Genomic DNA, 461,373 nt, shown 5'->3' on the forward strand with positions numbered 1-461,373 from the left:
CGCCCTTTACAGGGCGGCTTTTTATGTTGAACATGGATTTCATTCCTTTATTGTTTTCACCCCGCTGTAGGCCACTGCATACGATAAGGCATACATGTGGTGAAAGGAGTGACGTCCCGATGCTGACCGGAGTCCGGATAGTCGTTCTTGGCGGAGATGCAAGGCAGCTTGAAGTCATTCAAAAATGCGCCGAGCTTGATGCAACGGTAAGTGTAGTAGGCTTCGATCAACTGGAGCAAGTGATTCCGGGCATTGAGCACCGCGAACTTAAGGATGAAGTGTTTGCTTCTGCAGATGTATTGGTCCTGCCTGTTGTGAGCTGTGATGATCAAGGAAAAGTGAGCTCTTCGTTTAGTGTTGAACCGATTGTTCTGAAAAAGGAACATATGGCCGCCCTGCCGGAGCACTGCACCGTGTTTACTGGCATGGCAAAGCCGTTTTTGCGTGAACTTTGTGAGGAGAATGGCCTTCGGCTTGTGGAAGTGCTTGATCGTGATGACATCGCACTATACAACTCTATTCCGACAGCGGAGGGAGCCATCGCCATTGCAATTAAAGAAACGGATTTTACGATTCACGGGTCTGAATGCATCGTGCTTGGCATCGGTCGAACAGGGTTTACGCTAGCCAAAACATTGCAAGGACTTGGAGCTAATGTACGAGTGGGGATTCGGCGGAATGAGGATGTTGCCAGGGCAACGATCATGGGCTGGAAGCCTTTCATGACAACGGATTTGGCCGCTCAAACCGGGGAAGTTGACTTGCTTTTTAATACGATACCGACTATGATAATCACAGCACAAATCCTGTCCAGGATGCCTCAAAAAGCCGTCATTATCGACCTTGCATCCGCCCCAGGCGGCTGCGATTTCAGATATGCAGACAAACGTGGCATTAAGGCACTGCTCGCACCAGGCCTCCCCGGCATTGTTGCTCCCAGAACGGCTGGCGGCATTATTGCCGACGCGTTAATCCGTTTGCTTTTGGAAGAACAGAACGCACGGGAGGTTAAATCATGAACTGGCAGGGTAAAACGGTAGGTTACGCAATTACGGGGTCTCATTGTACGTTTGAAGAGGTTATGCCAGTCATTAGCCGCTTTGTATCCGAAGGCGCGAATGTCGTTCCGATTATTTCGAACTCGGTACTGACGACGGATACGCGATTCGGAACAGCGCAGAATTGGCAAAAACAATTGAAAGATATAACGGGTAATGAGATCATCTCTACAATTGTTGAGGCGGAGCCCTTAGGGCCCTCCAAGCTGCTTGATGTGCTGGTCATTGCTCCGTGCACGGGGAATACCACAAGCAAGCTGGCGAACGCGATGACGGATAGTCCGGTGCTTATGGCTGCAAAAGCGCAGATGCGTAATCAGCGTCCGCTTGTGCTGGCGATATCAACGAATGATGGACTTGGTTTGAATGCAGCAAATATAGCTAAATTATTAGTGGCCAAATATGTATATTTTGTACCGTTTGGTCAAGATGATCCAACGAAAAAACCAAACTCGTTAGTTGCCAAAATGGAACTTATCCCGGAGGCTTGCTGGAGTGCACTGGAAGGAAAGCAACTGCAACCGATGATTGTGGAGCGTGCTCCACAGGCTTAAGGATGGTATTCAGGGCAATAACGGCTATGCGCTTGGAGAAATGAAGAAGGGTACGAGAGACAAAGAAAATCATGGGGGACGATAGCTGGATTATACAGCTACCTCTAAACACGTTCCTGTTCATAAGGGCATTCCTGCTTGCATATGATCTTCATGCAGCAAGCAGGAGAGATGTATTTGATATACATGTCATACATGCCGTATACATTGCTGAGATTATCGCATCGGAACGCTCCCAAGGGTTATGCATTTGTTGATTTGACCCGTGTCCAGTCTTCTTGCGTACACAAATGGAGGAATAAAGATGCGTATTATGGTACAAAAATTCGGAGGTACATCGCTCTCTACTGTGCAAGCAAGAGAGCATGTGCTCCGGCATGTTAAACGTGAGCTCGAAGCGGGTTTTAACCTCGTTATTGTGGTGTCAGCCATGGGTCGCCGCGGTGAGCCTTATGCTACGGATACACTTTTGGACTGGGCTGCACAGAACGGGAATGCTTTATCTGCTCGCGAAAAAGATTTACTGCTGTGCTGTGGTGAAATTATTTCTGCAACAACACTCAGCAGTTTGCTTGAACATGAAGGCATTCCAACTTCAGTGCTGACCGGCGCACAAGCAGGTTTTGTGACGGACGACAATTTCGGGAATGCCCGGATATTGGATGTCCGTCCTGTTCGTGTGCTGGAACAGCTTCAACTCGGTCGCGTTGTCATTGTAACTGGATTCCAGGGACAAACGGAAAAAGGCGATTTTACCACACTCGGACGCGGAGGTAGTGATACATCCGCTACAGCTCTGGGTGCAGCACTACGAGCTGAGATGGTGGACATATACACGGACGTTAACGGGATATTAACGGCTGACCCTCGGATAGTTGAAGATGCTCGTCCGTTGACCGTAGTAAGCTATGCGGAAATCTGTAACATGGCTCATCATGGGGCGAAAGTTATTCATCCGCGTGCCGTCGAGATTGCGATGCAATCGCAAATTCCCGTGCGGGTAAGATCTACTTTTGCCGATACAGAAGGTACGCTTGTTACCCATCCGGAAGGGTTTCAGGATGTACAGACAGGCATTATTGACCGCTATGTAACCGGTATTGCTTATGTGAGCAATGTTACGCAGATTACGGTGGATGTTCCTGGTGGGACGGATCGCCTCCAATTAAAAGTTTTCAAAACGATGGCGGAAAATTCAATTAGCGTTGATTTTATTAATGTAACCCCCTCGGGAGTCGTCTATACCGTGTTTGATAGTGATTCCGAGAAGGCTATACGCGTATTGCAGGAGATCGGACTAAAGCCTCAAAGTCTGTCCGGCTGTGCCAAAGTATCTGTTATTGGCGGAGGAATTAACGGTGTGCCTGGAATTATGGCCCGCATTGTGGAGTCACTTACACTCGCAGATATTCAGATTTTGCAATCGGCGGATTCCAATACAACGATCTGGGTGCTTGTTAAAAAAGAAGATATGGTTCAGGCTTTGAGAGCACTTCATGCCTCATTCGAACTTCACTTGTAACTCACCCATGTTAGCGGAGCCAGACTTGTTTTGAGGGAGGAATCGAATTGGACTTTGGAAGATTGATTACAGCAATGGTCACTCCGTTCAATGCACAAGGAGAGATTCATTGGGAGGAAACGGCACGTCTCATCGATTATCTGATCGTTGATCAAAAGTCGGAGACTCTCGTGATTTCTGGAACAACAGGGGAGTCGCCAACACTTAGTGATACAGAGAAAGTTCAATTATTCGAATTTGCAGTGAAACATGCGGCTGGAAGGTGCAAGATTATTGCCGGAACGGGCAGCAACAACACAGCCCATTCTATCCATCTGACAAAAGAAGCTGAACGTGTTGGGGTAGACGGGGTATTATTAGTTGTTCCGTATTACAACAAGCCGAGCCAAGAAGGTATGTTTAGACATTTTGAAGCGATTGCTGCAGCAACTACGCTGCCAGTGATGCTATACAATGTGCCTGGACGTACTGTCGCAAACCTGTCTGCTGCAACCACGTTGCGACTGGCACAAATCCCGAATATTGTGGCGACGAAGGAATGTGCCTCCATGGAGCAGGTAACTTTAATTGCAGCCGATGCACCAGATCATTTCAGAGTCTATTCAGGGGATGATGCGGCAGGTTTGCCTGCTATTGCAGTTGGTGCTCACGGTATTGTTAGCGTGGCGAGTCACGTCGTGGGAGCAGAGATGAAAAAGATGATCGATGCCTTTTATGACGGCGACCCTCTACAAGCGAGACGCATTCATCAGAAGCTCTTCCCGCTATTTAAAGGGTTGTTTGAGTGCCCACAGCCTTTGCCTAATCCGGTAGCGGTAAAATATGCATTAACTTTACGTGGACTGGACGTAGGCTCAGTGCGTCTGCCTTTGATTCCGCCTACCGTAGAGGAGCAGGATTACATTAAAAATCTGCTTCAATTGTAAATAAAAGTCGGATTCATTAGACGTTTATTAATGATAAGCACGAACGCTATGTTTAACGAAAGAACCGCACCTCTCAGGTAGAGGCAGCGGTTCTTTTTTTGACGAGCGATGTAAGGTTTCTTTTTTTGCAGGAAGGGAAACCTACAGGTTAACGAGAGAGTGACTTGTTTTTTCTGTTTTTAATCATGTATAATGATGTCAAGTGACTGGGTGCGGTATTTTTTTGAAATTGAAAGCGACATCGTTTCGTTGGTGTGGCTTTGCGGTGAAAAAGGAAGGAACGGCTAAGAGGGGAAATTCGGATCCAACCTGTTGGTGATGGGGTATAACTTCGAAGAACTTCTTCCAAATATCGTGAATAAAGGTGTTCTTTTGCATTCATCCCTAATTCATAGGGGTGTGATGTTTGAACTACTTTTCTTAACTTACAATAAATAATAAGGTACGACGTCCAACTACCATAGGAGGTTCAGATTCATTTGTCTAAGAAAAATAATAATAACGAGAAGCTGATGATTTTTGCATTGGGCGGCGTAGGCGAGATTGGTAAAAATATGTATGTTATCCAATACGCGAACGACATTGTAGTCGTAGACGCTGGTCTTAAATTCCCTGAAGAAGATATGCTTGGTATTGATATTGTCATCCCTGACATTTCGTACTTGACCGAGAACCGTGATAAAGTACGCGGCATTATTTTAACTCACGGTCACGAGGATCACATCGGCGGTTTGCCATATGTCCTCAAACACTTGAATGTTCCTGTTTACGGAACCAGACTTACACTTGGTCTTGTTGAGAACAAACTGAAAGAAGCTAATTTGCTGGGTGAGACGAAACGTATCCTCATCAACGCAGATTCAGAGATCGAACTGGGAACAACGCTGAAAGCATCATTCTTTGCTACTAATCATAGTATTCCCGATTCCGTCGGGGTATGTGTAGAAACGCCGGAAGGCGCAGTTGTTCACACAGGTGACTTTAAATTTGATCATACGCCAGTGAATGGTCAGTATGCAGATCTCCAACGTATGGCACAGATCGGAACCAACGGCGTACTTGCGTTGCTCTCTGACAGTACCAATGCGGAGAAACCTGGATTCACTCCATCTGAGAAAAACGTAGGCATTGTGCTGGAAGATATTTTCCGCAAAGCTAACCAACGTGTCGTTGTCGCAACGTTTGCTTCCAACGTACACCGTATTCAACAGGTTATCAATGCAGCAGAGGTTACTGGACGTAAAGTTGCAGTGATCGGACGCAGCATGGTAAATGTGGTGGGTATCGCTTCGGATTTAGGTTATCTGGAAATTCCAGATGGAATGATCATTGAGCCGGAAGAAGTTGGGAAAATGGCTGCAGATCGTGTAGTTATTCTCTGCACAGGTAGCCAAGGTGAGCCAATGTCCGCATTGACGCGTATGGCGCGTTCTACGCATCGCAAAGTGGACATCCTTCCCGGAGATACCGTTATCATTGCAGCAACACCTGTACCAGGAAACGAAAAGTATGTAGGTCGTACAATTGACGAACTGTTCCGTCTGGGAGCTAACGTACATTACAGCGGTGCTAACAGCGGCGTTCACGTATCTGGTCACGGTAGCCAGGAAGAATTGAAACTTATGCTCAACTTGATGAAACCGAAATACTTCCTGCCAATTCACGGTGAATTCCGGATGCAACGTCGTCACGCGGTGCTCGCTGAATCCGTAGGCATCGACCCGGACAATATTTTCATTACGGATATCGGTGAAGTTGTCGAGATTCAAGGTGGAGCTGCACGTAAAGCAGGTAAAGTAACTGCAGGTAACGTGTTGATCGATGGTCTGGGTGTAGGTGATGTTGGTAACATCGTATTGCGTGATCGTAAATTGCTGTCTCAGGATGGTATTCTGGTTGTCGTGGTAACACTCAGCAAGCAGGATGGTAAAATCGTCTCTGGTCCGGATATTATCTCCCGCGGATTCGTGTATGTACGTGAGTCAGAAGGACTGCTGGATGAGGCTAATCGCATTGTAAGCAGTACTTTGCAGAAGCTGATGAGTGAAAATGTAAACGAGTGGGCTTCACTTAAAACAAACGTTAAAGATGCTTTGGGACGTTTCCTGTATGAGCAAACGCGTCGTAGACCGATGATTTTGCCAATCATTATGGAAGTTTAAAATAAGTTTAATAAAAAACATATAATCAGGCACACAGTCGCCCCTTCTCTACGAGTAATATTGGACGGTTCCTCGTAGAGAAGGGGCTTTTTTGTGTTTTTAAAAGGAGGTATGAGAGGGGAGTAAAGTTTCAAAGGCTGATTGATGGAAATGTTTGTTCAGGGAAAGTATAAGGTCGTTGACAGATTCCCCATACTAAGGAAAAGACAACAATTATATTTTTCAGGAGAAGGAGACAGCATTTTATGAATGAGCAGATGAATGACAACAAACGAATGCCAAAATCCAATCAGTCGGAGGCCGAAGCTCCAGATATTCCGGTGCAGGAGGAGAAGCAACTTTCTCCAGTCACAGAATCCATTCAGCAGTTCGGGCAAACACAGTCACCAGCCAGTGAATCTAATATTTTCTGCATGACCATTATCGGTCAGGTAGAGGGACATTTAATTTTACCTCCACAGAACAAAACAACCAAGTATGAGCATATTATTCCGCAGCTGGTAGCGGCAGAACAGAATCAGAAGATTGAAGGCATTTTGATCATTCTCAATACCGTAGGTGGAGATGTGGAAGCTGGCCTTGCTATTGCTGAGATGATTGCCTCTTTGAGCAAACCAACGGTGACCGTTGTCATTGGAGGAGGGCATAGTATTGGTGTACCGATTGCAGTTGCTTCGACGTACTCGCTTATTGCGGGAAGTTCCACAATGACGATCCACCCCATACGTATGAATGGACTTGTCATAGGTGTACCCCAGACGTTTGAATACATGGAGAAGATGCAGGAGCGCGTTGTACGGTTTGTAACTTCACACTCTAACATTTCCGAAGACATGTTCAAAGAATTGATGTTCAAGACAGGAGAGTTGAATCGGGATATTGGAACAGCAGTAGGAAGTGCAGACGCGGTGAAGTACGGTCTCATGGATGCTGTTGGTGGTATTGGTCAAGCCATTGCACAATTAAACAAGCTTATGGGAGATAGAAGACAGGCGATGCAAGCAGGAGGATACACGCAATGACAACCATGTATACTGTGATGCCTCCAGAGCAACTATGGTCAGGCATGTGGACAGAGGCGGGAGATACGAAAGAGATCCGAATGAATGGTTTGTTGATGCAGGTCAGACCGGTAAACGACACCGAGGCTGTTATTGTGCGTTTACTTGACTGCCCACTAGAAGCATATCTGGATCCGTCCAATCTGCCGGGTTCAACCGTTCCGCTTTCGGGTAACACAAGTCCAACATAACGCGACGAATTCAGACAAATGGTGCAGAAAAAGAACATATGTACGGAATATATTTGTATGGTATAATATTCTTCTGGGGGTGACCTGATTTTGGCCAGAAGAAAAAAGAGGAAAAAAAAGGGTGCCGGGTTTAGTGGTGTCTTAAAATATGAAATTTATGGAATTGTGCTAATCACGCTGGCAGTTATAGCACTATCGGGTGAAGCCACAGTGGGACGTTCGCTTTCCAAGATGTTTGGACTGATGCTTGGCAAGTTTTATTTTGCGATTCCGCTTGTGGGCATATATTACGGTTTGATGGTGATGATTCATCGGAAGTGGCCTAGTGGCTGGACTACACGCAAGACGGGTTTGGTACTGCTTGTCTTTGCGTTAACCTTGATGAGCACCATATCGGCTATGCATCAGAAGTTGCTTCCGGTTGACGCGCTTGAACCAGGTGCGGTGCTGACCCAGGTACATAATGATATGCAAACTGAATTATTGACACCAGCTGCCCCTGGAGAACGGGATTCCATGCTTGGTAAGGATATTAGCGGCGGGTATCTTGGTGCAGGACAGTTTGCTTTATTTTTGTGGTTATTTGGCAGTCTTGGCGCAAGATTGATCATGATCGTCATGTTTGTGATTAGCTTTATGCTTGTTACGGGGCTTTCCTATGTTGATTTGATACGCATATTCCGAACTAAGATTTGGGATGCTGGCAGCTCCATGTACAAAAAACTGGAATCCAGACCAGCAAAACGTTCCGCTTCCAGTGTGACGGGAGTTAAGAAAAACAACGCACGTAAACTCGCACCTGTACCCGTTGATGATGAGGAAGAGGATGACGATTATGATTCTCCCGATTCCCAAGAAGGACAGCTGCCCAAACGTAAGGCTCCGATATTCTTCCAGTTGTTCGGAAAATGGGGGGCGGATCGGCAGCCCGCGAAACAAGCTGAGGAATCATCTTCGGAAACAGATGTGCTCGAATCGGAACAGGTCGTTTATCGTGCTGGGCAGGATTTGCCAACCGAGGCATGGTCTGGAGAGCTTGAGTCATCTGTGATCAAAGGTTCTGGTGCAGCAGCAGTTGGTGCAACAGCATCAGTAACGCAGGCAAAGGTTGATTCGGCACCGATTATTCGTGACTTCTTTGAACATGTCAGATCAGAGGGCTCTGACAAGGATGATGATCTGGATGATGCCTATCCTTTCCCGGATGATCTGAATCATAATAACAGCACTCTAGATCAGGTAGACAAAACGGATATTAAATTTACAGATGAACTGGTAGAAGCAGAGTGGACTGAAGCCCATGGCGCAACAGATATGCTTCAAGCGGATCTTGAGCAAGAGATAACGGATGGAGAAGACGCTCCGAGTGAAACGTTGAACTCTGGCATGGAGCAGGATGGTGTGGCAGGAGAGACTGTACAACCTGTCATACCGCCACCTCCTCCGCCGAAGCCATACAAGCTTCCTTCATTCCGGCTTTTGTCCAAGCCTCATAATAGTGGAAAAGGTAGCGATCAGAAGGATTACATGCAGACTGCACGCAAGCTGGAAGCAACGTTAGAAAGTTTCGGTGTACGTGCCAAAGTTCTGGAGGTTGTCCGAGGTCCAGCGGTTACAAGGTATGAAATTCAACCAGATATCGGGGTCAAGGTTAGCCGGATCGTCAGTCTTACCGATGATATCGCTTTAGCTCTGGCTGCGAAAGATATTCGGATGGAAGCACCCATTCCAGGAAAATCGGCAATTGGTATTGAAGTCCCGAATGGCGAAGTATCCGTTGTGACCATGCGTGAAGTGATGGAGACAGCCACGTTCCAGGATGCTGAATCCAAAGTAACAATTGCGTTTGGACGTGATATATCAGGTCAGACGATCATTGGCAACTTGGCCCGTATGCCCCACTTGTTAGTGGCTGGAGCTACCGGATCAGGAAAGTCGGTATGTATCAACGGCATTATCACCAGCATTTTGTATAAAGCTAAGCCAGATGAGGTCAAGTTTCTAATGGTTGACCCCAAAATGGTTGAGTTGAATGTGTATAACGGAATTCCGCATCTGATGGCACCGGTAGTGACCGATCCGAAAAGAGCGTCGCTTGCGCTCAAAAAGATCGTAGTCGAGATGGAGAAAAGGTATGAGTTGTTCTCCAAATCAGGTACACGTAACGTTGAGGGATATAACAATCTGATGAAAGATAATCCGGCGGCGGTACTGCCATACATTGTGGTTATTGTGGACGAGCTTGCTGATTTGATGATGGTAGCTGCTGGAGATGTAGAGGATGCGATTGCGCGCCTTGCGCAGATGGCCCGTGCAGCCGGAATTCACCTGATCATTGCGACGCAACGTCCTTCCGTTGATGTTATTACAGGGGTAATCAAAGCGAATATTCCTTCACGGATTGCATTCGGCGTATCCTCACAAGTCGATTCACGTACGATTCTGGATATGGGTGGAGCGGAGAAGTTGTTAGGCCGTGGAGACATGCTGTTCATGCCAATGGGTGCTTCCAAGCCAATTCGTGTTCAGGGTGCGTTTATGAGTGATGAAGAGGTTGAAAATATCGTGAATTACGTTCGGGGTCAAGGCGTAGCGCAGTATGATGAATCCCTTGTGCCAGAGGTAGATGACTCCAATCAAGCAACAGAAGAAGTACAGGATGAGTTATACGAGCAGGCTGTACAGATCATTCTGGAAGCAAAGCAGGCTTCGGTGTCACTCTTACAACGTCGAATGCGGGTAGGTTATACTCGTGCAGCGCGTTTGATTGACTCGATGGAAGCCAGAGGTGTGATTGGGCCATATGAAGGCAGCAAACCGCGCGAAGTCCTTGTTTCGCTGGAACAGTATCAACAGAACAAAATAAGCTCATAGAGAAGCGTTAGAAAACCTTCAACCTTTATGGTTGGAGGTTTTTTGTTGTTCCGCAACTTTGAGGTTTTGCCATTTGCTCCAGAGATCGGGTCGTTTGGTGCATAGGAAACATGACTGCTTGTCATAATAACGGTAGCGATTCTGTTAAATTCCACAAGAGAAAGGTAGAGCATAGTCGATGCGAAAAATGAACCTATGGCTTTTCACTGCTATTTTGCTGATAACCGCGCTTGGAATTCGTTATTTGCTTCCTGAGCATACAGCGCCTCAAAGTGCTGCTCAGAACAACCTGCCAGCAGAGGAAAAAGCAATGCCGACCTTCAGTAACAATACCGTGAAATATGGCAGTTACGGTCAGGATGTCTACGAGCTTCAGGGACGATTAAAGTATCTCGGTTTCTACAATGGCAAAATCGATAGTAATTTCGGCAGTAGCACGCTGAAATCAGTGAAATGGTTTCAATCTGAATTTGGCATGAAGGCAGATGGTGTGGTAGGCGCCAAAACCAAGTTAAAGCTATATAACGCCAGCACCAAATGGTCACCTACCGAGCCACCTTTGCATAAAGGAGGGGCTACTGGTGGAGATACAGGCGGAGGTGGAGATACCTCAAGTAATGAGAAGGACAATATGGGTTCTGCCAATGCGCTCGGACTCTCCGAGAACGAGCTTAAAATTATGGCGAATGCCGTATATGGCGAAGCGCGAGGCGAACCGTTTGAAGGTCAGGTAGCCGTAGCCGCTGTTATTCTGAATCGCGTAAACTCAGCAAGTTTTCCATCTACGCCTTCCGGGGTCATCTTTCAACCGGGAGCCTTTACAGCCGTAGCGGATGGACAGATTTATCTGGAGCCCAATGCTCAGGCGAAAAAAGCTGTAGAACAGGCATTGAACGGGTGGGACCCTTCCGGTGGATGTTTGTATTATTTTAACCCGAAGACAGCCACATCCAAATGGATATGGACTCGTCCGCAGGTGAAAACGATCGGGCAGCATATATTCTGCATGTAATCGGGCAATCCGGCGGGAAGCAACCAGAAGGCATGACTTCGGTTGCTTCTTGGCTTTTGGATGGTTTAAAATGGAGGTTACGTTTAAGCTTGAGACAGGTTATCTAAATGACGCCGTAAAGGGGTTTTGACATTTGAATACCGCAGCATTTGAACGGGGGAGCCGTAAACAGCTACGTATCCATGTGCTTCCAACCAAACGTTTCAAAACGTTCGCTATCTCACTGTATGCCGGAGTTCCGCTACGCGAGGACACCGTTACTCCTGTGGCATTGACACCGTTTGTTTTAAGAAGAGGGACAGAGTCCTATCCGGAAACAACGCAATTTCGAGAGCAATTGGAGCATTTGTACGGAGCAGGATTTGGTTTTGACGTCTATAAACGCGGTGATTATCAGATTGTGCAGTTTCGTATGGACACCATTAATGATTCGTTTGTCGGAGGTGGGGAGCAGCAACTTCTGGATCGTTCGTTTGCGTTTCTTGGAGAAGTGCTGACCAAGCCCGCGAGGGAAAATGGACACTTCAAAACATCGTATGTACAGGCAGAACGCGAGACGGTTCGTAAAAAGCTGGAGTCCATTGTGAACGATAAAATGCGTTATGCTGCTGAACGGTGTATCGAAGAAATGTGCAAACATGAGCCTTACCGGCTTCATCCCTTGGGTGAACGAAAAGCACTGCCAGCCATGGAACCTTCTGAATTAACGGTTGCTTATGAAAACTGGCTAAGGGAAGCCAGCATGGACTTGTATGTGGTCGGGGATACAACACTTGAAGAAGTAGAGGAACTGGTGCAGCGTCATTTTAACCTTGAACGCAAGACTTCCTCTGACTATCAGGCTCAGAAGGCGGTGCGTGGGGATGAGGAGCCACATACGGTCATTGAACGGCTGAACATTGGGCAGGGCAAGCTGAACCTGGGGCTTCGCACTTCCATTACCTATGCAGATGATAAATACGCTTCAGCGCTAATGTATAACGGTATTTTGGGTGGATACCCGCATTCGAAGTTGTTTGTCAATGTTCGTGAAAAAGAAAGCCTCGCCTATTATGCTTCTTCCAGATACGATGGGCACAAAGGCATTGCCACCATTCAATCCGGAATTGAAATTCCCAATTATGAAAAAGCAGTGACCATCATCAAGCAACAGCTTGAGGAAATGAAACTTGGTCATATCACCGATCTGGAGATGTCCCAGACAAAAGCGATGATCCGTAATCTGTTAAAAGAAATGCAGGATGCTGCTTTTGAGATGATTGCTTATGATTTTAACCGTCAGTTGTCCGGTAAGGAGAGAACATCTGAAGAGCTGCTTGCTCAAATCGAGCAGACGACCAAGCAGGATGTTCGTGAGGCCGCAGAGCAGTTCCGACTGGATACGATTTATTTCTTGCGGGACGAGAAGGAGGAATAGTCGTGGAGAGCATTCGGTACGAACATTTGCAGGAGACATTATATTACGAAGTAATGGAGAATGGACTGCATGTCTATGTTTTGCCTAAACCGGGTTTTCAGAAAACTTATGCCACCTTTGCGACCAAATACGGGTCAGTGGACAATCACTTTCAAGTGGAAGGACAACCTGAGGTAAAGGTGCCTGACGGTATTGCTCATTTTCTGGAACACAAAATGTTTGAGGAGCCAACGGGGGATATTTTTGCAACGTTTGCTTCCCATGGTGCTTCTGCGAACGCATTCACAAGTTTCGATCAGACCGTTTATTTGTTTTCGGCAACCGAAAATATAAACGAAAATATACAAACATTAGTTGATTTTGTGCAAAATCCGTACTTTACAGATCAAAACGTCAACAAGGAAAAAGGCATCATTGAACAAGAAATTAATATGTATGCCGATAATCCGGATTGGCGGGTTTATTTCGGATTAATTGAAGCAATGTATCAAAAACATCCGGTGCATATTGACATTGCGGGCACGGTCCAATCCATTCAGACGATCACCAAAGAAACGTTGTATACGTGTTATAACACATTTTATCATCCAAGTAACATGCTCTTGTTTGTTGTCGGCGGTGTTGATCCCGAGCAGGTTATCAGCATGGTTCGTTCCAATCAGGAGCAGAAAAATTTCGAGCCGCAGGGCCCGATTCAACGCTTCTTTGAACCAGAGCCAGAGCAGGTGGGAGAGGCCAGAAGAGAGGTCAGATTATCCGTTTCCCTGCCGAAATGTTTGTTTGGATTCAAAGAAACGGATGTCGGACTTACAGGAGAGGAACTTTTGCGCCGGGACACAACCACGCAGCTGATGATGGATCTGTTGTTTGGCTCCAGCACACGTCTGTTTCAGAAGCTTTATGATGAAGATCTGATCTCGGACAGTTTTGGACATGACTATATCAGCTCGCCACAATATGCCTTTTCTGCGGTCGGTGGGGATACGAGAGACCCGGATCAATTGTTGAAACGGATACGCGAGGAAGTCGAAGCGATTATGCAAAAAGGATTCGATGCTTCCGATTTTGAACGTGCGCGCAAAAAGAAAATTGGCGGTTATTTGCGCATGCTCAATTCACCGGAAAACATTGCGAATGAATTCACACGTCAGCAATTCCGTGGCGGTGACTTTTTCAATATGATTTCATTGTATGAAGCGATTACACTTCAAGATGTGAATCAAAGACTGAAAGAGCATATTCGTTGGGATCAGCTGGCTGTATCACTCGTTGTTAGTCCTTAACGATGGAGAGGAAATAGGACGAAGTTTGAAGGGTTCACTAGACTGGGAGTGAAGTTATGGGGGGACACATTGTGAAAGCTATAGGGGAAATGACCGTTCTGGTTACCGGGGCAAGCGGAGGCATAGGAGCTGCAATTGCAGAGCGGTTTGCCAGTGTAGGTATGAACGTGGTGTTGCACTACATGAAGTCGCATGAAGCGGCCAATGAGGCGGCGAGACGTTGTATGGAGCAGGGAAGTGGACGCATTATGACGGTGTCAGCCGATCTTCGCAGCAGGGAACAGATTCAGCGGATGAGGGAAAAATTGGCTTCTCACGAGTTGTTGCCGGATATTCTTGTGAACAACGCAGGTATATCTCACTATGGTTTACTTGCGGATGTGACTGAGGAAATCTGGGATGAAGTGATGGCGATTAATCTAAAAGGTACTTTTCTATGCACACAAGAGATGATGCCACATATGATCTCCCAACGATACGGTCGAATTATTAATGTGTCGTCCATCTGGGGGTTGTCTGGTGCATCCTGTGAGGTGTTGTATTCCACAACCAAAGGCGGGGTAAATGCCTTCACGAAGGCGCTTGCTAAAGAGCTTGCTCCGTCCGGCGTTACGGTGAATGCTGTTGCTCCAGGGGCTGTTCAGACGACGATGTTAGACCACCTGGATCAGAGCGAGTTGAAAATGTTGGAAGATGAAATTCCTGCTGGGCGACTGGCGCAGCCGGACGAGATTTCGTCACTGGTTTATTTTCTTGCCTTGCCTGAGTCGGGATATATCAATGGACAGATTATCAGTCCCAATGGAGGCTGGCTGACTTAATATCGGTGTTCAAGTTATAAGACCAGGATATGCTTAGTGAATGTGAGATATAGGTGTTTGAGTTCTGACATACAGCTTGATTTAATTTTAAAAGCTCGTATATAAAATGTCCGGGAAGCACATATTACAACTGTTGATTTTAAATCTCATGCGTCAGCTAAGGAGGATTTATCATGTCAACAGAAAACACAGTAGTTTCTAACTTTGACACTTGGAAGAAGTTCCTGGGTGATCGCGTACTGCAAGCTGAGAAGATGGGAATGAGTGAAGAAACCATCAACAAACTGGCGTACGAGATCGGTGACTTTCTGGATGAGAAAGTTGATCCGGCGAACCATTCCAACCGAGCATTGAAGGAACTATGGGATGTCGGCGATGCGGATGAGCGTCGTACGATCGCGTGCCTGATGGTCAAATTGGCCAAACAAAACGCATAAGGCAAGAGATGGAGAGCTCCCGCAAGGGGGCTTTTCTCTAATGATTACAAACGGATTACAGAGCTGTTCTTGTAATTCATTTTCATTTTATATATCATTAACGTGACCCATTTTTAGAAGATGACCCGAAAAAGCGTCCAATGGACACGTTCGGATGTTGTCGAATAATGTGGAATAATGCATTACGGGGTGTATACATGGAAACTAAACAATGGTATATGGAATATAAAATACATAAGAACAGACCTGGTCTTTTGGGGGATATTGCCTCTATGCTAGGGATGCTTGAAGTCAATATATTGACCATCAACGGAGTAGAAGGCAAAACACGGGGCATGTTGCTCGAGTCAGATGATGATGAAAAGATCCGTCTGCTCGGAGAGATGCTTGGTAAAGTCAACAGCATTACGGTTTCGGCATTGCGTCAACCCAAATTGGTGGATATTCTGGCTGTACGTCACGGTAGGTATATTGACCGGGATTCGGATGATCGCAAAACATTTCGTTTTACTCGGGACGAACTTGGGTTATTAGTTGATTTTTTGGGTGAAGTATTTAAAAGAGAGGGAAATCAGGTAATCGGCTTGCGGGGGATGCCGCGAGTTGGTAAAACAGAGTCAATCATCGCGGGCAGCGTATGTGCCATGAAGCGTTGGACTTTTGTATCTTCTACTCTTCTTCGCCAAACGATTCGGAGCCAGATGTCTGAAGATGAGTTGAACCCGAATAATGTATTTATTATCGATGGGATTGTCAGCACGATTCGCTCCAGTGAGCGGCACTATAATCTTTTGCAGGATATCATGTCGATGCCTAGTACGAAAGTGATTGAGCATCCGGATATTTTTGTGCAGGAATCCGAATATGATTATAATGATTTTGATATTATTATTGAATTGCGTAACAATCCTAACGAAGAAATTATTTATGATACGTTTACGGCAAGCTATACCGACGAACTGTAAAGCTCCGTACGGAATCATGGAATAGATCTGCAACAACCGAAGAGATAAACATAAGGAGGAGATGGCATGTCTGAACTGGGTCAGCAGTTAAGAGAGGCCCGGCTGCAAAAAGGGATGAGTCTCGACGATGTACAGGAAATGACGAAAATTCGCAAGAGGTATTTGGAGGCTATAGAAGCAGGGGATTATAAAGTGTTACCCGGCAGCTTCTATGTGCGTGCATTTATAAAAACCTATGCGGAAACGGTGGGACTGAATGCCGATGAGCTGCTGGAAGGACACAAAAAGGACGTACCTGCGGAAACCGCGGAAGCAACGATGGAACCGGTAATCCAGAAGCGCTCCAGCCGGCCGGCGGAGCGGAGCAACCGCTGGATGTCTGTTGCTTTAATGTGGACTTTCCCTATTCTGATTATCGTGCTCTTGTATCTGTATATGGCAAACAACAAGGGTGATGACACCAATCCACAAGGGCTGGATGATACAAAGATTACGGACAGTCAAAAGCCTGCTAATGACAAACCTGATCAACCATCCGATAACGGGCAAACTGCAACTCCGCCTGCAACCGATTCGGGAACGGATGATTCCGGGAAAGGTGATGCTGGCGGAAACGGCGGCGGTAATGAAACGAATGGGCAGACCAATGGAGAAAATAACGGTCAAACCGATGGACAGACTGATGGACAAACAGACGGACAACCAGGTGAGAACCCAGAGGGAACACCGCCAACCACGCCTGGTTCTGTTACTGTTTCTGAAGATGGGAAATCAGGAAATATTACAAACTTCAAAGTTAGCGGAAGCACGGGTCAGCCTGTAACCGTAACGATCAAGGCGACAGGTCATAGTTGGCTTGAAGTGTATAAAGGTGAGAATTCAAGCGGAGAGAAACTCCAGTATGGCAATACAGCCGACGGTGACACGTTCACATTTACATTGGACAGCTCTGGCATGTACATTAAATCCGGTTACGCGGCGGCAACAACCATTGATGTTGGCGGTCAAGTCGTAACGGACGGCAAAGCAACCAACCGCATTCGTCTTAAACTGGATACAGATAGCACGGCTTCTTCCTCGGGAACTGAAGGCATGACAGGGACAACGACCAGTGGTTCCACGGAAGGCGGAAACTCCAGCAACGAATAACCTGGCTAAATGCAGGGGACAATAATCTTGTCTTCAATTGCAGTTAACTTATGGTGAAGTGAGGTGGAAGGCCGTGACAGTCAGCTGGATCGTAACCGGTTTAGGGATCATTGTCAGCCTCCTGGGTTATTACCTGACTCCAAATGCCTGGGGTTACGGAATATTGGGCTTTGGACTTGCACATATCGTTCTTGGTGTGCTTGATATGTTCAGACAGCCTAACCGTAGCCGGTATTAAAGAAGCTCAACCAGCAAGCATTTTTGGTGACCGAACGGTACTCCAAAAATGCTTTTTTCTATGAGTAAACATGACTAAGATTAGACTTTTGCTTGAAGTTTACTCTATAATGTTACAGAACATATGATTAACTTGAAAGGGTGACTCGGTTTGAGTTCAGAAAATTCATTTGATATTGTGTCCAAAATGGACTTACAGGAATTGACCAATGCGGTTACACAAACGGAAAAGGAAATTAGTACTCGTTATGATTTCAAAGGCAGTAAGAGTAGTTTAAAACTGGATAAGGATTCTCTTACAATTGTGTCAGATGATGAGACCAAGTTAAAAGCGGTTATTGAAGTATTACAGTCCAAAATGGCAAAGCGTGGTCTGCCGCTGAAAAATATGGATTACGGGAAAGTAGAGCCGGCTTCCTCCGGTACAGTTCGCCAGCGTTTGAATTTCAAGCAGGGCATTGATCAAGATGTGGCTAAAAAAATCAATATCCTCATCCGTGATTCCAAACTGAAGGTGAAGAGTCAGATTCAGGGAGACCAGCTTCGGGTGACAGGTAAGAGCAAAAATGATCTGCAAGCCGTTATGCAACTTCTTAATGGAGCTAACTTGCCACTGGATCTGCAATATACCAATTTTAAATAAAAAGTTCTTGTACAGAAATGTCTTTTTGACACTGTATTGGTACGTATATTATACTGAATGTGCATTGCTGGCAGTCATGCATCAAGTCCAGTCTTCATCGTTAGCTGACTTTGTGAAAAGCAGTACACTTCTGGAAGTCACCGGAGCGTTTAAAAGCAGTTTTGCGTTTGAGCGGTAGACTTTATTTTTGCGTTTCTACATAGGCTTTTATGTAAATATAAGTCGACGTTTCAATCGTTTATTTCTTGCTTCAGATGATGATACGGAATTAAGATGATTGTTTGAAGTAATGGAGGATACAAAGGGAGGGCGTCTTGTGAATTTACCCAACCGGATTACGCTTGCACGAATTTGCTTAATCCCTTTTTTGATGGTGTTTCTGCTTGTGGATTTTCCGTTTTATCCCGAGCCGTTACATCTTGGGAGCTTTACGCTTCCGTATAATCAGTTAATTGCTGCTTTTATTTTTATCGTTGCTGCAAGCACGGATGGAATAGACGGCTATCTTGCAAGGAAAAACAATATGGTCACCAATCTAGGCAAACTGCTTGATCCTCTGGCAGACAAGCTTCTGGTTACCGCTGTTTTGATTTCATTGGTTCAAATGGGCAAGCTGGATTCATGGATTGCAGTCGTTATTATCAGCCGTGAATTTGCCGTGACCGGTCTACGTCAGATTGCTTTGTTGGACGGTTCGGTTGTAGCTGCGAGTGCATGGGGCAAACTGAAAACAGTAGTTCAGATTGTAGCCATTGTTTTGCTGTTGCTGAATAATTTCCCCTTCTCATACACAGGTATTCATGTCGATGAAATTGCGGTATGGGTAGCGGCTCTGATCACCATCTGGTCTGGAATTGACTACTTTATCAAAAACAAAAACCTGCTTCATTTATCAAAAGCGTAATGATTTAAGCTGAAACGGGTAATGATGAAAGACTCATTGGGTCAAGGGCAATAGGAACTCATCCTATTGCCCTTTGATTACTCCACATGTGTACAGGAGGAAGCGAAAATGAAGGCAGAGATTATTGCAGTTGGGACAGAGTTACTGCTGGGACAGATCGTAAATACCAATGCCAGATACCTTTCCCGGGAGCTTGCTGCAATGGGGATTGACGTATATTTTCAAACGGTAGTTGGAGATAATCAGAATCGGCTATGTGAAGCGATACGCATCGCGCAGGGCCGTGCAGACATTATTTTATTTTCCGGGGGCATCGGGCCAACGCAGGATGATTTGACTAAAGACGCGCTGGCCGCAGTGTTGAATCGGAAGTTGCACATCGACCGTATGGCTATGGATAAAATTGAAGGGTTCTTCCGCGATCGGAATGTGGAAATGACGGAAAATAACCGGCGCCAAGCCATTGTTCTCGAGGGTGGAACCCCTCTGGCGAATGAAACCGGACTTGCTGCAGGAAACGCGATTGCGGATAACGATAAATATTATGTTGTTATGCCTGGGCCACCTAAAGAATTGATTCCAATGTTCGAGCAGGAAGTCAAGCCTTGGTTGCTCCAGCACGCCCTTACAGAAGAAATGCCGATCTATTCAAGAATGTTGAAATTCGCAGGCATTGGAGAATCTGCTCTGGAGGATCGGTTGTTAGATTTGATCGACGGGCAGACAGACCCGACTATTGCTCCCTACGCGAGCGAGGGAGAAGTAACCGTACGTGTGTCTACCAAGGCTGCGAGCGAAGGAGAAGCCAAGCTGAAGCTGGATGCGATGGAAGTGCAGATCCGTGAGCGTTTATCTGAACATCTCTACGCTAACGAGGATGTGCCTATAGAGTATACGATTGTTACAATGATGTCTGATATGGGGCTGACTCTGAGCGCGGCCGAAAGCTGCACAGGAGGGCTTGTGATGCAGAGCTTAACTTCGGTGCCTGGAAGTGCCTCCATGTTAAAAGGAGGCATTGTATGTTACTCTAATGAGATCAAAGAAAAGCTGTTAAATGTACCTCACAGTTACCTTGAGGGTGAAGATGCACCAGGTGCCGTTAGCCCAGAGGTGGCAAAAGTGCTCGCAGAGCAGATCCGTATGATCGGGGATGCTGATTTTGGATTGGCGATTACTGGAGTAGCCGGCCCGGGATATTCGGAACGCAAACCGCCAGGCCTCGTGTTTATCGCTTTGGCTGAGCGTGGGAAGGATACAGAGATTCATGAACTCCGGATTAACGGTAACCGGGAAACGGTTCGCATTCGCTCGGCAAAAGCGATTCTGTATCGCTTATGGCAAAAGTTAGTCGCTATTGATTGATGATTACGCAGGCAGATTGCATTTGCATAATTGAGGAAGTATAATGATCGTAGACGGAAGAACCGTAAAATGTGGCTTTACAGCCTTGTTTACGGTTCTTTTTCTGTTTTTTCATCGATTTCCATGAGGAAGAGGCGCCTCGGCCTGAACAAAAAAAACGAATGTATGTTCGAAAAAAAGCTTGGCAAACGAGTTAAAACAAGGTATCATTATATTATAAACAGTAAAGGGTGTGAGTTTATTGTCAGACCGTCGTGCCGCGCTTGATATGGCGCTCCGTCAAATAGAGAAGCAATTTGGTAAAGGTTCCATCATGAAATTGGGTGAGTCAACTCACATGAATGTGGAAATCATTCCCAGCGGATCTTTGGCTTTGGATATTGCATTAGGAACAGGCGGCTTGCCTAAAGGCCGTATTGTTGAAATATATGGACCTGAATCTTCAGGTAAAACAACTGTGGCATTGCATGCCATTGCTGAAGTTCAACGTGTAGGTGGACAAGCTGCGTTTATCGATGCTGAGCATGCGCTTGATCCGAATTATGCAAGCAAACTGGGCGTTAACATTGATGAATTGCTCTTATCACAACCGGATACAGGTGAGCAGGGATTGGAGATCGCCGAGGCTCTTGTACGCAGTGGTGCAGTAGACATCATTGTTATTGACTCGGTAGCAGCGCTTGTACCAAAAGCGGAGATTGAAGGAGAGATGGGAGATTCCCACGTTGGTCTGCAGGCTCGTTTGATGTCTCAGGCACTCCGTAAATTGTCCGGTGCAATCAGTAAATCCAAAACGATTGCCATCTTCATCAACCAGCTTCGTGAGAAAGTTGGTGTTATGTTTGGTAACCCCGAAACGACACCAGGTGGCCGCGCATTGAAGTTCTATTCCACGATTCGTTTGGATGTACGCCGTATTGAGAGTATCAAATCGGGCAATGACATCACAGGTAACCGTACCCGTATTAAAGTTGTTAAAAACAAAGTAGCACCTCCGTTCAAGCAAGCAGAAGTTGATATTATGTATGGTGAAGGTATTTCCAAAGAGGGAAGTATCATCGATATCGGTACAGAGCTGGATATCGTAAACAAAAGTGGTGCTTGGTATTCGTATGAAGGTGAACGTTTAGGCCAAGGCCGTGAGAACGCAAAGCAGTTTATGAAAGAACATAAAGAAATTGCTGATGTGATTGAGCAGAAAATTCGTGAAGCCAGCAACTTGACAACGGCTGTTCCTGCTCCAACGAGTGAGGAGCAAGAAAAAGAGGCGGCTGAAGAACAGGAATTGTTCGAAATTAATGAATAATTTCTTCTGTGAGGGAAGGCTTTTCTCTTCTGTCACAGTATGAACGTGTAATGAGCGACTGCTAATGCTTAGCTAGCTAAATAGGATTGGTTTTTCGCGATGCTAACAGCCTCTGTCCATTCCGGACAGAGGCTGTTAGCATCTATGCCATCTGTAACCTAAACAAAGGGGAGCGTGAAGACCGTAGTGAAATATCGCCAAAATGAGCAAAAACTTGATGCACATGATGATGACGAAGAATTACAGGAATCAGCAGAATTACATGGTATCTCCCAATTTCCAGATGATGAAGAGCTAGTCATTACTCGGGTGGAACGAACGAAGAGTCGTGAAGCACGCTACCGAATTTCATTCGGTCACTATTCACTTACGGTTCTGGAAGATGTGATGATTAAGTACAGGATGACACGTGGCAACACTTTTATGAAGAAAGATCTGGAGGAAATTATCGTTGCGGATGAACGCCAGCGAACGTATGTGCAATCGTTACGTTTTTTGGAGTTTAAGCAGCGGACACGTCATGAATTAAAGGAGAAGCTCAAGCAAAAAGAGTTCGCTGTGCCAATCATTGATGAGGTTATGGAACGGCTTGTACAAGAAAAACTCGTTGATGATGATCTGTTTGCTAAGGAATGGACAAGACAGCGTATGGAGGGGCAACGGAAGGGAAAACTGTGGATAAGGCAAGAATTGCGTCAAAAAGGCATTGCAAATGAACTCATTGCTGAGGTACTAGATGATGTGAGTGAGGATGCAGAATACGACACTGCATTAATTGCTGGTCGCAAGAAGTGGAAACAGGTTCGTGGAGATGTGCAGGAGAAGAAACGTAAAACGTTCCCGTACTTGATGCGACGCGGTTTTAGCATGGATCTGGTGCGCCGGGTCATGAACCGTTTAATGGAAGAGGATGGGACAGAAGATGCCGAAGAGGATGAAGCATTGTTATGGGACTAGACGAGAAGACTAACAATACTGCATTCTCTTGACAATTTCTTTCGTCAAATACTAAAATGGACATGAGTCTGTAAGAAATGGACAACCCTTTTTCCTTCCAAAAAAGCGGTTTCGGTTTCTTCAGATTTAGTCCATTCCTGATTATGGGTTCACTGGAAACAGTGGATAGTACATGTAGTCATGTACTTGTGAAATGAAAATCGGCGGGGGATCGCCGTGAGTATTCGTTATTCCCAAACATATGTAAGGCATGAAAACAGAAAAGTTGACCCAAGGAGTGCCTTGGAGGAACCAACGAGGAGGTGAACAGTATGAACATTGCTATCACGATCATTCTCGTTGTGGCCGCGCTCGTTATTGGGTTCGGAGTCGGATATTTTATTCGCAAATCTCTTGCAGAGGCTAAAATCTCTAGTGCGGAACAAGCTGCCGTACAAATCGTGGAGAACGCGAAAAAAGAGGCAGAGGCACTGAAGAAAGAAACGGTGCTGGAAGCGAAGGATGAGATCCATCGCATTCGCGCCGAGGCTGAAAAGGACACTCGTGAACGTCGGAACGAAATTCAACGACAAGAGAGACGATTGTTGCAAAAAGAAGAGTCGCTGGATAAAAAATTGGAATCACTCGAACGTAAAGAAGAGCAAGTGGCTAACAAAGAGAAACGTATCGATGAAACACAACAGCAAATCGAAATGATCTACAAAAACCAGGTGACGGAGCTTGAACGAATCTCCAATCTCACAATGGAAGACGCACGCAGTATCATACTGTCCAACGTAGAACAGGAAGTTCGTCATGAGACGGCTCAAATGATCAAGGACATCGAACAGCAAGCGAAGGAAGAAGCGGACAAAAAGTCCCGCGAGATCATTACACTCGCTATCCAACGCTGTGCGGCTGACCATGTAGCGGAGACAACGGTATCCGTTGTAACGCTTCCTAATGAAGAAATGAAAGGCCGGATTATCGGTCGTGAAGGACGTAACATCCGTGCGCTTGAAACCCTTACCGGGATTGACCTCATTATCGATGATACGCCAGAAGCTGTTATTCTGTCGGGCTTTGACCCGATTCGCCGTGAGATTGCCCGGACGGCACTGGAGAAACTGGTGGCGGATGGACGGATTCACCCGGCGCGTATTGAAGAGATGGTGGAGAAATCACGTAAAGAAGTGGATGAGCGCATCCGTGAATACGGTGAACAAGCTACCTTTGAAGTGGGCGTGCATGGTCTGCACCCAGATCTCATCAAAATTCTGGGCCGCCTGAAGTTCCGCACAAGCTACGGTCAGAACGTCTTGAAACATTCGATGGAAGTTGCTTATTTGGCAGGACTAATGGCTGGAGAACTTGGAGAAGACGTAACTTTGGCAAGACGTGCAGGTTTGTTGCATGACATCGGTAAAGCGCTGGATCACGAAGTGGAAGGTTCACACGTTGAAATTGGCGTGGAGCTGGCGAAGAAATACAAGGAACACCCAGTGGTTATTAACAGTATCGCTTCCCATCACGGGGACTGCGAAGCAACTTCGGTTATTGCGATGCTGGTGGGTGCAGCTGATGCGCTGTCCGCGGCTCGTCCAGGTGCACGCCGCGAAACATTGGAGACATACATCAAACGACTGGAGAAGCTGGAAGAAATTTCGGAATCTTTCGAAGGTGTCGAGAAATCGTACGCCATTCAGGCTGGACGCGAAGTTCGCGTCATGGTGCAGCCTGAGAAGATTGATGATGCTGAAGCTTTCCGCCTCGCTCGTGACATCACGAAGATGATCGAGAATGAACTTGATTATCCAGGTCATATCAAAGTCACCGTGATCCGGGAAACCCGGGCGGTTGAATACGCAAAATAGAGCATTTTGGAAAAGTGGCCGCTTCAGTGGGCCACTTTTCCTGTTGATAAGCCATGCAGGAACTGAGGAGGCAACAAATCATGAAAGTTTTGTTTATTGGGGACATCGTAGGAAACGTAGGGCGTAAAGCGCTAAAAGAGAATTTACCATACCTGAAATCGAAATATAAACCCCATGTGATCATTGTGAATGGTGAGAATGCTGCAGCAGGACGCGGAATTACAGGTGCAATTGCAAATGAATTTTTTAACTGGGGTGTGCATGGAATTACGCTAGGTAACCATACTTGGGACAATAAGGATATTTTTGATTTTATAGATGACGAACCACGCATGATCAGACCAGCCAACTTTCCACCAGGTACACCTGGACGTGGGTATACCGTAGTTAAGGGAGAAGGGAAAGAACTTGCGATCGTGAATCTGCAAGGCAGAACCTTCTTGCCTGCTATTGATTGTCCTTTCCGCGCAGCGGATGAGATTGTGGACGAGCTACGGAGAGACTACACATGTATTCTTGTGGATATGCACGCGGAAGCAACGTCTGAGAAGATCGCGATGGGCTGGCATCTCGATGGGCGTGCATCCTTCGTTGTAGGTACGCATACCCATGTGCAAAGCAACGACGAACGTATTTTGCCTGGAGGTACGGCATATTTGACCGATGCGGGGATGGTAGGACCGCGTGACGGCATTCTGGGCATGGAGCGTGATGCGGTGCTACGTAAATTTTACACCCAGCTTCCAGTGAGATTTGTCGTAGACGACGGCAAATGGCATTTTCATGGCGTGATCGTGGATATTGACGAAGAAACCGGTGCGGCTACGCGTATTGAGAAAATTCGATTAATGGAAGATGAGTGGCGTATGGAATAGGGGTATTGTCCCATTTTGCCGGGAAACCCTGCTAAAAAGAAGGAATTTTTTTTCCTCCCGCGAATAACATCTAGTAAGTGGAAACAAACTTTCAACATTCCCAGGGAGGTACTTACCATGGATGTATTAAAAGTTTCAGCAAAGTCCAATCCTAACTCTGTAGCCGGCGCTCTTGCAGGAGTTCTTCGTGAACGTGGAAATGCTGAACTGCAGGCAATTGGAGCAGGAGCACTGAACCAAGCCATTAAAGCGGTAGCGATTGCCCGGGGATTTGTAGCACCAAGCGGAGTTGACCTGATTTGTATTCCAGCTTTTACAGACATTGTGATTGACGGTGAGGACCGAACGGCCATTAAGCTGATTGTGGAGCCCAGATAATACATGAGTTGAACGTACGCATGAGCCTGTTTACGAATAAAGTAGACAGGTTTTTTTGCGTTATTTTCCAAAAGAATTGGAATGTAAATGGGTAATTATATTTTATTAGGAGGGTGGGCTATGGCGAGAATTGGCCAGCGTATCGCTGATTTTCATTGTGATGCACTAAGCAAGTTGCTGATGAAACCTGAACTTTCTTTTGAGAAGACTTTCGAACTGGATGTCAATCTGGAACGCATGCAAGAAGGTGGTGTTCATCTGCAGGCGTTTGCGATTTATTTGCCAGAAGTGCTGGGCCGAGGCAAGTTTGAACATGTGATGGGACAACTGGAGTTGTACCGTAAAAAGGTAGAGCATAGCGTACAGCGCTCTGGAGGGGTCAAGACACTGCTTTGGCGAGAACAGGTAGCAAACTTGCAAACGGAAGTGGAAACCGCTCCATGGGGCCTAATTACATTAGAGGGTGTCGATGGGCTGGAAGGAAACTTGTTTTATCTGGAATTGTGTTTTCAGATGGGGGTACGCGTCGTTGGTCTTACATGGAATCATGCGAACTGGGCTGCGGACGGTATTGTGGAAAAGCGGGGGGCGGGTCTGACCGATAAAGGCAAGGAACTTGTGCGTCTCTGCAATCAAATGGGGATGCTCCTGGATGTGTCTCATTTATCGGAAAAAGGATTTTGGGAACTGGCCGATCTGAGCGAACGTCCTTTCATAGCCTCGCATTCAAACAGTTATAACGCATGTCCGCATGTACGCAACTTGAAGGATGACCAGATTCAGGCCATAGTTGCGAGAGATGGACGTATTGGCCTGACGTTTGTACCCTGGTTTGTCAAAGAAACAGATGAAGTGCGAATAGAGGATTTGTTACCACACATCGAACAGATCTGTTCGCTTGGCGGGGCTCATCATCTGATGATGGGATCAGATTTTGACGGGATATCAACCAAAATTCAGGGGTTGGAACATGCGGGATGTTATCCCAAGCTGACAGAAATATTGCTGAAGCATTATGACGAAGCACTGGTGCATGGTTGGTTATGGGGGAATGCAATGCGTTATCTCGGGGAACACTTGCCTGAGGGCAAAATGGTGAATGCAAGTCACTTTAATTCTTAAAGGAAGAGGAGCAAAGGAATTAAGGCAGGAAAAAAGATGTAATACATCTCACTTTTTTCAAGATAAGTGCTTGGAAATGGAAATGAATTCGCGAAAATAAGTGTATTTCATGAATTTTCATCAGTTTGTTTTCATTTCACAGTAAAAAGGAGTATAATACCACTTGGATTGTTAAGAGCCTGTCTACAGGCCATAGATAAACAAGGAGTGAATTTACGATGAGTAAAACAGTACCTGTGGGCGTATCCGCCCGTCACATTCATGTATCCCAAGAGCACGTTGACATTTTGTTCGGCAAAGGTTATGAACTGACTGAATTTAAACCTCTGTCCCAACCCGGACAATATGCTGCAAATGAAACGGTAGCGGTGATTGGTTCCAAAGGACAGTTTGATAAAGTACGTATCCTCGGACCTGTTCGTCCGGAAACACAATTGGAAATCTCCATGACAGATTCTTTTGCGATCGGTGTAAAAGCACCTGTGCGTGAATCTGGTAGCATCGAAGGTACACCGGGAATCACAATCAAAGGCCCAGCTGGCGAAGTAACGATTGATAAAGGTGTTATCGTTGCGGCTCGTCATATCCACTTCCATACGTCCGATGCAACAAAATGGGGTATTGAAGACAAACAAATGTTGAAAGTTCGCTTGGGTGGGGACCGTGGCCTGGTACTGGAAAATGTACTGGCTCGTGTATCCGATTCCTTTGCACTGGATATGCACATCGATACAGATGAAGCAAATGCAGCGGGCGCTCGCAATGGCGACACTGCTGAAATTATTGATTAATGATTTTACACGGCCTATAGCGTTGCAGTGCAACATAGAGGTTGGATATAAGTAAAAAAAGACCTGAGTACACTGGCCGAGGCAGTTCTTCTTGAACTGTGCGTCAATGTGCTCAGGTTTTTTTGTGCAAGGCAGATTAGGGCGGTAGAATGGAGCCAGCAGGACCGTGTTTGCTTGTGGAACTACAGCCCATTTCATGTTATAATTTGCTGTAATGCTCTTTTGAAGCATGAGGAACCAAGTGGTTGGATTTTGTGATGAAAAGAACGCTTTTTATGAATAGAGGCTGTAAGGAGTGACCGAAGGAAATGGCTAAAGACTCAAAAAAGGATTACTCCCAATATTTTGATTTCTCCGATGCCAAAGTAATTTCGCAAGATGAATTCAGCAAAAAGATTAGAATTCGCGGACGCGAGATTAATATCAAAGCGGAACCGAACCATCGTCAGGAGAAACAAAGGGGCAAGGAAGACATTCAGGTTCTGTATGAAACTGCTGTTCCCGATGAACTGAAAACGATCGGAAAAGGCAAGCATTATATCGTATATACCTACGGATGTCAGATGAATGAACACGACTCCGAGACGATCAAAGGTCTGCTGGAGACGATGGGATATCAAGCTACGGAAGATCGCAAAGCGGCAGATATCATTTTGCTTAACACTTGTGCGATTCGTGAAAATGCGGAAGACAAAGTGTTTGGCGAGCTGGGCCATCTGAAGACACTCAAGCTGGAGAACCCGGGTTTATTGCTTGGCGTATGCGGATGCATGTCTCAAGAAGAAGGTGTCGTTAACCGGATCATGCAGAAGCACGGTTTTGTTGACATGATCTTTGGTACCCACAATGTTCACCGTCTGCCGCACCTGATTCAGGAAGCGCTCTTCAGTAAAGAGATGGTAGTTGAGGTATGGTCTAAAGAAGGCGACATCATTGAGAACCTGCCGAAGAAGCGGGAAGGCATGCGCGGCTGGGTAAACATTATGTACGGTTGCGACAAGTTCTGTACATATTGCATCGTGCCGTTTACCCGGGGGAAAGAACGCAGCCGTCGTCCAGAGGACGTCATTGCAGAAGTAAGAGAACTAGCTAGACAGGGATTCAAGGAAATTACACTGTTAGGTCAGAACGTGAATGCGTATGGTAAAGATTTTACGGATCTGAAATACACCTTTGGTGACTTGATGGACGATATTCGTAAAATAGATATTCCACGTGTGCGTTTTACAACGAGCCATCCGCGTGACTTCGATGATCATTTGATCGAGGTGCTTGCCAAAGGTGGCAATCTGGTGGAGCACATCCATCTGCCAGTGCAATCAGGCAGCACGGAAGTGCTCAAACGTATGAGTCGTAAATATACGCGGGAACACTACTTGAATCTGGCGGCGAAGATTAAAGCGGCCATTCCGGACGTCGTTCTGACAACGGATTTCATTGTGGGATTCCCTGGTGAAACGGACGAGCAGTTTGAGGATACGCTCTCGCTGGTTCGTGAAGTTGGTTATGATTTTGCCTATACGTACATCTACTCTCCGCGTGAAGGTACACCTGCGGCGGTGATGGAAGATAATGTGCCAATGGAAGTGAAAAAAGAACGTCTGAAACGCCTGAACGAAACGGTGAACGAGTACAGCCAGCGCAGCAACGAGCAACAACGTGGCAAGATCGTTGAGGTGCTTGTTGAAGGCGAGAGCAAACGTAATTCAACAGTTCTCGCTGGACGTACACGCAGTAACAAGCTGGTGCATTTTGAAGGCTCTAAGGAACTGATTGGTACCTTTGTACAAGTTGAAATTACCGATCCGATGACGTTTTATATTCGCGGCAACTTGCTTACGGAGCCGGTAGCTGCGAATCAGTAGCAGAGGGAACGGAATCGGCTCTGTAGAAGCGAAGCGTTCGCCTTTATCTCCGGATGTTCCCCTCTGAGAAGGAAAAGTAAAAAAAATCCGGAGATAACAGCGATTGAAAGAACGATCCGAACCCGGAGCGGCCACCCAAGCCTTACTATTACAAAAACTCACCTAACAAGATGAGATTTTCAGGTTCAATATAAGATTTGGACATTGGCTTGAGGTAGCGGAGGGGTAGGAATCGATTCTGAAGAAGCAAAGCGTTCGCCTTTATCTCCGGATTTTCCCCTTTGAGAAGGGGATCGAAAAAAATCCGGAGATAACAGCGATCGAAAGAACGATCCGAACCCGGAGCGGCCACTCAAGCCTCACTATTACAAAAACTCACCTAACAAGATGAGATTTTCAGGTTCAATATAAGATTTGGACATTGGCTTGAGGTAGCGGAGGGGTAGGAATCGATTCTGAAGAAGCGAAGCGTTCGCCTTTATCACCGGATTTTTCCCTTTGAGAAGGGGATCGAAAAAAATCCGGAGATAACAGCGATCGAAAGAACGATCCGTACCCGTAGCGGCCACCGAAGCCGATGTCCAAACAGTGTTTAACCGCAGTCTCATCTTATATCATCTCATACGAATGGAGCGATTACAGTGGCGCAGGAAGAAGTGCAGTACAACCATTATGGAATGCCAACCTACGATACGCGCAATCTGATCATACGCGACGACATTATGGGAAAGGCCAAAGAACTGGCAGATATGCTCGGAACGAGCGAAGAAGTAAGACAGTTTCAACAGGCAGAAGCCAAAATCCGAGATCATGAGCGCATTCAGCAATTGATCGCAACGATTAAGAAAAAACAAAAAGAAATCGTTGCTTTTGAAAGCTTCAACAACAGTGCGATGGTTAGCAAAATTGAACAGGAAATTGATGACTTGCAAAACGAACTGGACAGCATTCCGCTAGTAACCGAATTCCAGCAGAGTCAAAGTGACATCAATTATCTGCTTCAATTGGTCATCTCGGTGATTCGGGATACAGTATCCGAGAAAGTCAATGTCGAAGCTGGAACGGATTCACCTCCAACCAGCTGCGGTTAAATGAACGGAAGGGTGCGGACGCAGTCCGCGCCTTTTTTGACATCATGGAGATCAATGAACTCCGAATGAAGCAACGAAAAAGACATCTAGAGTGAGTTAAACAACGTGTGGAATAGAAGGAGAAATGAAACATGAGTATTTTGGACAAAATGGTGGAAGACGGCGATGGCCGATTCTGGGGATTTCTCGGTTGCCGGTACATCAAGGGCAACAAACAAGAAGTCCAAATTGCGCTGACAGCAGGAGAGAATCATACCAACTCCATGGGCATTATTCATGGTGGTGTGTTGACCTCATTGATGGATCAGGCGATGGGCATGGTCGCAACAGCAGCCATGGAGGTGGATCGTTGTGTCACGACTAACCTCAATGTACATTTTCTGGCGCCGATGAGTCAGGGCGAATTAATCGTAACGTCAACCGTGTTGCACCAAGCTGGGCGTAGCATCACGACCCAATCAGAGGTTCGCGATGCCTCAGGAACACTGGGATGTATGTCTACAGCAACGTTCCGGGTGGCAAAATCGAGAGTCTGAATAGGAAAAGCGGTATCCACGGTTGACAAAAGTTATTATTATGTCATAATGAGATTATCAAAATGAATATAGTCGGTGGTGCCCATGAGCGAAAACAACAAACACGTTAACACTGAATCAGCAAACGATGAACTGGAAGCACGTAATTATAGTTCCAAAAAATATCGTACCCCCGACGGGGTTCCTGCAGATATCGTCATGTTCACCTTGACGAAGCGGGAGCGCAAAACGGTAACGAAAACCCTCCCGATTCGGGAGTTAAAGGTTATGTTAATTAAACGCAAGGGCTGGCCGTTTGCCGGAAGGTGGGCATTGCCAGGTGGCTTTTGCCAAGAGAATGAGTCCATTTACGGTGCCGCGAAGCGCGAATTGATGGAGGAGACCGGTGTAGACGGCGGACATCTCGAATATCTGAACGTTTACAGTCAGCCCGGACGTGACCCCAGAGGTTGGATTATCTCTCATGCCTTCTTTGCACTTGTAGAGGAATGGATGCTGGAACACAGGCAGGCAGCAGATGATGCGGAAGATGTTGGGTTGTTTACGATCCAGGAGGCACTGGAAGAACTGGAACTCGCTTTTGATCACAGAACGATCATCGAGGATGCTTACAGACGAATCCAGCAGCAGATGCTGGAGACAACGATTGCAAGACAGTTTCTGCCGCGTGATTTCACGTTAAGTGAATTATATCAGGTCATCCAGAGTGTTGTGCCCGATTTCGAAGAGCCTAACTTTATTCGTAAAATAACATCAACACGCAGCCGTAAAGGGATTGTCGAGGAAGTGCGTGACGATGAGGGCAATCTGGTCAGCTCCAATCAGTACTCCCAACGTCCGGCACAGCTGTATCGATTCACCGAACTAGTACCTCGTTTATCGATCTATACGTAAAAGCGTATGATGCATTCAACCATATTCAAACCAAGGGAGTGTGGACGATGAAAGCATTGATTGTTATTGATTTTACAAAAGATTTTGTCACGGGAGCATTGCCTGTGGGTCAGCCGGCCGTTGAAATTCAGGAAACGGTAGCGGCGATTACCGAGGCGTATCTCCATAATAAAGATGAAGTGATCATGGCGGTAGATTTGCATGAAAAAAATGATCCTTATCATCCGGAAACGGTACTTTTCCCGCCTCATAACATTCGTGACACAGAGGGAAGACAGTTATACGGTCGTCTTGCCGAGGTAATGGAGAAGCACGCGAGTGAAATCCGCTGGATGGATAAAACGAGATATAGCGCGTTCTGCGGAACGGATCTGGAACTGAAGCTGCGTGAACGAGGCATAACAGATATTGCGCTAATCGGGGTATGTACAGATATATGTGTATTACATACTGCTGTGGATGCTTATAACAAAGGATTCCATATTACGATCTATGAGGATGCTGTAGCCAGTTTTAACCCTGCTGGGCATGAATGGGCGCTTGGGCACTTTCGTTCCAGTATGGGGGCACAGGTGGTTAAGGCAAGTGAAACGATTTTGGCCTGATTCGCCACCGAACATTGCGGTGTAATCAGCTTTAAGCCCGTATTTTCAGAAATGGATCTGAGAAACGAGCGGAAGTCAGAGAGGATGAGACAAATGCAGACAACAAGCCTGGCTTTACATACGGATAAATATCAGATCAACATGATGTATGCGCACTGGGTGAATGGTACACACAAACGGAAGGCGGTATTTGAAGCCTACTTCCGTAAGCTTCCTTTTGGTAACGGTTATGCCGTATTTGCCGGACTGGAACGTATTGTGAATTATATTAGCCAGCTTCGCTTCACGATGGAGGACATCAAGTTTTTATCCAAACAACCAGAGAACTATGATCCGGTCTTTCTGGAGGAATTGCTTCAGTTCTCTTTCCAGGGAACGATTCATTCCATGAAGGAAGGTGCAATTGTTTTTCCTGACGAACCGCTCATTCGGGTTGAAGGCTCTATTATGGAGACACAGCTGGTGGAAACGGCAATCCTTAACTTCATGAATTATCAGACACTGATTGCAACGAAAGCATCTCGTATTAAACAGGTGGCGCAGCAAGATACATTGCTTGAATTCGGAACACGCCGTGCACAAGAAGCGGATGCTGCGATTTGGGGTGCGCGTGCTTCATATGTTGCCGGTTTTCATGCGACGTCCAATATGCTGGCTGGTGAACAGTTTGGCATTCCGACAGCAGGTACACACGCACATTCATGGGTGCAAAGCTTTATGACGGAGCAGGAGGCGTTTGATGCGTATGCAAGAGTGCTACCGGATCAGGTGACGCTACTCGTGGATACGTTTGATACGCTGAATAGCGGCGTACCTCATGCAATCAAAACAGCCAAATGGCTGGAGAGTCAAGGCAAAAAGATGAATGCCATTCGTCTGGATAGCGGCGACCTTGCCTATCTTTCGATTCAGGCCCGTCAGATGTTGGATGAAGCCGGACTGGACTATGTGAAAATCGTAGCTTCGAATGATCTCGATGAGAATACGATCTTTAACTTGAAAGCTCAAGGTGCACGGATCGACACATGGGGTGTCGGCACACAGTTGATTACCGCATCGGATCAGCCTTCTTTGGGAGGTGTCTACAAGCTGGTAGAGCGTGAAGTGAACGGAGAAATGTTGCCAACGCTTAAAATATCGGCCAATCCCGAGAAGGTGTCGACACCGGGTAAAAAAGAAGTCTTCCGCATCATTGATCCGAAGCATGGCAAAGCTATTGCGGATTATATCTGCTATCCGGATGAGGAGCAACCGCTGCAGGGAGGACCGCTCAAGCTGTTCAACCCGCTACATCCTTATCTGAAAAAAACGGTAACCCGTTATGAAGCGGTTAACATGCTGGAGCCGATATTTGTGAATGGACGTAAAGTGTACGAGTTGCCTACGCTCGATGAAATACGCGCGTACCATAAGGAGCAGTTGAACCTTTTCTGGCCGGAGTACCAACGGAAGCTGAACCCGGAAATTTACCGCGTAAACATCAGCCCGGCCGCATGGAATATGAAGCAAAAGTTGATTGCTGAGCATGTGAAATCAACGGAAGAGTAATATCGTAGCTGTGTGTGAGAGTCAGGAAGGCATAACCGGTAGGGATTACCGGCTTATGCCTTTTTGATGTGATGATATGATGATTCTCAATTAACATGTGTGCAGTTTCATAGAAGTATGCTGGAGGAAGATGTACACTGTCTGAATAAGCAATAATTGTGAAGCGACTTTTGCACAGCATCCCATCCCACCCCATCCATTGCATCACCTTTCCCAGGCATTGTCCCAAGTAAAATCGAATCATTATTTCTCGGGAAAGCGCAGGAAACGCCAAATGCCGCCACATTCCGAAAGTGACTTCGACAGGAAGGGGCACCTTAGAAAAACTGGTGATCTGGAATGAAAATCAGCTCTGTTTCAAATTGATGTCAGCAGGGGATGAAAGGTAGAGGAGGGGTGGCTAATGAGATACATGCTTGGACTACTATGGGTTGCATTTATAGCTTATGCGCTCTTTATGGCGCCGGGGAACTCCCCCGCGAATGATCCGATATTCAAAGAATTACTTACATTGCAGAGCAAGGAGCCATGGCTATTGACGGTGTTCTCATGGCTAGGCATTTTCCCGGCTGTGTATGCATGTATTTTACTTCGAAAATCAGTCACAGCTTCGAAGGGACAACGGATACCAGCATGGCCGTTTGTCTTGTTTTCTTTTGGGCTTGGAGCATTTGCATTATTGCCCTATTTCGCGTTGATTGCACCATCCCGAACAGGCATACATGATCCAGTACCATTTGTTAAACAGTCGAAGCGAGGTGTTTCGCGACTGGTTTCGCATAAGCTGACACATCTGATCCTGTTATTACTAACACTAGGAACAGCACTTTATGCGTTGATCGAGGGCAATCCCGATCGCTTCGTGAATGCTTTTTATCAATCCTCGTTTGTACATATCATGACGATTGATTTCGTAGTACTGACGTTGCTGTCCACGTATGCTATCTATCACGATGCCAGAGTGAACGGACGAACAACAAACTGGGCGTGGGCAGGATTACTGCCGCTTGCAGGGCCATTATTATATTTGCTTACGGAACGAAAATAAGGAGATGAGACTAATGAAAGAACAATTTCAGGCTTATGTAATACGCAAAGATGATCAAAAGGGGGTTACAGCCAATCTTGAGCAGTTGAAAAAAGAAGACCTTCCTAACGGGGATGTGACCGTACAGGTACACTATTCCAGTGTGAATTATAAGGACGGATTAGCGTCTCTTGAAAAAGGGGGTGTCATACGGAATTATCCAATGGTGCCTGGAATCGATATGGCCGGGACGGTAGATGAATCCGTGAGTGGTCGTTTTGCACCTGGGGATCGGGTCATTAGTACGGGATTTGAACCCGGGGTCTCCCATTACGGGGGATATAGTGAATATGCTCGTCTTCGTAGTGAGTGGTTAGTGCCTCTCCCGCAAGGGCTGAGTGAAAAAGAAGCGATGGCTATTGGAACGGCAGGGTTCACCGCCGGACTCTCGGTAGACGCCTTGTTACAAGCGGGAGTAGCGCCAGAAATGGGCAAAGTTCTCGTTACTGGCGCCACGGGAGGCGTTGGTAGTATGGCAATAGCTATCCTTGTGAAGCTTGGTTTTGAAGTGACGGCAAGCACGGGTAAGAAGCAACAAGAAGAGGAACTGCTTCGCAGCTTGGGAGCCTCCGAAGTCATTTCACGCGAGGAGGCTGATGCTCCAGTCGGGGGAGCAATGGGCAAACAAAAGTGGGCAGGTGTAGTTGATCCTACAGCGGGGCCGGCACTGGCGGAGCGGTTGAAACAGGTACAGTATGGTGGAGCAGTTGCTGTATCCGGGTTAACTGGGGGCAACGGATTTGAATCAACGGTCTTTCCATTCATTTTGCGTGGCATCCAGTTGATCGGCATTGATTCGGTGTATTGTCCTATGGAACGTAGAGAACGGATCTGGAACAAGCTGGGCGGTGAATGGAAGCCAGACCGTGCTCTTTCGCTGGGAGTTCGGGAAATTACACTTGATCAATTGCCGCATACATTAGAGAACATACTACAGGGTGGTGCAGTTGGGCGTACCGTTGTACGTGTCTCCTCTGAATAATGCTTACTTGGAATAAAATGTGTATCTCCTAGCCATGCTAATTCTACCTGAAAGAGTCACAAATACTGTGACTCATGGAAAGGAAGGATAGACATGCTGTTAAAGGAGAAAAATCCGAACCTGATGGGGCGGAATGTAAAACGATTTTTGATGTTAAGTGGCTTGGTAATCCTGAGCGTAGTATCTCTAACGGCTTGCACATCCTCATCTATTGAGCAGGAACGTAAGCTCTATACAGGGGAAGCAACAACAGAAGGGAATTTCAGAGCCAAGCAACAAGGTCATGGCTTAAACGGTACGTTAGCGAGAGAAATGACAAGCGGTTTTGCTGCCAAACGTATTAAGCTGATGAACAATATGTTCGAGGATGATGCTAATGGCGGCATGTCATATATGTATTTATTGAATGGTAGTGCAAGACATATCGTGAAAGTACACATTTATCGTGACGCGAAAATCCGTGCAGCACGAATGGAAGAAATGTATGGGGAACCTAAAGGAAATGCCGTTCTGGAGAATGTAATGGGCAGAACGACGATTCGTAGCAAAGGGCATGTATCATTGGTTTATACGGCTTCCGGTGGAGAGAAAGATGTGTATGCTCAGGACGTCCTGCAAGTATTTGAAGATGTATTGCAACAAATAAAAGAGCAGTGACATACAAGCTGTCCAAGTGAGATAACAAACCCGTCTGAATGATTCAGACGGGTTTATATATTTCGCGCATGACATGGCGCAGTTCAGGCAAAATAATGCGTTCCATGGCAAGTTTAACGGCTCCGCGAGAGCCTGGCATTGAAAATACAGCTGTACGCCCGATAGTTCCGGCAACTGCCCGGCTGAGAATAGCTGCTGAACCAATATCTTCGGAATAACTTAAGTAACGGAATATTTCACCAAAGCCCGGCAGTTCTTTGTCCAGAAGGGAAGATACTGCCTCATATGTAGTATCCCTTGGAGCAATACCGGTACCCCCGCTTAACAGTACAGCCTCGATATCATCCCGCACAACAGCATCTTGCAGAATCGTCTGAATCCGTTCTGTCTCGTCAGGTGTAATGATATACTCCACAACCTGATATCCAGCTTGGTGTAATAACTCATGCATGAGTTGACCGCTCATGTCCGTTTCTTTGGTACGTGTGTCCGAAACGGTAACAACCATGCAGGCGACCGTTTGCGGAGCTTCCTGACGGTGCTGTTCAACTGAATTGGTCATTGAAATCCTCCTCAAATAAACATGTCCTCATAGCATAGACTATTCATGTTAATCAGGCAATGAAGTTTTCGTCAACAGAACAGGCATATTGCACAACAATTGAAGGATAGTGTACACTCGCTTAATAGAGTCAGACTAAGGATAGAGATGGGCAGAGAGGTGTGTAAATGATGAGTATCTTCAATGAACAAAAACCAAGTATTCCTGTATATATTTTGTCCGGTTTTTTAGGTAGCGGTAAAACGACATTGCTTGTTAAGCTCATAGAATACTGGAAACAGAAGGGTCTGCGGCCGGCTGTGGTGATGAATGAACTCGGTGAAGTGAATCTGGATGGTCAGATCGTAGATGAGGAAGTGCCCATGACAGAAATGTTGGGCGGATGCATTTGCTGTACTGTACGAGGAGATCTTGGACTGCAGCTGGCAGACCTCGTTCAAGAAGAGTCACCCGATGTTATCGTAATCGAGGCAACGGGTGCAGCGAATCCGATGGAAATTTTGGATGCGGTGACGGAAACATCTCTATATATGCGTTTGGAGTTGAAAAGTTTGATCACCGTAGTGGATGCGGCACATCTGTCAGGTCTGTATCAGGAGCAAAAGGGAAAAACCTTCAAATTGATGCAAGAACAGATTCGTTGCGCTTCGGTGTTGCTTTTGAATAAAACCGACCGGGTTCAAGAGCAGCAACTGCAGGATTTGGAAGAGCTTCTGAATAAATGGAATGGCTTTGCTCCCGTGATCCCAACGGTCAAATGTGAAGTGTCTATCGAACAATTGCTTCATAGTGGTGCCGACGTCCACATTCACCAATCCAATATAGCAGGCGATGCATCGGAAAATGCAGGCGAGACTCATGTGCATACAGATGCTTGCCGTACTCACGGTTGCAATCATGGACATGAGCACACGGATCAACGTGGTAGCAATCATTCAAGCGACCAACACGAGCATTCTGTCAAGCCACATACATCACATGAACATGTCATGGTATACACACATTATTTCAGGCAACCTGTGAACAGCGAAGCATTCGAACAGTTTGTGGCTAGCTTGCCGCGTGACGTATATCGGGCCAAGGGAATCCTTTCGTTTAGCGATACCGCAAGCCGGTTCTGGTTCCAGTATGCCTATCGTGAATCAGATTACATGAAAATTACACCTCAAGGTGATGTGCCGAATGTAGCTGTGTTTATCGGTGAGCATTTTGATCAAACTGCCATCCGCGAACAATTGCTGGAATTGGAAGCGGTAAAACAAGACTAGGATAATGGTTCAAAGTTCCTCCCTGGTGGGTATTAAGAAGCATAGCAAACTTTGCCTGGGAGGTAACTTTAAATGACACAACAACAATACCAACAATGTATCGATGCTTGCCTGGAGTGCATGAATGCTTGCAATGTATGTTACATATCAAGTTTGAAAGAATATGATTTGGCGATGCTCCGTGACTGTATTCGTTTGAACCGGGAATGTGCTGATATTTGTGCATTTGCAGCGCAAGCGATGACACGTGGAAGTGATTTCATCGGTGAAATCTGTGAACTGTGTGTCAAAGCATGCGAAGCCTGCGCAGCAGAATGTGGGAAACATGATCATGATCATTGTCAGGCTTGCGCTGAAGCTTGCCGTAGATGTGCTGAGGCTTGCCGTTTAATGGCTGCGGTTGCCTGAACGGTCTTCGGTTATCAATATTAAATAACGGGGTTGCTAATCTATACCATAATATGTATAATGATTTGAAATGATCGAAACAGCAATATCCGTGATCGGGAGAGTAGCCCAGATTCAGGCCATGGCAGCGAGCCGGGACAGGTGTAAGCCGGTATGTGATGAACTGTGTGAAGCGCACCCGTGAGATGGTTATCCGAAGTCATGTATAAGCGCCATTTGGCGTTCGTTATATATGGATTTGAGGGCAATCCGGCATGCAACCGTTATTTGCACCGAGCGGATCGGTTTAACCTGACTTGCAGTTTGCTGTAATGAAGGTGACTGTTCACTTAGAGTGGTACCGCGGGAACTGTAAACACAGCTCTCGTCTCTTTTTAAAGAGACGAGAGTTTTTTTGCGTTTATTTTAGGCATAGTTTATGCAGAGAAGGAGTGCTCGATGTGTTAATGAATCAGGCTGCAACTCAGATTGCCCCGTTAACGGGGCTCACGCCAGAAGAAGTATTGGGATTATTGGAAGTCCCACCGCAGGAGGAGATGGGAGATGTTGCATTCCCCTGTTTTACGTTAGCGAAGTCGCTAAGAAAGGCACCTGTCGTTATTGCTGGAGAAATTGCCGTTGCATTGCAGACCGATGGTATGGATGCTGCAGCTGCGGGTCCTTATGTGAATATTCGTTTTGACCGAAATGTCTTGGCACCCCGATTGCTCGAAGAAGTGGGTAACGAGACTTTTGGTAAACTGCAGCTTGGGCAAGGAGCGCGTGTTGTCATTGATATGTCCTCACCTAACATCGCGAAACCTTTTGGTATTGGGCATTTGCGTTCCACTGTTATTGGTGCAGCGTTGTATCGTTTATATAACGAAGCGGGTTATACCTCGATAAGTGTGAATCACCTAGGAGATTGGGGGACCCAGTTTGGCAAGCAAATCACGGCATATAAGCGGTGGGGAAATGAAGAGATGCTACAAGCAGACCCGATTCGTAATTCTCTCGAACTATATGTTCGTTTTCATGATGAAGCAGAGAAAGATCCTTCTCTGGAGACCGAAGCACGGGAATGGTTCCGTAAGCTGGAGCAGGGGGATGAAGAAGCGAAGCGTCTATGGACTTTCTTCGTAAACGTGAGTATGCAGGAGTTTAACCGGATGTATGAACGCTTGAATGTGGATTTTGACCATACGCTCGGTGAGAGCTTTTATAATGACAAGATGGGTGCGGTTGTGGAGGAACTTCAAGCCAAAGGACTACTGGAGGAAAGTGACGGTGCTCTCGTTGTACGGCTGGATGAAGAGAACATGCCACCATGTCTGATCATTAAAAAAGATGGAACCACAATCTACCCAACCCGGGATTTGGCAACAGCGATCTATCGTCATGGTGTGATGCAGGCCGATCGGTTGTTGTACGTTGTTGGCGGGGAGCAGAGGCTTCACTTCCGTCAAGTATTTACGGTATTGTCCAAGATGGGTTATGACTGGGCAGACCATTGTGAGCACATTCCGTTTGGCCTGATGCGTTTCGAGGGGCGGAAGATGTCCACACGCCGGGGGAAGGTTGTCTTCTTACAGGAAGTGCTGGATGAAGCTGTCGCTCGTGCCTTGCAAATTATTCAGGAAAAAAATCCGAATCTGGAGCAGGCTGAGCAGGTAGCCGAAGCCGTTGGTGTAGGGGCGATTATTTTTGGTGATCTGCGCAACAATCGCATGAATGACATTGATTTTTCGCTGGAGGACGCGGTAAGTTTTGAAGGGGAGACCGGCCCTTATGTGCAATATACTCATGCCCGGATTCAAAGTGTGCTTGCCAAAGCTGCTACTGTGTCAAGTGAAGAACAAAAAACGGACTTGGACACGGACCGGACGAACAACCCTCCTGTTGCAATTGTCGGCGATACCTCTTGGGCGTTGCTGAAATTGCTTAATGAGTATTCATCTTATCTTGAAAAAGCAGTGCTTCGCAACGAACCATCGGTGATTGCTAAATACACGATTGACGTTGCCCAAGCCTTTAACCGGTTTTATCATGCTGAACGGATTGCCGATGCACCGTCAGATGTCAAAGCTTTTCGGGTGAAACTGGCCGAGCACACCGCCAAACGTCTGGCGTACAACTTGTCTTTATTGGGCGTACGCGCTCCCGAGCAGATGTGATCTAGGTTCAGATTACGAAAACAGGAGGGAATCCGAAGTTAGGCGCTGGCTTTTCCGGCAACTTGAATGTTGTTTGCAGTTTGGTTACGATATAGACATAATAAACAGCCAAGGTGCACGGATTGAAAGGAGCGCTCGCATATGCATAACACGGATTTCCAGAATGATTTCATGCTGGACAGCGAACACTCCAAGGAATTGTTTGCCTATTACGGCTTGGCCGTATATTATGGACAGGCGCTTGAACAGCAACTGGTTAATCTTATTTTGTTAACTAAAATGTCACAAGGCAAGGTAGTAACTGAGGAGGAACTGGAGGAGCTGTACGAGCGGAAAATGAGTAGTTCACTGGGACAACTTATTCATGAAGCACGGCATCATTTTACGTTTTCCGAAGAAGAAATAAGCAGTCTGAATGAATTATGGCAGCAACGAAATCGGATCGTGCATCATTATTTCAAAGAGCGCATTCATGAAACCTTCAGTCCGGAAGGTCGCACACGTATGATTAAGGAATTCCAAGATTTTAAAGAACGTGCACAGGAACTGGAGCTCGTACTCCAGCAATATATAGGTACCTGGATGGCAGCATTGGGATTAAAGGATGAGTCTGCGGCAGCATGGGCTGCTTTGGAACGAATGCATGCGGCGAGATTTCAGGAACGCAGGCCAGATGAGGAATCTTGAGTGACAAACATTCAATTAAAACGTAGTTGTAAAGGTATCACAAAACGCAGTGTAGTTATGGGGTTGGCATCGTTGCTCTTATGTATTCTCATCTGGGCAGGGATCACAGCTGCAAGCATCCTCTCGTACATGCATGCAAGTTCACCAAGAACATCTGATGCAGCGATTGTGTTGGGTGCAGCGGTGCAAGGGGATATTCCCTCGCCGGTATTCCGTGAACGAATTGAACAAGCTATAAGGTTATATAGAGCAGGCACAGTTCGTAACCTCATTTTAACAGGGGGCTCCAGTCAAGAAGGTATTCCTGCTGAAGCTTTGGTCGGACGCCAATATGCTCTTACGCAAGGCGTGAAACCGGAGCACATTCAGGTGGAGGAAAAGTCGGTAATCACCCAAGAGAATCTGGTATATGCGCTGAAAATAGGCGAGAGGGAAGGTTACCGTACCTACACTATTGTCAGCGACCCCCTGCATATGAAACGTTCCATGAAAATGGCAGCTGAACTTGGCATGGACGCCGTACCATCTCCTACACAAACGACCGCGTATCAGAGCTGGAGTACCCAAATCCCGTTCCTTGTCCGAGAGATAATTATTTATATGGGATATACAGTTAGAGGCTGGACTTAGAGGGCGAACTTAAATTGAAGATACAGTCCATAGAACAATAATAAAACCCGTTCTGTCAGTAACCAAGAGCCTACTGTACAGAACGGGTTTTATGTGTTGGTTTAATGTTTGACGGATGTCCTTGTTCACGAAATATGTTTTGCTAAATGATAGTGGAAGAAAAGAAGGTTACACATTTCCTCCGGCGAGTGATGCCGCAGCTGTGCTGAAGGTATCTGCTGAACGAGCCGAGCCGTCGGCGATGGCTTCGCCTTGAGCCCCTTGCTGCAATTGATACATCTGATAGTATCGGCCTTTCAGCTCCATCAACTCATCATGAGGCCCTTGCTCTACAATTTTTCCGCGATGCAACACGAGAATCTGATCTGCGGAGCGAATGGTTGACAGACGGTGAGCAATGATGAAAGTAGTACGTCCTTTTTTGAGGACTTCCAGCGCGTTCTGGATCAAAGCTTCCGTTTCCGTATCAATGTTGGCGGTGGCTTCGTCCAGAATCAGGATTGCCGGATCGAAGGCGAGTGCTCGTGCAAAAGAAATCAACTGCCGCTGTCCGGCAGACAGTGTACTGCCTTTCTCAACTACGGGCTCGTCAAAGCCTTGCGGCAGATGCGCCAAAATACGTTCCGCACCTACATCGCGCAATGCCTGCTCAATGCGTGCCCGGGATATTTTTTCATCACCCAGACTGACATTGGAAGCAATCGTGCCTGTGAAGAGATAGGGGTCTTGCAGTACGATCCCCATATGCTCACGAATCCACTGCTTTGGCAATTCCTTAACGTTCTGTCCGTCAATCGTGATTTTGCCTTTTTGCGGATCATAGAACCGGAACAGTAGATTGATGATCGAGCTTTTACCGGAACCGGTGTGACCCACGAGTGCTACGGTCTGACCTTGCGAAGCTTTGAACGAAATGTTATTCAGCACGTAATCCTTTTTATAAGCGAACGACACATCGTCGAAGACAACATTACCTTTGTATCTCGGCATCGACCCGTCTGTAACCGGTTCTCCTTTTTCATCCATCAGCTCAAATACACGGCCGGCGGAGACAAGGGAGGAGTCCAGGTTCGCAAGCTGGTTAACCATACCGATAATCGGCTGGAACAGCCGACCGAGAACATCAACAAAGGCATACAGTACACCAAGTGAAATAATACTTGTGCCTGTGATTGCACCTGCTCCGAAGTACCACAGTACAACCGCAAAGGCGATGTTCCGCAACACATTCACCAGGTTATGAGAGGTAAAGGCATTGAGATTGAGCATTTTGTTTTGATGTTTCATATAATCTTCATTCAGTTCTTCGAATTCCTGCCGGGTTTGCTTCTGGCGACGGAACACACGAATGATGGACATGCCCTGAATGGATTCGTTAATGATCGCATTAATCTCACTTAGTCGCGAGCGAATGATCGTATTATAACGGGTGGCGAATTTGCGATAGAGCACAATCCACGCAATGAGCATCGGTACAACGAATAATGAAATCAGACCCAGACGTACATCAAGCAAGAAGAGGGCGATATAAACCCCAGTGATCGTAATGATACCTGAGAAAAAGTTGGAAAGAACCGCCACAAACAGATCCTTAACGGCCTCGGTGTCGTTGGTGACCCTGGAAACGACCTTACCTGCGGGCAGGTTATCAAAAAAGTTCACGGGCAACCGCTGAATGTGCGCATACACATCGTTACGAAGGCGCTGAATGACCTTGTTGGCAGAGGATTGTAGCCAGAAGGTTTTACCAAACTCCATGATAACTGAAATCACAAGAAAGATCAGATAATACACAATTAATTGATAGATGCTTGGCATCTCGGGTTTGTAAAAGGCAAACAGTTCACCAGCAGACAGCGGCACAGCCGCGTATTGCCCGGTAACTTCACCTGCGCGAGTTACGGTTAAGGTTCCGTTCGCATAGGAACGATCGCCGTCAGGAGCACTAACCGGCTCGCTCACGAAATAAAAGCTTTTGCCGGCTTGCAGTACGCGTACCTCGGCTCCTTTGGTTTCGTCTGGTGAAAACAAACCTTCACGTTTATAGTTTTTTCCTTGATAAACTGCGGCTTCCTGCGAAGTAGCAGTTTCATAAAATGGTTGCTCGATGGCGAGCAAGTGATTATCAATCATGGATTTGGCGATAAAGGGTCCGGCGAGTTCAGCCGCAACACCAATCGTCAGCATGATCAAGGCAGCGATGAATGTACCTTTGGCTTTCAAGGCGTAATCCAGCAACCTTTTACCTGTATTGGACTTCAAATGAGTTACCTCCTACGTGGACAGATTGGACTCGACCTGTTGCCGTTCATATTGTTCACGGTACCAGCCATTTTTGGCGAGTAATTCCTGATGAGTGCCTTCTTCCGTAATTTTACCGTGCTCCAGCACGATGATCCGATCCGCATGTTCGATAGCGGACAGGCGATGTGTCGAGATCAGTGTTGTTTTGCCAGCACGTTTGTTGCGAATATTTTCAATGATTTTAGCTTCTGTGCGAGCGTCAACTGCAGACAGGGCATCGTCAAGAATAAGGATATCCGGATCAGCGATAAAAGCCCGAGCCAGAGATACCCGCTGTTTCTGTCCACCAGACAAAGCGATTCCTTTTTCACCTACGAGTGTATCGAGACCGTCAGATAACGTTCCGAGATCGCCGTCGAAGGCAGCAGTGCGAATCGCTTCCATAATGACGTCATCCGAGGCGTTCGGCTTACCGAATTGAATGTTCTGACGAACCGATTTGGAGAACAATACTTGTTCCTGAGGAACGTATCCGATCCAGCTGTGCAGATCATCCTTCGCAATATCCTCGATGGAATGTCCTGAAATGCTGAGCGTACCTGATCCAGCAGGGTATTCGTGCAGCAATTGTTTGAGCAGGGTGGATTTACCACTTCCCGTGCGTCCTACCACGCCAAGTGTCTGTCCGCGTTGAATGGTAACATTGATATGATTCAGGTTATCCACGGTAGAGGTTGGATAGCGGAATGTCACATCGTTCATGACGATTTCATCCGGCCGCGTAATATGAACAGGATGTTCTTTGTCCTGAACAGCAGGCTCTACGGATAACGTTTCATTCACCCGATCCAGAGAAGCACTCCCCCGCTGCATGAGGTTAATTAATTCACCGATGGCAAACATCGGCCAGATCATCATCCCCAGGTACATGTTGAACGATACGAGGTCTCCCAGGGTGATTTCATTGTGGAATACAAGATAAATACCGTAGGCTAGTGCAATGACATAACTCAGACCTACGAATAGTCGAATAGTTGGTTCAAATAAAGCATCCATCCGCGCAACCGCTAAGTTTTTGCGATATACATCTTCCGTGACATCAGCAAATCGTTTCTCGTCCAGACGTTCCTGAACGTACGCGCGTACAACACGGATGCCTGCAATGGACTCTAACACCTGATCGTTCATATCACCAAAAGCATCCTGTGCCAACGTATAACGTTGATGCACCGCTTTACCATAGATCATCATAGCGATGGCGATAAAAGGCAGGGGCAGAATTGCAGCCAAAGTCAGCTTCCAGCTGACGAGGAAACCCATGGCGAACAGTACAGTTAAGAGAAAAGCTGTGGAGTCTGTTAACGTGAGCATACCGAAACCAGCGGTTGTGGCAATAGAACGAAGGTCATTGGTGGCGCGAGCCATGAGATCTCCGGTTCTGTTCTTTTCGAAAAAGGGTGGTGTCATTCGCAACAAGTGATCCATGAAGCGGGAGCGTAGCAACCGTTCAACGAGATTGGCTCCCCCGAATAATTTGTGCATCCATATGTACGTAATCAGATAGATAATAATGACCGTCCCAAGAATAAGCGCAATGTAAAACGTTAATGAGGCGCTTGTAATGGAGCCGCGTACGATCTCGTCGATGGCGTTCCCCAAAAGGCGCGGGGGCAGCAGTTCAGCAATGCCCACAAGGATGAGCAAAATGACACCAACCAGGTATCTTTTGCGCTCCAGCCTGAAGAACCAGGCCAGGTTTTTAAGTACAGAGAACAAGTGTTATCCCTTCCTTTCGATGTCCAAGAAGTGCGAAGTTTCGTTCAAAATGACAGTTAACGCTCTTAAGGCCCATTCAAGCGTATTCAATCCAATAAAAAACCCACAAAAAAAGACACACCGCACGCAGGCGGTATGTCTTATATCTTCATACGGCAGCATGACTCCGAGAGCAGAGCCGCCGCCGTACATAAGGTATTGTGAGCGAGCTTGACAGGGGTCTTATAAAAAGAGACACCTGAAGCGCTGTCTTATGAACGGAAAAGTAATTTCGGGGATACTCCGGTATTTAATTGTGTGTGAATGTGAACCAACTTATGTGTGTTAAACACCGTAATCACCCTTTCTTGTTAATGGAAATAAATGCAATGTAGACCTCGTATGTTTGCATCTTACCACCCGTTTTTACAATCTGTCAAACATTTTTCACAAGATCGTATGCCTGCGTATGTTTTCCAGGGTTTGTGTTCAAGGCGCTCTAGCGATATGATGTAACATATATATACAAAAGGAGCTGACATCATATGAGTACCATACATGTATCCGACCAAGCTGCTCGCTGGTACAAAGAAGAATTGAATTTGAATGAAGGAGACAGCATCCGCTTTTTTGCCCGTTACAGCTCTGGCGGTGGTCTTCATCCGGGATTTTCTTTAGGAATTGCCGTTGAAAAACCGAGACATCCTGCGGATCAAACGGAAGTTTCCGGCATTCAGTTTTTTATGGAAGATCACGATTACTGGTATCTGAAAGGGCATCAGTTACATGTAGATGTTGTAGAGGATGGCCAGGATATTGAATATCGTTATACCGAAGTGCAGTAAAACATCAGTCCATAAACGAAAGGTGAGCACCGTCTTTTTTTAAAAAGGAGGGATGAGGAGTGGATCTGCCGACACGGGATATTGGGCAATATATTGCGAAACGTGCAAATATTGTAGTCAAAGCGGCCATTATGGCTGCGAATGATCAAGGTGAGCTACTGCTCATCCAGCATGCGGAACAGGGGCATTGGCGAATTCCTGTTGGAGAGATGCGCCCCGGGGAAACGATTGAAGGGGCAGCTCATCGTGAACTTTGGGAAGAAACCGGTTGGACAACGGAGTCGATGAGCTTTGAATCGTTATACTCTGGGCCGGAGTTGCGCCAAGTGCACGCAAACGGAGATGAGGAGTATTATGTTATCGCCTTGTTTAAGGCTCGAATTATTCTTGATCATCTTGTGGAAGCGCGGGTAAACAGCGATGCGGGATTAAAGTTTTTTGATCCGAATGCACTGCCTCCGATGAACAGCATCAGCCAAACGCTACTTGAACAGTCTGGCATTAAGTAATATGTGAAACTGAAGTGCATAAACTCCAAAAAGACCTCGACTGCCACTATAAAGTGAAAGTTGAGGTCTTTTGCATTTGTTCGTACATATGTTCTTGGGGTTATACCTGATCCAGCGGTTCATCATCCATTGCAAAATCGAAATCATCGATATCAAACACCTGAACAGGTGATTCGGACTCAATGATCCGGGCGATTAACTCCACTTGATCGGTCAAAATCGGAATGCCAAGACGTTGGGATGTGAGAATAAGCTCTGTCTCTATCGGATCAAAATATTCTCCATATTGAGCGGTATCCATGGCGTTAATAATCGTAATGGAGGCCTGATCACCAAATAGAATGGCCGGGCTTTTTGCCCATGGTACCGCCAGGGCGCGCTCAATCTTTTTCTTATTTAAGGGCTCCTCAAAGTAGGAGATTAATTCATTGATCTTGGCTTTAACATGCTGATCATCTGTGGGATTATCCATCATGGGGTCAGCACTGCTCTGAAATTCATATAGTTCAAGGATGGTGGTGTAAGGAACGATATATTCCACAGGCGCCGGAGGCGCAAGCAATTGACCGTAAATAGCCACCATCACGGCTTCGGTAACAAAGGGACGTGACATGGTTCCTGAATCCTCCTGAGGACGATAAACGTCGTGAAGTGCTGAATGAGTTCATCTGACAAGGTGAGAAAGATGCCCATTCCCTGTTGCAAAATTCATGTATCGGTTTGCATGAATAGAAGTATAGCACAGAGCGGTGGGAAATACAGCCAGTTTGCAAAAGCATACACGATTACCGTACCGAACGGTTCAGGATTTACCTAAAAGCAGGGACAGGATGCCCGCTGCGATCAAAGGCCCGACAGGTACACCTTTGAACAAGGCAACGCCAAGAACTGTACCGATCAAAAGGCCTGCCACAACTGTTGGCTGTGTGCTCATCAGCGATGCGCCGCGACCGCCCAGATAAGCTACAAGCAAACCAACACCAATGGCGAGTAGTGACTTCCAGTGCAGAAACGATTCACCAATGGTCTGCAAGCTCATTTTACCGCTGGCGAGAGGAGCCATTACACCAATTGTCAGAATGATAATACCCAGTGTGAGCCCGTATTTTTCAAGCCAGGGAAAGGCTTGGTTGACATTAAGTACACGAAGCAGTAACAGGAATACCATCGCTACAGTTACAGGTGTGTTACTGCTAATGATGCCAAGCGTTGCGAACACAAGCAACAGGAGGGAGGTCATATCCATGGATTTCATTGCTCCTCAGACTGAGCATGATGTTTGCCGCCACGATGTCCTGTTTGGCTAATGATATGTTCAGCAATGTACCGTCCATGCCAGCGGCCTGACTCAATGAATACTTCATTGGCATTGCGCCCAGAAGCGATAACTCCGCCCACATAAACGCCTGGCACACTGCTTTCCATCGTTTGTGGATCGTATAATGGCTTATCCATATCCTCAGACATCTCTGCTCCAATGGAAGCAAGCAAATGGCGGTCAGGTCTGAAGCCGGTCATGGCGAGCACGAAGTCATTCTCAAGCTCGCTTTCCGAACCGTCTGTATGCACAATTCGAATGGAATCATCCAGGATTTCATTGACACGTGAACCAAGATGAAGCGTAATGCGGTTTTTCTGCACCATACTTTCGAATAACGGGCGAACCCAAGGCTTAATATGCTCGGACAGACCTGTACCGCGGTATACCATATCAATATGAGCGCCAACCCGGACAAGCTCCATGGCGGCGTCAACTGCTGAGTTACTTCCACCAATGATAGCCACGCGTGTATTGGTATACGGGTGTGCCTCGCGGAAGTAATGCGTGACTTTATCCTTGTCTTCACCTGATATGCCGAGGTAATTCGGGTGATCGAAATAGCCGGTAGCCACAACGACATGTCGTCCCTGATGTACGATGGCTTCTCCACGCCGATTAACCGTATGTACCTCGAAGGTGCCGTCTTCCTTACGCTGGATCTCACGGGCTTCCTCATAATTATGAATACGCAGGCCGAAATGTTCGGCTACTTTGCGATAATAGGCAAGTGCTTCATAACGAAACGGCTTGTCATTGGCCGAACTGAACGGCACGTTCCCGATCTCCAGCAACTCCGCTGTACTGAAAAATTGCATATGAGTCGGATAGAGATAGATGGATTGTACGATATTGTGTTTCTCAATAATGACAGCGGACAATCCTACCCGCTCACATTCAATGGCAGCGGACAGACCGCATGGGCCTCCGCCAATAATAATGACATCTTCCATGTTCTTAATCCTCCTTCATTACAAGCAATATAATCCTACCGTAAATAACACTTCAATGCCAGTTCTGCCTGGCAACACAATGTGATGAAAAATCAAAAAATAAATTGAATTGACTTCCAGAATGATAAAGATTATTATCTAATTAGATGATTATCTAATTTAATGTGAGGTGTACATTGATGCAGCTTGAGAAAATTGTGGCCTATCACAAAGCCTTGGCTGATCCTACACGGCTACGGATGCTCCTGCTTCTTTCTGAAGGAGAACTGCATGGACAAGCGCTCGCGGAGCGCCTTAACTTGTCTCAGCCGACGGTGACTCATCATGCTGCCAAGCTGAGAGAAGCTGCGCTGATTCAAGAGCGGCGGGAGAAAAATACGGTTTATTTTACCCTGAACCCTTCGTTCATTCGCGAACATGCTCAGGCTTCAGTTGATTTTATTTTCAAAAGAAAGGAGCAGTCTGATATGACAGATGTGAACGAAACATTGAAAGCGTCCATCATGAGAAACTTTTTTTCCAAGGATGGCCGGCTTCGTCAAATTCCTGCACAGTACAAGAAAAAGCTGGTTGTGCTTGAATATCTGGTGGAGCAATTGGAGTTCGGACGCAAGTACAGCGAGAAAGAAATCAATACGTTTATTCAGGAATACCATGAGGATTTTGCTACCCTTCGCCGGGAGTTTATCATGCATCAGTTCATGTACCGCGAAGACGGAGTGTATGAATTAAATCCGCGGGAAATGTGGACGAGATGGGATCAGGTGAAGTAGAGAGAGAATAGCAATAAAAAATAATGGGCTTGACAAAAGCACGACAGACTGTGTAACATGATGGCATATTCTACAAGGGAGGCGATGTTCATGACAAATCTAACGGCAGTATACGTGGAGTTGAATAGGAACAGCGTCTCCGGAACGGATCAAGGTACATCGATTTTGCAATAGCTGGATAGAAAAATCCAACTTTGGCGAGCGATGATAAGACCTTCAGACAAAGTCACGGGTGACGTACCCGTGGCTTTTTTTGTGCTGATAAGGGGAGTTCCAGGGCTGGGATAACGGATTGGGCATAGGATGACCGTTATTCAACATGCTGTGGAGGCTGCTTTATATTCGGATAACTATGGATTGCCGCGGGTCTGAACAACCTCGTGGTTTTTTTGTTTGGATCTGTATTCGGAGATGAAGAAACATAAACAATCTGGGAGGAATTTTTATTTTAAATCAACGTATGGAAAATAAGGGAATTGAAAATTATGGCTGGTCTGCTACATGGGAGAAACGATGGTCTGAGGAACAGTTGAGCTGGGAATCCAGACGGCCTGCCCGAATTGTCGCGGATCATGGACATATGCAGCGTCTGATCACAGTTGACGGAGAATGTTGGGGCAAAGTGTCAGGAAAACTTCGTCATGATAGCTTGGAGACAGGACTTGCACCTGCTGTTGGCGATTGGGTTGCTGTGGCAGGAGAACAGGGTGAGGAAGTGATTATTCATCATGTATTGCCACGTCAGAGTCGTGTATCCAGGCAAGCCGCTGGCCCGGTAACGAAAGAGCAACTGATTGCAGCAAACGTAGATACTCTTCTGATCGTTGCGGCGCTTAATCATGATTTTAACCTTAGAAGACTTGAAAGATATGTGTTAATGGCTTGGAACGGGGGAGTAAGACCGGTTATCGTCCTGAGTAAAAGTGATCTGTGCGATGATGTGCAGGGACGAATCCGTGAAGTGGAGGGGATTGCACCGGGCGTGGAGGTACTGGCGATCTCGGCAATCGAAGGACAAGGGAAGGAAATGCTGGAAACCTATCTGAAACCAGGGGCAACCGTAGCGCTCACAGGCTCCTCCGGAAGTGGCAAGTCCACACTCGTTAACTGGATGATGGGCAAGGAGGTTCAGATTACGCAATCCGTCCGCGAAGGGGACAGCCGTGGCAGACATACAACGACGCACCGGGAGATGTTTGTATTACCACAGGGAGCCGTCTTGATCGATACGCCGGGCATGCGTGAACTTCATCTCTGGGACGAAGGAGAAGAAGGTCTTTCTCAGGCTTTTGGAGAGATTGAGGAGCTGTCTGGCACGTGCAGATTTATGGATTGCAGTCATACGAAGGAAGAGGGCTGTGCAGTTAAAAAAGCCATTGAAAACGGTGAGCTGGATGAGAAGAGGCTGAATAACTTCCTCAAAATGCAGAAAGAAATGCAGTATCAGCGGCGCAAGGAAGAGGTGGCTTCGCGTAAACGGACTGCTTCCAGCAAACCGGTAAAAACACGCAAGGCCAAGCATGTCCAGCGGGCCAAAGATTGGGAACAGGACTGATATGAGGCGGGGCATTCCTATCTGTCTTGCATAGAATAAGGCAGGAGGGATATGGTGATGCCGAATTACAGAATCATCGTGGACTTGTCTGACCATATGTTGTATCTGCTGGATGGAGATCAAGTTGTGAAAGGTTATCCGGTAGCGACAGGTAAAATGCTTACCAGTACTCCAAATGGAGAGTTCACCATTATCAACAAACAAGAGAATCCTGGAGGGCCTTTTGGTGTGCTCTGGATGGGTCTGTCCAAACCCCATTACGGCATTCATGGAACGAATGAACCTTCGTCGATTGGCAAGTCCGTATCACATGGCTGCATTCGCATGTATAATTCAGACGTGCTGGATTTGTCCTCGAAGGTATCCGTCGGAACCCGAGTTACGATCCGGCCATAGGCCGGATTCTTCTTCTATTTTAGGAAACGTGATGGGCATGATAAACGTGATAGATATAGCAAACGTGGTGAATGGTAATCGGGCCATTGAGTGTGGAGAAATTCATTTTAAGAGAGGAAGAGGGAGATTCTATGCGAATTAGACGAGCATGTGAGGGGGATGCGCGGGGGATCGCATACGTACATACAGAGAGCTGGAAAACGACATACCGCGGAATTGTGCCAGATCATGTTTTGGATTTTTTGACTACAGAATCCCGGCTAGCTCAGTGGGAACAGCAGTTACGCTCTGGCGAAAATGACCAGATTTTGATCGTTGCCGAGGATGAAGAGGGGAAAATTGTCGGTTTTGCCTGTGGAGGTAAGGAACGCGAGGGTCAATTACCCTATGATGGCGAACTGTATGCCATTTATCTGCTGAAGTCTCATCAGCAATCTGGAATAGGCAGACAACTTGTGAAGAGGGTGGTTCAGCATCTTCAGACATGCCAGATTGGTAGTATGATTATTTGGGCTTTGGAAAGGAACCCGGCATGTCGCTTTTACGAAAAAATGGGCGGTATACCTGTTCATACACAGTCGATTCGTATCGGGGATGAAGATCTGGCGGAAATCGCGTATGGCTGGTCTGATCTAACTTCTTTTGAGACTTAGCGCACACGTTGCTTTACTCATGTTGTTACAAAGCCAGCTCACTTTTAAGGTTGCATTATCGGTTTGCCTAACTTCGAACCAGGTTAATGAATGAGACATCGTTTTTTTTGTACATTCTAATCTGAAGATCGGAGGCGCATGTCATGACTTTAGTAGATAACCAACATAAAACGGCAACGTGGACTAAACAGTTCATTTCAGGTAAATGGGTGGAAGGCGCAGGCGAGAGAACGATAGAGAACATTAATCCTTATACGGGTGAAGTGATCGCAACCTGGCGTTCTTCCAGTCCAGAGGATATAGATCAGGCTTATCAGTCTGCGCAAAAGAGTTCGGTGGAATGGAGAGCAGCGTTACCTTCCATTAAGGAAGGGGTGCTCCGGAAAGTCTCGTCTTTAATGGAAGAACGAAAAGATGAGATTATACAGCTGCTCATTATGGAATCCGGTAGCACACGCATCAAAGCTGAAGCGGAATTTGCCGCAGCGAGACGTATTGTGGATGAATCGGCTTCATTTCCTTTTCGAATGAAAGGCGAATTGCTTCCATCCAATACGCCGGGTAAAGAAAATCGGGTAGTCCGTGAGCCCAAAGGCGTTATCGGCGTTATTGGACCATGGAATTTCCCGCTACATCTATGTTTGCGTTCCGTTGCACCCGCGATCGCACTCGGCAACGGTGTGGTGATTAAACCCGCTTCGGATACCCCGACTACAGCAGGCTGGCTGATTGCGGATCTGTTTGAACAAGCGGGTCTGCCAGAGGGGGTATTAAATGTAGTCGCCGGAAGTGGCAGCGAGATTGGGGATTATTTTGTCACACATCCAATTCCCAAGGTAATCTCATTTACGGGTTCTACAGAAGTGGGTAAGGGCATTGGTAAACTCGCCGGTGAACATCTCAAAGAAACCGCACTGGAACTCGGTGGCAACAATGCGATGATCGTTCTGGATGATGCGGATGTTGAGCATGCGGCACAAGCTGCTGTGTTCGGTAAGTTCCTGCATCAGGGTCAGATTTGCATGGCGCTAAACCGTATTATCGTACACGAAGATATTTACGATCGGTTTGTTCAATCCTTTGTTAACAAAACGAAACGTATACATGCCGGTGATCCGACTGACGAGAAAACATTAGTAGGGCCCCTAATCCGAAAGAAAGAAGTGGAACGGCTTCTCGAGCTAGTAAAGCAGGCTGAAGAGGAAGGGGCACAATTAGTGCTTGGCGGAACACATCAGGAGAATGTACTTATGCCAACCGTGCTTGCAGATGTCAAACGCGAACAGGAGATTGTACAGCAGGAACTATTCGGACCAGTAGCTATCATTATGAAAGCTAAAGATGAGCAGGATGCTATTGAGCTGGCGAATGATACTCCTTATGGTCTGAGTGGCTCTGTCTTTACGGCAAATTTGGAGCGTGGGTACAAGGTGGCAGGGCAGATTGAAGCGGGTATGGTACATGTCAACGATCAATCAGTGAATGATGAAGCCCATGTCATGTTTGGCGGAGAGAAATCGTCCGGCATAGGTCGTTTTGGCGGAGACTGGGCGATTGATAAATTCACACGTACACGCTGGATCAGTCTGCAGCATCAATTCCGGGAGTATCCGGGCGTGAACTAAGTCGAATATGCATGAATAGAGAGAGGCGGTCAGGGATTTATCCGAGTCATTTCGCGATGAAGCGACAGGAGGTGCATGAAGCCCGTCTGAGCGGTATTTGGACGGGCTTTTGCATCATTTTACAACGGATAAAAATAACAATCTCGATCGAATGAAAAAGCTGTTTGGGCAACTTCTGATCTGGTTATTTATGGATACACGGGACGAAGTACTCCGTAAAAATCATGGCAAAGGGGCTTGGAACTTATGTCCATTGACCGCTTTATTTTAAGGAAAATAAATACCTGTCAGGAAGAACATACACGAGAAAATTTAGTTAGACTGTTTGTCATTCGGATACGAAAAGCTGAGTTTGCAGAAGAACATGATGCGGCTTACGTGTTGGAAAAGCTGAAATAAAAGGGTGCGGATATGCCCAAACCACGTCAAAAAGGAAGCTTGTCCTGTATAGGGAAGCTTCCTTTTTCATGGTAACACATAAACGAAGGTTGCTGGACTCTTCTTCAATATAACGATAGAGCAAGAGAGTCATTTTCACTGCGGCTATGAAGAATAGCTTCGCCGCCAACAATTTCAATACTAATCAAAGAGTGCAGACATTTTTGCAAAGCGCGTTTACCGTTACTGATCTTATGCTCAAGAGCACTGCTAAGCAATCTTAATGTTTTTTGCACAGGTTGTTTGTTTTCTTGATTAAAATATACAGGGATTGATTTGTCTTGAAAAGTTATTAGAGTTCTCACTTGAAATCACCTCACGAGAGTTATTTCATACAGGTAATATTAAATACCAATGCTTAAAATTACCTTAAAATCAGCTTATGAAAACATAAAGGTGGATAAAGTTTGAAAAGTGTTCACAATTCAATTGTGGACGAAGGAATAAAAGTCCCGAATTCATTCATTCTTATTTCCATTAAATGGTATTCCGAGTGTTGTTTTCGCATCCTTGCAATTTTTCCACCGAACAATGACACGAAAGTTCTGAGTCAAATGGACGATATTTTAATATAAACGTGGGTCATATGTAACAAAATTACAGTGGATACGTTGCAAACAAGGGTTTTATATAAGAAAATAGGATGGAATACCGTTTCACTCGCATTTTTTTGATTTAATCTGACATTAGGACAATTTACATATGAGACCTTGGGAGGGATTCACATGATTCTAACCGTGTATTCCGGCCGGGAGGAAGGCGAATGGTTCGACATTGAGGTTCCGGATGAATGCACCATTGAACACCTGAAGACGTTGCTCGGTGTACGAATATTCGGACAGGCTCCGGGGGATGGCATTCAGTATATTTTGGAAGCTAGATTTCCTGAAGGACTATGGTTTACCCCCCAGAACGCCCAGCAACTAATGGAGACGGGGCTACGTCAGGGAAGCTGTGTGCGTGTGCAACGTGCTTTTTCAACGACTACTGAAGAGGCCCCCATCTACGGGAGACGTTCCTTATTTCAGCAGGAGAGCAACGAATAACGCTTTGCGGCGTATCATTCATTAACTGAACGACTAAAAGGAGGTCTTTTCTTCGTGAATGTGTTATATCAGCGTTCTCCAAGAATGACACCGGTTTTGAAGGAAGAAAGCCTCGAAATTCTCAGGCCGCCTGCAGAGCCGAACAAACCTACATTTTCCATGATTTCAATCGTGGTTCCCGTGATGATGACGATGGTCAGCATCGGTTTCTATGTGTACATTAATATGACTGGCAAAATGAATAACAGCAATTATATGATGTTCCAGATGATGACGGTTATGATGATGCTTACATCTTATACCATCCCGTTCTTTGTATATCTCAGTAATAAAAAATCATATCGCAAAAAGATCGAGGAACGTAAAGCGATGTATCTTGCACAGCTGGATAAACATCGTGAAGAATTGAAGGAAGCACAGGTGGAGCAAGTGAAGAGCCTGCATGAAATCCATGGTGATCCATCCGTCTGCCTGCAAATTGTCAAAAACCGAAACAGCTCGCTTTGGGAACGTTCCCCGGAAGATGACGATTTTTTACAGGTACGTATCGGTACAGGGGAGATTCCGTTTCGGATCAAACTTCAGGTACCGCGTATCGATGGATATGAAAAGGATGAGTTGATTGAGGCCGCTCATGGACTCGCTGCGGAATTCCAGACCGTGCCTGATGCCACGATAACCCTGCCTCTATTCGAATCCAAGGTGATGGGGCTAGTGGGTGAACGGGAAGAAGTGATGGCTTCGTTACGTGTTATCGTCTCACAACTTACGGTAAGGCACTCACCGGATGAACTGAAACTTGCCGCATTTTATGAAGAAAAGGATACCAAGGAGTGGGAATGGCTCCGCTGGTTGCCTCATATTTGGGATGAGGATCAGGGACAGCGATATATGGCCGACAGGCACAGCAGTGCGCATCAATTGGCGGACAGCTTGTTTTCCGTGTTGAACCGCCGCCGTAATAACAAGGAAGATCGCTACAAAAAAGCGGTGCAAACTCCTTGTTACGTTATTATTTTGTCGGATACGCAACTGATCGAAGAAGAACCTTTACTTCCATTACTGCTGGAGGCTGCGCAAGAGATTGATGTATGCACGATTGTGCTGGCGAACCGCAAACAATCCCTGCCTATGCACTGTCAGTTAATTATGGAAGCTTCCAAAGGCAAAGGAGTGTACATCAAAAAGACGGAAGATGCCGATGTCATCTCGCAGACATATAAACCGGATGTGATCTCCAAGGAGACGGCAGAGGCGTTATCCCGTTACATGTCACCGATTCGCCTGAAGCGTTCCTCCGCTTCGGAGATCCCGCAAGTGTTGCCACTATTCGATATGCTCAGCACTTCACGTGTGGAGGATCTGGATGTTGTCTCCCGCTGGGGGCAAACCAGATATCCTGACACACTGCCTGTACCTATGGGGGTAAGAGCTGGTGGTAAAAAAATAGCTATTAATCTGCACGATAAAATCGAGCGGCAAGGGCATGGTCCCCATGGTTTGATTGCGGGTACAACCGGCTCAGGTAAGAGTGAGGTTATTCAGTCTATTGTTGCTTCACTGGCAGCCGAGTTCCATCCACATGATCTGGCGTTCATGCTGATCGACTATAAGGGCGGAGGCATGTCTAATACCTTTGTCGATCTCCCGCATGTTGTAGGTACCATTACGAATCTGGATGGCAATCTCATTGAACGTGCCAATGTTTCTCTTCGGGCTGAACTGGTGAGAAGACAGAAGATTTTAAATGATGCGGGGAACCTGCAACATATTGATGAGTACTATAAGATTTTGCGTTCAAGACATGAACAACCATTGCCGCATCTTGTGATTATCATAGATGAGTTTGCTCAACTGAAACGTGACCAGCCGGAATTTATGGATGAGTTGATCAGTATTGCCGCGATCGGCCGGACGCTGGGGGTTCACTTAATTCTCGCAACCCAAAAACCCGCGGGAGTCGTGGATGATAAAATTTGGAGTAACTCGCGTTTCCGTATCTGTCTTCGTGTTCAGAGCGAGGGAGACAGCAGAGATATGATAAAAATTCCGAATGCTGCCTGGATTACGAAGCCTGGCCGAGGTTATTTTCAGGTCGGCAGTGACGAAGTCTTTGAAGAAATGCAGTTTGCCTGGAGCGGCGCACCTTATAATCAGCAGGAGGATTCAACGACGGTACTGCCTGTAATGGAAGTACGCCTGAATGGCAAACGTGAACCACTGCTGACGGGAGAGCGAAGAGCTGTTCTCAAGGGAGAGGATGTGCCGAAACAGCTACAAGTGTTTATTGATTATGTGGCAAAGGCTGCTACAGAAGCCGGCATAGAGCGTTTGCCTGGACCTTGGTTGCCTCCGCTTCCAGAAATATTGGAACTGGACGGCCTGTACGACTGGAAGCAGAAGGAGAAAAGAGAATCTCTGCTTGATGACGGGGCTAACGGTCTCAAACCTTTGGTTGGTATGCTGGATGATCTTCCGAATCAGCGTCAGTTGCCACTTGCATTGCCTATGGATCAGGGGCATCTTGTCGTATATGGCATGCCTGGACTTGGTAAAACGACTTTTGTTCAAACGTTATTAATGTCTCTTGCCCGTACGGAGCGCACAGAGCCGTGGAACGGATACATTATTGATATGGGACGTATGATGAAAGACTTTGCTAAGCTTCCTCAGATCGGTGGCGTGATGATGGCCGAAGAGGAAGACCGGATCAAGCGCTTGTTCCGTTATATTCTGAAAATCTCGGCGCAGCGCAAAGATATGATCTCGGAGGCCGGGGTTAAAACGATTTCGGCTTATCGTCGTACGGCTCATGCTACAGTTCCACAGATTGTTGTGGTTATTGACGGATATATGTCTTTCCGTAATGCTTACCCCGATGAGAATGAATCGCTCGAGACCATTTTGCGTGAAGGCGGAAGTTTAGGTATTACCTTTGTGCTGACCGCCAATCGGGTAACCGATATTTTCGAAAAATTCAGAAGTAATATTCAAAATGCTGTTTCATTTGAGCTCTCTGATCCAAGTGATTACTATTATGCTGTGGGGCGGCCTTCCAAGGCGCCAAGCCAGCTACCTCCTGGCCGAGGTCTCGTGAAGGGACAAGTCCCTCCGCTAATGTTCCAGGCTGCTCTGCCATCTTCAGGAGCGGACGAGGGTGAACGATCGGCCGCTTTACGGAGGGCAATTACAGAGATTCGTCAAGGTTGGACGGGTGAGGAAACGCCACAAATTGCGCCACTACCGGAAGAGATCAAGCTTAAAGATTTGCTTGTTCGTACAGGCTCCTTCGGCAAAGTAGGGGGAACTTCAACGGTAAATGTACCTGTGGGTCTGCTCACGGATGATTTGGAGCCGTTTGAACTTAACCTGCGTGAAGGGCCGCACTTTATGGTGACCAGTCCAATGGAAGGTGGTAAAACGACTTTCTTGCAAACCTGGATGTTGTCACTGGCCTACCATGCTTCACCTGAGGATGTGCAAATATACACGGTAGATATGAGGTATGGGTCAGGTGGATTAGGTGAAATCAGCAGTTTGCCCCATGTCCGTGGACACGTATCGAGGGAAGAATTGCTTGCGCCTGTCATTCAGGAGTTGTACGATGAAGTTCTAAAACGTGGTGAAATTACCGGAGGACCCGATATCGTACTTGTCGTGGATGATGCGGACACCTTGTCCAAACAGCTCACCGATTTTAATATCAAAGATCAGCTCGGTGTGATTGTTCGTCAGGGCAGAGACAGAGGCATTCATGTGATTCTCTCAGGCGTTCCGGCGGATTTTCCAACGTTCGGTTCGGATTGGGTAAGTGATGTAAAAGCATCCCAAAGCGGATTGCTGTTCGGGACTTTGGACCCTAATGATCTCTCGTTCTTCCGTATACCTTATTCGGAATCCGGGGGTACCGCAGGTGGGCTGAAGGTACTGCCACCAGGTCAAGGTTATTATATAAAACGCAAATATTCCAGGGTTAAAGGTGCAATTCCATGCGATAACAGCTGGAAAATGAATAATTGGATTTCAGAAATTCGTGACCGATGGCATGTTGTAGTTTGAGGGGAGGTGGCTCATAATGTTGACGGTTCATGATTCTAAGCAAAAGGTAGTCACGCTGCAGATTAAGGAACTATTTTTCCTAGCTGGTATTCTCGGTTCAGATCGATTGCTCGGCGTGGAAGACCCTTTCCGAGGTTATATGGCAGAAGATATTGCCATGGAATGGGAGCGTGTCAAAACCTCTTTGCTAGACAAAGGCTACTTGATTCAGGATCAAGATACCAATGAGCTGATCATGACACCAACCGTTTTTTCAAGAGTAGCCATAGCCGGATTATCCGACAGAGCATGCTGGCTTCGCTATACGATTGACGGGAAATCGCAGGAGAGTTATATACACTGCACGGATGAACGGGTCGTTGAAGTAGCCCGCGCTACGGATGTCCCCGATTCGTTCCGTCTAAGTGACTTGGGAAATGTTCGTGAAGCCATTGATGTTCTGATTGAACGGATGAAGTGGAGCGGCCATTCTCCAGTGGATAAACCGGCACTGATGTGTTCCAAGAAAAAGTTTTATGATGTCATGAACGGCTTGAAGGGGTATGAAGTACAAACCGTTGCTGATGAGCTCTCGCAGGAAACGAATGATCCTGAAGGTTCACTGGCATTAGCACGGTGTCTGGTAGGCAAGCAATCTGATGGAGAGCTCAGATTGCTTGTATGGGGACAGGAGGGCTGGCAGTCACAATCGGCGGCATTTACCGCGAGTGCAGCCTCCAACTGGTTATTCCGTATGAGCACGGCGGCTTCGGATGACTGGCTCGTTGCAGCGCTCACAACAAAAGAACAGTTTCACGAAATGCTGCTGGACTGGCTTAAACAGCCTGCAGGGGAAGAGGAAAGGTGATGGTAAATGCGCATTCGTGTGGAACCGGATGTGCTTCGGGCACTGAGCAGGCAGATTCAGTATGCAGCGGAGCAAATACAGCAAAAAATGACAGTGTTGGATCAGGCGATACATTCCCTGGATTGGGATATCGAGTCCCGTGCAGCGGTGATGAGCGAATGGAATCGTAGTAAACGGCTGGGAGAGGAAGCCCTTCGTCGTTTGATGGACTTAAGTGTACAGCTTGGGCGCAAGGCATTGTTATTTCAACAAGCAGACATGGAATATCGTTCCGTGCTGAGTCATGTCAATGTGGCCTATGGCAATGCGGTCAATATGCTGAATGTTCTTCAGAGTAGCCGCAGTGGCGATATCCTGCCTGCACATGCTGCTGATGTAGCTGTTGTATCCGACCCGCTTTCCGCTATGGCGGCTGTGTACCGGATACAGGATAGTGCTCCACCTGATGGTTCTCCGGCGACCCTTGTTCAGGCTACACAGCCTGAGCCTGTTGCATGGAGATTCAGAGACCCCTCTTTTCGAGAAAGAAGAGGAACTGAACCTGTAGTTTCATAGCGGCCTAATTAATATAGTACAACTGCACGTTAAATAAATTGTAAATAGTCTGTTAGTTGAAGTTTCATATGCTAAAAATGGGGTAAATAGGATTAGGTCCTTCGGCTTTTGTCCGAATGATCCTTGTATAGTACAATTTGAACAAACAAATTTAATTGCACACATCAAGGAGGAATTTAACAATGGCAGGACGTATTTTAGTTACCCCAGAACAACTGGATCAGGTTTCGAACCAATTCAAACAAAGTGGAGAACAAAGTCAACAAATCGTATCTTCATTGACTCAATCCATCACAAGCATGGAAGGACAATGGGAAGGTATGACGAAGCAACGTTTCTTCCAAGAGTTCCAGGAAGCTAGCAAACAAATGCAATCCTTCGTTCAAACGTTGAATAGCATTAGTGTAGAACTTTCAGCAATCGCGACTAAATTCCGCACAGCAGACCAATCTCGTTAATCTGCTCCTACATAGGTCCAGACGATTTGATAATTTGCATCGTCCTGGCCATATGCGGGCATCGAGTTAAAGATTGCAAGATTACGGCAAAAACCGGGTGGATTACACCCGGTTTTTGCCGCAACTATGACACAAAAAACAGAGAGAGGGATGAGCATGTCTTTTCAACCGAATCCCGGCGATGAAGTGGTGATTAATGATATCGCCTATACGATTGGTCAGCATCCGGCTGCGCCGGGGCTTGCTTATGCCCAAGCGGGAAGGCAAGGAATAGTGTATCAATTGATTCCCCGCACGGGTACCATTCATGGGGCGAAAGCACTAAAAGTATTTTTTCCAAAATTCCGTATCCCGGCTATGGTCTATCAGTCCGAGCATATGGAGCCATATAGTGAACTGCCAGGCTTGCGGGTATGCAAGCGTGAAGTGCTCACTCCGGAAAGAAACGGAGCGCTTATTGGAGAACATCCCGATCTGTTATATGCAGTACTGATGCCATGGGTACAGGGTCTGACCTGGTTCGATGTGATCAGTGATCAAAAGCAGCTGACAGCGGAGGAAAGTCTGCAGCTGGCTAGAGCACTTGCAGGTACAGGTTCTGCAATGGAGCAACGTGGACTCGCACATTGTGATATGTCTGCTCCTAATGTAATGATTCCGTTTTTTTCCGAAGTGCAGAACTCGGCCATGACTTCTGCAGTTGAACTGGTTGATGTGGAGCAGATGTACGGCTCTAAGATGGATCGACCAGATGCGTTGCTTGCTGGTTCACCTGGTTACGCAGCCCATCGAACGGTGCACAGCGGCTTGTGGAGTTCTTATGCTGATCGATTTGCCGGAGCTGTTATTATCGCCGAGATGTTATGCTGGTCTGACCCTGCCATCGTAGAGAAAGCTTGGGGAGAGAGTTATTTCGACCAACACGAGATGCAGACTTCGAGTGAGCGTTATTTTGCGATGCGCGGTTCCCTTGAGAATCGCTGGGGCTCCAAATTATCAGATCTGTTTATCCGGGCATGGGAAAGTCATGATCTGAGCAGTTGTCCAACGTTTGGGGAATGGTACATTGCCCTTGCGTCTGTAGACACCCGGCAGGCTGAGGCCTTTCTGGCTGCTCTGGAAGCGCCGCAAGAGGATGTAACAGGATCTTCAGAAACTGATGTGGTTGCGAGGCCAAAAGACTATGAAACATCAACGAGTGTGAAACAAGATGCGGAAGCTGGCAATACATCGAATTCAAAACAATCTCCGGACCAGGAGGCCGTTGTGAACCGGCTGTTTTTACAAGCGAGAGCGCTGGAGGATGAAGACAAACCAGCGGCGGCACTTGAGGTTTATCGTTCACTGTATCACTTCATTCCGGATAACAGTGCAATGCAGCTGGAAGTAGAGGCTGCGATCAAGGAACTGGATGCCAAAATCAACTCAAACACGGAGAACGCTGAGCCGGTAGTGATTCCATTCTACCGTTCCAGAAAATTCATGATCTCCTCGGCAGTGCTCATTGTACTGCTTGCCGGGGGTGTACCCACAGTTAAAATCCTTGCCGATCAGGCTGAGGTTAAACAGCAGGAGGCTGCTCGTATAGCCGCGGCAAAAGCAGCAGAAGATGCGGAAGCCGATAGGCTCAAACAGGCAGAAGCCGAAAAGCAAAAAGCTGCAGAAGCGGCAAAGCAGGAAGCTGCTGCAAAGAAAAAGCTTGCTGAGGCTAAACAAAAGGAAGCGGAAACGAAGAAACAAGAGGAAGAACGAAAAGCCTTGCAGGCTAAATACGACAAGCAGGCTAAATATGAAGCTTATCTGGCGAAGCAGGAGCAACAGAAAAAAGAAGCAGCACGTAAAGCACTGCAAGCAAAATATGACCAGCAAGCGAAATATGAAGCTTATATAGCGTGGAAAAAAGAAAATGACGCCAGAATTGCAAAAGAGAAGGCTGCTGCCGAAGCCAAACGCAAGCAAGAGTTGGCGCAGAAAGAAGCTCTTAAGAAAGAACGTGCTCAAAACGTCGTTACTCTGATTGCAAGCTATAACAAGGCATACAATGCGCAAAAAGGCAGAAAAACAGATAATGCACTTGCCTATGCGCGTGATTTCAAAAACCTATATAATACGGATGCTTCGTATTTTAAAGGGGTAGGGAAAGTGGCGGCACGGATGAGTGCGATCAACAAATTTTTGAGTAATTCCAAGTACTCACTACCGGACTTATAAATTTATATTGAATAATAGAGGTGACACACTCTAGATGAACTACACAATTCAAGCGTCACAACGTACGCCAGCACTTATTATTTATTTAATTGATATTAGCGCCTCCATGAATATGGTTCTGGATAATCGTCGCCGGATTGACATCGTTTATGATGCTTTATCTTTGGCGATCCGGCAAATGGTATTTCGTTCAACCAAAGGAAATCGGTTGACGCCGCGTTACCGAATCGCTATTTTGGCCTACAGTGATGATGTATATGATGTATTAAACGGGATTAAAGGAATCGATGAGGTTGCGGCTGTAGGTTCGTTGCCTGATTTGACACCTAAACGTTTCTCGGACTCCGCAAAAGCATTTTTGCAGGCAGAGAAAATTTTGCAAGCCGAATTACCTAATATGCAGGACTGCCCGGCTCCGCTCGTATGTCATATGACTGATGGAGTTGCTACCGGTGAAGACCCGGAGCCGATTGCCAAGCGTATTATGGGCATGAGTGTGCCGGATGGCAATGTTTTGGTTGAAAATATATTTATAAGTGATCATCTGCTGGAAGCTCCGATTGCAGAGCCTAGACGATGGAAAGGGATCTCTCCAGAGACGAACCTGCAAGACGAGCATGGAGAGAAGTTGCGTAATATGTCATCCGTGCTGCCTGAAAGCTATCGCGAAATGTTGGTGGAGGCAGATTATTTGCTGGCACCAGGCGCACTCATGATGTTGCCTGGCACTTGTGCAGAACTGGTATCCATTGGATTCCAGATGTCTGCTGCAACACCTGTAAGATAGGAGGGGAATCATGCGAGCAGTGCGTATGGCAACATTGTCTGCCAGTGATCGAGGAGGACATGCGAAGCAGCAACAGGACAATTTTCGCTATGTAAGCATTCAGACTGGGGAACAGCCGTTAACTCGCTATCAGGGAAAGCTGAAATGCAGATACGGATATGGACGTGCAGCAGAAACCGTGAACCAGGGTGACGCAGGGCAAGATTTTGTTGCGATTCGCATGCAAGGTAATGTCTGTCATTTTGTATTGTGTGATGGAGTTGGCATGAGTTATCTGGGTGATTTTGCTGCGCGTTTTCTCGGTAGTGCGCTACTGGAATGGCTTGAAACGACGTCATCATTAACCGCTGAAGGGGTCGAACAGTTTCTGCAAGGTCTAACGGGTTCTGCATCTGAACAGTTAGAACAATTACAGCCTTTGGATACCTCGCCTCTTCTGCTACGGGAGGTGTTGATGGAAAAGCGAAGCCAAGGTAGTCAGGCCATGTATGTATGCGGACGCATTGAACTCACATCTGGAAGACGGAAGAGCCGAGTCTGGCTGGCATGGCAAGGAGATTCCAGAATCCGGCTCTGGCGTAATGGACAGGAGCAGTCGGAACAATTCCAAACACATTGCAAGACCAATGAGCGTTGGTCTACACGAGAAGGCTCCATAGGGGGGAGACCCCATGTTTTCGAAATGAAAGGTTCAGGGAGTGAATCATTTCGCCTTCAACTGTATACAGACGGACTGAATGATCTCGATGCCATTGGTACATACATCCCGGATGAGCATATTCAAGTGTTGCTGGATGCCGCCCATACCGGCGGACTTGAGGATGATGCCGCTTTCATCGAACTGGAGTGGTGAACGCGCCCTGTAACGAGGATCGTTTTTTGAAATAGATCGGCGTGTGGCTGGTGCAGATCGTCAGTGTATGTAATTGCCTGGAAAATGAAAAAAGTTACGAGTGTTGATTTAAAAGCTGCTGGTTTTGGGTAATCTTGTGAAGAATTGATTGAAATAAAATCAGATTAAATCTTTACATAATTTCCAAGACGAAGGAGTGACTCGGCTATGACACAACACAGCAGCAGATCACCATTTCAAGGTAAGGTGGCTATCATTACAGGAGCTGGCTCGGGAATCGGCAAGGCTACGGCACTCAAGCTGGCGAATGAAGGGGCGCATGTGGCGTTGTTCGATCTGGTGAATGATCGGATATCAAAGACAGAAGCGGAGATTAATGCGAGCCATGAAGGGGCGGCACGGGCGTTCGATGTGGATATTTCCGATCCGGCGCGGGTTGAAAAGGCTGTACTGGAAACGGTCGAATTGTTTGGGGGACTGGATATCGTTTTTGCCAATGCGGGCATAAACGGGGTATCTGCTCCAATCGAGGAAATTCAGGTGCAGGACTGGCAGCAGATTATTACGACAAACCTGGACGGCACATTTTTCACCGTAAAATATGCTCTCCCACATCTGAAAAAACGCGGCGGCGGCAGCATTATTATTACAAGCTCGATCAATGGGAACCAGCGTTTCTCCAGCTTCGGTATGTCGGCGTATAGTACGTCAAAGGCAGGACAGGTTGCTTTTGCCAAGATGGCGGCTTTGGAGCTGGCGAAATTCAAGATCAGAGTCAACGTGATCTGTCCAGGAGCGATTGCTACCAATATTGATCAAAGTACGATCAAGACAGATGACCTGCAGGACATTATCATCCCGATGGAGTTCCCGGAAGGACAGCAGCCGCTTGCGGATGGACCAGGACAGCCCGAGCACGTTGCGGATCTGGTTAGCTTCCTCGCTTCCGGCGCATCCAAACATATTACTGGGGCAGAGATCGTGATCGATGGTGCGGAGTCGCTGTTGAGTTGATCGGGTAAACGATGGGGAAGTAACTGGATAAGACAATTCGTAGATGATTAGCCCACAAGCTGAAAGTTAGATAATTGAATGAGTTTGGGTAACATCTATAAGATATGGATGTCATATAGTCGTTCCTTCGGGACGGCTTTTTTTGTTATAATGCTAACATTCGAATGCTGAGCTTATAGAATGATATCGAAACGGCAAGATATGCATTAGGAGCGATGATATGTACACTGATTTACCAATACAAGCGATTATTCCGGAGGTACAGCAGCTGTTCCGTGACCAGGACACAGGTGTTTTGATTGCTGAACCGGGCGCCGGAAAAACAACGGTTGTGCCGCTGGCGATGCTTGAGCAGCCTTGGCTGGATGGCAAAAAAATCATTATGCTGGAGCCGCGGAGACTCGCTGCTCGTTCAGCCGCGTCGAGAATGGCAGCAACGCTGGGTGAAAAAGCAGGACAAACGGTCGGATACCGCGTACGAATGGATACCCGGGTAAGCCCGGCTACGCGAATCGAAGTGGTCACTGAGGGCGTATTAACGCGTATGCTACAGCAGGATCAGGGACTTGAAGATACGGCGATGATCATTTTTGACGAGTTCCATGAACGGCACCTGCACGGTGATCTGGGACTGGCTTTGGCGCTGGAATCGCGGGCCATGTTGCGGCCGGATCTGAAGCTGCTGGTCATGTCGGCAACGCTTGACCCGGAGCCGGTCTGTCGTTTGCTGGGCGAAGATACACAAGTTGTGCATTGTAAAGGCCGTACGTTTCCGGTGGAAACGAAATATGTCGCGAAACCTGCCGCAGTTGAAATCGAGAGCTGGACGGCTCGTACCGTTATCCGGGCATTGAGTGAAGAACAGGGGGACGTTTTGGTTTTTCTTCCCGGGGCGAGAGAGATTCATCGTACGGAAAGGGAACTGTTGCAAGCAACTCTCCCTCCGCAGGTTCTTGTACATACGCTATATGGCAGTATGTCTGCCGAGAAGCAGGATGAAGCCATCCGGCCTGCGGCGGGTGGCTGGCGCAAGGTTGTGCTGTCCACTTCCATTGCAGAGTCGAGTCTGACTCTTCCGGGTGTGAAAGTGGTCGTGGATACCGGACTAAGCCGGGCGTCGGCTTTCTCGCCAAGGACGGGGATGAGCCGGCTTGTCACACAGCCGGTCTCCAAGGCGTCCGCTGATCAGCGGCGCGGACGTGCGGGGCGTATTGCCCCTGGGGTGTGTTACCGGCTATGGAGCGAGGAGGCTCATGGCGCGTTGCCTGAAGCAACGCGCCCGGAGATCACCTCCGCGGATCTTGCGCCGCTGGCGCTGGAGCTTGCCGCGTGGGGTGTCCAGTCCCCGGCTGAGCTTAGCTGGCTGGACACCCCGTCTGATGCGGCTTACGCTCAGGCACAGGCGCTGCTGCGCCAGCTGGGCGGCCTGGACGAAGCAGGCCGCCTCACGCCCTTGGGGCGGCGGATGAACACGCTTGGCGTTCATCCGCGGCTGGCCAGCATGTTGCTCCGCGCGGCTGAGCTTGGGCTGGCCAGCTACGCCAGCACGCTGGCGGCGCTGCTGCAGGAGCCGGCAGGCCTCCGCAGCAGCAACGCAAGTGCTGGCGGCGCGGGCACGGACTTGCGCCCGCGCGTAGAAGCGCTGCTGGCCGCGGGCAGCAGCGGGGGGCCGCCAGCGGCAGCGGCTGGCGCAGACGGCGCCGCCGTGCGGCGCATGTTGCAGGAGAGCCGCCAGCTATGCTCGGCGCTCGGAAGCGCGGCGGCCGATCCGGTGCGGCCGGATGAGGACAGCTGCGGGTTGCTGCTGTCCTTTGCGTATCCGGACCGGATCGGGCAGCGCCGCGAGGATGGCCGCTATCTGCTGAGCAGCGGCCGCGGGGTACGGCTCGCGGGGGCAGAGTCGCTGAGCCGTTCCGCCTACCTGGTCGCAGCCGAGGCCGACGACCAGGGCGCAGATGCACGTATCCTGCTGGCTGCGCCGGTGCAGGAGCAGGTGATGCTGCGTGCCGCGAGGCATCTGTTGCACGAGGAGGTGCTGGTGGCTTGGGATCGCACGACCAGAAGTGTGCGGGCACATAAGCGGCAGCGCATCGGAGCAATAATGATCAAGGAAAGCACGATTGCACAGCCACCGGAAGATCAGGTGCTGGAAGCACTGTTGTCGGGAATACGACTGGAAGGATTGGACATCCTGCCGTGGAGCAAAACATCGCGCCAACTTGCGGAGCGCATGCGTTTTCTGCATCTGCACATGCCAGACTGGCCTGATCTGATTGAAGATCGTCTAACGGATGAGCTGGAGGAACAGCTTGCACCGTATCTGGCAGGAATGCGCTCGGCGGCTGATCTGAAGAAACTGTCCATGCATGATATACTTTTGGGTGGACTTAGCTGGACGCAACGGCAACAGCTGGATGAAGAGGCGCCTACCCACATTCAGGTTCCAAGTGGTTCACGTATTCCCGTGGATTACAGCAATCCGGAAGATCCGATCCTGGCTGTTCGATTACAAGAGATGTTTGGACAGCAAGAGACCCCTCACATCGGAGGCGGTCGCGTTCCGATCACGCTACATCTATTATCTCCGGCGCAACGTCCTGTGCAGGTTACAAGAGATTTGGCTAATTTCTGGCGTGAGACCTACTTTGAAGTGAAAAAAGACTTAAAAGGGCGTTATCCGAAACATTACTGGCCGGATAATCCGCTTGAAGCCGTCGCAACGAATCGAGCGAAACCGCGAACAACCTGATAAGCAGGTGGTTGATAATTGATTTTTTCTCGGAACGATCTCGTCATTTTCTGGGCTCTGCGGGTATTCGGTCTTTTGGCTCAAATTAGTATTCATCCATATGATCAATGGCCTAAAAACGTTTGAAAGAAGGAATGACGGGTAATAACATAGCGAACCACTCAAACCCATGAGGAGGTATTCACTATGAAGAAGAAAATCGTAGGTGTGTTTAATACAGAGCGTGAGGCATCTGATGCTATTGAAAGTTTGAAAGCCGAAGGATTTACATCGGATGAGATCTCTGTCGTGACGCAGGACAGAGATGAGCTGAAGGCTATCCGGGAAGAGACAGGTACAAAAGCGCCAGAGGGTGTAGCAGCTGGCGCAGCCACAGGTGGTGTGCTTGGAGGCGTAGCAGGTTTGCTTGCTGGCATAGGTGCACTGGCTATTCCGGGGATCGGCCCGATTCTGGCTGCAGGACCTATTGCCGCAGCATTTACAGGTGCAGCTGTAGGTGCAGGAGCCGGCGGATTGGTTGGTGGACTTGTAGGACTGGGCATTCCAGAAGAGGATGCGAGACAATACGAGGAGTATGTGCAGCATGGTAAAATTCTGTTGCTCGTTGACTCATCGGATCGGGATAACGCGGTATACGATGTGTTTAACCTTAACCGTCAGACTCATTCCAACATCGATCCTGTGCATGGTGAAGATGTGAATACTGTTGATTCACGTCCAGATCTCGATATGGAAGAACGCCGAATGGAAGCACAGACCAAAGCCGCTCGTTTCGGCAACAACACCTTTTTGTAAAGACTGAACACGACAGAACACATGCGGGCTCAAATGAATAAGAGTCTTTGGAATACGAATGAGGCATGTGAACGATAACTTGGACTTTAGCCGGTCTCCGCTGAGGAGATCGGTTTTTGTCCTCATACGGGATTCGGCTGTCTCAGGTTTGCAATGGGTTTGTAATGATAAGATCCGAATATTGTTTTTCACATGGTCAGACAGGGAATAACAATACATACAGCAGCACAGCTAGCGCGAGGCCAATCACAAGCAACAGGAGACTGAGAAACGTGATAAGTCCGGTAGTGGCTTGGAAGGTCTGCTCATTAATCTGTGTGCGTTTACGGTGGTAAGCAATGGCTGAACAACCAATGATGGCAATGCCGCCAAACAGAGAAGTGATTCCCGTGATGATGGCAGCAAGATGGGCAATGCGGTCATAGGCGGTGGAATGAAAACCGAAACCAGCGGCAAGGAAACCGATCCCTGCCATGGCAATGCCTGTGCGTACCCAAGCGAGAAATGTACGCTCGTTAGCTAGATGTTGTTGAACCGTTTTGGATTCATGTGAACCGGATGGTTTGTCTGACATTACTTTTACATACCTCCAATGGATGGTTAAAGGTTTTTTAATTTGATTTCGTATTTGATATTTCAAAAATAAACAAGAAAGGCAGGTTGAGTGATTTGCCTCGCAAAGAACGAATTACTGAAATCGAAACACTACGAGGCTTGGCCTTTGCAGCGGTTGTACTGCAACATTCTATTGCTCATTATTCGCTGGTTCCGCAGGCTGGACTTCAGGATGGCGTCGTGCTGGCCTTGCTACTGATGTTAGCGAAGTTCGCTGTGCCACTTTTTATATTTATAACCGGGATGGTGCTGTTCTACAACACCGGTGATAAGCTCCATTACGGCCAGTTTATGCGGAAAAGAGTCATGGATGTCATCTTGCCCTATGTAGTCTGGTCTCTCATTTATTTTATACTTGCCCCGCGTAACTGGGCAGCATTCGGCTGGCAGGACATTCCTGACCTCGCTCTGAAGCTGGTGACAGGTAAGACGGCTTCACATTTCTGGTACATCATTATGCTCATTCAGTTCTACGTGTTTTTTCCGTTATTCTTGCTTGGTATCCGGTATGTAGTCCATCGTTACCAAGCCAAGGGACGAATGCTCGCACTGCTGGGTTCAGGTGTCTTATTTCTGGTTCTATCCGATCAATTAAGGAACATTGCCGGCTGGATGGAGCGGATGCAAATCCCGGTACTGACAGATGCTTTTACAACCTACGCAGACCGTAATTTCATCTATTTCTTTTTTTATTTTGTACTGGGCGCTGCGGCGGGAATTTCGGTACAGCGCTGGAAAGAATGGATTGAGCGTTTGCGCTGGGTCTACTGGCTGGTGTTTATGATCTTGGGTCTGCGGTTTATGTATCTATTAATGCTGGAGTTTCAGAAACCCGAAGGAATTCAAATCCGTTTTTATACCGTCAGCCTGATCAGGCCGGATATGGTTCTGTTCCTGATTGCTTCCATTATGGTGATGTACCAATTAGCCAGTAAGCTTCATCACCATCGCGTTCTTTACTGGCTGGGATGGATTGGCGGCATGTCGTACGGGGGATATCTGATGCACATGCTGGTGCTGCGTTACAGTTACATTCCAGACGAATGGTTTTACGTGGCGTGGGGCTGGAATCCTGCGATACGCACGATTGTCACTTGGATTGTAGCACTGAGCGTATCTTGTGTGCTGACTTGGTTCATCTCGCGTTTTAAATGGGGAAAATGGATCGTAGGCGTTGTACCGAAACACACCCAAGCCAATAACCCGACTGCTTCGACCCAAAGGTGAGTATTTCAATAAATATGAGTATTCCATTATATGAAAAATTCACAATAAGTAAGGTCGTTCTTTCTTACTCCAGCCTGTCTATACTCAATCTTCAGCCCGCTTACTCACCGTGACCACACGTTACAAGAGTGAAATCAGGATCAAGATGGCAGGATCAGAACATATGTTTTATAATGAGAGATAGACAGGTTCTGACAGGAGGGAAAGCTCATGGCTTTTATGATTGCGCAACGGGCATTTATCAAAGTATATCTTATCACGATGGTGGAGCAGCATAGAGGTTATGGTTACGAGATGTTGGAAGCGATGAAGCAGGAATTCAAAGATTACGGATATGTACCACCACAAAGTGAGGTATATCGGGCATTACATGAGCTGGTGCAACAGGGTATCTTTTATCGAACCAAAAAATTAAAGGGAAACGATCCCAAAGTTGATTTCCAGGAAATTGTTCTCTATCACTTCACAGATGATGGTGCGGCCAAAGCAGAGTTATACAAGAAACAGGTGAAAGCCGATCTGGATCGTTGTCTTGGCATTTTGCACAAGGCAGAAGCGGATAATTACGGTACGAAAGGAAGATGAGCATGAACAGACCTCTGCAGTGGGGTGTACTGGGTACTTCAACGATTGCCAAAAATGCTATTATTCCAGCAATTCAGCAGTCTGAACGTGGTGAAGTACTGGCAATTGCCAGCCGCTCCAAGGAAAAGGCTGAAGCTCTGGCTGAAGAGATGGACATTGTCAGATCCTATGGCAGTTATGAGGAACTTATTGCTGATCCGGATATCCAGGCCGTTTATATCCCGTTGCCAAACCATCTGCATCGAGAGTGGACGATTAAAGCTGCCGAGGCGGGAAAACATGTGCTTTGTGAAAAACCTGCCGCGCTGAATGCCAAAGAATCCATAGAGATGATTAAGGCATGTGAACGCCATGGGGTGTTGTTCTCGGAAGCTATCATGTATCGGTATCATCCGAAACACAGACGGGTGCAGGAGATTATCGAGAGTGGCGAGATTGGAACGGTCAGAGCGATTCATGGTAATTTTACATGTAATACCGCAGATGACAAAGATAATGTGAGATTCAAGAAACACATGGGTGGCGGTTCTATTTTTGACCTCGGTGTATATCCGATTTCTGCTGCCCGCATGTATCTGGGACAAGAGCCGGAAGCCGTTACGGTCCATGCTTTATTCTCGGAGGAACATGATGGTGTAGATATGATGGCTTCAGGGCTGATTGAGTTTCCGGATTCAGTGGCTCTGACCTTTGATTGCGGCATGTGGGCGTCAGGACGGGCCGAGATGGAGATTCTCGGAACGGAAGGACGTATTGAGCTGCCTAAAGTGTTCGGCTGGGAGAATAGCGATATCCCGCCTCAGATCATCATTCATACGGATTCGGTCAGTCGGGAGGAACGAGTTTCGGTATCCAACTCCTATGTGCTTCAGGTCGAAACATTTGCAACGGCAGCTCTTGAGGGAGAGGCGTTGCCGTTCGGTCCGGACAATACCATCTTGAACATGCGTGTGATTGATGCCTGTCTGGAATCTGCGCGCAAGCGTCAGCGGGTGCTGGTGGATCGTAGTCCGATTTAAACAACTGTTATAGCTGTAGTGCAAAGACCTCCAGACCTTAACCTTTAGGCTGTAAATTTTAAAATCAGGGATGATACAGGACTCCATCGATGACGATGAGAGTCTTTTTTGTATGGTTATGCAAGACCAATCAGGATGGAGACTGGGCGCATTGATTTTATAGATATGCAACGTTAACAACATCCTTAAGAAACAACGTTAAAAATATTTTCACGTTTGTATTGATTTTTGCATAAACTTCGTTAAAATAATATTAACATGAAAAATATTTTAACGTTGAGGAGTGGAACAATGATGAACGAGGGTGCTGTCGCGGGGAAACAAGGTTTGGGAGAATTAATTCGAATCAGGCCATATATGCAATTTATGTTGAGTAAGATGGTGTCCCGCTTTGGGGATTCCATCGATTCGATTGCGTATAGCTGGATGGTGTACATTTTAACCGGATCGAAGGTACTGATGGGCACACTTCTTGCCGTTAACTTTTTACCGAATATTGTGTTTGGGCTGTTCGCCGGGGCATTGGTGGATCGATTATCTCCGAAAAAAGTCATCGTCATGACGAATACCGGACGCGGAGTGATGGTTGGACTCACAGCACTTTTATTCGCCCTGGGGCAACTTGAAGTGTGGCACTTATTTGTATTTACGGTTCTGAACTCCTTGCTGGAATGTTTCACGTCACCTGCCGAGGTGTCCAGTGTTCCCAGGTTATTGCCTCATTCCATGTTGCTTTCAGGTAACGCGATGACCTCTTCAGCCACTCGATTGGCTGAACTGGCGGGGCTAGCCGCGGCAGGCGCTTTAATTGCAACCGTGGGTATCGCGTGGACTATCTGGATTGACGCCGCGTTGTTTGCACTAAGCGCAATCTTGATGAGCCGGGTGGACTATCCGGAATGGATGTCGCCGCGAGCCGTGTCATCTGGCGCCAGGAGTCTGATCTCCGAGATGGCGGAAGCTTTTCATTTTCTACGTAAACATGCCTTGTTATTCGTCTCTTCCGTGTTATTCGCTTGGGTTAACTTCTGCCTGATGCCCTTTAATGTGCTACGTACACCTTACGTGATGGAAACACTGCAAGCAGGTGCTTGGGGATTAAGTCTGCTTAGCGGGCTTTTAGTTGGAGGGATCGTGCTTGGTGGTCTGTGGATGTCACAACAAGGGACGCGTTACCGTAAAAGCGTGCTGGTCATCACCGGCATTGTTATGCTTGGTTGCGGATATGCGATGACTGCACTTCCGGCTTATATGACGTCATTCCAGCTTCCGACTGCAGGTGTGTTCTGTTTGCTTATGGGTTTGGGCATACCGCTTGCGACAACGCCGCTCGTTTCATATCTGATGGAAGTAACCCCAGGTCATATGCTCGGAAGAGTGTCTGCGCTGCAAAGTATGCTGGTCCTAAGTGTTTCACCACTCGGTAGTCTTCTGTCCGGTGTTCTGGCCGACTGGTTTTCAATGCCGATCCTGTTCATTGTATTTGGCGTGTTGCTGGGACTGTCTGCGATATTACTGCTTACGAGCAAAAGTTTTCGGCGGGAGATGTAAGTGTACGTCCTTTTGACCGAAGTCCTGTCTGAACGGTATAATATAGGGAACGAAGGGCAGGCAGGTACCCCGGAAATGAGGATTCGGATATGCAGCAACATAAAGTGCTCTCAACAATTGAAGAGATCAAAATCTACTCTGATCCGTACCGGATACAGATTATGAATATGTTTAACCGCCAGGGCAGACCTTCCACCGTGAAGGAAATTGCAGATCTGATGGGAGAAGTGCCTGCGAAGGTGCATTATCATGTGAAAAAACTGGAGAAAATCGGTCTTCTAACCATGGTATCCACTCGGGAAATCAACGGCATTATCGCAAAATATTACGAACCCTTCTCGGGTGAAATCCACCTTCGTCACAAGGATGAAGAGGATGAAAATTCACCGCTGAAGCAGGTTTTTCGCTCCGAAACGCTAAAGTTGCTGAACGAAATGTTCGAACAGAGCCGCCAGCGCTTTATGAATCATGCAGAGCATGATCGTCAGGAGAAACGTTTTATCTCGGATATGACGCTCTACGCTACGGCGGATGAAGTAGAGGAGCTATATCAGAAGATTGTGGAGCTGTGCAAACCGTATTTAACCAAGAATGAACAGAAATCAGACCATCAGGTTTTTCAGCTGTTCACGGCGTTGTCCAAAGAGGCACAGGTTGCGTCGCAAGCTGATACTCCCAAGGCGTCGAAAACATCCGAAACATCAAGTACGGCGAAAAAATCGAAACCTGCTACCAAACGGAAAGCCTCAGAACCTAAGGCAATTGATTCTACAGATGAATAGCTGATCAGGATCGAAATGAAACAGGATAGTTCTTTCTAGTGTAAGGCGCAGGACGGACCAAATGTAGACGTATGATAGTCGATTCATTCATTTTAGGAAGAGAAAACAATCGGGTAGCATGGAGTTACAGCAAAAAAAGCCGCCAATGGCGGCTTTTTATTATCATAATGGATAGGGCTGATTCCATCTGGATCGATGTCCAGACTATTGGATCATTAGATGTCCATATGCCTTGGTTAATCTGGACTTGAGGTATATTTCTTTTACTTTACATGTTCTCGTCGTAATCCTTCACATCTCGTTTGGCGGCCATCGCGGGGGAATTGGATGTACCGTAGTCCTCAACAGCTTCCCATGCTTCTGCATGGTCAAACTTGCCCGCGTTACGCTGTCTCACTTCCCCGGCACCACTCGGTGGCATCGTCATGACCTCTTCCTCAACAGGACGATCATTACTTACGTCCCGGTTTGGAGTATCATCGATGCAATAGGCGGTATAAGGTATAGCTTGCAAACGTTCAAAAGGGATCTCTTTGCCACATGTAACACAGGTTCCATATGTACCCTCATCCATACGTTCGAGGGCTTCATTGACCTGATTAAACTCTTCGGTTAGTGTATCGTCGATTGCGAGGTCACGGCTACGTTCAAACGTTTCTGTTCCCGCATCTGCCGGGTGATTATCGTAAGAGGAGAGTTCGCCTGTAGAATCTTTTAACGACTCTGCTGGTGCGCCATCCTCCATGCTGGATTCAAAATGACGTTGCAGATCCTCACGCTGCTCCAGCAGGGCTTGCTGCAATTCTTTACGTTGTTCTTGGGTTAATGTACTCATAAGGACATGCTCCTTTCCCGCTTAGGGGTTGTAACGACTTCTTACCCGAAAAGCAAGAGAAACAATCATTTTGCACGGGAGAGGGCGGTTTCGTTTTATATCTGATGCATTATGTGTTATAAAAAATAGAGAGAGAAATTGCCGTGTGTTCTTTTCGGATGAATGGAACCGCTGCTCGGCAATAATGGAGGGTTGTCAAGATGGATGAACATATGAAACGAAGATTGGACAAACAGAGACAATTGTTCAAACAACTGGGTGTGCAGCTGGATGCTTTATCAATTCATGAGAAACAGTTCAATTATAAACTTCGTGGCTATGACCCGGACGAGGTAGATGCTTACCTGGATCTGGTGATTAAGGATTACGAGCGCTTTTATGCGAATATTGCGGATTTAATGGATAAATGGCAGGAGCAGCAGCTGACCATTCGTGACCTCAAGAATTCGGTCAAACCTGTCGATGACCCGAACAAGATTGATCGCAAACAACTGGATGACATCGTGAAGCAACTGGAGTATACTGTGCGACAACTCAAAGTCAGAGCACGTCCTGAAAAGGATCTGTTTACGGAATAAGGCTGGAACATCCGGGATTATATTTAAAAAAGGTGGTTAATCATGAGTACTCATTTTTCGGTCAGTGTGCATTGTTTGTTGCTACTGTCTCTCAGCGCGCCTGAACGAATCACGTCTGCTGAAATTGCGGGTAGCGTTAATACCAATCCTGTCGTTGTCAGACGTATACTGGGAGGGCTGAAAAAGGCAGGATTAGTCAATTCTTCACCAGGCACTAGAGGGTTTTATCTGGCAAAGCCAGCGAGTGAGATTACACTTGCCATGGTTTATGAGGCAGCCAAGGATGAAGGGCCATTGTTCCCGATCCATGGAAGTTGCAATCCCAATTGCGAGGTGGGCATGCAGATGGATGGACTGCTGACCAACCTGTATCAGATTGCTGAATCTAAAGTGGAGCAGTTTTTTGCAACGATCACGCTTGAAGATATGGAGCGTACCAGTACCGAGCGGATCCAGGCTTCACAATTAGAGGCGAATCAGAAGTCGAACTAAGGGAAGGCGGTAATCACATGAAAATCATTGTTATCTCCGACACGCATCTACCGAAAAAAGCAAAAACGTTACCCGCGCCATTGGTTGACGCATTGACTAGCGCAGATCTCATTCTCCATGCAGGGGACTGGTCAGACTGGAGTGTGTATGAATTGCTAAGCCATTACGCTCCGGTCGAAGGCGTCGCTGGTAACACGGACCCATCCGAGATCGGGGAGAAGCTGGGTTTCTCCCGCATTGTTGAGGCGGAAGGGCTTCGCTTGGGGCTTGTACATGGTCATCGTGGATCAAACGGCACAGAGCAGAACGCCATTCAGACCTTTGCTGGAGAGCAGCTGGATGCGGTAGTCTACGGGCATTCACATATTCCGGTGATGCACACCGTAGATGGCCTGCTTGTATTTAATCCGGGTTCACCTACGGACCGCCGATTTCAGAAGCGATTTTCGTTCGGAATCATGACGGTAGAAGATGGGAAATTGCAGGCCGAGCATGTTTTTTTTGATCGTGATTAGATCGTGTTTGTATGGACAAGTTTACTTGGACAACAATAGAACAGCATTCCATATAAAAGGTGTCTCTGAACAGAAGTTATTTCTGTTTTAGAGACGCTTTTTTGTTTTTGGAGGATGATGTGACTCGAAACGTTATCTCTGAATGGGGAATATGTGCGGTTTGTTATCTGTCATTCATCTGTTTGCGTTAGGCTCTATGGCAGTGATCAAGAGAGTGATACAATGCGTTTACGACATAAAATGAATGCGTTTACATAAAGGGGAGGTTCAAAAACATGAAACTGTCCATATTCACCGTTGCTGTCCCAGACCTGGATGCTAACGAGCTGGCTTCCGCAGCGGCGTCAGCGGGTATCGCTGGAATCGAGTGGAGATATCGCGGCATACCGGAGGATGCGTTGTCTGAACAACCTTCGTACTGGCGAAATAATCGTTGCTCCATCGATCCGGACAGGTGGCAGGCAGAGGTCCCTGTTTTTCGGGAAGCGGCTGAGGTTCATGATAGAAAATCCATTGCACTTGTGCCGTATCTCAATTGTGGAGACATGGTTGCAACCGAGCAAGCATTCCAGGCCGCTTCTGCACTTGGCGCTTCTATGATGCGTGTGGGCGTTCCGGGTTATGACCGGAGTACAGCTTATCCCGAGTTATACGGGAAGGCCGTTCGTTATCTAAACGAAGTTCAGGATATAGCGAAACAGTATAACATTAAAGCTATCGTTGAAACGCATCATCAAACGATCGCGCCCACGGCTTCTCTAGCCTATCGCCTTGTACAATCTCTTGATCCCAAGCATGTCGGGGTACTCTATGATCCGGGTAATATGGTGCACGAAGGGTATGAAAACCACCGCATGGGACTTGAACTGCTTGGTCCTTATCTCGCCCATGTGCATGTGAAAAATGCAGGGTGGTACAAGAAGAATTCGGGGGACACATCAGATGCGAGATCGTTGGTTGGAAGCGGCGGCTCTAAACAATTACTAAGCACGTCATGGGAATGTCACTGGGCTCCGCTGACGGAAGGTATGGTGGACTGGGTGCAGATGGTACGTGATCTGAGAGCGGTTGGCTATGACGGTTATTATGGCATCGAAGATTTTAGCGGAACTTTGGATTCCAGAGCGATGTTGCAGCATTTTGCAGACGTTTTTGCTGCAATTGAGCGTCGCGTAAACGAGGAGGAGCAAGCATGAGTATCGTTCGAGTAGCGGTCATTGGAATTGGAAACATGGGTGCGTCACATGCCAGAACATTGGTGGCTGGAGAAGTACCGGGTGCAGAATTAGTAGCTGTATGTGATGTGAGAAAAGAGATGGAGAGCTGGGTAACAAGTAACCTTCCGTCTACCGTAACGTATTGGCAGGATGCGGAGCAGATGATGTCCTCGGGAACGATCGATGCCGTCATTGTTGCCACGCCACACTACGACCATCCCGAACAAGCGATCCAGGCATTCCGTCATGGCCTGCATGTCATGATCGAAAAACCGGCAGGTGTGTATACAAAACAGGTTCGGGAGATGAACGAGGCTGCTGCGGCAAGCGGTAAAGTGTTCTCCATCATGTACAATCAACGGACCAATCCGCTGTACATTAAGCTACGTGACCTGATTGCTTCAGGTGAGCTTGGTGAGGTACGACGTACCAACTGGATTATTACGAACTGGTATCGCTCCCAGAGTTACTATGATTCAGGCGGCTGGCGTGCAACATGGGCAGGGGAAGGAGGGGGTGTGTTGATTAACCAAGACCCGCATCAGTTAGACTTGTGGCAGTGGACAATAGGTATGATGCCTGTGCGTATGCGTGCCTTCTGCGCCTTCGGCAAATACCGGAACATAGAAGTGGAAGATGACGTGACTGCCTATGTGGAATATGAAAATGGAGCGACCGGTGTTTTTGTAACCACCACGGGTGAAGCACCAGGAACGAACCGTTTTGAGGTTAGCGGCGACCGCGGTAAGATCGTCATCGAAGACGGACAACTCACCTTCTGGCGCTTACGCGAATCGGAACCAGAGTTCAATCAACGTTTTACCGGCGGATTCGGACAGCCGGAATGCTGGAAATGCGATGTGCCGATTACAGGCATTGAGACAGGTCATCCGGGGTTAATCCGCAACTGGGTTGATGCGATTCGCACAGGGGTTCCATTGATTGCTCCCGGTCAGGATGGCATTCACGGCTTAACGTTATCCAACGCGATGTTGCTCTCCACTTGGACGGATAACTGGGTCGATCTGCCGATCAATGAAGACTTGTTCTACGAGCACTTGCAGGAGCGGATTGCCAATTCAACTACGAAGAAAGACAAAGCATATGCGGGCGGTCAGCCTGCCGATCTGAGTCAGACATTTAAATGATGACGTAATAAGTGAAACTGGAGATTTACACGGAACACTTCGATGACAGAATAATCTTTCAATCGCTGTTATCTCCTGATTTTTTGATTACCAATATCAAGAGGGAAATCCGGTTGTAAATGAAAAGTCAAACGTATTGATGGAGTCTGGGATATCAAAAGGCTTGATCAATATACATTAAATGCAATAAAGAAAAGGATGGGATAACATGGCGAAAGACGGAATGTTTTATGCACCTAAAAGTGCTACAAAAGAGGTTGTGTGCGAACCGGGAGAGTTCACTATCGCAGCAGTGGCTTTGGATCACGGACATATCTATGGCATGGTCGGCGCATTGCTGGAGGCTGGAGCTACGCTCAAGTGGGTGTACGACCCGGACCAGGCTAAAGTGGATGCATTCCGCAAACAGTTCCCTCAGGCACAGGTCGCCGCATCCGAAGCGGAAGTACTCGCGGATGAAGAGGTGTTGCTGGTAGCAAGCGCCGCTATTACGTCAGACCGTGCACCACTTGGGATGAGGGTCATGGCAGCAGGGAAGGATTATTTTACAGACAAAGCCCCGTTCACCACGATGGAGCAATTAGACTTGGCACGTGAAGAAGTAAAGCGTACGGGCAAAAAATACATGGTGTATTACAGTGAACGCTTGCATGTGGAAAGTGCCATCTATGCTGGACAGCTCATTGAGCAAGGAGCCATCGGCAAAGTAGTTCAAGTCATGGGCACAGGGCCACACCGTTTGAACGCGGGCGGACGACCAGATTGGTTCTTCAACCATCAGCAATACGGCGGCATTCTCTGTGACATTGGTAGTCACCAGATTGAACAGTTCTTGACCTTTGCGTCATGTAGTGATGCACAGGTAGCATTCAGCCGGGTCAACAACTTTAATCATCCACAGTTCCCGGAACTGGAGGATTTCGGTGAAGCTTCCCTGATCGGTGATAACGGAGCATCCGGCTACTTCCGCGTAGACTGGTTCACACCGGACGGCCTCGGTACTTGGGGCGATGGACGTACCGTTATTCTCGGCACAGACGGTTACATCGAGCTGCGCAAGTACATCGATATTGCACGCGAGCCGGAAGGGGATCAGGTATACCTGGTTAACCATGAGGGTGAGTTCAGATACAACGTCAAAGGCAAAGTTGGTTATCCGTTCTTCGGTCAGCTCATCCGCGACTGTCTGGATCGTACCGAGACTGCAATGACACAGGAGCACGCATTTAAGGCAGCAGAGCTCTGCCTGATCGCCCAGCATAAAGCCATGAGCGAGCGTGTGGTATGGAGTGTCGGTGGGAAATGAGGTTTAGGAGTAGGGAGTACGATTTTAGGTATGAGGCAGTAAGGCTTTAAAATAAGTCAGAGCAGTCCCGTTGTAACTGTAGGTATGCTTGTTAGCAAGTAATAACAAGCGAAGCAGTTGTGGGACTGCTTTTCTCTATTTGATGACTTCGCAGATGGAACAAATTGGGTTATATTAGATGTAGTTCGGATATGAGTTTGAAATGAGCGGTATATACGAAGTTCGTAGAAATTATGTTATACGACAGAGTCTAAAACTATCAATAACAAAAACTCTATAAACAAATTGAATCAGGGGGGCTATTTTAATGATCAAGAAGATTAGAACTATAAGAAATCTTGCAGTATTCCAAAATTTCGAATGGGATAATTCAGTAATAAATAATAATGGTCAAATAATGCGATTTGATAGAATGAATATTCTTTACGGAAGAAATTATGCTGGAAAAACAACACTTTCTCGCATTGTAAGGGCAATGGAAATCGGTGAAATTTCAGAAAAATACGATAGTCCGTCTTTCTCTGTAATATTTGATGATGATACTACTATAAATCAAGATCAAATAGCTAATGTTCAAAAGAATATCAGAGTTTTTAATGAAGATTTTGTTCGAGAAAATTTGAGGTTTATAATTGATCCAGAAGATAATGTAAAACCATTTGCTGTCCTTGGTGATGATAATAATACCCTAGAAGAAGAAATTGCTGTTTTGAGAAATGAGATTGGTTCCAATGAGGAAAACAAAGAAACTGGATTATACGAACAGTTGAAGAATTACAAAACAATTTATATTGAAGTAAAATCAGCTAACGATCAGCTTGCTAGTAGTTTAGACAGACAACTTTCAGAAAAGGCAACAGGACGCAACACAGGGATAAAGTATAGATCCAATAAGTTTGGAGACCAGAATTACAATATATCCAAGTTGAAGACAGATATCGAAAAGGTTTTGTCAGAATCGTACAATTCGTTAGTTGATCATCAAAAAGCTGAACATGAACTGATGCTAAAAGAGCAAGTTAAGTCCATTGTTCCAGCTCTCCCAACTTTATCCCTTCAATGGGAAAAGTTCTGCATTGAGGCAGAAGAATTATTATCACAAGAAATTGGTTCTTCTGATAAAATTAGTGAATTGCTTCGTGAGGTTAGCTTGAATGAGTGGGTGAAAAAAGGCTATGACTTACATAAAGATAAAAGAGAAATGTGTGCGTTTTGTGGAGAAAAAGTTTCAGATGAACGTTGGAGCGTTTTACATAAGCATTTTGATGATGAATCGAGGGCTTTAGAACAAAGAATTGGGAAATTGATCGAAAAAATTGAAATGGAAATGCAAGCAGTTGAAAATGGTTTTGTAACTGATAAAGGCTTGTTTTATTCCAATTTTCATAAAGAGATCGAAAAATTGTCTGAGTCATATTCGGAATTTTCGTCTAGGTATAATGGACAACTGAAATTATTAAAAGAGCAATTATCTAAGAGAAAAGAAGCTATAACGGTATCTATACCTTTTGTACGTCCTTTCGATTGCTCTCAAGAACAACGAATGATTTTGGAGAGCTATGAGGAATGGCGTATTCAATCTAATGATTTTACTGGGAATTTAGCATCGGAGCAGACTAATGCTAGAGAAGCTTTACGCTTACAAGAGGTCTATGATTTTTGTCAAATGACAAATTACAGTGAATATATGGGCTTCATAAGCGAAAACAAAAAGAAAGTAGAAGATGCTAAGCAAGCACTTGATCTAACTCAAACAGAGATAGAAAGACTAGAAGAATTAATAACAAATAAAAAGCGTCAGCTAAACGATGAGGAGAAAGGTGCACTCTTAGTTAATAAATACCTTACTGATTTTTTTGGTCACGAGTTTCTTTCTTTAAAAGCTATTGAAGATATTAATGATGGCGAAAAGAAGGTTCGCTTTGAAATTGTTCGAAATGGAAGACGTGCTTATCATTTAAGTGAAGGGGAGTGTAGTTTGATTTCTTTTTGCTATTTTGTTGCAAAATTAAATGATATTGATACTAGTGGGCTTAAACCTATAATTTGGATTGATGATCCTATTTCTAGTTTGGATGGGAATCATATTTTTTTCGTTTACAGCTTGATTGCTGCTGAAATAGCGGGAAAAGGGGCATTTGAGCAGCTTTTTGTGTCAACTCATAACCTTGATTTTCTGAAGTATTTAAGAAGATTGAATAGTTTGGAACAACAACCAAATGGAAAAAGTAAAAGTTGTAGCAAGCAGTACTTTATAATCAACAGGCAAGGTCATTATTCAACATTATTACTTATGCCGAAATACTTAAAAGAATTTGGCACTGAGTTTAACTATTTATTCTCTTGCATACACCAGTGCTCTTGTATAGACACCGTAGATGATTCGAATTTCCATTTGTTTTATAATTTTGGTAACAACGCAAGAAAGTTTTTAGAGATATATCTTTATTTTAAATATCCTGATTTCTCTGAGGACAAACTGGAACGTTTCTTTGGGGAAGATAAAATTCCTTCAATTTTAATAGATAGAATTAATAACGAGTATTCTCATTTACAAGGCTCTATTGAAAGAGCGGCTATGCCAGTTGAAGTGCCTGAAATGGTATCAACTGCTAGGTTAATTATTGACAAGGTTAAAGAAGATGCTGAACAATATACTGCTCTTATGAAGAGCATAGGAATTGATTCATAATTCTAATTAAAACACACTAAGCAAAAGAAAAGAGGATCATATGATCCTCTAAATGCTAGAGTTTTGTAATTCACTAAAGAGTTGTAGAGCGTCTTTAAAACCTTGTATGTATATACTTCTTTCTAAGATGGATTGAAGAGAAATTTGAGCGTCTTCGTAAAGAAAGACCGTATGTTGAAGTTGATCGGGCAAAGCATCACGGAGTGTTTTAAAGTATTGTTCTGACTCAGAAGAAAGCTGAGTGTATTCCGCATGATACTCCAAAAGCTTAGTATAGAGTAATTCTAAACGTATTCTTATAAGTGGTTCTGTTAGCGTTTCTAATGTATTGACCATATTTTAATCCTCCTTGTAATTAACTCTATAGAGTTATTATATAACTTCATAAAGTTAATTACAAGGTGAATATTTGACTTTGTAGAGTTAAATATTCGCTTTTCATTGATGATTACTAATATGGAAGATAAGATAGAACTATGGAGGGGAAAAGATGAACGTAATCAAGTGCAATATACGAGAACTCATGGCAGAACATCGGATAGATGATATAACAGAATTGATGGTGAGATCAGGCTTAAGTCGTAACTCAATCAACAAGTTATATAGGGAGACGAATATAGAAACAACAAAACTAGAAACTTTATTTAAACTATGCGATACATTTAACTGCAAATTATCGGATTTAATTGAATATGTACCAGAAGAAGAAAAATAGTGAAGGTATATTCTAGAAGTGATTCCATCTTATAACATAATATTCATGCTGCGGCTCCTTTGGAGCCTTGGTCTGCGAGAAGGATTTCAGGGAGGCATATCAGCAGACAACCCCTTTGGGGTTCATGAATACAGAAACGTTATCTGAAAGTCGGGCAAAAGGAAATAAGGAGAATCTAAACAAATGACAATTATTAGTATCGAGGGAGCAAGTGCTACGGGGAAAACTACAACATCTGCGACGCTTGCAAATCAAAATGGATCATTTCATATTCCTGAGGTCGCAGCATGGTGGGAAAAGCCAGAATTAGTTTATCCAGAATGGTTTTTTGAGAGGCAGGTAGATCGATGGAAGATTGCGACCGAGAAAGAAAAAGATGGTTTAGTGATTATTGATATCGATTTATATCAGCCGTTTTGGTACAATTGGGCTTTTGATTTTACGTTATTTGATGGGCAGTCATTAGAATTTGTTGAAAATTTTTATAGACCACTATTGAATCAAAGGAAGCTGGGGTTTCCTGACAAATATTTTATTCTACACACACAGGAAACTAATCTGAGACAAAGGAAAGCAAGTGATGAGACTAGATTGAGAAGAGGATTTGAACAGAATTTAAGATTTATTGAGCCCCAAAAGAGATATTTTCAAGCACTAGATAATTTTTGTCCAGGATTAGTTTGTTTTATTGAGTCAGATGAAATTGAGACCAACGTAAGAAAGATAAAAAGTGAATTACCAAATTGTAAGAGTACTCATAGACATTCGATAGAGTTGTTTGATTTTATGGTTTATTGGTTGAGGGAGAATAAAGCATCTTGTGCGAGTAAACTCAAAGAAGGCCCGACCATCTTATAACATAATATTCACGCTGCGGCTCCTTTGGAGCCTTGGTCTGCTGGATGAATTTTGTGGAAGCGTTTCAGCAGACACATCCGACTTCGCCGGACGTCTTGAATACAGGAACGTTAGGTGAAAGATACTATATATAAAGGAGATATAACAGATGTGGATTGTTAATGAAGATTTTCTACAAGATAAAACTTGGAATGAGCTTTTTAATTTAATTGAATCAACCGAAGGGAAAGTTATTGGTGATTTAAAATTATTTGATCTAGTATATTTTACTGATCTAGATAATGGCTTTGTTGGGAATGGAATTTATATAGTAAAAGATGAAAAAAGTATTAGGTACATAGGAAAAGCATCATCAAGGCCATTTATTGAACGACTTGGAGGACATTTGGATTTAAGGAAAATAGGCGGTTTTAATAACTTATTGAAGAATATAGTAAAAAAAGATTTTAAAAGAGAAGAGAGTGATCAAAGCATTGCTGAAGCTGGTAGAGTTCTGATGAATTACAAACTGATTCTAATATGTATGGAAGGGAAGAAGAATAATTCTTATCAATTTGAAACACTTGAGAATATATTGATTGATAAATACAGACATGAAAATCTATTAAATAGAAAGTGTAGGTTGAAAAAAACTTATAATAAAAACGGGAAAATCGCAGATACAATATACAGGAGAATCGAAGAAGTAGCATCCATCACCTAACATAATATTCATGCTACGGCTCCTTTGGAGCCTTGGTCTGCGGATGTATTTCGATGAGGCATTTCAGCAGACAACCCCGTTGGGGTTCATGAATACAGGAACGTTAGGCGAAATTATAGAGAGAAGGTAAAAGCTATGGAAAGAAGAGGAATAAGTGATTTGACCGCGGCTGAGCTATTAGGATATGAGCGTTTATATAAAGATGAATCTATAAATTACTATAAGCTAAAGAGTGATGAGGTAGTAACGATGAAGTTTTCTCATCTTTATCCAGATGGTGTTGGTTACTGGTATGGGGTGACACCTAGTGCACTTCAAAAATATCAATCTCAAAATATATCAGCACTGTGTTTGATATTAGGTTATGAAGGTGTTTTGAAAATACCTTTTAAATTTATTCTTGATTATATGAAGAATGCTGACAAATCGAAAAACGAAAATGGTGGAATTAAACATTACCATTTAAGAATCAAATATGACGACAGTATCAAAATGTATAACAAGTTTGTAGAGTTTGAAGTTAGCGAATATTTGATTTTTGATGAAGAAATAATTATGGATGACTTGAATAAGAAATCTATGGATCAAATTGAAATAGAGGCAAGAAAATTTAGTGATTATGCAAATCAGTATACTGAAAGCGAGAAGAGAAGCAAAATAAGAAAAGAGAGCAAAGCACAAAAACAAAGAATTGCCAAGCTAGAGAAACATACATGTCAAGTATGCGGTTTCTACCAAGAGTACGTCAGAAATAAGAAATTGGCTTGGATAATTCAAGTCGATCATATTATTGATAAATCTAAAGGAGGTGGCGAGACAATAGATAATTTATGGGTGTTATGCCCAAATTGTCATTCGAAAAAAACCTATGGTATCATTGAAATTAATAAAGAGGAAAAAACTGTTAAGGAAAATGGGAGGTTCATTGATATAAGGGATAATCATTTAAGATGGAATAAGGGATAGTAAAATCCATAAATTCGCCTAACATAATATTCACGCTACGGACATTAGTCCTTGGTCCGGCATTCGCCGGACACCCGACATGAGTCGGGTCGTGAATACAGGAACGTTATCTGAAATCAGTCAAGTGCGTAAATCTAAACCTAAACCAGAAGGAGTGATCACTTGATTATTATGATTAATGGGTCATTTGGATCCGGCAAGACCTCGACTTCTCAAAAGTTACAGCCTCTAATCCCTAATAGTATGATTTATGATCCTGAAGAAATTGGATATATGTTGAGAAAAATCATAACAGAGGACATCTACTTTGAAGAAGAACGAACTGATGATTTTCAGGATATAGAACTATGGAGAATACTTGTAGTACAGACAGCTCAAGAATTAATGAATAGGTATAAGAAACATCTTATTGTTCCAATGACAATTTATAAGTCTGAAAATTTCAATTACATATTAAATGGATTTAGAAGTATTGATCGAGATACTTTTCATTTTTGCCTCTTAGCATCTGAAGAGACGATCAAAAAACGAATTGAAAAACGTGGAGACAAATTTGATGTTTGGTATCAGAAGCAAACAAACGCGGGTGCAATTGCATTTAAAGATATTAAATTTCAAGAACATATTGACACAGATAATAAAGAAACAGAAGAAGTTATAAGAATAATTTCAAGAAAGATTTCAAAAATCAATGTGTAAGTAATTCAATGAAGTGACTGACTCCACATAACATAATATTCAAGCTGCGCCTCCTCTGGAGCCTTGGTCTGTTAGATGGATTTCGAAGAAGCATTTCAGCAGACAACCCCTTACGGGGTTCATGAATACGGAAACGTTATGTGAAATCCAACAATACCTTTTTGAATTATCATGTAAATTAATTTTTACAATTCTTTAAGCGTACTTTAGCCAATAAGTTGAATGCTTAATTTTGTAGAAACTAAAAAACTCTAAAATATTATAAAATGATTGAGCAGTAGAATTTTATGAAGGAGGATTTTTATGAAACAAATTAACAACATTCTAAGATTAAGTTACTCTCCGATGACCATTTTTGAATTTGAGAAGTTTAGAGATGATATAGACATAGGCAACTATCTCGAAAATTGTACTATATATATAATTGCTAAAAGAAAATTGCCGATCATGCAATTAATTGAAGGTGATTCTAGTAAAGTTCATTTGAAAATAAGCATGCAAGGAATATCTAATGAATTAGAAATAATAATATCTCAAACGTATAATGAGAAACTTTTTAAAGGTGGATTAACTTATATGAGAACTGGAAATAACACTAAGGATGAAGCAAGTTTTCATTCAATCACACTTTATAGAGGTGATAAAGAATTCATTCTCGCGGCAAATATTGATAGGCTACTACATTTGCATAGTCAAGGTTTAATAACTCTTCTTACAAAAGGCGATCCTGAACCTATCTTAACATACGATGTACTCTATGTTGGACAATGTACAGAACAGCACATTTTCAAAAGATTTAAAAGCCATCATGCATTACAAGAAATACTAATAAATGAAAATATTATTCCTGAGAACTATCAGATGGTTAACGACCTTGTCTTACTACCTTTCAATATTTCCAGTGATTTAGTCTCTCGAATTGATTCCGATATGAGTTTTGAGGATGTTAATGACTTATTAGTAGGTAATCATGGAATCAATGAAAATGCTATATCTTTGGATTGTGAGAAATCATTAATAAAGGCGATTAATCCTAAATATAATAAAACAAAATTTTTAAATTATCCAAAATCAAAAGATGGATTGTATAAATATAATTTAAATGCGGTAGTTTACCAAATACAAGAAGATATAGTTCTACGCTATGGAGAAAAATGTATATATGGAGATCGGTCTCTTAAGGATGCCTCGAAGATAGCGGTATTTGAGAACGAAGAATTTTTAATTTATTAAGTCGTATTTTTAATATTAAGCACAATTAAAAATATTTAAGCTCTTCACCATAAAGTGTCCTTGACTCGATTTAATAAAGAAGCATAAGGCTAAATGTCTGAATTATAAGGGTTAATTCCTCTACTTCCATGTGTTTTAAATCCTCTCTGATTCATTATCTTTTATGTAAAATGACCTGAGATATTAAGAAAGATAATTTATGAAAAAAAGAAAATGGAATCACATAACATAATATTCACGCTGCGGGCATACGCCCTGGGTCCGGCAGTCGCCGGACACCCAGCATACGCTGGGTCGTGAATACAGGAACGTTAGGCGAAATCATTGTAAAGAAGGAGTATTTAATGGATGAATATCAGAGGAGTAATTCTTGAAGGGTATTCCAATGCTGGAAAAACATCAGTATTAAGAGCAATAAAACAGCATCAATCTCAAGATGAATCCGCTGAACGGAGTGTAGTTGTTCTTGGAGAACATTATTCACAAATACTAAATAACAATCATGGGGAGTATGTGAGTTTATCTCGAAATGAACATTTGAATTTACTTAAGGAAAGAGTAGAAATGCTAAAGAAACTTAATGATTGGGCAATACATTTAGGACCAGCATCCAGAAGATCTCGGGGGCTTTTCTTCGTCCTAAAAAGATTTCATCTAAACCATCGTGTCGCTTTCCCAGAACACGATGATACTGAAATTATCGATATTGAAAAGCAGTTAATTGAACTAGGGGCTAAATGTATTCTGCTTACAATATCGGATGAAGTTGTAGAAGAGAGAATAAAGAGTAGAGATCCAGATGAATGGCTCAATAAGTCGAAGTCGGATATTGGACGAGCATGTAACGAGCTTATCGGTACTCAAAACAATCTAAGATATAATGTAACAAGATCAATAGTGCCTACCTTAGAAATCAACACTGATAATAAAGAATGGAATGAATATGCAAGATTAATCATGGAAAACAATGACTCCGCCTAACATCGTTTTCACGCTACGTCGCTTGTCGGCTCCTTGGTCTGCTTGAGGCATTTCGGGGAAGTGTGGTCAGGAAGACAACTTCTGCGAGGCTAAGTCTTCGACCCGGCGCGTTGCGCCTTAAGCCTCTCGGGTTCGTGAATACAGGAACGTTAAGCGCAACTTCTGGAAGAGCGCATTTAAGAACGATTTAAAGGCGAGGAATTACCAAGATCGACGAGGAGGATTCGAACAATAAGCGTAATCTACAAAGCAAACAACACTTTACAGGATTTCAGCCTGTTAAATCTTAAAGTGGACTCAATGATTTATCTCGGAGGGATTATGTGAAATTCGGAAACGGTGCTAAAGAAAATCGTGAAATAAAGATTTTAAAAGATTCAAAGACATTTTTAGAACTAAGAGACATTGTTAACAGATTTGATCCTGTAAATCTAGTTGAAGGCGGTGCTCCTGATGACGAACACGATCGTTTAACTACGGAAATATTAATGTTGCTTTTTCAAGATTCGATGGATGAGATTCGGGATCTTTTGATCAATTGTCAGGTATGGTATGGATATGATCCAAACGATATTAAAGAAGAGTACAGAGAACGATTTAACAGCAAGATTAATAGAACACAAAAAGAGATTTTAAATTGGCATACAAAGAATAAGAACCAAGAAAATTAGATTTATGTAAATAAAGGATCAATGAAGTCAACTCAGGAAGACAGAAGCAACGCTTAACATAATATTCAAGCAGAGGCTCCTTGTGGAGCCTTGGTCTGGGGGAAGGATTTTGAGGAGGCATTTCAGCAGACAACCCCTTTGGGGTTCATGAATACAGGAACGTTAGGTGAAATCAATGAGAAATTTAGTAAGAGGATGAGGAGATTGAATTTAATACAACTTAAGGTTCCAGCAGGCTATGCAGTAGTCTATAACAAGTTTTATGATGTAGAACCTATTCTCAGCGAAGACAGTGGTGATTTCATTGAGAATTGGGGTTTCTTCACAGAAGATTTACTACAAATAATTAAATTGAAAATAAAAAAAGGGGAATGGTATGTGCCTGAAAGAGAAGATACGATCCTTTTCGACATAGGATGGTATCCTGATTCAAATATTAACGGAGAGTATAGTTTACAACTTGTAGATGGGGACTGGAATGAAATCAAAAGCATTTCTTCTAAAGATCGTTTTGTAATAAAAGAGGCACTTGAAGAGTGGATGGAAGAACAACAAAGAATATAATTAGAAATTTGTTATGTAACTCAAAGAGGAGATTGGCTTCACCTAACATAAAATTCACGCTGCGGACATTCGTCTGACAACCGGCATACGCCGGGTCGTGAATACAGGAACGTTATGTGCAACTGCTGAAATATAAGAATGAACATATAAACAAAGGATGAAACTGATGGACAGTTTAATTGAATTTATATTGGAGCCTTTATTTAACCGATTTGTCTTGCGAATCAAACAATTGAAAGCACGAGTAATAATTAAAACATATTCGAAGAAGAACAAATGGATAAATGGGAAATTAAATGATAGAACATATAAGGAAATAATATTGAGTACCGAAAGTCTCTTGAACTTATTTTTGAACAAAGAATACAGAAATAACAATTTAATGGATGAAGAAACACGAACGACCTATATTGAAAACATTAAAAAAGCGATATAGAAACAATAATTATATGATCGTAACTCGAGAAGCATCAACAGCACATAACATAATATTCACGCTGCGGCTCCTTCAGAGCCTTGGTCTGTCAGATGGATTTCGAGGAAGCCTTTCAGCAGACAATCCCGTTGGGGTTCGTGAATACGTGAACGTTAGCCGAAATTGCTAGGTTACAAAGAGAGGTGAAAACATTGTGAAAGAACTGAATTTAAGACCAAGGCTATTAAGATGGCATTTCGATGATGAGGTTGAAACTGATAATCCAGAAGAATGGAATTGGATAGAAATCACGATGCATTTTACGGATGGTTCCAAAAGATGGAGCATTTTATATACACCAGAACGATTGCTAAATAACTTGTCTAGACCAAACATAGATCCACCAGGTCTTCATATGCAACAGCTTATTGTAGTTAGAAGCTACGAAGTTAGTGACATTGACAGAGTATTAAGAGTTTTCGATGAGGAAGATGAATTGATAGAAGCCTCAATGAAATATCCAGAGTGATTCGAATAAGTCAGCAACATCATCTAACATTATATCCACGCATCGGGCATACGCCCTCGGTCCGGCAGAAGGATTTCGGGGAGGAAGGAGTAGTCGGACACACCCAGCATTCGCTGGGCGTCGTGAATACGTGAACGTTATATGATAGAAATGATGGACTGAAAATAGAATATAGGAATAATACAAAAAAGTAGATAAGAACACTTGTACGGAGATGTAAACACAGGTAAAATATAGATACAATTGAATCTTGGGTGGGCATGGTTTCCCTTCGAAAGGAGGTGAGACCATGGAAGTGAAAGATGCGATGACTCTGATGTTATTATTTGGAACATTCATTCTTGCACTTTTAACTTACATCAATAACAACAAGAGAAAGTAAAAACCCACCCAAAGGTTGACCGCCGAAGGTGGGTTTTTATTTACCTGAGACTTAGAAGGGAATAGACCATCCAAGCCAATTGTACTGACCAAGTGTTCGCTGCACTTGGTCTTTATTTAAGAATATGATAACACATCGAAAAAGATGAATCAAAATAAAAAGCTATAAAATGTAAAGGTTAGTAAGCAATCTCGAAGAAGTATTTCCATCATATAACATAATATTCAAGCATCGGCTCCATTGGAGCCTCGGTCTTCGACCCGGCGCATTGCGCCTTAAGCCTCTCAGGTTCGTGAATAAAGGAACGTCATCCGAAATTCATGCATTGATTTTAAATACTAATAGAAAGGTGTAGCTATGACTAGATTTACTTTAAATGCTGCAATGGAGTATGCTGCGAATGATGATATTGAAGCATGGATTCATCTTTTTTTGAATGGGGAAGGGGACAATGTTGGATTATCAGAAGGACTAAAAATGAAAAGACGCTATTGGTTAGGGCCAATTGAAATCAATATCAGTTATCTAGAAAGAGTTGTTGGTCCTGAATCAAATATGGAATATGTAGAAGATGAAAATTTATGGAATCATAACATTAATCAAATCTCTGATCGTATAGAAAGCGGATGGGATGTACCCCCATTAATTGCTGAAAACAGAGAAGGCTTTTTAAGTGTAAGGGATGGTAATCATCGACTTGGCGCTCTTCAAAAGCTAAATAAAGAAAAGTGTTATGTAGTTATTTGGGATGATAGTAGTGTGGAGAATATATTAAAAGCTGTACAAAAGAAAAATAAAATGTAGTATTAGGAAGCTATTCATGAAGGAATGAACATAGGATAACAACATATTCTCGCTTTGGGGCATTCGCTCCTCGGCCCGGCAGAGGTTTTTCGAGGAAGCGAAACTGCTGACGCTCTCTTAAGCCTCTCGGGTTCGTAGATACAAGAACGTTATAAGAAATCAGTGAAAAATATACAAGTCAAAACAAAAAGTGATTTAAGTTCTACAAGGTATTACATTCTAACGCAATGCAACCGCTCTCGTTGGTCACTTAGAAAGGAGTTATGCAATGAAAATTATAAGTTCAATAATTATATGTGTTACTTTACTTTTCATTGTTTGTTGTTCTGACTTCAAAGAAGAACATTCCTCAATTAGTGCTACAGATCCTTCGATAGAACCCCCAACGACAAATGCAAATTCAGAATCAGATTCTACAGAAGAGACGGTATTCATGGATCCGCCAGTTTCAACTCCTGAATTAGGAAATATTAAAGAAGATAAATATTATTCAATAAAATATAAACAATCCTTTGTTCAGCTGAGAGACAAAGAAAAGACTGTAGTGCATATATTAGGGGAGCCTGAAGAAGCTTCTCAAGTTAAGCAACTCGGTGATGGAGCAGATACCTTTAGTGGTATGTATTCTAAGAATCTCTATTATAGTGGATTAATATTAAAATTTCTGGGGGTGGAAAAAAACAGTCTATGGCTTTCAGAAATTATATTAGATGAGAATGAATATGAAACATCTGAAGGGATAAAAGTTGGGGATCATTTAGAAAAATTGAAGAATGCATATTCAAATATTAAATACGCAAACCTGAAGAGGATTGACAACAAACCAAATTTAAAGATATATGAATACTTTCAAGGTGATCTTGGATTCTTTGCAGAATTTATTGTTAATGAGAGTGATGTCATAAAAGAGATTCATATGTACTTTCTTTTTGATTAATCGGTCCGGCAGAAGTTGAAGTCGATTCGGGGGAGGCAAATGTAGTTGCAGGCAAGCGGATTCAGCCGGATACATCCAACTCTCTAACCGCATCAGGGCTGGCCTTCGGGCTAAAGGGAGTTGGACGTCGTGAATACAAGAACGTTAGGTGAAATGAGCTGTGGGGGAACAATTTAAACATAGAAGTGAGGAATACATATGAAGTCAAGATTGATACTGATAGATGGAATGCCGGGTTCCGGTAAGTCAACGATTGGAAAAATAATAGGTGCAAAGTTGAATAAGATGAATATTCAAAATAGGTTTTATCACGAATTAGAAGAGAACCATCCATTGCGAATATACGATAAGACGTTTACTTCCTTTACTAATCAAGATGAAGCGGAGTGGTTTACTACAAAAGTTGAACAGCTATTCACTGATTTTGTCAATGAAAGAGTAGGGCGAGACGAAGTTACAATTATGGAAAGTTACGTTTTTCAGAATACGCTTGGCTTTGCCTTTAATATGCAAATGGACAAACAAAGAATATTAGATCTGACCAAGAAAGTACAACTTATTTTAAGTCGTCTCGATCCGATCCTCATTTATTTTTATCAAACTCATGTAGAGCAACATTGGAAATGGATATGTAATGTTCGAGGACCTGAGTTCACACAGGATCGTTGTGGACTTTACACGGATAATGATTTTATTGAAGCGGGACATTTTTGGACGAAAAACCAAGATTTCATTTTCAATATCGTTCAGGAATGGGAGATACCAAAATTGATCATAAAAAACGAAAAGTACAATTGGGAAGACTATGAAAATAAAGTGAATCATTTTTTGGAGGAATTTGAAGAAGACACTGACATCCGATAAATTAAACAGATAACCCCGGGGTTCGTGAATACAGGAACGTTAACTAAAATTGATAGAAAGAGGAATGAAAATGGAAAACCAAATAAGAATAAGACACCTTTCAAATCATGAAGAAGTATCTTTATTAAATTTTGAATTTTCAAAACGATATCCATGGTACACCTCGAATGACTATTTTGATAAGTGCTTGGAAGAAAATATAGAAGGCAAGAGAGTGACTTTAATGGCCTACTATGGAGATACATTGGCTGGGTGTTGCCACTTAATATTTACTTCGGATTATCCGTATTTTAAAACAGGCAATATCCCGGAAATAAATGACTTGAATGTTTTTCCAGAGTTCAGGAGGAAGGGGATTGCCAGTACAATGTTCGATGAACTTGAAAGAATAGCATCCAAGAGATCCAGATTCATTGGCTTAGGAGTAGGGCTCTATAAAGATTACGGTAATGCTCAGATGATGTACAACAAACGCGGGTATTACATGGATGGTCGAGGAATTACCTATAAGAATATTGAAGTAAAACCCGGAGAGCAAGTGATGGTAGACGATGATCTGCTGATGTATCTAATTAAACCATTGGATAATGAGCTGTGAATGTAAATTAACGATGTGGCGAGATGAGTTAACTTTATATTCAATCTTTTTGCATACGCTGAGGCCGTGAGTACAGGAACGTTAAGTAAAATTACCAAAGAGGAGTGAGCTTTTGATCCTGGATTACTTAAAGAAGTATGCTCAAAAAGCATATGGAGAAGTTCATTCGATAACGACTTCCCCCGTTTTTTTATTTGCTAATGATCCCAAGTTGAGAGAGAAGGAACTTTATCATAAATACTTCTACATCCATGGATTCAACCGATTGATTAAGCATAATCGAATATCATCAGAGAAATTAATCGAAGTCTTTTCTTATTTAGAGGAAGAGATTGAGCAGTATCTTAAAACGTATTATAAGAGTAAAAACTTTATTTTATATTTGAAAGCGGATTCCGTAGTACCTGCATTTACAGTGACATTGCTTTCTTATTATGAAGGAGAGGGTTTGAAGGAAAGTTGCTCCTTGCCCGAACTAATGGATTGGTATAAAGAAAATGCTTGTTTTGATGGATTGAAAATCATAGAGAATGAAACAAGCGAAGACCATGTAGAAGAACAGTCTGAAGATGTTTTTCCTAATGTTGAAAAGACATATATAAAGATCATAAGGACCTAGTCGGGTCGCGAATACGGGAAAGTTATCAGAAATAGACTCAGAATTCATATGATATGGAGGGATTGTAATGAAAATTGTTTTTAGAAATTTCGATGATTCATGTTATGAACAAATTTGTGACTTTTTAATTGAATTATCAAAAGACGACCGTAAACATATTAATTGGAACTGGGCAAGGTGGGAATGGATGTTTTTTCATCCTGAATTTAATCGTGACTTAAAACATAAAATTGGATTATGGTATCTTGCTGATGAGTTAGTAGCTATAGCAACGTATGACCATTATTTCGGTGAAGCTTTTTTTGCTACTAAACAGGGATTTGAAGAGTTAGAAAAAGATATATTAGAATATGCTATTGCTACTTTCAGTAATGAAAATGGCCTTGGGATTGCGGTGAATGATAAAGATACTCACATTTTAGATTTATTACGTAGTCATCATTTTGTGAAGCAGGATCAGACGGAAAACATACTTGAGCTTGCACTAGAGTATGTTAGCCTTGACGGTACAATTTCTGAAGGCATAACCATAAAAAATATCGATATAAAGAATGACTTATATAAACTTCATTATATGTTATGGCAAGCATTTGATAACGAAGGGCCTGTACCCGTTGATGAAATTACGATGAGTAAGCAAAAAGAAATGTTATCCGCAACCCATTTGAACCCGTTTATACATGTTGTGGCTGAAAATGAACATGGAGAATATGTTGCATACTGTGGATTATGGTATAGCCCGAAAACGGATTATGTTTATGTTGAACCTGTATGTACAGTTCCGGAGTATCGTCATAAGAGGCTAGGCCAAGCGGTGGTTCTGGAAGCTTTAAAAAGAGGCCGTTCTTTAGGTGCTAAAAAAGCATATGTTATTTCTGATAGCCATTTTTATAAGTCATTAGGATTTCAGCAACATTCACATTATACGTTTTATTGGCATAATAGCTGATATTCGATTCGTTGATAGTTGTACATCCTAACCGTAAATTAAAACATGAATTGGGGGGACTCATGGAGTATCAAATCATTGACTTGAGAGAACATTCAAATCTTTTAAAAGAAGCTATCGAGTATGTTGTGGAAAGATGGGGATTACATAGAAGAATATTCGAGGAATGTATCACTTCCAGTATGACAACAACAAGTCCATTACCTCGATGGTATTTTATGATAAATGGAGATGAAATCGTTGGTAGTTACTCGTTAATGAATAATGATTTTGTGAGTCGACAAGATTTATGGCCGTACTTATCAAATCTATATATCGAGGAAAAGGAACGAGGAAAAAATCTTGGGTCAGACATGATGGCACATGCAAGACAAGAAGCTTATAAACTAGGATTCAGTAAATTGTATTTATGTACAGATCATATCGATTATTATGAGAAGTATGGCTGGCTTCATTTATGTAACGGGTATCACCCTTGGAACAGGGAGTCAAAAATTTATGTGATTGATACAGATCAGAAATCCCAATGAAGGGTGGACCAAAATGCATATTGAATTTGATGAATTTCTTATTTCCGATGATAAATCTTTATTAGATTATGAAACCATATGTGGCTTCTTATCAAGAAGTTACTGGGCTAATAAGAGACCTAAAGAAAAGATTATAAGATCATTCCAATCATCAGAATGTGTTGGTGTGTATCATGAAAATAGACAAGTCGGCGTCGCAAGGTTAGTTACGGACTATGAGACGGTCTATTATTTATGTGATGTATATGTAGATGAAGATTATCGCAGTAGAGGTATAGGAAAAAAATTAATTGAAAGTATTACGACCTCTGACAAGTATAAGAATTTATTAGGTATTCTCGGAACGAAGGATGCTCATGGATTATATGAGGAATATCACTTTGTAAAAGACAATGATAGATTTATGCGGCGAATGCCTGATTCATAAAGGAGGATCAATGAATACAGAACTTAGAAACACAATGCAGAATACAATTGATCACTTCGTATCGCCTAATGCAGAAATATTGAGTATTAAAGATCAGGATCTTGCTTACGGCACCTCAGCAGTAGAACTTAAAAGACATGAAATATTACTTAGAAATGATCCTCATGATTGGAGTATTAATCTTATTTCAAAGAGAGCGTCACTCGTTGAAAGGCGTACATTAAATTATCTAAATGATCAATCAGCAAATGTTCCATTTAGTTTTACATTAAATATGATAAGTAACAGCCGAGAATATCTTTGCATGCAGGATGTCGATTATGAAACGGATTATAATAATTTAGACATCGAACTGCTTCAAAAAAATGAACAAGCTGCTCTGGCAGATATACATGCGTTCAACTTTGAAAAATATTATAAATTGCAATGGCTTCCATTGCTTGATTCAAAATATATTCAATCCGTACTTAACGAGAAATGGGGACCGACTTGGAATAATGCGAAATCAGATCCGGATTTTATAAGTCATTTTGGTGATCTTATTCCAGAGATTGATATGGTTGCAGAGCATATAGTTAAGGACATGGATAAAGTTCTCAGGGATGAAAGTTCACATACCCTTATACATAATGATCTACATCCGGGTAATACATTGGTTTACAAAAATAGAAAGGTGTATTTCATTGATTGGGAAGAAGCACATTATGGTTCCTTATACATTGATGTAGCGCTTAGGTATAGAGAGTTTTCCCAAGCCGAGAACTATAGAATGTTGATGAATTCGAGAGGATTAAATCTATCCGAGGATAAATTCAAACTGAATTATACAATTACGTCCAGATACTTGGGATTACGATATATGTCATGGTTTTTATCCAAGTGGAAAGACGATAAGAGATGCCTGGACGAATTAAACAAGTATATAAATATGACTGTATCTTAGATAAGATATGAAATTACTTTAGTGATGGGATATAACGTAATATTTATGTTACGCACATTCGCCCTCGGCCCGGCATTCGCCTTAAAATCAGTATTCTTGAGCCGTGAATATCGTAAATCTTTGGAAATATTTTTAAACTCAAGGAGGATGGCGTTGGAGAATCAAAAAACAGTAGTCATAGAAGAATACAATCAAGAATGGCCTAAAGCATTTGATATAATAAAATCAATTTTGTCAGATAAACTTAGTAGTCTAACATTACGAATCGAGCACGTTGGAAGCACGTCGGTACCGGATCTTGCAGCCAAGCCAATCATTGATATTGATGTAGTCATTGAATCTATGGAGTACCTGCCAGGGGTAATCAAGAAGCTAGACGAACTGGGATATGTACACGAAGGTGATTTAGGAATAATGAATAGAGAGGCATTTGCGAGGAAGGATGTTTATGTACCTTACAGCAGTGAAGGCGATGTGAAGCACGAACATCATCTATATGTCTGCAATAGAGAAAGTGAGGAACTACAAAGACATATCATGTTTCGAGACATATTAAGGAAACACCCCTTACTGGTATCTGAGTACACAAATTTGAAGAACCAGCTGTCAGATGAATTCAGAAACAATCGTAAAGCTTATACTGAAGGAAAGACAGAATTTATTACGAAGATATTGAATGAGTACAAGGATGTTTTGTAGAGTATTTCAGGTTATCAAGATCATACAAATCCTTATTAAGGACGGTGGTTTCAATGAGTAGCCTGTTACTAACCTCAAGTGGTTTTTATACTCAGGATATTAAAAATCAATTCCTGAATTTCATTGATAGAGATATCTCTCAGTTAAAGGTCGCTATTATTACAACGGCATCTCCGATGAGAGGAAATAATAGATATGCTCAAAAGGCAATGCAAGATTTCAAGGAAATGGGGTTTCAGCATATTAAGTTTGTAGATATCGAATTTGATGACCCACAAATTCTCTTACATACTGATGTTATATATATTAATGGTGGAAATCCATTTACTTTATTGTATTACGCTAAGAAAAGTGGTGCTGATGAAATTATTAAAACACTGGCTGCACAGAATGTAATTATAGTTGGAGTAAGTGCTGGAACGTTATTACTGGGGCCGAATATAAACATTGTCAATTACTTTACTCCAGAGATGAATACTATGGATATAACAGATTTTAGCGCATTAGGTGTAACCGACAAGCTTATCTTTCCTCACTATGACCGAGAGGATATATTTAAAGATAGTATGAATAGAACAATTGAAGAAAGAATTGCAGCGTTTGAAACTAATGAGAACTGTAGAGTGACAAGGCTTAGAGATGATGAATATATCTCGATTTTAAAGAATCAAACACAGTAGAAGTCGTAAATGCTGAAGTCCTTAAGCCATAGAAGGCTAAGTAAATACGTAAATGTTAGGCGGGATCGTGAATAGAAAGGAAGAGATTTGATGGAAAAGCATGTTAAAGAACTTTTTACTAAAGAAGTACTTCATGAAGCAGCTCAAAAGTTTAATATTATTCGATCCAGTCTTAAAGACTTGGAAGGTTTTCAGAACTTTGTATATTTTGGAAAGTCTAACGGTACAAATGTTGTAATCCGGATCACACACAAATCCCATCGAACCGAAAAAGAGATTTTATCTGAAATTGATTTTATAGATTACTTGTTTACTCATCATGTATCCGTTTCCAAAGCGATAACATCTATTCATGGGAAATTTGTAGAGGAAATCAGTGATGGGGAATTTTATGCAACATCGTTTGAGTTTTCTAGTGGAAGAAAGGCTAAAATCGCTGAAGAAAGCGATCTGTTCTATCAAAGAATCGGTGGTTATGCAGGAAGAGTACATAGTCTTTCAAAGACGTCAAATCTGATACATCATTTAAACAGGAGACAATGGCATGAAAAAGAGTTTTTGATCCATATGAGTGATTATTTACCTGCGGAACTTTCTTATGTCATGGATCAATACGAAATTCTGAAGAGAAAGCTTAGTCAGCTTCCAAAGAATACGGATTCGTATGGAATGATTCATGGAGATTTAAATCATGGGAATTACTTAAATGTAGACGACGATGTTGTATTTATTGATTTTGATGAAGCCGAATACTGTTGGTTTGTGAGTGATATTGCTATCCCGTTATTCTATGAAATTCCAATCCCTTGGGTAGTCGATGGAAAGCAAAGGTTAGAGATAACCAAGAGGTATTATTATAATTTCATGGATGGTTATGTTAAAGAAAATACAATAGATCATACATGGTTAAAATTAATCCCTGATTTTATTAATCTTAGACAGTTTGGTGTAGTTTCCGCGATTTATAGAAGTTATAATTTTGATAATTATAACAACTGGAGTGATTGGGACAAGGAAGCGTTGAAATTCTATCTAAATAATATCGAGCAAGATATTCCGTATATTGATATGGATTTTAGTAGGTAGTTTAATGTGGCGTAGACTAAGCTTGTATTATAAATGCAGGACGTTTACTGAAGAACTTAACACCTAAAAATCAAGAGAAGAGGAGCAACTGATGACCTATAAATCCATTTTAACAGATCAAATATCTGCATGTTATAACGATAAAAGCTGGTTTATTCCGCTGGAGGACATATTGGAAGATATAACAACGGAAGAAGCATTGACTGAGGATGATAATAAACAAACCATTTGGTCCATCGTGAATCACCTTATTTATTGGAATGAGAAATGGCTTGAGCGTTATAAGGCTGGAGAATTTGTATTAAATCACGGGATCAACAATGATGAAACTTTTGCTTTGAATGAAGATCAATTGAATGATGCTGGCTGGAAGGAAACATTAAATAGACTTGAGCATGTTTTTATGAGCTGGAGAGTTGTTTTAGAAGAAACAGATGAATCTAAACTTGCAAAGCAGCTTCCAGAATATTTTAATGCCCCTTGGTGGGGAGTTGTTTCTAATCTAAGTATTCATAGTGCATATCATATTGGACAAATTATGTTATTAAAGAAACAAATTCGAGGTAGATAATAGTTTAGTCAGTTCGGAGGGTATAGAGAACAATTTCAAATAAGGAGTTGATTATTTTGGACATCGAATTGGCTATATCTGTCGCGTTACAAGCTCATAAAGGGCAACTTGATAAAGGTGGGCACCCGTATATTTTACATCCGCTAGCTGTTATGAACAGAGTGGAAAGCATGGAAGAGAAGATTGTGGCTGTTCTCCATGATGTCATTGAAGATTCGGAAGTCACAATTGAAGAGTTAAGAGGTTTGGGATTTTCGGAAGAAATTTTAACAGCCATTCAGTTGTTGACGAGATCGACAGAGGATAGTTACGAAGAATTTATTGAGAAGACAACAACGAATCGAACTGCAAGAAAAGTGAAAATCGCTGATATTCAAGAGAATATGAACATATCAAGAATTAAGAATCCGACGCAGGAAGATGTTCATAGACTTGAGAAATATAGAAAGGCGTTAGAAAGATTAGAGCGTGAATAACATGTGAAAGAAACTAAAAAGAGGTACGTTATGTCCCAGACGATGACAATTCCTAGAATACAGATAAAATTCCAAAGTGCTGTATGGACAGCAGTAGTCTTAAGACAGAAGGCTATAAATATCAAAGTAAGAGAAGAGCTGGGTCATCTACTGTTAGTAGATGCTAAGGACTGTCCTGAGATGTTTTTATTAGCCAGTTTATTTCAGCACGCCATGTATACTCACGACATTATCTATTTTGCGAGAGAAGATGATTCAAGTTGCGATCTCTTGGTGTTTAACGGTGCAATAACTCCAATACATCAAAAAGATTTAAAAAATCTTAAAACAGCGAGAAAGCATACACAGCCAGAAACTTATACAATTCCGTTGCTAGAATCTCACGATGAATCAATATGGAAGACGTGGCAACCTTGGAAATACGATGAACAATTGAGAGTCATGGCGAACAAAGATTTAGCCATCATTAATGCATCTCAGCTGGGATACGAACTATTAATTCATCAATGTGCTTACTTAGCAAGCTCGTATTCAGGGCATTCACATTTTGATCATTATTCAACCAAGAAATCCATTGAACTGATTATACGTAATATGAAGCGAAATTATTAAATGAGGTATGTTATATGAGTGAGCCAGTGCAGTTTTTTGTTAATGATGATCTTATAGGAGTGTGGTCTTCGGAAGCCTTTTTTTATGATGCATTTGAAGATACACAGTTAGAATTTCATGCGGATGGCACGGGATGTCATGCCTATTTAAGACCTGATGGTCAAGAGATTACCTTATTCAGATGGACGTTAATTAAGGATCGAATTGAATTTGAGGAATATTTCAGGGTATCTATTGAAGTGAGCGAGGTTAAGGAAGAAGAAATTTGCTCCACAGATCGATTTGAAAATAAATATTCAGCAAGGTTTTTCAAAGCGAAGGGATTAGATGTGGCTAATGAAGAGATCAATGTGATCGTATTCTATTCCCCTTTGATTGAAGGGATCAATTCACAATCATTTGGAAGGATATCAAAAACATTGGATAGATCACTGATTGATGTAGCAATGAGATATGAGCAGGACATCTAATAGATCATAGAAGCTGGGCTGCTCAGAGTGATCTGTACGAATACTCAATGATTGGAGTCCAGGATGAGTAAATTAATTGCTATATTGATAGGTGTCCTTCTACTTATAACAGGTTGCAGTACTACACATAAGATCCATACCGATTCAACCAAAGCATTAACAAAAGAGCTGAAGGAACTTTTTCCGTCGATTGAAAAAGTTCATTTTACGTTTACCCGTCCAAATCTCTCTTGCAGAATAGACATGAGCAAAGAACCGAGTAAAGAAGAACTGGAAGCAATCCTTACAGTAATCAAGAGATTTACAACAGTGGATAACATGAATGAGATTGCCCGTAGCGTTAAATGGGGACTGGAAATATCCAAAATTTATCTTGATATGAATACGGATGAGGATACGAAAACCATTGAACACTCTTATTATGCGAGATATTTCAAAACATCCAACGCTAGCGACTATTCCGAAACAAACATTGAGGGTTATGAAATTTGGTATGAAATAAAATGAGAAATAATAGAAATTGTGCTTATTAAATTTCATTTTGGAGGGCAATCATGGAACTCATGTTTAATGACTCGACAATTCAACTGGTTTGAGAAGATATAACTAAACTGGAAGTGGATGCTATAGTCGATGCGGCGAATACAAGTTTAATGGGAAGCGAATGAAATTAAAGGGATTGGGATAATGAAAATGAAGCATCATTTGTAAACTGAGGGGGCATATGCATGGCATTCTGTATCGATTTTAAATTGATTGGTGTTGACGACGGTAAGGCAACGTACGCTTACGGAGACTGCTCTGAGAATTTAGAAGGGCGTTTTGAATTGAATTTAGGACGCCTACTCTCAGGTGAAATGAGCATGGATACAGATATGAGAGAGGTTGTTAAGGTAACCAAGCCGTGTTTAAGTGATGGAGAACATCAACATAAAGCAAACCGGGCATTCAGTAAGATTTATAAACATTATAAAATAACGGCTTCGTATCTAAAAGAAGGAGGGTACTATGCCTGATTTACTATATAAAAAGAAGTTATCGAAGCTAGCCGTTAGGAACAAGGCTGCTTCTTTTTTTATTTTTTCACTTCGCAAATGGAACATTGTGGGTTATATTGGATATGATTTGATTCTGTAGTAGATGAATGGAGCGGTGTTTAAAATGGCTTTAGATGAAAAGATACGTTTTCCAATCGGACACTTTGAGCCCCGCCTGGACTTCACCAATGAGAATCGAAAACACTTATTAGATCAAATTCCAAAGATTGCGAAGACCTTAAGAGAGATTACACAAGATCTTAATGATGAGCAACTTCGTACGCCTTATCGTACAGGCGGCTGGACGGTTATCCAGATTGTGCACCACCTTGCAGACAACGATATGAACGCGTACATAAGATTCAAAAGAGCATTAACGGAGGACCAACCACTCGCAAGCTCGTATCGGGAAGATTTATGGGCATCGCTACAAGAGTATCAAGATTTGGCAATGGAAGACTCAATCATGCTGCTGGAAGTACTCCACAAACGGTTTCTCACGCTGCTACGTGGCTTACAACCTGAGCAATTCAATCGGAAGCTTCGAACAGAGTTATTAGGTACCATTTCGCTGGATATCGCTATTCAACGATTCGTCTGGCATGGACAGCATCATATTGCCCAGATTAAATCTTTAAAAAGTGTCACAGAAATAGGAGTGCTTGACCAAAACGAAATTTATCCTCATTGTCCCATGGAAATAAGAGTCGTTGAAGTTGGGGGAGTAAGCAAACCGCGGCTTAAACATAAATTAAAGCAGTGTTCAATTCGAATGAACGAATACGGAAATAAACTGTTTGATGATGAGAAATTTATCGTTTCTCCTACAAAGATGAGATTAGAGACGGTCGAGTTAGCTGTTAGAAATCTAGGGTTTTTGGATGGAGCTACGACCTTACAACTCTTTCAAATGGCAGATAATCTTGGTTTGCAGTTATGTCCAATGGATTTGGGTGCCTTTCTTCGAATTCAGTATTTGGATCAACCTGAGATATGTACATCAAGCACTGAAAAAGGAAACCAAGCACCATCAGGTTCGATTACAATAGCTTCTAAACCTCTTACTGAGGATGATTATTTTCCAAAAGGTTTTTATCTCAGACGTATAGAAGACGAGTTGTGGTTACGAGGGTACATTGCGGATGATCTACATGTGTGGAACCCTAATGACCGTTTTATCTTTTGCAGAACTTGACTGTGTTCGATAGGAGACTTGCATATGTACTACTACCGAATGGGGCAAAAGGAAGATCTTACACACATTATTGCTCTCTCTAATCTGTGGCAAAAAGAAGACATTACAGTAGGTTAGGAGAATGTGGCCTGGACTCCAGAAAAATTAGAAAAAAAGCTGAACGAATACTTTTATGTTGTGGGGTTACATGGTGTGGTTATTGGTTTTGCCTTCGGAGAGATTAGGTGTGGAAACGCAGAGCCGGTCATTCCTCAAGCTGATGGTTATTTGGAAATTCATGAGGTCTACATCCATCCTGAACATCGGAGTAAAGGGATCGGCAAAGAACTCATTAATTGTTTAATCGATAAAGCAAGTGAGCATCAGATTGTGAGGGCTTTGGTTGGATCATCCAATCGGAGATGGAAAGATACGGCATCATTTTACGAAAAATTAGGATTCGATATGTGGTATATCCAGATGTATAAATAGAAGGTGAGAACAACATGAGTCAAACCATATACGTGATCTCGGGGCCTGCTGGGGTAGGGAAATCGACAACGTCGCAACAGCTTGTTCAGGCCTTAAGCAAAAGTGCGTATATTTCTGGAGACGCAATCAGTCATATTCCAGTGAATGGACGAGGTAAACCATGGTTATGTAAAGAGACGTATGATCTGACATGGAAAAATATACTGAGCTTAACCCGGAATCTGTTAGAACAGGATTATGACGTTGTCATTGACTACGTTACTTTCCCTTCAGAAATAGAATGGCTTGTGCAGCAGTTAACGGATTTTGAATTCAGGGTCGTCTATGTTGTCTTGTTGGTAGATCGAAGTACCCTGATTGCCAGGGACCAATCGAGATCAGCAGACGTACAGATGGGTGAGCGCAGTTTGGTTTTACTAGGCTCAGAATTAAAAGAACAAAATAAACTCTATACGCAGCAGTACAGGCGAGAACAAGTATCTGAAATTATTGAAGAAATTCAAAACAACTTTAGGTTTATATTGAAGGGAGGTCACCCGAGTTGAAGGCACTACCCAATATTTTTTCGTTCATTCTCATTATTGTAGGAATCAGTATAGTGACACTTACCAAAACGATTGAAGAGGTAATCCCCAAACTGGGATATGCCGCATTTCAGTCCGCAGCAGCAGGAAGTTACAGCCCGATTAACTATGAGATGGATTTGAGGCTGAATTACTGGGTTGGAGGAATCTGTATCCTGGTGGGAGCAGTTTACTTCATTCGTCACATCGCTTTCTTTCAACATTCGCTTACCGAAATGAAAAAGAGAGACAAAGAGTTTAAGGAGCGATATAAATAACATCAGGTAATCGTACGCTGAAGTAACTGATTGTAAATTCTGAGGTGGTGACCCGGATGGATGATCAAAATCTCTTGAATTTTTATTTACATATGAGGGAGAAGGAAGCCTATCAATGGAATTTATCACCTGCAAGTCTGTATTTGGAGCTGGAGACAAGAGATTTTTTAACCAAATACTTTAATGTGTTCAGCGGAATGAAGGCGCTTAATATTGGAATTGGAGTAGGGGAATAGGACGATTATATCGGTTACTTATTGAATGGGGCAGGTAGTTTAACAAGTATTGATATTGATTCTGATATATGTGACATATTCAAATACCGACAAAAAAAGGAGGGCCATCCCAATGCCTCTACTGTTATATGTGAGGACTTTTTAGCATGTGAATTGCCTCAAACTTATGATCTGGTCACCATGATTGGCTCTGCTCTGCAAGAGACAGGCGCATACCGGAAAGGTTTGCAGAAAATATCAGAGGTGTTAAAACCGAACGCTCAATTTATGTATATGGATTTTGATAGATACCACAAAAAAGAAGATCTATTCGAACTGTTGACTGAATTGAAATTTGAGCTAAAGCACATCGAAGAATATAACCGATTTTCAAATGTCAGTTTTTACTGCATGAAGATCCAAAAGGAAGGGTTTCTATGAATCGAACTCTCATGATTAGTGATATTCATGGTTGCATTGATGCATTAAATCTATTGTTAATTAACGTAGACTACAATTCAAAATATGATCAGTTGATCCTCTTGGGAGATTACGTAGATCGAGGTGCAAATAGTAGAGAAGTCGTCGCTAAGGTCATGGAATTAGTACAAGAACATCGCGCTATCGCATTAAAAGGAAATCATGACCAAAGATTCGTGGATCTCATATATGACGGAACTTCATCCATTCAATCCAAGTTTATGGAACATGGAGGACTTCAAACCCTTGAAAGTTACTGTCAACTGAACGATCAAGTTTCGAATGAAGTGTTAGAAACGGCAAGGAAGATCATACAGGCGGATTATAGTCATCATATTAATTTTTTGAGCAACTTACCTTTATTCCACGAGGATGAAAATCATATTTATGTTCATGCTGGATTGAATCCGGATTACAGTGAATGGAGGCAACAACCCGAGCATGATTTTATGTATATTAAAGATAAATTTATCCAGCATGCATTCGGAGACCTTCACAAAAAAGTTGTCTTTGGACATACCAAAACGAAAGACATACATGGATCAGCGGACGTTTGGTTTGCTGAAGATAAGATTGGCATTGACGGTGGATGTACCTTTGGAATGCAGCTTAATTGTTTAATTTATCAGAATGGTACTTACTCGGTAGAACACTTCTAAAATATTGTAAACGATCTCACTCGAATTAATGAGCTTTGGAATGCGTATTAGTACACGTTGTAAAATATTTATAGATTCTTATTTTAGCAAAGGGAGATAACATAATGGATAAAGGTAAAATTATATTTTTGAATGGTGTAACGAGTTCGGGCAAAACGTCTATAGTCGAGGCGATGCAGTCATACGACGATCCGTTCTTTTATGTTGTGGCGAATGATTTATTTGAGAATACAATCGGCGATAAACATCTGCAGACTGATTATTGGAAGTACCTGAGCGAAGCCATCCTCATGATGTATCACACAGCGAAGGTATTCTCAGACCATGGCAAGCATGTGCTGATCGATGGGATATTGGTGGAGAGACCTGAGCTCGCACCGCATTATGAACAAGTGAAAACAATTTTCGAAGGATATCCTCTCGATATTGTGGAACTATACTGCCCTCTCGATATCTGTCGTCAGCGTAACATTGAACGGGGAGACCGCAGAGAAGACCAGTCTGAAGAGCAACATCGTATTATGGCGTCCGACATTCAGTACACATACTCGGTAGATACGAGTCAGCATACACCTGAAGAATGCGCCGAGATGATTATAAACAAGTTATTCAAAAGTGAATAAGGTTTCTTCTGTGGCATGAAACGAGGAGAATAAAAATGAAGCTGGGACGTCTAAAGCAAGATGGACCAGCTTCTTGACTATTTCAGCACAATAGCAGGAAGAAGGAGCAAACAGATATGCAGTTTGGGAAACATAAAGAGCGCTCGAATCGAGAAAGAATACTTCTTCAGTTCATAACCTTGCGCTGGGAGAAGGAAGTGAGAGGGGCCCCTTTTTCCACTGCCAGAAATGATATGGAGAAAGCCTTCCGTTTACCGGATACGCTGTTCAGTTACGACATGTCCTATGGTCTGCCTTACCACAGGCTGGTCATTTTGCAGAACAAGAACGGTTTTGAGACGATTCAAGATAAAAGTGTCATTCTGAAACCTGCTGCAAAGAATATCAAATTGGGTTGTGTTTTGATTGATAATAAGGAGCCTGAATCCGAAAATTCCGAATATGATGTAACCTTCACCTACTCCCCGGAATGTGGGAAACCTGTCCGATATGACAAGCGATATCAGCCTTTGACAGAGCGGGCATTTGGATTGACTTCAAACGAATATGGAAAAGTGGTGTACAACGGACGGCATATCTATCAGGATACCGGAGAATGGTACTACGAGTTAAATATATTGAATATGTTACTTACCGAGCAGAAAGACCCAAATGTGTTGATTGATCAGAAGCCGCTGAACGTATACAACCAGATTGAGATTTTATATTAATGTAATTTAGATACGAATGATTGATATAAAATGAGCGTTAGGAGTGGGACACATAATGATGAATCCTCAAGAGATTTTACCATTAGTCAAACGTTTAGAAACGAATCATATTGCATATTCACTGGGTGGAAGTGCGATGTTGTGTTTTCTTGGCTTGGTTGATTCCGTGAACGATTGGGATCTGATGGTCGATTGCCCAAAATCCAAATTCATAGAAGCGATTGCTGGATATGAGTGGAACGAGAAGGAAAGCGGCGACAAACCTTTTGCAAGTGAATACAGGATTGAGATTGAGTCGTTAAACGTGGATGTCATCGGCGGATTCGCATTTGATGTAGATGGAAGTCGGCTGGAGTTACCTATATCGCCTATTCCAAATGTAAAATGGCACGGAATGCACGTTTCAAGTCCCGAAGTGTGGTACGTTGCTTATCACATGATGGGCAGACACGAGAAAGCGGATTTGATTTTAGAGTATTTGCAAACAAGTAATGAGTATGTGAATCAGGACCTGATCAAGGGTTTGTTAGCGAATAATCATTTAACATATGAGATTAGAAAAGGGTTGAACATACTGCTTGAAGCTTAACTTCATCGATCAGAGGTGTATCGAATGTTATATCATTTCAGTGAAGAATCTGATATTCATATCTTTAAACCAAGAATGAAACAAAATCGGCCTGATTTTCCGGCGGTTGTCTGGGCAATTGATGAGCAGCATGAATTCAGTTATTACTTTCCGAGAGATTGTCCTCGTATTGTTATTCGAAGAACGAAAGACATGAAGGATGAACATCATGAGTTGTTTTTTAAACACACCAATGCAGACCTCATTGTAACCGTTGAGAGCGATTGGTACCCAAGGATCATACAGCAAACGTTATATCGCTACCATATGGATGAAGCGTCGTTTAAACTTTTTGATGAAACCGCAGGGTACTATATTTCTGATCAGGTGATTATACCAAGTTACATAGAAAAAATAGATCATCTGGTAGAGAGGCTTTTGGCCAGAGGAATTGAGTTGCGATTCACGGCAAATCTATATCCTTTGAGAGATGCTGTGTTACAGTCAGACTTCCAACAATTCGGAATACATCGTTTCAATCATGCAAGAAAATCGTGACCAAAGAAATCACAGATATAGAAAGTGAGAGAGTGAACCATCGTTTACGAAGAGAAGGGGGACATAGATGATGAACAAAGAAATGGGACAGCTGCTTCAAACTTTTGAAGAATGGACGTTGTTTGTCAAAACGTTGAGTCGTCTCGAAGAAAAGGTCTGGAATTCCAGTCTAGAAAAAGGAAAATGGACGATTAAGTCGATCGTAAGCCATATGATGTTATGGGATCGATATTTTTACAAGGAAGCGATTGAGAAAATTGCTCTGAATCAGCCAATCACATTGAAACATGTCGATTTCGATGAATTTAATCGCAAAGCTGTGGAGTACGGAAACCGCACCGAAGTGTCAGAGATCGTCGATAAGGCGATTACGTACCGCCACAAAATCATGAATGATATTCGAGGGTTATCGGAGGAACAGATCCAGCTAAAGTATAAGGGTTTGGACGGTAACCTGTTTTATATTCCCGAATACCTTGAAGAATTTATATGGCATGACCAGCATCATATGAAGCCGTTGAAAACGTATCTCGTTGCGGAGGGATGGTTATGAGCATTCATACCGTTACATTAGCTCAGGAAAGTCTAATCGGTTCATTTACTAATGAGGCAACACCCATATTGAAAATAAAATCAAGGGACTCCATCCGTTTTCAGACGTTAGACGCAGGTTGGGGGACAGGCAAAAGTTATGCGGAACGGAAGAAACCTTTTCCACGACAAGGTGAAAAAGATGGAGGTCACGCCTTGATCGGTCCAATTTATGTTGAAGAGGCGAAGCAAGGAAAGACTCTTGAGATCATTTTCAATGAGATTATTCCAGGCAGTTACGGGTTTACTTCCGCAGGAGGATATCCCAACTGGCAGAATCAGAAATTGCATCTAACAGAGGTCGAAGAACTATCCCTGAATTGGACACTTGATCGACAAGCGATGAGCGGGTCTTGTAAAGTGCGGGGCAAGTCATACAGCGTATCCTTAAATCCATTCATGGGTGTCGTGGGCATGCCGCCAGAATCAGGTGGAATCCATACGACATGGCCGCCGCGATATTGTGGAGGGAACATCGACTGCAAGGAACTAGTACGGGGAAGTAAGTTATATTTGCCTTTTCCTGTAGATGGGGGTTATCTGGCGATTGGTGATGGTCATGCACGGCAAGGCGATGGGGAAGTCAGCTGCCAGGCGATTGAATGTGCCATGGAGCTTGTAGATATCACAGTGAATGTCATAGATGATATAAAGCTGACCAATCCACGTGCGCATACGCCTTCTGGATGGATTACCTTTGGTTTTGATGAGGATTTGAATGAAGCAACGGTTCAAGCATTGGATGGCATGTTGGGCCTGATGGGCGAGTTATATGGCCTGGAGCGGGTAGAAGCGATTGCGCTGGGAAGCGCGGTGGTTGATCTGCGTATCACGCAAATTGTGAATGGTGTGAAAGGGGTACATGCTTTTCTGCCTCATGATGCTTTTAAGTGATTTGAATGTTCAGCAAGTCTCCGGACAGATTGTTCTGCTATCAAAATATGCATATAAGTTTCTGGTTTGATTATGATTCCGAAAGTTAAGGAGAGGATTGATACCATGCAGACAAGACCACAGCTCGTTTTGGATATCGCAGGGGTGTTGTTGAGTAATATGTCCTTAAGGTGCTGGAAAGAGATGATTCAAGAAACAAACCTGTCAGCAGAACAATTAAAAAAGCACTTTGGCGGCATCAAAAGAGATCTTTGGACTGGAAAGATGAGCGAACAAGAGTTTTGGGTATCCTTAGGGAAAGCTTATCCTGAATTATCAATTAGCCGAGCAAGGGACATTTTATTCGATTCAATCGTTCCGTTATCTGCGGCTCAATTCCTAGAGCGCTGGAGTAAGTACGCCGATATTCATCTGCTGAGCAATCATTGCAAGGAATGGATAGAGCCGAATCTGGGTAGCTTGAGCACATATGCGCAAAGTGTAACCATCTCGAATCAGGTAGGTCTATGCAAACCGGAGATTGAGATATATCAACTTGTTGAAACTCACTTTGTATATGGAGCAGAGGTCTTATTTATAGATGATCAAGAGAAAAATTTGCATTCGGCTAATCAACTCGGCTGGAAAACGTTACTGGCGGATGAAGAGGGGAAATGGACCCGGGAAGTAGAATCTTTTGTTGTGCCTCAAACTTAAAACCCCAAACCAAACCAAACTAAATCATATATGAAGCCCTCTACGATATCATTTAGTATAGTGTAAGAGGGTTTTGATGATTTATCCCCTTTAAGTGTTATGTTTTCCTGAAATTGTGCGGAATGAAATAGAGGGGATCAAAATATTCTAAATAATAACAGAATATGTATTGACCCAAGGCTTTTTATGATACTATAATGAAATGGGTTTCATGAAATCCGTTTCATTAAATCCCGACAACTTCGTAAGCGCTTTCTGTTGAAGGGAGAAGGCAGGTTTTCAAGTTCCCATCCGTGACAGCCTTGTGATGAGTTAAGTCATTCCAGGAAGTCATCCAAGCATGCTGCAAGCTTGATTCATCTTTATCTAACTTTGAGGGGGAGCGTGTGAAAGATGAAGTTTGTGAGAAAGAAAAGGTTCAGCCTGTTGGTGATATTCACATTACTCGTAACCATTATTGCTGGTTGCAGTGGTGGAGGTACACCACCTGACACGGCGACTCAGCCACCAGCGGATAAAAACAAAGAAGCGGCAGTCGAACCTGTAGAGGAAAAACAGGAGCCTAAGGTGGACTTGAAGGGCAGAGCAGTCCGTATATCGAACTGGTGGGATGCATCTCCCAAGGGAGATTCGGAGGCGGATGAGCGCGCACGTGAACGAATCAAAAATGTAGAAGAGAAATACAACGTTAAAATTTCCTATCTGAATACAGATTATGGAGCAACATCCGAGAAAATTTCTTCATCTGTAATGGCGAATGAACCTTTTGCAGAGATTGTACGTGTGCCTGACGGTAATATTTGGGGTCTTATGCAGGGCGGATTCCTTACACCACTGGATGATTATCTGAAGGATACGCAGATTAAGCCGGATGTCATCGATTCGATGCGATTCGGCAGTGATAAGGTATATGGTCTGACGGGATGGTATACCCCGAATGACAGCGGAATGTTTTACAATAAACGAATCTTTAAGGAAGCTGGTTTGAAAGATCCGCAACAATTGCTGGAAGAGGATAACTGGAACTGGGATACGATGCTGGATGCTGCCAAGAAGCTAACTGTAGATAAAAATGGGGACGGCAAGATGGATCAGTATGGTCTGTCGGGTGCGTACTATGTATTTCATGAAATGCTGATTGGAAGTAACGGCGGCAAGATGTATGACGAGGCAACGCAGAAGGCAGCGTTTGATTCACCTGAATCCTTGGAAGCGCTTAACTTCTTATATAGTCTGTACAATGACCACAAAGTAGTGAAGGCTAACGCCGGTAATGATTGGGAAGATCCATCTAAATTCTTCTCAGAAGGCAACATAGCGATGTACCCTGGCGGATTATGGGAAGTCGAAGGTCGTATTCTTGATAAGTTAAAGGACGACTGGGGTTATGTTTACATGCCTAAAGGTCCAAAAGCAAAAACGTATCTGGATACAGTCAACAGTACAGAAAGTTTCGTTATCCCCAAAGGCGTAAAGGATGCCGATATCATCGTGAAAATTTGGGAAGAGCTCCAGGACTTTGACAACTGGCAGGATAATCACCGTTTGTGGTTAGAAAACATTTTGCCTGACGAAGCTTCTATCGCTAACGCCATGAATGACAACGGACAGGTTGAACGAGTATACGGTGCTCGTGCTGGAGGATTAGGTGTTAAGGAAGCTCTGGGCAGTGTAACCGAAAAGTTTGTGAAAGGTGAAGTGACCCCATCTACAGGTGTTGCTCAGGTCATTGGACCTGCACAGGCAGGGATTCAGAAAGTATTGAAGGGCGAAAAAAGCAAGTAAAGTAAAATCATTTACTTAAGGGAGGCAACCCGTGTTGAAAAAATTGATTTCTAACCAAATCATGTTCATCGTTTTGTTTGCCGCTTTGATCACGCTTTTGTCTGCATGTAGTGGTTCTAACGATAAACCAGCCGAGCCTGTGGCGACTAAACCAGCCGAGACGGAGACAAACACCACACCTGCCAAGGAAGAAGAGAAGGAGGAGGCGGCGCCAGCTCCTGATTTGAACGGACGGGTCATTCGCATATCTCACTGGTGGGATGCCACTCCCAAAGGAGATTCAGAGTCAGATGAATTGGCGCGTGAGCGGATCAAAATGGTGGAAGAAAAATATAACGTGAAAATCAAGTATTTAAATACAGAATACTGGTCTACATCTGAAAAACTGTCTTCCTCCGTGCTTGCCAACGAGCCTTTTGCGGAAATTGTCCGCATTCCTGACGGCTTCATCTGGGGACTTATGCATGGTGGATTCTTGACACCGCTGGATGATTATCTCAAAGACACTCGGGTCGAGAAGGATGTTGTGGATTCCATGCGTTTTGGTGGAGACAAGGTGTATGGCCTCGAAAGCTGGTATACACCGAATGAAAGCGGCTTGTTCTATAACAAGCGGATTTTCAAGGAAGCGGGTTTGAAAGACCCACAGCAGTTAATGGATGAGGGTAACTGGAACTGGAATACGATGCTGGATGCGGCCAAAAAGTTAACCGTTGACCGCAATGGTGACGGTAAGATGGATCAATACGGTCTGGCTGGAGCACATTACGTGCTTTCGGAGATGCTGATCGCGAGCAACGGCGGTAAATTATACGATGAGCAGACTAACAAAGTGACGTTTAATTCTCCCGAAGCCATGGAAGCGCTTAACTTTCTGCATAGCCTGTACACCGAGCATAAAGTGATCAAAGCCAACGGGGGCAACGACTGGGAAGATCCGGCCAAATATTTCGGAGAAGGTACGATTGCGATGTATCCGGGCGGACTCTGGGAGGTTGAAGGCCGTATCGTAGATAAGCTGAAGGATGAGTGGGGATATGTTTATATGCCGAAGGGCCCTAAAGCGCAGTCTTATTATGAACCATTCGGTCAGACAGCAGCTTATGTTATTCCGAAAGGCGTTAAGGATGCAGATGTGATCGTGAAAATTTGGGAAGATCTGCAAGACTTTGATAACTGGCAGGATAACCGCAGACTGTCTCTTGAAAATATTTTACCGGATGAAACTTCAATCGCGAATGCGATGAATGATAACGGCGAGGTACAACGTTTGTTTGGCGGACGCTTCGGCGGTTTGGGCATCAAAGAACAATTGGACAGCGTAACAGAAAAATTTGTTAAAGGCGAGATTACACCTTCCACAGGTGTTGCACAAGTTATCGCACCTGCGCAGGCTGCTGTGAAAAAAGTGTTGAGTGGAGAGCAAGACAAGAAAAAATAATGTATATAAGTTGACGGCCTCATATCTGTTCTCGGTTAGCCGGGAAACAAATTTGCGGGCCGTCCATGTGATTACTTTTAAGAGAGTCAGTTAAAGGAGGGGCATTGGGTGAAATTCACATTATCCCGAGTGACGATTGTCGTCGTCATGGTAATGCTCGTCGTGGTGTATGCGATATTCAGTTCCGGTGCGAGCGGTAATTCGAAAACCGGAAATCGAACATCAGATCCGAGCCGTGTGATGCCGATATCGGAGTCTGCTGCGGAGGGTAGCTACGATTATTATCTGCAGCAACACCAGAACGAGAAGCGGCCTTCCAGGGAAATTGTCATTCAGGGAGCAGATTACACAGCTTCTGAAGGCATGAAGCCCGAGATGATCACAGAGCTTGGCGGCGAAACAGGTAAGTTCATACGAACAGAGGAAAGTGGTTCCGTGCAATGGGACGTGGATGTTCCGGAATCCGGGATGTATCAGATGACCTTGCGCTATTACCCGATTCAAGGGAAAAGCTCTGCCATCGAACGTGAGTTATGGATTGATGGAAAGATCCCGTTCAACAGTGCACGCAACATGAGCTTTCATCGGATTTGGGTTAATGAGAAGTCTGAGATCGAGAAGGACAATCGAGGCAATGACCTTCGCCCCCGTCAGATCGAAGCACCAATGTGGCAGGAGTCCATCCTGAGAGATAAAGAAGGCTATTATGAAGAGCCGTACCAGTTTTATTTTTCAGCAGGGAAACACTCCATAAAGCTTGTGTCGACGCGGGAACCGATGGTCATTGATACCATCAAACTGCATCATTACGAAGAACCGCCTTCCTATGCGGAACTCAAGCAGGACTATGAAACGAAGGGATACGCAAAAACAAGCGGACACTTGATCAAAGTTCAAGGGGAGCAGGCCGCATTCAAGTCATCACCGACATTGTATCCGATTACGGATCGATCCAGCACATCGACAGAGCCATATGATGTTTCCAAAATTAGAATGAATACCATAGGTGGGAACAACTGGCGCGTGCCGGGGCAATGGATTGCATGGGAAATGGATGTACCCGAAGATGGCCTATATAAAATTGCGATCAAAGGCAGACAGGAATTGCTGCGAGGCATTTACTCCACACGCTCGTTGCAGATTGATAACAAAACGCCATTCAAAGAGATGATGCAGATTCCATTCTTCTATGATTCGGATTGGCAGATGCATGTGCTTGGCAGCGAAGAAGAGCCGTATTTATTTTATTTAACCAAAGGAAAACATGATCTACGGCTTGAGGTCAGTCTCGGAGCCATTGCGCCTTTGATCCGTCAGGTTGAAGCCAGCGTGCTTGAGATCAATGCGATGTATCGAAAAATTCTGATGATCACGGGCAATGTGCCTGACCCGTATCGCGATTATCAATTAGAGAAACAGATTCCAGATATGGTGGAAGTATTTCATAAGCAAAGCGATATCTTGAATGCGGTTTCTGAAGAATTGATTCGTCTAACAGGAGAAAAGAGTGATAAGACTGCAATTTTGAATAAAACCGCTTATCAGTTAGCCGATCTGGCCGACAAACCGGAAACGGTTCAGAAACGGTTGTCTCAATTCAAAATTAACGTCGGAAGCGTCGGTTCCTGGCTTCTTGAAGTTCGGGAGCAACCGCTTGAAATTGATTACCTGCTCTTAGCCTCACCTGATGAGAAGCTGCCAAAAGCAAATGATTCGGCATTCCGTAAAGCTGGACATGAAGTGTCGTCTTTCTTCCATTCCTTTTTCGAGGATTACGACACGATCGGCAGCACGGCGGATGAAGATAAATCCGTTACCGTCTGGATTGGTACAGGCCGCGACCAGGCACAGGTATTAAAAGCGATGATTGATGACACGTTTACGCCGCTGACAGGCATTAGTGTCAATCTCAAGCTGGTCAATGCCGATGTATTGCTACGCGCCTCACTTGCAGGAGAAGGCCCGGATGTAGCGATGCAAGTAGGCAATGATGTGCCGGTTAATTTCGGGATGCGTCACGCGGCAGAGGATCTGTCGACGTATCCGGGATATCACGAGTTGATTAAACAGTTCAGGGACAGTGCTATGGTTCCTTATCAATTTGAGGATCAAGTATTTGCACTGCCGGAACAGCAAATTTTCAACATGTTATTTTACCGAAAAGATATTCTGGAACAGCTTGACCTTGAGCCACCGCAGACGTGGGAAGACGTATATGCCATGATTCCTGTGCTCCAAAAGCACAACATGGAAATGGCATTGCCGCTTGCTCAAACCACTGGCGTACCGGTACTCGAAGTGAACCGGGCGTATGCAATGCTGCTCTACCAAATGGGTGGTTCATTCTATTTAGATCAAGGTGCCAGAAGTGGTATGGATACGGAAACGGGACTGGAAGCGTTCAAAGAATGGACGAATTTTTATACCAGTTATAAACTTCCGCTCACCTTCGATTTCCCAATGCGTTTTAGAACAGGTGAAATGCCAGTTGGTATTATGGACTACACCTTCTACAACTATTTGTCCGTATCTGCGCCAGAGATCAAGGGACTATGGGAGTTCATCCCGGTACCAGGAATCAAGCAGAAGGACGGAAGCATCAAACGGGATGTGGCCAGTGGTGGCACGGCGACGGTGATGCTCAAGCAATCCAAACATAAGGATGCCGCCTGGGAATTCATGAAATGGTGGGTCAGCAAGGACGCGCAGGTTCGATTCGGACGGGAAATGGAAGGTCTGATGGGAGCTGCAGCGCGATATCCGACAGCTAACATTGAAGCATTACAGGAATTGCCTTGGCCAATCCGCGATTACCGCAGTTTGGAAGAACAATGGGAGTGGGTGCAGGGCGTGCCTGAAGTGCCTGGAGGTTACTTTACAGGTCGCCATCTGGACAATGCCTTGCGTGAGGTTGTGAATAACGGTACCAATTCCACGGATGCCATCTACGATTATGTGCAGGAAATTAACTACGAAATTCAGCAGAAACGAAAAGAGTTTAAATTGGACGGAATGCGCTAGGGAGGGACTCTTTTGCAAAAGACAGACATTGTGAACAAAACCGGTTCTCGGCCCAAGCGCATGCCTGCCGGCATGCCGGGGAAATGGGAACTCTTTGTCAGAGATATGAAGCGGGATAAACATCTGTATGTTCTACTATCTCCGTATATGTTGTTGTTTTTATTATTTACTGTGTTTCCCGTCATCATCTCCATTTTCTTCAGCTTTACTAACTTCAATATGCTGGAGTTTCCGCAATGGGTCGGCTGGGAGAATTACTCCAAGTTGCTCTGGAATGATGATGTGTTCTTGATTGGTCTCAAAAATACGATTATTTTCTCGGTAGTCACCGGCCCGATCAGTTACATCGCCTGTTTTGTATTTGCATGGCTGATCAATGAGCTGAATCCCAAGGTGAGAGCCTTTATGACCCTGATCTTTTTTGCGCCTTCCATTTCGGGCAATGTGTTTTTTATTTGGCAAATTATTTTCTCCGGGGATTCGTACGGCATTATGAACGGTTTCTTGATGAAAACAGGTATTCTTTACGAGCCGATTCTGTGGCTTCAAGATCCGAAATATATGCTGGCGATCATCATGCTTGTGCAGCTATGGCTCAGCTTGGGAACCAGTTTCCTGGCGTTCATCGCCGGTTTGCAGACCGTGGATCGTACGCTATATGAAGCGGGTGCAATCGATGGAGTTCAGAATCGCTGGCAGGAGCTATGGTACATTACGCTGCCCTCGATGCGCCCTCAGCTGATGTTTGGTGCGGTCATTCAGATTACGGCGTCATTGGCGGTTGCCGAAGTCGCTACGGCGCTGGCCGGTTTCCCAAGTGTGCAGTATGGTGCGCATACGATCGTCACTCACTTGATGGATTATGGAACGATTCGCTTCGAAATGGGTTATGCGTCTGCCATTGCAACGGTGTTGTTCGGTCTGATGCTGGGTTCCAACCTGCTTGTACAAAAGCTTCTGAAGAGAGTGGGGGAATAGCAGATGAAAATAGCCCTGCGTATGAAACGAAAAATCAACCGATCCTGGCAGGTCGATATCCTGCTGTTCCTGTTGCTTGGCGGATTTGGCGCGTTTATGGCGGTTCCGCTCATCTATGTCATCAATAATGCGTTTAAGCCGCTGGATGAGCTGTTTATTTTCCCGCCAACCCTGTTTGTTCGCAATCCGACGTTCGAGAATTTTTCGGATTTGTTTCAGGTGATGAAAAATTCATGGGTTCCCTTTTCCAGATATATTTTTAATACCGTGTTTATTACTGCGGCGGGTACGTTCGGTCATATCATTCTGGCCTCGGCGGCGGCATATCCACTGGCGAAACACAAGTTTCGCGGACACAAGGTGCTGTTTACCGTCATCGTATTGTCGCTGATGTTCTCGCCGCATGTCACGGCGATTCCGAACTACATGATCATGTCGACACTGGGCTGGCTTGACTCGTATCAAGCGATTATTATCCCGGCCTTTGCTTATCCGCTTGGTTTGTATCTGATGAAACAGTTTATGGAACAGATCCCGGATGCACTGCTGGAGGCGGCGAAAATGGACGGTGCGAGCGAGTACCGGATTTTCTTTCAGGTCGTTATGCCGCTCGTTAAACCGGCTTGGTTAACGCTGCTAATCCTGATGATGCAGATGCTGTGGGGAACGGATGGCGGCAGTTTTATCTACAGTGAGCAGCTCAAAACGATGCACTATGCCATGGGACAGATTGTGCAAGGAGGGATTGCTCGTGCAGGGGTAGGCGCGGCTGTTGCTGTCATCATGATGACGGTCCCAATCGTGACGTTTGTGTTGTCGCAGAGCAATGTCATTCAAACGATGGCTTCATCCGGCATGAAGGATTAAGGGAGAGGGTGTTACAGATGAGAGTGAAATCATGGCTAATCGTTCTGGCAGCTTCCCTGCTGATTGCCGGACTAGGACATAACCAGGCTCATGCGGCACCGTATGAGGGATATACCTACAACTATTGGGGAGATGCGGTGAAGTCACCGATTGCGTTTCTTCCCTCCAGAGTAATTACAGGGGATGAGGCCGGAACAGGAGCATGGCAGTCTCCGCTGGATTTATATGCTGCGAAAGATGGCTTGCTCTATATTCTGGATTCAGGCAATGGACGGATCGTTGTCTTGAACGAGAAATGGGAAACGGTTCGGGTCATTCAAGAGTTTAACCATGACGGTAAAAAGGACAGCTTTAAAAATCCCGAGGGACTTTTTGTGACGGAAGCAGGTCAAATCTACGTTGCGGATACCGAAAACAGACGGATCGTAGAGTTGAATCAAGATGGTACTTTTGTGCGTGCCATCGGTGCACCAGAGTCGGATGTGCTTAGTGATAACTTTGAATACTTTCCTCGCAAGGTGATCGTGGACAAAGCTGGACGAATTTATGTGGTCGGCCGCGGGGTCTTCGAAGGACTGATCGAGTTCGACAGTGACGGACGTTTCACCGGATTTATGGGTACCAACCGTGTGCAGTTTGATCCGATCGACCTGTTCTGGAAAACCGTATCTACCAAGGAACAGCGTGAGAAAATGGTTCGGTTTATCCCGCTGGAGTTCAACAACGCGGACATCGATGATGGCGGTTTTATCTACACCACAACAGCGGACAAAAACTCGCTTTCTGCGGTCAAAAGATTGAATCCGTCCGGTATCGACGTACTTCGGGTCAACGGTGAATTCGCACCGGTCGGAGACTTGACCTTCAATCGCTCTTCCTTCGTCGATATCAAGGTATCCAGTAACGGTGTCTATCGTGCGCTGGATTCAACAAGAGGCCGGGTGTTCACGTATAACGAGGACGGTAATCTGCTCTATGTCATAGGGCAGCTTGGCAATCAGATCGGTACATTCAAAAATCCGGTCGCCATCGAAAGCTATGGGGACGCGATCTATGTACTGGATCGCGATCTTGGACGAATTACGGAGTTCAAGGCAACAACGTTTGGAAGCCTGGTTAACGAAGCCAACCGCCTGTACAGTTCCGGTAAACATACGGAAGCCGCAAAGTTATGGCAAGAGGTACTACGCCTTGACGCGAACTATGAGATGGCTTACATCGGGATCGGTAAATCCATGCTGCGAGAAGGAAAATACAAAGATGCCATGACCTACCTGAAGCTGGGAAACGACCGCGAATACTATTCCAAAGCCTTAGCGAAGTATCGGAGAGAATACATGCGTGAATATTTCGGAATGTACATGACTGTAGCAATTGCATTGCTAATCAGCGTCATCGTCTGGCGCCGGATTGCCAGAACAAGGAATGAGAGGGGGGTCAGAGATGTCGCTAATTAAGGAACTCAAATACTCTCTGCATGTGGCGGTACGACCTTTTGACGGATACTGGGATTTGAAATATGAAAATAAAGGCAGATTGCGCGTTGCATTGCTAGTGCTTCTGGCTGTCACGATAACGATGATCTTGAAGCGACAGTTTGCCGGATATGTTGTCAATGATAACTATCCGCTCTCGCTTAATAGTATTAACGAATTCAAATATATCGTACTCCCTTTTCTGCTCTGGTGTATTTCCAACTGGTCGCTGACTACACTGATGGACGGGGAAGGCAAGTTCAAAGACATCTTGATTGCAACAGGGTACGCGATGCTTCCGCTTATTCTGGTCAACATTCCTAATATTTTACTGAGTAATGTGATCACGCTGCGTGAATCTTCTTTTTATTACCTGCTTGACTCGTTTGGTGTGATCTGGTTTGTGTGGTTGCTGTTTATCGGAACCAAGACAGTACATCAATACTCGGTCATGAAAACGATCACCACCATGTTTCTTACGCTGGTTGTCATGGGAGTTGTGATCTTCCTGGGCTTGCTTTTCTTTAGCCTGATTCAGCAAATCATCAGTTTCGGTTATACCCTCTTTCAAGAGATTACACTGCGCGAATAGGAGAAGAAAGGAGGTGCGTGATATGAGAAAAAAGCGTACTGCGTTTGCAGCGGTCATCCTCATTGCAAGCTTGATCTTGGCTCAAAATATCAACTATGCGGAGTCGGTAACGGAACGAGTAGCGACTACATCAGGTGATTCACAAGAGGTGGATCAGAGTACGGCTTCTGAGTCTTCTAAAACACAACAAACTTCAACAGAACAAAAGTCTGAGGCGGCGGATTCTGAACGTGTGGGAAAAGAGCAATCCACTACTACCAGCTCTGAACTGAAAACAGCATCTGCAGAACAACAGAATAATGAAGCAGTGGCTGTTCCTGAGGGAATGGAAGCTGTTGCAGAAAAGGATGGCTTGATCCTGTATCTAAAGCCGGAAACGACAGAGATTGCGGTCAAGGATCTGAAGAATGGTGCGATGTGGTTTTCTAATCCGCAGGATCGGGAAGCGGACACCATAGCGACCGGTTATAACAAATCCCAGCTGAATGTGCAATTTGAATTGACGTATTACGACAATACGGGCAATGCGCTCAAATACGATAATTTTACGCACAGTGTAGAGAATGGTCAGTTTGAAGTTGAAAAAGTAGAGGACGGTTTCAACGTTGTATACACGCTGGGTGAAGTCAAAAGTGATATTGAAGCCATCCCTAAATATATTAGCGAGGAACGCTTTAACACGTTGATTCTCGGGAAACTGGAAGAAAAAGACCAGAAAGAAATTGAGAAGCGCTTTAAGTATGATGAGCAGAACAAACGTTACGAAAGACGGGATTCATCTCTTAAAGGCGTAGGTTTGTCCAAAGTAACCCGAATTTTCGAGTCTGTCGGCTATGATGAGGCACAGATTGCCATAGACAAAGCGGCCTATGGTGAAGAGGAAAGCGGGAGCGCAAGTGTCATTGTGCCTGTCCACTATCGACTGGAGCAAGGACATCTGCGTGTATCCATTCCGGAAAATGGAATCCAGTATCCGGATACGATGAAAATTCAATCCTTGTCCCTGCTGCCGTTTTTTGGAGCGAGCGGTCCAAAAGATAAAGGATACAGTCTGGTGCCAGACGGATCGGGTTCCCTGATTTATTTTAATAATAAAAAAACGACGGTATCCCCATATAGTACGGCTCTGTATGGAAGTGATCATGCTGTAAATCAGCTCTCCCAGATCCAGAAGGAACAGAAGGCCAGGATGCCGGTGTTTGGCATGAGTTACGGAGACAAAGGCTACCTTGCAATCATTGATAAAGGTGATGCGGTTGCGTCTGTTGAAGCGGATGTCAGCGGCAGATTGAACCAGTACAATACGGTGCATTCCAGTTTTTCGCTTAGCAGTATGGAAGAGGTTACCCTGACGAACGGCTGGCGTTCCAGCACAGTCAAACGGTTTCAGGCACAGCCTTTTCATAATGAAATGTCCGTTATCTATGAATTTTTGAGCGCAGATGATGCGAGCTATTCCGGTATGGCCTCGACTTATCGGGATTATTTGACGGAGCAAAAGAAACTCACCCGTTTAGGTGATGATACGGAACTCCCTTTTTACGTGGAATTAATCGGCGGTATCCCGAAGAAAAAGTTTTTCCTCGGCATCCCGTATAATGCTTACGAGTCGCTTACCACGTTCGAAGAGGCACAGGATATTTTAAAAGAAATGCAAAGCCTTGGTGTGGAGGATATCCAGCTTCGGTACTCGGGGTGGTTTAACGGCGGTCTGCATCATGATATGCCGAAGTCCATCGATGTGGATAAAAAGCTTGGTGGCGCTAAAGGTTTGCAAAGCCTACAGGCCTATACACAAGAGAATGGTTTTGGATTATACCCGGACGTATCCTTCCTAGAGGCGTTCCCGGAAGCAAAGGGATTCAAAAAATCGTATGCTTCTCGCCAAATTACAGGTAAACTTGCGCAGTTATTCCCGTACTATATCTCCTCCTTTACACGGGATGATGAAGCCTCTCCGGGCTATGTCCTGAGTCCGGAAGCGGTGCCGGGCATTGTGAGCGGATTTATGCAAGATTATAAGGAAACAGGACTTACAGGTCTGTCGCTTCGAGATTTAGGCGACCAGCTGAATTCCGATTTTAACCGCGCTAATGTGATCAATCGCGAGCAGGCCAAAGAGGTTGTGATAAAGCAGCTTGAGCAGGTGCGCAGCTCGGATGCATCGCTTCTTGTAGAAGGCGGCAATAGTTACGCAAGCCCCTATGCCAGACATATCGTGGATGCACCTGTTAGCAACAGCGGGTTTAACATTACCGATGAAGCGGTTCCCTTTTTCCAACTGGTCTATCACGGCTATGTACAGTACACAGGCCAGGCATGGAATATGGCGGATGATCAGGATTCCCATGTACAGATGCTGCGGGCGATTGAAACCGGATCGGCACCGTATTACACGTGGTTCTACGCAGATCCATCTGCGATCAAACTGACGAGCTTTGACGCGTTATATTCGGCCGATTATCGACGCTGGATCGAGGAATCAGCAGAGCGATACAAGGAACTTAGGAATGTGTTGCAAGATGTACAGAATCAAACGATTGTTAGACATGAGAAGCTGAGTAAGGGTGTTTATCAAACGACTTACGAAAAAGGTAAAACGGTCATTGTGAATTACAACGATGCTGCTGTGGAGTGGAATGGCACACGTGTGGCAGCGAAGAGCTACTGGGTAGGAGGTGACATGCCGGAATGAAACTTAAGAAATTATCCCTGGAGCAAAAAAACAGATATTACGGTTTGTATTTCATCCTGCCTTGGTTCATCGGTTTCCTGTTACTTTTCATGGTGCCGCTGATCTCTTCGTTCCGATACAGTCTGAGCAATCTGCAGGTATCTAATGAAGGGTTTACGCTGGAGTTTATCGGTTTGGCGAATTTCCGTGAAGCGTTATTCTCTCATGAATCCTATGTGAGGATGCTGACGGAATCTGTAACCAATATTGTCGTGAATACACCTTTAATTATTATTTTCAGCCTGTTTTTTGCGGTGATTTTGAATCAGAAGTTTCATGGAAGAGTGCTGGCGAGAGCGATTTTTTTCCTTCCGGTTATTCTGGCTTCGGGTATTATTGCAAGTATCGAAAACGGGGATTTGATGCAATCCGTTGTACGTAGTGCCAACGACATGACGGGCGGCGGGCTATCTGTAATGAAAAATCTGGATCTGACGATCATGCTCCTTGAATCAGGCATGAGTCCGATTCTGGTTGAATATTTGACAGGTGCGGTTAGCCGGATTTACGAGATTGTCAGTCAATCAGGCGTTCAGATTTTGATTTTCCTTGCGGGATTGCAGTCGATTTCTCCATCGCTGTATGAAGCAGCCAAAATCGAAGGATCTACGGGCTATGAAGCCTTTTGGAAAATTACGTTCCCGATGCTGAGCCCGCTGATTCTGACGAATCTGGTGTATACCATCGTGGATAGCTTCATTAGTGATCAGACGAGCCGGCTTGTGGTGGATACGGCCTTCAAAAGCTTTAACTTCGGGCTCAGTGCGGCAATGTCCTGGATGTATTTTGCCGTGATTGCACTGATCCTGTGGGTAACGACCGCCCTGGTATCCCGCAAGGTCTTTTATCAAAACTAGTATTCTGAAGGAGGCCTGACATGAAGACAGAAACCGCAGCAGGGCAACCGCCAGCGAAAAAGGAATGGCTGCATCGCCTGGGTTCCACGGCCTACTGGTTTGAAGCGATCAAGAAGTGGGCGTGGATTCTGGTTCGGTTTGTCTTGATCTTTGGCATTTCATTTGTCATTCTATATCCGATTTTATTGAAAATATCGATATCCTTTAAAAGCATGTCCGATCTGTATGACCCAACGGTGATCTGGATTCCGCGTACGTTTACGCTCGAAAACTTTAAACTGGTCTTTACGGCAATGAACTATCCCGGCGTGTTGATGAACACCTTATGGTTATCCTCTGCGGTGATGCTTCTGCAGACGATAACCTGTGTGCTAGCCGGTTATGGGTTTGCAAGAATCAAGTTCAAAGGCAGTGGTTTGTTGTTTGCTGCCGTAATTTTTACCATCCTGGTACCTACACAGACGATCATGATTCCGCTCTATCTGAATTTCAAGAACTTTGATGTGATGGGTTTAATCGAGCTATTTCGTGGCAGTCCTGCTAATCTGATCAACACATACTGGCCGTTTCTGATCTCGGCAGCACTCGGTATGGGTGTGAAAACAGGTCTGTACGTCTATATTTTCCGCCAGTTCTTCAGAGGCATTCCGCGTGAGATCGAAGAGGCTGCCTACGTGGATGGTGCAGGATATTTCAAAACGTTTTGGCGTATTATTTTGCCTAATGCGATACCTTCGATGGTTACGGTCATGTTGTTCTCGTTTGTATGGCAATGGAATGACTCTTTCTTTACCAATATGTATCTGAATGAACCTAAAGTCATGTCATCGATGATGTCGTCCTCTGGTTTTACGATTGCAACGTATCTAACAGGCGGAGGTCAGGCCGCGGCATCCTATACCCAAGATCCGTTTTTCATGTCCATGATGATGAATACCAGTGTACTGATGGCCATTTTGCCGCTGATTATCATCTATCTGTTCGTTCAGCGTCATTTCGTGGAGAGTGTGGAACGTTCCGGTCTTGTAGGATAAAAGGAACCAGAGTGGTGAACAGAAGGGGAATAAGTCCTTCATGACCGGAGAAGGATGCTGCATTTGTAAAACGTTAAGAGGCTGCCTACATCGAAGGCAGTCTCTAACCCATAGCCATTTAACAGTGTATGGTGCAAAGACCTGCAAAGATAGATCAGGAAGAGGAGGATGAGAGATGCAACGAGATAACCCGAGAACAAAAGACATGCTGGATGCAGAAGTCATAATTAATGGGGAAAAATCTTATCAAAGCATTGACAATTTTGGCGCGTCGGATGCGTGGTCGATGGAACCGCTAGGGAAGCATTGGAGCGAGGAAAACAAGGAACAAATCGCCGATCTGTTATTTTCCAGGGAGCGTGGCATCGGGTTGTCCGCATGGCGTTTTAATATAGGCGCAGGTTCAACAGAAACCGATCAGGATCGAATTCCGGACCCCTGGAGAAGAGCCGAAGCTTTCAAAATATCAGAGGAGCATGAGTACGATTGGAGCAAACAATCCGGTCAACAGTGGTTTCTTCAAGCCGCACGTGACCGGGGCGTGGGGACACTTATCGCTTTTGTAAATAGCCCGCCGGTATGGATGACCAAAAATGGGCATGCCCAGCCTGATCTTGAAGTAGGTTCGACGAATCTGAAACCAGATTGTAATGGAAAGTTTGCGTCTTATCTGATTGATATTTTATCGTATTTCAAGGGAAAAGGACTTGCTTTTGACTATATCAGCCCGATCAACGAGCCCACTTGGGACTGGAATCAGTCTTGGCAGGAGGGGAATCGTTATAATAACGATGATCTGAAACAAGTGATTCTGGAGTTGTACCGCCAGTTACAGCAGACCGATCTACAGACACGGATCAGTGCACCGGACGGTGTGGAAATTACGTCGCTCTTGGACGATGAATACTATTGTCAGTTTGCGGGAAGTGGAACGTATTCCAGCGGTGCTAATAAGCTGGGCACAGGGAAGTATCGGGAATACATAAAGGATTTGATTGGTGATCCTGAGGTGAAAGAAGCGATAGGTAATAAAATGGCTTCCCATTCATACTGGTCTGACTACAGTAATCCTGGAGACGATCGGTTGGTCCGATTGAGGCAGTTACTGCACGCTAATATGAAGCATTACGATGAAGAGAGCAAGTACTGGGTGACGGAATATTGTATTCTGGGGGATTATGGTCCTGGACGTGATTTGGGCATCGAACCTGCGCTTCATGTGGCAAGAACGATTCATTTTGACCTGGTAGAAGCGAATGCGGCAGCTTGGCAATGGTGGACAGCGGTTTCCAAAGTAGACTACAAAGATGGATTAATTTATACAGATTTTAATGAAACTGGCGATGAACAAAATATTCTGACTTCCAAAATGCTGTGGGTGCTCGGTAACTATAGCCGATTTATTCGGCCTGGTGCGAAGCGAATCGACTTGACCGGGCTTGGTGAGGAAGCCGACAGCGGTTTGTTAGGTTCTGCTTATGTCCATGAAGGAGAGCAGACCGTGACTGCCGTTTTTGTGAATCATGGTAAACAGGACAAATGCATTCAACTACACCTCCATGAGCTGGGGTTAAATGAACGAATTACGACAATGGATTCTTACGTAACCAATGCGGAACTGGATCTGGTTTGCCAGGAGAGAGTTAACGCAGCGGAGGATGAGCAATCTTTTATCGTAAACGTTCCGGGGAAATCGGTTGTGACCCTCACTGGCGGTGCGCAGAAAGCGGAAAGTGAGAAGTAAGAGTTTAATCTTGATATTGCCCATGACATCATGAAGCTTGAACCATGCAGAGATGTGTGATTAAGCTGAAATTTTGTCATGGGCTTTTAATTCATAATTAAAGTTCTTTAGGCTCCATCAGCATGATATGGCATTCACTCTCGGCAGAGGGCTTGATTTCGAGTCCTTTAGGAACAATAAACATTTCGCCTTTAGCAATTCTCACTTGACGATCACGCAGATCAATGATCATTACGCCTTTGAGCACAAAAAATACTTTATCTGTTTCTTCATGAGCGTGCCATTCGTATTCACCAATCATTTTAACAAGTTTGAATTGATATTCATTCATCTCACCAATGTATTTCGGAGACCAATACTCCGTAAATGTAGTAAGCTCCTCCATTGGTTTTATAATTTGATATTGGTTCATAATTCCTCCTTTTATTAGCTAGGGGTTTGTTGCCTGATTAAAGATGTTTTTTAATCTTGTCTATAAGTATATAAATTTCATTAGACATCTAAAATAGATACCTGTTGAAATCAGAATGGATTATTGATGAATTGATGACGATATGCAACAGGAGAGCAACCAACCTGTTTTTTAAATACTCTGCTAAAATAATAGGCATCCTGGATACCTACAGCTTGGGCAATATGTTGTATCGTGGCTTGGCTTTTAAGCAGTAACGTTTTGGCTTTTTCAATACGGTATTTGGATAAATATTCACCTGGCCCCATATCCGAATGTCTTCTAAAGACGTAAGAGATCCGATTACGATTAACACCAAATTGTTCTGCAAGTGATGCTACGTTATGATCTAAGTGATAGTTTTGATGAATATAGTGGGAAATCTGCTCAAACAAGTCAGAAGAGTCATGCTGATTTTGTCGCTGTGCAACAGACAGGAGGGTTTCGTTAAGTATATCGCGAAATAACATTTCAGTTTGAAACCTCGAAAGACCTCCGCACTGGTTATATACTTGCCAGAGTTGCAGAATGAGTTCTTTAAGGCGGGGAGATTGTCCCGTTGGTAATTCAAAATGCTGATTGGAAAAGCTTGATTTTTCAAGTTGCGAACCAAATGTCTCGTATAAAACAAGAATGTATTCCCAATTGGAGTTGTGGAATGTTTTCTTGGCCAGTTTCATTTTGGCACCACCGTGTACTACCTTTCCTGGCGAAAGAATATAAGGCATTTCATTGAATTGAAATTGTATCTTTCCTGTGAGAGGAAACACAAATCCTGGATAAGAATCGGTGTAGTCAGCGTGTGGCACCCCGCGAAATTGTGTATATCGATAGATTCCTTTAACTTGAAAAGGAGTATAAGCAAAATGCTCTGCTAACTGATTAACGTCTATGTTCACAAGACCTGCCCCGTTTCAAATGTGTTTAACATGCTTGGAGAGCAATGATGATTACTTTCACATTATTGATAACCGTTATCAATGTCAAGCAGGCTTCTGAAGGAGGAGATCGAAGAACGCAAACAGCTAAACGCCAAATTGTTTGAGATGATGGTCCAGATGTTTATAGATTCCTTTTCCCCATTGCTCAGCAGTCAGTTTTCCGAAAAAAGGATGAGCATAACGGGAGCATTGATCAGAGCCGTTTACTTGAAAATTAGCAATCTGCTGTTGCAGCTTTTCTTTCTCCGTCTCAAACACTCGATCATTATCAATAAGGATGTCTGGTATGGTCGACATATTTTGTGGTAAAGGTTTTTCATTGTAAAACATCGGTTTGGCAAACCGTCCAATTAGTCTTCCGAGCAACCCTCTTGGCGGCAAAATATTACCCAAAGAAATATCGTGAAAAGCTACACAGTGAGCTAACATTTGAGAAACCTGCATCGTTCCCCACTGAGGTGTGGACTCTTCACGGAGTCGATTAATACGCTCTGTTATTTCAATCGCATGCTTTGTTTCAAAGATACTTTTCATCGAATCACCCCGATCCATTATATTAACTGATGAACTAGAAACAGTAACATTCCATTATTGAAAGGTTTATTTGGATATATTCAAGAATAATAAGATATGGTAAGTTTAGCCAATGAAAATGGTAAATAAAGTTAGAAAAATGGGAGGCTGAATTAATGGAAAACAAGGAAACGTTTAATCTCGTAGCGAGTGAGTATGATCGGTACAGACCTGTTTATCCGAGTGACATGTTTGATGATATTTTTACATACGCGAAGCTTCATAAGCAAGATTCTATTTTAGAAATTGGTTGCGGAACAGGGCAGGCTACTGGAGGTTTAGTAAGTAAGGGCTACACAAACATTACGTGTATTGAACTGGGAAGTAACTTGGCACAGTTTACCGCAGATAAATTCAAATCATATCCATCGATTCAAGTCATCAACACTTCGTTTGAGGATTGGAATGCTGAAGGAAAACTTTTCAAGTTGCTAGTTTCAGGAACTGCATTTCACTTCATTGCTCCGGAAATTGGTTACCGCAGGGCCTCAGAATCGCTTGAGGATGAGGGATGCATTGGACTTTTTTGGACGATTCATGTTCCGGGAGACGATCAGCTGCATCAAGAAATTCGTTCCCATTACATTTCGTTAGCCTCTCATTTGGATGATTCTCAGTATCCTTCGCCCGATGAAGTGATTCAGGAGCGTAAAGAAATAACGGAGCGTTCCGGCTTGTTCACAGATATTAAGGTGAAGGAATACAACTGGATACAGTCCTGTTCGAGCGATGAATATGTCGCACTTTTAAATACAAATTCCAAGCATCAGCAGCTTTCTGAAGATGTTCGGAGTGAGCTTTTGGAGAGAATCAAATGTTCAATAGATGATGCAGGTGGAACAATAGACAAACATCATAAGGTTGCTCTTTTTTTAGGAAGAAAAAAAGGGTAAAAATGCAGGTTTATCATTTCAATCAAGAGCAGGAGGAGAAATATGACTGATCCGCGATCAACTTACAATATCCAAACCGCAGTATTAAGTTTCGAAGAAGAATTAGAGAGGTTAAAGATACAAGCCGGCATGGGTTGGTTCAAGGAATTTCGTAATCTGTCGTGGTATGGGCTCAAAAATGGAATGCGTGTATTAGAGGTCGGAAGCGGACCAGGCTACATCACAGAACAATTACTGAACAGTCTACCCGGCAGCGAGATTACCTCGCTTGAGATCGATTGTACGTTACAAGCGCAAGCCAAAGAACGGCTGAAGGACGTTTCTTCCGAGCGGCTGCAATTTGTGGAATCTTCCATTTATCAGATGGATCTGCCGGATAACTCATTCGATTTTGTGGTGGCTAGGCTGATTTTTCTTCACCTGAACAATCCGATCGAAGCTGCGCAAGAAATTTATCGTGTGCTCAAGCCTGGTGGCCGGCTGGCCATTATTGATGTTGATGATGGTGTTTTTGGGGCAGTGAATCCGGATATACCGGCGTTGCATACCGTATTAATGAAAATCGCGGGCTATGTGGCCCAACATGGGGGTAATCGGTTAATTGGCAGAAGTTTGCCGCGGCTCCTCTCAGAGAGTGGATACATTGATGTTGATATTGATGCGGTTGTTCAACACAGTGACATCATCGGGATCGAGGGTTTCAAGCAACAATTCAATCTCCAGCGTTTTGTACATTTTGTTGAGAAGGGTATCATTAGCCCGGAGGAGTTTGCCCAGTTACAGCGAGCTTTCGAAGCTATAAATCATTCGCCAGAGGCCTATGCCATGATGAACTTTATTACCGCTTGCGGCACGAAGCCATTGTAAGGGCTATGAGGGACGGAGGAGGACGAGGATGAGGGAAAATATCGTTCAAGCTTTTCAGGAGACAGTGGCTCAACGTGATCATCAGGGTATGATTAACTTAATGAAAAAATACGAGCAATCCGGCGAACTAGCTGTGAATGAACGAGGCTGGGTATACTGGAATATTTCAGATGGTTATGCTCTATTAAGAGAGCCAGAGCCACTTTATGCCAATCATTTGGCATTTTTCGAATGGGGGAAGCAGATTCTTCCCCCTGAACAGTACCATTGGTTCGTCTCTGATTCCACACAGGCTTTGTCGTTGTCTCTGGGGAATTACTTCAACCATTGGATTGACTGGTATCGATATGCTTGTGATCATGCGCCAAGATTGGATTGTAATCGCGCCGTTCGTTTTGAGAGCCACCGGGCCTTAAGCAGTACGTTCTGGGCATTAGAGAAACACAACGAGATGCCATATGTTCTAGAACATATGAAACAGCTTATAGATGAAGATAAGCAGTGGGACAATCTTCTTTTTGCTAGAATTACATATAATAAACAACGTCTAGCTTATCTGTATCACACCAGAAACGAAAGGGAAGTAGATGTACTTTTGCATGAAACGATGCATTTAATCGATAACATGGATTGGACTTCCTTAGAGCTAGTAAAAAAAGAAGAAGTTGTCGGAAGTTGGAAAGATGTGAACTCATGCCGAAACTCACAGAGAGATATTCATATTGCGCTAAACAATCTGGCTTGTATTCTAGCGGATATTGAACAGTCAGAAGAAAGTGTGAAATTGTTCAGACAGCTAAAAGATAGCGGGTACGTCTTGAATGGCTATGCTTTTTCCAAATATATTTATTCGGTCTGGAAGTCGGAAGATATAGGAGCTGTTCGGGAAGCAATGGCGGCTAACCAATCTCTTGAGTTTTCCGAACTGACTAAACATACTCCTACTCTTGTGAAGATCAGGGATCAGATTTGAGTACGCATTAGCGAATAGTACCTGATAGAAATAAGAAAGAAGGAATGCATGAAGTGATACATGACATCTTGTTAAAGCGATTACCGAATGTAAAAATCGTCGAATTAACTGGCGGTTATACGAATATGACCCTATTAATTGAGGGAATTGATATGAAGAGAATTGCTAAAATTTATCATGTGAAAAACACAGATGCAAAGACAGAAATAAGTGCACTGGCGCTGTTAAGTCATTCTGGGGTGACTCCGCGAGTGTATGATTTTTTTGAGCAGGATGAATGGCTATTTGTAATGTTGGACTATGTTCCGGGCGTAAATGCACAGATGATTTTGGATCAAGATGGACTTGACCAAGGCAGGAGAATATATGGGCAACTGGGTAAATACCTTGCCAGAGAGGTGCACTGCATCAAACGAGACAATAAAGACACAGAGTTGCCTGTTATCATGAAATCCGCTGTTGCTGAAGATGGACTTGAGTTCATCCCCAACGGAATCAAGAGCATGGCAAATGAAATATTAAGCACTCCTGATCATGGGGAACAAACTCTGATTCACGGGGATTATGGACCTCATAATGTAATGTTAGGTAACGATACTTTGTTCATTTTGGATTGGGAGTGGGCAGGCTGGGGGAATCCGTTATTTGATGTGTCATGGGTTGTCTGGTTTGTGCATTTACATTATCCTGATATGGCGAAGGAACTGTCAGGAGCCTTCTTAAGTACATATACAGAACATACAAATATCCAAATAACACATGATTTAATCCGAACTTACGCCACATCCAAAGTACTACAGATTATGAACCGCATCAAGAATGCCCACCCGGATGTACAGAAGGAATGGTTGCGAAGATTAGAATGGACGCTGCACACAAACTTTATTGTAAATGAATAGCGAGATGAATAGTACTGAAGTACATAAACCTACGTGAAAGGAGTGATGCGGTATGAGAAACCAGTTGAATACGTGCATTAAAAAACAAAGAAAACCATCAGGAGGAATTTTAAATGACTATTCAGGTGAGAGCGGTTTCGATGGATGATTGGTTTGCTTGTACTCAATTGCAGGTAAGTGAAGAACAGAAATCAACGTTCCCTGCGCCAGTTGTATACTGGTTGGCTGAGTCCAGGTTTGTCACAGATTTTCAACCTATGGCAATTTACAACGATTCAGATTTGGTCGGTTTTGCGGTGTATTCTGATCAAGAGCATGACGAGGGTGATTATTGGTTGCCCGCTTTGATGATTGATAACAAATATCAAGGCAGAGGATACGGAAAAGAAGCACTTCAGGCTTTGATTTATAGGATGCAAAAGACACTAAACTGCAAACGGATTCTGATTGGACATAGACCTGATAATCACGTTGCAGGTGCCTTATACGAATCTCTCGGTTTCCAGCAGATCAGTGAGGAACTTATTGACGGTGAGGTTGTTCGAGCTTTGACATTCGGCACAAAGAGCGATTAATAACTATTCTCTGCGTAATGATGGATTGAGTCCGCTGCGCATAACTTGTTAAGAGAGGAGGTATAGACGAAGATGAGCATATTCAAACGGCTTACCTTTTGGTTAGTCCTTTTCTCATTGCTGGTCTGTTTCAACAACCTGTTCGGTAATGATGATAAAAATATTTTAATTTATTTGACGAATCCATTCAATCCACTATTAAACCGCTGGCTAACAGACATCAATATGAATCCGGAGACAACGTACTTGTTTAAGCCTCTCATTTGTGGACTACATCTGCTTTTTTGGACAGGGTTGGGTCTGATTATTGATAAATTAATAAAGAAGGATAAGATCAGGAAACAAACCGGGAGGTAACGAAAATGGCTCGAATATATGGAGAACGAATCGTACTCAGAGAGTATCAGGATACTGATCTGGAGTATATGAAAAATTGGGTCAATGATCCGGATATAACCGCAAATTTATCAGATCATTTCCTATATCCTCATTCGAGTTATTAGACAGAATCCTTTTTCAAAACGATGGTTGAGGGAACGTCTGCAAACAAAGGTTTTGTTATCGGGGATGCAGCATCGCTGGAGTATATAGGTCAGATTGACTTGTATAAAATAGATTGGAAAAACCGATTTGCTTCATTAGCGATTGTAATTGGAAGAAAAGAATGCTTAGGCAAAGGTTATGGCAGCGAAGCCATTCGCCTTCTTCAGAGGTTCGCTTTTGAAGAACTCAATTTTAATCGCTTGGAACTTGAGGTATATGAGTATAATCTGGCGGCTCATAAGTGTTATCTCAAGTGTGGATTTCAAGAAGAAGGGCGATATCGAAAGAAAATATATAAGAACGGCACTTATTGGGACAGTCTAGTGATGAGTATTCTGAAAAATGAGTATAAAAAATGAGCAAACGTATTAGCAGTTTCGTGTATTTACCGCGTTATAGCCCAAGGGCTGGACAGCGGTTTTTTTTATTTCCAGCATAAAGTTGCGTGAAATTTTTTAAAACATTTGCAACAATTGTGATCAACAATACAGCAATATTGTTTAGATTATATCGAAAAAACTGTGATACAATTCATTGTAAAGCGCTATCATTTTAAATTATTGAACAATATTGCTATTGATATTCTGGGAAGGGAGAGCCTCATTGATGTTAACCATACACACCCCGACGAATATGGCATTGCAGGAGAACGAAGTTTATGTGCGGTCAGTAGCTGATAATTTTCAGGATGAATGGCCTGTGCATACGCATAACGGTTATGAGATTCATTATTTTATTCAGGGGGATGCAACCTTCTTGATCGGTGACCGAATATACAAGCCGCAGCCTGGCGATATGTTTATTTTCAGAGGCGGAGTTCCCCATCGGATTAATCCTTCAAGGGAGATTGTATACAAGCGGAGTTTTGTTAATTTTACGGAACTTCTGCTATTGGACATGCTCGAACTTAGTCAATTGGATAATCTCATGTCCATATTTCGTCATCCGAATGGGCTATTGGTACACTGGTCTCCCGAGGAGCGTGAATACATTACAGCCACATTTAAGGAGATCAAAGAGGAGATGGATACCCGAAGTACGGGATGTAAAACGATGGTCAAACTAATTCTTACGCAATTGCTGCTGCGAATTTATCGGAAAATGACCAGTGAACAGTCGGTCGATCCGATTCTGATTTCTTCCCAGAAGCAGTCCAGTGTGAGCCGGGTTTTACATTATTTAAACCAGAATTATGCGGAGAATATTTCGCTGGACGAACTCTCCCAAACGTTACATCTGAATAAATATTATATCTGTCACTCCTTCAAGGAGACTACGGGATATACCATTAGTAATTATGTTATTCGCAAAAGGGTAGCCGAGGCCAAAAAGCTGCTGCTCTCCACCGATGCACCGATTTTGTCCATATCGGAGACACTTGGCTTTAATACACCTGTGTATTTCAGCAGGGCGTTTAAACAATATGTAGGTGTATCACCGCAGCTGTTCCGTAAAAACGAATTGCTTAACGCAGTAAAACACCATTAATTCTTCTTGAGGAGATGTTGAGATGACAAACAAAACATGGTTTAAAATGAGCATCAGTGTTCTGATGATCGCGGTGCTCATCATGCTGACTGCCTGTGGTGATACGGGTAACAACGCTAGTGGGAAACAGAAGTCTCTGGATTTCTTATGGTTCTCTGACGGGAAAGAAGGAGAAGTCATCAAAGAAATCATTAAAGAATACGAGCAAAGCAATACCAACGTTAAAATCAATCTGATTGAAGTTGGCTTCAAGGATATCCAAACGAAGTTGAAAACGATGTTATCTGGAGGAAAACCGCCAGCATTGAGCCGGGTTACGGATACGGGGTCTTTTGCGAACCAAGCTGTTGATCTTACTCCTTATGTAGGAAATGCGGAACAATTCGAGGATCAATTTATCGATTCCCTTAAACCTTATTATGTTATGGACAACAAACTGGTAGCCGCGCCGATGGATGTCACTGCGAATGGATTGATTTATAACAAAACCTTGTTTGATAAAGCCGGTGTCAAGGTGCCAACTTCTCCAGATGACGTATGGACCTGGGATGAATATATTGCTGCATTAAAGCAGGTAATGGACAAAGGCGGAGCACGATACGGCATGGTTTGGGATGTTACGCCGCATCGGTGGTCAACATTGTTGTACCAGAATGGCGGAAGTATCTTGACCGAGGATGGCAGTGCGGCAGCCATTAACAGTGAAGCTGGAATCCGTTCTATGGAGATGTTCAAACAGCTTCATCAAGAGGGAATCATGCCTGAATCGGTATGGCTCGGTGGAGAGAATCCGAACAACTTGTTCCGTTCCGGTACGGTAGCGGCTCACTGGGCTGGCAACTGGATGATTAGCAATTATAAGGATATTACCGACTTCGAATGGGGTGTCACCTACATGCCAAAAGGTACGCAGCGTTCTTCCGTACCCGGAGGGAAGTTCCTTATGGCCTTTAAGGGAAGCGGGCAGGAAGAGGAAGCTGCCAAGTTTATTGAATATTTAACGTCGAAAGAAGTGAATTCCAAATATAATCAGGAGTCCTTGTTCATGAGTCCGAGGAAGGACAGTTCCACACTGAATTATGAATTTGGCAAGGAGATGTTTGAAATATTCTCCGATGAACTGAAAAACAGTTCGCCTCTTGCAGCGAATGACTGGTCCAGACAAACGCTGATCTCCAAAATTTCAACGGACTTGAAAAATAATATTATGGACGTATTATCCGACAAAGCAACCCCGCAACAGGCCTTGGACATTATGGCCAAGAAGATTAATGAAGCGATTGCCAGTCAATAACACCAAAGCGTGACCTAAAGTTACGTGGTCATCACAACGGGGGCTTAGCGATTCCTGTCAGGCCCCCTTTCCATGTATTTATAGGAAGGAAGGAGCACACAGATGAGCGAAACACAACGATCCAATCCGAAAACCTTGGCAAAACAGAACAGGAAGCTTCTCATCGCTCCGTATCTGTTCATACTCCCCAACCTCCTGATCTTTGGTATTTTCATCGTTTTTCCCTCTTTGTTGGGATTGTATTATTCTTTCCATGTTTACGATGGACTGAATCCGATGAAGTTCAACGGTCTGGACAATTATATCAAGATCATGACAGATGGGGAATTCTGGTCAACCATCGGCCGAACAGGCGTCTACGCCGTCATTGTTGTACCGCTAATATATGCGGCAGCATTAGGTATTGCTTTGTTACTTGCTCGCGAGATTCGAATGCGCGGCTTATTCAGAGCCATATTTTACTGGCCAACCATGATCTCTTTTATCATCGTAGGTTTGACCTGGAAATGGATTTTCGGAGATTCGTTTGGCATTCTGAATCATTTGCTTACGATGGCAGGTGCCGAACCGATTGGCTTTCTGACCTCATCTTTCTGGGCCAACACGGCTGTAATTATAGCAACAGTATGGTCACGGGCGGGCTTTTTCATGGTCATTTTTATCGCGGGCTTGCAGGCCATACCTACAGATTATTATGAGGCTGCACGCTTGGATGGAGCAACGGGCACCAAAGTGTTTCGTTATATTACCCTGCCGCTATTGAAGCCAACAAGTCTACTAGTGGTCATGCTTTGTCTCATTGATGCGTTTAAAGCTTTTCCACTTATGTTTGCGCTTACAGGCGGTGGCCCGGGGAAAGAAACGACGTATGTTGTTCAATACATTTACGAAATTGGCTTTAACAGGCAGGAATTAGGTCTTGCCAGTGCCATGTCCGTTATTTTGTTTATACTTATTGGCGGTTTCTCGGCACTTCAATTCCGCTTATCGAAAGGAGGAGCTGTCTGATGGTGACGAAACCTATGGCCAAAATTGCAATCTACAGTATATTGAGTGTGGCCGCAGTGTTATGGCTCCTGCCTGTACTATGGGTTGTGATCTCTGCGCTGAAAACCAATAGCGATCTATACAGCTTTCCTCCCAAATTGTGGCCAGATCCAGTGACCTTTGAACATTTCACGGCGGCATTCAAAAAAGGCGATTTTGGCTTGTATTTTATGAATAGCACGATCGTCACGATATCTTCGACGCTGCTGTTGTTACTGATCAATTCCATGGCAGGTTTTGCACTCGCAAAGTATCGCTTCCGCGGAAGCTCCATTATACTCATTGCTTTTATCTCAACACTTATGATCCCGATTGAGGTCATTATGATCCCGATCTTCAAAGTGCTGAGTGCACTTGGTTTATATAACACCCTGCTTGCGATCATCATTCCGCCTGCAGCAACGCCGACAGGGGTGTTCCTTATGCGGCAATATTTGCTGACCGTGCCGGACGAGCTGCTTGAAGCGGCTCGTATGGATGGAGCAGGGGAATGGAAAATTTACTGGAGCATTATTCTTCCCATAGCCAAGCCGATCCTCGCTGTGCTTGCAATTTTTTCCTTCATGTGGAGATGGGATGATTTTGTATGGCCGTTAATCGCAATTAGTGATCCATCCAAATATACGATCCAGCTGGCGCTCTCTAATTTTATTGGGGAATACAACGTCGATTGGGGAAGCCTGCTTGCGATGTCTGTCATCACGATGCTTCCGGTACTGATTGTTTTTATGGTTTTCCAGCGTTATTTTGTCAGCGGTATGATTACTTCAGGCATGAAAGGATGAGTTAAATGGTAGAATCCACCCAGGGCGGGACGGATACGTTGAATTACAAGCCGATGAAATTAGGCGAAAATCAAGTGATCAATCATTGGTTGATCAGTGGTATATATACGAAGCCTGTTACCTTTGTTCCAACAACGATGGAGGGAGATATTAATGATTGGCTAATCGATGGATTTGCCATTCACGAAAACCCGTGCAGGCAGGAATTTGTTGAAAATAGAAGATCACAGCCCTTATCCCGGTTTTTCGATCAATGGAGTGAGTTTCCGGGTCCCGGAGATCCATTTCGCGGAGAGCAGGATGGGATGCCATGGGAGATCTATTCTCCCTGGGGTAATCCACGAGTAGAGAAATCAGGTTTCTGGTTTGTGCCTACCCATCTTCGCAGTTATGCGGCGACACGCCTCGTATCTCCAATCGCTCATACGGCCTCATTCCGGATTAAAACATACGGAAGCTTGACCCTGTGGATTAACGGAGAACAGGTAACGGACTTTGCACCGCTTATTCGTAACAAGGAGCAGGAGGTCATTATTCAAGCCGAACTACTCGCCGGAATGAATGAGATTTATGCCTGCTGGGAGGATTTGGCTGAACGGGATACGATGTATGCATTCGCAGTAGAATATCTTGGAAAAGAGGAATTGCATATTTCGCTGCCTATAGCATCTCATTTGGTAGAGCCTGTGCAAGCTGCAGAACGTGCCTTGGAACAAGCCTATTTTCCTTCTGATATTTTCAGAGGCGAACAGATTAGACTTAAGCTTCCGCTTCCCTTGCCAGATATCGTCAGAGAAATGCATATCCAGTATGGCAATTTCTTCGATGGCACCGAAAATAAGACGGTACAGATCGCCGAGAAGTCAACCGATCTGATTCTAGGGCATACCAATGAAATTGGACATCATTACGTATATTTCACGCTGACGATCTCCGTTTCGAACGTAGTTCTGACGAAGAAGTTTGGCTGCCAATCCTACGATACCCGTTATGATGAGGCTGCTCAGCAAGCGAAGGATATGGAGGCACGGAAATCTTTGGCTTTGCAATGTATCGCAGGGAAGGGAAGCTCTAACATTCACACAGCGATCGCCATGCTCAAAACCAATGGTAATGTGCAAGAGGCGGAGAACATGCTGCTGGAAGGCATAGAAGGCATCGAGCAACGGAAGGATTGCAGTGATTTTTATCTAGTTGGACTTTTCCGGCTGTGGAGAGATGAACGAAATAGCGGTTTGTTCAATGAAGCGTTCTGGGATCGGGTCAAAGCAAGTATTCTGAACTATCGTTACTGGATTGATGAACCAGGCGATGATGTGATGTGGTTTTTCAGTGAGAATCATGCCTTGTTGTTCCATACAAACGAGCTGTTAGCCGGACAACTGTTCGGGGACGAAATGTTCAGCAACAGTGGGGAAAACGGCGAAGTTCATCGTCAGAAGGCAGAGAAGAGACTTGCTTTATGGTTTGAACGCTTTATGGAAGAAGGATTGGCTGAATGGAATTCCAGTGCGTACATTCCCATTGATGCCGTTGGACTCTTGCATATTTACGAGTTTGCTCAGAATGAACAACTTAGAGAGCAAGCGAAAAAAGCAATGGATTTGTTATTTTATTATATTACGATTCAGATGCATCAAGGGGTGATGTCAACCACGTTTGGCCGTAGCTACGAGAAAGAATTGCTGGGGAGTTATGCCGCGGGAACAACGTCTATGTGCTGGATCGGTTATGGTGTCGGTCATGTGAACAATTATTCAATCAGCAATGTGGCCTTGAGTTTATCCGATTACATGCCTCCTGCGGAGTATCAGAAACATCTCTTGCTTGAGGAAAATCAGCAACTAACGTTTACCAATCAGCAGGGCAAGGGAGGATATGCCAAACTCTATCATTATCGAACAGCAGCATACGCCCTGTCCTCCATTATAAACTTTAGACCAGGCAAGCCAGGTTATCAGGAGCATGTCAACCATCTGTCCCTGTCGCCAGAGGCGCAGGTATGGGTGAATCATCCCGCAGAGATATACAAGCATGGAGACGGTCGACCTTGTTTTTGGGCCGGAAACGGCATTTTGCCTGACGTTGTTCAGCATGAAGCAATCGCTTTGATGATGTTTGACATTCCGGCAACGCATACTTCGGATTGGACACATGCTTATTTTCCTACGTCATTTTTCACAACATGGGAGAAACATGAGAATTGGTATTTTGGCTGTCTGAATAAAGGGTATGTGGCTCTATACGCAGCGAATGGGACGAGCATGGAGAAGAACGGAGTGACAAGAGAGCGTGAGCTTGTTTCTCCTGGATTACGTAACGCATGGATTATCAGAGCAGGAAATGAATCGCAATTCGGATCATTCAGCCAATTTATAGATCAAATTCGTTCCTCCAGCCCGCAATTTGATCGTAATTCTCTGACGCTCAGCCTGACCGATCCGATATACGGTTCCGTTCAGTGGGGAATGAACAAACCTTTGCTTGTTCGAGGAGAGGAATTTGTACATGAAGGTTACGGCGTAAGAGGAAAGTTGCAATTACAGGACATTAAACGTTGAATCGTATGCAATAAATCTAGGGAGTGACAGCCAAAATGCCGAATCAAGAGGTACTTCTGGAGAACATAAACAAGGTATCCGATGCGATGAAATCGATGAAAAATACAAGCATCAACGAGCAGTTTCCGATTGGGCTGATCGACATTCATCTATGGGAATGGCCGCAAGGGGTCGGACTTTACGGTCTCCTTCAGCTCTATGAAGCAACAAAGGACGCAGAGGTGCTTCGTTTTCTTGAATCATGGTACGATGCTAGGCTCAACGAAGGACTACCAGAGAAAAATGTGAATACCTGTGCACCGTTGCTTACGTTGATTTCAATATGTGAATTGACCGGGAACGAGAAGTATGAACGTGTCTGTGAAGAATGGAGCAACTGGATTATGGAGGAACTGCTGCGAACCGGAGATGGCGCGTTCCAGCATATGATCACGGGAGATGCGAATGACGGACAAATTCTGATTGATACACTGTTTATGACGGTGTTGTTTTTGGCCAAAGCAGGAGTACACTTTGAGAAACCAGCCTATGTGGAAGAAGCCAAGCGACAGTTCCTTGTGCATATTAAATATCTGTACAATAAACAAACCGGATTGTTCTATCACGGCTGGGATTTCAATGAAAACCATAACTATGGTGCTGTTCATTGGGGGAGAGGCAATGCGTGGTATACGGCCGGAGTGATGGATTTTCTAAATATCATCCCCATTGAAGATGGGCTGAAGGCTTATCTACTGGATACAGCGACTGCGCAAGTCAGAGCACTTAGCAAGCTGCAGCATGAGGATGGCATGTGGCACACGGTACTGGATGATCCAGACTCCTACAAAGAAACGTCTGCAACGGCAGCGTTTGGATACGGAATTCTCAAGGGAATCCGGTACGGCTACCTGGACGAGTCCTATCGGGGTATCGGCATGAAGGCGCTTGAAGCCGTGCTCCGACATATTAATGAAGACGGAGTTGTGCAGCAGGTATCTTATGGAACGCCTGTGGGGAATGATGCACAGTTTTATAAAGATATACCGATCAGTCCGATGGGGTATGGACAAGCCTTGACGTTATTTATCCTCATTGAGGGCTTGCGGTCTTCAGTCGTAGCAGAAGTGTCTTAAAAAAGATAATACTCTTTACATGATCCGATTAAATATACCCTATAGCTAAGCCCTCTGAAAGGGTATTGCTATAGGGTGATTTTGATTCGTTACTATTCAGATGTAACCTCAGTTTGGTTGATTTCCTTTATCCCCGTGTTAATAAAATTCTCAACAGGAAGTCCTTCACTTGCACGCAGCAACGTCTCAATCATTTTTGTTCCCCATACCTGTTCGTTTTGCGAAATCACGGCTGATATCTGCCCATTTAACAGTCCTTCCTCACTAATTGAATTGCCACCAAAAGCAATAAGATGCCGGTTCAAGCCCTTGGCTTTCCAAACGAGTGCAGAGGCTGAAACGGATACAAAATCCAGCCCCACAACGGCATTAAAATGGGGGTGTGCATCAATCATCGATTCAATATCGTTGACGGCTCGATCTTCATTGCCTTGATTGTATCTGACTTCCAAAATTTCGATGTCGGTGTCATTACGAATATAATCTATGAAACCGTCCAGACGCTGTTGCAGACCAACCATCTCTTCCATACCACTTTCGACCAGAATCATGCCTTCATTATTCAGTAGCCTGGCTGTGGTCTGAGCAAACTGTCGCCCGGTTTGATAATTGTCTGCTCCGACATACGCCACCCGTTCGCTGGAAGGGGCATCGGATTCAAATGTAATCACCGGAATACCTGCTGCCGTAGCTTTATGAATGACCGGTGTAAGCGCGGCAATATCAATAGGAGCGATGGCGATCCCGTCAACATGTTGTTTGATCATGTTTTCCAGAATGCGAATTTGCTGTTCGGTACTTGCTTCGTCTGGCGCGTTGACGGTAAGCGTCACATGATGTTTTTCAGCAGATTGCGCAGCATCCATCGTAATCATCTCATATGTCGGATAGGTCATCGGATAGATGATTCCGAAGGTTTTGTTTTTGGACGCGGATGGTTCCACAGCTGTAGCAACATACTGGCTTATTTCCTGACTTTTGGGATGTAAAGCGCCTGATTCCGAATGTATCGTTGGACTCGAAGGGACTCTTGTGCAAGAGGTTACCAGTGATGCAAACAAGATCAACAACAAGAGCCAGCGAGCCCTTTGGAGCTTACTCATACATGGGCTCTTTTCTCATGTCCACAGATGATTCATCGGGTACCACGGCCCCCCGTGTGCGATATTCCTTGGGTGTACATCCGGTGGTCTTTTTGAATATATTTGAAAAATAGTGTGGATCGTTATATCCAACCTTGAATGCAATCTCAAATGTCTTGTTGCTCGTTGTTTTCAGCAGTTCTTTGGCTTTGCCGATTCTCACTTGGGTTAAGTATTCCGTTATGGTCTGACCGGTTTCCTGGCTGAAAATTTTACTGAGATGACTTGGGCTAATACGTACATGTGCTGAGATACTCTTCAAGGAAACCTGCTCGTTATTGTATTGCCCAGACACATACGCTTTGACCTGATCAATGACATCACTGTATTTGCCCGAAGAGGCTGCTCTTCGCTGCCATAATTGATCGAGCAGATCACACAAGTATTGGGTACAGGCTTCCCAGCTTGTAATTCCCCGGATCATCTGCTGCAAACTCCGAATGTTCTCGTCCGGGTCGGCGCTCATACGAAAGATTTGATTCGCGATACGGAAGGATTCTAGAGTAAGATCGTTTAACAAATAAACGCCATACGATGAAGAATTCCAGTCCATCGACTGTAATGGAGCTGCGAATTCCTTCACAAAGCTGTCACGCAGATGGGGGTCACCAATCTTGAGAAATTCAAGAAACCGGCTGCGATCTAACAAAATATTCATTTTCTCATCCAGGTGAATCTCCCGTAACGAGGCTTTGTTTTGCTGGGTCAAACGCGTGATATATTTGTCTTCATCTGCTTCCAGATAGGAAACATGAATGCCTTGCAGGCGTTCCTGATGACTTCCAATGCCAATAACGACACTGCAGTTGAGCTGTTGCTCCAGATCCAGACGGATCTGTCCTCGAAGCTGTTCCAGATAAGCCATAATACGGTTTTCGGAGCTGGATTTGAGCAACAGCACCCGTTCCGTTCGACTACGAATGTAAGAGAGGAGCTCTACATCAACGCTACAGCATTCCTCCAGAATCCGAAGTGTTTTATTTAATAATAACTCCGAATTTTGAGAATCATCATGGGGTCTGATATCCATAATGACGATGGTGTAGAATTTGGCTGAAAGAGACAGTGAGAGCTTTTTGGCAGAATCGATGGCATCCGAAGTGCCGATGAGCCCCCCGCACAGATCGGCGAGCAATTTTTCTTTGGTCATTGTAAGGCTAGTCAGTCGTTGTTCTTCATCATCCATCTTCTGGCTGACTTCATGCAATATCTGAAGAAGTTCTGTTGCGCTAACGGGTTTAAGACAATATTCGGTAACGCCAAGCCGGATCGCCTCCTGGGCATAACTGAACTCATCATGTCCGCTCATAATAATGATCTTGATCTGGGGTTTTTGTGCACGGATGATAGAGGCCAGCTCTAAACCGTTCATAAACGGCATTTTAATGTCGGTAATGAGAATATCAGGTGCCCATTCTTCGATTAAGGGTAAAGCTAGCTCCCCGTCCGGTGCATCTCCACAGTAGTGAAAACCTTCCTTTTCCCATTGTACGCTGTTACGTATGTTCTCCCGAATCCCGATCTCATCATCGACAATCATTACCTTTTTCAATGCTGAACCTCCTTGCTTTTGGGGATGCGAATCTGAAACGTACTTCCTTCCATATACGTGCTTTCCATCTCAACGCCATAGGACGGGCCGAAATAGAGACGAATACGGTCATGCACATTCAGCAGACCAAACCCGCCGTCTTGCTCATTTTCTTGAGGGGAACGGGAGCCTGCCGGTTGATCTAGTTTTTCTCTCAACTGGTTTAGTTGTTCAGTGGTCATACCAATGCCGTTGTCCTGCACGGTGAGCACAATACTTGTATCGTCCGAGCAACCCTGAATCGAGATGAGCCCTTGACCACGTTTGTTTTTAATGCCATGATAGATGGCGTTTTCAATCAAAGGCTGTAGAGTCATTTTCAGAATGGGATACTCCTGAAGCTCCTGCTCAACCTTGATTTCGTATGTCAAAATATCGTGATACCTCATCTGCTGAATTACCAGATAATTGCGTGCATGTTCAAGCTCCGTTTGGATCGATACCCAATCAAAGCCTTTGTTCAGACCCAACCGAAAGAACTTGGAGAGCGCCTGAACCAGCTTGATCACACTTTCCTTTTTTTCGGCTTCGGCCATCCAGATGATAGACTCCAGCGTGTTGTATAGAAAATGAGGGTTAATCTGCGCTTGCAACGTTCGCAATTCGGCTATTTTGACTTGTTCATTTTCTTTGATGCTTTGGTCAATAAGTGTTTTAATTTGCTCCAGCATAATGTTGAAACTTTGCCCTAAATCCGCGATTTCGTCCGAACCGGTAGGGGTGACTTTGACCTCCAGATATCCGCTGGCCGCTTTGCGCATCTTGTTCATGAGAATCTGTATGGGATGAATGAGTCTGTTATTCAGGAAAAAATATAAAGAAATCGCAAAGAATGCGCTTAATAAAACACTGATGATAATTAACTGGCGAATACCATTGGCCTCCGTAATAATTTCTTGAAAAGGCGCAGCACCGATGATTTTCCATCCCGTCTGTCTGGATGTACTATATACAACAAACTGCGGTTTCGAGCCTGCGGACAAGTTAAAGCTGTCTTGCTCTGCGTGCAGAGGCACGGAGTTGATCTGGTTGATGATGGCGAGGGATGCCTCGCTTGCGGGCGGTGTGAAAAGTGTTTTCCCGTATTGATCGTTAATATAAAAGAAGCCGGAATCCTTAATTTTCGTCGTAGTCAAAAAATCATCAATGAATGAATCATTCATATCAATCACAATAAAGCCGATCACTTCGTGTGTAATGCGTTCTTTGACGGTCGTCATAATTGAAAGCGCATTCTGTTTTGGGTATACGAATCCATCCAAACGGTTATATTCCGCATAAGGTGCAGCATGAGGAATTCGCAATATAGCGTTTGGGTACTGTACCAGATACTGAAAATAGGGATTGCGAAGCGGGTTACGATCCAGCTTGAACACTCCTTTTCGTTCACTGATGCCTTTGCCATAGAAGTTAACAAATGAGATGTTGAGTACCTTATCGTATTTGTAGGTTTCGCGGTAGAGATTGTAGGTCTGTAAAATAGCCTTGGCTTCGTCATACGACTCGGATTGCGCGTACAAATACTGTAGAACTTGTGGATTCTTGCCCAGTTCTAGCAGCCGTTCCGTATCTTCAAACATGATGTCAATGTTTCTGGCAAGCTGGTCGGCAGCCAGTTGGGTGGAGGCTTTGTTGTGATTCGATACAACGGTATATGACTTGTGGTACGAAATTAATCCAACGATAATCAGCGGTACAGAACTGAGGATGATGAACATGCTGAGTAATTTAAGTCTGAGACTCGAAGCTATCCAACTAACAAGTTTCAACGTATTCCACTCCATCTGAAGGGATCATGATCCAAACGTAGCATTATTATAACATGAATTTAGCCAATGAAAGCGTATCGCAAAATAGTACACCATTCACTAAAAAAATTACACGTTTCTATAACATCTCCTCCACAATTACTAAATTATTACATAAAATTCGCATCACATTCCATGTAAGTGCATGTTGTAAGCGTTTTATAATGTGATCACACCACACAAGGTGAACTGAAAAAGGGAGGATCACATGATGCGAAGCAAAAAAAAGTGGGGACTCGCCATCACACTGGCAATGGTTATGCTTGTTAGTACGGCGTGTAACAGCAGTAATGGGACATCCGGTACAAATCAAGCGAGTTCTGGAGGAGATAGCGGAAGTACATCTGCGACTTCCAAGACGATTACACTTGGTTTTTCTCAAGTGGGTGCGGAGAGCGGCTGGCGTTCAGCCAACACCAAATCCATTCAGGACTCTGCCAAGGAAGCCGGGTATGATCTGAAATTCTCGGACGCGCAGCAGAAACAGGAAAATCAGATCAAAGCCTTGCGGTCTTTTATTCAGCAGAAGGTGACTGTGATTGCCTTTTCCCCGGTGGTGGAGTCAGGTTGGGATACGGTCTTAAAAGAAGCGAAGGATGCAGGCATTCCGGTCATTCTGACGGACCGTGCCGTAGATTCACCGGATAAATCCTTGTACAAGACATTTATCGGTTCCGACTTTGTAGAAGAAGGACGTAAAGCGGGCCAGTGGCTGAGCGATAAGTATAAAGATGCACAAGAGGAGATCAATATTGTTGAACTGCAAGGTACAACAGGTTCTGCTCCAGCGAATGATCGCCAGGAAGGTTTTATGGAGATCATTGGTTCCAATGCCAAACTGAAAGTGATCGCGTCCCAATCCGGTGACTTTACTCGTGCCAAAGGGAAAGAGGTTATGCAGGCATTCCTCAAGGCCCATAAAAAAATCGATGTTCTCTATGCACACAATGACGACATGGCACTTGGCGCCATTCAGGCGATTGAAGCTGCCGGTTTAAAACCAGGTGTAGATATCACCATTATCTCCGTTGATGCGGTGAAAGATGGGATGCAGGCCGCCGCCGATGGCAAGATCAATTTTATCGTGGAATGTAACCCGCTGCTCGGACCTCAGTTGATGGAGGCGGTTCAGGCTGTGGTGGACGGCAAAGAGATTGAGCCTCGCATCGTCACGGAAGAAACGACCTTTACATCGGAGCAAGCCAAAGAGGCACTGCCATCACGGCAATATTAAAAGCAGCTGCGGTTAACACCGAAAAGTCATTTTTCGACCTCACTGTCGCTAAATGACTTTTTTCTATCCAATCGGAGGGGGCCGATCGAATGCGAACGGCTTCTACAATAAAGGAGCGATGGATATGGAGGATCATCACACCCCCATCCTGCAAATGACAGGCATTACCAAACGTTTTCCAGGCGTTAAAGCACTCTCTAACGTCAGCTTTCGCCTGTTTCCCGGTGAAATTCATGCACTAATGGGTGAGAATGGCGCGGGAAAATCAACATTGATCAAAGTACTGACAGGGGTTTACTCGATCGACGAAGGTACGGTAACGATGGACAATCGAACACTTGCCATATCAGGGCCGCTGGAGGCTCAAAAAGCGGGGATCAGCACGGTATATCAGGAAGTGAATCTTTGTCCGAATCTGACGGTAGCAGAGAACATTTATATCGGGCGGGAGCCGATAAAGTTTGGCCGAATTAACTGGAAACAGATGAACCAGGATGCGGAGAAGCTGTTACGTGAACGATTAAATCTGGTCATCGACGTAAAAGCGCCCCTGCAGACCTATTCGGTAGCGGTACAGCAACTCATCGCCATTGCTAGAGCACTTAGCATCTCGGCCAAAGTCCTTATTTTAGATGAACCGACTTCCAGTCTGGATAAAAATGAGGTGCAGCAGCTCTTCCAGATTATGCGCAAGCTGAAGAGTGAAGGACTGGCGATTCTGTTCGTCACTCATTTTCTCGACCAAGTGTACGAAATGTCAGATCGCCTGACCGTGCTACGCAATGGTGAACTCGAAGGGGAGTATATTGCCGCCACGCTTCCTCGTATGGAACTCGTGCTCAAGATGATTGGCAAAGAGCTCGAAATACTGGAGGAACTTCCAAAGCAAACGGGCGAAAGGAAGTCAGAGACAGAAGTGGAGGCAGATGCAAGGGAGGTCATGATTACCGCAACGGGATTGGGACGAAAAGGGGCCATTGACCCATTTGACTTAACGATTCGCAAGGGAGAAGTTGTGGGTTTGGCCGGATTGCTTGGATCGGGGCGTACAGAGATTGCTCGTCTGATCTTTGGCGCAGATCGTGCGGACGAAGGCAAGTTGACGGTTGCAGATACAGGTAACTCGGTAAAGTCACCGCGGCATGCGATTGACCAACATATTGCCTTTTGCTCGGAGAATCGCAAAACCGAAGGGATCATCGACGATCTGACGATCAGGGAGAACATTGTTCTTGCCTATCAGGCGACACGGGGCTGGTCAAAGCCTATCTCTCGAAAAAAACAGGATGAGCTTGCGGAGAGATATATCAATCTGTTACAGATTCATCCTAAAAATCCGGAGCAGCTGATCAAAAACCTGAGTGGTGGCAATCAGCAGAAAGTTTTGCTTGCGCGCTGGTTATTGATGAATCCCGATCTGCTGATCCTCGATGAGCCTACACGCGGCATTGATATTGGGGCGAAGGCAGAGATTCAGAAGCTGGTGCTGTCGTTGTCGAAGCAAGGCATGGGGGTTCTGTTTATTTCCTCGGAGCTGGAAGAAGTGATTCGGGTTAGCGACCGGGTAGCCGTGCTGCGAGACCGAAAAAAAGTAAAAGAGCTCAGTGGTGAAGAGATCAATCAGCAGCAAATTATGAAAGCGATGGCAGGAGGTTGACGTCATGATGAGCAGGATGCGAAAACATCATTTGTTTTGGCCGTTATGTATGCTGGGTGTACTTTTATTATTTAACTTGCTTTATTCGCCCGATTTTTTCTCGCTTGTGATACGTGAAGGCAATCTATATGGCAGTCTGATCGATATTCTCAATTTCGGCGCACCGCTAATTCTGGTATCCATTGGTATGACCCTAGTCATTGCAACCGGCGGTATTGATCTGTCCGTAGGTTCGATCGTAGCGATCTCGGGGGCGATGGCTTGTATGACGATCAGTAAAGGAACGGATCAAAGCTCCCTCTGGCTTGTTTTGAGTGCACTTGCGTTATCCATCGGTCTTTCTCTGGTCCTTGGCGTGTGGAACGGAGCACTGGTATCCGTAGCTCAAATCCAACCGATTATCGCAACGCTCATTCTTATGGTGGCTGGCCGAGGTGTTGCCCAATTAATCACTGACGGACAGATTATAACGGTCTCCAATGCACAATATCAGTACATTGGCGCGGGTTCACTCGCAGCGTTGCCTTTTTCGATTTTCATCGTATTGACGGTACTTCTCGTTGCCGTTCTTCTCACCAGAAAAACAGCACTCGGGTTGTTTATTGAGTCCGTTGGCAATAACGCGCGGGCCAGCCAACTTGCTGGCATTCGTTCCAAAACCGTCATCCTTGCCGTTTATGTGTTCTGTGGTCTCTGCGCGGGGATTGCAGGATTGATTCTTAGCTCCAATGTATCCAGTGCGGACGGTAATAACGCCGGACTTTGGTATGAGCTGGACGCCATTCTGGCCGTCGTGATCGGTGGAACTTCGCTGAATGGTGGACGTTTCTATCTGATGGGTACGGTGGTCGGTGCGCTGATTATCCAGACCTTAACGACAACCATCTACATGATTGGTGTTCCGCCAGAGGTTACACTCGTTGTCAAAGCCTTCGTTGTGCTCGTCGTATGTCTAATCCAATCCGATGCTTTCCGCAAGACTATGGCAGAGCGCCTGAAAAAGCGGAAGTTTCCGGCTGAACAAGGGGTGAATCGCCATGTATCTTAATCGAAAATTGCTCCCGGTTCTGGTTACCTTTGGCTTGCTGGCTGTCATGATTGCTATTGGCTCGTTCCGTTACACGGGTTTCTTTTCCACACAAGTTCTGTTTAATCTGCTGATTGATAATGCTTTTCTCATTGTGACGGCGATTGGCATGACCTTTGTAATCGTATCCGGGGGCATTGATCTGTCCGTTGGTTCGGTCATTGCGCTGACAACCATTATTAGTGCGAGTTTGGTTGAAAAACAAGGCTGGTCGCCCACGGTTGTCATTCCCTTGGTGCTTATTATGGGCGCGGTGTTTGGCACATTGATGGGAGCCATCATTCATTATTTTAAAATTCAGCCCTTCATTGTGACACTCGCTGGGATGTTTCTTGCAAGGGGACTCTGTTATGTCATCAGTACCGACACCATTACGATTACCAACTCGTTCTATACGGACGTTGCTCAAGCCAAGATTCCGCTACCTGGAGGCAGCTTCGTTTCCATTAATGTAATCATAGCTCTGATCATCTTATTGCTTGCCATCTTCCTTGCCCACTACACCCGTTTTGGACGTAATGTTTACGCCATTGGCGGAAGTGAGCAATCGGCCATGCTGATGGGTCTTCCTGTAGCCCGCACCAAAATTTTGGTGTATACCTTCAGCGGTTTTTGCTCTGCGCTGGCAGGCGTTGTATTTACATTCTATATGTTATCCGGTTATGGTTTACACGCGATGGGTATGGAACTGGATACGATTGCAGCGGTTGTTATCGGGGGAACATTGTTGACGGGTGGCGTTGGTTACGTAGCCGGCACGTTCCTTGGTGTATTGATCCAGGGGGTTATCCAAACTATAATTAGTTTCGAAGGCACGCTCAGTTCCTGGTGGACGAAGATTGTGATCGGTCTGATGCTGTTTGTCTTTATTTTATTCCAACGACTTCTCAGTGAACGGCGAGTATCCGCCAAATCATTGCATTAACCTGTTTTAACATAAGGCAACTTAACTACACAGTACACATTGACGATAAACCCGTAAAATCAGATTGCTGTGAGGGAATTGGCGGTTATAAATGATGTTTGAGGGGGAAGGATCTGGTGAGAAAAGTTGTGAGCTGGTTGAGTCTGCTACTTCTGTTGTGTCTCTCTGGATGCACCATGGCTGAATCCGAGTCCAAGCCCTCTCCTGTCCCGTCAAACGTTGAATCCCTGCCCTCGTTAGAGGAATGGATGCAATCAGCGGAATATAACTTGCCTTCCAAAGAACCGATTATATTGGGCTTTTCGCAACTGGGTACGGAGAGTGCCTGGCGTATCGCCAATTCCACCTCCATTCAGGATGCCGCCAAGGAATCCGGGATTACCCTTATTATAAAAAATGCAGAGCAGTCTCAGACGAAACAATTTGAGGCTGTTCGTTCGTTTATCAAGCAAAAAGTAGATGTGATCGCGATTGCACCGGTGGTGGAATCGGGCTGGGATGATATTCTGCAGGAAGCGAAGCAAGCCGGAATTCCTGTCATTATCGTAGATCGATCCGTTGACGCGAAGGATACTTCTCTGTTTGTAACGACAATAGGTTCAGATTTCTATGAAGAAGGTGTGAAAGCCGGAAAGTATATTCAGGACCGGCTGAGAAATATACCAGGAACGATTCGAATTGCTGAATTGCAGGGTACAAGCGGATCAACGCCGTCTATTCAGCGGGGTGAGGGCTTCCGAAGTGTTTTAGGGGATAAGGAGAATATTGTGTTCTCGCAAAGTGCCCCTGCTGATTTTACAGAAGACAAAGGCAGGCAAGTGATGGAAGAGTTTCTTCAAGTTCGGGAAGAGGAACGACCACAAGTCCTTTTTGCACATAATGACGAGATGGCTTTTGGCGCTATTCAGGCGATTCAGGATGCTGGCTTGAAACCTGGAGAGGACATCATCATTGTGTCGGTAGACGGCTCACGGAAAGCGCTGCAGATTTTGGCGGACGGACAGATTAACGCCGTGGTGGAATGTAACCCGTTACTTGGCCCTCAGCTCATGCAGGCTGCCAAAGAAATTATGGCAGGGCGCACACTTCCGAAACGTATGGTACCCCGAGAGGATATTTTCACACAAGAAAGTGCGAAGCGTGAGATGCTTAATCGAAAATTTTGAGCGGCCAGAGTTTATAAGAAATCCTGTTGGACATCCCGACGGGATTTTGCATTTTTGCATTTTAATTAAAGATGACTTATAGTATTTAGCCGGTATGATTTCATGTGAAGGAGTGGGTGTATGATCATCATGATTAATGGCGCATTTGGTTCCGGTAAGACTTCAGCAGCAAAGGCACTACAGCCAAGAATTGAAAATAGCATGATCTATGATCCAGAAGAGATTGGTTATATGGTCCGAAAGCTTCTGCCTGAGGAACATCGGGAAGAACAGGAGCGCACGGATGATTTTCAGGATATTGAACTCTGGAAAGTGTTGACGGTGAACGCTGCGAGAGAGGTGAAGCAAAAATACAATAAACATTTGATTGTTCCCATGACGCTCTATAAAAAAGTTAACTTTGATTACATCTATAATGGGTTAAAGGAGATTGACCCGGACCTGCATCATTTTTGTTTGACGGCTGAGCTAGAGACGATATATCAGCGACTTGCCAAGCGTGGAGATGAATTCGGCGGCTGGCAATATCAACAAGCACCGAAGTGTGTTGATGCGTTCAAGGAAGTTGCATTCGAAACCCGAATTGCGACAGATCATCTGGCGACGGATGAAGTGATCGATATCATTTTGCGGAAAGTGAAAGGGTAAAACGACGAGGAGACAATATGAAAAGAGGCATACAATTTCAAATTCCAAATGAATATGGGAGCTTTTTGGGAGAAATCCTGAAACCGATCAAAATCGCGGATTATGACTGGTTTGTTGGCGGGGAAGAGTCCTATCTAGTGGTTGAGAATAGCTTGGGAGACAGTCTTTTTCCAGACCGGGTTATGGGCATGGCAGGCGAAGAGTTGCAGCAAATGATTGATGATAACAACTATTATTTGATCTTTGCCAATCTGAAGGCCTATCCGAAAGGTACAGCAATTATAGATATAGAGACATATGAAGACTATGCAGAGAGTGAATGTCAGCTCGCATTGCTTGTCATAGATAGCAGTTACGTTGCGGTATACATTAAAGATGCGGAAATACGGGAAGAAATGCTTGAGCATATCAAGAGACTGAGATACGAAGCACTGCATTATATTACGGATGATAATGACGTATGAACAAAACTGTCCGTCTGGTGATAATTGCTGGAAGTTCGGGAACAGATCATCCTGAAGTTGGATAGACTATGACATATTTTAGGAGTAGAATGGGATGTGCTGAATTGTAAATGAAGTTAGATGAAGTTCTTTGGAGATATGAATACGTTTACAAGTGAGGGGTGTAACTATTGTCGGATTATTATTGGGATAACCAAATAGAGTATCTGAGAAATACACGCTGGCTTTATTATAACGATGATTATCTCGAATTTCTGGTTGAACGCGTTTGGAAGATTAAACAAGCCGTACATATGATTGATTATGGATGTGGTTTTGGTTACATGGGACTGAAGCTACTCCCGCTCCTGCCTGTTGGTTCACGATACACGGGTATAGATCAAGGATCAGAACTGATTAAACATGCGAAAGAGCTCTTTGCACAAACGTCTTATCAAGCTGAATTAATAGAAGGTGACATTGAAACGGTGCAGGTCGAACGAACCCATGACATCGCGATATGTCATGCTTTTTTGTTACATATGTCAGAACCACGTGTGGTATTGGAAAAGATGATTGGCAGTGTGGTGGATGGAGGCCGAGTGATTTGTTTCGAGCCACACTGGATTGCCAACATGGCGAGTTATGCAATAGATGGCATGGAGCAGTCCAGTATTATGCACCTGGGGGTACTTCAGAAGTTGTATGAGTATGGTGCCAGAAAGAGTGGCAAAGACGGAAATATAGGCATGAAGATTCCGACAATGCTCAGTAAGCTTGGTGTTAAAGGCGTGGAATGCAGAGTAAGCGATCGGGTTAACTTTCTAGATCAACAGATGGATGAATCGGATAAACATACGTTGTATAACGCGTTAAAAGAAGAAGGGTTAGGAGCCGTCCCGGGTAACCGGGATGAAGTCATTGCCCACCTCATTGGACGAGGATTAACTTCCGAGGAAGCCATCCATCAGTATGAGGCAGAGGAGCGTTTTGCTAGAAAGCTCAATGAAAACTCGTATATGACTTATGCTCCGAACATGAAAATTACTAGCGGAATTGTAGTACGATGAATTCTAATTTACTTATAGCTAGGAAAGGAAGCTGAGATAAGATGGTGTCTAAAGCAATACTTTCACAAGCTTCTCGATCCTTTGGCTTCGCTCCGGAGTCTCTGGTTTTAGTAAGTCAATCCACGAATGTGGTTTACAAATACCATCAGCAAAATAAAACATATTTTCTTCGGTTATCGGAGAAACCGGAAGCATATGAAACATCTATTCGGGCAGAAGTTCACTGGGTTCGCTATCTGGTATCCAAGGGAGTTCGTGCCTCATTACCCATTCTTACGGTAGAAGGCAATTTGACTGCTGTATGCCGTGATCAGGATAAATGTTATGTTGCCGCGGTATTTGAAGGAGCGACCGGATATTTTTTTGATTATGACTGGAGTGTATGGGATACGGATTTATTTACTCGATGGGGAAGCGTCATGGGCAGTTTACACCATCTAACACAGAGCTATCAACCAGAAGATCCGAAGTTCATTAGAGCCGACTGGACTCCCCTGGAACTGGAGAATCCACATCTGCATACAGGTGACTATGCCTTGGTCCTAGGGAAGCTTCGAGCATTGGAGCAACAACTGATGGATTTGCCCAGAGAGGCCGAGGGTTATGGCCTAATTCATTATGATTTTCATCCTTATAATTTTTTGATTGATCATGGTGAGCTTAATGTCTTTGACTTTGATGATGCGATACGCGGTTGGTATGCTCTGGATATTGGGATCGCGGCTACACATGCGGTGTGGTGGGGATCACATGATCCGAAGTGGGGAACGAAGGATGAGTTCGCGAAGACGTTTCTGACCGCCTTTCTGGAAGGGTATGTGCAACAACACCCAATAAGTCAGGAATGGATCACTCGGATTTCTTTGTTCATGGAGTACCGAAATATAAGTTCATTCTTCTGGTGGTTAAAGGATTGGAATGGGGATGAAGGTAGCTTGTCTGATCATCAAAAAGGGGCTATCGCATCAGCAGTTAAACTGATCCAAAATGATCTAACGTTTGAAGGTTGCCGTTTTAAACTATAAGAAGACCAAATTAAGATCTTAAAGCGAGGAGTGGTGTGCATTATGGAAACAGAGCGGCTTATATTTCGTGAATACACTAAGAATGATTTTGAACATTTATATACCATGACAAGTGAACCAAACGTGATGAAATATATTCGCCACGGAAATCCATGGACAAAAGAAGAAACGATGCAGACACTAGAGAAGTTTATTCAATGGAACAAGGCAGGTAAAGGACTTTTACTTGCCTTTAATAAAAAAGATCAACAGCTTGTTGGAACGTCTGGATTGATCCCGCAATTCATTGATGGCAAAGATGAGCTTGAAGTCGGTTATTGGGTGCGAGAGCCCTATTGGAGACAAGGCTACGGGTATGAGCAAGCCAAAGCCTGGAAGGAGTACGGCTTGCAACAAGGAGAGAAGCGTTTGATTTCATTGATCCAACACGGAAATGCAGGCTCCATGCGAGTTGCGGAAAAGAATGGCATGACCCATGAGAAGGATGTGGACATTATAGGGAAACAAGTTGCGGTATTTTCAATCGAGGTGTAGTGTAATTTGAAAATTCGCATTATTGGCGCTTGCGGAAGCGGAAAATCGACTTTAGCTAGAGAACTGTCTCGAAAATATAACATTGCCTTCTATGAAATGGATAATCTGATTTGGGATCGAAGCGCAGAAAATAGGAGATATCCTGATGAGGTTAGGGACAGTTCTCTGCAAGCTATTGTTGGCTCAGATGCCTGGATCATTGAAGGAGCACAGCTGAAACCATGGACTTCATCATCTATTCTTGAAGCAGATTTGATTTTTGTGTTGCACCCCCATGTATTGGTTCGAGATTATCGGATTATTAAAAGGTTTCTGCTGTCTCGAACAGGGTTGCAGACGTGGAATTACAGACAATCCTTTAGCAATTTGTGCAAGATGATTGTGGAATGGAATCATCAATATGACGTTCAGGATGTCATAGAGATGACGAGTAAACATGGCAAGGATGTAGTTGTCATTACGAATGAGAAGCAGGCTGTAGAAAAGATAAATACTACTATAAACCTGCAACAACAATGTTTTAAAGATTGAATAAGGAGATAACATGATAACACACATCATCCAGATTCATCCCGTTACGCGAGATAATTGGGTACAGGCACTACAAATTTCTCTACATGAAAACCAGAAACTTCTGGTTCCAAGTATTACGGAGGGACTTGCTTATGCCTATATTAAACCATGGGATGAAGCATTTGATCCTTACGTTTTGCAAATCGAAGGCAAAATCATGGGATTCTTTTATATAAGTTATACGCCTGAAAGTACAGATAATTACTGGATTGGCGGCTTTCAGATTGACAAGACGTTTCAAGGGCAAGGTATGGGAAAACGAGCATTAAGAGCCATCATCGATTTTATCAATTATAAACATCCGTTATGTCAGATCATCTCTCTGACCGTTGAACGAGATAATCATATTGCCCAGCACTTATATACAAGCATGTCATTTATAAGCGAGAATCTGACCAATTCGGATGATGAGGTTATTTACAGATTGAAAATAAGATGAATCACCAAGTCAAGATATGCTTTTTAAAGGGAGGTAGTACTATGAGAACAATCGATTATAACCAGTATTACTGGCAAGATGACAAGGTGAGGCTGAGAGCCTTTGAAGAAGAGGACTGGGAGAGCTGTTATACTGAGGGCTTTGACTCTCCTGCTCGCATTTTGCTTGAATGTGCTGTTGAGCTTCCGCCAACGATCGCTGGAGCTAAACGATTTATAGAACAGAACATAGCATTCTCATCAACTAACGGTCGTATCATGTTTACCATCGAAAATCTTGACGGGGATACCATTGGTGGAATTAATCTGAACAGCATTGATGAGCGGAACGGAACGTTCAGTATCGGCATTGTCATCAATCAACCTTATCGTGGTCAGGGATATGGCACAAGCGCGATGAATATTTTGCTTGGTTATGCTTTCTTGGAGCGCAGACTTCACAAGTTCAACGATTATGTGCTGGAAGGTAACGAAGGCTCTGCTAGAATGATGCGGAAACTAGGGTGTGTGCAAGAAGGGATTCGTCGTCAAGTTGTTTATATTCATGGGAAACATATGGATTTTATTATGTTCGGATTAACAAAAGACGAGTACCTCGCTAATCTAGATGCAGAGTAGGTAGTTTAATAGGGGTTAGAAAGGAGAACAGTATGATTACATACCAAATCTTGAACCAGGATCATGCAAAACAGTTACAGGAAATTGATCGTTCCGAGTATATCGACCTCATTTATGAGGTTAGTGAACAGAGCTTAGTTGAGCACAAACAAGATCATGAATGCGCGAATTGGAGTCAGGATCAACTGGAAGAGATGCAGGATCGTTACGTTTATGAATTGCAGCATGGGGGAATGGCTTATGGGGCTTTTGATGGTACGAGATTAGTAGGCTTTGGTGTGCTTGCCCATCAATTTAGGGGGAAAGAGCAGAATCAGTTGCAACTCGATCTCATGTATGTATCCAGAGCGTACAGACGACAGGGAATAGGGACACGAATTCTTGCTTTTTTAAGTGAAGAGGCAAGAATGCGTGGAGCCCAATCCTTGTACATCTCGTCAACCGAAACGAGATCAGCGGTTTCTTTTTACCAAAGCCAGGGCAGTGAAATGACGGGAGAGGTGGACGAAGAATTGTACACCAAAGAGCCCAAAGATATTCATATGATAAAGGAGCTTAACGGATGACAACGGTTGGTTTGTTAGGAACCATTCATAATGCAGCACTTAGAGAGCATTACAATTGTTCACTGACTTTATATAAGCGAATCATTGACGAATTCAAACCTGACGTGATTTGTGGTGAGGTGCACCCACAGAGCTGGCAGAAGTATATAAATGATCCACAAGACAAGGGATACTGGGGAGAACCAGCCAGTGAATATTGGGAATTGATTTTTCCATTGTGTGAAGAACATCGCATTATTTTTGTTCCTATTGATTGGTTTGAACTCGATGTATGGAATGATTTTGATCCATTTAAAGGTTATGGTACCGAGGAACGTAAAGAACTAGAGAAACAGGATGACGCCTGGTTTATAAAGCAAATGGAAACTAGCTCGTATGGGAACATTCCGTTTAATTCGATTGAATTCGATCAAGTTACTAGAATGAAATACGAATGGTTATATAAGATGAACCCCAAGTCGCAAAATATGCGCTGGCAGGTTCGTAACCAAATTATGATCCAGCGAGTGAAGAATACGATAAAGAATCACGCAGGTAAGCGAATTCTCTGCATTGTCGGTGCGGATCACAATTACATATTTCATGATGAGCTACAGAAAGAGGATGTTCATTGGATTTATCCTTTGAAGTAAAAGGGGAATGAGAAATTCATGGCTTGGCTGATCGAACATTTCAAATAGGATTGAAAAGTGTAAAAACCTGTCAAAAAGGACAAGGAAATGAACTTTATTTACCATAATTGTGTTATTATGTTGGTGCGAACCGTTTTTTCGCTCACCACTCTATTCATAGAGAAGGGAGGAATATATTTTCGTATTTCTTCAATCAATCAATCAATCAATCAATCAATTTTTTAACCATCCAGATGAATCACTAGAATAACTGCACTGCTTGTTCCAAAATAAAATAAGCGGAGGTACCGTTATGACGAAAACGTTTAAAAAAATTAGCATAGCCAGTTTGGCACTGCTTTTTATGGCCACAGCGGCGTTTGCGGGATGGGGCTCCAAAGCATCGGCTGCCGACATGAGATCATTAACCGCTGCGCAGATTACTGCGGAGATGGGGGCAGGCTGGAATCTGGGTAATCAGCTGGAAGCTACCGTGAACGGGACACCGAATGAAACGTCATGGGGCAATCCAACGATCACACCTGAGCTGATCAAAAAGGTAAAAGCGGCAGGTTTTAAAACGATTCGTATACCGGTTTCTTATCTGAACTATATTGGAAGCGCCCCCAATTATACAGTGAACGCATCTTGGCTTAATCGTATACAGCAAGTGGTGGACTATGCGTATAACGAAGGTTTATATGTAGTCATCAATATGCATGGAGACGGGTTCCACTCGATTCCGGGCTCGTGGTTACATGTGAACAGTGGCAATCAGAACGTTATTCGGGAGAAGTATCAAAAGGTGTGGCAACAAGTGGCCACCAAGTTCAGCAATTATAACGAACGTCTTATTTTTGAATCGATGAATGAGGTGTTTGACGGAAATTACAACAATCCGAATACGTCTTATTATGGCAACTTGAACGCGTACAATCAGATCTTTGTGGATACCGTTCGCAAAACAGGCGGCAATAATAATGCAAGATGGTTGCTTGTTCCAGGCTGGAATACAAACATTGACTACACTGTGGGCAATTACGGTTTTGTCGTTCCAAATGATAATTTCAGATCTTCCGCCATTCCAAGCTCTCAGAAGCGAATTATGATCTCGGCACACTATTACTCGCCATGGGATTTTGCTGGTGAAGAAAATGGAAACATTACGCAATGGGGAGCTACCGCGACGAGTCCTTCCAAAAGATCGACATGGGGGCAAGAGGATTACTTGGAATCTCAGTTCAAGTCCATGTACGATAAATTTGTAACTCAAGGTTATCCAGTCGTTATGGGTGAGTTCGGTTCCATTGACAAATCTTCTTATGATTCCAGCAACAGTACCTATCGTGCTGTTTATGCCAAAGCGGTGACCGCCAAGGCGAAAAAATACAAAATGGTTCCGGTTTATTGGGATAACGGGTTCAACGGCCAACATGGATTCGCGCTCTTCAACCGATTTAACAATACGGTAACACAGCAAAATATCATTAATGCCATTATGCAGGGCATGCAGTAATTGATATTGTCAGAAGCAAGAATCGAGCGGCATGTTTCTTATAACCAGGGACATGTCGCTTTAGCGTGTTTTCTCAAAAAAGCGTGGTGCGAGTTTACTCGTAATTTCCCATGAATTTTACACAAGCCGCAAGCAGAATTCATTAAATGCCACACAATCATGGTTATACTTAATTTTGCTTTGATCTAGCGAACTTGAAGGATTGGGTGGTAGACAGAATGTTGAAGAAGCGTGAGCTGCATGAATGTCAATCTCTGCACAGCTTGATGATGGATCCCGCAGTTTCCCCTTATGTTCGTTATGCATGTCAGTCGCAAGAGGAATTTATGTTTTTAACAAGGCAGTTGATCGCAGAAGAAGAACAGGGAAGCGTTATAACGCGTACGATTTTGAATGAGGTTGGAACCGCAATCGGTACCATTGATCTGTATCACATGGTCAACCAGACTGGATTTCTGGCAACTTGGATTGGTGCTCCTTATTTCGGACAAGGATACAGCCAGCGAGCGAAGTCCGCGTTTTTGACAGAACTGTTTCTTGAACATGATATACAGACGGTTTTTATGAAAATACGCAAGCAAAATGTTCGTTCCCGCAAAGCGGTAGAAAAACTACCTTACGCTAAATTTTCCAACGATCTCTACCCAGAGGTCATGCAAGCCATTAATGTGAAGCAGTCCATATATGATTTGTACCATGTCGAACGTGCTACTTTTCTCGAAAGTCATATGGAGTTACATCATATTTTAGCTACGTGAGATAACTCGGGAATAGTAAAAGAGTATACCAGGCGCCGTCAGAGATGACGGTGCTATTTGATATGTAGGGAAACACGCCCCCTTGAAACTAGCTGTAGTTTCATTCGTAGAAGCATAGGTGAAAACTCCGGGATAAAAGCTGCTGCATACCTCGTTTAAAGGGTTATAAAAATTCCTTAATGGAAGAAAAATGGATTATAATTGAGATGAATTGTATTGAAGGAGGTTGTTGTTTTGACAACAGAGGTATGGATTCAAGTGGAAGAGATTCAGGATCAGGAGCCGATCTGGGCAGGTACCAAAATTCGAATATATCAAGAACAAGAAAATCCAATGGAATACTTGCTCTCATACATACATGGAAATTCGAATGAGCTTCAACTAACCTGCCTAACCCAAGGCGAGGCAGGTAATATTGGGGGTGTCATTGCTAAAGACCTGCCCAACCACTATGCACTGGCTCAAACGCTAAAGACCTTTTTGACTGGACTGTATAGTGAGATTCATTTTGAATGAAAAACAAAAATAAACGTCAGCAGGAGCGCCCAGAGAATTACAAATAGAGGAGGATGCAAGTTGTCTGAACTACCGGAGGAGAAGTTAACAGGCGGTAACGTGAATGAAGTTGTGCGCGTTGGAGATACGGTTCGCCGGAGTGCCCATCCGAATCGTTATGTACGTGAACTGCTGTTGCATCTGGAAAAAGAAGGCTTCCATCAGGCGCCGAGGTACCTCGGCATGGATGAGAAGGGTAGAGAAATGCTCTCTTACCTTGACGGAGACGTCCCGGGTAATGATTATCCAGAGATCGAAAGTTATATGTGGTCAGACGAATCACTAATTGCCGTTGCCCGTTTATTAAGAGACTATCACAATGCAACCGTAAATTTCACCACGGTGGGACAGCCTGATAACTTTTATCCAGGTATAGGTAGAGATGAACGCTTACATGAATCAGTAGATACAAATTCAGAGCATTCCGAAGTCGTGTGCCATAACGATTTTGCTTTATACAACATCGTGTTCAGACATAGTTTGCCGCAGGGTATTATTGATTTTGATCTGGCTTGCCCAGGCCCCAGGCTGTGGGATATCGCCTACACTTTATATACTTGCGTACCCCTAGCCAATTTTTCGCCCAAGCTTGAAGGTCAAGGGAAATCAGTTGATTCATATGATAGAGAAAAGAACGCTAATGTTCGAAAGAAACGCATTGAAATGTTTATGAAAGCTTACGGGTTAGATGTTCCACCTGATCTGAAACATTGGGTCGTGTCCCGTATTCGCTTTATGTGCAAAACATTAGAGGATCGAGCAGCAGCAGGAGAAGCTGCCTTTGTGAAGATGGTTGAAGAAGGTCATCTTGCTCACTATGAGAGAGAAGTGAGTTTTCTGGAGCAACATTGGCAAGAGTGGACATAGTTTTGTCGTATCTTTTCGGGCAAATGCAACGTTAAAACGGTTTGTATTCTATTGGTTCATTGGGGGAGAAGAAGATGGAAACAAAGATCGTTACATTGGATGCATTTTACGTTGCAGGTTATCGCATTGAAGCTACGGTGGAAGAGTTTGAAGCAGGATTAAGACAGAGCCATTATGATAAGTTAATAGAGAAGAGAGACGGGATTAAGCATCGGAAAAATGATCGGGTTCTCTTGATGCAACTTTACCCGTCCCATGAGGACTTTAATGCCAAAGTGCATCCATTCACACATGTATTGTGCTATGAAGTAAACGAGCCGGAGGGTGCGCCGCCTGGAATGATTATTCATCATGTGCCAGCTCGTTCATACGTTACATGTACGCACAGAGGACTAGAATCTGACATAGGTGATACTTATGACTACATCTATGGACAGTGGTTAGAATATGCTGGACACATACCTGAGTGTTATGATTTCGAAATCTGGGACGAACGTTACCAGCCGGAAAGTGCCGATAACGAGATCGATATTTATGTGGCTTTGCAATCTTAACCCCGTTCAAAGTATGTGATTAGCATAAAAATTTTGGAGTAAATGGATGACTCTCTACCTTTCTCAATACAACCTGGGTGACTTCGTATATAATGAGAGATGACTCTACAAAACAAGTAACTACATACTATTGCGAGGTGCACTTCGACTTATGCCAACGATCTATGATTTCACTGTGACGAGAACGAGTGGAGAGCGTTTCCCGCTCTTTCAATACGAAGGAAAGCCTGTACTGATTGTGAACACGGCAAGCAAATGTAAATATACGCATCAATTTGACGACATTCAGAAATTATATGATGAGTACAAGGATCAGGGTTTGCAGGTCATCGGATTCCCATGCAATCAGTTTGCGGAGCAGGAACCGGGTAGCAGTGCGGAAGCCGAGTCTTTCTGTCAGATCAACTACGGGGTGAAGTTCCCGATGTTTGCGAAACTGGATGTGAATGGAGAGCAAGCGCATCCGCTGTATGACTTTTTGAAAAAGTCAGGTCCGTTTGCCGGCTTTGACGAGAGCGACATTCAGGCCAAACTGCTCAAGCTGATGGTGTCAGACAAAGCACCAGAGTGGCTGCACGGCGATGCAATCAAATGGAATTTCACGAAATTCCTGATTAATGCAGAAGGTCAAGTTGTTCGGCGCTTCGAACCGGTGGATTCCATGGACGAGATCAAAGCAAGTATCCGAGAATTGTTATAAATTCAAGTGAACATTAGCGGGGCAACCAGGCATGAAGTGGTATCCCGCTTTCTTTTTGCACAGGAGGTGATGATGTGCCAAGCATGATGCAATTTAATGCTCCACTGGCGTATACCTATAGAGCCACGAGTCAGTTCGATCCGGGTAATTCGGACGGCTTCCATTCGCATCCACACTATGAGATTTATTATTTTCATGAAGGGGAATGCACTTATATTATTGGAGATCGGGTATATGCTCTGGAGCCGGGGGATCTGGTGTTAATGCATGGACTGACCTTGCATCGGCCGCATCCCAAAGTCGGTAAACCCTATGTTCGGACTACGCTTCATTTCGACCCTTCTGCCATTCGTAAAAGTCTGCACCCCGAACGCATCCATGACGTACTGAAGCCGTTCGATGAGCTGGGCAATTGCCGGGTGAACCTTACCGGTGAGATCCGCACCGAGTTTGAAGCACTGCTGCTAAATCTGCACCAGTTATCTTCTCACTCGTCCAGATTCAGGCAGGAGCGTATGCATATCCGGGTCTGTGATCTGTTATATTGTGTGGCAGAGATCTGTCAGGGACATGTGCAAGAACAGCGTTCTTCGTCGGAAAAAGAAAGACATGTCCAGCATATCATCCGATATGTGGATACAAATTATATGCATGACATCGGTCTGGATGATCTGGCTCAGGAACTACATCTGTCCAAGCCGTATTTGGCAGGTATGTTCAAAGAGATGACGGGACTGACCATATTTAAGTACTTATATGATCGGCGTATTAATCAGGCGAAGCTGTTGTTTCAGTTTCAGCCGGAGATGAGTGTGACGGAGGCCAGTCGATTGTCTGGTTTTAAAAGGCTGTCTCATTTCAGCCGGATTTTTAAACAAAGCGTGGGCTGCTCACCCGATCTGTATCGAAGTCAGTTGCATCGGCAGTTGTAGGGACGATAGGGACTTTAAAACGAAGTTTAGCGCTGTTAGCGTAAAAGAAGAATAATAGTATGTCATGTATATAAGTTGAACTATTCTTTTACACGTTAACGAAGAGGACAGAAAAAACCTGGAAAAGCGAAGCGTTCGCCTTTATCACCGGATTTTCCCCTTTGGAGAAGGAAATCCAAAAAATCTGGGGATAACAGCGATTGGAAGGTTATTCTGTCATCGGAGTGGACTGTGTAATATCTTTAGTTCAACTTATGTAGAAGCCGACCCGCGGAAATTAGGTCGGCTTCTTTAGCTTTATTTTCATAACCATGAGCAAATCGCGATCAAGGGTCTGCACCCTTCACGTAACGCAGATGTTTAGAATGCCAAATGAACAGGTAAAGAAAGGTAACGAGAAAAAGACGATTACAGGAGGCGAAAAGCGAATGGAGAAGCAAACACCGGCGCGACAACGGGAAAATGGCAAACGGGTTAATATGCCAGACCACCCGGAGCAACATAAGACGGAACACGAAAGCATGCTGGATCGATACGAGCAAGAACAAACCGTAGACCCGATTCCGATGCAAGATCTGAATATGAAAGCACAGGAAGAAAAAAATAAGGATCAAACGAAAAGTAATTCGTCTACAGAAGAGAAGTATCGGGCAGACTATCGCAGGAGAGATTAAATTTCCATGAAAATAAAATAGTTTATTGACTAATGTATGTTACTATAATATAGTTACCTTATTGGCAATGAACTACAAATGACTTAGGAGGCGTATATGCATGTCTACTTTTTTTGATGCGTTGAAGAACAGAAGATCTTATTATGGAATCAGTAAGGAATCCACAATCTCGGATGCTAAAATTCAGGAAATCGTCGAAGAAGCGGTAAAGTATACACCAACTGCATTTAACTCACAGACTTCCCGGGCAGTCGTATTGCTTGGTGAACAGCATGATAAACTATGGAATCACACGGAAGAAATTTTGCGTGAAGTTGTGGGCAATGAAGAGGCATTCCAATCCACAGCTGAGAAAATGGCAGGTTTCCGTAGTGGCTACGGTACGGTTCTGTTTTTCGAAGATAACAATGTGGTAGCGCAGCTTCAACAGAACTTTGCTGCGTACGCAGACAACTTCCCGATCTGGTCTAACCAATCGAACGGTATGTTGCAACTGGTCATCTGGACTGCACTGGAGCAAGAAGGACTGGGAGCATCCCTGCAACACTACAATCCGTTGATTGATGAGAAAGTGAAGCAAGAATGGAATATTCCGGAGCACTGGAGACTGATCGCTCAGATGCCGTTTGGTAAACCAACCGCAACACCAGGCGAGAAAGAGTTCCAACCGATCGAAGAGCGCGTTAAAGTACACAAATAAGGAAGAGCTCGTCAAAGTACACAAGTAATACTCCAACATTACCAATATTTAACCACATACGGCCTCGCTTCAATTTGATACGATAATGAAGATCGTAATCTATTGAAGTGAGGCTTTTTGATGTGAAAATAGTAAATGATAATAGAGTAGCCTTTCAAACCTTTCATCCCGTATGGAAGATCGTGTTAAGCGGCGTCATTTTATTCGGTTCAGTGGTTGGTAACGGAAGTATCGTTAACGGGGCGGTGAGCGAGCAGTTTACCTTTCAGGATACAAGCAAAAGCTTCGCAAAAGAAGCCATTGCGCGACTGGTGCAAAAAGGGATTGTAGCAGGAACAACGGAGCACACGTTTGAACCGAAAAAAGCGGTTACACGTGCTGAATTTGCATCATTTGCGGTTCGCTTGCTCGGACTAGAGCCAGTTTCAAACAATATTAAACCTTTTGCAGATATTTCTGCGAACGCCTGGTATTACGGTAACGTAGCTGCGATGACCAATCTATCGATTCTTGAGGGTAAAGGGCAGAACCAGTTTCAGCCGAACGCTTCCATTACACGTGAAGAGGCAGCTGCTTTGCTTGTTCGTATGCTGAAACAGCGCCCCGTGGCAAGCGATAGTATATACAATACATATGCAGACGCAGCGGACATCTCAAGCTGGGCTCTTCCATATGTACAGAAGGTGCATCAACTTGGATTAATGCGCGGAAGTAGCGGCATGTTCCGGCCTGCTGACCAAGTCACACGTGAAGAGGCAGCAGTGATGCTGGATGCTATCTTGCAAAATAACACATGGGCTACACAAATTCAGCGGAAGCAGGATCATGGGATTCAACTGGGATGGCAGTACAATTCATCGACAGCAGCATTTATAAAACAAGTGGAGCGGTCGCCTGTCAACACGGTGGTTCCACGCTGGTTTTTCCTGAATCAAGATATGGACGTTTCGGATCACGCCAATGCAACATTGATCTCTTGGGCATCTGCTACGGGAAGAGCACTATGGCCCATGCTGGGTAACCGTTCCAATAAAGAGATGACACATCAGATGTTGTCCAGTTCGGTCAACCGGGAAGCGGTTGTCAATCAAGTGAGTGCTTATGTGAAAAAATATAAACTCGGCGGTATTAATGTGGATTTTGAAAATGTAGATCCTGTCGATCGCGAAGGTTTTACCGCGTTTGTGACTTCGTTAACGAAATCCTTGCACGCTCTTGGCGCTGTGGTATCGGTTGATGTATCTCCCAATCTCGGTTCAGATTGGACGGCAGCCTTTGACTACGTCAAGCTGGGGGCGATCTCGGATTATATGGTACTTATGAGTTATGAAGAGCATTGGAACGGTGACCCCAAGCCCGGTTCCGTCGCTTCGCTTCCCTGGGTAGATCGAGCATTGACAAAGATGCTCTCGGAGGTGGAGCGTACCAAGACTATTTTGGCGCTTCCACTATATACGAGGGATTGGTCCACCGTGAATCCTGCAACAGCTTCCTGGGACATTACACTGGGAGAGCAAGGAATTCGTGCATCGGTATCAGGTTCGCTAAGGAACTGGGATACGCAACTGAAACAGTATATGATTAACTACACGTCTAACTCGGTAACACGAGCGATCTGGGCGGAAGACAGCCGCTCCTTGTCTGCCAAAGTGCTGATGAGTGGTGAGCGAAACATTGCGGGACTGGCTTACTGGTATATGGGCGGCGAAACTGCGGATGTGTGGAATGCCATTACCAATGCTATGCGATTCGAATCGTATCAGTTCTAATACTTGAAGACCTAAACCTTTCGTTTGAAACCGGAGGTTTGGGTCTTTTATTTTTGGTTTAAGCTATGGAATAAGTCGGGCCGTTTAAGCCTGTTTGTACGGTTTAATGTATAGAAGGACAAGAATCACCATGTGAAAATATATTTTTAAAAAGAGAGAGTACTGGATATTCAGGAGGGAATAACATGCGAGAGATGGATTGTATTATTGTGGGCGGAGGGATTGCAGGGCTTCAGGCAGCCATTCAGCTGGGACGTTATTCAGCGCATCAAGTACTGGTAGTCGATGCTGGGGAGGGCAGATCAACGTTATGCCGAACCTATCATAACATTCTCGGCTATCCGGATGGGGTGTCGGGCAAGGAATTACGGGCCCTTGGCAGAATGCAAGCTGAGCAGACAGGCGTTTTGTTTGAAAAGGATCGAATTGTAGAAGCCATGCGTGTGCCTGAGGACAAGATCAGGCTTAAAGGGGCTTCTGGAACTCTGTATCAGGCCAAAACAGTGCTGCTGGCAACCGGGCTATCGGATCGAATACCTGATATTCCGGGACTGAAGTCTACACTCGGCAGAACCGTGTATATATGTCCTGACTGTGATGGTTATGAGATTCAAGGGAAACGAACGATCCTGCTGGGGGCTGGCGAAGCTGGAGCGAATATGGCCATGACATTGATTGAACGTACGGATGATCTTTTATATATTAACCACGAACAGACCGAAATCTCTGCTGACCTTCATCGTCAAATGAAACAAGCAGGAGTCCGTTATCTCGAAGCGGCGGTACAGGAAGTACAGCAGATGGAGGACGGTCACATTACAGGTGTTTTAACCGAAGATGGTCAGATTTTCGAATCAGAACGTGGATTTATCGCGTTTGGCGGGAACCGGGTACACTATGAGCTCGCTGAGCAGCTTGGAGCCGTCATTGCGAACAATAAACATGTAGAGGCGAATCCGCGCAGTATGCAGGCAGCCCCTCACGTCTGGATTGCTGGAGATCTTGGTATACATGCCGAACAAGCGACTGTGGCTATGGGCGAAGGCGCGATCGCGGCCATATGGATTCACAAAGCGTTACAGAAGATGGCTAAGGGATAATGAGCATTTTATAAAAAAATCATAAAAAAACAAGTCCTCTCTTTTCCTGTTGGCTTAGGAGGACTTGTTTTCGTGCGTTTCTTTTGAGGAAAGTGACAAGCACAAGCATGATCTACTCTCAAGAATATCGGAGTACTAATGCTTATTTACCCGGTTCATCGGTTGCATTTTTATTGGAAGAATGATCATGTCCTTTATGGGAAAAGTCTTTGCGAATGTTGTCTACAATGTCTCCGACGACGCCTTCAATCATGTCCGTAGGTCCCGGATTTCTCTTGTCTGGTTCAATAACGGTATTTACGCCTGGCTTGAGTTCATCGTTTGTTTTGTCATGTTTAGACTTGTCATTCATGAGATTGCCTCCTTAAACTCGGTAGTTATCAATGTTTACTAACATAACCAAACATCTACATGTATATGTAAAACGTTTAACCCAACTACGATTTTTGAAACGGCTGATTAAACTTCAGCGAGACGTTTATATTATAAAAGACCCAAGGTTGTGAAGCTTATTGCAAGCTGAACACAAGTTACAAAATGAATGATGCAATTAAACTGAAGGAGGTAATAAGCATGAATGAACAAAATCATGTGATCCACAAAGACGGACAGGTTTCGACAGATCAGGTAGACAACGCAATTGAAAAGATTGCACCGGAGGAAAGAGATCAGATTTTACAAAATTTTGATGCATTCAAGGAATACCTCGGTAAACGGATTGCCATGGGCGAATCCATCGGTTTAAGTGAAGAACAAATGGCTAAAATTGCACAAAAGGTAGCAGATCATCTGGCGGCTAACGAAGAACCTCGCAACCGGGAAGAGAAGCTATTACAGGAACTCTGGAATGTTGGTAAAGAAGAGGAACGCCATATGCTGGCTCATATGCTGGTTCGTTTGGCGCAAGACACCAGAACAAGTCATTAAAAGAAGTTCAGGCATAAATGGACCGTACAAGCATAGATTAATATAGATGCAGCAGAAACCCCAAATGTAGCTGATTTGGGGTTTCTCCATCTAAAGCGGTGGACGAGCTCAGTAGTGATGACGTGAATTGTAACTATTTTTAATCTGGCTGATACTTTTCAGAAAGTGCTATGACGTATGATGAGTACAACATAAACGAATCGTTAATGTTTGGCGTGTCCGTTTGAGAAGAAGAGCTTTCGTTTAATGATTAAAGAGACTTATGAAATAAGGAGAGATGCTGGCATGAAGAACGCGGCGAAACAATGGAGATATCGGATGATCGGTGCAGCAGTGGCTTTACTTGGCATCATCGTGCTGACTACATATTTGCTTACCCCTGCAAATGCAGAGGAGCGTACTGATGTTCAGTCACCTTCTGCTAATAAGGCCCAATTGACCAATTCTGAAGTATATACAGCTTATATTGACGGAATGCGTGTGGAAGACGGTAAATTAATGCTGACTGTAGATAAAATAGGCTGGTACCAGGGTGAGGAAGCAAACACCATTTTCAAACAACGAAATCCGGATGCAGGCATGGACGAAGCACCTGACGGTTACTATATTGTTAATGATAATAAAGAGCAGGAACAAGTTGAGGTCAAAGCTGACGCCAACGTGCTCATGCAACTCTATGACCGTGATGGAACGGTTCAAGGAGCAGAAATTCAGTGGAATGAGCCAGTGAGCTTGTCCAAGTTTGAATCGCTGTATGGGGATAAACGGATTATGGATCTGTCCGTGTTTCCATATCATCTGACGATTCAAGATGGAAAGGTCATTAAAATTGTACAACAGTATATCCCTTGATAGTTAATAGGGATAAACCATAATTAGAGCATGATCAGGGAAATAAAAAAAGAAAAAGATTTGAACATAAGGCATTCTTTCCGCTCCATTCGGCGGTGAAGAATGCTTTTTGGTATGACAAATGCTTGAAAGCGATTGTAATTCATTGGTGGTACATGTATCATTATAGGAATGGCGTTTTTACATCATTCAGGAGGCTTCTGATGCTTAAAGACATGATTGCATTAACCAAGCCCGGACTGTTAAGGCTGAATGTATTTGCGGTTGCCGTCGGTTTCTGGGTCGCTTCACAATGGGATATCGCATGGATATCTCTGCTTATGGTCGTGATTGGTTCAACGCTTGTCATTGCTTCGGCTTGTGTCATCAACAACTATTGGGACCGTGAGCTGGATCAAAAGATGGAACGAACGAAAAAAAGAATGGATTACATTAATCATCTGAAACCAGGATTTGTTCTTGGTTACGGCTTGGTGCTCGGAGTCGCTGGTTTAGCGATATTGTTTCTACTGGTGAATCCGTTATCCGGCTGGATGGCTTTACTCGGTTGGTTTGCATATATTGTGATCTATACGATGTGGCTAAAACGAACATCGACATGGAGCACATCGCTGGGCGGAATTGCAGGGGCAATGCCACCTGTCATTGGGTATACCGCCGTAACGAATGAAATCGATGCAGGAGCCTGGCTGTTGTTTGCACTGTTATTTTTGTGGCAGCCTCCACATTTCTGGTCGCTGGGTATTCGCCGTGTGGAAGAGTATCGTGCTGCGGGATTCCCGCTCTTACCGGTGGTCAAAGGCGTTAAACGCACCAAGCTGCAGATGATTCCTTATGTCTTCCTGCTGATTCCTGCTGTGTTTTTGCTGTATTATTTTGATTACGTTGGGTTGGTATTTCTGATTGTATCTCTGATTAGCAGCATCATCTGGTTTGTACATACACTTGGCGGATTGAAAACACAGGATGATGAGAAGTGGGCGAAGGTTAACTTTTTGATCTCGGTCAATTATCTCATGCTCATATTTATTGTAATGGTTGCGAACACCACGTGGTCTTGAACAGAATCATAGGAGGGCACTCATGCTCTTCTGAACGCACCTTTTGAATGAAAGAGGGACAACCCTGGTTGTCCCGTTTTTCGAAAGTGTGCTTTTTGTTATGCGTTAAGTTATGGTTAGTAAATGTAAGTAATAAAAAGAGTTATGCTCAGGAACTATATTATTTGTTATTGGATGTGACAACAACATGAATGATTTGCAACAAGCGATCTGCCTGCGACAGGAAGGCAAAGTGCGGGAGGCCATAGAGCTTCTGCACCGAATTACGGAGCTGGAGCCGCAGCTCGGGGAAGGCTGGTATCAACTCGCCTGGGCACATGATTCACTTGGCCTGGAACGTGAGGCTGTGCCTTATTATGAAAAAGCATTGCAACTGGAACTATCAGCAGAAGACCGGGCTGGTGCTATTCTCGGACTCGGGAGTACTTATCGTACGCTCGGACAATACGAGCAGGCCCAAACATGGCTACTGGCAGGGATATCGGAATTTCCGGAGCACCGGGAATTCGAAGTGTTCTATGCGATGGTACTCTATAATTTAGGTGAACACGCAGAAGCGATGCAGCGGCTGCTCATTCAGCTCGCGGATACATCTGGAGATCAGCGAATAAAGGACTACAGCCGGGCGATAGGCTATTATGCAGATCAGTTAGATCGGGTCTGGGAGTAAGGTATAATCGTCGTTAAGCCATCAATTGGGTTGCATCATGCTAACCTAAACTTCTCGATCTGAAATGAGCCATTGCTGGACATGTTCGATAAAACGGCGTGCAGCTGGCGACAGATTGCGAAGAGAAGCACAAGCCAAACCTATCATTCGGTAAGGATCACCCTCAAGTGGCACAAGCGCGAGTGATTCCGTATGATTTTGCAGCACCATCTCGGGAAGCAGACTGATGCCGAGTCCGTTACGTACCATGGCCATTATAGCCTGATCCTCGGCAACCTCGTACACAACATTTAACTTGGCAGCATGCTGACGAATCAAACGTTCAATTTCGTTGTCGCCGCCCCATTTGGGAAGAATGAAAGGTTGCTCTAGCAAAACTTCAAAAGATATCGACTTCTCTGAAGCCAGAGCATGATCCAGAGGCAGGATGCACATGATCCTGTCTTTTTGCAATGTGATCGTTTCAAATGGCGACGAGTCGCCGAGAGACAAGAAACCAAGGTCTATGGCACCGCTGGTAAGCCAATTTTCAATCTCGGCATAGTCACCCTCCCACAGCTTAATCTCTATTCCGGGGTGGCGAAGCCTGAACTGCTTGAGAATACCCGGAAGCCATTGTGTGGATACACTGGCAAATGTCCCGATTCGTACGGTGCCAATCTCGGCACCGCGAATCAGGGAGATTTCCTGGTTCATCAGTTCGGCCCAGCGGATGATTTCACGAGTATAACCGAGAATACGCTCGCCTTCCGCGGTGACCCGGACACCCGAGCGACTGCGATGCAGCAAGGAGAAACCATATTCGCTTTCCAGGCTGGCAATGGCGTGGCTGACGGCGGATTGTGTAATATTCAGGGCCTCGGATGCTTTGGTCAGACTGCCATATTCAACTACCGTGTTTAGAATTTCGTATTTAATCAGTGACATATATATTAACTCCCTTTCAGGTTTAACCACAATTATATACATGAGTTTATTTCATAATAACTATTATAAATATTCATTTTCATAATGCAAAGAGATCGTTTATACTTGCCAAGGCGAGTTAGTTTAGTACATATAACCAACGTAGCTCAGACTATTATAGAAGAATGAAGGTAGAAGTTAGATGAATGGGGTACAAGGAAAGCAGATTCAAGCATCACGAAGAGCAGACGTGCAGATGCTGCTTGCAACCGTTATATGGGGTTCTTCTTATCTGTTTATGAAATCGGGACTAGCATCCATGCAGGAACTGAATTTGATTGCTTTGCGATTTGGAATCGCCTTTGTAGCGGCAGGGCTACTCTTTCACCGCCGTTTGAGAAGTGTAGATCGTGGTACGTTGCTTGCTGGAGGCGTGCTGGGTACAGCGTTATTTGCTGCGTTTGTATTCATTACCTATGGGGTACAGCGAACGACAGCTTCTCAGGCGGGGTTTTTGATCAGTTTGGCCGTCATTTTTGTGCCAATATTAACGACAGTCTTACGCCGGCGATTGCCGGACAAACGTCTAGGTGTCAGTATTGTGGTCGCAGTAGCAGGGCTTGGACTATTAACGCTTCAACATGAAATGAGCCTGCATCTCGGGGATTTGTTATGTATTCTGGCGGCATTGCTTTATGCCGTTTATATTATGATTGCAGGTAAATATACACCGAATCATGATCCGCTTACACTCGGAATCGTTCAACTTGGTGTAGCGGCTTTGTTGGGAACTGTAGCGACATTTTTGTTCGAAACACCGCAGTTACCAGATACACCGGAATCATGGGCATCGATCCTTGGACTTGGAGTATTATGCAGTGGGCTTGGTTATATTTTGCAAACTTTTGCCCAACGCCATGCTTCACCTACGAGAACGAGCCTGATCTTTTCGCTGGAGCCACTGTTTGCCGCAGCGTTTGCTTTTATTTTTCAGGGAGAATCTCTTACATTGCAAGGATACTGCGGAGCGGCGTTGATGCTGGCTGGCGTATTAATTACGGAGATCAAACTGCAACAACCTGTGTTCAGACGCAGAAAGCGCCCGGCATTATAATGTGAAGTGAATCTGTTTGTCCATCTAGATATATTTAGTTGAAGACAATTACCTATATATAAACGTAGATATACGAAAGATAAACGAAGTTACAGGTTAATCTGTTCCAGTTATTCCGTCTTGCTCCGATCTAACCTAACAAACCCCGAATGAACAAAACATGTTTTGTTCATTCGGGGTTTTGTGCTACACTGGATGAAAAATCAGGAAAATCGGGTGAGCAAGATGGGCAAAAGAGTGACCATGCAACAGATCGCAGATGCTGCAGGAGTATCCAAGTTCGCAGTTTCCCGTGCACTGACGGGGAAGCCGGGGGTTAGCGAGCACACACGCGAGATGATTGTCAGAACCGCGGGGCAACTGGGTTATTTTAAAATAGAGCCAAAATATAATGCAGTCGATTCTCATACAGTATCCGGCAGCAAAGCGGGGAAGAAAAACAAAGGTACGATATTGATTTTGTTTCCGAATATACGCTCTCAAAATCGTTCTTCTTTGTATTGGGGGCCTGTATTCGACGGGATTTCGGCGCGTTTGAATGAGCAGGGTATGGATATTTTGACACTGACGGAACCATCTTCCGACCATATGTTTTCGGTTCTTAATCCTGACGCCATTCGGGGTGTCATTACGGTAGGTACGATCTCAACGCCGGTGCTGCTCGAAATATATCGCTTGCGCATTCCGCTCGTTATGGTGGATCACGAGGATTCGGCAATACATACCGATACTGTATTTACTGACAATGTGAAAGGCATGAAAGAGTTAGTTCTTATGCTCGCGGCGAAGGGATATAAGCGGTTCCAGTTTGCTGGACAGCTACCTGATGCGGTTAGTTTCAGGGAAAGGTGGCTCGGGTACCGGATGGGACTTGAAGAAATGCAACTGCAGGCAGAACAACATGCGGGGCTGCTCGTGCAGGAGTATGCGGAGATGCAACAGACGATTAGAGAGCTCAAGCTTCAAGAGATTCCAGAGGTGATCGTCTGCGCGAATGACCACACGGCATTTATTATCATTGAGGCTTTGCGAAGTCGTGACGTTCAAGTACCTGAACAGTGCGCGGTAACAGGATTCGATAATACAAGGGCAGATGATCCTATTATGGCTACGGCACATATTCATAAGGAACATCTCGGAGCCCGTGCTGTAGATCAGCTACTATGGCGTATCAGTAATCCCGAGGTTCCATATGAGCGTAAGCTTATTCATGCGGACATCATTATGCGGGAAGAGTACCATTCGTTACGAGCCTAGCGCGGTACAGTTTGGAGTTTGCCGGCCTTCTTAGGAGGATGGAAACAAAAGGGAAGGAAGAGACATGAAAAGATATGAAAAGACATGGAGAAGTATATCTCTATGTCTTTTTTGTGGATGGAATGATAATTGAAAAAATGTAATTGGCCAAATGCATTGACTATTATACGACTAACATGTTAATTTTGTTTTGTGAATTGTTTGTTAATATAATAACAAAACCTAACAAAATACGTTGGATACTCTAACGACATGGGAGGCTGTCATGAGCACAAACCTATCGCAACGATTTGAAAACTGGACGTTCAAGGCTAGTGAAGATCAGGAATGGATGCCGGCTCAGGTGCCTGGATGCGTACATACCGATTTGCTGAGACTAGGTAAGATTCCTGACCCATTTTACGGGACAAATGAAAAGGAAGTGCAGTGGATCGACAAGAAGGACTGGGAGTACCGTGCAACGTTCGATATTGAACCTTCCTTATTCACGCAGGAACATCTGGAACTTGTTTTTGACGGACTGGATACGTATGCGGATGTATATGTGAATGACACACATGTGTTGTCCGCGGATAACATGTTTCGAGTATGGAAGGCAGATGTAAAAGCATTCGTGAAGGAACAGGGAAACATGCTTCGCATTCATTTCCGTTCTCCCATTCAGGAGGATTTACCGAAGCTGGAGAAGCTGGGATATGCCTTGCCTGCATCCAATGACCAATCTGACGTGGGCGGTCTCGGGGATAAACGAGTCAGTATCTTTGCGCGCAAAGCGCCATATCACTACGGCTGGGATTGGGGTCCGCGTTTTGTCACCAGTGGCATCTGGCGTGAAGTTAGGCTTGAGGGATGGACAGATGTGAAAATCAATGATCTATTTCTCCGTCAGAATGAAGTAAATGCCACATCGGCACAAGTCACCGCCGTGGTAGAGGTGCAAACTTCGCAGCCTATAGATACCGTTATTCGCATAGGTGCAGATGGTCAGCGCTGGGAGAAGGCCGTATCTTTGCAAGCAGGTTCCCATACGGTAGAGGTCCCGATCTCGATTCAGAATCCAAAGCTTTGGTGGAGCCGCGGATTGGGTGAAGCGTATCGATATACGTTTGCTGCCGAATTACTTCAAGGTGAGCGTGCTGTCGCAACGTACGAGGTCAAAACAGGACTTCGTTCCATCCGTCTTGTGCGTGATCCGGACGAAGCCGGGGCTTCCTTTTATTTTGAACTGAACGGAGTTGCGGTGTTCGCTAAAGGAGCCAACCACATTCCTAATGATAGCTTTATCACCGAAGTGACACGCGAACGGTACATGCATGAGATCATATCGGCAGCGGAGTCCAACATGAATATGCTACGTGTATGGGGCGGTGGTTTTTACGAAGAGAATATATTCTACGACTTGTGTGATGAATACGGTATCATGGTATGGCAGGATTTTATGTTTGCATGCAGCATGTATCCGGGTGACGAAGCGTTCCTGAACAGTGTCCGTCATGAAGCGATTGACAATGTGAAACGTCTGCGCAACCATCCGAGTATTGTCCTGTGGTGTGGCAACAACGAGATTGATTCGGCTTGGGCGCACTATATTGAAAATGGTGGCTGGGGCTGGAAAAAGGATTACAACGCCGAACAGCGCGAACGCATCTGGGCGGATTATGAAGCCATTTTCCATGACCTACTGCCAGAAGTGGTCGAAGCGTATGCACCTGGTATCGACTACTGGCCTTCTTCCCCTATGGTGTCGCTGACAGGAGATGAAAAACAGCACGCCCATCCGTCTACATCGGAAGGAGACATCCATTATTGGGGCGTGTGGCACAATGTCGAGCCTTTTGAAAATTACAATACTTATGTAGGCCGTTTTATGAGTGAGTATGGGTTCCAGTCGTTCCCTGAATACAAGTCGGTACGCACATATGCCGAGGAAGAGGACTTGGCGCTGGAGTCAGGGGTCATGCTTGCACATCAGAAGAACGGTGCGGGTAATCGGCTGATCAAACAGTATATGGATATGTATTTGCATGAACCGAAGGATTTCCCATCCTTCCTGTATATGAGTCAGGTCCTTCAAGCAGAAGCGATGAAAACGGCAATTGAAGCCCACCGCCGCCGTAAACCGTACTGTATGGGCACGCTCTACTGGCAGATGAATGACTGCTGGCCTGTCGCTTCGTGGGCGGGGATGGATTATCTTGGTCGCTGGAAGGCATTGCAATATTATGCGAAACGTAGTTTCAATGACGTATTGGTCTCTGTGGACGGTACCAAAGAAGATGTTACCGATATCTATGTGATTTCGGATCAATTGAAAAAGGTGGAAGGGCAACTCCAAATTCAATTGATTGGGTTCGATGGCATGGTGCACCGGGAAGAGACTTTTGCAGTAAACGTAGCATCCAATTCAGGCGAGAAGTTGTTGTCCTTACATAATGCAGACTGGCTCGAAGGGCATGATGCTGCGACGACGCTACTGCGACTCGCTCTCCGTCAAGAGGGATTAACAGACATTGTGCAGGAGCATTACTTCGTGCCTTCGAAAGACCTTGTGCTTCAGCCTGCGAGCATCAGAGTTAGCGGAGGAGCCGATGAGGATGGTGTACATCTAGTGCTGGAAAGTGACGTTCTTGCCAAGCAGGTGTGGATGTCTTCGGAAGTTGAAGGGGTCTTCTCGGATAACTTCTTTGATCTGATTCCCGGGTTTCCGGTAAAGGTGAAGTTCACCTCCAGAGAAGGGTTACAGCAAGCAGATGTCATTTCGAATCCAGGAGCGGTCGAGGTTCGATCCATGGCTGATTTTATTCGAGTGAAGTAAATGTGAGGCAAGGAGAAATTAAGACTTAGCAACGAATGATACGGTTGAAGTCTCTCGTGAAGAGTGATTTCAACCGTTTTTTATAAGAGGATAGATACAAAAATGTACATCGTAATGGTTTCGTAATATTTTGATTAGAGAATCGTAAGTTGTTTTCCTTATTGTAGTCCATGCAAGTAACTAAACCATGGAGAGTGATAACAATGATGAAAACAAGCAAAAGCAAAAAAATGATCGCAGCAGCGGTGTTGATGATGTCTATGACTTTTTCAGGATTAGCAAGCGCAAGTCCAGCAGAGATGAAAATGATTAAAAAGGATGGAATGGAACTTGTTCAATTGAGACAGGCGGCAAAAATGTATGGTTACAGCATTATGTGGGACAGCAAAGACCGTTCGGTCACGTTAATGTACATGGACAATATGCACGACACGATGATGAAAGACAATATGACTATGAAAGACGATATGAAAATGAAAAATGACATGATGATGGACGATGATATGATGAAGCAAGATGACACGAAGATGGCTGATAACATGATGATGGAAGACAACCAAATGAATAAAGAAGACATGATGAAGGACGACATGATGATGGAAGGTGCTATGATGCCTGCGGCTAAAACGATTAAATTGTGGGTTGGTTCTACCAAAATGATGGTAGATGGCATGCAGGTTAGTTTGAAGTCGATGCCCATGATTCATGAGGGCAACACATATGTAACGGATATAGTCATTTCCAAATACATGATGCCGATGAAGGCTATGAAGTAAAGGTAACGAAGTAAACGTAAAAATTGAAAGTAAGGCAGATCAATAACACTGAAACATGATCCTTGCCCTGTGATATGATGATGCCAGATGTTTGTTATGAATATGGGGTGAGTTCATTGAATGAGCGTATCATGGTTGCCGATGATGACAGTAATATTACAGACGTTTGTCGCAGGTACCTCGAAAGGGAAGGTTATTCCGTGGTGACAGCTAAGGATGGTATGGAGGCGATTGAGTTGTGGCGCAGTCACACGCCTGATTTGATTGTGCTCGACCTGATGATGCCACATAAAAATGGATGGGAAATCTGTAACGAGATTCGGCAAAGCGAGGATGTACCCATTGTTATGCTGACTGCTCGCGGAGAAGAGCAGGATCGACTGATGGGTCTGACGATGGGAGCAGATGATTATCTGACCAAGCCGTTTAGTCCGAGAGAACTTGTTCTGCGTGTCAAAGCGATATTGCGCAGAGTGCGAACGGCACAGGTGTCGCTTGCCACTCATTCATCACATACGATTCGTTATGAAGGGCTGACCATTGATTTTGTGAAACGCGAGGTAGAGATTGACGGACGGCTGATGGACTTGACGGTTACTGAGTTTGAAATGTTGTATCTGTTAGCCAGCCACCCGGGACAGGTATTTTCGCGTAGTCAGATGTTAAGCAAAATCTGGGATTTTAGCTACGAAGGAGATACGACGACCGTAACCGTGCATATTCGAAGATTACGAGAGAAGATCGAGCAAAATGCTTCAGACCCGAAATATATTAAAACGGTTTGGGGTATAGGTTATAAGTTTGCAGGTGGGACATCGTGAAGCTACGCACGTATCTGGTATCGTCCAGTCTTCTGGGCATTGGTGTACTGCTGATTTGTTTGTTCGTCAGTTATTCCAAAATGCTTCTCACCATCGATCAATTGTATTGGCTGTCAGGGATAACGGCCGGAGTAGGTTTGCTTTCGTTTGTTCTCCAGTATGTATTAACGAAGCCATTGGAAAAATCAATAGCTCGTATTGCCGAGCGTACGGTGAAGGTAGCCGAAGGGGATTTCCATACGGAAGTCCCTCTCATCGGACCACAGGAATTCAAACTGCTGGCACAGCAATTTAATGAAATGAGTTCCAGACTGAAGGATAGTTTTGACGATCTTCATCAATCCGAATCGGCCAGGCGTGAGCTGATAGCGAATGTGTCTCATGACTTACGTACACCACTGGCCTCGATTCAGGCCTTTGTCGAAGCGCTGGAGGACGATGTCATTAAGGATGAAGCCACCTTTCAGCGTTATCTGAATACGATTCGCCTTGAAACGAAGAGGCTGGGAGGGCTGATCCAGGACTTGTTTGATCTATCAAGTCTGGAAGCCCAAGGGGAGCCATTTGATCCAGAGCCCAGTCATGTTGATGAGTTGTTGCTTAGCACACTCGAGAGCTTTTCGTTCCATCTTGCCGAGAAACAGCTGAATGTGGAGATTGAGTTGCCTGATCAATTGCCAGCTGCCATGATGGTGCCTGCACAGATGAAACGGGTGGTTTCCAATTTATTGCAAAATGCCATCCAATACTCTTCTACTGGAGGCACAATCACGCTTACTGCAACAGAGCAGGGATCATTTTTGCAAATTACGGTGATGGATCAAGGTGAGGGGATAGAAGCGGAAGAAAAGACACGTATTTTTGAACGGTTTTACCGGATTGATAAATCCCGTAGTAAAAGTAGTGGTGGTGCGGGACTTGGACTCGCGATCGCTCAATCCATCGTGGAAAGGCACGGAGGAGAAATTGGGGTTCAGAGTAAGAAGGGAGAAGGCAGCTGTTTCTGGTTTACTCTTCCGGTGTGTGTCAATCGCTAGCATCTGCATTGAGAGATTTGATCATAGCAATAACGTAAAAACGTGCCACCCTGTATTCAGGGCAACACGTTTTTTTATTTTATGTAGAGCGGCATGTTGAGGTGGGCATCAAGCAAGCAAGTAAGCAAGCAAGTAAGCAAGCAAGTAAGTAAGTAAGAAAGTAAGTAAGTAAGTAAGTAAGTAAGTAAGTTGATAAAAAGAAGAAATATACGTTATGGATTGGACTGTTCGTTTTTGATTTGTTGCAATTCGCTCAGGCTGAGTGTCAGATCATTCTCCGGATTTGCGCTGATAATCACCTCAGACTGGGATTGCTCGCTGGCTTGGTTTGATTTCGAAGCGGGTTTGACCACATAGAGACTTTGAACACTGTTCAGAAGGCTTGCAGGGGTGTCCTCATACGTTTCGAGAAAAAGTACATAATCCTTGGCTTGCATAAGCTTAAGACTGTCATCGTTGACGATTTCGGTGTTGCCCAGTTGTCCGCCAAGCTGTTTGACTTCAAGCCGATCCCCGGCTGTGTAACCGCCTTTGTAGGATTCAGTCACCTGAACCGTATAGATCGTATAGATTTTGTCAAAAGAAACCTGTGCATCTGCCGCGCTTCCCGTTACGTCCATATTATGTTGATCTTGGAACTCGGGCGACACCCTGTCATCTAAAGCTTCAACCCGGGTTTGGATGACATTGCCCTTCACAATGGTATCGGCCCGTTGGGACAAGGCATCTACACTGCCATAAGTGGGATAATCTTCGGAGGCGATGATTGTGACAGGAGTACCCGGGGGAGATGCGGCCGGAGTTACTGGAGAGCAACCGACGACAGACAAGATAAAGATGGACGAGACGAGCAAGGTAAGTACTCGATTCTTTTTCATGGATTGGAATCCTCCTTGGGAATAAAATGTAAATTGGTGGAATGATGACGCACGAAAGATTAGTATCTGGATCTGACATTGTTGATATCGAAGGCTTGCGGTTTGGTCATGGAATTCCGGTTACGTGTGTAAGACATAATGGAAGGACTGTTCGTTGTAGGGTTGTCCCCAAGCCAGACGGAGTGGCCCAGTTCATGGACGAACACGCTTTGTATAAAATTGGATAGGTTGGATGCATCAGCAGTAATCGTGGAGGCGTTGAGTTCGATGCGGAAGTTGACAACCTGATTGCCGGAGACGGAAGCGTAGTTGACACCATAAGCGGTATTATTGAAGTTACCAGCGGTGATCGTGTTCGGAGAATTATTCGTTTTAACGAATTGCACTTTGGCTCCCGCATTGTTCCAGTTGGCAAGAGAGGCATCCATTGGACCCTGCCATGCAGAAGCGTAGTTGTAGGTCCGGATTGGAATGGTGGAACTTGGATAGCCGTAATTCAAAAAGGTTGCTGCATAGATCGTGCTGCCAAACATCGCAAGCGCAGAGAACAACATCAGACTCATTAAAAACTTCCTTTTCATACTTAAAACCTCCAATAAATGTATATTTTCTCTATTATAGTAACAAGGAAATGTGTACCTGAAATGAGTCTCAAGTCGTTGTTTTTGCCGTGGAAAAGAGGAAAAAAGCTGTGCCGCAAAGGAATGTTGTCACAACAAGTCGCTTTCTGTCCGGGAAACGTATGCATAAATTCCCTTAACTCACAAATAATACATTCAACCTGACTAGGAAAAAGGAGTGTATAGGGATGTGCGAACGTTTTTCACTTGCGGCTGATCTGGATGAAGTTCGGGATCATTTCAAGGTACAACGGGTCATGTATTATTATAAAAATCGCTATAATATCAGTCCAACGCAACATACACCGATCATTTTGCATCAGGATGGAGAGCGTGTGCTGGATGAGTTCCGTTGGGGATTCATTCCGTTCTGGGGGAGGGATGCGGTGAATGCCAACTTAATGACTGTGCATGAAAACCCCGCGTATTATAAGTTGGTAGAGACCAAACGCTGTGTTATTCCTTGCAATGGGTTGTATTATTGGCGGCAGGAAGGCAAAAAGCGTTATGCCGTGCGTGTTGTCATGCCGGATCGCGGACTTTTTGGCATTGCGGGATTGTATGAGATCTGGAAAGATACCCGCAAGCAACCGCTCCGTACCTGTACGATGCTCATGGCTGGCGCGAATCTGGCGACTCGTGAGTTTGGCAACAAGATGCCGGCTATTCTCATGGATGATGAGATCAACACCTGGCTTGATCCGGCCAATACCAGAGTTACACAGTTGTTGCCGCTGCTTAAAACATACAATCGCACAGAGATGAATCTATACCCGGTCACGCCGATGGTGGCGAACGACGAACATGATTGTTATGAATGTGTGGAAGAGATGGAGCAGAAGCTGGCTTACGTGCGGAGTTACTGAGGAATGACTTGAATAATGAATGCCTAAGGTAGTACTGAGGTTTTCTGAAGATGTAGCTAAGTTGTGTTTTAGTTTCTGAGTTTCTGAACTCTGGAAATGGTTAAAAAACGGGATGGGGTGTCCGAGGACACGCTATCCTTTTTACATTCGTCATCGTTTCCGTTACAGGCTGACAAGGAATGGAAAAAGGAACAGTTGCAATTGAGTCGAAACGTAACTATAATAATTACAGTAGTTGAATGTATATATCCATATATCTATTTAAAGAGATATAATATCAGGAGGGAACCACGAATGAATCCAAAGTATTCGAAAATGTTTGAACAAGTTTCACTGCCAAGCAGCGGCATTACACTGAAAAACCGGATCGTGCTTGCTCCTATGACTCATATGTCTTCTAATTCGGATGGCACGGTATCCGATGCTGAGCTTGCATATTATGCACGTCGCACAGGTGGGGCTGGCATGTCGGTTACAGCGGTAACCCATGTTACGCCTAACGGTATCGGCTTCCCTGCACAATTTGGCTCTTATGACGACGGCTTTGTGCCTGGACTGAAACGTCTGGCTGAAACGATTAAACAGCAAGGTTCTGTTGCCGTACTGCAAATGTTCCATGCAGGCCGTCTGACTCCGGAACAAGCCGTTCCTGCGGGCCAAGTGGTTGCACCTAGTGCAGTCGCAAGTGAACGTCCAGGTTCACCGGAACCAAGAGAAATGACGGATGAAGAGATTACTTCCGTCATTCGTGATTTCGGTGAAGCGACTCGCCGTGCCATTGAAGCTGGCTTTGATGGTGTAGAGATTCATGGTGCAAACGGTTATCTGATTCAGCAGTTTTTCTCTCCACATTCCAACCGGCGCGAAGATCGCTGGGGCGGTAGCGTAGAGAAACGTTTGGCGTTCCCATTAGCCGTTGTAGATGAGGTACAGCGTGTGGTTGCCGAGCATACTAAACTTCCATTCATTGTGGGTTACCGTTTCTCGCCGGAAGAGCCAGAAACGCCAGGACTAACCATGGAGGATACGTATGCACTGGTTGATGCTTTGAAAGATAAAAATCTCGACTATTTGCACGTTTCCTTGAATGAGTTCTGGTCGAAGCCAAGACGTGGTGAAGAGGATACACGAGCCAGAATTGAATTTATCCTGGATCGTGTTGGGGGTAAAGTACCTGTAATTGGTGTTGGATCGATTCATACCGCCGATGAAGCAGCAGAAGCGCTGGAAACGGGCGTACCGCTGCTTGCGATTGGACGTGAGCTGATCATCGAGCCAGACTGGGTCGAGAAGATTGAAAGCGGACGTGAAGAGGATATTGAGACCATTCTGACGAAATCCGATCAAGAGCGTTTGGTGATTCCTGATGGATTGTGGAATGCGATTATCCACACACCGGGTTGGTTCCCTATGGCAGAGGATAAATAATTCATCGGAATGACTGGATGGAGGGGGCGCAAGCCTCCTCTTTTTGCATATATGTATGAATGTTTAGGAATGTCATTTCTTGTAGATGTGTTAAATTCTCCTTCCAACCGCTCTATGGTATGATGGGATAACAGGATTAACTGGTATATTAACGGTTTGGAGTGAAGGAATATGCTCGTTGCGGAACGATATGAAAAAATTGTGGAATGGGTGGATGCGCATGGAAGCATGCGTGTCACCGAACTCAGTGAGCGCTGCGGAGTGACCGAAGAAACGATTCGTCGTGACTTGGACAAGCTGGAGCAGGCGGGCAGGCTTAGACGCTCGCATGGTGGAGCGGTAAGTGTGAAATACAAGGATGAGTCGCAAACCGAGATTCCCTATCCCGAGCGTGCTGTTGCTTATGCCGATGAGAAGCGTCGCATTGCAAGCGAAGCAGTAAAACTGGTGGAGCCCGGTGACCGGATTGCATTGGATGCAAGCACTACCGCGTGGTATATGGCAACTGGACTGCCCAATATTCCGCTGACGGTGTTAACCAATTCGATTAAAGTTGCCGCGGAGCTAAGTACGAAAGAACAGATTCGTGTCATTGCTACAGGCGGACAGCTTGCCTCAACATCCTTGTCCTTTGTCGGGCCGCTCGCAGAGCGCTCGCTGGATGCGTATCATGTGGATAAAGTGTTTTTGTCTTGCAAAGGTGTACATCTGACCAAGGGCATCAGCGAGTCGAATGAATTACAGGCTTTGGTGAAGCAGAAAATGATCCATATTGCGGACGAGGTCATTTTGCTAGCCGATTCGAGCAAATTTAACCTTCAAGCTTTTACAAGGGTAGCTGGCATGGAGAGTGTTGGGAAGGTCATCACCGATCAGGCTTTGCAGGATGGACATGTTGACGCTCTAAATGAGCTTCAAATTACGTGTATACGTGTATAAGCGTAACGGACGTAACAATATTAGAATGAATATTTATAAGTCGAACTCTTTATTTACACGTTAACGGAGAGGACAGAAAAAAACTGAAAAAGCGGAGCTAGAAGCTTTCTGAAAAGAAAGCTAACATCGGAAGCATACGCTTCGCCTTTATCACCGGATTTTTCCCTTTGGAAAAGGGAATCCAAAAAAATCTGGGGATAACAGCGATTGGAAGGTTATTCTGTCATCGGAGTGTCTGTGTAAATGTATTTATTTCGACTTATCATAGAAGGGATCGATAGCAATGAAACATCCGTTTCACTTAAAGGCGGTATGGAATGGCGGACGTAACAGCGAGGGCACGATTGATGCGGGAGGTTTGAAAACTGTCATTTCGATCCCGCAGGAGATGGGCGGCCCTGGTACAGGAACGAATCCGGACGAGATGCTGCTGGGGGCAGCGGCAACCTGCTACCTGATTACCCTTGCGGCCATGTTGGAGCGTTCAGATATTACACCTGACGAGCTGACGCTGGAATCGGAGGCAACGGTAGATGTGACCAATAATGTTTTTACGTATGAACGCATTGTGCATCGACCGCGAATCGTGCTTCCACAAGATGCACCCGAATCCGATCTGAGCAAGGCCGAAAAGCTGGCGCATAAGGCGGAAGCATCCTGCATGATCTCTCGCGCAGTAGCTGGCAATGTGACGATGGAAACCTGTCCGGTGATTGTAACCACTGGAGCGGACGCAGTGTGATATAATTGGTGGGTAGACGACATGATTCGTCATTTGTGCAAATAAGGAGAAATTCAGGATGAAAAACCGGAAGCGCAAACCCAATCGAATGGCACGTTTGACTCGTGCAATGAAACTGAATTTTCTCAAACTTTTACGTGCTCCCGGTGGTGCTCATAAGGTATCTACCGGATTTGCTATAGGGTTCGGTCTTGAACTGATCGTGATCTCGACTGCATCCCTGATTTATCTTGTGTTCTATCCGATTGTTCGTTTATCCGGTGGTTCCATGCCAGCGGCCATTGTAGGCAACGTTGTGGGCAAGCTTACATTTCTGCCGATTATTCTTATGCCACTTGCGAAACAGATAGGTTCATGGATTTTGCCAGCGCACAGTATGGGACAGGGGCCTATGCATGAGAGCGCATGGAGGGAACTGTTTCATGGAAACTGGTCGGCGGTAAGCGAACTTTTGCTCGGCGGACTTGATATTCTGGCAGGTATGAGTGTGCTTGGGCTAATTTTGGGATTCATTTCGTACTTTGTCGTCAAATACTTCTATGTCAGAGCTCTCCATCGGCGGCATGAACGCCGGCTGGAGAAGCGCCGCCAAGCGGCAAACGCTTCAGGCCTTAGTTCAGCACCTGTGCTGATCAGGAAGACATCACAATCATAATTGGCAGAAAGACCATGGAAACAGCGGTGGTCCACAGAATGCAGCGGGATACAAATTGCGGAGATGCACCGAACTGTTCAGCCAAAATAACAGCGTTCACTGCGGTTGGCATTGAGGCGAGGATAAGCAACACAGGGAATAATGTTCCTTCGACTTGCAATGCTTTCAGTATAAGCCAGGCTAAAATCGGTGCTGCAACCAGCCTGACAACAAGTCCGGCCCAAAAAGCCTTGCGAACATTAGGTTGCCAAGGTGCTGTAACTCCTTTGGGTCGTAACATCTGTGCGCCCAGGATCGCCAAGACAATGGGAGAATAACCGGCAGCCATCATCGAAATGCCCCCATCCAGAGCATCAGGAAGGGAAATGGCCGAGCTCCGCATGATGACTGCGATCACAGCTGCGTAGATGGTAGGCATGCGGAATACGGACAGCATCGCGTTTTTTACCGTGAATTCGGATCTTGCGGCAAAGAAAATACCTACCGTGTTGACGATGATCATCTGTCCAATGACATATACCGAAGCCTTGTCCAGTCCAAGCTGACCAAAGGCAAGCAACACAAGCGGGAGCCCGTAGTTCACACAGTTGGTGAATGTGGAGACGAGGGTCAGTCCTGCTTTTTCAGGTGCACCTAGACCAAAGATTCTGCTTATGATCTCAGCCAGAGCCCAGAGGGCGATCAGGTTGAGGATAGAAAACCAGAAAGTGCTTGTAACATCCGTCCAGGTAATCTCTGCGTGAAGCAGGGTATGGAAGATAAGCGCAGGACTTAAAATATAAAGTGAAAATGCCGAAAGCGGCCGTGTATCCCAGTCCTTGAAATGTTTTAACAATATTCCGCCAATGACGGGCAAGGATATGGGCAGAAACACATGGTAGAGCGTAATGAAAAACGAGGTAAACAATCTGTTCAGTCCTTTCTGGATGAAAAACCTATCTTATCATAGCAGGAAATGCTCGACAGTTGAATGTATAAGGACACAATCCTTCTACAGATACGCATTTCATTGCGTTAAACATGGCAGGCTCCGGTGGAGTGAGCAGGGGTCCGATTGCTATTTTGATATGGCAGATTTATTATAGAAGAGGTGCAACAAGATTACATACACATAGAGGAGGAAACTGTAATGAGTGAATCAAAACGCTTGCTCGTACTAGTCGGCTCTTATGCCGAAGCGGAAAATGAGGGCATTTACGCATATGAATTAAATGAGGATACAGGCAGTCTGGCGAAGCTGGACGGCATTGCGGGCGTGAAAAACCCGACGTTTGTTAACGTGGATGCGCAAGCAAACAAGCTATATGCGATTGGCGAAACGGCTTCTGCCGAGGGCAATAAAATGTCTGAAGCGGTAGCACTGAGCGTAGATCCTGCGACGGGTAAATTGGCTTTGCTCAATCGCAAAGACTCCATCTCTGCTCCGCCATGCCACATTCAGCGTGATCCTTCGGGTAAATATTTGATCCTGTCCAGCTATCACGGTGGATTGGTGGGACTTCAAGCCCTCACAGACAACGGAGAAGTTGGAGTGCTTTTGGACGAGAAGAAACATGAAGGCCACGGGGCACATCCTGAGCGTCAAGACAAGCCGCATGTACACTCCGCTTTCTTCAGCCCGGATGGTAAATATATGATGGTACAGGATTTGGGCGCAGATAAAATTGCGATCTATTCCATTAACGCAGACAGTAATGAACTGGTGCTTCACAGTGAAACGAAAACTCATCCGGGTGCTGGACCACGCCACTTGGCGTTCCATCCGAATGGTCAATTTGCCTATGTGATCAACGAAGTGGATTCGTCTGTCACATCTTACAAGTATGATGCAGCTGCGGGTACGCTGACTGAAATCTCCAATATTTCAACGCTTCCAGACGGCTATGACGGTGCGGAGAATACTACTGCTGAGATCACGGTTTCGAACGATGGCCGTTTTGTGTATGGTTCCAACCGTGGACATGACAGTATCGTCGTATTTGCAGTAGATGCAGACAAAGGTCATCTGACCCTGGTAGAGCATGTCTCCGCAGAAGGACAGCACCCGCGTCATTTCGCATTGACACCGAATGGCAAACTGTTGATTGCGGCTAACCGTGATACAAACAACATGGTTACCTTTACGGTGGATCAGGAGAGCGGCCGCCTCAAATACACAGGTCACAGCACAGGCGTATCCAAGCCGGTATGTGTGAAACCTGTATATCTGTAATAGGTCGATGTATAAATAGAAATGGACATACAGCACTTATGTTGCTGTGAAAAATCAAGAAGAATCCTGCCTGAGAAGACAGGGTTCTTCTTTTTCTTTTTTTATGAAATGTCTTTAAAAAGTGAATAACATCCATTGTAAGAAATCTACATCATTGATGTTGTACAAACAAAACGCTGTTGGTAAACAGCACTGAGAAATATATTCGTATAACAACGACTAATATCCATTAGTTTCTCCCAAGTAACTACCTCACTTGAAAGTGCGTACTTCCTGAATGGATAGTCAGGCTCTACAATGAACTAGCAACCACCATTACAAGATGCTGGCCTCAGCAACGGATCATTGGCGGTAAGGATAAACATTTGGACTTGTATAAGTTGAACTATTTTTACACGTCATCGGAGTGGATAGTGTAAAGTCTTTATTCCAACTTATACAGCATCATTAATCAACCTCAAATACAAAGGAGACATAAAACATGAAATTACAACTCGCACTTGATTTGGTTAACATCCCTGAAGGTATCGCACTGGTTAAAGAGGTAGAGCAATATATTGATATCGTTGAGATTGGCACACCGATTATTATTAATGAAGGATTGCATGCTGTAAAAGCAATGAAGGAAGCTTATCCTAACCTGCAAGTCCTTGCGGACCTGAAAATTATGGACGCTGGCGGATATGAAATTATGAAAGCAGCTGAAGCGGGTGCAGACTTGATCACCGTTCTGGGTGCAAGTAACGATATGACGATCAAAGGTGCTGTAGAAGAAGCGAAAAAGCAAAACAAAGAAGTTCTCGTGGATATGATCAACGTGCCTAACCTGGAACAACGCGCACGTGAAGTTGACGCTCTGGGCGTAGACTATATCTGCGTTCACACCGGTTATGACCTGCAAGCGGTTGGACAGAGCCCATTCGAAGATCTGCAAACGATCAAAGCTGCAGTCAAAAATGCAAAAACTGCGGTTGCTGGCGGTATCAAATTAGACACTTTGCCAGAAGTTGTGAAAGCACAGCCTGACTTGGTCATCGTTGGTGGCGGTATTACAGGGCAAGCTGATAAAGCAGCTGTAGCATCCGAAATGCAGCGCCTTGTTCAGCAAGGGTAAGCTGATGAGTAGCAAACAATACGCCGCAGATATCCTGAAGGAACTGGAACGCACGTTAAGCCAGCTTGACGATGCCGAGATGCAGGCGATGGCAAAACAGTTGTTAGCTGCGGAACGCATTTTTGTAGCCGGGGCGGGTCGTTCAGGCCTCATGGGAAAAGCATTTGCGATGCGATTGATGCAGATGGGACTGACCGTTTACGTCGTAGGCGAGACCGTGACACCGGGGATCAGCTCCGCAGATTTCCTGCTGTTATGTTCTGGTTCTGGAGAGACAGGCGGTCTGGCGGCCATGGCACGAAAAGCGAATCAAGCGGGTGCACCTGTAGGATTGATCACAATTAAGCCGGAGTCTACAATTGCACAGCTGGCACAAGCGGTCGTTCGTTTGCCTGCCTCTGCCAAGGAGGATACGGCGGGAGCCGGAGCGGATGTAACCATTCAGCCCATGGGTTCCTTGTTTGAACAGAGCCTGTTGTTAAGCATGGATGCGCTGATCCTCACCATGATGGAGTTGAAGGGCATGACAGGTGCAGATATGTTCAGCCGGCACGCAAATCTGGAGTAGTCCCATTGAAGTGCTCGCGCGTTTAATATAGCTAATAAAGAAATAGACCGGAGTCCTGTGCAAATGCAAGGATTGCGGTCTTTTCTGTGAAAAAGAAGAGCAAACTTTGCATTCCGTCCGTGCTGTAGTAAAATGAAGTATTAGAGTTTGATATCGTACGAGATAAAGGGGGCTTGGAGCCATGGCGTCCGAAGTCAAAGAACGCATTAATTTAAAGGAAATCAACTGTGAAAAGGAATTAACGCTGGCGGTGATTGGTGGCAAGTGGAAACTGATTATATTGTGGCATCTGGGTCTGGAGGGCACCAAACGTTTCAGTGAGTTGAAACGCCTGATCCCCCATATCACGCAAAAGATGCTGACAAACCAGCTGCGGGAGCTGGAAGAGGACAAACTGGTGGAGCGCAAAGTGTACGCCGAAGTTCCGCCCCGAGTCGAATATTCACTGACGGATCATGGGCAGAGTCTGATGCCGGTGTTGCATGCGATGTATAACTGGGGCAAAAACTACGGTGAGAATGTCATCTGGAAAGCGGATGAAATGAATATCTTATAGTACAACAATGAATATCTATAAGAATCAGAAATAAATGATCGATTAATAAACGTTAAGTAAACTGGACACTTCCGGTGCTTGACGTTTTTTTACTTTTCCAGCCGGATTGATTTCTGCAGATTTAAACCAAAAGTCTCATAATCAGGAGATGTCATGTATCTATTAGTATAGTATGGTACGATGAGAGATATTGGAAATGCGAGGAGGATGACAAACAAGATGACAATCAAAATGGATAAGATACATACACGTTCCGAAGTTATGGAAGAAACAACCTGGGATTTGCGTGATTTATTTGCAACCGATGCGCAGTGGGAACAGGAACTTCTATCGCTACCGGATGCTGCTTCTGATATTGAAACATTCAAAGGTACACTGGGTCAAAGTGCGGGGCAATTGCTCGCTTGCCTTGATGCTCGTGAAGCTTTGCAGGAACGAATCGGTAAAACGGCAGCGTATGCGCGCTTAAAACAATCCGAGGACAGCACGAACCCGGTGAATATCGAGAATGCGGCTAAAGCTGGTGATATTCTGTCTAACTTGTCGTCCAGCCTGTCATTTGTCAACTCGGAGATTGTTTCGCTACCAGAAGGCACGATTGAGAAGTATTTGAGTGAACTTCCGGGTCTGGAACCGTATAAACGCAGCCTCGAGAGACTTATTGAAGAAAAAGCACACCGACTCTCGCCTGAAACAGAAAAAGTGCTTGCTTCACTTGGTGAAGTGCTGGATTCCCCCTATCGAATCTATCAACGCGGCAAGCTGGCAGATATGACTTTTGGTGAAGTGTTGGATGGTGAGGAGCAATTACGTCCATTATCGTGGTCTTTTTACGAAAATAATTACGAGATGTCACCCGATACCAAACTGCGTCGTTCCGCTTATGCCTCCTTTACTGAAACGTTGAATCAATACAAAAATACGTTTGCTGAAGGATATGCGACTGAGGTCAAAAAACAAGTGGTGTTATCCCGTTTACGTGGATATGAAGATGTGACGGACATGTTATTAGCTCCGCAACAAGTAAACAAGGAAATGTACAATAATGTCCTCGATATTATTCAAAAAGAGCTAGCTCCGCATATGCGCAGATTGGCTGCGCTAAAAAAACGCGAGCTCGGACTCGACAAGCTGATGTTCTGTGATCTCAAGGCTCCGCTGGATGCCGAATTCAGTCCAGCGATTACCTATGATGAAGCTTGCACGTTGATCCGTGAGGCGCTGGATGTACTAGGTCCGGAGTATGGGGAGATTGTTAAACGAGCCTTTAATGACCGCTGGGTAGATTACGCGGACAATGCAGGTAAATCCACAGGAGCGTTCTGTTCCTCCATCTACGGGTCGCACTCCTACATCTTAATCTCTTGGGCGAATAACATGCGCGGAGCGTTTACCCTGGCGCATGAAGTGGGCCATGCGGGCCATTTTATGCTAGCTGGCAAATATCAGCGGCTTACGAATACGCGGCCGTCACTTTATTTTATAGAAGCACCTTCGACAATGAACGAAATGCTTCTGGCAGATCATCTGTTGAATCGTTCTGAAAATCCGAGAATGCGGCGTTGGGTAATTTTGCAATTGCTGAATACGTACTATCATAACTTTGTTACTCATCTGCTGGAAGGCGAGCTACAGCGTAGGGTGTATGCACTCGCGTCGAATGATAAGCCAATTACTGCTAAGACGTTAAGCGAACTGAAAGGTGCAATCCTCTCGGAATTCTGGGGACCAGAGCTGGTAGTGGACGAAGGTGCCAAGCTGACGTGGATGAGACAGCCGCATTATTATATGGGCCTGTATCCGTACACGTATGCAGCAGGTTTAACAGCGTCAACCGCAGCTGCACAGAAGATTAGAGAAGAAGGGCAACCCGCAGTGGATCGCTGGCTTGAAGCGCTAAAATCCGGGGGCAGTCTCGCACCGCAGGAATTGATGAAGCTTGCAGGTGTAGATATGTCCGGTCCTGAACCAATCCGCACAGCAGTTTCTTATGTCGGCAGCCTTGTGGACGAACTTGAACGTCTGTATTCCTGATTCGGCTCATATAGTATAGGGACAAGGCAGAGAGGGTGGTCTGCCAATGCACCATTACCTGCACGGGAAGTGGTGAACTGTTATTTTGCGTGGGGAAAGGAACGATGTGTTATGGCAGTTACGGGCATATTCTCGTCAGTAGGCCAGTTGAGTGTAGATGGCTTCGGGGGATTAGATGATATGAGCGGCGTGCCAGGATTCGAAGGCAATCAGAGTGGTTTTTTTTCCGGGTTCAGCGAGCTTGGGGCAATGGGCACGATCGTCCCTATTTTGATCGGTATCGTGTTTCTGGTTGTGGCAGGCGCTATCGTATATGCCATCTTCTCAGGTGTACGAACCTGGTCCTCCAACAATGCTGCAGCTGTACTTACCTTACATTCCAGAGTCGTTGCAAAACGAACGGAGGTTAGTGGTGGAAGTGGGGATAGTAGTGCAACTACGAGTTATTACACAACCTTTGAGTTCGACAATGGGGAGCGTCTGGAATTCAATGTGGGTGGTCAAATGTACGGCATGCTGGTGGAGCAGGATCGGGGCATGTTAACCTATCAGGGGACACGCTTTAAACATTTTGAACGAGATATCCAGCCTCAATTCGGGTAATCCGTATCCGGGGCGGAGAGTGGATAGTTTTATATGTAAAAGGAAAGCAACGACTCCTCCCGCAAGGGAATGAGTCGTTTTTTGTGTTGTAATGAGGAAAGCGAATTCATGGGTATTCAAACGTTTACAATGATGGTATACTCGTAAAATAAAACTAAACAGTATTAAACAAAGAAAAACAAACAGTTATTTGGTTGTTAAATAAAGATACGAGCGAAGATGAAGACATTAATAACTGAAAGGTGGGAGAGCAGTGAGTGTGCTGGCTTATGATTTGGGTGCAGGAAGCGGCAGAGCGATACTCGGTCATCTGAATGATCGAGGGATCGAAACCCGTGAAATTCACCGGTTCAAAAACGAACCCGTTAAGATTGGTGATCGGATGCACTGGGATATTTTGCGGCTACATCATGAAGTACTGCAAGGCTTGACGTTTATCAAACAACAAGGTGAAGTGCCGGAGAGTCTGGGCATTGATTCTTGGGGCGTAGATTTTGGTTTGCTGGGTAGTAACGGCGAACTGCTGGGTAATCCCTATCATTATCGTGACACACAGTTCAACGGTATGATGGATACGGTTTGTCAGGAGTTTACGGCTAAACGGGTTTTCGAGCGTACAGGAATACAATTTCTTCCATTTAATACACTATACCAACTCGCAACACTTCAGCGGAGTGCTTCTCCATTGCTACGGGAAGCGGAACGTTTTCTAATGATCCCTGATTTACTAAGGTACTTTCTTACTGGAGAAGCGGTAAATGAGTTCACCAATGCTACAACAACACAGTTATACAATCCTGTACGTGCACAATGGGATGGTGAACTACTCGCTCATATTGGTGTTTCTGACCAATGGTTCGGGGATGTGGTCTTACCGGGGAGTACTGTTGGAAAATTACGCAGCAGTATATGTAATGATATCGGTCTTGCGCCCATTCCCGTTCTGACCGTAGCAGAGCATGATACCGGTTCGGCGGTGGTAGCGGTTCCAGCTACGGAACGAAGCTTTGCTTATCTAAGCTGCGGAACGTGGTCACTGATGGGTACCGAGCTGGATCAGCCTGTCATCAGTGCGGAGAGCATGGAAATGAACTTTACGAATGAAGGCGGGGCAGGGGGCACATATCGTCTGCTCAAAAACATTATGGGGCTCTGGATCTTGCAGGAATGTATGCGGCAATGGGAAAGTGAAGGACAAGGGGTTAGCTATGCCTCATTGCTTGCGAAGGCTGAGATAGCTCCCGCGTTTGCAAGTCTCTTCGATCCGGATGATGCGTTGTTTCTGCCTGCAGGCAATATGACGGAACGCATTCGTCGATATTGCCAGAAGACAGGGCAGCGTGTGCCAGAGGATCAGGGCAGTATAGCCAGGGCCATTTTAGAGAGTCTTGCTTTGAAGTATAGGAGGGTTCTGGAATGGACAGAGCAACTGTCAGAGAAAACATTCGGCGGCCTGCATATGGTAGGCGGCGGCATTCAGAACGAGTTATTATGCCAGTGGACAGCGAACTCCATCGGCAAGCCTGTATGGGCAGGGCCAGCGGAGGGAAGTGCAATCGGCAATATGGCTGTGCAATGGATCGCGAGCGGAACGTTTAAGAATATTTGGGAAGCGCGCCGTGCTATTCGTGATTCATTCCCGGTAAGGGAATATGAACCGCAAGACAGGGCGGCATGGGCAGAAGCGTATGAACGATTTTTGCGGATAACGGCCATATCGCCGGGTACAGAAACCGGGAGTGAGGTGTAGACATGCTCGCGGCAGAACGATATGACCGGATTGTAGAGCTGATCAATATCAAGGGCAGCATGCGTGTATCCGAGCTAAGTGAACGTTGCCGAGTAACCGAAGAGACGATCCGCCGTGATCTGGATCGGTTAGAACAGGCTGGGCGGCTACGCCGATCACACGGTGGAGCGGTCAGTGTCAAGGAGGATCAGCCGGAAATCCCTTACCGGATACGGGAAACGACCCATGCAATGGAGAAGAAACGAATTGCTGACGCGGCATTGACGCTAATCGTAGCCGGAGATCGCATTTTGCTGGATGCCAGTACAACAGCAGGTTATATGGCGGCGAACATGCCGGATATGCCATTAACGGTGCTGACCAACTCGATTCAAATCGCCACCGAACTCAGCAGTCGGGACAACATCGAGGTGATTTCTACTGGAGGGCAGCTGGCTGCCCGCTCCTTATCCTTTGTTGGACCACTCGCGGAGCGTTCTCTCGAAACGTATCATGTGGACAAACTTTTTTTATCCTGCAAGGGCGTGCATCTTGAAAGCGGCAGTATCAGTGAATCCAATGAGCTTCAAGCCAGATTAAAACAGAAGATGGTAGGCATTGCGGATCAGGTGATCCTGCTGGCTGATGCGAGCAAGTTTGGCCTGAGGGCTTTCGCTCGTGTGACCGGACTGAATGCGGTGCACACGGTTATTACGGATCAATCTTTGACCGAAGGACAGATTTCCTTGTGCAGTAACTACCAATTGCTGATTCGCACGGTATAACGATAACCAGGCGTTTGACATGAAATAATTTGTTTATTGGAGTGTGTAATGATGAAAGTCTCCTTGTTTATAACCTGTCTCAGCGATGCCATATACCCCCGAGTGGGAGAGGCGATGGTTCGATTGCTGGCGGCTCATGGCATTCGGCTGGAATTTCCGCAGGTGCAGACCTGTTGTGGTCAGCCCTCGTATAACAGTGGATATTGGGATGAGACCCGGGTAGCTGCCAAGACGATATTAGAAGCGTTTGATGACAGTGATTTTGTTGTCTGTCCGTCAGGTTCATGCACATATATGATTCATCATTATCCGGAGTTGTTTGCAGATGAGCCGGAATGGCTGGATAAAGCGAAGCGCCTTGAGGCCAAGGCTTACGAGTTTACACAATTTCTTGTTCAGGTGTTAGGTGTAACCGATCTCGGTGCACATTTTCCGCATAAAGTAACCTACCACCCGTCCTGCCATGGCAGTCGTCTGCTTGGGGTGAAGGACGAACCGCTGGCCTTGCTGTCCAACGTGAAAGGGCTTGAACTGGTTCCATTACCTCATGCAGAGGATTGTTGCGGATTCGGAGGTACGTTTGCGATTAAAATGTCGGATATTTCCGGGGCGATGGTGACCGAGAAGGTGGATCATGTGAAAGAAACACAAGCCGAAGTTCTCGTTGGGCTAGACATAGCTTGTCTGATGAATATTGCGGGCAATCTGCGGCACCGAAATGAACCTGTGCGAGTGATGCATCTGGCTGAACTTTTATATGAGGGGGTGCAGACACGATGAGCCAACCTGGTGTTATGGATGAAACGGTCAAATCCCGTGCGGGTCTGGCACTGAATGATGATTTTCTCCGTAAAGCGGTCAAGTTCACAACCGAACGTTTGCGCAATGGCAAGAAAGCTGCGTCGGAAGAGCATGGCAACTGGGAAGAATGGCGGGAGCGTGGACGCCAGATTCGGTTGCATACAATCGCACATCTCGATTATTACTTGAATGAGTTTGTGAACAACGCTCGTGCGAACGGAGTGCATATTCATTTTGCAGATACTTCAGCAGAAGCGGCTTCCATTGCCCTTGATATTGCCATGCACAAGCAAGCTTCAAGTGTGGTGAAATCCAAATCCATGGTGTCCGAGGAAGTGCATCTGAACCATGTGCTGGAGAAGGCAGGCATAGAAGCGATTGAAACTGATCTTGGCGAATACATTATACAGCTTGCGGGTGAAGCGCCGTCCCACATCGTTATACCTGCCATACACAAAAACAGATATCAGATTGCCGAGTTATTATCCAAGGAAGCTGGAGAGATACTGGAGCCCGATACGACGGTACTTGCCGGATTCGTCCGCAAAAAGCTGCGCGAGAAATTTTTGGAGGCCGATATCGGGTTGACTGGTTGCAATTTTGCGATTGCGGAGACGGGTTCGATGGTTTTATTTGAAAATGAAGGCAACGCCCGTATGGTATCTACCGTGCCAAAAACACAGATTACCCTGATGGGCATGGAGCGCATCATTCCGTCGTGGGCAGACCTTGAAGTCATGGCAACCTTGCTGCCGCGCTCTGCCACCGGACAAAAGCTCACAATGTACATGTCCGGGATTACAGGTCCTCGTCGCTCGGCGGATGCTGATGGACCGGATGAGATGCATATCATTATCGTAGATAATGGACGATCTTTACAACTCGGAGATCCCGAGTTTCAGGAACTGCTTAACTGTATTCGTTGCGGAGCATGCCTTAACGCTTGTCCGGTATATCGGCACATTGGCGGTCATGCTTACGGTGGAACCTACAGTGGTCCGATTGGGGCTGTACTGACTCCTGCATTAAACGGTAACATTGAGGAGTGGAACGATATTGCGAGCGCATCGAGTCTGTGCGGTGCTTGTTATGAAGCTTGTCCCGTCAAGATTCCACTGCATGACATGCTTGTATATTTACGCAGACGCAAGGTGGAGGAAGGACATGGAAACAAGCTGGAAACGATGGGCATGAAGGGCTTTGCGGCGGTTGCGGCAAACTCCAAACGCTTTGCTCTTGCTATTCGGCTTGGACAGATCGGACAAAAGACGGTTGTGCGGAATGAAGGTATTTCACTGAAGCTTGGCCCGCTTAAAGGCTGGAATACGTATAGAATAGCCCCCAGTCTAGCGAAAAAATCCTTCCGGCAACAGTGGGACATTCTGGATCGAGAGTTGGATCAGCAGCAATATGCCGCCATGGATACATCTGTACGAGAGCGTATGCAACAGATTGTTCGTGATCGCGGGCAGGGGGGTTCGAAGCATGGAAAGTGAACATCAGCAATGGCTTGCATCCATGGAGGAAAAGTCAAGACGTAGACAGGAGAAGTTCATGGACGATATCGCAGCCAAGTTGAAAAGACCTAGACAGCGCCATGCACCGATCCATGCTTTTCGAGGTTCCCCGGACTTCTGGAATGAATTGGAATGGGACGAGGAACAGCGAATACAGGCGTTTACAGATAACTTTGTCAGCGTGGGTGCTCATATTGCCCGATTGTCAAATATGGAAGAAGCAGCAGAGTTTATAGGCAATAAAGCTCATGAATTAAGCGCTAAATATCTAATTCGCCAGAATGAACAAGATCTTACGGATCTAGGGCTGGAAGAACGTCTTGAGGATGTACAAGTTTCGGTGTGGAACAGTGCTCCGGATGTAGACTGGAAAGCCCGGGCTGCCGAAGCGGATATCGGTGTAGTCATGGCGGATTATGCCACAGCATACACAGGCTCAGTCACTGTGCTTTCTTCTCCGGAAAAGGGGCGATCGGTCAGCCTCCTTCCAACCGTGCTGATTCTGATTATTCCGATTGAACGGCTGCATACAAGGCTTGGAGAGACATTGAATCGTTTTGACGAAGCAGGACGAGCGCAGTTGCCGGCAGGCATTCATTTTATTTCAGGTCCCAGCCGATCGTCCGATATCGAAAATGATTTAACCATCGGAGTTCATGGCCCAGGAATTGTATATGGTTTAATTGTAGGTTAGCTTGCTGGTTGCTTGCGTGTTTTAAATGCGGGAGCAACGGTCCACATGGAACTGTCCTGAAGGCAGAATTTCTGCTGAGGGCAGTTTTTTTTCTGATCAGCAACAATGCCGGGGAGAGAAACTGAGACTTTAGGGCAGTTGAAGATTGGAACTGGAAATGATATGGTAAAGATAGACATAGAGTATTGCCCATTTTTTTTATTTAAAATTGACCAGATTACGATTGTGGTCAGTTGGTTTTGGGTATGACATATTGCACACATTACACACGTGATTAAAAGGTGGATTCAACGGAAATCCGATTCAACACGCTATGTTACATTACTCATCATTTACATTTGGAAAAAAAGAAGGAGTGAGAGCTATGTCATCCATTTCAGTACCTCAGCCCAAAACGTACGGCCCGCTAGGCAATCTGCCACAATTGAATTTTGATGAGCCGACTCAGTCTTTGGTTAAGCTGGCAGGCGAGTACGGACCTATTTTTCGCATGGATTACCCTGGAAGAAGTGAGCTTTATATTTCAAGCGAGAAGTACGTAGCCGAAGTGACGGATGAGTCCAAATTCGATAAAAGAGTATGGGCCCCGCTTGCGAAGGTACGTGCTTTTGCCGGGGATGGCCTCTTTACCAGCTGGACGGACGAGCCTAACTGGAAAAAGGCACATAATGTGTTGCTTCCAAGTTTTAGTCAGCGTGCGATGCAAGGATATCATAACAAAATGGTGGATCTTGCAGTGCAGCTTGTGCAGAAGTGGTCAAGACTGAATCCCGATGAAACGGTGAATGTACCGGATGATATGACTCGTTTGACGTTAGACACCATTGGTTTATGCGGGTTCAACTATCGTTTCAACAGCTTCTACCGCGAAGAGCCACATCCATTCATTACAAGCATGGTACGTGCATTGGATGAATCCATGAGTTCGTTGCAACGTCTGCGTTTGCAGGATAAATTGATGATCAGCAAAAAGAAACAATTCGAACAGGATATCCGTTCCATGTTCTCGCTGGTGGACCACATCATTGCAGAGCGCAAGGCGCAGCCTCAGGAAGGTGCAGATGATCTGCTCTCTCACATGCTGAGCGGCAAGGACCCGGAGACAGGCGAAACGCTGGATGATGAAAATATCCGGTATCAGATTATTACATTTCTGATTGCAGGGCATGAAACGACAAGTGGTTTGTTATCGTTTGCCGTGTACTACCTGATGAAAAACCCGGATAAGCTCGCGAAAGCCCAGGCGGAAGCCGATGAAATTCTGAAAGATGCGGTGCCAACGTACAATCAGGTTCGTCAATTGAAATATATACGTATGGTGCTGAATGAAGCACTACGCTTGTGGCCAACCGCGCCAGCCTTCTCCTTGTATGCAAAAGAAGATACAATGCTCGGCGGACAATACCCGCTTCAAAAAGGGGACAGTGTCAGCGTGCTCATTCCCAAGTTGCATCGTGACCGTGAGGCATGGGGAGAAGATGTAGAGCAATTTCGCCCTGAACGTTTCGAAGACCCAAGCAAAGTGCCACATAACGCGTATAAACCGTTTGGTAACGGTCAGCGCGCATGTATTGGTCAGCAGTTTGCGCTTCAGGAAGCGACGCTTGTGCTGGGTATGGTCCTGAAACATTTTGACTTCATCGATCATATGGATTATCAGTTAAAAGTCAAAGAGACATTGACTCTTAAACCCGATCAATTCATCATCCGTGTACGGCCGCGCGGAGGTCAACCCGTAATGGCTGTACCGGGTGTTGCTATGCAAGAGCCTGCTAACATTGTACAAAAGCATGAACAAGATGTTGTAGAAGCGCACGATACTCCATTGCTTGTACTCTACGGCTCGAATCTGGGGACGGCAGAAGGGATCGCTCGGGAAATTGCGGATACCGCTAGATACCAAGGCTTCCGTAGTGAAGTCGCTGCACTGGATGATCGCGTCGGCAGGCTCCCAAAAGAAGGAGGCGTCATCATTGTCAGCGCATCGTATAATGGCCAGCCGCCAAGCAACGCCAGAACGTTCGTAGAGTGGATTCAGCATGCCGATCAGAGGGAATTCGAGGGTGTGAAATATACCGTTCTTGGATGTGGAGACCACAACTGGGCCAGCACGTATCAGCGAATTCCCCGTTTGATTGATGAACAGCTGTCCTCACGGGGAGCCAAGCGTTTATCATCTCTGGGAGAGTCAGATGCCAGCGGGGATTTTGAGAAGCAGGTGGAGGATTGGACGGAACAGTTATGGCCTGACCTGGCACGGACGCTGGAACTGAATCTGAATACGGGATCGAAAAGTGAACACAGCTCCCTGTCGGTACAATTTGTTAGTGGCAGGGCGGTTACTCCGCTGGTTGAAACGTATGACGCTCATGTTGCGACCGTGCTGGAGAATCGGGAGCTTCATGATGAAGGGAGCGAGCGAAGCACAAGACATCTGGAGATTAAGCTGCCGGAGGGCATCACATATAAAGAGGGGGATCATCTTGGCGTTTTGCCGCAAAACCCACCAGAGCTAGTGGGGCGTGTGCTCCGCCGTTACGGATTCACCGGAACAGAGCATCTGTTACTCGATGCATCGGGTAGAAGCGCGGCGCATCTGCCACTGCAACGGCCGGTGAACTTGTACGATCTGCTCAGCCACAGTGTGGAATTGCAAGAGGCCGCAACACGTGCGCAATTAAGGGAGCTTGCTGTATATACGGTCTGCCCTCCACACAAGAAGGAACTTGAAGCGCTCTTGGATGAGACGTTATATATGAAGGAAGTTCGTGGCAAAAGGATATCGATGCTGGACTATCTGGAGAAATATGAAGCATGTGAATTGCCATTTGAACGTTTTCTTGCATTATTGCCTTCGTTGAAGGCTAGATACTATTCCATATCCAGCTCACAACGGGTACAAGCAACGCGAGCGAGCATTACGGTAAGTGTGGTGAAGGCATCTGCGTGGAGTGGAAAAGGGATATATAAAGGTATTGCTTCCAATTATCTGGCAGATCTGAAGCCTGGCGATGAGCTTGTCATGTTTGTACGTACACCGGAATCCGGCTTCCAGTTGCCTGAAAGTCCAGAGGTGCCGATCATTATGGTTGGACCGGGAACAGGGGTAGCCCCATTCCGTGGTTTCTTGCAGGCGAGACATGTGATGAAGGAGCAAGGCGCGCAAGTTGGTGAAGCGCATCTGTACTTTGGTTGCCGCAATCCGGAGCATGATTATTTGTACAAAAACGAGCTGGAAATGGCAGAGCAGGAGGGGCTTGTACAACTTCATACAGCATTCTCCCGTCTCCAAGGGAAGGAGAAGTGTTACGTTCAACATCGGATGAAGGAGGATGCACATCTGTTGATTCCTTTGCTGGAAAACGGGGCTCATCTATACATCTGCGGAGATGGCAGTAAGATGGCTCCAGATGTGGAAACAACGCTAAAACAAGCTTATGCGGATACTCAAGGCAAGACGGTAGAAGAGGCAGAAGCCTGGCTTGAACAGCTTCAGGAGCAAGGACGTTATGCCAAAGATGTCTGGACAGGCATTTGATTGGATGGAGCGAACGTGTTTTACGATTTGAATAGGAGCACGGGCCATTTGTAGCAAGGCAGGCACTTAACCTCGCGGTGAGAAGCGGAGACAACCGATTCTCACCGTTTTTTCTCATGCGCTTGTTGATTAGTTGTCTAACCTTATCTAACTTGGGTAGCTCTTTCATCGTTCTGATCTATTTACGACGGATACAACCACGTTTCCGCTTCAAGGTTCGCTTGCGGGGGCGATAGATGGACTCCACGCTGGAAAGCGGAAACAGAATACGTGAAGGAACTCTGCCTTTGCCTTGTAACTCAACGTAATTGAGTCCAATGCCCACCAGTCTAATATTTCGGAATGCATTGCGGGAAGGGAATGTTGTACGAATGCCAACCCGAATCCCGCGCTGTGTGCGTGGAACATTGAAGACACGAATAGAATTCAGGCTAAGCGGAATAAATAATTGATGATTGATTTTGACAAAATTACGAGGGAATACCCGACGGATGCGTCCAGGCTCCAGACCGGAACGCGGGGCGTTAAGCTCAGCAAGATGTCCCTGGAATTGGGCCAACCGTTGCTGAAGTGTTTTGCCTGTGCGAAGATGCTGCCAGCTCATAATTCTTCCTCCGTTCGTCATTTATAGCTAGTATATGAACGAAGCAAGGAGGAAGGTGAATACTTGACAGCCCATGTTATGCCGAGGTGAAAGGTACATGAGACATACTATGGGATGTGAAATAGAATGTGCAATGAAATGAAAATCAGAAAAGGCATCAGATTAGAGGTACAAGGTCTCTATCTGATGCCTATTTACGTGCACTTTATTAGAATTGCACCAGAGTATCCACTTTAACTGGAAGGCCTGTTGCAATCGCACGATTGGCTGCAATGCCTGTCAAAATCGAGCGAGCGCCATCCACATGATTGGCTGCACGATGGAACGGATCTTCTGACGGTGCGCCGAACAGATCGTTGAGCAGTACAGGGTCGCCTCCACCATGGCCGCCTTCCTTTTCCTCGACTTCAACGTCATAAGGTGAGCCGAACATCGGAAGTACACGTAGCGTTTTGCCAATCAAAGCGCCTTCTTTGCTTTTGTCACCCAGGGAATTGACGTAGGATTGTTCGATAATGCTCATTTCGATACGGCCTTTGGTGCCGTTGATCGCAATGCGGTAACCTTCCCACGGTTGATAAGCAACAAGGGAATACGTCAAGATTGCCTTGTTCTGATATTGGACAAGAACCCCCATCGTATCTTCAATGTTGATTCCTTCACCAAATACGCTTTGATCGCGCTGGTATCCGTCTTCAGTCTCGGCATCCAGATACATTGATTTCAGATGGTCATCAGAATCCAGATGCAGTGCAAATGGATCATCCTGTGCGAGCGGATTACCTGTAGCGCGGTTATAGAATTGGGTAACCCCGCGATCCTCGGCATTTTCTCTGCCATAGAACATCAAATCTCCAAACGCAAACACAGTATCTGGCTGTGAGCCGATCCAGAAGTTTACGAGATCGAAGTGATGCGTCGATTTGTGAACCAGCAGACCGCCACTATTGCGCTTGTCCCGGTGCCAGCGACGGAAATAGTCCGCACCGTGACGGGTATTCAGTAGCCATTCGAAATGCACAGAAGTCACTTTGCCGATGGTATCGTTCAGAATAAGCTCCCGTATTTTCGTGTGATGCGGTGCATAACGATAGTTGAACGTCACGCGTACATTCTGTCCGGTACGTTTCACAGCATCCAGAATGTCCTGACATTTCTCTTCATTTATCGTCATCGGTTTCTCCGTAACCACGTCACAGCCGAGTTCCATTGCTCGAATGATGTATTTATGGTGAGTCCGATCCACGCTGGTCACGATAACGTAGTCGGGCTTCTCGTTCTCAATCATCTGGTCAAACTGATCTGCCAGGTATGTAGGCACCTCAGCATAGTTATATTTTTCTCGCAGCAGCTTATTCGCATAGTTCATACGTACTTGATTGATATCACAAAAGCCGACAAGTTCGGAAGTTGCGCTAAAATCCCGGGTCAAAGCACCATAGAAAAATTCAGCACGACCACCGGTTCCGACTAATACATAACGTTTTTTGTTCCCCACGTATATCGCCTCCTTGAATGTAGGTTTAGACTATAACAAAGGAGCACTTCTTTCACCGCATTTTATGCGTAACCGCTTTCAAATGCCGCATATTTTGCTATAATTGTGAAAAAGGAGAGAGTGATATGACCGAAGCCATTCGTGCAGATTATCATGATGCAACGGATTTATTACATATGCAATACGATCGCCGGATCGGATACTACTCTATGCCCAATGATCATTTTCATGACCATTATGAGTTGTATTATTTGCTTTCTGGCGAGCGCATTTATTTTATCAAAGATCGTTCGTATCTGGTCAAAGCAGGGGACTTGGTATTTGTAGACCGCAGTACGGTGCACAAAACACTGGAAAGTGGAATGCCGGACCACGAACGAATTGTGCTGTATCTGCAACCGGAACTGTTTGCCGCCATGGCGGTCACGAGTGAACTCACAGAAGGGTTAACGGGGCCCTTTCGCTGGGACATACCGATTGTGAGATTCCCCGCTCAGGTCGCCAAGGTGACGGAGGAGATCGTGGCAGAAATGGTCCGAGAAATGCGTAATCCCGACGAGGGAAGCGGAATGTTGCTGCGTCACCGTACGCTGGAGCTGTTGCTACACACGTACCGTCACCGTCATCTAACACGTATACAGCCGGATGATCAGGACCCTGTCCTTCACCCCAAGATTCAGGTCGTTGTCCGTTATTTAAATGAGAATTACCAGAATCCGGTTACGCTGCCGGAGGTCGCAGACAAGTTTAGGATTAGTCCGCATTATCTAAGCCGGCTGTTCAAACAAACGACGGGTTTTACGTTTAGCGATTATCTGAATTTACTGCGGCTGAAAGAGGCTCAGCGCCTATTACGTGAGAGTGAAGAGTCGGTTACCGATATTGCCCTGCTGGCGGGATTCGGGAATTTTTCGCACTTTGGGAAGATGTTCAAGCGCGCGGTTCAGATGTCGCCAAGAACATACAGGCAGGAGTACAATGGACGGGATGGAATTAAAAAGACACAATCAACAATTAACTAGGATTTAGTTATTTTGAGGTACGAAAGAATTCAGCGAATGCATGACTAATAATTGAGAAGGAGCCTGACGATGAACGTAATCGAAGCCAGACTACAGGAATTAGGAATCACGCTCCCGCAATCCAGTTCTCCTGCGGGGAAATATGCGAATGCTGTAATTGTAAATGGGATGATGTATGTATCAGGAAAAGGCCCGGCTACAGATGAGCGCGGCAAGCTTGGCGTGGAATTTACGACACAACAGGGATATGACTTCGCCCGGAATGCAGGACTGGAGGTACTTGCGGTTGTTCGGGAGGTGCTAGGCTCGCTTGATCGGGTTAAAAGGGTAGTTAAAGTGCAAGGATTCATCAACGCTTCTGCTTCCTATCAGGAACATCATAAGGTGCTGAACGGGTTCTCGGATCTGATGATCGACGTTTTCGGAGAAAAACAGGGAATGCACGCCCGGTCCGTCCTCGGAGCTATTTCTGTCAGAGATCAGCTACCGCTGATTATTGATTCGATCTTTCAGGTGGAGGAATAGATTTTATGACAAATTATGGTTCGATTGATCCCATGATGCTTGACTTTCCGGAGAGCTTTGATACGGAACGTCTTACGATCCGCTCACCGCAGTGGGGGGATGGCGCAGATGTTAATGAAGCGATTCGGGAAAGTGTGGAGGAGCTAAGGCCGTGGTTACCTTTTGCGGAGAACATTCCCTCATTAGGGGAGTCAGAAGTAACAGTCCGAAAAGCCAGACTACGATTTTTGGAACGCAGCGACCTGATGTTACATTTACGCGATAAAGCTACGGATGAGTTTGTGGGCAGCAGCGGTCTGCACCGGATGGACTGGAATGCTCGCTCTTTCGAGATTGGTTACTGGGTGCGGACCTCCCGGTCGGGCGAAGGTTTGGTTACAGAGGCTGTGCGGGGGATCGAAAAGTTTGCCATAGTACATCTGCAGGCCAATCGGCTTGAGATTCGTTGTGATGCCCGAAATGTACGCAGTGCAAGTGTAGCTAAACGGCTCGGTTACACACAGGAAGGAATACTGCGCAGGATAAAACAAGATCGCACAGGTGCATGGGTAGATACGATCATTTTTTCCAAAGTAAGAGGGATCGAGTTCGATTAAAAAAGAATCTCACATACTCAGGGGGATAAGCAGATGAAGCTGATTGGGCAAGGAAGAACGGCGGAAATCTACCATTATGCAGATGATCTTATTTTGAAATTATACCGGACAGGATTCTCAGGAGAAGCGGTACAGAATGAATATCGCATCAGTCAGCGGGTGTATGAAAAGGGACTGCCCGTTCCTCGTGCTGTAAAACAAATACATTATGCTACACGTACGGGTATTGTATTTGAGCGGTTTGAGGGAGCAACGTTGTTATCGCTGATGATGCAGCAACCGGAATTGCTGGAACATCTATCCTATATCATGGCAACAACTCATTATAAACTGCACACGGTACAGGATGAGGGCAACATATTACCTTCTCAGAAAAAGATTCTGGAGCACGCCATGCTACGCGTATCGGGCTTCTCTGATCTTGAGCGCGCACGGCTGATTCACTACTTGTCCGCATTGCCAGAGCAACGGGTGATTTGCCATGGTGACTATCATCCTGATAATGTAATGCTGGGTAAGGAGGGAGAACAACATTGTGTCATCGATTGGATGACGGGCATGGCGGGTGATCCTGCGGGTGATGTGGCCAGGACGTGGGTAATATTAAAGAGCGGCAAGCTGCCAGACGATGCGGAACCTGCGATTCGGGAAGGATTCGAGCGGGCTCGAAGTTTGATATTAGAGCAGTACATCACGCATTACGTTGCTCTTTCCGGGATCACTCTTGAGCAGATTGATGCCTGGATGTTACCTGTCGCTGCGGCACGTTTGGACGAAAGCCTGCCTTGCTCGGAAGAGGAGTATCTCCTTCAGTTTGTGCGGAACAGACTGCGCTTGCTGGATGAAACGGTTCATACAACATCATGAAAATAAAGAGGGTGGAGAATCCATGCTGCACGCGCTGGAAGTGATTCAACGTTATAAATCAGGAAAGACCCAACAACAACATTTGCAACAAGAGCAACAAGAGCCGCAATGGCTGCAATGGTTAGTCGCGGCGGAGAAGCCGCGAATTAATCTGGAGCGGATTCACTCCATTGCCGAACTTCAGCAGACGAATGCGGTATTGGATTACACCGAGCGCACACTTCGCATGCTGGATGAAATGCAGCTTTCGTTCTGGATTCGGGAGTTGCTCGAAGAGGTGCTGGCCTGGTCAGAAACGGCAAAAGGGGGTTCACTGGAACAGCGCAGAACGTGGCAACAGCAGGGGATTAACCTGTTCGTACATAATATTGGCTCTGCTCAGCTGTACCATCTTTATACTAGTGATCAAGAAAATGGACTGGAATCGGCAGCCTCGCCGAGACAGGAGATCATTCGTATTTTAATATCAACGCATGGACTGATTGGGCAATACATACGGGGGGAAATCCCGTACGCCGAGAATATACCGTTGCGTGCTTTGATTACCGAAGGCTGGGTTACCAGCGGTGAACTTCGTATCATGTTAATGGCTCTGAATCAATGTATTATTGGAGCGGTTGATTCGGGTCTTTGGGAGCAGGTTCAGGATGAAGTAGCGCAGATTGTGGACTGGATCGTGTCACGAACGGAGCATACAGACTGGAGCGTGAAGGAGCGTTTATCTCGCCTGAGAAGTCATTCCATCCGGCAAGGTGAGGCGATGGATGAAACGTATGCGAAGCTGAAACAACAGTTTCCTGTGGAGCAACAACTGTCTGCTCTTGCATCGCGTACATTGTGGTATGTGGAGTCGGCCATGCGGGATTTTTCGCTGGAAGAGATGGTCAAGGTGTTTTTACTTGCACTTCATAGCGAAGAGCGGGAGAAGGAAATAGAGGGGCATTCAAAGGACTCTTCATTGACCTCTATACGTCACATCAGCTTCGAACCGTTAATGAACACGATGTATTACGACTATAAGGGTGTCAAAAAGCTGAATATTTACAAGAAACGTATGATTGAAAAATATCTGGAACAGTATTCATGGGAACAGATGACCGCTGGCGAGCAGTTGCCTTATCCGCATCTGGGGCATCGGATTGAACGTTATCCCGATCTGCCCGATACGTTATTTGTAACCTTTGAATTCTCGCCTGCGGCCGAAAAATTGATTGCTTTTTGCATTGAAGCAGAGAAATCTCCGTTGTACGAACAGGCTGTACTGCTTTTATTTGATCTGTTTGGCCTGCGACGGGATGCGTATGATCGGTTCCACAACGAGGAGACGTACCTTTCGGATATGAATAGCTCGGGAGACTACAAAAAAGTGCTCCTTGACTATATGGTGGGCAAACGTGTACTTGATATCGGCCCGGGTGGCGGTGTGTTGCTGGATTTGATTGAGCAGGAGAAACCCGAGGTTGAAGCGATTGGCATCGATATTTCGGCCAACGTGATCGAAGCGCTGGAGCGCAAGAAGCAACGGGAGTCTCATCGCTGGCATGTGATGAAAGGCGATGCTCTGCAACTGGATCAGTATGTGGCGCCGGGAACAGTGGATACGGTTATCTTTTCCTCTATCCTGCATGAGTTGTATTCCTATATTGAGCGTGATGGACGCAGATTTAATACGGATACGGTGGCGGCTGCGTTGCAAAGTGCTTTTCAGGTGCTCTCGCCGGGCGGAAGAATCCTTATTCGGGATGGTATTATGAGTGAGCCGGAGTCACAGAAACGACGAATTCGATTCATGGAGCCGGATGGGTTAGGCTGGCTGGAACGTTATGCAGCTGACTTTAAAGGGCGCGGGATCAGTTACGAGCGTTTATCCGATGATGAGGTGATTATGCCGATTAATGATGCCATGGAGTTTCTGTACACGTATACCTGGGGGGAGGAAGCCTATGTGCATGAAGTTCAGGAGCAGTTCGGCGTATTTACACCGCAAGCCTATGAGATATGCATACGGGACACGTTAGGGGAGCAAGCGGATATCATCCTGCTACGTCATTTCCTGCAAGAAGGGTATACCGAAGCCTTGGCAGATCGGATTATTTTTATGGATGAGAAGGGTAAACCTGTATCCTTGCCTGACAGCACCTGTCTGATTGTGATTGAGAAGAAGGGCATGGTAGGTGAATGAGCGCAGAAGCTTATACAAGCTTGTATTTTGTACGACATGCAGAATCCAGGTTCATCGAAGGTCAGGAGCGCGAGCGTGGACTGACGGAACAGGGGAATTTGGATGCGAAAAAGGTCGCTCAGCTTCTGCATAAAGAGGACGTGGAGGTATTTTACTCCAGTCCTTTTCTCAGGGCTGTACATACCATTCAGCGTCTGGCGGATTTGTGCGGGAAGTCTGTATTCATTGAGGAAGATTTACGTGAGCGTACGCTGTCGGGCACCCACGTAAAACATGATGATTTTTATGAAGCCAAGCGGCAGTTATATGATGATATTGCGTTTGCTTTTCCAGGTGGAGAGTCTGGCATTCAGGCCCAGAAGAGAGCCGTTAACACGATTGAACAAATGTTAGGAGAACATAGGGGGAAAAAGGTCGTAATCGGTACGCATGGTGATATCATGACCCTTATTTTTCAGCATTATAATCCGAGTTATGGTTTCGAGTTCTGGAAGAGCACAACGATGCCGGATATTTACAGGATGGATTTGGATCAAGCTGACAAGATGCTTCAGATTACACGAATGTGGGAGTGAAGGATGTGAAAATTACGTTTTTGCCGGGTACATATACGGTGGACAAATTAGATGTGACACCGTTACAGGATAGAACATACTGCATATTTGATCTGGAAGGAACAGGAATTGATACCACTGTGGAGAGTGTCACTCAGTTTGGTGCAGTACGCTACAAAAGGAGCGAGGGAGCTAGTGAATCCAGTTTCTCTTCTCTGGTTCGGGCATCCAAACCGATTCCGGAAGCGGTGGAAAAACTCACGGGTATTACGAATCAAGCGATATCACAGGCTCCGCTTTTTAATGAGGTTTATGGACGATTCTGCAGCTTTATCGGAGATCAGGTCCTCGTGACTCATGCGGGATATGAATATGATCTGCCTATGCTGGAGCGTCATTGTGAAGAATTAGGGCTAAAGATGTTTACCAACAAGGTGCTGGATACCAAGGCGATGTTTACGTATATTCATCCCGAGGTAACGGACGTAGTTTCAACCGATTTTCTTATCGCATATTACAAGCTGGATACAGAAGGCATTCACAGACATGATGCGCTGGCGGATTGTGGCATTATTGCCCGTATCTTCGAATGTGTACTCGAAGAATATGAGGAACGGGGATTAGATCATTTTATAGCCGATTCCAGTAAACAAATGAAACGTTTTGTTATACCTGAGATGTATTTGAAGAAGGAGAATGGAGTGACGGAATGAGCAGAAGCGATGTGAACACATTGTTGCAAGATTTGAAGGAAGGACGCTTGCTGGACGAACGGAATTTCGAAGGACTGGATGTAGAAGCCTATCTGGATGAGCGTGACGAAGCCCCATTTGCAGATGCGTGGATGCAGGCTTATGAACGCTATGCCGGTGACTCGGTCGTAGCCGAAGATGAAGTGTTGCGGCAGATCAGGGAGACGGCATTTAAACGAACACTATCTTTAACAGGTGAACCGGAGTTAGCGGGTTATGTCAGCGATGATTTTGGATTGATCGGTTGTTACTTGCTGCAAGGTAGTGGACAGGATGCATTTGTGGAACGGTTGTATGAGGGATACGTTAAAGCGTAGGGAGATAAAGTACTTTTTTAGAGCGGCTATAATCGTATTATCCCCTTTTTGTAGACAAGAGAAAAAAGACATCTGTTAAGATGGACTTAATCTTGCCAAACAAAGGGGATTTTTTCATGGCTAAAAAAGGACAAATTAGACTTGGAACTGGAGGTAGCTTGGCTGGTTGTCAACGAGGAACACATGAGTATACGTGAACAGGAAAAGAGTTTTAACATTCTGGGTTGCCAAAATTGTGACAAGGTTCAGAACAGGAACATTGGTATTCTGGAGGAAAATGACGAGTTGACAACCTATTTTATCTAAGATAATGTGGGAGGTGTTAAATTTATCCTGTTGGAAAGGAAGATGGTAATATAAGAAATTTAGAGGATTTCATTGCTTGGAAGAAACATACATACTAGGAGGAACTTAATTGCAATACCTTAGGAAGGGTTTACTCAAAAGAACTTTTATTATTTTTAACGTGTTTATTCTAATGTTTGTTGTAGCGGTAGAAGTAAAAGTAGAGGCTGCAAGTACAGATTTTGCTGTCGGTGAACTGGAAGCGGGTGTTATCATGCAATGGGGTGGAACAGCACTCCTTGCAGCATCGGGAAATGCAACTAGTATTGACCCGGTTATTATGGAGCAATTTCATCATTTTGGACGACAGGCCTGGCAAGATGCGGATGCACAAACAAGATCCGCTATTACGTCTTCAATCAAGGGTTTGGATGATCTTTGGGGGACAAACAGAAAGTACAGTCTTCAATGGTCTTCTGATGCGCAAATCTATCTCGTGAAAAAATTTAATGAATATTTTGGCGCGGGAGTTTTGATCAATGCTTCGACCAATAAAGTAGAAAAAGTCGCTACGATTAATTCGGTTATTACGAATTCATATGTTGACGCATCTAAACAAACGGTAGGATTCGGTGAACTGGGATTTATGAAGACCTCGTACGGTAAAGATATTTATCTTATGGAGGTAAGGATAGATGGGGTTGGAGCTATAACTGGTGTACGTTTCAATGAAGATTACTTTTTACCTAAGGATAGCCCTTTAAAAAATGAAAAGTACCCTAATGCATTGGCTGCATATCGTGCAGTAGTCAAGGAGTTAGGGATAAAACCAACTTTAAGAAGTATTGAGCCAACGTTTCTAGTGCAATACCCTAGTGCTCGTTTTAATCCCTTGTCGTTCCCTGAAACTTTTCCAACACGGTTAACGATCCCTGCGTTAAAGGGGATTGTAAATAGCCGCGGAGAAATAACTACTCTTGAGAAACCGAACATCGGTCGGGTTGGAAACAGCCTTACCGGAGAAATTGCGATCAGTTATCCTACCTTTATTGGAGATACGGGTACGTTTACTTCATCAGACGCTGTCACAGTTGCGCCTCCCGAAGAACCGGGCGGTGGAGGAAATGGTAACGGAGATGGGGGGACAACGGATTCCCCAACATACTCACCTTTAGATCTAATTGTTTACAAAGCAATGTTGCAATTTATACAGAACTATCGAGTTAACCATTCAAACAACCTGGACCAATTACTTGAATACATGAAATTAAATGACTATGGAAAGCCGTCAAATAAAGATGCTTGGAACACCTGGTTGGAGAGTTTTTAAAATTGAGCCTATGCCTTGCTAGTCTGTCTGACTAGTGAGGCTTTTTCTTGCTACTGATTCCAAATAAACTAGTAACCTATTTTTTACTGTAAGAGGTGCACTAACATGATCCAACCCTTACTCGAAGATATTGTCATTACAGGAAACCCAGTATCCATGGCAAATTACAGTTCACAGGAACAGAAGATATTGGAAATGATTTTTATCTGTCAGGTACCGCTTGCATCGGAACTGATGATGGTGATGGAGCGGATTGTTTTGGCTTTGAAATGATCACCAGAAAGTTTCGTAGATTCCTAGCAGGGATTATTTTTTATCAAGAATGCTTCGTTTGTATAAAAAAGAGGTCTCAAATGTGTATTGTGAGTTTGGGTCAACATCATGTACAATTCACCTACAGAGTTATGTGAGAATGATTATCATTATAGATTAAAGTACTCTGTTCTCATGATGACATCTACAGATTTAGAAATAGGGGGAAATGCATGATGGCAAGACGGAGCAAAGGAATTCAAGGGTGGTTGATGTTGTTATTGCTCACTGCAATGGTGATATCGGGTTGTAGCGCAAATAAGGAAACATCAGCGCAACAGGGAGATGCCAAGAAGAGCAACAGTGTGGAAACGGAAGCTTCGAACGCCGCGACACGTGTCGTAAAGGATGAATTTGGAGAAGTAACGATCCCGGTTCATCCACAGCGTATTGCAGGTATCTATGTCGAGGACTATCTCAAGGCGCTGGATATTACACCTGTTGTGCAATGGTATCATCCCACTTGGGGAGTACAGGATTATTTGAAGTTGGATGCGCCAAAGTTTGATACGACAGGCAGCATCGAGGCACTTTTGCAATATAACCCGGATCTGATTATTGTGGACGGTGGGGTAGATGCAACACAATACGAACAATATAGCAAGGTAGCCCCAACCTACCGTCTGCCGGAGAGTGTTCTTCAGGACTCCAATCAGGTCTTGACGACAATTGCCGATATTGTAGGGCAGCCGGAAAAAGGGGTAGCATTTGAAGAACAATTCAAACAAAAAATTGCAGATGCGAAAGCAAAATTACAACAAACCATCGGAAATGAGACGGTTGCGGTTGTGAGGTTAAACGTAGCAGACAAAGGATTGGCGTTATTCGGGGTCAAAAATCGGTATACCGGATTTGTTTACTCTGATCTTGGACTTACTCCACATCCACTTGCCCGAGATATGAAAGAGTATCAAGAAATTCTGTCCGAAGAAGCGATTCCGAGTCTGGATGCCGATCACATTATCGTATTTCCTTCGAACGGAACCTGGGATTCCCCAGAAAATCAGGAGGCTATCCGTATGTTGGACGGAAAACTGTGGCAGTCGCTTCCTGCAGTTAAAAATAAACATGTCTACTTGATGGAAAGGTCTCACTGGCAGTCGGGAGCAGTCATTGCAAATTCCATGAAGATTGATGATTTGTTGGAAAAGATGACGCCATAACTTGTGAGTTGAATAGAGAAAGTTCTTCAGCGTGGGTTGAAGAGCTTTCTTTTTTCGTTTACACTGACTCTAATTGATAACAATTCTCATATAAGGAAGATGGATCACAATGTACGCTTCAATACAGCACATCATTACCAAGCCATGGCTCTGCTCTTTACAACGCATACAATACATAGATTATACATTGGAAACAAGCTCAACATATTCAGTTAAGCAAGCGGAAGCTCATTCTTTCATTGTTGTGGTGCAAGGAAGGGGCATCTTAACGTGTTCTGAGGTTCAAACGAAGCTGGAACCGGGTTCCATATGTTTGGTGCGTGAAGATGTTTCCTTCTCTGTAACAGCTGATGTTGGAGAAGGAGAGGCGTTGACATTTTATACATTGGATATGAATCCGATGTTTGAAGACAGCTGTTCGGGCAAGATAATGCCGATCCAAAACAATCTGGAGAAGCAGGCTATTAACCGTGAAATAAGTTTGGCTACTGACAACATAATATCCGTCATTAATTTTACATATACCCCTTGGAGTGCCTGTGTGGAGTGTATAGAACAGTTATATCGCCAGCATCATGCTACGGTTGTGCATGACATGTGGGATGTGCAAATCCAGTTCCAACAGTGGTTCCGAGATGTCGTTCGTCAAAATGATCCAGAGCTTCAGCTGAATCATGATCGGACCCCACTCCAGCAATCCGTTCAATACATTGAATCACATTATAATCAGAAACTCACCGTGGACGAGCTAGCTTCCCGAGCCGGTCTATCCAGAACAAGTTATACGCGGTATTTCAAGAGATTGACAGGCCAGCTTCCTCTTGATTATGTGAACCGTGTTCGACTGGAGCGATCCAAAAAGCTGTTACAGATAACGGATGATCGTTTGCATGATATTGCGAGTCATGTGGGATTTAACAATGAGTACTATTTTAGTCGCCGCTTCAAGCAATACGCGGGAGTCGCACCAGGAGTGTACCGTCGTCATCACCGCCAGGAGGTTCGTGTGTTTGCTCCTTATTTGGAGGATTTCCTGCTGGCGCTCGGAGTAAAGCCGATATTGCAAGGTTCGCACAGGTCTTGGGGCAAACAACGTTATTTACAGCTGGATGATGTGCCCGAATTTGACGTCAGTCAGCGGGATGCCGAATTTCAGGCGGAGCATGTACCGGAGTTTATTATGCTGGACATGGGATACAAAACATGGAACCTGGATCGATTTGAACAGGTGGCACCCGTTTATTATGTTCATCAAGAGGGTGAAGATTGGCGTGCCATTTTGAAATCGGCGGCAGACGTGCTTGGTAGAAACAATAGAGTCCAGGACGTTATTGAGTCGTATGAAGATAAAGCCATGGAGGCCAAAAGACATCTGCAAGGACGTATGCGCAAAGAATCGGTTGCTTTTCTCCGTATTTCGGCTTCTGGAATTACACTTTACGGTGATCAATGTGGTTATGTAGGCCCAGTCATCTATCGGGATCTCGGTCTCAACCCTCATGAATATGTGACACAGTGGACACGACATGAGCGTAGAGTCGACATTGGATTAGAACAATTAAGTCAGCTTGGTGCCGATCATCTACTGATTACCTTTGATACTCGTGATTCTTTAAGTTTCGGAGAGGAACGGCAACTGCTGGATAGAACGGAATGGACGCAACTTCCAGCCGTAAAGAGTGGTCATGTTTATGAGGTAGACTTTTTGACGTGGATGAACTACGGTGTAATCTCTCATGGGAAGAAAATCGACGATATCTTGCGGTTTATAGGGTAGTATTGGTTAGGCAAAAAAACAAACAAAGGCTCCTTCAGCTTATGCTGAGGGAGTTTTTGCTTGGTACGGAATCAAATTTAACAAAACAACAGAATAACGTTCACAAAATGCTGAACCTGTAGTCTTTGAAGACGCTACTGCAACATAACATTAGAGTGAAGGCAGCACAGTTCAAGATTTAAGACCGCTGCTATTTTAATCACAGCCATGGACGGCAGATGGGAGAGTTGCAATGACTAAACGGGTAATTTCTTTGGAAGAAAGTGGGGTAGAGTTGAAAGGGCTACCATACAGTATGGGAGCTGCTCTCGCAGAACGGATGCAAGAAGGTTGGTCTGTCCCAGCGGGAATGGTCGTTACGACGGATGGCTGCCGCTCATATTGTACCCGTCTTGGTCAACTTTCGGATGAAATCATGGAAGAGCTGGTTAGTGCCATCCGACAGCTGGAGCAGCAAACAGGTACATCTTTTGGTGGTCCGAATCATCCTCTCCTGTTTGATGTGCGATCCGATGAGACTGTTTCTTTTTCGGCATTAGAAAAATACGCTATATCATACGTGGGTCTGAATGATGAAACCGTTGAAGGTCTCGCTCACCAGACAGGCAATCGTTTTTATGCGCTTCAATGTTATCTGGCCGTACTTCAGCAATACGGGCACTTAGTTCATGGTATTCCCTATAAGATGACTTTTGCGAAGCCTGCAGCTTCAGAGCCTTATTTTTCAGGAGAGACGGAGCTTGAATCATGGATTGAAGAATGGAAGGACTTGATTCAGGCGGTCAGCGGAAGTCCTTTTCCACAGGATGTATTTACTCAACTTCAAACAGCTGTTCGAGCGGTGTTCTGTTCTGCTGACAAGATGAATCATGGAGCTGATCCCCTTGAGGATCAAACAAAGGAAGAAGCAACAAAAGGAGCAGCAAAAGGAACAACAAACGGGTCCGCTGTACTTATACAGGCCATGGTACAAGGTAATGATGTCGATTATAAAGGCTCAGGGAAAGTCTGCACCCGTAATCCGGCAACGGGGGAACAAGGCATGATAGGAGATTATCTTCCGTCAAGAAGCAAGTCTGGAATGGTGCATGCGCTCTCTTACTTAAAAAGAAATAATTCAAAGCGCTATACAGAGCTTGAGATGATCTGTACGGAGCTAGAGAGACGCACGGGAACAGTGCTGGAACTCACCTACGTGGTGAAGACGGACTCGGTATGCATACAGCATGTGCAACCTGCGAGATTAAGTTCATTGGCTACGATCAGAAACGCAGTCCATTTCGTACATGAGGGGCTGGTTTCAAAAGAGGAAGCACTCCTCCGAATGAGATCAGAGGATATAGCAGCAGGTATGCAACAGGAGCTGCCCGAACTGAAAATTTTGCTGGAATGGGCTGATGACATAAAAGAGTTATCCATTCTCTCCAAGGTGGAACATATATCAGAGGTTTGGCATGCGCGAGCATGGGATGCTGAGGGGATCGGGTTATGTACAACCGAGACCATGCTGTTGTCTCCGTCCAGAAAGCCTTATATGCAGAAGATGCTGTTGGCCGAAACAGAAGCAGATCGCAGGCGTGGGTTGGAACGATTGCTGCCGATGCAGCAGTCTGATATGGAATGTCTTTTTGAAGCGATGGACGGACGACCGGTGAACATTCAATTATTTGATTTTCCGCTACAAGAGTTGTTTCAGGATGAAAAGGTGCTGGAGTCACAAAGTAATGATTCGGCACTGGTTTTATCCCAGATTCATGAAATGCAACTGGAGGCTATTTTCCGGGCAGCGGTCAAGAGTATTCGTAAAGGGCTATGGGTTCGTCCCGAAATCATGATTCCGCATGTGGAGCATGTACAGGAAATTCAAAAAATGAGAGCATTGGTGGATCATGTAGCGGATCAGGTGCTTGGTGAAGAGCGACGCCATTGTGTATATAAGGTAGGGGCTGCAGTTACCTCAGCAAAAGTTGCATGGACAGCAGCACATATCGCACGTTATGCGGACTTTATCTCGTTTGATGCCGATACTCTGACACAATCTATATATGGCAACACTCGTGAGAAAACAGCGGGGCGAGAACTGGTTGAGGGAGAGACTTCCCAGATAGAATGTAACTCTTCTCATACCTTTAGTATAGAAGGGGTAGGCCGTTTAGTAGAAATGGCAGCTGCACAAGGGCGAATTCGCAAACCACATCTGAAAACATCCATAACCGGTGAACATATACTGGATACGGCGTGCATTTCGTTTATTCATGACATCAAGTTAGTGGCTGTATGTTGCAAACCGGAGCAGATTCCATGGGCTCGAATTGCAGCAGCGCAGGCAGTCATACGAGCATCACATAACAATCAAAGCATGAAGAACGAGGATATATCAACGATCGCCTGAATCAATCCTTGTCCTTCATTAAAACACATCTGAGCCAGTGTGGACGTCTTTATAAGTAGAACGATTCATTTACACAAGAACGGAGAAGACAGAAAAAACCTGTAAAAGCGAAGCTAAAAGCTTTCTGAAAGAAAGCTACGTCGGAAGCATAGGCTTCGCATTTATCACAAGATTTTCCCCTTGAAAAGAGGGATCAGAAAAATCTGGGGATAACAGCGATTGAAAGGTTATTCTGTCTTCGGAGTGCCTGTGGAAATCATTTTAGTTCTACTTATATAGCATAACCTCAATGGAACAGACACACGAAAACTGTTATACTGAAATATGCGTTTTGTAAAATGAACGTAAAATTTCAGATAAGGGTTGAAAATGACCATGTTTACATCCACAAATAAAAGCAGGCAGTCAACATCGCGGGCCTTATTTGCCCTTTTGTTTATTTTAATGCTGCTGAAGTTATCGCTTCTGCGTTATTTCTTTTTCAATGGCTTGTCTGGCGTGGGGCTGTTCACGGATGCTCTCGCTGCGCTTACCATTGTATGTGTACTGGATCTGATTGTGCCGCTGAGCTGGAAGCGAACGGTATACGGGGCGTTTAACGTTTTGTTCTCCTTGATTTTGTTCGCAGCCACGCTATATAATGCACATTTCAGTTCAGTTCCTACGTACACCGCGCTAAGTGAGCTGGGGCAGGTTGCGCAGGTTAGAGGAAGTATCGGGCCGCTGGTCCGGCCGCAACACTTTATGTTTTTTGCCGATATTATTCTGGCTATACCGGTCTGGTTGATTAAACGCAGACGTAGCAAAGGAGCGTATCGTAGCAGTTACCAGGAGAGCACCCTCACATTTGGCAGAAGTCGCAGACGCTACTGGGGCAAACTGGGCGTCGCACTTACAGCGGCGTTCTGCATTATTTTGTCTGGCAGCTTTATCGTCAAGGGGGAAACGATTGATAACGAGCTGGTACGAGCTGAAAATCTCGGTTTTCTGAACTATCAGGTGTCCTCGGCAATTCTGACGAGCAAGGAAAATGAAGCCATTGCGAGTGGCAATATTAACGAAACGATTGCCAAGATTAATGCATTGGTGAGCCAATATCCCTACCAGAACAAAACGGATAACGGTGCAGCGGTGAAGGCCAAATATTTTGGTCAAGCAAAAGGCAGTAACTTGATTGTGCTTCAATTGGAATCCTTTCAAAATTTTCCGATTAACGCTTCGTTAAATGGTCAAGAATTAACGCCAGTCTTAAATAATCTTGCGAAAGAAAGCTATTATTTCTCTCATTTCTTCCAACAGATCGGCCAAGGAAATACGTCGGATGCGGAGTTTATGTCGAATACGTCCATTTATCCTACAGGAGTCGTACCGATGTCAGCCGGGTATAGTGACCGAGACCTTCCAAGCCTGCCCAAACTGCTGGCGAAAGAAGGATATGAGTCCGAGACATACCACGTTAATGACGTAACCTTTTGGAACCGCAACAAGATGTACCCTGCTCTGGGTTTCACAAGATACTTCGATAAACCGAGCTTCACGAATGATAAATTTAACGATTTTGGGCCATCGGACGAAGAATTGTATCGGGTCGGTGTGGAAAAAATGACTGCGCATCAGGCTGCGAAACAGCCGTTCTATGCTCAGTTTATCACGGCGTCAAGCCATTCGCCGTTTACTGTGCCAGCCGATCGCGCACGAATTGAAATTCCGGCGACGATTACAAACAAGCTGCTGCATGATTACCTGCAAGCGATCAATTATACAGACTACGCGGTAGGTCAACTGATTGACGAATTGAAAGCCAACGGTTTATGGGATAATACAACGCTTGTGCTCTATGGAGATCACTTCGGACTACCGGAGGAACCAGAGATTACACAGCAGATTCAGGAAAACTTGAATATCCCATACGATGGAAAAGTAAGCCGATTCAATATTCCGCTGATGATTCATACGCCGAAACAAACGAAAGGGCAAGTGATTGAGCAGCCGGGTGGTCAACTGGATATTCTGCCTACCGTCATGAATCTGATGGGCGTATCGCTTGCGCAGGAGAAGTTCACAGCTTTTGGGCATGACTTGCTCAATATGGATCACAATGCATTCGGTATTCGTTATTACTTGCCAACAGGTTCATTTGTGAATAATGACATCATGTTCATTCCTGGTGCGGGCTTTGACGATGGAACGGCATATTCGCTCAAAACCTACGAACCCGTGACAAATCTGGAACCGTACCGTTCCGATTACGAGCATGTGCTCAGCCTGATGAAGCTGTCTGATGAATACGTGAAGCTGTTGCCTAAACGAGCACCTTAATTCAAATGAGTTGAGTAATGGAGTGGCATACAAGCAGGATAAATAAGTAAACTAGACAATTAAGGTAGATTAAGTAAAGTAGATTAAAAAGGGTAGGTCGAGATAATGCTCCTGTAACGCAGCCAGCTAAAAACTGGTTGCGTTTTTTATTTTCTTTTCGAAACGTAAGGGGGAAGAATGAAGAGTAAAGTAATGTAAAGTTTGAAACTGTAATTTTTAATGTTACAATGGACAAGTAAGCAAAAAGGGAAAAGCACCTTTATTCCATCACTTCACAGACGAGAGGAATGAATATATATGAAATTGAGTGTATTGGAGCATGGACACATTAGCGAGGGTCGCCATGTACATGATGCTTTGCAGGAGGCTGTAACGTTAGCGCAGCATGCCGAACAACTGGGTTATTCCCGATTTTGGATGTCTGAGCATCACGGAGGCGGTGCGCTGTCCTTTTCAAGTCCGGAAATCATGATTGGCCATGTGGCTGCCCATACGGAGCGGATTCGAGTAGGATCAGGAGGCGTTATGCTGCCGCATTACAGCGCGTATAAAGTGGCGGAAAACTTCCGTTTGCTTGAAGCATTGCACCCTGGACGTATTGACCTCGGCATTGGGCGTGCGCCAGGAGGTATGCCTATTGCCAGCAGGGCATTGAACGAGGGCAAATCATCCAATGTACAGTTTTTCCCGCAGCAAATTGCGGATCTTGGTGGGTACTTCTACGAGCAGTTGCCTGAAGATCATCGTTTTGCTTCACTCGTAGCGGGGCCTTCCGTTCCAACGGTACCCGAAGTATGGCTCTTGGGGTCCAGCTCGGAAGGAGCAAGGATCGCCGCGGCCCAAGGGACTGCTTATGCATTTGCCCAGTTCTTTGGAACACCAGGTGGTGAGGAAGCGATGAAACACTATCGTCGCCACTTCAAACCGTCCATTCTAGGCGACAAACCCCACTCCATGATTGCGGTCTCCGCTTTCTGTGCAGATACAGAAGAAGAAGCCGCTGAACTGGCTCGCAGCAATGAGTTATTTTTCCTGCGACTTGGACGCGGATTGGAACAGAAGTCCTTTCCTTCTCTTGAAACAGTGAGTAACTACCCATATACAGCGATGGAATTGGAACAGATTCGTCAGCGCCGCTCATTCTCCATCATTGGCACGCCGGATCAGGTGAAGGACAAAATTATTGCAATGGCTGAACGTCACGAAGCCGATGAAGTAATTATCGCCTCTGCCATCCATTCGTTCGAAGCACGTCTGCGTTCTTTCCGTCTGATTGCAGAAGCTTTCGATCTGAATCAGAATTAAAGCAGGATTATAGCCATAGGATCGGGAATATAAGTCTGGATAGGATTGGAACCTTGTTTGACTTGGCTGTAGTTGTGTTGCAGCTGGCAGACAGGGTTCCGGTTTGCATTTTGGGCTCAACCGGAAAGAGAGGAGATTCACTTGCGCAGATGTGTCATCAGTGACATTCACGGTTGTTATGATGAATTCAATGCACTGCTGGAGCAGGTTCATTACGACCCGTCGCAGGATGAGTTGATTTTGCTGGGGGATTATGTAGATCGAGGCCCTAAAAGCAAACAGGTCATTGAGCAGATCATGAAGCTAAGACAAGAGAACCAGATCGTTATTCTCAAAGGGAATCATGATGCCATGATGGTGAAGGCTCTGACCCATGATATAGAGGAGTACGATTTACACTGGATCCGCAATGGCGGATTACAGACGCTGGCGAGTTATCTACCCGTTCCGTATGATAGTGATCAGATGGACTGGCAGGCGTATGCTCAGGACAAACAATGGATGCGCTCTCATTATGGGCATCATCTGCATTTTCTGGACGAACTTCCGTTGTCGTATGAAATTCCGGGATATATTTTCGTACACGCGGGGATTAACCCGGATGTACCCGACTGGAGAAACCAGTCCGAACGGGATTTTATCTGGATTCGCGAACCTTTTTATAGCAAACCTACAGCACTTCAGGACATTGTTGTGTTTGGACATACGCCTGTGCAATATTTGCAGGATGAGCCTGGAATCTGGATGGACCCGCGCGGAGACAAGATCGGTATAGACGGTGGATGTGCTTATGGCGCACAATTGAATTTGCTGGAGATTAACGAGGCAGGTCGTTTGCAGACGTTCTATGTGAAAAAAGGATTGAAGACGTTCGATCCTGAGCTGTAGTTTATCATTATCGTTGCACAAACCTGGATAGATGTGCTAATTTATAGAGTTGTAATGTTATACTATGCAATCATAAGAAGATACATATCCTATTGATGTGAGAGGAATGAAGCGAGTTTGGCTATCTATAATCTGGATCAACTGCAACACCATATTTTATTCTGTAACGGCGGAACATGTATGCGTAATGAGGGGGAAGAAGTCACTCAGGCGGTGCGGGACGAAATTGCGAAACAGCAGGCCGGAGGATTCATTCATACAACACGTACCAAATGTAATGGCCGCTGCGATGATGGATGTGTAACGATTGTGTATCCGCAAGGGGACTGGTACGGTAAAATGACCCCGGAATCAGGCCGGGAGCTCGTACAAGCGCTGTGTAAAGGTGACAAGCTGGACGGACATCTGATTACAAATGTAGCGAATGCACCTGCAAATTAGAACAGACGTGGATACCTGTTGATAATAATAAGCTAATAGCGTCCTCTTGGTTCCCGGTGTTTGCCACTACCGAAGCTGGTTTTTGCATGAGCTGCAATTAATTCGCTGTAAAGGGATTGGAATTAAGACGTATAAGCGCTATAATCAGTAAGGTATGATTCAAAACAAGGATAAGTTTAACTTAAACTCGAATTGACGGAGGGCTATGATATGGAAAAAGTACTAATTTTCGGCCACAAAAACCCGGATACAGACACGATCTGCTCAGCAATCGCGTATGCAGACCTGAAAAGCAAATTGGGACAGGAAGTTGAAGCGGTGCGCCTGGGCGAAGTGAACGGCGAAACGCAGTATGCTCTGGATCAATTCAAGGTTGCTGCACCACGTTTGATCAAAACGGCAGCGAACGAAGTTAACAAAGTTATTCTGGTGGATCACAACGAACGTCAGCAAAGCGTAAGCGATATCGAAGACGTAACCGTTGTAGAAGTGATCGACCACCACCGTATTGCCAATTTTGAGACAAGCCAGCCATTGTATTTCCGTGCTGAGCCTGTAGGCTGTACCGCAACGATTTTGAACAAAATGTACAAAGAGAACGGCGTTGAAATCAGCGCGCCGATTGCGGGTCTGATGCTGTCCGCCATTATCTCGGATTCCTTGTTGTTCAAATCTCCAACATGCACCGAGCAAGATGTTGCAGCAGCACGTGAGCTGGCTGCCATTGCCGGTGTGGATGCAGATAGCTACGGTCTGGACATGCTGAAAGCTGGAGCGGACTTGAGTCAGAAAACAATCGCTGAGCTAATCTCTCTGGATGCGAAAGAATTCGCTATGGGTACAGCGAAAGTGGAAATCGCACAAGTGAATGCGGTGGACGTTAATGATGTGCTTGTAAAACAGCCTGAGCTTGAGGCAGCGATTGAAGCGATCATCTCCAGCAAAGGACTTGACCTGTTCTTGTTTGTCGTGACGGATATCTTGAACAATGACTCCGTTGGACTGGCTTATGGTGCATCCACTCAAGCGGTTGAAAAAGCATACAACGTAACGCTGACAGACCACAAAGCATTGCTCAAAGGTGTTGTATCTCGCAAATCGCAGATCGTACCTGTGCTGACTGAAGCATTTAACTCGTTGTAATTCGGGGACTCGACAAGATAATGCGAGAAGTCAACGTAAATGACTAGTCGTTAATCTTAACGTAACTGGGTAACGCAGGAAACGGTTATAATTTATAAAGTCTTACAACATGCAATCTATTATTAAGCCTGCTCTGATCTTCAGTGATCAGGACAGGCTTTTCATGTCAAGGAGGAAGATGCATGGCTCAGATCATTAAAAATGAAAAGATCAAAGCGAACGAAGTGCAACTTACCGGTCTGAATGGAGAAGACCTGGGCGTCATGTCAACACGGGAAGCACTGGCACTGGCCAAACAACATAAGGTAGATTTGGTGTGCTTGTCCCTGATGACCAGCCCACCTCCGTGTAAACTGATTGGTGCGGGCGCTGCCCGTGAAGAAGCACAGCAGGCGAAGAAAAAGGCAGGCAAATCTCCGGATAAACGCAAAGTAAAGGAGATTCGGTTGCATCTGCAGATGGAGGACCATGACCGGGATGTGAAGCAGTCCCAAGCAGAGCGTATTTTAAAAAAAGGTGACTCCGTGAAATTGGTCATCCAAGTGCATGGAGCCAAAGAGGGAGAGTCGGGCAAAGCCTGGGCAGAAGAACTGTGCAAAGCGTTGAAGGAACACGGCACTAAAACGACGGGAGTTCAGGTTAGCGGCAAGCAAGTCGTTGTTCAGCTTGATCCAACGAACTGATAACGTATTGCAAGGAGCCCAATATCAAGTCAGCGTCATTGCTGCTTGTGATTGGGCTTTTTGCAATACATAGGTTATCCTATTAATGAACGGCAGCTGATCGTCTGATCAAAACATTCAAGCACGCAAATAGCGGCTGCTACCCACTCGAACATACATTTGTCCAGGTAATACGGGTGTGGTTACGTCCGGGTTGCTGCCGGTAGCATTTTTGGCATAGCGGGATAAATAAAGAAAGTCTGGATATATGACCATATCCATTAAATAGGCCGAGGTCATGCTGCCGGGAAAACGAAAATGATTTAAGGTCCGGATAATTTCCTGACCGCTAGCAATGCCAATACCGTGTCCGTAGTACCAGTTTTCCCGCAACATAATGGTGTTTTCACCTTGCCATTCAGGAGTTTTGGGTGACACATCCGGATTTTTGAAATAAAGCACATCTCCAGGTAGAGCGAGTTCCTTGCCATTCTTTTCTGTCAAACGCAGATCACTGTCGTAATGCCAGTCAAACAGCAACAGATTACGGAATAATGAATTAAATGCATCCTCACGGATGCTTCCAAGTACGCCTCCATAGAGTACAATAACGGTAGCGGTTGCACACTCGAACGCATACAAGCGTCCGTTTCTCCATATATCTCGGATGCCCTCTGCAGGTGTTACATCTGGCCTTAGCTCGAATCCACCCTGTGCATTTCGATTCCAAAAGGCAGGGTTACACCTGGAGTCTTCGAATGAGGCAAAGCTGACACCGCTTCGGTTCAACCCTTCGGCTGCGTCAACAAGGGATTCTCTTAAGTGCCATTCAAAATGGAGATGATCCATGGACTGGTACACATACCTTATAGGGCGGTTTTGCAGCTGCTGTAACCAATACCATTCAAATGCAGACCATTCGGATGGAGACAGTTGAATCGGTTGATTCGCAACAATAATCATGGGGCAGTAACCTCCGTTCTTTCATGACATGGGCTGTGCTGAAAAGCTGAAGATCTTAACGTGTCGATTGTTGTCATATTTTTTTGCTTTTGTTTCGTTTAACTATCGTGGCATTTGGGGTACTACTCTATAAGATATAGTTATGTTCAGGTCGATCTGTTCATACGAATAACATTCACATTCTTAGTAAGGGAGGATATGTAGTGTCGAACTCCATCACACAGAGCCGGTCACTGTTCGAACAATTATACACACACGCGCCAATCGGCATTGCTGTCGCTTCTCATGTTAATGGACTGTGGGTGCAGTTAAATCCAGCTTTTTGCGAGATGCTTGGATCAACGGAGGAAGAACTGTTGCATACTTCCGTTGTACATATGATTTATGAAGAGGACCTCAGGTACGAAGAGTTTCGCCGTAATTTCTGGGAGATGACTAACGGTGAACAGCCCATGTACGAAACAGAGGTGCGCCTGAAACGAAAAAACGGTACGTTGCTGTGGGCAACAATCAGAGCTTGCATAGTCCGGGACGAGGTAAGCGGAGAGCCTTTATATTTACTAGTACAAGCTGCAGACATTACGAAGCAAAAAGAGGCAGAAGAAACACTCCTTGAACAGCGTAAGCAACTGGAAGAAAGCAGTCGTATTTCTCGTATTCTAGCTGAATCGTCCATGGATTTGATTGCCATTCACGAAGCGGATGCCGAGCGCACGTTTAAATATGTATCGGATGCCAGCAGAAGAATGCTGGGTTACGCGCCGGAAGAAATGTGCGGACGCTCTGGAATGTTCTGTATTCATCCGGAAGATATCCCGATGGTGAAGGCATATATCCGCGGTCAGACGGAGGGACTTACCCCTGAGAGAATCAGTTATCGACTGTTGCATAAGGACGGGTCCGTAGTGTGGGGAGATACATTGACCCATTATGTTTGTGACGAGTCGGGTAATCTGCAAGAGATGGTTGCGGTCACACGTGACATTACAGAAAGCAAACAGCAGCAATTGAGTTTGCAGGAGTACAAGTCATTGTTTGATTGTAATCCGCTTGGTGTGGCATCGCTGGATCTGGATGGGAACTTGCTGAAAGCGAACGCAGGGCAGGAGCAATTAACAGGGCATAGCAAAGAAGAACTGTTAAGCCGACCTTTTGATCATTTGATTGATCCGGTCGACTTGGAGAAGACGCGTTATCATTTTGAAGAATCGGTCAAGGGTGTAGCGCAGCGTTATGAGATTGGTCTGATTCATAAGGATGGACAACGAATCGAGACAAGTGTGATCAACGTTCCAATCTTATTAGAGGATAAAGTGGTTGGTGTCTACGGCATTACGAGTGATGTTACAGCAGCCAAACGGTACGTCGAAGAGATTGAAAATCTAAGTTATGAAAGAGCACTGATCTTGAATGGAATGTCCGAAGGTGTGATTGGGCTGGATCTGGATGGAAACGTGAATTTCGCCAATCCTGCAGCGGCGGAGATGATGAATATCTGTCCGAGTGAGATGAACGGTAAACCTTTGGAAAAAATGATGATACAGATGCAGAGCGAAGGCATTCCATATCCGACGAATGGCACACCTATTTTGCAGGCTGTGCGTGAAGGGAGGGCCTTGCCTCGTACCGAATCCGTATTTTGGCGTCAGGACGGTTCCAGTTTTCTCGCAGAGTTCCAACTGAAGCCGATTATGGATCAAGGGAAAACACGCGGTGCTGTGCTGGTCTTCCGCGATATGACTTCGGTAAAAGAAATCATTCGTGCCAAGGAAGCAGCAGAGCATGCCGACCGTGCGAAATCCGAGTTTCTTGCTATTATGAGCCACGAGCTTCGTACACCGCTTAACGGGATTATGGGAATGGCACATCTCTTGATGGAAACAGAGCTGAACGAGGAGCAACAGGGATTTACCGAGATCATGATTGATAGCGGGGAGTCGCTACTCTATATTTTGAATGAAATATTGGATTTCAGTAAAATCGAAGCAGGCAAAATGGATCTGGAACAGGGGCCAGTAGATATTCGGGACATGTTAGGCAATGTAATGGAGCTGTTCTCCATTAAAGCCTCTGAGAAGAATATTGAGCTGTACAGTGAAATATCGGATCACATTCCGGAACGTGTACGTGGAGATGAGACAAGAATCCGTCAAATTCTAATTAATTTAGTAGGTAATGCTGTTAAATTTACCGAAAAAGGAAGCGTCACGATCGTCGCGGAGATGGATTCTTCGCAAGAATACGGTCCAGATCAGTTGATGCTTTCGTTTAAAGTTAAAGATACAGGCATTGGCATTGCATTTGATAAACAGCATCAATTATTTCAATCCTTCTCCCAGTTGGACCCAGCGATTAATCGGAAATTTGGAGGAACGGGGCTGGGACTTGCCATTAGCAAGAAATTAGTTGAGCTGATGGGCGGAGCCATCGGGGTTCAAAGTGAGATCGGGCAGGGGGCGGAATTCCAGTTTACAATTGTGCTGGACAGGTGGAAAGAGGAAATGGTGTCCGAAGAAGGTGATTTTTCTGTCACGGTAGGACTGCCCGAACGTAACCGTCTTGCACAAGGCATTCGGATATTAATCGCTGAGGATCAGGCAGTGAATAGCCATCTTCTGGAGGAGATGCTTCGCAAATTTGGTGGTGTGTGCGATGTCGTCGAAAATGGAGAACAAGCTATACACTTGCTTGCAACTACCCCTTATGATCTGATTTTTATGGATATTCAAATGCCTGTGATGGATGGGATTGAAGCGACCTGTGAGATCAGGAAAATGCATCCTGAAATCCCTGTGATCGCTGCGATAACAGCCTTTGCAGGGGAACGAGACCGGGAAGCGTGCCTGCAATGCGGAATGCAAGACTTCATAAGCAAACCTTTCCACTCGGCAGAAATTATCCGAGTGTTAAACATATGGGTACCTTACATTCATTCTCAGAGGGCGCCCAGAGAATAACAAAGACAAAAACCTGTATCTCCAACGGAGTACAGGTTTTTTGGGTTATAAATTTTTTGTTTTTTTGTGCGTTCAAGTGGTTGAAGTTACTATACGGTTTAGAAACTCCGTAATCAGGACCATCCTCCGATTAATCCTGAGAGCGTTACACATTCATCATCTTCCAATTCTGCGATCAGCGTGAGCTCTTCCTCATCCTTCGGGTCCACCGAAAATAACTCACGGCGTCCGTCTTCGTGCTTGATGATGACTAACTGATTACCACCTTTTGTATGGAACTGGTACTTCACCCCGATACCAGGCAGGGCGCATTCCCGGATATTCATGAAACTTGTTCACCTCTTTAATTTTTGCTTTAATCATCGTTAACCGTTCTCACAGTACGGATGTATTCTACTATCCATAACACCGTTTGGCAAGTCACAAATCTCATTGCACGGCAGGGGTTATGATTTTTTTGGATCTGCAATCGAATTTTGCTGTCGTCTTGCCCGTCTGCGCCGCATGAAGAACCAGATGAGCAGGGCCAGGATCAAGACAAGGCCAGCGATAGCCACCAACAGGATATTCCGAATATTCGGAATCTGTAACGTCAAATCCAGCTTATTTTTTTGCAAAGGAGAAATGTTCCAGATTAGCGTTTTACCGCCATCTTCTACCTGATCGGCATTGGAATCCTGGGCTTTAATCGGCAGAGAAAGTTTGAAATCAAAATTCACATCTTTTAACAAAAGCCGTTTGAGAAAACCCGGAACGCTGTTGATCCTATCTTTAATATCCCCATCCGGCATCGATTCCATAAGGTCGGCTTCGGCAAGGATATGCATCTGGGATGTGAAGAAACCCGGTGTCTTGGATTGTTCGATATGAATTCCTGGCGGTAGCTTCGAGGAATCGAATCCGGTCATGTTGCTTTTTTCGTAATGAGTCGTTGCTTTCAACACGTTCTGGTCCGCCTGTTTGGTCACTTCTGTCTTAAAGTTATTCCGTTCCAATGCTTCAGCCAGCAAGGGCATCAGATTGTCTTGTCCAATTTTGCCAAGAGCCGAGTCCGACACACTTAGATTCAGATCCAGATCGGCCGTTCCATTGGTATTCACGGTTACATGGGCTTCTCCATCTGCACAGGCAGACAACATGACAAGCATGAGGGAAAGCATAATAGAAAGCGATAATTGGCGTATATAAATGCGAGTTGACATGTGGAGCCTGCCTTTCTGCTTAGGTCTAGTGTGATAATGTCCATATCTATCCAATCCAGAAGTATAGTATACAACGGAACGACGGGAGATGCGAACAAGATGTATAAAACGAGGTAAATGGTGAGATTACTATGGCGCCGGATGAAAAAAGTAAAGTGAAAGTGATGTTTATCGTTGATTAAAATTAAAGATTTCGTATTTTTGTCAATGTTCGGTTAATTCAAACGGCCATTCCGCGTGTACACTAAGATAGAGATGAATATACGGGCAAGGGAGGTACATTCATGACTTATATTATTATTCTGGCTGCGATTATGGTTGTGGGTATGATTGGAATGGGCTGGTTCTATAAGATTGTTGACGAAGACAAACATTAATTGTGGAACCATCCATAGGAACAATTGAAAAAGACAAGCCTATAAGCTTGCTTCGCAGATGCGAGGCGGGCTTATTTGATATTTGTGTAAAAGCATTTGACCGATGGACAAATATTTTTCGTAAAGTTGGGATTTTTAGGCTTCACTTTTGTATAATAGGGGATAGCTTCTCGGGTTTTTCCCGAAATTTGCCAAACAGGAAAGGGTGTACATAAATGAAGTTTAGTGAATACACGTATACACGTCCCGATCTGGAACACATCAAGACCTCTTTCGGTGAACTGCTGAAGGGATTCGAAGCGGCGGCTTCAGTGGAAGAGCAAAGTGAATTCATGGACAAGATCAATGCGTTGCGTAGTGATTTTGAAACACAGGCACAGCTGGTCTACATCCGCCATTCCATTGATACGAATGATGAGTTTTATAAGGCAGAGAATGAGTTCCTGGATGATAGTCAGCCTGTTGTTCAGGAATACATTACCGATTTTTACCGTGCGCTGGTGAACTCCAAGTTCCGTGCAGAACTAGAACAGAAGTGGGGAACCCAACTGTTTCAGCTCGCTGAGCAAGCTTTGAAAACATTTAGCCCGGAGATCATTGAAGAGCTCCAGAAGGAAAATAAACTTTCTACCGAATACAATCAGCTGATTGCTTCTGCCAAAATTCCATTCGAAGGCGAAGAGCGCACGTTGCCGCAGCTTCATCCGTTTGAGCTGTCTACGGATCGCTCGATGCGCGAACGTGCTTCAGAAGCCCGTTACACGTTTATGGCGGAGCACGAAGCGGAATTCGACCGCATTTACGATGAACTGGTGAAGGTACGTACACAGATTGCGAAAAAGCTGGGGTATCCAAGCTATGTGGAGCTTGGTTATGACCGTATGAACCGTACAGACTACAATGCGGAGATGGTAGCTAATTTCCGCGCACAAGTCCGCGACTACATCGTGCCTGTTGCGACCAAGCTCAGAGAACGTCAGCGTAGCCGGATCGATGTCGATACGCTTTATTTTTACGATCAGGGTTTTAGTTTCAAGACGGGCAATCCAACACCCAAAGGTGATCCAGACTGGATCGTAGAGAACGGGAAACGGATGTACGCCGAACTTTCACCAGAAACAGATGTGTTTTTCCAGATGATGACTGACAACGAGCTGATGGATCTGGTGAGCAAAAAAGGCAAACAGGGCGGCGGATATTGTACGTTCCTGAACGATTACAAAGTGCCGTTTATTTTCTCCAACTTCAACGGTACCTCGGGTGACATTGATGTATTGACCCATGAAGCAGGGCACGCTTTCCAGGTGTACGAGAGCCGCAATTTTGCAGTGCCGGAATATAACTGGCCGACCTTCGAATCTGCAGAGATCCATTCGATGAGTATGGAGTTTTTCACTTGGCCATGGATGGAGCTGTTCTTCAAAGAAGATACGGACAAGTATAAGTTTGACCATTTGTCCTCTGCGTTGTTGTTCATTCCTTACGGGGTCGCTGTGGATGAATTCCAGCATTTTGTGTATGCGAACCCAGAGGCAACACCGGCTGAGCGCAAACAGGCTTGGCGCAACATTGAGAAAATCTATCTGCCGCATATCAACTACAAGGATAATGCGTATCTGGAGCAAGGTGGATTCTGGCATAAACAAGGTCATATTTTCTCTTCACCATTCTATTACATTGATTATACACTGGCTCAAATCTGTGCGTTCCAGTTCTGGAAACGCAGTAATGAGGATATGAAATCAGCATGGGCTGATTATCTGACGTTGTGCAAAGCTGGCGGTAGCTTGTCCTTCACAGGTCTGGTGGAACTTGCCGGGTTAAAATCGCCTTTTGAAGACGGCTGTGTATCCTCCGTCATTGGCGAGATTGAAGCTTGGCTTGATGGTGTAAACGACAAGGCATTGTAATCAAAAAAGTAATCAAAGATATGGCGGCTTGGACCCTGAGGGTGTCTAAGCCGTCTTTTTATGATCAAAGAAACCATAAAATCCGGTTTGCTGTATGGGACAATGTAACATTTATCAAGTGAATGTGATTTATTTCACTATAGCTGGAAACGGATTCAGTTACAATAAAGGTAGTAAATCAGGGTTACAGGAGGCTGGTTCAGATGGCAACGCATGCATATTATGTCCCACCCGTGAATTTAATGGGTAGAGGGTGTTTGCAGGATGCAGCTCCAATGATTGGACAGATGGGTATACGTAAGGCACTGGTTGTTACGGATCAGGAACTGGTTACGTCAGGTATCGCCGAACGTGTATTGTCTACGCTGCGGAAAGCAGGGTTAGACTATGTCGTATATGATGAGGTACAGCCCAATCCAACATGTCAGCAAGTGCATGAAGGGTTACAAGTGTTCCAGAACCATGGCTGTGACGCCATTGTATCGATAGGCGGAGGTTCACCGCAGGATGCTGCAAAAGCGATCGGGATCGTTGCAGCAAACGGTGGACACATCCGTCAATATGAAGGACTGCACAAATCCCGATCCAAATCGGTCCCGCTGGTAGCTGTCAATACAACGGCTGGTACATCAAGCGAGGTAACGATGAACTATGTGATTACAGATGAGGAGAGAAAAGTGAAAATGGTGATGGTAGACCGAAACTGTCTGGTTGATCTGTCGGTAAATGACCCTGAGCTTATGCTGAGTAAACCTGCGAGTCTGACTGCTGCAACGGGCATGGATGCATTAACCCATGCGGTTGAAGCGATGGTTACACCAGGTGGGTTTACAGTTACAAGTGCAACGGCAGCAGCTGCGGTCAAATTAATCTTTGAATATTTGCCAAGAGCGGTGAAGGATGGAACCGATCTGGAAGCAAGGGAGTATATGACTTACGCATGTTTCCTGGGTGGTATTGCTTTTAATAATGCGGGGCTTGGATATGTTCATGCCATGGCGCATCAATTAGGCGGAGTGTATGATCTGCCGCATGGTGTCTGCAACGCGATGTTGCTTCCTTATGTGGAAGAGATGAATGCCAAACATGTGCCCGACAAATTCCGTCATATCGCCAAGGCAATCGGGATGGATGTGAAGGAACGTACCGACGAGGAATGTGCAGATTACGTAATTACAGCGATCAGAGACCTTGCCAAAGAAGTGGGTATTCCGGAGAAGCTGTCCGAACTTGGGGTACAGAACCCGGATGTGGAGTTGCTTGCAAGCAATGCGATGAAAGATGCTTGTGCACCAGGTAATCCGTATCAACCGTCGAAGGATGAGGTTATGAGCCTGTTCCGAAAGATAATCTAGAACAGATTGCAGAGAAACTTTTATATTTACTGCGGTTTAGACTACAGAGAAGAAATTAATGTTACAATTGAAGTCGCTGAGACCGGCGGCTTTTTTGGCTTGAACAGATATGTATTGTAGGATACGCTTACATCTGTCGTTGAGAAAAGTTAACGATGTTGGCTTTACATATTATGATGGAGACTCCGGTTTATTTAAATCGTTGATGGAGGCCGTGATGAAACAGGATCAATTACATGTAAAAGCACCTGGCAACTGGATGAATGACCCGAACGGGTTTATCTATTACCGGGGAGAGTACCACTTATTCTATCAATACTTCCCGTATGGCCTGCAGTGGGGCACGATGCATTGGGGGCATGCGACCAGTCCGGATTTGGTCACATGGACGCATCATCCTATCGCTCTGTATCCAAGCAAAGGTTATGACCAAAATGGGTGTTTCTCTGGAACGGCACTCGAAGTGCAGGGCCAAATGTTTATTTTTTATACCGCTGTCAAATACGATGTGCTCAATGAGGAGAACGTTCATGTGATTGTGGATGATCAATTCGAGTCCAGTCAGGTTTTGATGATCTCGGAGGATGGTTATACGTTTGACAACCTCGCTTCCAAGCAACAGATCATCCCGCCGATCGTCGATTCTGTTCTGGGGCATCGCACGCATACACGTGATCCTAAAGTGTGGAAGTATCGGGATCGGTATTATATGATTTTGGGCACGAAGACGAGAGATCAGCGGGGCAAGCTTTTGTTTTATTCAAGCGAGGATCTACTCCGGTGGACGTATGTGAACAGCTATACCAAGCCAGGGCTCGGTTATATGTGGGAATGTCCGGATATTTTCAGGTTGTCAGATCGTTCGAGCGGAGCCGAGCAGACTGTACTGCTGATGTCCCCTGAAGGGATTCAAAAGGAACCGTTGTATACAAGTCATGCGATGTGCAGTCTGGTTTCCTTCATAGAAGAAAGCTGTGATATCGTCATTCCGGATCAATTGAATATGGTTGATTATGGCGGGGACTTGTATGCGCCTCAGACGAATCTGGATGCCGCAGGGCGCAGGGTTATGGTAGCCTGGATGCGAATGCCGCTACCTGTGAAGAATCCGGGTGAGAAGCCGTGGATTGGCATGATGGCCCTGCCACGAGTTATCGAGGTCGAGGACGAACAGATCTATTTCCGGGTGCATCCTGAGGTGGAGACTCATTTTAAGACACCTATGCCTGTCGAGCAGATTGATCATGCGAAGCCATTTCAATTGAAAGTTGTGTTGCAGGAACATCAGGTTCTGGATATTGGCGGTTATCGCGTATGGCTGGAAGACGGAAGAGTGCATACCGATCGTACAGAGGTATTTAGAGGATTGGATCAATACGATCTTCAGTTTCAGACTCCGGAGCTTCAGGGAAGCTGTGAACTCAACATCTTTGTAGAGCCTAACTTAATTGAAATTTTTGTGAATCAGGGGCAGTATGTATTAAGCAATGTGGTATATGATCTGAAAGCTTATGTAAGGTATAAAGGTGAATTAGAGTGTAGAATAGGTAATGCGTAGGGCCGCCGGAGAAATCCGGCTTTTTTTGATGTGTGTCAACCATCCTGATCATCAATTGGCATGGTTTTACCATATTATTACCAAGAGGATTTTAATTCGTTTCTATCGAATAGATTTAAATAACAGCGGCAGTTACAGGAGCCCGTAAGGTTCAAACCGGCGATGCCCTGATTTTTTTCAAATTTGCTGTTACCGCAAGATTCCCCGATCGAATTCCTGTTTAATGGGTAATAAGCTCATTTTTCATTACCCATCATTAGCACGGTCTACAATGCAAGCCAAGTCGTTTTCAACACAATCAACATGTTCTGCAAGATCAACACCATCTACATGCTTTAAAACACACCATCAGCTTCGCTCATCTGCATTTGAAAAGAACTTCGACTCAAACAGATCATTGATTTGATCCGCACCAACATTCCTGTGATCATCTAACCAAAGACGTCTGGTTACATATGAATGATGTCTTTATCCGTTTCACATCTGTACAGCATGCTCCTAATCAAGACAGTCGTGTTTTCACAACAAAATATCGATTATGGGCTCTGAAATGAATCAGAATGAATGCACGTGGAGGAGGCTGTAATGATGGCAAAAAAAGAAGTTGTAGCGATGCTGCTCGCCGGAGGGCAGGGTAAACGATTAAAGGGTTTGACGAAATCACTGGCGAAACCCGCTGTTTATTTTGGTGGAACCTACCGTATTATCGATTTTCCGCTGAGCAATTGTTCAAATTCGGGTATTGATACCGTTGGTGTGTTGACCCAATACGAGCCACTTGTTTTGCATTCCTACATCGGTATTGGCAGTGACTGGGATCTGGATCGTAAAAATGGCGGAGTTTATGTGCTTCCTCCCCATGAACGGGAAGACGGAAGTAATTGGTATCGCGGGACCGCTGACGCGATTTACCGTAACCTTAACTTTATTGAACAATTTGATCCCGAACATGTGCTGATTCTGTCGGGTGATCATATCTATAAGATGGACTATGACAAGATGCTCCAGTATCACAAGGAAAAAAATGCCGATTGCACCATTTCCGTGATTGACGTACCGATGGAAGAAGCGAGCCGCTTTGGCATTTTGAATACGAATGATGATTACAGCATCTATGAGTTCGAAGAAAAACCTTCTCAGCCCCGAAGCACGCTTGCTTCCATGGGCATCTATCTCTTCAAATGGGATGTGCTGAAACGCTTCCTGATTCAGGACGAACAGCAGGCATCCACCTCCTACGATTTCGGTAAAGACATCATTCCGTTGTTGCTTGAAAATGACAAATCTTTAGTTGCTTATCCGTTTGAAGGGTATTGGAAAGACGTTGGAACGATTCGCAGCCTTTGGGAATCCAATATGGATCTGCTGGACGAGGAAACGCCGCTGAATCTGAATGATCCGAGCTGGCGTATTTTCACCCGTAACCCGAACCAGCCTGCTCAATATATATCTCCTGCCGCCAAGGTGCGCAACTGTATTATCAGCGAAGGCAGCATCGTGCACGGTGAGGTGAATCATTCCGTCCTGTTCTATGGAACCGAGGTGGGAGAGAACAGTGCAGTGATCGATTCCGTTGTTATGCCTCGGGTCAAAATTGGCCGTAATGTGTCCATTCACAACGCCATTATCGCCGAGGGCTTAGCCATTCCGGATGGAGTCCGGATTGCCCCCGCGCCTGGAGACGAGAGTGATATTTTGCTGGTAGACCAGGAAGAACTGGAACGGCAGTTGCGTCAAGGAATAGCGAATTGATTGACCAAAATGTTGGCAAAGGACGGTGCGCGGCATGAAATCACTAATTGGAGTTATTAACCTTGACCATGAACTGGAAGAATTGAAGGAATTGACGTACTTTCGCTGCGGAGCCGCGGTACCTTATGCCGGGCGTTATCGTCTTATTGATTTTGTCCTGTCTAACATGATGAATGCGGGTATTGAGAGCATAGGCGTATTTGTTCGCCGCAAATACCGTTCGCTGATGGACCATCTGGGCGATGGTAAGCCATGGGATCTGGATCGCAAACATGGGGGCATGTTTATTCTTCCTCCCGATTGGAACGATCCAACGGACACGTCGCAGGGTGATTTGCAACATTTTCACAACAATCTGGATTTCTTCCACAGAGGCGCCGGGCAATACGTTGTGCACGCAGGCAGCCGCCATGTGACCAAGGCCGATCTTCAGGATGTCTATCAGTATCATATCCGTAAGGGAGCGGACGTTACACTGGTTTGCAAAAAAGTAGACCGACTGCTACCTGAGCATGAATCCTGCGTTAAAGTCGATCATGATGAAGATGGCAATGTGGTGGACATTCACCAATGTGCTGACCATACGAATATATATACGGAGATTTTTATCATGGAAAAAGAACTGTTCCTTAAACAGGTGCAGCGCTGCATTGAACATGGTGAGACTCATTTCTTCCGTGACGCCATCCTGAAAAATCCGAGCGGATTGAAGATCGCGGCCTATGCCTACGAAGGATATCATGCCGTAATTAACTCGATTGACAGCTATTACCGCAATAGCATGGATCTGCTGAATACAGGGCAGTATGAACAACTGTTTAAAGAAGATCCCGTGCAAACCAAAATCAAATACGAGGCCCCCGCCAAATATCTGGAATCAGCGGATGTTAAACATTCCTTGCTTGCCAATGGATGCATCGTAGGCGGTGAAGTGCAAGACAGCATCCTGTTCCGGGGTGTGCATGTGGCCAAGGGTGCGAAGATTAAGGGTTCAATCATTATGCAGAAATGTTACATTGGCGAGGGAACTGTGCTGGAGAATGTCATTTTGGATAAAGACGTGAAGCTGACTGGCGGGCAGACGTTAATCGGTGCCCCGTCGAACCCGTATATTTTGGCCAAAAGCACTATTATTTAAATCTGAAATCTGTCCGATATCATCCATAACTATATATAAAAAATAAAATTTTGCGGGTAAGTTTTCAGGTTTGTGTGCACTTAAGTAACTCAGGGTTCGTTTTCTCGCTAACGTGCAGCCGTAGTGCAGGGAACGAAATCAATTCTGTAGAAGCGAAGCGTTCGCCTTTGTCTCTCCATTTCAACCTTGTAAAAGGTGATCAGGAAATGGAAGAGACAACAGCGATCGAGAGAATGATTCGTGACCGAAACGGTCACTTAGCAGAGAAGCCCGGGTACTTAAAATCACGAACCGCCCTCACCTCGCAGGATTTCACCGGGAGGAACCTACTTTTGTTTGACAACAAAGAAACGTTCAAATCAATCTTTCAACGGAATCTCGTCAGCAAACTGGGCAAACCAATTGAAGAAGCTACGAAGGAAGACGTGTACCATGTGCTCGGCAGCATGATCCGTGAATACGTGGGTCAGGACTGGGCGGCTTCGAATCAGGGATTCAAGCAGCGTCAGGATAAACAGGTGTATTACTTCTCGCTGGAGTTTCTGATTGGACGTCTGCTCGGAAACAATCTGTTGAACGTAAATGAGCTGGAACTGGTTCGTGACAGTCTGGAGGAACTTGGATTTTCACTGGAGTGTATTGAGGAACAGGAAGCAGATGCAGGGCTAGGCAATGGAGGACTGGGGAGGCTTGCTGCCTGTTTCCTGGACTCCTTGGCTTCACTTGGCTATGCGGGACATGGATGTGGTATCCGCTACAAATACGGTCTATTCGAGCAAAAAATTATTAATGGCAATCAGGTAGAGTTGCCTGATAACTGGCTGGAAAAGGGCAATGAATGGGAGGTGCGGCGTCCAGATAAAAAGGTAGAGGTTCAGTTCTGGGGCCGGGTAGAAGCCTATGAGCAGGATGGACATTATCATTTCGTGACAAAGGATGCTGAAGCGGTCGTTGCCGTACCGTATGACGTGCCCGTTATCGGTTATGGTCAGTCCCATGTCAACACATTACGGTTATGGAGTGCGGAGCCGAAACGAGAAACGTCATTGGATACCCCTTCGAACTATTACGGATATCTGGATTACAGCCGTTCGGTGGAGTCGATCTCGGAATTCCTGTACCCGGATGATTCCCAATACGAGGGCAAGTTGTTGCGTTTGAAACAGCAGTACTTTATGTGTTCCGCAGGAGTGCAGAGTGCACTACGTACATTTAGCAAGCTGGGACTGTCGTATGACCGCCTGCCGGACAAAGTGGCCTTCCATATCAATGACACCCATCCTACTCTGGTCATTCCCGAACTGATGCGAATTCTAATGGATGATAAGGGCTATGGCTGGGATGAGGCGTGGGATATTACTGCACGCACGGTATCTTATACAAATCACACGACTCTAAGCGAAGCGCTGGAAAAATGGCCTGTACCTATGGTCAGCAAGCTACTGCCACGTATTTATATGATCATTGAAGAGATTAATAAACGTTTCTGCGGGTTGCTGCTGGATCGTTATCCGGGTGATGACGAACGCATTGAGCAGATGGCAATTATTGCGAATGATCAAGTTCGCATGGCACACCTTGCCATCGTAGGCAGTCATAGTGTCAATGGTGTGGCTGCACTGCATACCGAGATTTTGAAAGAGCGGGAGATGGCGCCGTTTTATGCCCTGTACCCTGAACGTTTTAACAACAAAACCAATGGTATTACACACCGGCGCTGGTTAATGCATGCCAACCCGAAGCTGTCGAATCTCATTACAGAAACGATCGGCAATGAATGGATCACGGAACCTGGCAAACTGGAGCAACTGGCTGATTACGCCGATCAATCCGCGTTCAAGGAGCAATTTCGTGCAATTAAACGAGATAACAAAAATCGTCTGGCGTCTTATATCCTGGATCACACGGGAGTAGCCGTTGACCCGGATTCCGTGTTTGACGTGCAGGTGAAAAGGTTGCATGGGTACAAAAGACAGCTTCTGAACATTTTGCATGTCATGCATCTGTATAACAAGCTGAAAAGTGATGCTTCGTTTGATATGGTGCCGCGCACGTTTATTTTTGGAGCAAAGGCAGCGCCGAGTTATTATTTTGCAAAGAAGATCATCAAACTGATCAATACGGTGTCAGATACCGTGAATCGCGATGCAGCAGTAAATGACCGGTTGAAGGTCTTTTTCCTGGAAAACTATTCGGTCTCGCTTGCCGAGAAAATTATCCCTGCGGCAGATGTGAGTGAACAGATCTCGACAGCGGGGAAAGAAGCATCGGGTACAGGTAATATGAAATTTATGATGAATGGCGCACTGACGATTGGTACGATGGACGGTGCAAACGTGGAGATGGCAGAGCAAGTGGGTGAAGAGAATATGTTCATCTATGGCTTGCGTGCCGACGAAGTGCTGGAATATTATCGGAACGGCAACTATCGTCCGAACGAAATCGTGAATCAGGACGAACGTATTCGTGAAGTCGTAGAGCAATTGGTACATCCGGGGGCATTCTGTTATCGGGATGGGGAGTTCTGGGATATTTATGACTCTTTGCTCGCGCATGGGGATGAATATTTTGTATTACGGGATTTTGCAGCGTATGCCGACGCACATGCAGCGATTGATCGAGCGTATCGCGATGTTTCGGACTGGACTCGCAAGGCTGTGCTTAACACAGCACATTCAGGTATTTTCTCCAGTGACCGAACAATAAGTGAGTATGCAACCGATATATGGGGCATTCATCCTGTGTCTGGGCACTGGAATGGTTAGAATTGAGAAGAAGCATGTTTAAAAAATAGAACGGATAAATTAGCATTTAAGTTAGCTTTACAAACGGAAGTCCGCTCTCTCTTGTTTGATGTCTGCGCCTGGCAGTGGGAAGTTCGCTGCAGGGCTGCGGACAGGAACAAGAGATTTTTGTTATGAATATCATAAGTTCGCATTCAGCATCAAAAACTGCCGGGGCATTTCAGTCATACTAAGGGAAGCAACAGACCAGTAAGGAAGACAAAGTAGGGTACATATCACGCGAACGAATAGGAGACGGAACATATGGATCACTATGCGCGTATTCAGCTTGCCATCGAGCATCTGGAAAAGCATCTGCAGGAGCCTTTCAACATAAAGGATGTGTCGGCTGCATCCAGTTTTTCAGTATTTCATTTTCAACGTTTGTTTCAGGCGATTACAGGTTTTACTGTTCTGGAGTACTTGCGCAGACGAAGACTAACGGAGGCAGCTTCGACCTTGCGAAACTCGGCGCAGGGTGTACTGGAAATTGCGCTTAGCTATGGTTATCAATCGCAGGAAGCCTTTACCCGGGCATTTGACGCTCACTTTGGCGTCACACCGGCGCGGTTTCGCAAGCAGCAACAGGAAGCTTTAACAGAGGAGTTCATGCAACAACGTATTGATTTTAATGAATATCGTTCACAGCTTGGCACAGCGTTCCATATGAATCCGCCACGTATGGTGACGCTGGAGCCGATCCGGATCATCGGATATGAATATAAGACCAACCTGAATTCAGAGCAACATTACACAGAGATTCCCGGATTCTATCATGAATTCGGGCGTGAGCAGAAGTTTATGAACATTCCCGAGCGAATTCGCCCCGATATGGCGTATGGTGTTGCGGCTCATTTTCAGGAGGATGGGGCATTTTCATTTATCGTTGGCGAAGAGAGTGCAGGAAGCGGTGATTCCTTAAAACCCGGATATACCTGTCTGGAGATTCCAGACGGGCTATATGCCGAGTTTACAACCGAAGGCTCAGAGCAGGATGTGCGCAAAATGATCTACGGAAGCTGGCTGCCAGCTTCCAAGTATGAACGGCGGGAAGGGCCGGACTTTGAAGTGACCGATGTGTGGAAGTCGACGCCCGAGCGGCTGGATATGAAGATCTACATCCCGTTAAAATAGACCTTACCGCTCATTCGGCGGAAAACGAGGTCAAGTAAGACTCGAAGCTGATCGCCCAGTGCGATTGCGGTTTCGGGTCTTTTGGTCTTTTGGTATAAAACCTAGGTTCAGGTGTTTATAAGGGTTTCTTTTCGGATAAAACATATTAACGGGTGAATTGCTTCACAAGAGAAGAAAGCGAGGTGGGTGTTATCGTTTGGTGGAAGGAAAGTGTGGTATATCAGATTTATCCGAGTAGCTTCAAAGACAGCGACGGAGACGGATATGGCGATTTGCAGGGGATCTATGAGAAGCTTGATTATTTGCAAAAGCTGGGCGTAGACGTCATTTGGCTGTGTCCCATCTATGATTCCCCAGGTCATGATAACGGATATGACATCCGTGATTACTACGCTATTTTACGAAAATATGGCACGATGGAGGACTTTGACCGGCTACTTGCTGAAGCGCATAAGCGTGGACTCAAAGTCATGATGGATCTTGTGCTGAATCATACTTCGGATGAACATGCCTGGTTTGCGGAATCCCGTTCTTCCAAAACCAATGCAAGGCGTGACTATTACATCTGGCGTTCCGGTAAAAACGGACAGGTGCCGAACAACTGGGAGTCTTATTTCGGGGGTTCAGTATGGAAGCATGACCCGGAAACGAACGAATATTACATGCATCTATACTCGGAGCATCAACCCGATCTGAACTGGAATAATCCGAAGATGGCTGAAGAAATGTACGAGATGGTGCATTGGTGGCTGGAAAAAGGGGTAGATGGCTTCCGCTTTGACGCAGTTGCCCATATCGCCAAAGCCGATGGCTTACCCAATGCACATAACCCGAACAACCTGCCTGTCGTACAGGCGTATGAGCTGTTTTCCAATCTGGATCAGGTCCATTCCATCCTCCGCAAGTTAAATCAGATGATACTGAAGCCATACGGCCCGATGACGGTGGGAGAAACCTCGGGGCTAGGGCCAGAACAGGCTTTAGCTTATGTCGGTACGGATCGGGATGAATTAAACATGGTGTTTCAGTTTGAGCATATGTTCATTGATGCCCAGTCCTCGGGCATTGGGAAATGGAACTATAAACCTTGGAAGCTCACGGAGCTAAAAGAAATCATGAGCCGTTGGCAGACGGTGCTGCACGGCCGGGGCTGGAACGCCAACTATATGGGCAATCATGATCAGCCGCGCCCGGTTTCGCGTTTTGGAGATGATGGTAAATACCGCGTGCGTTCTGCACAAATGCTGGCAACATGGATGTTAACGCTGGAAGGCACGCCGTATATCTATCAAGGGGAAGAGATTGGCATGACCAACGTAGCGTTCCCTGACATAGACCAATATCGGGATATCGAAACTAAAAATTATTACAATCACTATATCGGGCAAGGGAAATCCAAGCATGAGGTGATGGAGGCCATCTGGCTGAAGAGCCGGGATAATGCACGAACACCGATGCAATGGGATGAATCGGAGCATGCCGGTTTTACCGCAGGTAATCCTTGGATCGAAGTGAACAGCAATTATAAGGATATCAATGTAGCGGACGCGGAGACGGACCCACATTCCATCCTGCATTATTACCGTAAATTAATAACACTGCGGAAGCAAAACCGGGTGTTGATTTACGGAGCATACCAACTGCTTTTGGCGGATGACCCGGAAATTTATGCATATACACGTACACTGAATGATGAGCAGTGGTTAATCGTGATGAATTTCAGTTCAAACGAGCCAGAGATGATATGGCCAGAAGGCTGGAATGCAGAAGACAGCAAATTCATGATTGGCAACGTGAGCAGACGGTATTCAACCGATGATGGAGCTATTTTGTTGCAACCATATGAAGCAAGGGTGTATTGCAAAAAGCGTAAGAGCGGCGAGTAAGCAATGCGCAAGCGGCGTATGAAAGTGATTATTATGCATAGCTAGCTGACGAACGTAACAAGGATGGCAGTTTTGCGCTCGCGCAGCGTTCTGAATTATAATAATCTAAAAATATAAGTTGAGTTTTTTTGTTCACACAGCAACGGAGAGGACAACTTATATTAAAGTCAGGAGGAATATGAATTGTTGAATATTACGTACCACGGACACTCCAGTGTACAACTGGGCACAGAAAATAAATCACTCATGATTGATCCATTTTTGCGTGGCAATGAGTTGGCGGTAACCAAACCAGAGGATATCAAGACGGATGTAGTCCTGCTGACACATGCGCACATGGATCACATTCTGGATGCTGAACCGATTGCCAAAGCCAACAATGCCAAAGTGGTGGCGATTGTGGAATTGGCTACATATATGTCGTGGAAGGGGCTTGATACCCTCGGCATGAATATGGGCGGTACGGTAGATCTTGAATTCGCCAAAGCGAAAATGATTCAGGCGTTCCATACGTCCGGCATTGTGCTGGAAGAAGAACAGCGGATTATGTATGCAGGTTTGCCTGCCGGATTTATCATTGATATTGGTGGCAAAACGGTTCTACATGCTGGCGACACAAGCCTGTTTGGCGATATGAAGATGATTGGGGATCGGCATCAAATCGATGTTGCCTTCCTGCCGATTGGCGGACATTATACGATGGGGCCTGAAGATGCATTACAGGCAGCGGAATGGTTTAATGCCAAACTGACGATTCCCGTACATTATGACACGTTCCCCGCGATTCGTCAGGATGCAGAGAATTTTGTGCAGCAGCTGGCTTCCAAAGGGTTGGAGGGTCGTGTACTGGCACCTGGTGAGTCCATTTCCCTGTAAAAAGGAAGCTGGTTTGAGGTCAGATCCATATTCATTATAAAAGGCGAATGATGCGTCAAGAAAGATGATGCGTCATTCGCTTTTTTTGTGCTGAGCATTCAATTTAAAGGGCAATTGTTGGTCACTATCACAAAATGAACGAAATGGCATTGTAGCTTGAAAGACAGCAATGTTATAAAAAGTTACACGGAAACCAACCGGATATCCGAAACGATTGCAAACGGGGGAGCGTTCATGACATTTGTAAAATCTTTATTTTTTCAGATCATTGCAGCAGTAATCATCGGTATTGGAGTAGGTATGTTGTGGCCCGATCTGGGGAGTCTATTGCAACCCTTGGGTACAGGTTTTATCAAATTAATCAAAATGCTGATTGCACCGTTAATTTTTATGGTCATCGTTACAGGTATCGCTAAAATGGGTGATCTGAAGTCTGTTGGCCGAATCGGGCTTAAAGCAATTTTGTGGTTCGAGCTTGCCACAACGGTTGCACTTGTGCTTGGTTTATGCACAGCCAATCTGCTTCGTCCAGGGGCGGGAATGAATGTAGATCCCGCCAGCATTGACGCCAGCGGAATCGAGGCAAAAACAAAGGGGTCCGAGCTTCCGCATACGGTTGATTTTATGTTGAACATTATTCCAACAAGTGTCGTGGATGCCTTTGCCCAGAATGCCCTGCTGCAAGTGCTGCTTGTTGCCTGTCTGTTCGGGGTTGCCTTGGCAGCCACGGAGAGCAAGGCTAAGGAAAATGTACTGAACCTGATGGAGCAGCTACTTGGGATTGTGTTCCGAATGATCGGTTACATTATGAAGCTGGCTCCGATAGGCGCTTTTGGTGCAATGGCCTACACTATAGGGGCGTACGGCGCTTCCACCCTTTCCTCCTTTGGATTGTTAATATTGGCTTGTTACGGCGCTGCTCTGTTATTCCTGTTGCTGTTAGCGCTGGCTGCCTGGTGGATTACAGGGCTGAACTTTATACAGTTTGTCCGATACACTCGTTCAGAAGTGATGCTCGCGATTGGAACAGGCTCATCAGAAGTTGTGATGCCGCGTATGATGGACAAGCTGACGAAGGCGGGGTGTGATCGTGCAGTGGTTGGACTGGTGGTGCCTACGGGATACTCATTTAATCTGGACGGGGCTTCCATCTATCTATCGTTAGCGACGGTCTTTGTTGCTCAGGCTGTCGGCATTGACCTGACCTTGGGTCAAGAGATCACCATTCTGCTGGTGCTGATGCTAAGCTCGAAAGGCATGGCGGGTGTTCCCGGTTCGGCGTTTCTTGCTCTGTCAGCTACGGCGGCGGCAGTGAATGCTTTTCCGGTAGCAGCAGTGGCTCTGCTGCTTGGTGCAGACCGCTTTATGGATACGATGCGTGTTTTTACGAACCTGATGGGGAACTGTGTAGCGGCATTTGTCGTTGCGAGATGGGAAGGATTGCTCGATCAGAAACGGATGCGTGCTGTGCTCTCCGGTGAGATTAGCGCCGCTGAATTGGAAGCAGAAGAAAAGGCTGCGCGAGCTACATTGAAGCTGAATCTTCGAGAGAAACAGGGCCAATCCTTAGCAACACCCGAGGTGCTTTAATTGTGAAATAGATTGAAGTTATATCTTTCAACCGTCTGAAAAACCGGGATTAGTCCAGGGGAACAGACGGTTTTTTGGTGATGTAATACACATATCATGGAGTTTGCGAGACGAATTCTTCAAATAAATGTTACAGCTAAAACATTAATGGGGAATGAGTAGAAGAGAAGCAGAATGTACATATTTGCGTTTCAACTTGTATATACATGTTTAGTTATGTAATATAGATGATGAAATATCCGAGGAGTCTGGTTAGAGCAATACAACAATTGGAGGCGTTAACATGAGTTCGAAGAATACAGAGCCATCATCGTGGTGGAAGCGGTCTACGGTGTATCAGGTGTATCCGAAGAGCTTCAATGATACAACAGGATCAGGGACTGGCGACATACGGGGGTTAACGGAGAAGCTGGATTATTTGCAGCATTTGGGGATCGACATTGTTTGGTTGCAGCCCGTATACGTTTCCCCGCAGCGTGATAACGGGTATGACGTAGCAGACTATTACCGCATTAACCCCGACTATGGAACGATGGAAGATTTCGATGAATTGCTTGCCGAGCTGAAAGCGCGTGACATGAAGCTGATGATTGACATCGTGGTGAATCACTCCTCAACCGACCATGAATGGTTCAAGCAGTCTCGTTCATCGAAGGACAATCCTTATCGGGATTATTACATTTGGAGAGACCCCGCGCCGGACGGCGGTGTACCGAACAACTGGCAATCGAAATTTGGTGGGCCAGCTTGGCAGTATGATGAGCAGACCGGACAATATTATTTAACGTTGTTTGATCAAACGCAGGCAGACCTGAACTGGGAGAATGAGGAAGTACGCAAGGCTGTCCGCGACATGATCAAGTTCTGGGCGGAAAAAGGAGTCGACGGTTTCCGGATGGACGTCATTAACCTCATTTCCAAAGATCAGCGTTTCCCGGACGATGATGGCAGCGTGTCACCGGGTGATGGACGCAAGTACTATACGGATGGGCCACGAGTGCACGAATATATTACGGAAATGTACGATGAAGTATTTGGGCCCTATAACATGGTGACGGTAGGGGAGATGTCCTCGACTACGCTTGCGCACTGTATTCGTTATTCCAATCGGGCTTCAAGAGAATTCTCGATGACCTTTAACTTTCATCATTTGAAGGTGGATTACCCAGATGGACAGAAATGGGAACTGATGCCATACGACTTTGAATCCATGAAGCAACTGTTCAGTGAGTGGCAGACCGGAATGCAGGCTGGTGGCGGCTGGAATGCACTGTTCCTGAACAACCATGATCAGCCGCGTGCGTTATCCCGCTTCGCAGATGATGGAGAATACCGTGCGGAGAGTGCCAAAATGCTGGCGACGACTTTACATGGATTACAAGGTACGCCTTATGTCTATCAGGGCGAAGAGATTGGTATGCCTAACCCCGTTTGGAATGACATCAGCGAGTTCCGCGACATTGAGTCCACCAATATGTATCGTTTGTTGCAGGAAGAGCGGGGCAAAACGGCCGAAGAGGCTTTCCAGATTGTGAAGGAGCGTTCCCGGGATAATTCCCGGACACCGATGCAGTGGGACGGTACGGCTAATGCTGGATTTACAACCGGAACACCTTGGCTCAAGGTGGATGAGAGATATCCGTCCATCCATGTGGAGGAGCAGATCGGCAACCCGGATTCCATCTATCATCATTACCGTAAGCTGATCCATTTGCGTAAAGAGGTGAATGTCCTGACTGACGGTTTGTACGAACGTTTGGATGATGCGCACGCTGAAGTGTTTGCATATGCACGCGCCAACGGGAATGAGACATTAATCGTAGTGTCCAACTTCCGTAAACAGGATACAACCTTTCAAGTTCCTGAAGCGGTCTGGAACAATCATATTGCAGGTAAATCACCTGAACTTCTGATCAGCAATACGGATGCAAAACCTGAGCTGAAGCAAGAACTCTCGCTTAGTCCGTATGCTTCTTATATGTGGTTAATCAAGCAGTAACAGAATGAATTCCATTTTATAAATAGGAAGTGACACTATGGCAATCGATAAAAAACAAGTCGAAGAGATCGTCCGGGCCGTCGGCGGCAAAGACAATATTGAAGCGGCGACGCACTGTGTAACGCGATTACGCTTTGCTTTGTATGACGAGGACAAAGTAGACACAGAGCTACTTGATCAAAATGATCTGGTCAAAGGGCAATTCTCTTCCCAAGGCCAATTCCAGGTCGTCATCGGTCCAGGTCTGGTGGATAAAGTCTATGAAGAGATGATTCAGATTACCGGAGGCGAACGGTCTTCCAAAGATGATGTGAAAGCAGCCGCGGGTAAAAAGCAAAATCCGTTGCAGCGTGCCATCAAAACGCTCTCGGACATTTTCATTCCGATCTTGCCAGCAATTATTACAGCGGGTCTACTGCTCGGGATTAACAACATTTTGACAGGTCCTGGTATCTTCTTTGATGGGAAATCATTAGTGGATGTGTATCCGGCATGGAAAGACCTGGCTTCCATCATTAATACCATTGCAAGCACCGCGTTTACATTCCTGCCCGCTTTGATCGGCTGGTCAGCAGTGACCCGATTCGGCGGCAGTCCGCTGCTCGGGATTGTGCTGGGTCTGATTCTGGTACATCCTGATCTGCTGAGTGCATATGGTTACGCTGATGCGGTGAACAAAGGAACGGTTCCGACCTGGAATTTGTTTGGCTGGGAGATTGAGAAGATCGGTTATCAGGGTCAGGTACTGCCCGTATTGGTATCGGCGTATCTGCTTGCCAAGATGGAAGTTTTCCTGAATAAAAGGGTGCATGATTCCATCAAATTGCTGGTCGTAGCTCCTGTGACATTGCTGGTTACCGGATTCCTGGCATTTACGATTATCGGACCGGTTACGTTTGCAATTGCAAACGCCATCACATCCGGTTTGATTTACATCTATGATTCGTACGCTGCGCTGGGTGGTTTGATCTATGGTGGTCTGTACGCGTTGCTCGTTATTACCGGTATGCACCATACGTTCCTTGCCGTAGACGTACAGCTAATTGGTAGCCAAGGCGGCACCTTCTTGTGGCCGATGCTGGCTTTGTCCAATATTGCGCAGGGTTCGGCGGCACTTGCCATGATGCTCGTGTTACGTGAGAAGAAAATGAGAGGGCTTGCGGCGACCTCATCCGTATCTGCTTTCCTCGGAGTGACCGAGCCAGCCATCTTTGGGGTGAATATTCGTTATCGTTATCCTTTTATCTTCGGTATGGTCGGTTCCGCCATTGGTGGTGTACTGCTAACGATGAATAATGTTCAGGCCACGTCCATCGGTGTAGGCGGTGTGCCAGGGTTCCTGTCCATTTTCCCGGATAAATGGGGGGTGTTCTTTATCGGTATGGCTATCGTTCTGGTGGTGCCGTTCCTGTTGACTGTTGTGTTTGGACGGGCGAAGCTGAGAAAAGAAGATCGACTGATGGCGAACGGAGAGTCCGCTTCAGGGATCACATCTGCCGAGACAGCAGCAGGAACAGAGACGGCTGAGCGCAATCGTAGTACAGCGAAGTCTGAAAATGCATCTGCAAAAACACTCGAAGTTATGGCGCCAATGACGGGTAAAGCGGTACCGCTGGAGCAAGTTCCTGACCCGGCGTTTGCCGAAAAACAAATGGGTGAAGGCATCGCAATCGAACCTTCGGGCAATCAGGTGGTTGCCCCATTTGACGCAAAAGTTGCACATGTCATTAAGAGCAAACATGCGGTTATATTGGAACATGCGAGCGGACTTCAAGTGTTGATTCATGTCGGCATTAATACGGTATCCCTAAAAGGGGAAGGTTTCTCTATGTATGTAGACACGGGTGATCGCGTGAGAGCCGGGGAGAAGTTGCTTGAATTTGACCGTAACGTCATCGAAAATGCGGGTTATCCACTCATTACGCCTGTCATTATTCCGGATGGTCAGGATATGGTTGAACGGATTGAAACGGTGACAGGAGATGTGACTTCAAGTCAGAACGGTGTTCTCAGGATTCATCTGAAAGGATAAATTCATATCTGGTAGTAGTCAAAAGGAGCTGTGAAACCTGCAGCTTCTTTTGGCGTTTACAGGTGTGATTTTGCATAGGCATCATGATAAAATAGTTATGTGATCAAGTAATTACAATTTTTGATAATAAGTCGAAGCGCACTCGTTTGGTGCTTCAGTTGAATGTCAGTCATACGGAGAAAAAGCAGTTCATACAGTGGGTGTACAAGGAGTGTTCCTAGTCAAATGATAAGGAGGAAAGCCATGACTCGGGTAGCGGTGATGGTCATTCATGGACTGGGTATGCAAAAAGAAAACTACGCTGACAAGCTGATCGCTTGCTTGAGCAAAGAAATGGAACGTGTTATGGTGCTGCCAGGCGCCGCGAAACAGATGCTTGATATTGAACCCGTCTTCTGGGCCGACGTGTTCGAGGAGCGTGAAGAGGCTTTGTTTCAACAGCTGGTTCGCACACCGGGATTAAACTATCAGGCATTGCGCCGTTTTGTCATTCATTATCTCGCCGATGCGGTGGCTTACCAACCTGTAGAGAACCAAGGACATCATTATGATGCTGTGCACCGAACGCTGAATCAGGCCATGCACGTTCTCGCACAGCGCAATGGGCCGGAAGCTCCGCTTTGTGTCATCGCTCATAGTCTCGGAGCTGTCATTGCAAGCAACTTTTTCTATGATCTGCAGTATCCGTCATCCAACCGAATACCGGAAATTGTGGATGTGAACTCTGCTTTGGAGCGGGGAGATACGCTGACCAATTTTTACTCCTTTGGCACAACACTGCCGCTATGGAGTCTGCGCTACGATAATTTCAGCCGTCCCATTCGGGTGCCTGCGCCGCAGGCCACGCATTACTTTCCACATCTGGAAGGGGAGTGGGTTAATTTTTATGAAAGCAACGATATATTAGGTTATCCATTACGTCCCATTGACCCGGCATATGCGGCCGCTGTGAAGGAGGATATTGAGGTGCGTGTCGGTGGACCAGCTACAAGCTGGAATCCACTGAGCCACGGAGGATATTTTACCAGTGAGCACATGAACCGCAGAATCGCTCAAGGATTAGCACGAACATGGACATGGGTAAATCGCTCAAAGTAACAGAGTGTTATACGAGGCAAATGAAGGAGGAAACATCATGGAATGCAGGACGGGATGTGCCGCATGTTGTATTGCCATATCCATATCATCACCGATTCCCGGCATGCCTGAGGGCAAACCTGCGGGAATGCGATGCATCCAGCTGACGGACGATAATCGTTGCGGTATATTCGGTCAAGCCAGCCGCCCGGCGGTATGTAGTGGATTGCAGGCTGAGGAAGCGATGTGCGGCAGCAACAATCAAGAAGCCTTTCATATTTTGACACAGTTGGAACGACAGACAGCACCGGGCCTAAGATGAAAGACTTGTTTGATTATAGAAGGTTAATTATACTTAATATGGAATAATATTGATTGTGGAAGGGGGATTAATAATGGATTGGATGAAACGTCTGGTGAAAGTGGTTGGCCATATGATGAGCGATCTGTGGATGGGGTCTTATCGTCGCAACTCTGATCATTACGATGAGCAAGCTCCAAGTCCAGAAAATAAACCGAGATATTACACTTTTGTTGTTCTAGCAACGGTGGTCACCCTGGGTATTGTCGTTATTATGTATAATCCAAAATATTGGTAGGTAATCAAGGAGAAATAATCCAAAAAAGAGAGTATCCCGTGAGTGCTAGAGCATGGGGATACTCTTTTTTTAGTTGTTTATGGTTACGATCTGTCTGCAAGAACAGTAACAGAGGGCTTTGGCTCTCTAAACATGAAGAAGTACATCAGGGAAGAGATGACGTAGAGACAGCCTGTAATGCTGAACGTAATCGCGTATCCCCAATAAGTTCCGTAGGTAGTAACCAGATATGACTGCACTGGCCCCATCGTCGCCCAACCAATCATAAACGAAGTTTGCATCATGGAGTTGGCAATCCCGCGGCGTTTATCCGAGATCCGATCCACTAATATGGCGGAATGAATTGGATTAGCAGCATTCATGAGCGCTTGCCTGAACAAAAAGCTGACGGATGCAATGAAAAGCAGGTTCGTAAAACCTGTGAATAACAGGAAGGGCAGCGATAATACTTGGAAAATAACGACAGCTCGTACACTGCCAACTTTGGCAGCTAACGTTGGGCCAATCAGCATGGATACAATGGTCATGATCTGACCGAGTGCAATCAGGATGCTCATGCCGCTTAACGATACGGCGAAGCGATTCGTAAAATACAAATTCAGATAAGGCACAACGAGTCCTGATCCTAATCCGATCAGCAACTGTGTCACAATGAACTGACCAATCAGCCTGGTATCTCTTTTTTTAATACGTGTGTCATCATCAACGGGGAGTGGTGTAATTACAGCACGAGTAAGCTCTGCTTCAGCCCCCTGGACAGAGTGTTGGTGAGGCTGAAGCTGTTTCGGTTTTAGATCTGTCCGAGACTCCTGATTCTCGGTTACAAAAAGCAACGGAATAAATGCGGCTAGTGTCGCAGCTCCGCCCATAAATAACACCGTCTGCAATCCGGTGACTTTGGCCATGCCGGCAGCATGAAGCACGTCTGCAAGCACGCCTCCGCCCAGACTGCCAAGAACCTGAGATGCGAGCACCAAAGAGGAATAATAACTGAACATTTTGAGACGCTGACTTTTTTTGACGTTCTCTGCGAGATAAGGAATAGCGAGCACCTGAAAAACACCGGCAAACAGGCCGGAAAATACAGCAAACCAGATCAACCCGCTCGCGGCATAATCGAAGGAACGTCCGATTAGAAAAGCACCGCTGAATAGCGCCCCGATAATCAACAGTTTTTTGCGGCTGAACTTGTCACCGCTAAATCCAATAGGAATGAACATGATTGCTGTAGCAAGAGATTGGATACTGACAATTTGGCCATTCATGGTGTCATCGTAACCTAAGCCTTGAATGTACAGATTATAAAGAACCGAGAACATGCCGTTTCCGATCTGATACAGCAGACTTGCCAGAAAGAACAGTTGAATATTGCGAGACCACCCGCCAATTTCAACATGGATCTGTCGTAAAGCTCTCAAGTAACTCCCTCCAGTCTGCCTTTGCAGTGATACCAGTGTAACAGGAAAGGCAGATTTTCGGAAGAATTGACCACTGTTTATTTTGTTACAGGGGCATCTGTGACACGAGCAATCACAAATCCATCGTATCCTTTACTGCCCACGGTTTGCAGTGCCGTGGCTTCAAGATGAGGGTGATCTCCGATGCATTCGAGGAAGGTTCGAACCCCTTGAACTCTCGGGTCTTCACTGTCAGAGTGAATGACTTCCCCATCCCTGATAATATTATCTCCGATGATCAAGCTTCCTGGTCGTGTCAGACGCAAAGCCCATCTCAGGTAATCCGGATTGCTCGGTTTATCAGCATCGATGAAAATCAGATCAAAGGGTTCAGGGTACTCTTCCTTAATATCTGGGAGGGAGGTTAGTGCCGGGCCTACTCGAAGGTCTACTTTGTGCATTAGCCCAGCTCGGGTCAGATTGGCTTGAGCAATTTCCGCATGTTTAGGTTCTGACTCCAGCGAAACAATTCGTCCATGATCCGGCAGAGCTCTGGCCATCCAGATGGTGCTGTAAGCACCTAGAGTTCCAATCTCCAGTACGCGCGAAGCCCCCTGTATTTTCAGCAATAGCTGAAGGAACTTTCCCTGATTCGGTGTGACATCATGTGACGGTAGCCCTGCTTCTGCATTGGCTTCAAGTGCAGCTTGCAAGTCTTTGTCGTTTGGAAGAAGAAGGCTGTTTATATAATGATCGACCTCATTCCAACGGGCGGGCTGGTTAACCTGGCTATTATTCAAATCATGCTTACTCATTACACATCTTCCTTTCTGTTTGGCTGCATTTGTATTTCTTATAATTCAACTATAGAGGAGATTGAAATATAAATAAAATATATATTTTGTATGTTAATATATAATTAAGTTATATAATGTGATGATAAAATGTTGGATCAGTACGCCAGTAAGTAAGGAAGGGGGAGAAGTTGTATGAATTTGCATGGATTACGATTGTTTCACGCCATTGTGAGGTACGGCGGAGTTACCCGGGCTGCGGAAGAATTGAATATCAGTCAACCTGCGGTGTCTTCTCAGGTAAAACGATTTGAGCGTGAACTAGGCATAGGGCTGTTTGGTTCCGAAGGACGAAAACTTGTGCTTACCGATGCAGGGAAACATTTAATGGAATATGCCGAGCGTTTGTTTATGCTGGAACAGGAAGTAGAGCAATTTCTAGAGGACATGAGGGAGGGGAGAAAAGGACAGATTCGTCTCACGGCGACTTACTTGCCGGCCAATTTTTTGTTGCCGAGTTGGATTGCGACGTTCAAGCAGACACATGAGGATGTTGAGCTTGTGGTAAGCACAAGCAATACACAGATGGCTTTTGACCAGTTGCTTCGTTATGAAGCCGAGATTGCAATATACGGAGGAAGTGGAGTCAGTCATCCGGGTGTGCATTGGGATAAGTTATTCGAGGATGAAATGTGGTTTGTGGTGCATCCAGATCATCCGTATGCAGGTCAAAACATTACATTGCACGAGATGATGGCTGAGCCATTCATCATGCGTGAGAAAGGCAGTGCAACACGAGATCGACTGGCTGCCTTGTGCACGACCAATAACCTGCCCTCCCCACGAATAACACTCCAGTTCAACGGATTAAACGAAACGATTAGCGCAGTAAAGGCAGGATATGGCGCTAATTTCATCTCATCCCTTGTTGTAAGAGAGGACGTTAATCAAGGTAAACTTGCCCGTGTATATGTACAAAACGTACAGTTACAGAATACGATTGCCATCTGTACACGGGCAGGAGAACAGTTGTCGCCAGCAGCAAAACAATTGGTTCAATGGATCAGGCAAGAAGCGCTTGCCATGCACTCTTAAATAAATTGTTAAGTATTATGAACGTGTTTCAGCAGCGCATCATCGCAAATGTCCTCTCACTCCGGATTACGATGTAGCTCTAATTCTTTGCCCCAAGACGTGAATCTTGCCTGGAGTGTTACGCCGGCAATGACCAGTACAGGAACCCAGACCGCTACTAGTGGCACATGATGGAAAAGCAATGCTGCGATGATGACCCCGCCGAGATAGATCACAACTGCGCCTGCACGCAGGTAGGCGTCTGTAGACAGCGCTTTGACCAAGGAGCGGATATTGGCATGTCTTAACCGATGAAGAATGCTTACAGCATCTTCAATCACCGCCGCCAGATTATTAGTGAGCACCGTTGTCGAGATTCCCGCAACACCAATCCTCCGGGCAGCCGTTGTTTGCATCCCCATGGCCACTGCAAGCAGTACAATTAACAGATAGGATAATTGCTCGGAAAAGGGAGTGAGCATAAGGACTGCAAACAGCAGAAGTAGTATGCTTTCAACGGTAAATACGGCAGTGACCTGCGGGGACCAGCCGTTTTTGATTTTGACTTTTCCAAGCACATGTGCCGCGATTGCATTCCCCGCAATAAAACCGATAAGGGCGAGCAAAGCACGCAGTACAACAAACTCCTGAGCACGGGCAATAGCGATACCCAGCAGCACGATGTTTCCTGTCATATTGGCTGTGAGTACATGCCCAAGCCCTAGATACCCGATGACATCGACCATACCGGCTGACATGCAGAGCAGTAACATGGCGTATTTCTGGAGATGATTTTGATTCATATTTTCCCGTCCTTTCAAGCAAACATAACTTCTCCAGTATACAGCTATTGCACCGCCTTCATCAAAACGAAATCTGAACCAAAGCGGCACATGTACATTTCTAAAATTCGTTTATTCATGTCAGATGTTTTATAATGATATAGAAGACATGTCATAAGACCAGCGTTCATACGAATGTATACAAGTTGGTTATCAAATCATAGAGGTGTCAAAAGAAAGGAAGAAACTGATGATGAATGCTCCGCATCCGATTGACCAGTTCAAGAAATTCAAATACGAAATTACACGATTTATGATGATCTATAAATTTGCGCTGGATCAGATGGAAACCAAAATAGAAGTGCTGAAAGAAGAGTTCCAGTCCCTTCATGATTACAGTCCGATTGAGCATACCAAGTCGAGATTGAAGTCTCCCGAGAGCATTATGAATAAAATGTTCCGTAAAAATCATGAGCTGACGTTTGAAAGCATCAAGCAAAATATTAAGGATATTGCCGGTGTACGCATCACATGTTCGTTCATTTCTGATATTTATCGGATTAAGGATATGCTGTGCAACCAAAGTGACTTGCGTGTGCTCGAAGTGAAAGACTACATCCAAAATCCGAAACCGAACGGATATCAAAGTTTGCATCTGCTTGTGGAAGTGCCGGTATACATGTCCAATGGCGAGGAACGTGCCTGTGTGGAAATTCAGATTCGTACGATCGCAATGGATTTCTGGGCAAGTCTTGAACATAAAATCTTTTATAAATACAACAAAGATGTTCCGGAACATTTAACAAGAGAACTGAAAAGTGCGGCGGATTCTGCCAATGCATTGGATCACCAAATGGAACGTTTGCACCGTGAGATCCAGGAGATCAAGGACGCCGAGAACGAACGGGATGATGAGGAGTTACGCCGGATTATTATCAATAATCAACAGTTCACCCTGCCGAACAACTTGCTCAGATTGCTTGGAGATGGAGAAAACTAAAAATGAACATGGCAACACGATTGGAACGAAAGGGACATCTTTGGGATGAAAAGTAAAGCAGCAGCTTCATTACACACCACGGCTACGCCAAGAGTGAGAATGGCGCTAATTCTTGGGACGCTCTCCGCATTCGGACCGCTGTCTCTGGATATGTATCTGCCAGCCCTGCCAACGCTGGCGGATGAATTTGGCTCGTCCACTTCGTATGCTCAGCTTAGCCTGACAGCATGTATGATCGGGCTTGCGCTGGGTCAGTTGCTCGCGGGGCCATTAAGCGATGTGAGAGGTCGCCGAATGCCTCTGATTGCCGGACTTGTGCTTTATACAATTGCGTCTATATTATGCCTCATCAGCCCATCGATGGGCTCGTTTGTTGTGTTACGTTTTATTCAAGGTTTGGCCGGAGCGGCGGGGATTGTCATCGCGCGTGCAGTGGTCAGGGACGTATATGAGGGTCCAGAACTGACCCGCTTCTTTTCTCTGTTAATGCTTATTAACGGAGTGGCACCTATCGCGGCACCGATTATAGGTGGACAAATCCTGACGTATACTTCATGGCGGGGCGTATTTATTTTGCTAAGTCTTATCGGCGTGCTCGCGCTTCTCGCGGTCATCTTTGGTTTGGGCGAGACACTTCCGGCACAAAAAAGATCGAGCGGGGGGCTTAAGCAGACGTTGTTGACGTTTGGCAGCATAGTGAGGAATCGCCGTTTTATGGGTTATGCTCTAACGCAAGGTTTCGCAGCGGCAGGCATGTTCGCTTACATATCGGGATCACCATTTGTGCTTCAGAAAATATACGGGGTGTCCCCTCAAATGTTCAGTATATGTTTTGCCATCAATGGACTTGGCATTATTCTTGCCAGCCAGATTGCAGGCCGGCTTGCCGGTAAGGTATCGGAGACACGGCTGTTAATCGCCGGATTACTTATAGCGGCAGTCGGGGGAACTTCCTTACTTATCGCGATCCTTGCTGGTGGCGGGCTGATTTCAGTGCTAATACCCTTATTCATGGTTGTATCCAGCGTGGGGTTGATTAATACAGCGTCGTTCGCGCTGGCTATGGCGGATCAGGCGAAATCTGCTGGAAGTGCATCAGCGTTGATTGGTGTTATGACCTTTCTGTTTGGCGGACTCGTTGCTCCACTCGTGGGTCTTGGAGGAGAACATACGGCTGTGCCCATGGGAATTGTGATCGCGTGTGCTGATCTGGGGGCATTGTTCTTGTATGTTGTCATGATCGGCAGAAGCAAACCGAAACAGTCCATTTCTACAACTGCATAGTGCTTTGGTATAACCAGGAACGGCCCGCAGGGAAGCATATTCTTCCAATGCGGGCCGTTTTAGTCTGTCTGCCAATCAACAAAGGGCGAACAAAATTTGGGTGTTGAGCAGAATTCCTGGTGTCTGGTATGGATAGAAATAGCCGACAACAAAGCCAAACAAATTAATGGCAGGCCACATTAAATACACATCATTATACGTAAACACGAGCGACCACCGGTTATAACAGAAGTTAGGGAGTACACGCTGCTCTTGATCACGAGGCGCGGCCGCACCTGTCTGTGCAAATTGAACGGCTTGTGTCAAGCTTTGCGGTTGCTGCTGCAGGAAGAGTGGCAGCAGACCAGGACTGCTTTTGATAAGGTTATACAAAAATAACATCTCGGCAGGCGGCTGACCCACCGGGCGAGGATAGGCACTTAGCAAGGAAGGAAGATTCCCCTGAGCTAGCTGTGCTGGCACACCTGGAGCTGGGCCCGGACCAGGAACAGGACCCGGCATGCCGCCAGGGAAATAGGGGCCAGGAGGGGTTCCTGCACCAGGAATGAAAGGAGGATAGGAACCCGGGCTTCCGGGAATGCCTGGCGGGGTTTGCCCTCCAGGGAGACTGCCTCCACCCGGGAAGAGTGGAGGGAATTGAATGGAACGCTCTTCGCCGTAACTTGTATAACGACCATCATAATAACCTGCATAAGGGTAATAAACATGGTTCATGTTCAAGAACATCCTTCCTGTCATCTTATTCTGAAAACAGTCTATGACGGTATTCGCCTAGTTGTGATTGTTTAACAAGTGTGTATTTCTAAACGTGAGCAATGAAAATGGGACACTCATGATTGCCATTAGGTCTATACAAGTATTTTTTTGTTTTTAGGGACGGTATGCATATATAATAACGAAGAAGAAAGCAGAAGATTACGAAGATGAGGATCAGCCTCATGCATGCGACTAGGAAAGGGGACTTACATATGTATTCACTAAATCCGGAAGAACTCACGGCTAAAGATAATTATAAATTAATGAGCGGTTCAATCGTACCGCGTCCGATTGCCTTTGTAACCACGCTCTCAGATCATGATGGAATCATTAATGCAGCGCCATTTAGCTTTTTTAATGTGGTGAGCTCTGATCCGCCATTGTTATCTATCTCGGTGGGACGTAAAAATGGCGTAATGAAGGATACGGCACGCAATGTCCTCGCCCATAATGAACTGGTTGTGCATATTTGTGACGAAGACATTATTGAAGACGTCAATGAAACGGCGGCTTTACTGGAGCCGCATGAAAGTGAATTGGAAAGAACTCGTCTGACAACTGTTCCCAGTTCCGTGGTCGCTGTACCCGGAATTCAGGAAGCGCTGATCCGGATGGAGTGTAAGCTGTATCAGCATATTCCGATCTCGAATGATGAAGGCGTGCCTGTAAGTGACCTGCTTCTGGTCCGTATCGTGCAGTATCATTTTAGCGAAAAGATCTATCTTGCAGATAAAGGGTATATCTTGATGGATCAGTTAAAACCGGTCAGTCGTCTGGCAGGTAATGATTATGCCAAACTGGGTGATCGATTCACGGTTATTCGGCCCGAATAATTGGATATGAAATGAAACCGCTAGGACGAACAGCCCCATGTAGCATATACATGAGGCTATTTGTCTTTGTTTCATTAGAAACATAATCATGTTTGCTGATGAATAGACTTGTACTATACAAATCATGTCTTATGGTGCTAACCATAATTAGAATCCAATTTATATGCAGAGGAGCTTGGGGATGGGATATCGAAGCTTGGCTGCCCTCATTAGTCGATATCCGTGGTTTATTATCATCTGCTGGGTGTTTATCATCGGGATGTCAGTCGCCTGGGCGTGGAAGTTGCCTGACATGGTTCAGGATCACGGGTTAAAGCTGGCCGGGGGACAAGCCCAAACCGTAGAACAGATATTGGACCAGGAATTTGGCTCCCCGCCTGATCCGGTCGTGTTACTTTTTAATAAACTCCCGAATACTTCTGAGATATCCTTCAAGACGTGGATTCAAGAACAGCTTGACGCAGTCCGCACCTTGCCAGCGATATCCTCAGTGGTTTCCCCTTTTGATGTAAACACACAGGGAAGAATGTTGCGTGATAATCAGGCTTACGCTCTGGTACACATGGACATCGCACCTCACCGGATGAAGCATCCACTTGCTCAATTACGAGAGATTCTTGAAGTGGACAAGCAAGCTGATGTGCCTGGAACCGTGCAACTTACAGGAAAAACCGTGGTACAACAGGATGTAAATCGACTGAGCTTTCAGGATTTAGAACAAGCAGAGATCGTGGGACTACCGATCGCATTCGTCATTCTTTGCGTTGCATTCAGAGGACTGTATGCGGCATGTATTGCTGTCATGATGGGGATCAGTGCAGTGATTACGGCGATGGGCATAACGTCTTTGCTGGGTCATTATCTGGAACTTTCCAACTTTATTATTAACGTGATTCCAATGGTGGGTATGGCGCTCAGTATTGATTTTGCACTTATTATTCTGAGCAGATACAGGGAGGAATTAAAGCAGCGTTACGCAAGTACAGACAAGTTAAATAGTGAGCGCAACAGCATCAACCAACGCGAAATTTTGGAACGGACATTGGGCACAGCTGGTCGAGCGGTTCTGTTCTCAGCGGCATGTGTGTTTCTGGGTTTGCTGGGTCTGCTCTGGATCAGGCTACCTATGTTTCTCAGTGTGTCGCTTGGGGCTACCATTGTTCTTGTGCTGGCCTTGATGTTAAATGTAACCTTGTTACCCGCTATTCTTTGCCTAAGTACAGACCGATTATTTGCTCGCGTAACACGCATATCCAGCGTTACAGGACAACAAACAAAGGATAACACACTTGAACACAGTTTCTGGTACCACTGGTCAGCGATTGTTATGAAACGTCCTGTATGGATGGGGCTCGCAGGCACAACGTTACTATTGTGTTGCGTGTTTCCCGTTACACGGATGGATTTGTCCGTTCCCGATGCTTCTTCCTTACCATCCAGAATGGAGTCCCGTCAAGCATCTGAGCAGATCGAGCAAAATTTCGGTCAGGAACATATTGCTCGGGTCGATATTATCATCGGGAAAAAGGATAAGCCGTTAACAGCTTCTCACTGGGAGATAGCCGAACACAAAGTAACCAAGCTTCAACAGGATGAAAGAGTGGTGAGTATTGACTCCCGAGGGGGCATTTCGGATTCTTTTATTCGCTTAACGGTTGGTGTATATGGGGAAGCGGGTTCAGATGAGATGAAAGAATGGCTGCGGCAGACAAGAGCAGATGATGTAATAGCCCAGACAGAGAGTATTCCAATTCGTTATGGCGGCGAAGCGGTTTATGAGGATGAGATCAAGTATGAAATTGCGCAACAGTTGCCCAAGGTCCTTGTATTTGTCGTGGTAAGCAACTATCTGGTGTTGCTACTCGCGTTCCGTTCTCTACTAATACCACTAAAAGCGATTCTGATGAACTTGCTTAGTCTGGCCGCTTCGTTTGGCATACTTGTATGGGTCTTTAACGAGGGTCATCTGGGAATGGAAGTATCATCCATCGCCATCATGATTCCTGTTTTTATTGCTGGGCTGGTATTCGGCATATCGATGGACTACGGTGTTTTTATGTTGAGCCGGATACAGGAAGTGTACAGACAAACAGGAGACAGTGACACAGCCGTTCAACAAGGCTTGGCTTCAACGGGTCGTTTAATTACGTCTGCAGCAGGTATTTTACTGGCGGTAACGGTTCCCTTTGCCTTTGCCGAGGTGGAAGGGGTAAGACAGCTAGGCATCGGGATCACAGCAGCTGTATTCATCGATGTGACGCTAATCCGTCTTGTGCTTGTTCCATCCTTGATGAAACTGATGGGGAGATGGAACTGGTGGCTGCCTGGCTGATTGTAGATAAATAAAGAAGGGGATTTGTAGCCACGAGAATTCAGTCGTCTCTAGTTATATCAAGGGTATTCTGAAACCTGAATTTAGGTTTGGAATATTCCTTTTTTATTTAACTAATTTAGAAAAAAATAGTGATTTTCATCCTATGAAAATAGATAGCATTACCCTATCATATGCATGTTGGAATACTCAGGAGGGGTAAAATATGAGCTCTCAAGTGGCGGAAATACATGGTTTGAACTTGAGCTTACAGGGTAAGCCTGTACTTCATAATGTAAATATGGTTGTCCGTCCGGCGCAAATCACCGCTTTGATCGGGGAGAATGGTGCGGGCAAAACGTCTATGATTCGTTGTATTACAGGTCTGTATCCTCCAACACAGGGAATATGTGCGGTGTTTGGAGAGCAAGCCTATTACATGAGTCAGGGGAGCAGAAACCGTTTGGGAGTTGTTTTCGATGAGGGCGGATTGTATGGTGAGATGTCAGCCTGGGAGAATGTACTGTTTTTCGCACGACTCCGTGGAATACCCAGAGCGAGAATCGAAGAACCCTACAACAGACTTGTGCAACAGTTTGAATTGAAGACTTCCTTGAAGGTAGGGCATTTTTCCAAAGGAATGAAGCAAAAGCTTAGGATTATACGTGAATTGTTACACAAGCCAGAGTTATTAATTCTGGATGAACCCTTTAACGGGCTGGACCCGGATTCTAAATTTTTTTTGAGAGACCAACTAAGTGCGATCTGTTCGGATCAAGGTACTTCAATTCTCATTAGTTCTCATGATCTATTTGATCTGGAGAAAATCGCTGATCAGGTTGTGATGATTCATCGAGGAAGAATCGTGGCGGATCAGAGCATTCAGACAATAACAGAAGTGACCGAACGTTACATCGTTATTTGCAGTAACCCGCAACACGCGGTAAAGATTCTTCATAATGTAAAGGGTATTTATGTAATGAATCAGGATGAACAGTCTGTATCTTTTATGTCGGGATCAGGCTCTGTCAAGCATCTTCTACAACTCTTATTACAACATGGCATTGAAGTAGAGGAATTTTTCAAGGAAAAAAACTCGCTGGAGGATTTCTACAAAAAAATCAAACAAGCCACTATTCGAGAGTGAGATTAAGTAACAATTTGAGAGAAAGGTGGGCTGTAAATGCTGCCGTTATTACGCAAAGATGTGAAAACGCTTCATTGGAAAAGATCACTGACCATGCAGGTGTTGATGCTGGGAATGTTTTTTATTTTTACAATCAGTCAGTTGGGGGAGCTGGAAGCGAATCTTGGTTTATCTATAGAGGGCATGGTTCCGCTACTTCATAAGTTAAATGAGACACGTGAACATCGATTGATGTTTACGAATAGCTTAATGACTGTTGGTTTCCTGTCGTCTGCACTTGTGTTTGCTTTATACGTAGGCATTCCCCATATTTTACAGTTCTTCACTAAAGAAAAGGCCGAAAAAAACTTGGGTTTTATGCTTGCTGTAGTATCCAGACCAGAGAAAATCATGCTTGCTGTCTGGTTGTTCGCGTTGATTCGTGTTGTTGTTATGTCCATGATTAATGGGATACTAATCTGGTGTATTTTCACTGTACTCGGATTCCGTTCGGTAGGATCCGTCAGTCTGGTTTCTTCTGCGTTAACGATACTGCTCGGCATAGCTGCTTTTTTGTATCTTGCGAACGCTATCGTATGGGCAACACATGGAAGTGAACTGATATTGAAGGTTTATCGCATATTGATTCTGGTTGGCATTGTCGCGGCATTTCCAGCTGTAAACGTCCTTCGGATGGATTTCAGTGGTCTGGACTTTCGTTATGTTGGGTTAAGTTTGGGAATCTTCGTGATGGCTATACTTTTCTCAAAGTTAATAATGGGATATTTTAAAGTTGAAAAAGTGGTCTAATGCCGTAAACTAAAGGTGGCGACGATGTTACTTCTAGTACTATAATAGATAGGGGTTACCAAATTTTACAATTCATCATTAGCATCATTCCAGCACCTATAGGAGGTACACAGAAACATGTCCGAAATCGAAGCTTATCTGCAACAACAAACCACACTTCGAGGTCGTTCTGCGTTTGATGCAGATCAACCCTTGGAGTTATGGCAAAATCAATTGCGTACACGTATCCAAGAAAAGCTGGGCGATTTTCCAATGATGCCCGCTGCATTGAACCCTGTCGTACTGGAACGTGTTCCATGTGATGGCTACATCCGGGAGCGGATTGAGATCACAACCTACTCGGGGTTACGGATGCCTATTTATCTTTTAATCCCTGATAATGTAAGCGCTACCGATGTGAAGAGGCCTGCTATTGTTGCTTGTCATGGACACGGCTATGGGAGCCGGGAGATTTGCGGAATGGAGCCGGATGGTTCGCCACGGGCAGGGGAGCCTGGATTACACAAAGATTTTGCCGTTGCGCTCGTGAAGCGTGGGTACGTTGTGGCCGCCCCAGAACTGCTTGGGTTTGGGGACAGAAGACTGGATGAGGATCGAGAGGCGCCCCCGGGCGTAAGTTCCTGTACGAAGATCGCCGCACATCTGCTTATGGTGGGTAAAACGCTCGCAGGACATCGGGTTTATGAAACCACACGAGTATTTGATTATTTATCCACTCGAGCTGAAGTGGATTCGGAGCGAATCGGAAGCATGGGCATCTCCGGTGGGGGTCTGGTTACAGCCTTCACGGCAGCATTGGACGAACGATGCAAAGTTGTGGTGGTCAGTGGTTACGCAAGTACGTTTCATGGCAGCATTCTGGATCGCAATCATTGCCTCGACAACTACATTCCGGGGATTCTGCAGGAAGCAGAGCTGCCGGATATCATTGGTCTGATTGCTCCGCGTCCTCTATTTCTGGAGATTGGAAGTGAAGATCTTGTATTTCCGCTTCATTCCGCACGGGAGGCTCACGAACGGTTGAAAATGATCTATGAGCATGCTGGTGCAGGACGAGCATTGGATGCCGATTATTTCGACGGTGGACATGAGATTAGTGGTGCAAAAGCTTATGATTGGCTTGAACAGGTATTGTAATCGTAGTAATCGTAATTTTTCATCATGATCTGGAATGTGATGGGTACAAAATCGTATCATTTGAATTCGAGAGGAGCACTGTATGATGAAATGGCCAACTTCTTTACGAATGATGTTATGTACTGTACTTGCTACGAGTATGATCGCGGTTGGATTTGGAAGTGACAGAGTAGACGTAGCCGAGGCGGCATCGGATCATTATAAATTCGATTTTGGTGCAGGAGCAGTGGCGAACGGATATACTGGAGTGTCTGCCACAACGGCCTATACAGCTGCAAGGGGTTATGGTTTCAACACTCCGGCTAATATGAAAAATGTTTCCGCATCAGGTAGTGGTGTTGCAAGTGATGCCGTTCAATTTCTGAAATTTGGTACGAAAAGTGATAACACCTTCAATGTTGACCTGCCGAATGGTCTGTATGAGGTCAAAGTGACTCTGGGTAACACCGCCAGAGCTAGTGTGGCAGCCGAAGGGGTATATCAGATCATGAATATGACGGGCAACGGCGCAACGGATCAATTCCAGATTCCCGTGACAGACGGACAGTTGAATCTGCTGGTAACGGAAGGAAAAGCGGGAACTGCCTTTACGCTAAGTGCCCTTGAAATTCGGAAACTGTCGAACCAGCCTGTCACGAACCGTACGATCTATATTGGTGGAGATTCAACGGTATGCAACTATTATCCTCTTGGTAGCAGCGTACAGGGGGGCTGGGGGCAGTTGCTTCCTTCTTATGTAAACAACACAACTTTCCAGGTTCGTAACATGGCCACAAGCGGACAGATTGCCAGAGGGTTCCGTGATGATGGTCAGATGGAAGCGATTCTGAAGTATATCAAACCGGGTGACTATTTTATTCTGCAGCTCGGAATTAATGATACAAACGCTAAAAACAACACAACTGAGGCTCAGTTCAAAGAAATCATGCGTGATATGGTCCGTCTGGCGAAAAACAAAGGCGCAACCGTTATTCTCTCGACACCTCAAGGGCGGGCAACAGACTTTAATTCGGCCAATGTGCATCAAGCGGAGAACCGATGGTATAACGCGTCTACACGTGCACTGGCACAGGAAGAGGGAGTAACGCTCGTGGATCTGAACAAGCTCAGCTCGGCATACTTCACTTCCATTGGGCCGGCAGCTACGCTTGCTCTGTACATGAATGGCGATAGCTTGCATCCGAACCGGCAAGGGGCTTCACAGCTTGCCCGAATCGTGGCTGCGGACCTGAAACGCCAAGGCTTAAACGGTTTCTAACAAATAACGAGTTAATAGATACGCTCGATCTGTATCGTGGTATAGATAACATATTAGGTTATATCAGAAATCCCCCGGAGGAAAGCCGCTTACGAGCGATATCTCCGGGGGATTTTTTTACTTGTTTTCGCCACTATATAAATTGAATTATTTTTTACACATTAACGGAGAGGACAGAAAAAACCTGAAGAAGCGCAAAGCGTTCGCCTTTATCCCCGGATTTTCCCCTTTGGAAAAGGGAATAAAAAAAATCCGGGGATAACAGCGATCGGAAGGTTATTCTGTCATCGGAGTGTTCCGTGTAAACCATTTCATTCAATTTACATAAGCTACTCCATCATATCCTTTGCTTCGTGATTCATCTTTTTTCCTTTTAACAACGGTTCAAGCTCGTCTTGCACACTTTGCTCCCAGAGAGGCACATCGGTGCGGTAGGCCGCACGGCCGTTCAGATGTCCCGCAACAGGCGCAGTGATGAAAACAAACAAAATACCGAGTAGCAAGCGAGCACTGATATAGTTGTCAAAATACCAAAAGAAGAAAAATGCACCGCTGAGCACACAAAACACGCCGAGTGTCATGCTTTTGGTGGCAGCATGGGCTCTCAAATATACATCAGGCAGACGAAGGAGTCCGAAGGCGCTGAGTGCACTAAGGAGGGCCCCAAGCAACACCAGCAGCCCAATTCCCGTTTCAGCGGTGCCACTAACGATCTCCTTCATTTTTAAACACCGCCCCTCGTTCAATATAACGTGCAAATGCGACTGTGCTTAGAAAAGCCAGAATGCCGATCAGCAAAATGATGTCCAGATAAGCCTGTGTCTTCAGCATCATGGAGAGTACAGCCACGATGGCGATCACATTGATACCGATCGTATCAAGAGCCGTAATCCGGTCAGCCATGGAGGGACCGCGAAGAACACGATATAAACAAGCCAGAATCGCCAAAGATAGAATGAGCAGTGAGATAAACAGTAATGAGAATAACATTAACGTGTCACCTCCATGATTGCTTTTTCGAACGTATTCTGAATATCGTTTCGCAGTTTCTCTTCGTCTTTGATATCCAGTGCGTGAATGAAAAGCTTACGCTGATTCCCCGAGATTTCGAGTGGCAGTGAACCTGGTGTCAATGAGATCAGTAGACATAGCAGCGTCACTTCCCAATCGGAAGATAGCTGTGTGCGATAGGTGAAAATGCCTGGTCGAATGTCAAGCCGTGGTTTGATAATCTCCCGAATGACCTCGATGCTTGCTCGAACGAGTTCTTTGAACAGCAATCCAATCAATTTGAAGATAGCCCAGACTCGGACGATATAGAAGCGTTGCGGGAAGAAACGTCGCATGCCTCCGATCAGGAGCAATCCAAGCATAAATCCAACGAGAAAACCAACACCATTCCAGGCATTATTCAAAAACATCCATACAAAGGCAATGATAAGATTGAGTACAATCTGAAAGGCCATAGACATCTACTCCTTCAATACGGCATCAATATAAATGTTGGGATGTAGCAGAATATCACCTGCGCGAGACGTGAGCTGGAACATACCTTCAGCCCCGAGGCCCATGACGATGATAAAAGTAAACAGAATTCCGGCAGGAATCAGCAGCCCGTTCACCGCATAGGGACGTCTCGCCATGCCTGCTGGAGGCTCACCCCAGAATGCCTGGATGAAAATACGGAGCACGGAATATAGCATGAGCAGGCTAGAGAGTACGGCAATACCCGTTAAACCGTATAGTCCGGCTTCGAAGCCGCCCTCAAACAGCATCAATTTTCCCGGGAATCCACTGAACGGAGGCAGACCCGCAAGCGCAAGCGCACTGATGAAGAACATCCATCCCAGCACGGGATAACGTTGAATTAATCCGCCCATGTTATCGAGCCTGGAAGTTCCAGCAACAGCAATGAGAGCACCGCCGAGCAGGAAAAGCAGTGTTTTGATCAACATGTCATGTAGCATATAGAACAGCAATCCTTCCAGAGCAGTGCGGCTGGCAGCAGCCATACCAAACGCAACGAAACCTACGCCAGCGACGACATTGTAGATCAAAATTTTGTTCACATCACGATACGAGATCGCTCCAATCACACCCAAAATCATCGTGGCTCCCGCCATCCAGCCGATCAGGGCATTAAAGAAGTCTGGATCATGGTAGAAGATCAACGTAAATGTCCGCACAATGGCATACAGGCCAACCTTGGTGAGCAAACCAGCGAATAATGCCGTAACGACGGCGGGCGGAGCCGCATAAGACCCGGATAACCAGAAAAACAGGAACAAGCCCGCCTTGATGCTGAATACGATTAGGAAAAGAACGGCGATCAATGTGACGACTCCGCTCTGTCCCACTTCAGCAATGCGTAACGACAAGTCGGCCATATTCAGCGTACCTGTGATGGAATACAGGAAGCCGATGGAAGCGACAAATAAGGCAGAAGACACGATATTGATCAGTACATATTTAATGGTTTCACGAAGCTGTCTTTCCGTGCCTCCGAGTACAATGAGAGCGTAAGAAGAGATCAGCATCAATTCAAAGCTGACAAACAAATTGAACAGATCCCCGGTTAGAAACGATGCGTTCACGCCCGCAATCAAAAAATGAAAGAACGGATAGAAGTGATGTTGCTCCCGCTCCTTGTTGATGCTTCGAAAAGCATAAAGCAGACAAGCCAGCGCAATGATGGAAGCAGCAACAACCAGCAACGCTGCGACCATATCGGCAACAAGTACGATTCCATAAGGTGCTTTCCAGCCCCCCATATGAAGTGTCAAGACACCGGATTGCGCAACACGTGTGCTGAGTATGGTTGAAACCGTTGCTGTGGCTAACAGACCAATCACGCTAAAGAAACGTTGTATATTGATTTTACGGAAGAACAATAGGGTGATCACACCCGTGATCAGCGGAAGCAGGATAGGAAGAACCACAAGATTATTCATATGGGCGCCCCCTTACTTCTTCCATATCATCCGTTCTCAGCTTCAGATAAGAACGGTAGGAAAGGACAAAAAAGAAGGCTGTCAGACCAAAATTGATGACAATGGACGTCAGAATCAACGCTTGAGGGAGCGGATCAACATATTTCTCTGCCATTTCTCCCAGTAGTGGAGGAGCGCCCGTCTTGAGACGTGACATCGTTATTAATAACAGGTGCACTCCATGTGTGAGAATGGACATGCCTAGTACGATACGGAGCAGGCTCCGTGACAAGATTAAAAAGACGGCAACCGCAAACAAAATGCCTACGGCCACACACATCAAAATTTCCATATCAACGATCCTCCCCGATCTGTAAAATGATAGTCATGGTGACGCCGAGCACAGCGAGGTATACGCCTAGGTCAAACAGCATGGCTGTAGCAAGCTCTGTCTCGCCCAGCAGGGGCAGTTCGAAATATCCGAACGTCTGGCTGAGAAACGGAACACCGAACAGGAACGAACCTGCACCGGTAAGCAAAGCTATGGCTAAACCTATGGCTGTCAAACTTCGAAAATCGATGGGTAGCGCTTTGCGTATCGTATCCGTGCTGAAGGCCAGAGCGATTAGTACGAGGGCTGCAGCTGTGACGAGTCCACCGATGAAACCACCGCCAGGATTATGATGTCCGGCAAAGAACAGATGCATGGAGAAGGTTAAAATGATAAACACAACCACTTTCGTTGTGGTTTGTAACAAAACATCATTACTTTGCAAAGGAACCGTATCCCAGGACAATGTACTACGCTCGCGGTTTCCGTATTTTTTCGTGTTGTCCGCTTCATCGTCAAGTTCGGGTTCTTCGTCCTTTTTCTCCTCATTTTTACGGAATTTCAATCGGGCTCCAAGATCCTTCGCTTCGAGATTCAGGTTGATCATGGAGTAGATCGACAACGAGGCTACGCCAAGAACCATAATCTCAAGCAACGTATCATAACCCCGGAAATCCACCAGCAATACGTTTACGACATTTTTCCCCCCCGCGGAACTGTAAGCTTCCTGAATAAAGAAAGCCGAGATGCTATCCAAGGATAATGTGCCGCTTGCAGCGAGTGCGACGAATGTCATCACAACGCCAACGGAAACAGCTACAATGGCATTCACCGTGAGATACCGGGAGCTGGATTTGCCGCGTTGTAACTCAGGCAGATGGTAGAAGCAGAGCAGGAACAACGCGACGGAGACCGTCTCCACAATCATCTGCGTCAGCGCAAGATCGGGTGCCCGAAACAGAACGAACAGCAGTGTAACCAGGTAGCCGACAGCTCCGGTCATAATGACAGCAGATAATCGGTTTTTGGCAAAAGGAATGGAAATGGCCGCTGCAATCAGCGTGACCAGTAATACGACTTCGTAGAATGAGTATGGAGCATTATCCTGCACATGCCAGGTAATATTTTCGCCAGACCGGAAGAAGGCGTAAACAAGTAGCGCAACGGTGAATGAGAAAATATAAACCAGATAATTGCGGACGGAGCCGTTCATATAAGCTTCTGTCCACTTCCGTGCATAATGCTGTACATTGTCGAGAACGACATGATACATGTTGTTAATCGTTAATCCCTGTGGATAATGCTCATAAATATTCCTCCATCGTGGCAGTAACTTGTATAACATGACCCCGAGCACAACAACACCGATGGTCATGAACAATTCTGGAGTCCAGCCATGCCATAGGGAGAAATGTACATCAAAGCGTTCATTCCCATTCAGCAGGGAAGGGAGAACGGCAGCCATTGCCGGCTCGATCAGTGACCCGGACAGCAGATCCGGAAAGAGTCCAAAACCGATGACGAGCACACCCAGAACAAGTGGTGGAATGAGCAGTCCGACAGGCGCTTCATGTAATTTCTCGGCAGGCACCTCACTTCGGCTACGACCGAGGAATGTTTTGAACACAAAAATCAGGGCATAGATCAGAGTGAAAACGCTGGCAAGCCACGCGATGACAGGTAGGAGAATACTCCAGGAGCCTAAACCAAAGATACGAAGATCCGTAATCTGTACCATCGCTTGAAAGAACAATTCCTTACTGAGGAATCCGTTAAATGGCGGGATACCTGCCATAGCCAGTGAACCGATGAGCGCCAGGCTGAATGTGACAGGCATGAATGCTGCCAGACCGCCAAGTTTCCGAATATCTCGTGTACCTGTCTCATGATCGACAATACCGGCGACCATAAACAAAGCTGCTTTGAAGGTACCGTGGTTGAATAAATGGAGCAGTGCAGCAGTGATCGCTATGGTGTACATGGCAGAGGACTCGCCATATCCGAAATAGAGAGCAGCAGATCCGATCCCGAAGAGGGACATAATCAAGCCGAGTTGTGAGATAGTGGAATACGCAAGAATGGCCTTGAGATCGTTTTTCTTCACTGCTAAAAACGATCCGTAACCCAGTGTGAGCAGTCCGACGCCAGTTACAAGCCAGAACCAGAGTCCTTGTCCGCCGAAGATGGGAGTGAAACGGGCGACTACATACAACCCGGCTTTGACCATGGTGGCGGAGTGCAGATACGCACTGACTGGAGTCGGGGCTTCCATGGCATCAGGCAGCCAGATGTGAAACGGGAATTGTGCCGATTTGGTGAACGCTCCAATCAGAATAAGAACGAGAGCCGGTAAGAACAGCTGGCTGTCCTGAATATGCCCCCATTCGGTAATGGTTGCGCGGATACTGAATGTACCTGTCATCAAGTACATCAACATGAATCCGGCAAGCATGGCGAATCCGCCAAAAACCGTAATCAGGAACGATTTTTGTGCACCCGATGTGGAAGCTTTACGCTTGTAATGAAAGGCAATTAACAGAAATGACGTAATGCTGGTGAGTTCCCAGAATCCATACAGCACGATCATATTATCTGATAATACGACGCCAAGCATAGCGCCCATAAACATTAACAAATAGAGATAGAACCGGTTTAACGCCTCTTTTTTGCTCATATAAAAGATGGAATAAAAGACGACAAGCACGCCTATTCCGCTGATCAGCAACGTTAACAGTAGACTAAGTCCGTCCAAATATAGATTAAATCCGATGTCCAGGGACGGAATCCAGGGAATTTGTCCGGATACCGGGTTACGCCGGGACACGGCAGAAATCTGGCTTGCAAAATAAACAAATAACGATGCCGGTACGACAAGTACCAGCCATCCCAGATGAATTTTACGGATTAGTCTCTGTAGCAAGGCTAGAACGATGCCAGCTGCAAAAGGCAAAATAACAGCAATGTGAAGCAGGCTCAAATAATTACACCCCCAATGTTTTTTTCTCGTCATTCTCTCTGTGACATACAGGCGCAATCCTTTAAGGATATGCTTGCTCTCTCTATTCATAACCCAAGTTTGTATATACAGAATCGTGACTATTCTTTGAATGGAAGAAACTCGGTTGTGATTTTGGGTAAATTTTGTATGGGTACATATATTAAAAATACAAACTAAAATACCGATATAATTCAAAATAAAGTGAGAGCTATTTCTTATCATTTTGCAACGCAGAGCTGTGGATGAATGAGATTGTAAGAGCGGTTCACCGGATGTGCAGGAGGAATTATGTCATTTAAACTTAGAACGGTGCTCACCGTCATTTTCGCTGGGTTATCTCTGTTCGTTATCTTAACCATTGGATATGTTTTCAGCCAAAAATCATTCGAAGCGGTGGAAACCGAAATTGGCCACTCCCTGGAAAGCACGGCTCTACAGACCGTGGACAAGCTGGACCGTTTCATGTACTCTCGTTCTGGTGAAATGAATCTTCTGGGCAACATGGCTTCTATGAATGATGAATTTAACCACAAGGATATTCAACTGCTGTTGGATCAGCTACAGAATAGCTTCCCCTCTTTTTCATGGGTTGGATTCATGGACCCAAAAGGAAAAGTGCTAGCCGCCACAGACGGAATACTTTTAGGGGAAGATTTATCGGAGCGGCCTGTGTACCAGGAAGGAATCAAGGGTAAATTTATTGGAGACGTACATAATGCGGTGCTGCTCGCCAAACTATTGCCTAATCCGTCGGGAGAGCCATTGCAATTTGTAGATATCAGCTTCCCGCTTAAGGATAGTGATGGCCGGATTCGTGGTGTATTAGCAGCACATCTCAGCTGGGCGTGGGCCAAAGAAGTTGAGGCTTCCGTACTCGTTCCCTTGCAACGTGAGGAGAAGGATATTGAATTCTTTATCGTTAGCAAAAAAGAGCACACGGTGCTTCTTGGCCCCAAAGAGTGGGTAGGTAAACCGCTTGCACTAGAAGAGATTGGAGATCATCGGAACAGTACAAGTAGCTGGTCCACTGAAAAGTGGCCGGATGGCAAGGAGTACGTTACCGGTTTAGCGTATAGCCAGGGATATAAGGATTATCCGGGACTGGGTTGGACCATTATCATTCGTCAGGGTAAGTCGGCAGCTTTTTCCTCTGTTGTTGATCTGATGTGGTTTAACATCTTTGCTGGCATCGTTGTCATGCTTTTGTTTGCGCCGATTGGGTGGTTTCTGTCCAGACTGATCTCGGCTCCGCTGGTTCGACTAACCCGTGTTGCAGATCGTCTTGGTGCTGGAGAGAATATTGACATCCCCGAGACCAAAGGGCTGAAGGAAATTGAGGCATTGTCACGGTCACTCCGAAACATGGTATCTTCGATCATGAATAAAGACTCAGAACTGGTTGTGATGCAGAATCTTGCACATTATGATCAGCTGACCGGATTGAAGAATCGCACAGCCCTTGAGACGTATCTTGAGGAATCTCTACAGACAGAGAGCGAGGACCATACGTTGACGTTTCTCTATCTGGATCTGGACGGTTTTAAAAGTGTGAACGATTCGCTTGGACATCAGACGGGCGATGTTTTGTTGCAAAAGGTTGCTCAGCGCCTTACAGCACTAAGTCATGAAGACGGTATAACCGTTCGGCTTGGTGGTGACGAATTCCTGATTGTACTTCGCTCTATCGGAGATGATCCGCGGCAGGAAGCGATCCAGTATGCGCAAGATATTATTCAAAGTTTGAACAAACCATTCATTATTGAGTATGAGCGTGTTCATATTGGTTGCAGTATTGGAGGAGCGGAGTATCCGACGAATAGCAACAATCCGAGTGAGATTATTCGGATGGCGGACGAGGCACTTTACAGGTCCAAACGTGCGGGCAAGAACAGAGTCACATTTTATTCCGAGTCGGATAACGAGGGCTAGGATATAATAACGATATGAAGTTTGACTCATTGATCATTCAGGCAGGTGTGATTGGCTAATAGTAACTTAACTGAGAAGGGAGGTGGGGCGCTTGTCTGGAAAATATGCAAACGTACCCTTTGGCTATGAGCCTGCCCAGCCTAGTCGCAAGGGTTCACTGATCTTCTACGATTCGTTCGAAAACGTAACGGACGAACAGCTTGAGCGTGCAGCGGCAATTATGAATGCAAGAGCTTTCAAGCAGCTAGTGCTCTACCCATTACATGAAAGCACGGTAAAACGAATGAGCCGAGATTCGGTACAATCCTTTTACAAGAGAGAGGATCGTCTTCATGAATGGAGGCGCGATCACCCGTCTGCACCAATCCGGGTAGAGGGATTAGAAGGGAAACGAAAAAAGTATACGCCAATCGACACAGCGCTGCGACATATTCAAGCCGAATACCCGTCACCTCTTTTTCTGTATATGACCTTAGAAATGGCTAATCAATGGGCATCCTTCGACTCCTTTACGGATTGGATCAAGGAACTTCGTCTCATTATTGACGGTCAGCCTGAACAAGTCCACCCAAGGCTGGAGCAATATCGCCATCGCTGGGAATGGGCAGAAGAATAAAGCAAGAAGGCAAGTTCGGAAAACAGGCCGATTCGTATAAAAAGCAAAAAAAAAGTTGTGTGGTGATCCGGTTATCCGGGTGTGTGCCACACAACTTTTTTAATTACTGTTTCCTCTTCATCATGCTGAAACGAGTGATGTTACGGTTTTATTTTTACCTGAGCGTTTGGCAGCATACAGGCAAGCATCTACTTCTTCAAACAACTTGTCTTTACTCAAATCAAGGTTGTATCCTTTGAGGCCGATGCTTACGGTAATGGAAGCGCCCCCAAGTTCCAGATGGCCCATTAATGAAATTTTTTGCCGGATATGTTCAACCAGATCATAAGCTTGTTCAAAGGATTGTTCGAACATTAACAAAGCAAATTCCTCGCCGCCATACCGTGCAGCAATGTCACTGGCTGTGATGCTCTCCTGAATGATCAAGGACACCTTTTCCAAAATGATGTCGCCCACACGGTGACCGTACGTATCATTGATCACTTTAAAATCATCGATATCAATCAGCGCCAAATGCAGACTCATTCCGAGATTGGCGTACTCAAATGCCTTTTCATAATAATCCTTGAACGAGCTCTGATTGTAAAGATTCGTTAACCCGTCTGTCTTTGACTGTTTGGCAATGATGGCATTTCTGACGATAAGGTCTTCTTTGGCGTCCATGCTTGTCTGCAAATCGTCGAGCACCTCGATGCCGGTAGTCACAATGATTTGGGCTACATAGGTGGCGAGAATCAGGAATGCCGGGATGGAAACCATGTCAAAAGAACTCAGATATGCGCGGTACGCCGGATCTATCAGAAGCAAGCCATACCCTGCCAATTGCAATGAAAAAATGAACCAGACGCGCTTGCTGTCAAAAAACAACACAGAGGCAAAAATCGGTAATAGGCATATGGCCGGCATGATCCGAATGTCGTAATTGACATGAATAATGGTCCAGGCGATCACTGTACTGGTTACGGACATCGTATAGAACGAACAGGAAGGAAATTTTCGATCCATATAACTGGTGAGTAAAATACAAAAAATAGCTAGAGTTGTGGGCCAAAATAGGATGTTTACTATGAAATCCTGGAGAGTGCGATCATATTTCAAAAAAAGATAACAACCTATCTGAATGAAGAAATGTACAATAACAACGACCCAATAAGCATGAAGCATTTTACGTAACCATTTGGAATGCTTGATCTCATACTCTTTTGGAATAGGGCTGTTATGTTCTGCTGAACTGTTCATAAATCACCGCTGACTGCATCAAAATGATACGACAGATTGCTCTCGTATAAGTAGATTATAAGATACAATCGGCAAAACGCAAGCGATAAAATTTTAATTATGATAATAAACCTTACATAATAATCCAAAGATTATCCAAACTTTCGGAAGTGGACATACAAATTCCCTGACTTTGCATCATAGACTGATAACAGGCTCTGTTCGAGGAATTTTATTTTTTGCTGAATGGGAGGTGAAATCCATTCCTCTTGTCGTTCGTTCAACCATCAACGCTACAGGGGCAATTACGTTCACGGGCAATACTCTGGGCCTAAGCCGTTCCGAAACGGCAGGAGTACCGGGAACACTAGACAGTATTGGAGGATTTACAACCACCAATACGGCTTTGACTTACGGGACATATCCGGCAGGCACAACCAGTCTGTATCAAAGCAACAGTTCAGCAGCCATTCTGGTTTTGCCGGCAGGGAGTACCGTTCTTTATGCCGAGTTGATCTGGGGCGGAAGTTACATTAACGGAACAGTCAACCTCAGTTCGGCAATCAACAATCCGGTTACGTTTACGACTCCTGCCGGCACATTCAGTGTTACGCCAGACCCGGCCACATATAATCAGTTCGACCTTGGCAACAATGCGGCCGGATATGTCCGATCGGCTAACGTCACCACCCTTGTACAAAATGGAGGAGCAGGTACATATGTCACTGGTGGTGTTGTGGGCACGATTGTAATTACCAATGATTCTACAGCCAATCATGCGGGCTGGACGCTGGGCGTCATCTATCAAAATGGAAATCTGCCTTTTCGGAACATGTCTTTACGTGCGGGAGGGGTATTGGTTCAAGCCTCTTCTGCTCCCGTTGTTACCACGCTGACCGGTTTTGCAACGCCTGTATCCGGAGCTCTGGGAGGCAGGGCACTGTTCAGTGCGCAGGAGGGAGATGCGAACCGGACAGGAGATCAGGCGTTATTCGGGGCGACTTCCGCAACTTCAGTCGCACTCTCTGGGCCAAATAATCTAGCGGCCAATTTTTTTGCGTCTCAAATTAATGGCGATACGGGAGCCCTGAATACGACAGGCACCTTTGGAACTCGCAACCAGATCAATGGAGCACCGGGGACCAATATTGTCGGCGGACGTCAGGGCTGGGATATAACCAATGTAGATGTATCCGCAAGACTGATCAACAATCAGTCCTCGGCAGTGCTGACACTTACTACTTCTGGTGATGCGTACATCGTGAATGGTAACGCCATACAAGTCGATATTAACGCACCACGGATTACTGTCGCGAAATCATTTACAGCAACGGGAGCAGTTGCAGGGGATATCGTCACATATACTGCAACCATCACTAATGGCGGCTCAGCCAGTGCGGCCAGTGTAGTACTGTCGGATACTTTGCCTGCCGGTCTAACGTTTGTGCCTGGAAGCATTACGGTTGGAGGGGTATCGAGACCGACACTGGATGTGACATCAGGTATACCTTTAGGCTCCTTGGCGCTCAATAGCAGTGTTGTCGTCACTTACCGTGCTCAGATTACAAACGATACAAGTGTACTGCAACTCGTCAATTCCGCGAATGCCGCATTTACTTTTCAAAGTGTTGCTGGCGGTCCGGTGATTAGCGGGGTTATTCCTTCCAATAATTCAACGCTTCCTGTATATTCACCGAATCTCTCCATCGTAAAATCAGCGAATACCACGAATGCAACGGTAGGAGATCAGGTGACCTATACGCTTCAGGTAACGAATGGAGGAAATGTAGGAGCAAATGTGACGATTGCTGACAATATTCCATCTGGCAGTTCCTATGTGGCTGGCAGTTTCCGTGTCAATGGAACGGTAATCGCAGGAGCCAATCCTGCGGCAGGTGTAAATTTGGGCACACTTGCTACAGGGAGTGTGACAACCATTACGTTTCAAGTACTGGTGACGAACCTGCCCACACCGCCCACGTTGGTTGATCAGGCAACCGCATCTTATTCGTTTACCTCACCAGACGGAAGAACCATCACGGGGTCGGCGGCATCTAACACACTCACCATTCCGGTAACCTTGCCGAATGTCACCGTTCTCAAAACAGCAACGGTTACGGATGTTGCTGTCGGAGAGACTTTCACGTATTCGGTGGTCACGACCAACGGGGGCATACAGCCGATCACGAATGCAATATTGTCAGATAGTCTTCCAACAGGGCTGAGCTTTGTCCCCGGAAGTGTCACGGTTCGGGGTATAAGTGTGCCGTCAGCTAACCCGGCCAGCGGAATCGCTTTGGGAACATTAAATGCAACGACCTCCGCAACGGTGACTTTTCAAGTAAGTGTGCAGTCCGTACCAACAGGAGGATCACTTCTTAACCGGGCCTCTGTGTCTTACAGTTCAGGAGCTTTTACAGGCATTTCAAATTCCAACTCAATAACCACACCTGTATATCAGCCTGTGATTAACATTGTGAAATCGGCAAGCCAAACCAATGCAACACAGGGAGATCAGCTTGCTTATACGCTCGTTGTCAGCAATACAGGAAATATTGCAGCTCAAGTCAATGTGTCAGATACGATTCCGGCTGGCCTTACATTTGTGCCGGATTCAGTCACGGTTAACGGCACAGCCAGACCAGGCACAAGTCCACTGACGGGGATTGCCCTGGGAAGCATTTTGCCTGGAGGAAGCACCACCGTGGTATTCAGAGCCACATTGACTACTATTCCGTCTCCGCCTTTATTAGAAAATCAAGGGTCTGCTACTTACACATATCAGCTACCGAGTGGCCGAAATTTATCTGGCAGTTCCAGTTCCAATATTGTCCGTATCCCTGCTTCTGCGCCTAATATTACCTTGTCGAAAACAGTAAACACGACAGATGGCACAGTTGGAGATGCTCTCACGTACAGGGTTGTCATCACAAACGCCGGTGGGGGTGCTGTACAAAATCTGGTGCTCTCAGACACGCCTTCATCCGGCTCCGAGTTCATAGCCGGTACGGTTACAGTGAATGGAGTGGTGCAAAGTAGTGCCAGTCCTGTTGCAGGTATCGCCCTGGGGACTTTGAGTAATTCCGCTAGTATCACAGTGACGTATCAGACTAGAATTACTGCTGTTCCCTCATCAGGTGTAGTGAGCAACAGGGCAAGTGCCGCCTTTACTTCAGGTAGCTTCAATGGTGTGTCTTCATCAGTAACGGTGAATACCCCCGTCTATCAACCGGTCATTCAAGTGCTGAAGTCGGCAAGTACGTCAAGTCTGACGGTGGGAGACACATTCAACTACAATGTTCAAATTACCAATACCGGCAATATTCCTGCAGTCGTTACCCTGACTGATCCGGTTCCTGCTGGAGCCATATTTGTGACAAACAGTGTTTTGATTAATGGAAACCCGGCTCCAGGTGTGAGTCCAAATACAGGAATCAGTCTGGGAACACTGGCTGCCGGAGCGTCCGTGACGCTGTCTTTTCTGTCAACCGTCACAAGTCTGCCCGATCCAAGACAGTTAATTAACCAGGCAGTTGCCTCATACAACTATACACTGCCGAGCGGAAGAGCTATTGCGGGCTTTGTTCCATCCAATACGGTTACGATCCCGGTGTCCTTGCCGAACGTCAGCATTGTTAAAACGGATAACGCTGATTATGCGGTGTCTGGAGATGTGATCCGTTATACTTCTGTGATTCGAAATAATGGAACCACCGCTGTGAACAACGTCATTTTTGTCGATCCGCTGCCTACGAACACCCCATTTATACCCGGAAGTGTCCTGGTGAACGGCGTTGCTTCACCGCTCTCCAATCCGACCGCCGGCATTCCAATCGGTACTTTGGCCCCGGGAGCCGAAGTTACCGTAACTTTTGAGGTGAGGATAACTATGCCGATCCCTTCCCAGATTAACAATCAGTCGACGGTCAGCTTTACTTCCGGCTCCTTCTCGGGTTCATCATCGTCCAATACAACACAGACCCCTGTCATACAGCCGCAAATTGCACTTGTCAAAACGGCAAACACCATCAACGCAACCGTGGGAGATACCGTTGTTTATACCATAACGGTGAGCAATACCGGGAATCTGCAAGCCAATGTTACTGTAACGGATACGATCCCGGCAGCGACAAGCATTGTGCCTAACAGTGTAGTTGTCTCGGGTGTACCACAGCCGGGAGTTACGCCAGGCGCTGGCATTCCGGTAGGCATTGTAGCGGCAGGGGCAACAGCCATTGTAACGTTCGCGGTCGTGGTGGATTCTTTGCCATCTCCGCAGCAACTTAGCAATTTTGCTTCATCGACGTTTACATTCACACCGCCTGACGGGCGAACGTTAACGGGAACAGCAACGTCCAACACACTTACCTTCCCGGTTTCATCGCCTAACGTTAGTGTAGTGAAAAGCACAGTATCTACAGCTGCAACCGTGGGTGACACTATTGTTTATTCCGTATTGGTGACCAACAGCGGTATTGCACCTGTAAACAGTGTGCAGTTCTCGGACCCGATTCCGTCCGGGGCTTCATTTGTGCCGGGCACTGTAACGGTAAATGGTGTGGCACAACCCGCAGCCAGTCCTTCAGGAGGAATACCGCTAGGTACCCTTGCACCAGGCGGAACGGCAACCGTTACATTTAGCGTCATCGTTAACGGGATTCCTACAAACAATCAGTTGAGTAATCGGTCGACGGTTACGTTCACTTCCGGAACATTCTCAGGCACAACATTCTCCAATACCGTCTTAACCCCGGTATTTCAACCGGTATTAGTCGCTCAGAAAACAGCCAGTACTCAGAATGCCACCGTAGGCGACACCGTTAGTTATACGATTAGTGTAAATAATCAGGGGAATTTTGGAGCGCAGATTAACCTGACCGATAATTTGCCGGCAGGCACAGTGCTTGTGCCGAACAGTGTTATCGTCAATGGCCAGCCGCTACCAGCAGCCAGTCCGGCAACGGGTATTCCTGCCGGTACGGTGGCAGCCGGAGCGACAACAACCATTACTTTTTCCGTTGTCATAGATACACTGCCAAGCCCGCAACAACTTGTGAACCAGGCCTCCGTTGCGTTATCTTTCACACTGCCGGACGGAAGAAGTATCAGCAGATCCGTACTCACTAATGTACTGACCATCCCGGTGTCTGCACCTGACGTAGATGTTGTTAAATCTACCACATCCACAGCCGCTTCTGTGGGTGATATCGTAACCTACAGCATCGATGTAACCAACAATGGAATTGCCAATGTCAGCAATGTCATATTTACCGATGCTTTGCCGGCAAGCACAGTACTCGCACCAAGCGGGGTCTTTGTGGATGGCGTGCTGCGTCCCAATGCAAATCCTTCAACAGGCATCACCTTGGGTTCCATTGCACCTGGAGTCACCGTAACCGTTGTATTTAGTGTACGAGTGACAAGTCTGCCCGCAACGGCTGTATTGAACAATCAATCAACGGTAAGTTTTACTTCAGGAGCATTCTCGGCGACGACGTTTTCCAACACGGTCTCGACCCCGGTATACCAGCCTATTCTGGCTGCAGTCAAAACGGGGGATCAAGCTATTGCCACGGTTGGAGATACGGTAATTTATAGCATTGCTGTAACGAATACCGGAAACTATGGTGCATCGGTGACACTGACTGATACCATTCCTGCCGGGACGGAGTTTGTGCCAAACAGTGTCGTGATTAATGGGGCATCGGCACCCGGCGTTGACCCCGCTTCGGGAATTTCACTTGGTGTGGTCACCACTACGACCATCGTCACTTTTTCAATCGTCATCACAACGCTCCCAGTAAGCCAGTCCATTACAAATCAGGCGTCAGCAACCTTTACGTACACGCTACCGGATGGAAGAACACTTGGGGGAAGCATTACTTCGAATGCTCTGATTATTCAAGTCTCGGCACCGAATGTCACTGTTGTGAAAACAACAACATCTACAGATGCCGTCGTAGGCGACACCATTGTTTATGAGATGGTTGTGACCAACAGTGGCATAGACCCGGTCAACAACATCGTTCTGACAGACCCGATCGATCCGGCGACCACTTTTGTTACGGGAAGTGTGCTGGTTAACGGCACACCTCGTGCTTCGGCGAACCCGGCACTGGGCATTGCGCTGGGAACACTGGCTCCCGGGGAGTCGATTGCGGTATCCTACGCTGTCCGTGTTAACTCCCTTCCAACACCGCCGCAAGTCAGCAGTCAATCTTCTGTAAGCTTTACATCGGGTGTGTTCTCAGGAGCGGCTTATTCCAATACGATTGTTACTCCAATCTATCAGCCCATTATTGCCGTTTCCAAAACAGCAAGCAGATCAAACGCTACGGTTGGTGACGACATCGTGTATTCATTTACAATTAACAACAGCGGTAACCTTGTTGCGACGCTTACATTAACAGATAACATTCCAACCGGTGCGGTGCTTCTCCCGAACAGTGTTCTGATCGATGGTGTGCCGCAACCAGGTGCCAATCCCGAAACAGGTATCGTCGTAGGTAACATTCCTCCTGGTGGCTCTGTGAATGTAACGGTCACCTTGGGCGTTACGGTCGATTCGCTGCCTCAAAATCAGCAACTGCGCAACCAAGCTGTCGCGAACTATACATTCAGTCCACCAGACGGGCGTGTATTGACGGGAACGGTATCATCCAATGTACTTGTCATTCCTGTATCGGCACCAAACGTAACTGTTGTCAAGAGCACCAGTGCCATTGATGCTGTCGTTGGTGATGTGATCACGTATACGGTAGTGGTAACGAATAACGGCATAGAAACAGTGAATAACGTGGTCATGGTCGATCCGGTTCCCGTTGGAACTGTATTTGTGCCGGGAAGTGTAGTTGTAAACGGTGTGGCGAGACCGACAGGTAATCCGAATACAGGTATCACACTAGGTTCCATTGCTGCCGGTGCTTCTACTACAGTTACATTCAATGTAGAGGTTGTGGTGATATGAGCGAAATTCCAGGTACGTTGTCCCACTGGTTAAAGAATCAGTCCCTGGTTCGATTCAGCTCGGGTACGACTGAACTGGAACAGGTGGCTTATTCCAACACCGTTGTGACACCATGGGTCGGTCCCAGGCTCAAAGTGAGCAAACGATGCAATGTAACAACAGCAGCCTTGGGCCAATCTCTGACTTATCAGATTGAGATTGTAAACACGGGCAACCGCGCGGCAATGATCCGTGTGGTAGATCCGCTCTCTCTCGAAACGGCTCTTCTGCCAAACAGCGTGCTGAGGGATGGCATCCCCTTGCCAGGAGTCTCTCCCACGCAGGGTTTGCCCCCGGCAGAAGTTGCGCCCGGTGCAGTACTGACCTATCATTTTCAAGTCGTTATTGTGCGAGTGCCTGGGAATCTCACGCTATTGAACCAGGCGGAAGTAAAATATGAGTTTGTCACAACAGACAGCAGAACGGTTAACGGGACGGAAAAGTCCAACGTTGTTGAAGTTCGTATCGAAACATCGCGGCTCGAAGTGAGCTTGCAAGTGGACCGGAGCAACACGTTTGCTGGAGATATCTTGATGTACACGGTGCTAGTGAGCAATCCGGGGTTTGCCGCGGCGACAGGTGCTGTATTAACAGTGAGGTTGCCACAAGGTGCCATCTTTATCCCGGCAAGTGTGACGATTAACGATATGTTCGCACCACAAGTCACACCGGATGCTGGAATTGATCTTGGTGATATTGGGCCAGGAAATGTGATTCGGGTGCAGTATCGAGTACAGGTAACCCAGGTGACAGATTCGCAAGCCCCGGATCAATTATCAAGTGAAGCTGTCTTAAAATACATTACTGCAGGGAAACAAGAAGTTGTTTATTCCAATGTGGTCACACTGATTATTGTTGAACCTCAAATTTCCGTTGTCAAAACGGTCTCTCCTGCAATAACGACACCAGGAGATACGGCGCGATATCATATCACGGTGTCTAACAAAAGCAATTATGCAGTGGATGCCAAACTTCAGGATGTTTTGCCTGCAGCGCTAGTCTTTGTTGAAGGTAGTCTCAGCTGGAATGGAGTCAAACGTCCAGGTACGAACCCCAATATAGGGATTAATCTGGGCACACTAACTGCCCGCTCCGAGCTACATATTCAATTTGAGGCTCAGGTGGAAAACGAAGTGGCTGCGGCAGAGATTTCCACGCAACACAGTTATGTGAATCGCGCCGCATTACTATACACATTCCGCTTGCCGGATTCTCGTACAGTTCAACGCAGGCTTATCTCAAATGAAGCTGTTCTGGAGGTCAGATTGCCTGTCATTCAGGTTCATGTGGAGGTATTCCCCTCTATTGTTGAGCAGGGAGGCACGGTCACTTTTAACGTAAGTGTCAGTAACACGGGTTCGTTGCCTGCACGCGTGCAGTTGGGTAATATTCTGCCTCAGGGAGCTAAATGGGTGGGGCAAGAGGGTGGTCAGATGCAGTTAAATATCCCCGAATATTCGACTCCAAGGTATCTTCACATTGGTGAGCTCGGCGCAGGATCGGAAAAAGAATTTGCTTACCTTGTGCAACTTGCTCCTGAACAAACGGGTATTCTGCAAGGGAACTTGACGGCCCTCTACACGTATGAGTGGAATGCACAACGACGCTCAGGAGAGACTAGATCAAACCAATACACCATACTGGTTGAAGCTCAAGATGAGTAAGAGATGGTGTGAAGTCATACAAGTTGAATATATACGAAGGAACTTAACGAAAAAAAGGTGTCATGACATTACACAAACGTAAATGAATGGTATACTAATTGAATATGCACTCGGCAAGCAACCGTGGAATCGGGACGTCGTAGTAGAGGAGGTAGCTGTTTTGGCCAAAGCAAAAGTCGCAAAAAGACCCACACGGGATGAGTTCGAACTGGAGGAATTAGGGAATCAACTTGTGGAGGCTTTTCATGAGCGCTCAGAAGTGTTGTTGACCGTCTGGGGTAAGGAGGAGCAGGTACAGGGCATTATTGTAAAAATGGATTCCCGTACACGCCTTGTACATGTTGAGCATACGGAAGAGGAATTCACGGCGAAGGTGCCTTTTATGGATATCATGCAGGTACAGTCGCCACGATACTGACTTTAAAAATAATCCAACCCAATTTTAACAATAGGGCATTCGCCCTGTCAAAGTTTCGTTCTCTGCATAAGATAACCCATACCTGTTGCAGAGGAGGTACAATCAATGAGCGAAGTTTTAGGTGGAGAAACAAGAGGTTACGGCTATGGTGGTTTCACTTCTGTAGGCGCGATTCTGGTTCTGTTCATCCTGTTGGTAATCATCTCCAAAGCGTTCTTGGTATAATCATTTCATCAAAATGATACAAGAAAGCTCTGCCGTCATGGCAGAGCTTTTTTATTACTATGTGCCGTGAATTCGTCCTTTGACGAATAATGTAGAAAATCGGATGCAAGCTACTTTCGTGTTGTGTTAAAATGAAAACATTCCCACAGAAAGAGGTGTTTTTTCATGAGTCAAGAACTGACTGCGTCTTTAAACGAGCAGATGAACTTCGAGTTTTACTCTGCTCATGTATACATGGCGATGGCTGCGTATTGTTCCAGCAAAAGCCTGGATGGATTTGCTAATTTTTTCCTCGTACAAGCGGAAGAGGAACGTTTCCATGGCATGAAAATTTATAAATTTCTGAATGACCGCGGACATCGTGCTACACTGGCTGCGATGCCTGAACCGAAAAATGAATACGACTCCATGCTGGATGTGTTTGAACACGGTTATGCACATGAACAGCAAAACACGAAGAAATTTTATGCGCTGGCGGATATCGCGCTGAACGAGCGTGAACACGCAACAATGTATTTCTTGAAATGGTTCATCGATGAACAGGTTGAAGAGGAAGCTTTGTTTGATAACATCATTCAGAAGCTGCGCCGTATTGAGAATGACAGTAACGCCTTCTACATGCTGGATGCAGAGTTCAGCAAACGTTCATTTACGGTTCCTGCGGAGTAAGCAGAGCTGAACGTCAAAGCGTATATTCGTAACATTACATACCGTGTATACGGAAGAAAGCTTGCATTCGTGCAAGCTTTTTTGCTGTGTTCAATCCTATTAAATTCATTATACGTCTATCAGAATATAGAAATAGGGTAATAAATAATATGTCAACATTGATCTATGGATACCGATGCTAGGTTGGAGATCAAATCTATCAAAATCGTTTTAATTTTTAAGTTTATCTGACAAAAGTGTAACTCATCCGTAGCCTTTGAAGCGAGAAGAGTGAAAGGTGTCTCTGATACTATTAAAATTAATCGCCAAGGGATACGAGTTAAGAGGACACACACACCCGGGTAAAAACACACACAAGGGAGACTATTATTATGCTACAACTTCGTAAATCATTCGTTGCTACACTCGCTATTGTACTTCTGTTACCGTTTTTATTGTTGCCACAGTCTGCATCAGCCACAGCGTCATCCGCCGATAAATCAAGCCCTAAGGCCAATACAAAAATTTTATATCTGACGTTTGATGATGGCCCTACTGCGCATACCAATCAACTTCTCGATATTTTGGATGAATATAAAGTCAAAGCTACCTTTTTCATGCTTGGGCCTCATATGGAACAATATCAGAAAGCAACGAAACGTATTGTAAAAGAAGGACATGGACTTGGATTGCATGGTGTAACCCATGTGCCAAGCAAATTTTACAAAAATGCTTACAGCGGATTGAAAGAAATGCAACAAGCCAATGAAAGCTTGAATAAGGTTGCTGGTGTTAAAACGAGTCTTGTACGCACACCCTATGGCAGTAAACCTTATTTGAAACCTGCTTATCGCAACGTGCTTCTTGCGCAGGGAGGATTTCATCTGTGGGATTGGAACGTTGACTCACTTGACTGGAAGTACAAGAAAGATCATCAGAAAGTATACAACAACGTCATGCAGCAAGTTCACAACATCCATAAAAATGGAACTACACCTGTAGTACTAATGCATGATCAGGAGGCTACATTGAAAGTATTGCCTCAAGTATTGAAAACATTGAAGGCGGAAGGATATCAATTCGAAATTTTAACCAAGAACGTGCAACCGGTGAATTTCTGGAATGACAAGCGTTGAGAACAGGTCACTAGCAACGAAAAACTAGGAACTGGGCCGGTGCAAACATTAGGAGGTATACATCATGAAAAAACAATCGTTATGGATGACCATTCCGGTGACGACAGCCGTTTTGCTCGCGCTGGCTGGATGCGGAGGACCAGGCTCGAATCAGGCATCGACGGGCGGGCAACCATCCGCAGCATCCGGTAGTGAGCAAACGCAGTCGGGAAGCGGGAGCTCCGCTTCTACCGATACTGAAGAGAACGGCACGAAAACAAACACGGCTACCAATGCTTCTTCTGCTTCAACAGGCAAAGATGGCACTGCCAATTCAAATACCAATGGAAGTACAACCCATTCGGAGTTATCCAATGTTGACGAAGTAGTGAAGGCTGTCCGCAGCGAGTTGAAGAATCAGAGTGTTTCGCTCCCGACCTCTTTCCCATTACCTAAAGGTAAGTATCTGGGGGCAGCGATTACAACAAACACGATCGATGCTTCACATGTAAACTTTTATACAGTAAACAAACCACTGGCGTTAAATGATCCCTCATTAACGAATTCAAACAGCAAAATGCCTTGGTTAGCGAGTTATGAAGTGAAAACCTATGAGAATCCCAATCAAACGGATTTATTCCCTGAAACAGATTTGCAAAATATACCGAAGGATATGAGTGTTGATTTGGGACACGGCATCAAGGGCATGGTGGAAGGCGCGGCCGGTAGTCAGTATCTAACATGGCAGGAAGGTCGATGGACATTACAGATTCGCTCCGTCTCCGAGGACCGGATGAACAACCCGGGGATTGCAAAGAAAATGGTTGAGTACCTGGAGTCACATATGTTACCTGCTCCCAAAGACAAAGGATTTGTGGACGTGCAATATGCTAGTGGCGGAAAAAGCGTGCGTGTCACGATTTCATGGCAAGACGGCAAACAAATTCATCAGTTGAAAACAGGCCAGGTTCCATTGGACGCACTTGGAATGGTTGTATCGGTAAAATAAGCAAAAAGCTCGGCACAGGGAGAAATCCTCTTGAGCCGAGCTTTTTGCTTATTGCGTTTCTTATGCAAGGTAACGGGAAGCGTTTATCGTTTTCGTCCATTACCGGCTCCTTCACTTAAACCACCCTTTTTCTTTGGAGCGGGTAATTGCTTCAATGCGGTTACTTGCATTTAATTTGTTAAGAATAATCGAGATGTAATTCCGAACAGTGCCCGTTGTGATGAACAAGTGTCCGGCAATTTCCTTCGTGTTTTTTCCGTCAGCCATGAGGCCAAGAACGGCGTGTTCACGTTCGGTTAATGGATTTTCCTCAACATAAGCTTCGTCCACCAGATCGGGAGCGAAGATGCGTCTGCCATTCATCACTTGACGAATCGCTTCGGCGAGCTCTTCTATGGGGCTGTCCTTAAGCAAATAACCGCGAACACCGCCTTTAAGCGCACGTTCGAAATATCCGGTTCTGGCAAACGTGGTAAGAATAATGACTTTGCAGTTCATGCCTTTCAGTTCCTCGGCAGCCTCAAGCCCGCTTTTAACAGGCATTTCAATATCCATTAAACAGATATCAGGAGCATGTTGATGTACGAGTGCAAGAGCTTCCTGACCATTGCTAGCTTGTCCAACAACCTCCATATCTTCCTCCAGATTAAGCAGCGAAGATAATGCGCCTAGCATCATACGCTGATCTTCGGCAATGACGATTCTGATCATTCTTCTGCCTCCTTTATCGGTTTGCGTACCAGCTTGGGCACATGGATGATAAGCGATGTACCTTCGATTCCTGTACCTGACCGGATGTCCATGCAGCCGTTCACAAATTCCAGTCGTTCTTTCATACCGAGGATGCCCGTTCCGCGTCGATCTTGCTTGCGGGTGCGCTCCATGCCTATCCCATTATCGTCTACGGTTAAGACATTGTGGGAAGGGGTTTCTTCAATTTCAATAATACACCTCGTAGCCTGACTGTGTTTGACTACATTGGTCACCGCTTCCTTTAAACACATTCCGAGCACATTTTCATTTAATTGTGAGGTGTCCTGTAGCTTGGGGTTGCCATGTAAAATAAACTCAATGGAAGCGGCTTTCAGAATTTGCTCCGCCCGGAACATTTCATCCACAAGTTGCGTTCCACGCATCGTTGTAACCATCTCGCGAACTTCCTTCAACGCTGTGCTTGCTGTCTGTCTAAGTTCATTCAGTTCAGTGATGGCTTGATCCGGATTTTTGCGAAGCAGGCGCTTGGCCAGATCGGTTTTGAGACCGATCAGCGAGAGCTTTTGCCCCAGCGTATCGTGCAAGTCTCGTGCAATCCGTTGACGCTCTTCCATTTTTACCAGATCATCCAGCCGTTTGTTCGCACTTTCCAGCTGGCCCTCTAGCTGCTCACGTTTGTTTTTATTGTACGTGCTAATCGGCAGAAGAATCGAGGCCATCAGACTGATAAAGACAAATGGAAATTGGCTAAGCAACAGCGAGCTTTGGTTGATAAAACCATAATTGACCGTAAGGAAGCTTGCACCGAGATTTACCGAGTAAAGGGTGAAAAATCCGGCTTTATTTTTAATATTGCCAATAAAAAAAGCGAGAAATAATGAGAAATAGGCATAATCATACGCAATCGTCATCGTAATGGAGATGGCAATCAGTAGTCCGATCCACATGTAGACCTGCCAGCCCTTGGTGATGAAGGCCAGTAGATAACACACGAAAAATACAAGAATAATGGTAATGCCGGTCACCAGTGTCCACAATTGCGAATATTGAGAGATGTAGTAGAAGGGCAGAATGAAAAAAACAAGCCATACATATGGATTCAACCCCGTATTTTTATAAAATAGTTGCGACCACTTCTGAATGTCATTCTCCTCCTTGAAAAAGGTGTTACCGGACTTTAGCCTGACTGTAGCATGACTGCCGTCCGAATACAAGAAAACGAATCCGACAGAGCCTAAGGCTTCTCTGTCAGACCCGCTTGATTGGTTACCCGAATAGGATTCGGATTCGGAATATATTTTTTGCGTGATGCTTGTTTCAGCTCTCTGAAACTGATGAATTGTTTGTGTTCTTCGTCCCACAGACGGAAGCGGAGCGCAACCAGACTGGAACGAAGGGTAATCGTTGTGGCTTTCTGCAAAGGCGGTGTTGCATTATGTGCTTCTTCCAGATAGTAGTTCGGTACACGCGGACTCAAGTGGTGCACGTGGTGGAATCCGATATTTCCGCTGATCCATTGCAGCAGCTTAGGCAGTTTGTAATAAGAGCTTCCCTCTACTGCCGCTTTGACATAACTCCATTCATCTTCATGTTCGAAATAGGTCTCTTCAAACTGGTGCTGTACGTAGAACAGCCAGATGCCGAAGAAACCGGAGAAGAAAAATACGGGTGCCTGCACCATGACAAAAGCCTGCCATCCAATCAGCCAGCACATGAAGCTATACAGAGCGATGATTAGAATCGTTGTTAAATGGGTATTAATTCTTTCCTTGCGTCTTGCCGCTTTGCGGTTAAAACGATAGGCAAACAGAAACACATAGATCGGTCCAATGCCAAACATGATCACCGGGTTACGATACACACGATAGAAGAGACGCATCCAAGGTGTTGCAGACTTATATTCATCGACGGTCATAACCCAGATGTCACCTACACCGCGTTTGTCCAGATTGCCGCTTGTTGCATGGTGGATGGAATGCTCTGCTTTCCATTGCTGGTAGGGAGTCAGGGTTAATACGCCCGTGATGGTGCCGAGAATATCGTTAGCCCGTTTGCTTTTGAAGAATGAGCCATGACAGCAGTCATGAAAAATAATAAACGTTCGAAGCACGAATCCCGATGCGACTAGTGCGATAGGGAACGTAAGCCAGTACGAGATCGATAAGCTGTAATATGCAGCTGCCCATAATACAAAGAGCGGGACTAATGTATTGATTAACTGACGAATGCTAAGTTTGAGATCATTTTTTTCAAAAGGTGTAACTTCTTTTTTTAGCGCCATTTCTTTGCTTCTGCTCATGCATGTTCCTCCTTCAATGCGTACAACCATGAACGACTGTACACTGACGATCCTCAGTAATCCTCTTTTGGGAAGCGTTTTTATCATTGTAAAAGAATGCGTGCATGACGGTAAGTCATAAACGTCAGCCTGTTGTAATGACAAATATCAAGTATGGACCATGACATTTGTCATGGTCAGTTTCCGTTTTACATGATACAGAGCGCGAAAAGATGACGTTTTCAAATTTCCTTTGCACAAATGACGCAACAATTTGTATTATGTATACAAATTTTGCGAAGAGCATGGTAGAATCTATCCTGGAGTGTATATGACAGGTTATTAGGTAGAGAGTTATTTTTAGATGCGTTAGTTAGGGTAAGACGAATATTGGAAGGTTTAGATGAAGTGCGATTTGATTTTTTGAGGATTTAGATGAAGTAGATTGATTTTAAAAGGTGTAGATGAGGGACATTAATTTTGAAAGGTTTAGATAAGCTATTATTTTTGGATGGATTGGATGGAGCGCTGAATGAAAAGAAGAATCACGGATATTTTATTTATTATGGCTGGTGCGTTTCTGTTTGCGCTGGCGGTAAACTTGTTTGTCATCCCCAATGATCTGGCAGAGGGGGGCGTAACAGGGATCACGATCATTTTGTATTATCTGTTTCACTGGTCTCCAGGACTGATGAACCTGATCCTCAACGGTATACTGTTAATCGTAGGTTATAAGTTCCTGGATCGAACCACGACAGTATATACGATTATTGCAGTTATCTTTAACTCGCTGTTCCTGCACCTGACAGAAAGCTGGAGCATCGCATCAGATGAGCTGTGGGTTAATACCATTTTTGCAGGTGTATTTGCAGGTCTCGGGATCGGCTTAATTGTCAAAGTAGGAGGAACAACGGCAGGTACTGTCATTCTGGCACGACTTGCGAATAAATATCTGGACTGGAATATCAGCTACGGATTGCTTTTCTTTGATCTGATTGTGGCATTCTCTTCTTACTTTATTATTGGGCCACAGGGCTTGATGTGTACGATCGTGTTACTGTTTGTTGGAACGAAAACGATGGAATTTATTATTGAGGGACTGAATCCGAAAAAGGCAGTTATGATTATCTCATCGAAGCAGGATCAGATCGCGAAGCAGGTCATTGAGAAGATGGATCGTGGGGTTACGGTTCTGTCTGGGCACGGTTATTATACGAAGAATCCGAAAGAGATTTTGTATATTGTGATCAGCAAGCAAGAAGTGCCGATGCTGAAGAAAATTGTACGGGCAGAGGATGAGATTGCATTTATCACCATTCATGACGTACGCGATGTATTCGGAGAAGGGTTTATTGAGCTTTCGAAGTCATAATATATTGTAATGGGTCGATGTAGTAAGGACGAAGTGAGGAACGATTCCCGCTTCGTCCTTTTTACGTTGTGGAATGATATTGCCTTCGATAATATACAGAAGTTTTTTGGCTGTTTTTCCTGATTCAACATGATTGCAGCAGATGTCATTTGCATGAGATGTATTCGCTCAAAATATGCTGTACACACTTCAAAGTGGATGATATATTGAATTTAATTCGTTAAGAAACTTAACTAACTATAGAGCGGAGGTGATAAAATGGCTGGCACACCGCAATATATCCGTAATCTGAATGAAAACCTGATTATGGATGCCCTGATTGCACAAGGCTCCATGTCGAGAGCGGATATCAGCCGTCAAACAGGACTTAGCAAACCGACAGTATCATCAGCGGTAGAGCACCTGATTGAGCGTAATCTGGTGAAGGAAACAGGTCGGGCAGACAATGCCCAAGGACGCAAGGCCATGTTAATTCAATTTAACGAAACAGCTTATTATGTCTGCGGTATTGATATCGGGGCTACACGAATTCGAATTGCCCTGTCTGACCTGAATGGGCAAATCATAGCCTATGCTACTTATCCGCCAATTGATCCAGATCAGTACGTGCAGTCCAACTCAGTAATCGCGCAGTCCTCTGGAGAGGCTGGAGTCGAGGGTGGGCATGAGACATCTGTTCCCTCTGAAGCGCCTGTACTTCGATTGTTACACAGCTATGTGGATCAGCTGCTTCAGAATAATCACCTTCTGTGGAGCGATCTTCGTTGCATCGGGTTTGGGATTCCAGGTGTTGTTTTGCCTGTCTCAGGCAAGATTAGCCGGATTGTAGACCCGCTTGCAGGCATGGAGCAGAACTTCTCCCGTGATGCCTTAGCTCGTGCCTTTCCATGTGATATTATGCTGGACAATGATGTGAATCTGGCTGCACTCGGGGAGTACAGAAAGGGAGCTGCGATGAATTCACCTTTGTTCGTATTTCTCTCCATTGGCGCGGGAACGGGTGCAGGGATCATGGTTCAGGGTCATTTGCTGCATGGCTTGGGGGGACTGACTGGTGAAGTAGCCGAGATGCGGATGCAGGATGGCCGCCGTCTCGAAGATGTGTTGTCGGCTGATGGGCTGATGAGACTAGCGAAGCAACGTTACCTAAACGGCCCTTTAAGTTCAGACATGCAACCTGAGGATATTTTTGCGGCGACTCGGAGCGGAGAGGCATGGGCTATCGAGATTATACAAGAGTACAGTCAGATGATCGCTTGGGCGTTGCGTCAGATTAGTACGCTGCTCGCCCCTGAATTAGTCGTGCTTGGAGGCGGCATTGGTGGAAATGGTGATGTATTGTTGCCTCTGCTAAGGAAAGCTGTTGCCGAGCATTTTCCGGTGCAACCACAGCTGATATGTTCGGATCTTGGAGAACGAGCGGTTGTTACAGGGGCTGTGCAAGTAGCTTTACAACATACATTAATGGAGCTTAAACAAGGGACACCTGAAGAGTAGAAGTCGAAGGAAATAATTTTTACCGTTGTACTACGAATCATAAAGAACAGATCTGCCAAGGAGGAAGTGTAATGACAGAAGCACAGCTTGAAGGGCTCGAAGCGAAAGGCTCATGGGTTGCCGGTGTTGACATTGGAGGAACCAAGATACTGATGTTGTTATCCAATCAGAAAAGCGGTGGAGAAGTTCATGAGCACAGATTGCCAACGCAATTCGCGGAGCAACCGGAATTGTTTTTCCAGTGGTTATTCGCGGAATTAAAAACGTTCTGTGCAGAGATTGGATGTGACTGGGATCGGCTCGCGGGTGTAGGGCTAGGTTTCCCGGGTGTTATTTTGCAAGATGAAGCTGTGCTTCGCAACGCTCCTGCATTCCAGTGGCCCGAAGAAGATATTCGGCCGATAATCGCTAAGTACTACAGTGGAAAGGTCGTTCTGGATAACGATGTGAACATGGCGGCCATGGGAGAAGTGGATGAGGGAGCAGCCAAAGGACACCGTCATAGTGTAATGGTAACCGTAGGTACAGGCATTGGCGCTGCGCTCGTTCTGAATGGAGAATTGCACAGTGGGCAACACGGTGCGGCTGGTGAGATAGGACATTTTATCACAGGTGATGAGGGACTTAGCTCCGAATATGTAGCAGATGGTGATGCCTTCGGCGTGTTTGAACAAGTGACGTCGGGGACCGGCATTACGGAGCGGGCAAGGCATTATTTTAGATCGGGAAAAGGAAATGAACTATCCCTGATCTGGAGTCTGGCCGGAGGCGAAGTGGAACAGATTGAAGCAAGACATGTGTTCAAGGCGGCGGAGTCAGGCGACGTAGCTGCACTTGAAATTCTGGAACTGCCTATGCGCTATATGGCAAGAGGACTCGCGAATATAACGGCGTTGCTCAACCCATCGATTATCGTACTCGGCGGCGGAGTGGCTGCATCCAATCCAACCTATTATCTGAATGAAGTTCAGGCCAGACTCAAACGTTATGTTGTGCTTCCGGTTCAAGTGGTCATTGCCGAGCTTGGCAATAAAGCAGGGGCAATCGGAGCGCTTGCTTCCATTAGACGTCACCTTGAACGTATGTAGCGGCTAGTAATAGGAGTAAACCATACACAGAGACTACAGAAATAAAAGGATGGAGATCCGGATGAGCGATAGACATATGACGGCTACTACAAAAAAAACAAAAGCCGAATTCAATGGAGCGAAAGCTGTATTAATTAAATTGCAGGGTTTATATCTGTTTATGGGACTTGCCGGAGGCATCTTTAACCCTTACATCAATCCGATTTTGGTTGCTCAGGGTTTTTCGAGTAAGGATACCGGATTCATCATGGCATTCGGGACATTAATATCCATCATTCTCCAGCCTGTCTGGGGGATTTTGGTGGATAAATTCAAAAAGACACGTCTTGTATTGGTGGTCAGTCTGCTTGTTCCAGCGGCGTTAGCGTATTTTTATAATATTCAGGTATACATTATATTAATTTTGATTTATACTTTGTGCACTATATTTCAAGTGACACAGATACCTGTAGCTGACTCCTATGCGGTAACGGCAGCAAGAGCGGCGAATACCTCTTACGGTATGATTCGGCTGTTCGGAAGCCTGGGGACAGGGCTTGGTGGATTCGCTGCAGGGATGTATCTTTCCCAGTTTTCCATTCATATGTTATGGTTGCCCTTTCTGTTTTTCAACATCTTAAGCGCAATACTGGCGGGTACGCTCCCCAAGCAGACGAGCATTTCCTCGTCCTCGGTCACTTTCTCCGTAGGTTTGGCAAGATTACTTCGAAATCGCACGTTCCTTCTCTTTCTCACGGGTTGTTTTCTGGTGAATCAGACACTTACTGCATTTAACTCCTTTTTTGTTATTTCATTTCAGATGGCTGGCGGCTCGGTTGCCTTGACGGGTACAGCTCTTTTGATCGCTTCCATCACCAATGTACCCTCTATGCTGGTAGCCGCTTATGTGTTACGCAGGTGGGGGCATGAACGAACCATGTTGCTAGCGGCGGGAGCCTACATGTTGCGCTGGGGGATTCAATGGTTATGGCCCAGCCCGGAAGTGATGATTGGTGTTCAGGTACTGCACGGATTGTCGTTTGGATTTTTCTATATCGCGGCAGTGGAATATGTAGCGTCTGTTACTGGACGTGAAATGCAGGCGACGGGTCAAAGCTTGTTTAACATGGTGTTTGCAGGACTCGGAGGCATTGTGGGGAATATGCTTAACGGCTATTTGTTGGATACTGGCGGCCCGTCAATGATGTATCTGGCTTGTACAATCAGTGCGGCAATGGGGGCAATCATTCTGTATATCGTCAGCAGACAGGCCAAAGAGCAGAGAAGGGCATACCCGTTAGAGTAGAAGTAGAGGTAGGAACTAAAGTAAAAATGGAAGGAACTGAAGCCTATGAAGGTGAATCTGAAGCGGACTTGGCACACCAGGTTGATTTATTCATATTTCCCCCTATTTCTGCTCACGATTTCCATTCTGATCTTTCTCTCCTTCCTGATTGTTAACGAACTGTCACGAAAAGAAACCAGAAAAGCAGATCTGATCTCTTCACATTACATTGTCAGCACATTGGAGCGTTCGTTAGGCGATATTGAGATGAAACTGCTGGATGAAATTGTAACGAACAAAATGTACAGTCGTTTTTTGGAAGCCGAAAAAGGACAATTGTCCAGTCAGTTTATTTATGATGCAGCCAGTGATCTGAACCGTATGGTTGATCAACAGGGTATGGTGCAATCGATTTACCTCTACCGAATGTCGGATTCGAGCATTATTACACCTAGAGGCATGGTAAGTTTTGAGGAATTTGAGGATAAATCGTATATCGAACAGGCATTGAAAAATAAACTGAATCTGGGTTGGAATCAGCCCAGATCCTACAAAGAACGTTCATTTGACGTCCCTTCACAGGTCATCAGCATGAATAAATGGCTGCCACTACCTTGGGGTGGTGAAGGCCTGCTTGTTATTACAATACGGTTGTATGCCTTGGAGAGGCAAATTGACAATATGACGGAGGCGAATCTCTCTTTTCTACAGGTGAAGGATAGCCATGGGGATCTCGTATATTCGGCTCATCAGATTGACTCGGCAGAGGGGAATGTCCTTAACCGGGTCAAGGCTGAGAAGCTGGGGCTTACCTTTGAGAGTGGTATTCAAACGGGTCAGTTATATTCATGGGTATCGCTGGTGTCCTATGTGTGGATTGGGATTGGTATTCTCACCATTGCTGGTGCGGTCGCAGGTTTGATCTATATTACACGTAGAAACGTAAAACCCATGCAGCTGATGATGAATCGCATTCAGGCGCTACAGCCACGTGTGCATGAAGAGAATGCCGCACCTTCTGTCAAAAACGAGCTTGCACTGATCGACCGGGCGCTGGAACATCTCATTGCTCAAACGGTGGATTACGAGAAACAGCATCATGAGAATCTACTGATTCATCGCAGGCAGTTGCTTGTGGATTTGATGGAGGGTGAACGTATAGATTCTTTCCGTCAGCGTCTTCGTCACTTGCAGCCGCTTGAGGAACGTTTTCTTGAGCCGCAGTGTGCCGCTGTATTGGTAGCGGAGATGGATGGGACAGACCTACCCGCTCATTCCAATACGTTGAAAATGGCACTGATGAACGTGTTCAAGGAACTGGTGCAGAAAGAGAGCCAGTTTGGTGCATGGGCAGAATGGTTTGGCAATCGTCGTCTGATCGTTGTAGTTGCCTCCAATGAAAAAGAAGGACTGAGCCGTGAACTGCTGATGGATTTGGCTAAACGGTTGCATATGTGGATTGCTGAGCATTTCCGGATTCGGTTTACGTTCGGAATTGGGCAGACGGTTAATGGCTGGGAAGAAATCACTCGATCCTATAGCAGTGCAGACACAGCTCTGCAGCACCGGCTCACCCTTGGTCAGAATGCGATTGTGCTCAGTGAACAACTGCCAGGCCATATGGAGCTGCATTCGTACAAATATTTGCAAATGCTCGCAGACATCGTTCGGGAGTTCAGGCTTACGGGGGATGGGTGGCGTGCACAGCTTGACCGGATGTTTATTGCGTTCCATGAAGACCAAATGAACGATAAAGATATTCGTATGCTCTTGCAATCGCTGATTCAGATGTTGGCGCGTGAGTTTGGGGAGTTATCCGAACGTTTACAACACCAATTTGATGAGCTGTTTTTGGTGCGGCTCCGCTCGCAAATCCAGGAGGTTGACACACTCGAAGGCATTCGGGGGATTTTGATGGATTGGCTCAAAGAGGTCTATCGCAATTATGTTGCCGTTAACGAAACGAAAAGTCACCGTGCGATGATTAACGAGCTACGCGTATACATTGAGGAGCATTTCGATGACCCGGATCTGTCGCTGAAACATCTAAGCGACCGTTTTCAAATCTCGGGTAAATATGCGAGTTATTTGTTCAAAGAAGAATTCGATATGAAGTTTGTGGATTTTCTTGTGAAACTGAGAGTGGAAAAAGCATGCCGAATGCTGACATCAACGGATATGGCTATTCAGGATATTGCCCAACAAGTGGGTTACGCTAATGCGATCTCGTTTGGCAGAGTGTTCAAACGGGTGATTGGCGTGACTCCGGGGGATTATCGCAAGCAGTATGGCAAGCAAGAAGAACTATAAAACCGAGGCAGGATGTTAGGTTAAGCGGAATAAATCTGTCGATATCGCCGATGTCTTACCTTAATAAAATAAGATATTATTGGATAACTTCTCTAAGAAGCAACGTAGATTTTCTCTGTTGCTTCTTAGAGGAGTTTTTTTGTGAGGCTGCTCGAAAAATAAAGTAAAAACACAGTTAGAAAACAAACAACATGTTCTAAACTATAGATATCAAAAGGGGGGAAACAAAATGCATCAGTATGGGCAACAAGTTTGGGGCTCCTTGGAGCTTGTTAGCAAGGTTAACATTACAACGGATAACAATACCTTCAATTTTAGCGTGGATGGATCACGATATTCTTTGGACATTCCAACGGGAAGCTACATGACTAGTAGGAACAGACATGAGTCAGAGCTCGTTCAGATCATGACTGGGACAGCTGAACAACTGAGCTTACCTGTGCAGTTCAAGCTGGGCGGGATTCATGATGATCAGAAGTTGAATGTATTAATTCTGGAACATCTCGACAAGAGTAAAGAGTATGTGCTGGATGAATTCGGGGGAAGCGCAGTAGATACGCTTTTTGGAGACGTTCGTTTTAATCTTGCTCCAAGAAACTAGCCAACTAGCATCATCATAGTTTGTTTAGAAATGACCGCGGATAAGGCGGTCTTTTTTATTTGCGCGCTGATCAGGAAAATAGATTAGTGAATGTCGTTAATTGTCGAATTGGAGAGGATTACCACCTGAAAAAGAGTGAGAACAACCCAAAAGTGTGTTAGGTTATATAACATAAATGGTTTGAAAATAGTTTATTGTCAGGAATATTGTTTATGAGATAGGTTTTTTAACGTAAAAAATAGAATTTTTCCTGTTTTGAAAATAGTTTATTGTCGATTTTCAGAAAACAATGTAATAATTAATGACATTCACAGGTGCAACAAGTTGGACAGCTATAACGGAGTGGCGATCATGTGAATCATTACAGAATGGGTGCGAAAGGGGAAAGGTCAAATGAAATTATTTCAAAGACGCAAGGCAGGAAAGGCAAGTTCGATTCTCGCAGCGGTAACAGCATTCACTCTATTATTATCCGCGTGTTCGTCAGGTAGTGAATCATCATCTTCATCATCCGGGGAAGCGGGGGCGGGGAACAGAACCACGTTGAAAGTAGAAATTTTTGACCGGGGAAATACACCGGCGGGTTACACCATCTCCGATAGTTATCTGACACGCTTCATTCAAAAGGAATTTGGTGACCCGAACAATATTGATGTTAAATTTGTTCCGGTTCCGCGTTCAGAAGAAGTGCAGAAGCTCAACGTGCTCATGGCAAGCGGTTCTGAAGTGCCTGATGTTGTGTTCACTTATGATTCCGGTACATTTAATCGTTATGCTTCACAAGGCGGTTTGACAGAATTGACCGATCTGCTGAACAAAGAAGGAAGTAATCTGAAAACATTCCTGGGTGATGACACGCTTGCATACGGTCAATATGATGGGCAACAATTCGCAGTCCCGGGTAAACGTCTGGTGTTAGGCAAGTATGCTTCGTATGTCCGGCAGGACTGGCTGGATGCACTCGGATTGCCTTCACCTCAAACGGCTGAAGAATTGCACACCGTCCTGAAAGCATTCAAGGAGAAAGATCCAGGCAAAGTGGGATCAGGACTCATTCCCATGGGGATGTCGATCGCTTCGGCACAATATGAGCCATTGATTTGGTCTTTCATTCAGCCTCTCACGGAAGAACAGAGATATACACTGACTCAACAGCTTGGCTCTAATGATTATCCAACGTTGCTGCCTGGCTTCAAGGATGCGCTGAAATATATGAACACCTTGTATAACGAGGGGTTAATGAGTGCAGACTTCGGGCTGGATAAAGACAAGAAAAAACTGTGGGAAGATGTATCCAACGGAAAAGTAGGTTTCTATAGTGAAGATGCGGGAGAGATTTACATCTCAGGTACGTATAAAAACCTGCAAACGAACAAACCGGATGCGGTGATGACACCGATTGACGCGTTCAAAAACTCGGAAGGCAAATTTGCCAAGCCTGCATATGCACCCAATGCAATGTACGTCATGATTCCAAAAACAAGTCAAAATGCAGAAGCAGCCATGAAATATCTGGACTGGATGGCATCTGGCAACAATCTGTTTGACCTGCAATACGGCGTGAAAGACGAAAACTATGAGCTGGTAGACGGTGTACCACAGATCAAAGAAGATGCTTCACCTGAAATTGCTGGTCGGATTTACAACTCCGGTGACATTGCGATCATTGTAAACGGCAAATATGTCGGAGACGAAAAGAAAAACGAAGAGGCTTATGTCGTTCAGGTGGATTCCAAATATCGGGATGACATGCGCAAATCCGTAACCATCTCCAATACGGATACGATTCAACCCGTACGTTTCTCCAAGCCCATTGAAGCGGAATCTCGTTATGGCAACGGCTTAAAAGACAAATTTTCGGAGTTTATTGTGAAAACAACGATCTCCAAGCCGTCTGATTTTGAAGCGGTGTATAACAGCATGATGAGTGATTATATGGCAAGTGGGGGTCAAGCCATTCTTGATGAGCGTACGGAGGCTTACAAAGCGATGAAGTAATGATCATAAGCGCAGGTTGGACAGGTCTGACCGCAATTGAACAGGACATTTCATGGGGGGGGCGATGTTAGAATCGCCTTCCATGAGATATCCTTCACGACTTGGGGGGAACATTATGAAGACAGGCACGTATTTCCGCAGAAACTGGCAAATGTACGCATTACTTGTGCTGCCAATGTTATACTTCATCATTTTCAAATACGGTCCAATGTATGGGGTACAGATCGCCTTCAAGGATTTTAACTTCTTCCAAGGGATCGGCGGCAGTGAGTGGATTGGATTCGATGCGTTTAAGGAAGTGTTTCAAAATCAGGGATTCTACACCGCCCTGCGTAATACAATCGTTCTGAATCTGCTCGACTTGCTCGTATCCTTTCCGGCACCGCTGATTCTCGCTATCCTGCTCTTTGAATTACGAGTAGCCTGGTTCAAAAAAATGGCACAGACGTTGCTTTACATTCCACACTTTATTTCCTGGGTCATCATAGGTGGTATCGTACTGCAGGTGTTTGGCACACAATCAGGCTTCATTAACAATATGTTAATGAGCGTTGGACTCGATCCGCTTCCGTTTCTATCGGATAAAAACTATTGGATTTTTACGTATCTCGCTGTAGGTGTGTGGCAGAGTGCAGGCTGGGGAACGATTTTGTATCTGGCATCCCTTACAGGCATTAACCGTGAGCTCTATGAAGCAGCCGAGGTAGACGGGGCGAGCCGTTTGCGCAGAATTTGGCATATCTCTCTGCCAGGCATCAAAACGACCATTGTTACCTTGCTGATCATTAACGTCGGAAACATGATTTCCATCAGCTTTGACCGGCCGTTCATCATCGGAAATGTAGCAGTACGCGAATACTCGGATGTACTCAGTACATTTGTATACCGTCTGGGTCTGCAATCCGGTCAGGTGACTCTGGCGACCGCAGTGGGACTGTTCCAAGCTGTCGTTGGACTGATTTTCATCCTGGGCGCGAACTACGCATCTAAAAAATTGACAGATGAGAGCATTATGTAACAAAACGAATGCCTCTGCGGCAACACGGTGTCCATCTATGATCTGTAAGGAGTGAGTGAGATGTCGGAAAACACGGCGAATCGAATATTCAACACAGTAAATGTAACTCTGATTATCATTGCGATGGTATTATGCCTTGCACCATTCATCCATATCATTGCCATCTCGCTTAGCTCGAACCGGGCGATTGGTTCGGGAGAGGTTTCCTTTTTCCCAAAAGAGCTGTCCTGGGAGGCATACGGTAAGGTGTTTGGTGATGGTTCCATGATTCGTTCCCTGATCTATACGATCTGGTTGACGGTTCTGAGCACGGTGCTTAGTATGCTTATGACGATTATGGCAGCATATCCTCTTGCCAAAAGCAGTCTGAGAGGCCGCAAATGGTTCATGCTGGTCATTGTTGTAACGATGTTTTTTAGCGGGGGGATTATCCCGGAGTATATTTTGATCAAAAACTTGCATCTGCTTGACAGCACTTGGGGACTCATTCTTCCTGGACTAATCAGCCCGTTTTATATGATTATTCTGATCACCTTTTTCCGCGGCATTCCGGAGAGTCTGGAGGAGGCGGCAGATATTGATGGCAGTACCCAGATTGGAACGTTAATTCGCATCATTCTACCGCTGTCTCTTCCGGTAATGGCTACACTCAGCTTGTTTTACGCTGTAGGACGCTGGAATGGATTCCAGGATGCATTGATGTATATTACCAAACCGGAGTTGTATCCGTTACAATTGAAGTTATATCAGATGATTCAGCAAAACCAAATTACCGAACTGATGCAAAATGAAGGTATTGGTGCAGTTCATGTATTACCGGAAAGCTTGAAAGCAGCCAGCGTAATATTTTCGACATTGCCAATCCTGCTTGTCTATCCGTGGTTGCAGCGGTTTTTCATCAGCGGTGTAATGGTAGGTGCTGTAAAAGGCTAACGTCTCAGGAGGTCATAGGCATGACACAACCGATGGTTAAGAAGATGTCCAAGGAACAGCAGCATCTGGTTCACCAGTCCATGGTCATGATGGATCGTTTTTATGACGATGAATTTGCATTGCTTCGCAGTTTTGAAGACGATGCATCACAGCACGGTACACGAGGAAGTGCGCATTATGCGCTGGGCTTGCTTATTCGTCAGGAGCCCGGCGATGTGGAGCGGGCTGTTCGTGTACTTCATAAAGTGCTTGATTATCAATATGATGCACCGGAAGAAATTTATCACGGCACCTTCGCGACCCAGACGAATGAAGAGCATCCACCCGCGGGTCATTATGCATGGAAATCATTTGCGCCAGGCACAGCCTATTTCCTGGAACGCACCTTTGAGAAGGTGTCTGCGCAGTTTATTCATAACCTGCAGCAAGAGAATGATTTGGTGAAGAAAGACGCAGACGTCAAACGATTGAGAGAGCTGTTCTATGCGTCCGTGAACGCTGTTTTGCCCCCGGTCTGGATCAGTTATGATCCAAACTGGCGGGAATTTATCGCATGTGTGTGTGCTATAGCGACAACCGAGTTTGCAGAACTTCTGCCGGATAAGCTTATTCAGCGGATGGATGAAGCGATGGAGCGTGCCGTTCTAGGCTCCGTGGACCGCAGACGGTCAGATGTGATTCCGATGAACACGAACATTGAATTGATGCATATTTTTATCACCCATTATTACGGACATCGGTTCCAGCGGGTGGATTGGATTCAGCATGCGGATGAACAAGCCGAAAGTCTGTTACAGGAGTTTGAGCAGTACGGGGGGACGTTTGCCGAGTTCAATACGACGACCTATTACGGGGTGGATCTCGCCGTACTCGGGATGTTCCGAAAGTATGCTGTAACGGAACGCATGACTGAAATTACTCATCGCATTGAGCATGGATTATGGAACAATATTGCGCTGTATTACAATGCAAACCTGGAAAATCTATCGGGGCCATTTGCTCGTGCATATGATATGGAGATGCGGGAGCATAGCTCGATCGGTGTATTTCTCTATCTTTTGCTGGGAGAAGGTTACGAGTATTTGACGGGCATGAACTGTGAATCAGGGCATGATCCGATGATTGCTTTACTGGGGATTGATGTTCCGGAGGAGGCTGTGCCGTATTTCAAAGCCCATCAAGGAGATCGATTTGTGCAAAAACAGTTCATGGAGCTCTGCGAACGCAACGATCCAAAAGCGAATCGGAATTTGTGCACCGCTTCGGCCTGGATTGGTGAGACACGAATGATAGGTGCGATGTCCGGCAGCCGCAATACCAACGGCCAGATGCATCCGGCAACGATTCATTGGCAGAACGAGGCAGGAGAGCGGTATTACCTGCGTCTTGTTCGGCGTGAAACAGGCGGAGACTGGAACAGCCATCTGCGCGGTATCACTTTTGAAGCAGAAGTCACAGCGGAGTCATTGCAAATTGAGGTGCAGCTGGATACGGCGGAGGAGATCGAGGTTTATTTTGAAATTAAAGGACCTCACTTGCATCCACAGCATTTACAACCAACACGTTGGACGCTTCCGGGGCTAACCTGTTCTGTAAAAGCCGAAGCCCCAGCGCCGACAGTGTTAATGTATACCGACTATGCTGAAATAATCTACCGCTATGTTCCGGGCGTGACGGATAACAGGATGAGGTTTGAACTCAGTATCATTGAATAGATCGATGATGCCAGACGGTATCATAGGGTTAGGCAGAAGAATATAAGTGGACGTTTTCAGAAGGCTATTAGAAGGGCTATGGTAGGGTTAAAGTACGTAAGGAGGAGGGCAGAGTAAATGTACACAGACAAAAAAGAGTACTCTTTCTCGACATGCTGGAATATCAAGCGCCATACGACGGGCGAAGGTATGATCGAAGAGATTCTGTCGCTTGGATTCAGGCAGGTGGAGTTGAATTATAATGTGACGGATGAGCTATTAAAGACGATTGAACCGATGATTGAACGTGGGCAAGTGGGTGTATCGAGTGTGCATAACACGTTCCCGCATGTGGCCGATCCGGATTACGGAACGGATTCGGTGTTGCTTGGATTCGACGATGAGCTACGGCGTAAAAGGGCAATTGAATTGTTGCTTCGTTCTGCGGAGTATGCTCATCGCTACGGGGCAAAGGCAGTAGTTGTTCACCCGGGAGAAGTCCCGTTTGAGTATAACATTGACGAAGCTCTGAAAAAGATCTATCACGAGCAAGGCAAGGATTCACCAGCTTATCAAGCTTTGTGGCAGGAGATGCTGGAGAAGAGGCAGGCTGGAAGTGAACACTATTTGAAACGCATACAGGAAAGCCTGGAAGAGGTATGTAATCTTTCGGAGCAACGTGGATACGGTGTGAATTTCGGAATTGAAACCCGTTCACGCTGTTATCAGATGCCTACGCTACAGGAAGCAGGATCGATCATTGGTCAGATGAAGGGGGCACCGCTTGGGTTATGGTATGATATCGGCCACGGCATGATGATGGATCGGATGGGATTGTATGATAACGTGCGTGAAGCCAATGCGCTGATCGATCATGTCGTGGGGGTTCACATCCATGAAACGGTAGGGTTGTCAGATCACTGGTGTCCTTATATTCATAGTCAGGACATGACTTATTTTGATTCATTCCTGGATATCATTGATCGATCCCCAGTGAAAGTGTACGAACTGAAAGCGGCCTGCACGCCCGAGGAGATTGACGAGAGTCATAAACTCATTACGGCTCGTATTGCTGAACGGCGGGAGAAAAAGAAGCAGGCGAGTGAAGTGTGATGCAGTAGTGGAATTGGGGAAATACAAGGTACAACGAGCGTGAGAAAATAGAGAAAACACTAAAAACATTGAAAACACTAAAAACACTGAAAACACGAGGAGAACATAAACTCTCTCGTGTTTTTTGTTTACCGAGTCGAAATGAGTGTGTCAAGCAGGTTATGGGGAAGAGCAGAATGGAGAGAGTGATCAAACGGAGTGGTGATAGGAAAGGTTAACGTATCAGTCAAGAATAGCAAAAATGAGTTCTAATCCTCACCCTTAAAGTTCTAACGATCACTAGGAACCTTATTTCCTCCATCTAGACTGATAGGAAAATCTAACGATCACCAGAGAGCTTATTTCGTTGTTTCGGTGACTTTTTAGCTGTGATCGGGGCGATTTTAGGAAAATAGCGTCACCTGAGATCGTTAGAATTTTAAAACCGCCAAAAAGGTTCAAATAAGCTCTCTCAGGATCGTTAGAGATTGATTGCCTTCATACCTACCTCGCATGCTCAACGCAACTTGCAATCCCATGGTACCCGAACCAGTTCCAGTTCACCCCAATACCTGCGCCCCGAAGAAAGCTTAACCTGTAAAACCGGCATTTCACTACAGTCCAATTACAATTCAGTCAAGCTATCCTCCAATTTCCATTAAACGATGTACAGGAATTTATGGATACACCTTCCTTTTGAAAAAGTCACCCTTTCCTTTCACTCATACATCCGGCGTTCCAATTCAGCAAAGGCAATGTCAGGATCGTCACTGGAGTTGTCGATATACGCAACAGATTCGGCGGGAAGAGGCCAAGCCACTCTTTTTCGGTCAAGAGACGCACGAAATGCATCCCAGTTGGCTAGTTTCCATTCATCTAAAGGAGATTGCCTTGCCGTAATCCTTTGGTAATACAATGCTTCGTTCTGCAAATAAACGTAAGCGACTCGAACATCGGTGTCATGAAGAGACCGTCCGATGCGTGCAAGTTCCTGCTCGATCCAATCCGGTGTCTCGGTCTCTTTGGTAAAAGGACCTACAACAAGGGTATCTACACCAAGCTGCACGTTATCCAGGGCGGCGTCCATCGTGATTCGATAACCCAGATCACGGCACAGTCGTTTGTATTCCGGTGAATCCCGGTCGGATGGATCAAGCCCTTGTAACGTCATAATGGCCTCAGCGGCTGGGCGAAGCAGGATGTCCATGTCCAGAAAGGCGGCTTTGTATTTGCGCGAGAGCGCTTTGGCAAGCGTAGTTTTGCCACTTCCGGCTCCGCCAAGAAAGAAAATAAGTTTACTTTTACTCATGCGAGAAAGTCTCCTTTAATTCGTAATATCGGTCTATCTAAATCTGTAAAGATCAAAAAAATTTCTATACACAATTCAAGGCTGGATAGAGGTAGTTTAACATAAATAGATAAATGGAGTGCTGGACATAGAAGGAATTATAAGGTATCATGACACCTAGATTAACTATGCATAGATTTCCGATGCATTAGACCAGTACTTAGGAGGGAGCGTTTTGTTTGCAGATTAATAAGCAAATGATTAAAGGAAGTACAGAAACATTAATTTTAACTTTACTTCATGCACAACCCATGTATGGCTATGAGCTGATTAAGGAACTGCATCGTCAATCGGAGGGAGTGTTTATTCTCAAAGAAGGAACGTTGTATCCGATCCTACATGCGATGGAAATCGAAGGATGGGTGGAGGCTTATTGGGCAGAAGTGGAGGGCAGAAAACGGAAATATTACTCCATTCGAGAGCAAGGCATACAGGCATTACAACAGAAAAAAGCGGAATGGTCTGTATTTCGTCGTGCTGTAGATCGCGTGATCGGTGAAGGAGGTTTAGCCTGATGAATCAGAAGAAAGTGAAAGAGCAGGGGAAGCAACAAGAAAAAAAGGAACAGATTCAGAATTATCTGGATCAAATCTGTGGTCAGGTCAGGGCGAGGGAAGTACATAACGATCTTCGTGAAGAAATCGGGAATCATCTCGAAGAGATGACCTATGACAAGGAGCAGGAAGGATTTACAACGGAGGAAGCTGCCACATACGCTATTGAACAAATGGGTGATCCGGCTGATCTAGGCAAAAGAATGCACAACATTCATCGTCACCGAATGCACTGGGGATTATTGGCGGGAGTCGTGGGGATGGCTCTAATTGGCATGGTTTTGACCTGGATATATACGAATAGTCTATTAGACTTGGGAAATGAATACTCATCCGTCCATCTACTGTATACAAGTATGGGGATGTTAGCCATGTTGTTCTGCCTCTTTTTCGACTATAGGAAATGGATTAAATCTGCTTGGTGGGTATACATTCTAATGAATGTTCTCTTATGGATTACCCCGGTGATAGCAGACTCGTATGGTAGCTTGAATAGAATGCTTATATTGCCATTTGGCTTCTCAATCGATGTTACCACGTCCGCCCTTTGGATATTGCCACTCGCGATCGGCGGGATTGTCATTTCCCATTTTCGTTCGGGTCTGAACGTACAAATGATCTTTACCTATGTTGGGTTAGTAGCTTTGCCTATGGTACTTATCTATCAAATCTCGGATTGGGTCCGATTGTCGTTATTTGGGTGCATATCTTTACTACTGTTCGGATGGATTACAAGAAAGTGGCTGTATACGCTGATTACTGCGTGTTTTTGCGGAGCGGCTGCAGCCGTTCTATTACTTGTAACCGATCAATATAGTCGATTCGAAAGGTTGTCTGTGGTATTTAATCTGGATCAAGACTCTAAGGGTATGGAATTTATGAATAACGCTATTATTGATATCGTCAAAACAGCGGGATGGTGGGGAAATGGTACGAACATCCCGTTAGGATCGACTTTAAAATATCTTTATCTGAGTTATCCAGGGGTTATGCTTATAGACGTGTTTGGGTGGTCTGCCTGTGCGCTGTTTATTGTTGGCATAGTGTGGTTTGTAAAGACATTATTTAAAATACTGCCGCGTATACAAGAGAAGTTTGGTTCGATGATTGTACTGTCTGTAACGGTTACACTTGCACTTCAACTGAGTTATTCAGTTGCGATCATCACGGGAATGGTCCCAATCATGAGTATTGAATTTCCCCTTATCGGATATGGATCTCATGTGATGCTTGAATACGCCATGATCGGTTTGCTTCTTGGTGTTTATCGTCGAAAGGATACGGTTTCCTTGAGCCGTAACTACACCCGGACCCACACGGGAAAGAGTATGACGTTATCAGAAAGATGATGGACTATACCAAGGTTCACAACTCATCAGAGGGAAACCAGATGTGCCGCAGATTAACCCAGCCCTGACTGTTGAATGACATTCCGCGAACGGAAGGAAGATAAGCGGTCTCTACAGGTTTTTGGGACAAAATGAACATTAGATGTTCACGAATTAGAAATTCTTCGATGTCGAATAGTGCCTGCTTGCGCTCGCTGGTATGTGGAGATGCGGCAATAGATTGTAACCTATGTTGAACTTGCTCCTGAGATGAGGATTCGAGATGCTCAGATATTGTGGAGAACAGATCATATCTGCGTAGCTCCACGTCCCGATCTTGAATCAAGGAGAAGAGAATGAGATCAGATTCAAGCCGCCAATCGCCTTTGAATTGTTCCATGTTTCCTGTGTGTATGGTGCAATGAAAACCGGATTCTTCCAAAATCAGTGCAAGCCGCTCAGCATCGGGCCGATATTGCGGGATGGTAGCGAGGTGCAAGGCGATGGGCTCATCGTAAAAAGGGCTCTCCTGCGAAGTGGGATTATTCTCATGTTTATATTCATGATGTTGAGGCCGATTTGGTGTCCCCTTCTGTTGTGCCAGGTGAATAGAGTGTTGCAAATAGGCTCGTACAGCCGGATCGTTTAACGGTCCGGTTTTTTCTGTGTTACACGTAAGCAACTTGGTCACGGTCACACCTGAACTTGCCTGTGTCCAAGCCGTTCCCGTCGTTTTAGTCGGATTATGCACAAGGTGAAAAAAGGGAGATTCCACATTTTCGATAGATGCAGGCTTCTGATCTGAATCAAGTTCATCGAGTGGAGTCCCCCACGGAATTTGCAGAATATCCACCCGGTCAATAAGGGCTCTGCCTTGAAAATAAGCCGCATAAGCTTCAAGTCTGCACAGGTGCTGATCCCATACAGTCACTTTAAAAGGCCCCGTTCCTACCGGTTTTAGCATGGACTGTGTCGGGGCGATAGGTATGTTTGCCTGATCTTTATCCAGGTTTCGAGCAACAATGACGGCCCGGCTGGTCGTCAGAAAAGATAAAAATAATTCCTGTGGTCGCCTTAAACAGAATCGCACAGTTAATGGGTTTAACGCTTCAACCGAATGAATCTGCTTCATAACCTCACGGTACAATGTACGGCGCTCCGTAGATAACAATCGTTCAAACGAATAAACCACATTTGATGCTGTAAAGGGGCTACCGTTGTGAAAATAAACCCCTTTCCGCAAATGGAAAATCCATGTTTGTCTATCATCGGATACATCCCATGTATGCGCTAGGCAGGGCAAAATGTGTCCTCGCTCGTCTCGCTGCACAAGTCCATCGTATACGTGGCTAGTTACAAAAGACTCGGCAAGCAAATTAATATATAACGGATCGAGCGCATGAAGTTGCTGACGAACAGGCAAACGAAGCGTATCGATTTGTTCATTGTTTGTTCCAGCTTCCGTGTGGTGCCCTGAATAACCGAGCAGCCACTGGTTCAGAACATGTTGCATAGACATTGAATTGGAGAATGCACGAACTTGATCGGCAGCCTCTTGCAACTCCAGGCGATTCATCGCTTTCATCATGTACTCTGTAGCAATTTGGTCTGCTGGAGCTAGTAATGACAGAGTCGAACGCCGTCCCCGTCCCCGCTGGGCATGCCAATGAATCCAGCCCAAAGAAGCCATTTTTTTCACAATCGTTAATGTGTTGCGATGGGTACAGTCAAGGATCACAGCGAGATCTGCTAGCGTTATGGTGTGTTCAAATGCTTCTCCGAGCTGGCTGTGGAGTAGCAAGTATTGCTGATGCAGCTTCAACGGGGTTCCTCCTTAATGACATGATGTATGACGTTCCTTAGCAATCTAAAATAAGAAGTTATATCGGTCAAGATTTTTATTTTTGTTCTTATTTTATCATTTAGAATAAAACGTAGATAGATGAATGGAGCTTTTTCCCGTGATTGATAAAATAATCTCTTCATCCCATCTTTGTGATCTTGTAGCCCGGGTAGAATTGTCCAAATTAAGAACGGAATAGAGCGGAGTTTGGATTTGCCAGCAGTTCATTTATGCAAACGTGATATGTAAGTGCTATAATGTAAAAATAAACGTATGAAGGGGGTGGATCTCTTGTTTGAATTACATGAGCTATTGCCGTATATATTCTCCATTGGTCTGATTTTTACCGTCAGTTACGCCTATATTGCCCATCTTCATTGTGGTATGACGGAGTACTGGATGGAAGGTGGAGCTGGAGACGGAATTGAACCTGTCTTTCCGGCACTTGGCTTGAACTTACAGCGCAGGCCGGAAGACTGGAGCCGCATGGTCAGACGAAAAGAAGCACCGGATGAAGATGAACCAGACTGTATTTCCTTGTTGAGACTGGAATCAACCAATCAACAAGGAGGATATATATGGAACATAATGCAAACAAGAGGTTTACGCTCACATCTGGCAAGGGACGGATCTATGGCCTGATTGCGATTTTATTCGCAGTTATGCTGCTTGCCGGATGCAGTAATAATGTATCAGAGATTAATTCTTCCACGCCAGGGTTCTTTAATCATTACATCGTATTCCCACTGTCGTATCTGATTCAGCATATCGCCAGTATATTTAATGGAAGTTATGGTGTAGCGATTATCGTCATCACACTTGTCATTCGTCTCGCATTATTACCGCTCATGATGCGTCAAGCGAAGTCCCAGCAGGGAACACGGGTGATTATGAATGCGATGAAACCTGAACTGGATGCCATTAAGAAAAAATACGAGGGCAAGAACGATACGGCTAGTCGGCAGAAGTTGTCTGAAGAGACAATGGCGTTGTACAAAAAGCATAAATTCAACCCGCTGAATATTGGCTGTTTGCCATTGTTAATTCAACTCCCGATTTTATCGGGGATATACACAGCAATTCGGCTAACGCCAGAGCTGTCGTCCCATTCGTTTTTATGGTTTAAGCTTGGAGCACCTGACTATGTACTGGCCGTAGTTGTAGCGGTTATTTATCTCATTCAGGCGAAGGTGTCACAGGCAAATATGGCTCCTGAACAGCGCAAACAGTTTGCGATTATGGGCTATATCTCCCCGCTAATGATGGCATTTTTCTCGTTTTCCGCACCAGCAGCTATGCCGCTGTACTGGACGGTCGGGGGCTCGTTTTTAGTACTGCAGACACTGCTGTTCCGCAAATTGTACCCAGTAGAGCATCCTCAGGTAGCCGAAGTGACGCAAGTAAGCTCGCAAAAGCCTGATCACATCAAAGGTGCTAAAAACATGAAGAATACTAAAAATACGAATAATGCAAAAAATACGAATAATGCAAAAAATACAAAAAATGAAAAAAATGCAGGTGCTTCCAAACGTTCTGCTAAACCTGCCAAGTCGTAGTGGAGGTATAAAAATATTTAAATCAAGCAAACAAAAGGAGCGCGTCCATGGGGACACGCTCCTTTTGTTTGCTTAACCTACATTCCAGGTATCTCCGGCTCTCCGGATAACTGAAAACGGGAAACAAAATGCCAGATTAACTCCCGACGGGAGGAAACCTTTGTTTTGGCGAAGATGGACTTCAGATGATCTTGAACGGTGTAGGTTGAAATATGCATAGCCGCTGCAATTTCCTTCGAGGAAAAGCTGCGTAGTACATAGGCGAGCAATTCACGCTCCCGAGCGGATAAGGCATAACTCTCGGACAGCAGGGGGAGTAAGTCTTGAGGCATGGCCTGCTCCAGCCAAACGGCGATCTGATCCCATTTCTCTGAATGTTCTGCCGATTCGAAAGACTGCATCAAACTAGCCTGAAGCATAACATAACGACCGTCCGCCAACTGGACACAGACTTTGGACAGTGAACTGTCCGATGCTGTTGAAGCTGACGAGGCATTCTTTTGAATGGATTTCAGTAGATGAGAACTCACGGCACGGACTGGTCTCGGAAGCACATCGGATTCAACCTGCTCCAATCGGCGTAATTCGGATAACCAGTAATGTGCGGCCGGATTTTGCATTACAGGTTCGAGCGAAGGGCGTAAAATAACAATGCCCGGCTCCCGCGGACTGCCACCTTGAAGCTCTTCCATCAATAATAGATGAGTTGTCCGTAGCATAAATGCAATTGACGATGCCCAGTGTTGCATAAGCTCCCGCTCTTCTTCCGAGAATGTAGGTTTGTTCTGTTTGCGGTACAACGTGAGATAACCCCAGCAGGCGTCGTTATTTACAAACACCGTGCGAAGCTCATCCCCGAATCCGGCAGGCTGCAAAATATTCGTATAACGTGAACTTGCTCCAGGCCTTGATTGAATGGAAGCATGTAAAATGGCTGCATACTTACCGGATTGAATCAAATCGCTATATTTATGGATATCCTCTTCCATGTATTCATTAATAAACAATCGATCATGAATGGCTTCAATGCCGTCTGCCGTCACCGCGCCTGTAGAAAGAAGGGTGGAAGGATCTACGGTGGTGAAGCAATAGGCATCATATGCGATGACCAATTGTATTTGTTTGAGAACAGCTTCCCGATAGGTCCGAGAGGTCCAGTTTCCTTTTTCAAGGGAAGTAATCCGGTGGCTATTCTGTGGAGTGATCAAGCTGGTCAAATGCATAGGCTCCTTCCCGAGTACGTTAATATCCCATACTTATGGGATGGTCGTCTGTATGTATCCTTCTATAATGAAATTAGACGAATACAGAGTCAAGTCTAACTTCAAATTCAGAGGAGTGTAGCTACGATGAAAGATCATATAGATGGTACGTGGGGCGAAAAACGTAATCATGGAACGGAGTGTACACTCTCCGACAATCCTTCAGCGATGAGTTGGGAGAACGCAGACATCTATCGATATGAGCAATCGATAACTCTCAAAATTCCGGGGTATGCCCATATGCATGATCTGATGGATAAACTTCTCACAGCAACAATAGCAGATAACAACACCGATATTAAATTATTAGTTACCGGTGCTGGAGGAGGAAAGGAGATTACTTTGCTGGGTACAAAACATGCTGACTGGTTGTTGACGGGTATGGATACCTCTCAGCGGATGTTGGATTTGGCGAAAAAAAGAGTCCAAGAAGCTGGTATCTCGAATCGGGTCAAGCTTCATTCTGTGACCATTGAACAATTACCTGAGGATGACTTGTACGATGGTGCCACGAGTATGTTGATGTTGCATTTTATTCAGGGATTGGAAGCGAAAAAGTTTTTCCTGATGCATCTCGCCAGTAGGCTCAAACCCGGCGCACCTCTAATTCTTGCGTCTGTTAATGCAGATCTGGATTCTCCCGTTTATCCGGTCATGATGCAAGCTTGGCGAGAACATATGATGCAGGCGGGTGTGCTTGCCGAGGAATGGGAACGGTTTGCCGCATCGCTCGGTCAGACATCCGATCCCGTGTCTGCAGAAATTTTAGTGAAATTGCTCGCGGAATGTGGTTTTTCCCGGATAACCCGTTATTTTGGAGCATTCTGGGTGGAGGGGTACTATGCAATACGAGACTAATATACAACAAGACAACATCATGAAAGATCAGATCTGGGTCGTTGGTGGTTACGGCCAAGTGGGGCAGATGGTCTGCACTCAGCTTGCGCGTGCATTTCCCGGCAATGTGTGGGCAGCAGGTACACGTTTGGAACGTGCGGAACAATTCAGTCGCCAGACGGGTGGCGCAGTTAAGCCAATGCAACTGGATATTATGAAAAAGGTAGACCCTGCCATGTTGCGACACGTTAAACTCGTCATCATGTGTGTAGATCAGAACGATACCCGATTCGTTGAAAGCTGTGCCAAAGCCGGAACGGATTATATCGATATTTCCGCCAAGGTTGGCTTTCTGAAACAAATGGAAGGGTTGCATTCCGTAATGAAGGCCCATGGATCAACCGCAATTCTCAGCGTCGGTTTGTCACCCGGCATAACGAATCTGCTTGTGCGTGAGGCGTCGACGCAGCTGGATCAAGTGCAGGAGGCGGACATCACGGTGATGCTCGGTCTCGGGGAGAAACACGGCAAGGCGGCAATCGAATGGACGGTGGATCAGATGAATGCCAATTATGAAGTCATGCAGCGCGGGCAGCTAGTCAAAGTACAGAGCCTGAGCGGTGGTAAGTCGATTGAGTTTGGAGAGGGACTGGGACGGCATATTGCGTATCGATTCCCTTTTTCAGACCAACAGGCTGTAGCTCGAACACTTCGTATTCCCAATGTGTCAACGCGGCTGTGTCTGGATTCACGCTGGATCACGAGAGCACTTTCGATATCGAGACGAGCAGGACTACTGAAGCTGTTGCGTTTTGCCTGGCTTCGTAATCTGGCAGTTAAAGCATTTGCTTGGATTCCGGGTGGTAAGCCGATGTTTGCTGTGAAGGTAGATGTGGCTGGATGGAAAAATGGAGAGCGGGTGGGAATGGAACAGCTCTTGGTTGGCGAGAAGGAAGCAGTTCTAACAGCAGAGGTCGCTGCCGCTGTAGCCAAAAGAGTTTATACAAAGTCTCAACAGCCAGGCGTGTATCATGTGGAGCAATGTTTCTCCATACATGATATTCAAGAGGAGCTGGAATACCCGTTAAACGTGGTAACGAAGATCATCTAACCTGACGGGTAAGAGGCGCGACGGATGGCCCCAGTTCTTAAACCCGGCTTAAAGTTTTTGTCTGAAAGCTCCAATCTGCTATGATGAAACTATGGATCAAGCACGATTGGAGGAAGAGCATGGACTGTATCGCCGTATTGCCGTATTACAGAGTACAGCGGGAGGTCAATGGCCTTTCGCAGGAGATTGAGAGGAATGCACGTACCATGACGCTTTATTCGGATCGAATCGTAACCAAGTACAGGGAGTTCAGGATTACAGAAGTGTTTGATATGTCATTTCGCCGGATGGGGGATGAAGGCGGTTTTTTCTATTTGCATACGAGTACAGGGGTGTATCCTTATATGGTAGAAATTGATCCCAGACCATTTATCCGAACTTTTCATCAATTGGCAATTGCCCGGATAAAGTGATTGACCTTGCCGCTGCGTGAAGCCTTACGCTGGATTGGACACAAATTACAAGTTCCAATTCAGAGGAGTGAAAGTACATGGGTATTTTGATTCAGCAAGCAACGGTTCTAACGATGCAAGAAGCCGGAGCACCTTTTACGGGCGATATTCGTATAGAAGGGAACCAGATTGTGCAGATCGCCAGTCATATCATGCCTCAACCTGAGGACGAGGTGATCGATGCTCGAAATAAACTGGCGATGCCCGGTCTTGTGAATGCCCACCAGCATTCGCCAATGAGTCTGCTTCGAGGTTTTTCCGATGATCTGAAGCTGATGGACTGGCTGGAGCGCAAGATGCTGCCTGCTGAAGCGCGGATGACACCCGAAGATATTTATTGGGGAGCCAAACTGGGCATTGCAGAGATGATTCGTTCCGGAACAACCGCTTTTGCCGATATGTACATTCACATGAATGAGATTGCGGAAGCAGTCACTGAAACGGGCATGCGTGCATCGTTGACACGGGGAATGGTTTTTATGGAGGATGACGGAGGACGCAGGCTGCAGGAAGCGATCGATCTGGTGCAACGCTGGTCGGGGAAAGCGAATGGTCGAATCACAACGATGTATGGGCCGCACTCTCCTTATACTTGTCCGATGGAACCGCTGCGTGAAGTCATTGCGATGGCTGTTCAGGACGAGATTCCGCTGCACATTCATCTGGCAGAAACGAAGGAAGAAGTAGAGAAGATTCGTAGCCGCTATGATATGACACCCACGGAATATTTGGAGGAATCAGGTATGTTCGAGCGGGCGCATGTGCTACTGGCTCACGGAGTACATCTGAACCCTCAAGACATCAGCAGGCTGAAGGGCATGCGCGGCGGTGTCGCCCATAATCCGGTGAGCAACCTTAAGCTCGGTTGTGGCATAGCTCCGGTTGAGGCGATGATTGCCGAAGGGATCACGGTAGGAATCGGCACAGATGGAGCAGGCAGCGCAACAACACTGGATATGTTCGAAGAAATCAAGGCTGCATGCTGGCTGCAAAAGCTGGAATACGGTGATCCGACCCGGCTTCCAGCACGTCAAGTGCTTGATATGGCAACCCGTGGGAGCGCAAAATTGTTAACCCTGCAAAATGAAGTGGGGATGCTTGCACCTGGATACAAAGCGGATCTCATTCTGATTGACCTTGCCAAACCTCACCTGCAGCCCATTCATAATGTAGAGTCGCTGTTGGCCTACAGCGTGAATGGGGCGGATGTGCACACCACCATTGTAGATGGGCAGATCCTGATGCAGGACAGAAAGTTGCTTACCATAGATGAGGATGAGTTATATCGTGAAGTAAGCACTCGCGCGAAGCGAATTGTGGAAGGCGTCTAAAAATATTTTTTTCGAAAATTAAATGGAATATGGAAATTTTTTGATGATTAAAACGCTATGGGAGCTTATCCCATGGCGTTTTTTGTCGAATATTAACTGGTAATAGTTCTATGGGCCTGTTCAGAATCCGTTCAGAATAGGTCGTTATACTTGCTATGTATCTATATTAAAAATCAGATAAACACGAGGAGGAACATGAATTGAAGGGGAAAAATAAACACAATAAATTAAAGCCGATCATGAGAAAAAGCATGTTGGCCGCACTCGGTCTTGGCATAGCTTTGCCGGTAGCTGGTTCACTTCCTCAGGTTCAAGCAGGTGCTATTGGACCAACTTTTGAGATTTCAAGACCTGTACTTAATGAAGGCATTTCTTGGATGAGTGTTTCATCAAACCCGTCTAACTCATCAAGCCCCTGGCCTTCTAGAGTTACTGCACCAATTACGGTTGAAGAAAATAATTTTATTACGATTGATTTGAGCAATCATTTTCCATCAGACCAATTTAGTTTAATAAGTGCGCAGTCCAGCAATGATGATATCGCTAGTGTAGATGTATCGCGTGATCATTCGAAATATACATTGGTTGTTGTTCCCTTTGCCAAGGGCGTGATCAATATTAAATTAACAGCACAATACAAAGCATCGCAAGACCCGAATTCCCAATTAGAAACGGTTGAGGACAACATCGAGCTGCATATCAGCAAAAAAGGTGATTTCAATAATGACGGTTATGTGGATTCTGCCGATGCGGTTGAATTATTAAGTTACCTTCGTACCCGGTCCTTCTTGTCCAACCGGGCAATAAATAGAGCAGATATCGACCGCAACGGTACACCAGAAATGGTCCAGGACATGAAAGCTTTCATGCAGGGGTATATTGAGGGGTCGCTCGGTGCGAAGAATAACAGCTATGTGCTGACGTTCAAGCAAGTGGATGATGCTCCTTATGCGTTCAATGGCAAGTTAAATGGAACGATGCAACTCGGACAAACGATTACTGGATCATTTACACAATTAGATGTAGATGATGATTCCGTAGCTACTGCCAAATATCAATGGTATACGGCTGCAGATGTGAACGGAACAGACGAACTAGCGATTGAGCAACCCAATTCTCCTCAATATACGATTCAAAATGCTGACGTGGGTAGATATCTCATCCTTAAAATAACACCAGTATCCAATTCGAGTCAGTATCCTGAAGGAAAGACCATCGTTATTCGTGGAATGCAAGCAATGGAGGGACCACCTCCCCCACCTTGATCATAATTTAATAATTCTATTTATCTGAAGAATTAATCATTGAGTCTCAAACATTTGAATTATGACATGGAGGTTATACCATGCTTCAACCGAAAAACAAACGTGCAAAAGTGAAAAAAACGATGTCAGGCCTGATCATGTTAACATTATTATCTTCGCTTATCTTACCAGGTGTGGCTGGGGCCATACCGGCTGTCAAATCTCAAATCGAGTTCAGCAATGTTAGTGTGCAAGCAGGTCAATCCGTTAAGGTACCTGTCAAATTGACACAGAATGAGTACCCGATTAACGCTTATAATATGCAGATTGATTATGATAAATCGACGTTGGAAGTGGTGCGTATTACACCAGCCGCGTCAGGAAATATAACCTCTTCTGCAACGGAGGAAGGTGTGCCTGACTTCCAATACCAAATTAATAACGCCGAAGGCTGGGTACGCATCATCTGGGTGAATTCGAAAGACCTTTCTCAAGTAGAGGATACAGGGCTGATTGATGCAGATCAGGCATTATTCGAGATGGAGATTAAAGCGAAAAGCAATGCCGCTTCAGGAACGACAAAACTCACTGTTGATCAGAACGATAAAGAACACTGGCGCTTCAATAATCTGGAGTACAGTCCGCCTGCCCTATTAACAGGTGGAACCATTACGATTACAGCAGCTAGTTCAGGTGGTAACTCCAGTTCGCCTTCAACGGGTTCATCAGGTGGCGGAGGATCATCCCCTGCACCATCTGTGCCAACCACATCTTCCACTCCAGCGCCAACTAAAGGCGTAGACATTTACGTGAATGGACAGAAGCAGGAGCAGTCTGCAACGGCATCAATCTCCACGATTGATAATAAAGTGACTACAACGATTCAAGTGGATAACAACAAAGTGATCAATCAGGTGGGGAACGGACTTCGTACACTGTTACTTCCCGTTACAGGCACGGGTACTAATTCGGTTGTCGGTGAACTGAATGGCAGGCTCGTGAAGACGATGGAAGGCAGCAATGCCCAAGTTGTTATTCAAACGGATACAGGAACGTATACCCTTCCAGCCAATCAAATCAAGGTAGATCAGGTGGTTAGACAACTTGGCGGCTCAGCATCTTTGGAAGATGTTAAGTTTCAGATTGCGATTACACCAAGCAATGATGCAAAGAAAGCAGCGATTGCGGCGGCGGCAAGCAAAATGAATAATACAACGGTGATCGCGGCTCCGGTTGATTTTGAAGTGAAAGCCGTTTACAAAGGTCAGCAGGTGGATGTGAATCGCTTCAATGCTTATGTAGAGCGCACGATCACTTTGCCTAAAGACACCGACGGCTCCAAAATCACCACAGGTGTCGTTCTTCAAGCGGACGGTACAATGCTACATGTGCCAACCAAAGTAATCAAAGGAACAACCAATGATGCCGCGGTAATTAACAGCTTGACAAACAGTACGTATGCGTTGATCTACCACCCGGCAACGTTCACGGATGTCTCCAATCACTGGAGTCGCACGGATGTTGAGGATCTGGCTTCGCGTCTAGTTGTGGAAGGTGCAGGAGATAATACATTTGCACCGGATCGTAGCATTACGCGCGCAGAGTTCACAGCCGTATTACTCAGAGGTCTTGGTCTGCATTCTCCTGAAAGTGCCGTAACGACAACATTTACAGACGTGAACGCAGATAGCTGGTATGAAAATGAAGTGCAAACCGCAATTTCCTATGGACTGATCTCCGGTTACACGGATAACAGCTTCCGTCCGAACGACGAAATATCCCGTGCCGAAGCGATGACCATCGTTGCGCGTGCCATGAAACTGGTAGACTTGGCTAAAGCGGATGCTTCCGAGACGGCGAATTTGCTTGGTGCGTATAGTGATAGTGGCCAAGTACAAGCATGGGCTGCAGAGTCTGTAGCCTCAGCAATTAAGCAAGGTCTGGTTCAAGGCGCTGACGGGAAACTGATGGCAGATGCAGACATTAGCCGTGCTCAGACGGCAGCTATTGTGAAACGTTTGCTCGCTAAAGCCGGATTGATCTAACTTATTTTTAAATGATTGTTCAGTAAAATGTATTTCCTAACCACAATAGAACACCTGCCTCTCGTTTAACGTTATCGTTGAATGGAAGACAGGTGTTTTTTATTTCAAACGAAAGCTTTGTTTAGAGACGGATCATTTGATAAAATAGAAGGGACGCCTCAGCACACTTTCTAATAGAAAAGCATCTCACGCGTCTATGTGAATATATGAACATAATCTAGCGATTTTATAATACACAGAATGGAGCCATCCGATGAAATATCGCAATATGGAAGATTGTATAAACGATCTGGAGCAACATGGTCATCTGATCAGGGTTAAGGAAGAGGTTGATCCGAATCTGGAGATGGCTGCGATTCATATGAAGGTGCACGAGGCTAAGGGCCCGGCGCTGTTATTTGAAAATGTAAAAGGTTCCAAATTCAAAGCCGTATCGAATCTATTCGGCACCGTTGAACGCAGTAAGTTCATGTTCCGCGAGACACTGGAAGGTGTACAGCGCGTTATGGATGTGCGGGACGACCCTATGAAGGCACTTAAGACGCCATTTAAGCATATTCAAACAGGACTTGCCGCCTGGCAGGCATTGCCAAAGCAAAAATCTATCAGCCTTCCGGTATCGGCGCAGGAAATCCAGATTTCTGATCTGCCGCTCATCAAACACTGGCCGATGGATGGAGGCGCGTTTGTCACTTTGCCTCAAGTGTATTCGGAAGACCCGGACAAACCGGGCATTATGAATTCCAATCTAGGCATGTATCGTGTGCAGCTTAGTGGCAACGACTATGAAATGAATAAAGAAATTGGATTACATTATCAAATTCATCGTGGAATCGGAATTCATCAGGCCAAGGCTGTGAAAAAAGGCGAACCGCTGAAAGTTAGCATTTTCATCGGCGGCCCGCCAGCACATACGTTATCAGCAGTCATGCCGCTGCCAGAAGGTTTAAGTGAGATGACCTTTGCCGGCCTGCTTGCCGGACGCCGCTTCAGATATAGCTATAAGGATGGGTACTGCATTAGCAATGACGCGGATTTTGTCATTACGGGGGACATTTATCCTGGTGAGACCAAGCCGGAAGGTCCTTTTGGGGACCATTTGGGTTACTATAGCCTGACTCACGAATTTCCGCTTATGCGTGTTCATAAAGTATATGCTAAACCGAACGCGATCTGGCCATTTACGGTTGTAGGACGTCCGCCGCAAGAAGATACGGCATTTGGCGATCTTATTCATGAAATTACTGGAGATGCCATCAAGCAGGAAATTCCGGGTGTGAAAGAGGTTCATGCCGTGGATGCCGCAGGGGTCCATCCTTTGTTATTTGCTATCGGTAGTGAGCGTTATACGCCTTATACGGATGTGAAGCAACCAACCGAATTGTTGACGATTGCCAATCGGATTTTGGGAACAGGGCAACTCAGCTTGGCGAAGTACCTGTTTATTACGGCTGAGGAACAGCAATCGCTGGATACGCATAAAGAGGTTGAATTCCTCACCTATATTTTGGAACGGATGGATCTTCAAAGGGATATTCATTTTCATACGCATACCACGATTGATACACTCGACTATTCAGGTACGGGGCTCAACAGCGGTAGCAAGGTGGTTATGGCCGCTTACGGAGACAAGATTCGCGAACTGTGCAAAGACGTGCCGGAATCGCTGAATAATATTCGCGGTTACGAAAATCCGCAACTGATCATGCCGGGCATGGTTTCCATCCAGACATCTGCCTTCACTACGTATGAAGATACTGCGCGGGAGATGAGAGAGCTTACAGATCTTCTGCAAGAGCGTGGGGGACTGGAATCATGCCCGCTGATTATCGTGTGTGATGACAGCTCGTTCCTGAGTGCAAACCTCAGTAACTTCTTATGGGCTACGTTTACGCGCAGCAACCCGTCACATGACATGTACGGAGTGAACAGCAGTTATAATCACAAGCACTGGGGCTGTGACCAGCTCATTATCGATGCACGGGTGAAACCGCATCAGGCGCCGCCGCTCATTCCCGATGCATCGGTGGAGAAGGGCATTGAACGTTTTTTCGTAAAAGGTGCAAGTCTGGAATCCATTAAACTCTAAGACATGGTTCGAACGGCTGAACGTTCTCGAATAGTAAGTCAAGTTGTAGTGAATCGCTCATGAATCTGGAGTCCAAACCATGTGTTGGGACTCCTTTTTCATTAAGTTAGTTTCGTTTCATTCGCTTGGAACACGTGAAAAAGTTATTAAATCTCGCATACACGAAATTAAAAACCGGGATAATATCTTATGGCCTATGAGGATAAAGTCTTAGACGTTCATTTTTGTCCATATGATTAAGGTCATTTGGACTATGTAGAAAATGTTGGATTCAAACGATATAAGATGTATAAGTATGTCTCGGCCCCGTTGATCCGGGGTTGTTAACTATAATCATTTGTTCAGGGGGAGTTCCGATTGAGAATCCATATTATGAACCTGCAAGACGGGGACCGTCTGACAGCGGATACGTTTAGCGATGCAGGACTGCACATTCTCGGAAAGGGGACTGTCATTCGAAGCGAGGATATTACCTTGCTTATGCAGCATCGGGTAGATTACGTAGACATTGAATTGCGTGAAGAAGGAATTACCGAAGCAGAGTTTTTCGCAGCTTCCATGAAACACGCATCAGAATCCAGAAGTAACAGTAGTTCTAGCGGGACAAGCACGGGTGAACAACCTCCTGAAGAAGAGATGAAATCCCAATTTCTTCAGACTGTACATAATTATCAGAATGCGTTTCTGGAAGCGCTGACGGTAGGCAAATTTAATGCGACAATGGTAGATGATGCCCTGCAGCCTATGGTGGATGGACTTGATGAGCAGAAGGACGTTGTACATCTCCTGATGATGCTGGAACGTGATGACGTTAACAATTACACTCATTCCATACAGGTAGGTCTGTTGTCATTCTATATTGCGAGCTGGCTAGGTTATTCGCAGGAAGAATGTTACAAGATCAGTCGGGGCGGGTACTTGCACGATATCGGCAAGTGTAAGGTTTCACTCCGAATTCGAAACAAAACAGAACCATTGACGGCAGAAGAGCAACTCGAATTGCAGCGGCATACGATTTACGGGCATGAAATCATTAAAAGTTCCATGACAGATGAAGCTACGGCTTTGGTTGCTTTACAGCATCATGAGCGTGAAGACGGGTCAGGGTATCCAATGCAACTTGGAAAAGGTGAGATTCATCCGTATACTCAAATTGTGTCTGTAGCTGATATCTATATTGGTATGCGGACAGGTAAACATGGAGCAAGCAATCCGAACCTGATTAACAATCTCAGAGATATCTATAGCATGGGATTTGGAAAATTGAATGAAAAGGCGGTCCAAGCGCTAATGCAGCATTTGCTGCCTAACTTTATTGGCAAACAGGTGCTGCTAAGTAATGGAGAGAAGGGTGTTATTGTCATGAACAATGCGTCCGATATTTTCAAACCGCTGATTAAAGTGGAATCGGAACAGTATCGTGATCTGTCCAAAGAGCGTACTCTTTCCATTAATGAATTGCTGATTTAATGCCGCAAAAAAGAAAACAGTCAAAACGAGCTTCTTGTCATTGGATGAGAAGCTCGTTTTTTTAATGAAACAATTTCAACTGTTGCTAGCGATCATGCCTCGTTAAAACAAACCGTTCCGACAGACGATCCACGATCCATACCAGCAAAGCCGTGATACTGACGCCTGCACCTAACAAACATACTCCCCTCCAGCCTGACCAGACATACACTTGTGTAGAAATAATGGAACCGGCTGCACTGCCGATGGAATAGAAGATCATATACGATGCAGTTAATCGGCTTTGAGCTTCCGGACGGACTCGATAAATCAGACTTTGATTGGTTACATGTATAGCTTGCACAGCAAGATCAAGCAGGATCATACCCACAACCAGAAACCATAATGAAGTATGTATCAAGCTGATAGGAATCCAGGACAACGCTAAAATGATGAGAGAAATGCCGGTTGTTTTCTGCCCAGAGCCGTGATCAGCTTGTTTGCCCGCTTTGGCGGCAGCAAGTGCTCCAGCAAGGCCTGCAAAGCCGAAAGCACCTATAGCAACGTGGGATAACGATATTGGGGGCGCACTGAGTGGTAACACGATGGCAGTCCACAATATGCTGAAGGCCATAAAAATGAACATGGCTAGTATCCCGCGGATTCGAAGTACATGTAACTCTCTATATAGTCGCAGGGTGGAAGCGAGCAATTGTATATAGCCCAGCTTGGATTGTGTGAACGAGCGTTGAGGGAGCATACGCCCCAGCACAAATACACTGATCAGAGTGAGACTGGCTGAAAATAAATATACAGATCTCCAGCCCAGCCAGTCATTCATCAAACCGGCTACAGATCGTGCAAGCAAGATACCGATGACAATTCCACTGGTTACCCGGCCTACGATGCTACCTCGCTGCGAGTCGGTTGACAAATGAGCCGCATAAGCAACAAAGGTTTGAGTGATAACGGCTAATAACCCAACCATTGCAATAGCTGCGAATAAAATGGATGATGAAGCAGAAGTACCTGCAACAATTAAAGCGAATGCGGATAAAATCATCTGGATTAGAATCAGTTTACGGCGGTTGACGAGGTCTCCCAGTGGAACAAGCAGTAAGAGGCCAAGCGCGTAACAAATCTGGGTAATGGTAATCACGAGACCAATGGTTGCAGTGGATAGATGGAAATCGAGTGCGATGGAATCCAATAAAGGTTGCGCATAGTAAATATTCGCTACGGATAGACCGCTACACACGGCAAATACCCATGCCAATGCTCCTGTCATGCTCTGTTTTGTAAAAGATTCCTTGTTTGCATGTTGGATAGAATGTTGCATTTGTGTCGGATTCCTTTCTTACTTTTTATTTTATACTGATCGGTATTTTATTTATGGGATTAACCATATATTTTATCTTTCTGAATGTCAATAGGGCGCTGATTAGAAAAGAGGTAATGTTTATTAAGTCATTGGAATGCCGCGTAATTTGAGCAAAAGTTTTAGCTGATGATATAAATACATTTTGACTTTTCGAATCGTTGCGTTAGTATATAACTATACTGTTCGATAAATAATGGAGGGGTATTGTGGTTAGAAAGCGAGAGTTTAATACAGAAGAAGCACTGGATGCTGCTATGCATGTATTTTGGCTTAAAGGGTTCGAGGCAACCTCACTAACGGATCTGACAACGGCAATGGGGATTCAGCGTCCCAGTTTGTATGCAGCCTTTGGAGATAAAATGGAGTTGTTTGAACTTGTGCTTCGTAGATATACCACTTTACATGCCGCGCAGATTAGAGCATTACTGGGTCATGGAGAGTCTGTCAGAGAAGCTTTTCGCGCTGTTTTTGACTGGATTACATCAGAGGAGAAGAAAGTTACTGCCAGTCAAGGTTGTTTTTGTATCAACACCATGGTTGAACTGGCTCCCCATGATCCCAAGTTTGCTGTGTTAACACGTGAGCATCAGATGTATTTAGCGGTCATTTTCAGAGAAACACTCGAAAAAGGTCGACAGAATGGAGAGTTACCAGAGGAGTTAAACGCTGGACTTGTGGCACAAAGTTTAGTTGTTTCGATGATCGGGTTAACCGTGCTAATGAAGGCGGCACCGGATCGTTCGTTCATCGAGCAAAGTATTCAGGCAACGTTATCTGTATTGAATAACAGCGATCATAGAAACGAGCCTCTTATTTTAAAATAAGAAGCTCGTTTTTTGAACGGATATTGCGATAATTGTGTACAGATCGGTTTGTGTTTTTTTTAGGAATGGATATTGTTTATCGCGTTTGACGAGCGAATCATAGCTACACTGGACTCGCGGACAATCAACCGCGGTTCGAACTGGATATGTTCGTAATCCGAAGTACTCATCTCACGAATCCGTTTAAGCAATAACTCCGTTGCAAGCCGAGCGACCTCCTCACCCATGATGGAGACGGAACTGATCTGAGGCGACGACACCGTTGTCCATTGATTGTTATCCACGCCCACCACAGCTACATCCTCGGGTACCCGTACACCTAACTCTTTAAAGCGGTTCACAAGTCCAATGGCAACCATATCATTAATTGCATAGACCGCATCCGGCATATGGGTCAAACCGTAGAAGTAATCCGCGGCACTCGCTCCCGTAGCAAGAGAGAAGTCTTCACCGAAGTAAACAAGGGAAATATCCACATGACCGACAGCTTGCTCGTAGGCGCGATAGCGCTCCTCAATAATATCTTTGGGGGCTCCGGCATAAGCAATCCGGGTTCTTCCGATTTTAAACAGATGCTCCATAACCAGTTTTCCCTCAGGTTGCGACAAGGAGACGATGTCTGCTTGAATGCCAGGCTCCAATTTTTTTCCGTAGTTAATAATGGAGATTGGAAGAGGTGCTTTGTCAATGAGTCCGGGCAGTGTTTTTGGATAGGCAAGCGGCATGAAAATAAGACCATCAACGTGTAATTTCTTCACATTACGTATCGTCTCAAGCTCCGTTCTGGCATTGCCAGCTGTGTTAATCTGCACAACATGGTACCCGTGCTGCTTCGCGGTCTGCTCAACGGACCAGGAGATTTCGGGAATGATGGCGTTACGGATATCCGGAACAACAAGTGCAATCTGATGCGTTTGTCTGATTTTGAGACTCTGTGCAGAGGTGTTTGGCACAAAGCCCAAATCTTCTATGGCACGCATAACCTTTTCTCGTGTTACACTGCTGATTCCATCCGAATTGTTGATAGCCCGCGATACGGTAGCAATTCCTACACCAGCGCGTTCAGCGACATCCTTAATCGTGATTTTTTGCTCTTTACTCACTTTATCATTGACCTCACTTCATCGGAAACGATTCCGTATTTTAGGCTTATGTATGTATTGCAAAGTATGCATATAACTTGATTATACCATTGCAACATCATAGTAGCCCGTCAACAAACAGAAATGGATGTAAATTTATGCATCTTTATGTTTAATTTCCTAATTTATGATTAGAAATAAACGAAATCTTAGAATGATCATCGTGTTTATTTCCTTTATTAGCGTAAAACTGCAGATTAATTGACGAATTTACTCACGAGATCGACATATTTATGGAGAAAGATGTTTGACAGGCTATCTCTAATGTGACATATTTAATTTACGGAAACGTTTCCGATATTATACGAATTAATCATTTGGGAGATGAATGGAATGAAAGCATTGCGTTGGCACGGTGTCAAAGATCTTCGTCTGGAACATATTTCTGAACCTCAGATTGAACAGGGTAAAGTGAAAATAAAAGTGGAATGGTGCGGGATCTGTGGCAGCGATCTACATGAATACACAGCTGGACCGATTTTTATACCAGCTCAGGCTCCGCATCCGCTAACAGGGGAAAAAGCACCTGTGGTTATGGGACATGAGTTTTCGGGACAAGTGGTTGAAGTGGGCGAAGGGGTGACTCGTTTTCAGGCAGGTGATCGTGTGGTTGTAGAGCCCATTTATGCATGCGGTCATTGCGAAGCTTGTAAACAGGGCAGGTACAATTTATGTGACAAGATGGGATTTTTAGGTCTGGCCGGGGGCGGAGGGGGATTCTCCGAGTATGTGACAGCAGACGAGAAGATGGTTCATGCCATTCCGGATTCCATATCTTATGAGCAGGGTGCTCTTGTTGAACCTTCCGCAGTAGCTCTGCACGCTGTTCGCCAGAGTAAACTGAACGTTGGGGATACGGCAGCGGTATTTGGTGCAGGACCGATTGGACTTCTGGTTATTGAAGCGCTCAAGGCATCCGGGGCATCCGATATTTATGTTGTGGAACTGTCGCCGGAGCGTAAAGCAAAGGCGAAAGAGCTGGGTGCCATTGTGATTGACCCGACCGAGGTTCAAGTGGTTGAAGAGATTCACCGGCTTACGCAAGGGGGAGTCGATGTAGCCTACGAAGTAACAGGTGTGCCTCGTGTGCTGCAACAAGCGATTGACTCAACACGTATTGGTGGTGAACTGATGATTGTAAGTATTTTTGAACAAGAAGCGCCAATGCAGCCGAACTCCATTGTGATGAAAGAGCGCACAATAAACGGAATCATCGGTTATCGCGATGTGTTCCCGGCAGTCATCCGTTTGATGGAGAAAGGGTTTTTCCCGGCCGACAAGCTGGTGACCAAACGAATTGTGCTGGATGAGGTTGTAGAACACGGTTTTGAAGCGTTGCTTAAAGAAAAAAATCAGGTGAAAATTTTGGTCAAGGCAGAATAGTCCTTCAATTCTTATAGTAGACCTCTTATCTTCGGATACGAGCGTCTACTTTTTTTGCTGAAAAGGGCGAAATTTGTTGCAGTGTAAGCACCATTTACATACTATAAAAAGATACAATTTGTATCTTTTTTTGAACGTATGAAAAGTGATTATGTTGAAGGAGGATGCGGATATGCAAAAGAAAGTAACCTGGGCAGCAATCGGGCTGGCTCTTGTCGCCGGAGCGGGCTGGATGCTCATGGGAAACGCCAAACCCAAGACGAACACCCCTGCACTAAGACCTGCGGCTACAGAGCGTGAGAATGTCCAGGTGTCCAATGCCCCGATTCAGTCAGCTGATGTGACGAGCAAGCTGGAATTGTTAGGAAGGGCTTTTAACAAATCGCCTTATGCCAACAACGTATGGGACATGCAACGATACAACGGGAAAATCTATCTGGGCCATGGAAATAGCAGCAATACGGGGCCTGCACAAAATGCGGGGCCGATCCCTGTCGTGTACTATGATGCAACGAATGCCAAGTTTGAGACGCAGGCGGTGACGAACAGTAATCCGAGCATTATACCCTCAACAAAAATGTACGTGGACGAAGAGCAGATTGATCTCTATAAGGTGTTAAATGGAAAACTGTATATCCCTGGTCATGATTCCGATGGTGAAAGCTGGGACTTTGGCAACTTTTACCGCTTGCACGAAGGGACGTGGACCAAATATCGCAATCTGCCCAAGGGCGTTCATGTCTATGATCTCGCATATTATCAAGGCAAGCTGTTTGCTGCACTTGGCACAGAAACCAAACCAACCGTCTTAATCTCACATAATGATGGGCAAAGTTGGCAGCAGTTTGGAACGATCAACACATTTGGCTTTAGAGCATATACGCTATTCGAAATCCAGGGGAAATTGTATGCCTCCGGAATGATGTACCCCGCCAATAAAATATGGAATGACAAAACGAATATACTGGAGATTAATGAACGTTTGGAAAAGAGAGACGTAGCTATCTACGGTAACAAAATGTTACCCGGGTTGACCTATCAACAAGGTACAGTTCCGTACAATAAAATCGGTAAAAATATTAATTTTAACAATAAGCTGGTGTATATTGCTGGTGGTGTCTTCAATGATAGTCAACTGTTGCCTAAGTCATTGAATGTGATGACGGATATCAATCAGGCGAGACGTGTCAGTCTGGCAGATGCGAATGCGTTACCAACAGACTTGCTTGTGCGTGATGATAAAGTTTATGTGTTAACGTATACTCGCAAGCAGGCCAATGTCTACGTGAGCAGGGTCTATCAAACCAATGATCTGACAACATGGAATGAAATTTTGCGCTTTACACAGGACACTTATGCCAAGTCATTTGAGGAGCTTGATGGTGATTTTTATTTTGGATTGGGTACAGACCCGGACGTCCTATCGCCCTCATCTGGAAAAATATTACGAGTGAATCGAGTGGATATTCCTGTGAATTCAAATTAAAATATAAGGAAGATTATGGATTATATACTATGCTGCATCCACATTGTTGGTGACCCGGCGATGTGCTGATGATATTCATTGTGTAGAACAATCTGCGGCACTCAGGTCAACGGACAGCGGCTCTTCCGAAGCTGTTCTTTTTTTTGTGGTTCAGTTTCGTGTGAGAAATTTGTTTGAAAATAAAAATAAGAATCTATAAAATGGATAAAGAGAAATATGTATGACAGTCTACAGGCGTATGACCACTGCTTAGTGTTATCCAAAGCATGTCACATCTCAAGGTAAGTGCGAAATGTATACTTTCCATTGCAAAGGAGACTAAAACATGAACGTACCTTCATCATTGTTTAAACCGTTCACATCTGACAAACTTACCTTGCCCAATCGAATTGTTATGGCACCGATGACGCGGGGGTTTTCACCGGGCGGTGTGCCAGGGCCCGATGTGGCTGACTATTACCGCCGTAGAGCGGCTGGCGGCGTGGGACTTATTATTACAGAAGGCACAGGGATTAACCACCCATCCTCAGTAAGTGGTGAGAGCATTCCGCTTTTTTATGGTGAAGAAGCGTTGCAAGGATGGGCGAATGTAGTCAAGGCTGTTCACGATGCTGGCGGGAAAATAATGCCTCAGCTCTGGCACGTTGGCACTGCAAGGCGTTCTGGAGATTTACCTAATGCAGAAGCTCACCCCGTTAGTCCATCCGGAATCAGTATGGCTGGTGAAGCGGCTTACGAACCATTAACGGAAGAAGAGATCCACGCGCTTATACAAGCCTATGCTCAGGCAGCGGCTGATGCGAAGCGTATCGGTTTTGATGGCATTGAGTTGCATGGTGCGCATGGATATTTAATTGATCAATTTTTCTGGGGGCAGACGAATCGCAGGACGGACAAATATGGCGGAGATTTAGTGCGCCGGACACAGTTTGCAGTCGAAGTGATCAAAGCTTGCCGCGCTGCGGTAGGACCAGATTTTCCGATCGTTTTACGCTTCTCGCAATGGAAGATGGGCAGTTACGAGGCTAGACTGGTCGAATCGCCAGATGAGCTGAAACAATTTTTGGAACCGCTGAGTGCAGCGGGGGTAGATATTTTCCATTGTTCCACACGCCGCTTCTGGTTGCCGGAATTTGAAGGTTCTGATCTCAATCTTGCGGGCTGGACTCAGAAATTAACGGGAAAACCCGCGATTTCGGTTGGTTCAGTAGGTTTAGAGGCAGAGTTTGTGGAACGTGGTAGTGAAAAGCAAGAAACAGGAGACGCGCATCTTGATTTGCTGGATGAGAAGATGGTGAATGGGGAATTTGATCTAATTGCTCTCGGTCGTGTACTATTGAGTGATCCTGAATGGCCGATTAAAGTGCAAGAGGGACATAATGCCGATATCATTCCTTTTACAAAAGAAGTATTGTCCAGATTGCAATGAGAATTTCATTATATGAAAAATTCAAAATAGTAATACTTAACTTTGTGATTACATCCATAACAACGGGACAAAAAGTGGTCTAAAATCAACAGCAGAGCCGCCGCAAGGCGGTTTTTTATTTTCCCAATAACGATCCTCTTGAACAACGAACTTAATACCCACCATTCTCAAAAATAAATATTTCATCATATGAAAAATTCACAATAGAAAACGGAAATCCGCATATACCCAGAACGCATCCACTACGCTTGCTCCCGCCCAATGTTAAAACAGCTATTCATGCCATATCCAGGTACAAGAAGCAAGATTACTTTTCGCATCTATATAAGTTTCAAATCTGTAGTTCAACTTATATAAGACCTATTTTGAAAAACATTTACCTTATGGTAAGGTTAGCCTGAACGAAATCCAAAAATTTTCAGAACCGATAAGACATAAGGAGGAAGAACATCCTTGAAGATGAATAGAAACCTGCGTTTGAAGCGGAACTTCAGATTTGTAGTGCTGTTGTCTGTGATTGCTACTCTGAGTCTTGTACTGGCCGCATGCGGACAAGCTCCAAAGCCTTCCACTGCAACAGGTAACAATAATGGAACAGCATCGGGCCAAAATCAATTACCATCTGGGAATAACGCCGCTCCGTCTCAAGATGAAGTCCATGAGAAACCTCAGGATGAAACACAGGAAGAGATTGATCCGGTAAAACAACAGCTGCAGCAACTAACACTGGAGGAAAAGATAGGTCAGATGATTCTGGCAGGTGTGCAAGGAACCGAATTGGATAATCAGGCGAAACAAATGATCAGAGACCAAAAAGTCGGGGGCATCATTTTTTATGCCAACAACGTAACAACGCTTCAGGGAACGGCCGCTTTTGTGAAATCGATTAAACAGGCGAATCAGCAAAACCCGGTTCCCATCCTCATGAGTGTGGATCAAGAGGGCGGCAAGGTAAGTCGCATGCCGGACGCAGTTGAGTCGATCCCGTCCAATCGAAAAGTAGGTAAAACCAATGATACCAAGCTTGCTGAGAAGATGGGTACACTGCTGGCGAGACAGATCAAGCTTGCCGGTTTTAATGTCGATTTTGCACCCGTGCTGGATATTAACAGTAATCCGAAGAATCCAGTCATTGGAGATCGATCCTTCGGCACTACTGCTGACCTGGTTACACGTATGGGCATCGCCGAGATGAAAGGATTGCGTAGTGAAGGAGTCATCCCGGTGGTGAAACATTTTCCTGGCCACGGTGATACTTCCGTCGATTCTCATTTAGACTTGCCTGTGGTGAACAAATCGGAGAAACAGCTTGCAAAGCTGGAGTGGATTCCGTTTCAGGCGGCCGTGAAACAACAGGCCGAAGCGGTAATGGTTGCCCATATTTTGTTTCCCGAGTTAGATCCTGATCACCCGGCGTCTCTGTCGAAAGTAATCATCGGGGATCATCTAAGAGGAAAGTTCAAGTATGAGGGTGTAGTGATCACCGATGATCTAAGCATGGGAGCGATCTCGAAAAACTATCCATTGAACAAGGCTGCAATCGCAACGGTTCAGGCCGGAAGTGATATTTTGCTGGTGGCTCATAGTTATGAGAGTGCCAAAACGATTTTTGACACATTAATTACTGCAGTCAAATCAGGTAAAATCAAGGAGTCTCGTATTGATGAGAGTGTGTATCGGATTCTGTCATTGAAACAGCATTTCAAGTTGTCTGACGAGCAAGAGGCCACTGGAGACGTGAAGCAGTTAAACGCAGATATTCGAAGCTGGCGCAAGCAAGTCGATGCCCGCTGATCTATCCTGTGTTATGATTTGGCTTATGAACAGAAACAGAGAGAAGGTTGCCATCATAACAGGTTAGAGGAGAGAGCTTTAAATGTATACCATTATGATTATCGAAGATGATCCCAAAATTGCGGGACTGCTGAAATCGCATATCGAGCGTTATGGGGACCGAGCTGTATTAGTCGAAGACTTTGAGCAGGTGACGGAACAATTCAAACAGCTCCAGCCTCATGTTGTGTTACTGGATATCAACTTGCCAAGCTACGACGGGTTTTACTGGTGCAGGCAGATTCGAACAATATCGACATGTCCGATCCTGTTTATTTCCGCGAGGAGTGGTAAGATGGATCAGGTTATGGCGCTGGAGAACGGGGCCGATGATTATATTACCAAGCCGTTTGAACACGAGATTGTTATGGCTAAAATTCGCAGTCAGTTGCGCCGGGTGTATGGCGATTATGCGGCCCGAGATGAAGAACGTAAGGTCGAACTGAACGGGCTCGTGGTGTACTTGGAAAGGCTTGAGATTGAACTCGGCGATCAGAAAGTGCAACTCACCAAGAAGGAAACGATTCTGCTGGAAACGCTGATGCGCCGCAGTCCAAAGCTGGTCAGTCGGGAAACCATTTTGGAGAAGTTATGGGATGACTCGTTTGTGGATGATAATACCCTTAGCGTTAATATTACGCGGGTACGGAAACGTCTTGCCGAACTAGGCATTACCGATGCGCTGGAAACGGTGAGAGGCTCCGGATACAGGCTGATTAATAACTGGAAAGCGGCACCATCGTTATGAAGCTGTTTATCCGAGAACATATCGCTCTGACGTGCTGGGTGTTCGCGATGATGTTCACCGTGGTTGCTGTATTTTGGTACGATGGATACGACCATTGGAAGACAGCGCTATATGCCGTAGGATTAGGTTTGTTTTTGTATGTCGGTTATCTCGTGTATCGTTACATGTCGCATCGAGCCTTTTACACCCGTATGACACAGCCCGTGAATTCGCTGATTGAATTGGTAGCATTACATGAAACAACACCGTTATCAGCCTCTTTGGAAAAACTGCTGGATTCCCAGTACGGTCAATATCACGCACATCTGAGCCGGCTCGAACAAAAGCAACAGGAATATCTTACGTTTATGAACCAGTGGGTGCACCAGATGAAAACACCGTTATCGGTCATTGAGCTGACCGTGGAAGAAGAAGAGGACGATGATGCTCGTTTTCGCAGTATTCGCGAGGAAGCAGATCAGATGCGACGGGGATTGGAAACGGTCCTATATGTCGCAAGGCTGGATACCTTCGAGCAGGACTTCAGCGTTGAACCGGTTGAACTGCGAGCGGTAGGTGAAGAAGCGATTCATGAGTTGAAACGATTTTTCATTCGCAACCATGTGTATCCCGAGATGCAGATGGATGCTTCGCTAGTGGTGCAATCCGATGCAAAGTGGATTCGATTTGTGTTGGTACAGCTGTTATCCAATGCCATCAAGTATGCTGCAGGCAGTGGACAGAAAGTGCATCTTCGCGCCTACGAAGCGGAGCAGAAGGTTATACTGGAAGTTCAGGATCATGGGATTGGCATACCCAAATCGGACCTGAACCGGGTGTTTAGACCCTTTTTCACCGGGGAGAACGGAAGGCATTTTAAGGAGTCTACTGGTATGGGGCTGTACATCGCAAAAGAAGTGCTGACACGTATGAATCATCAGATTGAGCTTGAATCGGTATATGGGGAAGGAACGACGGTCCGAATAACATTTTTGGCTTGAATGCAAGAAATCGTGAATTAAACTCGAGTTAAACCTTACTTATGTATGATTGAATATGAGTTAACCATAAGTTAAATATTAATATAACGACGTCTTTTGCCGTGCTGGAGGAAGGCGTCTTTTTCCTGCCTTTTCATAAATGAGCCGAATCTTACAATATTGTCATGTTGGTGAAAGGTTAAGCCATAGGAGAATAGAGGAATCATCGGGTAGACTGTAGTCAGAAGGTTAGCCAAGAACATAAGAAGCATCAAGATAAGTAACAAGAAGTTAAAATTAGACGTTAGTCGTTAAAGGAGTTGTACGTATGGAGATATGCTCCGTCAAACAAATCAGTAAAATCTACAAAGGTGTGGTTTCTTACGAGGCTTTGTCAGGCATTGATCTTGGCATTCAGGAAGGCGAGTTCGTAGGTATCATGGGACCGTCAGGAAGTGGCAAAACAACGCTGCTGAACATGATTTCAACTATTGATCATCCCACATCAGGAGAGTTACGGATCGCGGGTCAGAACCCGTTTGAGTTGGATTCGGATAAGCTTGCCTTGTTCCGGCGACGTGAATTGGGCTTCGTTTTTCAATCCTTTAACCTGCTTAACACGTTAACGGTGAAGGAAAATATCGTGCTCCCCTTAACATTAGACGGTGTTTCCGTTCGGGAGATGAATGCGCGAGTAGCTGAGCTTGCAAGCAAATTGGGCATTGAAGGGATTTTAAACAAACGCACGTATGAAATATCAGGTGGACAGGCACAGCGGACAGCGATCGCTCGGGCGTTAATCCATTCTCCCAAGCTGATTCTGGCAGATGAGCCGACAGGGAATCTGGACTCCAAGGCGGCCAAGGATGTGATGGAGATTCTTGAACAGCGCAATCGAGAGGATCAGGCGACGATGTTGCTTGTGACCCACGATGCCGTTGCGGCCAGTTACTGTAGCCGAGTGGTCTTCATTAAGGATGGTCAGTTATATAATGAAATTCATTACGGTGATAATCGGGCGGCCTTCTATCAGAAGATTATTAACGTATTATCCCTGATGGGAGGCTCTGGACATGAATTTTCGCCAGTTCGCCATTAATAACGTAGTTCGAAACAAACGGATTTATCTGGCTCATTTTCTGAGTAGTACGTTCTCCGTCATGATCTTTTTTATCTATGCGTTATTGCTGTTTCATCCGGATTTACAAGATGGTTTGAAAGGTTCTTCCCAGACGGTGACGGTGCTTGCTAATCAGGGTCTGATGATTGCTGAAATCATCATTTTCATATTCTCTTTCCTGTTTCTGCTGTATTCGGTCGGTTCATTTCTGAAGACGCGGAAGAAGGAGTTTGGCATCTTCCTGATCATCGGCATGACTCGCAAGCAGATGAACCGGCTTTTATTTATGGAAAATATGTGTATCGGCTTAGCCTCCATCGTGGCAGGTATCGGACTTGGACTGATCTTCGGTAAATTAGTTTTGCTCATTTGCGGTTCCATGCTTGCAGTGGAGAACAGTCTGAGGTTTTATTTTCCACTCAAAGGAATTCTCCTGACAGCCGGAGCGTTTCTGTTGCTCTTTGTAGTGATTGCTCTGTCTTCCTCATTGCTTATTCGTAAGGGAACGTTGATTGAGCTGGTGAAGTCAGAGGAAAAACCAAAGCCTGAACCGAAGGCATCCCCGCTATTCTCGCTGCTCTCGGTTGTGTTGATTGGTGGAGGGTATACAGGTGTATTTATCTTCGCGTGGGGGACATATATTTTCCCTTTATTGTTTGGCGGTGTGTTCAGTGTAATTGCAGGTACGTATCTATTGTTTACGCAGCTTAGCGTGTATGTCATTCGGGCACTAAAAAGGAATGAAGGGTTATTTCTACGTAAAACCAATCTGCTCTTCCTGTCCGAGCTTACCTATCGGATGAAGGATAATGCGGTGATGTTTTTTATGGTCAGTGTCATCTCTGCTTCTGCGTTTACGGGAATTGGCAGCATGCTGACCCTAGGTGATCCAAGGCTGTCTTCCATGACGAATCCATATGCTTTTACCTATACAAATTCGGGCTTTACGGATTTAGCTGTCGTTGATCGTCAGATCCGAAAAATTGAAGAGACGCTGGTTAATCATGAAGTTCCATATGTAAAAGGTAGTTATCAGCCTCTCTATGAGAACAATAACAACTACATCATCAAACTGAGTTCATATAACCGTCTTGCCAAAGCACTTGGTTATGAAGAACGGGTCCTGGATCGCAATGATCTGGCGTTTAATACAGCTCCCAATATTACTGCACGCAATAAACTGTTAGATACGAAAGAGGACAGTTACCCATACTCCGCTGACTTGTATGTTGGTGAACAGCAGCATTTACAAATGCAGATGTTGCCACCGGCAACCGATATCGTGATTCCGATGGAGGGTGAGGCGGGCGTCTACGTTGTTTCCGATGACCTGTATTCCAAGATTCGAGAAGCATACATTGCAGAGATTAAGATGAATGTTGATTTTTACTCCGATCAGACGACGTTTTTTGTGGTAAAAGACTGGATGTCGACGCGCAACTTTGCTCCGGAATTGCTGGATGCGATTGAGAAGGACCGCCCGGAGAAGGGATATATCAACTTCAGTTCTCTTGTCGTAGATTGGCTGAATAACAAACAAACCAACGGAATTATTCTCATTGTAAGTGGGTTGATCGGTATTGTATTTTTCACCTTTGCGGCGAGTTTCACCTATTTCAGGTTGTATGCGGACCTCGAACGGGATGAGGCACAGTATCGCATGATTGGTAAAATGGGGCTTAGCCGCCCTGAGCTCCGCAAAATCGTAACAAGGCAACTCGTGCTGATGTTTTTCCTGCCGCTTCTGATCGCATTGATTCACAGCTCGGTGGCATTTGCAGCACTCTATCAGATGGTTCAATTTTCGGTTCTAGATCATAGCCTTGGCGTATTTATGGTGTTTGTTACGATGCAGGTTGTTTTCTTTGCCTTGGTACGCTGGCGTTATCTGCGTCATATGTATTCGAAGCTGGTGTAAATTAGCAGTGCACCTTATACATTTCACTGCTTTTTAGTAGCCTTGGCCGGTAGGTCAGGGTTTTCTTTTTTAGTTAAGAAAGATTTAAGATATAGGGATTAGCAGGAATGAAGGGACTTGATATATAGTAATAATAAATAGAGAAAAAAGAATAATTCAAAGAAGAAGAACGGCGATGTGGAGGGGAATTGATTGTTAAAAAGCAATGCTTTTGTTCGGTTCAGTATTGCACTGGCCCTGATTTTGGTTAATATCTATTTATTATCCCGTGTGAGCTTTATTTTTCAACCGCTGGTTACTATGGTTACAGTAATTACTGTGCCAATGATGCTGTCTGTATTTTTTTATTACTTGTTACGGCCGCTTGTGGGTTATTTGGAGAAATTAAAATATTTGAATCGAACGCTAAGTATTCTGCTAATCTACGTTGTGGCTATTATGCTTGGTGTGGCGTTTATTGTGGGGCTGTGGCCTTCTTTGCGAGAGCAACTGGTGAACCTGGTCGAAAATGCACCTAATCTATTGAACGCACTTAGTCTGCAATTAAAAGATTTGGAGCAGAATGGTGCGATTCAGGCGTTGTTCCCGAATGATTCCACGCCATTATCGCAGGTTACGGAGTATGTGAATAAAGGATTTACGTTTGTAACCAACTATGTGAGTGGCTTCATTTCGTTGATTTCCAGCTTTGCAATCATTCTGTTTACGTTCCCGATCATTCTTTTTTACATGCTGAAGCAGGACAAGTTGTTTGGACGCAAATTGGTGAACATTGCCCCTAAACGATTCCAGAAAGACAGCCGCGAAGTGGTGCTTGAAATTGATCAGGCTCTGAGTGGATTCATTGTTGGCAGAGTGCTAGTTAATCTGGCTCTCGGGGTGTTGATGTACATCGGTTTTCTGTTTATCGGGCTTCCGTATGCACTGCTGTTGACGGTGGTCGCGGTCATTTTGAATTTTATACCCTTTATCGGAGCGATTGTTTCTTCAATCCCCATCGTCATTATGGGACTGGTTGTATCACCATCGGTTGCCATCTGGTCACTTGTAATTATTCTCGTAGCGCAGCAGATTCAGGATAATCTCGTTGCACCGTACGTTTTCGGTAAAAAGCTGGATATTCACCCGCTGACGACGATTATTCTGGTATTGGGTGCTGGCGATCTCGGTGGAATCATTGGCATCCTCATTATTATTCCTGTTTATATGATTGTGAAAATATTGCTGGTTCGAATCTATCAGATGTTTTTCAAGGAAAAGTGGCAGAATGCTTAGGCTCTTAGGAGAGCTACCCATAGGGCAGAAATGTAACTGCTCGTAAACCGTGGTAGAATAGAAGGGATAACACCATACTTAGAACAACAAAAAAGATCATAAGGAGAGGAACTTATGTCTGAAATGATTGAAAAAAGTGTAGCAGAAGCGGAATATATTGCCCCTCCAGCGGTTCAGCTCGGAACCATTCATATTTCTAACGATGTCGTGTCCAAAATTGTTGGCATGGCCGCACAAACTACTCCAGGGGTGTCTTCGATGTCAGTTGGGCTGACGGAAGGGCTTGCCAAGAGCATTAGCGGCAAAAGTCTGCAAAAAGGAATTGACGTGCATATTCAAAATGATGAAGCATCCATTCAATTGCGCATTAATGTACAATATGGCCGCAAAATGCATGAGGTCTGCCAAGAACTGCAGCATAACGTACAGCAAGCGGTGGAGCAGATGGCAGGCGTAATTGTCAAAGAGGTTAAAGTGCAGGTTGTCGGCATTGCCATGCCTGAAAACGTGTAAATCTTATAATCTTTCTAATAGGAAAGCACCTTCCGACACATGGGGTCATGGGGAAGGTGCTGTTTTGTGTTTGCGATAATAGGTGGGAGCTTCGCCCACCACTTTTTTGAACATTTTGGAGAAAAGGAGCTGGTCTGCATATCCCACGGAACGGGCAATATCCCCGATACTCAGGTTAAGATCAAGCGTCAGCTCGGCTGCTCTGCGCATACGATAATGGACGAGATAAGACTGAATGCTGCTTCCGATCTGATCTTTAAAGAGGGAACACAGATAACTTCGCTGCAAGCCGATGTGAGAAGCGATGGACTGTACAGTAATGTTGTTGGCATAGTTCATCTCGATAAAATCAATCACCTGGGTTACATATGTTTCTTTGCCGTAATCTACGGTGGTTTGTACGTTCTCGTCATGCGCATGATCGATTAAAATGGAAAAAAATTGATACAGCCATCCGGTCATACTAATCTCCCAGCCTTTATGAGCCGTGCGAGAATGAACGATGCGGTGCAGACAAGAACGCATCTCGTCGTCTTCGTCACCGAGATTAAAGACAGGCTGTTGTTCCGATAAAGCGGCTTGTTGTAAAAAGGAAGTACTGTGTATGCCCTGAAACGCAACCCAGCTATACTCCCATGGATCATCTTGATCAGCCTTATAATGCACCACGGAATGAGGCACGATCAGGAAGCCTTGTCCCTTCTGTAGATGGTAGGTCTTCCCTGCAACTTCAAATGTGCCCTTGCCGTTCAGGACATAATGAATTTTATAGTAATCTCTCATGGCTGGCCCGAAGTGGTGCCCGGGTGTACAAGCTTCAGTACCATAATGAAGGAGCTGCAGCTCCTGAAAATGCGTGTTTTTGAACATATACGTAATCATTGCGTCCACTCCTGTGTGAATCAGTTGATTCTTGCATTTTAACATATATTAAAATATAAATGTTACATAAATTAAAGTCTAATTACAGTTATAACGATCATTTTTACATATCAATGTAGTGAAAAACCATATCGTTTATGTAAGGAAATGACTAAGATAAAAGAGTGTTAACGGCCGAGCTTAACCAACTTTACAGAAAAGAGTGAATGAACGATGCCTTATATTGCAAATGAACAACGTTACAATGATATGAGCTATTCTCGCTCAGGCAGATCCGGCATTAAATTGCCGCAGATTGCACTGGGATTATGGCAGAATTTTGGCGGCAATCGCACGCTCGATATTCAGGAAGAAATGATTTTACGTGCGTTCGATCTCGGTATTAACCATTTTGATCTGGCGAATAACTATGGACCACCCCCAGGATCAGCAGAAGAGAACTTCGGCGTGATCTACCACAAACATCTGCGTCCTTACCGGGATGAGCTGTTGATCTCTTCTAAGGCGGGGTACCATATGTGGAGCGGTCCTTACGGCGAATGGGGCTCCCGTAAAAACTTGATTGCCAGTCTCGACCAGAGCCTGCGCCGAATGGGATTGGATTATGTCGACATTTTCTATCATCATCGTCCAGATCCGGACACGCCACTTGAAGAAACGATGACAGCGCTGGATCACATCGTAAGGCAAGGGAAGGCATTATATGTGGGCTTGTCCAACTATAATGCACAGCAGACTCAGGAAGCGGTAACCATTCTGCAAAGGCTTGGCACGCCGTGCCTCGTTCATCAGCCAAACTATTCCATGTTAAATCGCTGGATTGAAGATGGTCTGCAAGATGTGCTGGATGAGCAAGGTGTAGGTTCTATCGCGTTTTGCCCACTCGGCCGGGGGCAGTTGACGAACAAATACGTGGACAAAATCAAAGCGGAACGGGCGAATCCTACAGGAAGTCTGAAAAAAGAATCGTATACCGACGAACGTATCGCGAAATTCGAAGCGTTGCAAGCCGTGGCAGAACGAAGAGGACAGACGATTTCACAACTTGCACTCAACTGGGTATTACGGGGTAGTCGTGTAACGTCTGCATTGATTGGAGCCAGTCGTGTATCACAGATTGAAGAAAACGTTGCTGCGCTCAAGGCTCCGGAATTAACAACGGCAGAGCTGAGTGAGATGGATACGATTTTGGACGGGATCGGCAATTATCCTTGGTAAATGCTCTGTATACAAAACGTGTTACAATGAGTACCTTTTCTCTAATAGAGAAGGGGTACTTTTTATGTTCAGAAGGGAAGAACTGGCGTATCGAGTAGCATAAGGTTTATACTGGAATGATTCGTGATCAGGTTATCAGACGAGCAAGAAAGGGAGATGCATCATGGAGTTTTATCGATTTGATCAAGATAGCGGCAAGCAAATCACGAAATTTGATTCGAATTTTGTGATGTCTCGGATCATCCAAACGAGCGGTAACGCGCATATAGGCTGCATGCATTTACCCGTTAACGGTGTGGTTGGATACCACCAGGCGGTTTCACCGCAATTAATGCTTATTATGACAGGAGCAGGACAGGTGCGAAGCGGGAACGATGATTTTATCGAAATAAAAGCGGGAGAGGCTGTTTTTTGGGAAAACGGAGAATGGCATGAAACTGTCTCAGAGACCGGTCTAACAGCTATCGTGATCGAGAGTGAGGAGTTGAACCCCTCAGCATACATGCCTTCAAAACAAAGTAACCTCTAAAATAATCACGAAATGGAATGAGAAAGTCCTGTTCTTATGATAAAAAGGTTGTTGTTCATAGTACCTGGTCATAGGATTTGATGTATAATATAAAGACGATATATAAGTTGAATGATAAAGGAGAGGCTCCATTTGAATTTTGAACAGTGGATTGCGCCTGAAACCTATAACCTGACATCCGAGATGGAGAACCACCCGTCAGATCGGATTGCACTTAGATGGCTCAGCGATCAGCAAGAAGTAGAAGAGATTACGTACGGTGATTTGTTAAAACAGGCGAACCGTCTGGCTGGAGGACTGCGTGAGCTTGGTTTGGTGAAAGGAGATCGGGTGCTGGTCATGGTACCACGCCGGATTATCGCTTATGTGATATATATCGCCTGTCTGAAACTCGGCATTGCTGTGATTCCATCCTCGGAGATGTTGCGTGCGAAAGATTTGGAATATCGTCTGCGCCATTCATCGGCGAAGGCAGTCATTGTCTGGTCTGAGACCACATCGGAAGTGGAAAAAATGGATTCCGACCTGCCAGCACTTGCCCATCGTATCGTTGCATCCCCTAACGGAGACCACACTGTTCCTGGAGAAGGCTGGGTTAACGTACATCAATTGATGCAGAATCAGCCGGATGAAATGGTTGCTGTTCAGACGCACCGCGATGACATGGCCATTCTGGCATATACCTCAGGCACGACGGGCAATCCAAAGGGCGTCGTACATAGCCACGGCTGGGGTTATGCACACCTGCGAATTGCATCCACGTTATGGCTGGATATCCAGCCGACCGATATGGTATGGGCAACAGCGGCACCTGGATGGCAAAAGTGGATCTGGAGCCCGTTCCTGTCGGTACTCGGAAGAGGAGCAACAGGTTTGGTATACAACGGCTCATTCCAGCCGAAGCGTTACCTGGAGTTGATGCAGGCCCATCAGATTAACGTGCTCTGCTGTACACCGACGGAATACCGTCTGATGGCTAAAACGGATGATCTCGGACATTATGATTTATCCCATCTTCGTAGCGCTGTATCGGCGGGAGAACCGCTGAATCAGGAAGTCATTGAAATCTTCCAGCGTCATTTCGATCTCACCATCCGCGATGGTTACGGACAGACGGAAAGCACGCTGTTAATTGGCAGTTTGAAGGATGCGCCTGTGCGCATAGGCTCGATGGGTCAGTCCATTACCCCGGGATTGATCGAGATTATCGGTGAAGATGGGCAACCACTACCTGCTGGAGAGGTTGGAGATATTGCTGTGCATCAGGACATGCCTGCGCTGTTCCGTGCTTATTATCAGGACGAGGGTCGCAAGGAAGCGAACCAGCGCGGGGAATATTTTGTCACAGGTGACCGGGCAAGCAAAGATGAAGATGGGTACTTCTGGTTTGAAGGCCGAAGTGATGATATCATCATCAGCTCGGGATATACGATTGGGCCATTTGAGGTAGAAGAAGCGCTGATGAAACATGAAAGTGTGAAAGAATGTGCTGTCGTGGCTAGTCCAGACGAAATTCGGGGCAACATTGTCAAAGCCTTTGTAGTGCTACGAGACTTTTCCCAAGCGTCATCGGAACTCGCGCATGAACTGCAAAGACATGTGAAGGAATGGACGGCACCTTACAAATATCCACGCAAAATTGAATTTGTGACAGATCTACCCAAGACCAACTCAGGTAAAATTCGCCGCATTGAACTCCGTGAACAGGAAAAACGCAACGGTTAGTTTGCGGACTGTGTATAGAGCAATGTAGAGGCAATAGATGAAACAGCATCTTTGATGTTAATGTTTGAGAATACAGCAATTTGAATCTTACCAAAGCAGGAGTGAACCTAACATGAGCTCGTTTGAACAATCTTTTGCAACATCATTGGAACAATACGCTGAACTAGTGGTTAAAGTGGGTGTGAATATCCAGAAGGGACAAGACCTACTGGTAACAGCACCGATTGAAACGCTGGAATTTACCCGTCTGATCGCCCAAAAAGCATACGCGGCCGGAGCCAATTATGTACAAGTCGATTTTGAGGACGATAAAATTACACGTAGCCGGTTTGAGCATGGTTCGGATGACAGCTTTGATTATTATCCGAAGTGGAAAGGCGACATGATGGAACGTTTCGCCGAAGCTGGAGGAGCGACACTGACAATTAAAGTGCCTGACCCAGACTTGTACAACGGAATTGAAGCGACCAACGTATCCCGTGCAACCAAAGCGGCGGCAGAGGCGCGCAAAGGCTATTCCAAATATACACGTAACCATGAAATTAGCTGGTGTCTGATCAAGGCCCCAACCAAAGCTTGGGCCAATAAAGTGTTTGCCGACATTCCTGAGGAAGATCGCATCCACGTAATGTGGGATACCATTTTCAAGATGAATCGTGTGGACGGCGGAGATCCTGTACAGAACTGGAAAGAGCATATTGAGACGTTGAACAAAATGAGTGACTTGCTCAATCAGAAAAATTATAAGAGCCTGCACTATCGTGCACCAGGTACGGATCTGAAAATTGAACTGGTGAACAACCACATCTGGGGCGGTGGCGGCAGTGAAAACAAACAAGGGGTCTACACCGTAGCAAATATGCCGACAGAAGAGGTATTTACGATGCCGAAGCGTAGCGGTGTTAACGGTTATGTTAGTAGCACGATGCCGCTGAATCTGAACGGACAGCTGGTAGATCAGATGCGAATTACATTTAAAGAGGGTCAGGTTGTTGCATATACAGCAGCTTCTGGCGAAGAACATCTGAAGAACCTGTTTGCGACAGACGAGGGGGCTCGTTACTTGGGAGAAGTGGCGCTCGTGCCGCATGATTCGCCAATCTCGAATCTGAATCGTATTTTCTATAATACGGGTATTGATGAGAATGCATCCTGCCATCTGGCTGTCGGAAGTGCGTATCCGTTCAACATGAAGGGCGGCACGGCGATGTCGAATGAAGAATTGCTGAAACATGAATGCAATGTAAGTTTGACGCATGTCGATTTCATGATTGGTTCTGCGGAACTGGACATTGACGGGGAGTTACAGGACGGCACGATTGAGCCGGTATTCCGCAAGGGAAACTGGGCATTTTAATATGAAATGCATAGTCTGTTAATGATGAAACGATGAGTGCAATTTTGGTGTAGTCAAATCAATAACAGATGAAACGTAGAAAAGTGACTTCAATGGAAGTCACTTTTCTGTTTATATTCAATCATTAGGGAGTATAAAAGGCTAAGTCCGGCATAAAATATGCGGAATGTAAATTGCTTTAATAGGTTGTTACAGGAATACAAAATTCGCATAAATGCTGATTAAGCAGTGAAAGACGATATCTTTCGATCACAGGTTTTGTATTATTCATGCTATAGCCATACAAGTGTAATTGTGAAATCATCTCATTCCAGGCTCTCTGAATACCCTCAGTCGTATGTGGAATTGTGATCGTGAGGTAGTTTCCACCGGGTGATTTTCCCAAGCTAATATCAAGGCCAGGCTCTTGTTCAAAATGAAAATCATCGCTAATCACTATACACGCATCATACCTGCAATGTTCTGGCATAGTTACCCGAGGATCATCTTGAGGAATACCGTACAGGATGGCATCTTCCTTCAGCAGTTCTTTCTGCTTCGCCCATTGTTTCAGTTTTTCCATTGTCTGCATGTTTGAAGGGCCATAAGGGCCAGTGTGACGTACAAATGCCATACGGAAGGGGCGAAGCTGTTCGAGATACAAGTTTTTCTTACCTATGATTATCATCTCCTAATTAGACATTATGCTTACTTGAAGAATGCTAACATGTTATAAAAAATAATGTATACTTTTTTTAGAAAGTCGGTAAAAATGTTGATTCAGTAAGGGACATCGTAGAGAAATGATAGTTTGGTAGCATTGTAAACCACTCAAAGAACTCATAAAATAGGCATGATATGATATGTACAGTGAGCCGTACGTAAAAGTGGTTAGGAGGGAGAATGGATGGTGAGTATGGATGGAATGGATATTACAAATGCCTTTACAGATGAACTTTTCAAGCAATACATATTAGCAAATTATGGTGATCAACGAGGTTATATTCGGGCACAAGATGTGAGTGAAGTGGAGACCCTGGAGCTTCCAAAAGTCGGTATGAAAAATCTTAAGGGCATTGAATATTTCACGGAACTCAAAGTTCTCGATTGCACATATAATGCTTTGGTCAGTCTGAATGTTGAACATAATTTGAAGTTGAAAACGTTATTATGCAGAGAAAATCAAATTGTCGAACTAAATCTGCACTCCAATACACAGCTTGAAACACTGGACTGTAGCTTTAATCGTCTGCGTAAACTGGAACTGGCGCAGAATCAAAAGCTGAAGTCTGTTGAATGTCACTGGAATTTGCTCTCTGAACTGAAAGTAGGGCATCTAAAGCAATTGCAGAGACTCGCATGCAGCTACAACACACTTTTCTCACTGGATATGGTAAATAATGAGCAGCTAACTTATTTGGATTGTGCGAGCAATGATCTTATTGAGCTTGATGTCAGTGGCTGTCCTGCTTTAATAGAGCTTCGTTGTCATCACAATCAACTCAAAAGTCTGGATCTCCGTTCCAATCACCGTTTGGAAAGTGTACGTTGTTTCAATAATCATATTCGTGAACTGGATTTACGTAAAAATACCGAACTTGTGGAACTATATTGTTCTGAAAATAAGTTGAAATCCCTTGACGTGAGCTATAATTCCAAGATGGAGCGCATGCAGTACGGTGATAATCTCATCATTGAACCGGATCATGAAGTCCCAGGCATGGGTATATTTCAATATGATAATGAAACGACGATGTATCATATGAATTTGCAGGAGGAAGGAAGAGAACTGCAAGTCACGGCACAAATTTCAACGAAGGCCGGTATGGATGCATTGTCCGCTTCTTTCGAAGCTGCTTGGGAACAATGGCATGTCCTGCGAGAACAGGCACTTCACATCATTGGTAAAGCTCATCCGGACGAGGATGCAAATACTTTGGTACTGGCAGATGTAGAATTTCAAGCAGATGGCAGTTTAAAGTTGGGATTTGATGCTGGCGATACGCCAGCCGGACAGCTCTATATCTATGTTGCATTCGATAGCGATCTCCAGATCTCGGATGAGTTAATATATGAAACGTATTGAAACAACGGAATGTTAAAAAAGCTATGAACGCATTCAGTAACTTGATTAAGTTGTACACACGAAAAAGCCTCGAAGTCGAAGTCGTGGCTTTTCAAGCATTTTTTATTTAGGAAAGATCTATATAATTTTAACTATTCTTTTACACTTTAACGGAGAGGACAGAAAAAACCTAGAAAAGCGAAGCTAAAAGCTTTCTGAAAGAAAGCTGCATCGGAAGCATATGCTTCGCCTTTATCACCGGATTTTTCCCTTTGGAAAAGGGAGTCCAAAAAATCGGGGGATAACCGCTACTCTTCAGGTTCTTCTGTCCTCGGAGTGGACTGTGTAAAGTCTTTAGTTCAAGTTATATAGCAGTTATTCGGCATTCATTTTATTAAAGCTAACGTACTCATGAATAGGTTTGCGATAACCGCGCGGACGCTGTTTGGATTCTGATTTTTTGCCAATGGTAATCATCATCGCAGGTACGTAATGATCCGGAATGTTAAGGCTCTGCTGCAGCTCTTCAGCATTAAATCCAATCATCGGACAAGTGTCCCAGCCACGATCCTGAGCAATCAGCATGAATTGCATCGCTGATAAGCTGGCGTTACGGATGGCATCCTCACGTTGGAAAAATCTACCGCGAGTTTCGTAGAATTCAATAACGCTCTGTGATTCCTGCTCGTATTGAAACGGTGTCATTGCGCCCAAGTTAAGCAATCCTTCGTTGATCGTGCGAATATGATGATGTGCGTTGACATCCCCTAACACGATGATGACCGCAGAAGCTGTTTTCACTTTATACTGTTGCGAAGCCTGATATACTTTCTCTTTCTGAGCTTCATCGGTCAATACAAGATAATGAGTGTGTTGCAGGTTAAATGCGGATGGCGCAAATTTATTCAAAGCAAACATGTCTTCCAGTTCGGACTCTGAAATCTCAATTCCCTCTTCAAAAATAACAGCAGATCTGCGGTTTTTAATCAATTGATCCAATTCGCTCATGTTGTTTACCTCACTTATGTATAGTTTGCTTGCTTATAAAGTGAATATAACATACTTAATTACTTTATGTAAGTATTATTTTTGAATAAGACAAGATGTGCTCGCCATACGCTAATAGAAAACAGCAGAGGTGAGTCATGAGATCATTCATCCTCAGATTAAAATCAGCTTGGCGGCATCATGAGTTTCAAGTATATGTCTTTGAATCCTCTGCCCTTAAAAAGTTTGTGGTGGTGGAGATCATACTGGGTTACCTTGTATACAAAACAGCCTTTTATCTGAGCCACAACGATTTACTGGCAGGGGCAAGTTCCTGGGCAGGAACCGAAGGTGTGAAACGGTTGCCTATTTTGATTCGGCGTATTGCTGGAGTCTGAAAAACTTGAAAGATGGTCTGTAACCCTATGGGATGTGAGACTGCTCTCAAGAACATTTTCTCTGAAAAAATGGGTGCAAAGAGGCTTTCTTGTAACTACAGCCATCTTGTAATTTATATGGAGAAGGGGCAAGTGTGCCCCGTTCTCCAGATTCACCTACAAATGAACGAATTGAGTTAACTAAGCTGCTTGCCAAATCAAGAACTTATTTTGCTCGTTCCAAATATTGCTCCAGAGTTAATTTTTGACTAGTGATCTCGCCAGCGATATAGACACCAACATAACGAACGTGCCAAGGCTCATATGAATATCCGGTTAATTTCTCTTGATCTTTGCCATAACGGATGATGAAGCCGTATTTATGGGCATTGGCTTTCAGCCATTTGCCTTCTTTGGTGTTGCCAAAACTTTGCTGCAGATCATAACCTGCCGAAGCGCTGGAAATGTCCATGGCGAGTCCGGTCTGATGTTCGCTCTGTCCTGGACGAGCACTTGTTTTGTTGGCAACAGCTTCGCCTTTGATGCTGGCATTACGGTCAAAGATTGCTTTCTGCGTAGCATAAGAACGGTAACCCGAAACCGCTTTGATATCGATACCGTCTTTTTTCGCGGCGGCAAACAATTTCTCAATAGCTGATGCTGCGACTTTACGCATCTGTTTCTTCGGACTGGAGCCAGAGAAGCTGAACGGGATGTTAGGAACGACCAGATCTTTTGGCTCATAAGTAGATGGTAGGTTTCTTTTTTTATTTACAAGCACAACGGTGCTGGATAGGTTCGTTACGGTAGCAATGCCTTTGCTAGAGGTCGTAATGGTACGGCTTGGCGCGTTATCTTTCAAAAATTGAGAAAAGCTTGAGCTTGCCGCAGAAGCAACCGGGTTAAATATTTGATTAATCGGAAGTGTAGTAAACGCTGTGCCCGCAAGCACCGAGCCAACGAGTAGCGTCGATATGATGGATTTACGAGTAAATGATGACATGATGGGAGTTCCTCCTTGGAATATATTAATCTATAAACCAAGTATACTGGAGGATTATATCGATAGGTTCTCCAAATGTTTCCGACTTGTAAACAAAGTTTGCTAGAATCTATTTTTCATTGGCCGATTTGGCGGGAGTAAGAATATTATCTTCGAAATAAGAGGTTGGCAATTGAAAATAGTGGAGTCTGATCCTAGCGGCAGTTTCTATGATGTGAACCAACAAATCGTAAAAAAGTATTGGAAAAATCGTAAATTAGAAAAGTATTGAAAAAGTAGATAGGAGTTCGGATATCGCAGTTGCGAGATATGGAAGACGCAGGAGATCGGGTGCTGCGGCACAAAAGATGCTGGAAGGAGAAATGTATGTAAACGGTGAGAGAGAAAGGATAAAAGTGAAAGTGAGTAAGACATAAGAGCCCAAAGAACACAAAATAAAGAGCATAAAGAGGGAGGGCATAAGTTATACATCAGCAAAGTCAGGGGAGGTGCAAGTAAAGCAATTCAAGCAAGTAACCCAAGGATTTAATCTATCTATCAATCTGTAAAAAATCTAACGATCACCACAGACGCTATTTGCCGCTTTTTATGCGTTCTGAAATTTTAACGATCACCAGAGGGCTTATTCTTCGAAAACAGCCCGTTTTTTTATAATTAAATACTGTTTTCAAAGGAAATAACGTTACTGGTGATCGTTAGATTTTCATTTTGTCGATTTGAGCCTAAATAAGGTTCCTCATGATCGTTAGAAGTTGGTTCAAGCATCAGGTACGCGAGAAAGCCAGAAAACTGGACAAATCATCTTTGCAGACGCAGTAACCTTTGGATCGGGAGCAGTTAGATGGGTCTACATCAAGAAAAAACGTACCCTTTTCCGAGGCTTATGCTTTCCCTATAAGGGTGGTAATTCGTTGCTTACCTGCTGTTTAGGATAGTGTACAAGCGTTTTCCGCACTAGGTGTACCTACCGCGGCAGCGCGTGCATCACGAAGCCGGAGGTTACTACTGATTACACCAGAGTCACTGCTGAGCGTAAATGCAGGATAGTTTTTTTGTGCGTCCAATTTCATGCTGGATTCCAGGTTAAGCTGGTGTTTGGGATCCACGTAGAATGGAACAAAATTGGTTTCAATCTGCTCATCCAGTGCACCCAGTTCATCAACAATCAGCAACACGACAACACCGTTACATCCGCAGCCCTCCATATCATAAAATACTTTGAAATAACCGGGTTGATCATTCAAACTTGCTGTCAGTCGTTGGGCTGCCAAATCTGTAATTTGCATATGCATATCGCTTCACTCCTCTATATATTGACACCGTCATAAATGGTTAAGGAACATTCAGCCTGTAATGCCATTATACCACTTTGTCGAAAATTAAATCATTCATTTTCTTGACTGATCAGTCTGGAAAGGATATGATGAGTTTAACGAAGAGGAGGTGGGGACACCAGTTGGGAAGAGCGAAAGAGTTTGATACAGAACAAGTATTACGAAAAGCGACTTCTGTTTTTGGCGCTTACGGTTATGAAGGGACCTCGTTAACGGTTTTACTCAATGAGCTCGGCATTGCCCGGCAAAGCCTCTATGACACTTACGGAACAAAACATGATTTGTTTGTCTCTGCTCTGAAATTTTATGTGCAGCAGAAAACTGAAGCATCGACACAACTGTTGGAACAGAGCAGCAGTGTACGTGATGGTGTGCAGCATTTGTTTGATGAGGTTGTCAACGTGTTAACCGATCCGGATCGGCGCAACGAATGTTTTATTATTAACAGCGCGGTAGAACAGGCACCTCTGCAACATGAGATCGCTGCGTTTATACAGTCGAATAATCGCATGATGGAGAACGTATTGTACACAGCGCTTTTACGAGGGTGTAATACGGGAGAGTTACAGCTACAAGAAGATGAACTGCATCGTATCGCACGGTTTCTTAACTATTCAAGGCTTTCGTTCACATATACAGCGAAGAGTGGTGCTAGTGAAGAAGAAATGCGGGAACTAGTGCAAACGACTTTGAAGGTTTTGGATTAAACGTTTAATAAATGAACGCCTTAAGCGTTTATTTTTTTAACCATTCTAGACTGATTAGTCCGAAAAGGAGAGGGTTTAAAATGAAAGAACAACAACGGGTGGACAATGAACATAATGTACCCCGGCAAATCATGCAACACTTCACCGGGCTTCTGCTTGGAGGCAAATTAGATCAATGGGCAGAACTATTTGCCCCCAATGCCACTTTTGAATTTCCTTATTCACCTCCGGGTTATCCGCAGCGGCTGGAAGGGAAATCAGCCATTTATAATCACGTGAACACGTTGTTTACACTTGTGGAGATTCAACAATTTAGCGAGCCGGTTATTTTATTGGATGCCGATCAACAACGCTTTGTAGCGGAATTCACTTGTGAAGGAACATTCTTGGATACAGGAAAGCCATACAATCAAACCTATATTTCTGTCGTCAGCTATGATGGTGACAAAATTACGCATTACAGAGACTATTGGAATCCTCTTGTCGTAATGGAATCGGAAATGGGGGGTGTTGTAGATGAGCAATGAGAAACCTCTTACACTCATTACCGGAGCGAGTGGCAAGACAGGAAGCCGAGTTGCCGCACAATTGCAGAAACAAGGTTATCCGGTACGTTTGGCTGGAAGAAAGCGTCCGTCCTCAGGAGATTTTAGTGGGAAACATGTCTACTTTGACTGGTATGATCCTGCGACATATGGCGAAGCACTAAAAGGTGTTAATCAAATTTATCTTGTTGTGCCACAGATGGATATACATCCGGAGAAAGTGATGGTTCCTTTCATTCAGGAAGCGATATGGAGTGGAGTAAAGCGTTTTGTGTTGCTGGGAAGTGCATCTGTCGATGAAGAAGGGCCTGTTTTTGGCAAAGTGCATCGAGCCTTGAAAAAGCTTGCGCCAGAGTGGGCCGTGTTAAGGCCTTCTTATTTTATGGAAAATTTCACGGAGGGTCCTCATCGACAGACGATTGCTCAATTTCGCAAAATATACAGTGCAACGGGTGAGGGGAGAATTGGTTTTGTAAGTGCGGACGATATAGCAGCTGTTGCCTTCCAAGCCCTAACCGATGCCGTACCCCATAATACAGAGCACATCATAACGGGACCGGAATCGTTATCTTATGCAGAGGTAGCGCAGCAAGCCAGTGAAATATTAAATCAGCCGATCCAGCATGAACCATTATCGGAGGAGACTTTAAGAAACCAGATGATTCAAGCAGGGATGCCTGAGGATTATGCGATAATGCTTGCAGGTTTGGATACTCATATTAGAGAGGAAGGGAGAGAAGATCAGGTAACGGATACCGTTTTGCGCATAACGGGTAATCATCCACGATCCATCGCACACTTGTTTTCAAAACAGATGCGGATAAGAACATCAGTGAAGCACACAAGGTAGTTTACAAGGTAAATGTACAGGGGATGTCGAATTTGTAAACGTATAGACGAAACTTTGAAAAATATGTTATTGCAAAAGTGAGTAGAACTTGCAACTGCTATATTCTTCGCACATAAGAGTAGTGGATATATGGGGGTTGCAAGATTCGCTTTTGCAAGGAACGGCAGAGAGGATGAGAATGAAGATGTCCGTCAACTTTACAAACCTTGAACGAGGAAGCTGGACAACCGAGCCTGTTCATACCCAACATGATGGAGAACGGTTGATTGTACAGGCTCAGGAAGGCAGTGATTTCTGGGAAGAGACGTTCTATGGTTTCTGTCACCGAAATGGCCATGCCTTACTCGCGCCGTGGGATGGGGAACAAGCTGTTGAAGTTTCGTTTGATCTAAATTCTTTTACAGAATTATATGATCAGGCAGGATTAATGCTGTGGCATGGAGAGCATCAGTGGATTAAAGCCGGGGTTGAAGTCAATGATGGTATTGTGCATGTGGGGGCTGTTGTCACAGATCAATTTTCAGATTGGTCACTCTCACCTGTACCGGAGTGGGGAGGACGAATCGTTACCATTCGTGCGTCGTATCACCAGGAATCCGTTGTCATTCGTGCACGTACAGATGAGCATCCGTGGCGTACGATCCGGGTGGCGAGATTTGCTTATCCAACCGATAAGCAGGCAGGACCGTTCCTTTGCTCGCCTAAACGGGCAGGTTTTGAGGTTGCTTTTACAAGATGGACCTATACCGCACCGGATAAAGACTTGCATACTGATCCGCCAATTAGCGGGTAAACGCAGGAATATAAGAGGAATAGATTCTGTAAGGGAATCAGTGAATCTAAAATGTATAGAAGATATGAGTTGTTCGATCTGGAAAGTACGCTGTAAGAACACGTTCTGGAGAGTTAAATGTCAATGTTACCGCTGTAAGTCCTGTCGCCAAACCTTTAATGACCCTCCGCTCCCTTCTTCTGCAACGAACGAAGCGACCTCGTATGAGGGTTCGTTTTATCGGATGGATGATGGAGGGCATTTAACTCCTACGCGAATTCAAAAGGCATGACTCATTACCGATTCAAATCCGACGGAGAACAACGCGTGAAAGGCGTGTACCCTATCCAAAACGTAAACAGCTACCACAGCCAATTCAAGAAATGGAAAGATTGCTTCGATTATAAGAATAAAAAATGCGTCGGTTTTCTGCTTCTTCTTGTTAAGCTAAAGGGCAGTTATGCGTAACTTTCAGGGAATGCAAACATCTAATTAACGTAAGAAGCGAGGAGGCAGACAATTTATGGGAGGAACGAATGTATGGGATGCGGAGTGGGAGGTTAACGAAGAGCAGGCGCGGACGCTGATCGGCAGACAATTTCCTCAGCTGTCATCGAAGGAAGTGAAGCAATTGGGCTGGGGTTGGGACAATACGGTTTTTCTCATCGGTGACGAGTATGTGTTCCGGTTTCCAAGAAGGACGTTTGCAGTTGGTCCGATTCGTATGGAAGGGAAGCTGCTACCGAAGCTGGATGCATATTTGACCATCCCTTATCCGAAACCGTTATTCTATGGCGAAGCAAGTGACGAATACCCGGCACCATTTCTCGGCTATGCCCACGTGCCAGGAGATTTCCCAATCGGTTTGACGCAAGAATGCCGGGCTTTATCGGCAGAGACGCTGGGGAAATTTTTGCGGAGATTACATGAGTTTCCGGTGCAGGCGGCGCTGGAGTGCGGAGTTCAGCAAGATCATCGAAACTTGACGGACATCGCATCGCGCAAAGTGAAAATGGAGAGCTTTCTATCGAAGGTAGTTGAACACTTGTCGCCGGAAGAGTTCGGTGCGATCGAAGCATATGTTGGCAGTCTGCCGCAGGACCGTGTCGAGGCCGTGAATAAACTGCTACATGGAGATCTTCATTTCAAAAATATGCTTGTGAATGAGAACGGGATCATTTCCGGCATCATTGATTGGGGTGATCTGAGCGTAGGTCATCCGGCTTGCGATTTGAGCATTGCTTATAGCTTTTTACCACCTTACGCTCGCGGCGTGTTTTTCGAAACGTACGGAGGAGCGGACGAGGAAACAAAGCTGCTGGCGCGGCTGATTGCGGTATACATACCTATACTGATCTTAATGCAAGCGATCGATGACGGGAATGAAACGATTGCGGCAGAAGCGAAATCCAACATCATGAGGGCACTGTCGGATTAGGCTCATTATTTCATTCCGGCTAAGGGGCTATGGCTATAAACACCATTTTGGCGTTTATAGTCGCGATAAGGTTCAACAGAGTAAGTCGTTGCGCTAACGGGACAGGATTGTAATAAACCGCCTTTTCAATGAACTGCACCCCCGATTGTTAGACACAACTACCAATTGGGGGTGCAGTTTTTTTTATGACTAGACAAGTTGCTTAAAGATGTAAACTGTCTAACTTTACGGGGTCACTTCCCGTTCTGGTTCTTGAGTGAGCTCGGTCTCTTGTTCTTCCTTGTCCTGCATTTCGCGCATACGTTCTTCGTAATCATCCAAGAACCACAGCGGGTCCATATTATCTTCTTCGCCGTTATAGTTAATGAGGATTTCTTCGCCAGCTTTGATGTCTTTATAAGCATAGAAATCAAAGGTGTGATTTTCGAAGTTGATATCATACGTGGCATTAGGCTCGTAGGAATGATTAATCAAACTACCGTATCCTAACAGGATCGCGGTATGATTGGCGCCGTATTCGAAGACGTAATCCTCCAGAATCGTTTTTTCGATATGCTCGTGATCTTCATTCGGATAAGGCACAACGGGTGCCTGATGAATTAGTTGACCTTTTGCAATATCCACTGTAGCAAATACCCCGCGGTTAAATTCACCGCCGTCACCCAGCTTGGACTGTTTTACTTCAATCATGACATTCACCTGATGCTCTCGCTGAGAGCTCCGTTCTATATAATAGTTGTAATTCGTTTAAGGCAAAATTTTACCGCATACGCCGGGATAAGGCAAATGGAACATCACATTTTTTAAATAGGGCGTTGAGTTGTTCGGCAGATAACGCTTATAATATACAAAGAATTAAGTCTATATAGAAAAGGTGTCATGAATGAGCATATTAAATGTAGAAAAATTAAGTCACGGTTTTGGTGACCGTGCTATCTTTAACAACGTTTCATTCCGCTTGCTTAAGGGCGAGCACATTGGTCTGATCGGGGCGAATGGAGAAGGTAAATCGACCTTCATGAATATTATTACAGGTAAGCTACAGCCAGACGAAGGTAAAGTGGAATGGTCCAAACGTATGCGTGTAGGTTATCTCGACCAGCATGCGGTACTCAGCAAAGGACAATCGATTCGCGATGTACTACGCGGCGCATTCCAATACCTGTTTGACATGGAACAGGAAATGAATGACATGTACGGCAAGATGGGCGACGTTACGCCGGAGGAACTGGAGCAGTTGCTTGAGGACGTAGGTACCATTCAGGATACGCTGACGAACCAGGACTTTTACATGATCGATGCCAAAGTCGACGAAACCGCGCGTGGTCTGGGCTTGACCGACATTGGTCTGGACAAGGACGTTAATGACTTGAGCGGTGGACAACGGACCAAAGTATTGCTCGCCAAACTGTTGCTGGAAAAACCGGATATTCTGCTCCTCGACGAGCCGACAAACTATCTGGATGAACAGCATATTGAATGGCTGAAACGATATCTGCAGGAATATGAGAATGCATTTATTCTCATCTCGCATGATATTCCGTTCCTGAACAGCGTAATCAACCTCATTTACCACATGGAAAATCAGGACCTGACACGTTATGTGGGCGATTACAACCACTTCCAGGAAGTCTACGAAATGAAGAAACAACAGCTGGAGTCGGCGTACAAGCGTCAGCAGCAAGAGATTGCAGACCTGAAAGACTTCGTAGCGCGTAACAAAGCCAGCGTTGCCACTCGGAATATGGCGATGTCCAGACAGAAGAAACTCGATAAGATGGATGTCATCGAGATGGCCAAGGAGAAACCGAAGCCACAGTTCAACTTCCGCGATGCGAGAACGTCAGGCAAGCTTATTTTTGAAACGAAAGGCCTGGTTATTGGTTATAACGAACCGCTGTCCAGACCGCTTGATCTGCGTATGGAGCGCGGTCAGAAAATTGCTCTTGTCGGTGCGAACGGTATCGGTAAAACAACGCTGATGCGTAGCATTTTAGGGGAGATTCAGCCTTTGGAAGGCAATGTCCAACGTGGCGAGAACCTGGAGATTGGATACTTCCAGCAAGAGATGAAGGATGCCAACTACAATACGTGTATTGAAGAGATCTGGCAGGAGTTCCCTTCCTACACCCAGTTTGAAGTTCGTGCCGCACTTGCCAAATGCGGACTTACAACCAAACACATCGAGAGTAAGGTCGCGGTCCTCAGCGGTGGAGAGAAAGCGAAAGTGCGTCTTTGCAAGCTGATCAACAATGAGACGAACCTGCTTGTGCTTGACGAGCCGACGAACCACTTGGACGTGGATGCGAAGGATGAGTTAAAACGTGCGCTTCAAGCGTACAAAGGCAGCATTTTGCTGATTTCACACGAACCTGAATTTTACCGTGACGTTGTGACAGACACATGGAACTGTGAATCCTGGACGACCAAAGTATTCTAAAAGGCGCGTATTTCACTTGCATAGAGCATGTGGAATACGCGTTTTTTGTCATATTGGACGGAGGATGAAATAGGACAAAAGAATGGTTGACAGCCTTATAAGCAAACGATATTCTAATTTTAGAAAGCGGTTACATTTTGTTTGAAGAAACCTGTTTACGACATGGGCAAGAAAAAAACGGTTCTCTGTTCTCCGTAACGTGCGTGATTGCACCTGCCTGAGTAAACGGGGCTTTTTTGCTCTTGAATGAAACCGGTTTCATTGAATGGGGAGGTGTGATTAGCGGAGAAAACATGGTCTGAGGCCCGATTGACTGGTTCATGTGTACTAGGGCGTGTTAAACCACTACGCTGGATATGTAAGGAACCTGCTTATATTTTCAGGCGCAAAGGAGCGAATCGAGATTGGATAAACTGAGAAAACCGGTTGCAATTCTATTATCCGCTGCACTGATGTTGACTTCCGGACCGTTAATGTACCCGAACAAGGTTCTTGCAGATGGAGCTCTCATTCCCGGATTGTTAATTCAAGACGATTTTTCCGATGGAGACTATACCGTTTCACCTGAATGGCATGTGATCTCAGGCCAGTGGCAAGTGACATCAGATCCGGCGGACGCATCCAACCAGGTTCTTTTTCAAAATGATACCGATGAAGGTTTTATCACAACGGGTGAGCCTACAGCGGACAAGACAGTGTCGATGCGTTTTTATACAGGAGCGGGTGAGGGATTTCCCGGCATTTTACCGCGGTTTCAAGACAAGAGCAACTACTATTATTTCCAAATGCAGGTGCCCGGCAACAAACTCGTTTTCAGCAAAAGAGTAAATGGCGCGGATACCACGCTGAAATCGGTGGACTATACGTTCAGCAAAAATACATGGTATACGCTTAAAGTGGTGGTCTCAGGCACCTCCATCCGCGGTTACATTGTCCAAAACGGGATGGATCAAATGGTTTTTGATCTGAACGACACAGCCATTCCGACCGGTACAGTAGGCATTCGGAACAAGTGGCAGACCGTACATATTGATGATGTGATGATTGCGGAGCCGCCTCGAGTGAATGAAGCTGTGCTTGCAAAGGATGGAGAGACGGCATCTTCAATTTCATTGCATTGGCCGGAGATTGAAGGGGCGACAGGTTACCGTCTTTATCGCTCGAACACGCAGGAAGGCAACTACTCTTATGTAAGTCAGACGTCATCAACAAGTTATGTGGATGAAGGACTAAGCTCGGATACAGCCTATTATTACAGACTTGCATTTGACTACGGGGCATTAACCGAGTCACAGTGGTCTGTCCCGTTTGAAGCCAAAACGGCTGCCGAGGCACCACAGGCACCGGGAGATCTGAAGGCGACAGCGCTGTCATCGACAAGTGTCAAATTGAGCTGGAATACAGTCAGTAAAGCGAATGGTTATCGTGTCGTTCGCGCCGAACAAGGAACGGAAGATTATGTACAGGTATATGACGGCACCCTGTTGTCTTTTACAGATCAGGCACTTGAGCCTGGAAAGAACTACAGTTATCGGGTGACGGCGTACAATGCTGCGGGTGAATCGGCATTTAGTACAGCGGAAGCGCAGACGTACACGGTAGATTCTCCTTCAGGATTTGGTGTTACTGCTACAACGGATACATCCGTTTCTTTAGGGTGGGGTGCACTGCCCGGATCAGAAGTCTCTTACACCGTGTCGAAGGCGACAAGTGTTTCGGGGGCGTATCAGCAAATCTATACAGGGAGTGCGACTTCGTTTGATGACACAGGTTTGACGATGGGTACGGGATACTTTTATACGATTCAGGCCAAAGTGGACGGAATGGACACTCCTGTATCCGCACCGCTTGGTGTATCCACGGTGCGCACAAGTATTACGCCAGGACAAATGTGGCCGGATCAAAACGGCAAACCGATTGATGCCCATGGCGCGGGTTTCTTTTACGATGAAAAAACAGAAAAATATTACTGGTATGGTGAATATCATACGGGGGGGTGGCCTGCTGCGGGTGTGCGAGCCTATTCCTCCAAAGACCTGATGAACTGGACAGACGAAGGCATGGCATTGACGATGCTTCAATCGATGGACGATTTTGACACGAACCCGTTAATCAAAGAACTCTATGCAGGTCGCGAGGATCGTGTGGACATCTGGGCCGATATTCGCAAAGGACGGATTATCGAACGGCCAAAGGTCATTTACAATGATAAAACGAAAAAATATGTCATGTGGGCCCATATGGATGGAGACAAGGACCCTTACAACAATAATGCGAATTACGGTAAAGCGAAGGCCGGTTATGCAATCAGTGACTCACCTGCTGGACCTTTTATATATCAGAAAAGTTACCGTATGGACATGGCCCCAGAAGGCGAGAAGGACTATTTCCCAAGTGACAGAGGTATGGCCCGTGACATGACGCTATTTAAGGATGATGACGGCACGGGTTACCTGATATACTCCAGCGAAGAAAATCTGACGTTATACATTTCCAAGCTCACCGAGGATTACAGTGACGTCACAGGGTGGCATAAGCAAGGCCTTAAGGATGATAAAGGCAATCCTGTTCGCGATAGCGTGTATCAGGCGGAATACGGCGTAGACTATGTCCGGGTATTCCCGGGCGGACAGCGAGAAGCACCGGCCATGTTCAAGTATCAGGGTAAATACTATATTATAACATCGGGTGCAACGGGCTGGGCTCCTAATGAGAACAAAGTTACGGTCGCGGATCATATCTTCGGACCTTGGTCGGCGATGGCAAATCCGTTTGTCCGCACGTTGCCGAGTGATCCTGATCCCGGGAAGGCATTTGGTACACAGGCGACTTCGGTCATCCCGGTTGATCCGGAAAAGGGCAAGTTCATTTATGTAGGAGATACGTGGAACGGAGGCAATTTTGCCAATGACGCAGCCAAGTACGTGTTTTTGCCGATTGAGTTCGGGATAGGGTCAGACATTGCGATCAAGTGGTATAACAGCTGGACACCCGATCTGTTGAATACCATGGGTAAGGTAGATATCGCAGATAAGCTGCCAGAAGCGGTGAAGCTTGGCGAAGTGCCGGCTTTGCCTTCTACGGTAAAGGTGCGTGATGGAAATAATCTCGTGTCAACGCCAGCCGTATGGACGATTAATCATCGATCGATGACAGTGGAGGATTTTGCCAAGCCGGGACCGCTCACACTACAGATCACGACACCTGAGTATAACAACAAAATGCAGGCAGTTCGTGTGTTTGTCATTCCCGAGAATACACTATACTTTGTGAACAGCGGTGGTTATGATACGGCAGATTACAAGCTGATGAGCAGTTATATGAAAGATACGCTTATGCATCCGGGAATTGTAGATCAGATGTATGCTCCGGCTAATGGTCAATCCTGGGGATATGTTAGCGCCGATGCGCTGCCTTCCGGTTCGAACGGCGGTGATATATTCTCAACCGTACGTTACCTGAATGGTGGCAATATCAGCAATTCTCCGAAAGGCAAAGATTTGACGTATCGTTTTGATGTGCCAAATGGTGAATATGATGTGTATGCAGGATTTAATGACCCTTGGACGAATACTTCTCGTCGTGCAGATTTTATTATTAACGGTACAAACACCGGGGCGATTACGTATATCCCTGCAAGTGTTCGAGCTCAGAAGGGTGCCGAGGTGTCTGACGGTAAACTGGATATCACGGTGCGTAATACTGCATCCCAGGACCCGTTGATCAGCTGGATCATGATTGTAAAACCTGATATATCGTCCCCTGGTTACGGTAGCGGGGGTCTGCACTCTGTCTCCGCCACGGCTTCAAGTGTAACACTTGGCTGGGATACATTACCCGGTGCGGCTACCTATAAGCTGTATCGTTCGGATCAAGAACAAGGCACTTACGAGATCGTTTATTCCGGCGAACTTCCAGAGTACACGGATTCTGGGCTGCGTGAAGATACGGTCTACTATTACAAGGTCGAGGCATTGGACGATGCAAGCCAATCCATCAAAGGATTGTCTGACCCATATCAAGTCACAACAACTCGCCAGACGGCTGCTGACGTGGCTTCAGGTATTACAACACTGGAACAGCCAACGACAGCTTCTGCAAAAATTAAACTACCGGTGTTGCCTCAAGGTTTTACGGCATCCGTTCATTCAAGTACAGCTCCGTCTGTAGTCCAAATGGACGGAAGCATTATTTTACCAGCGAGTGAGACGACGGTCCGGATTGAACTTGCCATCACACGAACCTCCGATGGGAGCAAGGCGATAACAACGCCTTTGATCATTAAAGTGCCTGCACGTACAACATCTCCAGGCGGCAATGATTCGGGAGGGAATTCTGGCGGAGGATCGGGAAATAGCTCAGGCGGCAATAACGGAAATGGTTCATCAAGCAGTAACGGTGGTCAGATAGGCAACAGTAATGGCAACTCAGGGACAGGGCAATCGCAGTCGTCAACTCAACCTGTCACAGAAAAGGACCGGGCTGTTCTTGAACTACAGGTCTCTTCGGCTTCAGAAGGTAATGCACAGTCTAAAGTAGATGCTTCGGTGATTGAAGCTGCGGTCAAAGCCGCACCTCTTACTAGTACAGGACAACGTCTGGTTGAATTTCGCTTAAAGTCTGTTCCAGAAGCGGCTGCTTATGAGCTGACCCTGCCAGTTTCATCCCTGCTGGAGCAGAAGAAATCAGATATTTTCCGTATCGTGTCAGCATTTGCAACGGTTGAGTTACCTGCTGATTTTCTGGCGAGAGTGGGAGCTAAAGAGGGGACAGCGGCGATACGATTAACCCGCACACCACTTCCACAAGGGATAACGGATCATTTGGGAGCAGGGCATGGTGTGCTAATCGAATTTAGCCTTAATCATCAGAACTTCATGCCTGATAGAGAGGTTTCAATTGATTTACCGTATACCTCGTCGAAAGATACCGTGGCTGATAAAGTGGTTGCTGCACTCATTGGACCAAGCGGGGAAATAACACCGTTGCCACAGAGTTTTTACGATCCGCAACGCGGCGAGATTATATTTTCTGCAAAATCTTTATCCTTGACTGGTGCTTATGCTGCCTTATCTATGGATGAGAAATTTTCGGATCTGGCCGGAGTGCCATGGGCACAAAAAGCAATGGAGGCACTCGCAGTTCGGGGCGTGGTGGATGCAACGGGTAGTGAGGACACCAGACAACTACATCCCAAACAGGGGACGACACGCGGGCAATACGTACAGTGGCTTGTAGCTTCGCTCGGCCTAAACGGGAGTTCTACTGATCCATTCACGGATGTGAATGAACAATCTTCTTATTATAAGGCTGTTAACATAGCGCGATCACTCGGAATTACGGATGGGGCTGGAGATGGACGTTTCAAGCCAGAGTCCACGATTACTCGTCAGGAGATGATGACCTTAACTGTAAGGGCGCTCGTCGCGGGTGGACTCATTGATGATGAAGCACTGAATTCTTCCGCAACGGATCTTGCTCGTTTCCGGGATGCAGGCCAGATCAACTCGTATGCAAGAAAAAGTGTAGCTGCGCTTGTGAACCTCGGCATCGTAGGTGGTTACAACGGCGAAGTAAAACCTGGGGCTGAAGCCAACCGAGCCGAATCTGCTGCGCTGATCTATGCCATGATGAGCAAGCTGGTCTGGAAAAAGTGATGAATCACTGTAACTTGTAAAATAGAAAAGAAGCTTGTTTTGACCTGAAGTCAGGTCAAAGCAAGCTTCTTTGCTGTTCATTGTCGATGGTTGTTGGTGTATTCGCAAACAGGCGATTCGCACGTTTTGTTCCTTTATCAGTGAAACTGATAAATGGTATAAAATCATTGAAATTGACCCTCATCCCCCGGTGTGTTAGGTTCTAGAGAGAAGAAATTAATATGATCATTTTAGTAGGAATTAAAATCGAAGTAATGCGTGAGGTGGCAGATGGTGGAACTTCAAGTGACAAATAGTCCTTTTAATCAAGAGCAGGTAGAATTGCTCAATCGACTTATTCCTACATTAACGGACGGACAAAGACTCTGGCTTGGTGGGTATATTGCAGCGTTTCAAGCAGGTGTGGCAACACCACAGGCAGGTCTGATTGGGCAAGTTGGACAAAATCCGGTAGCAGCGCCAGTCAGCGCTCCGGCCGTTTCCCGAGAAGTTACGGTATTATATGGTTCCCAGACAGGAAATTCAATTGGGCTGTCTAAAAAACTAGGAAAAAAACTGGAAGAGCAAGGATTGCAAGTGACCTTGTCATCCATGGGAGATTTCAAGCCGAACGGACTGAAGAAAATTGAAAATCTTCTGATTGTGGTCAGCACACATGGAGAAGGCGAACCGCCGGATAATGCAATTCCTTTTCATGAGTTTTTGAATAGCAAACGTGCTCCAAAGCTGGACGGACTTCGTTATTCCGTATTGGCGCTTGGAGATACCTCTTATGAATTCTTCTGTCAAACGGGTAAGGATTTTGATAAACGGCTTCAGGAGCTGGGCGGCACAGCTTTGGTTCCACGCGTAGACTGTGATGTTGATTTTGATGAGCCAGCTGCAGCGTGGATGAATGATGTTCTTGCTGCGCTTAGCAGCACAGTAGCTACTTCGGGTGCGGTAACGAGTGAAGCAATCACAGCCGCGGTAAGTGGTGGAGAATCCGAATTTAACCGCACAAACCCCTTCAAGGCAGAGGTGCTGGAAAATCTCAACTTGAATGGCCGCGGATCGGATCGTGAGACACGCCATATTGAACTGTCTTTGGAAGGCTCCAACCTGGATTATGAGCCAGGCGACAGTCTGGGTGTTTTCCCGGAAAACCATCCGCGCCTCGTGGATGAATTAATTGCAACTATGGGGTGGAATGCAGACGAACGGGTTACGGTGAACAAAAATGGAGATCAGGTATCGGTCCACGAAGCACTGCTGCGTTATTACGAGATTACAGCAGTAACTAAACCGGTGGCAGAGCAACTTGCCAAATTAAGTTCAGGAAACGAATTAACAGCATTGCTTGCCAACGATTCCGAATTCCGTAACGTTATGAACAGCAGCGATCTGCTTGATGTAGTTCAGGACTACGCACTGAAGGGCATTCCAGCCGCTCAATTTCTAGCAGTTCTTCGGAAAATTCCGGCACGCCTGTATTCCATTGCGAGCAGCTCGAAGTCTTTCCCGGACGAGGTTCATCTAACGGTTCGGACTGTACGATATGAAGCACGTGGCAGACAACGTTATGGTGTATGCTCGGTGCATCTCGCTGAACGAGTCGAGGCTGGTGACACCTTGCCGGTATATATCCAGCATAATCCGAACTTCAAATTGCCTGAAAATCCGGACACACCGATCATTATGGTTGGACCTGGAACAGGGGTAGCTCCATTCCGAGCTTTCCTTGGCGAAAGGGAAGAAACGGGTGCGGAAGGAAAAACATGGCTGTTCTACGGGGACCAGCACTTCGCTACAGACTTCCTTTACCAAACGGAGTGGCAACGCTGGCTCAAGGATGGCGTCCTGACGAAAATGGATGTTGCCTTCTCTCGTGATACGGAACAGAAAGTATATGTACAGCATCGTATGCTGGAACATAGCAAGGAATTGTACCAATGGCTTCAGGAAGGAGCAAGTGTGTATATCTGCGGCGATGAGAAAAAAATGGCTCATGATGTACACGCGGCGCTGATTACGATTCTACAGCAGGAAGGCGGCTTGTCATCCGAGCAGGCTGCGGAATACATGACACGGTTACAACAGGAGAAACGTTATCAGCGGGATGTGTATTAATCCAAGGCTAAGCCGAAAGGTTATATTCCGCAGAAACGAGAGGAGAAAGCGGCATGGCTTATAATAACTTACTTAATCCGCAACGTACCAACAGCGATGTGGAAGATATAAAGATCAAGAGCAATTACTTGCGTGGAAGTCTCACGGAGACACTGGCTGATCGCATTACTGGCGCGATTCCTGAAGATGACAACCGTCTGATGAAACATCATGGCAGCTATATGCAGGATGACCGGGATCTGCGCAACGAGCGCAACAAATCCAAGCTGGAGCCCGCTTATCAGTTTATGTTGCGCGTGCGTGCTTCCGGAGGGATCGTAACGCCGGAGCAGTGGCTGATGATGGATCGTGTTGCCCATAAATATGCGAATCAGACGATCCGTCTGACAACCCGTCAATCGTTTCAGCTACACGGGGTGTTGAAATGGGATCTCAAAAATACGATTCGTGAGGTCAATGACTCTTTGCTCAGTACACTCGCTGCATGTGGAGACGTTAACCGTAACGTGATGTGCAACCCGAATCCGAATCAGTCTGAGATTCATGCTGAGGTGTATGAATGGGCTTGTCAGGTGAGTAATCATCTGGACCCTCGAACTCGTGCATATCATGAACTGTGGCTCGATGGGGAGAAAGTCATTGATTCCCAGGATTCGGACGAAGAGGTAGAACCGATCTATGGCAAGGTATACTTGCCGCGTAAGTTCAAAATTGGTATCGCGGTACCGCCGTCCAATGATGTAGATGTATTTTCACAGGATCTCGGTTTTATCGCCATTGTAGAGAACGGCAAACTGCAAGGATTCAACGTGTCTGTTGGCGGAGGAATGGGCATGTCTCACGGAGATTCGAAGACATATCCACAGGTATCCAAAGTCATTGGTTTCTGCACGCCGGAGCAGATGATTGATGTTGCAGAGAAAACGGTTATGATTCAGCGTGACTACGGGGATCGTGCGGTTCGTAAACATGCGCGTTTCAAATATACCATCGATGACCATGGTCTGGAGTGGTTTGTTGACGAGTTAACGAGTCGTCTGGGCTGGAGTCTGGAAGCGGCACGTGCGTATCATTTTGACCATAATGGGGATCGTTATGGCTGGGTTAAGGGCAGTAATGGCAAATGGCATTACACACTGTTTATCCAGAATGGACGGGTAAAAGATGTAGACGGTTATCCGCTTATGACGGGTTTGCGTGAGATTGCCAAAATACACACCGGAGATTTCCGGCTGACGGCGAACCAAAACCTGATTATCGGTAACATTAGCAGCCAGAAAAAGAAAAAGATTGAAGCATTGATGCAACAATACAATCTGACCGATGGAGCTCATTATTCAGCGCTTCGCAGAAGTTCCATGGCTTGTGTCGCACTCCCGACCTGTGGCCTTGCCATGGCTGAGTCCGAGCGTTACCTGCCATCGTTGATCGACAAACTGGAGCCTGTACTGGATGAAGCGGGTTTGAGGGATGAAGAGATTGTCATTCGTATGACAGGCTGCCCGAACGGGTGCGCCAGACCGATGCTGGCCGAGATTGCTTTTATCGGAAAGGCACCAGGCAAGTACAATTTCTATCTCGGTGGTAGTTTTACAGGTCATCGTCTGAACAAATTGTACCGTGAAAATATCGGTGAAAATGAGATTCTGGACACACTGACACCGATGATTAATCAATATGCCAAAGAGCGCAATGAAGGCGAGCATTTCGGAGACTTCGTGATCCGTGCGGGTTATGTGCCTGAAGTGCTTGACGGAAGACAGTTCCACGCGTAACTTGACGTTTACCCAAAAAGCATTCCTTACGGAGTGCTTTTTGTTTCTTCGATGCAGCATCGTTTGATGAGATGAACTTGTTGAACCAAGCGCAACACGATATAATGACAAAGTAGAAAGCAGATTACATGTTGAAAGTGAGCGGAAACGATATGGGTCGTAAGTGGAATAATATTAAGGAAAAGAAAGCGTCAAAAGATGCAAACACAAGCCGGGTCTACGCGAAATTTGGCGTTGAGATCTATGTAGCGGCGAAAAAGGGTGAACCGGACCCAGAAGCGAACCGTGCGCTGAAGGTCGTTCTGGAGCGTGCCAAAACGTATAACGTACCTAAAGCCATCATTGACCGTGCGATGGAAAAAGCAAAAGGCAGCGGCGATGAGAACTATGAGGAGTTGCGTTACGAAGGCTTCGGGCCAAACGGTGCGATGGTTATCGTGGATGCGCTCACGAATAACGTCAACCGCACAGCACCTGAAGTGCGTTCTGCGTTTAACAAAAACGGGGGCAACATGGGTGTGAGTGGTTCCGTTGCTTACATGTTTGATCCTACAGCAGTCATCGGCGTTGAAGGTAAAAATGCGGAAGAAGTGCTGGAAATCATGTTGGAGGCAGACGTAGATGTGCGTGATATCGTGGATGAAGATGAAGCGGTTATCGTATACGCAGAGCCAGATCAATTCCACGCCGTGCAAGAAGCATTCAAGGCTGCGGGTGTGAACGACTTCACCGTAGCCGAGCTGACGATGCTGGCGCAAAACCACATTGAACTGCCTGCAGATGCACAAGTTCAATTCGAGAAGCTGATCGATGCACTCGAAGACCTGGAAGATGTGCAACAGGTGTATCATAACGTGGAGTTTGTGTAAGCGAGCTAATTACTCACTTAGTCTGATATTTTTTGATTGATTAATATCGTGACTCCAGAGTAATCTACTTAACTTACTTACGTATGTTCTAAATTTAATTATGCTCTAAAATGTTTGAATTAAAAAGAGTGTCTGTCCAATCCAGTTCGATTGGGAGACACTCTTTTTGTTTAAATCTATGATTTACTCGGCACAGTGTGGGCTTGCTTATCCGATGAATCGGATGTCTCTTTTTTCAGTCCGCCAAATTTAAAAAGCACGATGCCACCTACTATGACAAGTACACCAATAAGTTGGTTCCATGAGAACGGAATTTTCTCCAGACCAAGCCAACCCATAGAATCAAATAGTAAAGCGAAGCTTAACTGAGAGGTTAGTACGATAGAGATCGCATAAGTTGGACCGAGCAACTTCATGCCTTGAACGAGACAGAACACGACACCTACACCAATCGCACCGCTCAGCCAGTACCACGACTGCATATGCTGAAAGCTAAATGTATTTTTGCCTTCAACGAGGAGAGAGATTACGAAAGAAGCAATAAATCCGGTAAATAACACCATCGTTGTGGTCGACCATGAACCGGTGCGTTCATTGACTTTACTATTAAATATCGTTTGCAGACTGACCAGTGAACCAGCCAGTAGCGCAAGTAAAATACCTGTAATGATCATGCGTGTCCTAACTCCTTATTCATAAATGTTGTGTCCCGCAATGTGCCTAAGGCCTGCACGATTTTTAATGCGGATTAATCCTTGATCCCGCTGAATGTAACCGTCAGCACATAGCTTCTGAATCACCCGATTCAAATGGCGATAGCTGGTGCCGATCAGGTTGGCGATGTCCGTCAGGTTAAAAGCATCCAGTTCTTCATGCATTACGGTTCCGTCTTCATCCGTTGAGATGGATAACAGATAACTGGCTAAGCGAACATCCACCGGATACATCAGATTAAAGTTCGAAAAGTTCGAATCAATGTAAAACTTGTGTGAGATGATTTTTAGCAAAAATTGCAGTAAAGGTGCGTAATCACTGGCAAGCTCAGTAAGCCAGCGGTAATGAATACGTAGCATCACAACAGGGGACACCGCCTGAACGGTGTTAACGATGTTACTTTCACGCACATACTCGATGTCTCCGACCACTTCAAGGGGTGTCTTGAAACAGAGCACGAGTGTTTTGTCTTGTGGGGAGGTGGTGAAAATTTTAATTTTCCCCTCTACCAGGACATATAAGTATTCGGAAGCTTCGCCTTCGCGGCAGATCAGCTCACATTTATCGAATTGACATAGGCTCATATGAGGACGCAGGTGTTCGTGAAAAACCGCCTCCAATTGATACTGTTTCAAATAGTCCGTAATTTGCTGGGATTGATGAATCTCTTCCATGCGGTTCTCACCTCTGCATTAATTGTAATGAAACTACAGCTTCATGATGATGACACCGGCGATCATTAGAGCAATACCTAGGAATTGCGGCAGTTTCATTTTTTGTTTAAGCACGCCAAACCATCCATTGCTGTCGATCAAAAAAGTTAGAAACAATTGGGCAATCAACAATGCCGAGATCGTAAAAGTGACGCCAATTTGCTGAATCGCAGAGACTTCACTGAAAATAATAACTGCACCAAATGCGCCTCCAGCCAGATACAACGGTTTAACCTGTTTAATACCCTGAAGATTGGTATCCCGCACAAACATCAGGATGATCGCCGCGAGTATAAATCCCGTTAGCTGGGTGATTGAGGCGGCCTGCCATGTGCCTATGTCTGTGCTGATTCTGGTGTTAGCAACCCCTTGCAGCGTAATGCAGGCTCCGCCCAGCAGGGCAAAAATAATTCCTCTCATCTGTCTCCGTACACTCCTTCAATGCATGACTTCGACTTCTATTAAATGATAAATATCTCCAAACAGCCAAGGACAAATGTCCTGAGTCTGAAATTTACAGCATTTAGCGTACACTAAAGCTTCAGGATATTCCAGTAAAACAAGGGAGGAAGTAGCTACGGAAGGAAAGAGGAAAGGAGGAAGGAGTGGATTAACGATCAGCAGGAGCGCTACTCCACCAAACGAGGTCAAACCGCTGGATATGTGAAAAATGGAGGAATAGGGTCACTGAGGAGCGTTAGGTTTATAAATGAGACAAGTTACGTAAAAAAGGTATCTAAGCTGTAGTTCAATATGTTCTCCGACCTAGCCTAACGTTAAAACACTTTAAATACAGGCTGTTCCTTCACAAAAGTAACTTTGAGCTCTGGAAAAGACTCCTTCAGCCTGTTCGCCAAAAGCTTCATTCCCGGGGCCTCACTTTCGGCATGTCCAACCATGATGAGTGCTTTGGATTTACCTTGCTGCACAGCATCACGAACATACTCAGGCGTTTCCCATTCAAATCCTTCCCCTGCGATAATCAGGTCCACCTGTTCATTCTGAAGAAGAGGGATCGTGACAGGGCCATTTCCACGAAATCCAACCAGAACGGCAACACGTCTGCAAACGATTTCGGAATTGCCCGCAATGCGAACATAGTCAATGCCTAGACGTTGCTTTAAATGTCGAGCAATTTCCTGAACGGTCATTCCTTTTGGAAATGTAACCATATCCGACTCTGCTGTTCGCTCGCTCAGATATGTAGTCCAGCCAAGCTCCTGGATGAGTCCATCCGTAATGCCATCTGGCTCGAAGCGGTGGATTATATCATGGCAACGAAAAAGAGCAATACCTGTCTGGTCGATCAAATTTCTTTTATGCATATAAACGGAGTCGTTCTCAAGCCAGTCGGTCGCACTGTGATGATTATAAAATGGGGATTCATGGGCAATAATCAGATTAGCTCCGCCTTGAATAGCCTGTTCGATGACCTGTTGTGTTGGCATAAAAGCAACCACAATTCCTGTTACGAACTGATCCGGTGAACCCGTGATTAGCTGATCCACTGTATTCTCCGGAAGTGTGATCCCCTCTGTGAGGTGGAATATAATTTCTTGTACCGTGAGTTCCTTTGGCACTGTCATATCTTTAATTTCCATTAGCTTCATTCCTCCAAAATAAGGATATAGTGCTAGTGTATCATCTTCATAGTTAAAAACCAGCTATACATAAGATACTTCATTACCCTGAAAATGAACGATTTTCAGACATCCATCCATTCCACAGTTAACCTAACAACGTAAGTGTACAACCAGCTCACAAGCCTCTTGAATTCATGTAGTTTTCTGATACGAGAAACCGTATACTTACATAGAGTCTTTTTTGAATCAGGTAAAATTTACTATATTCGCAAATGGATTTTTACGCTATTCATAGCCTGGATTCACATCAATATACGAAAGGGGACAACGACATGACGGCTGTTAATATTATGGAACGCCTGAAGAGTGAGACATCACATTATCATAGACAAGTAGAACAGAACCCCTATGCGAAGGCAATTATGGATTCAACCATAACGATTGAACAATATAGAGCGTATTTGGAGAAATTTTACGGTTTCCTGAAACCTTTGGAGGATCAAGCGGTTAGGCTTCCTTTTTGGGCAGAAACAGGATTGGATATCGAGATAAGAGGCAAGGCTGGTTTATTAGAGCAAGATCTGAGTGATCTTGGCATAAGCGAAGAGCAGATCAAGCAAATTCCACAATGTAACGACAAGGATTTACCCGACATTTCTACGCCTGCACGACTGTTCGGATATCTCTATGTCATTGAGGGTTCGACGAACGGCGGTCAGATCATGACCAAACGTTTATCACAATTTTTGCCTATAGAAGCGGATCGTGGACTGCAATATTTCAACGCATACGGCACACAGACACGTGCAAAATGGAGCGAGTTTGTGGATTTGTTACAGCAATCGATTCAGACATCCGAGGATGAAGACAGTGTGTTGCATACAGCCTCCGATACATTCCGGCTACTGGATCAGTGGATCAATACGTAAGAATCAAACCTGAAACACCTGATTAGCTACCCGACGTAATTTCTGTAACAATGAAACAACACATGCTGAGAGGGGATATTTAAGTTCATGGCTGAACCTAGGTCGAGGCAAGAAATGAGCATGCTTAACCGCACCTTACTCCCGCAAGGGACATATACGAATGATCCGATCGACCTGAATAACTGCGATAAGGAGCCTATTCATATTCCTGGCTTTATCCAGCCACATGGCGTGCTTCTGGCTATCGATCCCAGCGGTATAGCAACGATCGTGCAGTGCAGCCAAAATACTCAGGATCATCTGGGCATCCAATACTCGGATATTTTAGGCATGCCTTTAAGCAGCTTGATCTCTCAAGAAGACGTCAACAAACTCCTGAACAACCGCTCGAACGCAGCTGTAACATCAGATTTGCATTATACGGATTTGATTATAGATGTGGCAGGGGAAGAGAAGGTTTTTTCCTCTGTCCTGCATGAGAGCGAAGGTCTGTTAATTCTTGAAATCGAGCCTTATTATGAAAAAGAAAACATCGAATCCAACGATTTTGAATGGATATCCCGTTTCTTCGGAAGAATCAAAAGCACGGATAGCCGCGTGGAGGCGAGTCAGATTGCGGCTGAACAGGTCAAAGAAATGCTCGGATATGACAGAGTCATGATCTATGAATTTGACGAGCAATGGAACGGTAAAGTGATCGCGGAAGCACGCGAACCGGAACTCGAACCTTTTCTAGGGCATCACTATCCGGCCTCGGATATTCCCAAGCAAGCAAGAGAACTGTATCTTCGTAACTGGCTACGCACGATTGTCAACGTGGATTATACCCCTGTTGAAATCGTACCTACACTGCAGCCTCTTACAGGCAAACCCTTGAATTTAAGTCTATCTGTGTTGCGGAGTGTATCTCCGCTTCATATTGAATATTTGCAAAACATGGGCGTGGGTGCTACCGTGACTATTTCGCTGATCCATGATAATCAACTTTGGGGACTTATTACGTGTCATCACTATTCTGCAAGATACGTCCCGCATCGTGTTCGTAATCTGTGTAACTTTCTGGGATCTTTTTTCTCCAATGAATTGTTCCAGCGTCAGCAGCTGGATGATTACCAGGCAGAGATTAAGTCCCGTGAAGCCGCTGCGCGGATTGTTAATATTTTTATTGGCAATACAAGCCCGGCGCGTGTGGTGGAAGAACTGCAGGGAGAACAGGAAACCATTCTTCAATTAATGAATGCATCCGGTGCTGCAGTTTGTTACCAGGACAAGCTGCTGTTATTTGGCGAGACACCGACGAATGGGCAAATTCGTGAACTGGCGGGATGGCTGGCTGGACAGGCAGAGGATCACAGCTATCACACGTCGAAGCTGAGTCTGGAATACGAGACAGCCAAGCGATTTCAAGATGTAGCCTCGGGGGTTATTTATGTTGCCATCTCACCAGGTCATCATAACTATATGTTATGGTTCCGTCCCGAGGTGGTTCAGGTGGTAGAATGGGCTGGTGATCCGGCGAAAGCCGTGCTGAAGACGGATGATGGTGTACGTTTGTCTCCGCGCAAATCGTTTGAAAAATGGAGGGAGGTTGTGCAATCGACCTCCTATCCATGGACAACGAGAGAGCTGAGCATATTACCTTTGCTAAAGTCTATTGTGCGTCGTCAGACGGAAAATCAGCTGGCTCAAGCCGAGGAGCACGCTTTTCAGAATGCCCGTATCTTGAAGCGAAACGAGCAACGGTACTTACAATTGATGGATTTCTCCCCCGTTGCTTTTTTCACACTTACCGAAGGGCGTATTATTTACTGTAATAGGATGGCGGCTGAACTTTTTGGATATGAAAGTACAGGTTGTCTGATCGGGAAGAGTTTCAACGATTTTTTGCCTGACAATACACGAGACATATTACGGCAAGACTTTGAAAATTTACAGCTCGACATCACAAGTTTGATGAACAATCAGTTGTATTTTACAACAGCTTCGGGTACTGCTTTGTTGCTAGAAATAACAATGGCTTCCGTCATTCACGCCGGTAAGCCTTCAGTGATGTTACTGCTTCGCAGCAGAACATCACAACAGGAACACGATGGATACAATGAAACCACAACGCAGCTTCACAATTACCTGACCACCGATCCGTTAACCGATATGCCGGTCCAAACGGTATTCAAGCAGCAGCTTGAAGGGGATTGGAACGATTGCCTGCAGGAAAACTGCAGTCTGGGGCTGTTGATCATTGATATCGACGATTTCCGCTCTTACAATACTGCGTATGGCTTGCAAGGCGGCGACCTGTGTTTACAATGGATTGGCGAGGTGCTGACGGTGGTTAGCGAACAGCACAACGCCCTCATTTCCCGTCAGCGCGGAGGGACATTTATGCTGAAATTAAAAGACACAACGTCGGCTTATTTATCCGAACTTGCCGAAGAGATCAGGCAACATGTTCTCGCTCTACAGATCCAGCGAGAGCTTACGGGTCAGAGTGGTGTGGTTACAGTCAGCGTTGGCGGGGCGGTTCTGCTTCCTGATGAGAACACCGTCGCAGGTGATCTAATTGAAATGGCTGCTCAAGCCTTGTCTCAGGCCAAGGACGAAGGCAAAAATCGTACGCGAGTTATTTGATTCGAACGGGTAACCGCCGCACGGTGTATCAAAAAAAGTGGTTCAGTTGGTTGTAAAATAGATAGGAAATACATGATAGAGAAGAGGGCAGGGATGCCTTCTTTTTTTGCGTGAAAAGAAAGTATGATTTTGCCGCCCATAGAAGCTACACAAGTGTTATAATGATGCGTATGGATACACGTGTTCGTATTTTACGCTGAAAGAGGTGGATTCAATTCCATGAGAGATCATTCGGAACAGCTGGAATTCATGGAGATTGATCTAAGTGAAGATACAGAGACAACCTCGATTCGTATACCTGATCGTTCATCTATAGAGAACCAGAGTCGTCAACCACACAAGTCGCAGGGAGCTGTATTGTCTTCGGAAAAGCGATTTGTGGAGGAAGCAAGACGCCTTGCGGAAGTTACGGGAGAAGAAACTTCACCTGTTCCGTTTATGAGTTACTGGCCGACGTATGGGGTGATGGATGATGCACAGCTGAAATGGTATTTGTACTGGAGAACGGAGGTGCGCCAGGAAAGATACCCGGATGTCGACCTCTCATATCTGTTTGTTCATATTTACGAGTTGATTAACGGGATCGGCTGGTTGCATCCAGAGGATGGTTATCATCAGTTAAAACGATTATGGTTGAATTACCGAGAGAGGCTTCCTCAGCTTCATGTTTATATGCAGGAGTGGATGGTCGATTACGTTCTGGTTCATGATCTTCATACATTGCTTCGTGAAGTGATGCAGATCTCGGATGGTTATTTGCCAGCACCATTGATGGACAAGGAATTAGAACAGGTGTTACAGGAGAATGTCGCTGAGGTAACGCTGGATATGCTGAAATGGTATTTTGACTATGATATTACTTTAAATGCCTTTTACCGGGATGGCGGCAAAGAATGGATGGAACGATATGTGCCCAAAGTGATGGCTCTGATGGATTCGTATTTGAAGCGGACGCAACAAAGAGGGCTGTTGCCTGAGCTTGGACCGAAAGCCGAGCAGACGGTGAAACGCACGCTGTTTCATAAAGCGGTGTATGACGAGTCCGTTTACGGCAGATTTGTTACGTTCACTCATGTTCCACTCATATTGGAACGTGAATTTGTGGAGAGGTTAACCCGGATTTACCGCTGTACGGAAAATAAGCTGCGTGAATTGAGAGGTTTCCGGGGCCGTCTGCGAGGTAAAACGCTGGAGCCTGAGCTTGCCAGTGTGATTGAGCGTTATCTGGAAAGAGCTTTTGCCATGGAACAAGCTGAGGCCGTAACTGCGCCAGTCATTCAGATCGATACGGCCAAACTGGCTTCTTTGCAGAAGGATAGCGAATATGTGCGTAAGGCACTGAGCATTGAAGATAATACGCATTCCGAATCGGATGATGCTGAATCTGACCTTGAGGAGAACGCCGATGGGAATGAAAGACACGTAATGGACGAGTTGCTCTTCCAGGAACAGCAAAACAAGTCACTATCGATCTCAGACCACACGGCTCAGCCATCGGTGAGTTCAGATCGGTGGAATGAAGTGCTTATATGGGACGAATCGGCAGAAGCCCATGTACCAGAGGAGTGGCGGGAATTTGCCGAGAGGTTGGATACCCGGCATATAAGAGCCATCCATGCTTTGCTTGGTGAACATCCGGATGGCGATCTGATGCGTCTTGCCGAAGAAACGGGAACGATGCCAGCCCTTTTACTAGATGAAATGAACGATATCGCTATGGAAACTATCGGAGACTTGCTAGTGGACGGTGACCGTATCGTTGCGGATTATATGGATATATTTGAACATGTGAAGAGGTGATCGAAAATGACTGACCATCGATTGAATGAACATCAGAGAACAGAACATCAACCATACCAGCTCAAGATTCCAAAACGTTTGACCACCGCACTTGTGAATTCATTAACGGCAGGTGTCGTGCCACGGATTGGTCTGGAGCAAATTGCTGTAGGGCGAAAGCCGGAAGTGGAGGCGATCCTGCGAGATTTGGACAACATCGCTGAAGGCGGTGCGGCTTTTAAACTGATTACTGGCCGTTATGGCAGCGGTAAAAGCTTTCTTTTGCAAATGATTCGTAACTATGCGATGGATCGTGAATTTGTGGTTGCGGACGCGGATCTTTCCCCGGAACGCAGACTTGTCGGCACGAAAGGGCAAGGTCTGGCGACTTATCGTGAGCTGATGACACGATTGTCTACACGAACACGCCCGGATGGCGGGGCACTGGAGCCTATTTTGCAAAAATGGATTGCAGGCTTGCAGCAAACAGCGATGACCCAGTTGAATATACGTCCAGATGATCCTACGTTACCACTGGAGGTGGAAAAACAGATTTACCTGGTGACGGGTGAAATGCAGAATCTGGTTCACGGTTTTGATTTTGCCAAAGTGCTGGCCTCTTACTGGAGTGGTTACAAACTTGCCGATGATGACCTGAAACAGTCTGCACTCCGCTGGCTTCGGGGTGAATTTGCGACCAAAACGGAGGCCAAAAAAGAGCTCTCCGTGGGTGTCATTATCGATGATGATAACTGGTATGACTATTTCAAATTGTGGTCTGAATTTACGGCACGTATCGGTTATAAAGGGCTGTTGCTCTTTATCGACGAAGCTGTGAATCTGTATAAAATTACAAACAGCGTTTCGCGTCAAAGCAACTACGAGAAGTTGCTAACCATGTTTAATGATACGATGCAGGGGAAAGCCGAGCATCTGGGCATTTTTGTGGGGGGAACTCCTCAATTCGTGGAGGATGAACGCCGTGGTTTGTACAGCTATGAAGCGCTTCGTTCCAGACTTATTGACGGTCGATATGCCGCAAGTGCTTATGCGAATTATACCGGACCCATTATCAAACTCGCGATGTTATCGCATGAAGAAATTTTGATTTTGCTACAAAAGCTACGCCAGATTCATGCCCTTCATTTTGCATATACCGCTAGCTTGAGCGATGAACAATTAGTAGGTTTTATGCAAATGGCTGTGAATCGTTTGGGTGCGGATGAACTTTTGACAACACGAGAAGTGGTGCGTGACTTTATGGATGTGCTGCATACGTTGCATCAGAATCCTGATGTGACTTACGAGCAGTTACTTGGTGAGCGTGCGGCGCTTTCCAATGGTTCGGTTCGTGGAGCGACGGGTTCCCGGAAGGAATCCGATGAGCTGGATGATTTTCTTGCGGAGTTCGAACTATGAGTGAGAACCCGAATCCGTTTTATAGACTGGCTCCGTTTGTGCAGGAATTTATTTATAAAAAAAGATGGGAATCGCTACGTCCTGCGCAGATTGAAGCGTGCAACATTTGTTTTCATACTCCGCACCACATGCTGATTGCGGCGGGCACGGCTTCCGGTAAGACGGAGGCCGCTTTTTTTCCCGCGTTGACTGAACTTTATGACCAGCCTTCCAAGTCGGTGGGTATTCTGTATATTGGCCCTTTAAAAGCACTGATTAACGACCAGTTCGAACGACTCAAAGACTTGCTCTCGGAAGGGAATATTCCTGTCTGGCATTGGCATGGGGATGTGCCGCAGGCTGAGAAAACCAAGCTGATGAAAAATCCGTCCGGTGTGTTGCAGATTACGCCCGAATCGCTGGAAGGGCTGTTGATGAATCGACCGAATGCGATTCCTGCGCTTTTTCATGATCTGCGCTATATCATTATCGATGAAGTGCATGCGTTCATGGGAGCGGATCGGGGCATTCAGGTGTTAAGCCAGCTGGCCCGAATCGAACGTATGGCCGGCTGTGCTCCTAGAAGAGTTGGATTATCCGCTACACTTAGCGATTATGAAGCAGCGACAGCCTGGCTTGCAGCAGGAACACGGCAAGGAGTCGATGTCGTATCCTCCCCGGGCGGACGTAAGCTGCGGCTCCGCGTGGAGCATTTTTCATTCCCGGATGCACAGAACGAAGAGCAGGCTGAGCAACTTCATCATGCGCGTAAAGCCTATTACGACTTTATTTACGAGAGCACTCATCGCAAAAAAGCTCTGATTTTCACCAACAGCCGCACGGATGCGGAAGTCACGATTCTTGAGATGCGCCGTGTTGCAGCACGCCGAGAAGAACGGGATGTGTTCCATGTTCATCATGGAAGTATATCGGCCATGCTGAGAGAAGAAACCGAAGCGGCTTTGCGGACAGGTGCAGGTCCGGCTGTTGCTGCAGCGACGGTTACGCTGGAACTTGGCATTGATCTGGGAGAATTGGAACGTGTCGTTCAGCTTGGGGCACCTTATAGTGCTTCGAGTTTCGTTCAGCGGTTAGGTCGCTCGGGCAGGCGTGATGACATGGCATCGGAGATGCTTTTTGTATGCCCGGAGGAAGAGGATGAAGAAGCACAGTTGCCGGCCCGTATGCCATGGACACTCCTGCGCGCCATTGCCGTTATTGAGCTGTATGTTAAAACAAAATGGGTAGAACCGCTGGAAGCACGAAAAATGCCCATAGGTGTCCTCTACCACCAGACGATGAGCATATTGAAAAGTATGGGAGAGGCTGAGCCAAGAGATCTTGCGGCGGCAATCCTCTCTCTGGCGCCTTTTGCAGAGATTACGCCGGATCACTATCAAACGTTTCTGAATTATCTGATCGCGACGGATCATCTGCAATGGACGGAGGAACAGACGCTTATTATCGGACTCACGGGTGAAAAGATCGTAAACAACTATCGCTTCTATGCGGTGTTCAAGGACGACGAAGAGCATAAAGTGCTAAACGGCTCGGAAGAGATCGGGTCGATCACGACCGTGCCGCCTCCAGGCTATTGTTTTTCACTCGCAGGAAAACTGTGGAAAGTGGAGGAGGTAGATCATAAACACAAGGCGGTGTATGTGAAGCCTGCGAAGGGCAAAGTCGATACACTGTGGCTCGGTGCAGGTGGGGATATACATACCGCGGTCATTCAAAAAATGCGTGAGGTGCTGTCCGAATCCGTGATTTACCCTTATCTCTCTCCACAAGCCGTTAATCGGTTGGAACGTGCGCGTCGTCTGGCTCGCGAGAGCGGATTGCTCAAGCAGGTTGTCATTCCGGCAGGCGGGGATTCCATCTATGTTTTACCTTGGGTGGGAAGTAAATCGTTTCGTACGCTAGAGCGTTTGATGAAACATAATTTGTCTGAAAGGCTGGCTTTGCGCTCCGTTGTGCCGATGGAACCATACTATTTTGTAGTTTCGGGCAAAGTGGACGAACGAACCTTGTTAGCCGAGATGATGAGTGAATGTCGATTGGCTCAGAATGCATCCGAACTGCTTGCTGAGGATGAAGCGCCTTATCTTGGCAAATATGACGAATTTATCGCACCACCCTTGATTCGTGAAGCTTTTGCGGTAGATGGGCTAGATCTCGAAGGGTTGAAATCAGGATTGCAAAAGACCCTGGAGTGGGAAAGTTAGATCAAACGATGGAGTGAAAAAATGGGAGTGGGCGTCTGAAGTTTTTAAATTTTAAAATCTGAAATTAAAAAGAAATGGGTTGACACCACCTGACCTCCCATGTAATATATGAAAAGTCGTCACACATGAGCGATATTTCAATTGCATACTTCATTTCGTATAACCTCGCAGGCCGAAAGTGTACACAGGGCGAGGGTCTCTACGGGAAGCCTATACTTCCTAACTACGATGCCAGGGAATCATTGTATTCCTTGCTCGGAGTTAGGATTTTTTGCATTTGAATTCGTGGTTGTGACCTTATATGAACCCGGGAACGGGACGCATCATTGAATCATCAGGAGGTTAATTACACATGAAATATTATTTGTCAGTTCTTGCAGGCGCGATGAGTTATGGTATTCTGTCCACCATTGTTGTACTGGCGTATGGTCAGGGATATCAACTTGGTGAGGTTGTGGGAACGCAGCTGATTACCGGCTTCATCTTGTCGTGGATGCTGGCTTTATACACACGTTTTAGGGCTAAACGCAAAATGCAGGCTGGTGGCCATTTAAAGGTTACATCGGCTAGTCCTTCAAACGTCTTCACACGTTTAACTTGGAAACAGCGTTTGATGCTGATGGCGGCTGGAACGCCAACGGTAATTACCGGACTCGTGTATTATCAATCGTTACGTTACATTCCGGCATCGCTTGCGATCATCCTGCTCTTCCAATTTACATGGATCAGTGTGCTGATTCAGGCGATTAGCAAACGTCAGCGTCCAGACAAAATCACGTTCCTGACCCTTTTTATTTTGTTTGGGGGAACCTTGCTGGCAGCAGGTTTTCTGGAACAGGGCATTCGTAATGTAAGTGGGATCGGGATTGCGCTCGGATTAATGGCAGCAGTTAGCTACTCCTTGTTTGTACTATTTAGCGGTAAAGCAGTTCCTTCTGCACACCCTGCGTTTCGGAGTGCATGGATGGTTACTGGCGGATTGATCCTGCTCTGCATCTTGTTTCCGCCGACGTTCCTCTTTAACGGTCTAATCTGGAGTCAACTGCTTGTGTTTGGATTGTTACTTGGATTCTTTGGAGCGTTTATTCCGCCCGTACTGTTCGCCATCGGCGTACCTCATATTGGTGGAGATATGGCGGGGATTCTGGGGGCGGTTGAACTTCCGGTTGCGGTGTTGTTATCCTCCATCGTACTGCATGAGCATGTTAGCGCTCTACAATGGTTCGGTGTCGTTATCGTACTGATTGGTGTGGCTCTGCCGGAATTGTATAAAATGAGGGCACGGCGAAGTCGAAGCACGCCTGTATATTCCGGATAGCCCAGAGGGGTCATTTTCATGAAGTGCATAATGGGGTATGCTTGTAGAGTACATCCATCCACTTACGAATGAAGATGGGACAACGGAATAAGGAGTGTGTATATGAATAGCTGGTTTAAAAAAGCGTGGCCGTTCTTAACTCTGGGCGTGGCTGTAGTTGCTCTGCTCGGTGGATTTTTTGTATATTTCATGGGTAAGGACGTATCCCCGGGATCAGGCGGTTCAGTAACAGCAAAGATCGAGACACCGGAGGATTTGAAGGGATATGAGATCATTAATGTGAACGTGAGCAACGATGGATTTGAGCCGAATGTCATTGAGGTAAAATCGGGAGTGCCTACGAAAATTAATTTCATCCTGACCCGAAGCGTGACACACGTCAAATCTGTCGCCGCAGAGAAGTTAGGCATGGATCTTTATATGCAAAAGGGAGATAACTACTACACGGTCGATCAGAACGTCGCCCCAGGGGAATATGAACTGCACTGCGGAATGTACATGATCTATGGTACGATTAAGGTTATCTAAAGAGTCAGCCTACTGGACATTAGGATATAAGCCAGATATATTAGTTCAACTCATACGCAGGAGTAAGGTTCGGTCAACCGGACTTTGCTCCTTTTTTGCCTGCATGATATCATGAACAAGGAACATAATCGATCTGGAGGTGTAGCAATGAAAGCGCTATTTATCGGAGGAACAGGCACAATAAGTACAGCTATTACCGACATGCTTGCGAAGCAAGGTTGTGAATTGTATTTGATTAATCGCGGCAATCATAACGATGATTTACCTGCAGGAGTCAAGGTTCTTCAAGCCGACATTAATGACGAAAAACAGGTAGCAGATCTGATTGCCGATTTACAATTTGATGTAGTTGCGGACTTTATTGCTTTTGTACCCGCTCAGCTGGAGAGAGATTATCGTTTGTTTCAAGGCAAGACCAAGCAGTTCATTTTTATAAGCTCCGCATCAGCATATCAGACACCATTGTCGGATTACAGAATTACCGAAGGAACGCCGTTATCCAATCCATTCTGGGAGTACTCCCGTAACAAAATTGCGTGTGAAGACTACCTGATGAAATTATATCGGGATGAAGGTTTTCCCGTGACTATTGTTCGTCCAAGCCATACTTATGGCAATAAGTCTGTACCGCTTGGTGTACATGGTGCAAAGGGAAGCTGGCAAGTTCTGAAGCGTATGCTTGAAAATAAACCAGTGATCATTCACGGTGACGGCACTTCGTTATGGACGATTACACACAACACCGATTTTGCCAAAGGTTTTATCGGCTTAATGGGCAACATCCACGCCATCGGTGAGGCTGTACATATCACCTCGGATGAGTCTGTCACATGGAACCAGATCCATGAGATTATCGCCGACGTGCTTGGCGTAAAACTGCATGCGGTTCATGTGCCATCGGATTTTTTGGCGGCTAGCAGTGATTTGGATTTCAGGGGTGGTTTGCTTGGAGATAAAGCCAACACGGTTGTTTTTGACAACAGCAAACTGAAACGGCTGGTTCCTGAATTTGTAGCAACGACAAGGGCGGACCAGGGCATTCGCAACACGATTGAGCATATTCTGGAGCACCCGGAATTACAGATGGAGGACCCTGAATTCGATCAATGGTGTGACCTTGTTGTCAGCACATTGGACGAGGCATTGCTCAAAATCAGAGATGGAAAGTAAGACTCATAATAGGGGCGAATTTTATACGCATTATCATTCCAGGTATTTACATTCGATTTCCGAATCGTTATAATCAATAAAAAAATAACACTTTAGGGGAGGCACCCCAACTCAGGACATTGTTCCTTGGTTGGGGTGCCTCCTTTTTTTGTGTGCACAAAAAGGAGAGCAAGGTATTGAAAAACTCAAGAAAACGGTTGAAAAAGCAGGCGGAGCAAATGTCTAAAGTGATGCTGGCGGTTGCACTATTGTCGCCTCAGACATGGATACCTGAATGGAGCCATGCGGGCACGGCAATGGCAGCAACGGTAGAGAATATCGGGGTGGTATCCGATACATCCTCATTAAAGGTGGTACAATCCTCCAAAGTGAAAGTGGAGATGAACAGTGATGGAAAATACCGAATCGTATTACTACCAAGTACGAACGTTTTTTACGGAGGTGACACCGGTAACGTATCGACGATTATTGACCATCACGGCACAGCAATCAATTTCAAATCATTGCCGCTGAATTATTATCGGATTAACAACAATGTCATCGAGATGTCCCGACAAAAAGACAATGTAGAGTATATTTTGCGGGTCTCTATCGTAAATGCGACATCTCAAGGCGGATATATGAAGGTGGAACTGGAAGCGATAAATCGAAGCGGGTCAGCGCTGAATCTCGGGGGGACGTTTTATTGGGATACGATGGTGAACGGCAACGATGCTTCTCCTTTTGAAGTCATTCAGAACGGGTGGCGCAATTATAGCGGAGGCGTACAGGTGACTGCCTTTTACGCAAACACATACAACGTTGTTAATGCTGACCGTGTATTCATGGGACAATATCAAAGCCCGGATAGTGCCCAGTTGACAGGGGGATCGGCACCATCAGCCTATACGATTGGACAGACCGTGAATGCGAGTGATACTGCAGCTCAGTTCTGGTGGGACGCGAGATCAACGGCTAATCAGGGATCACGGAAATTTTCAACCATAGTAGGCATAGGGCCACAAAACGTTCCGCCTTCTTTTACATTAACAGCACCTGCATCAGGTCAAACGTATTACAAAGGGGAACAGTTGCAGATTTCAGGCACAACACGGGATAACGACGTAGGCGATCTGTTAACGGTCAAGTGGTCCATTGATGGCGGGCCTGAGAATGTTCTGACGCAAATAACGGCAACAGGTTCGAACCAGGCTTTTAACACCAGTTATACCTTGCCTGATACATTGCCGGACGGATCTCATTACTTGCAAGTATGGGTTATGGACGATAAAGGTGGGGTATCTTCCGCGGGAACGGTTAACTTCTTGGTTAGAAGTTTTGTCGTACCTGGAACTCCAACATACACCCTTGTGAATAACAATAATCTGACGGTGAACTGGGATAAAAGAGTAAATGATGCTTCTGTAACGTATGAACTGAAAAATATGACAACGAATCAGACTTACGATACAGGTACATCCAACACCAGACAGCTCACGGGTCTAACACCCAATACGAGTTATTCTTTTGCCGTGCGTGCGAAAAATACAAGTGGTGCTTACACAGGCTACTCGGCAACATCCTCTAAATATACACTTGCGAATCCGCCTGCGGATGTTGCCGTTTCACAAGTCGGCAATAATGTAACAGCCAGCTGGACTGAGAACGGTAACCCAGTTGGTACCAGATACAGGACTGAAATTCGCAATGTGAACGGACAAGTGCTTCAATCATCAACGACGACTTCTACCGGGATGAATACATCATTAACAGGACTTGAGGATGGACGTTATGAACTGCATGTAGTAGCTTTGAATGCTGAAGGTATTCAGACATCCTCAGTCTTGGCAGGGCCGATTATGAAAGATACAACCGGGCCGTCTGCTCCGTCCATTACCATCACCCCTTCAACGTGGACCAAAGAAGAGATTCTTGTGAAGGTCGAAGCGGGGACGGATCAATGGAGTGGAACACAGAAGACGGAAGTGAAGATCGGCCTTACTGGTGAATGGAGAGAATACACCGGGCCATTCACGATGAACGATGAGGGAAGTACAACAATCACGGTACGGAGTGTGGATGCATTCGGGAACTTGGGTCAGGAAAGCCATGTGACTGCAAGAGTTGACCGGACGGCTCCAACCCCGCCGTTGATTTCCTTGAATCCAGCGGAATGGACGAAGGAAGCGGTTGTGGTTACCTTGACGGAAGGCGCGGATGATGCAAGTGGTATCGCCTTAACACAATATAGAGTTGGCGAGAGTACACAATGGATCGATTACAAAACACCGTTCATTCTGAAAGATGAGGGCGTAACCGAAATTTACGCACGCAGTATAGACCGCGCTTCGAACGTAAGTGCTTTGACGTCAACCGTTGCCCGAATTGACAAAACAGCACCTGAACAACCTGTGATCCAATTAAGTGAAGCCGACTGGACGAGAGAGGATGTATCTTTTGTCATTACAAGTGGTGCAGATGAAGGAAGCGGGACAAGCAAAACGCAGTATCGGTTAACAGAGCAAGGGCCTTGGTTAGATTATTTAGGCGAAGTCACGATTAAAGATGAAGGTGAAACCGTAGTTAATGCTCGTACATTTGACCGCGTAGGCAATGTAAGTATATTGGCGCAAGCCACTGCTCGGATCGACAAGACGGCTCCGACAGAACCGGAGATCTCGTTGAGCCAATCCGGCTGGAGTAAAGAAGGGGTACAGTTTACGATCGCTGGAAGTGTGGATGATCGAGAAATTACATATGAATATCGATTGGAAAATGAGGCGTATACAACCGGAAATGAAGGTACGGTCAATACAGAGGGAGCAACCGTAATCTATGCTCGGGCCAAGGATGCAGTCGGTAATGTGAGCAGAGAAGTCAGCAGGACGGCGTATGTGGATAAAACGCTACCGAATATTAGCTTTACTCCTGACGGAGCGGCTTGGACAGATGAAAATATAACAGCCACCGTACAATTCGCAGACAGCCATTCCGGCATAGATGGAACACGACGTTTCTATCAGATCACAGCTCAGGCAGAAGCTCAAGAAGACTGGCTGGAGGCTGAATCCGATCAGCAGAGCATATCCATATCGTCTGAAGGTACTTGGTACATCCACGCCATGACCGCTGACAGAGCAGGCAATACCGTTCAGATGACATCTTCTCCTTATCGAATTCAACGGAAACCTAATCAACCAACTCAAGTCCAGCGGAGTGCGGTTGGTGAAACATCGGTAACACTAACAGCTGATTTACCTTCAGGTGAAACCTACACAGCAGGTTACCAATATGAAATCAAAAATAGAACGACCGGGCAATCCTGGACACTGCAATATCCGAACAATAGCCTTGTTAATGACACATTGAGCGGAGGGCAAGTCTATGAATATGAAGTGAGAGCAAGAAATCATACGGGTATAAGTGAGCCGGCTATTGTGAGTGTTTTAACTTTACCGCCATCTCCAAGTGAAATGCGCATACAAAAAGTGGACGCAGAGCCAAGTCTGGCTAAAATAGACTTTAATCACGTACAGGGAGCCACAGCATATCGGGTGACGGCTACGGATTCTAACGGAAGAATCGTTTTTGAACAAACCATCTCCGATCCGGGAAGTCTTCCTTACATTAGCAACCTTGCTCCCGGAATGGTTCATACGATATCCGTTACGCCTATGAATGCGAGTGGTGCTGGTGCAAGTTGTGTAGCAGCATTTATGACTCTTCCATCCGCTCCGGGTGAGTTCGCGACAGTGCAGATTCGTGAGCATGATATCTCCATGACGTGGGAGTCTGTAACATCGGCTACGTATTATGCACTTGCACGTAACGGGGATATGGTCTACGAAGGAGGGGAACTCTCCTACACGGATGCTGGACTTGAAAGTGGAACAGATTACCGTTATACCGTTGTTGCAGAAAATGAAACAGGCTCAGGTCCTTATGCGAGTTTACCATGGCTAAGAACGTTGCCTGCGCAGGTGACGGGTTTAAGCGTCACGGATGCCTCGAACTCAAGTTTGCATCTGAACTGGGAAGCCGTTCGTGGAGCAGAAGCTTATGAGGTATGGAGTAATGGAGAGAAAGTGGGCCAGATTACAGCTGACAAGAATGCATGGACACTGACGAATCTGAATCCGGGATCGGCGTACCAGCTTGAAGTTCGGGCGGTAAACAGAGGTGGACATGGAATGAGTAGTTCAATAACGGGACTAACTATTCCCGATAGTCCAATAGGACTTCACGTTGTAAGGGCTACGGAACAGGGAGCGACGCTGAGTTGGGAAGCGGTGGCTGGAGCAGACAAATACCGTGTGACCATTGATGGGCAAACGTACGAGATATCGGATACAGAGCTTACCGTTAACCACCTGTCAGGTAGCAATCTGTATACGTATGAAGTGCAGGCAGGGAATGCTGCGGGGTACAGTGAAATCGTAACGAGCACTGTTCTAACGCTGCCAAGGAGGCCGGAAGGATTACGGGTCAGCTTAACGGAAGAAACGCAGATCGGTATTCGCTGGCAAGCTGTTCCTACAGCAGAGATGTATATCGTTATGATTAATGGTGTAGAGACAGGCAGAACGTCTGATCTCGAATTTAGAGCGGAGGGATTGTTACCCGGCCAAGAATACACGTTGCAGGTGCAAGCGGTAAACGCAGCGGGTGCTGGTGCACAAGCTGAGCTTGTGCGATTGTCCAAGCCTTCTCGTCCAACGAACATTAAGATGCAACCAGATGTACATGTCACCCGCTTGTCATGGTCTGCCGTTCCGGGAGCTTCTGAATATGTCATATTGCAAGAGGATAAAGAAGTATACAGAGGCATGGATACAGATGCCTTAATTACAGGGCTTGAAGCTGGGCAATGGCATCATTATAGGCTATTCGCGGTCAATAGGCAGTCCTCCCGTTCTGAAGCAGCGGAAGTATCGTTTCTGACATTGCCGATTAAACCGGAGAAGGTGGATGTACGTGACGTAACCGAGAATGGGCTTTCACTCGATTTTACTCATACGGGTGTACGTGGAGCTGATCAATATATCATTGAACGTAATGGGCGGGAAGTGGCTCGCATGGAAGCAAGCGAAACTCGATTTGTAGAAGAAGATTTAAAACCGGGCACAATGTACACTTACGTTATCCGTGCAGTGAATGCAAGCGGTACCGGTGCACCGTTGACGATCAGAACGATGACACAAACGCTACCGCTCACAGCAGACACGATTGAAGTGATTCCGGGAACCTATTCACAAGACATAAGCTGGGAAGCAGTCACCGGGGCCGTTGCCTATGAAATTCGAAACCAGGCTACAGGGGAGATCACAAGTGTATCTGAGCCTTATGCACATCTCGTGAGTATGGAGGACGGCACGGTGTATCGATTAGAAATTGTGGCTGTAAATGAGCAGGGACAGCGCTCCAAACCTGTTCAGATCGAAACGTTAACGAAGCCTGCAGCGCCGCAGACTGCGAGTGTAGATCAGTTCACAGATCGGGCAGTCAAGCTGGATATATCGGATAGTTTTGTCCGAGGTGTGGAGCAATTTATCATTCGGCGGGATGGTGTCGAGATTGCGAGAATTGTTGCAAATCAGGCAGATCAGAAGCAGTTTGAAGACAGTGGGCTCGTACCAGGAGAGCGCTATACGTATTCTATTCATACATTTAATACAGCGGGCGAGAGTGAAAACGGGTTTTACCTTGAGGTGAGAACCTTGCCAGCAACGGTGGATGAAGTGTTGAGTGCACAAGAGATTGGGGAAGAAGATGCCGTACTGGTCTGGCCTAAGGTACAGGGAGCGGAAGGCTACATTGTTCGCATTAATGATGAGGAAGTCACTAGATTAGATGACGCGAACAAGACAGAATTCAGGTTAACGAATATGAGTAGTGCGGACGTGAACGACAAAATTAAAGTCATACCGGTCAACTCGGCAGGAGAAGGCGCAGCAATTATAGTTGCACCATTTTACACTTTGCCTCGCATTGATTCGCTCGATATGAGAGTCTTTCCAGAGTCTGATCATATCCAACTGGAGTGGGATTTCTCCTATCCCAACGAAACGTTTGTGATTGTATTGGATGGTGTGGAGCGATATCGGGGACGGAATCAAGAATATGTAGTTGACGGACTTGAGGCGGGCAAACAATATCAGCTTGAGGTATATACGGTAAATGGTGAGCAGACTGCATCGGACAAAAGAAGCTATTCCCTCTTAACCAAGCCGGGTTCCCCGATAAATGTAGCCTATGAAGCGACCAAGGATCAGGTACATCTTCTATTGGAAGAAGCGCGTGCGGCTGGTGCTGAGCAGTTTTCAATTGAACGGAATGGCCTGGAGATTGCCCGTATTAACGCCAAGGAGACAAGGTATGAAGATACGGATCTTGAGCCCGGAACACGATACAACTATGTTATTCGAGCGATCAACGCTTCGGGCACAAGTGATGACGGATTTATGTTGCAAGCTGTGACTTTACCTGGCAAGTTAGATGTACCACCAGTTGTGCAGGATCGTTCGGTATCTGGTGCGACGCTCGTTTGGGAACTTGTACCCGGTGCAGCAGGTTATCGGATTTATCAAAATAAAGAAGTAGTCGGAACAACAGCGGAAACGTCACTTCAACTCTCCGGATTGACTAGTGCTACAGAATATGATGGTTTTAGTATTATTCCTTATAATGAGGCCGGTGAAGGGGAAGGCATGAAGGTGCCGGAGTTTGGTACGCTACCCTCGTTGCTTGAATCGATTACAGCCACCGCCAAAGGGCCTGATCATATCCTGCTCACGTGGAGATTGGAAACCCAAAATGAGATTGTTGTCATCGCTTATAAGGATCAGGAGATTTATCGCGGACAAGAGCGAGAATATGTCTGGAAAGGGTTAGATGCAGAACGTCATTACGGGATTTCAGCGTGGACGGAAAATACGGCTGGTGAGGCAAGTGAGAAGAAAAGCGCAGCAGCAACAACCATTTCGGTTCCAGTAGTTTTATCGAACGGTGGAAGTGCAGGAAACAACACCAGTACCAATGATTCCAAGGAAAAGAATGAGGAAAAAGATAAGGATACAACGAATACCCAGCCTGAAGGAATAACAAGTAAGCGAGTTGCTTTTTTGGATATTGACCAAACGTTTAATAAAGACCAGATTACTTGGCTTGCTGAGCACAATATCATACAAGGGGTAAGCTCAACGCGTTACGAACCGCGTCGCCCCATTACTCGTGCGGAGTTTACAGCCCTTATTGTGCGTTTAATGAAGCTGGATATCTCGTTGAAACCATCTCATGTTTTTGAGGATGTGAATGACACGGATTGGTTTGCACCTGAGATCAACACAGCAGCCGAACGTGATGTTGTACAAGGTATGGGAAATGGAAAATTTGCTCCACATGCTCTGGTGACACGCGAGCAAGCCTCCAAAATTATAGCCAATGTGGTTCATCAGATTAGAAGCGAGCCGATCATCTCACATAAGACATTCACTGACCAGGTCGATGTCTCCAACTGGGCCAAAGAGGAAGTCGCGGAGTTAGCAGGTATTTATATGATTAACGGATACGAGGACGGCAGCTTCCGCCCATTACAAGCGTTGAGCAGAGCTGAAGCGGCCGCGTTAATATTCCGTTTGAATAAACTGATGCAGGTCATAGCCAGCAACACAGATTCCCTTTGAATTGGATTTAATGTTATTATTGGTGTAATTACTGTATATACTTTGGACTATTAATTTACAGATAAATATCTTTAGTTCAGTTTATATAAGTTGCTAATATGACATAAAAAGGGTAATGAACTATGGTGATGAAAAATGAATAATAAATTTATCCGAATATACGAAGATATCGCTGGACGTATTCGGAACGGAGACATCGAAGCGGGCACACTGCTTCAATCAGAGCTGGATTTATCAGAACGGTATCAAACATCCAGAGAAACGATACGTAAAGCACTGAAAATGCTATATGAAGAAGGTTATATTCAGAAGATTCAGGGTAAGGGATCCATTGTACTGGATATCCGTAAAATTGATTTTCCCGTGTCAGGTCTCGTTAGCTTTAAGGAGCTCGCACAAAAAATGGGACACCGCGCACAAACGGTTGTGAAGCTGTTTGAGGAACAAGGGGTGGATCAGGCGCTCAGCCAAAAGACCAGCTTTGGTCTGAATGAACAAGTGTGGCAGATCAATCGAGTTCGCATTGTGGATGGAGAACATGTCATTCTCGATAAAGACTACATCAGTCAGCGCTTAATTCCGGGGCTGAATCAGGAAATCTGTAATGACTCCATCTATGAGTATATTGAACAGAAGCTTGGGCTATCGATTTCTTATGCCAAGAAAGAAATTTTGGTGGAGGAGCCTACGGCTGAGGATCGCGAGTTACTGGATCTTGACGGTTTTCACAACGTTGTTGTCGTGAGAAGTCAGGTGTATCTAGAAGATACTAGTCAGTTCCAGTATACGGAATCCCGGCATCGACCGGACAAATTCACATTTGTGGACTTTGCCAGACGCAAGTAAACGGAGTAGAAAGGTAAGAATATATGTAATGCGTATTCAGTAATTGAAGACATAATCTAATGTCGACAGAAAAAGAGTATCAGGTCACTGGAATCAGAGGTGACCGGATACTCTTTTTGCCATGCAACATTCCAGTTATGATCCGAAGATCGTCCATCAATAACCGTTAAATGTCAATGTCAGTCTCGCTGATCTAAGCGTATGATCATCCTATCTCGAAGCAAGGAGTGAGCGAATTTGGAATTGAAGCAGGTTAGCGCAGAGACGTCCGTTCGGATCTGGGAAGAGAATAGGGACATTCCAACGTATGGCACAGGTAAACCCGATAGAAATCCAATGTTTCTTGAAAAACGAATCTATCAGGGCAGTTCGGGTAAGGTATATCCTTATCCCGTCATTGATCGAATCGAGAATGAGGCGAGACTGCAATCGTATCGATTGATTATTCTTGAAAACGAATATATCCGCATTGAGATCATGCCAGAACTCGGTGGCCGTATCTATCGTGCGCTGGATCTGACAAACCAGTATGATTTCGTCTATTACAACCGAGTGATCAAACCTGCTTTGGTTGGTCTTGCTGGGCCTTGGATATCAGGAGGCATTGAGTTCAACTGGCCACAGCACCATCGACCAAACACATTTGGCAAAGTAGATTGCACTTATAGTAGCAATAAGGACGGAAGCGCTACCGTATGGGTGGGTGAGATCGATCGCATGTACGGTACCAAGGTGACGACGGGTTTTACTTTGTATCCCGGGAGAGCTTATCTGGAGATTCATTCCCAAGTATACAATCGGACAAGTCAACCCCAGACGTTTCTATGGTGGGCTAATCCAGCGGTCGCTGTGAACGATGATACACAATCTGTGTTTCCACCAGACGTAAACGCCGTAATGGATCATGGGAAACGTGACGTTTCCCGATTTCCCATTGCTACAGGAACGTATTATAAGATGGATTATTCGGAGGGGGTGGATATTTCACGGTACAAGAATATTCCGGTGCCTACTTCCTACATGGCATACAAGTCCGAATATAACTTTGTAGGTGGGTATGATCATCGTTTACAGGCAGGACTGTTACATGTTGCCAATCATCATATCTCACCAGGCAAGAAACAATGGACCTGGGGTAATGGGGATTTCGGAAAAGCATGGGACAGGCAATTGACGGATGAAGATGGGCCGTACATTGAACTGATGACAGGTATTTTTACGGATAATCAGCCTGATTTTAGTTGGCTACAGCCATATGAGAGCAAATCGTTTACTCAATATTTCATGCCTTACAAAGATGTGGGTGTAATAAAAAATGCAACGATTGAAGCAACAGTTAATTTTGCGCTGGATAAGCACACGGGAACGGCCAAGATTCTGGTTTACGCGACAGCTATTTACGAGCAAGTCTCTATTCAAGTGAAGGGTGTTGCAGGGACTTATTTTGAAGACACATGTGATATCTCGCCAACACAATCATATACAGGCACATTCCCATGGAATGGAGAGGAAGAATGGCATCAATTACAGCTGAGTGTATGTACGAAAGAGGGAAGAGTACTTGTGGCGTACCAGCCAGAACAGACCCGCAATCAGGAAGTGCCTGATCCTGCGAAGCCGCTGCCACTCCCCTCAGAGATCCAGACCAACGAACAGCTCTATCTCGCAGGCCTTCATCTGGAGCAGTACCGACATGCAACCTACGAACCGGAATTATATTATCTAGAAGGACTGAAACGTGATCGTACCGATATCCGCCTGAATGTTGCATATGGAACTTTACTTTTACGAAGATGCCTATTTCAGGAGGCAGAGACTCATTTCAGACAGGCCGTTCAGTCCCTCACATGGAAAAATACCAATCCGTATGATAGTGAAGCTTATTACCAGCTTGGTTTGAGTTTGAAGCTTCAAGGAAAGATGAAAGAAGCCTATGATGCAATATATAAAGCCGTTTGGTCCGCACAGTTTCAGGATATCGGATATTTCACTCTCGCCCAGATGGATATAGCTCAGGATCAGTACGCACAGGCACTCGAACACATTGAATGTGCGCTAATTCGAAACAGCAGAAATCTCAAAGCACGTCACTTGAAGACATCATTGCTTCGAAAAACGGGGTGTCACTCGCAAGCCATTGAGTTTGCTCGTGAAACGCTGGATATGGACCCGATGGAATATGGGACGGCATATGAACTGATGTTATTGTCTGCGGAGCAGGCGAAGGAGTATTTCTTGCTGATAATGAGCGGGGATGTCCACAATTACTTGCACTTGGCTGCAGATTATGCAGAAAGTGGCATGTGGGAGGAAGCACGAAGTGTACTTTCCACAATAAAATCCGATTGGACCAGACCATACCCGATGCTTGGTTATGCTCAGGCATTTCTGTATCGGCAGTTGGATCAACTGGATCAGGCATCTCAATGTCAGGCAGAGGCGAGTGCCGCAGGGACGGAATATTGTTTTCCGAATACACCGTTCGAATGCATGATTCTTCAAGATGCGCTTGAAGCGGACCCGGACGATGCACATGCGCATTATTATATGGGTAACTGGCTCTACGACCACAAACGTTACGAGGATGCGATAAACCACTGGGAGATGTCTTGTAAAATAAACCCGGCTTTCCCTACAGTACACCGAAATCTAGGTCTGGCTTATTACAACAAGATGAATCAGCCTGATCAAGCGTTGATCTCGCTGGAGGAAGCATTTCGGCTGGAGCCGCAGGATGCGCGTGTATTCTACGAGTTGGATCAATTACAGAAGAAGCTGGGATGCCCTCCAGCAGAACGATTGCAGCGGTTTGAGGCTCACATGGAGCTGGTACATCAACGGGATGACTTATACATCGAACGGGTTACGTTGTTGAATATGTTAAGTCATCATCAGGAGGCGTTCAATGCCCTGCAAACAAGAACGTTTCATCCATGGGAGGGCGGAGAAGGTAAAGTTACGGGGCAGTATGTGATGGCCCTGACGGAACTTGCTAAGCAAAAACTCACGGAAAAACATACAGAAGAAGCTATAGAATTGTTGCTTCGGGCTCAGAAGTATCCTGAAAATCTGGGGGAAGGCAAGCTTGAAGGCAGCGCAGACAATGCACTTTATTATGTTTTGGGCTGTGCATATGAACAGATGCAGCAGACTGTTGCCGCTGAAGAGAGCTTCCGCAGGGCTTGTTCAGGTTTGCGTGAACCTGCGAGTGCGATGTTTTATAACGACCAACCACCAGAATCTATATTTTATCAGGGACTTGCCTGGCAGAAGCTTAATCATATCCAGGAAGCAAGCAGACGATTTAATAAGCTGATTGATTACGCCGAGCGACATATGTTTGACCATGTTCAGATCGATTATTTTGCCGTATCTTTGCCAGACTTCCTCGTATTCGATGATGATCTGGATCAGCGAAATAAAGAGCACTGCCATTATATGCGGGCATTAGGCCTCCTTGGTCTGGGTAAGAAGCAAGAAGCATCACAGGAATTGCGGCAAGTGCTGGAAAACAATGCAAATCACCAGCAGGCGTTTTTGCTGTTGGCGAAAGGGCTTTAAATTGGATTTTTCACATCGTAACATCCTGCCTATTCTATTGAAGAAAGAGTTGATCTCCTAATATGAAAGATACAATAAACGCGGATATGTGTGAGCACATCAACGAACCAAATGACAAGTTTTGTTCACATCGTTGTATTCGCTTCACATTGGAAGCCGAGGATAAACTGATCCAACCTGGCCACATGGAAGGCTATGGAGGTTACAACACGCGCGGAGAATCCTATGATTTCACCAATTTTTATATGATGCATAACGGTAAACCGCATATTCCGGTCGTCGGGGAATTTCATTTCTCCAGATTTGTCTATCTTCAGTGGGAGGAAGAATTGTTGAAGATGAAAGCAGGGGGAGTGCATATCGTAGCAACCTATATCTTTTGGAATTTCCATGAGGAGCAGGAGGGCGTGTTCAACTGGTCGGGAAACTTGAATTTGCGGCAGTTTGTGGATCTATGTAGTAAACATGAGCTGGCGTTAATTCTTCGGATTGGTCCGTTCTGTCACGGAGAAGTTCGGAATGGCGGTTTGCCGGATTGGCTGTTCAACTATGCATTTGAGGTCCGTTCTAATGACGAGGGGTATTTATTCTATGCGGAACGGTTGTATCAGGAGATTACACGTCAGATTGAAGGCTGTTTTTATCAAAATGGTGGCCCGATTATCGGTATCCAGCTGGAGAATGAATATATGCATGCTGGTGCGCCAATGGATTCGTGGGGTTATTCGCAGGATAGATATATCTCTTCGGGACGTGACGGAAAAGAACATATGGAGCGGCTTCGCCGTATCGCGGAAAACGCGGGCATGAAACCGATGTTTTACACGGCGACGGCTTGGGGGAAAGCGGCAGTTCCTGCGCAGGGTACGTTACCAATGCTTGCAGGATATGCTTATACCCCTTGGGTACCTAATCAGCCACCCAGCGGGGAGTATCTGTTTCGTGACTTGCATCTAAATCCGGCAGAAGAACTGGATTATGATAGTAAACACTACCCAGCGGCCTATTGTGAACTTGCCGGCGGAATGCAGGTTAGTTATCAAGCCCGCCCTGTGGTCGAGGCAGACAGTGTGGAGGCGATGACCATTGTCAAGCTGGCGAATGGTAGTAATATGGTGGGCTATTACATGTATCATGGAGGTTCCAATCCCATTGGTAACAAAACCTACATGAACGAACGTGGATTACCGAAGGTGACGTACGACTATCAAGCACCCATTGGAGAGTTTGGACGTATCGGAGAATCGTATGATCGAATCCGAAGTTTGTCTATGTTCCTGGATGCATATGGGGAGCAGTTGGCACCGATGGGGTGCGTCATTTCTGAGGATCAGTTGACTATTGTGCCAGAAAATACGATGGATCTGCGTTGGTCGGTCCGCCAGCGGTCAGGAGCAGGGTTTCTTTTTATGAATAACTATCAGGATCATATTCATATGCCGGCGCGTGACATTCGACTGGAGCTTCTAACCTCTCAAGGAAATGCGATGTTTCCTCATGAGGAGGGCACCATGCAATTGAATTCTGGCAAAGCAGTAATCCTGCCTTTTCATCTGAATCTTGGGGGGATAAAGCTCATAAGTGCTACAGTTCAACCTCTGACTAAATTTCTGGTAAAAGAGGAGCTTACGGGTGTCTTTTATGCTCATGAAGGCATGGCTCCAGAATATGTAATTGATGCATCCTCTGTAGCAAGTGTGCAACTGACAGCAGGTACAGTCCGTGAACAGGATGGAAAGTACGTGCTTCATCCGGTGGCTGGCAAAAATGACGGCTTTAGTGTTAGCACGGTGGATGGGAAAGTGATTCGTATCGTTACGTTAACGCGTGAGGAAGCACTGCGAAGTTATCTTTTTGAACTAGACGGAGAAAAAAGATTGGTGATCAGTAGCAGTCACATATACCAACAAAATAAGCAGTTGATAAGCACGTCTGTTGGACAGAATGAGATCGAGGTTTCCATATATCCTGCACCTGAGAGGATCATAGCCCCTGAATATACAATCATCTCCCGGATGCAGCTGCAACGGTGGTTTGTAACCTATACTTTACAGGTACCTGTATATCAGCCGGAAGTGGAGATCAATTATCCGCAAGAGCATGCTGCTTCTTTAAAAATAGATACGTGCTGGCCTAAACAGGTACATGACCTGTTTGTAGAGATTGATTATGAAGGGGATGTTGCAGCAGCCTACATTCATCAACAGTTATTGACGGATCATATCCAGTATGGTCACACATGGAACATTGGACTGAAGCAATCCCGGCATTTGTTACATGACCACGCCCTGAGGTTATTAATAACACCTCTTCGTAAGGGAAAGACAGAGCATTTTGTGAATCAAGCGTATGTAGAGAGGTTCCACGGTGTAGAACTGGGCAGGTTCGAGAACATTCGAATGGTGCCGCATTACCGGGTAGCTATAAAGCTTTCCTGAGATTATATTTCAAAGACTTTTACTCTGCCCGTATGGAGTGAAGGTCTTTTTGCTGTCACCCGCTATAACGAATAACGGTGCTAACACCGTACGTACTGTTCATTCAAGTAATATGCGATGAATGTTCATGCCGCTTCGTTTCCTTCTGTATTCTTTGTATTTTTTCTGTTTTTGTTAATAAAATATTTGTTTTCAAAACAAAACAAAGATGATAAACTCAAATAAGGAAGAAAACAAACATTATCGGAGGGGAACAAATGGTACAGAGTTTATGGAATGAAGCGAATGCATCAGAGAAAACAACAGGGCTTGAACAATTGGTCTACCGCTCTAATCTGATCGGAACGGATCGTCGGGTTTGCAATATTTATGGGGGGAACACATCTACTAAAACAACAGTAAAGGATTTTCGCGGTCGTGATGTCGAAGTCATGTATGTGAAAGGGAGCGGATCGGATCTCGGTTCCATGGAAGCAAAGCATTTTACCGGACTGGCGCTTGAGGATATCGGCCCGCTCATGGAACGTGACTCCATGTCGGATGAAGAGATGGTTGAATATCTTGGGCATTGCATGATTGATGCGAAACATCCGCGTGCTTCCATTGAAACGCTCCTACATGCGTTCCTGCCTTACAAACATGTAGATCACACTCACCCGGATGCAATTATCAGCCTCTGTTGCGCGGATAACGGGAAAGAGCTGGCACGTGAAATATATGGAGACCGTTTTGTATGGGTTCCTTATGTGCGTCCAGGTTTTACACTCTCCAAAATGATTGCTGAAAGCGTATCCGCAAATCCGAATGCCGAGCTGGTGCTCATGGAGAAACATGGTCTGGTGACTTGGGGAGAGACCTCTGAGGAATGTTACGCTCAGACGATCAAAATCATTAATGAAGCGGAAGCATTCATCGAGGCACGTCTCAATGAAGCTAATCTGTTTGGCGGCGTGAAGCATCCTGCACTTCCTGCTGAAGTTCGTCGTCAGATTGCTGCTCGGGTGATGCCAATCATTCGCGGAGCGGTGTCGGACAGCAAAAAAATGATTTTGTCCTTTGACGATCAGGAGGATGTACTTGCTTTTGCAGGTGGAGCAGACTCACCGCAGTTATCTCAGGTTGGCGCGGCTTGTCCGGATCATCTGGTGCATACCAAAGTGGTGCCGCTGTTCATTGACTGGACGCCGAATGCGGATGATATAGACGGACTGAAAGCCAAGCTGGCGGAAGGCATTGCTACGTACAAAGAGCAATACAAGCAATATTTTGAGGAGAATAAAAATGAAGGCGACGTAATGTTCGAAGCCGCTCCTCGTGTTATTCTCATTCCGGGCGTAGGGATGATTAATACCGGCAAAAGCTGGGCGTTGTCCCAAGTCAGCGGTGCGCTCTACCATCGGGCGATTGCGGTTATGCGCGGGGCAACAAGCCTCGGTAAATTCGTTTCGCTCAGTGCGAATGAATCTTACAATGTGGAATACTGGCCGCTGGAGTTATATAAATTGTCGCTGGCTCCTGCAGAGACGGAGTTTTCTCGCAAAGTAGCCTTTATTACGGGCGGGGCAGGCGGTATCGGTAGTGAAACAGCACGCAGACTCGTTTCGGAAGGCGCCCATGTTGTGCTTGCAGATCTAAATTTGGAAGGCGCGCAGAAGGTAGCACAGGAAATTAACGATCAATATGGTGCCAATCGTGCATACGCACTCAAGATGGACGTAACAGACGAAGAAGCGGTGCAGGCGGCCTATGCGGAAACAGCTCTGCAATACGGTGGTGTGGATATCATCGTGAATAATGCGGGCCTGGCCACATCCAGTCCATTTGATGAAACTTCATTGAAGGAATGGAATCTGAATATGAGTGTACTGGGCACAGGGTATTTTCTGGTCGCTCGCGAAGCGTTCAAATTGATGAAGGAGCAGGCCATCGGCGGAAGTATGGTCTTCATCGGATCAAAAAACTCGGTATATGCAGGTAAAAGCGCTTCTGCTTACAGCTCGGCCAAGGCGCTCGAAGCCCATCTGGCTCGTTGCATTGCAGCGGAAGGTGGCGAATATGGCATTCGCGTTAATACCATATTACCGGATGCGATTCTGCAAGGTTCCGCGATCTGGAACGGATCATGGAGGAACGAACGTGCGGCCGCATATGGCATTGAACCGGATCAATTGGAAGATTATTATCGCAAACGCACAACGCTGCTCGTTAACATCTATCCGAGAGATATCGCGGAAGGTATTGCCTTCTTCGCTTCATCGAAATCGGAGAAAACGACAGGGTGTATGCTGACCATTGATGGTGGTGTACCAGCGGCATTTACACGTTAAGGGAGGTTAGATCGATGCAAAATCAAGTGGAACAAGCGTATCAAGCTGCGAAGACTTTGTATGCACAACACGGCATCAATACAGATGATGTATTAAATAAGCTTGCAGATATTAAAGTATCCGTGCACTGCTGGCAAGGAGATGATGTCAGGGGTTTCCTCAACCAGGAAGGTGAACTGACGGGTGGTATATCGGTTACGGGAAACTATCCGGGCGCAGCAACAACCCCTGCGGAGCTTCGTGCGGATCTGGAGAAGGCTTTTGCACTCATTCCCGGTAAACATAAAGTCAATTTGCACGCGATCTATGCGGATACAGACGAACAAGTGGAACTGGATCAGATTGAGCCAAGACATTACGAAAATTGGGTGAAGTGGGCGAAAGAGCACGGGCTTGGACTGGACTTCAACCCAACGTGTTTCTCACATGAAAAATCAAGCGACGGCTTCACTCTCAGTCATCCTGACCCGGCGATTCGCAAATTCTGGATTGATCACTGCAAAGCTTCACGGCGAATTGGTGCGTATTTCGGCGAACAATTGGGCCAAGCCTGTGTGACCAACGTATGGGTGCCGGATGGATTCAAGGACAACCCTGTTGACCGGATGGCTCCCCGCAAACGTTTGAAGGACTCCTTGGACGAAGTATTCGCAGAACCGCTGAATCCGAAGCATAATCTGGATGCGGTTGAAAGCAAGCTGTTTGGTCTTGGTTCGGAAGCGTACGTTGTCGGTTCACATGAGTTTTATATGGGATACGGTTTGCAAAATGATACGTTAATCTGCCTGGATGCCGGCCATTTTCATCCAACAGAAGTGATATCTAACAAGCTGTCCTCTCTCGCATTATTTACGAGTGGAATCTTGCTCCATGTTAGCCGTCCAATGCGCTGGGATAGCGATCATGTTGTTATTATGGATGACGAATTGCTTGAAATTGCCCGTGAATTGGTGCGTCACGAACTTCTCGGCACAACCCACATCGGGCTGGACTTCTTTGACGCCAGTATTAACCGTGTGGCGGCATGGGTAGTTGGTACCCGCAATACAATTAAAGCTTTGCTGCGAGCCATGCTGGAACCGGTAGAAGCTTTAAAACAGGCGGAACTGGCTGGAGATTACACGACACGCCTGGCTTTGACGGAGGAGTTCAAATCCTATCCATTTGGCGCAGTATGGGACTACTATTGTGCTCAGCAAGGTGTGCCTGTTCGTGAACAGTGGATTAAGGAGGTTAAGTCCTACGAGCAGGATATACTTCAATCTAGGTAAAATATTGCGAAATAGAATAGCTGGCTAGTAATCCTAGCCAGCTAACTTAAAATGTATTAATAAGGTTCCGGGCAAGCCTTATGCGGAAGCGGGCAAGTCCATTGAGGACCTACTGGTTCTGAAGGTGCAGCAGAGATCAGCGAGGACATAGAAAGAGTTAAGACAGCAATCAATCCAAGTAGAGTCAATTTCTTTTTCATATTTTCACCCCCCCTTATTTTGTAATGATTATATCATTTCTGGGATAAAAAAGTAATATATTGGAATTTTAAAAAAGGGTAATTTTGTGAATGAGCCACTGCGGAATGAAAATTTCCGTATGTGGTTTTTTGGTATACATACATACTTGTGCATAACCAAAGCGTTTCTTTCCATACTAGGAATACACAAGAAGAAATTGAGGATCACCATACAGAGGAGGGTGAAAGCATTTTGAAGTTTGCTCATGACAAACTATATATAGCTGCACTTGGCGGTGTGAATGAAATCGGTAAAAACATGTATTTGATTCAATATGATCAAGACATCATTGTGATTGACTGTGGTTCGAAGTTTCCCGATGAAACGATGCCGGGCATTGATCTCATCGTGCCGGATGTGACGTATTTGCTCGAAAATCAGGATAAAGTAAAGGCCCTTGTTGTCACGCATGGACATGAAGACCATATTGGTGGAATTCCGTATCTTTTAAAACAAATCAATATCCCCGTCTACGCTTCCAGGCTAACACGAGGTCTAATTGAGTTAAAATTGAGAGAGCATAACTTGCTGCGCCAATCGGATCTGCACACCATTGATGCAAACTCTCAGATCACGCTAGGAAGTATCGACGTTTCATTTTTTGCAACGAGTCACAGTATCCCGGACTGTCTGGGTATTTTCTTTCAAACGCCGGCAGGCAATGTGGTGCACACGGGCGACTTCAAATTTGATATGTCCCCTGTAAACGGTCCTTTCCCGGACTTGCACCGCATGGCTGAGATTGGGAAACAAGGGGTGCATGTGCTTCTTTCCGAGAGTACCAATGCCGAAAGACCGGGTTTTACTCCTTCAGAACGTGTTGTCGGGGATCATATTCTGGATGCCTTTATTCGTGCCAAGCAAAAAGTGTTTATCTCTACCTTCGCATCCAATATCAGCAGAGTTCAACAGATCGTGAATGCTGCGTTTCAGACAGGCCGCAAGCTTGCACTGCTTGGACGAAGCATGATTAACGTCGTGAATGTTGCAAGTGAACTCGGTTATCTCGACGTTCCGGACGGACTATTGATCGAGGCCGCTGATTCAGGACAGTTTCCGCGAGAGCAGGTCGTTGTGTTATGTACGGGAAGTCAGGGAGAGGCTATGGCGGCATTGTCACGGTTAGCTGCCGGAAAACATCCTCAAGTAAGCATTGAATCGGGAGATACGGTCATCATTGCCGCAGGAGCAATTCCTGGTAACGAAAGAAACCTCGCCCATGTCATCGACAACTTGTATGTTCTGGGCGCTCGTGTAATTTATGGCTCCAGCGGAGCGGCAGGAATGCACGTATCGGGACATGGCAGTCAGGAAGAGCTGAAGCTGATGCTTACACTGATGAAGCCGGATTATTTGGTACCCATTCACGGTGAATTCCGAATGTTGTATCAGCACAGGTTGCTTGCGGAATCTGTCGGGATTGAGCAAAGTCATGTGTTTATCGTTAATAACGGAGATATGGTGGAATACAGAGACGGAACAGCTTCATTGGGTCCGAAGATTGCCTCAGGTAACAGCTTGGTGGACGGGCTTATTATTGGTGACGTCGGCAATGTGGTGCTTCGGGATCGCAGGCAGCTATCATCGGATGGGATGCTGGTCATTGTAACCACGCTTAGCAAAACAGAAAAACAAATGGTTGCCTCCCCGGAGATCATCTCCCGAGGTTTTGTTTTTGTGAAGGACTCGGAACAATTCATGAAGGAGATTCATGAACGGGTAGTTAACCGTATGGATGAATTAACGGGTGCCGGGGTCAATCAGTGGAATGTGATCAAACGGAAGCTGAAGGATGAGATTGGTCACTACATTTATGCACAAACCAAGCGGCGGCCGATGATTTTACCGATTATTATCGAGGTTTGAACTAAATGTGCGCAGGCAGAACGAAAAATTATTCTTGATTAATGTCTTTAAACTTATGTGTTTACAAAATGAATTTGCCAAGTTCGGTTCAATTCGCATGGAGCATACGACGTCGTGAGCTTCTGCGTGAACCGGGCTTTTTTTGCTATGTTATTCTACTCATATTCGCTGAGGTTTGCGATTCGAGTTATAATACATAAATGAATGATTTTATTGACACTAGAGGAGTTTCATATGAATAAAACGATTTCAGATATCGCTCAAATGGCAGGCGTGGCGAAGAGTACCGTGTCCCGTTTCCTGAATGGTGGCTCAGTCAGCGAGGATACCCGTCAAAAGATTGAGCGTATTATTAAGCAATATAATTATGTTCCGAATACCTTTGCACAGAGTCTCAAAGCCAAAAAGACCAGCATTATCGGTACAGTGGTTCCAAGGCTGGATTCCTATGCGACATCACAGACACTGATCGGCATTGATGAGGAGCTAAGAGGGCTGCAATATCAGATGCTCATTGCGAACACGAGCCAGGACATGCAGCGTGAGATTGATGCCATTTATGATTTTGCCAGACAAAAAGTATCCGGAATCATTCTTCTTGCCGCTGAAGTGACCGATGCACACCTGAAGGCCATAGAAGACATTCGGATTCCGGTGTTACTGGTAGGACAGCAGCATGAGTTACTGCATAGTCTCATTCACAACGACGAACAAGCCGGGTATCTCATGGGCAAATATGTTGTGGAACAAGGACACCGGGACATCGTGTACATGGGAGTAAGCGAGAAGGACCAGGCTGTAGGTATCCATCGTAAACAAGGATTTCGACGTGCCATTGACGAGTGCAGTGATTGCACGGTGAGGTATTATGAAACGAGCTTCAAAATGTCAGAAGCAGCGCTTACGGCAGCGGAGATTTTGCAAGAAAACAGACCCTCTCTTATCGTTGCAGCGACAGATAATATCGCGATGGGTGTCATGAAAACCGCGTCCTTTCAAAAAGTTCGCATCCCGCAGCAAATGTCAGTAGCCGGGTTCGGCGGATACGATATTACTGAAATGATCCACCCGACATTGACTACGGTAAAATATCATTATTTGCAGGCCGGAAAACTCGCCGCAAGTCATATTAGCAAGCTGGTTAAAGGGGAGAGTGTAAGTCAGCACACCGTCATGGATGTTGAATTAATTCCCCGAGAAAGCGTTGACAAAATATAAATCGATCCTTTATGATAATTCCATCGAACCGGTTCCATTCCAGTTTTTAGTTCGAGAATGATGACACCGGTCAGCAACAATGGTTGTATGGAATTATTTTTTTGTCCGCTTTGGAACCGGTTCCTTTAAAGGTGGAACTGCTGATTTTGCATCATGATTGGAGATTGATATGACGTATGAAAATGACAAGAGAGCAGCTCTATCGGCGGATTGAGCAAGCAGAACCGGGAGAGATTGCCACGCTGGAAGCTAAGATCGCTGCATGTCCGTGGAGACAGAGTTATCATATTCAGCCCGTAACCGGTCTGCTTAACGATCCGAACGGATTTTCCTACTATGAAGGTTATTACCATCTGTTTTATCAATGGTTCCCTCTTGGAACGGAGCACGGCATGAAGTACTGGTATCATACCCGTTCGAGTAATTTGGTGAACTGGGAGAATGTTGGTATAGCCATTGAACCAGGGAGTTCTTACGACTCTCATGGAGCGTATTCCGGAAGTGCGATTGAAAAAGATGGCATGTTAAACCTGATTTACACAGGCAATACGCGGGATCGGAACTGGATCAGACATCCGTACCAGTGCTTGGCGTTCATGGATAAAGATAATGTAGTCACAAAATTCGAGCATCCAGTCATTTCTGACGTACCGACTGGATATACCGAACATTTCCGAGATCCGAAGGTGTGGCAGCACGAAGATGTCTATTATGGTGTCATTGGAGCCCAGCGTACGGATGAGACGGGATGCGCGGTGCTTTATCGGTCGGTAGATTTGAAACATTGGCAGTTTCTTGGGGAGATCGGCACAACATTGTCTTCCTTCGGATACATGTGGGAATGCCCCGACTATCTGGAGTTGGAAGGCCAGGGAGTACTCATCTTCTCACCGCAAGGCATTCCGGCCGAATCAGAACGCTACCAAAACATTTATCAATCGGGATACCTCATTGGTGAACCTCTGAACCTGGAGACGAGAGAATTCACACATGGGAAGTTTGAGGAGCTGGATCGCGGCTTTGATTTTTATGCGCCGCAAACGATGCACTCCCCAGACGGAAGACGAATCCTGGTTGCATGGATGGGACTTCCTGATCTGGCGTATCCCACAGATGACAGTGGCTGGGCCCATTGTTTAACGGTTCCACGGCAATTATCGATTCAAGGTGGCAAGCTTATTCAGCAACCCGTTCCTGAAATGGCTCAACTGCGCAAGAATCAGCAAGGTATTCGGACGCAGGACTCGCTTCGCAATGAAATCCGATCCTTTGCAGACTTTCATGGTATCGCTTACGAACTCCAATGTGAGATTAGCCAGAACGATGCAAACCTTGTGGGGATTGAGTTTCGGGCAAGTGATACGGAGAAAACGGTCATTCAGTATGATCGCCTGCAACGCAAACTTATGTTGGATCGCAGTCAGTCCGGTGCGGCACTGTCCGAAGCGAGTGGTACCATTCGCACCTTTACTTTGAATGAAGATATAGATGTAGATGCCGTAATCAAGCTGCATATGTTCGTGGATTCATCTTCGGTCGAGATATTTGTCAACGATGGACAGGAAGTCTTCACCAGCCGAATCTTCCCAAGCCGGGATAGTACGGATATTCGATTTTTTGCACACGGAGGCAAGGCGGATTTCAAAGCAGTCATGTGGAATGTTTAGATTGAATGAGAGAGGGATGAGACAACATGTCGGATAACGGGCGCATTGCCAAAGAGGTCATCCAGGCCGTCGGGGGAAAAGATAATATCGCCTCCTTTGCACATTGTGCGACACGGCTTCGCATCATGGTGAAGGATAAAGAGAAGATTGATCAGAAGCAAGTCGAGAACATCGACAAGGTGAAGGGTGCCTTTTTCAATTCGGGACAATATCAGATTATTTTCGGCACAGGTACGGTCAATCGAATTTTTGAAGAGGTTGAGAAGCAGGGAATTGAAGGGACATCGAAAGAAGACGTGAAGAGTCAGGGAAAAAAGGAAGGCAATGCATTCCAGCGGGCTATTCGCACATTTGGTGACGTCTTTGTTCCGATTATTCCTGTGCTGGTAGCGACAGGGCTGTTCATGGGTCTGCGCGGTCTGCTTACGCAAAATGAAATTCTGGCATGGTTCGGCGCAACACCTGATGACATATCGCCAAATTTTCTGCTCTTCACGCAGATTCTAACGGATACGGCTTTTGCATTTCTGCCTGCACTTGTTGCCTGGTCTGCATTCCGCGTATTCGGCGGGAGCCCTGTGCTCGGGATTGTACTTGGTCTGATGCTGGTGAATCCAGCGCTTCCCAATGCTTATGCTGTAGCTGATGGCTCGGCGCAACCCTTGCATATGTTCGGGTTTATCCCCGTCGTAGGGTATCAGGGATCGGTACTGCCTGCCTTTTTTGTAGGTTTACTCGGTGCAAAGTTTGAAAAAGTATTGCGTAGACGTGTGCCTGAGGCACTGGATTTGATTTTGACTCCATTCATTACGCTAACGGTGATGATTACACTTGGACTATTCGCTATTGGTCCTGTATTTCACTCCCTTGAAGAGTGGGTTCTGCATGGCACAACGGCTGTACTCGATCTGCCTTACGGAATCGCAGGCATTATTATTGGATTCTTCCATCAGATCATTGTGGTTACGGGTGTACATCATATCTTTAACTTTCTGGAGATTCAATTGCTTGAAAAAACGGGCTTCAATCCGTTTAATGCGATTATCACATGTGCGATGGCTGCACAGGGAGCGGCATGTCTTGCGGTGGGTCTGAAAACTAAAAATATGAAGCTCAAGGCACTCGCGCTTCCCTCATCGTTATCGGCATTTCTCGGTATCACTGAACCCGCCATCTTTGGTGTGAATCTACGTTATATGAAACCATTTGTGATGGGTCTGATCGGGGGAGCCGTTGGTGGTTTCATCGCTTCGCTCTTCCATCTGCAAGGTACGGGCATGGCCGTGACGGTAATTCCCGGAACACTTCTGTATCTGAACAGTCAATTGCCTTTATACATTTTGTCCAACGTAACGGCTATGGCGATTGCTTTTGCACTGACATGGTTCTTCGGTTATAAAGATCAACCGATTGAAGCAGAATCCGGCAACGGTTCATCTGTGGAAACAACGTCTGCGTCATCCGTATCGGGCTTAGCTTCTTCTGCATCTGCATCGGTAACGGAATCGCTCAATGCCGCATCTCGTCCCAAAGTGAAACAGCTGGAGATCGCATCCCCGATCCATGGTACACTCGTTGAACTGGAGCAGGTGCCTGATCCGGCATTTGCGGAAAAACATATGGGAGAGGGCTTCGCCATCGAGCCTTCCGAAGGCAAAGTGTACGCTCCGTTTGATGGCGTTGTTGCCCATGTCATGGATAAGAGTAAACATGCGGTTATTTTGGAGCACGAGACAGGAGTTCAACTGCTGGTTCATATCGGTATCAATACCGTCGGTCTGAAAGGAAAAGGTTTTGTTACTTATGTGAAAAGTGGGGATTCCGTACTTGCCGGACAACTGCTCATTGAATTTGATATGGATATCATCGAGGAGGTTGGACTGCCGTTGATTACTCCTGTGCTGATCCCGAGCGGGAACGAGTCTATTGCTTCTGTGAGAGCGATAACAAGCGGAATCGTGCAGGCGAATGAGAAAAAGATACTGACGATAGAGTTTACGGAGCCACAATAGGAAATATCATGTAAAACAAGAGCTACAAAAATCAAGGGAAAACGGGTGGATACACCCGGTTTCCCTTTTTCTAATCCTGTTATAATCCGGCATTCCGCTTAAGTCGTTCTGCAATCTGGAGAAAGTCTTCCGGGGATATACCAGGAGCAAATTCTTCCGGCAGATCAGGAAGCTCGGGAATGGGACCTCCGTAACCCGGTAAACCTGCAAAGGCCTCCAGTTTACCTCCGTCGGTAGGATGCACACCTTTCCATATCTGGGCAATCTGCTGATAATCCTTGTCACTGAACGTGTACAATCGTCGTTGTTCACCCATCGCTTCCCATTTGCGGGTAGTCTCAAACGCTTTGTTGTCAAGAGAGGGGATGGGAATCAGCTTCGTCACATCAACCCCCGTTGCAATCTCCAGTGCTTTGGCGTATGCCAGAATGTGTACACCGCCCCGGACAAGCAGATAACCCGTCATCTCACGAGCCGTATTGTTATCGGTCATTTCGTACACTCTCATTTTGTGTGTTCTTGCGCCACATTCCAGGAAGAAGTTGTGTAGCAGATCTAAAATCAAGTTACCACTGCTAAATACATACGAGCCATTCCAGGGTCTTCCCATGGAATCATAGGGTAGTGCCGTCTGTGCGGATTCTATAAAATGTGAAGTCATACGTAAATCCTTGGCTATGCGAAGCGGTGTGGAGTCTGGTTCGCCAGGTGACGTTGAGCCTTCGAGCATCAAATTAATCGTGTTCGCGACAAGTTCGACATGACCGAATTCTTCTGCCGTAATACTGGCAACAATGTCATAGAAGGGACGTAGCTTGGATCTGCCTCTGAAGTTAAACGACTGATACATGTAATTGTTCAGCGTTGACATCTCGCCATATTTTCCACCAAGCAATTCCTGCACGGCACTGGCTCCGTTCGGGTCCGGATTATTCGATATAGGCAATTCAATGGCAAGACGATCTACACGTTTGAACATGTCAATTCCTCCTCATCCTCATTACAATCAAGGTATGAAGGTTGACTTGTACGTTATTCAACCTAATGTTGTGCGCAGATCAGGAGGATGAACCCTTAACGCTTGTGCCTTTTTTCGTAAGGGTATATTCAATCACAGTACCACTCCAGAAATGGAACTTGAGGTGGATTTCGCCGTCTTTGGTTTCGTTGAAAAAGTTAGGTTTAAGCTCAATGACATTGCCATCATAATCCGGGCTAAACGTATAGGCGAATTCCTTAAATGACGTCCAATTCTGAGGGCCAGCATTTTCTCCATTGGCATAGGTCGCTTCCATCGTTGCGAGCTGATCGCCACCAAAAGTGACGGGAATAGCGAAAGTGCTAGTTGTACCCTGCGCGTCATTTAAAACAGGTGTGTTGTATTGAATAATATGCAACGTCCAGTCTGCACCTGCACTGAACCCGGCTGTCAATGTAGCATTTACCCCTAGCTTGCTTTCAGCAGTTAATCGGGAGAGCAGGCCTGATTTTAAAGTGAGCACACCGTTTCGAATCGTGTAATCTTTACCTCGTAGAAGTGGAGTTATGCCATTTTTCAGAGAAAAGAAGCGGTTTTCATTCAAATGCAGATTGATTTTTACATCCTGCATGGGTTCATGTTGTTTCAGATATACTTGATCAGTCTCTGCGGTGGATGAACGCCCGCTCCAGCTCGCCCGGATCATATCAAACAGTTGTTGATCTGACCAAGTATAGCTAGTGCGTCCAAAATGTTGTCCGTTGTCCCAAAGCATGGTGGTCATCTGTTTTTGACGTGAGTAATGTCCAACGAATTCAAAAAATTTCAATTTCTCACCTTGTTCAATCACACCTGTATGCTGGTCAAATCCGAGCAAACCGTACTCACCGATGATGACTGGAATACCTTTGGCTGTAAAGGCATCGTGAACGCGGTCAAACGTGTTGGTAACGTCCTTTTGCACTTCATCGTTGAATTTGGTAAATCCCGCAATGTTCACGCTGAAAGGCCAGAAGCCGTAATAATGTACGGTAGCGATGAGATTAGGATCATCCAGCTTTTGAATCGTCTGATTCAACGCATCCAGATCAGGCTGAGCCGACGAAGTATGCATGGTAGGCAGTACAAGTGGACGGGTATCGTTATTTCCGCCGGAAGATCTTACGATATGATGAAAAGAAGTATTCAACGTATTCAGCATTCGGTATCCCGTGTCTGCATTCGTAGTGCCACCTTCGGTGAAGCGGGGTTCATTGACACTTTCGAACATCAGTTTCTCGGGTGCATCCTTGAACTTGTTTGCAATCTGTGTCCAAATGGCATTGTAGCGCGCAAGAACGTGATCATAGTCTTTCTCCATGGTGCTGATCCAGCGCCAGGAATCATGATGCAGATTGATCATGACATAGAGATCGGCATCAAGCGCCCAGCCTACGACCTCATGAACCCGATTTATGTAAGCCTCGTCAATGTTGTAATCCGGTTTGTCACCAATGTGCGCTTCCCAGGTAACGGGTATACGAATGCTTTTGTACCCTTCATCGGCTATCGATTGTATCAGCTCTTTCGTAATGCGTGGGTTTCCCCAAGCCGTCTCATCATCCCCGACTGCATCCAGCGAGTTACCCAGATTCCAGCCTGGTTCCATCGCATTGACATAGGTTTGCATTTTACTTACGGGGGCTGGTTTGCTGTCAGGCTCGTGGGGTCCTGTAGCGGCAGAGGCCATGGCGGCAGAGAACATAGACAGAACCAAGGCCGCGGCTACGGTGATTGTGAGGATGGACTTTCGTTTTTTTGGCATCAATAACATCTCCTTTTTTAAAATCAAGATGATGAAGCTAAAATACTGAAAGCGTTTTCTGAACAGTAAATATATCACAGTCGACAGGAAGGAAATACCATTACAATTGGAATAAAATTCATTCGAAAATTAGTGCTTATCTGCTGCATTTGATTTATATTTATATGAATGTAGTACACTGAACTACCGTGGACAACACAGGAGGGCACTTATGATGAAACTCGATGCACATCAACATTTTTGGAATTATAACATTCGTGATTATGGATGGATCGGTGAAGAGATGAGTGTGATTCAGCGTTCATTTCTGCCGGAAGACCTAGAGCCAATCCTTTCGGATTCTGGCGTCTCGGGCTGTGTAGCTGTGCAGGCACGACAAAGTCTTGAAGAAACCGAGTGGCTGCTCGAACTCGCAGACAAGCATGATTTCATTAAAGGCGTGGTTGGCTGGGTAGATCTCTGTTCTGAGGAAGCCTCATCTCAACTAGAAAAATTTGCGGCTAACCCTTGGCTGAAGGGCGTGCGCCATGTGATACAGGACGAACCTGATGTAAAGTTCGTGTTGCGTAAGGATTTTCAACGAGGGATTGCCTTGCTACAACAGCACGATCTAGCCTACGATTTGCTCGTATCGAAGGAGCAACTTCCTTATGCCGTAGAATTGGTTCAGAAGTTTCCACAGCAGCGCTTTGTCATTGACCATCTGGCTAAACCGGCCATTAAGGCTGGAATCAGTTCACCTTGGAAGGAAACCATGAAAGCGATTGCGGCATATCCAAATGTCTATTGCAAATTATCTGGCATGGTCACCGAAGCAGATTGGAATAAGTGGACACAGGAGGACTTTGCCCCTTATATTGATACCGTGCTTCAAGCCTTTGGACCAAAGCGAGTGATGTATGGATCGGACTGGCCGGTATGCACCGTAGCTGGTACATATGCACAGGTTTTCAATCTGTTGCAAACGCATGTTCAGAGCTTGCCAGAAGCGGAGCGGCAACTGATTTTTGGTGATAATTGTGCCACGTTTTACAGATTATAAGTATATGAGAAATGGTGCAGACATGAAAAAACACCCCTTAAATAAGCCAATAAGTATGTCAAATTCAATCGCGTGCGTTGACATATTTCCTGTTTCTTGGTAATGTTTTATCTAATCCGCATAATGTTTTCTGGGAATGTTACCGAATACGGGCATAACCTGAGCTGGCTTGTGATACACGTTACCGTGTATACAGGCTGGTTCGGGTTTTTTCTATTTTCCATGTGGCAGATCTGGAGGGCAGAAAAGGGGCGGATCATGGAGTTACATATTTGAAAGGAGAATACAAATGACAACATTTAAATTTCCTGAGAACTTTCTGTGGGGTGGAGCGATTGCGGCCAATCAGGCAGAGGGAGCATATCTTGAAGGTGGTAAAGGGCTGAGCATCGTTGACCTGCTGCCAACGGGTGAAAACCGTAGAAGCATTATGAAAGGAAATGTGCCAGCATTCACACCGCTCGCTAGCGAGTTTTACCCGTCACATGAAGCGATTGATTTCTATCATAGATACCCGCATGATATCGCTCTTTTCGCCGAAATGGGGTTCAAAGCATTACGTGTATCGATCGCTTGGGCACGGATTTTCCCGACGGGTGAGGACGCAGAACCGAATGAAGCGGGTTTACAATTTTACGACGATCTATTTGATGAACTCTTGAAACATGGAATTCAACCTGTGGTTACGCTGGCACACTTCGATGTGCCTGTACATCTGATTGAGAAATATGGAAGCTGGAGAAGCCGCAAATTGGTGGATTTGTTTGAAACCTACGCTATAACGGTATTTACCCGTTACAAAGACAAGGTGAAATACTGGATGACGTTCAACGAGATCAATATGCTGCTTCATCTTCCTTTCCTTGGTGCAGGACTGGCGTTCAACGAAGGTGACAACATCAAAGAAATTCAATATCAAGCGGCACATCATCAACTCGTTGCAAGTGCGCTTGCCGTTAAAGCTTGCCATAAAATCATCCCTGATGCCATGATTGGCTGTATGCTCGCAGCAGGTAGCTTCTACCCATACACATGCAATCCGGAAGATGTATTCCAGGGGATGGAGAAGGACAGAGAGTCCTATTTCTTCATCGACGTGCAATCACGAGGGGAGTACCCGGGTTATGCCAAACGTTTCTTCAAGGATCACAACTTGAACATTGTAATGGAGCCGCAGGATGCTGACATTTTGCGAAATCACACGGTAGACTACATCGGATTCAGCTATTATTCAAGTCGGACAACCAGCACAGATCCTGAAGTGAACAAAAATATGACCAGTGGCAACGTGTTCGGCTCCATAGCCAATCCATACTTGGCAAAATCGGAGTGGGGATGGACGATTGATCCCAAAGGTTTCCGTATTACGGCGAATCAGCTACAAGACCGTTATCAGAAACCGCTGTTTGTGGTGGAAAACGGCTTTGGTGCACACGATGAGGTGAGCGCTGAAGGTGAAATCGACGACTCGTACCGAATCGATTATTTGAAGCGCCATGTAGCTGAGATGGGTGAAGCCATTCAGGATGGCTGTAATATCATCGGTTATACGAGCTGGGGGCCGATTGATATTGTCAGTGCCTCTTCCGGGGAGATGAGAAAACGTTACGGTTACATCTATGTGGATCGTGACAATGAAGGTAATGGCGAGTTGACTCGGATCAAAAAGAAAAGCTTCGAATGGTATAAAAATGTCATTGCCTCTGGCGGTACAGCGTTGGGAGACAAGTAATCTCATTGTTTTGAGCGCAGCTGCTTCCAAGCATGAGGAAGTTGCAGGATTCCTGTAACTTCCTCATGTCTGACCGTTGAAAGCGTTGACATATGACGCAGTTCACGCTATACTTGACGCAAATATATCGTTACTGGGATTGTTACTACATCACACGCGTAGGCAAAACCTGAGCACCAAAAAAAGCAGACCGCCACGTCTTGTTTATTTTGTGATGCTCCAGGTTTTTTTTGCATGCCCATAATTGGATATATCTTGGCGACTAGAGAGTGGAACGTGACGGGGGGATTGAAGTGAAAATAGCAAAGGTTATCAACAATAACGTCATTAGCATCTATCAGGCCGACGGGGCAGAGCTTGTGGTGATGGGACGTGGGATTGCCTTTAAGAAGAAGCCGGGAGATAAAGTAGACGAGACCCGCATTCAAAAAGTATTTGCCTTGAAAAACAAACAGACATCCGATAATTTCAAAACGCTTCTGCGGGAAGTTCCGATGGAACTTGTTGAGATTGTGGAGGAAATGATTGCCCATGCACGTGACAATTTGGGACGTAAATTGAACGAGAACATCTATGTCTCACTTACAGATCATATTCATTTTGCCATCGAGCGTTATCATGAGGGAATCGAGATCAAGAATGCTTTGATGTGGGAGATTAAACAATTGTACAAAGCGGAGTTCGGGCTGGGACTGCGCATGCTGGAGCAGATCAACAGCAGGATGAATATCGAACTCCCGCCAGATGAAGCGGCTTTTATTGCGCTACATATCGTGAATGCGGAAATGAACGAAGAAGTGATTACGACGATGAATATTACGAAGTTTATCCAGCAGATTATTAATATCGCCAAGTATCATTTCAAAATGGAGTTTGATGAGGAGTCTCTCAGTTACTTCCGTTTTATCACTCATCTAAAGTTTTTCTCCCAGCGAGTGCTTAGCGGAACGCATTATGACAACAATTATGATCATTTTTACGACATGATTAAGGAGAAGCATCCTGAAGCTGCAACATGTGTAGAGAAGATCGCCTTGTTTGTTAAAAAAGAGTATGATCACGAACTCACCAATGAGGAAAAGTTATATCTTACAGTGCACATCGAACGTGTCGTGAATCGTTAATCTGTTAAATTTAATTATTGACATAAATGGTTATATTATAATATTATGTTTGTAACAGGAATTGAATACGATTTAACTGGGATTGTTACTGGTTATGCAGGCAAAACCTAAGTCATGTGTATTTCGGCATTTTATGTCCATTTACGCAAGGCTTAGGTTTTTTGTGTGCAAAAAATCGGTAGAAGCCTGTTGTATAAATTGAATTATCATTTACACATCAACGAAGAGGACAGAAAAAACCTGGAAAAGCGAAGCGTTCGCCTTTATCATCGGATTTTTCCCATTTTAAAAAAGAATCAAAAAATCTGAGGATAACAGCGATTGGAAGGTTATTCTGTCATCGGAGCGACCGTGTAAAAGACTTTCAGTTCAATTTTATAGACAAAACGTAGGGGGGCAAATCATGAGTCAAGAAAAACTGGCCAGAGAGATTGTGGAACGGGTTGGCGGTGAGAAAAACGTAGAATCACTGGTTCACTGCGCAACACGTTTACGATTTGTATTGAAGGATGATTCCAAGGCTGACAAAGCAGGTCTGGAGAAAACAGAAGGCGTTATTGCCGTTAAGGAAAACGGAGGCCAATTCCAGGTCGTTGTGGGTAACAAGGTTCCCGAAGTGTATCAGGCAATCGGGCAGATCAGCAACATTCTGGATGATTCATCCACTAAAGAAAAAAGCGGCAAAAAGGTCAAGGGATTAGGCGGTATCATTGACGTCATCTCCAGTATTTTCGCACCGCTCCTTGGTGTAATGGCCGGAGCCGGTATTTTAAAAGGGTTGTTGCTGATTGCCAACAATGTCGGTTGGCTCGAAAAGACAGATACGACCTATATCATTCTGTATGCAGCAGCAGATAGCTTGTTCTACTTCTTGCCGTTGCTGTTAGCGGTTACAACTGCACGTAAGTTCCAAGGAAATGCATTTGTTGCATTGACCATAGCAGGAGCACTGATCTATCCAACGATTATTCAGTTGAAAACGGACGGAACGCCAACAGACTTTTTCGGAATTCCTGTAGTCCTGATGAGTTACGCTTCGACCGTAATTCCAATCATTCTAGCCGTTATTGTGATGAGCAAGCTGGAGAAGTTCTTTAATAAGCTGCTTCACGACAGTATTAAAAATTTTGTTACACCGCTATTTTTGCTTGTTATTATGGTTCCGCTCACGCTGCTGGCCTTCGGACCATTCGGAGTATATGTAGGTAATGGAATTGCGTCCGCAATGGTGGCTGCATTTGGATTCAGCCCGCTGCTTGCCGGAGCTGTGATGGGTGCAAGCTGGCAGTTGCTCGTTATCTTCGGTGTACACTGGGGGCTGGTGCCTGTATTTATTAATAACATTGCCGTACACGGACAGGACGGTGTGAAACCGGCAGCGACCGCTTCTGTCTTTGCTCAAACGGGCGCAGCATTCGGCGTAATGCTCAAAACGAAAAACAAAAAATTAAAGACACTTGCTGGTTCCTCAACACTTACAGCACTGTTCGGGATTACCGAACCGGCCATTTATGGTGTAACGCTACCGCTGAAACGTCCGTTTATTGCAGGGGTTATCGGTGGTGCTGTCGGTGGAGCGATTATCGGTCAGGCAGGTACGCAAGCATTTGCATCCGGCGCGCCTGGATTGCTGACTTTGCCGATCTTCTACGGGCCGGGTGGTCAAGGATTCCCGGGATTGATTATGGGTATCGCCGCATCGTTCATTGTTTCCGCAGTATTAACGTATATCATGGGCTTCAAAGACCCTGTCGATGATGAAGAAACAAAGACAGCATCAACAACACCATCCGATGGAGCTGCTGCTACACATGGCAAAGATGCTTCTTCGAAAAACGCCGCTCAGGTTACAGCTACTTCCGATCAAGAGGTATTAAGTCCGATTGAAGGTAAAATTGTAGATTTGGCCAAGGTTCCAGATCCGGCGTTTTCTTCCGGTGCTATGGGTAAAGGGATCGCGATTGAGCCGTCAATCGGCCGGGTGGTTGCTCCTTTTGATGGCACCGTAACGGTTGCTTTTAAAAAGAAACATGCGCTTGCTGTGGTTTCGGATTCAGGCGCGGAGATTCTGGTGCATGTGGGTGTGGATACGGTTAAACTTGATGGGCAGCACTTTATCTCTTACATCGAGGAAGGAGACAAAGTGAAGGCGGGCGATTTGCTGCTGGAATTCGATATTGAGCAGATTAAAGCGGCTGGTTATCATACCGTAACTCCAATCATTGTAACCAATTCGGCAGATTACAATGATGTTGTTCCGCAAGCTACCGGCCAAGTAAGCAACAAGGATATGCTCTTGAAAATTGTCGGAACAGAAACGAGTAAGGCTAAGTAATTAGGTAGCAATATGTAGCGTTTTGATAGAGTTAGACAAAGATTGTTAGGCAAATAGAATTTCTGAAGATTAACGATAAACATTTTGATGATTCACACTAGATGTATCACTCATGGATAATTTGCAATTATGCATCTTATGAATAAACAAACAACCGCTAAGAACGATATGGCGGTTGTTTGTCGTGTGTGATCATGACAAGGCATCTTTTCTGCAAAGATGATTGCTATTTACTTGCTTTAACTACATTAGAATGCATATGACTTGTCAGCCGCGAAGGCGGAAATACGATGCGAACTGGAGCAATGATGATTGTGGCAAAGATGGCTTTGACCAAATCACCGATAATATAAGGATAGAAGCCTTGAATCATCGCATCCGATAACGACATGCTGAATCGGTAAGCCAGCCAAGGAACACCTGTAACATAGATTAATAGGGAACCAAACAACTCAATAATGATAAAAGCAAACAAAAACCCTTTGAAGCCCCGAATTTGCACTTTGGAGAGCAACAGACCCATGAGCAATGCGGCAAACGGCCACATCACTACGTATCCCCCGGTTGGCCCCAGTAGCACACCAAGGCCGCCTGTACCGTGTAATAGAGGAAAACCGAGTCCTGTAAGTACAACGACAAGGGCTATACTGAGAAAGCCGTAGAGTGGCCCAAGCAGTCCACCGGCCAACATCACTGCTAAAGTTTGTAACGTGATGGGTACAGGTGAAAAGCCAAGAGGAATGCTTATGTATCCGAAAATAACGAGAATGGCAGCCATAAGTGCACTAAATACAATGCCTCGCAAAGATAATTTCATGTTTGTACAATCCTTTCGATTTTGATAGAATTATTGTTAACCTATTGTTTGTATTTGGTTGACGATTAGGATATTATCATATAATTTCAGAATGTGAAAGGACTAATTTCGAAATGCAAGACAAGTTACCTATCATTTCATTGCTAGATGCCCGTGTTCACTATGCTGCCGAAGACGGTGAAGTTAAAAAGGCGCTGGACGGTCTCTCGTTTACGCTCAAAGCGGGAGAGTGGTTAAGTGTCGTGGGAGCTAATGGCAGTGGGAAAAGCACGTTAGCCGGATTGCTGCTTGGTTTCATTCCCTTATCCGCTGGAGAGCGAAATGTTCCTGCAAACCTGACCATTCGCGGTGTATTACAGCAGCCTGATACACAGGTGCTGGGAGATACAATCGAAGAAGAATTTCATTTTGCCTTATCGCATTTACATATATCGAGCGAGGAGAAGGGAAAGCGCAGACAAGAAGCGCTACAGCTAGTTGGACTTCAGCACCCGCTGGGTACAATGATCGCGCGTTTGTCCGGCGGACAGAAACAGTTGCTTAACATTGCAACAGCCCTTGCGGCCAAGCCGGATGTGCTGATTATGGATGAACCTACAGCGATGCTCGATCCAGATGCCAGAGAACGCATCGAGGGTATTGTCCAGGCCGTCACGAGCCATGGTACGGCAGTGGTCTGGATCACTCATCACCTGGAGGAAGCGACCTTATGTGATCGGATTATGGCTATGAGTAAGGGGAAATGTGTCTATGACGGCGTACCGGAATCATTTTTCTATCCGGAGGTAACAGCAACGGAGGCAACATCAAATACGAAGCCGTATGAAAGGCTTCAATCTCCTTGTGAAGAGATAGGACTGGAACCGCCTTTCACAGTAAAGACATGCCTGATCTTGAAACAGCGGGGAAGACTCAAGGGTGTTAACCCCCTCCGGCCTGAGGAGCTTGCGAAGGAGGCTGCGCGTTGGTGATTGAACTTAATAATATATACGTGCGAGTTCATGATGAAACGAAACGAACCTTACTTGATCATATTTCGTTAACACTGAACCGTAGTGAGATCACATTGCTTCTGGGCTGCACTGGCTCTGGCAAGACAACGCTACTGCAGACGATAGCCGGTCTTAAGCAGCCGGATTCCGGAGATATTACGCTTGCAGGAGAGCCGATGTGGCATGACGGCAAGGTACCTAAATCCGTACTGTTTCAGATGGGACTTGTGTTCCAGTTTCCAGAGCAACAATTGTTTGCCCGAGATATTAAGCGGGAGCTGTTATATTCCCTTCGACCTTACCGTTTAAGTGAAGCTGAGCAGGAACAGCGGATCGAAGCAAACCTGGCACACTGGGACCCGCATAGAGGAGATGACGCGGAGCGACGTTTTCACTTGGACAGGTCGCCATTTGCGCTTAGTGGTGGAGAGAAGCGTAGATTAGGGCTTGCACTTGGTTATGTGACCAAGCCAGACTGGCTTTTGTTAGATGAACCTAGCGCAGGGCTTGAAGCACAGAGTATCAAGTTGCTGCTTGATTCACTGCATGAGCATCGTAAGGAAGGCGGAGGAGCAGTCATTGCGACGCATGACCTGGATACATTCCTGCCGCATGCAGATCGTGTACTTTTATTAAGGGAAGGGTGCCTGGAAGCAGACCTGACCCCGCTGAAATTGTATCAGCATCCCGAGATATTAGTGCAAGCTGGAATCGGTCTGCCTCCATCCATGCGACTTGCGGCGCAGCTGAGGGAAGCAGGGATGCCAATCGGTTCTCAAGCCATGACCCCGGAAGAAATGGCGGAATCTATTTTACAATCCGGGATGGAGATGGCTGCTTCTTCTCTTAACGTCAAGAGTGACGATGACACCGTTGCGTTAACACAAGAGACATTTACAAGTACGTCTGCAACGGCTATTTCAAAAGCAGATGAAAGTAAATTTTCAGTTTCAGCCGTAACAGACTCATTGTTAATTGGTAACAAAAGAACAGCCTCTTCTACTAGTTCTTCAACTTCTCCCAGCCGACCGAAAAGCATGATGGACCCGCGTCTGAAATGGATACTGTATATGTTGCTCGTTACAGCGGCAATGCTTCAGCATCATTGGAGGGGACTGTCGTTAACTCTGATTCCAGTGGCTGGTGCTTTAGCTATCTTGCCTCGTCAGATGCTGATCGGATGTATCAAGTTGATGAAACCACTTGCGTTGTTTTTTGTTATTTCTACAGCATTATCGGGTAGCACTCTGACCACAGGAGAAAGCGGGTTTCAGCTGGGTTTTTCCTTGACTCAGGCCGAGGGAACATTACTTAATCTGTACCGCTTGTTCATCGTAACCCTTGCAAGTCTGTGGTTCTCGCTTACAACGCCATATGGACGCATGGTTGAAGGACTGAACTGGGTGCTGGCTTATGGGAGAAAAATCAGGTTGCCTGTAGCTTCGTTTGCACTTGCTGTATCCTTGATTTTCAGATTTATTCCAATGATTTGGAGTGAGTGGCAACGGTTTTCACTGATCGTACGGGCACGCGGAAAAGCGGCCCTGAAGCCCAATATGGTTCGTGTACGGGATCTGGGGCCCATGATTATTCCTCTGATCATGGCCCTGTTTCAGCGTGCTGAGGATATGACGATTGCGATGGAGATGCGTAAGGTGAGAGAAAACGGCGCGCTTGGCGCTCGTTCCTCACTTCTGTTCTGGAGCAGGCGGGATACCTGGATCAGTATCCTTGGACTGCTTGTGTTTGTTGTGCTGGTATCGGTGCGCCATTGGTAGGGGTGCAGATGAAGGTGCTGATTCGCTTGTCGTATCAGCACCAGAAACGCAGTGTTTTCCAAGAATAATGCATAAAAACATCCCGTTTCGCCCACCTTAAAGGTGCGTTGATCATCTCAAGACGATCAGGAGGGACGAGTGATGGAAGAGAAGTTTTTGCAGGAAGATAGACGTGAATATACAGACGTGTCCACTGTAGAATCGCAGCGGAATGATATTACGCTTGAAGAATTTCCAGAGGGCCCATACGGTTCATCCTTGCTGTCTGAATCGCTTGGGAAAAGCTCTCCGTGGCGAGCAGATCAGAGGACTGCACACCGTTTTGACTATGAAAACCATGAATTGCACGAGGGTGAAGTGCGGGATTATCCGGGTCAAGATGTCTTTGACGAAACGGTGCCTGATGATGTACACGAACCTCAATATCCGGGTAAAATGTAATAACGTTTTTTGTCCAATTGAAATCCATATACCTAGCCTTCGTCATGAATAGTTCGTGCGAGGGCTGTTTTTCATTTTGTCTTATTCCATCCAATTCAAGCAATTATAAAAAAATGTGTTTACTTCCGTACTGGAATTTTGATATTATAATCGCAATATCAAATGCAACGATGAGACGAGTAGATAAAAATGATTCTTTCATCAGAGAGCTCCGGTAGCTGAAAAGGAGCAAAGAACCTTTTATCGAATAAAGACTCTGAGCAGCACATCGGAATTGGCTTACGCTGAAGGATGGTGTGACAGGCGCTCCTGTTATAGAGCTAGAGTATAAACGGATGAAGACAGCATCTAAAGTTGCTGGGTCATTCATCGCATACTTGAAGAGGTGAATATGGCGACATATTTGCGAATCTGGGTGGTACCACGAGTGTTCAATCTCGTCCCTGAGACTTTTGTCTTGGGGATGGGATTTTTTGGTTTTTTCGGAGCTGGGATCACACGCTTTGGATGGACCTGAATAGTGTGAATGATAGGTATTAATCAAGTTTCAAATATCCCATGTACGATGACAGTAACAGATGATCCAACTTAAATCGAAAGGAAATGATAATTCCATGTCAGCAAAATTAAAAGTCGGTATTGTCGGAGGAACAGGAATGGTGGGTCAACGTTTCGTAGACCTGCTGGATCAACATCCATGGTTTGAAGTAACAGCGATTTCAGCAAGTGCCAACTCGGCAGGCAAAACGTATGAAGAGTCTGTAAAGGGTAGATGGAAACTGGCGGTTCCAATCCCTGAGCCGGTGAAAAACATTGTGGTGCAAGATGCATCTCAGGTTGAAGCTTTTGCAAGCCAGGTTGACTTTATTTTCTGTGCGGTCGATATGAAAAAGAATGAAATTCAGGCGCTCGAAGAGGCTTATGCCAAAACAGGTACACCTGTCGTGTCCAACAACTCCGCTCATCGCTGGACAGCAGACGTGCCGATGGTTATTCCTGAAATTAACCCGGGCCACTTGGCGGTCATTGAAGCTCAGAGAAAACGTCTGGGTACAACGACAGGTTTTATCGCTGTAAAACCAAACTGCTCCATTCAAAGCTATGTGCCGGCGCTACATGCATTGCGTGAGTTTAACCCGACACAGGTTGTGGCTTCCACATATCAAGCGATCTCAGGTGCGGGCAAAAACTTTACGGACTGGCCTGAAATGCTGGATAACGTGATTCCTTACATTGGTGGAGAGGAAGAAAAAAGTGAGCAGGAGCCGCTTCGCATCTGGGGTAGTGTAGAGAACAATCAGATCGTTAAAGCATCCGCACCATTGATTACAACACAATGTATTCGTGTACCGGTAACAGACGGACACTTGGCTACGGTCTTTGTAAACTTCGAGAAAAAACCGAGCAAAGATGAAATTCTGGAGCGCTGGTTGCAGTTTAAAGGTCGCCCACAGGAGCTGGCACTGCCAAGTGCACCGAAACAATTCATTACGTACTTTGAGGAAGAGAACAGACCGCAGACTAAGCTGGATCGCGATATCGAGCGTGGAATGGGTGTTTCCACAGGCCGTTTGCGTGAAGACTCACTCTATGACTATAAATTTGTTGGATTGTCCCACAACACACTGCGCGGAGCAGCAGGCGGTGCGGTTCTGATTGCGGAATTGCTTAAAGCAGAAGGATATATTCAACCGAAGTAATGTGTGTCATTCAGTAAACAGTGGGCATCATCCAAAAAGCAGCATGAAAAACGTCGACTTGAAATGTCGGCGTTTTTTTTGGTTTATTCCATTCCTTTAGGGCAGCTATAGCGAGTGTTGCGCAACCACTCCATCGCTTTTACGGATAAAAATCCTATTTTAGACCAGAAGTTTCCCACTGGGCGGGATTTGTGATATCAGGAATGCCTTTTTCTAAAATTTCTTGATAATGGAGCGTTTTTTCTTCCAGATGTGCAACACGCTGTTTGGCCTCTTCCAGTTGAGTGAGCGCTGCTTCCTTGAATTGCATTATGAGAGCAAGGCGTTGCGGAACGGTCGAATCACCTTCTAGGCATAGATCTACATAGGTTTTAATGTCCTCAATCGGCAACCCCGTCTGCTTAAGGCATCTTACCCCGCGCAGCCAGTTGATCGCTTCATCGTTAAACAACCTTACATTATTTTTGTTGCGTTTCACGCTTGGAATCAAACCTTTATCTGTATAATAACGAACCGCATGCTCCGTGAGCCCTGTAATCAAGGCAGCTTCATGAACTGTAAACATGTATGATCCCTCCCAAAAAAATAAGTATATATCGCTTGACTTCGTGTTACACGAAGGTACTAGGGTTATTGTAACGCAAGCTGATTCAAAGCGAAATAACCAAGAGTGGTTCATGGCCAGAAACGCTTGATGGCTTGAGTTACATCATAAATTTTTAGGAGGAAACGATATGGAACAAACGGTAACTTTAAACAATGGTGTGGAGATGCCAATCATCGGATTTGGTGTGTATCAGGTGCCTGATCTGCAACAATGTGAGAATACGGTCTATGAAGCGCTCAGAGCGGGTTATCGTCTGATTGATACAGCAGCAGGCTACATGAATGAAGAAGCTGTAGGACGCGCGATTAAACGCAGTGGTGTAGCGCGGGAAGAGCTGTTTGTTACGACCAAATTGTGGATTCAAGATTCCGGATACGAAAGCACGAAGAAAGCATTTGCTAAATCATTGGATAAGTTGCAGCTCGAACAGCTGGATATGTATCTGATTCATATGCCTTTTGGTGATTATTATGGTGCCTGGAGAGCAATGGAGGAGTTGTATCGAGAGGGATTTATCCGTGCCATCGGTGTAAGCAACTTTTTACCTGATCGTCTGATGGATCTCATGATTCATAATGACATTGTGCCAGCAGTGAATCAGATTGAGACACATCCTTTTCAGCAGCAAGTTAGCAGTGCGGCCTTTTTAAAAGAACATGGGATTCAGCATCAATCGTGGTCACCATTCGCGGAGGGACGCAATCATCTATTCAGTAATCAGACACTTGCATCGATTGCCGACAAGCATCAGAAATCCGTCGCTCAGGTTGTACTTCGCTGGATGACGCAAAAAAACATCGTAGTGATCCCAAAATCGGTACGAAAAGAAAGGCTTATCGAGAACATTGACATTTTTGATTTTGTGCTTAGCTCGGAGGATATGCAATCCATAGATGCATTAGATACGGGAGAAACTCTATTTATGAAAATAGATGATCCAGAGGTAGCCAAAATGCTTGGTAACTTGAAAGTAGAACTTTAAAATATGGCAAGATTAGTATTTTTTAGATAGGTAAAGGGCTCCTGGTACTCTTTAAGCATTTATGTCAATCAAGATGAAATGCTAGCGGAGATCGGAGCCCTTTTCCGTTGCGGATGAAGTTATCAAGCTGCTGACGTTTTATCCGAGTTGTTCATTAGCTGTGAACGCCTGCCGAGCAAGTAACCTGAAAGAGACGCGAGCATCTGTTGAAATACCATGCCAAGTACAACTGGAACCGCAACAGGCGGTGGAAAATAAGTAACGGCAAGAACGGCCCCAGCGCTAATATTACGCATTCCCCCATTAAAGACAAGTGCGACCTGATCGGCCTCATTCCAGCCTAGCCACCTCGCGATGAAATAACTGAGTGCATAGCCGAAGGAGGCCAGAAAAACAATAATCACCGCCAGCCCGGCCAAGCGCCAGTTGAAGTCAGCCAGATAGGGTGCGACAACCGAGCCGTTAATGGCAACGACCGAAGCCATAAACAGTTTGGATAACGGATTAAGCCGAGGTCCCCATACAGGAACGATGCCGCCCTTGGTCCACTCATTCAGGAGCATACCCAGAAGGGATGGAAACACAATCATCCAGAACAGACTGCTCATCATGGCCCCAATATCCAGGGAAACACTTGTACCTACAAGTAGAGATAACACGCCAGGCACAACGAACGGAGCTAGCAAGGTATCAATGAGAATAATCGAAAGCGTAAGTGCAATATTCCCCCGATAGATGCTGACCCATATGAAGCTGCTAATTCCAGTGGGGATGACTGCGGCGAGGACAAGTCCTGTAATTGTATAGGCATCCGCTGGAAACACCAGATGACCCATGCCTAGCGCTACAAGCGGCATAGCCAGATGCAGGATCAGCAAGCAAACAAACAAAGGCAAAGGCCTCTTCAGTACATTCACAAAATCTCTTACGCTCAGACTAATACTGCCCGCAAATGTCATGAAGGCAAACAGCCAAGGCGACAAATACGTGTACGAAGACAAAAAACTGCCGCATAAAACACCAATGATAATACTACTGGGGGTAATCAGTGGCATGATGCGGTTCAAGCGTTGATTTAAGGCCGGAAGCATAATGATGACATCCCTTTATTGTGTGATTATTCTATTATACATCGGAATGACTGGGCATGCAGGCTGATTTGCAATGCAGCTTGGTGAACAAGTATCATGAAATAAGGTACCATCATTCTGAGATGAAGAAAGGGAGATGCTCATGCGAAGGCGGAACAGAACACACAGGATGATGATTACAGCTATTGTGACCTCCAGTATGTTGATGCTATCCGCTTGTTCAATTGTAGAGCAAGCCAATCAAAGTTTGAGTTATGTAAGCGGTGCTACCGATTATATCAATCAGGTATCGAGTGCTGGAACCGAGTTACAACAACTTGCAGCAGATGCCATCAATAACCCGGACGTAACGGGTCAGATTCAAGAGAAGATTGATTTAATTCAAGCAGAAGCCGCTGAATTTTCGGAGATGAGTGCGCCTGCTATTGGAGAAAACATTCACGAGAATCTGGTTAGCTATAACAATCAGCTGACAGAGGTAATGAACGAATTCGAAACTTCCATCGCGGAGCAAGGGATTACCGCTGAGAATTGGGAGAAAACAGGTATTCCGGAATTGATCAACAACATCAACAGCCTAAAGGAACCGCTGAGCGGATTACAAACCGAATAATAAGTTTAAACTAAATATAAGAATAATCTTTCCTCCACTTTAAGGAGCAATTGAACAGGATAGTTATAGAAGACGGGTGATCCAGAAAGGCTGCTCGTCTTTTTTGCATATTTATATCGTATAAAGAAAAACTATATGAATTACGACAAAGATCCACAATGCTGGCAGTGTATCAATCGGGAATACCATGACGGTGAATGTTTGTTTAGTAACAAGCTGGTCTATCGTAATTGCATCGTATGATCGACCCATTTGACAAAAAGGTGATAGACTAGTAAGGTTAAGTTATGAACATATATATATCAACTAACATTAATTTAGTTAACAGGAACCAATTTCATTAGCAAAGGAGATCTATGTTATGTCCGAACATACGGGAAAAGTCATTGTTATCACAGGTGGAGCAAGTGGAATTGGAAAAGAAACAGCACTGCAACTATCTGCACAGGGAGCAACAATCGTTGTCGCGGATTTTAACGAAGAGGGAGCCAAACAGGTTGCGACTGAGATTGAAGCAACCGGTGGCAAAGCCGGAGCTTATAAAGTCGATGTGTCCAAAGGCGATGAGATTAAAGCTCTGATTGACTGGACTGTCGAAAAGTATGGAACATTCAACGGGATTTTCAACAATGCGGGTATCGGCCTTGTCAAACCGTTTCTGGAAATGGACCCGGAATCCTATCACAAAGTTATTGATGTGGATCAACACAGCGTTTACTACGGCATGTATTATGGCGCGAAGAAAATGGTTGAATTAAACGTGCAAGGCACGATTGTTAATACAGCTTCGATCTATGGAAGCGTGGCAGCCGTGGGTAGCTTCAACTACAATGCAGCGAAAGCGGCGGTTGTGATGATGTCCAAATCCGGTGCTCTTGAACTGGCCGAGCATGGAATCCGCGTTCTCGGTGTGGCGCCTGGTTTTATCGAAACTCCGATTTTGGGAGATGATCAAGCCATGAAGGATGCGCTGGCAACCCAGCACATGCGTGGAGAGCTAATCCAGCCAGAGAAAGTTGCAAGTGTAGTTACCTTCCTGTTTAGTGATGCAGCTAGCGCCATGAATGGCACAACGGTAGCAGTGGATGATGGTTTCCTGAGTTTCAAAACGAAATAACGGGTTATCTACAAGTTATCTGCTTCTAAACCATATTGCGTTTAAAATGAACCAAAGGCACAGGATGTAATCATCCTGTGCCTTTTCATGTTAACTCTCGTAATAAAATCATCATATAATAATGTCGAATTATCCCGAAATTTAGAAGTTCATGATACAATGAAAATGCTGACTCGTTTTATCCATTTGTGGTGTCGTAGACAATACGGACTCCGAGTGAGCCGTAACTTTCTTCTTTATAGTGACAATGAGTGCAGGTTTTGACTGAGCATAATTCATCATGATGTGTTTGTAATTTTTCGTTACAGCGAGGACATGTATTTACAAAAAGTGCCTTCAACACATTAAACATGCTTAATCACTCATTTCTGATTAAATTACTTGGTTTTAAAGTATTATACCCGAATCCAAGTGTCCTGTATATGTTTTTTGGAATCAAATTTTATTTATTTTGATTTTCTATCCTCGTAATATCTTCATGAAAGGAAGCGTATAACCGATGGATCTTTTGCTGTTCTTCATCATGTTTATACTGGGTCTAATCGGTTCATTTTTCTCCGGATTGCTTGGCATTGGCGGGGCAATCATTAACTTTCCTCTCTTGCTGTATGTGCCGGAAATGGCAGGGCTCGAACCGTTCACGGCTCATCAGGTATCTGCCATCAGCATGTTTCAAGTATTCTTTGCTTCGCTTGCGGGCGTAGTTGCATTTCGCAGAAAAGCAAAAGCAGGCAAGACTAGCGGCGCTGTGATCGATTCCAAACTTGCCCTGTATATGGGAAGCAGTATTCTAGTGGGTAGTTTAATTGGCGGTTTTATCTCAGGTATGCTGGATGAACGTATGATTCATCTGGTTTATGGGATTCTGGCGATCATAGCGATCGTTCTAATGCTCATTCCGAGCAAAGGGAGGCTGGATCTGGACCAACCGTTGACGTTTAATAAAATGATTGCTTCAAGTACTTCGCTTGCCGTTGGAATCGTTTCAGGAATTGTAGGGGCTGGCGGTGCATTCGTACTCATCCCTGTTATGCTGACTGTTCTGAAGATTCCGGTTCGGACAACGATTGCCTCATCCCTCGCGATTGTCTTCATTTCTGCCATAGGTGGAGTTATTGGAAAGTTATCTGCGGGAGATATCCCAGTGGAGCCGATTATCTACACAGTGCTGGGAAGTTTGATTGGCGCATCGATTGGCTCAAGAGTAAGTTCGATGGTAAATGTCCGGTTACTTCGATATGCGTTGTTGCTTCTGATCGCGGTTACTGCGGTTAAAGTATGGTCTTCCATATTCTGATTTAATGCTCTTGCGTTATCGAACATTTACGATTTCGTAACCAAACGGCCGAAGTGCCGTATATAGGATATGAACATGAGCGGACCATGTTTAACTTTAACCGAAGTTGAGGGATCGACCGATGAACAACGTACTTATGAATCAGACCAAGGCCGAAGCTAATGCAGATGAAGCATACCGTCTCGCAGAGCAGAAAGCATCTCAGTATTTTGCAAAGCTCTCTCAGCAGCTAATTAATAACACACATATAGATTCACTTATTCAAGATTTCAGGATTTGGCAAAAAAAACATATCCATCGTTGGAGCTGGTTTTCCTGGTTCGCTGGCAAAAGAAAACCGGATTCCAAAGATATTCAGAAATATATGCATTGGCTCAGTGCGACAGGCAAGATCGATGATTATCTGGATCGCAGCATCTCATATATCTATATGCGCGATCTGGGACAGGCGCTGGATAACACGAAAACAAAAGACAAGATTCAGCGTATCGCCAAGGATACCAAAGCATATTTTATGCGTGTCGCAAGTGAACAACAACGTCAGGCTGATTACATAAGCCCGGCAACATTATATCGGTGGGGACAGCGGGAGCAGATTGAAGAGGCTGTGATCTGGGTGATGGACAAATTAAAACATGTTGCAGCAAACATTCCCCCAGAACTTGATGCGGCGCAGGCACAACGTAAACTGATCAAGATTATTCTGGGCGTCGTGCTTCATGTCGACGATGAGCTTACAGAGGACACGCCGCGGGAGGAACGGATTGCTAAGCTCGATGCAGCCATCAGGCTGGGTTATTCCTACGGTTTAACGTACCCTTTTGTGGATGATCTTCTCGATTCTCAGGCGCTGACCACGCAGGAGAAGGAACAATATTCAGCGATGATACAACAAGCTTTGCTTACTGGGATTGTACCTGATCTTGGAGAATGGAAGGGGCCGCAGCTTGAAGTGATTCGGTATGTACACTCCGAGCTTCGAGAGGCCTTTGAATATATTCGGAACTATCAACGTGAAGAGATGCGGAACACTTTTTTTGAACAGTCTTATGTGTTCTTCCAATCCCAGGAGATCGACCGTGGCAAGAAACTATCCAATGCGCATTATACGAATGAAGAGCTGTACATCCCGATTATTATTAAGTCGGCGTCGTCGCGATTGATTGTTCGTTCTGTTCTGAGCGCACCGGAAGATGAAGGGTTTGATCTGCGTACCTTTCATTACGGGATTTATAATCAGCTTGCGGATGATTTTGCGGATATGTTCGATGATATGCAGGACGAGGCAGTGACACCTTACACGTATTATTTGAAATATCGCGACCTGCGTCCGGATTTGATTAACCCGTATGAATTGTACTGGGCAGTCATCTCGTTTCTAATCCATGACGTCTACCATTCCAATGCCAAGGCGAGGGAAGTTATCCTGGATCGTGCAATTAACGGGCTGAAGCGTTGCAGAGAGCGGCTCGGTCAGGCGAAGTATGACGAGGTCATGACGCTCTTTGCTTCAGGCCAACCCGAACTTAATCATGTAGTGCAACAAATGGTGCGAAAAGCAGATGACGTGGACTTTCTGGACAAATTGCTACGGGATCAGGTTGTGCTGCAGCTCAGTAATGAAAAACAAGAGAAGGAGTCGTTCCAGCAGACAACCCAAACGGTACGTGAGCGGATTAATGTGGAACTGCAAATTAACAAAGCCGCCGAAGAACTCGAAATGAAGGGGAAGCTGATGGATGCGGCCAACTACAGTCTGCAAGGGGATGGCAAACGTCTGCGTCCGATCCTGACTTGGGTCATGGGTGTTCAGGAGTACGGGCTCAGCGAGTCGGCTATCATGCCGTTGTTACGCTCCATGGAGTATATGCATACGGCTTCACTCATCTTTGATGATCTGCCCACACAGGATAATGCCGAGACAAGGCGCGGACGCTCCACGCTTCATCAGTTGCATAATAGTGCTACAGCAGAACTTACAGGACTATTCCTGATTCAGCGAGCGATTCGTGAGCAGTCTTCACTGCATCGGTTTGATGCGCAGACCGTGTTGAAGCTGATTCAGTATTCGGCTATAAAAGCCGAGGATATGTGTATGGGTCAGGCGATGGATCTGGGTTCCAAAGGAAAACTGCTCTCACTGGAAGAGCTGAACACGATCTGTTTTTACAAAACAGGCATTGCCTTTGAGGCGGCGCTGGTTATGCCAGCGATTTTGGCAAAAGTAAAGGATGAGGAGATCGACGCGCTAAAAGTGTTTGCGTATCATGCAGGCATTGCTTTTCAGATCAAGGACGACCTGCTGGATTATGGAGGAGATCAACAAACCCTTGGCAAACCCGCCGGTCAGGATGAGCGAAATAACAATTCAACCTTTGTATCTATTCTTGGGGAGACAGGTGCTCAAAAAGCGATGTGGGAGCATTATTGCCTTGCTACCGACGCATTACGTCAAATGCCTAAACCGATCCCATTTCTAAAACATCTACTGAATTATCTCGTTGGCCGTGAACGGTAAGTCTAATAACGTTGATGCAGCATCTCTATTGATTTATTACATGAATTGCATGGTTTTTATAATCGGAATACACAACGGAGTTGCCGAACTTATAACTGCTATTCGATGTATGTTAAAAGAAACCCTCACCCGTGTTTTAACAGGGCGGAGGGTTCTTTTATTACGGATTTTTGATCCATAATTTGGAAATATCCAGGAATCCAAATTCTGAGGTTTGCATGCCGTAGAAGCTCTGATGCAATTCCGCTTTTTTGTTCATATGACATCCGTACAACATCCAGCTGTTTTTCCGCAGTAATTCTTCAGCCTGTTCCAGAAGCTCGCTACGTTCGGCGTGAGGAAGTTGCGGAAAGGCGTCCAGCAAGGAATCCAATATCGATTGAAGCTCAGGAGTCATGTATTCATGGAGCGTATTGCTTTGATTTTTGAAAAAATGAATCATGCCATACTGCCAGTCATCCTCCAGTATTTCTTCTCTCAGAATCAAAGGTGCATCTGAGGTCTTGACGACATCCAGATAATCGTCAAAAGGCTCAAGATCCATCCTCAATCCTACTCGACTTGCACGTTGTTGCAGCCACTCAGCCACATCGGAATCTTTATTCTTTTTATAAGATAACAAGAAGGTTTCACCTTGATAACCCGATTGTTCAAGCAATGCTTGAGCATCACCCAGGGATGCAGCATCCCAGCTCCGTGCAGCGCTTTTCCACGGCAGAAAACTACTGGCGGGTGTAATTCGATTTTTACCCAAATCATGCACCAGTGTGACCGGATCATAGATGATACGCATGGCCTGGCGGAAGGGCAAGGTATGATGACAACCCGGGACATTGAAATTGAAAAGCATATACTGACAGCCAAGTGCGGGATAGTCAATATAATGAGGCCGTTCATGACTACTTCCAGGCAGACTGAGCCGATCAGTACCAGGTAAATCATAATAACCGTCGCTTGAAGCCGATTCAGGAAGAAACCAGATGTGGACCTGGTCCAGATGAGGACGAAAGCCATAATAAGCATCGAATGCAGTCAGTTTGATTACATCTTCGCTCATTTCGGTGATCTGAAACGGGCCTGTGCCGACCAGGGGCTGGTTCGATGCATAATCTGCCGGCAGTACCGTCATGCGAATACAACTGAACAGATGTAGAAAAAAACGGTTCGCACGATGCAATATAAACCTGATGCAATAATCGCCGTTCACTTCTGTTCGCTTAATATCGCGGTACAGCCATAGAGACGAACAATGGGTCTCGAATAAACGCTTCAAGGATGCCTGAACATCATGCGATGTCATCGTACGTCCGTCATGGAAACGAACACCTTTTCGCAAATAAAATACCCATTCTTTATGATCGTTGTTAGATTCCCATGTATGTGCAAGTGCGGGTAAAAAGGTATCAGTGTGGGCGTCGTAAGTAATCAGTGTGTTGCATATCTGACCAAGAAGATAGGTTTCAAAAGCCGTATAAACCGAAGCCGGGTCCAAATCACCCAGTTGACGTGATCTCAACATGCGAAGTGTATCCTGACCGGAAGTGCTTTCGGTGTAACTGCGAAATCCCATCTGCTCATGAAGGGTAAGCATCAGTTTTTCCCGCATCAAGTCATCGATTTGCACATTTCCAATCAACTCGATGGCTTCTTTCAGTTTGCCTTTGGATAACAGTTCAGTAAAGTTAAATTCTAAAGCATCATTCAGACTTCGCAGTAGTGTAAGCTCGGAATGATGGCCTCGTCCACGCCCAGGTTTCCAATGGATGAAATGCTGATCTTCCAGCTTCCGTAAAATAAATTTGACATTGCGCGGAGTGCAACAGAGGACGGAGGACAGATTCTCGATCGTTACGGGTACAGGTTCATTGATCTTGATCGAGAGCATTTCAGAGCCAGCAAGTCTTAGAAAGTGAGTATATATCGTATCCATGTGTACAGCTCCTCCATAAAGGTGAAAAGTGAGAACAAAACATTACACTTTTACTTCCCCCTTTTATCTTTACAATTATACCTATGAGGATGACAGAATTCATCCATTTTCGCAGCAACAGGATAGATAGAGAAAGCAGCAAGATAGGAGAATGAAAGATGAAGCATATTTTAAAGCAAATTCACCCGCTGGCCTGGACCATTATTATTGGAACGATGTTTGGGCGCCTCGTGACGTCGATGAGCATTCCATTTCTGTCCATCTATTTGACACGTGTGCTTGATGCTACGCCGACCCAGACGGGAATTACGGTTGCGGTAAGTTCACTGGCGGGAGTATTGGTCAGTTTTTACGGGGGATATATCTCTGATCGAATCGGGCGCAAAATCGTTATGCTTGTCTCGGTATTTAGTTGGGCCGCTGTATTTTTCATTTTTGCGGCAGCCGAGCATTTATGGGTGTTTTTTGTTGCAAACACGTTAAACGGTTTGTGCCGGGCCGTGTTTGAGCCAACCTCAAGAGCGTTGTTATCCGATATAACTTCACCTCAAAACAAACTGCTAGTGTTTAATCTGAGATATGCAGCGATTAATCTGGGGGTCGTGTTTGGTCCAATTATCGGATTTCAGCTGGGATCATCGGAATCGACGTTTCCTTTTGTTATCTCGGGGCTCGTTTATATCGCTTATGGTCTGATTCTAGGTCTTCAATTTCGACTTCATCATGCCAATCTCCCTGGACGTCTAGAAGTGGCTGCACCCCGTCTGCGCGAAGCCCTCATGACCACCGGACGGGATCGGGTATTCCTGCCTGTGCTGATCGGTACGACGTTTTGTGTGTTGGGTTACGGCCACTTCAGTTCCACGTTAGCGCAGTATTTGGCGAGAAGTCCGATCTTTGAAAATGGAAGTCAGATGTTCTCGTATATGCTTTCACTCAACGCGATTACTGTACTGGTTATCCAGTACCCGCTCGTTCGTACTTTCCGGAATGCACCGCCGCTTGTCCCGCTAATTCTGGGAAATCTGCTCGTTTCCGCAAGTCTGCTGTTATTTGGTTTAGCCGAAGGAATCGTATTGATGATGGTCAGTGTCATCCTGTTTACGATAGGGGAAGTACTGCTCTTTACGATGATGGATATGCTAATCGACCGAATTGCAAAGCCCGAATGGAAAGGAACGTATTTTGGTACAATCGGTTTCAACAATATCGGAAATGTTGCGGCTCCGGTCATTGGTGGGTTGCTGTTAAGCCAGTTTGGTGCGGGGAATGGACTTGCTGTCTTTATTCCGATTGCTGTAACGACAGCACTTGGGGTTCCTTTTCTACTGATGGCACATAAACGTCTTGTTAACAGAGAAAAGCAAGCAACTGAATCTATACAAGTTGGACTCTAACAGATGAATTAAATAACAATTTAGTTAATAATTATGTTGACGTATAAAGAATGAGCGAATACAATAAACAACAAATATGTGAAACGGGTGGGATAAACAATGGTGGATCAGCCAGCGCAGGACCTTCAACCAATAATTGAATATGCATGAGCATAGTGACATTATCCGGGTAGAGTATTGAGCACGTTTGGACTGTCCAGCTTCGTGCAACCCTGTCTGGACGCTCATTCATACTGCGATGTTAGAGAAGAGGCTGAAACGAAACGTTTTCTCGCTGGCTTTTCAATCCAATCAAGCTGTAGATGAACTTCATTCATCTATGGCTTTTTTTCATTTCGCCAGACTGTTCACATGGGAAGGAGCATGAGTAAGACTACAGGTTAAAGTAAAGACAGACATCAATTCTAATTGGTTACATTAAGATCGATCTATATCCATACGAAGGGAGAATAAACTATGGTTAACGTTTGTAAACGATATGTTTCTTCGGGAGGCCTTGCTGACTACAACAGGCTCATACATGATTCATCATAGCGAAGGTAATCAAAAGTGTGGTTGGAAGATTTAACATTCAAATGATAATTATGCGCGAGACAAAGTATACATCCGAGTAAAATTTTTAATTAAAGGGGTGGGGCTGGTGCCCAAAACAGAAAAACGCTCCATGTCATGGCTGCTGCGATATTTAAAGCCGGTGAAAGGCAAGCTGGCCGTGTTGCTGATCTTGTTGTTAACATCAACAGGGCTGCAACTTCTAAATCCACAGATCACCAGACGATTCATTGATACGGCTGCAAGCGGCGGAATTCTGGGTGATCTGGTACAGCTTGCAGGGCTTTTCCTGCTCATTGCTGTGAGCAATCAATTGATTACGATCGCGGTCAGTTACTTAGGAAACGATGTGGCCTGGCGGGCAACGAACCGGATGCGCGGAGATTTGCTGAAACATTGCCTGCGGCTCGATATGCGTTTTCATAACGTCAAAACACCCGGAGAGATGATTGAACGTGTGGATGGCGACGTAACGAGCATTTCGAATTTCTTCGCCATGTTTATCGTGCAGGTCATCGGTAGTTTTGTCCTGCTTGCAGGCATTCTGGGATTTATGTTTACGATTAATGTGCCAATTGCACTGGTGATGACTGTATTTACGTTATTGTCTATTCTGTTCATGGTCGTTATTCGTAACCTTGGGGTAGAGTCCTCTAAAAATGAGCGAGCGGCTAGTGCTTCCTTGTTCAGCTTGATTGAGGAGCGAATTGCCGGCATTGAGGATGTACAGGCGAATGGACACGTTCCATATGTAATGAACCGATTCTATCGCACGATGCGCACTGTTTTTCTCAAAGGTCGAAAGGCATGGATGCTTAGAGTAATTCCTTGGAATACCACGGTTGTCATGTTTATTGTATCCGTCACGGTCGTTTTGCTTCTCGGCGTGCACTACTATATTGAGGGTGTAATCAGCATTGGAACCTTGTTTTTGATCTATCAATACAGCCAGATGTTGAATGACCCCATTGAGTTGCTTGGCGATCAGGTGCAGGAGTTTCAAAAGGCAAAATCAGGCATGCTTCGCTCCCGCGAATTATTGTCTTTACGAAGCGAAATACAGGATGGAAGTGAAGAGAGGCTGCCTGACGGCCCGCTCGGACTGGAATTTAATCAGGTGTATTTCAGTTACAATGAGGATAAACCTGTGCTTCAGGATATCACCTTTGAGGTGAAACCTGGAGAACGTTTGGGCATCATTGGTCGCACGGGGAGCGGAAAATCAAGTCTTAGCCGTGTTCTTCTGCGTCTTTACAATCTGGATCAGGGAACGATCCGGATCGGTGGATCGGATATTACGAAGTTATCCATGCAGGCTCTCTATCGCAGGGTGGGTATGGTAACACAGGACGTGCAGTTGTTTGATGGTACATTGCGTGACAATCTGACATTATTTAATCCAGAAGTGTCGGATGCCATGATTAGGCAAACAACAGAACGGCTGGGGCTGCATCACTGGATTGATACACAAGCGGAAGGATTGGATACACACCTGACTGCAGGAGGTGCTTCATTATCTGCGGGGGAAGCCCAGCTCTTCGCTTTGACCCGTGTATTTCTGACGGAGCCGAGTCTGGTCATATTGGATGAGCCTTCCTCCCGGCTTGATGCAGCGACCGAGAGTTTACTTCAAGCTGCTATTGACGAATTAATGAAGCGGTCAACAGGGATTATTATTGCACACAGATTAGCCACGCTGGAGAAGGTTGATAAAATTATGGTTCTTGGCGGGGGCAAGCTGCTGGAATTTGGATCAAGAGTAGAGCTTGCGAATAATCCGTCCTCCCATTACGCACGGCTTTTGGTTACAGGGCGAGAGGAGGAACTGGCATGAATGTTACAGGTTTTATAGGACGTTTGTTTCGCTTCAAGCCTTATTTGTTTCTAATTAACGGTTTGTTATGGTGTATCTTTCATTCGCTTCCGCTGGCAATGGGGCTTGGCATGCAGTGGTTCTTTGACCGGACAGCAACGGGAAGTTCAGACTACATGTGGCTTGCCGTACCGCTTGTTGTCATTGCGCTGTTCCGCTTGACAAGGGTTGGTACGTTCTTCGTTGCTTTTCATGCCTGGGTCACCTATATGTACCACATTCAGGCTATATTGCGGACGAATATGCTGGCTGGCATTATGCGCTGGCCGGGACGCAATCTTCCTGCATCTCCGGGTGAAGCAATGAGTCGTTTCCGGGATGACGTAGATGAAGTGGTTGAATATATGGAGTCCTGGGTGGACTTTTGGGGTCGATTGGTGTTTGCAGTGGTGTCGATCGTAATTATGGCCAACATTAACTGGAAGATTACACTTGTTGCCGTTTTACCGCTCTTGGTGGTGACGCTGCTGAATAATTTGTCAGGCAATCGTGCAAGAAAGTATGCTCAGGTTAATCGTGAAGCGACGGGGCGGATTACCAGTTTTATCGCCGAAACGTTTGGGGCTGTACAGGCACTGAAGCTGGGTCAGGCAGAAGAACATGTCTCTGCACGGTTTAATCGATTGAATGAAGAACGGCGTCAGGCTGCCTTAAGAGATAATCTGTTCAAGCAATGGATGAAGTCACTTAATCAGCACGTGCTGAGTATATGTACGGGGCTTATTTTGTTGATGTGTGCAGCCGAAATGAAGGCGGGTAACTTCACAGTGGGTGATTTTGCCTTGTTTACGAGTTATCTCATGAATATTGGGTTCAGCATTTCCTTGTTTGGATACATGGTATTTCAGCACAAAAGACTCAAAGTGTCATATGACCGTATGCGAACGCTTTTTCGTCCAGGTGAAGAGGATCAGATTATGGAGAAACGGGAAATCTATCTTAATGAAGAGCCGCCAGAGCCAGTGAACGAAGCAAGAAATTCGAAGGAGAAATTGCGTGAACTTGAAGTGAATGGTCTTAGCTATCGCTATGAGCAATCCTCAAACGGTATACAAGACATCGGCTTCAAGCTGAAACAGGGACAATTTCTTGTCATTACAGGACGCATCGGTTCTGGTAAATCCACACTGGTTCGTACACTGCTTGGACTTCTTCCCAAGCAACAGGGTGAAATTCTCTGGAATGGAGAGCACGTAGATCCGGCAACATTTCTTATGCCACCTAGAGCTGCATATACGCCTCAAGTTCCAAGGCTGTTCAGTGACACGCTCAGAGAAAATATCGTTCAAGGTAAACAGGGAGATACAGATCAGGCACTTGAAAAAGCCATTCGACTGGCTGTTTTGGATAAAGACATCAGACAGTTGGATCAAGGATTGGAAACGCCCGTTGGTCCAAGAGGCGTCATGTTATCCGGCGGTCAGATTCAGCGATCAGCAACAGCTCGGATGCTGATGACCGAGGCGGATCTGTTTATCTTTGATGATCTGTCCAGTGCGCTTGATGTGGAAACAGAGCAGCTGGTATGGGACGGACTCTTTAAAGAGAGAGATGTCACATGTATTGCCGTATCTCACCGCAAGGCCGCTCTCACCAAGGCAGATCACATTATCGTTATGAAAGATGGACGGATTGAAGCCGAAGGAAACCTGGCCGATTTACTTGAAACCAATGAAGAGATGCAGTTGCTGTGGCAGGGAGAGCAGATACCTGTAAAGGCAGGATGATATGGGTTACAACGGAAACGGATAGAGCTACAATGTGATTAATTCAGATCTCATAAAAATAAAAGAAAAAACCGTACAGATCATGCCTGAGTGCAGGCGTAGGATCTGTGCGGTTTCTTCATGTTTTTCTAAAATCAATATGATGATATAATCTCATTTTTATTTAAGCAATTAAGGAATACGCAATGATAACCAAGAAAATGATGGTGATATGGTTAATGGAGAAAATAAACATACGCTGTGACCATTTTTTGGTTTCTTTTTTGTCAAACGTAGCCACACTAAGAATGAGCCAAGCCAGGCTTACCAGAAAAGCCACAATGGCAACAAACGGGCTCATCGGCCAGAACAGGAAGCTGGAAAGCAACAGCAATACCAGATAAACGTTAGTTTGTACGTAAGTACGTCCAATACCTTTTACCACAGGTAACATCGGAACGCCTGCCGCCTTGTATTCATCGAAGCGACGAATAGCGATACCGTAGAAGTGAGGCATCTGCCATAATAACATCGTTACGACCAGTGCCCAGATTTCAAAGTGTCCAAGTTCCGGAGAGATGGCAGCCCATCCAATCAGCGGAGGAACAGCACCTGACAGGCTACCTACCTCAGTGTTGTAGATCGTTGTGCGTTTGGTCCACATCGTATATGGAATGACGTAAAGGAACAAACCAAGAAGGCCAAAAACAGCTGCTGATGGAGATGCAATGTACAGCATAATCGCACCAATCAACGTGATCGTAAACCCTAGAATCAGACCCGCCTTGGTATCGACCCGTCCTGTAACGGTAGGACGTTTCTTCGTGCGCTCCATAATAGCATCAATGTCCCGGTCGTACAAATTGTTGAACACTCCAGCTGCTCCGATAATTAATGAAGAACCGAGAAATGAAAGCAAGATCGGAACAATATTATCGGTAACAGAGGCATCAAATACATATAAAGCTAAACTTAAACCTGCAAACATGGCGATCAAGTTGGACTTGATGATTCCAATTTTGATCGTATCTAAAAATACTTTTGGAATCGAGCTGTACTCCAGGCTGATATTGGCTTGTGACTCATTATTTAATGTTTTCAAATACTCACTTCCTATGTTTGTACTTAATATAATATGTGTACATTATATCATTCAATTCGCGTTGTGATTTAAATTACATTCTAGTATTTATAATAATGTCATTTGATTGTGAACAATTTAAAAACAAGAACTTTTTTAATTGTTAAAACAACAGTTCTGTGCTACGCGCGTATTTTCGAAAGATTGTCATCGTTTAATTGTAGAAATGAAACAAAGATATTGCAAATACGAAATAATAACTGTATTGTAGATATAAGATATCTCTAATGGTTTCGTTTTGAGTCCATAAATGTGGGGTTCCATTGACTGTTAGAAGGGACGCTATTAGATATCTCACATATCTTTGTTTCTTAAGTAGCAAGTGTGCAGAGGAAAGAGAGAATATTTTTTGCTTCTATTAGAGATATTAAATATCTGGAAAGGGTGTTATGTATGGGTGAAGATCGTAGCCGATTCGATGTTGTGATCGTGGGAGGAGGACCTGCTGGACTTAACGCTTCGCTGGTACTTGGGAGAGCCAGAAAACATGTACTTGTTATTGATGATCAAAAACCTCGTAACTGGGTTACCCGCGAGACACACGGCTTTTTGACCAGAGATGGCGTGAGTCCACGGGAATTCCGTAGAATTGCGAAAGAAGAGATCGTTGCGTATCCTTCAGTGCAATTTGCATCCGATACCGTGTTGGAGATAACCGGACAAGATGGTGAGTTTGTTGTTAGAACAGTCGAAGGAAAGCAGTATGATGCGAAAAAGGTTTTATTTGCTGTTGGCAAAAGAGATTTGCCTTTGGATATAACAGGTTTATCTGATGTCTACGGAAAAAGCGCATTTGTATGCCCATATTGTGATGGATGGGAACTAAGGAATCGAGAGCTTGTCATCATAACTAGCGCCAACCACGCGTTACATATGGCTAAATTAATCTCTGGCTGGACAAGTCGGTTTACGCTGTGCATCCAAGGTGACAATCGTTTGGAAGCAGAAGAGAAGCAAGAACTTTCACGTCATGGGGTAAAGGTTTATGAAGCTCTCGTTCAATCGATCAGATCGGAAGAAGGGATGGTGAGTTCAGTTGAACTGAGTGACGGAACAATAATTCCTTGCACGGGTATCTTCTTCCAGCCCAAGCTTCAGGCTGGCTCAGATTTACCAAAAGTCTTAGGTTGTGAGATGACGGAGACCGGAACCATCGTTGTTGATGCACAAGGAAAAACATCGGTCCCTGGTGTGTTTAGTGCGGGCGATGCATCATCAGAACTGTATCAGGCGATTACGGCAGCATCGTTAGGTGCGTTAACTGCCGTTAGCATTAACCATGAGTTAAATGTTGAAGTATGGGAATCTAAATAAAGTGTAACAATACAGTGAAACCGCCAGCTGATTCTCGATTACATGTCGACCTGCTGACGGTTTTACTTATGGCTTTATGTAGCAGTGAAGTGTTATTTTTTCGTAAAATTTAAAATAAAAGCATTGACATGTTGCCAACGAGCGACTTTAATTATATAGACCGATTGTTATAATTTATTGAAGGAAGTGGCTTTCTTTGAGTGAAAAGTCGAATGCCAGAGATCTGATCGTTGGCACAGCAGCGAGACTGTTTTTTTCACAAGGGTATCATGCGACCGGTCTGAATCAGATCATTAAGGAGAGTAACACACCGAAAGGTTCGTTATATCATTATTTTCCACAGGGGAAAGAAGAGCTGGCTCTCGAATGCATTCAATCAGCCAATGCCCACATCTTGCAAAGGTTTGAAGAAATTTTTGCAGCCCATGAGACGACTGCAGAAGGCATTCGGCAGTTCATTTATGAAACAGCGAATGAAGCGGAAGCCAATGGTTATACGGGATTTCTGCCATTCAGCTTCTGGGCAGCAGTAGAGACTTCCTGTATTAGTCAGCAGCTGCGTACCGCTTCGCAGAACGTATTTGCAGGATGGCAGGATATCATCGCAAGACATCTCATTTTGGATGGTATGAGTGATAAGCAGGCTCGTGAGACGGCACTGCTCGTTATTTCTCTGATGGAAGGTGCATTGATCATTACGCTGACCAATCAGGATAAACAGCCGATGCTGACGGCTGCGGATTATTTGTCAGTTGTAGCGAAGAATGTCCAGCAGCATCAATAGGTTGTACCAAGAGAAAGAGAGAAAAAAGAAATCGCAGGATTCGTTTGAGGAGGATGGGATCGTGGAGGCTTCCATGAAGGCTGGTACAGCAAAAGACCAGCAAGAAACACAGCAATATAAGGTATTCCCGATTTTGTTTGCCATGTTGCTAAGCGGGTTTATCGGTTTGTTTGGTGAAACGGCTTTGAATGTCGCTTTGACACCACTTATGGGTCTGCTCGAGGTTGGACCTACAACCATTCAATGGTTAACTACAGGATACTTGCTTGTTCTTGGTGTTCTGGTACCTGTTTCTGGATTGTTATTGCAATGGTTTACGACCAGACAGCTGTTTACAACGTCGCTTATTTTTTCTATCGCAGGAACGTTGGTTGCTGCGTTAGCCCCTAGCTTTGAAATTTTGCTCGTAGCCCGTGTGTTACAAGCGGTGGGAACGGCACTATTGCTACCGCTAATGTTTAATACCATACTGGTTATCTTCCCTATTGAAAAACGGGGAGCAGCGATGGGGTTGATTGGTCTCGTTATTATGTTTGCACCAGCAAGTGGCCCAAGTATTTCAGGACTGATTCTGGCTAACCTGAGCTGGCACTGGATTTTCTGGATTTCCTTGCCGTTCTTCCTGATCTCCTTGGTATGTGGGTTGCTGTTCCTGCCGAACATTTCCAAGTTGACCAAGCCCAAGATTGATGTGTTGTCGATTGTTCTGTCTACACTTGGTTTTGGCGGTATCGTGTACGGCTTCAGTAGCGCAGGTGGGCATGGTGAATCTGGCGGAGGCTGGACTAGTCCTGTTGTGATTGCCACGTTAGCCATCGGTATCGCTGCATTACTTTTGTTCAGCATTCGTCAATTGAGTATGAAAGAACCCGTGATGAATCTAAGAGCGTTCAGATATCCAATGTTTACGATCGGCCTGCTCCTGGTTTTCATCAGTATGATGATGATTCTGTCATCCATGCTGATCTTGCCGATGTATTTGCAGCAGGGAATGGCTGTTACGCCACTAACTGCCGGATTGGTTTTGTTGCCAGGTAGTTTGCTGAATGGATTCTTGTCTCCGGTAATGGGACGATTGTTTGACAAGTTTGGCCCTAAATGGCTTGTTATTATCGGGATGGCTGTCGTTGCGATTGTCTTGTTCTTGTACACAGGGATTGAAGCAACAACACCTTTGATCGAGATTATTATGTTGCATGTGTTCATGATGATTGGTATTTCAATGGTGATGATGCCAGCACAGACCAACGGATTGAATCAGTTGCCGCCTGAGTTTTACCCGCACGGTACTGCGATCATGAACACGCTGCAGCAGGTATCTGGTGCTATTGGTACAGCTGTTGCTGTAAGTATTTTGAGTGCTGGACAGACTCGATTCCTGAGCAGTGTAGAGAATCCGCAAAGTCCGGAAAATATTCTTGCAGGATTTACATCAGGTGTACAGAATGCATTTGTCTTTGCACTGATTCTGGCCCTTGTTGGTTTTGTTATCGCACTGTTAGTAAAAAGAGTGAAGGTTGGGTCGGCTGATAAACAGCAGAGTCCGATGCACTAAAATAAGTCATTGAGAAGAGCGATGTTCCCTAATGAAAGGGGACATCGCTCTTTTGTTTACTTTAGAGAACACGTTATTCGGATGATTATTGTTGTTCCGCCGGATTCATTATTTCTTAACAACCTCCAGGATTTCATTAGCTACAATATCCGGATGGTATTGATGAATGTAATGCTCCGTATCTTTAACAGTAACTTGTTTGGATAACGTTGACCAGGATTTGAATTCACTCTGTGTTTTCACCCAATCCGGTTCAGGTTTACCAAAGTAATCTGCGGTCAGAATCGTAAGCGGGAATGGGAAAGGATGTTTATTGGCAATCACCGTTTTGGCATTCCCTTGCGTTTCACGTAATTCATCTACCGTGTTGGCGTTCCCGTAGTTTAGCAGAAGCGCCGTTTTATCTACTTTTCTCAAATCTTCTGGTACCAGTTTTAATTCATTGCGGTTGGCATTAGAAGCTTCAACGACTGCCGGGACTTGCATACTGAGCCGGAAAAGTCCGGTTTTGATACGGAATTGATTCGCAAAACCAGCAATCGTATCTGCCAGGTTATCCTGACCCGTTGCGTAGAATTCAGGACTTCCGCCGTCAATCATCACAATACCTTTAACCAAGTCAGGATACTTTTGCGCGAATCGAAGAGTCTCTAATGAGCCAAGGGAGTGAGCAACAAGCACGTAAGGCGGTTTTTGCCCGGAAACCTGCAGCAGTTCATGCAATTCGTCCGCTACCGTGTCTACATCCCGTTTTTTATCGGTCCTGTCACTGTATCCATAACCGAAGCGGTCGTATACTGCGAATTTCGTATTAGGGGCAAGCTTTTCATATAAAGGATAATAGTCTACATAAGGATCAGCTGTTCCCCAACCTGAGGCAAGAACGACGGTTACATTGCCTTCACCGCCTGTATACAGGTGCATTTTATCTCCGTGTACTTCATACAGTTTGCCCGGAGGTGTAAATGTTTTTTCATCTTGTGAAGAACTGATCTGCTGATAGATCAATCCGGAACTTAACAGAATAATAATCAGTGACAGGTCGAATATCAGAAATTTAACAAGTCTTTTACGCCATTTTTTGCTCATGGTAGCTCACACTCTCTCTTGTTTTTTCTATATCATATATGCCCAGTCTTATACGAGTGGAAACAGTATCTTAATTCTAGCTTAACGGCATCGTAGTTGTTCCGGTTTATATAAAATTGAATATCGGCAAGCGTTGAATTAAGATGAAGTAAAGATTAGCATTCTCCACAAGACTAGCCATGGAATATGGAGATCAGAAGGGTGAAATATGACGAAATACGAAAATCAGATTCCAACGACCGCCGGAATGAGCATCAAGTCACTCACAAGTATATTGAGAGATTCCATGCGCAGACATGCAGAACGGAGGCCGTCAGGGAATATACCTATGGAACGCTATCAAGCTGCTACAACAGAGAGTGTGTCTGAACATTCACAGGTGACATGGTTTGGACACTCGGCTTTTTTGCTCGAAATCGAAGGTCACAGACTACTCTTTGACCCCATGTTGGGTGACAGGCCGTCACCCGTGTCGTGGGTTGGAACGAAACGTTTCCGCAAGGATTTGCCTATGCAGCCTGAAAACTTTCCTACTTTGGATGCGATTGTGATCTCTCATGATCATTATGATCATCTTGATGTTTCTTCTATTCGAAAATTAAAAAGCAAAACCAATCGTTTTATCGTTCCACTCGGTGTGCGCAAACGCTTAATCAAATGGGGAGTGCCAGCGGGCCAGATTACGGAGCATCAATGGGGGGATGAATTCTCCTTCAAGGGTTTAACATTCGCTTGTGCACCTGCTCGTCACTTCTCAGGCAGAGGATTATTTGATCGGGACTCCACGTTATGGTGTTCATGGGTAATTGTTGGGTGGGAAAAGAAAGTATTTTTTAGTGGGGATAGTGGCTACGGTCCTCATTTCAAAGAAATTGGAAGCAAGTATGGACCGTTTGATCTGACCTTGATGGAATGCGGCCAATATGACGAACGCTGGTCCAATATTCATATGATGCCTGAAGAAACCGTACAAGCCCATCTGGATGTGGGCGGACATGTATTGATCCCGATTCATTGGGGGGCATTTACACTCGCCTATCATGCCTGGAACGAACCAGCAGAGCGGGTAACTCGCGCCGCACGAGCCTTGAATGTATCTGTCATTACACCGGTCATAGGCGAGACGGTTGCGTTGAGTAATGTAGCTCATGCTACTAGGTCATGGTGGAGAAGGAATCAGGAGTAACGGTTCTTTCAAGCTAGCGTTCGCTCAGTAGATGAGCGGACGCTTTTATTTTTATCTAATGATTCTTTTATCTAATCAAAGAAATCGCGGTCCAGATCAACAGAAGACCCATGACCATATTAAAAGGGCGTTCATATTTTAACAGGAACCGTTGAAATATACGTCCACCCAATGCCCAGGACAGATTAGCACTTATTCCAATCCAAGTCAGCAGTAGCGAGTAACCTAAGAGTTGAAAATGTGACTGCGTATGGGGCAGGATAAACACAGATAGCGCTGTAAGCGCGTATAGGATAACCTTCGGATTAATCAGTTGAAGGCTGAAACCGAACCAAAACGAATAATGAGTCTTCTTCGAATTGTGCTCGGACCCACTCGTGGAAGAAGTGCTCCATATGATTTTGAAAGCCAGATAGAGCATGTAAATACATCCGAATACATTGAGGATCGGGGTGATGGACGGAATGTATTGATATAGAGCCAGGTTGAAATAACTGGATAACATCATGATCAGAAGGCAGCCGGCAGCGACTCCGCGAATAAAATGAAACGTGCTTCTGAATCCATGCTCTCTTGCGCGGGTCATAGAGATGATGTTGTTGGGGCCGGGTGTAAAAGAAGCAATCATCGCGTACGTTACTAAAGATAAAATATCCATGTGCTCTCCTTGTGCTATATATTGTATGCTATAATGAACGATATGGTCGTTATAACGCATGTTCTCTTTGATTGTACAATATGTGCTATATAGTGCACAAGAGGGCGCGAGGAGAGAGGTGTATTTTGGATGGAAAATATTAATTTGGTTTTGGCTCACAACTTGAAGCAAATCAGAGAGCAAAGAAAACTTAGTCTGGACAAGGTCGCAGATCTGTCAGGCATTAGCAAGACGATGCTGGGTCAGATTGAACGCGGGGAGTCTAATCCCTCGATTGCAACGGTCTGGAAAATTGCAAACGGGTTAAAAATATCATTCAGTGAATTAATTCATGAAGCGAAGTCGGATACAACCGTTCTCATAAGGGAAGACATTAAAGTCATGCGAGAAGATGAGGGAAGAATCCGCATCTATCCTCATTTTTCTTTGGAAGAGGGGCGCCGGTTTGAAATGTACATGATGGAGATGGATGAACGGGCATCGTTGACCGCTGAACCACACATTGACGGGGCTGAGGAGTTCATCACGATGTATGAAGGGGAGCTTACGATCAGAGTAGGCGAAGAAGAATACAAGTTAAGACAGGGAGATTCGATTCGTTTTAAAGCGGATCAGCCGCATGGTTATTATAATTCCGGCGCAAGTAGTAACAAGCTGAGCATGGTGATACATTATGCCAATTCGAAGTAAACAGGTAACAAGTCGAATTACAGGAAATATGATGCACTCACTGTTGTGAGGCACCATATTTTTTCGCATGGATGCTACTGGATGTGCTGGTTCATAGTTAGGTGAAGTCATAAAACCTTGTGTTTATTTGTTTGTTGAGTGTTGTTTGTTCGGCAACTTATCACCGGGCGTACCTTTACCATTGTTTTTGTTGTGGCGTGCTTTCTCGGCATTTTCGTTGACCTTTTTCACGAATTCTTGTGTGCTCTCCATTCGGGTTCATGCTCCTTTCCAAAACAGGGAATGGGTAATTCAAGCTTAATATAACCAGCATCCGATCTTTTTATTTGAGCAAGGGAAACTGGACAGGTGCTTAACTTGTCTCTAAACTAGATACAAGGTGAACTATTCTTTTACACACACTTAAGAACGAAGGGACGTTCTGAACAAAACATGCTGCAAAAATTCGGTTTTACCCAATATGAAAGTCAGGTCTATGAAGCTATACTTGCGCAGGATGAGCCGCTGGATGCGACAACGATTGTAAGCACCTCGAATGTACCCAAGGCTAAAATTTATGAAGTGCTTAATCGAATGATCGATAAAGGTATTGTGCTGACAACGATGGATGGCAAGAAAAAACTGTACATGGCGGTGGATCTGCAGGCGGTCATTCACAAAATCAAGCTTGATTTCGACAAAGATATAGAGACCTTGAAACAATATAAAATCAAGCGTACGTTCACGGATGAGCATATTTGGACGTTAAAGGATGAGTCATCCATTGCTTCAAACATAGAACAGCTGATTGAAGAGGCAGATTCATCGATTCTTTTTCTGGCCTGGAATGAGCGGTTGGAGAGATACCGTGGCCTGCTGGAGCTGAAGGAGAAACAGGGTGTGTATGTAGAAGTGCTTGCGGTTGGTGGTCTGGAAAGCACTCTAACCCGCAAATACTCGCTCATACCGCTCCTTGATGCGCCAGAGCCATCACAGCTACTTATTGTAGATCATGCCTATCTGCTGTTCGCCGGATTGGAAAATGAGTCGTGGAAAGCAATCAAGACGACGTCCAAACCGATTGTTAAAGCGATGACGGATTATTTCTATCACGATGTGGCGTTGACACAGATCACCAAAAAATACGGGGAGCAACTATTGCAGGACGAAGAAATTGAACGGTTGCTTACGAGATTGATTTACTAGGAGACTATTCTTTCGAAGAATAGTTTTTTTGTTTTTTTAAACTTTTGTAAATGGAATGAAAAATTCTGAAAAAAAATTAGAAATCTCATTGAACTTTTCTTCTTATTGGGTTACTATCGTAGTTGTAACTTGTTAGGGGGATTTTATAAGATGAACAAAAAGGTATATGTTTTAGCCATTGCAGCCTTTGTGGTCGGAACGGTTGAACTGATATTGGGAGGCATATTGGATCTGATTGCAACGGATCTTCATCTGTCTCTGGCCAAAGCGGGATATTTAATTTCGATCTTTTCATTGGTCTATGCGGTATCCGCACCCATACTACTCAATATGACAGCACGATTCGAGCGTAAAAAGGTATACATGGTTACGTTATTTGTATTTTTGATCAGCAATCTGATCTCAGCGTTTAGCGTGAACTTTTATATGTTAATGGCAGGGCGAATGCTTGGAGCCGCAACAGGTTCGCTTATTTTTGTATTATCATTGACACTAGCTTCCCGCATCGTTAAGCCGGAGTATAAAGGACGTGCGGTGGGCACGATAACGATGGGAGGAAGTGCATCTCTGATTCTCGGCGTACCGATTGGCATCTTTATTGGTAATGCGCTTGGATGGCGTGAAGTATTTATGCTGATTGCAGTTCTTACTGTGCTAGTCATGGTGGCGATTGGCTTTGCGATGGATCGTGTTAAGCCTGCTCCTGCCGTGAGTCTGAAAAATCAGTTGAAGGCATTATGGAATCCGAAAATGCTGGCGATTCACACTACTACACTGCTCGTACTGGCTGGGCATTTAACATTATATGCGTATTTCACCCCGTTTCTACAGGAAACCATAGGGGCTAGTTCAACGGCAATCACCTTAATCTATATGATGTTTGGACTCGCTGCTGTAGCAGGCGGAGGCATGGGGGGAATGTTATCCGATCGGCTTCATCCAGCTAAAGCTATTATTATCGTGTTAGTTCCATTTATGATCAGTATGGCTGTGATTCCTCTCAGCACCGGACTGCCTTTGATTGCTTTTCTGCTACTGTTAAGTATCTGGGGCGCTCTTAGCTGGACGGTTACACCCGTACAAAATAGCCTGATTATTAAGACTTCGCCTGAGACATCTGAAATTCTAATTAGCACGAACTCAGGTATAGCCCATGCGGGCATCGCACTGGGAACGTATGTCGGCGGTCTTGTTATTGATCACTCTTCCATTATGAACACCGGATGGGTCGGCGCTATCCTTGTATGTGTTGGACTTGGTTCTGCCGTTCTCGCCATTAGTATGAAAGAAAAACATGTTCATGCGATCGCATGAGGATACAATGATTCATATAGACATTATTTAAAACGATATTTAAAATCAAATAGAACCTTTGTGTTTCCAGCATTTTTGCGGAAGTACAGAGGTTTTTTCGTTATTTAGCGGACGGAGTCCGTAGGCCGAAAATACAAAAGAGGCTTGATTTTTGATCATGGACCCATATAATTAAAATAGTTTTAAAAAGTATAAGTATAAGTTGTTAAGCTTTATAACTTGTATGAACGTCGCTACTTACTTACAAAGAATACACATTTATGATCTGCACAAAGGAGATTTACATGACCATCAAATCAGAGAAACAGAAGATGCTGGGCGGGGAACTGTACATGGCTAATGATGCCGAGTTATCCCGAGACAGAGAGGCTGCACGGAAGATGACACGTCTATTTAATCAAACGACGGAGATCGAACAGGAGACACGCCAAAAGCTGTTAAAGGAACTGTTTGGATCGACAGGTGAGCATTTAAGCATGGAACCAAATATTCATGTCGATTATGGGTATAACATCCACGTAGGCAATCATTTTTATGCCAATTTTAACTGTACGATTCTGGATGTATGTGAAGTTCGAATCGGAGAGAACTGTTTGTTGGGACCGGATGTACATATCTATACAGCAACTCATCCGCTTAATCCACATGAGCGCAATACCGGAGCGGAATACGGTAAACCTGTAACCATTGGTAACAACGTATGGATTGGCGGTAGAGCAATTGTTAATCCAGGAGTTACCATCGGAGATAACGTGGTTATTGCTTCGGGGTCGGTAGTTACGAAAGATGTACCCGATAATATGATTGTAGGCGGGAATCCTGCAAGAGTCATCAAGGAGATTAATATGGAGTAGCGCGATATGAAAAAAAAGCCCTCCTCGGCAGAACTGTCAGAATGCCAAGCTTGGATGCTGTGGCTTGCCTGACGGTATACTGCCGAAAGAAGGGTTAACTAGTTTACATTTTGAAGTTAAAACCTGAAGTTTACGCCTTGAAGTTTATGCCCTAAAGTTTAAATCTTGAAGCTTAACGCTTCAGGCTATTTCCGTTACTGGCAATAACATCTTTGTACCAGTGGAAGGATTTTTTGCGATAACGCTCGAGCGTACCTGAACCATCATCGTGACGGTCTACATAGATGAAGCCGTAACGTTTTTTCAACTGCGCAGTGGAGGCGCTCACGACATCAATACAACCCCAAGAGGTGTATCCCATAATGTCTACTCCATCTTCCAGCGCTTCACCGACTTGAACGAGATGGTCATTCAAATACTGGATGCGGTAATCATCTTCAACGGTTTTCTCGCCATTCGGACCCGTGATTAACTCGTCTACTGCGCCGAGACCATTTTCCACGATAAACAGCGGTTTCTGGTAACGATCATAGAACATATTCAGCACATAGCGCAGTCCTTGCGGATCGATCTGCCAGCCCCACTCACTTGCAGGCAAATACGGGTTAGGGATTCCGCCGATCAGATTTCCTTCACCAGCCACTTGTTTGGCAGGATCGGCTGTCTGACATGTGCTCATGTAATAGCTGAACGAGATGAAATCGACGGTGTTAAGCAGCATCTCCTGATCGCCGTCTTCCATATGAATCTCAATGCCGTTTTCACGGAAGTAACGTTTCATGTAACCAGGGTAACGTCCACGGACATGCATATCACCGAAGAAATAATTGCTATGTTCGTACTCCATGACTTTAATCACATCATCCGGGTTCGGAGTTAGTGGATACGTCGGCATGCTTAAAATCATACATCCGATCTGAGCATCAGGAATGATCTCATGACATAGCTTCACAGCAGATGCACTCGCCACCAGTTCGTGGTGGATCGCTTGATACAGATCTTGCTTGCTTAGCTTTTCTTTGGGTGTGTAGATCCCACCACTCATGAACGGAAATTCAAGAATAGAGTTGATCTCGTTGAAGGTCAGCCAGTACTTGACTTTATTTTTATATCGATTAAAGACCGTAGTTGCATAACGTTCGTAAAAGCCGATCATTTTCCGGTTAACCCATCCATCATATTCTTTGGCAAGATGCAGAGGTGTCTCATAATGGGATAACGTGACCAGCGGTTCAATACCGTACTTGCGGCATTCATCAAACAGATTATCATAAAATTGCAGGCCTTCTTCATTCGGCTCAAGCTCGTCCCCTTTAGGGAAAATACGAGACCATGCGATAGAAGTACGGAACACTTTGAAACCCATTTCGGCAAACAGCTTCACGTCTTCCTTATAACGGTGGTACATGTCGATACCGATCAGTTTCATATTGTCGTCCGTTGGCTCTTCCGTAATCGAACCCATAACACCTCGGGGAGCAACGTCTTGTGTGGACAAACCTTTGCCGCCTAGATTGTATGCACCTTCAGCCTGGTTCGCCGCAATGGCACCGCCCCACAGAAAGTTTTCAGGAAATGAATACGTATGATTCGAAGATTTACTCATATAGATCGCTCCATTCATTAATTCATGGTGAACGTGCTACGTTCACGGTAGTATTTTCTCTCAAAAAAAGCTTACACGTTGTAACGGGTTACACGTCAAGTTTTACTTTTACAGAGCAGATGAGGCATACTATATTTGGCGATTATTCGCAGGAAAGGAGCATCGGCATGTCCAAATTTGATGAAATTATGAAACGTTCCGGTTATTCAAGGGCTACGGTATCCCGGGTCATTAACCGGTCACCACACGTGAGTGATGAAGCAAGACGCATGATTACCGAAATTATGAATGAGCTGGACTACATACCGAACCGGAATGCAGTTTCTCTGTCCACAGGGCAGACAAAGCAGATCGGGATTGTCACTGCAATGATCGACGAACTGAGTTTGACCTTTATTAACCAATTTATGGATACCGCGATGGATTACGGTTTTCAGACGATCGTGTATTTGTCGCGCGGTGATAAACAAATTGAGCTGCAGGCATTCGAGGATTTGCGAAGTAAACGTGTGGATGGTTTGTTAATCGTGACTTGTGTGAATGATCCGGGTGAATTGAAAACATATATGCAATATGGACCGATGGTGTCCTGGCAACGCATGGGGAACGATGAGATTCCTTCGATTGCAATGGATCAGGCTCAAGGGTATAGACTGGCGCTGGAGCATCTCGTATCGAAAGGGTACACACGTATTGCGAATGTGTTTGGCCGTAGTAACAGTCTGAATACGAAAAGCCGCCGCGAAGCGTATGAGACATTCATGACGAGCCAAGGACTTCCCGTGTGGCGCGAAGCATATCAGTATTCCGTATTCACTTCATCAGACGGAGAAACAGCCTTTCGACGTATGGCCAACGGGGCCGAGCTACCGCAAGCGGTGCTGTGTTCCAACGACTATGCGGCAATAGGCATCATGAGTGAAGCGCGCAGACAGAACATACGGGTTCCAGAACAGCTCGCCATTGTGGGATTCGATGATATTGAATTGTCACGTGTGCTTGAGCTGACAACCATTCATAATCCGATTGCGGAGCAAGCGAAACAGGCTTTTTATCATTTGTGGAGAGTGCTGGGGAACGAGGAAC

At 45.4% G+C, this 461,373-nt stretch carries 403 protein-coding genes, 4 pseudogenes and 1 other annotated feature (1 of these 408 cut by a window edge); of the genes and pseudogenes, 340 read left to right on the forward strand and 67 right to left on the reverse strand.

Annotation, left to right across the window (positions count from 1 at the left end):
* Positions 1–119 precede the first annotated feature (119 nt).
* The 35 genes from dpsA (at position 120) to FS818_RS04120 (ending at position 37,128) form a co-directional block, all read left to right on the forward strand.
* On the forward strand, positions 120–1,019 hold the full coding sequence (dpsA, locus tag FS818_RS03955; protein WP_145329825.1) for a dipicolinate synthase subunit DpsA: 900 nt from the start codon (positions 120–122) through the stop codon (positions 1,017–1,019).
* Positions 1,016–1,612: a dipicolinate synthase subunit B gene (locus FS818_RS03960; RefSeq protein WP_145329827.1), complete on the forward strand. Its 597-nt coding sequence runs from the start codon at positions 1,016–1,018 to the stop codon at positions 1,610–1,612. Before dpsA ends, FS818_RS03960 begins: the two co-directional genes overlap by 4 nt.
* A 304-nt stretch (positions 1,613–1,916) precedes the next feature.
* A complete protein-coding gene (gene dapG, locus FS818_RS03965) occupies positions 1,917–3,134 on the forward strand; it encodes an aspartate kinase (protein ID WP_145329829.1) in 1,218 nt (405 codons plus the stop codon).
* Positions 3,135–3,181: 47 nt separating this feature from the next.
* A complete protein-coding gene (gene dapA, locus FS818_RS03970) occupies positions 3,182–4,060 on the forward strand; it encodes a 4-hydroxy-tetrahydrodipicolinate synthase (RefSeq protein WP_145329831.1) in 879 nt (292 codons plus the stop codon).
* 512 nt (positions 4,061–4,572) lie between these two features.
* Entirely contained in the window at positions 4,573–6,222 is a 1,650-nt protein-coding gene (locus FS818_RS03975) for a ribonuclease J (protein WP_397351758.1), read from the forward strand.
* Positions 6,223–6,479: 257 nt separating this feature from the next.
* Positions 6,480–7,244, forward strand: a complete 765-nt coding sequence (locus FS818_RS03980; RefSeq protein WP_313960472.1) for a ClpP family protease — start codon at positions 6,480–6,482, stop codon at positions 7,242–7,244.
* On the forward strand, positions 7,241–7,474 hold the full coding sequence (locus FS818_RS03985) for a YlzJ-like family protein (protein ID WP_145329835.1): 234 nt from the start codon (positions 7,241–7,243) through the stop codon (positions 7,472–7,474). The genes FS818_RS03980 and FS818_RS03985 overlap by 4 nt, the downstream gene beginning before the upstream one ends.
* Positions 7,475–7,564: 90 nt before the next feature.
* A complete protein-coding gene (locus FS818_RS03990; RefSeq protein WP_145329837.1) occupies positions 7,565–10,348 on the forward strand; it encodes an FtsK/SpoIIIE family DNA translocase in 2,784 nt (927 codons plus the stop codon).
* A 178-nt stretch (positions 10,349–10,526) separates the two neighbouring features.
* Positions 10,527–11,360 carry a spore cortex-lytic enzyme gene (sleB, locus tag FS818_RS03995; RefSeq protein ID WP_145329839.1) on the forward strand — a complete coding sequence of 278 codons (834 nt, stop codon included), beginning with the start codon at positions 10,527–10,529 and terminating at the stop codon, positions 11,358–11,360.
* A 133-nt stretch (positions 11,361–11,493) separates the two neighbouring features.
* Positions 11,494–12,777 carry an EF-P 5-aminopentanol modification-associated protein YfmF gene (yfmF, locus tag FS818_RS04000; RefSeq protein ID WP_145329840.1) on the forward strand — a complete coding sequence of 428 codons (1,284 nt, stop codon included), beginning with the start codon at positions 11,494–11,496 and terminating at the stop codon, positions 12,775–12,777.
* A gap of 2 nt (positions 12,778–12,779) precedes the next feature.
* Positions 12,780–14,060, forward strand: coding sequence for an EF-P 5-aminopentanol modification-associated protein YfmH (gene yfmH / locus FS818_RS04005; RefSeq protein WP_145329842.1), 1,281 nt, complete (start codon positions 12,780–12,782; stop codon positions 14,058–14,060).
* A 56-nt stretch (positions 14,061–14,116) separates the two neighbouring features.
* On the forward strand, positions 14,117–14,881 hold the full coding sequence (ymfI, locus tag FS818_RS04010) for an elongation factor P 5-aminopentanone reductase (RefSeq protein ID WP_145329844.1): 765 nt from the start codon (positions 14,117–14,119) through the stop codon (positions 14,879–14,881).
* 173 nt (positions 14,882–15,054) lie between these two features.
* Complete coding sequence (locus FS818_RS04015) at positions 15,055–15,318, forward strand: DUF3243 domain-containing protein (protein WP_145329845.1); 264 nt, start codon at positions 15,055–15,057, stop codon at positions 15,316–15,318.
* A gap of 197 nt (positions 15,319–15,515) precedes the next feature.
* Positions 15,516–16,283 carry a DUF3388 domain-containing protein gene (locus tag FS818_RS04020; RefSeq protein WP_090923944.1) on the forward strand — a complete coding sequence of 256 codons (768 nt, stop codon included), beginning with the start codon at positions 15,516–15,518 and terminating at the stop codon, positions 16,281–16,283.
* A 66-nt stretch (positions 16,284–16,349) separates the two neighbouring features.
* Positions 16,350–17,432: a helix-turn-helix domain-containing protein gene (locus FS818_RS04025; RefSeq protein WP_145329847.1), complete on the forward strand. Its 1,083-nt coding sequence runs from the start codon at positions 16,350–16,352 to the stop codon at positions 17,430–17,432.
* A 73-nt stretch (positions 17,433–17,505) separates the two neighbouring features.
* Positions 17,506–17,670: a hypothetical protein gene (locus tag FS818_RS28680; RefSeq protein ID WP_167375816.1), complete on the forward strand. Its 165-nt coding sequence runs from the start codon at positions 17,506–17,508 to the stop codon at positions 17,668–17,670.
* A gap of 150 nt (positions 17,671–17,820) precedes the next feature.
* Positions 17,821–18,312, forward strand: a complete 492-nt coding sequence (locus tag FS818_RS04030; RefSeq protein WP_145329849.1) for a YajQ family cyclic di-GMP-binding protein — start codon at positions 17,821–17,823, stop codon at positions 18,310–18,312.
* Positions 18,313–18,628: 316 nt separating this feature from the next.
* Positions 18,629–19,216 carry a CDP-diacylglycerol--glycerol-3-phosphate 3-phosphatidyltransferase gene (pgsA, locus tag FS818_RS04035; RefSeq protein ID WP_145329850.1) on the forward strand — a complete coding sequence of 196 codons (588 nt, stop codon included), beginning with the start codon at positions 18,629–18,631 and terminating at the stop codon, positions 19,214–19,216.
* 108 nt (positions 19,217–19,324) lie between these two features.
* Positions 19,325–20,581 (forward strand): competence/damage-inducible protein A, encoded by a 1,257-nt coding sequence (locus FS818_RS04040; RefSeq protein ID WP_145329852.1) that lies wholly within the window; start codon positions 19,325–19,327, stop codon positions 20,579–20,581.
* A 241-nt stretch (positions 20,582–20,822) separates the two neighbouring features.
* On the forward strand, positions 20,823–21,887 hold the full coding sequence (gene recA / locus FS818_RS04045; RefSeq protein ID WP_111268738.1) for a recombinase RecA: 1,065 nt from the start codon (positions 20,823–20,825) through the stop codon (positions 21,885–21,887).
* A gap of 186 nt (positions 21,888–22,073) precedes the next feature.
* A complete protein-coding gene (locus FS818_RS04050; protein ID WP_145329854.1) occupies positions 22,074–22,844 on the forward strand; it encodes a regulatory protein RecX in 771 nt (256 codons plus the stop codon).
* A 311-nt stretch (positions 22,845–23,155) separates the two neighbouring features.
* Entirely contained in the window at positions 23,156–24,697 is a 1,542-nt protein-coding gene (rny, locus tag FS818_RS04055) for a ribonuclease Y (protein WP_145329856.1), read from the forward strand.
* Between the two features lie 80 nt (positions 24,698–24,777).
* Positions 24,778–25,572 (forward strand): TIGR00282 family metallophosphoesterase, encoded by a 795-nt coding sequence (locus tag FS818_RS04060; protein WP_145329858.1) that lies wholly within the window; start codon positions 24,778–24,780, stop codon positions 25,570–25,572.
* Between the two features lie 117 nt (positions 25,573–25,689).
* Positions 25,690–25,950, forward strand: a complete 261-nt coding sequence (locus tag FS818_RS04065; protein WP_007430104.1) for a stage V sporulation protein S — start codon at positions 25,690–25,692, stop codon at positions 25,948–25,950.
* 120 nt (positions 25,951–26,070) lie between these two features.
* The gene (locus tag FS818_RS04070) at positions 26,071–27,072 is read left to right on the forward strand and encodes a dipeptidase (protein ID WP_145329860.1); all 1,002 of its coding nucleotides are present in this window, start codon (positions 26,071–26,073) and stop codon (positions 27,070–27,072) included.
* A gap of 218 nt (positions 27,073–27,290) precedes the next feature.
* Positions 27,291–27,863: a phosphate propanoyltransferase gene (gene pduL / locus FS818_RS04075; protein WP_145329862.1), complete on the forward strand. Its 573-nt coding sequence runs from the start codon at positions 27,291–27,293 to the stop codon at positions 27,861–27,863.
* Positions 27,864–28,171: 308 nt separating this feature from the next.
* Entirely contained in the window at positions 28,172–29,728 is a 1,557-nt protein-coding gene (gene miaB / locus FS818_RS04080; RefSeq protein WP_145329863.1) for a tRNA (N6-isopentenyl adenosine(37)-C2)-methylthiotransferase MiaB, read from the forward strand.
* A gap of 677 nt (positions 29,729–30,405) precedes the next feature.
* Positions 30,406–30,819, forward strand: a complete 414-nt coding sequence (locus FS818_RS04085; RefSeq protein WP_090921137.1) for a YlbF/YmcA family competence regulator — start codon at positions 30,406–30,408, stop codon at positions 30,817–30,819.
* A gap of 131 nt (positions 30,820–30,950) precedes the next feature.
* Positions 30,951–31,355 (forward strand): PaaI family thioesterase, encoded by a 405-nt coding sequence (locus FS818_RS04090; RefSeq protein WP_145329865.1) that lies wholly within the window; start codon positions 30,951–30,953, stop codon positions 31,353–31,355.
* Positions 31,356–31,439: 84 nt separating this feature from the next.
* Positions 31,440–32,249: an NUDIX hydrolase gene (locus tag FS818_RS04095; RefSeq protein WP_090921102.1), complete on the forward strand. Its 810-nt coding sequence runs from the start codon at positions 31,440–31,442 to the stop codon at positions 32,247–32,249.
* Positions 32,250–32,296: 47 nt separating this feature from the next.
* On the forward strand, positions 32,297–32,854 hold the full coding sequence (locus tag FS818_RS04100) for a cysteine hydrolase family protein (RefSeq protein WP_145329867.1): 558 nt from the start codon (positions 32,297–32,299) through the stop codon (positions 32,852–32,854).
* Between the two features lie 93 nt (positions 32,855–32,947).
* Positions 32,948–34,402, forward strand: a complete 1,455-nt coding sequence (locus FS818_RS04105; protein WP_145329869.1) for a nicotinate phosphoribosyltransferase — start codon at positions 32,948–32,950, stop codon at positions 34,400–34,402.
* 403 nt (positions 34,403–34,805) lie between these two features.
* Positions 34,806–35,450 carry a hypothetical protein gene (locus FS818_RS04110; RefSeq protein ID WP_145329871.1) on the forward strand — a complete coding sequence of 215 codons (645 nt, stop codon included), beginning with the start codon at positions 34,806–34,808 and terminating at the stop codon, positions 35,448–35,450.
* Between the two features lie 13 nt (positions 35,451–35,463).
* A complete protein-coding gene (locus FS818_RS04115) occupies positions 35,464–36,471 on the forward strand; it encodes an oxidoreductase (RefSeq protein WP_145329873.1) in 1,008 nt (335 codons plus the stop codon).
* A gap of 93 nt (positions 36,472–36,564) precedes the next feature.
* Positions 36,565–37,128 (forward strand): hypothetical protein, encoded by a 564-nt coding sequence (locus FS818_RS04120; RefSeq protein ID WP_145329875.1) that lies wholly within the window; start codon positions 36,565–36,567, stop codon positions 37,126–37,128.
* A gap of 43 nt (positions 37,129–37,171) precedes the next feature.
* On the opposite strand, the gene FS818_RS04125 is transcribed toward FS818_RS04120, so the two are convergent.
* Positions 37,172–37,690: a MogA/MoaB family molybdenum cofactor biosynthesis protein gene (locus tag FS818_RS04125; protein WP_397351710.1), complete on the reverse strand. Its 519-nt coding sequence runs from the start codon at positions 37,688–37,690 to the stop codon at positions 37,172–37,174.
* A gap of 170 nt (positions 37,691–37,860) precedes the next feature.
* Here FS818_RS04125 and FS818_RS04130 point away from each other — a divergent pair, with 170 nt between their 5' ends.
* The 5 genes from FS818_RS04130 (at position 37,861) to FS818_RS04150 (ending at position 42,836) form a co-directional block, all read left to right on the forward strand.
* Entirely contained in the window at positions 37,861–38,958 is a 1,098-nt protein-coding gene (locus tag FS818_RS04130) for a CobW family GTP-binding protein (RefSeq protein ID WP_145329877.1), read from the forward strand.
* Positions 38,959–39,030: 72 nt separating this feature from the next.
* Complete coding sequence (locus FS818_RS04135; protein ID WP_145329879.1) at positions 39,031–39,366, forward strand: four-helix bundle copper-binding protein; 336 nt, start codon at positions 39,031–39,033, stop codon at positions 39,364–39,366.
* Positions 39,367–39,806: 440 nt separating this feature from the next.
* Positions 39,807–41,519, forward strand: coding sequence for an arginine--tRNA ligase (gene argS, locus FS818_RS04140; RefSeq protein WP_397351711.1), 1,713 nt, complete (start codon positions 39,807–39,809; stop codon positions 41,517–41,519).
* A gap of 141 nt (positions 41,520–41,660) precedes the next feature.
* On the forward strand, positions 41,661–42,206 hold the full coding sequence (locus FS818_RS04145) for a hypothetical protein (protein WP_145329881.1): 546 nt from the start codon (positions 41,661–41,663) through the stop codon (positions 42,204–42,206).
* On the forward strand, positions 42,207–42,836 hold the full coding sequence (locus FS818_RS04150) for a YdcF family protein (RefSeq protein WP_260989777.1): 630 nt from the start codon (positions 42,207–42,209) through the stop codon (positions 42,834–42,836).
* A 168-nt stretch (positions 42,837–43,004) separates the two neighbouring features.
* Here FS818_RS04150 and FS818_RS04155 read toward each other — a convergent pair whose 3' ends face one another.
* A complete protein-coding gene (locus FS818_RS04155) occupies positions 43,005–45,098 on the reverse strand; it encodes an ABC transporter ATP-binding protein (protein ID WP_145329883.1) in 2,094 nt (697 codons plus the stop codon).
* A gap of 12 nt (positions 45,099–45,110) precedes the next feature.
* Entirely contained in the window at positions 45,111–46,856 is a 1,746-nt protein-coding gene (locus FS818_RS04160) for an ABC transporter ATP-binding protein (protein ID WP_145329885.1), read from the reverse strand.
* A 524-nt stretch (positions 46,857–47,380) separates the two neighbouring features.
* On the opposite strand from FS818_RS04160, the gene FS818_RS04165 reads away from it, so the two are divergent.
* Entirely contained in the window at positions 47,381–47,680 is a 300-nt protein-coding gene (locus tag FS818_RS04165; RefSeq protein ID WP_145329887.1) for a HesB/YadR/YfhF family protein, read from the forward strand.
* A 59-nt stretch (positions 47,681–47,739) separates the two neighbouring features.
* Positions 47,740–48,189, forward strand: coding sequence for an NUDIX domain-containing protein (locus FS818_RS04170; RefSeq protein ID WP_145329889.1), 450 nt, complete (start codon positions 47,740–47,742; stop codon positions 48,187–48,189).
* A gap of 100 nt (positions 48,190–48,289) precedes the next feature.
* Here FS818_RS04170 and FS818_RS04175 read toward each other — a convergent pair whose 3' ends face one another.
* The 3 genes from FS818_RS04175 to FS818_RS04185 all read right to left on the reverse strand — a co-directional run bounded on the left by FS818_RS04175 (position 48,290) and on the right by FS818_RS04185 (position 50,460).
* Complete coding sequence (locus FS818_RS04175; RefSeq protein ID WP_145329891.1) at positions 48,290–48,802, reverse strand: ADP-heptose synthase; 513 nt, start codon at positions 48,800–48,802, stop codon at positions 48,290–48,292.
* A gap of 189 nt (positions 48,803–48,991) precedes the next feature.
* Positions 48,992–49,435: a DUF441 domain-containing protein gene (locus tag FS818_RS04180; protein WP_145329893.1), complete on the reverse strand. Its 444-nt coding sequence runs from the start codon at positions 49,433–49,435 to the stop codon at positions 48,992–48,994.
* Positions 49,436–49,440: 5 nt separating this feature from the next.
* Positions 49,441–50,460 (reverse strand): YpdA family putative bacillithiol disulfide reductase, encoded by a 1,020-nt coding sequence (locus FS818_RS04185; protein WP_145329895.1) that lies wholly within the window; start codon positions 50,458–50,460, stop codon positions 49,441–49,443.
* Between the two features lie 179 nt (positions 50,461–50,639).
* Here FS818_RS04185 and FS818_RS04190 point away from each other — a divergent pair, with 179 nt between their 5' ends.
* From FS818_RS04190 to FS818_RS28685, 6 genes are all read left to right on the forward strand, one after another.
* Positions 50,640–51,233: a DUF2087 domain-containing protein gene (locus FS818_RS04190; RefSeq protein ID WP_145329897.1), complete on the forward strand. Its 594-nt coding sequence runs from the start codon at positions 50,640–50,642 to the stop codon at positions 51,231–51,233.
* A gap of 460 nt (positions 51,234–51,693) precedes the next feature.
* On the forward strand, positions 51,694–52,788 hold the full coding sequence (rsgA, locus tag FS818_RS04195) for a ribosome small subunit-dependent GTPase A (protein WP_145329899.1): 1,095 nt from the start codon (positions 51,694–51,696) through the stop codon (positions 52,786–52,788).
* Positions 52,789–52,845: 57 nt separating this feature from the next.
* Positions 52,846–53,184: a L,D-transpeptidase gene (locus tag FS818_RS04200; RefSeq protein WP_145329901.1), complete on the forward strand. Its 339-nt coding sequence runs from the start codon at positions 52,846–52,848 to the stop codon at positions 53,182–53,184.
* Between the two features lie 131 nt (positions 53,185–53,315).
* Positions 53,316–53,837 carry a GNAT family N-acetyltransferase gene (locus FS818_RS04205; RefSeq protein WP_145329902.1) on the forward strand — a complete coding sequence of 174 codons (522 nt, stop codon included), beginning with the start codon at positions 53,316–53,318 and terminating at the stop codon, positions 53,835–53,837.
* 143 nt (positions 53,838–53,980) lie between these two features.
* Positions 53,981–55,462 (forward strand): aldehyde dehydrogenase family protein, encoded by a 1,482-nt coding sequence (locus FS818_RS04210; RefSeq protein WP_145329903.1) that lies wholly within the window; start codon positions 53,981–53,983, stop codon positions 55,460–55,462.
* A 109-nt stretch (positions 55,463–55,571) separates the two neighbouring features.
* Positions 55,572–55,733, forward strand: a complete 162-nt coding sequence (locus FS818_RS28685; protein ID WP_186375401.1) for a hypothetical protein — start codon at positions 55,572–55,574, stop codon at positions 55,731–55,733.
* 232 nt (positions 55,734–55,965) lie between these two features.
* On the opposite strand, the gene FS818_RS04215 is transcribed toward FS818_RS28685, so the two are convergent.
* Positions 55,966–56,205, reverse strand: a complete 240-nt coding sequence (locus tag FS818_RS04215; RefSeq protein WP_090921063.1) for a hypothetical protein — start codon at positions 56,203–56,205, stop codon at positions 55,966–55,968.
* 420 nt (positions 56,206–56,625) lie between these two features.
* Between FS818_RS04215 and FS818_RS04220 the strand changes: the two genes are divergently transcribed.
* The 11 genes from FS818_RS04220 to FS818_RS04270 all read left to right on the forward strand — a co-directional run bounded on the left by FS818_RS04220 (position 56,626) and on the right by FS818_RS04270 (position 71,274).
* The gene (locus FS818_RS04220) at positions 56,626–56,946 is read left to right on the forward strand and encodes a hypothetical protein (RefSeq protein ID WP_145329904.1); all 321 of its coding nucleotides are present in this window, start codon (positions 56,626–56,628) and stop codon (positions 56,944–56,946) included.
* Between the two features lie 54 nt (positions 56,947–57,000).
* Positions 57,001–61,005: a type VII secretion protein EssC gene (gene essC, locus FS818_RS04225; RefSeq protein WP_145329905.1), complete on the forward strand. Its 4,005-nt coding sequence runs from the start codon at positions 57,001–57,003 to the stop codon at positions 61,003–61,005.
* A 16-nt stretch (positions 61,006–61,021) separates the two neighbouring features.
* Entirely contained in the window at positions 61,022–61,852 is an 831-nt protein-coding gene (locus FS818_RS04230) for a hypothetical protein (protein WP_145329906.1), read from the forward strand.
* Between the two features lie 6 nt (positions 61,853–61,858).
* Positions 61,859–62,407, forward strand: a complete 549-nt coding sequence (locus FS818_RS04235; RefSeq protein WP_145329907.1) for a WXG100 family type VII secretion target — start codon at positions 61,859–61,861, stop codon at positions 62,405–62,407.
* Between the two features lie 182 nt (positions 62,408–62,589).
* A complete protein-coding gene (locus tag FS818_RS04240; RefSeq protein WP_090921054.1) occupies positions 62,590–62,865 on the forward strand; it encodes a WXG100 family type VII secretion target in 276 nt (91 codons plus the stop codon).
* A gap of 156 nt (positions 62,866–63,021) precedes the next feature.
* On the forward strand, positions 63,022–65,076 hold the full coding sequence (locus tag FS818_RS04245) for a hypothetical protein (RefSeq protein ID WP_145329908.1): 2,055 nt from the start codon (positions 63,022–63,024) through the stop codon (positions 65,074–65,076).
* Between the two features lie 34 nt (positions 65,077–65,110).
* Positions 65,111–65,863 carry a vWA domain-containing protein gene (locus FS818_RS04250; RefSeq protein WP_145329909.1) on the forward strand — a complete coding sequence of 251 codons (753 nt, stop codon included), beginning with the start codon at positions 65,111–65,113 and terminating at the stop codon, positions 65,861–65,863.
* Positions 65,864–65,873: 10 nt separating this feature from the next.
* The gene (locus FS818_RS04255; RefSeq protein WP_145329910.1) at positions 65,874–66,716 is read left to right on the forward strand and encodes a protein phosphatase 2C domain-containing protein; all 843 of its coding nucleotides are present in this window, start codon (positions 65,874–65,876) and stop codon (positions 66,714–66,716) included.
* A gap of 207 nt (positions 66,717–66,923) precedes the next feature.
* Positions 66,924–67,730, forward strand: coding sequence for an SDR family oxidoreductase (locus FS818_RS04260; protein WP_145329911.1), 807 nt, complete (start codon positions 66,924–66,926; stop codon positions 67,728–67,730).
* A 220-nt stretch (positions 67,731–67,950) separates the two neighbouring features.
* Positions 67,951–70,479, forward strand: coding sequence for an ATP-dependent helicase HrpB (hrpB, locus tag FS818_RS04265; protein WP_145329912.1), 2,529 nt, complete (start codon positions 67,951–67,953; stop codon positions 70,477–70,479).
* 186 nt (positions 70,480–70,665) lie between these two features.
* Entirely contained in the window at positions 70,666–71,274 is a 609-nt protein-coding gene (locus FS818_RS04270; protein WP_145329913.1) for a general stress protein, read from the forward strand.
* Positions 71,275–71,470: 196 nt separating this feature from the next.
* Here FS818_RS04270 and FS818_RS04275 read toward each other — a convergent pair whose 3' ends face one another.
* Positions 71,471–71,848, reverse strand: a complete 378-nt coding sequence (locus FS818_RS04275; protein WP_145329914.1) for a YidH family protein — start codon at positions 71,846–71,848, stop codon at positions 71,471–71,473.
* A gap of 95 nt (positions 71,849–71,943) precedes the next feature.
* Between FS818_RS04275 and FS818_RS04280 the strand changes: the two genes are divergently transcribed.
* The 5 genes from FS818_RS04280 (at position 71,944) to FS818_RS04300 (ending at position 77,053) form a co-directional block, all read left to right on the forward strand.
* The gene (locus FS818_RS04280; protein ID WP_186375402.1) at positions 71,944–73,116 is read left to right on the forward strand and encodes an acyltransferase; all 1,173 of its coding nucleotides are present in this window, start codon (positions 71,944–71,946) and stop codon (positions 73,114–73,116) included.
* Between the two features lie 210 nt (positions 73,117–73,326).
* Positions 73,327–73,701 (forward strand): replication termination protein, encoded by a 375-nt coding sequence (locus FS818_RS04285; RefSeq protein WP_090921036.1) that lies wholly within the window; start codon positions 73,327–73,329, stop codon positions 73,699–73,701.
* A 2-nt stretch (positions 73,702–73,703) separates the two neighbouring features.
* Positions 73,704–74,720 (forward strand): Gfo/Idh/MocA family protein, encoded by a 1,017-nt coding sequence (locus FS818_RS04290; RefSeq protein ID WP_145329916.1) that lies wholly within the window; start codon positions 73,704–73,706, stop codon positions 74,718–74,720.
* Positions 74,721–75,011: 291 nt separating this feature from the next.
* A complete protein-coding gene (locus FS818_RS04295; protein WP_186331577.1) occupies positions 75,012–76,271 on the forward strand; it encodes an MFS transporter in 1,260 nt (419 codons plus the stop codon).
* An 89-nt stretch (positions 76,272–76,360) separates the two neighbouring features.
* Positions 76,361–77,053 (forward strand): ArsR/SmtB family transcription factor, encoded by a 693-nt coding sequence (locus FS818_RS04300; protein ID WP_145329920.1) that lies wholly within the window; start codon positions 76,361–76,363, stop codon positions 77,051–77,053.
* 268 nt (positions 77,054–77,321) lie between these two features.
* Here the strand turns inward: FS818_RS04300 and FS818_RS04305 are convergent, their stop codons facing one another.
* Positions 77,322–77,888, reverse strand: coding sequence for a TraR/DksA C4-type zinc finger protein (locus FS818_RS04305; RefSeq protein ID WP_145329922.1), 567 nt, complete (start codon positions 77,886–77,888; stop codon positions 77,322–77,324).
* 200 nt (positions 77,889–78,088) lie between these two features.
* On the opposite strand from FS818_RS04305, the gene FS818_RS04310 reads away from it, so the two are divergent.
* The 7 genes from FS818_RS04310 to FS818_RS04340 all read left to right on the forward strand — a co-directional run bounded on the left by FS818_RS04310 (position 78,089) and on the right by FS818_RS04340 (position 85,836).
* Positions 78,089–78,466, forward strand: coding sequence for a DivIVA domain-containing protein (locus FS818_RS04310; protein WP_123067129.1), 378 nt, complete (start codon positions 78,089–78,091; stop codon positions 78,464–78,466).
* A gap of 42 nt (positions 78,467–78,508) precedes the next feature.
* Positions 78,509–78,958: an Rrf2 family transcriptional regulator gene (locus FS818_RS04315; protein ID WP_145329924.1), complete on the forward strand. Its 450-nt coding sequence runs from the start codon at positions 78,509–78,511 to the stop codon at positions 78,956–78,958.
* 17 nt (positions 78,959–78,975) lie between these two features.
* Positions 78,976–79,473, forward strand: a complete 498-nt coding sequence (locus FS818_RS04320) for a metallophosphoesterase family protein (protein ID WP_145329926.1) — start codon at positions 78,976–78,978, stop codon at positions 79,471–79,473.
* 275 nt (positions 79,474–79,748) lie between these two features.
* Complete coding sequence (locus FS818_RS04325) at positions 79,749–80,669, forward strand: sugar phosphate isomerase/epimerase family protein (RefSeq protein WP_145329928.1); 921 nt, start codon at positions 79,749–79,751, stop codon at positions 80,667–80,669.
* Positions 80,666–81,838, forward strand: a complete 1,173-nt coding sequence (locus tag FS818_RS04330; RefSeq protein ID WP_145329930.1) for a Gfo/Idh/MocA family protein — start codon at positions 80,666–80,668, stop codon at positions 81,836–81,838. Before FS818_RS04325 ends, FS818_RS04330 begins: the two co-directional genes overlap by 4 nt.
* A gap of 208 nt (positions 81,839–82,046) precedes the next feature.
* Positions 82,047–83,144, forward strand: a complete 1,098-nt coding sequence (locus FS818_RS04335; protein WP_145329932.1) for a Gfo/Idh/MocA family protein — start codon at positions 82,047–82,049, stop codon at positions 83,142–83,144.
* A gap of 307 nt (positions 83,145–83,451) precedes the next feature.
* Positions 83,452–85,836, forward strand: coding sequence for an AAA family ATPase (locus tag FS818_RS04340; protein ID WP_145329933.1), 2,385 nt, complete (start codon positions 83,452–83,454; stop codon positions 85,834–85,836).
* Positions 85,837–85,884: 48 nt separating this feature from the next.
* Here the strand turns inward: FS818_RS04340 and FS818_RS04345 are convergent, their stop codons facing one another.
* Positions 85,885–86,172 (reverse strand): DUF6809 family protein, encoded by a 288-nt coding sequence (locus FS818_RS04345; protein ID WP_145329935.1) that lies wholly within the window; start codon positions 86,170–86,172, stop codon positions 85,885–85,887.
* Between the two features lie 154 nt (positions 86,173–86,326).
* Here FS818_RS04345 and FS818_RS04350 point away from each other — a divergent pair, with 154 nt between their 5' ends.
* The 56 genes and pseudogenes from FS818_RS04350 to FS818_RS04615 all read left to right on the forward strand — a co-directional run bounded on the left by FS818_RS04350 (position 86,327) and on the right by FS818_RS04615 (position 131,883).
* Positions 86,327–86,551, forward strand: coding sequence for a helix-turn-helix domain-containing protein (locus FS818_RS04350; RefSeq protein ID WP_145329937.1), 225 nt, complete (start codon positions 86,327–86,329; stop codon positions 86,549–86,551).
* A 183-nt stretch (positions 86,552–86,734) separates the two neighbouring features.
* Positions 86,735–87,409, forward strand: coding sequence for an ATP-binding protein (locus tag FS818_RS04355; RefSeq protein WP_145329939.1), 675 nt, complete (start codon positions 86,735–86,737; stop codon positions 87,407–87,409).
* A gap of 148 nt (positions 87,410–87,557) precedes the next feature.
* A complete protein-coding gene (locus tag FS818_RS04360; RefSeq protein ID WP_145329941.1) occupies positions 87,558–88,112 on the forward strand; it encodes a hypothetical protein in 555 nt (184 codons plus the stop codon).
* Between the two features lie 135 nt (positions 88,113–88,247).
* Positions 88,248–89,078 (forward strand): HNH endonuclease, encoded by an 831-nt coding sequence (locus FS818_RS04365; protein ID WP_145329944.1) that lies wholly within the window; start codon positions 88,248–88,250, stop codon positions 89,076–89,078.
* A 171-nt stretch (positions 89,079–89,249) separates the two neighbouring features.
* Positions 89,250–89,777 (forward strand): AAA family ATPase, encoded by a 528-nt coding sequence (locus tag FS818_RS04370; protein WP_260984552.1) that lies wholly within the window; start codon positions 89,250–89,252, stop codon positions 89,775–89,777.
* A 303-nt stretch (positions 89,778–90,080) separates the two neighbouring features.
* On the forward strand, positions 90,081–91,010 hold the full coding sequence (locus FS818_RS04375) for a hypothetical protein (protein ID WP_145329947.1): 930 nt from the start codon (positions 90,081–90,083) through the stop codon (positions 91,008–91,010).
* 348 nt (positions 91,011–91,358) lie between these two features.
* Positions 91,359–91,991 carry a hypothetical protein gene (locus FS818_RS04380; protein WP_145329949.1) on the forward strand — a complete coding sequence of 211 codons (633 nt, stop codon included), beginning with the start codon at positions 91,359–91,361 and terminating at the stop codon, positions 91,989–91,991.
* A gap of 323 nt (positions 91,992–92,314) precedes the next feature.
* Positions 92,315–92,662 carry a hypothetical protein gene (locus FS818_RS04385; protein ID WP_145329951.1) on the forward strand — a complete coding sequence of 116 codons (348 nt, stop codon included), beginning with the start codon at positions 92,315–92,317 and terminating at the stop codon, positions 92,660–92,662.
* A gap of 147 nt (positions 92,663–92,809) precedes the next feature.
* Positions 92,810–93,226, forward strand: a complete 417-nt coding sequence (locus tag FS818_RS04390) for a hypothetical protein (RefSeq protein ID WP_260989778.1) — start codon at positions 92,810–92,812, stop codon at positions 93,224–93,226.
* A gap of 629 nt (positions 93,227–93,855) precedes the next feature.
* A complete protein-coding gene (locus FS818_RS04395; RefSeq protein WP_145329953.1) occupies positions 93,856–94,170 on the forward strand; it encodes a hypothetical protein in 315 nt (104 codons plus the stop codon).
* Positions 94,171–94,459: 289 nt separating this feature from the next.
* The gene (gene comI, locus FS818_RS28690) at positions 94,460–94,552 is read left to right on the forward strand and encodes a competence inhibitor ComI (RefSeq protein WP_007431380.1); all 93 of its coding nucleotides are present in this window, start codon (positions 94,460–94,462) and stop codon (positions 94,550–94,552) included.
* A gap of 357 nt (positions 94,553–94,909) precedes the next feature.
* On the forward strand, positions 94,910–95,356 hold the full coding sequence (locus tag FS818_RS04400) for a ParB N-terminal domain-containing protein (protein WP_145329955.1): 447 nt from the start codon (positions 94,910–94,912) through the stop codon (positions 95,354–95,356).
* 268 nt (positions 95,357–95,624) lie between these two features.
* Entirely contained in the window at positions 95,625–96,293 is a 669-nt protein-coding gene (locus tag FS818_RS04405) for a hypothetical protein (protein WP_145329957.1), read from the forward strand.
* Between the two features lie 198 nt (positions 96,294–96,491).
* The gene (locus FS818_RS04410; protein ID WP_145329959.1) at positions 96,492–97,157 is read left to right on the forward strand and encodes a P-loop NTPase family protein; all 666 of its coding nucleotides are present in this window, start codon (positions 96,492–96,494) and stop codon (positions 97,155–97,157) included.
* Positions 97,158–97,227: 70 nt separating this feature from the next.
* Positions 97,228–97,755 (forward strand): GNAT family N-acetyltransferase, encoded by a 528-nt coding sequence (locus FS818_RS04415; RefSeq protein WP_145329960.1) that lies wholly within the window; start codon positions 97,228–97,230, stop codon positions 97,753–97,755.
* Between the two features lie 112 nt (positions 97,756–97,867).
* Positions 97,868–98,374 (forward strand): hypothetical protein, encoded by a 507-nt coding sequence (locus FS818_RS04420; RefSeq protein ID WP_145329962.1) that lies wholly within the window; start codon positions 97,868–97,870, stop codon positions 98,372–98,374.
* A gap of 67 nt (positions 98,375–98,441) precedes the next feature.
* Complete coding sequence (locus FS818_RS04425; protein ID WP_145329964.1) at positions 98,442–99,323, forward strand: GNAT family N-acetyltransferase; 882 nt, start codon at positions 98,442–98,444, stop codon at positions 99,321–99,323.
* 62 nt (positions 99,324–99,385) lie between these two features.
* Entirely contained in the window at positions 99,386–99,853 is a 468-nt protein-coding gene (locus FS818_RS04430) for a GNAT family N-acetyltransferase (protein WP_145329966.1), read from the forward strand.
* Positions 99,854–99,866: 13 nt separating this feature from the next.
* Complete coding sequence (locus FS818_RS04435; protein ID WP_145329968.1) at positions 99,867–100,280, forward strand: GNAT family N-acetyltransferase; 414 nt, start codon at positions 99,867–99,869, stop codon at positions 100,278–100,280.
* A gap of 10 nt (positions 100,281–100,290) precedes the next feature.
* The gene (locus FS818_RS04440) at positions 100,291–101,223 is read left to right on the forward strand and encodes an aminoglycoside phosphotransferase family protein (RefSeq protein WP_186375404.1); all 933 of its coding nucleotides are present in this window, start codon (positions 100,291–100,293) and stop codon (positions 101,221–101,223) included.
* A gap of 153 nt (positions 101,224–101,376) precedes the next feature.
* A complete protein-coding gene (locus FS818_RS04445; protein ID WP_260989779.1) occupies positions 101,377–101,922 on the forward strand; it encodes a GrpB family protein in 546 nt (181 codons plus the stop codon).
* A gap of 53 nt (positions 101,923–101,975) precedes the next feature.
* Positions 101,976–102,602: a Type 1 glutamine amidotransferase-like domain-containing protein gene (locus FS818_RS04450; protein WP_145329972.1), complete on the forward strand. Its 627-nt coding sequence runs from the start codon at positions 101,976–101,978 to the stop codon at positions 102,600–102,602.
* A gap of 90 nt (positions 102,603–102,692) precedes the next feature.
* Positions 102,693–103,688 (forward strand): phosphotransferase enzyme family protein, encoded by a 996-nt coding sequence (locus FS818_RS04455; RefSeq protein WP_145329974.1) that lies wholly within the window; start codon positions 102,693–102,695, stop codon positions 103,686–103,688.
* A gap of 91 nt (positions 103,689–103,779) precedes the next feature.
* The gene (locus FS818_RS04460; RefSeq protein ID WP_145329976.1) at positions 103,780–104,259 is read left to right on the forward strand and encodes a DinB family protein; all 480 of its coding nucleotides are present in this window, start codon (positions 103,780–103,782) and stop codon (positions 104,257–104,259) included.
* Between the two features lie 56 nt (positions 104,260–104,315).
* Positions 104,316–104,735: a GTP pyrophosphokinase gene (locus FS818_RS04465; protein ID WP_222128805.1), complete on the forward strand. Its 420-nt coding sequence runs from the start codon at positions 104,316–104,318 to the stop codon at positions 104,733–104,735.
* Positions 104,736–104,765: 30 nt separating this feature from the next.
* A complete protein-coding gene (locus FS818_RS04470; RefSeq protein WP_145329978.1) occupies positions 104,766–105,347 on the forward strand; it encodes a hypothetical protein in 582 nt (193 codons plus the stop codon).
* A 14-nt stretch (positions 105,348–105,361) separates the two neighbouring features.
* The gene (locus tag FS818_RS04475; RefSeq protein ID WP_145329980.1) at positions 105,362–105,817 is read left to right on the forward strand and encodes a hypothetical protein; all 456 of its coding nucleotides are present in this window, start codon (positions 105,362–105,364) and stop codon (positions 105,815–105,817) included.
* Positions 105,818–105,880: 63 nt separating this feature from the next.
* Entirely contained in the window at positions 105,881–106,324 is a 444-nt protein-coding gene (locus tag FS818_RS04480; protein WP_145329982.1) for a hypothetical protein, read from the forward strand.
* A 221-nt stretch (positions 106,325–106,545) separates the two neighbouring features.
* A complete protein-coding gene (locus FS818_RS04485) occupies positions 106,546–106,833 on the forward strand; it encodes a hypothetical protein (protein WP_145329984.1) in 288 nt (95 codons plus the stop codon).
* The gene (locus FS818_RS29190; protein WP_260984511.1) at positions 106,826–106,954 is read left to right on the forward strand and encodes a hypothetical protein; all 129 of its coding nucleotides are present in this window, start codon (positions 106,826–106,828) and stop codon (positions 106,952–106,954) included. Before FS818_RS04485 ends, FS818_RS29190 begins: the two co-directional genes overlap by 8 nt.
* 24 nt (positions 106,955–106,978) lie before the next feature.
* Positions 106,979–107,485: pseudogene (locus FS818_RS04490) on the forward strand (YfiT family bacillithiol transferase); the annotation flags it as partial.
* A gap of 63 nt (positions 107,486–107,548) precedes the next feature.
* Entirely contained in the window at positions 107,549–108,049 is a 501-nt protein-coding gene (locus FS818_RS04495; RefSeq protein ID WP_145332751.1) for a helicase, read from the forward strand.
* A gap of 123 nt (positions 108,050–108,172) precedes the next feature.
* Positions 108,173–108,520 carry a GNAT family N-acetyltransferase gene (locus tag FS818_RS04500; RefSeq protein WP_145329986.1) on the forward strand — a complete coding sequence of 116 codons (348 nt, stop codon included), beginning with the start codon at positions 108,173–108,175 and terminating at the stop codon, positions 108,518–108,520.
* Positions 108,521–108,534: 14 nt separating this feature from the next.
* Entirely contained in the window at positions 108,535–109,065 is a 531-nt protein-coding gene (locus FS818_RS04505) for a P-loop nucleotide/nucleoside kinase family protein (RefSeq protein WP_145329988.1), read from the forward strand.
* Positions 109,062–109,361 (forward strand): hypothetical protein, encoded by a 300-nt coding sequence (locus FS818_RS04510; protein ID WP_145329990.1) that lies wholly within the window; start codon positions 109,062–109,064, stop codon positions 109,359–109,361. The genes FS818_RS04505 and FS818_RS04510 overlap by 4 nt, the downstream gene beginning before the upstream one ends.
* A 56-nt stretch (positions 109,362–109,417) precedes the next feature.
* Positions 109,418–109,597: a hypothetical protein gene (locus FS818_RS04515; RefSeq protein WP_145329992.1), complete on the forward strand. Its 180-nt coding sequence runs from the start codon at positions 109,418–109,420 to the stop codon at positions 109,595–109,597.
* A gap of 21 nt (positions 109,598–109,618) precedes the next feature.
* A complete protein-coding gene (locus FS818_RS04520; protein WP_145329994.1) occupies positions 109,619–110,017 on the forward strand; it encodes a methyltransferase domain-containing protein in 399 nt (132 codons plus the stop codon).
* Positions 110,018–110,028: 11 nt separating this feature from the next.
* Positions 110,029–110,715: a metallophosphoesterase family protein gene (locus FS818_RS04525; RefSeq protein ID WP_313960456.1), complete on the forward strand. Its 687-nt coding sequence runs from the start codon at positions 110,029–110,031 to the stop codon at positions 110,713–110,715.
* A gap of 104 nt (positions 110,716–110,819) precedes the next feature.
* Positions 110,820–111,338, forward strand: coding sequence for a phosphotransferase-like protein (locus FS818_RS04530; RefSeq protein ID WP_145329998.1), 519 nt, complete (start codon positions 110,820–110,822; stop codon positions 111,336–111,338).
* Between the two features lie 116 nt (positions 111,339–111,454).
* Positions 111,455–112,048 (forward strand): hypothetical protein, encoded by a 594-nt coding sequence (locus FS818_RS04535; protein WP_145330000.1) that lies wholly within the window; start codon positions 111,455–111,457, stop codon positions 112,046–112,048.
* A 55-nt stretch (positions 112,049–112,103) separates the two neighbouring features.
* A complete protein-coding gene (locus FS818_RS04540; RefSeq protein WP_145330002.1) occupies positions 112,104–112,637 on the forward strand; it encodes a hypothetical protein in 534 nt (177 codons plus the stop codon).
* Between the two features lie 24 nt (positions 112,638–112,661).
* Positions 112,662–113,174, forward strand: coding sequence for a DUF6886 family protein (locus FS818_RS04545; RefSeq protein ID WP_145330004.1), 513 nt, complete (start codon positions 112,662–112,664; stop codon positions 113,172–113,174).
* A gap of 70 nt (positions 113,175–113,244) precedes the next feature.
* Entirely contained in the window at positions 113,245–113,727 is a 483-nt protein-coding gene (locus tag FS818_RS04550; RefSeq protein WP_186375406.1) for a DinB family protein, read from the forward strand.
* Complete coding sequence (locus tag FS818_RS04555) at positions 113,724–114,659, forward strand: acetamidase/formamidase family protein (protein ID WP_145330008.1); 936 nt, start codon at positions 113,724–113,726, stop codon at positions 114,657–114,659. Before FS818_RS04550 ends, FS818_RS04555 begins: the two co-directional genes overlap by 4 nt.
* A gap of 105 nt (positions 114,660–114,764) precedes the next feature.
* Complete coding sequence (locus tag FS818_RS04560; RefSeq protein ID WP_145330010.1) at positions 114,765–115,355, forward strand: HAD-IA family hydrolase; 591 nt, start codon at positions 114,765–114,767, stop codon at positions 115,353–115,355.
* A 393-nt stretch (positions 115,356–115,748) separates the two neighbouring features.
* Complete coding sequence (locus FS818_RS04565; RefSeq protein WP_145330012.1) at positions 115,749–117,140, forward strand: extracellular solute-binding protein; 1,392 nt, start codon at positions 115,749–115,751, stop codon at positions 117,138–117,140.
* A 34-nt stretch (positions 117,141–117,174) separates the two neighbouring features.
* Entirely contained in the window at positions 117,175–118,581 is a 1,407-nt protein-coding gene (locus FS818_RS04570) for an ABC transporter substrate-binding protein (RefSeq protein WP_145330014.1), read from the forward strand.
* A gap of 147 nt (positions 118,582–118,728) precedes the next feature.
* Entirely contained in the window at positions 118,729–121,602 is a 2,874-nt protein-coding gene (locus tag FS818_RS04575) for an extracellular solute-binding protein (protein ID WP_186331613.1), read from the forward strand.
* A gap of 60 nt (positions 121,603–121,662) precedes the next feature.
* Entirely contained in the window at positions 121,663–122,580 is a 918-nt protein-coding gene (locus tag FS818_RS04580; RefSeq protein ID WP_145332753.1) for a carbohydrate ABC transporter permease, read from the forward strand.
* A 3-nt stretch (positions 122,581–122,583) separates the two neighbouring features.
* Positions 122,584–123,447 carry a carbohydrate ABC transporter permease gene (locus tag FS818_RS04585; protein WP_123066752.1) on the forward strand — a complete coding sequence of 288 codons (864 nt, stop codon included), beginning with the start codon at positions 122,584–122,586 and terminating at the stop codon, positions 123,445–123,447.
* A 17-nt stretch (positions 123,448–123,464) separates the two neighbouring features.
* The gene (locus FS818_RS04590; RefSeq protein ID WP_145330016.1) at positions 123,465–124,904 is read left to right on the forward strand and encodes a gluconolactonase; all 1,440 of its coding nucleotides are present in this window, start codon (positions 123,465–123,467) and stop codon (positions 124,902–124,904) included.
* Positions 124,891–125,514 (forward strand): Yip1 family protein, encoded by a 624-nt coding sequence (locus FS818_RS04595; protein ID WP_145330018.1) that lies wholly within the window; start codon positions 124,891–124,893, stop codon positions 125,512–125,514. Before FS818_RS04590 ends, FS818_RS04595 begins: the two co-directional genes overlap by 14 nt.
* Positions 125,515–125,536: 22 nt before the next feature.
* Positions 125,537–128,209 carry a DUF5696 domain-containing protein gene (locus tag FS818_RS04600; protein WP_145330020.1) on the forward strand — a complete coding sequence of 891 codons (2,673 nt, stop codon included), beginning with the start codon at positions 125,537–125,539 and terminating at the stop codon, positions 128,207–128,209.
* Positions 128,206–129,105, forward strand: a complete 900-nt coding sequence (locus tag FS818_RS04605) for a carbohydrate ABC transporter permease (RefSeq protein WP_145330022.1) — start codon at positions 128,206–128,208, stop codon at positions 129,103–129,105. The genes FS818_RS04600 and FS818_RS04605 overlap by 4 nt, the downstream gene beginning before the upstream one ends.
* Before the next feature lie 20 nt (positions 129,106–129,125).
* A complete protein-coding gene (locus FS818_RS04610; protein WP_145330024.1) occupies positions 129,126–130,139 on the forward strand; it encodes a carbohydrate ABC transporter permease in 1,014 nt (337 codons plus the stop codon).
* Positions 130,140–130,314: 175 nt separating this feature from the next.
* Positions 130,315–131,883 (forward strand): glycoside hydrolase, encoded by a 1,569-nt coding sequence (locus FS818_RS04615; protein WP_145330026.1) that lies wholly within the window; start codon positions 130,315–130,317, stop codon positions 131,881–131,883.
* A gap of 97 nt (positions 131,884–131,980) precedes the next feature.
* Here FS818_RS04615 and FS818_RS04620 read toward each other — a convergent pair whose 3' ends face one another.
* The 3 genes from FS818_RS04620 to FS818_RS04630 all read right to left on the reverse strand — a co-directional run bounded on the left by FS818_RS04620 (position 131,981) and on the right by FS818_RS04630 (position 133,809).
* Positions 131,981–132,295, reverse strand: a complete 315-nt coding sequence (locus tag FS818_RS04620; RefSeq protein ID WP_145330028.1) for a cupin domain-containing protein — start codon at positions 132,293–132,295, stop codon at positions 131,981–131,983.
* A gap of 110 nt (positions 132,296–132,405) precedes the next feature.
* Positions 132,406–133,233: a helix-turn-helix domain-containing protein gene (locus FS818_RS04625; RefSeq protein ID WP_145330030.1), complete on the reverse strand. Its 828-nt coding sequence runs from the start codon at positions 133,231–133,233 to the stop codon at positions 132,406–132,408.
* 126 nt (positions 133,234–133,359) lie between these two features.
* Positions 133,360–133,809, reverse strand: a complete 450-nt coding sequence (locus FS818_RS04630; protein ID WP_145330032.1) for a DUF1569 domain-containing protein — start codon at positions 133,807–133,809, stop codon at positions 133,360–133,362.
* 155 nt (positions 133,810–133,964) lie between these two features.
* Between FS818_RS04630 and FS818_RS04635 the strand changes: the two genes are divergently transcribed.
* The 13 genes and pseudogenes from FS818_RS04635 to bglB all read left to right on the forward strand — a co-directional run bounded on the left by FS818_RS04635 (position 133,965) and on the right by bglB (position 146,888).
* Entirely contained in the window at positions 133,965–134,741 is a 777-nt protein-coding gene (locus FS818_RS04635) for an rRNA adenine N-6-methyltransferase family protein (protein ID WP_145330034.1), read from the forward strand.
* A 42-nt stretch (positions 134,742–134,783) separates the two neighbouring features.
* Complete coding sequence (locus tag FS818_RS04640) at positions 134,784–135,608, forward strand: methyltransferase domain-containing protein (protein ID WP_145330036.1); 825 nt, start codon at positions 134,784–134,786, stop codon at positions 135,606–135,608.
* A gap of 28 nt (positions 135,609–135,636) precedes the next feature.
* Positions 135,637–136,581 (forward strand): hypothetical protein, encoded by a 945-nt coding sequence (locus FS818_RS04645; RefSeq protein ID WP_145330038.1) that lies wholly within the window; start codon positions 135,637–135,639, stop codon positions 136,579–136,581.
* A 68-nt stretch (positions 136,582–136,649) separates the two neighbouring features.
* Positions 136,650–137,480, forward strand: a complete 831-nt coding sequence (locus FS818_RS04650) for a phosphotransferase family protein (protein WP_186375407.1) — start codon at positions 136,650–136,652, stop codon at positions 137,478–137,480.
* Between the two features lie 113 nt (positions 137,481–137,593).
* Complete coding sequence (locus FS818_RS04655) at positions 137,594–138,055, forward strand: GNAT family N-acetyltransferase (protein ID WP_145330042.1); 462 nt, start codon at positions 137,594–137,596, stop codon at positions 138,053–138,055.
* 362 nt (positions 138,056–138,417) lie between these two features.
* Positions 138,418–138,558, forward strand: a complete 141-nt coding sequence (locus FS818_RS29475) for a hypothetical protein (RefSeq protein ID WP_313960457.1) — start codon at positions 138,418–138,420, stop codon at positions 138,556–138,558.
* A gap of 18 nt (positions 138,559–138,576) precedes the next feature.
* Positions 138,577–138,957 (forward strand): annotated as a pseudogene (locus tag FS818_RS04660) (GNAT family N-acetyltransferase); the annotation flags it as partial.
* A gap of 247 nt (positions 138,958–139,204) precedes the next feature.
* Entirely contained in the window at positions 139,205–140,086 is an 882-nt protein-coding gene (locus FS818_RS04665) for an AraC family transcriptional regulator (RefSeq protein ID WP_145330044.1), read from the forward strand.
* A gap of 22 nt (positions 140,087–140,108) precedes the next feature.
* On the forward strand, positions 140,109–141,380 hold the full coding sequence (locus FS818_RS04670; RefSeq protein WP_145330046.1) for an ABC transporter substrate-binding protein: 1,272 nt from the start codon (positions 140,109–140,111) through the stop codon (positions 141,378–141,380).
* Positions 141,381–141,482: 102 nt separating this feature from the next.
* Positions 141,483–142,388 carry a carbohydrate ABC transporter permease gene (locus FS818_RS04675; RefSeq protein ID WP_145330048.1) on the forward strand — a complete coding sequence of 302 codons (906 nt, stop codon included), beginning with the start codon at positions 141,483–141,485 and terminating at the stop codon, positions 142,386–142,388.
* Complete coding sequence (locus FS818_RS04680) at positions 142,388–143,212, forward strand: carbohydrate ABC transporter permease (protein ID WP_145330050.1); 825 nt, start codon at positions 142,388–142,390, stop codon at positions 143,210–143,212. Before FS818_RS04675 ends, FS818_RS04680 begins: the two co-directional genes overlap by 1 nt.
* A 5-nt stretch (positions 143,213–143,217) precedes the next feature.
* Positions 143,218–145,773, forward strand: a complete 2,556-nt coding sequence (locus FS818_RS04685; RefSeq protein ID WP_145330052.1) for a hypothetical protein — start codon at positions 143,218–143,220, stop codon at positions 145,771–145,773.
* A 35-nt stretch (positions 145,774–145,808) separates the two neighbouring features.
* On the forward strand, positions 145,809–146,888 hold the full coding sequence (bglB, locus tag FS818_RS04690) for a beta-galactosidase BglB (protein WP_145330053.1): 1,080 nt from the start codon (positions 145,809–145,811) through the stop codon (positions 146,886–146,888).
* Positions 146,889–146,980: 92 nt separating this feature from the next.
* Here bglB and FS818_RS04695 read toward each other — a convergent pair whose 3' ends face one another.
* From FS818_RS04695 to FS818_RS04705, 3 genes are read right to left on the reverse strand one after another with little or no spacing between them, the layout of a single operon-like run.
* Complete coding sequence (locus tag FS818_RS04695) at positions 146,981–147,991, reverse strand: sugar ABC transporter substrate-binding protein (protein WP_145330055.1); 1,011 nt, start codon at positions 147,989–147,991, stop codon at positions 146,981–146,983.
* Complete coding sequence (locus FS818_RS04700; protein ID WP_145330057.1) at positions 147,984–149,582, reverse strand: response regulator transcription factor; 1,599 nt, start codon at positions 149,580–149,582, stop codon at positions 147,984–147,986. Before FS818_RS04700 ends, FS818_RS04695 begins: the two co-directional genes overlap by 8 nt.
* On the reverse strand, positions 149,579–151,339 hold the full coding sequence (locus tag FS818_RS04705) for a sensor histidine kinase (protein ID WP_260989780.1): 1,761 nt from the start codon (positions 151,337–151,339) through the stop codon (positions 149,579–149,581). The genes FS818_RS04700 and FS818_RS04705 overlap by 4 nt, the downstream gene beginning before the upstream one ends.
* A 301-nt stretch (positions 151,340–151,640) precedes the next feature.
* On the opposite strand from FS818_RS04705, the gene FS818_RS04710 reads away from it, so the two are divergent.
* The 26 genes from FS818_RS04710 (at position 151,641) to FS818_RS04835 (ending at position 174,149) form a co-directional block, all read left to right on the forward strand.
* Positions 151,641–152,663, forward strand: a complete 1,023-nt coding sequence (locus FS818_RS04710; protein ID WP_145330061.1) for an ABC transporter substrate-binding protein — start codon at positions 151,641–151,643, stop codon at positions 152,661–152,663.
* 52 nt (positions 152,664–152,715) lie between these two features.
* Positions 152,716–154,320 carry a sugar ABC transporter ATP-binding protein gene (locus tag FS818_RS04715; RefSeq protein ID WP_313960458.1) on the forward strand — a complete coding sequence of 535 codons (1,605 nt, stop codon included), beginning with the start codon at positions 152,716–152,718 and terminating at the stop codon, positions 154,318–154,320.
* A gap of 7 nt (positions 154,321–154,327) precedes the next feature.
* Positions 154,328–155,368: an ABC transporter permease gene (locus FS818_RS04720; RefSeq protein ID WP_260989781.1), complete on the forward strand. Its 1,041-nt coding sequence runs from the start codon at positions 154,328–154,330 to the stop codon at positions 155,366–155,368.
* Positions 155,358–156,332: a galactofuranose ABC transporter, permease protein YjfF gene (gene yjfF, locus FS818_RS04725; protein ID WP_145330067.1), complete on the forward strand. Its 975-nt coding sequence runs from the start codon at positions 155,358–155,360 to the stop codon at positions 156,330–156,332. Before FS818_RS04720 ends, yjfF begins: the two co-directional genes overlap by 11 nt.
* Before the next feature lie 116 nt (positions 156,333–156,448).
* A complete protein-coding gene (locus FS818_RS04730; protein ID WP_145330069.1) occupies positions 156,449–157,498 on the forward strand; it encodes an ABC transporter substrate-binding protein in 1,050 nt (349 codons plus the stop codon).
* A 120-nt stretch (positions 157,499–157,618) separates the two neighbouring features.
* Positions 157,619–158,146, forward strand: a complete 528-nt coding sequence (locus tag FS818_RS04735) for an AAA family ATPase (protein WP_145330071.1) — start codon at positions 157,619–157,621, stop codon at positions 158,144–158,146.
* Positions 158,147–158,163: 17 nt separating this feature from the next.
* Positions 158,164–158,610, forward strand: coding sequence for a DUF2691 family protein (locus FS818_RS04740; RefSeq protein WP_145330073.1), 447 nt, complete (start codon positions 158,164–158,166; stop codon positions 158,608–158,610).
* A 170-nt stretch (positions 158,611–158,780) separates the two neighbouring features.
* Complete coding sequence (locus FS818_RS04745; protein WP_145330075.1) at positions 158,781–159,659, forward strand: class I SAM-dependent methyltransferase; 879 nt, start codon at positions 158,781–158,783, stop codon at positions 159,657–159,659.
* A gap of 41 nt (positions 159,660–159,700) precedes the next feature.
* Positions 159,701–160,684 (forward strand): phosphotransferase enzyme family protein, encoded by a 984-nt coding sequence (locus FS818_RS04750; RefSeq protein ID WP_145330077.1) that lies wholly within the window; start codon positions 159,701–159,703, stop codon positions 160,682–160,684.
* Positions 160,685–160,726: 42 nt separating this feature from the next.
* Complete coding sequence (locus FS818_RS04755) at positions 160,727–161,218, forward strand: GNAT family N-acetyltransferase (RefSeq protein WP_145330079.1); 492 nt, start codon at positions 160,727–160,729, stop codon at positions 161,216–161,218.
* A 6-nt stretch (positions 161,219–161,224) separates the two neighbouring features.
* Complete coding sequence (locus FS818_RS04760) at positions 161,225–161,749, forward strand: shikimate kinase (RefSeq protein WP_145330081.1); 525 nt, start codon at positions 161,225–161,227, stop codon at positions 161,747–161,749.
* Between the two features lie 13 nt (positions 161,750–161,762).
* Complete coding sequence (locus FS818_RS04765) at positions 161,763–162,230, forward strand: GNAT family N-acetyltransferase (protein ID WP_145330082.1); 468 nt, start codon at positions 161,763–161,765, stop codon at positions 162,228–162,230.
* Positions 162,231–162,271: 41 nt separating this feature from the next.
* The gene (locus FS818_RS04770) at positions 162,272–162,847 is read left to right on the forward strand and encodes a GNAT family N-acetyltransferase (RefSeq protein WP_145330084.1); all 576 of its coding nucleotides are present in this window, start codon (positions 162,272–162,274) and stop codon (positions 162,845–162,847) included.
* A gap of 32 nt (positions 162,848–162,879) precedes the next feature.
* The gene (locus FS818_RS04775) at positions 162,880–163,413 is read left to right on the forward strand and encodes a GNAT family N-acetyltransferase (protein ID WP_145330086.1); all 534 of its coding nucleotides are present in this window, start codon (positions 162,880–162,882) and stop codon (positions 163,411–163,413) included.
* Positions 163,410–164,045 (forward strand): hypothetical protein, encoded by a 636-nt coding sequence (locus tag FS818_RS04780; protein ID WP_145330088.1) that lies wholly within the window; start codon positions 163,410–163,412, stop codon positions 164,043–164,045. Before FS818_RS04775 ends, FS818_RS04780 begins: the two co-directional genes overlap by 4 nt.
* Positions 164,046–164,337: 292 nt before the next feature.
* Positions 164,338–165,540 (forward strand): glycoside hydrolase family 5 protein, encoded by a 1,203-nt coding sequence (locus tag FS818_RS04785; protein WP_145330090.1) that lies wholly within the window; start codon positions 164,338–164,340, stop codon positions 165,538–165,540.
* 218 nt (positions 165,541–165,758) lie between these two features.
* A complete protein-coding gene (locus FS818_RS04790; RefSeq protein WP_145330092.1) occupies positions 165,759–166,298 on the forward strand; it encodes a GNAT family N-acetyltransferase in 540 nt (179 codons plus the stop codon).
* A gap of 234 nt (positions 166,299–166,532) precedes the next feature.
* Entirely contained in the window at positions 166,533–166,814 is a 282-nt protein-coding gene (locus FS818_RS04795) for a hypothetical protein (RefSeq protein WP_397351712.1), read from the forward strand.
* Positions 166,815–166,874: 60 nt separating this feature from the next.
* Positions 166,875–167,720 (forward strand): aminoglycoside phosphotransferase family protein, encoded by an 846-nt coding sequence (locus tag FS818_RS04800; RefSeq protein ID WP_145330094.1) that lies wholly within the window; start codon positions 166,875–166,877, stop codon positions 167,718–167,720.
* Between the two features lie 74 nt (positions 167,721–167,794).
* A complete protein-coding gene (locus FS818_RS04805) occupies positions 167,795–168,274 on the forward strand; it encodes a GyrI-like domain-containing protein (protein ID WP_145330096.1) in 480 nt (159 codons plus the stop codon).
* Positions 168,275–168,425: 151 nt separating this feature from the next.
* Positions 168,426–168,974: a glutathione peroxidase gene (locus FS818_RS04810; RefSeq protein ID WP_145330098.1), complete on the forward strand. Its 549-nt coding sequence runs from the start codon at positions 168,426–168,428 to the stop codon at positions 168,972–168,974.
* A gap of 83 nt (positions 168,975–169,057) precedes the next feature.
* Positions 169,058–169,906, forward strand: a complete 849-nt coding sequence (locus tag FS818_RS04815) for an AraC family transcriptional regulator (protein ID WP_260989860.1) — start codon at positions 169,058–169,060, stop codon at positions 169,904–169,906.
* Between the two features lie 428 nt (positions 169,907–170,334).
* Complete coding sequence (locus tag FS818_RS04820) at positions 170,335–170,580, forward strand: hypothetical protein (protein ID WP_145330101.1); 246 nt, start codon at positions 170,335–170,337, stop codon at positions 170,578–170,580.
* Positions 170,581–170,680: 100 nt separating this feature from the next.
* Positions 170,681–171,280, forward strand: coding sequence for a nitroreductase family protein (locus tag FS818_RS04825; RefSeq protein ID WP_090920855.1), 600 nt, complete (start codon positions 170,681–170,683; stop codon positions 171,278–171,280).
* A gap of 122 nt (positions 171,281–171,402) precedes the next feature.
* The gene (locus FS818_RS04830) at positions 171,403–173,049 is read left to right on the forward strand and encodes an S-layer homology domain-containing protein (RefSeq protein WP_260989782.1); all 1,647 of its coding nucleotides are present in this window, start codon (positions 171,403–171,405) and stop codon (positions 173,047–173,049) included.
* A 185-nt stretch (positions 173,050–173,234) separates the two neighbouring features.
* A complete protein-coding gene (locus FS818_RS04835) occupies positions 173,235–174,149 on the forward strand; it encodes an NAD(P)/FAD-dependent oxidoreductase (RefSeq protein ID WP_145330104.1) in 915 nt (304 codons plus the stop codon).
* Positions 174,150–174,291: 142 nt separating this feature from the next.
* On the opposite strand, the gene FS818_RS04840 is transcribed toward FS818_RS04835, so the two are convergent.
* Positions 174,292–174,501 (reverse strand): hypothetical protein, encoded by a 210-nt coding sequence (locus tag FS818_RS04840; RefSeq protein ID WP_145330105.1) that lies wholly within the window; start codon positions 174,499–174,501, stop codon positions 174,292–174,294.
* A gap of 221 nt (positions 174,502–174,722) precedes the next feature.
* Between FS818_RS04840 and FS818_RS04845 the strand changes: the two genes are divergently transcribed.
* The 4 genes from FS818_RS04845 (at position 174,723) to FS818_RS04860 (ending at position 177,659) form a co-directional block, all read left to right on the forward strand.
* On the forward strand, positions 174,723–175,076 hold the full coding sequence (locus FS818_RS04845) for a DUF3243 domain-containing protein (RefSeq protein WP_145330107.1): 354 nt from the start codon (positions 174,723–174,725) through the stop codon (positions 175,074–175,076).
* A gap of 285 nt (positions 175,077–175,361) precedes the next feature.
* Entirely contained in the window at positions 175,362–175,928 is a 567-nt protein-coding gene (locus FS818_RS04850) for a hypothetical protein (protein WP_145330109.1), read from the forward strand.
* A gap of 203 nt (positions 175,929–176,131) precedes the next feature.
* Entirely contained in the window at positions 176,132–176,989 is an 858-nt protein-coding gene (gene cyoE, locus FS818_RS04855; RefSeq protein WP_145330111.1) for a heme o synthase, read from the forward strand.
* A 187-nt stretch (positions 176,990–177,176) separates the two neighbouring features.
* Positions 177,177–177,659, forward strand: coding sequence for a tetratricopeptide repeat protein (locus FS818_RS04860; protein WP_145330113.1), 483 nt, complete (start codon positions 177,177–177,179; stop codon positions 177,657–177,659).
* Positions 177,660–177,704: 45 nt separating this feature from the next.
* On the opposite strand, the gene FS818_RS04865 is transcribed toward FS818_RS04860, so the two are convergent.
* Positions 177,705–178,586, reverse strand: a complete 882-nt coding sequence (locus tag FS818_RS04865) for a LysR family transcriptional regulator (protein WP_145330115.1) — start codon at positions 178,584–178,586, stop codon at positions 177,705–177,707.
* Between the two features lie 181 nt (positions 178,587–178,767).
* Here FS818_RS04865 and FS818_RS04870 point away from each other — a divergent pair, with 181 nt between their 5' ends.
* The 6 genes from FS818_RS04870 (at position 178,768) to FS818_RS04895 (ending at position 186,385) form a co-directional block, all read left to right on the forward strand.
* A complete protein-coding gene (locus FS818_RS04870; protein ID WP_186375408.1) occupies positions 178,768–179,679 on the forward strand; it encodes a DMT family transporter in 912 nt (303 codons plus the stop codon).
* A gap of 195 nt (positions 179,680–179,874) precedes the next feature.
* Complete coding sequence (locus FS818_RS04875; RefSeq protein WP_397351713.1) at positions 179,875–180,936, forward strand: LacI family DNA-binding transcriptional regulator; 1,062 nt, start codon at positions 179,875–179,877, stop codon at positions 180,934–180,936.
* Positions 180,937–181,201: 265 nt separating this feature from the next.
* Positions 181,202–183,751: a beta-mannosidase gene (locus FS818_RS04880; protein WP_145330117.1), complete on the forward strand. Its 2,550-nt coding sequence runs from the start codon at positions 181,202–181,204 to the stop codon at positions 183,749–183,751.
* Between the two features lie 206 nt (positions 183,752–183,957).
* Entirely contained in the window at positions 183,958–184,527 is a 570-nt protein-coding gene (locus tag FS818_RS04885) for a hypothetical protein (RefSeq protein ID WP_145330119.1), read from the forward strand.
* A 116-nt stretch (positions 184,528–184,643) separates the two neighbouring features.
* Entirely contained in the window at positions 184,644–185,348 is a 705-nt protein-coding gene (locus FS818_RS04890; protein WP_145330121.1) for a response regulator transcription factor, read from the forward strand.
* On the forward strand, positions 185,345–186,385 hold the full coding sequence (locus FS818_RS04895; protein ID WP_145330123.1) for a sensor histidine kinase: 1,041 nt from the start codon (positions 185,345–185,347) through the stop codon (positions 186,383–186,385). The genes FS818_RS04890 and FS818_RS04895 overlap by 4 nt, the downstream gene beginning before the upstream one ends.
* 212 nt (positions 186,386–186,597) lie before the next feature.
* Here FS818_RS04895 and FS818_RS04900 read toward each other — a convergent pair whose 3' ends face one another.
* Together FS818_RS04900 and FS818_RS04905 are read right to left on the reverse strand one after the other, a co-directional pair.
* Positions 186,598–187,263, reverse strand: a complete 666-nt coding sequence (locus FS818_RS04900) for a hypothetical protein (RefSeq protein WP_145330125.1) — start codon at positions 187,261–187,263, stop codon at positions 186,598–186,600.
* A 59-nt stretch (positions 187,264–187,322) separates the two neighbouring features.
* Positions 187,323–187,844 carry a zinc metalloprotease gene (locus tag FS818_RS04905; protein WP_145330127.1) on the reverse strand — a complete coding sequence of 174 codons (522 nt, stop codon included), beginning with the start codon at positions 187,842–187,844 and terminating at the stop codon, positions 187,323–187,325.
* Between the two features lie 227 nt (positions 187,845–188,071).
* Here FS818_RS04905 and FS818_RS04910 point away from each other — a divergent pair, with 227 nt between their 5' ends.
* From FS818_RS04910 to FS818_RS04930, 5 genes are all read left to right on the forward strand, one after another.
* Positions 188,072–188,749 carry an SOS response-associated peptidase gene (locus FS818_RS04910; RefSeq protein WP_090920826.1) on the forward strand — a complete coding sequence of 226 codons (678 nt, stop codon included), beginning with the start codon at positions 188,072–188,074 and terminating at the stop codon, positions 188,747–188,749.
* Positions 188,750–189,043: 294 nt separating this feature from the next.
* Positions 189,044–190,177 carry an NADH-dependent flavin oxidoreductase gene (locus FS818_RS04915; RefSeq protein WP_145330129.1) on the forward strand — a complete coding sequence of 378 codons (1,134 nt, stop codon included), beginning with the start codon at positions 189,044–189,046 and terminating at the stop codon, positions 190,175–190,177.
* 171 nt (positions 190,178–190,348) lie between these two features.
* Positions 190,349–191,116, forward strand: coding sequence for a DeoR/GlpR family DNA-binding transcription regulator (locus FS818_RS04920; protein ID WP_145330130.1), 768 nt, complete (start codon positions 190,349–190,351; stop codon positions 191,114–191,116).
* A 283-nt stretch (positions 191,117–191,399) separates the two neighbouring features.
* On the forward strand, positions 191,400–191,858 hold the full coding sequence (locus tag FS818_RS04925) for an OsmC family protein (protein ID WP_145330132.1): 459 nt from the start codon (positions 191,400–191,402) through the stop codon (positions 191,856–191,858).
* A gap of 58 nt (positions 191,859–191,916) precedes the next feature.
* Positions 191,917–192,513, forward strand: coding sequence for a DUF2062 domain-containing protein (locus tag FS818_RS04930; protein ID WP_145330134.1), 597 nt, complete (start codon positions 191,917–191,919; stop codon positions 192,511–192,513).
* Here the strand turns inward: FS818_RS04930 and FS818_RS04935 are convergent.
* Complete coding sequence (locus FS818_RS04935) at positions 192,491–193,420, reverse strand: AEC family transporter (RefSeq protein WP_145330136.1); 930 nt, start codon at positions 193,418–193,420, stop codon at positions 192,491–192,493. The genes FS818_RS04930 and FS818_RS04935 overlap by 23 nt on opposite strands.
* Before the next feature lie 222 nt (positions 193,421–193,642).
* Here FS818_RS04935 and FS818_RS04940 point away from each other — a divergent pair, with 222 nt between their 5' ends.
* From FS818_RS04940 to FS818_RS04995, 12 genes are all read left to right on the forward strand, one after another.
* Positions 193,643–194,725, forward strand: coding sequence for a lactonase family protein (locus tag FS818_RS04940; RefSeq protein ID WP_145330138.1), 1,083 nt, complete (start codon positions 193,643–193,645; stop codon positions 194,723–194,725).
* 481 nt (positions 194,726–195,206) lie between these two features.
* Positions 195,207–195,839 carry a 3-hexulose-6-phosphate synthase gene (gene hxlA / locus FS818_RS04945; protein ID WP_145330140.1) on the forward strand — a complete coding sequence of 211 codons (633 nt, stop codon included), beginning with the start codon at positions 195,207–195,209 and terminating at the stop codon, positions 195,837–195,839.
* A 4-nt stretch (positions 195,840–195,843) separates the two neighbouring features.
* Positions 195,844–196,407: a 6-phospho-3-hexuloisomerase gene (gene hxlB / locus FS818_RS04950; RefSeq protein ID WP_145330142.1), complete on the forward strand. Its 564-nt coding sequence runs from the start codon at positions 195,844–195,846 to the stop codon at positions 196,405–196,407.
* Positions 196,408–196,588: 181 nt separating this feature from the next.
* Positions 196,589–196,963, forward strand: a complete 375-nt coding sequence (locus FS818_RS04955; protein ID WP_145330144.1) for a winged helix-turn-helix transcriptional regulator — start codon at positions 196,589–196,591, stop codon at positions 196,961–196,963.
* 231 nt (positions 196,964–197,194) lie between these two features.
* Positions 197,195–198,997 (forward strand): oligoendopeptidase F, encoded by a 1,803-nt coding sequence (gene pepF, locus FS818_RS04960; protein WP_145332758.1) that lies wholly within the window; start codon positions 197,195–197,197, stop codon positions 198,995–198,997.
* A 111-nt stretch (positions 198,998–199,108) separates the two neighbouring features.
* A complete protein-coding gene (locus tag FS818_RS04965) occupies positions 199,109–199,600 on the forward strand; it encodes a DUF2500 domain-containing protein (RefSeq protein ID WP_260989783.1) in 492 nt (163 codons plus the stop codon).
* Between the two features lie 253 nt (positions 199,601–199,853).
* The gene (locus tag FS818_RS04970; protein WP_145330145.1) at positions 199,854–201,350 is read left to right on the forward strand and encodes a rhamnulokinase; all 1,497 of its coding nucleotides are present in this window, start codon (positions 199,854–199,856) and stop codon (positions 201,348–201,350) included.
* A 2-nt stretch (positions 201,351–201,352) separates the two neighbouring features.
* Positions 201,353–202,114, forward strand: a complete 762-nt coding sequence (locus tag FS818_RS04975; protein WP_145330147.1) for a DeoR/GlpR family DNA-binding transcription regulator — start codon at positions 201,353–201,355, stop codon at positions 202,112–202,114.
* Positions 202,115–202,165: 51 nt separating this feature from the next.
* Positions 202,166–202,894 carry a (Fe-S)-binding protein gene (locus FS818_RS04980; protein ID WP_145330149.1) on the forward strand — a complete coding sequence of 243 codons (729 nt, stop codon included), beginning with the start codon at positions 202,166–202,168 and terminating at the stop codon, positions 202,892–202,894.
* Positions 202,891–204,411: a LutB/LldF family L-lactate oxidation iron-sulfur protein gene (locus tag FS818_RS04985; protein ID WP_145330151.1), complete on the forward strand. Its 1,521-nt coding sequence runs from the start codon at positions 202,891–202,893 to the stop codon at positions 204,409–204,411. The genes FS818_RS04980 and FS818_RS04985 overlap by 4 nt, the downstream gene beginning before the upstream one ends.
* Positions 204,401–205,126 (forward strand): LutC/YkgG family protein, encoded by a 726-nt coding sequence (locus FS818_RS04990; protein WP_145330153.1) that lies wholly within the window; start codon positions 204,401–204,403, stop codon positions 205,124–205,126. The genes FS818_RS04985 and FS818_RS04990 overlap by 11 nt, the downstream gene beginning before the upstream one ends.
* A 364-nt stretch (positions 205,127–205,490) precedes the next feature.
* Positions 205,491–208,664 (forward strand): bifunctional cytochrome P450/NADPH--P450 reductase, encoded by a 3,174-nt coding sequence (locus tag FS818_RS04995; protein ID WP_145330155.1) that lies wholly within the window; start codon positions 205,491–205,493, stop codon positions 208,662–208,664.
* 178 nt (positions 208,665–208,842) lie between these two features.
* Here FS818_RS04995 and FS818_RS05000 read toward each other — a convergent pair whose 3' ends face one another.
* Positions 208,843–209,268 (reverse strand): hypothetical protein, encoded by a 426-nt coding sequence (locus FS818_RS05000; RefSeq protein ID WP_145330157.1) that lies wholly within the window; start codon positions 209,266–209,268, stop codon positions 208,843–208,845.
* A 208-nt stretch (positions 209,269–209,476) separates the two neighbouring features.
* Complete coding sequence (locus tag FS818_RS05005) at positions 209,477–210,766, reverse strand: Gfo/Idh/MocA family oxidoreductase (RefSeq protein WP_145330159.1); 1,290 nt, start codon at positions 210,764–210,766, stop codon at positions 209,477–209,479.
* A 125-nt stretch (positions 210,767–210,891) separates the two neighbouring features.
* Here FS818_RS05005 and FS818_RS05010 point away from each other — a divergent pair, with 125 nt between their 5' ends.
* The 19 genes from FS818_RS05010 to infC all read left to right on the forward strand — a co-directional run bounded on the left by FS818_RS05010 (position 210,892) and on the right by infC (position 231,619).
* Positions 210,892–211,788 (forward strand): AraC family transcriptional regulator, encoded by an 897-nt coding sequence (locus FS818_RS05010; RefSeq protein WP_145330161.1) that lies wholly within the window; start codon positions 210,892–210,894, stop codon positions 211,786–211,788.
* Between the two features lie 69 nt (positions 211,789–211,857).
* Positions 211,858–212,313 carry a RidA family protein gene (locus FS818_RS05015; RefSeq protein ID WP_145330163.1) on the forward strand — a complete coding sequence of 152 codons (456 nt, stop codon included), beginning with the start codon at positions 211,858–211,860 and terminating at the stop codon, positions 212,311–212,313.
* Between the two features lie 5 nt (positions 212,314–212,318).
* Entirely contained in the window at positions 212,319–212,909 is a 591-nt protein-coding gene (locus FS818_RS05020) for a GNAT family N-acetyltransferase (protein ID WP_186375409.1), read from the forward strand.
* Positions 212,910–212,942: 33 nt separating this feature from the next.
* Positions 212,943–213,776, forward strand: coding sequence for a phosphotransferase family protein (locus tag FS818_RS05025; protein ID WP_145330165.1), 834 nt, complete (start codon positions 212,943–212,945; stop codon positions 213,774–213,776).
* A gap of 22 nt (positions 213,777–213,798) precedes the next feature.
* Entirely contained in the window at positions 213,799–215,958 is a 2,160-nt protein-coding gene (locus FS818_RS05030) for a class I SAM-dependent methyltransferase (RefSeq protein WP_145330167.1), read from the forward strand.
* Positions 215,955–216,533: a histidine phosphatase family protein gene (locus tag FS818_RS05035; protein ID WP_145330169.1), complete on the forward strand. Its 579-nt coding sequence runs from the start codon at positions 215,955–215,957 to the stop codon at positions 216,531–216,533. Before FS818_RS05030 ends, FS818_RS05035 begins: the two co-directional genes overlap by 4 nt.
* A 5-nt stretch (positions 216,534–216,538) precedes the next feature.
* Positions 216,539–217,225, forward strand: a complete 687-nt coding sequence (locus FS818_RS05040) for a 3'-5' exonuclease (protein ID WP_186375410.1) — start codon at positions 216,539–216,541, stop codon at positions 217,223–217,225.
* Complete coding sequence (locus FS818_RS05045) at positions 217,222–217,581, forward strand: hypothetical protein (protein WP_145330173.1); 360 nt, start codon at positions 217,222–217,224, stop codon at positions 217,579–217,581. The genes FS818_RS05040 and FS818_RS05045 overlap by 4 nt, the downstream gene beginning before the upstream one ends.
* Positions 217,582–217,996: 415 nt before the next feature.
* Positions 217,997–219,196 (forward strand): hypothetical protein, encoded by a 1,200-nt coding sequence (locus FS818_RS05050; RefSeq protein ID WP_145330175.1) that lies wholly within the window; start codon positions 217,997–217,999, stop codon positions 219,194–219,196.
* Between the two features lie 105 nt (positions 219,197–219,301).
* Entirely contained in the window at positions 219,302–219,469 is a 168-nt protein-coding gene (locus tag FS818_RS28695; protein WP_186331590.1) for a hypothetical protein, read from the forward strand.
* 215 nt (positions 219,470–219,684) lie between these two features.
* Positions 219,685–220,671 (forward strand): ABC transporter substrate-binding protein, encoded by a 987-nt coding sequence (locus tag FS818_RS05055; protein ID WP_186375411.1) that lies wholly within the window; start codon positions 219,685–219,687, stop codon positions 220,669–220,671.
* A 244-nt stretch (positions 220,672–220,915) separates the two neighbouring features.
* Entirely contained in the window at positions 220,916–222,448 is a 1,533-nt protein-coding gene (locus FS818_RS05060; protein WP_186375412.1) for an AraC family transcriptional regulator, read from the forward strand.
* Positions 222,449–222,680: 232 nt separating this feature from the next.
* Positions 222,681–224,840 (forward strand): putative PEP-binding protein, encoded by a 2,160-nt coding sequence (locus tag FS818_RS05065; protein WP_145330178.1) that lies wholly within the window; start codon positions 222,681–222,683, stop codon positions 224,838–224,840.
* A 444-nt stretch (positions 224,841–225,284) separates the two neighbouring features.
* Positions 225,285–227,159 (forward strand): LTA synthase family protein, encoded by a 1,875-nt coding sequence (locus FS818_RS05070; protein ID WP_260989784.1) that lies wholly within the window; start codon positions 225,285–225,287, stop codon positions 227,157–227,159.
* Positions 227,160–227,456: 297 nt separating this feature from the next.
* Positions 227,457–228,464, forward strand: coding sequence for an LLM class flavin-dependent oxidoreductase (locus FS818_RS05075; protein ID WP_145330182.1), 1,008 nt, complete (start codon positions 227,457–227,459; stop codon positions 228,462–228,464).
* Positions 228,465–228,605: 141 nt separating this feature from the next.
* The gene (locus tag FS818_RS05080; RefSeq protein WP_145330184.1) at positions 228,606–229,352 is read left to right on the forward strand and encodes a metallophosphoesterase family protein; all 747 of its coding nucleotides are present in this window, start codon (positions 228,606–228,608) and stop codon (positions 229,350–229,352) included.
* A 117-nt stretch (positions 229,353–229,469) separates the two neighbouring features.
* Positions 229,470–229,793, forward strand: coding sequence for a (2Fe-2S) ferredoxin domain-containing protein (locus tag FS818_RS05085; protein WP_145330185.1), 324 nt, complete (start codon positions 229,470–229,472; stop codon positions 229,791–229,793).
* A 210-nt stretch (positions 229,794–230,003) separates the two neighbouring features.
* Positions 230,004–230,936, forward strand: coding sequence for a manganese-dependent inorganic pyrophosphatase (locus tag FS818_RS05090; protein ID WP_145330187.1), 933 nt, complete (start codon positions 230,004–230,006; stop codon positions 230,934–230,936).
* A gap of 191 nt (positions 230,937–231,127) precedes the next feature.
* Positions 231,128–231,619: a translation initiation factor IF-3 gene (gene infC / locus FS818_RS05095; protein ID WP_145332762.1), complete on the forward strand. Its 492-nt coding sequence runs from the start codon at positions 231,128–231,130 to the stop codon at positions 231,617–231,619.
* A 117-nt stretch (positions 231,620–231,736) separates the two neighbouring features.
* Here infC and FS818_RS05100 read toward each other — a convergent pair whose 3' ends face one another.
* On the reverse strand, positions 231,737–232,561 hold the full coding sequence (locus tag FS818_RS05100; RefSeq protein ID WP_145330189.1) for a protein-glutamine gamma-glutamyltransferase: 825 nt from the start codon (positions 232,559–232,561) through the stop codon (positions 231,737–231,739).
* Between the two features lie 203 nt (positions 232,562–232,764).
* Here FS818_RS05100 and FS818_RS05105 point away from each other — a divergent pair, with 203 nt between their 5' ends.
* Positions 232,765–235,518, forward strand: coding sequence for a PAS domain-containing hybrid sensor histidine kinase/response regulator (locus tag FS818_RS05105; RefSeq protein ID WP_145330191.1), 2,754 nt, complete (start codon positions 232,765–232,767; stop codon positions 235,516–235,518).
* 113 nt (positions 235,519–235,631) lie between these two features.
* Here the strand turns inward: FS818_RS05105 and FS818_RS05110 are convergent, their stop codons facing one another.
* The gene (locus FS818_RS05110; protein WP_145330193.1) at positions 235,632–235,844 is read right to left on the reverse strand and encodes a cation:proton antiporter regulatory subunit; all 213 of its coding nucleotides are present in this window, start codon (positions 235,842–235,844) and stop codon (positions 235,632–235,634) included.
* A 120-nt stretch (positions 235,845–235,964) separates the two neighbouring features.
* Entirely contained in the window at positions 235,965–236,720 is a 756-nt protein-coding gene (locus FS818_RS05115) for a hypothetical protein (protein WP_145330195.1), read from the reverse strand.
* A gap of 592 nt (positions 236,721–237,312) precedes the next feature.
* Between FS818_RS05115 and FS818_RS05120 the strand changes: the two genes are divergently transcribed.
* The 15 genes from FS818_RS05120 to FS818_RS05190 all read left to right on the forward strand — a co-directional run bounded on the left by FS818_RS05120 (position 237,313) and on the right by FS818_RS05190 (position 258,786).
* Positions 237,313–239,007 carry a M3 family oligoendopeptidase gene (locus FS818_RS05120; protein ID WP_145330197.1) on the forward strand — a complete coding sequence of 565 codons (1,695 nt, stop codon included), beginning with the start codon at positions 237,313–237,315 and terminating at the stop codon, positions 239,005–239,007.
* Positions 239,008–239,210: 203 nt separating this feature from the next.
* Positions 239,211–240,362, forward strand: a complete 1,152-nt coding sequence (locus tag FS818_RS05125) for an iron-containing alcohol dehydrogenase (RefSeq protein WP_145330199.1) — start codon at positions 239,211–239,213, stop codon at positions 240,360–240,362.
* 139 nt (positions 240,363–240,501) lie between these two features.
* Positions 240,502–241,920, forward strand: coding sequence for a glycoside hydrolase family 32 protein (locus FS818_RS05130; RefSeq protein WP_260989785.1), 1,419 nt, complete (start codon positions 240,502–240,504; stop codon positions 241,918–241,920).
* A gap of 588 nt (positions 241,921–242,508) precedes the next feature.
* Positions 242,509–243,672 (forward strand): glucose-1-phosphate adenylyltransferase, encoded by a 1,164-nt coding sequence (locus FS818_RS05135; protein WP_145330203.1) that lies wholly within the window; start codon positions 242,509–242,511, stop codon positions 243,670–243,672.
* Between the two features lie 34 nt (positions 243,673–243,706).
* The gene (gene glgD / locus FS818_RS05140) at positions 243,707–244,810 is read left to right on the forward strand and encodes a glucose-1-phosphate adenylyltransferase subunit GlgD (protein WP_145330205.1); all 1,104 of its coding nucleotides are present in this window, start codon (positions 243,707–243,709) and stop codon (positions 244,808–244,810) included.
* Positions 244,811–245,142: 332 nt separating this feature from the next.
* Entirely contained in the window at positions 245,143–247,575 is a 2,433-nt protein-coding gene (locus FS818_RS05145; RefSeq protein ID WP_145330207.1) for a glycogen/starch/alpha-glucan phosphorylase, read from the forward strand.
* A gap of 282 nt (positions 247,576–247,857) precedes the next feature.
* A complete protein-coding gene (locus FS818_RS05150; RefSeq protein ID WP_145330209.1) occupies positions 247,858–248,727 on the forward strand; it encodes an AraC family transcriptional regulator in 870 nt (289 codons plus the stop codon).
* A 152-nt stretch (positions 248,728–248,879) separates the two neighbouring features.
* Positions 248,880–250,613: a glycoside hydrolase family 13 protein gene (locus FS818_RS05155; protein ID WP_397351714.1), complete on the forward strand. Its 1,734-nt coding sequence runs from the start codon at positions 248,880–248,882 to the stop codon at positions 250,611–250,613.
* A 183-nt stretch (positions 250,614–250,796) separates the two neighbouring features.
* Complete coding sequence (locus tag FS818_RS05160; protein WP_145330213.1) at positions 250,797–251,489, forward strand: metal-dependent hydrolase; 693 nt, start codon at positions 250,797–250,799, stop codon at positions 251,487–251,489.
* A gap of 234 nt (positions 251,490–251,723) precedes the next feature.
* Positions 251,724–253,079, forward strand: coding sequence for a C4-dicarboxylate transporter DctA (gene dctA / locus FS818_RS05165; RefSeq protein WP_145330215.1), 1,356 nt, complete (start codon positions 251,724–251,726; stop codon positions 253,077–253,079).
* 283 nt (positions 253,080–253,362) lie between these two features.
* Positions 253,363–255,078, forward strand: a complete 1,716-nt coding sequence (treC, locus tag FS818_RS05170; protein ID WP_145330217.1) for an alpha,alpha-phosphotrehalase — start codon at positions 253,363–253,365, stop codon at positions 255,076–255,078.
* A 37-nt stretch (positions 255,079–255,115) separates the two neighbouring features.
* Entirely contained in the window at positions 255,116–257,110 is a 1,995-nt protein-coding gene (gene treP, locus FS818_RS05175; RefSeq protein WP_145330219.1) for a PTS system trehalose-specific EIIBC component, read from the forward strand.
* 243 nt (positions 257,111–257,353) lie between these two features.
* Positions 257,354–258,208: a chemotaxis protein gene (locus tag FS818_RS05180; RefSeq protein WP_145330221.1), complete on the forward strand. Its 855-nt coding sequence runs from the start codon at positions 257,354–257,356 to the stop codon at positions 258,206–258,208.
* Between the two features lie 37 nt (positions 258,209–258,245).
* Positions 258,246–258,509: a YkgJ family cysteine cluster protein gene (locus tag FS818_RS05185; RefSeq protein ID WP_090920646.1), complete on the forward strand. Its 264-nt coding sequence runs from the start codon at positions 258,246–258,248 to the stop codon at positions 258,507–258,509.
* 73 nt (positions 258,510–258,582) lie between these two features.
* Positions 258,583–258,786, forward strand: coding sequence for a hypothetical protein (locus tag FS818_RS05190; RefSeq protein WP_145330223.1), 204 nt, complete (start codon positions 258,583–258,585; stop codon positions 258,784–258,786).
* 83 nt (positions 258,787–258,869) lie between these two features.
* Here the strand turns inward: FS818_RS05190 and FS818_RS05195 are convergent, their stop codons facing one another.
* Positions 258,870–260,204 carry an MFS transporter gene (locus tag FS818_RS05195; protein WP_145330225.1) on the reverse strand — a complete coding sequence of 445 codons (1,335 nt, stop codon included), beginning with the start codon at positions 260,202–260,204 and terminating at the stop codon, positions 258,870–258,872.
* 77 nt (positions 260,205–260,281) lie between these two features.
* On the reverse strand, positions 260,282–260,998 hold the full coding sequence (locus FS818_RS05200; protein WP_145330227.1) for an O-methyltransferase: 717 nt from the start codon (positions 260,996–260,998) through the stop codon (positions 260,282–260,284).
* A gap of 174 nt (positions 260,999–261,172) precedes the next feature.
* On the opposite strand from FS818_RS05200, the gene FS818_RS05205 reads away from it, so the two are divergent.
* Positions 261,173–262,072 (forward strand): LysR family transcriptional regulator, encoded by a 900-nt coding sequence (locus FS818_RS05205; protein ID WP_145330229.1) that lies wholly within the window; start codon positions 261,173–261,175, stop codon positions 262,070–262,072.
* Positions 262,073–262,128: 56 nt separating this feature from the next.
* On the opposite strand, the gene FS818_RS05210 is transcribed toward FS818_RS05205, so the two are convergent.
* Positions 262,129–262,854 carry a YoaK family protein gene (locus FS818_RS05210; RefSeq protein ID WP_145330231.1) on the reverse strand — a complete coding sequence of 242 codons (726 nt, stop codon included), beginning with the start codon at positions 262,852–262,854 and terminating at the stop codon, positions 262,129–262,131.
* A gap of 232 nt (positions 262,855–263,086) precedes the next feature.
* Between FS818_RS05210 and FS818_RS05215 the strand changes: the two genes are divergently transcribed.
* Both FS818_RS05215 and FS818_RS05220 read left to right on the forward strand, forming a co-directional pair.
* Positions 263,087–263,833, forward strand: a complete 747-nt coding sequence (locus FS818_RS05215) for a GTP pyrophosphokinase (protein ID WP_145330233.1) — start codon at positions 263,087–263,089, stop codon at positions 263,831–263,833.
* Between the two features lie 45 nt (positions 263,834–263,878).
* Positions 263,879–265,117, forward strand: coding sequence for a multidrug effflux MFS transporter (locus FS818_RS05220; RefSeq protein WP_145330235.1), 1,239 nt, complete (start codon positions 263,879–263,881; stop codon positions 265,115–265,117).
* Between the two features lie 75 nt (positions 265,118–265,192).
* On the opposite strand, the gene FS818_RS05225 is transcribed toward FS818_RS05220, so the two are convergent.
* Entirely contained in the window at positions 265,193–265,831 is a 639-nt protein-coding gene (locus tag FS818_RS05225) for a hypothetical protein (RefSeq protein ID WP_145330237.1), read from the reverse strand.
* 254 nt (positions 265,832–266,085) lie between these two features.
* On the opposite strand from FS818_RS05225, the gene FS818_RS05230 reads away from it, so the two are divergent.
* The 6 genes from FS818_RS05230 to FS818_RS05255 all read left to right on the forward strand — a co-directional run bounded on the left by FS818_RS05230 (position 266,086) and on the right by FS818_RS05255 (position 273,348).
* The gene (locus FS818_RS05230) at positions 266,086–266,706 is read left to right on the forward strand and encodes a flavin reductase family protein (RefSeq protein WP_145330239.1); all 621 of its coding nucleotides are present in this window, start codon (positions 266,086–266,088) and stop codon (positions 266,704–266,706) included.
* 181 nt (positions 266,707–266,887) lie between these two features.
* Positions 266,888–269,038, forward strand: a complete 2,151-nt coding sequence (locus FS818_RS05235) for an MMPL family transporter (RefSeq protein ID WP_186375413.1) — start codon at positions 266,888–266,890, stop codon at positions 269,036–269,038.
* Between the two features lie 205 nt (positions 269,039–269,243).
* Positions 269,244–270,164 (forward strand): ABC transporter ATP-binding protein, encoded by a 921-nt coding sequence (locus tag FS818_RS05240; protein ID WP_145330243.1) that lies wholly within the window; start codon positions 269,244–269,246, stop codon positions 270,162–270,164.
* 36 nt (positions 270,165–270,200) lie between these two features.
* Positions 270,201–270,953, forward strand: coding sequence for a hypothetical protein (locus FS818_RS05245; protein ID WP_145330245.1), 753 nt, complete (start codon positions 270,201–270,203; stop codon positions 270,951–270,953).
* A 117-nt stretch (positions 270,954–271,070) separates the two neighbouring features.
* Positions 271,071–272,090: a dienelactone hydrolase family protein gene (locus FS818_RS05250; RefSeq protein ID WP_145330246.1), complete on the forward strand. Its 1,020-nt coding sequence runs from the start codon at positions 271,071–271,073 to the stop codon at positions 272,088–272,090.
* Positions 272,091–272,229: 139 nt separating this feature from the next.
* Positions 272,230–273,348: a rhamnogalacturonan acetylesterase gene (locus FS818_RS05255; protein ID WP_260989861.1), complete on the forward strand. Its 1,119-nt coding sequence runs from the start codon at positions 272,230–272,232 to the stop codon at positions 273,346–273,348.
* A gap of 329 nt (positions 273,349–273,677) precedes the next feature.
* Here FS818_RS05255 and mnhG read toward each other — a convergent pair whose 3' ends face one another.
* The 6 genes from mnhG to FS818_RS05285 are packed head-to-tail and all read right to left on the reverse strand — an operon-like array spanning position 273,678 to position 279,586.
* Positions 273,678–274,070 carry a monovalent cation/H(+) antiporter subunit G gene (mnhG, locus tag FS818_RS05260; RefSeq protein ID WP_145330250.1) on the reverse strand — a complete coding sequence of 131 codons (393 nt, stop codon included), beginning with the start codon at positions 274,068–274,070 and terminating at the stop codon, positions 273,678–273,680.
* On the reverse strand, positions 274,054–274,338 hold the full coding sequence (locus FS818_RS05265) for a Na(+)/H(+) antiporter subunit F1 (protein ID WP_145330252.1): 285 nt from the start codon (positions 274,336–274,338) through the stop codon (positions 274,054–274,056). The genes mnhG and FS818_RS05265 overlap by 17 nt, the downstream gene beginning before the upstream one ends.
* Positions 274,338–274,814 (reverse strand): Na+/H+ antiporter subunit E, encoded by a 477-nt coding sequence (locus tag FS818_RS05270; protein ID WP_123063748.1) that lies wholly within the window; start codon positions 274,812–274,814, stop codon positions 274,338–274,340. The genes FS818_RS05265 and FS818_RS05270 overlap by 1 nt, the downstream gene beginning before the upstream one ends.
* A gap of 6 nt (positions 274,815–274,820) precedes the next feature.
* Positions 274,821–276,299 carry a Na+/H+ antiporter subunit D gene (locus FS818_RS05275; protein WP_145330254.1) on the reverse strand — a complete coding sequence of 493 codons (1,479 nt, stop codon included), beginning with the start codon at positions 276,297–276,299 and terminating at the stop codon, positions 274,821–274,823.
* A complete protein-coding gene (locus tag FS818_RS05280) occupies positions 276,292–276,630 on the reverse strand; it encodes a Na(+)/H(+) antiporter subunit C (protein WP_090920602.1) in 339 nt (112 codons plus the stop codon). The genes FS818_RS05275 and FS818_RS05280 overlap by 8 nt, the downstream gene beginning before the upstream one ends.
* Before the next feature lies 1 nt (position 276,631).
* Positions 276,632–279,586, reverse strand: a complete 2,955-nt coding sequence (locus tag FS818_RS05285) for a Na+/H+ antiporter subunit A (RefSeq protein WP_145330256.1) — start codon at positions 279,584–279,586, stop codon at positions 276,632–276,634.
* Between the two features lie 309 nt (positions 279,587–279,895).
* Here FS818_RS05285 and FS818_RS05290 point away from each other — a divergent pair, with 309 nt between their 5' ends.
* Positions 279,896–281,536 carry a diguanylate cyclase domain-containing protein gene (locus tag FS818_RS05290; RefSeq protein WP_145330258.1) on the forward strand — a complete coding sequence of 547 codons (1,641 nt, stop codon included), beginning with the start codon at positions 279,896–279,898 and terminating at the stop codon, positions 281,534–281,536.
* A 91-nt stretch (positions 281,537–281,627) separates the two neighbouring features.
* Positions 281,628–282,152 (forward strand): hypothetical protein, encoded by a 525-nt coding sequence (locus FS818_RS05295; RefSeq protein ID WP_145330260.1) that lies wholly within the window; start codon positions 281,628–281,630, stop codon positions 282,150–282,152.
* A gap of 120 nt (positions 282,153–282,272) precedes the next feature.
* Here FS818_RS05295 and FS818_RS05300 read toward each other — a convergent pair whose 3' ends face one another.
* Positions 282,273–283,157 carry a GGDEF domain-containing protein gene (locus tag FS818_RS05300; protein ID WP_313960459.1) on the reverse strand — a complete coding sequence of 295 codons (885 nt, stop codon included), beginning with the start codon at positions 283,155–283,157 and terminating at the stop codon, positions 282,273–282,275.
* Positions 283,158–283,623: 466 nt separating this feature from the next.
* Here FS818_RS05300 and FS818_RS05305 point away from each other — a divergent pair, with 466 nt between their 5' ends.
* From FS818_RS05305 to FS818_RS05335, 7 genes are all read left to right on the forward strand, one after another.
* Positions 283,624–290,337, forward strand: a complete 6,714-nt coding sequence (locus FS818_RS05305) for a DUF7507 domain-containing protein (RefSeq protein WP_145330264.1) — start codon at positions 283,624–283,626, stop codon at positions 290,335–290,337.
* On the forward strand, positions 290,334–292,040 hold the full coding sequence (locus FS818_RS05310) for a DUF11 domain-containing protein (RefSeq protein ID WP_145330266.1): 1,707 nt from the start codon (positions 290,334–290,336) through the stop codon (positions 292,038–292,040). Before FS818_RS05305 ends, FS818_RS05310 begins: the two co-directional genes overlap by 4 nt.
* A 160-nt stretch (positions 292,041–292,200) precedes the next feature.
* Positions 292,201–292,458, forward strand: a complete 258-nt coding sequence (locus FS818_RS05315; RefSeq protein ID WP_090920584.1) for a YolD-like family protein — start codon at positions 292,201–292,203, stop codon at positions 292,456–292,458.
* A gap of 105 nt (positions 292,459–292,563) precedes the next feature.
* Positions 292,564–292,683, forward strand: coding sequence for a hypothetical protein (locus FS818_RS05320; RefSeq protein ID WP_017688846.1), 120 nt, complete (start codon positions 292,564–292,566; stop codon positions 292,681–292,683).
* 165 nt (positions 292,684–292,848) lie between these two features.
* Entirely contained in the window at positions 292,849–293,352 is a 504-nt protein-coding gene (locus FS818_RS05325) for a ferritin (protein ID WP_145330268.1), read from the forward strand.
* A 371-nt stretch (positions 293,353–293,723) separates the two neighbouring features.
* A complete protein-coding gene (locus FS818_RS05330; protein ID WP_145330270.1) occupies positions 293,724–294,467 on the forward strand; it encodes a polysaccharide deacetylase family protein in 744 nt (247 codons plus the stop codon).
* A 64-nt stretch (positions 294,468–294,531) separates the two neighbouring features.
* Positions 294,532–295,455 (forward strand): hypothetical protein, encoded by a 924-nt coding sequence (locus FS818_RS05335; protein ID WP_145330272.1) that lies wholly within the window; start codon positions 294,532–294,534, stop codon positions 295,453–295,455.
* 111 nt (positions 295,456–295,566) lie between these two features.
* On the opposite strand, the gene FS818_RS05340 is transcribed toward FS818_RS05335, so the two are convergent.
* From FS818_RS05340 to desA, 3 genes are all read right to left on the reverse strand, one after another.
* On the reverse strand, positions 295,567–296,166 hold the full coding sequence (locus FS818_RS05340) for a response regulator transcription factor (RefSeq protein ID WP_145330274.1): 600 nt from the start codon (positions 296,164–296,166) through the stop codon (positions 295,567–295,569).
* The gene (locus FS818_RS05345) at positions 296,163–297,311 is read right to left on the reverse strand and encodes a sensor histidine kinase (protein ID WP_145332763.1); all 1,149 of its coding nucleotides are present in this window, start codon (positions 297,309–297,311) and stop codon (positions 296,163–296,165) included. Before FS818_RS05345 ends, FS818_RS05340 begins: the two co-directional genes overlap by 4 nt.
* Before the next feature lie 92 nt (positions 297,312–297,403).
* Positions 297,404–298,468: a Delta(5) desaturase DesA gene (desA, locus tag FS818_RS05350; RefSeq protein WP_145330276.1), complete on the reverse strand. Its 1,065-nt coding sequence runs from the start codon at positions 298,466–298,468 to the stop codon at positions 297,404–297,406.
* A gap of 511 nt (positions 298,469–298,979) precedes the next feature.
* Here desA and FS818_RS05355 point away from each other — a divergent pair.
* From FS818_RS05355 to FS818_RS05405, 11 genes are all read left to right on the forward strand, one after another.
* Positions 298,980–299,819 carry a YitT family protein gene (locus FS818_RS05355; protein WP_145330278.1) on the forward strand — a complete coding sequence of 280 codons (840 nt, stop codon included), beginning with the start codon at positions 298,980–298,982 and terminating at the stop codon, positions 299,817–299,819.
* Positions 299,820–300,077: 258 nt separating this feature from the next.
* Complete coding sequence (locus FS818_RS05360; protein ID WP_145330280.1) at positions 300,078–301,316, forward strand: ROK family transcriptional regulator; 1,239 nt, start codon at positions 300,078–300,080, stop codon at positions 301,314–301,316.
* 71 nt (positions 301,317–301,387) lie between these two features.
* Positions 301,388–302,404, forward strand: coding sequence for an ROK family protein (locus FS818_RS05365; RefSeq protein WP_145330282.1), 1,017 nt, complete (start codon positions 301,388–301,390; stop codon positions 302,402–302,404).
* 61 nt (positions 302,405–302,465) lie between these two features.
* Entirely contained in the window at positions 302,466–303,689 is a 1,224-nt protein-coding gene (locus FS818_RS05370; RefSeq protein WP_260989787.1) for an MFS transporter, read from the forward strand.
* 51 nt (positions 303,690–303,740) lie between these two features.
* Entirely contained in the window at positions 303,741–305,978 is a 2,238-nt protein-coding gene (locus tag FS818_RS05375; protein ID WP_186375414.1) for a helix-turn-helix domain-containing protein, read from the forward strand.
* 229 nt (positions 305,979–306,207) lie between these two features.
* Positions 306,208–306,579, forward strand: coding sequence for a protein kinase family protein (locus FS818_RS05380; protein ID WP_145330285.1), 372 nt, complete (start codon positions 306,208–306,210; stop codon positions 306,577–306,579).
* A 393-nt stretch (positions 306,580–306,972) separates the two neighbouring features.
* Positions 306,973–308,577, forward strand: coding sequence for an extracellular solute-binding protein (locus FS818_RS05385; protein WP_145330287.1), 1,605 nt, complete (start codon positions 306,973–306,975; stop codon positions 308,575–308,577).
* Between the two features lie 115 nt (positions 308,578–308,692).
* The gene (locus tag FS818_RS05390; protein ID WP_145330289.1) at positions 308,693–309,595 is read left to right on the forward strand and encodes an ABC transporter permease; all 903 of its coding nucleotides are present in this window, start codon (positions 308,693–308,695) and stop codon (positions 309,593–309,595) included.
* Positions 309,596–309,655: 60 nt separating this feature from the next.
* Positions 309,656–310,528, forward strand: coding sequence for a carbohydrate ABC transporter permease (locus FS818_RS05395; RefSeq protein WP_145330291.1), 873 nt, complete (start codon positions 309,656–309,658; stop codon positions 310,526–310,528).
* Positions 310,529–310,548: 20 nt separating this feature from the next.
* Entirely contained in the window at positions 310,549–312,243 is a 1,695-nt protein-coding gene (locus FS818_RS05400) for a hypothetical protein (protein WP_145330293.1), read from the forward strand.
* Positions 312,244–312,360: 117 nt separating this feature from the next.
* Positions 312,361–313,335: a sugar phosphate isomerase/epimerase family protein gene (locus FS818_RS05405; RefSeq protein ID WP_145330295.1), complete on the forward strand. Its 975-nt coding sequence runs from the start codon at positions 312,361–312,363 to the stop codon at positions 313,333–313,335.
* A gap of 697 nt (positions 313,336–314,032) precedes the next feature.
* Here FS818_RS05405 and FS818_RS05410 read toward each other — a convergent pair.
* Entirely contained in the window at positions 314,033–314,623 is a 591-nt protein-coding gene (locus tag FS818_RS05410) for a P-loop nucleotide/nucleoside kinase family protein (RefSeq protein ID WP_145330297.1), read from the reverse strand.
* A 218-nt stretch (positions 314,624–314,841) separates the two neighbouring features.
* On the opposite strand from FS818_RS05410, the gene FS818_RS05415 reads away from it, so the two are divergent.
* Together FS818_RS05415 and FS818_RS05420 are read left to right on the forward strand one after the other, a co-directional pair.
* Positions 314,842–315,177, forward strand: coding sequence for a PadR family transcriptional regulator (locus FS818_RS05415; protein WP_145330299.1), 336 nt, complete (start codon positions 314,842–314,844; stop codon positions 315,175–315,177).
* Complete coding sequence (locus tag FS818_RS05420; protein WP_145330301.1) at positions 315,177–316,565, forward strand: FtsW/RodA/SpoVE family cell cycle protein; 1,389 nt, start codon at positions 315,177–315,179, stop codon at positions 316,563–316,565. Before FS818_RS05415 ends, FS818_RS05420 begins: the two co-directional genes overlap by 1 nt.
* A 16-nt stretch (positions 316,566–316,581) precedes the next feature.
* Here the strand turns inward: FS818_RS05420 and FS818_RS05425 are convergent, their stop codons facing one another.
* Entirely contained in the window at positions 316,582–318,366 is a 1,785-nt protein-coding gene (locus FS818_RS05425) for an ABC transporter substrate-binding protein (RefSeq protein WP_145330303.1), read from the reverse strand.
* A gap of 312 nt (positions 318,367–318,678) precedes the next feature.
* Between FS818_RS05425 and FS818_RS05430 the strand changes: the two genes are divergently transcribed.
* Together FS818_RS05430 and yidC are read left to right on the forward strand one after the other, a co-directional pair.
* Positions 318,679–319,029, forward strand: a complete 351-nt coding sequence (locus FS818_RS05430) for a hypothetical protein (protein WP_145330305.1) — start codon at positions 318,679–318,681, stop codon at positions 319,027–319,029.
* Positions 318,966–319,769: pseudogene (yidC, locus tag FS818_RS05435) on the forward strand (membrane protein insertase YidC); the annotation flags it as partial. The gene FS818_RS05430 and the pseudogene yidC, both read left to right, overlap by 64 nt.
* Before the next feature lie 251 nt (positions 319,770–320,020).
* On the opposite strand, the gene FS818_RS05440 reads toward yidC, so the two are convergent.
* Entirely contained in the window at positions 320,021–321,160 is a 1,140-nt protein-coding gene (locus FS818_RS05440) for a LuxR C-terminal-related transcriptional regulator (protein ID WP_186375415.1), read from the reverse strand.
* Positions 321,161–321,292: 132 nt separating this feature from the next.
* On the opposite strand from FS818_RS05440, the gene FS818_RS05445 reads away from it, so the two are divergent.
* From FS818_RS05445 to FS818_RS05480, 8 genes are all read left to right on the forward strand, one after another.
* The gene (locus FS818_RS05445) at positions 321,293–322,063 is read left to right on the forward strand and encodes a class I SAM-dependent methyltransferase (RefSeq protein ID WP_145330311.1); all 771 of its coding nucleotides are present in this window, start codon (positions 321,293–321,295) and stop codon (positions 322,061–322,063) included.
* Positions 322,047–323,153, forward strand: a complete 1,107-nt coding sequence (locus tag FS818_RS05450; protein ID WP_145330313.1) for a saccharopine dehydrogenase family protein — start codon at positions 322,047–322,049, stop codon at positions 323,151–323,153. Before FS818_RS05445 ends, FS818_RS05450 begins: the two co-directional genes overlap by 17 nt.
* Positions 323,154–323,272: 119 nt before the next feature.
* Positions 323,273–323,566, forward strand: a complete 294-nt coding sequence (locus FS818_RS05455) for a hypothetical protein (protein WP_145330315.1) — start codon at positions 323,273–323,275, stop codon at positions 323,564–323,566.
* Positions 323,567–323,643: 77 nt separating this feature from the next.
* Positions 323,644–324,936 carry an amidohydrolase gene (locus tag FS818_RS05460; protein WP_145330316.1) on the forward strand — a complete coding sequence of 431 codons (1,293 nt, stop codon included), beginning with the start codon at positions 323,644–323,646 and terminating at the stop codon, positions 324,934–324,936.
* Positions 324,937–325,136: 200 nt separating this feature from the next.
* Entirely contained in the window at positions 325,137–326,201 is a 1,065-nt protein-coding gene (locus FS818_RS05465; protein WP_145330318.1) for a dockerin type I repeat-containing protein, read from the forward strand.
* A gap of 80 nt (positions 326,202–326,281) precedes the next feature.
* Complete coding sequence (locus tag FS818_RS05470) at positions 326,282–328,225, forward strand: S-layer homology domain-containing protein (RefSeq protein ID WP_145330320.1); 1,944 nt, start codon at positions 326,282–326,284, stop codon at positions 328,223–328,225.
* 253 nt (positions 328,226–328,478) lie between these two features.
* Positions 328,479–330,314, forward strand: coding sequence for a UbiD family decarboxylase (locus FS818_RS05475; RefSeq protein ID WP_145330322.1), 1,836 nt, complete (start codon positions 328,479–328,481; stop codon positions 330,312–330,314).
* Positions 330,315–330,671: 357 nt separating this feature from the next.
* Positions 330,672–331,784 carry an HD-GYP domain-containing protein gene (locus FS818_RS05480; RefSeq protein ID WP_145330324.1) on the forward strand — a complete coding sequence of 371 codons (1,113 nt, stop codon included), beginning with the start codon at positions 330,672–330,674 and terminating at the stop codon, positions 331,782–331,784.
* A gap of 85 nt (positions 331,785–331,869) precedes the next feature.
* Here the strand turns inward: FS818_RS05480 and FS818_RS05485 are convergent, their stop codons facing one another.
* Positions 331,870–333,051: an MFS transporter gene (locus tag FS818_RS05485; RefSeq protein ID WP_260989788.1), complete on the reverse strand. Its 1,182-nt coding sequence runs from the start codon at positions 333,049–333,051 to the stop codon at positions 331,870–331,872.
* A gap of 299 nt (positions 333,052–333,350) precedes the next feature.
* Here FS818_RS05485 and FS818_RS05490 point away from each other — a divergent pair, with 299 nt between their 5' ends.
* The gene (locus FS818_RS05490) at positions 333,351–333,968 is read left to right on the forward strand and encodes a TetR/AcrR family transcriptional regulator (protein WP_145330327.1); all 618 of its coding nucleotides are present in this window, start codon (positions 333,351–333,353) and stop codon (positions 333,966–333,968) included.
* Positions 333,969–334,027: 59 nt separating this feature from the next.
* Here the strand turns inward: FS818_RS05490 and FS818_RS05495 are convergent, their stop codons facing one another.
* Positions 334,028–335,071: a LacI family DNA-binding transcriptional regulator gene (locus FS818_RS05495; RefSeq protein WP_145330329.1), complete on the reverse strand. Its 1,044-nt coding sequence runs from the start codon at positions 335,069–335,071 to the stop codon at positions 334,028–334,030.
* 372 nt (positions 335,072–335,443) lie between these two features.
* Here FS818_RS05495 and FS818_RS05500 point away from each other — a divergent pair, with 372 nt between their 5' ends.
* From FS818_RS05500 to FS818_RS05545, 10 genes are all read left to right on the forward strand, one after another.
* Entirely contained in the window at positions 335,444–336,493 is a 1,050-nt protein-coding gene (locus tag FS818_RS05500; protein WP_145330331.1) for a 2,3-butanediol dehydrogenase, read from the forward strand.
* Positions 336,494–336,665: 172 nt separating this feature from the next.
* Positions 336,666–337,979: a hypothetical protein gene (locus tag FS818_RS05505; RefSeq protein WP_145330333.1), complete on the forward strand. Its 1,314-nt coding sequence runs from the start codon at positions 336,666–336,668 to the stop codon at positions 337,977–337,979.
* A gap of 325 nt (positions 337,980–338,304) precedes the next feature.
* Positions 338,305–339,408 (forward strand): NADH:flavin oxidoreductase, encoded by a 1,104-nt coding sequence (locus FS818_RS05510; RefSeq protein ID WP_145330335.1) that lies wholly within the window; start codon positions 338,305–338,307, stop codon positions 339,406–339,408.
* Between the two features lie 459 nt (positions 339,409–339,867).
* A complete protein-coding gene (gene nagZ, locus FS818_RS05515) occupies positions 339,868–341,202 on the forward strand; it encodes a beta-N-acetylhexosaminidase (RefSeq protein WP_260989862.1) in 1,335 nt (444 codons plus the stop codon).
* Between the two features lie 82 nt (positions 341,203–341,284).
* Positions 341,285–341,989 carry a response regulator transcription factor gene (locus tag FS818_RS05520; RefSeq protein ID WP_145330337.1) on the forward strand — a complete coding sequence of 235 codons (705 nt, stop codon included), beginning with the start codon at positions 341,285–341,287 and terminating at the stop codon, positions 341,987–341,989.
* Positions 341,986–342,969, forward strand: a complete 984-nt coding sequence (locus tag FS818_RS05525) for a sensor histidine kinase (RefSeq protein ID WP_145330339.1) — start codon at positions 341,986–341,988, stop codon at positions 342,967–342,969. Before FS818_RS05520 ends, FS818_RS05525 begins: the two co-directional genes overlap by 4 nt.
* Before the next feature lie 307 nt (positions 342,970–343,276).
* Positions 343,277–344,047, forward strand: a complete 771-nt coding sequence (locus FS818_RS05530) for an ABC transporter ATP-binding protein (protein ID WP_145330341.1) — start codon at positions 343,277–343,279, stop codon at positions 344,045–344,047.
* Complete coding sequence (locus FS818_RS05535; protein WP_145330343.1) at positions 344,022–345,986, forward strand: FtsX-like permease family protein; 1,965 nt, start codon at positions 344,022–344,024, stop codon at positions 345,984–345,986. Before FS818_RS05530 ends, FS818_RS05535 begins: the two co-directional genes overlap by 26 nt.
* Before the next feature lie 192 nt (positions 345,987–346,178).
* A complete protein-coding gene (locus FS818_RS05540) occupies positions 346,179–347,261 on the forward strand; it encodes an AI-2E family transporter (protein WP_145330345.1) in 1,083 nt (360 codons plus the stop codon).
* Between the two features lie 114 nt (positions 347,262–347,375).
* Positions 347,376–347,774: an Asp23/Gls24 family envelope stress response protein gene (locus FS818_RS05545; RefSeq protein ID WP_145330347.1), complete on the forward strand. Its 399-nt coding sequence runs from the start codon at positions 347,376–347,378 to the stop codon at positions 347,772–347,774.
* A 45-nt stretch (positions 347,775–347,819) separates the two neighbouring features.
* Here the strand turns inward: FS818_RS05545 and FS818_RS05550 are convergent, their stop codons facing one another.
* The gene (locus FS818_RS05550; RefSeq protein WP_145330349.1) at positions 347,820–348,656 is read right to left on the reverse strand and encodes an AraC family transcriptional regulator; all 837 of its coding nucleotides are present in this window, start codon (positions 348,654–348,656) and stop codon (positions 347,820–347,822) included.
* Between the two features lie 213 nt (positions 348,657–348,869).
* Between FS818_RS05550 and FS818_RS05555 the strand changes: the two genes are divergently transcribed.
* The 4 genes from FS818_RS05555 to FS818_RS05570 all read left to right on the forward strand — a co-directional run bounded on the left by FS818_RS05555 (position 348,870) and on the right by FS818_RS05570 (position 353,485).
* Positions 348,870–349,874, forward strand: coding sequence for an aldo/keto reductase (locus FS818_RS05555; protein ID WP_145330351.1), 1,005 nt, complete (start codon positions 348,870–348,872; stop codon positions 349,872–349,874).
* Positions 349,875–350,037: 163 nt separating this feature from the next.
* A complete protein-coding gene (locus FS818_RS05560) occupies positions 350,038–350,403 on the forward strand; it encodes a cupin (protein ID WP_145330353.1) in 366 nt (121 codons plus the stop codon).
* A gap of 111 nt (positions 350,404–350,514) precedes the next feature.
* Complete coding sequence (mbcS, locus tag FS818_RS05565; protein WP_145330355.1) at positions 350,515–352,128, forward strand: acyl-CoA synthetase MbcS; 1,614 nt, start codon at positions 350,515–350,517, stop codon at positions 352,126–352,128.
* 112 nt (positions 352,129–352,240) lie between these two features.
* A complete protein-coding gene (locus FS818_RS05570) occupies positions 352,241–353,485 on the forward strand; it encodes an aminopeptidase (protein ID WP_145330357.1) in 1,245 nt (414 codons plus the stop codon).
* 178 nt (positions 353,486–353,663) lie between these two features.
* On the opposite strand, the gene FS818_RS05575 is transcribed toward FS818_RS05570, so the two are convergent.
* A complete protein-coding gene (locus FS818_RS05575) occupies positions 353,664–354,152 on the reverse strand; it encodes an AraC family transcriptional regulator (RefSeq protein WP_145330359.1) in 489 nt (162 codons plus the stop codon).
* 219 nt (positions 354,153–354,371) lie between these two features.
* On the opposite strand from FS818_RS05575, the gene FS818_RS05580 reads away from it, so the two are divergent.
* Complete coding sequence (locus FS818_RS05580) at positions 354,372–355,550, forward strand: leucine-rich repeat domain-containing protein (protein WP_260989789.1); 1,179 nt, start codon at positions 354,372–354,374, stop codon at positions 355,548–355,550.
* Between the two features lie 354 nt (positions 355,551–355,904).
* On the opposite strand, the gene FS818_RS05585 is transcribed toward FS818_RS05580, so the two are convergent.
* Positions 355,905–356,537 carry a nitroreductase family protein gene (locus FS818_RS05585; protein WP_145330361.1) on the reverse strand — a complete coding sequence of 211 codons (633 nt, stop codon included), beginning with the start codon at positions 356,535–356,537 and terminating at the stop codon, positions 355,905–355,907.
* A gap of 137 nt (positions 356,538–356,674) precedes the next feature.
* Between FS818_RS05585 and FS818_RS05590 the strand changes: the two genes are divergently transcribed.
* Entirely contained in the window at positions 356,675–356,914 is a 240-nt protein-coding gene (locus FS818_RS05590; RefSeq protein WP_145330363.1) for a hypothetical protein, read from the forward strand.
* Between the two features lie 205 nt (positions 356,915–357,119).
* Here FS818_RS05590 and FS818_RS05595 read toward each other — a convergent pair whose 3' ends face one another.
* Complete coding sequence (locus FS818_RS05595; RefSeq protein ID WP_145330365.1) at positions 357,120–357,896, reverse strand: M15 family metallopeptidase; 777 nt, start codon at positions 357,894–357,896, stop codon at positions 357,120–357,122.
* 926 nt (positions 357,897–358,822) lie between these two features.
* On the reverse strand, positions 358,823–359,188 hold the full coding sequence (locus FS818_RS05600; protein WP_145330367.1) for an iron-sulfur cluster biosynthesis family protein: 366 nt from the start codon (positions 359,186–359,188) through the stop codon (positions 358,823–358,825).
* Between the two features lie 164 nt (positions 359,189–359,352).
* On the opposite strand from FS818_RS05600, the gene FS818_RS05605 reads away from it, so the two are divergent.
* From FS818_RS05605 to FS818_RS05630, 6 genes and pseudogenes are all read left to right on the forward strand, one after another.
* Complete coding sequence (locus FS818_RS05605; RefSeq protein ID WP_145330369.1) at positions 359,353–359,937, forward strand: TetR/AcrR family transcriptional regulator; 585 nt, start codon at positions 359,353–359,355, stop codon at positions 359,935–359,937.
* 80 nt (positions 359,938–360,017) lie between these two features.
* Positions 360,018–360,464 carry a nuclear transport factor 2 family protein gene (locus FS818_RS05610; RefSeq protein ID WP_145330371.1) on the forward strand — a complete coding sequence of 149 codons (447 nt, stop codon included), beginning with the start codon at positions 360,018–360,020 and terminating at the stop codon, positions 360,462–360,464.
* On the forward strand, positions 360,454–361,332 hold the full coding sequence (locus FS818_RS05615) for an NmrA family NAD(P)-binding protein (RefSeq protein WP_145330373.1): 879 nt from the start codon (positions 360,454–360,456) through the stop codon (positions 361,330–361,332). Before FS818_RS05610 ends, FS818_RS05615 begins: the two co-directional genes overlap by 11 nt.
* Before the next feature lie 172 nt (positions 361,333–361,504).
* Positions 361,505–362,125, forward strand: coding sequence for a DUF1349 domain-containing protein (locus FS818_RS05620; RefSeq protein WP_397351715.1), 621 nt, complete (start codon positions 361,505–361,507; stop codon positions 362,123–362,125).
* 231 nt (positions 362,126–362,356) lie between these two features.
* Positions 362,357–362,506 (forward strand): annotated as a pseudogene (locus FS818_RS05625) (IS1595 family transposase); the annotation flags it as partial.
* 121 nt (positions 362,507–362,627) lie between these two features.
* Positions 362,628–363,542, forward strand: a complete 915-nt coding sequence (locus FS818_RS05630) for a phosphotransferase (protein WP_145330377.1) — start codon at positions 362,628–362,630, stop codon at positions 363,540–363,542.
* 225 nt (positions 363,543–363,767) lie between these two features.
* Here FS818_RS05630 and FS818_RS05635 read toward each other — a convergent pair whose 3' ends face one another.
* A complete protein-coding gene (locus FS818_RS05635; RefSeq protein WP_145330379.1) occupies positions 363,768–364,232 on the reverse strand; it encodes an SET domain-containing protein in 465 nt (154 codons plus the stop codon).
* A 193-nt stretch (positions 364,233–364,425) separates the two neighbouring features.
* Here FS818_RS05635 and FS818_RS05640 point away from each other — a divergent pair, with 193 nt between their 5' ends.
* The 5 genes from FS818_RS05640 (at position 364,426) to FS818_RS05660 (ending at position 376,392) form a co-directional block, all read left to right on the forward strand.
* Positions 364,426–365,982 (forward strand): ABC-F family ATP-binding cassette domain-containing protein, encoded by a 1,557-nt coding sequence (locus FS818_RS05640; protein WP_145330381.1) that lies wholly within the window; start codon positions 364,426–364,428, stop codon positions 365,980–365,982.
* A 404-nt stretch (positions 365,983–366,386) separates the two neighbouring features.
* On the forward strand, positions 366,387–371,639 hold the full coding sequence (locus tag FS818_RS05645) for an S-layer homology domain-containing protein (RefSeq protein WP_145330383.1): 5,253 nt from the start codon (positions 366,387–366,389) through the stop codon (positions 371,637–371,639).
* A gap of 273 nt (positions 371,640–371,912) precedes the next feature.
* Positions 371,913–373,748, forward strand: a complete 1,836-nt coding sequence (locus tag FS818_RS05650) for an assimilatory sulfite reductase (NADPH) flavoprotein subunit (protein ID WP_145330385.1) — start codon at positions 371,913–371,915, stop codon at positions 373,746–373,748.
* Positions 373,749–373,801: 53 nt separating this feature from the next.
* Entirely contained in the window at positions 373,802–375,523 is a 1,722-nt protein-coding gene (cysI, locus tag FS818_RS05655) for an assimilatory sulfite reductase (NADPH) hemoprotein subunit (protein WP_145330387.1), read from the forward strand.
* 152 nt (positions 375,524–375,675) lie between these two features.
* Positions 375,676–376,392: a YebC/PmpR family DNA-binding transcriptional regulator gene (locus FS818_RS05660; RefSeq protein ID WP_145332767.1), complete on the forward strand. Its 717-nt coding sequence runs from the start codon at positions 375,676–375,678 to the stop codon at positions 376,390–376,392.
* A 176-nt stretch (positions 376,393–376,568) separates the two neighbouring features.
* Here FS818_RS05660 and FS818_RS05665 read toward each other — a convergent pair whose 3' ends face one another.
* The 4 genes from FS818_RS05665 to FS818_RS05680 all read right to left on the reverse strand — a co-directional run bounded on the left by FS818_RS05665 (position 376,569) and on the right by FS818_RS05680 (position 379,420).
* A complete protein-coding gene (locus FS818_RS05665; RefSeq protein WP_145332768.1) occupies positions 376,569–377,063 on the reverse strand; it encodes a DMT family transporter in 495 nt (164 codons plus the stop codon).
* Between the two features lie 18 nt (positions 377,064–377,081).
* The gene (locus FS818_RS05670; RefSeq protein WP_145330389.1) at positions 377,082–377,780 is read right to left on the reverse strand and encodes a Crp/Fnr family transcriptional regulator; all 699 of its coding nucleotides are present in this window, start codon (positions 377,778–377,780) and stop codon (positions 377,082–377,084) included.
* A 33-nt stretch (positions 377,781–377,813) separates the two neighbouring features.
* Positions 377,814–378,239, reverse strand: a complete 426-nt coding sequence (locus tag FS818_RS05675) for a DMT family transporter (protein ID WP_145330391.1) — start codon at positions 378,237–378,239, stop codon at positions 377,814–377,816.
* A 356-nt stretch (positions 378,240–378,595) separates the two neighbouring features.
* A complete protein-coding gene (locus FS818_RS05680; RefSeq protein WP_260989790.1) occupies positions 378,596–379,420 on the reverse strand; it encodes a Nif3-like dinuclear metal center hexameric protein in 825 nt (274 codons plus the stop codon).
* Between the two features lie 314 nt (positions 379,421–379,734).
* Here FS818_RS05680 and FS818_RS05685 point away from each other — a divergent pair, with 314 nt between their 5' ends.
* From FS818_RS05685 to rhaA, 14 genes are all read left to right on the forward strand, one after another.
* Positions 379,735–380,331, forward strand: a complete 597-nt coding sequence (locus tag FS818_RS05685; RefSeq protein WP_145330393.1) for a biliverdin-producing heme oxygenase — start codon at positions 379,735–379,737, stop codon at positions 380,329–380,331.
* Positions 380,332–380,418: 87 nt separating this feature from the next.
* Positions 380,419–382,959, forward strand: coding sequence for a diguanylate cyclase domain-containing protein (locus FS818_RS05690; RefSeq protein WP_145330395.1), 2,541 nt, complete (start codon positions 380,419–380,421; stop codon positions 382,957–382,959).
* Between the two features lie 219 nt (positions 382,960–383,178).
* Positions 383,179–384,759: a TerB N-terminal domain-containing protein gene (locus FS818_RS05695; RefSeq protein WP_145330397.1), complete on the forward strand. Its 1,581-nt coding sequence runs from the start codon at positions 383,179–383,181 to the stop codon at positions 384,757–384,759.
* A gap of 6 nt (positions 384,760–384,765) precedes the next feature.
* On the forward strand, positions 384,766–386,157 hold the full coding sequence (locus FS818_RS05700) for an ATP-binding protein (RefSeq protein WP_145330399.1): 1,392 nt from the start codon (positions 384,766–384,768) through the stop codon (positions 386,155–386,157).
* Complete coding sequence (locus FS818_RS05705; protein ID WP_145330400.1) at positions 386,154–388,361, forward strand: DEAD/DEAH box helicase; 2,208 nt, start codon at positions 386,154–386,156, stop codon at positions 388,359–388,361. The genes FS818_RS05700 and FS818_RS05705 overlap by 4 nt, the downstream gene beginning before the upstream one ends.
* A gap of 352 nt (positions 388,362–388,713) precedes the next feature.
* On the forward strand, positions 388,714–389,679 hold the full coding sequence (locus FS818_RS05710; protein ID WP_145330402.1) for an EamA family transporter: 966 nt from the start codon (positions 388,714–388,716) through the stop codon (positions 389,677–389,679).
* 102 nt (positions 389,680–389,781) lie between these two features.
* Entirely contained in the window at positions 389,782–390,207 is a 426-nt protein-coding gene (locus FS818_RS05715) for a cupredoxin domain-containing protein (RefSeq protein WP_145330404.1), read from the forward strand.
* A gap of 147 nt (positions 390,208–390,354) precedes the next feature.
* Positions 390,355–391,377: an SDR family oxidoreductase gene (locus tag FS818_RS05720; RefSeq protein ID WP_145330406.1), complete on the forward strand. Its 1,023-nt coding sequence runs from the start codon at positions 390,355–390,357 to the stop codon at positions 391,375–391,377.
* 176 nt (positions 391,378–391,553) lie between these two features.
* A complete protein-coding gene (locus tag FS818_RS05725) occupies positions 391,554–399,038 on the forward strand; it encodes a fibronectin type III domain-containing protein (protein WP_145330408.1) in 7,485 nt (2,494 codons plus the stop codon).
* A gap of 135 nt (positions 399,039–399,173) precedes the next feature.
* Positions 399,174–399,884 carry a trehalose operon repressor gene (gene treR, locus FS818_RS05730; protein ID WP_145330410.1) on the forward strand — a complete coding sequence of 237 codons (711 nt, stop codon included), beginning with the start codon at positions 399,174–399,176 and terminating at the stop codon, positions 399,882–399,884.
* A gap of 237 nt (positions 399,885–400,121) precedes the next feature.
* Positions 400,122–403,445 carry a DUF5107 domain-containing protein gene (locus FS818_RS05735; RefSeq protein WP_397351716.1) on the forward strand — a complete coding sequence of 1,108 codons (3,324 nt, stop codon included), beginning with the start codon at positions 400,122–400,124 and terminating at the stop codon, positions 403,443–403,445.
* 62 nt (positions 403,446–403,507) lie between these two features.
* Positions 403,508–405,883 (forward strand): beta-galactosidase, encoded by a 2,376-nt coding sequence (locus FS818_RS05740; RefSeq protein ID WP_260989791.1) that lies wholly within the window; start codon positions 403,508–403,510, stop codon positions 405,881–405,883.
* A gap of 257 nt (positions 405,884–406,140) precedes the next feature.
* Positions 406,141–408,210, forward strand: a complete 2,070-nt coding sequence (locus tag FS818_RS05745; RefSeq protein WP_145330412.1) for a bifunctional aldolase/short-chain dehydrogenase — start codon at positions 406,141–406,143, stop codon at positions 408,208–408,210.
* 14 nt (positions 408,211–408,224) lie between these two features.
* The gene (gene rhaA / locus FS818_RS05750) at positions 408,225–409,481 is read left to right on the forward strand and encodes an L-rhamnose isomerase (protein ID WP_145330414.1); all 1,257 of its coding nucleotides are present in this window, start codon (positions 408,225–408,227) and stop codon (positions 409,479–409,481) included.
* Between the two features lie 56 nt (positions 409,482–409,537).
* Here the strand turns inward: rhaA and FS818_RS28700 are convergent, their stop codons facing one another.
* Positions 409,538–409,681: a hypothetical protein gene (locus FS818_RS28700; RefSeq protein WP_186331595.1), complete on the reverse strand. Its 144-nt coding sequence runs from the start codon at positions 409,679–409,681 to the stop codon at positions 409,538–409,540.
* 232 nt (positions 409,682–409,913) lie between these two features.
* On the opposite strand from FS818_RS28700, the gene FS818_RS05755 reads away from it, so the two are divergent.
* The 4 genes from FS818_RS05755 to FS818_RS05770 all read left to right on the forward strand — a co-directional run bounded on the left by FS818_RS05755 (position 409,914) and on the right by FS818_RS05770 (position 416,484).
* Positions 409,914–411,587, forward strand: a complete 1,674-nt coding sequence (locus FS818_RS05755) for a ribonuclease J (RefSeq protein ID WP_145330416.1) — start codon at positions 409,914–409,916, stop codon at positions 411,585–411,587.
* Positions 411,588–411,821: 234 nt separating this feature from the next.
* A complete protein-coding gene (locus FS818_RS05760) occupies positions 411,822–412,805 on the forward strand; it encodes a LacI family DNA-binding transcriptional regulator (RefSeq protein ID WP_145330418.1) in 984 nt (327 codons plus the stop codon).
* A 176-nt stretch (positions 412,806–412,981) separates the two neighbouring features.
* On the forward strand, positions 412,982–414,472 hold the full coding sequence (locus tag FS818_RS05765) for a glycoside hydrolase family 32 protein (protein ID WP_145330420.1): 1,491 nt from the start codon (positions 412,982–412,984) through the stop codon (positions 414,470–414,472).
* 26 nt (positions 414,473–414,498) lie between these two features.
* Positions 414,499–416,484: a sucrose-specific PTS transporter subunit IIBC gene (locus FS818_RS05770; RefSeq protein ID WP_145330422.1), complete on the forward strand. Its 1,986-nt coding sequence runs from the start codon at positions 414,499–414,501 to the stop codon at positions 416,482–416,484.
* A gap of 79 nt (positions 416,485–416,563) precedes the next feature.
* On the opposite strand, the gene FS818_RS05775 is transcribed toward FS818_RS05770, so the two are convergent.
* Both FS818_RS05775 and FS818_RS05780 read right to left on the reverse strand, forming a co-directional pair.
* Positions 416,564–417,463, reverse strand: coding sequence for a manganese catalase family protein (locus FS818_RS05775; RefSeq protein WP_090924024.1), 900 nt, complete (start codon positions 417,461–417,463; stop codon positions 416,564–416,566).
* 79 nt (positions 417,464–417,542) lie between these two features.
* Positions 417,543–419,270: a cellulase family glycosylhydrolase gene (locus tag FS818_RS05780; protein ID WP_145330424.1), complete on the reverse strand. Its 1,728-nt coding sequence runs from the start codon at positions 419,268–419,270 to the stop codon at positions 417,543–417,545.
* A 211-nt stretch (positions 419,271–419,481) separates the two neighbouring features.
* Here FS818_RS05780 and FS818_RS05785 point away from each other — a divergent pair, with 211 nt between their 5' ends.
* The 4 genes from FS818_RS05785 to FS818_RS05800 all read left to right on the forward strand — a co-directional run bounded on the left by FS818_RS05785 (position 419,482) and on the right by FS818_RS05800 (position 425,500).
* Complete coding sequence (locus FS818_RS05785) at positions 419,482–420,309, forward strand: amidohydrolase family protein (RefSeq protein ID WP_145330426.1); 828 nt, start codon at positions 419,482–419,484, stop codon at positions 420,307–420,309.
* A gap of 289 nt (positions 420,310–420,598) precedes the next feature.
* Complete coding sequence (locus tag FS818_RS05790; RefSeq protein ID WP_145330428.1) at positions 420,599–422,041, forward strand: 6-phospho-beta-glucosidase; 1,443 nt, start codon at positions 420,599–420,601, stop codon at positions 422,039–422,041.
* A gap of 293 nt (positions 422,042–422,334) precedes the next feature.
* Positions 422,335–423,165 (forward strand): BglG family transcription antiterminator LicT, encoded by an 831-nt coding sequence (gene licT, locus FS818_RS05795; protein WP_145330429.1) that lies wholly within the window; start codon positions 422,335–422,337, stop codon positions 423,163–423,165.
* A gap of 403 nt (positions 423,166–423,568) precedes the next feature.
* Entirely contained in the window at positions 423,569–425,500 is a 1,932-nt protein-coding gene (locus tag FS818_RS05800) for a beta-glucoside-specific PTS transporter subunit IIABC (RefSeq protein ID WP_145330431.1), read from the forward strand.
* 226 nt (positions 425,501–425,726) lie between these two features.
* On the opposite strand, the gene FS818_RS05805 is transcribed toward FS818_RS05800, so the two are convergent.
* Positions 425,727–426,317 (reverse strand): biotin transporter BioY, encoded by a 591-nt coding sequence (locus tag FS818_RS05805; RefSeq protein ID WP_145330433.1) that lies wholly within the window; start codon positions 426,315–426,317, stop codon positions 425,727–425,729.
* A gap of 113 nt (positions 426,318–426,430) precedes the next feature.
* Here FS818_RS05805 and FS818_RS05810 point away from each other — a divergent pair, with 113 nt between their 5' ends.
* The 4 genes from FS818_RS05810 (at position 426,431) to asd (ending at position 431,228) form a co-directional block, all read left to right on the forward strand.
* Positions 426,431–427,288 carry an ATP-binding cassette domain-containing protein gene (locus tag FS818_RS05810; RefSeq protein WP_145330434.1) on the forward strand — a complete coding sequence of 286 codons (858 nt, stop codon included), beginning with the start codon at positions 426,431–426,433 and terminating at the stop codon, positions 427,286–427,288.
* Positions 427,285–429,087 (forward strand): ATP-binding cassette domain-containing protein, encoded by a 1,803-nt coding sequence (locus tag FS818_RS05815; protein WP_186375416.1) that lies wholly within the window; start codon positions 427,285–427,287, stop codon positions 429,085–429,087. Before FS818_RS05810 ends, FS818_RS05815 begins: the two co-directional genes overlap by 4 nt.
* 141 nt (positions 429,088–429,228) lie before the next feature.
* Entirely contained in the window at positions 429,229–429,528 is a 300-nt protein-coding gene (locus FS818_RS05820) for a hypothetical protein (protein WP_123063638.1), read from the forward strand.
* A gap of 158 nt (positions 429,529–429,686) precedes the next feature.
* Positions 429,687–429,976, forward strand: a binding site (T-box leader).
* A gap of 166 nt (positions 429,977–430,142) precedes the next feature.
* On the forward strand, positions 430,143–431,228 hold the full coding sequence (asd, locus tag FS818_RS05825; protein WP_145330438.1) for an aspartate-semialdehyde dehydrogenase: 1,086 nt from the start codon (positions 430,143–430,145) through the stop codon (positions 431,226–431,228).
* A gap of 154 nt (positions 431,229–431,382) precedes the next feature.
* Here the strand turns inward: asd and FS818_RS05830 are convergent, their stop codons facing one another.
* Positions 431,383–431,793 carry a MerR family transcriptional regulator gene (locus FS818_RS05830; protein ID WP_145330439.1) on the reverse strand — a complete coding sequence of 137 codons (411 nt, stop codon included), beginning with the start codon at positions 431,791–431,793 and terminating at the stop codon, positions 431,383–431,385.
* Positions 431,794–431,962: 169 nt separating this feature from the next.
* Here FS818_RS05830 and FS818_RS05835 point away from each other — a divergent pair, with 169 nt between their 5' ends.
* Entirely contained in the window at positions 431,963–432,817 is an 855-nt protein-coding gene (locus FS818_RS05835) for an aldo/keto reductase (RefSeq protein WP_145330441.1), read from the forward strand.
* A gap of 122 nt (positions 432,818–432,939) precedes the next feature.
* Here FS818_RS05835 and FS818_RS05840 read toward each other — a convergent pair whose 3' ends face one another.
* Entirely contained in the window at positions 432,940–433,908 is a 969-nt protein-coding gene (locus tag FS818_RS05840) for a bile acid:sodium symporter family protein (RefSeq protein ID WP_145330443.1), read from the reverse strand.
* 169 nt (positions 433,909–434,077) lie between these two features.
* Between FS818_RS05840 and FS818_RS05845 the strand changes: the two genes are divergently transcribed.
* The 4 genes from FS818_RS05845 to FS818_RS05860 all read left to right on the forward strand — a co-directional run bounded on the left by FS818_RS05845 (position 434,078) and on the right by FS818_RS05860 (position 439,453).
* Positions 434,078–434,521 carry a DUF6376 family protein gene (locus FS818_RS05845; RefSeq protein ID WP_222128806.1) on the forward strand — a complete coding sequence of 148 codons (444 nt, stop codon included), beginning with the start codon at positions 434,078–434,080 and terminating at the stop codon, positions 434,519–434,521.
* A gap of 361 nt (positions 434,522–434,882) precedes the next feature.
* Positions 434,883–435,638, forward strand: a complete 756-nt coding sequence (locus FS818_RS05850) for an SDR family NAD(P)-dependent oxidoreductase (protein WP_145330446.1) — start codon at positions 434,883–434,885, stop codon at positions 435,636–435,638.
* A 499-nt stretch (positions 435,639–436,137) separates the two neighbouring features.
* Complete coding sequence (locus FS818_RS05855; RefSeq protein ID WP_145330448.1) at positions 436,138–436,935, forward strand: sulfite exporter TauE/SafE family protein; 798 nt, start codon at positions 436,138–436,140, stop codon at positions 436,933–436,935.
* 136 nt (positions 436,936–437,071) lie between these two features.
* The gene (locus FS818_RS05860; RefSeq protein WP_145332772.1) at positions 437,072–439,453 is read left to right on the forward strand and encodes a polyprenyl synthetase family protein; all 2,382 of its coding nucleotides are present in this window, start codon (positions 437,072–437,074) and stop codon (positions 439,451–439,453) included.
* Between the two features lie 160 nt (positions 439,454–439,613).
* Here the strand turns inward: FS818_RS05860 and FS818_RS05865 are convergent, their stop codons facing one another.
* Positions 439,614–441,383: an ABC transporter substrate-binding protein gene (locus FS818_RS05865; protein WP_145330450.1), complete on the reverse strand. Its 1,770-nt coding sequence runs from the start codon at positions 441,381–441,383 to the stop codon at positions 439,614–439,616.
* Between the two features lie 158 nt (positions 441,384–441,541).
* Here FS818_RS05865 and FS818_RS05870 point away from each other — a divergent pair, with 158 nt between their 5' ends.
* The 3 genes from FS818_RS05870 (at position 441,542) to FS818_RS05880 (ending at position 446,932) form a co-directional block, all read left to right on the forward strand.
* Positions 441,542–442,780 (forward strand): MDR family MFS transporter, encoded by a 1,239-nt coding sequence (locus FS818_RS05870; RefSeq protein WP_145330452.1) that lies wholly within the window; start codon positions 441,542–441,544, stop codon positions 442,778–442,780.
* Between the two features lie 640 nt (positions 442,781–443,420).
* Positions 443,421–445,166 carry an ABC transporter ATP-binding protein gene (locus FS818_RS05875; RefSeq protein WP_145330454.1) on the forward strand — a complete coding sequence of 582 codons (1,746 nt, stop codon included), beginning with the start codon at positions 443,421–443,423 and terminating at the stop codon, positions 445,164–445,166.
* Positions 445,163–446,932 carry an ABC transporter ATP-binding protein gene (locus FS818_RS05880; protein ID WP_145330456.1) on the forward strand — a complete coding sequence of 590 codons (1,770 nt, stop codon included), beginning with the start codon at positions 445,163–445,165 and terminating at the stop codon, positions 446,930–446,932. Before FS818_RS05875 ends, FS818_RS05880 begins: the two co-directional genes overlap by 4 nt.
* Before the next feature lie 163 nt (positions 446,933–447,095).
* Here the strand turns inward: FS818_RS05880 and cyoE (FS818_RS05885) are convergent, their stop codons facing one another.
* Complete coding sequence (gene cyoE, locus FS818_RS05885; protein WP_260984533.1) at positions 447,096–448,013, reverse strand: heme o synthase; 918 nt, start codon at positions 448,011–448,013, stop codon at positions 447,096–447,098.
* A gap of 432 nt (positions 448,014–448,445) precedes the next feature.
* On the opposite strand from cyoE (FS818_RS05885), the gene FS818_RS05890 reads away from it, so the two are divergent.
* The 3 genes from FS818_RS05890 to FS818_RS05900 all read left to right on the forward strand — a co-directional run bounded on the left by FS818_RS05890 (position 448,446) and on the right by FS818_RS05900 (position 451,705).
* A complete protein-coding gene (locus tag FS818_RS05890; RefSeq protein WP_145330457.1) occupies positions 448,446–449,366 on the forward strand; it encodes an NAD(P)/FAD-dependent oxidoreductase in 921 nt (306 codons plus the stop codon).
* 196 nt (positions 449,367–449,562) lie between these two features.
* A complete protein-coding gene (locus FS818_RS05895; protein ID WP_145330459.1) occupies positions 449,563–450,150 on the forward strand; it encodes a TetR/AcrR family transcriptional regulator in 588 nt (195 codons plus the stop codon).
* 73 nt (positions 450,151–450,223) lie between these two features.
* Positions 450,224–451,705: a DHA2 family efflux MFS transporter permease subunit gene (locus tag FS818_RS05900; RefSeq protein WP_145332774.1), complete on the forward strand. Its 1,482-nt coding sequence runs from the start codon at positions 450,224–450,226 to the stop codon at positions 451,703–451,705.
* A gap of 108 nt (positions 451,706–451,813) precedes the next feature.
* On the opposite strand, the gene FS818_RS05905 is transcribed toward FS818_RS05900, so the two are convergent.
* Positions 451,814–452,794: an alpha/beta hydrolase gene (locus tag FS818_RS05905; RefSeq protein WP_145330461.1), complete on the reverse strand. Its 981-nt coding sequence runs from the start codon at positions 452,792–452,794 to the stop codon at positions 451,814–451,816.
* 208 nt (positions 452,795–453,002) lie between these two features.
* On the opposite strand from FS818_RS05905, the gene FS818_RS05910 reads away from it, so the two are divergent.
* Positions 453,003–453,980, forward strand: coding sequence for an MBL fold metallo-hydrolase (locus tag FS818_RS05910; protein WP_145330463.1), 978 nt, complete (start codon positions 453,003–453,005; stop codon positions 453,978–453,980).
* Positions 453,981–454,047: 67 nt separating this feature from the next.
* Here the strand turns inward: FS818_RS05910 and FS818_RS05915 are convergent, their stop codons facing one another.
* A complete protein-coding gene (locus FS818_RS05915; protein ID WP_145330465.1) occupies positions 454,048–454,638 on the reverse strand; it encodes a LysE family transporter in 591 nt (196 codons plus the stop codon).
* A gap of 129 nt (positions 454,639–454,767) precedes the next feature.
* On the opposite strand from FS818_RS05915, the gene FS818_RS05920 reads away from it, so the two are divergent.
* Positions 454,768–455,328, forward strand: coding sequence for a helix-turn-helix domain-containing protein (locus FS818_RS05920; RefSeq protein WP_145330467.1), 561 nt, complete (start codon positions 454,768–454,770; stop codon positions 455,326–455,328).
* Between the two features lie 123 nt (positions 455,329–455,451).
* On the opposite strand, the gene FS818_RS05925 is transcribed toward FS818_RS05920, so the two are convergent.
* Entirely contained in the window at positions 455,452–455,580 is a 129-nt protein-coding gene (locus FS818_RS05925) for a DUF4023 family protein (RefSeq protein WP_090924048.1), read from the reverse strand.
* Positions 455,581–455,760: 180 nt separating this feature from the next.
* Between FS818_RS05925 and FS818_RS05930 the strand changes: the two genes are divergently transcribed.
* The 3 genes from FS818_RS05930 (at position 455,761) to FS818_RS05940 (ending at position 458,681) form a co-directional block, all read left to right on the forward strand.
* Positions 455,761–456,513, forward strand: coding sequence for a TrmB family transcriptional regulator (locus FS818_RS05930; RefSeq protein ID WP_145330469.1), 753 nt, complete (start codon positions 455,761–455,763; stop codon positions 456,511–456,513).
* A 150-nt stretch (positions 456,514–456,663) separates the two neighbouring features.
* Positions 456,664–457,827, forward strand: a complete 1,164-nt coding sequence (locus FS818_RS05935) for an MFS transporter (RefSeq protein WP_145330471.1) — start codon at positions 456,664–456,666, stop codon at positions 457,825–457,827.
* 284 nt (positions 457,828–458,111) lie between these two features.
* Complete coding sequence (locus tag FS818_RS05940) at positions 458,112–458,681, forward strand: sugar O-acetyltransferase (RefSeq protein ID WP_145330473.1); 570 nt, start codon at positions 458,112–458,114, stop codon at positions 458,679–458,681.
* A gap of 172 nt (positions 458,682–458,853) precedes the next feature.
* Here the strand turns inward: FS818_RS05940 and FS818_RS05945 are convergent, their stop codons facing one another.
* Complete coding sequence (locus tag FS818_RS05945) at positions 458,854–460,287, reverse strand: glycoside hydrolase family 1 protein (protein WP_145330475.1); 1,434 nt, start codon at positions 460,285–460,287, stop codon at positions 458,854–458,856.
* 167 nt (positions 460,288–460,454) lie between these two features.
* On the opposite strand from FS818_RS05945, the gene FS818_RS05950 reads away from it, so the two are divergent.
* Positions 460,455–461,373, forward strand: partial view of a LacI family DNA-binding transcriptional regulator gene (locus FS818_RS05950; RefSeq protein ID WP_145330477.1) — the 5' portion only. It continues 50 nt past the right edge of the window; only the first 919 of its 969 coding nucleotides appear in the window; it begins with the start codon at positions 460,455–460,457; its stop codon lies beyond the right edge, outside the window.

Origin of the sequence: Paenibacillus xylanexedens, from assembly GCF_007680605.1 — a bacterium.
In the GTDB taxonomy this organism is placed as follows: domain Bacteria; phylum Bacillota; class Bacilli; order Paenibacillales; family Paenibacillaceae; genus Paenibacillus; species Paenibacillus xylanexedens_B.

What these genes read in the sequence shown, in the direction of transcription:
- dpsA (WP_145329825.1), top strand. Translation starts at nt 120, where the DNA reads ATGCTGACCGGAGTCCGGATAGTCGTTCTTGGCGGAGATGCAAGGCAG.
- FS818_RS03960 (WP_145329827.1), top strand. Translation starts at nt 1,016, where the DNA reads ATGAACTGGCAGGGTAAAACGGTAGGTTACGCAATTACGGGGTCTCAT.
- dapG (WP_145329829.1), top strand. Translation starts at nt 1,917, where the DNA reads ATGCGTATTATGGTACAAAAATTCGGAGGTACATCGCTCTCTACTGTG.
- FS818_RS03975 (WP_397351758.1), top strand. Translation starts at nt 4,573, where the DNA reads ATGATTTTTGCATTGGGCGGCGTAGGCGAGATTGGTAAAAATATGTAT.
- FS818_RS03980 (WP_313960472.1), top strand. Translation starts at nt 6,480, where the DNA reads ATGAATGACAACAAACGAATGCCAAAATCCAATCAGTCGGAGGCCGAA.
- FS818_RS03985 (WP_145329835.1), top strand. Translation starts at nt 7,241, where the DNA reads ATGACAACCATGTATACTGTGATGCCTCCAGAGCAACTATGGTCAGGC.
- sleB (WP_145329839.1), top strand. Translation starts at nt 10,527, where the DNA reads ATGCGAAAAATGAACCTATGGCTTTTCACTGCTATTTTGCTGATAACC.
- ymfI (WP_145329844.1), top strand. Translation starts at nt 14,117, where the DNA reads ATGGGGGGACACATTGTGAAAGCTATAGGGGAAATGACCGTTCTGGTT.
- FS818_RS04015 (WP_145329845.1), top strand. Translation starts at nt 15,055, where the DNA reads ATGTCAACAGAAAACACAGTAGTTTCTAACTTTGACACTTGGAAGAAG.
- FS818_RS04020 (WP_090923944.1), top strand. Translation starts at nt 15,516, where the DNA reads ATGGAAACTAAACAATGGTATATGGAATATAAAATACATAAGAACAGA.
- FS818_RS04025 (WP_145329847.1), top strand. Translation starts at nt 16,350, where the DNA reads ATGTCTGAACTGGGTCAGCAGTTAAGAGAGGCCCGGCTGCAAAAAGGG.
- FS818_RS04040 (WP_145329852.1), top strand. Translation starts at nt 19,325, where the DNA reads ATGAAGGCAGAGATTATTGCAGTTGGGACAGAGTTACTGCTGGGACAG.
- rny (WP_145329856.1), top strand. Translation starts at nt 23,156, where the DNA reads ATGAACATTGCTATCACGATCATTCTCGTTGTGGCCGCGCTCGTTATT.
- FS818_RS04060 (WP_145329858.1), top strand. Translation starts at nt 24,778, where the DNA reads ATGAAAGTTTTGTTTATTGGGGACATCGTAGGAAACGTAGGGCGTAAA.
- FS818_RS04065 (WP_007430104.1), top strand. Translation starts at nt 25,690, where the DNA reads ATGGATGTATTAAAAGTTTCAGCAAAGTCCAATCCTAACTCTGTAGCC.
- FS818_RS04070 (WP_145329860.1), top strand. Translation starts at nt 26,071, where the DNA reads ATGGCGAGAATTGGCCAGCGTATCGCTGATTTTCATTGTGATGCACTA.
- pduL (WP_145329862.1), top strand. Translation starts at nt 27,291, where the DNA reads ATGAGTAAAACAGTACCTGTGGGCGTATCCGCCCGTCACATTCATGTA.
- miaB (WP_145329863.1), top strand. Translation starts at nt 28,172, where the DNA reads ATGGCTAAAGACTCAAAAAAGGATTACTCCCAATATTTTGATTTCTCC.
- FS818_RS04085 (WP_090921137.1), top strand. Translation starts at nt 30,406, where the DNA reads ATGCCAACCTACGATACGCGCAATCTGATCATACGCGACGACATTATG.
- FS818_RS04090 (WP_145329865.1), top strand. Translation starts at nt 30,951, where the DNA reads ATGAGTATTTTGGACAAAATGGTGGAAGACGGCGATGGCCGATTCTGG.
- FS818_RS04095 (WP_090921102.1), top strand. Translation starts at nt 31,440, where the DNA reads ATGAGCGAAAACAACAAACACGTTAACACTGAATCAGCAAACGATGAA.
- FS818_RS04100 (WP_145329867.1), top strand. Translation starts at nt 32,297, where the DNA reads ATGAAAGCATTGATTGTTATTGATTTTACAAAAGATTTTGTCACGGGA.
- FS818_RS04105 (WP_145329869.1), top strand. Translation starts at nt 32,948, where the DNA reads ATGCAGACAACAAGCCTGGCTTTACATACGGATAAATATCAGATCAAC.
- FS818_RS04110 (WP_145329871.1), top strand. Translation starts at nt 34,806, where the DNA reads ATGAGATACATGCTTGGACTACTATGGGTTGCATTTATAGCTTATGCG.
- FS818_RS04115 (WP_145329873.1), top strand. Translation starts at nt 35,464, where the DNA reads ATGAAAGAACAATTTCAGGCTTATGTAATACGCAAAGATGATCAAAAG.
- FS818_RS04120 (WP_145329875.1), top strand. Translation starts at nt 36,565, where the DNA reads ATGCTGTTAAAGGAGAAAAATCCGAACCTGATGGGGCGGAATGTAAAA.
- FS818_RS04125 (WP_397351710.1), bottom strand. Translation starts at nt 37,690, where the DNA reads ATGACCAATTCAGTTGAACAGCACCGTCAGGAAGCTCCGCAAACGGTC.
- FS818_RS04130 (WP_145329877.1), top strand. Translation starts at nt 37,861, where the DNA reads ATGAGTATCTTCAATGAACAAAAACCAAGTATTCCTGTATATATTTTG.
- FS818_RS04135 (WP_145329879.1), top strand. Translation starts at nt 39,031, where the DNA reads ATGACACAACAACAATACCAACAATGTATCGATGCTTGCCTGGAGTGC.
- FS818_RS04145 (WP_145329881.1), top strand. Translation starts at nt 41,661, where the DNA reads ATGCATAACACGGATTTCCAGAATGATTTCATGCTGGACAGCGAACAC.
- FS818_RS04165 (WP_145329887.1), top strand. Translation starts at nt 47,381, where the DNA reads ATGAGTACCATACATGTATCCGACCAAGCTGCTCGCTGGTACAAAGAA.
- FS818_RS04175 (WP_145329891.1), bottom strand. Translation starts at nt 48,802, where the DNA reads ATGTCACGTCCCTTTGTTACCGAAGCCGTGATGGTGGCTATTTACGGT.
- FS818_RS04180 (WP_145329893.1), bottom strand. Translation starts at nt 49,435, where the DNA reads ATGGATATGACCTCCCTCCTGTTGCTTGTGTTCGCAACGCTTGGCATC.
- FS818_RS04185 (WP_145329895.1), bottom strand. Translation starts at nt 50,460, where the DNA reads ATGGAAGATGTCATTATTATTGGCGGAGGCCCATGCGGTCTGTCCGCT.
- FS818_RS04190 (WP_145329897.1), top strand. Translation starts at nt 50,640, where the DNA reads ATGCAGCTTGAGAAAATTGTGGCCTATCACAAAGCCTTGGCTGATCCT.
- rsgA (WP_145329899.1), top strand. Translation starts at nt 51,694, where the DNA reads ATGGAAAATAAGGGAATTGAAAATTATGGCTGGTCTGCTACATGGGAG.
- FS818_RS04200 (WP_145329901.1), top strand. Translation starts at nt 52,846, where the DNA reads ATGCCGAATTACAGAATCATCGTGGACTTGTCTGACCATATGTTGTAT.
- FS818_RS04205 (WP_145329902.1), top strand. Translation starts at nt 53,316, where the DNA reads ATGCGAATTAGACGAGCATGTGAGGGGGATGCGCGGGGGATCGCATAC.
- FS818_RS04210 (WP_145329903.1), top strand. Translation starts at nt 53,981, where the DNA reads ATGACTTTAGTAGATAACCAACATAAAACGGCAACGTGGACTAAACAG.
- FS818_RS04220 (WP_145329904.1), top strand. Translation starts at nt 56,626, where the DNA reads ATGATTCTAACCGTGTATTCCGGCCGGGAGGAAGGCGAATGGTTCGAC.
- FS818_RS04230 (WP_145329906.1), top strand. Translation starts at nt 61,022, where the DNA reads ATGTTGACGGTTCATGATTCTAAGCAAAAGGTAGTCACGCTGCAGATT.
- FS818_RS04235 (WP_145329907.1), top strand. Translation starts at nt 61,859, where the DNA reads ATGCGCATTCGTGTGGAACCGGATGTGCTTCGGGCACTGAGCAGGCAG.
- FS818_RS04240 (WP_090921054.1), top strand. Translation starts at nt 62,590, where the DNA reads ATGGCAGGACGTATTTTAGTTACCCCAGAACAACTGGATCAGGTTTCG.
- FS818_RS04245 (WP_145329908.1), top strand. Translation starts at nt 63,022, where the DNA reads ATGTCTTTTCAACCGAATCCCGGCGATGAAGTGGTGATTAATGATATC.
- FS818_RS04250 (WP_145329909.1), top strand. Translation starts at nt 65,111, where the DNA reads ATGAACTACACAATTCAAGCGTCACAACGTACGCCAGCACTTATTATT.
- FS818_RS04255 (WP_145329910.1), top strand. Translation starts at nt 65,874, where the DNA reads ATGCGAGCAGTGCGTATGGCAACATTGTCTGCCAGTGATCGAGGAGGA.
- FS818_RS04260 (WP_145329911.1), top strand. Translation starts at nt 66,924, where the DNA reads ATGACACAACACAGCAGCAGATCACCATTTCAAGGTAAGGTGGCTATC.
- hrpB (WP_145329912.1), top strand. Translation starts at nt 67,951, where the DNA reads ATGTACACTGATTTACCAATACAAGCGATTATTCCGGAGGTACAGCAG.
- FS818_RS04270 (WP_145329913.1), top strand. Translation starts at nt 70,666, where the DNA reads ATGAAGAAGAAAATCGTAGGTGTGTTTAATACAGAGCGTGAGGCATCT.
- FS818_RS04275 (WP_145329914.1), bottom strand. Translation starts at nt 71,848, where the DNA reads ATGTCAGACAAACCATCCGGTTCACATGAATCCAAAACGGTTCAACAA.
- FS818_RS04285 (WP_090921036.1), top strand. Translation starts at nt 73,327, where the DNA reads ATGGCTTTTATGATTGCGCAACGGGCATTTATCAAAGTATATCTTATC.
- FS818_RS04290 (WP_145329916.1), top strand. Translation starts at nt 73,704, where the DNA reads ATGAACAGACCTCTGCAGTGGGGTGTACTGGGTACTTCAACGATTGCC.
- FS818_RS04295 (WP_186331577.1), top strand. Translation starts at nt 75,012, where the DNA reads ATGATGAACGAGGGTGCTGTCGCGGGGAAACAAGGTTTGGGAGAATTA.
- FS818_RS04300 (WP_145329920.1), top strand. Translation starts at nt 76,361, where the DNA reads ATGCAGCAACATAAAGTGCTCTCAACAATTGAAGAGATCAAAATCTAC.
- FS818_RS04305 (WP_145329922.1), bottom strand. Translation starts at nt 77,888, where the DNA reads ATGAGTACATTAACCCAAGAACAACGTAAAGAATTGCAGCAAGCCCTG.
- FS818_RS04310 (WP_123067129.1), top strand. Translation starts at nt 78,089, where the DNA reads ATGGATGAACATATGAAACGAAGATTGGACAAACAGAGACAATTGTTC.
- FS818_RS04315 (WP_145329924.1), top strand. Translation starts at nt 78,509, where the DNA reads ATGAGTACTCATTTTTCGGTCAGTGTGCATTGTTTGTTGCTACTGTCT.
- FS818_RS04320 (WP_145329926.1), top strand. Translation starts at nt 78,976, where the DNA reads ATGAAAATCATTGTTATCTCCGACACGCATCTACCGAAAAAAGCAAAA.
- FS818_RS04325 (WP_145329928.1), top strand. Translation starts at nt 79,749, where the DNA reads ATGAAACTGTCCATATTCACCGTTGCTGTCCCAGACCTGGATGCTAAC.
- FS818_RS04330 (WP_145329930.1), top strand. Translation starts at nt 80,666, where the DNA reads ATGAGTATCGTTCGAGTAGCGGTCATTGGAATTGGAAACATGGGTGCG.
- FS818_RS04335 (WP_145329932.1), top strand. Translation starts at nt 82,047, where the DNA reads ATGGCGAAAGACGGAATGTTTTATGCACCTAAAAGTGCTACAAAAGAG.
- FS818_RS04340 (WP_145329933.1), top strand. Translation starts at nt 83,452, where the DNA reads ATGATCAAGAAGATTAGAACTATAAGAAATCTTGCAGTATTCCAAAAT.
- FS818_RS04345 (WP_145329935.1), bottom strand. Translation starts at nt 86,172, where the DNA reads ATGGTCAATACATTAGAAACGCTAACAGAACCACTTATAAGAATACGT.
- FS818_RS04350 (WP_145329937.1), top strand. Translation starts at nt 86,327, where the DNA reads ATGAACGTAATCAAGTGCAATATACGAGAACTCATGGCAGAACATCGG.
- FS818_RS04355 (WP_145329939.1), top strand. Translation starts at nt 86,735, where the DNA reads ATGACAATTATTAGTATCGAGGGAGCAAGTGCTACGGGGAAAACTACA.
- FS818_RS04360 (WP_145329941.1), top strand. Translation starts at nt 87,558, where the DNA reads ATGTGGATTGTTAATGAAGATTTTCTACAAGATAAAACTTGGAATGAG.
- FS818_RS04365 (WP_145329944.1), top strand. Translation starts at nt 88,248, where the DNA reads ATGGAAAGAAGAGGAATAAGTGATTTGACCGCGGCTGAGCTATTAGGA.
- FS818_RS04370 (WP_260984552.1), top strand. Translation starts at nt 89,250, where the DNA reads ATGATTAATGGGTCATTTGGATCCGGCAAGACCTCGACTTCTCAAAAG.
- FS818_RS04375 (WP_145329947.1), top strand. Translation starts at nt 90,081, where the DNA reads ATGAAACAAATTAACAACATTCTAAGATTAAGTTACTCTCCGATGACC.
- FS818_RS04380 (WP_145329949.1), top strand. Translation starts at nt 91,359, where the DNA reads ATGAATATCAGAGGAGTAATTCTTGAAGGGTATTCCAATGCTGGAAAA.
- FS818_RS04390 (WP_260989778.1), top strand. Translation starts at nt 92,810, where the DNA reads ATGAATACAGGAACGTTAGGTGAAATCAATGAGAAATTTAGTAAGAGG.
- comI (WP_007431380.1), top strand. Translation starts at nt 94,460, where the DNA reads ATGGAAGTGAAAGATGCGATGACTCTGATGTTATTATTTGGAACATTC.
- FS818_RS04400 (WP_145329955.1), top strand. Translation starts at nt 94,910, where the DNA reads ATGACTAGATTTACTTTAAATGCTGCAATGGAGTATGCTGCGAATGAT.
- FS818_RS04405 (WP_145329957.1), top strand. Translation starts at nt 95,625, where the DNA reads ATGAAAATTATAAGTTCAATAATTATATGTGTTACTTTACTTTTCATT.
- FS818_RS04410 (WP_145329959.1), top strand. Translation starts at nt 96,492, where the DNA reads ATGAAGTCAAGATTGATACTGATAGATGGAATGCCGGGTTCCGGTAAG.
- FS818_RS04415 (WP_145329960.1), top strand. Translation starts at nt 97,228, where the DNA reads ATGGAAAACCAAATAAGAATAAGACACCTTTCAAATCATGAAGAAGTA.
- FS818_RS04425 (WP_145329964.1), top strand. Translation starts at nt 98,442, where the DNA reads ATGAAAATTGTTTTTAGAAATTTCGATGATTCATGTTATGAACAAATT.
- FS818_RS04430 (WP_145329966.1), top strand. Translation starts at nt 99,386, where the DNA reads ATGGAGTATCAAATCATTGACTTGAGAGAACATTCAAATCTTTTAAAA.
- FS818_RS04435 (WP_145329968.1), top strand. Translation starts at nt 99,867, where the DNA reads ATGCATATTGAATTTGATGAATTTCTTATTTCCGATGATAAATCTTTA.
- FS818_RS04440 (WP_186375404.1), top strand. Translation starts at nt 100,291, where the DNA reads ATGAATACAGAACTTAGAAACACAATGCAGAATACAATTGATCACTTC.
- FS818_RS04450 (WP_145329972.1), top strand. Translation starts at nt 101,976, where the DNA reads ATGAGTAGCCTGTTACTAACCTCAAGTGGTTTTTATACTCAGGATATT.
- FS818_RS04455 (WP_145329974.1), top strand. Translation starts at nt 102,693, where the DNA reads ATGGAAAAGCATGTTAAAGAACTTTTTACTAAAGAAGTACTTCATGAA.
- FS818_RS04460 (WP_145329976.1), top strand. Translation starts at nt 103,780, where the DNA reads ATGACCTATAAATCCATTTTAACAGATCAAATATCTGCATGTTATAAC.
- FS818_RS04470 (WP_145329978.1), top strand. Translation starts at nt 104,766, where the DNA reads ATGTCCCAGACGATGACAATTCCTAGAATACAGATAAAATTCCAAAGT.
- FS818_RS04475 (WP_145329980.1), top strand. Translation starts at nt 105,362, where the DNA reads ATGAGTGAGCCAGTGCAGTTTTTTGTTAATGATGATCTTATAGGAGTG.
- FS818_RS04480 (WP_145329982.1), top strand. Translation starts at nt 105,881, where the DNA reads ATGAGTAAATTAATTGCTATATTGATAGGTGTCCTTCTACTTATAACA.
- FS818_RS04485 (WP_145329984.1), top strand. Translation starts at nt 106,546, where the DNA reads ATGGCATTCTGTATCGATTTTAAATTGATTGGTGTTGACGACGGTAAG.
- FS818_RS29190 (WP_260984511.1), top strand. Translation starts at nt 106,826, where the DNA reads ATGCCTGATTTACTATATAAAAAGAAGTTATCGAAGCTAGCCGTTAGG.
- FS818_RS04495 (WP_145332751.1), top strand. Translation starts at nt 107,549, where the DNA reads ATGGAAATAAGAGTCGTTGAAGTTGGGGGAGTAAGCAAACCGCGGCTT.
- FS818_RS04505 (WP_145329988.1), top strand. Translation starts at nt 108,535, where the DNA reads ATGAGTCAAACCATATACGTGATCTCGGGGCCTGCTGGGGTAGGGAAA.
- FS818_RS04515 (WP_145329992.1), top strand. Translation starts at nt 109,418, where the DNA reads ATGGATGATCAAAATCTCTTGAATTTTTATTTACATATGAGGGAGAAG.
- FS818_RS04525 (WP_313960456.1), top strand. Translation starts at nt 110,029, where the DNA reads ATGATTAGTGATATTCATGGTTGCATTGATGCATTAAATCTATTGTTA.
- FS818_RS04530 (WP_145329998.1), top strand. Translation starts at nt 110,820, where the DNA reads ATGGATAAAGGTAAAATTATATTTTTGAATGGTGTAACGAGTTCGGGC.
- FS818_RS04535 (WP_145330000.1), top strand. Translation starts at nt 111,455, where the DNA reads ATGCAGTTTGGGAAACATAAAGAGCGCTCGAATCGAGAAAGAATACTT.
- FS818_RS04540 (WP_145330002.1), top strand. Translation starts at nt 112,104, where the DNA reads ATGATGAATCCTCAAGAGATTTTACCATTAGTCAAACGTTTAGAAACG.
- FS818_RS04545 (WP_145330004.1), top strand. Translation starts at nt 112,662, where the DNA reads ATGTTATATCATTTCAGTGAAGAATCTGATATTCATATCTTTAAACCA.
- FS818_RS04550 (WP_186375406.1), top strand. Translation starts at nt 113,245, where the DNA reads ATGAACAAAGAAATGGGACAGCTGCTTCAAACTTTTGAAGAATGGACG.
- FS818_RS04555 (WP_145330008.1), top strand. Translation starts at nt 113,724, where the DNA reads ATGAGCATTCATACCGTTACATTAGCTCAGGAAAGTCTAATCGGTTCA.
- FS818_RS04560 (WP_145330010.1), top strand. Translation starts at nt 114,765, where the DNA reads ATGCAGACAAGACCACAGCTCGTTTTGGATATCGCAGGGGTGTTGTTG.
- FS818_RS04565 (WP_145330012.1), top strand. Translation starts at nt 115,749, where the DNA reads ATGAAGTTTGTGAGAAAGAAAAGGTTCAGCCTGTTGGTGATATTCACA.
- FS818_RS04575 (WP_186331613.1), top strand. Translation starts at nt 118,729, where the DNA reads ATGGTAATGCTCGTCGTGGTGTATGCGATATTCAGTTCCGGTGCGAGC.
- FS818_RS04580 (WP_145332753.1), top strand. Translation starts at nt 121,663, where the DNA reads ATGCCTGCCGGCATGCCGGGGAAATGGGAACTCTTTGTCAGAGATATG.
- FS818_RS04585 (WP_123066752.1), top strand. Translation starts at nt 122,584, where the DNA reads ATGAAAATAGCCCTGCGTATGAAACGAAAAATCAACCGATCCTGGCAG.
- FS818_RS04590 (WP_145330016.1), top strand. Translation starts at nt 123,465, where the DNA reads ATGAGAGTGAAATCATGGCTAATCGTTCTGGCAGCTTCCCTGCTGATT.
- FS818_RS04595 (WP_145330018.1), top strand. Translation starts at nt 124,891, where the DNA reads ATGTCGCTAATTAAGGAACTCAAATACTCTCTGCATGTGGCGGTACGA.
- FS818_RS04600 (WP_145330020.1), top strand. Translation starts at nt 125,537, where the DNA reads ATGAGAAAAAAGCGTACTGCGTTTGCAGCGGTCATCCTCATTGCAAGC.
- FS818_RS04605 (WP_145330022.1), top strand. Translation starts at nt 128,206, where the DNA reads ATGAAACTTAAGAAATTATCCCTGGAGCAAAAAAACAGATATTACGGT.
- FS818_RS04610 (WP_145330024.1), top strand. Translation starts at nt 129,126, where the DNA reads ATGAAGACAGAAACCGCAGCAGGGCAACCGCCAGCGAAAAAGGAATGG.
- FS818_RS04615 (WP_145330026.1), top strand. Translation starts at nt 130,315, where the DNA reads ATGCAACGAGATAACCCGAGAACAAAAGACATGCTGGATGCAGAAGTC.
- FS818_RS04620 (WP_145330028.1), bottom strand. Translation starts at nt 132,295, where the DNA reads ATGAACCAATATCAAATTATAAAACCAATGGAGGAGCTTACTACATTT.
- FS818_RS04630 (WP_145330032.1), bottom strand. Translation starts at nt 133,809, where the DNA reads ATGAAAAGTATCTTTGAAACAAAGCATGCGATTGAAATAACAGAGCGT.
- FS818_RS04635 (WP_145330034.1), top strand. Translation starts at nt 133,965, where the DNA reads ATGGAAAACAAGGAAACGTTTAATCTCGTAGCGAGTGAGTATGATCGG.
- FS818_RS04640 (WP_145330036.1), top strand. Translation starts at nt 134,784, where the DNA reads ATGACTGATCCGCGATCAACTTACAATATCCAAACCGCAGTATTAAGT.
- FS818_RS04645 (WP_145330038.1), top strand. Translation starts at nt 135,637, where the DNA reads ATGAGGGAAAATATCGTTCAAGCTTTTCAGGAGACAGTGGCTCAACGT.
- FS818_RS04655 (WP_145330042.1), top strand. Translation starts at nt 137,594, where the DNA reads ATGACTATTCAGGTGAGAGCGGTTTCGATGGATGATTGGTTTGCTTGT.
- FS818_RS29475 (WP_313960457.1), top strand. Translation starts at nt 138,418, where the DNA reads ATGGCTCGAATATATGGAGAACGAATCGTACTCAGAGAGTATCAGGAT.
- FS818_RS04665 (WP_145330044.1), top strand. Translation starts at nt 139,205, where the DNA reads ATGTTAACCATACACACCCCGACGAATATGGCATTGCAGGAGAACGAA.
- FS818_RS04670 (WP_145330046.1), top strand. Translation starts at nt 140,109, where the DNA reads ATGACAAACAAAACATGGTTTAAAATGAGCATCAGTGTTCTGATGATC.
- FS818_RS04675 (WP_145330048.1), top strand. Translation starts at nt 141,483, where the DNA reads ATGAGCGAAACACAACGATCCAATCCGAAAACCTTGGCAAAACAGAAC.
- FS818_RS04680 (WP_145330050.1), top strand. Translation starts at nt 142,388, where the DNA reads ATGGTGACGAAACCTATGGCCAAAATTGCAATCTACAGTATATTGAGT.
- FS818_RS04685 (WP_145330052.1), top strand. Translation starts at nt 143,218, where the DNA reads ATGGTAGAATCCACCCAGGGCGGGACGGATACGTTGAATTACAAGCCG.
- bglB (WP_145330053.1), top strand. Translation starts at nt 145,809, where the DNA reads ATGCCGAATCAAGAGGTACTTCTGGAGAACATAAACAAGGTATCCGAT.
- FS818_RS04695 (WP_145330055.1), bottom strand. Translation starts at nt 147,991, where the DNA reads ATGAGTAAGCTCCAAAGGGCTCGCTGGCTCTTGTTGTTGATCTTGTTT.
- FS818_RS04705 (WP_260989780.1), bottom strand. Translation starts at nt 151,339, where the DNA reads ATGTTCATCATCCTCAGTTCTGTACCGCTGATTATCGTTGGATTAATT.
- FS818_RS04710 (WP_145330061.1), top strand. Translation starts at nt 151,641, where the DNA reads ATGCGAAGCAAAAAAAAGTGGGGACTCGCCATCACACTGGCAATGGTT.
- FS818_RS04715 (WP_313960458.1), top strand. Translation starts at nt 152,716, where the DNA reads ATGACTTTTTTCTATCCAATCGGAGGGGGCCGATCGAATGCGAACGGC.
- FS818_RS04720 (WP_260989781.1), top strand. Translation starts at nt 154,328, where the DNA reads ATGAGCAGGATGCGAAAACATCATTTGTTTTGGCCGTTATGTATGCTG.
- yjfF (WP_145330067.1), top strand. Translation starts at nt 155,358, where the DNA reads ATGTATCTTAATCGAAAATTGCTCCCGGTTCTGGTTACCTTTGGCTTG.
- FS818_RS04735 (WP_145330071.1), top strand. Translation starts at nt 157,619, where the DNA reads ATGATCATCATGATTAATGGCGCATTTGGTTCCGGTAAGACTTCAGCA.
- FS818_RS04740 (WP_145330073.1), top strand. Translation starts at nt 158,164, where the DNA reads ATGAAAAGAGGCATACAATTTCAAATTCCAAATGAATATGGGAGCTTT.
- FS818_RS04750 (WP_145330077.1), top strand. Translation starts at nt 159,701, where the DNA reads ATGGTGTCTAAAGCAATACTTTCACAAGCTTCTCGATCCTTTGGCTTC.
- FS818_RS04755 (WP_145330079.1), top strand. Translation starts at nt 160,727, where the DNA reads ATGGAAACAGAGCGGCTTATATTTCGTGAATACACTAAGAATGATTTT.
- FS818_RS04765 (WP_145330082.1), top strand. Translation starts at nt 161,763, where the DNA reads ATGATAACACACATCATCCAGATTCATCCCGTTACGCGAGATAATTGG.
- FS818_RS04770 (WP_145330084.1), top strand. Translation starts at nt 162,272, where the DNA reads ATGAGAACAATCGATTATAACCAGTATTACTGGCAAGATGACAAGGTG.
- FS818_RS04775 (WP_145330086.1), top strand. Translation starts at nt 162,880, where the DNA reads ATGATTACATACCAAATCTTGAACCAGGATCATGCAAAACAGTTACAG.
- FS818_RS04780 (WP_145330088.1), top strand. Translation starts at nt 163,410, where the DNA reads ATGACAACGGTTGGTTTGTTAGGAACCATTCATAATGCAGCACTTAGA.
- FS818_RS04785 (WP_145330090.1), top strand. Translation starts at nt 164,338, where the DNA reads ATGACGAAAACGTTTAAAAAAATTAGCATAGCCAGTTTGGCACTGCTT.
- FS818_RS04790 (WP_145330092.1), top strand. Translation starts at nt 165,759, where the DNA reads ATGTTGAAGAAGCGTGAGCTGCATGAATGTCAATCTCTGCACAGCTTG.
- FS818_RS04805 (WP_145330096.1), top strand. Translation starts at nt 167,795, where the DNA reads ATGGAAACAAAGATCGTTACATTGGATGCATTTTACGTTGCAGGTTAT.
- FS818_RS04810 (WP_145330098.1), top strand. Translation starts at nt 168,426, where the DNA reads ATGCCAACGATCTATGATTTCACTGTGACGAGAACGAGTGGAGAGCGT.
- FS818_RS04815 (WP_260989860.1), top strand. Translation starts at nt 169,058, where the DNA reads ATGATGCAATTTAATGCTCCACTGGCGTATACCTATAGAGCCACGAGT.
- FS818_RS04820 (WP_145330101.1), top strand. Translation starts at nt 170,335, where the DNA reads ATGGAGAAGCAAACACCGGCGCGACAACGGGAAAATGGCAAACGGGTT.
- FS818_RS04825 (WP_090920855.1), top strand. Translation starts at nt 170,681, where the DNA reads ATGTCTACTTTTTTTGATGCGTTGAAGAACAGAAGATCTTATTATGGA.
- FS818_RS04835 (WP_145330104.1), top strand. Translation starts at nt 173,235, where the DNA reads ATGCGAGAGATGGATTGTATTATTGTGGGCGGAGGGATTGCAGGGCTT.
- FS818_RS04840 (WP_145330105.1), bottom strand. Translation starts at nt 174,501, where the DNA reads ATGAATGACAAGTCTAAACATGACAAAACAAACGATGAACTCAAGCCA.
- FS818_RS04845 (WP_145330107.1), top strand. Translation starts at nt 174,723, where the DNA reads ATGAATGAACAAAATCATGTGATCCACAAAGACGGACAGGTTTCGACA.
- FS818_RS04850 (WP_145330109.1), top strand. Translation starts at nt 175,362, where the DNA reads ATGAAGAACGCGGCGAAACAATGGAGATATCGGATGATCGGTGCAGCA.
- cyoE (WP_145330111.1), top strand. Translation starts at nt 176,132, where the DNA reads ATGCTTAAAGACATGATTGCATTAACCAAGCCCGGACTGTTAAGGCTG.
- FS818_RS04860 (WP_145330113.1), top strand. Translation starts at nt 177,177, where the DNA reads ATGAATGATTTGCAACAAGCGATCTGCCTGCGACAGGAAGGCAAAGTG.
- FS818_RS04865 (WP_145330115.1), bottom strand. Translation starts at nt 178,586, where the DNA reads ATGTCACTGATTAAATACGAAATTCTAAACACGGTAGTTGAATATGGC.
- FS818_RS04870 (WP_186375408.1), top strand. Translation starts at nt 178,768, where the DNA reads ATGAATGGGGTACAAGGAAAGCAGATTCAAGCATCACGAAGAGCAGAC.
- FS818_RS04875 (WP_397351713.1), top strand. Translation starts at nt 179,875, where the DNA reads ATGAAAAATCAGGAAAATCGGGTGAGCAAGATGGGCAAAAGAGTGACC.
- FS818_RS04880 (WP_145330117.1), top strand. Translation starts at nt 181,202, where the DNA reads ATGAGCACAAACCTATCGCAACGATTTGAAAACTGGACGTTCAAGGCT.
- FS818_RS04885 (WP_145330119.1), top strand. Translation starts at nt 183,958, where the DNA reads ATGAAAACAAGCAAAAGCAAAAAAATGATCGCAGCAGCGGTGTTGATG.
- FS818_RS04900 (WP_145330125.1), bottom strand. Translation starts at nt 187,263, where the DNA reads ATGAAAAAGAATCGAGTACTTACCTTGCTCGTCTCGTCCATCTTTATC.
- FS818_RS04905 (WP_145330127.1), bottom strand. Translation starts at nt 187,844, where the DNA reads ATGAAAAGGAAGTTTTTAATGAGTCTGATGTTGTTCTCTGCGCTTGCG.
- FS818_RS04910 (WP_090920826.1), top strand. Translation starts at nt 188,072, where the DNA reads ATGTGCGAACGTTTTTCACTTGCGGCTGATCTGGATGAAGTTCGGGAT.
- FS818_RS04915 (WP_145330129.1), top strand. Translation starts at nt 189,044, where the DNA reads ATGAATCCAAAGTATTCGAAAATGTTTGAACAAGTTTCACTGCCAAGC.
- FS818_RS04920 (WP_145330130.1), top strand. Translation starts at nt 190,349, where the DNA reads ATGCTCGTTGCGGAACGATATGAAAAAATTGTGGAATGGGTGGATGCG.
- FS818_RS04925 (WP_145330132.1), top strand. Translation starts at nt 191,400, where the DNA reads ATGAAACATCCGTTTCACTTAAAGGCGGTATGGAATGGCGGACGTAAC.
- FS818_RS04930 (WP_145330134.1), top strand. Translation starts at nt 191,917, where the DNA reads ATGAAAAACCGGAAGCGCAAACCCAATCGAATGGCACGTTTGACTCGT.
- FS818_RS04940 (WP_145330138.1), top strand. Translation starts at nt 193,643, where the DNA reads ATGAGTGAATCAAAACGCTTGCTCGTACTAGTCGGCTCTTATGCCGAA.
- hxlA (WP_145330140.1), top strand. Translation starts at nt 195,207, where the DNA reads ATGAAATTACAACTCGCACTTGATTTGGTTAACATCCCTGAAGGTATC.
- hxlB (WP_145330142.1), top strand. Translation starts at nt 195,844, where the DNA reads ATGAGTAGCAAACAATACGCCGCAGATATCCTGAAGGAACTGGAACGC.
- FS818_RS04955 (WP_145330144.1), top strand. Translation starts at nt 196,589, where the DNA reads ATGGCGTCCGAAGTCAAAGAACGCATTAATTTAAAGGAAATCAACTGT.
- pepF (WP_145332758.1), top strand. Translation starts at nt 197,195, where the DNA reads ATGGATAAGATACATACACGTTCCGAAGTTATGGAAGAAACAACCTGG.
- FS818_RS04965 (WP_260989783.1), top strand. Translation starts at nt 199,109, where the DNA reads ATGGCAGTTACGGGCATATTCTCGTCAGTAGGCCAGTTGAGTGTAGAT.
- FS818_RS04975 (WP_145330147.1), top strand. Translation starts at nt 201,353, where the DNA reads ATGCTCGCGGCAGAACGATATGACCGGATTGTAGAGCTGATCAATATC.
- FS818_RS04980 (WP_145330149.1), top strand. Translation starts at nt 202,166, where the DNA reads ATGAAAGTCTCCTTGTTTATAACCTGTCTCAGCGATGCCATATACCCC.
- FS818_RS04985 (WP_145330151.1), top strand. Translation starts at nt 202,891, where the DNA reads ATGAGCCAACCTGGTGTTATGGATGAAACGGTCAAATCCCGTGCGGGT.
- FS818_RS04990 (WP_145330153.1), top strand. Translation starts at nt 204,401, where the DNA reads ATGGAAAGTGAACATCAGCAATGGCTTGCATCCATGGAGGAAAAGTCA.
- FS818_RS04995 (WP_145330155.1), top strand. Translation starts at nt 205,491, where the DNA reads ATGTCATCCATTTCAGTACCTCAGCCCAAAACGTACGGCCCGCTAGGC.
- FS818_RS05000 (WP_145330157.1), bottom strand. Translation starts at nt 209,268, where the DNA reads ATGAGCTGGCAGCATCTTCGCACAGGCAAAACACTTCAGCAACGGTTG.
- FS818_RS05010 (WP_145330161.1), top strand. Translation starts at nt 210,892, where the DNA reads ATGACCGAAGCCATTCGTGCAGATTATCATGATGCAACGGATTTATTA.
- FS818_RS05015 (WP_145330163.1), top strand. Translation starts at nt 211,858, where the DNA reads ATGAACGTAATCGAAGCCAGACTACAGGAATTAGGAATCACGCTCCCG.
- FS818_RS05020 (WP_186375409.1), top strand. Translation starts at nt 212,319, where the DNA reads ATGACAAATTATGGTTCGATTGATCCCATGATGCTTGACTTTCCGGAG.
- FS818_RS05025 (WP_145330165.1), top strand. Translation starts at nt 212,943, where the DNA reads ATGAAGCTGATTGGGCAAGGAAGAACGGCGGAAATCTACCATTATGCA.
- FS818_RS05030 (WP_145330167.1), top strand. Translation starts at nt 213,799, where the DNA reads ATGCTGCACGCGCTGGAAGTGATTCAACGTTATAAATCAGGAAAGACC.
- FS818_RS05035 (WP_145330169.1), top strand. Translation starts at nt 215,955, where the DNA reads ATGAGCGCAGAAGCTTATACAAGCTTGTATTTTGTACGACATGCAGAA.
- FS818_RS05045 (WP_145330173.1), top strand. Translation starts at nt 217,222, where the DNA reads ATGAGCAGAAGCGATGTGAACACATTGTTGCAAGATTTGAAGGAAGGA.
- FS818_RS28695 (WP_186331590.1), top strand. Translation starts at nt 219,302, where the DNA reads ATGATCCAACCCTTACTCGAAGATATTGTCATTACAGGAAACCCAGTA.
- FS818_RS05055 (WP_186375411.1), top strand. Translation starts at nt 219,685, where the DNA reads ATGGCAAGACGGAGCAAAGGAATTCAAGGGTGGTTGATGTTGTTATTG.
- FS818_RS05065 (WP_145330178.1), top strand. Translation starts at nt 222,681, where the DNA reads ATGACTAAACGGGTAATTTCTTTGGAAGAAAGTGGGGTAGAGTTGAAA.
- FS818_RS05070 (WP_260989784.1), top strand. Translation starts at nt 225,285, where the DNA reads ATGCTGCTGAAGTTATCGCTTCTGCGTTATTTCTTTTTCAATGGCTTG.
- FS818_RS05075 (WP_145330182.1), top strand. Translation starts at nt 227,457, where the DNA reads ATGAAATTGAGTGTATTGGAGCATGGACACATTAGCGAGGGTCGCCAT.
- FS818_RS05090 (WP_145330187.1), top strand. Translation starts at nt 230,004, where the DNA reads ATGGAAAAAGTACTAATTTTCGGCCACAAAAACCCGGATACAGACACG.
- FS818_RS05100 (WP_145330189.1), bottom strand. Translation starts at nt 232,561, where the DNA reads ATGATTATTGTTGCGAATCAACCGATTCAACTGTCTCCATCCGAATGG.
- FS818_RS05110 (WP_145330193.1), bottom strand. Translation starts at nt 235,844, where the DNA reads ATGAATATCCGGGAATGCGCCCTGCCTGGTATCGGGGTGAAGTACCAG.
- FS818_RS05115 (WP_145330195.1), bottom strand. Translation starts at nt 236,720, where the DNA reads ATGTCAACTCGCATTTATATACGCCAATTATCGCTTTCTATTATGCTT.
- FS818_RS05120 (WP_145330197.1), top strand. Translation starts at nt 237,313, where the DNA reads ATGAAGTTTAGTGAATACACGTATACACGTCCCGATCTGGAACACATC.
- FS818_RS05125 (WP_145330199.1), top strand. Translation starts at nt 239,211, where the DNA reads ATGGCAACGCATGCATATTATGTCCCACCCGTGAATTTAATGGGTAGA.
- FS818_RS05135 (WP_145330203.1), top strand. Translation starts at nt 242,509, where the DNA reads ATGGCAAAAAAAGAAGTTGTAGCGATGCTGCTCGCCGGAGGGCAGGGT.
- glgD (WP_145330205.1), top strand. Translation starts at nt 243,707, where the DNA reads ATGAAATCACTAATTGGAGTTATTAACCTTGACCATGAACTGGAAGAA.
- FS818_RS05150 (WP_145330209.1), top strand. Translation starts at nt 247,858, where the DNA reads ATGGATCACTATGCGCGTATTCAGCTTGCCATCGAGCATCTGGAAAAG.
- dctA (WP_145330215.1), top strand. Translation starts at nt 251,724, where the DNA reads ATGACATTTGTAAAATCTTTATTTTTTCAGATCATTGCAGCAGTAATC.
- treC (WP_145330217.1), top strand. Translation starts at nt 253,363, where the DNA reads ATGAGTTCGAAGAATACAGAGCCATCATCGTGGTGGAAGCGGTCTACG.
- treP (WP_145330219.1), top strand. Translation starts at nt 255,116, where the DNA reads ATGGCAATCGATAAAAAACAAGTCGAAGAGATCGTCCGGGCCGTCGGC.
- FS818_RS05180 (WP_145330221.1), top strand. Translation starts at nt 257,354, where the DNA reads ATGACTCGGGTAGCGGTGATGGTCATTCATGGACTGGGTATGCAAAAA.
- FS818_RS05185 (WP_090920646.1), top strand. Translation starts at nt 258,246, where the DNA reads ATGGAATGCAGGACGGGATGTGCCGCATGTTGTATTGCCATATCCATA.
- FS818_RS05190 (WP_145330223.1), top strand. Translation starts at nt 258,583, where the DNA reads ATGGATTGGATGAAACGTCTGGTGAAAGTGGTTGGCCATATGATGAGC.
- FS818_RS05200 (WP_145330227.1), bottom strand. Translation starts at nt 260,998, where the DNA reads ATGAGTAAGCATGATTTGAATAATAGCCAGGTTAACCAGCCCGCCCGT.
- FS818_RS05205 (WP_145330229.1), top strand. Translation starts at nt 261,173, where the DNA reads ATGAATTTGCATGGATTACGATTGTTTCACGCCATTGTGAGGTACGGC.
- FS818_RS05210 (WP_145330231.1), bottom strand. Translation starts at nt 262,854, where the DNA reads ATGAATCAAAATCATCTCCAGAAATACGCCATGTTACTGCTCTGCATG.
- FS818_RS05215 (WP_145330233.1), top strand. Translation starts at nt 263,087, where the DNA reads ATGAATGCTCCGCATCCGATTGACCAGTTCAAGAAATTCAAATACGAA.
- FS818_RS05220 (WP_145330235.1), top strand. Translation starts at nt 263,879, where the DNA reads ATGAAAAGTAAAGCAGCAGCTTCATTACACACCACGGCTACGCCAAGA.
- FS818_RS05225 (WP_145330237.1), bottom strand. Translation starts at nt 265,831, where the DNA reads ATGAACCATGTTTATTACCCTTATGCAGGTTATTATGATGGTCGTTAT.
- FS818_RS05230 (WP_145330239.1), top strand. Translation starts at nt 266,086, where the DNA reads ATGTATTCACTAAATCCGGAAGAACTCACGGCTAAAGATAATTATAAA.
- FS818_RS05235 (WP_186375413.1), top strand. Translation starts at nt 266,888, where the DNA reads ATGGGATATCGAAGCTTGGCTGCCCTCATTAGTCGATATCCGTGGTTT.
- FS818_RS05240 (WP_145330243.1), top strand. Translation starts at nt 269,244, where the DNA reads ATGAGCTCTCAAGTGGCGGAAATACATGGTTTGAACTTGAGCTTACAG.
- FS818_RS05245 (WP_145330245.1), top strand. Translation starts at nt 270,201, where the DNA reads ATGCTGCCGTTATTACGCAAAGATGTGAAAACGCTTCATTGGAAAAGA.
- FS818_RS05250 (WP_145330246.1), top strand. Translation starts at nt 271,071, where the DNA reads ATGTCCGAAATCGAAGCTTATCTGCAACAACAAACCACACTTCGAGGT.
- FS818_RS05255 (WP_260989861.1), top strand. Translation starts at nt 272,230, where the DNA reads ATGATCGCGGTTGGATTTGGAAGTGACAGAGTAGACGTAGCCGAGGCG.
- mnhG (WP_145330250.1), bottom strand. Translation starts at nt 274,070, where the DNA reads ATGAAGGAGATCGTTAGTGGCACCGCTGAAACGGGAATTGGGCTGCTG.
- FS818_RS05265 (WP_145330252.1), bottom strand. Translation starts at nt 274,338, where the DNA reads ATGTTATTCTCATTACTGTTTATCTCACTGCTCATTCTATCTTTGGCG.
- FS818_RS05270 (WP_123063748.1), bottom strand. Translation starts at nt 274,814, where the DNA reads ATGGCCTTTCAGATTGTACTCAATCTTATCATTGCCTTTGTATGGATG.
- FS818_RS05275 (WP_145330254.1), bottom strand. Translation starts at nt 276,299, where the DNA reads ATGAATAATCTTGTGGTTCTTCCTATCCTGCTTCCGCTGATCACGGGT.
- FS818_RS05280 (WP_090920602.1), bottom strand. Translation starts at nt 276,630, where the DNA reads ATGGAAATTTTGATGTGTGTGGCCGTAGGCATTTTGTTTGCGGTTGCC.
- FS818_RS05290 (WP_145330258.1), top strand. Translation starts at nt 279,896, where the DNA reads ATGTCATTTAAACTTAGAACGGTGCTCACCGTCATTTTCGCTGGGTTA.
- FS818_RS05300 (WP_313960459.1), bottom strand. Translation starts at nt 283,157, where the DNA reads ATGGATCGAAAATTTCCTTCCTGTTCGTTCTATACGATGTCCGTAACC.
- FS818_RS05310 (WP_145330266.1), top strand. Translation starts at nt 290,334, where the DNA reads ATGAGCGAAATTCCAGGTACGTTGTCCCACTGGTTAAAGAATCAGTCC.
- FS818_RS05320 (WP_017688846.1), top strand. Translation starts at nt 292,564, where the DNA reads ATGAGCGAAGTTTTAGGTGGAGAAACAAGAGGTTACGGCTATGGTGGT.
- FS818_RS05325 (WP_145330268.1), top strand. Translation starts at nt 292,849, where the DNA reads ATGAGTCAAGAACTGACTGCGTCTTTAAACGAGCAGATGAACTTCGAG.
- FS818_RS05330 (WP_145330270.1), top strand. Translation starts at nt 293,724, where the DNA reads ATGCTACAACTTCGTAAATCATTCGTTGCTACACTCGCTATTGTACTT.
- FS818_RS05335 (WP_145330272.1), top strand. Translation starts at nt 294,532, where the DNA reads ATGAAAAAACAATCGTTATGGATGACCATTCCGGTGACGACAGCCGTT.
- FS818_RS05340 (WP_145330274.1), bottom strand. Translation starts at nt 296,166, where the DNA reads ATGATCAGAATCGTCATTGCCGAAGATCAGCGTATGATGCTAGGCGCA.
- desA (WP_145330276.1), bottom strand. Translation starts at nt 298,468, where the DNA reads ATGAGCAGAAGCAAAGAAATGGCGCTAAAAAAAGAAGTTACACCTTTT.
- FS818_RS05355 (WP_145330278.1), top strand. Translation starts at nt 298,980, where the DNA reads ATGAAAAGAAGAATCACGGATATTTTATTTATTATGGCTGGTGCGTTT.
- FS818_RS05360 (WP_145330280.1), top strand. Translation starts at nt 300,078, where the DNA reads ATGGCTGGCACACCGCAATATATCCGTAATCTGAATGAAAACCTGATT.
- FS818_RS05365 (WP_145330282.1), top strand. Translation starts at nt 301,388, where the DNA reads ATGACAGAAGCACAGCTTGAAGGGCTCGAAGCGAAAGGCTCATGGGTT.
- FS818_RS05370 (WP_260989787.1), top strand. Translation starts at nt 302,466, where the DNA reads ATGAGCGATAGACATATGACGGCTACTACAAAAAAAACAAAAGCCGAA.
- FS818_RS05380 (WP_145330285.1), top strand. Translation starts at nt 306,208, where the DNA reads ATGCATCAGTATGGGCAACAAGTTTGGGGCTCCTTGGAGCTTGTTAGC.
- FS818_RS05385 (WP_145330287.1), top strand. Translation starts at nt 306,973, where the DNA reads ATGAAATTATTTCAAAGACGCAAGGCAGGAAAGGCAAGTTCGATTCTC.
- FS818_RS05390 (WP_145330289.1), top strand. Translation starts at nt 308,693, where the DNA reads ATGAAGACAGGCACGTATTTCCGCAGAAACTGGCAAATGTACGCATTA.
- FS818_RS05395 (WP_145330291.1), top strand. Translation starts at nt 309,656, where the DNA reads ATGTCGGAAAACACGGCGAATCGAATATTCAACACAGTAAATGTAACT.
- FS818_RS05400 (WP_145330293.1), top strand. Translation starts at nt 310,549, where the DNA reads ATGACACAACCGATGGTTAAGAAGATGTCCAAGGAACAGCAGCATCTG.
- FS818_RS05405 (WP_145330295.1), top strand. Translation starts at nt 312,361, where the DNA reads ATGTACACAGACAAAAAAGAGTACTCTTTCTCGACATGCTGGAATATC.
- FS818_RS05410 (WP_145330297.1), bottom strand. Translation starts at nt 314,623, where the DNA reads ATGAGTAAAAGTAAACTTATTTTCTTTCTTGGCGGAGCCGGAAGTGGC.
- FS818_RS05420 (WP_145330301.1), top strand. Translation starts at nt 315,177, where the DNA reads ATGAATCAGAAGAAAGTGAAAGAGCAGGGGAAGCAACAAGAAAAAAAG.
- FS818_RS05445 (WP_145330311.1), top strand. Translation starts at nt 321,293, where the DNA reads ATGAAAGATCATATAGATGGTACGTGGGGCGAAAAACGTAATCATGGA.
- FS818_RS05450 (WP_145330313.1), top strand. Translation starts at nt 322,047, where the DNA reads ATGCAATACGAGACTAATATACAACAAGACAACATCATGAAAGATCAG.
- FS818_RS05455 (WP_145330315.1), top strand. Translation starts at nt 323,273, where the DNA reads ATGGACTGTATCGCCGTATTGCCGTATTACAGAGTACAGCGGGAGGTC.
- FS818_RS05460 (WP_145330316.1), top strand. Translation starts at nt 323,644, where the DNA reads ATGGGTATTTTGATTCAGCAAGCAACGGTTCTAACGATGCAAGAAGCC.
- FS818_RS05470 (WP_145330320.1), top strand. Translation starts at nt 326,282, where the DNA reads ATGCTTCAACCGAAAAACAAACGTGCAAAAGTGAAAAAAACGATGTCA.
- FS818_RS05475 (WP_145330322.1), top strand. Translation starts at nt 328,479, where the DNA reads ATGAAATATCGCAATATGGAAGATTGTATAAACGATCTGGAGCAACAT.
- FS818_RS05485 (WP_260989788.1), bottom strand. Translation starts at nt 333,051, where the DNA reads ATGACAGGAGCATTGGCATGGGTATTTGCCGTGTGTAGCGGTCTATCC.
- FS818_RS05500 (WP_145330331.1), top strand. Translation starts at nt 335,444, where the DNA reads ATGAAAGCATTGCGTTGGCACGGTGTCAAAGATCTTCGTCTGGAACAT.
- FS818_RS05505 (WP_145330333.1), top strand. Translation starts at nt 336,666, where the DNA reads ATGCAAAAGAAAGTAACCTGGGCAGCAATCGGGCTGGCTCTTGTCGCC.
- FS818_RS05510 (WP_145330335.1), top strand. Translation starts at nt 338,305, where the DNA reads ATGAACGTACCTTCATCATTGTTTAAACCGTTCACATCTGACAAACTT.
- nagZ (WP_260989862.1), top strand. Translation starts at nt 339,868, where the DNA reads ATGAATAGAAACCTGCGTTTGAAGCGGAACTTCAGATTTGTAGTGCTG.
- FS818_RS05520 (WP_145330337.1), top strand. Translation starts at nt 341,285, where the DNA reads ATGTATACCATTATGATTATCGAAGATGATCCCAAAATTGCGGGACTG.
- FS818_RS05525 (WP_145330339.1), top strand. Translation starts at nt 341,986, where the DNA reads ATGAAGCTGTTTATCCGAGAACATATCGCTCTGACGTGCTGGGTGTTC.
- FS818_RS05530 (WP_145330341.1), top strand. Translation starts at nt 343,277, where the DNA reads ATGGAGATATGCTCCGTCAAACAAATCAGTAAAATCTACAAAGGTGTG.
- FS818_RS05535 (WP_145330343.1), top strand. Translation starts at nt 344,022, where the DNA reads ATGAATTTTCGCCAGTTCGCCATTAATAACGTAGTTCGAAACAAACGG.
- FS818_RS05545 (WP_145330347.1), top strand. Translation starts at nt 347,376, where the DNA reads ATGTCTGAAATGATTGAAAAAAGTGTAGCAGAAGCGGAATATATTGCC.
- FS818_RS05550 (WP_145330349.1), bottom strand. Translation starts at nt 348,656, where the DNA reads ATGATTACGTATATGTTCAAAAACACGCATTTTCAGGAGCTGCAGCTC.
- FS818_RS05555 (WP_145330351.1), top strand. Translation starts at nt 348,870, where the DNA reads ATGCCTTATATTGCAAATGAACAACGTTACAATGATATGAGCTATTCT.
- FS818_RS05560 (WP_145330353.1), top strand. Translation starts at nt 350,038, where the DNA reads ATGGAGTTTTATCGATTTGATCAAGATAGCGGCAAGCAAATCACGAAA.
- mbcS (WP_145330355.1), top strand. Translation starts at nt 350,515, where the DNA reads ATGATAAAGGAGAGGCTCCATTTGAATTTTGAACAGTGGATTGCGCCT.
- FS818_RS05570 (WP_145330357.1), top strand. Translation starts at nt 352,241, where the DNA reads ATGAGCTCGTTTGAACAATCTTTTGCAACATCATTGGAACAATACGCT.
- FS818_RS05575 (WP_145330359.1), bottom strand. Translation starts at nt 354,152, where the DNA reads ATGATAATCATAGGTAAGAAAAACTTGTATCTCGAACAGCTTCGCCCC.
- FS818_RS05580 (WP_260989789.1), top strand. Translation starts at nt 354,372, where the DNA reads ATGGTGAGTATGGATGGAATGGATATTACAAATGCCTTTACAGATGAA.
- FS818_RS05585 (WP_145330361.1), bottom strand. Translation starts at nt 356,537, where the DNA reads ATGAGCGAATTGGATCAATTGATTAAAAACCGCAGATCTGCTGTTATT.
- FS818_RS05590 (WP_145330363.1), top strand. Translation starts at nt 356,675, where the DNA reads ATGAGATCATTCATCCTCAGATTAAAATCAGCTTGGCGGCATCATGAG.
- FS818_RS05595 (WP_145330365.1), bottom strand. Translation starts at nt 357,896, where the DNA reads ATGTCATCATTTACTCGTAAATCCATCATATCGACGCTACTCGTTGGC.
- FS818_RS05600 (WP_145330367.1), bottom strand. Translation starts at nt 359,188, where the DNA reads ATGCATATGCAAATTACAGATTTGGCAGCCCAACGACTGACAGCAAGT.
- FS818_RS05610 (WP_145330371.1), top strand. Translation starts at nt 360,018, where the DNA reads ATGAAAGAACAACAACGGGTGGACAATGAACATAATGTACCCCGGCAA.
- FS818_RS05615 (WP_145330373.1), top strand. Translation starts at nt 360,454, where the DNA reads ATGAGCAATGAGAAACCTCTTACACTCATTACCGGAGCGAGTGGCAAG.
- FS818_RS05620 (WP_397351715.1), top strand. Translation starts at nt 361,505, where the DNA reads ATGAGAATGAAGATGTCCGTCAACTTTACAAACCTTGAACGAGGAAGC.
- FS818_RS05630 (WP_145330377.1), top strand. Translation starts at nt 362,628, where the DNA reads ATGGGAGGAACGAATGTATGGGATGCGGAGTGGGAGGTTAACGAAGAG.
- FS818_RS05635 (WP_145330379.1), bottom strand. Translation starts at nt 364,232, where the DNA reads ATGATTGAAGTAAAACAGTCCAAGCTGGGTGACGGCGGTGAATTTAAC.
- FS818_RS05640 (WP_145330381.1), top strand. Translation starts at nt 364,426, where the DNA reads ATGAGCATATTAAATGTAGAAAAATTAAGTCACGGTTTTGGTGACCGT.
- cysI (WP_145330387.1), top strand. Translation starts at nt 373,802, where the DNA reads ATGGCTTATAATAACTTACTTAATCCGCAACGTACCAACAGCGATGTG.
- FS818_RS05660 (WP_145332767.1), top strand. Translation starts at nt 375,676, where the DNA reads ATGGGTCGTAAGTGGAATAATATTAAGGAAAAGAAAGCGTCAAAAGAT.
- FS818_RS05670 (WP_145330389.1), bottom strand. Translation starts at nt 377,780, where the DNA reads ATGGAAGAGATTCATCAATCCCAGCAAATTACGGACTATTTGAAACAG.
- FS818_RS05675 (WP_145330391.1), bottom strand. Translation starts at nt 378,239, where the DNA reads ATGAGAGGAATTATTTTTGCCCTGCTGGGCGGAGCCTGCATTACGCTG.
- FS818_RS05680 (WP_260989790.1), bottom strand. Translation starts at nt 379,420, where the DNA reads ATGGAAATTAAAGATATGACAGTGCCAAAGGAACTCACGGTACAAGAA.
- FS818_RS05685 (WP_145330393.1), top strand. Translation starts at nt 379,735, where the DNA reads ATGACGGCTGTTAATATTATGGAACGCCTGAAGAGTGAGACATCACAT.
- FS818_RS05690 (WP_145330395.1), top strand. Translation starts at nt 380,419, where the DNA reads ATGGCTGAACCTAGGTCGAGGCAAGAAATGAGCATGCTTAACCGCACC.
- FS818_RS05695 (WP_145330397.1), top strand. Translation starts at nt 383,179, where the DNA reads ATGAGAGATCATTCGGAACAGCTGGAATTCATGGAGATTGATCTAAGT.
- FS818_RS05700 (WP_145330399.1), top strand. Translation starts at nt 384,766, where the DNA reads ATGACTGACCATCGATTGAATGAACATCAGAGAACAGAACATCAACCA.
- FS818_RS05705 (WP_145330400.1), top strand. Translation starts at nt 386,154, where the DNA reads ATGAGTGAGAACCCGAATCCGTTTTATAGACTGGCTCCGTTTGTGCAG.
- FS818_RS05710 (WP_145330402.1), top strand. Translation starts at nt 388,714, where the DNA reads ATGAAATATTATTTGTCAGTTCTTGCAGGCGCGATGAGTTATGGTATT.
- FS818_RS05715 (WP_145330404.1), top strand. Translation starts at nt 389,782, where the DNA reads ATGAATAGCTGGTTTAAAAAAGCGTGGCCGTTCTTAACTCTGGGCGTG.
- FS818_RS05720 (WP_145330406.1), top strand. Translation starts at nt 390,355, where the DNA reads ATGAAAGCGCTATTTATCGGAGGAACAGGCACAATAAGTACAGCTATT.
- treR (WP_145330410.1), top strand. Translation starts at nt 399,174, where the DNA reads ATGAATAATAAATTTATCCGAATATACGAAGATATCGCTGGACGTATT.
- FS818_RS05740 (WP_260989791.1), top strand. Translation starts at nt 403,508, where the DNA reads ATGAAAGATACAATAAACGCGGATATGTGTGAGCACATCAACGAACCA.
- FS818_RS05745 (WP_145330412.1), top strand. Translation starts at nt 406,141, where the DNA reads ATGGTACAGAGTTTATGGAATGAAGCGAATGCATCAGAGAAAACAACA.
- rhaA (WP_145330414.1), top strand. Translation starts at nt 408,225, where the DNA reads ATGCAAAATCAAGTGGAACAAGCGTATCAAGCTGCGAAGACTTTGTAT.
- FS818_RS28700 (WP_186331595.1), bottom strand. Translation starts at nt 409,681, where the DNA reads ATGAAAAAGAAATTGACTCTACTTGGATTGATTGCTGTCTTAACTCTT.
- FS818_RS05760 (WP_145330418.1), top strand. Translation starts at nt 411,822, where the DNA reads ATGAATAAAACGATTTCAGATATCGCTCAAATGGCAGGCGTGGCGAAG.
- FS818_RS05765 (WP_145330420.1), top strand. Translation starts at nt 412,982, where the DNA reads ATGAAAATGACAAGAGAGCAGCTCTATCGGCGGATTGAGCAAGCAGAA.
- FS818_RS05770 (WP_145330422.1), top strand. Translation starts at nt 414,499, where the DNA reads ATGTCGGATAACGGGCGCATTGCCAAAGAGGTCATCCAGGCCGTCGGG.
- FS818_RS05775 (WP_090924024.1), bottom strand. Translation starts at nt 417,463, where the DNA reads ATGTTCAAACGTGTAGATCGTCTTGCCATTGAATTGCCTATATCGAAT.
- FS818_RS05785 (WP_145330426.1), top strand. Translation starts at nt 419,482, where the DNA reads ATGAAACTCGATGCACATCAACATTTTTGGAATTATAACATTCGTGAT.
- FS818_RS05790 (WP_145330428.1), top strand. Translation starts at nt 420,599, where the DNA reads ATGACAACATTTAAATTTCCTGAGAACTTTCTGTGGGGTGGAGCGATT.
- FS818_RS05800 (WP_145330431.1), top strand. Translation starts at nt 423,569, where the DNA reads ATGAGTCAAGAAAAACTGGCCAGAGAGATTGTGGAACGGGTTGGCGGT.
- FS818_RS05805 (WP_145330433.1), bottom strand. Translation starts at nt 426,317, where the DNA reads ATGAAATTATCTTTGCGAGGCATTGTATTTAGTGCACTTATGGCTGCC.
- FS818_RS05810 (WP_145330434.1), top strand. Translation starts at nt 426,431, where the DNA reads ATGCAAGACAAGTTACCTATCATTTCATTGCTAGATGCCCGTGTTCAC.
- FS818_RS05820 (WP_123063638.1), top strand. Translation starts at nt 429,229, where the DNA reads ATGGAAGAGAAGTTTTTGCAGGAAGATAGACGTGAATATACAGACGTG.
- asd (WP_145330438.1), top strand. Translation starts at nt 430,143, where the DNA reads ATGTCAGCAAAATTAAAAGTCGGTATTGTCGGAGGAACAGGAATGGTG.
- FS818_RS05830 (WP_145330439.1), bottom strand. Translation starts at nt 431,793, where the DNA reads ATGTTTACAGTTCATGAAGCTGCCTTGATTACAGGGCTCACGGAGCAT.
- FS818_RS05835 (WP_145330441.1), top strand. Translation starts at nt 431,963, where the DNA reads ATGGAACAAACGGTAACTTTAAACAATGGTGTGGAGATGCCAATCATC.
- FS818_RS05840 (WP_145330443.1), bottom strand. Translation starts at nt 433,908, where the DNA reads ATGCTTCCGGCCTTAAATCAACGCTTGAACCGCATCATGCCACTGATT.
- FS818_RS05845 (WP_222128806.1), top strand. Translation starts at nt 434,078, where the DNA reads ATGATGATTACAGCTATTGTGACCTCCAGTATGTTGATGCTATCCGCT.
- FS818_RS05850 (WP_145330446.1), top strand. Translation starts at nt 434,883, where the DNA reads ATGTCCGAACATACGGGAAAAGTCATTGTTATCACAGGTGGAGCAAGT.
- FS818_RS05855 (WP_145330448.1), top strand. Translation starts at nt 436,138, where the DNA reads ATGGATCTTTTGCTGTTCTTCATCATGTTTATACTGGGTCTAATCGGT.
- FS818_RS05860 (WP_145332772.1), top strand. Translation starts at nt 437,072, where the DNA reads ATGAATCAGACCAAGGCCGAAGCTAATGCAGATGAAGCATACCGTCTC.
- FS818_RS05865 (WP_145330450.1), bottom strand. Translation starts at nt 441,383, where the DNA reads ATGGATACGATATATACTCACTTTCTAAGACTTGCTGGCTCTGAAATG.
- FS818_RS05870 (WP_145330452.1), top strand. Translation starts at nt 441,542, where the DNA reads ATGAAGCATATTTTAAAGCAAATTCACCCGCTGGCCTGGACCATTATT.
- FS818_RS05880 (WP_145330456.1), top strand. Translation starts at nt 445,163, where the DNA reads ATGAATGTTACAGGTTTTATAGGACGTTTGTTTCGCTTCAAGCCTTAT.
- FS818_RS05890 (WP_145330457.1), top strand. Translation starts at nt 448,446, where the DNA reads ATGGGTGAAGATCGTAGCCGATTCGATGTTGTGATCGTGGGAGGAGGA.
- FS818_RS05900 (WP_145332774.1), top strand. Translation starts at nt 450,224, where the DNA reads ATGAAGGCTGGTACAGCAAAAGACCAGCAAGAAACACAGCAATATAAG.
- FS818_RS05905 (WP_145330461.1), bottom strand. Translation starts at nt 452,794, where the DNA reads ATGAGCAAAAAATGGCGTAAAAGACTTGTTAAATTTCTGATATTCGAC.
- FS818_RS05910 (WP_145330463.1), top strand. Translation starts at nt 453,003, where the DNA reads ATGACGAAATACGAAAATCAGATTCCAACGACCGCCGGAATGAGCATC.
- FS818_RS05915 (WP_145330465.1), bottom strand. Translation starts at nt 454,638, where the DNA reads ATGGATATTTTATCTTTAGTAACGTACGCGATGATTGCTTCTTTTACA.
- FS818_RS05920 (WP_145330467.1), top strand. Translation starts at nt 454,768, where the DNA reads ATGGAAAATATTAATTTGGTTTTGGCTCACAACTTGAAGCAAATCAGA.
- FS818_RS05925 (WP_090924048.1), bottom strand. Translation starts at nt 455,580, where the DNA reads ATGGAGAGCACACAAGAATTCGTGAAAAAGGTCAACGAAAATGCCGAG.
- FS818_RS05930 (WP_145330469.1), top strand. Translation starts at nt 455,761, where the DNA reads ATGCTGCAAAAATTCGGTTTTACCCAATATGAAAGTCAGGTCTATGAA.
- FS818_RS05935 (WP_145330471.1), top strand. Translation starts at nt 456,664, where the DNA reads ATGAACAAAAAGGTATATGTTTTAGCCATTGCAGCCTTTGTGGTCGGA.
- FS818_RS05940 (WP_145330473.1), top strand. Translation starts at nt 458,112, where the DNA reads ATGACCATCAAATCAGAGAAACAGAAGATGCTGGGCGGGGAACTGTAC.
- FS818_RS05945 (WP_145330475.1), bottom strand. Translation starts at nt 460,287, where the DNA reads ATGAGTAAATCTTCGAATCATACGTATTCATTTCCTGAAAACTTTCTG.